380 protein-coding genes, 9 tRNA genes, 6 rRNA genes and 11 pseudogenes (2 of these 406 cut by a window edge) are annotated in these 461,373 nt (G+C 56.2%); 219 read left to right on the forward strand and 187 right to left on the reverse strand.

The annotated features are described in order from the left end of the window. Together JQR90_RS17300 and JQR90_RS17305 are read right to left on the reverse strand one after the other, a co-directional pair. Positions 1-1,187 carry the 5' portion of an autotransporter outer membrane beta-barrel domain-containing protein gene (locus tag JQR90_RS17300; RefSeq protein ID WP_312483271.1) on the reverse strand. 1,102 nt of this gene lie to the left of the window's left edge, so the window shows 1,187 of its 2,289 coding nt (coding positions 1-1,187); its start codon is at positions 1,185-1,187; its stop codon lies beyond the left edge, outside the window. Positions 1,188-2,535: 1,348 nt separating this feature from the next. Then, a complete protein-coding gene (locus tag JQR90_RS17305; RefSeq protein ID WP_434140175.1) occupies positions 2,536-2,850 on the reverse strand; it encodes a hypothetical protein in 315 nt (104 codons plus the stop codon). A gap of 254 nt (positions 2,851-3,104) precedes the next feature. Between JQR90_RS17305 and JQR90_RS17310 the strand changes: the two genes are divergently transcribed. From JQR90_RS17310 to JQR90_RS17320, 3 genes are all read left to right on the forward strand, one after another. Then, positions 3,105-3,470, forward strand: coding sequence for an HdeA/HdeB family chaperone (locus tag JQR90_RS17310; RefSeq protein WP_019366404.1), 366 nt, complete (start codon positions 3,105-3,107; stop codon positions 3,468-3,470). Between the two features lie 106 nt (positions 3,471-3,576). Then, complete coding sequence (locus tag JQR90_RS17315) at positions 3,577-5,052, forward strand: aminoacyl-histidine dipeptidase (protein ID WP_286790649.1); 1,476 nt, start codon at positions 3,577-3,579, stop codon at positions 5,050-5,052. A gap of 245 nt (positions 5,053-5,297) precedes the next feature. Then, a complete protein-coding gene (locus tag JQR90_RS17320) occupies positions 5,298-5,741 on the forward strand; it encodes a globin domain-containing protein (protein WP_010795926.1) in 444 nt (147 codons plus the stop codon). Between the two features lie 44 nt (positions 5,742-5,785). Here the strand turns inward: JQR90_RS17320 and hhe are convergent, their stop codons facing one another. Then, positions 5,786-11,104, reverse strand: coding sequence for a DUF4011 domain-containing anti-phage protein Hhe (gene hhe, locus JQR90_RS17325; protein ID WP_434140176.1), 5,319 nt, complete (start codon positions 11,102-11,104; stop codon positions 5,786-5,788). Between the two features lie 372 nt (positions 11,105-11,476). Here hhe and pqqF point away from each other — a divergent pair, with 372 nt between their 5' ends. The 9 genes from pqqF (at position 11,477) to JQR90_RS17370 (ending at position 20,176) form a co-directional block, all read left to right on the forward strand. Further along, entirely contained in the window at positions 11,477-13,939 is a 2,463-nt protein-coding gene (gene pqqF, locus JQR90_RS17330; protein WP_073450386.1) for a pyrroloquinoline quinone biosynthesis protein PqqF, read from the forward strand. A gap of 130 nt (positions 13,940-14,069) precedes the next feature. Further along, positions 14,070-14,141: a pyrroloquinoline quinone precursor peptide PqqA gene (pqqA, locus tag JQR90_RS17335; protein WP_003243383.1), complete on the forward strand. Its 72-nt coding sequence runs from the start codon at positions 14,070-14,072 to the stop codon at positions 14,139-14,141. 175 nt (positions 14,142-14,316) lie between these two features. Next, a complete protein-coding gene (gene pqqB / locus JQR90_RS17340) occupies positions 14,317-15,228 on the forward strand; it encodes a pyrroloquinoline quinone biosynthesis protein PqqB (protein WP_010795929.1) in 912 nt (303 codons plus the stop codon). 42 nt (positions 15,229-15,270) lie between these two features. Then, positions 15,271-16,020: a pyrroloquinoline-quinone synthase PqqC gene (pqqC, locus tag JQR90_RS17345; RefSeq protein ID WP_010795930.1), complete on the forward strand. Its 750-nt coding sequence runs from the start codon at positions 15,271-15,273 to the stop codon at positions 16,018-16,020. Then, entirely contained in the window at positions 16,017-16,292 is a 276-nt protein-coding gene (gene pqqD, locus JQR90_RS17350) for a pyrroloquinoline quinone biosynthesis peptide chaperone PqqD (protein WP_010795931.1), read from the forward strand. Before pqqC ends, pqqD begins: the two co-directional genes overlap by 4 nt. Then, the gene (gene pqqE, locus JQR90_RS17355; protein WP_219650967.1) at positions 16,264-17,424 is read left to right on the forward strand and encodes a pyrroloquinoline quinone biosynthesis protein PqqE; all 1,161 of its coding nucleotides are present in this window, start codon (positions 16,264-16,266) and stop codon (positions 17,422-17,424) included. The genes pqqD and pqqE overlap by 29 nt, the downstream gene beginning before the upstream one ends. A 26-nt stretch (positions 17,425-17,450) precedes the next feature. Next, on the forward strand, positions 17,451-19,298 hold the full coding sequence (locus tag JQR90_RS17360; protein ID WP_434140177.1) for a prolyl oligopeptidase family serine peptidase: 1,848 nt from the start codon (positions 17,451-17,453) through the stop codon (positions 19,296-19,298). Positions 19,299-19,484: 186 nt separating this feature from the next. Beyond that, on the forward strand, positions 19,485-19,787 hold the full coding sequence (locus tag JQR90_RS17365) for a hypothetical protein (protein WP_019366413.1): 303 nt from the start codon (positions 19,485-19,487) through the stop codon (positions 19,785-19,787). Between the two features lie 146 nt (positions 19,788-19,933). Next, on the forward strand, positions 19,934-20,176 hold the full coding sequence (locus JQR90_RS17370; RefSeq protein ID WP_010795935.1) for a hypothetical protein: 243 nt from the start codon (positions 19,934-19,936) through the stop codon (positions 20,174-20,176). Positions 20,177-20,226: 50 nt separating this feature from the next. On the opposite strand, the gene JQR90_RS17375 is transcribed toward JQR90_RS17370, so the two are convergent. Beyond that, positions 20,227-21,552, reverse strand: coding sequence for an APC family permease (locus JQR90_RS17375; protein ID WP_434140178.1), 1,326 nt, complete (start codon positions 21,550-21,552; stop codon positions 20,227-20,229). 291 nt (positions 21,553-21,843) lie between these two features. Here JQR90_RS17375 and JQR90_RS17380 point away from each other — a divergent pair, with 291 nt between their 5' ends. Continuing rightward, positions 21,844-22,890 (forward strand): SDR family oxidoreductase, encoded by a 1,047-nt coding sequence (locus JQR90_RS17380; protein ID WP_434140179.1) that lies wholly within the window; start codon positions 21,844-21,846, stop codon positions 22,888-22,890. A gap of 46 nt (positions 22,891-22,936) precedes the next feature. Here the strand turns inward: JQR90_RS17380 and JQR90_RS17385 are convergent, their stop codons facing one another. The 3 genes from JQR90_RS17385 to JQR90_RS17395 all read right to left on the reverse strand — a co-directional run bounded on the left by JQR90_RS17385 (position 22,937) and on the right by JQR90_RS17395 (position 24,912). Beyond that, the gene (locus JQR90_RS17385) at positions 22,937-23,716 is read right to left on the reverse strand and encodes a DUF4886 domain-containing protein (protein ID WP_010795938.1); all 780 of its coding nucleotides are present in this window, start codon (positions 23,714-23,716) and stop codon (positions 22,937-22,939) included. 334 nt (positions 23,717-24,050) lie between these two features. Next, complete coding sequence (locus JQR90_RS17390; RefSeq protein WP_037030550.1) at positions 24,051-24,311, reverse strand: DUF2790 domain-containing protein; 261 nt, start codon at positions 24,309-24,311, stop codon at positions 24,051-24,053. Between the two features lie 376 nt (positions 24,312-24,687). Continuing rightward, positions 24,688-24,912, reverse strand: coding sequence for a DUF2188 domain-containing protein (locus tag JQR90_RS17395; RefSeq protein ID WP_010795940.1), 225 nt, complete (start codon positions 24,910-24,912; stop codon positions 24,688-24,690). Positions 24,913-25,146: 234 nt separating this feature from the next. Between JQR90_RS17395 and JQR90_RS17400 the strand changes: the two genes are divergently transcribed. Then, positions 25,147-25,223 (forward strand) — tRNA-Met (locus JQR90_RS17400). A gap of 103 nt (positions 25,224-25,326) precedes the next feature. On the opposite strand, the gene otsA is transcribed toward JQR90_RS17400, so the two are convergent. Both otsA and otsB read right to left on the reverse strand, forming a co-directional pair. Further along, positions 25,327-26,745 carry an alpha,alpha-trehalose-phosphate synthase (UDP-forming) gene (gene otsA / locus JQR90_RS17405; RefSeq protein ID WP_010795941.1) on the reverse strand — a complete coding sequence of 473 codons (1,419 nt, stop codon included), beginning with the start codon at positions 26,743-26,745 and terminating at the stop codon, positions 25,327-25,329. Between the two features lie 2 nt (positions 26,746-26,747). Next, complete coding sequence (gene otsB / locus JQR90_RS17410; protein ID WP_037030552.1) at positions 26,748-27,515, reverse strand: trehalose-phosphatase; 768 nt, start codon at positions 27,513-27,515, stop codon at positions 26,748-26,750. A gap of 162 nt (positions 27,516-27,677) precedes the next feature. Between otsB and JQR90_RS17415 the strand changes: the two genes are divergently transcribed. After that, positions 27,678-28,208 (forward strand): hypothetical protein, encoded by a 531-nt coding sequence (locus JQR90_RS17415; RefSeq protein ID WP_010795943.1) that lies wholly within the window; start codon positions 27,678-27,680, stop codon positions 28,206-28,208. A gap of 8 nt (positions 28,209-28,216) precedes the next feature. Here the strand turns inward: JQR90_RS17415 and rimI are convergent, their stop codons facing one another. Together rimI and JQR90_RS17425 are read right to left on the reverse strand one after the other, a co-directional pair. Next, complete coding sequence (rimI, locus tag JQR90_RS17420) at positions 28,217-28,669, reverse strand: ribosomal protein S18-alanine N-acetyltransferase (protein ID WP_010795944.1); 453 nt, start codon at positions 28,667-28,669, stop codon at positions 28,217-28,219. Next, positions 28,666-29,430, reverse strand: a complete 765-nt coding sequence (locus tag JQR90_RS17425) for a hypothetical protein (RefSeq protein WP_037030554.1) — start codon at positions 29,428-29,430, stop codon at positions 28,666-28,668. The genes rimI and JQR90_RS17425 overlap by 4 nt, the downstream gene beginning before the upstream one ends. 215 nt (positions 29,431-29,645) lie before the next feature. Between JQR90_RS17425 and mksB the strand changes: the two genes are divergently transcribed. The 3 genes from mksB to mksF are packed head-to-tail and all read left to right on the forward strand — an operon-like array spanning position 29,646 to position 34,397. Then, entirely contained in the window at positions 29,646-30,908 is a 1,263-nt protein-coding gene (gene mksB / locus JQR90_RS17430) for an Mks condensin complex protein MksB (RefSeq protein ID WP_010795946.1), read from the forward strand. Continuing rightward, positions 30,898-31,569: an Mks condensin complex protein MksE gene (gene mksE / locus JQR90_RS17435; protein WP_010795947.1), complete on the forward strand. Its 672-nt coding sequence runs from the start codon at positions 30,898-30,900 to the stop codon at positions 31,567-31,569. Before mksB ends, mksE begins: the two co-directional genes overlap by 11 nt. Continuing rightward, positions 31,566-34,397: an Mks condensin complex protein MksF gene (gene mksF, locus JQR90_RS17440; RefSeq protein ID WP_010795948.1), complete on the forward strand. Its 2,832-nt coding sequence runs from the start codon at positions 31,566-31,568 to the stop codon at positions 34,395-34,397. The genes mksE and mksF overlap by 4 nt, the downstream gene beginning before the upstream one ends. A gap of 11 nt (positions 34,398-34,408) precedes the next feature. Here the strand turns inward: mksF and JQR90_RS17445 are convergent, their stop codons facing one another. From JQR90_RS17445 to tyrS, 9 genes are all read right to left on the reverse strand, one after another. Then, the gene (locus tag JQR90_RS17445; RefSeq protein ID WP_073450384.1) at positions 34,409-36,700 is read right to left on the reverse strand and encodes a PqiB family protein; all 2,292 of its coding nucleotides are present in this window, start codon (positions 36,698-36,700) and stop codon (positions 34,409-34,411) included. After that, entirely contained in the window at positions 36,693-37,301 is a 609-nt protein-coding gene (locus JQR90_RS17450) for a paraquat-inducible protein A (RefSeq protein ID WP_010795950.1), read from the reverse strand. Before JQR90_RS17450 ends, JQR90_RS17445 begins: the two co-directional genes overlap by 8 nt. After that, on the reverse strand, positions 37,288-37,947 hold the full coding sequence (locus tag JQR90_RS17455) for a paraquat-inducible protein A (protein WP_037029806.1): 660 nt from the start codon (positions 37,945-37,947) through the stop codon (positions 37,288-37,290). The genes JQR90_RS17450 and JQR90_RS17455 overlap by 14 nt, the downstream gene beginning before the upstream one ends. Before the next feature lie 131 nt (positions 37,948-38,078). Continuing rightward, a 5S ribosomal RNA gene (rrf, locus tag JQR90_RS17460) occupies positions 38,079-38,194 on the reverse strand. A gap of 119 nt (positions 38,195-38,313) precedes the next feature. Next, a 23S ribosomal RNA gene (locus tag JQR90_RS17465) occupies positions 38,314-41,204 on the reverse strand. A 247-nt stretch (positions 41,205-41,451) separates the two neighbouring features. Then, positions 41,452-41,527, reverse strand: a tRNA-Ala gene (locus JQR90_RS17470). Between the two features lie 6 nt (positions 41,528-41,533). Further along, positions 41,534-41,610: transfer RNA gene (locus tag JQR90_RS17475), tRNA-Ile, on the reverse strand. A 98-nt stretch (positions 41,611-41,708) separates the two neighbouring features. Continuing rightward, a 16S ribosomal RNA gene (locus JQR90_RS17480) occupies positions 41,709-43,245 on the reverse strand. Together the 16S, 23S and 5S rRNA genes with 2 tRNA genes alongside form the textbook arrangement of a ribosomal RNA operon. Positions 43,246-43,732: 487 nt before the next feature. Further along, entirely contained in the window at positions 43,733-44,932 is a 1,200-nt protein-coding gene (tyrS, locus tag JQR90_RS17485) for a tyrosine--tRNA ligase (protein WP_010795952.1), read from the reverse strand. 171 nt (positions 44,933-45,103) lie between these two features. On the opposite strand from tyrS, the gene JQR90_RS17490 reads away from it, so the two are divergent. Together JQR90_RS17490 and JQR90_RS17495 are read left to right on the forward strand one after the other, a co-directional pair. Then, entirely contained in the window at positions 45,104-46,534 is a 1,431-nt protein-coding gene (locus tag JQR90_RS17490; protein WP_010795953.1) for a peptidoglycan DD-metalloendopeptidase family protein, read from the forward strand. 5 nt (positions 46,535-46,539) lie between these two features. Next, complete coding sequence (locus JQR90_RS17495) at positions 46,540-47,634, forward strand: anhydro-N-acetylmuramic acid kinase (protein ID WP_010795954.1); 1,095 nt, start codon at positions 46,540-46,542, stop codon at positions 47,632-47,634. Between the two features lie 43 nt (positions 47,635-47,677). Here the strand turns inward: JQR90_RS17495 and erpA are convergent, their stop codons facing one another. Next, positions 47,678-48,028: an iron-sulfur cluster insertion protein ErpA gene (gene erpA / locus JQR90_RS17500; RefSeq protein ID WP_010795955.1), complete on the reverse strand. Its 351-nt coding sequence runs from the start codon at positions 48,026-48,028 to the stop codon at positions 47,678-47,680. A 178-nt stretch (positions 48,029-48,206) separates the two neighbouring features. On the opposite strand from erpA, the gene hemJ reads away from it, so the two are divergent. The 5 genes from hemJ (at position 48,207) to coq7 (ending at position 51,582) form a co-directional block, all read left to right on the forward strand. Further along, positions 48,207-48,632 carry a protoporphyrinogen oxidase HemJ gene (gene hemJ, locus JQR90_RS17505; protein WP_010795956.1) on the forward strand — a complete coding sequence of 142 codons (426 nt, stop codon included), beginning with the start codon at positions 48,207-48,209 and terminating at the stop codon, positions 48,630-48,632. A 69-nt stretch (positions 48,633-48,701) separates the two neighbouring features. After that, positions 48,702-49,640, forward strand: coding sequence for a DUF805 domain-containing protein (locus tag JQR90_RS17510; RefSeq protein WP_010795957.1), 939 nt, complete (start codon positions 48,702-48,704; stop codon positions 49,638-49,640). A 57-nt stretch (positions 49,641-49,697) separates the two neighbouring features. Next, on the forward strand, positions 49,698-50,486 hold the full coding sequence (locus tag JQR90_RS17515; RefSeq protein ID WP_010795958.1) for an SDR family NAD(P)-dependent oxidoreductase: 789 nt from the start codon (positions 49,698-49,700) through the stop codon (positions 50,484-50,486). A 65-nt stretch (positions 50,487-50,551) separates the two neighbouring features. Next, positions 50,552-50,893, forward strand: coding sequence for a histidine triad nucleotide-binding protein (locus tag JQR90_RS17520; RefSeq protein WP_010795959.1), 342 nt, complete (start codon positions 50,552-50,554; stop codon positions 50,891-50,893). A gap of 41 nt (positions 50,894-50,934) precedes the next feature. Then, positions 50,935-51,582: a 2-polyprenyl-3-methyl-6-methoxy-1,4-benzoquinone monooxygenase gene (gene coq7 / locus JQR90_RS17525; protein WP_010795960.1), complete on the forward strand. Its 648-nt coding sequence runs from the start codon at positions 50,935-50,937 to the stop codon at positions 51,580-51,582. 47 nt (positions 51,583-51,629) lie between these two features. Here the strand turns inward: coq7 and speD are convergent, their stop codons facing one another. Both speD and JQR90_RS17535 read right to left on the reverse strand, forming a co-directional pair. After that, the gene (speD, locus tag JQR90_RS17530; protein ID WP_010795961.1) at positions 51,630-52,424 is read right to left on the reverse strand and encodes an adenosylmethionine decarboxylase; all 795 of its coding nucleotides are present in this window, start codon (positions 52,422-52,424) and stop codon (positions 51,630-51,632) included. Between the two features lie 218 nt (positions 52,425-52,642). Then, the gene (locus JQR90_RS17535; protein WP_026004192.1) at positions 52,643-53,065 is read right to left on the reverse strand and encodes an OsmC family protein; all 423 of its coding nucleotides are present in this window, start codon (positions 53,063-53,065) and stop codon (positions 52,643-52,645) included. Positions 53,066-53,273: 208 nt separating this feature from the next. On the opposite strand from JQR90_RS17535, the gene crp reads away from it, so the two are divergent. Next, positions 53,274-53,918, forward strand: coding sequence for a cAMP-activated global transcriptional regulator CRP (gene crp, locus JQR90_RS17540; protein WP_010795963.1), 645 nt, complete (start codon positions 53,274-53,276; stop codon positions 53,916-53,918). A 50-nt stretch (positions 53,919-53,968) separates the two neighbouring features. On the opposite strand, the gene trpC is transcribed toward crp, so the two are convergent. The 6 genes and pseudogenes from trpC to rpe all read right to left on the reverse strand — a co-directional run bounded on the left by trpC (position 53,969) and on the right by rpe (position 59,546). Beyond that, positions 53,969-54,805, reverse strand: a complete 837-nt coding sequence (gene trpC, locus JQR90_RS17545; RefSeq protein WP_434140180.1) for an indole-3-glycerol phosphate synthase TrpC — start codon at positions 54,803-54,805, stop codon at positions 53,969-53,971. Continuing rightward, a complete protein-coding gene (trpD, locus tag JQR90_RS17550) occupies positions 54,802-55,851 on the reverse strand; it encodes an anthranilate phosphoribosyltransferase (protein ID WP_286788980.1) in 1,050 nt (349 codons plus the stop codon). Before trpD ends, trpC begins: the two co-directional genes overlap by 4 nt. 2 nt (positions 55,852-55,853) lie before the next feature. Beyond that, positions 55,854-56,447: an anthranilate synthase component II gene (locus JQR90_RS17555; protein WP_010795966.1), complete on the reverse strand. Its 594-nt coding sequence runs from the start codon at positions 56,445-56,447 to the stop codon at positions 55,854-55,856. 12 nt (positions 56,448-56,459) lie between these two features. Further along, positions 56,460-57,950, reverse strand: a complete 1,491-nt coding sequence (trpE, locus tag JQR90_RS17560) for an anthranilate synthase component I (RefSeq protein ID WP_219651575.1) — start codon at positions 57,948-57,950, stop codon at positions 56,460-56,462. A 64-nt stretch (positions 57,951-58,014) separates the two neighbouring features. After that, positions 58,015-58,872, reverse strand: a pseudogene (locus JQR90_RS17565) (phosphoglycolate phosphatase). Next, a complete protein-coding gene (gene rpe / locus JQR90_RS17570) occupies positions 58,869-59,546 on the reverse strand; it encodes a ribulose-phosphate 3-epimerase (RefSeq protein ID WP_122041487.1) in 678 nt (225 codons plus the stop codon). The pseudogene JQR90_RS17565 and the gene rpe overlap by 4 nt, the downstream one beginning before the upstream one ends. 261 nt (positions 59,547-59,807) lie before the next feature. On the opposite strand from rpe, the gene JQR90_RS17575 reads away from it, so the two are divergent. Beyond that, positions 59,808-60,839 (forward strand): alpha/beta hydrolase family protein, encoded by a 1,032-nt coding sequence (locus JQR90_RS17575; protein ID WP_434140181.1) that lies wholly within the window; start codon positions 59,808-59,810, stop codon positions 60,837-60,839. Here the strand turns inward: JQR90_RS17575 and JQR90_RS17580 are convergent. From JQR90_RS17580 to JQR90_RS17590, 3 genes are read right to left on the reverse strand one after another with little or no spacing between them, the layout of a single operon-like run. After that, on the reverse strand, positions 60,836-61,585 hold the full coding sequence (locus JQR90_RS17580) for a DnaJ domain-containing protein (RefSeq protein ID WP_434140182.1): 750 nt from the start codon (positions 61,583-61,585) through the stop codon (positions 60,836-60,838). The two genes, JQR90_RS17575 and JQR90_RS17580, sit on opposite strands and share 4 nt — an antisense overlap. Next, positions 61,585-62,256, reverse strand: coding sequence for an N-acetylmuramate alpha-1-phosphate uridylyltransferase MurU (gene murU / locus JQR90_RS17585; RefSeq protein ID WP_010795972.1), 672 nt, complete (start codon positions 62,254-62,256; stop codon positions 61,585-61,587). Before murU ends, JQR90_RS17580 begins: the two co-directional genes overlap by 1 nt. Next, positions 62,253-63,269, reverse strand: a complete 1,017-nt coding sequence (locus JQR90_RS17590) for an aminoglycoside phosphotransferase family protein (RefSeq protein WP_434140183.1) — start codon at positions 63,267-63,269, stop codon at positions 62,253-62,255. The genes murU and JQR90_RS17590 overlap by 4 nt, the downstream gene beginning before the upstream one ends. A gap of 125 nt (positions 63,270-63,394) precedes the next feature. Here JQR90_RS17590 and JQR90_RS17595 point away from each other — a divergent pair, with 125 nt between their 5' ends. The 11 genes from JQR90_RS17595 (at position 63,395) to JQR90_RS17645 (ending at position 77,258) form a co-directional block, all read left to right on the forward strand. Further along, positions 63,395-66,214 carry an LPS-assembly protein LptD gene (locus JQR90_RS17595; RefSeq protein ID WP_010795974.1) on the forward strand — a complete coding sequence of 940 codons (2,820 nt, stop codon included), beginning with the start codon at positions 63,395-63,397 and terminating at the stop codon, positions 66,212-66,214. After that, on the forward strand, positions 66,195-67,490 hold the full coding sequence (locus tag JQR90_RS17600; protein ID WP_026004190.1) for a peptidylprolyl isomerase: 1,296 nt from the start codon (positions 66,195-66,197) through the stop codon (positions 67,488-67,490). The genes JQR90_RS17595 and JQR90_RS17600 overlap by 20 nt, the downstream gene beginning before the upstream one ends. Continuing rightward, positions 67,487-68,485: a 4-hydroxythreonine-4-phosphate dehydrogenase PdxA gene (pdxA, locus tag JQR90_RS17605; RefSeq protein ID WP_037029818.1), complete on the forward strand. Its 999-nt coding sequence runs from the start codon at positions 67,487-67,489 to the stop codon at positions 68,483-68,485. The genes JQR90_RS17600 and pdxA overlap by 4 nt, the downstream gene beginning before the upstream one ends. After that, positions 68,478-69,281 (forward strand): 16S rRNA (adenine(1518)-N(6)/adenine(1519)-N(6))-dimethyltransferase RsmA, encoded by an 804-nt coding sequence (gene rsmA / locus JQR90_RS17610; protein ID WP_010795977.1) that lies wholly within the window; start codon positions 68,478-68,480, stop codon positions 69,279-69,281. Before pdxA ends, rsmA begins: the two co-directional genes overlap by 8 nt. Positions 69,282-69,321: 40 nt before the next feature. Beyond that, positions 69,322-69,702, forward strand: a complete 381-nt coding sequence (gene apaG, locus JQR90_RS17615; RefSeq protein ID WP_010795978.1) for a Co2+/Mg2+ efflux protein ApaG — start codon at positions 69,322-69,324, stop codon at positions 69,700-69,702. Further along, the gene (locus tag JQR90_RS17620) at positions 69,702-70,523 is read left to right on the forward strand and encodes a symmetrical bis(5'-nucleosyl)-tetraphosphatase (RefSeq protein WP_219651593.1); all 822 of its coding nucleotides are present in this window, start codon (positions 69,702-69,704) and stop codon (positions 70,521-70,523) included. The genes apaG and JQR90_RS17620 overlap by 1 nt, the downstream gene beginning before the upstream one ends. Before the next feature lie 2 nt (positions 70,524-70,525). Continuing rightward, the gene (gene glpE / locus JQR90_RS17625; RefSeq protein WP_010795980.1) at positions 70,526-70,852 is read left to right on the forward strand and encodes a thiosulfate sulfurtransferase GlpE; all 327 of its coding nucleotides are present in this window, start codon (positions 70,526-70,528) and stop codon (positions 70,850-70,852) included. Positions 70,853-71,111: 259 nt separating this feature from the next. Next, positions 71,112-73,034: a PrkA family serine protein kinase gene (locus JQR90_RS17630; RefSeq protein ID WP_010795981.1), complete on the forward strand. Its 1,923-nt coding sequence runs from the start codon at positions 71,112-71,114 to the stop codon at positions 73,032-73,034. A gap of 138 nt (positions 73,035-73,172) precedes the next feature. Then, positions 73,173-74,447: a YeaH/YhbH family protein gene (locus tag JQR90_RS17635; RefSeq protein ID WP_010795982.1), complete on the forward strand. Its 1,275-nt coding sequence runs from the start codon at positions 73,173-73,175 to the stop codon at positions 74,445-74,447. Next, on the forward strand, positions 74,444-75,991 hold the full coding sequence (locus tag JQR90_RS17640; RefSeq protein WP_074826849.1) for a SpoVR family protein: 1,548 nt from the start codon (positions 74,444-74,446) through the stop codon (positions 75,989-75,991). The genes JQR90_RS17635 and JQR90_RS17640 overlap by 4 nt, the downstream gene beginning before the upstream one ends. A gap of 91 nt (positions 75,992-76,082) precedes the next feature. Further along, positions 76,083-77,258, forward strand: a complete 1,176-nt coding sequence (locus JQR90_RS17645) for a multifunctional CCA addition/repair protein (protein WP_010795984.1) — start codon at positions 76,083-76,085, stop codon at positions 77,256-77,258. Here JQR90_RS17645 and folK read toward each other — a convergent pair. Both folK and folB read right to left on the reverse strand, forming a co-directional pair. Beyond that, entirely contained in the window at positions 77,237-77,773 is a 537-nt protein-coding gene (folK, locus tag JQR90_RS17650; protein ID WP_010795985.1) for a 2-amino-4-hydroxy-6-hydroxymethyldihydropteridine diphosphokinase, read from the reverse strand. The two genes, JQR90_RS17645 and folK, sit on opposite strands and share 22 nt — an antisense overlap. Continuing rightward, positions 77,764-78,117, reverse strand: a complete 354-nt coding sequence (folB, locus tag JQR90_RS17655; protein WP_239383546.1) for a dihydroneopterin aldolase — start codon at positions 78,115-78,117, stop codon at positions 77,764-77,766. The genes folK and folB overlap by 10 nt, the downstream gene beginning before the upstream one ends. A 112-nt stretch (positions 78,118-78,229) precedes the next feature. Between folB and plsY the strand changes: the two genes are divergently transcribed. After that, positions 78,230-78,799, forward strand: a complete 570-nt coding sequence (gene plsY, locus JQR90_RS17660) for a glycerol-3-phosphate 1-O-acyltransferase PlsY (protein WP_239383545.1) — start codon at positions 78,230-78,232, stop codon at positions 78,797-78,799. A 55-nt stretch (positions 78,800-78,854) separates the two neighbouring features. On the opposite strand, the gene tsaD is transcribed toward plsY, so the two are convergent. Next, positions 78,855-79,880 carry a tRNA (adenosine(37)-N6)-threonylcarbamoyltransferase complex transferase subunit TsaD gene (tsaD, locus tag JQR90_RS17665; protein ID WP_026004189.1) on the reverse strand — a complete coding sequence of 342 codons (1,026 nt, stop codon included), beginning with the start codon at positions 79,878-79,880 and terminating at the stop codon, positions 78,855-78,857. 204 nt (positions 79,881-80,084) lie between these two features. Here tsaD and rpsU point away from each other — a divergent pair, with 204 nt between their 5' ends. The 5 genes from rpsU to JQR90_RS17690 all read left to right on the forward strand — a co-directional run bounded on the left by rpsU (position 80,085) and on the right by JQR90_RS17690 (position 84,669). Then, positions 80,085-80,300 (forward strand): 30S ribosomal protein S21, encoded by a 216-nt coding sequence (rpsU, locus tag JQR90_RS17670; protein ID WP_010795989.1) that lies wholly within the window; start codon positions 80,085-80,087, stop codon positions 80,298-80,300. A 248-nt stretch (positions 80,301-80,548) separates the two neighbouring features. Beyond that, positions 80,549-82,483, forward strand: a complete 1,935-nt coding sequence (dnaG, locus tag JQR90_RS17675) for a DNA primase (protein ID WP_010795990.1) — start codon at positions 80,549-80,551, stop codon at positions 82,481-82,483. A gap of 78 nt (positions 82,484-82,561) precedes the next feature. After that, positions 82,562-84,412, forward strand: coding sequence for an RNA polymerase sigma factor RpoD (gene rpoD, locus JQR90_RS17680; protein ID WP_010795991.1), 1,851 nt, complete (start codon positions 82,562-82,564; stop codon positions 84,410-84,412). Positions 84,413-84,499: 87 nt separating this feature from the next. Then, positions 84,500-84,576: transfer RNA gene (locus JQR90_RS17685), tRNA-Ile, on the forward strand. Positions 84,577-84,594: 18 nt separating this feature from the next. Next, positions 84,595-84,669 (forward strand) — tRNA-Gln (locus tag JQR90_RS17690). Positions 84,670-84,735: 66 nt separating this feature from the next. On the opposite strand, the gene JQR90_RS17695 is transcribed toward JQR90_RS17690, so the two are convergent. The 11 genes from JQR90_RS17695 to glcD all read right to left on the reverse strand — a co-directional run bounded on the left by JQR90_RS17695 (position 84,736) and on the right by glcD (position 99,972). After that, positions 84,736-86,025, reverse strand: coding sequence for a hybrid sensor histidine kinase/response regulator (locus tag JQR90_RS17695; RefSeq protein ID WP_010795992.1), 1,290 nt, complete (start codon positions 86,023-86,025; stop codon positions 84,736-84,738). Continuing rightward, on the reverse strand, positions 86,018-86,629 hold the full coding sequence (locus JQR90_RS17700; protein WP_010795993.1) for a chemotaxis protein CheB: 612 nt from the start codon (positions 86,627-86,629) through the stop codon (positions 86,018-86,020). Before JQR90_RS17700 ends, JQR90_RS17695 begins: the two co-directional genes overlap by 8 nt. 5 nt (positions 86,630-86,634) lie before the next feature. After that, positions 86,635-87,456, reverse strand: coding sequence for a CheR family methyltransferase (locus JQR90_RS17705; RefSeq protein ID WP_019367532.1), 822 nt, complete (start codon positions 87,454-87,456; stop codon positions 86,635-86,637). A 2-nt stretch (positions 87,457-87,458) separates the two neighbouring features. After that, positions 87,459-91,007: a response regulator gene (locus JQR90_RS17710; RefSeq protein WP_434140184.1), complete on the reverse strand. Its 3,549-nt coding sequence runs from the start codon at positions 91,005-91,007 to the stop codon at positions 87,459-87,461. A 145-nt stretch (positions 91,008-91,152) separates the two neighbouring features. Continuing rightward, entirely contained in the window at positions 91,153-91,311 is a 159-nt protein-coding gene (locus tag JQR90_RS17715) for a YqaE/Pmp3 family membrane protein (RefSeq protein WP_122041471.1), read from the reverse strand. Between the two features lie 273 nt (positions 91,312-91,584). Beyond that, positions 91,585-93,360 carry an acyl-CoA dehydrogenase C-terminal domain-containing protein gene (locus tag JQR90_RS17720; RefSeq protein ID WP_434140185.1) on the reverse strand — a complete coding sequence of 592 codons (1,776 nt, stop codon included), beginning with the start codon at positions 93,358-93,360 and terminating at the stop codon, positions 91,585-91,587. A gap of 185 nt (positions 93,361-93,545) precedes the next feature. Beyond that, on the reverse strand, positions 93,546-95,720 hold the full coding sequence (locus JQR90_RS17725; protein ID WP_434140186.1) for a malate synthase G: 2,175 nt from the start codon (positions 95,718-95,720) through the stop codon (positions 93,546-93,548). A 29-nt stretch (positions 95,721-95,749) separates the two neighbouring features. Then, a complete protein-coding gene (locus tag JQR90_RS17730) occupies positions 95,750-96,157 on the reverse strand; it encodes a heme-binding protein (protein ID WP_010795999.1) in 408 nt (135 codons plus the stop codon). Next, the gene (gene glcF / locus JQR90_RS17735) at positions 96,126-97,406 is read right to left on the reverse strand and encodes a glycolate oxidase subunit GlcF (RefSeq protein WP_010796000.1); all 1,281 of its coding nucleotides are present in this window, start codon (positions 97,404-97,406) and stop codon (positions 96,126-96,128) included. Before glcF ends, JQR90_RS17730 begins: the two co-directional genes overlap by 32 nt. Then, the gene (gene glcE / locus JQR90_RS17740) at positions 97,406-98,464 is read right to left on the reverse strand and encodes a glycolate oxidase subunit GlcE (protein ID WP_434140789.1); all 1,059 of its coding nucleotides are present in this window, start codon (positions 98,462-98,464) and stop codon (positions 97,406-97,408) included. Before glcE ends, glcF begins: the two co-directional genes overlap by 1 nt. A gap of 8 nt (positions 98,465-98,472) precedes the next feature. Beyond that, positions 98,473-99,972 carry a glycolate oxidase subunit GlcD gene (glcD, locus tag JQR90_RS17745; RefSeq protein ID WP_010796002.1) on the reverse strand — a complete coding sequence of 500 codons (1,500 nt, stop codon included), beginning with the start codon at positions 99,970-99,972 and terminating at the stop codon, positions 98,473-98,475. 234 nt (positions 99,973-100,206) lie between these two features. On the opposite strand from glcD, the gene glcC reads away from it, so the two are divergent. The 6 genes from glcC (at position 100,207) to JQR90_RS17775 (ending at position 108,220) form a co-directional block, all read left to right on the forward strand. Beyond that, a complete protein-coding gene (glcC, locus tag JQR90_RS17750; protein WP_010796003.1) occupies positions 100,207-100,980 on the forward strand; it encodes a transcriptional regulator GlcC in 774 nt (257 codons plus the stop codon). A gap of 115 nt (positions 100,981-101,095) precedes the next feature. Beyond that, complete coding sequence (locus JQR90_RS17755) at positions 101,096-103,171, forward strand: type VI secretion system tip protein VgrG (protein WP_434140187.1); 2,076 nt, start codon at positions 101,096-101,098, stop codon at positions 103,169-103,171. Continuing rightward, entirely contained in the window at positions 103,168-103,998 is an 831-nt protein-coding gene (locus JQR90_RS17760; protein ID WP_010796005.1) for a DUF4123 domain-containing protein, read from the forward strand. The genes JQR90_RS17755 and JQR90_RS17760 overlap by 4 nt, the downstream gene beginning before the upstream one ends. Further along, complete coding sequence (locus JQR90_RS17765) at positions 103,995-104,822, forward strand: hypothetical protein (protein WP_010796006.1); 828 nt, start codon at positions 103,995-103,997, stop codon at positions 104,820-104,822. Before JQR90_RS17760 ends, JQR90_RS17765 begins: the two co-directional genes overlap by 4 nt. A 4-nt stretch (positions 104,823-104,826) precedes the next feature. Continuing rightward, on the forward strand, positions 104,827-106,968 hold the full coding sequence (locus tag JQR90_RS17770) for a lipase family protein (protein WP_286790658.1): 2,142 nt from the start codon (positions 104,827-104,829) through the stop codon (positions 106,966-106,968). A gap of 475 nt (positions 106,969-107,443) precedes the next feature. Next, positions 107,444-108,220 carry a PoNe immunity protein domain-containing protein gene (locus JQR90_RS17775; RefSeq protein ID WP_010796009.1) on the forward strand — a complete coding sequence of 259 codons (777 nt, stop codon included), beginning with the start codon at positions 107,444-107,446 and terminating at the stop codon, positions 108,218-108,220. A 335-nt stretch (positions 108,221-108,555) separates the two neighbouring features. Here JQR90_RS17775 and aldA read toward each other — a convergent pair. From aldA to JQR90_RS17800, 5 genes and pseudogenes are all read right to left on the reverse strand, one after another. Continuing rightward, a pseudogene (aldA, locus tag JQR90_RS17780) lies at positions 108,556-109,982 on the reverse strand (aldehyde dehydrogenase). Between the two features lie 17 nt (positions 109,983-109,999). Then, on the reverse strand, positions 110,000-110,800 hold the full coding sequence (locus tag JQR90_RS17785) for an HpcH/HpaI aldolase family protein (protein ID WP_197871396.1): 801 nt from the start codon (positions 110,798-110,800) through the stop codon (positions 110,000-110,002). Between the two features lie 30 nt (positions 110,801-110,830). After that, the gene (locus tag JQR90_RS17790) at positions 110,831-112,201 is read right to left on the reverse strand and encodes an MFS transporter (RefSeq protein WP_286790660.1); all 1,371 of its coding nucleotides are present in this window, start codon (positions 112,199-112,201) and stop codon (positions 110,831-110,833) included. A 59-nt stretch (positions 112,202-112,260) separates the two neighbouring features. Then, a pseudogene (locus JQR90_RS17795) lies at positions 112,261-112,536 on the reverse strand (SDR family NAD(P)-dependent oxidoreductase); the annotation flags it as partial. Next, positions 112,531-113,166: pseudogene (locus JQR90_RS17800) on the reverse strand (L-rhamnonate dehydratase); the annotation flags it as partial. The pseudogenes JQR90_RS17795 and JQR90_RS17800, both read right to left, overlap by 6 nt. Between JQR90_RS17800 and JQR90_RS17805 the strand changes: the two are divergent. The 3 genes from JQR90_RS17805 (at position 113,165) to ubiA (ending at position 115,245) form a co-directional block, all read left to right on the forward strand. Next, the gene (locus JQR90_RS17805) at positions 113,165-113,419 is read left to right on the forward strand and encodes a hypothetical protein (RefSeq protein ID WP_434140188.1); all 255 of its coding nucleotides are present in this window, start codon (positions 113,165-113,167) and stop codon (positions 113,417-113,419) included. The pseudogene JQR90_RS17800 and the gene JQR90_RS17805 sit on opposite strands and share 2 nt — an antisense overlap. 281 nt (positions 113,420-113,700) lie before the next feature. After that, the gene (locus JQR90_RS17810) at positions 113,701-114,243 is read left to right on the forward strand and encodes a chorismate--pyruvate lyase family protein (RefSeq protein WP_010796017.1); all 543 of its coding nucleotides are present in this window, start codon (positions 113,701-113,703) and stop codon (positions 114,241-114,243) included. Positions 114,244-114,300: 57 nt separating this feature from the next. Then, positions 114,301-115,245: a 4-hydroxybenzoate octaprenyltransferase gene (gene ubiA, locus JQR90_RS17815; protein ID WP_010796018.1), complete on the forward strand. Its 945-nt coding sequence runs from the start codon at positions 114,301-114,303 to the stop codon at positions 115,243-115,245. Positions 115,246-115,415: 170 nt separating this feature from the next. Here the strand turns inward: ubiA and JQR90_RS17820 are convergent, their stop codons facing one another. The 3 genes and pseudogenes from JQR90_RS17820 to JQR90_RS17830 all read right to left on the reverse strand — a co-directional run bounded on the left by JQR90_RS17820 (position 115,416) and on the right by JQR90_RS17830 (position 117,750). Then, positions 115,416-115,715 carry a DUF2218 domain-containing protein gene (locus JQR90_RS17820; RefSeq protein ID WP_167670396.1) on the reverse strand — a complete coding sequence of 100 codons (300 nt, stop codon included), beginning with the start codon at positions 115,713-115,715 and terminating at the stop codon, positions 115,416-115,418. Positions 115,716-115,751: 36 nt separating this feature from the next. Beyond that, positions 115,752-116,624, reverse strand: a pseudogene (locus JQR90_RS17825) (DMT family transporter); the annotation flags it as partial. Between the two features lie 151 nt (positions 116,625-116,775). Next, positions 116,776-117,750 (reverse strand): LysR family transcriptional regulator, encoded by a 975-nt coding sequence (locus JQR90_RS17830; protein ID WP_010796020.1) that lies wholly within the window; start codon positions 117,748-117,750, stop codon positions 116,776-116,778. 169 nt (positions 117,751-117,919) lie between these two features. Between JQR90_RS17830 and JQR90_RS17835 the strand changes: the two genes are divergently transcribed. From JQR90_RS17835 to JQR90_RS17850, 4 genes are read left to right on the forward strand one after another with little or no spacing between them, the layout of a single operon-like run. After that, positions 117,920-119,422: an efflux transporter outer membrane subunit gene (locus tag JQR90_RS17835; RefSeq protein ID WP_312271976.1), complete on the forward strand. Its 1,503-nt coding sequence runs from the start codon at positions 117,920-117,922 to the stop codon at positions 119,420-119,422. Between the two features lie 7 nt (positions 119,423-119,429). Beyond that, a complete protein-coding gene (locus tag JQR90_RS17840; protein ID WP_434140189.1) occupies positions 119,430-121,622 on the forward strand; it encodes an FUSC family protein in 2,193 nt (730 codons plus the stop codon). Next, entirely contained in the window at positions 121,612-121,812 is a 201-nt protein-coding gene (locus JQR90_RS17845) for a DUF1656 domain-containing protein (protein ID WP_010796023.1), read from the forward strand. The genes JQR90_RS17840 and JQR90_RS17845 overlap by 11 nt, the downstream gene beginning before the upstream one ends. A 12-nt stretch (positions 121,813-121,824) precedes the next feature. Continuing rightward, complete coding sequence (locus tag JQR90_RS17850; protein ID WP_010796024.1) at positions 121,825-122,724, forward strand: efflux RND transporter periplasmic adaptor subunit; 900 nt, start codon at positions 121,825-121,827, stop codon at positions 122,722-122,724. 159 nt (positions 122,725-122,883) lie between these two features. Here JQR90_RS17850 and JQR90_RS17855 read toward each other — a convergent pair whose 3' ends face one another. The 8 genes from JQR90_RS17855 to bioB all read right to left on the reverse strand — a co-directional run bounded on the left by JQR90_RS17855 (position 122,884) and on the right by bioB (position 130,882). Beyond that, a complete protein-coding gene (locus tag JQR90_RS17855) occupies positions 122,884-124,689 on the reverse strand; it encodes a phenylacyl-CoA dehydrogenase (RefSeq protein ID WP_010796025.1) in 1,806 nt (601 codons plus the stop codon). Between the two features lie 206 nt (positions 124,690-124,895). Continuing rightward, on the reverse strand, positions 124,896-125,180 hold the full coding sequence (locus tag JQR90_RS17860) for a hypothetical protein (RefSeq protein ID WP_010796026.1): 285 nt from the start codon (positions 125,178-125,180) through the stop codon (positions 124,896-124,898). Between the two features lie 126 nt (positions 125,181-125,306). Continuing rightward, positions 125,307-126,074 (reverse strand): hypothetical protein, encoded by a 768-nt coding sequence (locus JQR90_RS17865; protein WP_010796027.1) that lies wholly within the window; start codon positions 126,072-126,074, stop codon positions 125,307-125,309. 369 nt (positions 126,075-126,443) lie between these two features. After that, positions 126,444-127,124, reverse strand: a complete 681-nt coding sequence (gene bioD, locus JQR90_RS17870; protein WP_010796028.1) for a dethiobiotin synthase — start codon at positions 127,122-127,124, stop codon at positions 126,444-126,446. A 4-nt stretch (positions 127,125-127,128) separates the two neighbouring features. After that, a complete protein-coding gene (gene bioC / locus JQR90_RS17875) occupies positions 127,129-127,944 on the reverse strand; it encodes a malonyl-ACP O-methyltransferase BioC (RefSeq protein ID WP_010796029.1) in 816 nt (271 codons plus the stop codon). After that, positions 127,937-128,662, reverse strand: coding sequence for an alpha/beta fold hydrolase (locus tag JQR90_RS17880; protein WP_010796030.1), 726 nt, complete (start codon positions 128,660-128,662; stop codon positions 127,937-127,939). Before JQR90_RS17880 ends, bioC begins: the two co-directional genes overlap by 8 nt. Continuing rightward, positions 128,655-129,830: an 8-amino-7-oxononanoate synthase gene (bioF, locus tag JQR90_RS17885; protein ID WP_010796031.1), complete on the reverse strand. Its 1,176-nt coding sequence runs from the start codon at positions 129,828-129,830 to the stop codon at positions 128,655-128,657. The genes JQR90_RS17880 and bioF overlap by 8 nt, the downstream gene beginning before the upstream one ends. A 2-nt stretch (positions 129,831-129,832) precedes the next feature. Next, the gene (gene bioB, locus JQR90_RS17890; RefSeq protein ID WP_010796032.1) at positions 129,833-130,882 is read right to left on the reverse strand and encodes a biotin synthase BioB; all 1,050 of its coding nucleotides are present in this window, start codon (positions 130,880-130,882) and stop codon (positions 129,833-129,835) included. Between the two features lie 274 nt (positions 130,883-131,156). Between bioB and JQR90_RS17895 the strand changes: the two genes are divergently transcribed. From JQR90_RS17895 to JQR90_RS17930, 8 genes are all read left to right on the forward strand, one after another. Further along, positions 131,157-131,450 (forward strand): hypothetical protein, encoded by a 294-nt coding sequence (locus JQR90_RS17895; protein ID WP_010796033.1) that lies wholly within the window; start codon positions 131,157-131,159, stop codon positions 131,448-131,450. A gap of 63 nt (positions 131,451-131,513) precedes the next feature. Further along, entirely contained in the window at positions 131,514-132,251 is a 738-nt protein-coding gene (locus JQR90_RS17900; RefSeq protein WP_010796034.1) for a ComF family protein, read from the forward strand. A gap of 103 nt (positions 132,252-132,354) precedes the next feature. Continuing rightward, positions 132,355-133,077, forward strand: coding sequence for a TOBE domain-containing protein (locus JQR90_RS17905; RefSeq protein ID WP_434140190.1), 723 nt, complete (start codon positions 132,355-132,357; stop codon positions 133,075-133,077). A 14-nt stretch (positions 133,078-133,091) separates the two neighbouring features. Beyond that, positions 133,092-133,841, forward strand: coding sequence for a molybdate ABC transporter substrate-binding protein (gene modA, locus JQR90_RS17910; protein WP_125888544.1), 750 nt, complete (start codon positions 133,092-133,094; stop codon positions 133,839-133,841). Beyond that, positions 133,828-134,529 (forward strand): molybdate ABC transporter permease subunit, encoded by a 702-nt coding sequence (gene modB, locus JQR90_RS17915; RefSeq protein WP_019365508.1) that lies wholly within the window; start codon positions 133,828-133,830, stop codon positions 134,527-134,529. The genes modA and modB overlap by 14 nt, the downstream gene beginning before the upstream one ends. 262 nt (positions 134,530-134,791) lie before the next feature. Continuing rightward, positions 134,792-136,744, forward strand: a complete 1,953-nt coding sequence (locus tag JQR90_RS17920; protein ID WP_019365507.1) for a PhoX family protein — start codon at positions 134,792-134,794, stop codon at positions 136,742-136,744. A 138-nt stretch (positions 136,745-136,882) separates the two neighbouring features. Beyond that, entirely contained in the window at positions 136,883-138,778 is a 1,896-nt protein-coding gene (locus JQR90_RS17925) for a PhoX family protein (RefSeq protein WP_434140191.1), read from the forward strand. 209 nt (positions 138,779-138,987) lie between these two features. Continuing rightward, the gene (locus JQR90_RS17930; RefSeq protein ID WP_434140192.1) at positions 138,988-139,962 is read left to right on the forward strand and encodes a serine/threonine protein kinase; all 975 of its coding nucleotides are present in this window, start codon (positions 138,988-138,990) and stop codon (positions 139,960-139,962) included. Positions 139,963-140,013: 51 nt separating this feature from the next. Here the strand turns inward: JQR90_RS17930 and JQR90_RS17935 are convergent, their stop codons facing one another. After that, entirely contained in the window at positions 140,014-142,041 is a 2,028-nt protein-coding gene (locus tag JQR90_RS17935) for a methyl-accepting chemotaxis protein (protein WP_434140790.1), read from the reverse strand. A 249-nt stretch (positions 142,042-142,290) separates the two neighbouring features. On the opposite strand from JQR90_RS17935, the gene rarD reads away from it, so the two are divergent. Further along, a complete protein-coding gene (rarD, locus tag JQR90_RS17940) occupies positions 142,291-143,193 on the forward strand; it encodes an EamA family transporter RarD (protein ID WP_125888540.1) in 903 nt (300 codons plus the stop codon). Here rarD and JQR90_RS17945 read toward each other — a convergent pair. Then, complete coding sequence (locus JQR90_RS17945; protein WP_434140193.1) at positions 143,166-143,717, reverse strand: glycine cleavage system protein R; 552 nt, start codon at positions 143,715-143,717, stop codon at positions 143,166-143,168. The two genes, rarD and JQR90_RS17945, sit on opposite strands and share 28 nt — an antisense overlap. A gap of 184 nt (positions 143,718-143,901) precedes the next feature. On the opposite strand from JQR90_RS17945, the gene JQR90_RS17950 reads away from it, so the two are divergent. Further along, entirely contained in the window at positions 143,902-146,076 is a 2,175-nt protein-coding gene (locus JQR90_RS17950; RefSeq protein ID WP_434140194.1) for a malate synthase G, read from the forward strand. A gap of 82 nt (positions 146,077-146,158) precedes the next feature. After that, a complete protein-coding gene (locus tag JQR90_RS17955; RefSeq protein WP_434140195.1) occupies positions 146,159-147,469 on the forward strand; it encodes a PQQ-dependent sugar dehydrogenase in 1,311 nt (436 codons plus the stop codon). Between the two features lie 46 nt (positions 147,470-147,515). Here JQR90_RS17955 and JQR90_RS17960 read toward each other — a convergent pair whose 3' ends face one another. After that, entirely contained in the window at positions 147,516-147,785 is a 270-nt protein-coding gene (locus JQR90_RS17960) for a hypothetical protein (RefSeq protein ID WP_019365500.1), read from the reverse strand. A gap of 261 nt (positions 147,786-148,046) precedes the next feature. On the opposite strand from JQR90_RS17960, the pseudogene JQR90_RS17965 reads away from it, so the two are divergent. Then, positions 148,047-148,603 (forward strand): annotated as a pseudogene (locus JQR90_RS17965) (histidine phosphatase family protein). 78 nt (positions 148,604-148,681) lie between these two features. Here JQR90_RS17965 and JQR90_RS17970 read toward each other — a convergent pair. Next, the gene (locus JQR90_RS17970) at positions 148,682-151,537 is read right to left on the reverse strand and encodes a response regulator (protein ID WP_073449803.1); all 2,856 of its coding nucleotides are present in this window, start codon (positions 151,535-151,537) and stop codon (positions 148,682-148,684) included. 9 nt (positions 151,538-151,546) lie between these two features. Beyond that, complete coding sequence (locus tag JQR90_RS17975; RefSeq protein WP_010796050.1) at positions 151,547-152,710, reverse strand: acyl-CoA dehydrogenase family protein; 1,164 nt, start codon at positions 152,708-152,710, stop codon at positions 151,547-151,549. Between the two features lie 264 nt (positions 152,711-152,974). Here JQR90_RS17975 and JQR90_RS17980 point away from each other — a divergent pair, with 264 nt between their 5' ends. Beyond that, positions 152,975-154,048 carry a saccharopine dehydrogenase family protein gene (locus tag JQR90_RS17980; RefSeq protein WP_010796051.1) on the forward strand — a complete coding sequence of 358 codons (1,074 nt, stop codon included), beginning with the start codon at positions 152,975-152,977 and terminating at the stop codon, positions 154,046-154,048. A 24-nt stretch (positions 154,049-154,072) separates the two neighbouring features. On the opposite strand, the gene JQR90_RS17985 is transcribed toward JQR90_RS17980, so the two are convergent. From JQR90_RS17985 to JQR90_RS18000, 4 genes are all read right to left on the reverse strand, one after another. Then, a complete protein-coding gene (locus JQR90_RS17985) occupies positions 154,073-154,528 on the reverse strand; it encodes an Lrp/AsnC family transcriptional regulator (protein ID WP_026003906.1) in 456 nt (151 codons plus the stop codon). A gap of 127 nt (positions 154,529-154,655) precedes the next feature. Beyond that, entirely contained in the window at positions 154,656-154,793 is a 138-nt protein-coding gene (locus JQR90_RS17990) for a hypothetical protein (RefSeq protein ID WP_156913090.1), read from the reverse strand. A 323-nt stretch (positions 154,794-155,116) separates the two neighbouring features. Next, complete coding sequence (locus JQR90_RS17995; protein ID WP_434140196.1) at positions 155,117-156,070, reverse strand: DMT family transporter; 954 nt, start codon at positions 156,068-156,070, stop codon at positions 155,117-155,119. A gap of 15 nt (positions 156,071-156,085) precedes the next feature. Next, positions 156,086-157,318: a tetratricopeptide repeat protein gene (locus JQR90_RS18000; protein WP_219651662.1), complete on the reverse strand. Its 1,233-nt coding sequence runs from the start codon at positions 157,316-157,318 to the stop codon at positions 156,086-156,088. 270 nt (positions 157,319-157,588) lie between these two features. Between JQR90_RS18000 and JQR90_RS18005 the strand changes: the two genes are divergently transcribed. Then, positions 157,589-158,491 (forward strand): LysR family transcriptional regulator, encoded by a 903-nt coding sequence (locus tag JQR90_RS18005; RefSeq protein WP_074826996.1) that lies wholly within the window; start codon positions 157,589-157,591, stop codon positions 158,489-158,491. A 216-nt stretch (positions 158,492-158,707) separates the two neighbouring features. Next, positions 158,708-160,048: a leucine-rich repeat-containing protein kinase family protein gene (locus JQR90_RS18010; protein ID WP_219651664.1), complete on the forward strand. Its 1,341-nt coding sequence runs from the start codon at positions 158,708-158,710 to the stop codon at positions 160,046-160,048. A 56-nt stretch (positions 160,049-160,104) separates the two neighbouring features. Here the strand turns inward: JQR90_RS18010 and JQR90_RS18015 are convergent, their stop codons facing one another. The 6 genes and pseudogenes from JQR90_RS18015 to JQR90_RS18040 form a co-directional block, all read right to left on the reverse strand. Beyond that, positions 160,105-160,968 carry a methyl-accepting chemotaxis protein gene (locus JQR90_RS18015; protein ID WP_434140791.1) on the reverse strand — a complete coding sequence of 288 codons (864 nt, stop codon included), beginning with the start codon at positions 160,966-160,968 and terminating at the stop codon, positions 160,105-160,107. 39 nt (positions 160,969-161,007) lie between these two features. Next, positions 161,008-161,733 (reverse strand): annotated as a pseudogene (locus JQR90_RS18020) (MCP four helix bundle domain-containing protein); the annotation flags it as partial. 91 nt (positions 161,734-161,824) lie between these two features. Next, entirely contained in the window at positions 161,825-162,655 is an 831-nt protein-coding gene (locus JQR90_RS18025; protein ID WP_434140197.1) for an amidohydrolase family protein, read from the reverse strand. Between the two features lie 148 nt (positions 162,656-162,803). Next, positions 162,804-163,397: an OmpA family protein gene (locus JQR90_RS18030; RefSeq protein WP_434140198.1), complete on the reverse strand. Its 594-nt coding sequence runs from the start codon at positions 163,395-163,397 to the stop codon at positions 162,804-162,806. Continuing rightward, a complete protein-coding gene (locus JQR90_RS18035; protein WP_010796060.1) occupies positions 163,390-163,839 on the reverse strand; it encodes a FecR family protein in 450 nt (149 codons plus the stop codon). Before JQR90_RS18035 ends, JQR90_RS18030 begins: the two co-directional genes overlap by 8 nt. A gap of 201 nt (positions 163,840-164,040) precedes the next feature. Next, a complete protein-coding gene (locus JQR90_RS18040; protein ID WP_434140199.1) occupies positions 164,041-165,759 on the reverse strand; it encodes an OPT family oligopeptide transporter in 1,719 nt (572 codons plus the stop codon). Between the two features lie 344 nt (positions 165,760-166,103). On the opposite strand from JQR90_RS18040, the gene JQR90_RS18045 reads away from it, so the two are divergent. The 4 genes from JQR90_RS18045 to JQR90_RS18060 all read left to right on the forward strand — a co-directional run bounded on the left by JQR90_RS18045 (position 166,104) and on the right by JQR90_RS18060 (position 170,944). After that, the gene (locus JQR90_RS18045; RefSeq protein WP_434140200.1) at positions 166,104-166,622 is read left to right on the forward strand and encodes a sigma-70 family RNA polymerase sigma factor; all 519 of its coding nucleotides are present in this window, start codon (positions 166,104-166,106) and stop codon (positions 166,620-166,622) included. Then, positions 166,619-167,572 carry a FecR family protein gene (locus JQR90_RS18050; protein ID WP_434140201.1) on the forward strand — a complete coding sequence of 318 codons (954 nt, stop codon included), beginning with the start codon at positions 166,619-166,621 and terminating at the stop codon, positions 167,570-167,572. Before JQR90_RS18045 ends, JQR90_RS18050 begins: the two co-directional genes overlap by 4 nt. Positions 167,573-167,712: 140 nt before the next feature. Further along, entirely contained in the window at positions 167,713-170,151 is a 2,439-nt protein-coding gene (locus JQR90_RS18055) for a TonB-dependent siderophore receptor (protein ID WP_434140202.1), read from the forward strand. Between the two features lie 169 nt (positions 170,152-170,320). Then, positions 170,321-170,944 carry a glutathione S-transferase gene (locus JQR90_RS18060; RefSeq protein WP_010796065.1) on the forward strand — a complete coding sequence of 208 codons (624 nt, stop codon included), beginning with the start codon at positions 170,321-170,323 and terminating at the stop codon, positions 170,942-170,944. 39 nt (positions 170,945-170,983) lie between these two features. Here the strand turns inward: JQR90_RS18060 and JQR90_RS18065 are convergent, their stop codons facing one another. Together JQR90_RS18065 and JQR90_RS18070 are read right to left on the reverse strand one after the other, a co-directional pair. Beyond that, on the reverse strand, positions 170,984-171,496 hold the full coding sequence (locus JQR90_RS18065; protein WP_010796066.1) for an ATP-dependent zinc protease family protein: 513 nt from the start codon (positions 171,494-171,496) through the stop codon (positions 170,984-170,986). A gap of 49 nt (positions 171,497-171,545) precedes the next feature. Further along, complete coding sequence (locus tag JQR90_RS18070) at positions 171,546-172,718, reverse strand: HD-GYP domain-containing protein (protein WP_010796067.1); 1,173 nt, start codon at positions 172,716-172,718, stop codon at positions 171,546-171,548. 126 nt (positions 172,719-172,844) lie between these two features. Between JQR90_RS18070 and JQR90_RS18075 the strand changes: the two genes are divergently transcribed. Beyond that, positions 172,845-173,741 (forward strand): acyltransferase, encoded by an 897-nt coding sequence (locus JQR90_RS18075; protein ID WP_010796068.1) that lies wholly within the window; start codon positions 172,845-172,847, stop codon positions 173,739-173,741. A gap of 60 nt (positions 173,742-173,801) precedes the next feature. On the opposite strand, the gene JQR90_RS18080 is transcribed toward JQR90_RS18075, so the two are convergent. Next, the gene (locus JQR90_RS18080; protein ID WP_010796069.1) at positions 173,802-176,477 is read right to left on the reverse strand and encodes a beta-glucosidase; all 2,676 of its coding nucleotides are present in this window, start codon (positions 176,475-176,477) and stop codon (positions 173,802-173,804) included. Positions 176,478-176,949: 472 nt separating this feature from the next. On the opposite strand from JQR90_RS18080, the gene JQR90_RS18085 reads away from it, so the two are divergent. From JQR90_RS18085 to mdtD, 13 genes are all read left to right on the forward strand, one after another. After that, positions 176,950-177,177 carry a hypothetical protein gene (locus tag JQR90_RS18085; RefSeq protein ID WP_010796070.1) on the forward strand — a complete coding sequence of 76 codons (228 nt, stop codon included), beginning with the start codon at positions 176,950-176,952 and terminating at the stop codon, positions 177,175-177,177. A 497-nt stretch (positions 177,178-177,674) separates the two neighbouring features. Then, entirely contained in the window at positions 177,675-179,399 is a 1,725-nt protein-coding gene (gene gspE, locus JQR90_RS18090; RefSeq protein ID WP_037029833.1) for a type II secretion system ATPase GspE, read from the forward strand. Between the two features lie 2 nt (positions 179,400-179,401). Further along, the gene (gspF, locus tag JQR90_RS18095) at positions 179,402-180,613 is read left to right on the forward strand and encodes a type II secretion system inner membrane protein GspF (RefSeq protein WP_010796072.1); all 1,212 of its coding nucleotides are present in this window, start codon (positions 179,402-179,404) and stop codon (positions 180,611-180,613) included. A gap of 18 nt (positions 180,614-180,631) precedes the next feature. Beyond that, a complete protein-coding gene (gspG, locus tag JQR90_RS18100; protein ID WP_010796073.1) occupies positions 180,632-181,057 on the forward strand; it encodes a type II secretion system major pseudopilin GspG in 426 nt (141 codons plus the stop codon). An 8-nt stretch (positions 181,058-181,065) separates the two neighbouring features. Continuing rightward, entirely contained in the window at positions 181,066-181,575 is a 510-nt protein-coding gene (locus JQR90_RS18105) for a GspH/FimT family pseudopilin (protein ID WP_010796074.1), read from the forward strand. After that, the gene (locus JQR90_RS18110) at positions 181,572-181,955 is read left to right on the forward strand and encodes a prepilin-type N-terminal cleavage/methylation domain-containing protein (RefSeq protein ID WP_010796075.1); all 384 of its coding nucleotides are present in this window, start codon (positions 181,572-181,574) and stop codon (positions 181,953-181,955) included. Before JQR90_RS18105 ends, JQR90_RS18110 begins: the two co-directional genes overlap by 4 nt. Positions 181,956-181,963: 8 nt before the next feature. Beyond that, entirely contained in the window at positions 181,964-182,584 is a 621-nt protein-coding gene (locus JQR90_RS18115; RefSeq protein ID WP_230382162.1) for a prepilin-type N-terminal cleavage/methylation domain-containing protein, read from the forward strand. Continuing rightward, positions 182,581-183,309, forward strand: coding sequence for a type II secretion system protein GspK (locus JQR90_RS18120; protein WP_010796077.1), 729 nt, complete (start codon positions 182,581-182,583; stop codon positions 183,307-183,309). Before JQR90_RS18115 ends, JQR90_RS18120 begins: the two co-directional genes overlap by 4 nt. After that, on the forward strand, positions 183,306-184,409 hold the full coding sequence (locus JQR90_RS18125; protein ID WP_010796078.1) for a PilN domain-containing protein: 1,104 nt from the start codon (positions 183,306-183,308) through the stop codon (positions 184,407-184,409). Before JQR90_RS18120 ends, JQR90_RS18125 begins: the two co-directional genes overlap by 4 nt. Further along, the gene (gspM, locus tag JQR90_RS18130; protein WP_010796079.1) at positions 184,384-185,016 is read left to right on the forward strand and encodes a type II secretion system protein GspM; all 633 of its coding nucleotides are present in this window, start codon (positions 184,384-184,386) and stop codon (positions 185,014-185,016) included. The genes JQR90_RS18125 and gspM overlap by 26 nt, the downstream gene beginning before the upstream one ends. Then, positions 185,013-185,585, forward strand: coding sequence for a hypothetical protein (locus JQR90_RS18135; protein WP_010796080.1), 573 nt, complete (start codon positions 185,013-185,015; stop codon positions 185,583-185,585). Before gspM ends, JQR90_RS18135 begins: the two co-directional genes overlap by 4 nt. Positions 185,586-185,672: 87 nt before the next feature. Continuing rightward, positions 185,673-187,931, forward strand: a complete 2,259-nt coding sequence (gene gspD, locus JQR90_RS18140) for a type II secretion system secretin GspD (RefSeq protein ID WP_112297970.1) — start codon at positions 185,673-185,675, stop codon at positions 187,929-187,931. Between the two features lie 130 nt (positions 187,932-188,061). After that, positions 188,062-189,501, forward strand: a complete 1,440-nt coding sequence (mdtD, locus tag JQR90_RS18145) for a multidrug transporter subunit MdtD (RefSeq protein ID WP_010796082.1) — start codon at positions 188,062-188,064, stop codon at positions 189,499-189,501. 63 nt (positions 189,502-189,564) lie between these two features. On the opposite strand, the gene JQR90_RS18150 is transcribed toward mdtD, so the two are convergent. Then, a complete protein-coding gene (locus JQR90_RS18150; protein WP_010796083.1) occupies positions 189,565-189,774 on the reverse strand; it encodes a cold-shock protein in 210 nt (69 codons plus the stop codon). Between JQR90_RS18150 and JQR90_RS18155 the strand changes: the two genes are divergently transcribed. Next, entirely contained in the window at positions 189,773-190,102 is a 330-nt protein-coding gene (locus JQR90_RS18155) for a hypothetical protein (RefSeq protein ID WP_037029835.1), read from the forward strand. The two genes, JQR90_RS18150 and JQR90_RS18155, sit on opposite strands and share 2 nt — an antisense overlap. Positions 190,103-190,168: 66 nt before the next feature. Further along, positions 190,169-191,404, forward strand: a complete 1,236-nt coding sequence (locus JQR90_RS18160; RefSeq protein ID WP_037029836.1) for a diguanylate cyclase domain-containing protein — start codon at positions 190,169-190,171, stop codon at positions 191,402-191,404. Here the strand turns inward: JQR90_RS18160 and JQR90_RS18165 are convergent. Together JQR90_RS18165 and JQR90_RS18170 are read right to left on the reverse strand one after the other, a co-directional pair. Then, positions 191,289-192,053, reverse strand: a complete 765-nt coding sequence (locus JQR90_RS18165) for a transporter substrate-binding domain-containing protein (RefSeq protein ID WP_167670394.1) — start codon at positions 192,051-192,053, stop codon at positions 191,289-191,291. The two genes, JQR90_RS18160 and JQR90_RS18165, sit on opposite strands and share 116 nt — an antisense overlap. Before the next feature lie 177 nt (positions 192,054-192,230). After that, a complete protein-coding gene (locus JQR90_RS18170; RefSeq protein ID WP_010796086.1) occupies positions 192,231-193,463 on the reverse strand; it encodes a sensor histidine kinase in 1,233 nt (410 codons plus the stop codon). A 374-nt stretch (positions 193,464-193,837) separates the two neighbouring features. Between JQR90_RS18170 and JQR90_RS18175 the strand changes: the two genes are divergently transcribed. From JQR90_RS18175 to JQR90_RS18185, 3 genes are all read left to right on the forward strand, one after another. Continuing rightward, positions 193,838-194,533 (forward strand): HAD family hydrolase, encoded by a 696-nt coding sequence (locus tag JQR90_RS18175; RefSeq protein WP_010796088.1) that lies wholly within the window; start codon positions 193,838-193,840, stop codon positions 194,531-194,533. A gap of 86 nt (positions 194,534-194,619) precedes the next feature. After that, on the forward strand, positions 194,620-195,999 hold the full coding sequence (dbpA, locus tag JQR90_RS18180) for an ATP-dependent RNA helicase DbpA (protein ID WP_010796089.1): 1,380 nt from the start codon (positions 194,620-194,622) through the stop codon (positions 195,997-195,999). Positions 196,000-196,470: 471 nt separating this feature from the next. Continuing rightward, on the forward strand, positions 196,471-197,631 hold the full coding sequence (locus JQR90_RS18185; protein WP_010796090.1) for an acyltransferase family protein: 1,161 nt from the start codon (positions 196,471-196,473) through the stop codon (positions 197,629-197,631). Between the two features lie 257 nt (positions 197,632-197,888). On the opposite strand, the gene JQR90_RS18190 is transcribed toward JQR90_RS18185, so the two are convergent. The 4 genes from JQR90_RS18190 to JQR90_RS18205 form a co-directional block, all read right to left on the reverse strand. After that, on the reverse strand, positions 197,889-199,100 hold the full coding sequence (locus JQR90_RS18190; RefSeq protein ID WP_230382176.1) for an NAD(P)-dependent oxidoreductase: 1,212 nt from the start codon (positions 199,098-199,100) through the stop codon (positions 197,889-197,891). A gap of 495 nt (positions 199,101-199,595) precedes the next feature. Beyond that, positions 199,596-201,071, reverse strand: a complete 1,476-nt coding sequence (locus JQR90_RS18195) for a lipid II flippase MurJ (protein ID WP_010796092.1) — start codon at positions 201,069-201,071, stop codon at positions 199,596-199,598. A gap of 294 nt (positions 201,072-201,365) precedes the next feature. Continuing rightward, on the reverse strand, positions 201,366-202,385 hold the full coding sequence (locus tag JQR90_RS18200) for an SDR family oxidoreductase (protein WP_010796093.1): 1,020 nt from the start codon (positions 202,383-202,385) through the stop codon (positions 201,366-201,368). Between the two features lie 78 nt (positions 202,386-202,463). Beyond that, complete coding sequence (locus JQR90_RS18205; protein ID WP_010796094.1) at positions 202,464-203,141, reverse strand: phosphoribosyltransferase; 678 nt, start codon at positions 203,139-203,141, stop codon at positions 202,464-202,466. 185 nt (positions 203,142-203,326) lie between these two features. Here JQR90_RS18205 and JQR90_RS18210 point away from each other — a divergent pair, with 185 nt between their 5' ends. After that, a complete protein-coding gene (locus JQR90_RS18210; protein ID WP_010796095.1) occupies positions 203,327-203,809 on the forward strand; it encodes a GreA/GreB family elongation factor in 483 nt (160 codons plus the stop codon). A gap of 103 nt (positions 203,810-203,912) precedes the next feature. Continuing rightward, the gene (locus JQR90_RS18215; protein WP_010796096.1) at positions 203,913-204,173 is read left to right on the forward strand and encodes a YebG family protein; all 261 of its coding nucleotides are present in this window, start codon (positions 203,913-203,915) and stop codon (positions 204,171-204,173) included. On the opposite strand, the gene JQR90_RS18220 is transcribed toward JQR90_RS18215, so the two are convergent. Then, positions 204,174-204,686, reverse strand: coding sequence for a YgjP-like metallopeptidase domain-containing protein (locus tag JQR90_RS18220; protein WP_010796097.1), 513 nt, complete (start codon positions 204,684-204,686; stop codon positions 204,174-204,176). 258 nt (positions 204,687-204,944) lie between these two features. Here JQR90_RS18220 and JQR90_RS18225 point away from each other — a divergent pair, with 258 nt between their 5' ends. Continuing rightward, the gene (locus JQR90_RS18225) at positions 204,945-207,167 is read left to right on the forward strand and encodes a M48 family metallopeptidase (RefSeq protein ID WP_010796098.1); all 2,223 of its coding nucleotides are present in this window, start codon (positions 204,945-204,947) and stop codon (positions 207,165-207,167) included. A gap of 52 nt (positions 207,168-207,219) precedes the next feature. Here the strand turns inward: JQR90_RS18225 and fba are convergent, their stop codons facing one another. The 6 genes from fba to JQR90_RS18255 all read right to left on the reverse strand — a co-directional run bounded on the left by fba (position 207,220) and on the right by JQR90_RS18255 (position 214,309). Continuing rightward, on the reverse strand, positions 207,220-208,284 hold the full coding sequence (gene fba, locus JQR90_RS18230) for a class II fructose-bisphosphate aldolase (protein WP_010796099.1): 1,065 nt from the start codon (positions 208,282-208,284) through the stop codon (positions 207,220-207,222). A gap of 149 nt (positions 208,285-208,433) precedes the next feature. Then, positions 208,434-208,631, reverse strand: a complete 198-nt coding sequence (locus tag JQR90_RS18235; RefSeq protein WP_010796100.1) for a hypothetical protein — start codon at positions 208,629-208,631, stop codon at positions 208,434-208,436. Between the two features lie 5 nt (positions 208,632-208,636). Next, positions 208,637-209,800, reverse strand: coding sequence for a phosphoglycerate kinase (locus JQR90_RS18240; protein WP_010796101.1), 1,164 nt, complete (start codon positions 209,798-209,800; stop codon positions 208,637-208,639). A 26-nt stretch (positions 209,801-209,826) separates the two neighbouring features. Continuing rightward, positions 209,827-210,870, reverse strand: a complete 1,044-nt coding sequence (gene epd / locus JQR90_RS18245; protein ID WP_010796102.1) for an erythrose-4-phosphate dehydrogenase — start codon at positions 210,868-210,870, stop codon at positions 209,827-209,829. Between the two features lie 420 nt (positions 210,871-211,290). Then, on the reverse strand, positions 211,291-213,288 hold the full coding sequence (gene tkt, locus JQR90_RS18250; RefSeq protein ID WP_010796103.1) for a transketolase: 1,998 nt from the start codon (positions 213,286-213,288) through the stop codon (positions 211,291-211,293). Positions 213,289-213,406: 118 nt separating this feature from the next. Next, positions 213,407-214,309, reverse strand: coding sequence for a LysR family transcriptional regulator (locus JQR90_RS18255; RefSeq protein WP_434140203.1), 903 nt, complete (start codon positions 214,307-214,309; stop codon positions 213,407-213,409). Positions 214,310-214,415: 106 nt separating this feature from the next. Between JQR90_RS18255 and mdlC the strand changes: the two genes are divergently transcribed. From mdlC to metK, 5 genes are all read left to right on the forward strand, one after another. After that, positions 214,416-216,002 carry a benzoylformate decarboxylase gene (gene mdlC, locus JQR90_RS18260; RefSeq protein ID WP_010796105.1) on the forward strand — a complete coding sequence of 529 codons (1,587 nt, stop codon included), beginning with the start codon at positions 214,416-214,418 and terminating at the stop codon, positions 216,000-216,002. A 76-nt stretch (positions 216,003-216,078) separates the two neighbouring features. After that, positions 216,079-217,428, forward strand: a complete 1,350-nt coding sequence (locus JQR90_RS18265) for an MFS transporter (protein WP_010796106.1) — start codon at positions 216,079-216,081, stop codon at positions 217,426-217,428. 16 nt (positions 217,429-217,444) lie between these two features. Beyond that, positions 217,445-218,923, forward strand: a complete 1,479-nt coding sequence (locus JQR90_RS18270; protein WP_434140204.1) for an aldehyde dehydrogenase family protein — start codon at positions 217,445-217,447, stop codon at positions 218,921-218,923. 101 nt (positions 218,924-219,024) lie between these two features. Then, on the forward strand, positions 219,025-220,008 hold the full coding sequence (locus tag JQR90_RS18275) for an ArsR/SmtB family transcription factor (RefSeq protein WP_434140205.1): 984 nt from the start codon (positions 219,025-219,027) through the stop codon (positions 220,006-220,008). 102 nt (positions 220,009-220,110) lie between these two features. Next, positions 220,111-221,301: a methionine adenosyltransferase gene (metK, locus tag JQR90_RS18280; RefSeq protein ID WP_010796109.1), complete on the forward strand. Its 1,191-nt coding sequence runs from the start codon at positions 220,111-220,113 to the stop codon at positions 221,299-221,301. Between the two features lie 50 nt (positions 221,302-221,351). On the opposite strand, the gene JQR90_RS18285 is transcribed toward metK, so the two are convergent. The 5 genes from JQR90_RS18285 to dadA all read right to left on the reverse strand — a co-directional run bounded on the left by JQR90_RS18285 (position 221,352) and on the right by dadA (position 225,295). Then, positions 221,352-221,780: a c-type cytochrome gene (locus JQR90_RS18285; protein WP_010796110.1), complete on the reverse strand. Its 429-nt coding sequence runs from the start codon at positions 221,778-221,780 to the stop codon at positions 221,352-221,354. Between the two features lie 20 nt (positions 221,781-221,800). After that, on the reverse strand, positions 221,801-222,355 hold the full coding sequence (locus JQR90_RS18290) for a cupin domain-containing protein (RefSeq protein WP_010796111.1): 555 nt from the start codon (positions 222,353-222,355) through the stop codon (positions 221,801-221,803). Between the two features lie 152 nt (positions 222,356-222,507). Next, positions 222,508-223,584 (reverse strand): alanine racemase, encoded by a 1,077-nt coding sequence (gene alr / locus JQR90_RS18295; protein WP_073449789.1) that lies wholly within the window; start codon positions 223,582-223,584, stop codon positions 222,508-222,510. An 84-nt stretch (positions 223,585-223,668) separates the two neighbouring features. After that, positions 223,669-224,022: a RidA family protein gene (locus JQR90_RS18300; RefSeq protein ID WP_010796113.1), complete on the reverse strand. Its 354-nt coding sequence runs from the start codon at positions 224,020-224,022 to the stop codon at positions 223,669-223,671. After that, a complete protein-coding gene (gene dadA / locus JQR90_RS18305) occupies positions 223,997-225,295 on the reverse strand; it encodes a D-amino acid dehydrogenase (RefSeq protein ID WP_239383419.1) in 1,299 nt (432 codons plus the stop codon). Before dadA ends, JQR90_RS18300 begins: the two co-directional genes overlap by 26 nt. A 157-nt stretch (positions 225,296-225,452) precedes the next feature. On the opposite strand from dadA, the gene JQR90_RS18310 reads away from it, so the two are divergent. Both JQR90_RS18310 and JQR90_RS18315 read left to right on the forward strand, forming a co-directional pair. Further along, positions 225,453-225,941: an AsnC family transcriptional regulator gene (locus JQR90_RS18310; RefSeq protein ID WP_010796115.1), complete on the forward strand. Its 489-nt coding sequence runs from the start codon at positions 225,453-225,455 to the stop codon at positions 225,939-225,941. A gap of 84 nt (positions 225,942-226,025) precedes the next feature. Continuing rightward, positions 226,026-227,339 (forward strand): NAD(P)/FAD-dependent oxidoreductase, encoded by a 1,314-nt coding sequence (locus JQR90_RS18315; RefSeq protein WP_010796116.1) that lies wholly within the window; start codon positions 226,026-226,028, stop codon positions 227,337-227,339. 45 nt (positions 227,340-227,384) lie between these two features. Here the strand turns inward: JQR90_RS18315 and argC are convergent, their stop codons facing one another. Further along, positions 227,385-228,338 (reverse strand): N-acetyl-gamma-glutamyl-phosphate reductase, encoded by a 954-nt coding sequence (argC, locus tag JQR90_RS18320; RefSeq protein WP_010796117.1) that lies wholly within the window; start codon positions 228,336-228,338, stop codon positions 227,385-227,387. 290 nt (positions 228,339-228,628) lie between these two features. Here argC and JQR90_RS18325 point away from each other — a divergent pair, with 290 nt between their 5' ends. From JQR90_RS18325 to JQR90_RS18360, 8 genes are all read left to right on the forward strand, one after another. Next, positions 228,629-228,868 carry a DUF1127 domain-containing protein gene (locus tag JQR90_RS18325; protein ID WP_010796118.1) on the forward strand — a complete coding sequence of 80 codons (240 nt, stop codon included), beginning with the start codon at positions 228,629-228,631 and terminating at the stop codon, positions 228,866-228,868. Between the two features lie 47 nt (positions 228,869-228,915). Continuing rightward, a complete protein-coding gene (locus JQR90_RS18330) occupies positions 228,916-229,233 on the forward strand; it encodes a DUF2388 domain-containing protein (protein WP_010796119.1) in 318 nt (105 codons plus the stop codon). Between the two features lie 95 nt (positions 229,234-229,328). Next, positions 229,329-229,619 carry a DUF2388 domain-containing protein gene (locus tag JQR90_RS18335; RefSeq protein ID WP_372238900.1) on the forward strand — a complete coding sequence of 97 codons (291 nt, stop codon included), beginning with the start codon at positions 229,329-229,331 and terminating at the stop codon, positions 229,617-229,619. A gap of 32 nt (positions 229,620-229,651) precedes the next feature. After that, positions 229,652-229,972 carry a DUF2388 domain-containing protein gene (locus JQR90_RS18340; RefSeq protein WP_010796121.1) on the forward strand — a complete coding sequence of 107 codons (321 nt, stop codon included), beginning with the start codon at positions 229,652-229,654 and terminating at the stop codon, positions 229,970-229,972. Between the two features lie 23 nt (positions 229,973-229,995). After that, the gene (locus JQR90_RS18345) at positions 229,996-231,972 is read left to right on the forward strand and encodes a DUF4105 domain-containing protein (RefSeq protein WP_167670395.1); all 1,977 of its coding nucleotides are present in this window, start codon (positions 229,996-229,998) and stop codon (positions 231,970-231,972) included. Between the two features lie 101 nt (positions 231,973-232,073). Then, positions 232,074-233,000 carry an AEC family transporter gene (locus JQR90_RS18350; protein WP_019367304.1) on the forward strand — a complete coding sequence of 309 codons (927 nt, stop codon included), beginning with the start codon at positions 232,074-232,076 and terminating at the stop codon, positions 232,998-233,000. Positions 233,001-233,225: 225 nt separating this feature from the next. After that, positions 233,226-234,563 carry a CitMHS family transporter gene (locus JQR90_RS18355; RefSeq protein WP_010796124.1) on the forward strand — a complete coding sequence of 446 codons (1,338 nt, stop codon included), beginning with the start codon at positions 233,226-233,228 and terminating at the stop codon, positions 234,561-234,563. An 87-nt stretch (positions 234,564-234,650) separates the two neighbouring features. Further along, positions 234,651-235,415: a TerC family protein gene (locus tag JQR90_RS18360; protein WP_010796125.1), complete on the forward strand. Its 765-nt coding sequence runs from the start codon at positions 234,651-234,653 to the stop codon at positions 235,413-235,415. A gap of 118 nt (positions 235,416-235,533) precedes the next feature. Here the strand turns inward: JQR90_RS18360 and typA are convergent, their stop codons facing one another. Both typA and thiI read right to left on the reverse strand, forming a co-directional pair. Next, positions 235,534-237,354, reverse strand: coding sequence for a translational GTPase TypA (gene typA, locus JQR90_RS18365; protein ID WP_026004159.1), 1,821 nt, complete (start codon positions 237,352-237,354; stop codon positions 235,534-235,536). 217 nt (positions 237,355-237,571) lie between these two features. Continuing rightward, entirely contained in the window at positions 237,572-239,026 is a 1,455-nt protein-coding gene (thiI, locus tag JQR90_RS18370; protein ID WP_010796127.1) for a tRNA uracil 4-sulfurtransferase ThiI, read from the reverse strand. A 369-nt stretch (positions 239,027-239,395) separates the two neighbouring features. Between thiI and glnA the strand changes: the two genes are divergently transcribed. From glnA to ntrC, 5 genes are all read left to right on the forward strand, one after another. Then, on the forward strand, positions 239,396-240,802 hold the full coding sequence (gene glnA / locus JQR90_RS18375; protein ID WP_010796128.1) for a glutamate--ammonia ligase: 1,407 nt from the start codon (positions 239,396-239,398) through the stop codon (positions 240,800-240,802). Positions 240,803-240,936: 134 nt separating this feature from the next. Beyond that, on the forward strand, positions 240,937-241,464 hold the full coding sequence (locus JQR90_RS18380; protein WP_010796129.1) for a DUF4124 domain-containing protein: 528 nt from the start codon (positions 240,937-240,939) through the stop codon (positions 241,462-241,464). A gap of 9 nt (positions 241,465-241,473) precedes the next feature. Then, a complete protein-coding gene (locus JQR90_RS18385; RefSeq protein WP_010796130.1) occupies positions 241,474-242,112 on the forward strand; it encodes a DUF4124 domain-containing protein in 639 nt (212 codons plus the stop codon). 198 nt (positions 242,113-242,310) lie between these two features. Then, positions 242,311-243,387 carry a nitrogen regulation protein NR(II) gene (gene glnL / locus JQR90_RS18390; RefSeq protein WP_010796131.1) on the forward strand — a complete coding sequence of 359 codons (1,077 nt, stop codon included), beginning with the start codon at positions 242,311-242,313 and terminating at the stop codon, positions 243,385-243,387. Then, on the forward strand, positions 243,384-244,814 hold the full coding sequence (gene ntrC, locus JQR90_RS18395; protein WP_010796132.1) for a nitrogen regulation protein NR(I): 1,431 nt from the start codon (positions 243,384-243,386) through the stop codon (positions 244,812-244,814). The genes glnL and ntrC overlap by 4 nt, the downstream gene beginning before the upstream one ends. A 371-nt stretch (positions 244,815-245,185) precedes the next feature. Here ntrC and JQR90_RS18400 read toward each other — a convergent pair whose 3' ends face one another. Beyond that, the gene (locus tag JQR90_RS18400) at positions 245,186-245,779 is read right to left on the reverse strand and encodes a hypothetical protein (protein ID WP_434140207.1); all 594 of its coding nucleotides are present in this window, start codon (positions 245,777-245,779) and stop codon (positions 245,186-245,188) included. Between the two features lie 99 nt (positions 245,780-245,878). Between JQR90_RS18400 and JQR90_RS18405 the strand changes: the two genes are divergently transcribed. Then, positions 245,879-246,343, forward strand: coding sequence for a tRNA (cytidine(34)-2'-O)-methyltransferase (locus JQR90_RS18405; protein WP_010796134.1), 465 nt, complete (start codon positions 245,879-245,881; stop codon positions 246,341-246,343). Between the two features lie 52 nt (positions 246,344-246,395). On the opposite strand, the gene secB is transcribed toward JQR90_RS18405, so the two are convergent. Genes secB through JQR90_RS18420 form a run of 3 tightly spaced genes read right to left on the reverse strand, consistent with a single transcriptional unit; the run spans position 246,396 to position 247,594 of the window. Beyond that, the gene (secB, locus tag JQR90_RS18410; RefSeq protein ID WP_010796135.1) at positions 246,396-246,866 is read right to left on the reverse strand and encodes a protein-export chaperone SecB; all 471 of its coding nucleotides are present in this window, start codon (positions 246,864-246,866) and stop codon (positions 246,396-246,398) included. A gap of 28 nt (positions 246,867-246,894) precedes the next feature. After that, entirely contained in the window at positions 246,895-247,149 is a 255-nt protein-coding gene (grxC, locus tag JQR90_RS18415) for a glutaredoxin 3 (protein ID WP_010796136.1), read from the reverse strand. A gap of 22 nt (positions 247,150-247,171) precedes the next feature. Next, the gene (locus JQR90_RS18420) at positions 247,172-247,594 is read right to left on the reverse strand and encodes a rhodanese-like domain-containing protein (protein WP_434140208.1); all 423 of its coding nucleotides are present in this window, start codon (positions 247,592-247,594) and stop codon (positions 247,172-247,174) included. 152 nt (positions 247,595-247,746) lie between these two features. Here JQR90_RS18420 and gpmI point away from each other — a divergent pair, with 152 nt between their 5' ends. The 4 genes from gpmI (at position 247,747) to JQR90_RS18440 (ending at position 252,856) form a co-directional block, all read left to right on the forward strand. After that, positions 247,747-249,282 carry a 2,3-bisphosphoglycerate-independent phosphoglycerate mutase gene (gpmI, locus tag JQR90_RS18425; RefSeq protein WP_239383426.1) on the forward strand — a complete coding sequence of 512 codons (1,536 nt, stop codon included), beginning with the start codon at positions 247,747-247,749 and terminating at the stop codon, positions 249,280-249,282. 179 nt (positions 249,283-249,461) lie between these two features. Then, complete coding sequence (locus tag JQR90_RS18430; protein WP_434140209.1) at positions 249,462-250,727, forward strand: murein hydrolase activator EnvC family protein; 1,266 nt, start codon at positions 249,462-249,464, stop codon at positions 250,725-250,727. Positions 250,728-250,751: 24 nt separating this feature from the next. After that, a complete protein-coding gene (locus JQR90_RS18435; protein ID WP_010796140.1) occupies positions 250,752-252,098 on the forward strand; it encodes a S41 family peptidase in 1,347 nt (448 codons plus the stop codon). After that, positions 252,095-252,856 carry a divergent polysaccharide deacetylase family protein gene (locus JQR90_RS18440; protein ID WP_434140210.1) on the forward strand — a complete coding sequence of 254 codons (762 nt, stop codon included), beginning with the start codon at positions 252,095-252,097 and terminating at the stop codon, positions 252,854-252,856. Before JQR90_RS18435 ends, JQR90_RS18440 begins: the two co-directional genes overlap by 4 nt. Positions 252,857-252,907: 51 nt before the next feature. Here the strand turns inward: JQR90_RS18440 and JQR90_RS18445 are convergent, their stop codons facing one another. The 7 genes from JQR90_RS18445 to JQR90_RS18475 all read right to left on the reverse strand — a co-directional run bounded on the left by JQR90_RS18445 (position 252,908) and on the right by JQR90_RS18475 (position 259,289). Then, on the reverse strand, positions 252,908-253,663 hold the full coding sequence (locus JQR90_RS18445) for a substrate-binding periplasmic protein (protein ID WP_150348482.1): 756 nt from the start codon (positions 253,661-253,663) through the stop codon (positions 252,908-252,910). Positions 253,664-253,726: 63 nt separating this feature from the next. Further along, a complete protein-coding gene (locus JQR90_RS18450) occupies positions 253,727-254,446 on the reverse strand; it encodes a substrate-binding periplasmic protein (RefSeq protein WP_239383492.1) in 720 nt (239 codons plus the stop codon). Between the two features lie 111 nt (positions 254,447-254,557). Further along, entirely contained in the window at positions 254,558-255,328 is a 771-nt protein-coding gene (gene hisF / locus JQR90_RS18455; RefSeq protein WP_010796144.1) for an imidazole glycerol phosphate synthase subunit HisF, read from the reverse strand. A gap of 27 nt (positions 255,329-255,355) precedes the next feature. Continuing rightward, positions 255,356-256,093 (reverse strand): 1-(5-phosphoribosyl)-5-[(5-phosphoribosylamino)methylideneamino]imidazole-4-carboxamide isomerase, encoded by a 738-nt coding sequence (gene hisA, locus JQR90_RS18460; protein ID WP_434140211.1) that lies wholly within the window; start codon positions 256,091-256,093, stop codon positions 255,356-255,358. 145 nt (positions 256,094-256,238) lie between these two features. After that, positions 256,239-256,877 carry an imidazole glycerol phosphate synthase subunit HisH gene (gene hisH, locus JQR90_RS18465; protein WP_150348478.1) on the reverse strand — a complete coding sequence of 213 codons (639 nt, stop codon included), beginning with the start codon at positions 256,875-256,877 and terminating at the stop codon, positions 256,239-256,241. Next, on the reverse strand, positions 256,877-257,470 hold the full coding sequence (gene hisB / locus JQR90_RS18470; RefSeq protein WP_019367287.1) for an imidazoleglycerol-phosphate dehydratase HisB: 594 nt from the start codon (positions 257,468-257,470) through the stop codon (positions 256,877-256,879). The genes hisH and hisB overlap by 1 nt, the downstream gene beginning before the upstream one ends. Before the next feature lie 160 nt (positions 257,471-257,630). Beyond that, positions 257,631-259,289 carry an OFA family MFS transporter gene (locus tag JQR90_RS18475; RefSeq protein ID WP_434140212.1) on the reverse strand — a complete coding sequence of 553 codons (1,659 nt, stop codon included), beginning with the start codon at positions 259,287-259,289 and terminating at the stop codon, positions 257,631-257,633. A gap of 310 nt (positions 259,290-259,599) precedes the next feature. On the opposite strand from JQR90_RS18475, the gene JQR90_RS18480 reads away from it, so the two are divergent. The 6 genes from JQR90_RS18480 to JQR90_RS18505 all read left to right on the forward strand — a co-directional run bounded on the left by JQR90_RS18480 (position 259,600) and on the right by JQR90_RS18505 (position 265,562). Further along, a complete protein-coding gene (locus tag JQR90_RS18480) occupies positions 259,600-261,819 on the forward strand; it encodes an AsmA family protein (RefSeq protein ID WP_434140213.1) in 2,220 nt (739 codons plus the stop codon). Then, positions 261,816-262,880: an A/G-specific adenine glycosylase gene (gene mutY / locus JQR90_RS18485; RefSeq protein WP_286790549.1), complete on the forward strand. Its 1,065-nt coding sequence runs from the start codon at positions 261,816-261,818 to the stop codon at positions 262,878-262,880. The genes JQR90_RS18480 and mutY overlap by 4 nt, the downstream gene beginning before the upstream one ends. Further along, positions 262,877-263,149 carry an oxidative damage protection protein gene (locus JQR90_RS18490; RefSeq protein ID WP_010796151.1) on the forward strand — a complete coding sequence of 91 codons (273 nt, stop codon included), beginning with the start codon at positions 262,877-262,879 and terminating at the stop codon, positions 263,147-263,149. The genes mutY and JQR90_RS18490 overlap by 4 nt, the downstream gene beginning before the upstream one ends. Before the next feature lie 113 nt (positions 263,150-263,262). Then, positions 263,263-263,338: transfer RNA gene (locus JQR90_RS18495), tRNA-Phe, on the forward strand. Between the two features lie 190 nt (positions 263,339-263,528). Beyond that, the gene (locus JQR90_RS18500) at positions 263,529-264,281 is read left to right on the forward strand and encodes a transporter substrate-binding domain-containing protein (protein WP_122041366.1); all 753 of its coding nucleotides are present in this window, start codon (positions 263,529-263,531) and stop codon (positions 264,279-264,281) included. Between the two features lie 57 nt (positions 264,282-264,338). Beyond that, positions 264,339-265,562, forward strand: a complete 1,224-nt coding sequence (locus JQR90_RS18505; RefSeq protein ID WP_286790547.1) for a methyltransferase — start codon at positions 264,339-264,341, stop codon at positions 265,560-265,562. On the opposite strand, the gene nikE is transcribed toward JQR90_RS18505, so the two are convergent. From nikE to nikA, 5 genes are read right to left on the reverse strand one after another with little or no spacing between them, the layout of a single operon-like run. Next, a complete protein-coding gene (gene nikE / locus JQR90_RS18510) occupies positions 265,559-266,362 on the reverse strand; it encodes a nickel import ATP-binding protein NikE (protein ID WP_286790546.1) in 804 nt (267 codons plus the stop codon). The two genes, JQR90_RS18505 and nikE, sit on opposite strands and share 4 nt — an antisense overlap. After that, positions 266,359-267,132 carry an ATP-binding cassette domain-containing protein gene (locus JQR90_RS18515; RefSeq protein ID WP_150348472.1) on the reverse strand — a complete coding sequence of 258 codons (774 nt, stop codon included), beginning with the start codon at positions 267,130-267,132 and terminating at the stop codon, positions 266,359-266,361. Before JQR90_RS18515 ends, nikE begins: the two co-directional genes overlap by 4 nt. Further along, positions 267,132-267,977 carry a nickel ABC transporter permease subunit NikC gene (gene nikC / locus JQR90_RS18520; protein WP_010796156.1) on the reverse strand — a complete coding sequence of 282 codons (846 nt, stop codon included), beginning with the start codon at positions 267,975-267,977 and terminating at the stop codon, positions 267,132-267,134. Before nikC ends, JQR90_RS18515 begins: the two co-directional genes overlap by 1 nt. Beyond that, positions 267,971-268,915, reverse strand: coding sequence for a nickel ABC transporter permease subunit NikB (gene nikB / locus JQR90_RS18525; RefSeq protein WP_286790545.1), 945 nt, complete (start codon positions 268,913-268,915; stop codon positions 267,971-267,973). Before nikB ends, nikC begins: the two co-directional genes overlap by 7 nt. Positions 268,916-268,918: 3 nt before the next feature. Beyond that, a complete protein-coding gene (gene nikA, locus JQR90_RS18530; RefSeq protein WP_434140214.1) occupies positions 268,919-270,472 on the reverse strand; it encodes a nickel ABC transporter substrate-binding protein in 1,554 nt (517 codons plus the stop codon). Positions 270,473-270,569: 97 nt separating this feature from the next. On the opposite strand from nikA, the gene nikR reads away from it, so the two are divergent. The 10 genes from nikR to JQR90_RS18580 all read left to right on the forward strand — a co-directional run bounded on the left by nikR (position 270,570) and on the right by JQR90_RS18580 (position 283,404). Next, positions 270,570-271,004: a nickel-responsive transcriptional regulator NikR gene (gene nikR, locus JQR90_RS18535; protein ID WP_010796159.1), complete on the forward strand. Its 435-nt coding sequence runs from the start codon at positions 270,570-270,572 to the stop codon at positions 271,002-271,004. A gap of 223 nt (positions 271,005-271,227) precedes the next feature. Then, positions 271,228-272,715, forward strand: coding sequence for an MDR family MFS transporter (locus JQR90_RS18540; RefSeq protein ID WP_434140215.1), 1,488 nt, complete (start codon positions 271,228-271,230; stop codon positions 272,713-272,715). A gap of 523 nt (positions 272,716-273,238) precedes the next feature. Then, positions 273,239-274,657 (forward strand): undecaprenyl-phosphate glucose phosphotransferase, encoded by a 1,419-nt coding sequence (locus JQR90_RS18545; RefSeq protein ID WP_010796161.1) that lies wholly within the window; start codon positions 273,239-273,241, stop codon positions 274,655-274,657. Positions 274,658-274,851: 194 nt separating this feature from the next. Then, complete coding sequence (locus JQR90_RS18550; RefSeq protein ID WP_019367274.1) at positions 274,852-275,289, forward strand: low molecular weight protein-tyrosine-phosphatase; 438 nt, start codon at positions 274,852-274,854, stop codon at positions 275,287-275,289. A 17-nt stretch (positions 275,290-275,306) separates the two neighbouring features. Further along, on the forward strand, positions 275,307-277,529 hold the full coding sequence (locus JQR90_RS18555) for a polysaccharide biosynthesis tyrosine autokinase (RefSeq protein ID WP_010796163.1): 2,223 nt from the start codon (positions 275,307-275,309) through the stop codon (positions 277,527-277,529). A gap of 195 nt (positions 277,530-277,724) precedes the next feature. Beyond that, positions 277,725-278,600, forward strand: a complete 876-nt coding sequence (locus JQR90_RS18560; RefSeq protein ID WP_010796164.1) for a glycosyltransferase family 2 protein — start codon at positions 277,725-277,727, stop codon at positions 278,598-278,600. Continuing rightward, complete coding sequence (locus JQR90_RS18565) at positions 278,593-279,351, forward strand: WecB/TagA/CpsF family glycosyltransferase (protein ID WP_010796165.1); 759 nt, start codon at positions 278,593-278,595, stop codon at positions 279,349-279,351. Before JQR90_RS18560 ends, JQR90_RS18565 begins: the two co-directional genes overlap by 8 nt. Before the next feature lie 90 nt (positions 279,352-279,441). Continuing rightward, positions 279,442-280,707 (forward strand): hypothetical protein, encoded by a 1,266-nt coding sequence (locus tag JQR90_RS18570; protein WP_232235442.1) that lies wholly within the window; start codon positions 279,442-279,444, stop codon positions 280,705-280,707. Between the two features lie 61 nt (positions 280,708-280,768). Continuing rightward, on the forward strand, positions 280,769-282,004 hold the full coding sequence (locus tag JQR90_RS18575) for a flippase (RefSeq protein WP_434135165.1): 1,236 nt from the start codon (positions 280,769-280,771) through the stop codon (positions 282,002-282,004). 287 nt (positions 282,005-282,291) lie between these two features. Beyond that, the gene (locus JQR90_RS18580) at positions 282,292-283,404 is read left to right on the forward strand and encodes a polysaccharide biosynthesis/export family protein (RefSeq protein WP_019367269.1); all 1,113 of its coding nucleotides are present in this window, start codon (positions 282,292-282,294) and stop codon (positions 283,402-283,404) included. A gap of 316 nt (positions 283,405-283,720) precedes the next feature. Here the strand turns inward: JQR90_RS18580 and JQR90_RS18585 are convergent, their stop codons facing one another. The 9 genes from JQR90_RS18585 to glyA form a co-directional block, all read right to left on the reverse strand. After that, complete coding sequence (locus JQR90_RS18585; protein WP_010796169.1) at positions 283,721-284,773, reverse strand: acyltransferase family protein; 1,053 nt, start codon at positions 284,771-284,773, stop codon at positions 283,721-283,723. A gap of 504 nt (positions 284,774-285,277) precedes the next feature. Then, positions 285,278-285,574, reverse strand: coding sequence for a YciI family protein (locus JQR90_RS18590; RefSeq protein ID WP_019367267.1), 297 nt, complete (start codon positions 285,572-285,574; stop codon positions 285,278-285,280). A gap of 105 nt (positions 285,575-285,679) precedes the next feature. Next, on the reverse strand, positions 285,680-286,879 hold the full coding sequence (gene fdhA / locus JQR90_RS18595; RefSeq protein ID WP_010796171.1) for a formaldehyde dehydrogenase, glutathione-independent: 1,200 nt from the start codon (positions 286,877-286,879) through the stop codon (positions 285,680-285,682). A gap of 366 nt (positions 286,880-287,245) precedes the next feature. Then, the gene (gene purU, locus JQR90_RS18600) at positions 287,246-288,103 is read right to left on the reverse strand and encodes a formyltetrahydrofolate deformylase (RefSeq protein ID WP_010796172.1); all 858 of its coding nucleotides are present in this window, start codon (positions 288,101-288,103) and stop codon (positions 287,246-287,248) included. Positions 288,104-288,285: 182 nt separating this feature from the next. Beyond that, complete coding sequence (locus JQR90_RS18605) at positions 288,286-288,918, reverse strand: sarcosine oxidase subunit gamma (RefSeq protein WP_434140216.1); 633 nt, start codon at positions 288,916-288,918, stop codon at positions 288,286-288,288. After that, the gene (locus tag JQR90_RS18610) at positions 288,911-291,928 is read right to left on the reverse strand and encodes a sarcosine oxidase subunit alpha (RefSeq protein WP_434140217.1); all 3,018 of its coding nucleotides are present in this window, start codon (positions 291,926-291,928) and stop codon (positions 288,911-288,913) included. Before JQR90_RS18610 ends, JQR90_RS18605 begins: the two co-directional genes overlap by 8 nt. Next, positions 291,925-292,248, reverse strand: a complete 324-nt coding sequence (locus tag JQR90_RS18615; protein ID WP_010796175.1) for a sarcosine oxidase subunit delta — start codon at positions 292,246-292,248, stop codon at positions 291,925-291,927. Before JQR90_RS18615 ends, JQR90_RS18610 begins: the two co-directional genes overlap by 4 nt. 12 nt (positions 292,249-292,260) lie before the next feature. After that, on the reverse strand, positions 292,261-293,511 hold the full coding sequence (locus JQR90_RS18620; protein ID WP_122041349.1) for a sarcosine oxidase subunit beta family protein: 1,251 nt from the start codon (positions 293,509-293,511) through the stop codon (positions 292,261-292,263). Positions 293,512-293,635: 124 nt separating this feature from the next. After that, positions 293,636-294,889, reverse strand: a complete 1,254-nt coding sequence (gene glyA, locus JQR90_RS18625; protein ID WP_010796177.1) for a serine hydroxymethyltransferase — start codon at positions 294,887-294,889, stop codon at positions 293,636-293,638. Between the two features lie 348 nt (positions 294,890-295,237). On the opposite strand from glyA, the gene JQR90_RS18630 reads away from it, so the two are divergent. Next, positions 295,238-296,116 carry a sugar phosphate isomerase/epimerase family protein gene (locus JQR90_RS18630; RefSeq protein WP_434140218.1) on the forward strand — a complete coding sequence of 293 codons (879 nt, stop codon included), beginning with the start codon at positions 295,238-295,240 and terminating at the stop codon, positions 296,114-296,116. A 6-nt stretch (positions 296,117-296,122) separates the two neighbouring features. Here the strand turns inward: JQR90_RS18630 and JQR90_RS18635 are convergent, their stop codons facing one another. From JQR90_RS18635 to pap, 3 genes are all read right to left on the reverse strand, one after another. Beyond that, positions 296,123-296,806, reverse strand: coding sequence for a DUF2238 domain-containing protein (locus tag JQR90_RS18635; protein ID WP_125889548.1), 684 nt, complete (start codon positions 296,804-296,806; stop codon positions 296,123-296,125). Positions 296,807-296,928: 122 nt separating this feature from the next. After that, positions 296,929-297,552, reverse strand: a complete 624-nt coding sequence (locus tag JQR90_RS18640; protein ID WP_125889549.1) for a class I SAM-dependent methyltransferase — start codon at positions 297,550-297,552, stop codon at positions 296,929-296,931. 17 nt (positions 297,553-297,569) lie between these two features. Further along, positions 297,570-299,060 carry a polyphosphate:AMP phosphotransferase gene (pap, locus tag JQR90_RS18645; protein WP_010796181.1) on the reverse strand — a complete coding sequence of 497 codons (1,491 nt, stop codon included), beginning with the start codon at positions 299,058-299,060 and terminating at the stop codon, positions 297,570-297,572. Between the two features lie 158 nt (positions 299,061-299,218). Here pap and JQR90_RS18650 point away from each other — a divergent pair, with 158 nt between their 5' ends. The 3 genes from JQR90_RS18650 (at position 299,219) to JQR90_RS18660 (ending at position 301,942) form a co-directional block, all read left to right on the forward strand. After that, positions 299,219-300,004, forward strand: coding sequence for an ion transporter (locus JQR90_RS18650; protein WP_434140219.1), 786 nt, complete (start codon positions 299,219-299,221; stop codon positions 300,002-300,004). A 338-nt stretch (positions 300,005-300,342) separates the two neighbouring features. Continuing rightward, entirely contained in the window at positions 300,343-301,305 is a 963-nt protein-coding gene (locus JQR90_RS18655) for a CHAD domain-containing protein (protein WP_219651760.1), read from the forward strand. A 346-nt stretch (positions 301,306-301,651) separates the two neighbouring features. Next, positions 301,652-301,942 carry a PepSY domain-containing protein gene (locus JQR90_RS18660; RefSeq protein ID WP_122041343.1) on the forward strand — a complete coding sequence of 97 codons (291 nt, stop codon included), beginning with the start codon at positions 301,652-301,654 and terminating at the stop codon, positions 301,940-301,942. Between the two features lie 51 nt (positions 301,943-301,993). Here JQR90_RS18660 and cydB read toward each other — a convergent pair whose 3' ends face one another. From cydB to JQR90_RS18680, 4 genes are all read right to left on the reverse strand, one after another. Continuing rightward, positions 301,994-303,001, reverse strand: coding sequence for a cytochrome d ubiquinol oxidase subunit II (gene cydB, locus JQR90_RS18665; RefSeq protein ID WP_434140220.1), 1,008 nt, complete (start codon positions 302,999-303,001; stop codon positions 301,994-301,996). 4 nt (positions 303,002-303,005) lie between these two features. Beyond that, positions 303,006-304,379: a cytochrome ubiquinol oxidase subunit I gene (locus JQR90_RS18670; RefSeq protein WP_434140221.1), complete on the reverse strand. Its 1,374-nt coding sequence runs from the start codon at positions 304,377-304,379 to the stop codon at positions 303,006-303,008. Positions 304,380-304,495: 116 nt separating this feature from the next. Beyond that, positions 304,496-306,025 (reverse strand): sensor domain-containing diguanylate cyclase, encoded by a 1,530-nt coding sequence (locus JQR90_RS18675; RefSeq protein ID WP_434140222.1) that lies wholly within the window; start codon positions 306,023-306,025, stop codon positions 304,496-304,498. A 73-nt stretch (positions 306,026-306,098) separates the two neighbouring features. After that, entirely contained in the window at positions 306,099-308,501 is a 2,403-nt protein-coding gene (locus JQR90_RS18680; RefSeq protein ID WP_434140223.1) for a CHASE domain-containing protein, read from the reverse strand. A 736-nt stretch (positions 308,502-309,237) separates the two neighbouring features. On the opposite strand from JQR90_RS18680, the gene JQR90_RS18685 reads away from it, so the two are divergent. After that, on the forward strand, positions 309,238-309,576 hold the full coding sequence (locus tag JQR90_RS18685) for a hypothetical protein (protein ID WP_150348455.1): 339 nt from the start codon (positions 309,238-309,240) through the stop codon (positions 309,574-309,576). 109 nt (positions 309,577-309,685) lie between these two features. Here the strand turns inward: JQR90_RS18685 and JQR90_RS18690 are convergent, their stop codons facing one another. Next, positions 309,686-310,978 (reverse strand): diguanylate cyclase domain-containing protein, encoded by a 1,293-nt coding sequence (locus tag JQR90_RS18690; protein ID WP_312271172.1) that lies wholly within the window; start codon positions 310,976-310,978, stop codon positions 309,686-309,688. A gap of 246 nt (positions 310,979-311,224) precedes the next feature. Between JQR90_RS18690 and JQR90_RS18695 the strand changes: the two genes are divergently transcribed. The 3 genes from JQR90_RS18695 to JQR90_RS18705 are packed head-to-tail and all read left to right on the forward strand — an operon-like array spanning position 311,225 to position 313,015. Beyond that, on the forward strand, positions 311,225-311,971 hold the full coding sequence (locus tag JQR90_RS18695) for a 2OG-Fe dioxygenase family protein (RefSeq protein WP_010796192.1): 747 nt from the start codon (positions 311,225-311,227) through the stop codon (positions 311,969-311,971). Between the two features lie 43 nt (positions 311,972-312,014). Next, entirely contained in the window at positions 312,015-312,719 is a 705-nt protein-coding gene (locus JQR90_RS18700; protein ID WP_434140224.1) for an AzlC family ABC transporter permease, read from the forward strand. Further along, positions 312,698-313,015, forward strand: a complete 318-nt coding sequence (locus JQR90_RS18705; protein WP_074827195.1) for an AzlD domain-containing protein — start codon at positions 312,698-312,700, stop codon at positions 313,013-313,015. The genes JQR90_RS18700 and JQR90_RS18705 overlap by 22 nt, the downstream gene beginning before the upstream one ends. Here JQR90_RS18705 and JQR90_RS18710 read toward each other — a convergent pair. The 3 genes from JQR90_RS18710 to JQR90_RS18720 form a co-directional block, all read right to left on the reverse strand. Further along, positions 312,932-313,855, reverse strand: coding sequence for a LysR family transcriptional regulator (locus JQR90_RS18710; protein WP_010796195.1), 924 nt, complete (start codon positions 313,853-313,855; stop codon positions 312,932-312,934). The genes JQR90_RS18705 and JQR90_RS18710 overlap by 84 nt on opposite strands. A gap of 218 nt (positions 313,856-314,073) precedes the next feature. Further along, complete coding sequence (locus JQR90_RS18715; protein WP_010796196.1) at positions 314,074-315,171, reverse strand: hybrid-cluster NAD(P)-dependent oxidoreductase; 1,098 nt, start codon at positions 315,169-315,171, stop codon at positions 314,074-314,076. Between the two features lie 10 nt (positions 315,172-315,181). Next, entirely contained in the window at positions 315,182-315,409 is a 228-nt protein-coding gene (locus JQR90_RS18720) for a hypothetical protein (RefSeq protein WP_434140225.1), read from the reverse strand. 80 nt (positions 315,410-315,489) lie between these two features. On the opposite strand from JQR90_RS18720, the gene gbcA reads away from it, so the two are divergent. The 8 genes and pseudogenes from gbcA (at position 315,490) to JQR90_RS18760 (ending at position 322,683) form a co-directional block, all read left to right on the forward strand. Beyond that, positions 315,490-316,788, forward strand: coding sequence for a glycine-betaine demethylase subunit GbcA (gbcA, locus tag JQR90_RS18725; protein ID WP_434140226.1), 1,299 nt, complete (start codon positions 315,490-315,492; stop codon positions 316,786-316,788). Positions 316,789-317,001: 213 nt separating this feature from the next. After that, entirely contained in the window at positions 317,002-317,577 is a 576-nt protein-coding gene (locus JQR90_RS18730) for a hypothetical protein (RefSeq protein ID WP_434140227.1), read from the forward strand. A 165-nt stretch (positions 317,578-317,742) separates the two neighbouring features. After that, positions 317,743-318,234 (forward strand): annotated as a pseudogene (locus tag JQR90_RS18735) (MCP four helix bundle domain-containing protein); the annotation flags it as partial. 45 nt (positions 318,235-318,279) lie between these two features. Next, positions 318,280-319,365: pseudogene (locus JQR90_RS18740) on the forward strand (methyl-accepting chemotaxis protein); the annotation flags it as partial. Positions 319,366-319,891: 526 nt separating this feature from the next. Then, positions 319,892-320,605: pseudogene (locus JQR90_RS18745) on the forward strand (MCP four helix bundle domain-containing protein); the annotation flags it as partial. Positions 320,606-320,911: 306 nt separating this feature from the next. Next, positions 320,912-321,511: pseudogene (locus tag JQR90_RS18750) on the forward strand (methyl-accepting chemotaxis protein); the annotation flags it as partial. Between the two features lie 108 nt (positions 321,512-321,619). Then, the gene (locus JQR90_RS18755) at positions 321,620-322,267 is read left to right on the forward strand and encodes an HAD-IA family hydrolase (RefSeq protein WP_010796201.1); all 648 of its coding nucleotides are present in this window, start codon (positions 321,620-321,622) and stop codon (positions 322,265-322,267) included. Beyond that, the gene (locus tag JQR90_RS18760; RefSeq protein ID WP_010796202.1) at positions 322,264-322,683 is read left to right on the forward strand and encodes a DUF2141 domain-containing protein; all 420 of its coding nucleotides are present in this window, start codon (positions 322,264-322,266) and stop codon (positions 322,681-322,683) included. Before JQR90_RS18755 ends, JQR90_RS18760 begins: the two co-directional genes overlap by 4 nt. An 829-nt stretch (positions 322,684-323,512) precedes the next feature. Here JQR90_RS18760 and JQR90_RS18765 read toward each other — a convergent pair. From JQR90_RS18765 to JQR90_RS18790, 6 genes are all read right to left on the reverse strand, one after another. Continuing rightward, the gene (locus tag JQR90_RS18765) at positions 323,513-324,292 is read right to left on the reverse strand and encodes a hypothetical protein (protein ID WP_010796203.1); all 780 of its coding nucleotides are present in this window, start codon (positions 324,290-324,292) and stop codon (positions 323,513-323,515) included. 63 nt (positions 324,293-324,355) lie between these two features. After that, positions 324,356-325,597: an electron transfer flavoprotein subunit alpha/FixB family protein gene (locus tag JQR90_RS18770; protein ID WP_010796204.1), complete on the reverse strand. Its 1,242-nt coding sequence runs from the start codon at positions 325,595-325,597 to the stop codon at positions 324,356-324,358. Positions 325,598-325,678: 81 nt separating this feature from the next. Beyond that, positions 325,679-327,661, reverse strand: a complete 1,983-nt coding sequence (dgcB, locus tag JQR90_RS18775; RefSeq protein ID WP_434140229.1) for a dimethylglycine demethylation protein DgcB — start codon at positions 327,659-327,661, stop codon at positions 325,679-325,681. A gap of 140 nt (positions 327,662-327,801) precedes the next feature. Further along, positions 327,802-329,862, reverse strand: coding sequence for a dimethylglycine demethylation protein DgcA (dgcA, locus tag JQR90_RS18780; RefSeq protein WP_407362532.1), 2,061 nt, complete (start codon positions 329,860-329,862; stop codon positions 327,802-327,804). Positions 329,863-329,921: 59 nt separating this feature from the next. Continuing rightward, positions 329,922-330,452, reverse strand: coding sequence for a DUF5943 domain-containing protein (locus JQR90_RS18785; protein ID WP_074827213.1), 531 nt, complete (start codon positions 330,450-330,452; stop codon positions 329,922-329,924). Positions 330,453-330,598: 146 nt separating this feature from the next. After that, positions 330,599-331,576, reverse strand: a complete 978-nt coding sequence (locus JQR90_RS18790; RefSeq protein WP_010796208.1) for a dipeptidase — start codon at positions 331,574-331,576, stop codon at positions 330,599-330,601. Positions 331,577-332,165: 589 nt separating this feature from the next. On the opposite strand from JQR90_RS18790, the gene JQR90_RS18795 reads away from it, so the two are divergent. Further along, on the forward strand, positions 332,166-332,414 hold the full coding sequence (locus tag JQR90_RS18795) for a hypothetical protein (protein WP_010796209.1): 249 nt from the start codon (positions 332,166-332,168) through the stop codon (positions 332,412-332,414). Between the two features lie 18 nt (positions 332,415-332,432). Here the strand turns inward: JQR90_RS18795 and JQR90_RS18800 are convergent, their stop codons facing one another. Beyond that, positions 332,433-333,533: a GlxA family transcriptional regulator gene (locus tag JQR90_RS18800; RefSeq protein WP_010796210.1), complete on the reverse strand. Its 1,101-nt coding sequence runs from the start codon at positions 333,531-333,533 to the stop codon at positions 332,433-332,435. A 1,410-nt stretch (positions 333,534-334,943) separates the two neighbouring features. Here JQR90_RS18800 and JQR90_RS18805 point away from each other — a divergent pair. From JQR90_RS18805 to betB, 5 genes are all read left to right on the forward strand, one after another. Then, complete coding sequence (locus JQR90_RS18805) at positions 334,944-335,879, forward strand: choline ABC transporter substrate-binding protein (RefSeq protein WP_010796211.1); 936 nt, start codon at positions 334,944-334,946, stop codon at positions 335,877-335,879. An 88-nt stretch (positions 335,880-335,967) separates the two neighbouring features. Then, the gene (choW, locus tag JQR90_RS18810) at positions 335,968-336,810 is read left to right on the forward strand and encodes a choline ABC transporter permease subunit (RefSeq protein WP_010796212.1); all 843 of its coding nucleotides are present in this window, start codon (positions 335,968-335,970) and stop codon (positions 336,808-336,810) included. Beyond that, positions 336,810-338,045 (forward strand): choline ABC transporter ATP-binding protein, encoded by a 1,236-nt coding sequence (choV, locus tag JQR90_RS18815; protein ID WP_010796213.1) that lies wholly within the window; start codon positions 336,810-336,812, stop codon positions 338,043-338,045. Before choW ends, choV begins: the two co-directional genes overlap by 1 nt. A 194-nt stretch (positions 338,046-338,239) precedes the next feature. Next, positions 338,240-338,833, forward strand: coding sequence for a transcriptional regulator BetI (gene betI / locus JQR90_RS18820; RefSeq protein ID WP_010796214.1), 594 nt, complete (start codon positions 338,240-338,242; stop codon positions 338,831-338,833). A gap of 17 nt (positions 338,834-338,850) precedes the next feature. Further along, positions 338,851-340,323, forward strand: a complete 1,473-nt coding sequence (gene betB, locus JQR90_RS18825; RefSeq protein ID WP_434140230.1) for a betaine-aldehyde dehydrogenase — start codon at positions 338,851-338,853, stop codon at positions 340,321-340,323. Here the strand turns inward: betB and JQR90_RS18830 are convergent. After that, positions 340,305-340,439: a hypothetical protein gene (locus JQR90_RS18830; RefSeq protein WP_256205514.1), complete on the reverse strand. Its 135-nt coding sequence runs from the start codon at positions 340,437-340,439 to the stop codon at positions 340,305-340,307. The two genes, betB and JQR90_RS18830, sit on opposite strands and share 19 nt — an antisense overlap. Between JQR90_RS18830 and betA the strand changes: the two genes are divergently transcribed. The 3 genes from betA to JQR90_RS18845 all read left to right on the forward strand — a co-directional run bounded on the left by betA (position 340,438) and on the right by JQR90_RS18845 (position 343,718). Beyond that, the gene (gene betA / locus JQR90_RS18835) at positions 340,438-342,162 is read left to right on the forward strand and encodes a choline dehydrogenase (protein ID WP_010796216.1); all 1,725 of its coding nucleotides are present in this window, start codon (positions 340,438-340,440) and stop codon (positions 342,160-342,162) included. The two genes, JQR90_RS18830 and betA, sit on opposite strands and share 2 nt — an antisense overlap. A gap of 29 nt (positions 342,163-342,191) precedes the next feature. Further along, positions 342,192-342,267, forward strand: a tRNA-Thr gene (locus JQR90_RS18840). A gap of 515 nt (positions 342,268-342,782) precedes the next feature. Beyond that, positions 342,783-343,718 (forward strand): DUF808 domain-containing protein, encoded by a 936-nt coding sequence (locus JQR90_RS18845; RefSeq protein ID WP_010796218.1) that lies wholly within the window; start codon positions 342,783-342,785, stop codon positions 343,716-343,718. Positions 343,719-344,193: 475 nt separating this feature from the next. Here the strand turns inward: JQR90_RS18845 and JQR90_RS18850 are convergent, their stop codons facing one another. Together JQR90_RS18850 and JQR90_RS18855 are read right to left on the reverse strand one after the other, a co-directional pair. After that, entirely contained in the window at positions 344,194-344,439 is a 246-nt protein-coding gene (locus JQR90_RS18850) for a hypothetical protein (RefSeq protein ID WP_010796219.1), read from the reverse strand. Positions 344,440-344,547: 108 nt separating this feature from the next. Continuing rightward, positions 344,548-348,024 (reverse strand): acyl-[ACP]--phospholipid O-acyltransferase, encoded by a 3,477-nt coding sequence (locus tag JQR90_RS18855; protein WP_434140231.1) that lies wholly within the window; start codon positions 348,022-348,024, stop codon positions 344,548-344,550. A 153-nt stretch (positions 348,025-348,177) separates the two neighbouring features. Here JQR90_RS18855 and JQR90_RS18860 point away from each other — a divergent pair, with 153 nt between their 5' ends. The 4 genes from JQR90_RS18860 (at position 348,178) to JQR90_RS18875 (ending at position 354,491) form a co-directional block, all read left to right on the forward strand. After that, the gene (locus tag JQR90_RS18860) at positions 348,178-348,939 is read left to right on the forward strand and encodes a helix-turn-helix domain-containing protein (RefSeq protein WP_010796221.1); all 762 of its coding nucleotides are present in this window, start codon (positions 348,178-348,180) and stop codon (positions 348,937-348,939) included. Positions 348,940-349,361: 422 nt separating this feature from the next. Then, positions 349,362-350,978, forward strand: a complete 1,617-nt coding sequence (locus JQR90_RS18865; protein WP_434140232.1) for a hypothetical protein — start codon at positions 349,362-349,364, stop codon at positions 350,976-350,978. A gap of 208 nt (positions 350,979-351,186) precedes the next feature. Then, positions 351,187-352,986: a sensor histidine kinase gene (locus JQR90_RS18870; protein ID WP_010796223.1), complete on the forward strand. Its 1,800-nt coding sequence runs from the start codon at positions 351,187-351,189 to the stop codon at positions 352,984-352,986. Between the two features lie 86 nt (positions 352,987-353,072). Beyond that, complete coding sequence (locus JQR90_RS18875) at positions 353,073-354,491, forward strand: sigma-54-dependent transcriptional regulator (protein WP_010796224.1); 1,419 nt, start codon at positions 353,073-353,075, stop codon at positions 354,489-354,491. Between the two features lie 150 nt (positions 354,492-354,641). Here JQR90_RS18875 and rrf (JQR90_RS18880) read toward each other — a convergent pair. The 5 genes from rrf (JQR90_RS18880) to JQR90_RS18900 all read right to left on the reverse strand — a co-directional run bounded on the left by rrf (JQR90_RS18880) (position 354,642) and on the right by JQR90_RS18900 (position 359,810). Continuing rightward, positions 354,642-354,757: ribosomal RNA gene (gene rrf, locus JQR90_RS18880) — 5S ribosomal RNA — on the reverse strand. A gap of 119 nt (positions 354,758-354,876) precedes the next feature. Further along, positions 354,877-357,767, reverse strand: a 23S ribosomal RNA gene (locus tag JQR90_RS18885). A 249-nt stretch (positions 357,768-358,016) separates the two neighbouring features. After that, positions 358,017-358,092 (reverse strand) — tRNA-Ala (locus tag JQR90_RS18890). Positions 358,093-358,098: 6 nt separating this feature from the next. Continuing rightward, positions 358,099-358,175 (reverse strand) — tRNA-Ile (locus JQR90_RS18895). A 98-nt stretch (positions 358,176-358,273) separates the two neighbouring features. After that, positions 358,274-359,810 (reverse strand): 16S ribosomal RNA (locus JQR90_RS18900). A 553-nt stretch (positions 359,811-360,363) separates the two neighbouring features. On the opposite strand from JQR90_RS18900, the gene JQR90_RS18905 reads away from it, so the two are divergent. Further along, a complete protein-coding gene (locus tag JQR90_RS18905) occupies positions 360,364-360,885 on the forward strand; it encodes a lysozyme inhibitor LprI family protein (protein ID WP_244901219.1) in 522 nt (173 codons plus the stop codon). A 31-nt stretch (positions 360,886-360,916) separates the two neighbouring features. On the opposite strand, the gene JQR90_RS18910 is transcribed toward JQR90_RS18905, so the two are convergent. After that, on the reverse strand, positions 360,917-361,228 hold the full coding sequence (locus tag JQR90_RS18910) for an antibiotic biosynthesis monooxygenase family protein (protein ID WP_434140233.1): 312 nt from the start codon (positions 361,226-361,228) through the stop codon (positions 360,917-360,919). Then, positions 361,228-361,977, reverse strand: coding sequence for a CTP synthase C-terminal region-related (seleno)protein (locus JQR90_RS18915; protein ID WP_434140234.1), 750 nt, complete (start codon positions 361,975-361,977; stop codon positions 361,228-361,230). Before JQR90_RS18915 ends, JQR90_RS18910 begins: the two co-directional genes overlap by 1 nt. Positions 361,978-362,072: 95 nt before the next feature. Between JQR90_RS18915 and JQR90_RS18920 the strand changes: the two genes are divergently transcribed. Beyond that, positions 362,073-362,966, forward strand: coding sequence for a LysR family transcriptional regulator (locus JQR90_RS18920; protein ID WP_434140236.1), 894 nt, complete (start codon positions 362,073-362,075; stop codon positions 362,964-362,966). A 252-nt stretch (positions 362,967-363,218) separates the two neighbouring features. Continuing rightward, on the forward strand, positions 363,219-363,434 hold the full coding sequence (locus JQR90_RS18925) for a hypothetical protein (RefSeq protein WP_010796229.1): 216 nt from the start codon (positions 363,219-363,221) through the stop codon (positions 363,432-363,434). Between the two features lie 61 nt (positions 363,435-363,495). Here JQR90_RS18925 and JQR90_RS18930 read toward each other — a convergent pair whose 3' ends face one another. Together JQR90_RS18930 and JQR90_RS18935 are read right to left on the reverse strand one after the other, a co-directional pair. Next, positions 363,496-364,326, reverse strand: a complete 831-nt coding sequence (locus JQR90_RS18930; RefSeq protein WP_122041291.1) for an NAD-dependent protein deacetylase — start codon at positions 364,324-364,326, stop codon at positions 363,496-363,498. A gap of 235 nt (positions 364,327-364,561) precedes the next feature. Further along, on the reverse strand, positions 364,562-364,975 hold the full coding sequence (locus tag JQR90_RS18935) for a hypothetical protein (RefSeq protein ID WP_037029850.1): 414 nt from the start codon (positions 364,973-364,975) through the stop codon (positions 364,562-364,564). On the opposite strand from JQR90_RS18935, the gene JQR90_RS18940 reads away from it, so the two are divergent. From JQR90_RS18940 to JQR90_RS18950, 3 genes are all read left to right on the forward strand, one after another. Then, entirely contained in the window at positions 364,974-365,651 is a 678-nt protein-coding gene (locus JQR90_RS18940) for a response regulator transcription factor (RefSeq protein WP_010796231.1), read from the forward strand. The genes JQR90_RS18935 and JQR90_RS18940 overlap by 2 nt on opposite strands. Next, on the forward strand, positions 365,648-367,036 hold the full coding sequence (locus JQR90_RS18945) for an ATP-binding protein (protein WP_010796232.1): 1,389 nt from the start codon (positions 365,648-365,650) through the stop codon (positions 367,034-367,036). Before JQR90_RS18940 ends, JQR90_RS18945 begins: the two co-directional genes overlap by 4 nt. 62 nt (positions 367,037-367,098) lie before the next feature. Beyond that, entirely contained in the window at positions 367,099-367,554 is a 456-nt protein-coding gene (locus JQR90_RS18950; protein WP_010796233.1) for a YiiD C-terminal domain-containing protein, read from the forward strand. A gap of 2 nt (positions 367,555-367,556) precedes the next feature. On the opposite strand, the gene cysQ is transcribed toward JQR90_RS18950, so the two are convergent. Both cysQ and nudE read right to left on the reverse strand, forming a co-directional pair. After that, positions 367,557-368,393 carry a 3'(2'),5'-bisphosphate nucleotidase CysQ gene (cysQ, locus tag JQR90_RS18955; protein WP_010796234.1) on the reverse strand — a complete coding sequence of 279 codons (837 nt, stop codon included), beginning with the start codon at positions 368,391-368,393 and terminating at the stop codon, positions 367,557-367,559. Between the two features lie 53 nt (positions 368,394-368,446). Then, positions 368,447-369,013 carry an ADP compounds hydrolase NudE gene (nudE, locus tag JQR90_RS18960; RefSeq protein WP_010796235.1) on the reverse strand — a complete coding sequence of 189 codons (567 nt, stop codon included), beginning with the start codon at positions 369,011-369,013 and terminating at the stop codon, positions 368,447-368,449. Positions 369,014-369,148: 135 nt separating this feature from the next. Here nudE and yrfG point away from each other — a divergent pair, with 135 nt between their 5' ends. From yrfG to JQR90_RS19000, 8 genes are all read left to right on the forward strand, one after another. Continuing rightward, a complete protein-coding gene (gene yrfG, locus JQR90_RS18965) occupies positions 369,149-369,835 on the forward strand; it encodes a GMP/IMP nucleotidase (protein ID WP_010796236.1) in 687 nt (228 codons plus the stop codon). Between the two features lie 141 nt (positions 369,836-369,976). Beyond that, complete coding sequence (locus JQR90_RS18970) at positions 369,977-370,582, forward strand: chorismate mutase (protein ID WP_434140237.1); 606 nt, start codon at positions 369,977-369,979, stop codon at positions 370,580-370,582. A 133-nt stretch (positions 370,583-370,715) separates the two neighbouring features. Further along, a complete protein-coding gene (locus JQR90_RS18975; protein WP_074820796.1) occupies positions 370,716-371,603 on the forward strand; it encodes a LysR family transcriptional regulator in 888 nt (295 codons plus the stop codon). Between the two features lie 115 nt (positions 371,604-371,718). After that, positions 371,719-372,567 carry a formate dehydrogenase accessory sulfurtransferase FdhD gene (gene fdhD, locus JQR90_RS18980; RefSeq protein ID WP_122041285.1) on the forward strand — a complete coding sequence of 283 codons (849 nt, stop codon included), beginning with the start codon at positions 371,719-371,721 and terminating at the stop codon, positions 372,565-372,567. Between the two features lie 2 nt (positions 372,568-372,569). Beyond that, positions 372,570-374,891: an FdhF/YdeP family oxidoreductase gene (locus JQR90_RS18985; RefSeq protein WP_286790731.1), complete on the forward strand. Its 2,322-nt coding sequence runs from the start codon at positions 372,570-372,572 to the stop codon at positions 374,889-374,891. A gap of 96 nt (positions 374,892-374,987) precedes the next feature. Beyond that, positions 374,988-375,554 (forward strand): nucleotidyltransferase family protein, encoded by a 567-nt coding sequence (locus JQR90_RS18990; RefSeq protein ID WP_010796241.1) that lies wholly within the window; start codon positions 374,988-374,990, stop codon positions 375,552-375,554. Between the two features lie 120 nt (positions 375,555-375,674). Then, on the forward strand, positions 375,675-376,682 hold the full coding sequence (locus JQR90_RS18995; RefSeq protein ID WP_010796242.1) for an LLM class oxidoreductase: 1,008 nt from the start codon (positions 375,675-375,677) through the stop codon (positions 376,680-376,682). Between the two features lie 40 nt (positions 376,683-376,722). Further along, positions 376,723-377,712 (forward strand): zinc-dependent alcohol dehydrogenase family protein, encoded by a 990-nt coding sequence (locus JQR90_RS19000; protein ID WP_010796243.1) that lies wholly within the window; start codon positions 376,723-376,725, stop codon positions 377,710-377,712. Here JQR90_RS19000 and JQR90_RS19005 read toward each other — a convergent pair. Beyond that, complete coding sequence (locus JQR90_RS19005) at positions 377,709-378,185, reverse strand: GNAT family N-acetyltransferase (RefSeq protein WP_051370220.1); 477 nt, start codon at positions 378,183-378,185, stop codon at positions 377,709-377,711. The genes JQR90_RS19000 and JQR90_RS19005 overlap by 4 nt on opposite strands. A 141-nt stretch (positions 378,186-378,326) precedes the next feature. Between JQR90_RS19005 and JQR90_RS19010 the strand changes: the two genes are divergently transcribed. Together JQR90_RS19010 and JQR90_RS19015 are read left to right on the forward strand one after the other, a co-directional pair. Then, on the forward strand, positions 378,327-379,439 hold the full coding sequence (locus tag JQR90_RS19010; RefSeq protein ID WP_010796245.1) for a cobalamin-independent methionine synthase II family protein: 1,113 nt from the start codon (positions 378,327-378,329) through the stop codon (positions 379,437-379,439). A 235-nt stretch (positions 379,440-379,674) separates the two neighbouring features. Continuing rightward, positions 379,675-380,148 carry a glycine zipper domain-containing protein gene (locus JQR90_RS19015; protein ID WP_010796246.1) on the forward strand — a complete coding sequence of 158 codons (474 nt, stop codon included), beginning with the start codon at positions 379,675-379,677 and terminating at the stop codon, positions 380,146-380,148. A gap of 59 nt (positions 380,149-380,207) precedes the next feature. Here the strand turns inward: JQR90_RS19015 and JQR90_RS19020 are convergent, their stop codons facing one another. The 7 genes from JQR90_RS19020 to JQR90_RS19050 form a co-directional block, all read right to left on the reverse strand. Then, positions 380,208-381,425, reverse strand: coding sequence for an aldose 1-epimerase family protein (locus tag JQR90_RS19020; protein ID WP_073450712.1), 1,218 nt, complete (start codon positions 381,423-381,425; stop codon positions 380,208-380,210). Positions 381,426-381,609: 184 nt separating this feature from the next. Then, positions 381,610-382,938: an MFS transporter gene (locus tag JQR90_RS19025; protein WP_010796248.1), complete on the reverse strand. Its 1,329-nt coding sequence runs from the start codon at positions 382,936-382,938 to the stop codon at positions 381,610-381,612. 80 nt (positions 382,939-383,018) lie between these two features. Beyond that, on the reverse strand, positions 383,019-384,404 hold the full coding sequence (locus tag JQR90_RS19030) for a sugar porter family MFS transporter (RefSeq protein WP_010796249.1): 1,386 nt from the start codon (positions 384,402-384,404) through the stop codon (positions 383,019-383,021). A 196-nt stretch (positions 384,405-384,600) separates the two neighbouring features. Continuing rightward, complete coding sequence (gene dgoD, locus JQR90_RS19035) at positions 384,601-385,749, reverse strand: galactonate dehydratase (RefSeq protein WP_010796250.1); 1,149 nt, start codon at positions 385,747-385,749, stop codon at positions 384,601-384,603. Positions 385,750-385,804: 55 nt separating this feature from the next. Continuing rightward, entirely contained in the window at positions 385,805-386,431 is a 627-nt protein-coding gene (locus tag JQR90_RS19040) for a 2-dehydro-3-deoxy-6-phosphogalactonate aldolase (protein WP_010796251.1), read from the reverse strand. Next, entirely contained in the window at positions 386,424-387,398 is a 975-nt protein-coding gene (locus JQR90_RS19045) for a 2-dehydro-3-deoxygalactonokinase (RefSeq protein WP_010796252.1), read from the reverse strand. The genes JQR90_RS19040 and JQR90_RS19045 overlap by 8 nt, the downstream gene beginning before the upstream one ends. Next, complete coding sequence (locus tag JQR90_RS19050) at positions 387,391-388,194, reverse strand: IclR family transcriptional regulator (protein ID WP_010796253.1); 804 nt, start codon at positions 388,192-388,194, stop codon at positions 387,391-387,393. The genes JQR90_RS19045 and JQR90_RS19050 overlap by 8 nt, the downstream gene beginning before the upstream one ends. 151 nt (positions 388,195-388,345) lie before the next feature. Here JQR90_RS19050 and phoB point away from each other — a divergent pair, with 151 nt between their 5' ends. From phoB to JQR90_RS19065, 3 genes are all read left to right on the forward strand, one after another. Next, positions 388,346-389,035, forward strand: coding sequence for a phosphate regulon transcriptional regulator PhoB (gene phoB, locus JQR90_RS19055; RefSeq protein WP_010796254.1), 690 nt, complete (start codon positions 388,346-388,348; stop codon positions 389,033-389,035). A 17-nt stretch (positions 389,036-389,052) separates the two neighbouring features. Further along, the gene (phoR, locus tag JQR90_RS19060; RefSeq protein WP_037029852.1) at positions 389,053-390,387 is read left to right on the forward strand and encodes a phosphate regulon sensor histidine kinase PhoR; all 1,335 of its coding nucleotides are present in this window, start codon (positions 389,053-389,055) and stop codon (positions 390,385-390,387) included. A gap of 69 nt (positions 390,388-390,456) precedes the next feature. Next, positions 390,457-391,824: a hemolysin family protein gene (locus tag JQR90_RS19065; RefSeq protein WP_010796256.1), complete on the forward strand. Its 1,368-nt coding sequence runs from the start codon at positions 390,457-390,459 to the stop codon at positions 391,822-391,824. Between the two features lie 57 nt (positions 391,825-391,881). Here JQR90_RS19065 and JQR90_RS19070 read toward each other — a convergent pair whose 3' ends face one another. The 8 genes from JQR90_RS19070 to JQR90_RS19105 all read right to left on the reverse strand — a co-directional run bounded on the left by JQR90_RS19070 (position 391,882) and on the right by JQR90_RS19105 (position 402,883). Beyond that, on the reverse strand, positions 391,882-393,654 hold the full coding sequence (locus JQR90_RS19070) for a sensor domain-containing diguanylate cyclase (protein WP_434140238.1): 1,773 nt from the start codon (positions 393,652-393,654) through the stop codon (positions 391,882-391,884). Between the two features lie 208 nt (positions 393,655-393,862). Beyond that, positions 393,863-394,765, reverse strand: a complete 903-nt coding sequence (locus tag JQR90_RS19075; RefSeq protein WP_037029854.1) for a peptidoglycan DD-metalloendopeptidase family protein — start codon at positions 394,763-394,765, stop codon at positions 393,863-393,865. Positions 394,766-394,876: 111 nt separating this feature from the next. Further along, entirely contained in the window at positions 394,877-395,725 is an 849-nt protein-coding gene (locus JQR90_RS19080; protein WP_010796259.1) for a response regulator, read from the reverse strand. Between the two features lie 127 nt (positions 395,726-395,852). Further along, on the reverse strand, positions 395,853-396,578 hold the full coding sequence (gene phoU, locus JQR90_RS19085; protein ID WP_010796260.1) for a phosphate signaling complex protein PhoU: 726 nt from the start codon (positions 396,576-396,578) through the stop codon (positions 395,853-395,855). 322 nt (positions 396,579-396,900) lie between these two features. Continuing rightward, positions 396,901-397,722 carry a phosphate ABC transporter ATP-binding protein PstB gene (gene pstB / locus JQR90_RS19090; RefSeq protein ID WP_037030598.1) on the reverse strand — a complete coding sequence of 274 codons (822 nt, stop codon included), beginning with the start codon at positions 397,720-397,722 and terminating at the stop codon, positions 396,901-396,903. 74 nt (positions 397,723-397,796) lie between these two features. Beyond that, positions 397,797-399,467: a phosphate ABC transporter permease PstA gene (gene pstA, locus JQR90_RS19095; protein WP_286790758.1), complete on the reverse strand. Its 1,671-nt coding sequence runs from the start codon at positions 399,465-399,467 to the stop codon at positions 397,797-397,799. Positions 399,468-399,527: 60 nt separating this feature from the next. Beyond that, a complete protein-coding gene (locus JQR90_RS19100; RefSeq protein WP_010796263.1) occupies positions 399,528-401,783 on the reverse strand; it encodes an ABC transporter permease subunit in 2,256 nt (751 codons plus the stop codon). 128 nt (positions 401,784-401,911) lie between these two features. Next, complete coding sequence (locus JQR90_RS19105) at positions 401,912-402,883, reverse strand: phosphate ABC transporter substrate-binding protein PstS (RefSeq protein ID WP_010796264.1); 972 nt, start codon at positions 402,881-402,883, stop codon at positions 401,912-401,914. Positions 402,884-403,182: 299 nt separating this feature from the next. Here JQR90_RS19105 and JQR90_RS19110 point away from each other — a divergent pair, with 299 nt between their 5' ends. Together JQR90_RS19110 and JQR90_RS19115 are read left to right on the forward strand one after the other, a co-directional pair. Beyond that, positions 403,183-404,490 carry an MFS transporter gene (locus tag JQR90_RS19110; RefSeq protein WP_010796265.1) on the forward strand — a complete coding sequence of 436 codons (1,308 nt, stop codon included), beginning with the start codon at positions 403,183-403,185 and terminating at the stop codon, positions 404,488-404,490. A 30-nt stretch (positions 404,491-404,520) separates the two neighbouring features. Then, positions 404,521-405,699: a M20 aminoacylase family protein gene (locus JQR90_RS19115; protein WP_010796266.1), complete on the forward strand. Its 1,179-nt coding sequence runs from the start codon at positions 404,521-404,523 to the stop codon at positions 405,697-405,699. 24 nt (positions 405,700-405,723) lie between these two features. On the opposite strand, the gene JQR90_RS19120 is transcribed toward JQR90_RS19115, so the two are convergent. Further along, entirely contained in the window at positions 405,724-407,034 is a 1,311-nt protein-coding gene (locus tag JQR90_RS19120; protein ID WP_010796267.1) for an MFS transporter, read from the reverse strand. A 539-nt stretch (positions 407,035-407,573) separates the two neighbouring features. On the opposite strand from JQR90_RS19120, the gene JQR90_RS19125 reads away from it, so the two are divergent. The 20 genes from JQR90_RS19125 (at position 407,574) to JQR90_RS19220 (ending at position 434,223) form a co-directional block, all read left to right on the forward strand. Continuing rightward, positions 407,574-407,972 (forward strand): acyl-CoA thioesterase, encoded by a 399-nt coding sequence (locus JQR90_RS19125; RefSeq protein ID WP_037030601.1) that lies wholly within the window; start codon positions 407,574-407,576, stop codon positions 407,970-407,972. A gap of 355 nt (positions 407,973-408,327) precedes the next feature. Then, complete coding sequence (gene tssA / locus JQR90_RS19130; RefSeq protein ID WP_010796270.1) at positions 408,328-409,890, forward strand: type VI secretion system protein TssA; 1,563 nt, start codon at positions 408,328-408,330, stop codon at positions 409,888-409,890. 35 nt (positions 409,891-409,925) lie between these two features. Further along, a complete protein-coding gene (gene tssB / locus JQR90_RS19135; protein ID WP_010796271.1) occupies positions 409,926-410,432 on the forward strand; it encodes a type VI secretion system contractile sheath small subunit in 507 nt (168 codons plus the stop codon). Positions 410,433-410,455: 23 nt separating this feature from the next. Beyond that, positions 410,456-411,931 (forward strand): type VI secretion system contractile sheath large subunit, encoded by a 1,476-nt coding sequence (gene tssC / locus JQR90_RS19140; RefSeq protein WP_010796272.1) that lies wholly within the window; start codon positions 410,456-410,458, stop codon positions 411,929-411,931. 11 nt (positions 411,932-411,942) lie between these two features. Then, entirely contained in the window at positions 411,943-412,350 is a 408-nt protein-coding gene (gene tssE / locus JQR90_RS19145) for a type VI secretion system baseplate subunit TssE (RefSeq protein ID WP_112297931.1), read from the forward strand. Between the two features lie 9 nt (positions 412,351-412,359). Next, the gene (gene tssF, locus JQR90_RS19150; RefSeq protein WP_434140239.1) at positions 412,360-414,177 is read left to right on the forward strand and encodes a type VI secretion system baseplate subunit TssF; all 1,818 of its coding nucleotides are present in this window, start codon (positions 412,360-412,362) and stop codon (positions 414,175-414,177) included. Further along, positions 414,141-415,148, forward strand: coding sequence for a type VI secretion system baseplate subunit TssG (gene tssG / locus JQR90_RS19155; protein WP_434140240.1), 1,008 nt, complete (start codon positions 414,141-414,143; stop codon positions 415,146-415,148). The genes tssF and tssG overlap by 37 nt, the downstream gene beginning before the upstream one ends. An 11-nt stretch (positions 415,149-415,159) precedes the next feature. Further along, entirely contained in the window at positions 415,160-417,766 is a 2,607-nt protein-coding gene (tssH, locus tag JQR90_RS19160) for a type VI secretion system ATPase TssH (protein WP_434140241.1), read from the forward strand. Between the two features lie 10 nt (positions 417,767-417,776). Beyond that, positions 417,777-419,282 (forward strand): sigma-54-dependent Fis family transcriptional regulator, encoded by a 1,506-nt coding sequence (locus tag JQR90_RS19165; RefSeq protein WP_010796277.1) that lies wholly within the window; start codon positions 417,777-417,779, stop codon positions 419,280-419,282. A gap of 61 nt (positions 419,283-419,343) precedes the next feature. Next, positions 419,344-419,478 (forward strand): hypothetical protein, encoded by a 135-nt coding sequence (locus JQR90_RS19170; RefSeq protein ID WP_010796278.1) that lies wholly within the window; start codon positions 419,344-419,346, stop codon positions 419,476-419,478. Between the two features lie 18 nt (positions 419,479-419,496). Next, positions 419,497-420,714, forward strand: coding sequence for a type VI secretion system-associated FHA domain protein TagH (gene tagH, locus JQR90_RS19175; protein ID WP_434140242.1), 1,218 nt, complete (start codon positions 419,497-419,499; stop codon positions 420,712-420,714). Between the two features lie 5 nt (positions 420,715-420,719). Further along, positions 420,720-421,193 carry a type VI secretion system lipoprotein TssJ gene (gene tssJ, locus JQR90_RS19180; RefSeq protein ID WP_312271724.1) on the forward strand — a complete coding sequence of 158 codons (474 nt, stop codon included), beginning with the start codon at positions 420,720-420,722 and terminating at the stop codon, positions 421,191-421,193. Positions 421,194-421,197: 4 nt separating this feature from the next. Continuing rightward, positions 421,198-422,529 carry a type VI secretion system baseplate subunit TssK gene (gene tssK, locus JQR90_RS19185; protein ID WP_434140243.1) on the forward strand — a complete coding sequence of 444 codons (1,332 nt, stop codon included), beginning with the start codon at positions 421,198-421,200 and terminating at the stop codon, positions 422,527-422,529. 2 nt (positions 422,530-422,531) lie between these two features. Then, the gene (gene icmH / locus JQR90_RS19190) at positions 422,532-423,407 is read left to right on the forward strand and encodes a type IVB secretion system protein IcmH/DotU (protein ID WP_010796282.1); all 876 of its coding nucleotides are present in this window, start codon (positions 422,532-422,534) and stop codon (positions 423,405-423,407) included. A gap of 19 nt (positions 423,408-423,426) precedes the next feature. After that, entirely contained in the window at positions 423,427-426,960 is a 3,534-nt protein-coding gene (gene tssM, locus JQR90_RS19195; RefSeq protein ID WP_010796283.1) for a type VI secretion system membrane subunit TssM, read from the forward strand. Next, positions 426,961-427,698, forward strand: a complete 738-nt coding sequence (locus JQR90_RS19200) for a PP2C family protein-serine/threonine phosphatase (RefSeq protein WP_010796284.1) — start codon at positions 426,961-426,963, stop codon at positions 427,696-427,698. Between the two features lie 11 nt (positions 427,699-427,709). Next, on the forward strand, positions 427,710-428,696 hold the full coding sequence (locus JQR90_RS19205; RefSeq protein WP_037030602.1) for a serine/threonine-protein kinase: 987 nt from the start codon (positions 427,710-427,712) through the stop codon (positions 428,694-428,696). A gap of 141 nt (positions 428,697-428,837) precedes the next feature. Further along, complete coding sequence (locus JQR90_RS19210; protein ID WP_010796286.1) at positions 428,838-430,868, forward strand: type VI secretion system tip protein VgrG; 2,031 nt, start codon at positions 428,838-428,840, stop codon at positions 430,866-430,868. 49 nt (positions 430,869-430,917) lie between these two features. Continuing rightward, complete coding sequence (locus tag JQR90_RS19215) at positions 430,918-433,692, forward strand: glycoside hydrolase family 19 protein (protein WP_125912910.1); 2,775 nt, start codon at positions 430,918-430,920, stop codon at positions 433,690-433,692. Further along, the gene (locus JQR90_RS19220; RefSeq protein WP_010796290.1) at positions 433,693-434,223 is read left to right on the forward strand and encodes a hypothetical protein; all 531 of its coding nucleotides are present in this window, start codon (positions 433,693-433,695) and stop codon (positions 434,221-434,223) included. A gap of 386 nt (positions 434,224-434,609) precedes the next feature. On the opposite strand, the gene JQR90_RS19225 is transcribed toward JQR90_RS19220, so the two are convergent. Beyond that, the gene (locus JQR90_RS19225; RefSeq protein ID WP_434140244.1) at positions 434,610-435,278 is read right to left on the reverse strand and encodes a uracil-DNA glycosylase family protein; all 669 of its coding nucleotides are present in this window, start codon (positions 435,276-435,278) and stop codon (positions 434,610-434,612) included. 195 nt (positions 435,279-435,473) lie between these two features. On the opposite strand from JQR90_RS19225, the gene JQR90_RS19230 reads away from it, so the two are divergent. Continuing rightward, the gene (locus JQR90_RS19230) at positions 435,474-435,851 is read left to right on the forward strand and encodes a glutaredoxin family protein (RefSeq protein ID WP_010796292.1); all 378 of its coding nucleotides are present in this window, start codon (positions 435,474-435,476) and stop codon (positions 435,849-435,851) included. A 53-nt stretch (positions 435,852-435,904) separates the two neighbouring features. On the opposite strand, the gene JQR90_RS19235 is transcribed toward JQR90_RS19230, so the two are convergent. From JQR90_RS19235 to JQR90_RS19255, 5 genes are all read right to left on the reverse strand, one after another. Further along, on the reverse strand, positions 435,905-436,456 hold the full coding sequence (locus JQR90_RS19235) for a DUF3299 domain-containing protein (RefSeq protein WP_019367492.1): 552 nt from the start codon (positions 436,454-436,456) through the stop codon (positions 435,905-435,907). Between the two features lie 75 nt (positions 436,457-436,531). Beyond that, positions 436,532-436,780, reverse strand: coding sequence for a GlsB/YeaQ/YmgE family stress response membrane protein (locus JQR90_RS19240; RefSeq protein WP_019367491.1), 249 nt, complete (start codon positions 436,778-436,780; stop codon positions 436,532-436,534). 140 nt (positions 436,781-436,920) lie between these two features. Beyond that, entirely contained in the window at positions 436,921-438,003 is a 1,083-nt protein-coding gene (locus JQR90_RS19245) for a 5-(carboxyamino)imidazole ribonucleotide synthase (protein ID WP_434140245.1), read from the reverse strand. Then, the gene (purE, locus tag JQR90_RS19250) at positions 438,003-438,494 is read right to left on the reverse strand and encodes a 5-(carboxyamino)imidazole ribonucleotide mutase (protein ID WP_019367489.1); all 492 of its coding nucleotides are present in this window, start codon (positions 438,492-438,494) and stop codon (positions 438,003-438,005) included. The genes JQR90_RS19245 and purE overlap by 1 nt, the downstream gene beginning before the upstream one ends. Positions 438,495-438,701: 207 nt before the next feature. Next, positions 438,702-439,610: a LysR substrate-binding domain-containing protein gene (locus JQR90_RS19255; protein ID WP_434140246.1), complete on the reverse strand. Its 909-nt coding sequence runs from the start codon at positions 439,608-439,610 to the stop codon at positions 438,702-438,704. A 168-nt stretch (positions 439,611-439,778) separates the two neighbouring features. Here JQR90_RS19255 and aspA point away from each other — a divergent pair, with 168 nt between their 5' ends. The 3 genes from aspA to JQR90_RS19270 all read left to right on the forward strand — a co-directional run bounded on the left by aspA (position 439,779) and on the right by JQR90_RS19270 (position 444,024). Then, a complete protein-coding gene (gene aspA, locus JQR90_RS19260) occupies positions 439,779-441,209 on the forward strand; it encodes an aspartate ammonia-lyase (RefSeq protein WP_010796298.1) in 1,431 nt (476 codons plus the stop codon). Positions 441,210-441,613: 404 nt separating this feature from the next. Next, positions 441,614-443,029 (forward strand): alanine/glycine:cation symporter family protein, encoded by a 1,416-nt coding sequence (locus JQR90_RS19265; protein ID WP_404629147.1) that lies wholly within the window; start codon positions 441,614-441,616, stop codon positions 443,027-443,029. Beyond that, positions 443,026-444,024 carry an asparaginase gene (locus JQR90_RS19270; RefSeq protein ID WP_219651272.1) on the forward strand — a complete coding sequence of 333 codons (999 nt, stop codon included), beginning with the start codon at positions 443,026-443,028 and terminating at the stop codon, positions 444,022-444,024. The genes JQR90_RS19265 and JQR90_RS19270 overlap by 4 nt, the downstream gene beginning before the upstream one ends. A 46-nt stretch (positions 444,025-444,070) precedes the next feature. Here the strand turns inward: JQR90_RS19270 and JQR90_RS19275 are convergent, their stop codons facing one another. Next, complete coding sequence (locus tag JQR90_RS19275) at positions 444,071-445,282, reverse strand: YeeE/YedE family protein (RefSeq protein WP_434140247.1); 1,212 nt, start codon at positions 445,280-445,282, stop codon at positions 444,071-444,073. A gap of 244 nt (positions 445,283-445,526) precedes the next feature. Here JQR90_RS19275 and JQR90_RS19280 point away from each other — a divergent pair, with 244 nt between their 5' ends. Next, entirely contained in the window at positions 445,527-447,533 is a 2,007-nt protein-coding gene (locus tag JQR90_RS19280) for a putative bifunctional diguanylate cyclase/phosphodiesterase (RefSeq protein WP_434140248.1), read from the forward strand. 27 nt (positions 447,534-447,560) lie between these two features. On the opposite strand, the gene oadA is transcribed toward JQR90_RS19280, so the two are convergent. Together oadA and JQR90_RS19290 are read right to left on the reverse strand one after the other, a co-directional pair. Further along, complete coding sequence (oadA, locus tag JQR90_RS19285) at positions 447,561-449,366, reverse strand: sodium-extruding oxaloacetate decarboxylase subunit alpha (protein WP_434140249.1); 1,806 nt, start codon at positions 449,364-449,366, stop codon at positions 447,561-447,563. Between the two features lie 11 nt (positions 449,367-449,377). After that, complete coding sequence (locus JQR90_RS19290; protein WP_434140250.1) at positions 449,378-450,793, reverse strand: acetyl-CoA carboxylase biotin carboxylase subunit; 1,416 nt, start codon at positions 450,791-450,793, stop codon at positions 449,378-449,380. Positions 450,794-450,945: 152 nt separating this feature from the next. Between JQR90_RS19290 and JQR90_RS19295 the strand changes: the two genes are divergently transcribed. Continuing rightward, positions 450,946-451,899, forward strand: a complete 954-nt coding sequence (locus tag JQR90_RS19295; RefSeq protein ID WP_434140251.1) for a LysR family transcriptional regulator — start codon at positions 450,946-450,948, stop codon at positions 451,897-451,899. Here the strand turns inward: JQR90_RS19295 and JQR90_RS19300 are convergent. Both JQR90_RS19300 and hexR read right to left on the reverse strand, forming a co-directional pair. Further along, positions 451,871-452,062, reverse strand: a complete 192-nt coding sequence (locus JQR90_RS19300) for a PA3496 family putative envelope integrity protein (protein ID WP_010796306.1) — start codon at positions 452,060-452,062, stop codon at positions 451,871-451,873. The genes JQR90_RS19295 and JQR90_RS19300 overlap by 29 nt on opposite strands. A gap of 108 nt (positions 452,063-452,170) precedes the next feature. Beyond that, positions 452,171-453,049, reverse strand: a complete 879-nt coding sequence (gene hexR, locus JQR90_RS19305) for a transcriptional regulator HexR (RefSeq protein WP_026004183.1) — start codon at positions 453,047-453,049, stop codon at positions 452,171-452,173. Positions 453,050-453,460: 411 nt separating this feature from the next. Here hexR and JQR90_RS19310 point away from each other — a divergent pair, with 411 nt between their 5' ends. The 4 genes from JQR90_RS19310 to JQR90_RS19325 form a co-directional block, all read left to right on the forward strand. Continuing rightward, positions 453,461-453,979 carry an Hcp family type VI secretion system effector gene (locus JQR90_RS19310; protein ID WP_010796308.1) on the forward strand — a complete coding sequence of 173 codons (519 nt, stop codon included), beginning with the start codon at positions 453,461-453,463 and terminating at the stop codon, positions 453,977-453,979. 233 nt (positions 453,980-454,212) lie between these two features. Further along, a complete protein-coding gene (gene tssI / locus JQR90_RS19315; RefSeq protein ID WP_434140252.1) occupies positions 454,213-456,273 on the forward strand; it encodes a type VI secretion system tip protein TssI/VgrG in 2,061 nt (686 codons plus the stop codon). Beyond that, positions 456,263-457,003 (forward strand): DUF4123 domain-containing protein, encoded by a 741-nt coding sequence (locus tag JQR90_RS19320; protein WP_434140253.1) that lies wholly within the window; start codon positions 456,263-456,265, stop codon positions 457,001-457,003. Before tssI ends, JQR90_RS19320 begins: the two co-directional genes overlap by 11 nt. Further along, a protein-coding gene (locus JQR90_RS19325) for an RHS repeat-associated core domain-containing protein (RefSeq protein WP_434140254.1) crosses the window boundary here: on the forward strand, positions 457,000-461,373 show its 5' portion. 486 nt of this gene lie beyond the right edge of the window; the window shows 4,374 of its 4,860 coding nt (coding positions 1-4,374); it begins with the start codon at positions 457,000-457,002; its stop codon lies beyond the right edge, outside the window. The genes JQR90_RS19320 and JQR90_RS19325 overlap by 4 nt, the downstream gene beginning before the upstream one ends.

The following is a 461,373-nucleotide window of genomic DNA, read 5'->3' on the forward strand; positions in this document are numbered from 1 at the left end:
TTATCTTCCTTCAGGCTGACCACTGCGTTAACGGTCTGGGCGTCCGTCGCGTAACTGTCCACCTTCAATAAGGAGGACGCGCTGGCAACACGCAGCCCACTATCCTGCACCTGCGTGGCCTTGACCAATGTGTACTGCGTACCCGAAGCACTTGGCGTAAAGTCCTGCGGCTTTGCACTTAAGGCAATGCTGGAACTCGATGCAAATGCCGCCTTACCGTTAACGGTCAGGTACGCCGCGCTGGGATCAACCGCATTGGAAAGACGCATATCGATAGTGCCACCTGAGGCAACCTGCAAATCGCCGTTGATCGACGAGCCTGCCTGCTCAAGATTCAACGAGCCACCCGACGCAATATCGACACGCGGCGCGGCGATAGTCCCGCCACTGTACTGAGCGCTGCCTAAAACATTAACAGCAGCCATATCCAGCACATCGCCGTCGATACGCCCACCGGTCCAGTTAAGGGTTGCAAGGCTACCGCCATTAATCGCCGTCTGACCGCCCTTGATCAGGCCGGCGCGCTGGTTGATGGCAAAAGGAGAAAGCTGCTCACCTGTTACTTCAATAGCAGTACCGTCGGCCTCAATAAGACCGGTATTAATAATGCCTTGTTCAGGCGGAGCATTGTTTGCAAAAGTAGCTCCTTTGAACACAATACCTTTCGAGTTTTCTCCTGCCGCTCGGATAGTTCCACTGTTGGAAAAGGACTCGATCTGCCCGTCGTACAGAACAACCGCAAAGGATTGATCGCCAATGGCTTCCATAGTGCCTTGGTTTTCTATGCGCAGCGGTGAGGTGGGAGCTTCAATATCAAAGGCATTAGCGGAATAACCTTGGGCACGAATGAGGCCTGTATTGATGAGCTTGCCGCCAATGCTTACAGGCGTATCGCTCTCGCGATCAAGAATAAGCCCTGTTGCATAAGGTGTTCGAACATCAATTGTTCCGCTATTAACGAAGTCTTTTCCGATAGTAGTGCCGTGTAGATAAACACCTTCGGCCTCGCTGTTATCAGAAGCTGCAGTGATAAGTATGTTACCCGCATTGATGATCGAGCCGGAAATCATGGCTTTACCGATTTCGATGCCTTCAGCATACTCAACATTGCTTAACGTAATGTTGCCTTTATTAATCAGATCTCCCGCAATGACTGAGTTTGCAACGGCAGGATCGAAAGGATCCATTGTGATTCCACTGCTTCTGGTAAGGCCTGAGAAAAAATAGTTTCCCTGAGAAATTAAAGAGCCTTGGATATTTGCACCCGTGAACTCAACGCCCATTTTGTCGGCGCTACTCTGCTGATTACGCTGCCCCGTTAAATTAAGCGATTCTGTAACGGTTTCGCTGTTCCACAAACGATACCCATTACCTAAATCATATTCGAGCGCATGTGCTTGAACAGCCATAGCGGAAATGATTGTTGCCAGTAAGCTGCGACGAAATAAAGTCCTGTTCATAACTACATCCTGATGAAATGATTAGGTATTAAAAAAGCTCAGCCACAGGTCAATGCAGCTATACAAGCGGGAGGAAAATAAAAAATGGGGTAAACCAGAGGCGGAACTGAAGAGCAGGCGTTACAAAGGCACTTGCATAAGGGTACGAAGGGCTTCCGGCAAAACTAGACAGGCTATAACCGGCGGGAGGCATGAGGCTGGGTATTTTGACTGCACTCATACTCTTGATTCCTCATCCATGGTGTACAAACGCTTTGAAGCTATTTTCATCCGTGAAATTTTCCGGCGCTTTGTATCTATTCAGATACATCTCGGCATTTTATGCAGAAACTTGAGGCAGACTTACCTGACTTGGACAAGCGGTTCTATTCATGGAGCGGAACAGCTTTGCTGGCATTTATAGACAGGGCAACAGCATGTCATGCTCACCGCGATCAGCACCGCATTAAGCTGGCTCTCAAAGGACCGCAGCCCAGACTATCGCCCATACCATAATAAGAGACGTACGTTAGCGACAGAGATCGAGACGCCGATTGGCAACACATCTTCCGAGCCACGGAGGTTACCGTGTACCTGAAAAATGTCAGCACGCTGGAGAACGCGGCAGCTATGGAAAACTACTCCCCGACCCGGACCACGCAACATTATGACTGACGCCTAGATGACATCTAGCCTTGATGAGGTCGAGCGAATCCGACTATAGGCGCTTGTGCTGAGCGGGCTTATACAGTCGTACCTCACTATATCGCTATAGAAAGCTGTACTGCTTCTGATAAACCGGTAGTGGCTCGATAGGTAGCCATGCCCCTGGAACATAAGGTGTATCCGGGGTTATTTGATATCCGTGATATCAGGTCGTTTTTTGCGTGGATAACGGCGTATGCAGACAAAAGGTTATCCATATTAGTTACTTTTATGCTTCAAAAGGAATTTATTAAATTATAGAATTTATATCTATTATATAATTATATGCATGCTAACCCTTTGCAATGAATTTAATTTACATCTATTGAGAAAATGCCACACTTAGAAAACTAAAGACATCACAAAAGAAAATTTTACACAAACCATCCCCTCAATTCAAAAAATCCGAATATCTAAGCTTTAGCTTTAATAAACAGTTTAAAACCATATCCTTTTCATCATTAAATTCCTTTACATATGTTAATGCAGCCACGTCCACAGCTCTTACAAATTCAGAGACAGAAATTGAAGAGCTTTCCACATCACCTATAAAGAAAGACACTTCATTAAATTTTGATGGCTCATCCCAGTCTTGATCAAGTAGATAAAAGAGACCTTCCCTAACATAAAAACCGAATCCCCTCGACGCATCGCTTAAAAAGCCAGCAAAACTTATTTTTCTTTCAACGATAGCTGATGAAAGCAAGTAAAAAAATCTCCATAAAATACGCCCCAACAATTCAGCTCAGACTCAACTTTTTCTAGCCAATTAAAACTCATAAATTACTCCTTTCTTCGACCCGATGGCGAATAGCGGAACTTATACAAACCGTTTTATCCGAAAAACAGCTGCCATCTCAACAAAGCCATGACCGCTATGGCAAAAAACAAGCATAGTGTTGATCCGCTCCAGGTATCGCCCTATAAAGATACGTTACGCTTTCACCCATGAGGACGACCATGAAACGAATGACAGGGATAGCCATGACGCTGGCACTGGTAAGCAGCCTAGCGCAAGGTGCGTTTGCCGCCGATGGGGATGAGCCCATCAAGGCGTTGGGTATTGGATCCAAGACCTGCCGTGACTTGCTCAGTACCTGGAGCGCTGATAAGCCGTATGCCAGTGAGTGGGTGTCGGGTTATTTCACCTTCTTCAATGAGTCCACTCGCAGTGGGATCAAGAATATTTCAGAAGGGATGGACGACGGCCTGCGCATGCAGTGGATCAGTGATTATTGCCGCAAACGTCCGATCGATACGCTTCAGGATGCCACCGAGGCGCTGGGCAAGGAACTGGTGGATTACCGCCAGCGCATGAACCAGTAAGCCGCCCTTCTCATGAGGCGCTCTGGCGGGTGCTTCATGGGTAAAACTGCTTGACTCGCCAGCCGCATCAGCCGACGCTCAACGTTTTCCTTTTTCTGGAGCCACCATGTCGGCCTCTGTTGAGCATCTTGCCCCGGCTGCAGTTTTTCGTCATTTCGCAGCGCTTTCCGCTATTCCCCGTCCCTCCTTCCACGAACAGGCCGTTGCCGATCACTTGATGGCATTTGCCGATCGCCATGGCTTGCAGGCCGAACGTGATGCCTTGGACAATGTCATTATCCGCAAGCCAGGTAGCGCTGGTTATGAAGATGCGCCTGTAACCATCCTGCAGGGGCATACCGATATGGTGTGCGAGAAGAACGAAGGCAATCCCATCGACTTCAACCGCGACCCCATCTCGCTGCGTATTGACGGCGATCTACTCAAAGCTGATGGTACTACCCTGGGCGCCGATAACGGCATTGCCGTGGCGTTCATGCTGGCATTGCTGGAAAGCCGCGACATTCCGCACCCTCCACTAGAGGCTATTTTCACGTCCCAGGAAGAGGTAGGCCTCAGAGGGGCCTCGAAACTTGATACATCCAGCCTGAAGGGCCGCTTGTTTCTTAATATCGATAGCGAAGAAGAGGGCCTGCTATTTACCAGCTGCTCGGGTGGCAATCGCAGCGATATGCGTCTTCCGATCCAGTGGAGCGACATTCCTGCCGGCTCAAGAGCCATGAAGCTGCACGTACGCGGCCTTAAAGGGGGACATTCAGGCCTGGATATTCATACGCCACGTGGTAATGCGATTCTGTTATTGGGGCGCATCCTGAGTGATCTGCTGGCAAGACACGATGTCCGCGTTGCGCATGTGCAGGGAGGCTCAGGCAAGAGCAATGCGATACCCCGCCGCGCTGAAGTCACGCTGCTTATCTCTCCAGACAGCCTTGATGCTTTCGATGCTACCTTGAAGACATGGTACGAACGGCTTTCACAGGAATACGTGACGGCCGACCCCGGCCTTGAACTCGCACTAGAAGCCGCGTCCATGCCGGAGCGCTGCTTTGCCAAAACCACGACCACGGCCCTTAGTGAGGCCTTGATCCTGATGCCCCAAGGTGTCCAACGCATGAGCCCGGACATAGCCGGCCTTGTAGAAACCTCTACCAATCTGGGCACCCTGGACATCGTAGGCGACGAAATCAGCTTTGGCAGCGCCAGCCGCAGTTCGCAGCCTTCGCAAATGGAGGCGACCGTTGCCAAGCTCGAAGCCCTGGCACGTGTGATCGGTGCACGCTTCGAACTGCATGATGGTTATCCTGCCTGGCCCTTCCGGCCGGAATCCCCGTTACGCGACCTGTTTATTGAACGTTTCACCGCTCAATATGGCCGTGCTCCTGAAGTGGCGGGTATTCATGCAGGACTGGAATGCGGTGTGTTTAGTGCCAAGCTGCAGGATGTCGACATGATCTCCTTCGGCCCGGACATCCGTAACGCACACTCGCCCGATGAATGCTTGAGCATTTCGTCTACCGAGCGTACATGGACGCTTTTCCTTGATCTGGTGGCGCATATCAAGCCGGGCTTCAAGGTTTCCTGACGCCCGTTGAGCCTGACCACATGTCATGGTGCCTGGCTTATTGCAGGCACCATGACATATATCAATACCTCCGCCTCGCAACCTTATTAGGCTACAGCCATCGATTCGTGCCTTTGCGGCGATATCAGCGCGGTAGTCTATGCTTCTAGCAAGCCCTCCGCCGAGGGGCGCTGTTATCGATAACACTAGCCTGATGACAACAGGGCCGCCTTTTGCAGCGGCCTGAGAATACGGTAGGAAGCCTTATGAGCCAGCCTTTATCACCTGAAACCATTGCTATTATCAAATCGACGGCGCCTGTCATTCAGGAGCATGGCGTTGCCATTACGACCCGCATGTACGAGCGTCTGTTTGTCGATCCAGAGATAAAGGCACTGTTCGACGAAGCCGCCCACAAGTCAGGCGAACAACCCAGGCGCCTGGCTGCCGCCATCCTGGCCTTTGCCAAGAATGTGGACCATCTGGAAGCGATTCAGGGTGCGGTGGACAAAATCTGCGCACGACATGTAGCCACACACGTCAAGGCCGAACACTACCCTGCAGTTGCCAATGCCCTGCTTCCAGCCATCAAGGATGTACTGGGTGATGCGGCCACTGACGAGATCCTGAATGCCTGGGGCGAAGCCTATTGGTTCCTGGCAGATATCATGATCAACCGTGAGAAAACGCTGTACGGCGAAGCCTGCTAACAGGCAGGCTCCAGCAAAAGGCCCGCGCTTGGCGGGCCTTTATTTTAGTGGACGTGCGGGCTCATATCGTCCGGGCCGTGATTTGCTATCTCTGTAACAGGAGGCTCAGCCAACAGGTGGGTCCCTACGCTTGCATCTAAAACCTCATGCTCCATGGTCTTTTCCTCTTCGCTCAACTGCTTGGCAGAGACAGGATTTTCCCTTCGTAGTTGATCAAGCTCATGAATAATGGGATCGAGCTGTGTACGAGGGTTACGGAACCAGTCCACTGACCAGATTCGGCGGATCCGCCAGCCCAATTGCTCCAGGACGCTTTGACGCAACCGATCCCGGTCCCGCGCGGACTTGGCTGAGTGGTAAGCCGCCCCATCACATTCAATTCCCATCAGATAACGTCCTGGCTGCTCAGGATCACGCACGGCCAGATCGATGAAAAAGCCTGCCACACCAACCTGCGGCTCGCAGGTGTAGCCGTGGCGGGACAAGGCGTCCATGACGGCAATCTCAAAGTCGCTGTCCGGGGCGCGTGCGGTTTCTTCCACGCGCGGCAGATACCCCGTCTCGGCATAGTGCAGGAAGTTACGCAGCGCGTGTACGCCACGACTCGACGTACCGGTAACAAGCACATCCGACGCCGTGAACGACGTGAAAATGTGCATACGCTTCTTGGAGCGAGTGAACAAGACGTTCAGCCGTCGCCAACCCGAGTCGCTGTTGATCGGGCCAAAGCGCTGGGGCACCTTGCCACCGGCCTCCATGGGGCCGTAGGTGAACGAGATGAAAATGACGTCTCGCTCATCCCCCTGCACATTTTCCAGGTTCTTGATGAACAGCGGCTCGACCAGTCCCGCATTACGCTCCCAGGCAAGCTGAAGCTCCGGGTTCTGCTTGGCGCGTAGCTCCAGCAGACGTTCGATTTGGTCAGACTGTTTGACGTTCATCGCAACCACGCCCAGGGACTCCTGTGGGCGATTGAGCAGGTGATGCTCAATCGCTGCTACAACTGCCTCGGCTTCCTCTACGTTGCGCTGCTCGACGAAACGGCCGTTGCCGATACGCTCAAACTTGACGCCAAACTCAGCCGACTCGCGATGCGGTGAGGGATAGACCACCAGGTTACCGTCATAGAAGGCCGCGTTGGAAAAGGCGATCAGGCTTTCATGCCGCGAGCGGTAGTGCCAGCGCAGGCGGCGCAGCCGGAACAAGGGCATGGCCGCATCCAGGATACTTTCGGAATCCTGAGCGAGGGACAGGTCCTCATCTTCTGCATCGTCTCCCGTTCCCTGGCGTGCAAAGAAGTTGGTGGGCGGAAGCTGTTTCGGATCACCGACCACCACGAGCTGACGACCGCGGGCAATGCTGCCCAAGGACTCTTCGGGACGCATCTGCGAGGCTTCGTCCATTACCACCAGATCAAACTCCACTTCGCCCGCGGGCAGGTATTGCGCTACCGCCATCGGACTCATCATGAAGCAGGGCTTGAGTGCCTGCAGCGCCTTGACGGCACGCTGCATGAGACTGCGAATAGGCTGATGGCTGCGCTGTTTGCTGGCTTCGTGTTCCAGCAGCGCAAGTTCGGTACGCTCCTTCACCTTGCCGGAGTTGTTGCCGGCAGGCACTTCTACCTGATCGATGTCATACGCCACCTCGTCGCGCTGAATCTGCTTGAGCGCCTGATCAATCTCGGCAAAGCGCGCTCGAATAGCCTCCTGTTCCTTACCGGAAAACTGCCCTAGCGCTGGGTTATCCTCCAGAATCTGGCAGGCCCAGCGGTCCAGCAAGCCCAGCAGGCAGCCGTCGGCGCATTGATCTGCCGTCAGACGCTGCCGTTCGATGGCCACAACGGTAGACTCGAAACCAAGATCAGCCAGCCGGCTACGTAGTCGACGGTATTCGAACCAGTGGTCGAGCAGGTCTTCACGTTCGGACGCCCGGCGCAAACGTGCTTCCAGCGCCTCGAATGTCGGCTCCGTAACGACTTGCCACCATTCGTCAGGCTCGATTTCTCCTCGTACCAGGAAAGCGTCCAGACGGTCCTCCCAGGCTGCCATGGCCTGCTGAATGACCGCAGCCTGCTCTTGCCACTCCTGGATCAGGCGTTCGGCGCCGTCCGCGTCCTCTTCGGCCAGACGTGCCATCAGATCACGCCCAACAGACAACGCCAGCAATGGCCGGGCAAGCTCGACGGTATGACGCCAGGTGTTGAGGGTGGCGCGGGCGCTTGAGGCTTGCTCCAGGGTCGGTAGCTCGCGGCCTTCCAGCACAGCCGCAAGCTGCTGGTCCTGACGCAGCTGGGCAGCGCTTTGCTGCCATGCCTCCAGGGTTTTGATCTGTACCTGCAACCCATTGAGCGTTGGATTCTGCTCCCGAACATAGGGCAGCATCGCCTTGAGCGCCCCACCCACGCTCTTGAGCAGGCGGACCAGCACACCGTCAGCGGCCAGCAGCGGCTGTGTGCGCAGATCATGAGCATCAAAGGTAAACAGGGTTTCGAGGTCCTGCCTTAAATCCTCTACTTCTCCCAGATAGGCCAGCAGTGTATCGGCCTCACCCCGTAACGCGGCGATGTCCGCAGCGTCTGCCTTGGTCAGGTAATCCGCAATCCATACCTTGACACCAAAGCCGCGCCCGCAGGTTTCACGGACCTGACGATACCAAGCGCGCAGACGTAAGAGATCATCAACTTCTGTTTCTAGCCCTTTGAACAGTGGCCCCAGCTTTTGGGCATAGCCGGTATTCTGCGCCAGCGCCGTGCTTTCACGCTGAAACGCGACGGCCTCCACCAGCGCGTCGATGCCTTCGCCCAGCTTCACACCGGGCCGTATCAGCGTCAGCAGTTCTGCCTTGGCCGCTCGCCACTCGCCCTTGAACCAGCGCAGCAGAGACGCATCGGACAGCACGCGATGCAGATCCTCCAGACGCTGGCTATCGGGCAGGCGGCTGAACGAAAACACCTTGGACAGATGCTCACGCTGACGGCGCAGTTCGGGCAGCTGATCCGCGAGCTTGGAGAGTAGGATATCGAGCGCCTCGTCTTCATAGCTTCGCTGACGCGCCTCGACCAACTCGGCCGGCAGTGCCTGCGCCAGGAGAAGCAACGTACCCAGCTGCTCCAGTCCCTCCCGGTCGCTTATCCACTCGCCTGCCGCGCCCTGCTCTTGCAAGTGTTGCACGGCCGTATTGACCTGAGCAGCTGCCTGCATCAGGTCGCGGGTTCGCTTCATGAGGTCCAGCGCCTGTGACAGGTCCAGCTCTCCTTCCACATGCAACCGTAGCGCAGCGCAAGCCCGGTTAAGCAGCTGGCAGATATCGGCGGAACGAATGGCGTCAGGCTTGAAACGGCGCGCTAGGGCTTCCTGCCCCTTGAGCAAGGCATCGAACCGCTCCAGCCAGTCACCCAATGCTGTACAGGATGATTCATCCAGCAAGGGCAGCAATGTCCAATCCTCGTCGCCTTGCGGGAGGATCAACGCGGGAAGGCGCTCCGCCAGATCAGCCAGTGCCTGGGGCGTGAACTGCGCGAGCGCCGGTGCCCCCATCCGTTCGGCCAGTGGAGCCCTGAGCGCAGCAAAGCGGGTCAGCGCTTGCCGGGCATGCTCAAGCGACGACATAAGGCCTTCCCGCTCGGTGCCGGTCAAACGGGTGAGGCGGCAGCCAAACCAGGGATGGGTTTCCAGCCGTCCCGGCTCGCCAGCTTCCTGTGCAGTCTTGCGGTAGTAGGTGGCGTAAAAGTTGGCTTGCTCTTCCAGCTGCACACGCGAAACAGGCAAGTCATACACAGGATGCAGTTCGGAAGGCGCCACAGGCAGGCTCTCACGCAAACGGGTCGCCTGCATGAGAATCTGATGCGCCGTCATGCCAACCTGCTCGTAGGGAGCATGCAATTGCTCGACATAGCGGTTGAGCTGTCGCTTCAGACGTTCATAGTGCTCAATCTGAGCCTGTCGCTCCTTGGGCGAACGAAAGGTACCCCGTTTCTGGATTCGCTGGCGGATACTGGAGATCACCGCCTGCTTCTGGCTTTTATGGCTGTGCAGCTCCAGGCAGAAATCACCCAGCCCTGCCCGCTCCAGACGATTCTTGACTACTTCCAGCGCTGCGCGCTTTTCTGCCACAAACAGCACCTTCTTACCCTGAGCCATGGCCGCCGCGATCATATTGGTAATGGTCTGGGACTTGCCGGTGCCAGGGGGCCCTTCGATGACCAGGTTTTCACCCCGGATGACATCCACCAGCGCACTGTGCTGGGAGCTGTCCGCATCGTCGATCAGCGGATAATGCTCGTGCACCTCGGGCAGTTCATCAATTGCGTATTCAGCACTGAATCCAGCCTCGGCCAGAGGCTCCTTTTCATCCACCGAGGCGCCTGTCAGGCGCTGTACCAGCGGATGCGTCCCCAGCTGCCCTTCGCTCCAGCGCTCCGAATCAAGATCCAGATACATCATCAGCTTGCCGAATTCGAACAGGCCGAGCGAGGCAAACCGGCGCACCTGCCAGGCAGGTTTGGCCCTGAGGATCGTATCCTGTACCAGACGGAAATAGGCCTCGGGCGTTAGCTCTTCGGTGATGGAGGGCAACGCAATTCCAAAGTCCAGTTGCAACTTTTCCCTGAGCGACAGATTGGTCAGGATATCTTCGCCGGTGTACTGGATACGGTATTCGAAGGTCGCGGTTTCCGCGTTGAGCCTGCCTTTTTCCAGCTGCACGGGCACAAGCATGAGCGGCGCCAGACGCGTACTGTTGCTACCGGCTACAGATTCGTCCCACTCCAGAAAGCCAATGGCCAGATACAGGATATTCGCACCGCTTTCTTCCAGCGCGACCCGTGACTGGGCATGCAGAATCTGCAGGCGCGCCTCGAGCTCGGGCGGAAAATAAAGGCTCTGAATGGACTCATCCGAGTGCTTACGCTCCCGGATCTCCTCCAGCACGGGAGACTCTTCGATCAGGCCCCCTTCGTTTTCAAGCCGCAGAAGGCTGTCACCCACGACAGGCGCCTCGGCCAGTATCGGCATGGGAAGTTCATAGCTGGAAGCCATGCGCAATACAGCAGCCCACTCTTCTGCAGTAGGTAGTTTTTTAACTTCGCGCATTTGCCCCGTACAGGGGTCTTTTTCCAGAAAGCCATGCTGGAGCAGCAACGCTTGCGTAGGCTCAGGCACGGCCGCAAAGCGCATCGAGCGCTCGGAGAGCAGCATCTCGAACAACTGGTCCGGAAGCTCGTCGATCACGCGAACGAAACGCTTGCTCCGCGCATGGGAAAAATTGAGCAGCCGGTTACGGGCGCTGAGATCGAGCAGACGGCTTCGCAGCCGCTCGAGATTGGAGAGATGGCTGACGGATGAGCCTGTAGTGTCGTCCACGAACAACGTCCTCAAAACAGCAGACCGACAGCCAGGCTGTCGGTATTCAAATCAACGGTCATCAATAGATAAGTCAGTCTGTCGGTGAAAAGATGAAGAACAGAAAACACTGACCGTAATGGCGAGCGCCATACACTGTGCGCTTTAAAGCGCCTTGATCCGCAATGTATCGATAAACATCAGATACTGTACATAAATACACCTGAAAAGCACGCGATATCCGGAAAAGTTCTGCTTAAAGCATGGCAATTTCTTGGGACATGGTCGGACATGGCCTTATCCGTGTAGCCTAACGATGCATTTCTGCCTGCAACAAAGCCGTAGAGCGGCTCCAACAAGCCCTGTGCATATCACCGGTGCATAACGACTGCCATGAATAACTTGTCTGCCACCCGATTCGAATCCCTTCGCCTTGCCAACGGCCTGACCGTCATTCTGGGACAGGTGCCTCGACTCAAACGGGCCTCGGCCGCCATTCGGGTCGCCGCAGGAAGTCATGATGTGGATAGCGCATGGCCCGGGCTTGCACATTTCCTTGAGCACCTTCTTTTCCTGGGCACGCAGGCCTATCCCGCTGATGAAGGCCTGATGGCTTACGTGCAACGCCATGCCGGGCAGGTCAATGCCAGTACACGGGAACGCACCACGGACTTTTTTTTCGAGGTGCCACCTGCCGCGCTGGAAGGCGGAGTTGCCCGTCTGTGTGACATGCTCGTCCACCCGCGTCTTGCCCACGAAGATCAACGCCGCGAGCGCGAGGTTATCCATGCCGAGTTTATTGCCTGGTCAAGGGATACCCGCACGCACCGCCTGACGTGGCAGATGCACCCATTGTCGCGCCGCCATCCTGTCACAGCATTCCATGCGGGCAACCGCTACAGCCTGCTCGTGCCCAACCTGCGTTTTCAAGCAGCACTGAAAGGCTTCCACGAGCGTTTCTATCAAGCCGGACAGATGACGCTGGTCTTGGTCGGACCACAGCCCCTGAATGAACTACGCCAGCTGGCAGACCGTTACGGCGCTAGCTTCAATGCGGGGGAGCGTATCGAGCCATTATCGCCCCCTGCGCTTCTTCCTCCAGAACGCATCGCACCGGTAGAGCCTCCGGATACAGAGACGCTCAGTTTGCTGTTCGCCTTGGAAGACCTGCCCGCTGATAGTCGTGAGGCCATTGATTGTCTGTCCATCTGGACGCACACCGAACATACCGGCGGCCTGATAAGCACCTTGCGAAAGAAAGGATGGGTCAAGACGCTGACGCTGGAGCCGCTCTATCACTTCAGGCAGCAGGCGGTACTCGCTGTTGAAATAGCCTTGACCGAGGCAGGCATTAAAGCGTCATCACAGATAGCTCATGCCTTTTTCGACTGGCTGACGTTCCTGGAACGCCAGCCTGATCTGACTGAGCTACAGGCGGAGTACACGCGCCTCGCGCAGCGAACACGTGCTACCAGCGCCGCATTGCCACTGGCCCGGTCACTTCTCGACGACGGGTTGAAAGCACCGGGCCTATCAAGCGCTGGCGTGACTGCCTTGCGACACCTGCTCGGGCATTTGAAGCCTGAACACAATTTGCTTCCTGCTCCAGGCGCATGCGAGCGTCAGCAAGCGCCAGCCCTGAACTGGACGCTTCCACCGCTCAACCCATTCCTCGTGCCTGCGCAGATCGAGACGGGAGCAGATTCCGTTTCGCTACCCGCCCTTCAGAGTATTCAGGAAGCGGCTGCCGGCCTGGGTGAAGGTGCACTGTATATCCGCTGGCACTTTCTGGAACCGGCCGCGTATCAACCGGCTCTCGTCCGCACACTCAACCACGCACTAAAAGCTATCAGCCATCAGGCACGCCAGGCAGGTGTTGAGGCTTCCCTCAGCACGCTTGGCCAGCAATGGCAGCTTAGGCTGACCGGCTTGAGTGAGGCGATTCCAGCTGTACTCAATGCGCTCATCCCTATTCTCCATAGGCCCAGCCACGAAGCTTGGCAAGCCTTCAGCCAGCCGCCCGCTGAGCCGAACAGCATGCCTATCAGGCAGCTCATAAGCCGGCTCACCGATCTGATGGCGGAGCCTCCTCAGACCCAGACGGATCAGGCAGGTCAGGAAATGGAAGGCCCCACCCAGCTTGCTGGACAATGGTCTGTTGCACGGTGGGATAGCTTATCTATCGGCTTTTCGGAGATGGAGCTAAACTCGCTTCGCCATTGCTTGCTGGACTTGCCCGGAGTACCTGCACAGCGCCCCCCAGTCCCGCCGAGCCGTAGTGGTCGATGGTGGCACACCGTTCCCGGGCACTCGTCTGAACATGCCGTTCTGCTGGCCTGTCCGGCACCGCCCCATGACATCCGGCAGGAGGCCGCCTGGCGGTTCCTTGGCCACCTCGTGCAACCGCGCTTTTACCAGCGCATGCGTGTGGAGCTGCAGCTGGGGTATGCGGTATTTTCCAGTGTCCGTCAGATCGCGGGACGGTCAACGCTCGTGTTTGGCATCCAGTCTCCAACGGTGACGACCGCAGACATCCTTAATTATATCGAGGCGTTTCTTGCCCGGTTACCGACCGACATCGCTGCACTGACCCATGAGCCATTCGAGCAGCAGCAAAAGGTCCTTGCCGATCAGTTCCTACCTAGTGCACTCGACACCCGCCAGCTGGGTGAAGAGCTATGGAGCGCCCATCAGGGAGGTTATCCGCTGACCTATCTCGATGACCTTCGCAAAGCGATCCTGGCTCTACACCCTGACGACCTTCAGCACGCTCTGCATGCCTTACACAGCGCCTACCACGGCTGGACCTGTTTAGCCAACCATGTCTCGACAGAAACACATTGGCGAACCCTGTAACTATACGTCGCACCATATCAGGGTAAACTAGCTTAAGTGCGTTTCAGGATGTGTTTATCCTGAACGTATGCAAGGTATTTTGTACTAAGTAAATCGGACCTTTCCGATATCACTTTGAGGGGTATTCATTATGTGGACTAAACCTGCTTATACCGATCTGCGCATTGGCTTCGAAGTCACCATGTACTTCGCTAACCGTTGATTGCGTGATCCAGCGCCCCGGTTATCCGGGGCGTTCCTTTTCTAGCCACCTTAGAAGTGGGTCATGCCTACCGCGAGGCCTGTTCGGCGCAGCCGGACCGCCAACAGGTGCTTCTCCTGAATGTCCCTCGCCGCTCGTGACAAGTTCTAAGTTGGCCGCATTTCATAGATAAATCATGTATATCCAGATTCTTGGCTCCGCTGCAGGCGGCGGCTTTCCCCAGTGGAACTGCAACTGTCCCAACTGCCGTGGTGTTCGTGACGGCAGTCTTCGTGCGCAACCTCGCACCCAGTCGTCCATAGCCCTGTCCGATGACGGCGTAAATTGGGTGCTGTGCAACGCCTCACCGGATATCCGCGCGCAGCTGCAGAGTTTCGCCCCCATGCAGCCGGGCCGTGCGCTACGGGATACCGGCATCGGCGCGATCATTCTGCTCGATAGCCAGATCGACCACACTACCGGCCTGCTCAGCCTGCGCGAGGGCTGCCCCCACGAGGTCTGGTGTACCGATATGGTTCATCAGGATCTCACGACTGGCTTCCCGTTGTTCAACATGCTGGAACACTGGAACGGTGGCCTGCGCTGGAACCGTATCGAGCTGGAAGACAGCTTCGTTATTCCGGCATGCCCGAACCTGCGCTTCACGCCTCTACCGCTGCGTAGCGCTGCACCGCCCTATTCGCCGCACCGCTTCGATCCGCATCCCGGTGACAACATCGGGCTGATCGTTGAAGATCTGCTTACGGGCGGCAAGCTGTTCTATGCGCCAGGCCTGGGTCAGGTGGATAACGCCCTGCTGGCCAAAATGGCCGAAGCCGACTGTCTGCTGGTCGATGGAACCCTATGGGAAGACGATGAAATGCAGCGCCGTGGCGTTGGCACCCGCACCGGCCGCGAGATGGGCCATCTGGCTCAGAACGGCCCCGGCGGCATGCTTGAGGTCCTCGACCAGCTGACCTCGCCACGCAAGGTGCTCATCCACATCAACAACACCAATCCGATTCTGGATGAGGACTCGCCCGAGCGCGCAGAAGTCGAGCGACGCGGCGTCGAAGTCGCCTGGGATGGCATGAGCATCGAGCTGTGATCCGCGTGCATCCGGTCATTTTATCTACCGAGGAGGCCAGACATGCCACACGCCCTCACCCCTGAAGAGTTCGAACAGGCCCTGCGCGCCAAGGGCGCGTATTACCACATCTATCATCCCTATCACGTCGCCATGTATGAAGGCCGTGCGACACGCGAGCAGATCCAGGGTTGGGTGGCCAACCGCTTCTACTATCAGGTAAACATTCCTCTGAAAGACGCCGCCATCATGGCGAACTGTCCGGACCGCGAGATTCGCCGCGAGTGGGTTCAGCGTATTCTTGACCATGACGGTGCTCCTGGAACGGAAGGTGGAATCGAGGCTTGGCTACGCCTGGCTGAAGCAACAGGACTCGACCGTGAGCAGGTTCTCTCGCAAGAACTGGTGCTCCCTGGCGTACGCTTCGCGGTAGACGCCTACGTCAACTTTGCGCGCCGCGCCTCCTGGCAGGAAGCAGCCAGCAGCTCGTTGACCGAACTTTTTGCTCCGCAGATTCACCAATCGCGTCTGGATAGCTGGCCCCAGCATTACCCTTGGATCGACCCAGCCGGCTATGAATACTTTCGCACACGCCTTGGTCAGGCACGCCGCGATGTGGAGCATGGCCTGCACATCACCCTCCAGCACTACACCACTTATGATGCCCAGCAGCGCATGCTTGAAATCCTGCAATTCAAGCTCGATATCCTCTGGAGCATGCTGGATGCCATGAGCATGGCCTACGAGCTGAAACGGCCGCCCTACCACACCGTAACCGACCAGCGCGTCTGGCATAAAGGAATTCAACTATGAGCTTTGACCGCACCCAGGTGCCGCGCTGGCGCCCGGGCTATCGCTTCCAGTTCGAGCCCGCACAGAACGGTTTTGTCCTGCTCTATCCGGAAGGGATGATCAAGCTGAATGAAAGCGCTGCCGCCATTGGCGAACTCATAGACGGCCAGCGTGACGTGGCCGCCATCATTGATGCGTTGAACGAACGCTTCCCAGGCGTCCCGGAACTCGGTGACGATGTGGAGCAGTTCATGGAGGTTGCTCGTGCAGAGCACTGGATCCAACTCGGCTAACCTGCCTGAGCAGCCTGCGGTAGGACTGCCCTTGTGGCTCCTTGCAGAACTGACCTACCGCTGTCCCCTGCAGTGCCCCTACTGCTCCAATCCCCTGGACTTTGCGGCTCAAGGCAAGGAGCTGACCACCGAACAGTGGTTCACCGTCATGCAGCAGGCCCGGCAGATGGGCGCAGCACAGCTGGGCTTTTCCGGTGGCGAGCCTCTGGTACGCCAGGATCTGGCCGAACTGATCGGCGAGGCTCGCAGACTAGGGTACTACACCAACCTGATCACCTCTGGCATAGGCCTTACCGAGCAGAAGATCGCTACCTTTCGCGACGCCGGGCTTGATCATATCCAGATCAGCTTTCAGGCCAGCGACGAAGAGGTAAACAACCTGCTCGCCGGCTCCAAAAAAGCCTTTGCCCAGAAGCTGGAGATGGCCCGCGCGGTAAAAGCCCATGGCTACCCCATGGTGCTCAACTTTGTCACGCATCGGCACAATATCGATAAGATCGACCGTATTATCGAGCTGTGTATCGCCCTGGAAGCGGATTTCGTCGAGCTTGCGACGTGCCAGTTCTATGGTTGGGCGCAGCTCAATCGGGTCGGCCTGTTACCCACTAAAGAGCAACTGGTACGCGCCGAACGCATCACCAACGAATACCGCGCCAAGCTCGAAGCCGAAGGCCATCCCTGCAAGCTGATCTTCGTGACGCCGGACTATTATGAAGAACGTCCCAAGGCCTGCATGAACGGTTGGGGCAGTATCTTCCTTACCGTCACGCCGGATGGTACCGCATTGCCCTGCCACGGCGCTCGCCAGCTGCCGATCCAGTTTCCGAATGTGAAGGATCATAGCCTTCAGCACATCTGGTATGACTCCTTTGGCTTCAATCATTTCCGCGGTTATGACTGGATGCCAGAGCCTTGCCGCAGCTGCGATGAAAAGGAAAAGGATTTTGGTGGCTGCCGCTGCCAGGCCTTCATGCTGACCGGTGATGCCGCCAATGCTGATCCAGTGTGCAGCAAGTCCCCACATCACGACGTGATCCTCAACGCCCGTACCGAGGCTGAGCAGGCCACTCAGACCATTGAGCAGCTGAGCTTTCGTAACGAGCGGAACTCCAGGCTTATCGCCAAAGCCTGAGTCTTACATAGCAACGGAGAAGCACCATGGCTTACCAGCACCCTGCTTCTACAGACGCAGACGGCAGCACCTTTACCGCTCAACAGGCCGTCGCGGCAGGCATCGATTTTGCCGAGCTACAGGCATCGGCACTGGGGCTTTTCTGGAATCAGTATGATCCTGCTGACGGCGCCTGCCGTCTATGGCGCTGGCATGATGGCAAACCGCACTGCCTGACGCCGGATGGCTACAGTGCACGCAGCCGCGTTTATGAGTACGGAGGCGGCGCGTTTTGCCTGACCGAGTCAGAGGCCGTCTTCGTCAACGACTCGGATCAACAGCTTTACCGTCAACCACTCGATGGCAGCCAACCTGTGGCATTGACCCAGGGTAAACGCCGCTATGGTGATCTGCACTATGCAGCCAACCTTATCATGGCGGTGGAAGAAGTCCATGAGGACGAGGCCGTCATTCACCGGCTTGTCGCTATTTCCCTCGCAGACAGCCACCGTCAGGTCTTGGCCGAGGGTGCTGATTTCTACGCCTCGCCTACGTTGAGCCCCAGCGGCAAGCGCCTGGCCTGGATCGAGTGGAGTCGCCCACACCAACCATGGACCTCCACCCGCCTCATGTGCGCCGAACGCCTGGACAATGGGCAATGGGAGGCGCCGGTCTGCATTGCAGGCAGCGATCCGGAGTCGATTCAACAGCCCCGTTTTGATGAACAGGACCAGCTCTACTGCCTGTCCGACCGTGACGGCTGGTGGCAACCATGGGGTGAATGCACCTCAGGCGTCAGCAGACTGACTGCCATCAAGGCCGATCATGCGGCCGCCCCCTTCCAGCTGGGCGGCAGAAGCTGGTACAGCCTGGGCGGCGAGCGTTACATCGCCACCTGGTTCGAAGAAGGCTTCGGCCACCTGGGCAGACGCGAGGCCGATGGTCGAGTGCTGCGCTTCGCGGAAGACTTCACCCGCTTTCGCAGCCTGGCCCTGCATGATGGATACATCTATTGCATTGCCGCAGCGCCCAATCGTCCCTCGTGCATCCTTGAGATCAACGGGCAGAATGGCAACATCGAGATTCTGGCGGGCGGTATTGCGCCATTGCCTAACGAGCGCATCAGCCAACCCAAGGCCCTGCGTTACCCCAGCGGCGATGGCGAAGCGCACGGCTTTTTCTACCCGGCCATGACAGGAGAGGCCAAGCCCCCCCTGGTAGCATTCATTCATGGCGGCCCTACTTCTGCCTGCTACCCCGTCTTCGATCCCCGTATCCAGTACTGGACACAACGCGGCTTTGCCGTTGCCGATCTCAATTACAGGGGCAGCACCGGTTACGGACGTGAGTACCGCAACGCGCTTCACCTGCGCTGGGGTGAGGCCGATGTCGAAGATGCCTGCGCTGTAGTGGATTATCTGGCCGAGCAAGAATTGATCGAACCGGCCCATGCCTTTATCCGAGGTGGCAGCGCCGGTGGCTATACGGCCTTATGCGCGCTGGCGTTCCAGACTGTGTTTTGCGGCGGCGCCAGCCTGTACGGCGTAACGGATCCGGCCGCCCTGGCTCGCGTGACCCACAAATTCGAAGCCGACTATCTGGACTGGCTCATTGGCGACCCCAAGAAGGATCTGGAGCGCTACCGGGCGCGGACGCCTCTCCTGCATGCCGACAAGATAGACGTCCCGGTCATTTTCTTCCAAGGTGAGCTGGATGCCGTCGTTGTCCCGGAGCAGACACGGGCCATGCTTCATGCACTCAAAGATCGCGGCATTCGTGCCGAAGGCTATTTCTACCCCAACGAACGCCATGGCTTCAGGCAGGCCAAGAACCAGGCCCATGCCCTTGAACACGAATGGCTGTTCTACCGCAGTGTGATCGATCAGAACGCCTGATACAGGCGGCTTTCGGCGTTTCGCTGCCGGAAGCCGCCTCCTTGACGCTTGCAGCACACCAACCGACGACGGTATAAACCACTCGTCTCTTGGACGAGGTCAGGCTCTTGCGCCTAAGTGCCAGTAGCGATACATCTTGCCTCGAGCGTGCCATATTCTTGCACAGGTCACATGAGGAACCCCGCGATGGAACCGCAAGTCCGCCCTGCTCCCACCCTCACCGATTACCTCTACGCCTCCCCTGTCAAAAACGAGCTTGATGAGAGCCTTGATGTTGTCGAACGCTTGTTGACCCGCTCTGAGAACCGGATTGCGGAGTTGATCGAACTGGGCAATATGAGCAGCGACCTCAAGCTGATTCATATCCAGAACATCGAATCGATGATTACGGCCGCCGTGCGGCAGACGGAAGACTCATCCAACCACATGCGAGCTCATGAGGTCATTGAATTCTGTCAGCACCTTCGAGGCACCTTGCGCCTGAGTTGAAGAGGTACGCCTCCCATGTGCCAACCATGCAACATACCGATGTGAGAGTTCGCCCGGTTTTGCAATAAAGTTGGCATCCAGGGCTTCACAGATGAACTTACCCGATATGATTTGGGCGGTTGATTATCCTCTGTGAGAGCCAAGGAATGGACTCCCTGCATAGCCGTACCGCATCTTGTCTTGCTGTTTCCCTGCTGGTGGTTGCCGCCTGGTTTCTAGGACACGAAACCCAGGCGCAACCTTCACCCACGCTTACCACTAACCTGTCTGCCTACCCCAACGCACCTGCTGCACTGCCCAGCTCCGCCACACAGGCCGAACTTTCCGTTCGCCCCTGGAGACCTGCCAGCGCCAATATGCATCAGCGCCCGCAACGCTGGATTTTTTAACGCATATCACGCCTTCCTGCAGGCCGCACCCGGCCTGCAAAGACCTTGTCTTACACAACATCCGCTGCTTCACGTGTCGAATGAGCACGCGTTACGAAATACAGCACCACGCCGACCCCAAGCAGAATGCCGGCACGCAGCCAGGTCTCCGCGCTCTGCTGACTCAAAAGCACCAGACACGACACGATCGCCAGCAACGGCACCAGCGTAGGGGTCCGGAAATGCGGCTGATCGACCTTGTCGCGGCGCAGCACCAAAACGGCCACGTTCGTACTCATGAATACAAAAAGCAGTAGGAGCACAACCGTCTCGGCCAGAGCCGACAACGTCCCTGTAACAGTCAACGCCATGGCTACAAGCGTTGTGGCAATAATCGCCACCCAGGGCGTACGCCGACGGGGCAGTACACGCCCCAGCACTGGGGGCAGCAGACCCTCCTCGGCCATGCCATAAGCTAGACGGCTTGCCATGATCATGGTCAGCAATGCGCCATTGGAAACTGCCAGCAAGGCCGCCACGGCAAACAGTTGCGGTGGTATGCCGTAGCCTGTCGCCCGAACCACGTCCAGCAACGGCGCAGAAGACTCCACCAGTTGTGCAGGTGACAAAACGATGGAAGCCGCCAGCCCCACCAGAACATATATTACGCCCGCGATCAGCAGCGCACCGAACAAGGTCCTTGGGTAAATACGTCTTACATCTTTCACTTCTTCGGCAATGTTGGCCGACACTTCAAACCCCACAAACGAATAGAAGGCGAGCAGCGCAGCGCCTAATACCGCCAGCGGTGGAGAAGTCCCCTCAGCAAATTGAAGAACCCGCGCCGGCTCTCCCTGCCCATGACTTACATACAACGCGGCTAGAATAACGACCAATAAAAGTCCCGACAGCTCAATCAGCGTCATGATCAGATTGGCATTAAGCGACTCCTTGATCCCGCGTGCATTAAGCAGAGCCACCAGCGTTAGAAAGACCAGCGCTGTCATCGTAGGCGAAACGTGAATAAACGCCCCGAGATAATCACCCGCAAAGGCCAGGGAAAGGCCGGCAGCACTCGTGACACCGGCAGCCAACATCGAAAAACCCACTAGAAAGGACACAAGGGGATGCTTGAAGGCCCGTGCAGCAAACACCGCAGCACCTCCAGCTTTTGGATATTTGGTGACGAGCTCTGCATACGAGGCCGCCGTCAACATAGCAAATCCCATTGCCACTACCAGAGGCACCCAGATGGCTCCGCCTACCTCACCTGCAATCTTCCCCGCCAGTGCATACACCCCGGCCCCAAGCACATCCCCGAGGATGAATAACAGCAGCAAAGGACCTGTAATCGCGCGGCGCAGTTTTGTATCGGGCTCGGGTGAAGACGTCGACATATGTAATCTTCCTATGAATGTCAGGCTCTGACAGGTGAATTGGCAAGTCCGGGTCAGAACAGGACATTCACTGCACGCCGCTGTAACCTTTCCGTCTGACCACGCCTCTACTGGCAATACGTGTTGAAACTTCATTCATCGACCGCATGACGTTGCTGTCGGTTCGATATCCTGTCGATATATCCATTAGGATGCTATTGGTTTTCGGAACCAAGTAGGGATGAGCGTTATCAGCTTAGTAACACCAAACAGACCTCATCCAACTTGTTATTTATTTAGTGGAGAACGCACATGTCAGCTTCCAAGGTTGCCCTGGTCGTTGGGGCAAGCGGCATCATCGGTAATGCTGTTGTTGAAACTCTGGCCGAAAATCCTGAATGGCGGGTCCGCGCCGTCCGTCGTACCTTCATACCGAACGTTGAAACCATTGATCTTGATCTGACTGACGCCAACGCTACGGCCCAGGCGCTGAGCCAGGCGGGGGATACAACTCATGTCTTTTATGCAGCGTTACGCCCTGATAGCAGCCTGGCCAAGGAAGCCGACATTAATGGCGCCATGCTGCGCAATGTATTGGACGGCCTGAAGTCTGCCGGCGCTAAGCTACAACGCGTCGTTCACTACCAGGGAGCCAAGGTTTACGGCGTGCACCTGGGTCCAACAGCGGCACCTTTTTATGAGGACGACCCGCGCCACCTCTCGCCTAACTTTTATTACACCCAGGAAGACCTGCTACGCGAGCGCGCCGCCCAGGGAGAATTCGAGTGGTCTATCCTGCGCCCTGATGTGGTGGTGGGTGATATTGCAGGCAATCCCATGAACATCGCGCTGGTCATTGGGGCCTTCGCAGCCCTGAGTAAACAAGCCGGTGTGCCCTTGCGCTTTCCGGGCTCGATGAAAGCCTACCGTGAGGTACTGGCCCAGTTGACCGATGCGCGCTGGCTGGCACGAGCCAGTGTATGGGCGGCGCTGGACCCAGCCGCTCGCAACGAAGCGTTCAACCTGGTCGGCGAGCCGTTCCGCTGGGAGCGTCTCTGGCACAAGATCGGTGAAGCCCTGGATATGGACGTCGCCGATCCGCAGCCTTTCTCACTGGCAACACAGATGCCGAGCAAGGCTGACGACTGGCAAAAACTGGCTGAGCAGCACCAGCTGGAATCCGTACCGTATGAGAAGCTTGTAGGCTGGAAGTTTGGCGATTTTGTCTTCAACACCGAGTTCGACATGATCTCGGATATGGGCAAGATTCGTCGTGCAGGCTTTACAGAAGCGGTCAGCACCGAAGACTGCCTGATAGGCGCAATCAAGCGCCTACAGGAAAAGAAATATATACCTTGAGTCATAGGTCTCGCCCAGGGCTTTCCTTGGGCGAGCCTTCCCCCTGCTACTGAGCCGAGGCGTGCATTGCCTTGTCCGGTGAAGTCCGCAATGCCGGTGACAAGGACTGAACTGCTTTCCAGGCAGCCTGCTGCAACTCTCCTGCGTTCGCCTTTTCCAGCCGCTTGGACTCTGCTGCACTAGGCTGGGGCGGCATCTGACCGTAGATCAGCGAATAAAACACCGAAGCGCCTATATACGAGCCGGTGAAGGAAGGATGGCTACCGTCAGGCAGGAACAGCGACGGTTGAGGCTTTTCCGCCAAAGCAGTCTGCCAGGCCTGCCCCACTGGCGCCAACAGCGCACCCAGCTCATTGGCCAGTGTCGTGTACGCCTTATCCAGCTTAGCCTGCATCGCCGGGTCATTCTGGCGAGCCCACGTCAGGTACAGGATTGTCTTGGCACCGTTCTTTTTGACCTCAGCATCGATCAGCCGGGCATACTTGTACATGAAGTCTGGATTCTTGACCGGCAACATGCTGTGCTCCTGCAAGACGACGTAGTCCCACTTCTGCTCCTGCAATGCCTGCTGAACGTCCTTTTTCGTCCAATGCTGCTCAAGCGATGCGCCCGAGAAAGCCAGCGTCTTGGTCTCGATCGGACGGGCCTGCTTGCCTTGCCTGGACATCTCACTCAGTACGGCTGGCAAGTCATTGACATAGGTATAGCTGTTACCTACAAACAGAATTCTGATTGGATCCGACTGGCTCTGCTGAGCCTGAGCATATGCCGCACCTGCCAGAAACATAAGGAAGAGCATCGTGATCTGTCGAATGCTGATTCGCATGCGTGTCCTCTCTGCGCATTAAAAATGAAACGCCTCGAGGCAACTGATGCCACCGAGGCCTTCACTCTGACAGGCATTACCCTGCTTTTGTTAGCCTGTAACCGTGCGTTACCTCGCACAACACAAACGTTTATGAAAGCAGGCGTGTTTTTAAGTCCCTCAACAGGTGAGTAAAAGCCCTCGTCAAGCATGCCGTTTAAATAAACTATTTTTAATTCAAAAACAAAAAGAGGTGCCTTGAAAAACTATGCAAGGCACCTCTTTTGATCAGAAAATATCAAATAAAATTAAATCAACAATTACATCTGACCATCAAATAGATTAAATAACTCTATTAATTATCATTGCAACCAGAACCCGAAACCTGATACTCCATTACATGAACTTTGTCATTATGGTCTTCATATGTCATGCGTACAGGACGGACACCGCAGAAACTGGTGATATCGGGACTGTCGATGACACGTTTGATATCCAGGTGGTCTGAATACGTGTAATGCTCGACAACAGGCGTGCTGGCGGCATCGGAGGGGATTTTGTCAGCTAATACGGAACTGCTGGCAAGGACAAGGGCAGCTACAATCAAACTTTTCATTTTCATCTCGCTTCCAACTATAAAGTTACCTTCTCCCTGATAAACAAGCAGGCGAATACCTACTTATAAACAGGTCCGGGGTTTGTTCTTTAATTATCGGAACGGGGCAGCACAGGGAGATGACGTAATGATTACAGAAAAGTCATTGTAGATATAATGCCCAGTGGACAAATGAATATTGCCTAATAAGTAACGAATAGTCTTTAAGTGCCAATACCGTTTAAACACCCTTTCAAATTGAGAAACAGTTCATTCTTTAAAGGTGCTAAAGGGCAATTTGGGGCAAGCTCATGAAGCCCTAGTCGTCCTTGCCCGGACATACACGGGAGTCGCCGTTGCCTCTCTGCTGACTGATAGCCGCAACGGCACCCTCGCTCTAACCTTTTGACTTGCGTGGATCGGCGCTACGAGGATAGGTACGCTCCTCCTCAAGGGTGCCATCCACCTTGTGAATTTTGACTGACGCCTTCTTTCCCTCAAAAAACTCATGCATCTGCTCTACGAGCTGCGCCTTAGTCTCAGCGCTTTTGGAGGCACGGGCTGCGCCTTCCTTTTTCAGCTCCCAGCCCTTGTCGCCTTTAGTGACGTGATAGTTATCCATTGCTTTCTCCTGGTCTAGAAATACGCCTTTAGAAGACGCTCCTGTTAAGGACTGCTACGGCCTGAACAAAGTTTGCTAACACCTTGCCATTATCGGACCTAAACGAAAGCGCCTTTCCAGGCGCTTTTACCAAGGCAATCGCCCATCCATAAAAAAACGTTAGTTTTTAAGCAATTAAATGAAAAAGAGGGGTTGACACAGGGCTTTGGAGAAAGAATAATGCGCGCCTCGGATGGCTACGTAGCTCAGCTGGTTAGAGCATAGCATTCATAATGCTGGGGTCCGGGGTTCAAGTCCCTGCGTAGCCACCACCTATTTCTAGGGTCTAGCTTCGGCTAGACCCTTTTTTATTGCCTGCGAAAAATTTCCATAAAAAAGCCCGCTACATTGCGGGCCTTTTTAAGCCTTTGCCACTTAAGCGCCTGTAGCTCCTACTGCACGCAGGTTAGCTACAGGCCTGGCCTTTACCGCCCGCAAATCCTTGAGGAACTTGTCACGCCAGGAGGCCAGATCATTCTTGCGGATAATCCGCATCATGTCCTCATAGCGATCCTTACGCTCCTGTAGCGGCATACTAATGGCGCGATCAAGGGCTTCGGCCATGCCCACCACATCGTAAGGATTCACAATAAGCGCCGAGTTGAGCTCACGGGCTGCCCCTGCAAAACGCGAGAGTACCAATACGCCAGGATCTTCTGGATCCTGCGCAGCCACATATTCTTTGGCTACCAGATTCATACCATCTCGCAGCGGCGTTACCAGACCAATATCTGCAGAGCGGAACAGCCCCATGACGGTACGGCGGTCATAGCTCTTGTTCAGATAACGAATCGGTGTCCAATCCAGCTCGGAGAAGCGACCATTGATATGGCCCGCCTGGGACTCAAGCTGTTGACGAATATGCTGATAGGTTTTCACATCGGAGCGAGAAGTCGGTGCGATCTGAACAAACTGCACCCGCTTGCGGTGCTCAGGAAATCGCTCTAGCAGCTTTTCATAAGCGCAAAAGCGTTCCACCAGCCCTTTTGAGTAATCAAGACGGTCCACGCTGACAATCGTCTTATAAGGCACACCTTCGATACTGCGCGAGATGAAGTTACGGCGTGCGCGGTAGGATTCGGCCTGCTTGATAATATCGTCCGGTACAGTACCGATCGGATAGACCTCGGCACGGAAGTTATGGCCATACGCCGTAAGGCTGCCATCGCTCTCCAGCACGCCACGAACTTCGCGTGTAATGTAATCCTGGAATGCCAGCTTGTCCGTTTCCGTCTGAAAGCCCACCACATCATAGAAGCACAACGTCTTGAGCAGCTCATTGTGTGGCGGAATGGCTGTCAGGATTTCAGGCGCCGGGAACGGTGTGTGCAGGAAGAACCCGATACGGTTGCGGATACCGATCATCTGACAGGCTTCCGCAAAGGGAATCAGGTGGTAATCATGCACCCAAATGATATCGTCAGGCTTTAACAGAGGCTTGAGACGCTCTGCCATAGCTGCGTTGACGCGACGGTAACCATCGTACTCTTCCCGGCTGTAGCGCGAGAGATCGACACGATAGTGAAAAACCGGCCACAGCGTTGCATTGGCAAAGCCGCGGTAATACTGATCATAGTCACGCTTGTTGAGCGCGAAGGTATGATAGGTGATGTTATCGTGTGTCTCGTTCTTGCCGGGCGGCACTTCCTCATTGGAAACATCGCCATTCCAGCCCAGCCAGATACCGCCTGACTGCCGCAATGCGTCGAGCACGCCTACTGCCAATCCTCCCGACGGAGCCTTTCCCGGTTCAATGGGTGCTACACGGTTAGAAACTACCACCAAACGGCTCATCTTCAATCCTCTTGTTCTACGCGTGCGTTACCGGCTTGTTCTGCCAGGCCGCACAGCCAATCGGCCACAGCTTCGACCGACTCCAGTCGTTGCTGCGCCACAGTCGAGCCTTCTCCGATTTTGATGGAAAGGCCTCCCATTTCATTGATGACTTCAAAGCCAGCCTCGTCGGTCAGGTCGTCACCGAGAAAGACAGGGACTCGTCCATCGAAGGGTGCCTCACGCATGAAGGTACGTATCACCGCGCCCTTGCTCGCGCCTTTAGGCTTAAGTTCAAACACGCTTTTGCCGGGCTGTAACGTCAGCTGCTGTGGATAACGCTCAACCAGAGTTTCGGCAATCCGCCGCGCTTCATCTTCCAGCTCAGGCGCCTGACGATAATGCAGCGCAAACGCCATGCCTTTGCTTTCCAGATAGAGTGTAGGATGCGATTCAATGGCAGCGCCAAGCTCTGCGCCTACGCGCGTTAGCAGATCAGCGTCGAGCGCCAGACGATGCATCTGGCCTGAATAATCGCGGCGCTCGGCACCATGAATGCCTCCGGCTGGCAATTGCAACGGCTTGACCAGATGGTCAATATCATCGATTCGGCGTCCAGACACTACCGCGACAGGAATGCCTGCCTGGGTAAGCGTATGAATTGAAGAAAGCGTTTTTTCAGGAATAAAAACCTGCTCCGGGCGGGGCTGTAGGGCAGCAAGCGTTCCGTCCAAGTCGAGAAAAAAAGCGCAGCGCTGAAGAGGTACGGGTAATTCGATCTCTGAATTCATCATGTACGCTCTGACTGTGAATTTTCATCATCGTTCGAAGGGTTTTCGACAACTCCTTGGCAGATCGAGCATAGGCGAATAAAAGGAATCCCGTCGCCTAAATGGGGTCACACCAACATGACCCGACTGTATGGGATAGCCGAATCTCTTGAGGAGACGCTTATGAAAAAGCCTGATATGAACCGAGACCCTCTGCCCATCGACGATAACGAAGACCGCATGGGCGGCATGCAGGAACTGAACTTCAACGATGAGCTATTCCATGGCAAAGACCGAGGCCAGCAGACCGAAGAAGACTACGAAGGCCAGTTCCCCCCGGAGCGCGTCAGTGAAGCGGGCATGACGGAAGGCGAAACAGCCGATCACCACGTTACCTTGGATGACATGACGCCTGAAACCTTGCTGGACGACTCTGGCGCACGTAATCCGAATGAATACGGTGATGCATGGCCTGTCGACAAGGAACTGACCGTAGTCAGTGACAGGGACATCGGTGGTGGCGTTGGCATGGACGAAGCCGAAATGGGCCGCGTCCTGCCGCTGGATGGTGAAAAATGGGATGGCAACCCGGACGAAGTGAACGAGGCCGACCAGCGCCGTGCCGAGAACTCAGCCGACCTGGATGCAACCGACCTTGATATTGAGCAGCCTGCTGATGATTTTGATCTGAACGAGAAGAAGCCAGGACATTAAGTCCTGGCTCAGTCCAGCAGTGTGCACGCCATAACCAGGGCATCTTCTCGCCCGCCGGCGGCAGGATAGTAATCCCGACGACGGCCTATTTCATTGAAACCATAGCGTTCATAGAGTCGATAGGCCGCTTGGTTACTTTCGCGAACTTCAAGAAAGCACTCTCTGGCATCAGCCAGGCGAGCCTGCTTCATAAGGTGATCCAGGAGCTGGTAACCCAGGCCTTTACCCTGGCTTTCCGGCTTCACGGTGATGTTCAACAGATGGGCCTCATCCAGAATGACATTGATCACACCGTGTCCCACTTGCTGCTCACCTTCAAACATTACCCAGCAGTTGTAGGACTTAAGGCCGTCCAGAAAAATACCGCGTGTCCATGGGTGACTAAAGGCAGCATATTCAATCTTGAGAACAGCATTAAGATCGGCTTCGGTCATCGGCCGAAAATGAATGGAATCGCTCATCTAACATCTGTCCAACGGGGGCGGATACGCTGCATGGCACGCCATACATCAGCTTTTAGGCGGGGTTGCTCCATGAGGGCTTCAAGCCCCGGAATGACCCAGGCAGAACCGAGACTATCCAGTCGGATTTCCTGGCATTCGATTTTCGCATCATCGCTTGAAACAAAGCGAGCGGCGGCGCTACCTACCAACCAGAGGCAATCGCAGGTTTCGGTTTCCAGTTGAGAGCCCACAACACTCTGCACAAAGGTTCGCGCTTCGGCAGGCCCCTGATCAAGCGCTGCATTGGCCAGTAACGGCCAGCGAATAGGCTCACCCAATGATTGAGGGCTATCAGGCAGGCCAGCCGCATGCAGCATGTTTCTGAGGAGTACATAGGCAGGATCACGTCCTGCCAGGGAAGCGCCTGCCGGTAGATCGACCAGCAGAAGGCAAGATCCGGCTCGCAGTAATTGCAGGGAAAAGCGAGGCGGCGCTTCTCGCTTGACCGGCTCAGGACGAGATTCAGACTCAGGCGGCGTGGCGACCTTGGCCGCAGAAACAGTAGGACGCTCCGGCCGAACCAGCTTTGCAGCCGGCGCCTCCACCTTGGGGGCTGGCCGAGCGACAGCCGGTGCTGGCTCCTCGGGCAAGGCAGTTGGATCGACATATGCCAGCAATTCCGGACGGGAAGGTGCAGCAAAAGGCAGCGTCGTTCGTGGCAGCCAGACGTCTATCTGCATGGCGCGCAGATACGCGCGGCGCCGATCTTCGGCCATCATTGGCAGCATTCCGTCAGCAACAAAAAAGTCATACGGCTCATCATAGGTCAGCGCCGCAGCGGACGCTGTAAAAAGACTAATTATCGCGCGCCTTGCTACCTGACGGAAAGGCCAAAGCGTACTCATTACGCAAACTGGTCGACCACATGTCAAAGCTGATCCTTTAGCCCAGGGCCATACAGTACAATTGACTCTTTTGTGCAAACGGCCCCGTCATGATCGATCCCAAGCGCGTTCTCCGCGCACTTGCCGAACACTGGGCGCAGCTGGACCCACTGTGCGAGCACTTCGACAGCGGCACGCTGAGCCTTGTAGAACTCCGCACCCGGCTTGGAGCCCAGCTACCTGACAGCACGCCAGCCGATATCACGGCACTACTCGATGCGTGGATCCGTCTGGATATTCTGGTCCCGGTTGCCAAGAGCCCCAACCGCTTCGAGCTTAACGCACAGATTCATGATTTCCTGGCCTACCTGCGTCGCGAACACCGCTTGGGGCTGTGCCTTGAAATCGAAGCCTACCTGCGCCACCTGGAACGGCTTGCCGCTCATATCCAGGACGCCTTCGAAGCACGAGACAGCAACGAGCTGGCCCGACAGCTGCGCCTTTTGGATATGCGTGTACGGGACGTCCTGAAAAAGCTGAGTAACGACGAGCATGCCCTTGTAGGGGTCGCCGAGCGGGCCAAGACCAGTGATCGTCAGATCCCGTTGCGGCAGCGTTACGCCGAAGTCCTGGCTACCTGGGACGAATATGTCGAACCCATGATTCAGCTCGTCTCGGCCGATGGTATCTTCGAGAAAGGCGTCAATCGGGTCGAGCACGTCCTGTTACGCCTGATGGGTGAGCAACATCGCCTGGGAAAGCTGGTCGATGATGATCTGCTGCTACGCACCCATGCCCGAATCCTTGAAATGCAGACGACGGCCCAACTCTCGCTGCGCCGTGCACGTGAACTACTACTGCCGCTACGTGAAGAAGCCCGCCGCCACAATGCCATTACTCGTGGCGCGGCTCTAGCGTTGGCTGCTATACGCCGTAAAGGTCTGGATGCCGTTCCGCAGACAGCCATGCCCCTCTTCAGTCGCCCCCAGAGCGTCTTCCTGGGTACAGCCTCTCAGGTGGAAAGCTATGTATACGCCCTGGCACGCTTCGAGCCCAAGCCAGCGCAATTTCCCAAGGCAAGCGATTCACGCAAGGAAACCACGAAGCCCAAGGCACCTCGTACCGCCCGTGAAATGCTGGATCGCTGCGAAAATGCCCTGCCTATGCCGGACCTCATGATCTGGCTACTCGAACAGGAGCCTGAAGGCGCCACCGACGAGCTCCTGTACTGGTTCTCTCGTCTCTCCCGTGACAGCCGCTTCCAGCGCGAGCGTCTGCCGCGCCGTGATTACGATACTGCCGAGCACCGGGTCAGCCTGTGCTCTTTCGCCCTCTCCGCCCGAGATACTGCGAGCACCACCCATGCACATTGATTTAACTGAACTCTCCTTGCTTGCGCCGATTTTCCGCGAGCTGCTCAAGGGCTTTCATATCAGCCGCCGCGAGCCCGAGCTATACGCACAACTGTCCAACCTTCAGGATGCCTATCGAACCCTCTTTAAGGCGCTGGGCTTCGAGCTTGTTTGCGATACACGTGGTTTTTATTACTTCGTGCCTGAACAAATGGGCGCCCAAGTAAACAAGACGGCCCAGCGCTTGGCGCTGTTCACGTTCATCATGGTCGAGCATCTGGCGGATCAGGGTCGTGATCCGCTCAGTGTTCTGGATGGCGGCAGCTTAGGTCGTGACGAACTGCCGGCCCTGCTGGAAAAGTACCGAGACCTGTTCCTGCAGGCTGAAGTACAAACGCAAGATGAGCTGGAGGAAAAAATCCTGCGACGCCTGACCCAGCTTGGCTTTGCCTCGGAAGACAACGGTATCTATCGCTTCCTGCCGCCCATGCACCGCTTTTTGGACGTCTGCCTGGCAGTTCAGCAGGACCGGGATCTGGCCGCCACGCTCCACAGTGATCTGCCCTTGCCCGCCCCCGAATTGCTTGATGACGATATCGACGCCTTGACGACACTTGATGAGGAGGACGAGCTGGCCCGAGCCGTCGCAGAAGAACGCGCTTACCAGGAGACCGACGCATGAGCCTGACCCGTTACGGCATCCGCCGCTTTGCCCTGCTCAATACAGCAGGTTACAGCCTGGGGCTTTTTCCGCTTGAACATCCGCTGTCAGTCTACGGCGCCAACAACCTGGGCAAGAGCGCCTCAATCAATGCGCTTCAGTTTCCTATCCTGGCGCGCATGTCTGACATGAGCTTTGGCAAGTACAACCTCGAGCAATCACGCAAGTTCTACTTCGCTACCGACACCAGTTACATCCTGGTAGAGCTCTCCCTGCCCCACGGACCCCATGTGATTGGTGTAGTAGGCCGAGGGCCGGGAGGCGGTTTTGGTCATCAGTTCTTTGCTTACGCTGGCGAGCTGGATCTGGCTCACTACCAGAAAAACGGCACCTGCCTAAGACAACGCGAGCTGTTCAAGAATCTGGAGCGAGAAGGCATCAAGGCTTACGAGGTCAAACCCGAGGAGCTAAGGCGTCTTCTGGTTGGCGGCCATACCTCCATTCCTCTGGACCTGACGCTGATCCCTCTGCGCTCCACCAGTGAACAAAGCCTCAAGACCTTCCGGGCCTTGTTTATCAACCTGCTCCACATGCGTGAAATCACGGCGGCCAAGCTCAAGCAATTATTCCTCGATGCCTTCGAACACAGCCTGCGCTCCGGCAGCGTCGACTATATCGCCGCTACTGAGGAAGCCTTCCGTGACGTACGTCGTATGGAACAGGACTATCAGGCTCTGGTCGCAGCCGGCCCGCTGGTAGAGGCGCTGGCCAACGGTGTCCAGCAACGCGAACGGCTGCGCGGTAAACTGCACCGCCTTTCGCCGCTGCTGGATGCACTTCTCGGTGCGTGGCAAACCTATTCCGAAGATCGCCGCGATGAGCTGGTCAGCCAGGCCGAACACTTGCGCAGCGAACAGGATCGCCTGCAGAACACTCAGCGTAACAGCACCCAGGAAATGATGCGTCTGGAACGCCAGCTCAGCGAGATCCAGCGTTGGCTGGGTGAGATGGCCGCCCTGAAGAACCGCTTTGCCCTGGTTGAATCTGCTGCTCAGCTCGAGCAGAACCTCATGGCTGCCAAAGACGCGCATGATGAGCTGGCCGGCGCCCTATCCCAGTCAAGACAGTTCAGCTGTGGCGATCTTGACGAGCGTGTCCGTGACCTTGAAAGGCGTCTTAAATCGATCGCTCAGCAATTGGATCACGCGGATAACAACAGCTATGCGCGTCTACGTGAGGAGTTTTCGCAGCAGGATGTTAATCGGCTGATGCGCCTGTTTAATGGCGCATTGTTCAGCCTGCCTTTGGGCGAACAGGGCGTCCGTCTGGATGATACCCAGTGGATGAAGACACTTACTACTGTACTGGATGGCTTCAAGGGGGATCGCTTCGAGGCTCCAGGCCTCTCAATAAACCTTTCATCCATTGAGCCTCCAACCTTGCAGGCGTTGGCTGACCGTGCTGCACTACGCGACCAGCGTGATCGTCTGGAACGCGAACTCAAGCAGCTCAAGACCCAGCAAGCCGTTGCCGCTGATCGCGTCCTGAGCAAGGCGCAGTCCGATAAGCTCTATCAGGAAGTACTGGATGCTCAAAAAGCTCTGGAAGACTTCCGTCGCTATCAAACCCTGGCTGCCCAGGAGGCTGAAAAACTCGAGCAGCTGGCTCAACTCGAAGCCTCCCAGGACGAGCTCAAGCGCTCAAGCGATGCATTTACTGAACGTGTTCAGCAGGTTTCCGTAAAGCTTCAGCTGATCGCACGCCAACTGGCCGATCTGGAAGCCAAGCAACGTATCCTGGACGACTCTCTGCGTCGCCGGCAGCTTCTTCCTAGCGATCTTCCCCAGGGAATTCCCTTCATGGAATCAGTAGATGACTCGCTGGATAACCTGCTGCCCCTGCTTAACGACTATCAAGACACCTGGCAAGCCTTGCAGCGTATCGATACACAAATCGACGCCCTCTATGCCCAGGTTCGCCTCAAAGGAGTCGCCAAGTTTGACAACGAAGACGACCCGGAGCGCCGACTGACCCTACTCGTCAATGCCTACGCCCATCGCCAGGACGAAGCACTGACGCTGGCCAAAGCTCGTCGCGCCGCTGTGACCGATATTGCCCGTACGCTGCGCAACATCCGTAACGACTACGACAACCTGGAGCACCAGCTGGGACTCTTCAACCGAGAAATCAACCGCCGTCAGGTTTCGAACCTGGAAAGCTTTCGTATTGTTCTCGCGCCAAACAAGGACGCGCTCAAGCACATCGATCAGATCATTCACAGCGCAGGCCAATATGAAGAGGGCGAAACGCTTTCTGTTTTCGATCTTACCCAAAGCGCCGAGCAGGACGCCAAGAACGAAGAGGCCAAGGAATATCTTGCTCGCCTGGTTGCAGCCAACCATAACCAGCTGGGCCTGAAAGATTTGTTCGAACTGGCCTTTGAAATTACCAAGGTCGGTGGCCAACCGATCATTCATACCGATATTGACGGTGCAGCCTCAAACGGCACGACCATGACCATCAAGGCACTGACCAACATGTACCTGCTCCTGCACTTGATGGATCGTGAACAAGCCAGCCGCATACGTCTGCCCTACTATCTCGACGAAGCCGCGGACATTGACGAACGCAATCAGATGGCCCTGATCGAGACGAGCCGCCAGCTAGGCTTTGTACCCATCCTGGCCAGCGTAAAGCCTCAGGTAGCCGCCCACGTGGCGATAGACCTTGAGGGCGGCAGCAGTCCGAATGGTATTTATATCGATGAGGATGACTGGAAATACATTCACCGCAAGGAAGAATCGGTCGCGCCTGCAATAACGGAGACGCTTGAAGAGGAACAGGCTTAGGCCTGTTCCTCTTAATTTGCGTTACCCAATTTGATCTTCGGCGACCAGCCCTGCCACTCAGGCTCTACTTCATCAAACAGAACGAATGTCTGGCCTGGCAGGGCCTGTTTACCCATATCCTGTTCAGGCGTGGCAAAGGCGATTCCACCTTCCAGAAGAGCCTCAAACGAGTTGCTGCGTAGCTTGACGCCCCTGAACAGGCTGGCATCCACCGCAACACCACTCGCATTCCAGAACCGCGTTCCGGCATGTATTAAAGAGGCATAACGTGGCTCGATCAGAATATGTACCAGTACACGGTTGGCCTCGCTACTCAACTCCAGGCGCGTAACCTTGCCTACCGGTATTTCCTTATAGCTCACCTCAACGCCTGGCTTAAGCGAACCACGTCGAGAAGCGCTGAGGACCAGATGCAGCCCCAGCTCTTTGTCCAACGTATTAGGTGGCTCGGGTAGAACATCGAAACGGGTCTTGGCGACACCTGCACGAGCAGCCGGTGAGACTTCGATATAGCGTCCGGTTACCAACGTACCAAGATTTTCCGTTCTCAAGAGCCCCAGTTCGGGCTTTACTACCCAGAATTGAGCACCCAAGCTGGCAATACGGTCTTCCGCGTCGGTCACGCGAACCTTGACCCTTACACTGGCCAAGTCATCTGCCAGCTCGACATCTTCTACCTGCCCCACCTTCAAACCACGAAAATTAAGCGGAGTTCCAGGCTTCATGCCTTCGCCGTTATCCATACGCAGCTCAATCAGTGTGCCTTTACGTATCGCCTCATCTTGATCCTTGAACAGCGAAAAACGATGTGCATCACCTACACGTTTGGCTTTTAGATCCGGCGTAGAAAATGCAATTCCGCCAGCAATCAACGTTTGCAGCGACTCGCTTTTGACCTGAACACCATTCAGATTACCGGTAAGCGTCACGCCGCTGGCATTCCAAAAGCGAGTCGAAGAGTTGATAAGAGACGCGTATTCAGGCTCGATATGTATACCGATAACAACCCTCTGTTGATCGCGAGACAGCTGATAGCTTTGCACGCTTCCCACTTGCATTTGCCGATAGAGAATCGGGCTTCCAATATCAATTGAATTCAAATGATCACTGAACAGAACCAAGTGCAGACCAGGCGCATCTGTGTTCAATGGAGGCGCTTTGGAGCGAATCGTGAACTCGCGAGCGGGACGTCCGTGCTTGGCAAACCGCACGGCAAGGTAATTTCCTTTTACCAATGCCTCGATTCCCGTTACGCCTGCCAGTGAAATCGAAGGCTTGACCGTCCAGAACTCACTGCCCGCATTCATGAGCGATTCGGTGCGAGGATCCATCATCAACTCGGCAGTAGCACCGGTATAGTCCTCATTCATGCTCAAGGATTTCATGGTACCTACTTGCACACCATTGAACATGACAGGCGTGCGTCCCGGATTAAGCCCTGCAACATCGCGCACATGCAGAACCACCTTGTAACCCGCCTCGGCAGCCTCATAATCGCTATACAGCTTGAAAGGAGAGCTGTTGGTAGGTGGACTGTCTTCATGGTTTCCAGGCGTGAAGAAGGCAATCCCGCCCGCCGCAAGACTTATGATCGACTCACTATGCACCTTGAAGCCGTCAAGCCCACCGGAAACACTGATACCGCTGGCGTTATAAAAGCGGGTATGTTTGCGGACAAGGTGCGCATATTCTTCACGGACATGAATCTTGACCTCGACAACTCGAGGATCGCTGCCTAGCTGATACCCTTCTACCTGCCCAACTTCCAGCTGCCTGTAATACACAGGGCTACCCTGTATAAGAGAACCTAATCGTTCGGCTTTGAGCGTAAGGTGCAGGCCGGGCAAATTACTGGTTAATGGTGGAGGATCGCGCAATGCCACAAAATCCCGTGCAGCCTCTCCGCCGCCAGGCTGAATTGCAATGTACTGCCCAGAGACAAGGGTTTCCAAGCCGGTTACACCTGCTAACGACACGCGGGGTTTCACCAGCCAGAAACGTGTTTCAGAACGCAGGTATTTCTCGGCATCCTTGTTGATATTAATCGTAGCGATAACTCCCCGGCTATCCTCTGCGACCTTAATATGACTTACCTTACCCAGAGAGATACCTTTATAAAGCACCTCTGTTCGATCAACACTAATACCTTCCCCATCATCAAAGCGGATCGTGGCTTGCGTTCCAGACTCGTTATAAGCCTTCCACCCCAACCAGGCAGCAATGGCCAAGGCAATCAGTGGTAACACCCAAAGGGCAGACCAACGTGAGGCAGGACGTATTACAGGCTGGGGCAAATCACTCATCGTTATCCTCTGAGCAAGTGTGATCCCAGATCAATCGAGGATCAAAAGTCTTTGCAGCAAGCATGGTCAAAATTACTACAGCTGCGAAAGCGATAGCGCCGGGATTGGCATCCACGTTGGCAAAATTACCGAAATTGACCAGGGTTACCAAAATTGCGATTACGAAGATATCAAGCATGGACCAGCGTCCAATCCACTCGATAAAACGGAACAGAAACATGCGCTGCCGAGCGCGCATTGCTCTTTTGCGCTGGACGGAAATCAACAGCCAGGCCAGTCCAATAAGTTTGAATGTAGGGACAATAATGCTGGCGACAAAGACGACTGCAGCAATAGGAATCATCCCGTTGTTAATCAAGTCAATGATGCCAGAGATGATGGTTGACGGTTCGCCCTTGCCAAAATAGCTCACCGTCATGATGGGCAAAAGATTTGCCGGAACATAACAGATAGCGGCGGCAACCAGTAGCGCCCAACTCCTCGATATGCTCTTGGGAATACGGGGATAAAGAGCCGCTCCGCAACGACTGCAAGAGTTGGCAGGCTTGTTTAACTTATGACATTCACGGCATACCCATAGGCCTTGATCAACGGCCCGCATGACCAGACTCCACCTCTATTTCCTGCCATAACTGCTGGGGTGACATAAGCGAGTCCAGCCAGACCTGGATAAGCAGTAGAGCCGTAAAGCAAAACAAACCCACACCCAGGCTTAATTCGGCTACATCGCCAACTTTGACCATCGCAACCAGGATGCCTAACAAGTAGATCTCCCACATTCCCCACTCACGAAGATGCTGATAGCACCTTAGCAATAAGATACCTGTTGACCTGATTGAAGGTCGCTTAAGGCTGATAAGGACCAGCAACTGACAAATCAGTTTAATGAGAGGAATAAATAGGCTACACGAGAGCACAAGTGAAGCAATGATCGTCATGTCTGCTTTATAGAGCGCTATGACTGCACTCCAGACAGTGTCATATGTCTGTTGCCCGAACATTTTAAGCTTCATGATGGGCAGGAAATTAGCAGGTATAAAAAGAAGCAAAGCAGTCACGACCAAAGCGAGCCCCTTATCAACCACTCGCCTTTTAAAGTGATAAAGCTCATAGCCGCATCTTGAGCACAATATCTTGTGCTCAGTTTCTACTGCTAGTGTGACCTTTTGCATTAAAAGATCACACTCAGGACAAGCGATCAACGTATCAGGATCATGTGATGGATGTGGATTAAGAAGATCTGACATCGGCCTAGATTACCTGATAAATATATTCATCAGCCGATCATTCTGGCAGTGATAAGCAGCATATGGGAAGTTTTCCTGCCGCACAAAGCAAAACCCCCGGGCGGTTAGGCCTGGGGGTTCTGGGTATAGGTGCTTGACGATGACCTACTCTCACATGGGGAAACCCCACACTACCATCGGCGATGCATCGTTTCACTTCTGAGTTCGGAAAGGGATCAGGTGGTTCCAACGCTCTATGGTCGTCAAGCAATTCGGGTGGGGAACCGGTGTCTAGTCGTTTCCCCGAATGGGTATGTGATTGGTATTTTGCGGTTCAACCAAGCTTTCGGCTGGTCTTTACCAAACAACAGATTGTTTGGGTGTTATATGGTCAAGCCTCACGGGCAATTAGTATCGGTTAGCTCAACGCCTCACAGCGCTTACACACCCGACCTATCAACGTTGTAGTCTTCAACGGCCCTTCAGGAAGCTCGAGGCTCCAGTGAGATCTCATCTTGAGGCAAGTTTCCCGCTTAGATGCTTTCAGCGGTTATCTTTTCCGAACATAGCTACCCGGCAATGCCACTGGCGTGACAACCGGAACACCAGAGGTTCGTCCACTCCGGTCCTCTCGTACTAGGAGCAGCCCCTCTCAAATCTCAAACGTCCACGGCAGATAGGGACCGAACTGTCTCACGACGTTCTAAACCCAGCTCGCGTACCACTTTAAATGGCGAACAGCCATACCCTTGGGACCGGCTTCAGCCCCAGGATGTGATGAGCCGACATCGAGGTGCCAAACACCGCCGTCGATATGAACTCTTGGGCGGTATCAGCCTGTTATCCCCGGAGTACCTTTTATCCGTTGAGCGATGGCCCTTCCATACAGAACCACCGGATCACTAAGACCTACTTTCGTACCTGCTCGACGTGTCTGTCTCGCAGTCAAGCGCGCTTTTGCCTTTATACTCTGCGACCGATTTCCGACCGGTCTGAGCGCACCTTCGTACTCCTCCGTTACTCTTTAGGAGGAGACCGCCCCAGTCAAACTGCCCACCATACACTGTCCTCGATCCGGATAACGGACCAGAGTTAGAACCTCAAGCATGCCAGGGTGGTATTTCAAGGATGGCTCCACGAGAACTGGCGTCCTCGCTTCAAAGCCTCCCACCTATCCTACACAAGCAGGCTCAAAGTCCAGTGCAAAGCTACAGTAAAGGTTCACGGGGTCTTTCCGTCTAGCCGCGGATACACTGCATCTTCACAGCGATTTCAATTTCACTGAGTCTCGGGTGGAGACAGCGCCGCCATCGTTACGCCATTCGTGCAGGTCGGAACTTACCCGACAAGGAATTTCGCTACCTTAGGACCGTTATAGTTACGGCCGCCGTTTACCGGGGCTTCGATCAAGAGCTTCGCTTGCGCTAACCCCATCAATTAACCTTCCGGCACCGGGCAGGCGTCACACCCTATACGTCCACTTTCGTGTTTGCAGAGTGCTGTGTTTTTAATAAACAGTCGCAGCGGCCTGGTATCTTCGACCGGCATGGGCTTACGGAGCAAGTCCTTCACCCTCACCGGCGCACCTTCTCCCGAAGTTACGGTGCCATTTTGCCTAGTTCCTTCACCCGAGTTCTCTCAAGCGCCTTGGTATTCTCTACCCGACCACCTGTGTCGGTTTGGGGTACGATTTCTAATTACCTGAAGCTTAGAGGCTTTTCCTGGAAGCATGGCATCAACCACTTCCTCTTCATAAGAAGAGTCGTCATCAGCTCTCGGCCTTAACTGTCCGGATTTACCTAAACAGTCAGCCTACCGCCTTAAACTTGGACAACCAACGCCAAGCTGGCCTAGCCTTCTCCGTCCCCCCATCGCAGTAATTAGAAGTACAGGAATATTAACCTGTTTCCCATCGACTACGCCTTTCAGCCTCGCCTTAGGGGTCGACTCACCCTGCGTCGATTAACGTTGCGCAGGAACCCTTGGTCTTTCGGCGTGCGAGTTTTTCACTCGCATTGTCGTTACTCATGTCAGCATTCGCACTTCTGATACCTCCAGCAAGCTTCTCAACTCACCTTCACAGGCTTACAGAACGCTCCTCTACCGCTCATCTTGCGATGAACCCGTAGCTTCGGTGTGTAGTTTGAGCCCCGTTACATCTTCCGCGCAGGCCGACTCGACTAGTGAGCTATTACGCTTTCTTTAAAGGGTGGCTGCTTCTAAGCCAACCTCCTAGCTGTCTAAGCCTTCCCACATCGTTTACCACTTAACTACAACTTTGGGACCTTAGCTGACGGTCTGGGTTGTTTCCCTTTTCACGACGGACGTTAGCACCCGCCGTGTGTCTCCCATGCTTGCACTTCTGGGTATTCGGAGTTTGCATCGGTTTGGTAAGTCGGGATGACCCCCTAGCCGAAACAGTGCTCTACCCCCCAGAGTGATACATGAGGCGCTACCTAAATAGCTTTCGAGGAGAACCAGCTATCTCCGAGCTTGATTAGCCTTTCACTCCGATCCACAAGTCATCCCCTGCCTTTTCAACGGAAGTGGGTTCGGTCCTCCAGTCAGTGTTACCTAACCTTCAACCTGCTCATGGATAGATCGCCCGGTTTCGGGTCTATACCCAGCGACTAAAACGCCCTATTAAGACTCGCTTTCGCTACGCCTTCCCTATACGGTTAAGCTTGCCACTGAATATAAGTCGCTGACCCATTATACAAAAGGTACGCAGTCACCCAACAAAGTAGGCTCCCACTGCTTGTACGCATACGGTTTCAGGTTCTATTTCACTCCCCTCTCCGGGGTTCTTTTCGCCTTTCCCTCACGGTACTGGTTCACTATCGGTCAGTCAGTAGTATTTAGCCTTGGAGGATGGTCCCCCCATATTCAGACAACGTTTCACGTGCGCCGTCCTACTCGATTTCACTCAAAAGATCCTTTCACCTACGGGGCTATCACCCACTATGGCCGCACTTTCCAGAGCGTTCGGTTAAAATCAATTGAGCTTAAGGGCTAGTCCCCGTTCGCTCGCCACTACTTAGGGAATCTCGGTTGATTTCTTTTCCTCAGGGTACTTAGATGTTTCAGTTCCCCTGGTTCGCCTCTCACACCTATGGATTCAGTGTGAGATACCTGACTTATGTCAGGTGGGTTCCCCCATTCAGAGATCTCCGGATCACAGTCTATTTGCCGACTCCCCGAAGCTTATCGCAGGCTATCACGTCTTTCATCGCCTCTGACTGCCAAGGCATCCACCGTATGCGCTTATTCACTTGACCATATAACCCCAAAGAATCTGAAGTTATGTCTGGCTTGGAACACGACATTCGCCGAAAACTTGCGCTTGAACTCGCAAATTTACCTTGACCACATAGTCTGCAGTGAAACAGCCTATGTGTTCGTACTTCTATCACATACCCAAATTTTTAAAGAACAGTCTGAAAACAAAGTTCAGAAGTCAATGCTCCGACCCAACCCTTAGGGGGGGGGTAAGCACTCAGTTCTGAGCTTTAACGCGGTGTTAGATGGTGGAGCCAAGGAGGATCGAACTCCTGACCTCCTGCGTGCAAAGCAGGCGCTCTCCCAGCTGAGCTATGGCCCCATCGATTGGTGGGTCTGGGCAGATTCGAACTGCCGACCTCACCCTTATCAGGGGTGCGCTCTAACCAACTGAGCTACAGACCCAATCGTCTAACGCTTGAGTCTTGACTCATCTCGCGTCTTTATTTCAGTGAATCAAGCAATTCGTGTGGGAGCTTATGCCAAAGCTGGGATCTATCGATTAAGGAGGTGATCCAGCCGCAGGTTCCCCTACGGCTACCTTGTTACGACTTCACCCCAGTCATGAATCACACCGTGGTAACCGTCCTCCCGAAGGTTAGACTAGCTACTTCTGGTGCAACCCACTCCCATGGTGTGACGGGCGGTGTGTACAAGGCCCGGGAACGTATTCACCGTGACGTTCTGATTCACGATTACTAGCGATTCCGACTTCACGCAGTCGAGTTGCAGACTGCGATCCGGACTACGATCGGTTTTATGGGATTAGCTCCACCTCGCGGTTTGGCAACCCTTTGTACCGACCATTGTAGCACGTGTGTAGCCCAGGCCGTAAGGGCCATGATGACTTGACGTCATCCCCACCTTCCTCCGGTTTGTCACCGGCAGTCTCCTTAGAGTGCCCACCATGATGTGCTGGTAACTAAGGACAAGGGTTGCGCTCGTTACGGGACTTAACCCAACATCTCACGACACGAGCTGACGACAGCCATGCAGCACCTGTGTCAGAGTTCCCGAAGGCACCAATCCATCTCTGGAAAGTTCTCTGCATGTCAAGGCCTGGTAAGGTTCTTCGCGTTGCTTCGAATTAAACCACATGCTCCACCGCTTGTGCGGGCCCCCGTCAATTCATTTGAGTTTTAACCTTGCGGCCGTACTCCCCAGGCGGTCAACTTATTGCGTTAGCTGCGCCACTAAAGTCTCAAGGACCCCAACGGCTAGTTGACATCGTTTACGGCGTGGACTACCAGGGTATCTAATCCTGTTTGCTCCCCACGCTTTCGCACCTCAGTGTCAGTATCAGTCCAGGTGGTCGCCTTCGCCACTGGTGTTCCTTCCTATATCTACGCATTTCACCGCTACACAGGAAATTCCACCACCCTCTACCGTACTCTAGCCAGGCAGTTTTGGATGCAGTTCCCAGGTTGAGCCCGGGGATTTCACATTCAACTTACCAAGCCACCTACGCGCGCTTTACGCCCAGTAATTCCGATTAACGCTTGCACCCTCTGTATTACCGCGGCTGCTGGCACAGAGTTAGCCGGTGCTTATTCTGCTGGTAACGTCAAAATTGCAACGTATTAGGTTACAACCCTTCCTCCCAGCTTAAAGTGCTTTACGACCCGAGGGCCTTCTTCACACACGCGGCATGGCTGGATCAGGCTTTCGCCCATTGTCCAATATTCCCCACTGCTGCCTCCCGTAGGAGTCTGGACCGTGTCTCAGTTCCAGTGTGACTGATCATCCTCTCAGACCAGTTACGGATCGTCGCCTTGGTGAGCCGTTACCCCACCAACTAGCTAATCCGACCTAGGCTCATCTGATAGCGTGAGGTCCGAAGATCCCCCACTTTCTCCCGTAGGACGTATGCGGTATTAGCGTTCCTTTCGAAACGTTGTCCCCCACTACCAGGCAGATTCCTAGGCATTACTCACCCGTCCGCCGCTGAATCAGAGAGCAAGCTCTCCTCATCCGCTCGACTTGCATGTGTTAGGCCTGCCGCCAGCGTTCAATCTGAGCCATGATCAAACTCTTCAGTTCAAACATATCCGGGTTTTGAGAAAACCCTAAACTTGGCTCAGCAATCGCAAATAAACTCTCGAATTCACGAGTGTTACTTGTCTTGCTGATAATCTTGTCGATCCATCAGTCTTACAGCACAAGCACCCACACGAATTGCTTGATTCAACTTGTTAAAGAGCGGTTGGTTAAGACCTTGTCTCAACCGAGGCGCGCATTCTACGCTAACCTCTTGTCCTGTCAAGCATTTTGTTCAACCGGTCTAACCTGCTGAACCGCTTGCCGGACCTGCCGGATCAGGAAACCTGTTCTGGCAGCGGGAGGCGTATTCTACACAAGCCCAGGGGCTTGTCAACTACCGCTTCCCTCTTTCCGCTTCTGCCAGACCGGAGGCCTGACCCTGACTAAACAGCTAAACCATTGATCTACAAGGCTTTTTGCCGTTCCGTTGCAGCGGAAGTGGGCGCATTATAGGCCCCTCCGCTCACAGGTCAAGCTTTATTTTGAACTACTCAGCTTTAATAACAATACGGGCAAATGCCTTCTTGCCTGCCTGACAAACATGAGTAGCACCCAACTTGAAGACAAAGCTTCGATCTACTACTTCACCATCAACCTTTACGCTACCTGCGTTCAGCAAATCACGTGCAGCAGCTGAGTTCTTTACCAGACCTGCGCGATTGAGCACTGCGGCTACGGACATATCCTCCGCAGTCGTTAACGTTACCTCTGGAATTTCCTCTGGCAGCTCGCCGTCCTTCATGCGATTGCCAGCAGAACGGTGAGCGGTAGCAGCTGCCTCCTCACCATGGAACCGGGCAACGATCTCCTCGGCCAACTTGATCTTGATATCGCGCGGATTGGCACCCGCCTCTACATCATGGCGAAACGCTTCAATCTCACTCATCGCCCTAAAGCTTAAAAGCTCAAAATATCGCCACATCAGCGAGTCAGGCATTGAAACGATCTTATTGTACATAACGCCAGGCGCTTCCTGGATACCTATATAGTTGCCAAGCGACTTGGACATCTTTTTGACGCCATCCAGCCCCTCAAGCAAAGGCATGGTGAGAATGGACTGCGCCTCTTGGCCATAGGCACGCTGCAACTCGCGGCCCATTAACAAATTGAATTTCTGATCAGTTCCACCAAGCTCGACATCTGCTTTCAATGCAACCGAGTCATATCCCTGAACCAGGGGGTACAAGAACTCATGAATAGCAATGGGTTGATTAGTCGCGTACCGCTTACTGAAATCGTCACGCTCAAGCATACGTGCGACCGTGTACTGAGACGCCAGGCGGATAAAGTCAGCCGGTGTAAGCTTGTCCATCCAAGCAGAATTAAACGCCACTTCAGTCTTCGCCGGATCCAATATCTTGAATACCTGAGCTTTATAGGTTTCGGCGTTTTCAAGAACCTGGTCACGCGTCAATGGCGGACGAGTCGTGCTTTTACCACTGGGATCGCCAATCATGCCTGTGAAGTCACCAATCAGGAAAATGACCTGATGACCCAGCTCCTGGAATTGACGTAGCTTATTGATCAGAACGGTATGGCCTAGATGAAGGTCTGGAGCTGTAGGATCAAAGCCTGCTTTGATACGCAACGGAGTCCCTTTCTCAAGCTTTGTAATGAGCTCAGATTCAACCAAAAGCTCGTCAGCTCCACGCTTGATCAGCGCTAACTGTTCTTCTACCGATTTCATTAGCTAATCCCGCTTAAATTAATGGCGCAACCATACAAGATCACCTGATAAAAACAAGATTTCCAGAAACCTCTACCTATCAGGCACATATTGAAAATTATTAAGGGTTGTTCGGAACTTTATTTGATTATATTTTAGGCAGTTATTCATGCTCAAAAGCACCGCTACGTCATGACACAACCAACTCCAAAAAGCCCGTTGTATCCTAAAAGCCATATCCTGGCTGCTAGTGGGGTCGCTGCGCTTCTGAGTTTGGCTCTGCTGGTGTTTCCTTCTCGCGATGTCGAGGCAAAGAAAACGCTCGTTAATATGGATATTCAGAATAGTGCTGAGCGCATTATTCAAGAAAAGGATGACCTTCGACAGCTAAGCACTCTCTCAGAGCCTGAAGCGTCCACAACTGAAAGTCCGTTCGCCAGTATTCCTGAGTCAACCGAAACGGCTCAAGAACCCAACCCAGCTGAACCCTCTTCTACCGAAAGCCTTGCCTCAGTTGACCCTCAGTGGAAAGTCGAAACTGTTAAAAATGGCGACACGCTTTCCACATTATTCTCGGCAGCCGGTTTGTCAGCAAACGTGCTGCAAGACGTTTTAAATAGCGACAAAGAAGCCAAAGCCCTTAGCCGAATTCACATAGGCCAAAAGCTCGAATTCAAGGTATCTCAGACCGGTGACCTGCTCGGCTTCCGAAGCAAGCCAAACGCCTTGGAAACCATCACGATCTCCAAAGCTGAAAGTGGTTATGACTTTAAGCGTGAAATAGCACAGCCTGATGTTGAAAAGGCTTATGCACGCGGCGTTATTGATAGCTCTCTATTTACAGCTGGCCGACGCGCCGGCCTATCCCACGACATGATCATGTCACTGGCCAACGTGTTCGCCTATGATATTGACTTCGCATTGGATATACGAGAAGGCGACGAATTCGAGGTCATCTACGAAAAGAAGGTGGTCGATGGAAAGCGTGTCGGCAACGGCAACATTTTAGCGGCGCGCTTCACCAACCGCGGTAAAACCTTTACCGCAGTCCGCTATACCAGCAAGCAAGGCACTACGAATTACTACACGGCTGACGGTAGCAGCATGCGTAGGGCATTTATTCGTACTCCAGTAGAGTTTACCCGTATCAGCTCCCGTTTTTCCCTGGGTCGTTACCATCCTGTCCTGAGCAAGATTCGTGCGCATAAGGGTGTGGACTACGCAGCACCAACCGGTACGCCTATCCATGCGACAGGGGATGGCAAAGTGGTAGAAGCTGGGCGCAAGGGTGGTTACGGAAACGCTGTAGTAATCCAGCACGGACAGCGCTACAGCACTGTTTATGGACATATGAGCAAATTCGGTCAAGGCATTCGACCAGGCGTACAGGTTAAGCAAGGACAGGTTATTGGATATGTAGGCATGACAGGACTCGCAACGGGACCTCATTTGCACTATGAATTCCGCATCAATGGTACGCATGTCGATCCGCTCGGCGTAAAGCTACCTATGGCTGATCCTATCGCAAAAAATGAGGTGAAACGTTTCTTGAGCCAAAGCCAGCCTTTAATGGCCCGCATGGACCAGGAAAAGTCCACCCTTCTTGCCATGAACAAGCGTTGACAGGTATGACGCTTTATATAGGGCTAATGTCTGGTACCAGCTTGGACGGACTGGACATTGCCCTTATTGATCAAACGGCTACTAGATGCACGCTTATCGGCTCTCATTATGTGCCGATGCCATCGAGCCTAAAACATAAGCTTCTTGAACTGTGCAGTGCTGGCGACAACGAACTGGAACGTGCCGCACTGGCTGAGCAGGATTGGGTCCATTTGGCTGCTCAAGGTATTGAGCAACTCCTCAGCGAAGCGCAGCTATCGACCTCGCATATCAGAGCGATTGGTAGTCACGGGCAGACAGTCAGGCATAGTCCATCTGATGGCTACACGATTCAGATCGGCAACCCGGCACTTCTTGCAGAGCTGACAAGGATTGATGTTGTTGCAGATTTTCGTCGACGGGATGTGGCTGCCGGTGGACAAGGTGCTCCCCTCGTCCCCGCTTTTCACGCGGCCATCTTTGGAGATCCGGCGAAAGAGCGAGCCATTCTTAACATCGGTGGTTTTACCAATATTACATTGCTATCACCTAGCCACCCTATAGAGGGCTTCGACTGCGGCCCAGGTAATGTATTGATGGATGCATGGATAAACGAGCACAAAGGCGAGCCTTATGACCAGTTTGGTGCCTGGGCTGCCAGTGGCTCCATTTCATCCATGCTTCTTAATGCCTTTTTGTCTGATTCTTTTTTTGCCAAACAGGGGCCTAAAAGTACTGGGCGCGAGCTATTCAATTTAAGCTGGTTAAAACAAAAGCTCTCAATGCTTCCTGCGATACCGGTAGCCGATGTTCAAGCAACCCTGGCCGAGCTTACCGCCATTTCTGTCTGTGATTCGCTGCGACTGGCTCAACCTACATGTGCCGAGCTATTTATCTGCGGCGGCGGTGCTCACAATGAGTTTCTGCTTAAGCGACTCTCTGCTTATTTACCAGAAACGCTCGTTACAACCACAGACGCACTTGGCGTTTCGCCAGACTGGGTAGAAGCAATGGCATTTGCCTGGCTGGCACATTGTTTTGTTGAGCGCATACCGGGTAACTGCCCGGACGTAACAGCGGCTAAGGGGCCTAGAATCTTAGGCGCGCTGTATCCTGCCTAAGCGAAAGCGCCGCGCTTAAACGCGGCGCCTCAGTAAAGCCTTCTTAGATTGAGAAAGACTGACCGCAGCCACATGTAGTTGCCGCATTAGGGTTCTTAATGACGAAACGCGAACCCTCCAGCCCCTCCTGATAATCGACTTCAGCGCCAGCCAGATACTGGAAGCTCATGGGATCGACAACCAGACTTACGCCGTCACGCTCTACAATGGTGTCGTCTTCAGCCGCATCTTCATCAAATGTAAAGCCGTACTGGAAGCCAGAACACCCTCCCCCCGTCACAAACACGCGCAGCTTAAGACGAGGGTTGCCCTCCTCGTCGATTAAGTTCTTTACCTTATTGGCTGCACCGGAGGAGAACAATAAGGGAGTCGGAATGAAGGTTTCGATGGTCATGCTTGAATCTCCCGGCTTTCGCCGATACCAACTGCAATATGCAACATTATCCGCTTAACCCAGAAAAATGGTCAACTATTCTGCGACCGACCGATAATTAAAACTTAAATCGCTTATAAGGTGACGCCTGCAACACGGGCATCTACTATCTCTGGTTTTATATTGCCGGAGATACCTGATGCTCTATCTATGGATCAAAGCGTTACACATCATAGCTTTAGTCTGCTGGTTTGCCGGTCTATTCTATTTGCCCCGACTGTTTGTCTACCACGCGCAAAGTGAAGACACCGTTAGCCGTGAGCGCTTCATTCTGATGGAGCGAAAGCTGTATCGAGGAATCATGCTGCCTTCAATGCTGGCTACGCTTGTTTTCGGCATTGTATTACTGGTCCTGAATCCAGGCTGGCTGAGTCAGGGCTGGATGCATACCAAGCTTGCACTTGTCTTTTTGCTGGTCGGCTATCACCACATGTGCGGTGCCATGCTGAAACGCTTTGCGCGAGGTGAAAACAAACACAGTCATGTATTCTACCGCTGGTTTAATGAAGCTCCTGTCCTGATCCTGATTGCGATCGTGATCTTGGTTGTCATCAAACCCTACTAAATTTCCGAACGCAGCATATTTTGACAATATGCTGCGTGCCTCTTCTATTGTGCGACAAGGAAGCTCGCCATGTCCGATACGCGTTACAAGATTACTTTTGATGGGCAATTGCTCCCCGGTGTCAGTCGAGATGATGTACTGGAGAATCTTGCGAAACTTTTCAAAAGTGATACGCAGAAAATAGCCCAGCTATTTCGCGGTCCGGTTACATTAAAAAGGGACCTTTCGGAACCTGAAGCTGATCGTTATCTGGCAGCCTTGAGACAAGCTGGCGCTCAAGCCAGGAAAGAACAGGACTTGGCCTCCATGCTTACGCTGGTTGAGGACAAAGAAATACCAGCAAAAGAAAGCACACGGTTAATGACTTGTCCAAAATGTGGACATGAACAGACCAAGCGCGACGAATGCGAGCAGTGCGGCATTATTGTTGAAAAGTACCTGGCACGTCAGGCTGAGCTAGCGTCAGAGCCGCCCGCACCGTCAACTGCGCCAGTCATGGCCGCGTCTCCTTATGCTCCGCCTCAAGCAGACCTTTATACCCATGGCGAACATGAATACGGTACCTTGAAGGTCTTCAGCCTCAAAGGTCGAATAGGACGCCTGCGCTTTTTAGCTTGGTCGCTTGTAGCATCTGCCGCTTTTTTTGCCGCCTTTTTTGCACTACTGACAACGGTAGGGATCGCAAGTCTCATGACGTCGCATCCCTCAATCCTTACAGGGCTTGGGCTTAGTGCGCTGCTTGGTCTTGCAATGCTATTTATTAACCTGAGCATAGGTGTTCAACGCTTGCATGATCTAGGCTGGTCAGGCTGGCTCTGGCTTTTGAGCATCGTTCCGCTCATAGGAGGCCTGTTTACTTTCGTGCTGATGGTCTTACCAGGATCACGTACAGCCAATCGCTATGGTGCACCGCCTCCACCTAACAGCATAGCGGTCAAGCTTTTAGCGGGTGTCTGGCTATTTATTGTGATCGCTGTGATTCTGGCCTCCCTTGTGCGCCCTAGCTAAGGGCACCCTGCCACGCCGGAGCGGTCCAACTCCATGCCGTACTTCTGAGGGAGCATCATGCCTCGCTATGCATTAATTACTGGCGCCTCTAGTGGAATAGGCCTTGCGCTTGCTGAAGCACTGGCGCGCCGCGGTCATCCCTTGATCTTACTTGCCCGAAAGCGGGAGGCACTTGAAAGCATTGCCAGTGAGCTGGCCCAGCGATTTGGCGTGGAAGTACTTTATCGTGTTTGCGATCTGTCGGAGCCGCTGCATGTGACAGGGCTTCTGCACGAGCTTGAGCAGAGCGAGAAGGTTATCGACCTGCTTGTGAACTGTGCAGGCATGGGGACTGGCGGCCCCTTTCTTTCCTCCGACTGGTCACGCGAGCAGCACCTTATTGAGTTGAATGTGCTGGCCCTGACTCGCCTCTGCCATGCCCTAGGTGCGCACATGGCTCAACAGGGCGGCGGACAGATTCTCAACGTGGCTTCGACGGCCGCCTTCCAGCCCATTCCGCTTATGAGCAGCTATGCCGCCAGCAAGGCGTATGTCCTGCATTTTTCCGAAGGGCTGCGTGAAGAACTAAAAAGCCGAGGCATTTCCGTCTCGGTGTTATGCCCTGGCCCAACGCGTACAAGCTTTTTCCGCAAAGCCGGCATGCAGACTGCCTCAATGGAGAAAGGCAAAACCATGATGGGCGCCGAGGAGGTTGCATTGATCGCCATGCATGGCCTCGCCAAGCGCAAGGCCATCATTCATTGCGGATGGCGAAACCGCCTGACGGCAATGGTACCTCGTTTTTTGCCACGCTCACTTGTAAGAAAAGTTACCGACAGAATAGGCCGCATGCTGACATCACCTTGACTTGCGTCTGTGCGCAAAAGATAACCCTCGCTACACTTTGATCTTCAAATACACAGGAGACATCCATGGACTGCCTGTTCTGTAAAATCGTGGCGGGAGAGATTCCAGCCCGCAAGCTTTATGAGGACGATCATGTCATTGCCTTCCATGACATATCGCCCCAGGCGCCCGTTCATTTTCTTGTCATTCCCAAGAAGCATATCGCCACGCTTCATGACCTGAGCGAAACCGATGACAAGACGCTAGCAGGTCATATCCTGTTTACGGCACAACGCCTGGCCCAGGAACAAGGTTGCGATGAAGGCTTCCGGGTGGTCATGAACTGTAATCCAATGGGTGGACAAACGGTTTACCACATCCATATGCATGTACTTGGCCAACGGCAAATGACATGGCCGCCGGGTTAAGCGTTCCTTTACCCTCCCCTGATTTGAACCTGGAGACTGGAATGGCTAACGATCGTCACTATTCCCCTGCAGATCACCTGTTCATGCAGGTTGATGCCGCATTAAAAACACTACTGCCTTTCAATGGACACCCTAATAGGGCCTCCCCTGCGCTGAGTCATTCGGAAGCCGAGCTGGATGAGTCCAGCACCCGGCACGTGGCTGGACTGATGCGCATCAACCACACCGGAGAAGTGTGCGCACAAGCGCTCTATCAGGGACAGGCCTTGACGGCCAAGCTGCCTGAAATTCGAAGCGCCATGGAAGAAGCCGCTGACGAGGAGATTGATCACCTCGCCTGGTGCGAACAGCGAATTAAGGAGTTGGGAAGCCATACCAGCGTACTTAATCCATTGTTCTATGGCCTATCATTTAGCATCGGCGCGACTGCTGGCCTGATCAGCGATCGCCTCAGCCTTGGCTTTGTCGCCGCGACAGAAGAGCAAGTCTGTAAGCATCTTGATGAGCACCTGATGCAGCTTCCTTCGGAAGACAAGCGCTCCCGAGCGATTCTTGAGCAGATGCGCATTGACGAGGAGCAACATGCGGATCATGCCCTGGATGCAGGCGGGCTACGCTTCGCTACGCCTATCAAACTTGGCATGACGCTTCTTTCAAAGGTAATGACCAAAAGCACATACCGCATTTAAGACAACAAAAAGGGCGCTCAAAGCGCCCTTTTAATTTCACCTGCTGCTTAACGAGGCAGGTTACGACCAGAAAATATCTCACGCATCTCATGCTTGAGGCGTTGCGTTACCTGCTCACGCTGCTCACGCGAAAGATTCTGAGTAGCATCACCAAACAGGTAATTTTCTAGCTCGAACTCTTTCAATAGCATCTTGGTGTGGAACAGATTGTCCTGATAAACGTTTACATCCGTCATCTGATAGGCCGAACGCGTGTCTTCAGACAGGTAGTTCTGGATGGAATTGATCTCATGATCGATAAAGTGCTTGCGTCCTTCCACATCGCGGGTAAAACCACGAACGCGATAATCGACAGTCACAATATCCGAATCAAACTGATGAATCAGATAATTCAATGCCTTTAGCGGTGAGATGACGCCACAGGTAGACACATCGATATCGACACGGAATGTGGCGATGCCGTCAACGGGATGAATTTCCGGGTAGGTATGAACCGTAATATGGCTTTTATCCAGATGCCCTAGAATTGTTTCGCGTAGCGGACCGGGTGATTCCTCGATCTGGCTTTCGGTAGGCTCAACAGGCTGCTCCGAAATGAGAATGGTCACGCTGGCGCCCTGAGGGTCGTAATCCTGGCGAGCGATATTCAGAATATTGGCACCGATGATATCCACGACGTCTGTCAGGATCTGAGTCAGACGCTCGGCGTCATACTCTTCATCAATGTACTGTACATAGGCTTGCTGATCTTCTGACGTCTCTGCATAGCAGATGTCATAGATATTGAAGCTCAAGGTCTTCGTCAGGTTGTTGAAACCATGGAGCCTGAGTTTACTTTTCACCGTAGGGAACTCCCATAGGTACGGTCTCTGACCGTGGTCGTGAATGCCCGTCATCTGCATAAGGCGCAGGTGCGTAGGGCCGTTTCATACCTCTTCGCATTGGCGATTGTGGCTGTGCTTGTCGGGCCTTGCCCTGAAAAGGGGCGCATTATGCAGAGCCTGAGGGCTATCCGCCAGAGGTTGCGCCCGAAAGACGATGAATTGATGACAGTCAGGGCTTAATTAAGCTCTATGATCTCGTATCCGTGCGAAATCTCGACGCCCGCACGCTCCAGCATGATAGAAGCTGAACAATACTTTTCTGCAGACAGCTCAATGGCGCGCTTGACCTGCGCTTCCTTCAAGTCACGGCCCTTGACCACAAAGCGGATGTGTATCTTGGTAAATACCTTGGGTTCGGATTCAGCCCGCTCAGCCTCAAGAAAGGCCTCACAGCTCTCTACAGCCTGGCGAGATTTCTTTAAGATACTCATCACATCAAAGCTGGTGCAGCCACCCAAGCCGATTAGCAGAGCCTCCATTGGGCGGACGCCCAGGTTACGACCGCCATGATCAGGAGGGCCGTCCATGACAACCACATGGCCACTGCCCGACTCGCCCAGAAACATGGCCTCACCGGCCCATTGAATTCGTGCTTTCACCATGAGACTCCACAGCAAGTAAAAAAATAGAGTACCACAGCCCCATAAATGTGATGGAATGCTATCAAACTGCCATTAAACTGTTAGTCACGTCGCACACTTCACAAGTCGTGATCTGCAGAGTAAAAATTCACTTTAATTTAGTGGCAAACTTGCCGATATGTTCAAATCCCTGTAGACAAGGCTTGTCTCAACTTCAGGAACCAGCATGGCCGCTATTATTCCTCCTGCAAAACTTCAACATCTCGATAAACTGCTCGCGCATTGCTCGCGTCGCCGCTATACCGCCAAGACGACGATCATTTATGCGGGTGATAACAGTGAAAGCCTGTTCTTCATCCTCAAAGGGTCGGTAACGATTCTGATTGAGGACGACGAAGGTCGCGAAATGATCATCGCCTATTTGAATGCGGGCGACTTTTTCGGCGAGATGGGGCTATTTGCCAAGGAAGGAAGCGAACCCGAACGCAGCGCCTGGGTTCGTGCACGCACGGAGTGCGAGGTTGCCGAGATCAGCTACAGCCAGTTCAGAGAACTGAGCCAGCAAGATCCCGACATGCTCTTCTCGCTGGGCCGCCAGATGGCCGAGCGTCTGCGCCAGACTACGCGTAAGGTAGGTGATCTTGCCTTCCTGGACGTGACTGGTCGTGTCGCTCGTACGCTGCTTGACTTGTGCAAACAGCCCGACGCCATGACGCATCCGGACGGTATGCAGATCAAAATCACACGCCAAGAAATTGGTCGCATCGTTGGATGCTCACGTGAAATGGTCGGTCGCGTACTCAAGTCTCTGGAAGAGCAGGGCCTTGTCCATGTGAAAGGCAAGACAATGGTTGTGTTTGGTACTCGCTAAACACACCATGCTCTGACAAAAAAGCCGGCTCGCGCCGGCTTTTTTATTAATCACTCTACGTCGGGGGAGGAGATCCCCGCGCGTCTTTCAGGAAAGAACAGCCGGTGCAGCTCGTGTCCGGGATCCTCTGCACGCATGAATGCTTCACCTACTAAAAAGGCATGCACATCGCTGACTTGCATCAGCTCAACGTCAGCCCTGTTCAGAATGCCACTCTCAGTTACCACCAGACGCTCTCGCGGGATAGATGGCAATAGGTCCAGTGTTGTTTCCAGGCTCACCTCAAATGTATGCAGATTGCGGTTATTGATACCGATCAGCGGCGTGTCGAGTGTTTTCAGCGCTCGCTCCAACTCATTTGCATCGTGAACTTCAACAAGCATATCGAGGCCAACCGACTTTGCCGTAGCGGCTAGCTCTGCCATCAAGGTATCGTCCAGGGCGGACACGATGAGAAGAATGCAGTCAGCACCAATCGCACGGGCTTCAATGACCTGGTATGGATCGATCATAAAGTCTTTACGAATGATAGGTAATGAGCAGGCTGCCCGGGCTTCCTTCAAATAGGCATCGCTGCCCTGAAAGAAATCGATATCCGTCAGGACCGAAAGACAGGTCGCGCCGCCTGCTTCATAGCTTCGCGCAATATCTGCCGGCACGAACTCCTCCCGCAGGACACCCTTACTGGGCGAGGCCTTCTTGACCTCAGCAATGACCGCTGGTTCTCTTCGCGCCACGCGATCCATCAGGGCCTGGGCAAATCTCCTTGGTGATTCAGAGGCCTGCGCCAAGGCCTCCAGATCGGCCAGTGGAAGCGCTGACTTACGCTGTGCTACTTCTTCAGCTTTGCGGGCCAGGATTTTTTGCAGAACGGTAGGTACGCTCACGCTTGATTCTCCACTTTGTATACCGCTGTAAAGCTGGCCAACTCATCCATTTTTTCCCGGGCAAGGCCGCTGTACAACGCGTCATGCGCCAGATTGACACCTTCTTGCAAACTTGAAGCTAGATCAGCTGCATACAATGCGGCTCCCGCATTAAGCACAATCATGTCAGCGGCCTTTTGCCCAGCCTCGGTTTTCCGACGCCCCAGGGCATCCCGGATCAGACTTAATGAAGCCTCCGGGCTGTCGACTGTAAGCCCGATCAAGCTCTGACTCTTGATACCAACATCCTCCGGAAGGACTTCATACTCTTGAATTTGTCCATCCTTGAGTTCAGCAACACGTGTAGGCGCCGCCAGGCTGAACTCGTCAAGCCCATCCCTGGAGTGAACAACCAGCACATGCTTGCTGCCTAGCCGCTGCAGCACTTCGGCAAGGGGACGGCACAGTGCAGGCGTGAATACCCCTACCACTTGATGCAAGACACCGGCTGGACTGGTCAACGGACCTAGCATGTTGAATAACGTACGCAGCCCCAGAGACTTTCGAGGGCCTGCAGCATGGCGCATCGCACTGTGGTGCGATTGGGCAAACATGAAGCCTACCCCTATCTCATTAACGCAACGGGCTATTTGTTCGGGCGTCAGGTTGAGATAAATCCCCGCCGCTTCAAGCAGGTCGGCACTGCCGCTTTTACCTGAAACAGCACGGTTGCCGTGCTTGGCTACTTTTCCCCCAGCAGCCGCGACAACAAAAACAGAAGCCGATGATACGTTGAAGATATTGGCACCATCTCCTCCTGTTCCCACGATATCCACAACGTGCTCAAGGCTGGGCAATTCAACCTTGGTAGCCAGCTCGCGCATCACGCTTACGGCACCACAAATTTCATCGATGGTTTCGCTCTTGATACGCATGCCCATGAGAAAAGCGCCGATCTGGGCATCATCACATTGCCCGGTCATGATCTGGCGCATGACGTCCTGCATTTCGCTTGTGGTCAGGTCGAGTTGACTGACGATTTTGCCGAGCGCTTCCTTGATATCCATGACTAGCGTGCGCCTCCGGTCTGCTTGAGGAAATTGGCCAGCAGGTCATGACCGTATTCGGTAAGAATCGACTCGGGGTGAAACTGGACACCTTCCAGCATGTACTCGCGGTGACGGAGCCCCATGATTTCATCCATGGTTCCATCTTCGTGTTGAGTCCAGGCAGTAATTTCCAGACAGTCCGGCAGCGTTTCTCGTTTCACCACAAGCGAATGGTAGCGCGTGACCGTAAAGGGGTTGGGCAATCCGGCAAATACACCCTCACCCTTGTGATAAACCAGGCTCGTTTTACCATGCATCGGCTCACGCGCTCTGACCACCTCACCTCCAAATGCCTGCCCCAGGCTCTGATGACCAAGGCACACACCCAAAGTAGGCACTTTGCCTGCGAAATGTTTCAGCAGTTCGAGTGAGACGCCTGCCTCATTCGGTGTGCAGGGGCCTGGGGAAACGACAATGCGCTCCGGCGCCAGCGCATCGATTTCGTTTACGGTCGTTTCATCGTTGCGTACGACTTTTACGTCTGCCCCTAACTCGCCCAGGTATTGCACGAGGTTATAGGTGAAGGAGTCGTAGTTATCCAGCATCAGTAACATAGTAGCGCTCCTTCAGGTACGCGAAGTCGTAGAAGTTTGTTCAGCCAGTGCAACCGCGCGGAACATCGCACGACGTTTATTGATCGTTTCTTCCCATTCCGCAGCAGGTTGAGAGTCTGCAACGATGCCCCCACCGGCCTGAACATGAAGCTCACCGTTTTTGATGACGGCAGTACGAATCGCGATGGCAGTATCCATATTGCCATTCCAGGCCAGATATCCTACGGCACCGCCGTAGACACCTCGCTTGACAGGCTCCAGCTCGTCGATGATTTCCATGGCGCGGATCTTCGGCGCGCCGGACAGCGTACCTGCCGGCAGGATGGCACGCAGGGCATCCATGGCATTGAGACCGTCCTTGAGCTGGCCGGTCACGTTGGACACAATGTGCATGACATTGGAATAACGCTCGATCACCATTTTTTCGGTCAGCTTGACCGAGCCGGTCGACGATACGCGGCCAACATCATTACGACCTAGATCGATCAGCATCAGATGCTCGGCAATTTCCTTTTCATCACTGAGCAGATCTTTTTCGAGCTCAAGATCCTGCTCCTCAGACGCTCCTCGTGGACGCGTTCCGGCGATAGGTCTAACCGTTACCAGCCCTTCCTCTACTCGAACAAGGACTTCCGGCGAACTGCCTACGACATGGAAATCACCGAAGTTGAAGAAGTACATGTAGGGCGTTGGGTTGAAGCAGCGTAGCGCGCGATAGAGGTCGATGGGGGCGGCCTTGAAATCGATGGACATCCGCTGGGAAGGCACGACCTGCATGCAGTCCCCAGCCAGGATATAGTCCTTGATCTTGACAACCGCCTGCTCGTAATCCGCCTGAGTAAAGCTGGCTCGAAACTTGGGCTCCTGCGCCTGAGGTGCACTGAAATCGAGCCCACGGCGCGGCGTAATAGGCCGACGCAGGCGCTCCAGTAATTCATCCAGGCGCGCTTTGCCTTGGTCGTAGGCATTTTCATCGGCCGGGTCGACCAGCACGATGGCATGCATCTTGGTAGATAGATTATCGAACACCACGACAGCATCAGATACCATCAGCAGGATATCGGGATTGCCCAGCGGGTCAGGATTGGGGCAGGCACCCAGGCGCTTTTCAACGTAGCGGACACAGTCGTAGCCGAAATAGCCGACCAAGCCACCATTGAAGCGCGGAAGGTTAGGCAGTGTGGGCACGCGATAGCGCTGCTGGAATGCTTCGATAAACGCTAGCGGGTCCTCGACCTCAACGGTTTCGACGACCTCATCGCCCTCATGAATCGTGGCTTGGTGGCCATAGACTCGCAATACGGTGCGACTGGGCAGCCCGATAATGGAGTAGCGACCCCATTTTTCACCACCTTGGACAGACTCAAGCAGGTACGTATTGGTGGTATCGGCCAACTTGAGATAAAGCGACAGCGGCGTGTCGAAATCAGCCAGGGTTTCGAATGTCAGGGGAATACGGTTATAGCCGGCAGCGGCCAAACGCAGGAATTCTTCGCGGGTCATGATCAGCCTCGTGGAGGGTAAAGGTCAGGTGCAAAACGCGCCGGGCATGCCGGCCAGGAATGAGTCAGGCGCGCCAGCGCCAACGCGCCAGGGCCTTGATGACCTTCATCCACAGTTTGCAGGTGACCACCACGATTCGATCTCTTCGCCGGGTAGATAGGAATACGGCCACACTAGCTCAGGCAACTCGCTGAATCAACCTCTTTGCCATAGCGAGTGTGGCATTTTATCGCTAAGCCAGTAACTGCCTAAGGTCGTCCAGTAGCCAGTCAGGTGACTCATCAGCTATGGGCTGACCATGATTGTAGCCATAGGTCATCGCGACGCAGCGCACTCCGGCAGCCCGTGCGGCGCGGATATCGTTACGTGAGTCGCCAATGAACAGGGCGTCGTCAGGCTTGGCACCCGCCTTGCCCATGACATAGAGAAGCCCGGCAGGATCAGGCTTTTGTTGAGGTAACGTATCCCCTCCTACGATCCATGAGAAAAAATCGCCTAACTGCATGTCATCCAGAAGTGGGCCAACAAAGCGCTCCGGCTTGTTGGTAATGACGGCCATCGCAATCCCTTTGGCCTTGAGCGTCGCCAGCGCTTCCTGAACGCCGGGGTACACGACTGTGAGCTCGTGGCTGCCCCCATAAAGAGACATGAAAAGGCTCAGTGCCTCATCTGCCTCAGCCTCCGTGATGTGGCTGTGCTCCATCTGATCTGCCAAGGCACGACGAACCAGCACACGGGCTCCATTGCCAATCCACAGCCTGACCTTATCCAGCCCTGCAGAGGGTCGACCTAGCGTTTCAAGCATGGCATCAACCGCTGCGGCCAGATCTGGGGCTGAATCGAGAAGCGTGCCGTCAAGATCAAACATGATCAGCCGTGGCTGCTTTCCATCAAACAAGGTTTCCAGCACGCCTTGACTCATACCGCACGTGCCTTGGCCAGCTCATTACGCATGGTCTTGATGACCTCTGCATAATCCGGCGCATTAAAGATGGCGGAGCCCGCAACAAACGTATCGGCACCGGCACGTGCGATTTCACCGATGTTGGAAACGTTGACGCCGCCATCGATTTCCAGACGAATCGGCAAGCCGGAGGCATCGATCAGCTCACGTGCCTCGCGCAGCTTGTCGAGTGTTTTCGGAATGAACTTCTGGCCACCAAAGCCCGGATTCACACTCATCAGCAACACCATGTCGATCTTGTCCATGACATATTTCAGGCAGTCCAGAGACGTCGCCGGGTTAAAGACCAGCCCTGCTTTACAACCACCTGCCTTAATGAGCTGCAGTGAGCGGTCGATATGCTCTGAAGCCTCCGGGTGAAAGGTGATGAACGAGGCGCCCGCCTCGATGAAATCACCGATAATACGATCCACTGGCTTGACCATCAGATGCACATCGATAGGCGCCGTCACGCCATACTTGCGTAGCGCCGAACAGACCATGGGGCCAATCGTGAGATTGGGCACATAGTGGTTGTCCATAACATCGAAATGGACGATATCGGCGCCCGCTGCGAGCACCTTGTCTACATCTTCACCCAGACGGGCAAAGTCAGCGGAGAGGATCGACGGAGCGATAGCATAAGGTTGCATGGAAAAGCCTCAAGGCAAGTCAGCGGAAAGCGGCATTGTACCCAATGCAGCGGCTGGGCATTCATGCATTAGAGAGCTGACGACCGGCATTTCTCCCCGCTGCTGTCTTGCACAGCACATCTTGCAGGGCACACTTGCCGCTTGTGGCGGTCAGTGCAAGTAGATGCCTCTTATTTGCGTGCCGCGGTAGACATCGCCCATGACAGCATGACCAAAGGTGATTAGTCTTCCGCCCATTCTGGACAGGACGAAGTGCACTTCATGTTTAGCCGACCCGGTGTGTTCAACAAGACCCTGCTGCTGATTGCTCTTGGCATGGCCAACAATGCCTCTGCCGAAGAAGCTACTACCCCGCCAGCCCCTGCTGCCGAACGAGCAGCTCCGATTGGACGCAGTCAGGATACTGCGCAGGCGCTGGAGCGCACGCTCCCCAAAAGCGAGCAGCAGACCCTGACGGCGGGCAACGAGCAATTCCTGGCGTTATGGAAACCTGCCAATACTGCCCAGCCTCAGGGAACGATCGTCCTGATACCGGGCGATGGCGAGTCCGCTGACTGGCCCAACACCATCAGCCCACTCAGGCAAAAATTGCCCGACGAAGGTTGGCAGACACTTAGTCTGACTCTGCCCGACCCGCAAAACCAGGCTCCACTGCCGCGTAACGCCAATGGGGCGACTTCCGCTCCTGCCGATGCCGATGCATCCACTGCAGAGGGTGCGTCCCCTACACCCGTAGAAGGTGTGACCGGCACCGCACCAACACCTGAAACCCAGGCTGAAATAGGCAGTGGCGAACCCGCACAAGCAGGCAAAGCGCCCTCGGATGCCAAAGCATTGCAGGATGCCTATGCGGAGGGCGTCATGGCTAGACTGGCGGCCGGAATCGACTTTGCGCTACAGCGAGGCTCCAAGCAGGTGATTCTGCTCGGTCACGGTACCGGAGCCTATTGGGCAGCTCGCTACCTCGCTGAACGAGAACCCAGCGAGCTTCATCACTTGATTATCATTGATGGCAAGGCACCGGTTAATTCGGGCTCAAATCTGGATGCAATCGTGCCCAAGCTCAAGGTAGCAACAGGCGACTTCTATCATAACCAGTCTTCGATCGCTCAAGCCTCGGCCCAGCAGCGCCGCCAGGCTGCCAAGCGGGAACAGGCCAGCGATTACACCCAGGTTGCCCTAAAGACGATTCCCGGCGCCCCCTCCAATGAGCAGGAACAGTTGTATCGTCGTGTGCGAGGCTGGCTTAGCACACACATAGCGGCAGGCGGTGGAGAGCAGCCTGCGCCCTAACGAAAGCCATGCCGTTCTTTGATAAGCCGATAGGCTGCGTGCAAGGCAGCGGTTTTTTCCGCTGCCTCCTGAACCACATATTTATTGGCGCCGGCACCTTGAACCTTGTCGGGATGATGCCTGCTGAGCAATCGCCGATAGGCTTGCTTGATACTTTTGCTATCGCTGCTCTCGCTTACCCCTAGCAGCGCCAAAGCCTCTTTATAGCCATTGTTTGCCCGCGGCTTCTTCGCTGACCGCATGGGCTGCAGTTCATCTACTCGCGTTTGTGAGAGCCCGGCCCACAATCCCCATTGCCGGATCAGGTCCCGCTCACCAGGCCGGACGCTGCCGTTCACCCATACCATTCGCCAACAGGCACGAATGATAATTTCAGCCTGACTTTCCGCTGCAGCCAGCCGGGTACGAGCCGAGCGAACTGCCGTTTTACCCTGATTGAACGCAGCGATTGCACGGCGGCGGCCCTCAACGTCCAAACCCAATCGCTTAATTTCACCTTCAGCCTGGCGAATATGTGCCGTCGACACTTGCCCCCCTGCCTTGGCCAGATGGCCGAGCAGTTCAAACAAGAGCTGATACTCAAAACCAACCTGCCCCAGCCGCAGGCGCAGCGCAGACCAGGAGGTGAGTCCCAGCTTACGCTCGGCCGCATGCCCTAACATTGCACCCAGCAATGCTCCAGAAAGATCAGCTGCTGCCCAGCCGGTAAGCGCCCCGGACAGCGTTAAAGGCCATGGCCAGAACACTAGGCGCTCGCCTCGATCAGTTGCTCGACTTCTGCCAGCCGCTCATGGGTCCCTACATCGACCCAACGACCGGTATGCAGCGCTCCGCTGACGCGCCCTTCTGCAATGGCTGCGCGCAGTACAGGCGCCAACTTGAAGGCGCCTGCCTCGCAGGTGCGAAATAGATCGGGATCCAGTATTGCAATACCGCTGTAGGTAAACCTGTCGCAAGCCTCGCCAGCTTCAACCACGCGTCCATTACTCAAAAAGAAATCCCCTTCTGGGTGGTGAAGAGGGTTATCGACCAAAATCAGATGCGCTAAATCACCGGCGGTCAGCTGTAACGGCCGATAGTCGTAATCCGTCCAGATATCGCCATTAGCCACCAGGAAAGGCTCTTTACCTAACAGCGGAAGCGCCTTGAAGATGCCCCCGCCGGTTTCCAGCGGCTCACCTTCAGGCGAGTACACGATACTGACGCCTAACCGCGAGCCATCTTGCAGGTAGTCTTCTATCTGCCGCCCCAGCCACGCATGGTTGATGACGAAATCGTTGAAGCCAGCCGTTTTCAAAGCCCGAATCTGATATTCGATCAACGGCACTCCGCATGCTTTAACCAAAGGCTTCGGGGTATGCAAGGTAAGCGGGCGAAGCCGCTCCCCACGCCCTGCTGCAAGAATCATGGCTTTCATACGGTAGAGGCCTCCCGAAGCTCGGCGAGCAAGGCCTTCAAAGGCGCGAGTTCAGGGCGCCGCGCGATAACCGCCTCGATATAGGCGAAGAAACGCGGCACGTCAGCCAAATACTTGGGCTTGCCGTCTCGATGGCAAATGCGCGCAAAGATCCCGATGACCTTGAGGTGTCGTTGTACGCCCATCAGGTCGCTGGCTCGGTAAAAATCTTCAAAATCATCGCCAACCGGCAAGCCTTGCTGCCGGGCACGGGTCCAGTAAGTTTCGATCCACCCTCTGACACGCTCCTCCGGCCAACTCAGGAAGGCATCCTTGAAAAGGCAGGTCACGTCATAGGTAATGGGGCCGTATACCGCATCCTGAAAATCCAGGACACCTGGATTTGGCATACTGACCATCAAGTTGCGCGGCATGTAATCGCGATGCACCAAGACGCGCGGCTGCGCCAGTGCGCTGTCAATCAGCAGCTCACAGACCGACTCCCACGCGTCCTGTTGCGCCGCATCGAAGCGATGATCAAGAACGTAGCGGACATACCAGTCAGGAAATAGTTGTAGCTCACGCGCCAACAGGGCGCGGTTGTACTCTGACAGATGACCTTCCGTCGGAAGAACCTGATAGGTCAATAACGCATTCAAAGCGTCATTAAAAAGCGCGTCGGCATTATCGGATGTCAGGACGTCAAGGTATGTTTGCCGCCCCAGATCATCCAGCAGTAAAAAGCCCTGTTCTATATCCTGAGCCAGGATTTCCGGCACATGCACACCGGCCTCGGCCAGTAGCGCGGCCACATGCACAAACGGCCGGCAGTCTTCCTGTGGAGGTGGTGCATCCATAACGATCAGGGTACGGCCGTCACATTCCCAGCGAAAATAACGACGAAAACTTGCATCGCTACTGGCGGGGGTCAGCTCGCCTTCTCCAGGCGCTCCCCAGCCTTTTTTATTGAACAATTCAGGCAGACACGCGTCCAGCCACTGACAGAGTTGGGTAAAGCGAACATCTTCAGACATTTATAACGGTTTCCCTCGGCCCTAGCCGTTGCGCAGGTCATGCTTTATTATCCGATATCTTTTTGAGCCCATCGAGAGGCCTGCGGTCCGTTTCCGGGCCGATGGCGCGCAGGATAACTTTAAGGATGGCCGTGAAATCCCCCGCGTTTCGCAGAAAGTTTCCCTTGCTGGTTACTGGCAGTCTGCTGGCTTTTCAGCCGCTGACCTCCGTTCTTGCTGCTCCGGCAGCCCAGCAGTTCAACTGCGCTCCTTCCGCCACAGGCGGCTGGGCGTGTAATACTACCGAGGCCACGAGTAATGTGCCTCCCCGCCCAGCTCATACGGAGTCGGCTGTCAGTGCAGGCGATGGCCCGCAGACCGCAGCCGCCCGAGAGCCGGAGAAGACGCTGGTCACCGAGAGCGAAGGCCGAGGCCTTGCTTCCCGAAGCGCGGACTATAGCCATCTGGATTGGGTGCCGCGTGAAAAGCTGACCCCAGCGCAGCTGGCGGAAACAGGCCCCTACTGCTCGGGCGCCTATGTCGAGCCACAGCGCCCCGGCATGAATGACAAAACGCCGATGAGCGAATCGCCGACGTACGTCACTGCCAAGGTGTCTCGCTATCAGGAAGAGACTCAGACCGCCACCCTCGCAGGTGATGTAATCCTGCGGCAAGGTCACATGCAGGTCGAGGCGAATGAGGCCAACCTGCATCGAACTGAAAACCGGGGCGAGCTGAACGGTAACGTCAAGTTCCGTGACAATGGCATGCTCGTGGTGGGCGACAATGCTCAAGTGCAACTCGACAACGGCGCCGTTCAGGTGGATAACGCCGAATACGTTGTGCACCAGAGCCGTATTCGGGGCAGCGCGCTGTACGTCAAGCGCGGCGAAGACGCCATTATCCGTCTAAAAGACGGTACCTATACGACATGCGAGCCGGGCAGCAACTCATGGACCGTCAAGGGCAATAACGTTACGTTGAACCCGGCGACCGGCTTGGGCTATGCCACCAACGCGACCTTGCGCGTCAAGGACTTTCCAGTCCTCTATACACCGTTCATTTATTTCCCGATCGACAATCGTCGTCAGTCAGGCTTCCTGCCGCCGACCATTGCCTCGTCGAGCGATAATGGTCTGACCGTCGTAACGCCCTACTACTTCAACCTGGCGCCCAATTACGACGCAACTCTGTACCCACGCTACATGACCAAGCGCGGCCTGATGATGGAAGGTGAGTTCCGTTATCTGACACGCAGCAGCGAAGGTCAGATCAGTGCGGCGTACCTGAACGATCAGGAAAACGATCATGAAGGCATGCCGGAAGCAACGGACAGGCGCTGGCTGTACGGTTGGAAAAACCGCACAGGCCTGGACTCCCGCTGGCTGGCAGAAGTCGACTACACCAAGATCAGCGATCCGTATTACTTCCAGGATCTGGATACCGATCTAGGCATTAGCAAACCCACCTACGTCAACCAGCAGGGCCAGCTGACGTACCGGGGTGATACCTATACGGCGCGCTTGAACGCTCAGGCTTACCAGATGGCTACGGTATCCGACGTGACACCGTATAACCGCCTGCCACAGCTGACATTGGATGGACACCTGCCTTACAGCCCAGGCGGCCTGCAGTTTACCTATGGCACCGAATTTGTTCGGTTCCAGCGCAGTCTGGATGACGATACTTATTTCGATCTGGATGATGACGGTAACCGCACCAACATCCGCAATCGTCCTGACGTAAATCTTTTCGGTCTCTCACGCGCTGAGGGTGATCGTATCCACGCTGAGCCTGGCATTTCAATGCCAATGAATGCTAGCTGGGGCTATCTGACACCCTCAGTTCGGTACGCCTATACTCGTTACGACTTGGATCTGGATAGTCAAGGCAAGAGTGACCTTAGCTCTTCATTCAATGACCCAAGCGGGCGCCGTCAATCTGTAGGCTCCAGCCTGCAAAGCTTTAACGATAACCCAAGCCGTTCTGTGCCTATCGTAAGCATCGACAGCGGCCTGTATTTCGATCGTAATTCCAACCTGTTCGGCGAAGGCGGCAAGCAGACTCTAGAGCCTCGTGCCAAGTACTTGTATGTCCCATACAAGGACCAGGATGACATCCCGGTATTCGATACCAGCGAATACACCTTCAGCTATGACTCCCTGTGGCGTGATAATCGCTTTACAGGTAGAGACCGGATTGGCGATGCCAATCAGCTGGCCTTGGGTGCAACCTCCCGCTTCATCGAGCCGAGTGGCTTTGAGCGAGCCAATGTCAGCTTTGGTCAGCTATTCTACTTCCGCGACCGCCGCGTACAGCTGCCAGGTTTGACGGAAGATGATATTGCCTACGCCCGCAGCCTTGGTCAGGATGTCGACAATCCTCAAGCTGACTCCTGGCGCTCGCCTTATGCGTTGGCCGGTATGTACCGCTTCAACCGCGACTGGCGCGTCAATGGAGAGTTCAACTGGGATCCGACCATTAACCACACGGACTCTGGCAGCGTAATGTTCCATTACCAGCCGGAAAACGATCCCCGGAAGATCGTCAACGCAGGCTATCGCTACAGAAGCAATACACGCGTCTATGATCCCAACCTGGGCCGTTTCGCCTACAACAGCAACGATTACAAGATCGACCAGCATGATTTCTCTGTCATCTGGCCAATCGTTCCGCAGTGGTCCGCCATTGCCCGCTGGCAGTTCGACTACAACAAGAGCCGTACACTCGAGGCCTTTGGCGGCTTCGAATATGACAGCTGCTGCTGGAAGCTGCGTCTGATCAACCGCTACTGGGTCGATACGGATGATGATGTTTTCTACAACTCCCAAACATCCAAGTCTGACCGCGGCGTCTTCCTGCAGATCGTCCTGAAAGGGCTCGGCAACGTCTTCGGTGGCAAGACCGAAGGCTTCCTGGATAAAGGCATTCAAGGCTATCGTGAACGTGAAGACCAAGCTATGTAACGCCATGCGCCCACTTGCTCTAGGTGTGGCGCTGACTATCAGCTCAATGGCCCATGCTGCCGTGGTACCGCTGGACCGAGTGGTTGCCATTGTAGACAACGATGTGGTGATGGAGAGTCAGCTCAGGCAGCGCCTGACCGAGGTGAAGCAGAACATTGCCAAGCGGGGCGGCGAAGTACCGCCCGACAGTGCTGTAGAAAATCAGGTACTGGAACGGCTGATTCTGGAAGACATACAGCTGCAGATCGCTGAGCGTAGCGGCATTCGTATCTCGGAAGACGAGCTAAACCAGGCGGTTGCCACAATCGCTCAGCGCAACGGACTGAGCGTGGCTCAGTTTCGTCAGGCGCTGGCTCAGGATGGCCTGACCTATGACGATGTTCGCGACCAGGTACGTCGTGAGTTAACTATCAGTCGCGTACGGCAGCGTCAGGTAGCCCAGCGCATCCAAATCAGTCAGCAGGAAGTGCAGAACTTCCTGAACTCCGATCTGGGCCGCATTCAGCTATCAGAAGAATACCGCCTGGCCAATATTCTGATTCCTGTGGCAGATAGCGCTTCTTCCAGTGAAATCCAGGCTGCTGGCCAAAAGGCCATGCAGATCTATAACAAGGCTCGTCAGGGTGCTGACTTTGGCGAACTTGCCATTGCCAACTCGGCTGGCGATAACGCCTTGGATGGCGGTGAGATAGGCTGGCGGAAAGCCGCCCAGCTTCCACCTCCCTTCGATCAGATGATCAGCTCGATGAAGCCAGGTGACGTCACTGAGCCTGCTCGTGTACCGGGCGGTATTATCATCCTCAAGGTTGAGGAGAAGCGTGGCGGCGAAAGCTCGGTGGTTGACGAAGTTCATGTTCGCCATATCCTGCTAAAGCCAAACGAAATTCGCAGCGACGAGGAGACACGTCGTCTAGCGGAACGCCTGCGTGAGCGCATCGAGGGTGGTGAAGACTTTGCCGAACTGGCCAAGAGCTTTTCGGAAGATCCCGGTTCGGCACTTAACGGTGGCGACCTGAACTGGATCAACCCGGAGTCTCTGGTACCTGAGTTCCGTGAGGTCATGAACAGCACCTCTGCTGGCCAGCTGTCTCAGCCTTTCCGTACGCAATATGGCTGGCACATTCTGGAAGTCCTGGGTCGTCGTGCTACGGACAACAGCGAGCAGGTTCGTCAACAGCAAGCCCTCAACCTTCTGCGTAACCGCAAGTACGATCAGGAGCTGCAGCTGTGGCTGCGCCAGATCCGCGACGAGGCTTACGTGGAAATCAAAAAGTGACAGGGCCAAAGCGCTTTGCTTTGACGCCCGGGGAGCCAGCAGGCATCGGTCCGGACCTTTGCCTGCTGCTTGCTCAGCATCCTCAGCCCTACCCTCTTATTGCTATTGCCAGCCAGTCTCTACTGGCCGAGCGAGCCCAGCAGCTCGGCCTCTCAATTTCCCTTATCAGCGTTACGCCATCTGACTGGCCTGTAGAGCCCACTAACGCCGGGGCGCTTTATGTATGGGACACACCACTAGGCGCACCCGTGGTGGCTGGCCAATTGAGTCCTGCCAATGGTCACTATGTTCTGGAAACCCTGACTCGGGCCGTGCAGGGCTGCCTCAATGGCCACTTTGCCGGCATGATTACCGCACCGGTTCACAAGGGCGTGATCAATGAAGCAGGCGTTGCGTTCTCCGGACATACCGAATTCCTTGCCGACCTGACCCATACTCCGCAGGTTGTCATGATGTTGGCAACAAGGGGCCTGCGCGTGGCTCTTGTCACTACGCACTTGCCCTTACGTGAAGTGGCGGACGCCATCACTGGCGAGCGTGTCCAGCGTGTAGCGCGGATACTTCAGGCTGACCTGCAAGAGAAATTCGGTATTCCGAAGCCGCGAATTCTGGTCTGTGGCCTCAATCCCCACGCCGGCGAAGGCGGACACCTGGGCCGGGAAGAGATCGAGATCATCGAGCCTGCACTTGAGCAGTTGCGTGAAGAAGGCCTTGAACTGATAGGCCCTTTGCCAGCTGATACACTATTCACACCCAAATACCTCGATCACTGCGACGCCGTGCTCGCCATGTATCACGACCAGGGCCTGCCTGTGCTCAAGCACAAAGGCTTTGGTGCCGCGGTCAATATTACCTTAGGCCTGCCGATCATTCGTACATCGGTCGACCATGGTACCGCCCTAGATCTGGCCGGAACGGGCCAAGTCGATACCGGCAGCCTGAGCGTTGCCTTGGAGACGGCCTATCAAATGGCCGAAACACATATCAATGACTGAGCTTTATCAACACAAGGCGCGCAAGCGTTTTGGACAGAATTTTCTTCATGATGCCGGCGTCATCCACCGCATCCTGCGCGCCATCAATGGAAAGGCAGGTGAACATCTGCTGGAAATCGGCCCTGGCCAAGGAGCGCTCACGGAAGGACTGCTGTCCAGTGGCGCAACGCTGGATGTCATAGAGCTTGACCAGGATCTTATCCCCCTGCTCAAGCTAAAGTTTGGCCTGAACCCTCAGTTCACCCTCCATCAGGGTGATGCCCTCAAGTTCAACTTTGCCGAACTGGTTAGTGGCGAGAAGCTGCGTGTCGTGGGCAACCTGCCCTACAACATTTCCACTCCATTGATCTTCCATCTTTTGGACCATGCAGACGTTATCTCCGACATGCACTTCATGCTGCAGAAGGAAGTCGTCGAGCGGCTGGCAGCAGAGCCAGGCGGCGGCGATTGGGGACGTCTGTCAATCATGGTTCAATACCATTGCCGCGTTGAGCACCTTTTCAATGTAGGCCCTGGTGCATTCAATCCTCCACCCAAGGTGGATTCGGCCATTGTGCGCCTTGTTCCACATACCGAACGTCCGTATACCGCTAAAAATCCAAAGATGCTTGAGCGAGTCGTACGTGAAGCGTTCAATCAGCGCCGCAAGACCTTGCGCAATACACTCAAGGGTCTCATGAACAGTGATGCCATCGAGGCTGCCGGCGTTGAGCCGGGTCTACGCCCCGAGCAACTCGATATCGCAGCCTTTGTACGCTTGGCCAATGCCTTGGCAGATCAGCCACAGAGCAACTAAGGTCATCTGAATAACCTGAATATTTAAGAGGTCAGCCTCAGTGTCCGACCCACGCTATTCCATTAAAGTAGCTGTTTCCACACGCTACCTGCCGGAGCAGTCTCAGGAGGCGCAGAATCGCTTCGCCTTCGCCTATGACGTCACCATTACCAATGAGGGCAGTCTGCCGGCACAGCTGCATGCACGGCACTGGATCATTACCGATGGCAATGGTCGAACCCAGGAGGTGCGCGGTGCTGGTGTGGTAGGCGAACAGCCTGTACTTGCACCAGGAGCAACGCACCAATACAGCAGCGGTACGGTGCTCGAAACCCGCGTAGGCAGTATGCGTGGCAGTTATCAGATGGAGGCCAGTGACGGCCATACCTTCGATGCCGTTATTGCGCCCTTCCGCCTCGCTGTTCCAGGTTCCTTACACTGATGACGCTTTATGCCGTTGGCGACTTGCAAGGTTGCCTTGACCCGCTCAAGTGCCTGCTCGAAGAAGTAGACTTCGATCCTGCCCAGGACCGTCTCTGGCTGGTTGGTGACCTGGTCAACCGTGGCCCGCAATCACTGGAAACGCTGCGTTTCCTGTATGACATGCGGGAATCCATCGTCACCGTACTGGGCAACCATGACCTTCATCTTCTGGCGGTTTCGCTCCATCCCGAACGCATGAAGAAAAGCGATACGCTGCGCAAGATCCTCAAGGCGTCAGACTGCGACGAGCTGCTCTCTTGGCTTCGCCAGCAGCCGCTTCTTCATTACGATGAGCCGCGCGATACGATTTTGGTTCATGCTGGTCTGCCGCCGCAGTGGACGCTGGAAAAGGCACTCTCCCTGGCCAAGGAAGTAGAAGCTGTTCTGCGGGATGATGAGCACTTTCCACAATTCATAGACGGCATGTACGGCAATGAGCCGGCACTCTGGGAAGACAGCCTGGAAGGGGCCACTCGCTGGCGTGTTATTACCAACTACCTGACGCGCATGCGTTTCTGCGCACCGGACGGCACGCTGGAGTTGAAAACCAAGGAAGCCTCCGGCAGTGCGCCTGACGGCTATGCCCCCTGGTTCAGCCATCCTGGTCGTCTGACGCGTCAGCATCGGCTGATCTTTGGCCATTGGGCGGCACTTGAAGGCCGCTGCGATGAGCCTGGCGTGTTTGCGCTGGATACCGGCTGTGTCTGGGGCAACAAAATGACCTTAATGAATGTCGATACCGGCGAGCGCCACAGTTGCGCCTGCCAGGAAGGAGGCTAAAGATGAGCGAGTTTCACTGCATTGATCCTGAACAGGCGCTGGAGCTGCGCCAGCGTGGCGCAACAGTTGTGGATATCCGCGACCCTCATAGCTACGCCACCCTGCATATTGCGGGCTCTCAGCGGATCGATAACCAGACCCTGCCCGACTTCATGGCCCAGGCCGATATGGATCAGCCGCTGGTTGTCGTGTGCTATCACGGTCATTCAAGCCAGAGCGCTGCCGCCTTTTTTTCCCAGCAGGGCTTCAGTGAAGTCTACAGCCTCGATGGCGGCTTCGAAGTCTGGCGAAGCGTATATCCCGACGAGACGGAAAGCGGCTCGTTTTGATTGATCCTTCAAGTGCTTAGCACACGCTTTTGACGATCCCGTTACACATAAGTCTAAAGAGGGGCTTCCACATCTCCATAATCGGACTATTCTTGGATTAGGCCTTCCCATTCAGGGAGCCGGATTTCCGGCGGGCCATCGGTACGACCATTAGGTGTTCGGGGGAATTCCAAACGGTTGCTCCGTCGACTGTTGCTGTTTTCCGTGCACGCGTACGACCGATCCCAGCCGGCTCGAGGGTATCCAGCGAGGAGACGTCATGAGCATTTTCAGTCACTTCCAGGGGCGTTTCGAAGCGACTCGTCAGGAAGAATATTCCCTTCAGGAATATCTTGAGATCTGCAAGAAGGACCGTACTGCCTATGCCAGTGCCGCTGAGCGCATGCTCATGGCTATTGGTGAACCGGAGCTGGTAGATACCGCCAGCGATCCGCGCCTTTCGCGCATCTTTTCCAACAAGGTGATCCGTCGTTACCCTGCTTTTGCAGACTTCCACGGGATGGAAGATTGCATCGAGCAGATCGTTTCGTATTTTCGGCACGCTGCCCAAGGCCTCGAAGAGAAAAAGCAAATCCTTTATCTCTTGGGTCCTGTAGGGGGTGGTAAATCGTCATTGGCGGAAAAGCTCAAGCAGCTGATCGAGCGTGTTCCGTTTTATGCCATCAAGGACTCTCCGGTCTTTGAATCTCCGCTGGGCCTATTCAATCCTGATGAAGATGGCCAGATTCTTGAAGAGGACTATGGCATTCCTCGCCACTATCTGCGCAGCATCATGTCGCCTTGGGCAGCCAAGCGATTGCAGGAGTTCGGCGGAGATATCAGCAAGTTCCGTGTTGTAAAGCTGCACCCCTCCATCCTTAACCAGATCGCTATCGCCAAGACCGAGCCAGGCGATGAGAACAACCAGGACATTTCCGCGCTGGTCGGCAAGGTCGACATTCGCAAGCTCGAGGAATATCCGCAAAACGATGCAGACGCCTATAGCTACTCAGGCGCTTTATGCCGAGCCAACCAAGGCTTGATGGAATTTGTGGAAATGTTCAAGGCACCTATCAAGGTGCTACACCCACTCCTGACCGCAACTCAGGAAGGCAACTACAACAGTACCGAAGGTCTGGGTGCCCTGCCCTACAGTGGGATCATCCTGGCGCACTCCAACGAATCAGAATGGCATACCTTCCGTAACAACAAGAATAACGAGGCCTTCATCGACCGTATCTACATCGTCAAGGTCCCGTATTGCCTGCGTGTTTCGGATGAGATGAAGATCTACGACAAGCTCCTCATCAACAGCTCTCTATCCAAAGCTCATTGCGCGCCCGATACGCTCAAAATGCTGGCGCAGTTCTCTGTACTTTCACGCTTGAAAGAGCCTGAGAACTCGAACATCTACTCTAAGATGCGGGTATACGACGGTGAAAACCTGAAGGACACTGATCCCAAGGCCAAGTCGATTCAGGAGTATCGCGATACAGCAGGTGTCGATGAAGGCATGAACGGTTTGTCGACCCGTTTTGCCTTCAAGATTCTTTCCCGTGTCTTCAACTTTGATGCCAATGAGATTGCAGCCAACCCTGTTCATTTACTGTATGTGCTTGAGCAGCAGATCGAGCAGGAGCAGTTTCCGGCAGAAGTCCGCGAGCGCTACATGCGCTTTATCAAGGAATACCTGGCACCTCGTTATGTCGAGTTCATCGGCAAGGAGATTCAAACCGCCTACCTTGAATCGTACAGCGAATACGGACAGAACATTTTTGACCGCTACGTGTTGTACGCCGATTTCTGGATTCAGGATCAGGAATACCGTGACCCGGAAACAGGTGAAATTCTCAATCGCGCGGCGCTAAACGAGGAGCTGGAGAAGATCGAGAAGCCGGCAGGCATCAGCAATCCAAAAGACTTCCGCAACGAGATCGTCAACTTTGTGCTGCGCGCGCGTGCCAATAACAATGGCAAGAATCCCAGCTGGCTCTCTTACGAGAAGCTACGTACGGTCATCGAGAAGAAGATGTTCTCGAACACCGAGGATCTCCTGCCGGTTATCAGCTTCAACGCCAAGGCAAGCAAGGAGGACCAACAAAAACACAACGACTTTGTGACTCGCATGGTCGAGCGTGGCTATACCGAGAAGCAAGTGCGGTTGCTGTCCGAGTGGTATCTGCGGGTACGGAAATCGCAGTAAAGAACGCAGTCGTATCGTCACAGGCAGAGGCGGCGTGACCGTGCTCTGCCGTGACCCGTCCGGCGGTAGGCAAATCGCAATATGCCAAGCCTATCGTAGGACCGCGGACTGCTCCATTTCCGAGCCCGGAGGGCGTCTATGAGTTATGTCATCGACCGGCGTTTGAATGGCAAGAATAAGAGCACGGTAAACCGTACACGTTTTCTGCGGCGTTACCGCGAGCACATCAAGAAGGCGGTCGAAGAGGCCGTGAGCCGCCGTTCCATTACCGATATGGAGCATGGCGAGCAGATCAGTATTCCTGGCCGCGACATTGATGAGCCCGTGCTGCATCACGGTCGTGGCGGCAAGCAAACGACCGTTCATCCCGGTAACAAGGAGTTTTCTTCAGGAGACCGCATTCCGCGCCCTCAAGGAGGCGGTGGCGGCGGCGCAGGCCAAGGCAAGGCCAGCAACAGTGGCGAAGGCATGGATGACTTCGTGTTCCAGATTACCCAGGACGAATTTCTCGACTTCATGTTCGAGGATCTTGAACTGCCGAATCTGGTGAAAAAACAACTGACCGGCAGTGACACGTTCAAGACGGTACGTGCTGGTATCAGCAGCGAAGGGAATCCGTCGCGCATTAATATCATCCGGACTTTACGCTCCGCTCATGCCCGGCGAATTGCTCTGTCGGGAGGGAGCCGCAACAAGCTGCGCGAAGTCAAGGCAGAGCTTGCACGCCTGCGTGTCGAGGAACCAGACAACATCACTGATATCCAGGCGCTCGAAGCCGAGATTGTGCGTCTGCGCGCCCGGATCGATAAGGTCCCGTTCCTGGATACCTTTGACCTCAAGTACAACCTGTTGAGCAAACAGCCTACGCCAAGCTCAAAGGCAGTGATGTTCTGTCTGATGGACGTTTCCGGCTCGATGACTCAGGCGACCAAGGACATCGCCAAGCGCTTTTTCATCCTGCTCTATCTGTTTCTCAAGCGTAATTACGAGCGAATCGATGTGGTGTTTATTCGTCACCACACCAGCGCACGTGAAGTGGATGAAGAGGAGTTTTTCTATTCCCGTGAAACGGGCGGCACGATTGTGTCCAGTGCATTGAAGCTCATGCAGGAAATCATGGCGGAGCGGTATCCCATCAACGAGTGGAACCTGTATGCCGCGCAGGCCTCGGACGGTGACAACTGGAATGACGACTCGCCTATCTGCAGGGATATCCTAGTCCGCCAGATACTGCCGTTCATGCAGTACTACACCTATGTAGAGATCACGCCACGGGAACATCAGGCCTTGTGGTACGAATACGAACAGGTGCGCGGGGCGTTTCCCGAGTCCTTTTCGCAACAGCAGATCGTATCGGCTGCCGATATTTACCCGGTGTTTCGTGAACTGTTCCAGCGGAGGCTTGTGTCATGAAGCGTCAGCCTATTTCCACCGGCTCGGAATGGACATTTGAGCTTGTACAGACGTATGACCGGGAAATCGGTCGTATCGCTAAGCGCTATGCCCTGGATACCTATCCCAACCAAATTGAAATTATCACAGCCGAGCAGATGATGGACGCTTACGCATCTGTTGGCATGCCTATCGGCTATAACCACTGGTCTTATGGTAAGCACTTCCTGCATACCGAAAAGCATTATAAGCGCGGGCAGATGGGCCTGGCCTATGAAATCGTGATCAATTCGGATCCTTGCATCGCCTATCTGATGGAGGAAAACACCATCACGATGCAGGCCCTCGTAATTGCCCACGCCTGTTATGGGCATAACAGCTTCTTCAAGGGCAACTACTTGTTCCGGACCTGGACAGACGCCAGCTCCATCATCGATTATTTGGTGTTCGCCAAGCAGTACATCACGCAATGCGAAGAACGCCATGGCATCGATGCGGTAGAGGACCTCCTCGATTCATGCCATGCGCTCATGAATTATGGTGTGGATCGCTACAAGCGGCCCTATCCTATTTCCGCTGAAGAGGAGCGCCGTCGGCAAAAGGAGCGTGAGGAGCTCCTGCAGCGACAGGTAAATGATCTCTGGCGCACCATCCCCAAGATGGGCGACAAGGATAAACACGAAGAGGATGCGCGTTTCCCGTCTGAGCCTCAGGAAAATATTCTTTATTTCCTTGAGAAACATGCCCCGTTGCTAGAGCCCTGGCAGCGTGAAGTTATCCGGATCGTGCGCAAGATCGCTCAGTACTTCTATCCGCAGCGGCAAACGCAGGTAATGAATGAAGGCTGGGCAACCTTCTGGCATTACACCTTGCTCAACGATCTCTACGATGAAGGCCTCGTAACCGATGGCTTCATGTTCGAGTTCCTGCAGTCTCACTCAGGCGTGATCTACCAGCCAAGCTTCGACAGCCCCTATTACAGCGGCATCAACCCTTACACCTTGGGCTTTTCCATGTTCCGCGATATTCGCCGGATCTGTGAGAATCCTACCGAAGAAGACAAGCGCTGGTTTCCGGATATCGCAGGCAGCGACTGGCTCTCTACCGTTACGTTCGCGATGAAGAGCTTCAAGGACGAAAGCTTTATCCTTCAATTCCTGTCGCCCAAGGTTATCCGGGATCTCAAGCTGTTCAGCATTCTGGACGATGATCACCGTGATGAGCTGGAAGTCGCGGCAATTCATGATGATCGGGGTTATCGCCTGATTCGTGAGCAGCTGGCAGCCCAGTACAATCTGGGCAATCGTGAGCCTAATATCCAGATCTGGAATATCAACCGTCGCGGTGATCGCTCGCTCACGTTGCGGCATACCCAGCATGATCGCAAACCCCTGGGCGATTCTACCGAGGAGGTACTCAAGCACTTGCATCGCTTATGGGGCTTTGACATTCACCTTGAAACCGCTCAGGGCGATCAGATCGTCAGCACCCAGCACGTTCCGCCCCGGGACGGCCACCGGGACCTTGACCCTCGGCGTACCGACATCGCTATCTCGCCCATCTAAATCCAAGGCCTCCTGTGAGGCCTTGTTTCTTTACATCCTTTTTGGCGTTTACCTACTTCATCGTTATCCTGCTGCCTTCAGGAGGTGAAGCATGCAGATATACAAGGTGGGTGGCGCGGTCCGGGATCGATTGCTAGGGCAGCCCGTTACGGAAGTCGATTGGGTTGTTGTCGGAGGTACCGCTGAAGAGCTTACCGCTCAGGGTTTTCGCCCCGTCGGCGCGGACTTTCCTGTTTTCCTTCATCCCAAGACCGGTGAGGAATACGCCCTGGCGCGCACTGAACGTAAAAGTGGTCGTGGCTATGGCGGCTTCACCTTTTTTGCAGACCCGGACGTCACCCTGGAAGACGATCTCATCCGCCGCGATCTGACCATCAACGCAATGGCAGAAGACGAAGCGGGCCACGTGATTGATCCCTATGGTGGCCTGAAGGATCTACATGCACGTCTGCTGCGCCATGTGTCCCCAGCGTTCATGGAGGACCCATTGCGGGTGCTGCGCGTAGCTCGTTTTGCGGCCCGCTATGCTCCGCTTGGGTTTAATGTCGCTCCGGAGACCCTTGAGCTGATGCAGCGCATGGCGACCAGCGGTGAACTGGACGCCCTGACACCCGAGCGCATGTGGAAAGAAATCTCCCGGGCGCTGATGGAGTCAAGGCCGGATGTTTTCATTCAAACCCTGCATGTCTGTGGTGCGCTGGCTGTACTGATACCCGAGATCGACTCCCTGCTCAAAGCCGATGCCTCTCCGTCTACCAGCCATACCTTGCGGGTACTGCGCCAATGCGCCAGTCATAAGCAACCCCTTCCCATACGCTGGTCATGTCTACTCATGCAGGTGAAGGGCGATCAACACGAGCCAAACCAGGTTACCGACACGATCGAAGCCATCAATAACCGCTTCAAGTTGCCGCGTGACTGCAGTGAGCTGGCGTTATTGGTCAGCCAGTATCACCCGCACGTCCAGCGTGCAGCCGAGCTGAGCTCAACAGCGCTTCTGGCGCTATTCCAGTGCTTCGACCTGTTCCGTCGGCCGGCTCGCTTCGAGGAGTTCCTTCAAGCCTGTGAAATGGACCACTATGACGCAGCACTCCCCTATGCGCAGGCAAATTACATGCGCTCGGTTGCGCAGGCTGCACGCGCAGTAACAGTACAACCTTTATTGGAGAGAGGACTTAAAGGCGCCGAACTTGGGGAGGCTTTGAAGCAGTCGCGCCTCGAGGCCATCGAGGCGTATTGCCGTGACTATTCAGCTGGAAAGGCCTGACACAGCGTGGCTGGCGTCAATGCCTGTCCACGCCATGTAAACGGTACCGGCCATAAACGCTGGACCTTGGGCATCGCAGCCCAAAGAGAAGCGTAATCACGGCCATCGACAGGATGCCTGACTGTGGCGGCCAATAACGAGAGCGGCCAAAGCACAAAGGCATTCTTGAGAATTTCTGCCCGCGGCAGAATCAGCCCATCCAGGTTTCCTACGAGATCGCCATAGGTCAGAATGTCGATATCAAGCGGCAAACCGGTACGATCTGCCGCGTATCGGCCATTATCAGCCTCGATGTGCTTTAAGCGAACAATCAAGTCAGCCAGGGACAATTCTGTCTGGGCCTTGACGACCAGGTTGAAGAACGGCTCGCTCTTGATACCCACGGCCTCGCTTTCAAAAACGGGAGAGCATGCCAGCTCTCCGCATAAGGCGGACAAGGCCTCCAGTGCCGCCGTCAGATGCTGCTCACGCGCGGTATTGCTGCCAAGGCCCAGGTATACCGTGGTCAGAGACATCCGCGCTCGATCTCCACACCAACCCCTGCCGCCGTCGGTACGGCACCCGGCTTGGTAATCTTCAGCCGCAACCCGGGCAATTGAAACTCCTGCATCAAGAGACTGGCCAGACGCTCGGTAAACGTCTCGACCAACTGGAAGCTCGACTGCTGGGCGAACGCTGTAATACGTTCTGCCACCGCGGCGTAATTCAACGTCTTGTCCAGTTCATCGCTCTCGGCGGAAGGACGAATGTCCCAAGCCATGGTGACATCCAGACGCAAGCATTGACGAATTTCGCGCTCCCAGTCATACACACCAATAACGGTGTCAACTTCCAGTCCCTCGATGAATACCTTGTCCACGACCCTCTCCAGCGCCCATATGCGCATTATTTGAAAAGCCCAGCCACCGTATCGCGGTCAGACGAAGATTCCCATTAGAATCTGAAGGGACTGCCCCTCCGGGAACATCATCATGGTTTGGTTGCTGGCCACTTTTGCCTACCTGCTCGGCTCCGTATCGTTTGCCGTCCTGCTCAGCCGCGCCTTTGGCCTTAACGATCCCAGAACCAGTGGATCAGGCAATCCCGGTGCAACCAACATGTTTCGTCTTGGTGGCAAGCGCCTTGCCATCCTGACATTACTAGGCGACCTGAGCAAAAGCCTCGTCTCTATTCTCCTGGCACGTACCCTGGGCCTGTCAGAGGTCGAGCAGGCCTGGATCGGTCTGGCAGCAGTACTGGGCCATGTCTATCCGCTCTACTTTCAGTTTCGCGGCGGCAAAGGCGTCGCCACAGCGGCCGGTATGCTGCTAGGCCTGTATCCCTGGGCTGCATTGCTGGCGGCTGGCATCTGGGGAATCGTCTTCGCAATGACCCGTATCAGCTCCCTGGCTGCACTGGCCGCCACGTTGCTGTGCCTGCCGCTTATCGCCTGGCAACAACATGCCGCGTTATTGCCTCTGCTCGCGCTGACCATCCTTATCGTGCTTCGCCACCGTGCCAATCTCAAAGCCTTGCTGGCAGGACGAGAACGTCACTTCTAGAGAGCGTGACAGCTTTTGTCCCAAAAGATTTGCCAGACCACGCCCTTGACGTTACTCAGACCGCCGGCAACTGCTCCATTGGCCAACGCGCCTGCACCTGAATGGCGGGACCATCCTGCTGACCGGCCAGCAGACGCTGGCAACCGGCATACGCAATCATGGCGCCGTTGTCCGTACAGAAACGTGGGCGGGCATAAAAGACATGCCCACGTAGCTCCTTGAGCATGGTCTCCAACGAAGTTCTCAGCGCAGTATTAGCGCTGACACCGCCAGCAATTACCAGAGACTTGAGGCCTGTTTGCTTAAGGGCACGCTTGCACTTGATCGTCAGCGTCTCGACGACCGCACGCTGAAAGGCCAAGGCGATATCGCAACGCGTCTGCTCACTGTTATCCCCTGCCGCCTCGCATTGCTGCCAGGTGTTAAGAGCAAAAGTCTTCAAACCGCTGAAGCTGAAATCCAGACCAGGCCGGTCTGTCATCGGACGCGGAAAGACAAAGCGATCAGGATTGCCATTGAGCGCAAGTCGAGCAATCTCCGGCCCGCCTGGATAACCGAGCCCCAGGAGCTTGGCAGTCTTGTCAAAGGCTTCCCCCGCAGCATCGTCTACCGACTCGCCCAGAAGCTGATAACGGCCGATACCGTCCACCCGTACAAGCTGCGTATGGCCACCAGACACCAACAAGGCGACGAACGGAAATTCCGGCGGCTGCTCCTCCAGCATGGGCGCCAACAAATGGCCTTCCATGTGATGAACCCCCAACGCCGGAACACCCCATGCCAGACTCAGCGCCTGGGCAAAGGAGGCGCCTACCAGCAGCGCACCGACCAGGCCCGGACCGGCCGTATAGGCAATGGCATCAACGTCGGCTGGCTTGCTACCGGCCTCAGCCAATACCTGATTAATAAGAGGAAGCATTCGTTTTACATGGTCACGGGAGGCCAATTCAGGCACTACCCCACCATAAACACGATGCAAATCGATTTGACTGAATAGCGCATCGGACAAAAGTCCACGTTCGCTGTCAAAGAGTGCGACACCTGTTTCGTCGCAGGACGTTTCGAGTCCCAGAACACGCATGGGCAGATGGCCTTCGGCCTGACGATGAATGAAGGAAGGCATGATAATCCCACCCATTTGCTCAGACCAGTGCTTTCGTCCGGAAGCTTTGCATTTACCCCGGCGAAGCGTTACTATCCGCAACCCTTAAAAACCGACGCTTTACATGGCCAAGGCCTCAAGCGTTGAATCAACCCCCGGTAAAACATTGAAGGTACGACCTGGATGCCCGCCGTCAAAGTCAAAGAAAACGAACCCTTCGACGTAGCCCTGCGTCGTTTCAAGCGCTCTTGCGAAAAAGCCGGTGTTCTGGCTGAAGTTCGCAGCCGCGAGTTCTACGAGAAGCCTACTTCCGAGCGTAAGCGCAAGGCAGCTGCTGCTGTTAAGCGTCATGCCAAGAAAGTGCAGCGCGAACAGCGCCGCCGCGAGCGTCTGTACTGATCAGACGCCTGCAAGGCTAACGGCTCCGCCCGACCACTGGTCGGGCTGAACGTATGTGATCTGCTAATCCGCACCACCTGTCAAGCATGTCCCATGCCTGGCGCATTCCTGTTGAACATCCTTTCGCAACGTGCGTTAGTATGCTCAAGTTTCGATAGTCGAATTTATAATTCAACCAAGCGACCTGCGCATGGAAACAACCGTTTTTCATCGCGTATGCTAATGGCCCTCCCTGAGCCGAATGCACCATGGCCGGATTGATCCCCCAGAGCTTTATCGACGACCTGCTCAACCGCACCGACATTGTCGAAGTGGTAGGGTCACGCATCAAGCTAAAAAAAACCGGCAAGAATTTTAGTGCGCTCTGTCCTTTTCATAACGAAAAGAGCCCTTCGTTCAGCGTAAGTCCAGACAAGCAGTTCTATTACTGCTTCGGCTGCGGCGCAGGCGGAAATGCCCTCGGCTTTGTCATGGACCATGACAATCTGGAGTTTCCCGAAGCTGTTGAAGAGCTGGCCAGAAAAGCCGGTCTTGACGTTCCCCGGGAAGAAAGCACCAGTGGCGGCCCACGCAAGCCGCGGCAGATGGTGGACTCTCCGCTGTATGCGCTGCTGGCCGACGCAGCCACGTTCTATCGTCAGTCGCTCAAGAGTCACCCCCAGCGTAAAGCCGCGGTGGATTACCTGAAGAAACGCGGCCTGACCGGCGAGATCGCGCGTGATTATGGCCTGGGATTCGCACCGCCTGGCTGGGACAATCTGCTCAAGCATCTGGCAGGTGACGAGCTTCAGCAAAAAGCCATGATCGAGGCCGGCCTGCTGATCGAAAATACTGAAAACGGCAAACGCTACGATCGCTTCCGTGATCGGGTCATTTTTCCGATCAAGGACAGCCGTGGGCGCGTTATCGCGTTTGGCGGTCGGGTACTGGGCGATGAGAAACCCAAGTACCTGAACTCTCCGGAAACGCCTGTTTTCCACAAGGGCCAGGAGCTGTACGGGCTGTTCGAGGCTCGCAGAGCCAACCGCGATCTTGACGAGATCATTGTCGTGGAAGGCTATATGGACGTGATTGCCCTGGCGCAGCAAGGCATACGAAATGCTGTTGCCACCCTGGGTACGTCTACCAGCGAGGAGCACATCAAGCGCTTGTTTCGTCTGGTGCCTCAAATTCTGTTCTGCTTTGATGGCGACAAGGCCGGTCGTAGCGCAGCATGGCGCGCGCTGGAATCAGCGCTCCCCACCCTACAGGACGGTCGTAAGATCCGCTTTCTCTTTCTTCCCGAAGGCGAAGATCCAGATTCTCTCGTCAGATCAGAGGGCCCGGACGCGTTTCAGGCACGTTTCGTCCAGCAGGCGCTGCCACTGGCCGAGTATTTCTTCCAGCAACTGGCAGCCGAGGCTGACCCGTCTACTCTGGAGGGAAAGGCGCACCTGGCGACACTGGCCATACCGCTGATTGAAAAGGTCCCGGGAAATAACCTGAAAGCGCTAATGCGCCTGCGCCTGACCGAGCTGACCGGGCTCAACAACGAGTCGCTCAATCAGTTTGCCAGCGCACCAGCCGCGACACCACGGCCTACGGACGAGCCTTACTACGAGCAGGATGCCTACTACGACAGCGGCTATGACTCACCTGCGCCTGCTGCGCCCTACCCGAGCACTCGCACAGGCAAGCCCTCGTATGGCGGGAAAAATGGGTTCCGCGGCAAGAAGTCGTTCGGCTTCAAAGGTGACCCTGCCATGCGTGCCCCACGCGAGCCGGTAAAGGTTGAACCGCCTACGCTTGCCGCATTACGCAGCCTGGTACACCGCCCTTCGCTGGCCTTGCAGGTTCAGGATGCAAAGAACATTGCCGAAGAAAATGACCAGTACGCACAGCTTCTTGTTGCCCTGGTTGATGCCTTGCAGAAGAAGCCCGAACAGAGCACGTTGCAGCTGCTGGCACGCTGGCACGGCACTGAACAAGGCAAACTATTACGTGTTTTAGCCGAAAAAGAGTGGTTGATTTCAGGTGATAACCTTGAACAACAGTTTTTCGACACCATTACTAGGCTTGCAGCAAGCCAGCGTGAACGCAGCCTTGAACAGCTGCTCCGCAAGGCGCGCCAAAGCGAACTCAGCATTGAAGAGAAGGACCGTCTGCGCGAGCTTCTTAGCCGCCCAGCTGTGCCATCAACCTGATTCTGGCAAGAAAGCCGCCTGATCGGCTATAATACTCAGCTTATTTTTGCCCGCCTATGCCTTCGTGGAAGGGTGTTTATGTCCGGAAAAGCGCAACAGCAATCTCGTCTTAAAGAGTTGATCGCCCGCGGTCGCGAGCAGGGTTACCTGACGTACTCGGAAGTCAACGATCACCTGCCGGAGGATATCTCCGATCCAGAACAGGTGGAAGACATCATCCGCATGATCAACGACATGGGGATCAACGTATTCGAAACAGCTCCGGATGCGGATACCCTACTGCTCGCAGAAGCGGATACCGATGAAGCCGCCGCTGAAGAAGCCGCCGCCGCACTGGCAGCAGTTGAAAGCGATGTTGGTCGTACCACCGACCCCGTGCGCATGTACATGCGTGAGATGGGTACCGTTGAACTCTTGACCCGTGAAGGCGAAATCGAAATCGCCAAGCGTATCGAGGAAGGTATCCGTGAAGTCATGAGCGCTATCGCTCACTTCCCGGGCTCGGTTGAATACATTCTCAGCGAATATGATCGGGTTACGTCCGAAGGCGGTCGCCTGTCTGACGTTCTCAGCGGCTACATCGATCCCGATGACGGCACGCTGCCTGAGAGCGAAAGCGATGACATTCCTGTGCCCAAGGCCAAGGATGCCGCTGCAGCCCAGAGCGACGACGAAGAAGAAAGCGAGAGCGATGATTCCGAGGAAGAGACCGAAAGCGGTCCGGACCCGGAAGAAGCTCGTCAGCGCTTCGCAGCCGTAGCCGAACAACTGGAGAAAACCCAAAAGGCGCTCCAGAAGCATGGCCGTAGCAGCGATCAGGCCATTGAAGAGCTAGTGGCCCTGGCCACGCTGTTCATGCCGATCAAGCTGGTACCCAAGCAGTACGAGATACTGGTAGGCCGCGTTCGCGAGTCGCTGGATCGTGTTCGTGCCCAGGAACGCGCCATCATGCAGCTGTGTGTACGTGATGCACGTATGCCCCGCGCTGATTTCCTGCGTTCGTTCCCGAGCAACGAAACCAACCTTGAGTGGGTAGACAAGGTTCTCAAGAACAAGCCCAAGTATGCCGAAGCGATTGAGCGCCTGCGTCCTGATATCCAGCGCAACCAGGAAAAGCTGATTGCCCTGCAAAAGGAGCTTGATCTGACAGTTGCCGAGATCAAGGAGATCAACCGCAACATGTCCATCGGCGAAGCCAAGGCTCGTCGGGCGAAAAAAGAGATGGTTGAGGCCAACCTGCGTCTCGTGATTTCGATCGCCAAGAAGTACACAAACCGTGGCTTGCAGTTCCTTGATCTGATCCAAGAAGGCAACATCGGTCTGATGAAGGCGGTAGACAAGTTCGAATACCGCCGCGGCTACAAGTTCTCCACCTATGCGACCTGGTGGATTCGTCAGGCGATTACCCGCTCCATTGCGGACCAGGCACGGACCATCCGTATTCCGGTTCACATGATCGAGACGATCAACAAGCTCAATCGTATTTCCCGCCAGATGTTGCAGGAAATGGGTCGCGAGCCGACGCCGGAAGAGCTGGGTGAGCGTATGGATATGCCTGAGGACAAGATCCGCAAGGTATTGAAGATCGCTAAAGAGCCAATCTCCATGGAAACACCGATTGGTGATGATGAAGATTCGCACCTGGGTGACTTCATCGAAGACTCCACCATGCAGTCTCCGATCGAGGTAGCGACCAGCGAAAGCCTGAAGGAAGCGACTCGCGATGTACTGGCAGGACTGACGGCTCGTGAAGCCAAGGTACTGCGCATGCGTTTCGGCATCGATATGAATACTGACCATACGCTTGAAGAGGTCGGTAAGCAGTTCGATGTGACACGCGAGCGTATTCGTCAGATCGAAGCCAAGGCTTTGCGTAAGCTGCGTCATCCGTCTCGTAGCGAGCATCTTCGCTCGTTCCTCGACGAGTAAATGAAAAACCGGAGCAAACGCTCCGGTTTTTTTATGCGCTTTATTTTGCCATTTGCTTCTATATGGGTATAATGCGCCCCTCTCGTAGGGCCTGTAGCTCAGTCGGTTAGAGCAGAGGACTCATAATCCTTTGGTCGAGAGTTCGAGTCTCTCCGGGCCCACCAGAAATTCGAAAGTATTACAGGGGCGTCGCCAAGCGGTAAGGCAGCAGGTTTTGATCCTGCCATGCGTTGGTTCGAATCCAGCCGCCCCTGCCATATCTCAGCGCCAAGCGCGCAATAAAAAAGGCTTACCTCGGTAAGCCTTTTTTATTTCTGCTCTCCTTACGCCTTCAGACCTGACGATCCGGAGGCCGAGCCCTGCGCGGAATGCATACCTGTCTCTACCAGGGTCAACCTCGGCTTGGCCGATTCAGTCGCCGTCGACTCGCCGAGAGGAAGCGTCACGCTGAACGTAGCCCCCTGTCCTTCGATGCTGCTGACACCTATCGTGCCACGGTGCGCCTTGACGATCTGATCGGCGATATAAAGCCCCAAGCCCAGCCCTGCAACGCCTTCGCTTCCACTAGCGCGCTCAAACTGGCGGAAAATACGCTCCTGATTCTCAGGCGAGATACCGATACCAAAGTCCCGTACGCTAAGTACAGCACAGCCGTCCTTGACATCCAGTTTCACATGAACGGGCTTGCCTGCACCGTAGCGCATGGCATTGGTAAGCAGATTGGCAACAACCTGCTCGATTCGGAATTCGTCCCACTCCCCTTCGATGTATTCGGGAAGCTCTACCGTGACGTCACAGCCAGTCGCGTTGAGTTGCGGCATGAAATTTTCGACGATACTGGAAACCAGTTTCACCAGATCGAAACGGGAAGGTCGGATAGACAACTTGCCCGTCCGGATACGGGATACGTCGAGCATGTCATCAATCAGACGTACCAGCTTTTGTACCTGACGCTCGTCCCGCTCGACCATCTCCATCAGCTTTTCAGGCGTAAAAGCTGCCATATTGTTCTTGCCCAGGTAGATTTTGCGCAGCTGGGCTTCAAGAATCAGGGTATTGAGCGGGGTCTTCAGCTCATGAGAAACGATAGACATGAAGTCGTCGCGCATCCGCACCGCATGCTGCAATTCAACTTGCGTCTGGCGCAGCTCGGCCAGCAGTACCTCCTGCTCCTGACGGCTACGCTCAAGCGCCTCAAGCTGACGCCGCATGCCCTTGCGGTGCCGGTACAGGTCCACGAATACGCTGACCTTACTCTTGACCGCATGGATGTCGAGCGGCTTGTAAAGAAAGTCTACAGCTCCGCTCTCATAGCCTTTGAAGGCATAGTTGCGGTCATGACCGGCAGCACTGACAAAGACGATTGGAATATGTTTGGTCTTCTCGGTACTTCGCATCATTTCGGCAAGCTCGAAGCCGTTCATGACCGGCATCTGCACGTCCAGAATGGCAAGCGCAAATTCGTGCACGAGCAATAGCTCAAGCGCAGCCTCGGCAGAACCTGCCTTGAATACAGAGAGGTCCTCGTGTTTCAACAACGCCTCAAGTGCCAAAAGATTCTCTGGAAGATCGTCAACGATGAGAATCTTTGCTGTATTCACTTCTTTAAGCATTGTTCTGTTCCAGCTCGACGAGCAATGTATTAATGTCTCTGACAGGCAAAATGAAATCAGGAGTAAACAACTTGAGAGCCGCTTCCGGCATCGTAGGCACGAAGGCTTCAGCCGGATCCTGAACAACGGTCAACCCACCGGCACGGTGGATCGCTCTCAAGCCTGCCGCGCCGTCCTCATTGGCTCCGGTCAGTAGAACACCACAAAGGTGCTCGCCAAATACGTCTGCAGCACTTTCGAACAATACGTCGATTGAAGGCCGCGAAAAGTGCACACGCTCTTCCCGGCTCAGGGAGAGCGTTTTGTCCTGTTCGATCAGCAGATGGTACCCAGGCGGCGCAAAGTACAGTGTGCCAGGGTGCAGCGGTTCCTTTTCATCTGCTTCCTTGACGTCTATCTCCAGACGCAGTCGGAAAATTTCCGCTAGTTTACTGTCCTTGTCCTCGGGCATGTGTACTACCACGACGATAGGCAGGCGAAAAGTTTCGACCAAGCCGACCAATAGTACACTAAGTGCTTGTAGCCCACCCGCGGAAGCGCCTACAACAATTGCTTCAATTTGCCGCTGCGGCAGCGAAAAGAGGGTATCCGGCCCTTGTTTCATGACGATTATAACCGCCTGAAAAGTCGTTCTTTTTTGACGACCGGTTCGAAATGACCCGCATAGGCAGAGAAATCGAGCGACTCCTTGCTGCCGAGTCCGAGAAAGCCCCGGTGGCACAGCGACTCATGAAACAAACCGAACGCGCGATTCTGTAAGCCTTTGTTGAAATAGATCAGAACATTTCGGCAGGAGATAAAGTGCGTCTCAGAAAACACCATGTCCGTAGCCAGGCTATGGTCGGCAAAGGTGACATTGGCCATCAGTGACTTATCAAACAGCGCCCCATCGTAGGCGGCTGTGTAATAGTCGGAAAAGGAATTCTTGCCGCCGGCCAGCTGATAGCTTTGTGTGTATTTACGCACCCGCTCCAGCGGAAAGACGCCCTGCCGGGCACGATCCAGCGATTGTGGATTGATATCGGTGGCGTAAATCAACGTACGGTCCAGCAGCCCCTCTTCCTTGAAGAGGATGGCCATGGAATAGACTTCTTCCCCCGTACTGCAACCAGCAATCCAGATTTTGAGCGATGGATAGGTCTTGAGCACGGGGACCACGTGCTCTCGAATTGCCAGATAATAGGTGGGGTCACGAAACATCTCGCTGACCGGAATCGTCAGGAACTGGAGCAGCTCGCTGAACAGCTGCGGATCATGCAGCACGCGAGCCTGCAGCTCTGAAATGGTTTCGCATTCAAACTTCGACAGCGCATGGAGCACCCGGCGCTTGAGCGAAGCGCCGGAATAGTCCCGAAAGTCGTAGCTGTATTTGAAATAGATACCCTCGATGAGCAAGCGCAGCTCAATATCCAGGGTACGGTCGGGACACATGGTTACAGCTTCTCCAGTGACGGCATCCATACCCTGATTAATGAAAACAGCCGGTTCAGATCGACAGGCTTGGCCAGATAGTCATTGGCCCCGGCACGCAGACAACGCTCCTGGTCGTCCTTCATGGCCTTGGCAGTAATGGCAATAATGGGCAGTTTTTGCAGGTAAGGAATCTTGCGAATTTCCTGCATGGCCTGATAGCCGTCCATCATTGGCATCATGATGTCCATGAGTACAAGATCGATACCTTCGATCGTTTGTACCTTCTCCACCGCCTCAAGACCATTGCGGGCGATTTCGACGATTGCTCCCTTCTGCTCGAGCGCACTGGTCAGGGCGAAGATATTGCGTACGTCGTCATCTACCAACAGGAGCTTACGACCTTCGAATGCCTTGTCGCGGCTGCGGGCAGTCTTGAGCATTTTCTGGCGCTCAGGCGGCATGTCGGCTTCGATCTTGTGCAGGAAGAGTGTGACCTCATCCAGCAGACGCTCGGGCGAACGGGCTCCCTTGATGATGATCGAACGCGAGTACTTCATCAGGTTCGCTTCTTCGTCACGGGTCAGACTGCGCCCGGTATAGACAATGACCGGCGGGAAGGAGCAGATTTCCTCATTGGCCATGCGCTCAAGCAGCTCGTTGCCTTCCATATCGGGCAGCTTGAGGTCGATTACCATGCAGTCATAGATATTGTTGCGCAGCAGCTCAAGCGCTTCTTGGCCAAGCTCTACCGCGGTAATTTCCACATCCGAATCACCGATGAGCTTGGTGATGCTGTCGCGCTGCAGCGCATCGTCTTCGACCAGGAGAATGCGCTTCATCTTCTGCGAAAACTTGGCTTCGAGTCGACTGAAGACAGTCTTGAGTTCATCACGGGTGGTGGGCTTCATGGCATAGCCAACGGCCCCCATGTGCATAGCTGCCTCGACCCGATCCTCAACCGACACCACATGCACCGGAATATGCCGTGTATGGGGGTTTTCCTTGAGCCGCTCAAGTACGGTAAGGCCTGAATGGTCGGGCAGGCGCATGTCCAACAGGATGGCATCCGGCGTGAACTCGGTTGCGACATCAAAACCTTCATCAGCCCCGTGCGCCACCAGGCAGCTGTACTTCAGCTCATGGGCCAGATCGTAAAGGATACGCGCGAATTGCGGCTCGTCTTCAATCACCAGTACCTTACGATCCGGGAAGGGGAAGCTTTCACGGTCGTCCGGGAACGGTCTCGGGCGGGCCGGGCTTATTTCGTCAGCCGTCACTACTGGCACCGATGACGGCGCGGCAGCAACGGATGCAGCAACCGCGACTGGAGCTGGCGCCTCGTTGGTAGGACGTGGCGCAGGAGCGGCCTGAACACGGGAAGCAGGTGCGTCGGCAATGAGTGGCTGCTCATATTGCAGGGGTAGGCGCAAGGTGAAGGTACTGCCCTGCTGCGGAACGCTCTGTACTTCAATGGAGCCCCCCAGCAGCTTGGCCAGGTCGCGGGAAATGGAAAGTCCCAGACCGGTACCGCCGTAACGACGGGTCGTTGCGCCATCGGCCTGACGGAAGGCTTCAAAGATGACTTCCTGCTGATCTGGCGCAATCCCAATGCCCGAGTCGGTGACCGCGAACGCGACCTGGTTCTGGTCGAGCGTCACCTTGAGCGTAACGCCGCCTCGCTCGGTGAACTTGAATGCATTGGAAAGCAGGTTTTTGAGAATTTGTTCGATACGCTGCCGATCCGAATACACAAAGCCAGGCAGATCGTCGGCAAGATCCACCGTGAAAGACAGCTCACGGCTATCAGCCACGGGATTGAACGAGTTTTTCAGGGTGTCGACAACACGCTTGACGGACACCTGCTCAGGCCTGATTTCCAGCATGCCTGCCTCGACCTTGGAAATGTCGAGGATATCGTTGATCAGGTTGAGCAGGTCATTGCCAGCAGAATAGATGGACTCTGCAAAACGGACCTGCTCGGCAGTAAGGTTCGCATCCGTGTTATCGGCCAACAATTTGGCCAGGATAAGCGAGCTGTTGAGCGGTGTCCGTAGTTCATGGGACATGTTGGCCAGGAATTCGGACTTGTACTGGCTAGCACGCTCAAGCTCGCGAGCCCGCTCTTCCAGTTCAGTCTGCGCTGCGTTGAGCAGGTTGTTGCGCTCGTCGAGCATGTCGCGCTGCTGTTGCAGCTCATGGGTCTGCTCGGAGAGCTGCTCATTGGTCTGCTCAAGCTCGGCCTGCTGCTGCTCGAGGTGCGCCTGAGACTCCTTGAGCGCACGGGACTGCTCTTCGAGTTCTTCGTTGGCTGTGCGGAGTTCTTCCTGCTGTACCTGCAATTCTTCGTTGAGCTGCTGGGTCTCGGCCAACAGCTTTTGCAGACGCTGGCGATACTTGCCGGCTTCGATGGAAGAACCAATCGCTGAGGAGACAAGCTTGAGCAACTCGGTATCCCGCGCCTCCAGACTGCGAGTAAAGCCTAGCTCCACCACGCCATTGACCATACCATCGCTTTCAATCGGTACGATGAGGGCCGCTGCGGCAGTGGTCTCGCCGACGGCCGAGCTGACCTTCAGATAATCACGTGGCAGATCCTTCAGCTCAACGATGCGCGACTCCAGAGCCGCCTGTCCCACCAGGCTTTCACCCAGGGCCAGCGTGCGTCTCGTGGAAAGGTTCTCTTCGCTCAACGCATATTCAGCTACGCGTTCCAGCTTGCGGTTATCGTCCTGGACGATATAGATCGCTCCCGCAGAAGCGCCCAGATAACGGGCCAGGAATTGTAGGATGCTTTGCCCTAGCAAAGGCAGTGTCTGCTGGCCAATTACCTGTTCGGAGAGCTGCATCTGTCCGGCACGGTACCAAGCCTGCCGTTGCATTTGCTCGGTATGATCAAGCTGCTGATCCAGCGCGGTGGTGTAGGTATTGGACAAGCGCGTCAATTCACGGCGCCCCAGGAAGGCCAGCAGGCCGCTCAGCAAGAGGCTGACACTCAGGAACGAGGCCACGATGATAATCGTGGCCTGGCTGGCCGTTGCACTACGCTCGGCCCGTTGTTGCTGTTCCAGGGCAATGAAATCGTTGAAGTCACGGCGAATGGCATCGATCATGTCTTTGCCTTCCCCATCACGCACATGCTTCATGAAGTCGCCGTTCTGTTGGTTCAGCGCAATCATGCGTGCCGCATATTCGCGCCAGGAACGGTGCAGGCTCTCGATCCGTTCAAGCCGCCGGAGCTGAACCTCATTGTCCGAAACCTGAATCTTCAGCTCATCCAGCTGGGCTTGCACGGTAGGCAATGCGCGCTGGTAGGGCTCAAGGAATGTGGGATCATCACTCAACAGATACCCACGCATCCCTGTTTCCAGGTCCACCACCAGCCTGAATATATTGTTACCGCTGCTGATGACCCGGTCGGTATGCTCGATCCATTGGTTGACGGAGAGAAGGTAATAAACGATAGCAACGAAGAACGCTGAGGTAAGAAAGCCGATCCCTAGAGGCAGGGTCAGGTTGCGGCTCAGGATTCGACGAAAGCTTTGCTGATCGACAGGCGACTCACGATTCATGCGTTACTCAATATCAGTCATGAATGAAAAAGCGGCCACCTGCTGCAAGGCAGCCGCAGTACGGCAAGCATGCACGAAAAAACGAAAAGCGAAGCGGCCCGCGTTAAATTAATTCAATCGCGGGCCGAATTATCCATTGCCTGGACTAGCGCCGAGCGATGATCCAGACAGCATGAATAATGCCTGGAATATAGCCCAAAATGGTCAGCAGGATGTTCAACCAGAAAGCGCCTCCGAGACCAACCTGGAGGAAAACGCCTAGGGGCGGAAGGATGATGGCGCAGATGATTCTGATCAGGTCCATTTGCAAGCTCCTCGTAACAGGCCGTCGAAACAGCTATAGGACCTATTGCACGGGAGTCGGTTCCTCGAATGCCAGGCAGAAAAAACCCCGCTGTAGCGGGGCTTTGCAGACTATGGAGGATTTCCGTATCGGGCACCGTCCTGGTGCAGTCCTCTAACTCCCTGTTTTAACTGGGGCGCTTCCTGCGCTGAACTCGATAGCTGAATGATATTCCCTATAAATGTAGGGTTAATAGAGCCAAGTCATGCAACATTCTGTAAGTATTTGCTTACATCAGAATTGCTCAGCCTCCAGCTCATACAACACACCGCTGCCTGCCTTTACCGAAGCCGTCAACGAATGAATGCGAGGTAGCAGTCGGGCAAAGTAGAACCGTGCCGTTGCGAGCTTGCTACTGCACAGCTCGGCATGATCGTTTTGCAATGCGGCTTCAGCCATGCGCGCCCACAGGTAGGCATAGGCGGTATAACCCAACACATGCAGGTACTCCACCGATGCTGCACCTATCTCGTTCGGATTGGTTTTGGCCTCGTTCATGACCCACTCGGTCAGGGCGTCCAGGTTATCCAGCGCTGCTCGCAGCGGTTCGGCAAACTCGGACGACGTGCCATTCAGTATTTCGATATAGGCTCTGATCTCTTCCGAGAAAGGCCGATACAGGCTTCCCGCCGACCCTACGACCTTGCGCCCCATCAGATCCAGCGCCTGGATACCGTTGGTGCCCTCGTATATCTGGGTAATACGAACGTCTCGTACCAGCTGCTCCTGTCCCCATTCACGAATGTACCCATGCCCACCAAAGATCTGCTGGCCATGCACGCAAATCTCGAGCCCCAGATCTGTCAGGAAAGCCTTGGCTACAGGAGTCAATAGCGCCACCATGCCTTCGGCACGTGAGCGCACCTGAGCATCGTTACTGAACTTGGCGATATCGAGCTGCATCGCAACATAGGTGGAAAATGCACGACCGCCCTCGTTCAAGGCCTTCATGGTCAACAGCATGCGACGTACGTCAGGATGAACGATGATAGGGTCAGCCGCCTTTTCAGGCGCAGAAGGGCCGGTTGCCGCGCGGCTTTGCAGGCGCTCACGGGCGTACTCAACGGCACTCTGATAGGAACGCTCCCCTGCTCCCAGCCCTTGAATACCTACACCCAGGCGTTCGTAATTCATCATGGTGAACATGGCAGCCAGCCCTTTATTGAGCTCACCGACCAGATAACCCTTGGCGCCATCAAAGTTCATCACGCAGGTACTGGAGCCATGAATACCCATCTTGTGCTCGATGGAGCCGCACGCCAGGGTATTGCGCTCGCCAAGGCTGCCGTCCTCATTGACTAGGACCTTTGGAACGAGGAAAAGTGAAATGCCTCTGGAGCCGGCAGGTGCGTCCGGAAGCTTCGCGAGCACCAGGTGGATGATGTTTTCCGTCAGGTCATGCTCACCGGCTGTAATAAAGATCTTCGTACCGGTAATGGCATAACTGCCATCCGCCTGCGGTTCGGCACGGGTGCGGATGATGCCCAGGTCTGTGCCGGCATGGGGCTCGGTCAGGCACATGGAGCCTGCCCATACACCGGAATAGAGGTTGGGCAGGTACCGCGCTTTCAGCTCTTCGCTGGCATGGGCATGGATGGCCAGGCAACCGCCCGCTGTGAGCATGGGGTACAGGCCAAAGGATAGATTGGCCGCATGGACCATTTCCTCGACCTGAGCAGAAATCACCTTGGGCATACCCATACCGCCGTACTCGGGATCACCGCCTACGCCTACCCAACCGCCTTCGGCATAGACGGTATACGCCTCCCGGAAGCCTTTTGGCGTAATCACCTTGCCCCCATCCCAACGGCAGCCCTCTTCATCCGCATTACGGTTAAGTGGAGACAGAGTGCGGGCAGCCACCTTGGCCGCTTCTTCCAGAATGGCGTCGGCCGTCTCGGTATCGACCCGTTCCGCCAGCTCAGGTAACTGCTGCCACGCCTCCTGCACCCTGAACACATCGTTGAGCAGGAAACGGATATCACGTAGGGGAGCTTGGTAGTCAGCCATGGGGCAATCCTCCAGCAGAGGCGCAGGGTATCCGGCGCTTTTTTGTGAGTATTCCCTGAGTGTAGCGAACACGCCAAAAGGGCCATAGGTTCATGATGCGACCAGACAGTCAGCTTCGGTCACCCACCCGATCCTTGTTTGAGCCAACGAAAAAGGGACGCTGTTAGCGTCCCTTTTCAAGGCTTTTACAAGCCTGCCTTGGCTTTCAATCGCCACTCGTGAAGCAGCGGCTCGGTGTAACCGTTAGGCTGTTCGCGTCCCTTTAGAACCAAGTCCCGGGCGGCCCGGAAGGCATAGGAAGTTTCGAAGTTGGGCGCCATGGGGCGATACAGGGAGTCACCTGCGTTTTGCTCATCCACGATACGGGCCATCCGCTGCAACGTTTCGATCACCTGTGCCTGATTGGTTACGCCATGGCGCAACCAGTTGGCAATATGCTGGCTGGAGATACGCAGTGTGGCGCGGTCTTCCATCAGGCCGACGTTATGGATATCCGGCACCTTGGAACAGCCGACGCCCTGGTCTACCCAGCGCACGACATAACCCAGAATGCCCTGGGCGTTGTTGTCCAGTTCCTGCTGAATCTCCTCGGCCGACCAGTTGGCAGACTCGACAACTGGAATGGTCAGCAAATCGTTCAGGATGCTGTCACGGGCGGCATTGACATCGACCTGCTCCAGCTCCTGCTGGATCGCCTGCACATCGACCTGATGGTAGTGCAGCGCATGCAGGGTCGCAGCCGTAGGCGATGGCACCCAGGCGGTATTGGCGCCAGCTTTGGGATGACCAATCTTTTGCTCCAGCATGGCGGCCATGAGGTCAGGCATGGCCCACATGCCCTTACCGATTTGGGCGCGGCCACGCAGCCCGCAGGACAAACCAACCAAGACGTTGTTGCGCTCGTAGGCGGCGATCCACTTGCTTCCTTTCATGTCGCCCTTGCGCAACATCGCGCCCGCTTCCATGCTGGTGTGCATCTCGTCACCGGTGCGATCCAGGAAACCGGTATTGATAAAGGCCACGCGGGAAGCCGCCTCGGCAATACAGACCTTGAGGTTGACGCTGGTACGGCGCTCCTCATCCATGATACCCATCTTGATCGTGTCGGCAGGCAGTCCCAGCATGGACTCGACCCGTCCAAACAATTCAGCCGCAAAAGCCACTTCCTTTGGTCCGTGCATCTTTGGCTTCACGATATAAATGGAGCCGGTACGGGAATTGCCACGGCGCGCCAGATCATGCAGGGCGATGGTCACGGTCATCACCGCATCCATGATGCCTTCAGGAATCTCCTGACCATCGGCATACAGAATGGCCGGGTTGGTCATCAGGTGGCCGACGTTACGTACGAACAGAAGCGAGCGGCCATGCAGCGACAGGCTCTCACCATTGGCCGCCGTATACTCACGGTCCGGGTTGAGCGTACGCGTGAAGCGCTTGTCACCCTTGGTCACCTCTTCGGCCAGATCACCTTTCATCAGGCCCAGCCAGTTACGGTAAGCCAGGACCTTGTCCTGTGCATCCACAGCAGTAATTGAGTCCTCCAGATCCATGATGGTGCTGACGGCCGATTCCATCAGGATGTCCTTCACACCAGCACAGTCGGTTTGGCCGATCTGGGAGTGACGATCGATCTGAACTTCAAAATGCAGACCGTTGTGCTTGAGCAGAATGGCCGATGGTTCGGATGCATCGCCCTGATAGCCGACAAAGGCTGACGGATCGGCCAGCTCGCAGGCCCCATTCTTCATGTCTACCACGAGACGGCCGCCGTCGACCCGGTAGCACGTCGCCTCTTTATGGGAGCCTTTGGCCAGCGGAACGGTCCGGTCCAGGAAGTCGCGGGCGTAAGCGATAACCTTGGCTCCGCGAGCGGGGTTGTAGCCCTTGGCTTTCTCGGCGCCTTCGTCTTCTGGAATAGCATCGGTGCCGTAGAGTGCATCGTAAAGCGAGCCCCAGCGCGCATTCGCAGCGTTTAGGGCATAACGCGCATTGAGCACCGGTACAACCAGCTGCGGACCAGCCTGCTGCGCGATTTCAGTATCGACATTGGCTGTGGTCGCCTGGACCTTCTCCGGCTGCGGCAGCAGGTAGCCAATGGACTCCAGAAAGCGGCGGTAGGTCGCCATGTCCTTGATCGGGCCAGGATTGGCACGATGCCAGTCATCCAGCTTTGCCTGGATCTGATCACGCTCGGCCAGCAGTGCCTGGTTACGCGGTGCCAGGTCATGCACCAGAGCATCGAAGCCCTGCCAGAAAGCAGCGCTATCGATTCCCGTACCGGGCAACACTTGCTCCTCGACAAAGCGATGCAAGGAGGTGGCTACCTGTAAGCGATGGCAAGAAGTGCGTTGAGTCATGTCGTAATCCCTGTGTTCTTCTTATCGGTTCAACCCAAAACAGCCGCAGCACCCGCTTTGGCCACCTGTGCATCCTGATCGGCTTTGACGCCTGAAACGCCTACCGCGCCGACGACCTGTCCCTCGACCATGACCGGTACACCACCCTCCAGCATGCCAGCCAACACCGGCGCGGACAGAAAGGCAGTGCGTCCGCCGTTGATCATGTCTTCAAACCCTTTGGACTCACGGCGCCCTAGGGCTGCGGTCCGGGCTTTTTCCGTAGAGATGTAGCCGCTGGTTGGCGCGGCATTGTCGAGCCTGAGCAGCGCCAGCGGATGTCCGCCATCGTCCACTACCGCAATGGAGACGGCCCACTGGTTGCGCTCGGCCTCGGCGCGTGCGGCCTCCAGGATGCGATTCACTTCAGTGACGGTCAGGACGGCTTTGCTTTGCATGCAGATTCTCCACGTGAGGATGGTAGGGTTCGGAATTCAGAGCGGCATCGACAATCTCGATCCAATGTCGGACCGGTGTACGACTAACACCGCCCAGATGGGTCTGGCAACCGATATTGGCGGTAACGATCAGATCGGGCTGCCCACTCTCGAGCGCGGCGAGCTTGTTGTCTCGCAGCTGACGAGACAGCTCCGGCTGAGTGAGCGAATAGGTGCCGGCAGAGCCGCAGCACAGATGGGCGTCTGGCACCGTCGCCAGCGTATAGCCCAGACGCTGCAAGACCTCTTCTACAGCGCCGCCCAGCTTCTGGGCATGTTGCAGGGTACAGGGGCAATGAAAGGCCAACCGGTGATCCGCACTCACCACCAGCCGCTCCAGCGGCTCGGCACGAACCACCTCGACGATATCCTTTGCCAGCTCGGATACCCGGCGGGCCTTGGCGGCATAGGCGGGATCATCCTTCAGCAGATGACCGTAATCCTTGACGAATGCGCCGCAACCGCTGGCCGTCTGCACGATTGCCTCTGCGCCTGCTTCCACGGCAGGCCACCAGGCATCGATATTGCGGCGGGCACGGTCAAGGCCGTCATGCTGGGCATTAAGGTGAAACTCAACGGCGCCGCAGCATCCTGCTCGCGGCGCATCGACCACGCTAATCCCCAAGCGATCCAGCACCCGCGCCGTTGCAGCGTTGGTGTTGGGCGATAGTCCTGGTTGAACACAGCCCTCCAGCATCAACACGTGTCGCTCATGACGTACCGCCGGACGCTCTCCCGCGGGAAGCGGATCGGCAGGAAGCTTGCTCTTTAGCGCATCCGGTAAGAGTGGGCGCAGTGTTTGCCCTACACCCGCCAGCGTCTTGAATAACGCAGGACGCGGTAGCACGGCGCGCAAGCCGGCCCGCAGGAGGCGCTCACTCATGGGGCGAGGCACGCGGCGCTCCAGCTCGGCACGACCGATATCCAGCAGATTGTGGTAAGTCACGCCGGACGGACAGGTCGTCTCACAGTTGCGACAGGTCAGGCAGCGGTCCAGGTGCAGTTGTGTTTTCGTTGTTACGGGTCCGCCTTCCAGCATCTGCTTGATCAGGTAGATACGCCCGCGAGGGCCATCCAGCTCATCGCCCAACAGTTGATAGGTCGGGCAGGTCGCGTTGCAGAAGCCGCAGTGTACGCAGCTACGCAGTACGCGTTCGGCCTCCGCTGCCTGCGGTAGGCGACGTGCTTCTTCACTTAGTATTGTTTGCATTACAGCTCCGCATACAGTCGACCAGGATTGAACAGCCCATGCGGGTCCATTTGCTGCTTGAGCTGACGCTGATATTTGAGAAGCGCAGGTGCCAGTGGGTGGAATGGCTCGCGCGTGATATCAGGCGTGAAACAGGTGGCATGCCCCCCGACCTGCTCGACAAGAGGCCTGAGCGTGGCGGTATCCATATCGCTTTTCAGCCACCGCTGGGCACCGCCCCAATCCATCAGGACCGAGCCGGGCAGCTCCAATACGGGGATGTGATTGGGTAGCGACAGGCGCCACAGTGGACGTGGATCAGCGAAAAATTCCAGTCGGTGCTCGCGCAGATCCGTCCAGTACGCAACGGACAGGTCTTCACCTCCAATGCGATCCCGAGCGGCCGCGACAGAACCCTCACCGCCCTCCAGACGAATATGTAATGCGCGGCCATCATGGCAGGCCCCTGCCAGCGGAATGGCCTGGCGCTCCCACTCGGCCAGCTTGCTTAGCGCGCGCGGGGCATCCAGCTCTAACCTTAGACGGGTACACGTCCGCGGCTTGGGCAGAACCTTGAGAGACACCTCGGTGATCAGCCCCAGACAACCAAAACTCCCGGCCAGCAGACGAGACAGGTCATAGCCCGCCACGTTCTTCATGACTTCACCGCCAAAGCGCAGGTGCTTGCCCTCGCCTGTGATGACCCGGGTCCCCAGAACGAAATCCCGTACCGAGCCTACCCAAGGCCGACGCGGGCCGGAAAAGCCCGTCGCAATCATGCCGCCTACCGTCGCGCCCGGTCCGAAATGCGGCGGCTCGCAGGGCAGCATCTGGCCGTTGGCTTCCAGCGCAGCCTCCAACTCAGCCAGTGGAGTGCCCGCCCGTACCGTTACTACAAGCTCAGTGGGATCATAGGTAACGATGCCTCGGTGGGCGCGCACATCGATTTCCATACCGTCTACCGGTCGGCCCAGGTGACGCTTGCTGTCGCCGCCCCGGATGCGCAGCGGCTGACGTTGTTCAATAGCCTGCAGCACTTCGTCCTGAAGCGTCTGAGAAGCATCATGGGAAGCAGTCATGGCGTCCATCAGAAGCGCTCCAGTTCAGGAAAAGGCAGCTTGCCGTGATGTACATGCATGCCGCCAAACTCAGCGCAGCGGTGCAGCGTCGGCACGTTCTTGCCCGGGTTGAGCAATCCCTTCTCATCAAAGGCTTTCTTGACGGCGTGAAATAACGTCAATTCATCAGGCTTGAACTGCGTACACATGGAGTTGATCTTTTCTCGCCCTACGCCGTGCTCACCGGTGATGCTGCCACCTACCTCCACACACAGGTCGAGGATCTTGCCGCCCAGCTCTTCTGCGCGCTCAAGTTCGCCCGGCTGATTGGCATCAAACAGGATCAGCGGATGCATGTTGCCGTCCCCGGCATGGAAGACATTGGCAACCCGCAGGCCGTAGTGCTCGGACAGATCCGCAATTCCCTTGAGAACGCCCGGCAATGCACGGCGGGGAATGGTGCCGTCCATGCAGTAGTAATCGGGAGAAATCCGGCCTACTGCCGGGAATGCGTTTTTGCGGCCTGCCCAGAATTTCTGCCGCTCGGCCTCGTCCCGGGCCAGCCGAATCTCGGTGGCTCCGGCCCGCGCCAGGACATCACGAACGCAATCGCAGTCAGCATGAACGTCAGACTCCACCCCATCCAGCTCACACAGGAGGATAGCCTCGGCGTCCACCGGATAGCCTGCATGGATGAAATCTTCCGCCGCCCGAATGGAGAGGTTATCCATCATTTCCAGACCGCCAGGAATGATGCCTGCAGCGATAATATCGCCGACTGCTCGACCGGCTTTTTCAATACTGTCGAAGCTGGCCATCAACACCTTGGCCGTTTGTGGCTTGGGCAGAAGCTTGACGGTCACCTCCACCACCACGCCTAGAAGCCCCTCCGAACCCGTGAACAAGGCCAGCAGATCAAACCCGGGCGTGTCCAGCGCCTCACTACCCAGGGTCAGACGCTCTCCCTCAATGGTCACAATGTCGACCTTCAGGATGTTATGCACCGTAAGTCCATACTTCAGGCAGTGCACGCCCCCTGCGTTCTCAGCCACATTGCCGCCAATGGAACAGGCGATCTGGGAGGACGGGTCCGGGGCGTAATACAGCCCGTAAGGATTGGCTGCCTGGGAAATCGCCAGGTTACGCACGCCGGGCTGAACCCGTGCACGGCGCGCATCCGGGTCAACTTCAAGGATCCGATTGAATTTCGCCATGACCAGCAGCACGCCCTGCTCCAGCGGCAGAGCACCACCGGAAAGCCCCGTCCCTGCTCCCCGCGCAACGACTGGGACGTTACGCTCATGGCAGAGCCGCATTAAGGTCTGCACCTGCTCAATGGTATTCGGGAGCACGACGGCCATGGGCGTCGTGCGGTATGCCGACAAGCCATCACACTCGTAGGGTTTCAGGTCTTCGCGTGCGTGGAGGAGCTGAACGCCGGGCAACGCGGCCTCCAATGCCTTAATCAGACTAGCCTTGTCGACCTTGGGCAGTACGCCATCGACGCGTTCGTCATACAGGATATTCATTGCCAGAGTACCGATCTTGTTGTTTTTGTGCCGGAGGGCCTGGGCCTTTCAAGGCTACGTGCTTTTCTTTTACTCCCCGTTTGCCAAGACGTCTATGCCACTAAAAGCTGGTCAGACCAGTTTTTCAATACTCAGTCTTAGCCGAAAGTCTTAGGCCCACAGGCGCCATGCACCTTGACGAAAGACCAGACACTCATGCCCACTAAGTCTTTACCAACTGGTCAGACCAGAGCCATGAGCACTCTTGAAGTCACCAAGCGAAGACAGGTTGCCGATGCTGTAAGCGAGCAAATCGAACGGTTGATCGTCGATGGCGTATTAAAGGTCGGGCAAGCCCTGCCCTCCGAGCGTCGCCTGTGCGACAAGCTGGGGGTTTCGCGGGCGGCCCTGCGTGAAGGACTCGGTGTGCTGAGAGCAAGGGGCATCATTGAAACCAGCCAGGGCCGCGGCTCCTTTGTAGCTCGCCTTAGCGCCTCGAATGACACCAGCCCACTGCTGCACCTGTTTGGCAGTCAACCCCGTACGCTCTTCGATCTGCTCGAAGTGCGCGCCCTGCTCGAAGGAGAAGCCGCCCGGTTGGCAGCCTTGCGCGGTACAGAGGCGGACTTTGTGTTGATTGGCCGACGTTATCAGGCGCTGTGCGAGGCTTGTGAAAACCCGGAAGCGTTGGACGCAGATACCCATGCCCGACTGGACCATGCGTTTCATCTCGCCATCAGCGAGGCGTCACACAATCCCGTCCTGGTGCATACCCTCCAGTCGTTGAATGATCTGCTGCTCGGATCGGTGTTTGCCTGTATCGCCAACCTCTATCACCGCCCGCCGCAACGCAGGCAGATCGACCGCCAGCACACCCGCCTCTATCAGACTGTTACCCAGCGTTTGCCCGATCAGGCCCGTCGCGCGGCGCTCGACCATATCCACAGTATTCGTGACAATCTACGAGAGATCGAACAGGAAGAGCAACGTCTGGTTCGCGCAACAATGCGGCTGGAGGGATGGGTCTAACCATTCGGGCAGGTTTATTGCCCTATAGCCATTATTGCGACACAGTTCACGGTAATGTATGGTCTAGTTCGGCACTCTCCGCGCCCTGTTCTTCAAGGAAAGAAGGCTCAGCAGGATGCTGGACGCAAATGAAAGCCATATCACCCTTTCGCTCGAAGGCCTGTCGACAGACCTGCAGGTCCTGAGCTTTGAAGGTCACGAAGCCCTCAATCTGACGTATCGTTTCGATATCGAGCTTGTCAGCGAACAGCCTGATCTCGATCTGGAAAGCCTGCTGCACAAGCCGGCCTACCTTGCTTTTGGCCCTAGCGGCTGCGGTGTTCACGGGCTGGTCTACCGCGCCGCTCAAGGCGACTCAGGCAAGCGCCTGACGCGCTACCGTGTCAGCCTTGTGCCTCAACTGGCCTACCTGGCGCACCGCGTTAATCAGCGCATTTTCCAGCAGCTTACCGTCCCCAAGATCATCGAAGCGATCCTCAAGGAACACGGCTTGTTTGAAGGAGCCTACCGCTTCCAGCTCGGCAAGACGGTCTATCCACCGAGGGACTACTGTGTTCAATACGATGAGAGCGACCTACATTTCATCCAGCGTCTCTGTGAAGAAGAAGGCCTGAGTTACCACTTTCAACACAGCGGCAGCGGTCATGTGCTCGTTTTTGGAGACGATCAGACGGTCTTCCCCAAGCTCTCATCTGTGCCTTATCAGCAAGACTCCGGCTTAACGGCTCAACATGAAGTCGTTCGCCGTTTCGGTGTGCGCCTGGCGACGCGAACCAGTCGGGTTACACGCCGCGATTACAACTTCGAGAAGCCACGCCTGTTGATGGAGGCAGCCTACCAGGGTCCGTCCTCCCCTGATCTGGAGGACTATGACTATCCGGGCAGCTTTACCGATCGTACCCGGGGCAAACACCTTGCCCAACGCGCATTGGAGCGCCATCAGGCTGATTCACAACTCGCAGAGGGACAAAGCGACGCGGGCTTGGTCAGCGGATACTTTCTCCCGTTGAGCAACCACCCACGCACGTCCTGGAATGCCCTCTGGCTTATCCAGGAAGTCTTCCATGAAGGAAGACAGCCTCAGGTGTTGGAAGAGTCCGTCACCAGTGACGTCTCCAAAGAAGATGGTTTCACTCAGGGCTACCGCAACCGCTTTACCGCTACCCCATGGGACGTCCCCTACCGCCCGGCTCTTGAGCACCCAAAGCCTGCTGTTTTGGGAAGTCAAACGGCAGTCGTGACAGGTCCCCAAGGCGAAGAAATCCATTGCGATGAGTATGGCCGTGTAAAAGTCCAGTTTCATTGGGATCGCGAAGGCCAAGCTAACGAGCAGACCAGTTGCTGGCTCCGTGTAGCCAGTAACTGGGCCGGTGACCGCTACGGTGGCATCGCCATTCCCCGTATCGGAATGGAAGTACTGGTCACCTTCCTGGAGGCTGACCCCGACCAGCCCTTGATCACCGGCTGCCTGTATCACAAGGAGAACGTAGTCCCATACGACCTGCCCGCCAACAAGACGCGTACCGTCTTCAAGACCTTGAGCACTCCAGGCGGTGGCGGCTATAACGAGCTGCGCATCGAAGACAAGAAAGGTCAGGAACAGATTTATATCCATGCCCAGCGGGACTGGGACGAGAACATCGAGCACGACCAAAAGATCCGCGTCGGCCATGAGCGGCATGACCGCATCGAGGCAAACAGCTACACGGAATTCAAAGCCGAAGAGCACCACACAACAGACCTGGACCGTAAAACCGAGATCAAGGCCAATGACCACCTTACAGTGGGCCAGAATCAGCACATCAAGCTGGGTAACGGGCAATACATCGAGACTGGTAATGAGATCCACCTGTATGCCGGAAGCAAGGTCGTTATCGAAGCCGGGCTTGAACTCACCGCCAAGGCAGGCGGCGCCTTCATCAAGCTCGACCCCAGTGGCGTTACGTTGATGGGGGCAGCGGTAAACATCAACTCAGGCGGAAGCCCTGGTGTTGGCTCCGGCATTCAGATCCTGGGGCCGCTTGTTCCATGGGCAGCGGATAGTGATAAAGCGGGAAAACTACCCAAGCTAGCACTAGCCAATGTACAGCTGCAAATGGCTATAAGGGCCCGGCAGTTAGGTGCAAGCCGTTGCCCAATATGCGAGGCATGTCGTGAAGGTGTGTGTGATATAGGACATTCAGCAAGATGAGCCCTGTCTACTCATGGATCCAAACCCAAACAAATAAGCAGCGATCGCTTTATTTAATTATTGACTCATTAGCCGAACCTAACCCTATACCGGAGCTATTCGGCTCAGGGGCCATCAAGGAATACGCCAATCTTTACCAGGGCACGTCTTATGAAGAGCTTTCTGCCATCGCACCTTGGCTAATCAGAATTGAAGACATGGGCAACGTAGCTATTCAACGTCTAATTCAACATCCAGAAAGGGACTGGGGTTGGTTAGCCTGTACAGAATTTCATGAATTCTCTGCTATAAAAAAACACTTACAGGACAGGATAGAAATACATGAAGATGAGCAAATATCCCTTTACCGTTTTCAAGACCCCCGCGTAATAGCTAGAAGCCTCGCCTATTTGAAACGTGAACAAGCTCCTTATCTTCTAGGACCCTTTGAAAGTGTTTTATATTGGCACGCGGAAAAATGGAAAGAATATAACAATCCAACCCCTAGCCTCTCTCAGTTACCAGAGCCGCCTTTCCCTTGGCTCTACTCAGAACCAGACGAGATAAAGCAAGAAATTAAAATCTTAAACTTGGAACAGTGGCTATGGGAAAACCAACCAGCCGAAACAACTGAGCTGGCCAAGCAATTACATATACGCACGTGGCTGAAAGATTGTTTAGCTAAAGCTGGAATTTACCAATGGAAAGATGCATATCAGGTATTTTTTCTGCTTATGCAGAACAGACTAAAGCAACTCAATCACCCAGCATGGGAGCCCCTACCAGACGAGCCTCCCTTAGCACATTTTAATCGCTGCCAGAGTCTCTTTAGGCCTCAGGAAAAATGAAAAAAATTATCATATATTCATTCCTAGCGGCCCTTACAGCTTGCTCTTGGGTCGGAAACTCCATAAAGGAAGGCGCCATCAAAGGTGCCAGTTACCCCAGCAGTGCACTTTTTTATTTAAAAGGAAAAATCCCAGAAGATTACTCATTCAAAACTACCGCCTACTACCAACAGAGTGAACCAGCCGCATGCACATTCTATAGTGTAGGGATGGGTAGTTATGTTCCTCGCTCTCATATTGATCAGCATAAAGTCGAATACAAGGATAAACCCCAAGATTTTATCCATCAGATACCGCTGGCATATCACGAGGCCGGGTGCGAAATGAAGTTAGTCAATGTGGATCTAACTGTATTTGCTAAATATGGTTCTAAAGACGGGGAATTTGGCCGTGATGGAGGCCGAATAGGCGTTTATACAAGTTTGCCTGAAACCGTGGTTCACTTTCCCAACAGCAAAGAACTGAATTTAAAGGGAAAATGTATGTGGTTATTTCGACTAATGGGCAAAAATGATGTATTCGCCAAAGTTCTTACATGCCATGGAGCTGACGAAAACTGGCAAGTGCCTGACGACTATGATAAGCGCGGCGGAGTAGGCATCTCGCTAAGACGCGATGAGCTCGACGGAAAAACCATTAATGTTGAGTTCCAAAACTCTAAAGAAGAACGCCCTTACTTCCGGGGTACTTGGTTAAGAACAGAGTCTGGTTGGAAGCCTTGCATTAGAACATCAAAATACGCTCAATGCCAAACCCCGCCTACATTTAGAAAGTTTCGCATGGATAGCCGGGAGTGCACGGTCTACCCAAACTGCACGGAATAATAACATGGATGAATCATTTGCAAAATTAATTTCCAGCCCGGACCAAAATTGTCCATTAAAAAAGGCTTGGGTTAGTTTCAGATTAGTTGATGAGTTCGGCCAAGGCGAGCCTTATGCAAACTTATCTTACTCCTTAATAGATAGCCAAGGCAGCGAGCACATAGGAACTCTCGACGAGAAAGGATATGCGAGAGTTGACCCCATTTATTGTGGGCCCGCAATTCTTAGATTTTCTGAAAAATATAAAGGAAATATAGACGTTTGGTACGATGATTTAATAAATCGTCAAAGTTTTTCTCTTCCTATTACACAATTACAGGCTGTAGCAGAGCAGACTCAGAGGCGAAACAGCAACCAGTTAAGCCCAAACCCGAAAGTAGCAGCCAAGGAAAATGCTGAATTTTATCGAGTAGAGGTACGTGATTTAGTAGAGGTTAACAGTCATCTCCCGCCTGCCTCTAAAATTTTAGCACCTCGCCCCTCGATTGATCTTGCATCTAACTCAAATCAAAAGGATAGTAAAAAATTCGGCATTGGTCTTGCTCCCAACAAACATCATATATTGGAAATCAAAGCTTTAACAGCTTGGCGACCATTACTTTCTCTAACATCAGATTTTTCAGCACTTGATGCTTACCAACTTTCATTACTTACCACTCTGGCTTATGCAGATTTCGGAGAAAAATACAGTACTGGCCAAGAAACACCGCCAATTTACCCAGTCCCTGGAACTATTGGCTATGTTTTGAACAGTAGATTGGCCCACATAGAAACTGGCGCTTTAAATGAAGAGCCCCGCCGCTTTTCAAACGTCAACCCTTACCACCTTATTCTAGAAGAAGTCCCTTACTCCAAAAGACTGGAAGTAATCCCTTTCAATCCGGAATATTATAAAAAGCAAGACGAACAAAAAAAACCCTGGGAACTTCATAACCTAAATGATATAGACACTAATACCCAAGCATATATCACTCATGACGACCGCATGGTTCTGATTAGTATAAGAGGGACGCAAGAAAACCCGCCTGACTTATTACGCGATATAGATGCGAAGCAAGTTCCCTATAAAGAAGGTGTAGGGCAAGCACATCGAGGGTTTTACGAGGCCTTTCTTGCTGTAAAAAATTTTGTAACGCCCTATTTACGGAACTTTTATACTGAACAAAAGATCGTCGTAAACGGCCATAGCCTAGGTGGAGCCATTGCACTTTTAGTAGCCGAATGGTTACGCCGTGATGCTCAAGGCTATGATGTATTACTGTATACATATGGCGCACCTCGCGCTGGCGATAGAAATTTTGTCGAAGGTGCATCCGAACTAATCCATCATCGGCTTGTTAACCATAACGATCCTATTCCAAGTTTACCTGCAACATGGATGGACACAGACCAGCGAATATTTATCCCTGGAATAGCGGCACTTATTACAGGAGCAACTGGAATAGGCGGTGCAGCATTCTTGGCGGGCATTGTCAATTTAAAAGGTGATAATTACCAGCACCACGGGACACTTCATCACTTTCTACCGCTCCCTATTGGCAGAGGGGAAACCACCTCAGTACTTTGGCAACCGGAATGTTCAGGAATTGAAGAAGCCGCGTGTACTTATTATGCAGCCAACATTAAAAATGACATGCCTGACAGAGCGCTATTCATTGCACAGCTAGCTTCCATGTCACAACACTTTACAGTAGCTGGATATGTTCCGGCTTGTCATGCAACGCTGTTACGCTGGAAAGCTAGCGCTGCGCAGGAAGGTCAAAGCTTGACCAAACGCGAGCAAGAATGGTTAGAAAAGGAAATCTATAGTTATCAAAAAAACTTAGAGTTATGGGAAAAGCAAGCCTGGCAAAAATATGACGCCCTACACCGACACCAAGAAGTTTCCTTAAGTCTACGCAGGCAGCAATTCGAACAGGCTATTAGCTTCGCCGCTGCCGAAAGGAGACGCTTACCCCGTACCTTAGGCCGTATCAGGGAGCTAGCTCAAAAGCCTATTTCGCTTGAAAATGTATACGGATCTCAAATAAACAATCCTATGCTTTTAAGCCTAATAAGCCGATGGCAACAACACGATGAAAACCTACCGTCCAAAACACCTCAACTAGCCTCTATACCTAGAACATATAAACCCAGTTACGTCTAGTTGTCCTACAAAAGGCTTAAGCTAACCGCTTCATAAGTGCGGTTAGCGGCCAATTTATTAGAAGACATATCTCTAACATCAAAAACATCAAAAACATCAAAACACCAACTTAATGTAAAACTTAAAGATCAAAAATCAGGCAATTTAAATATTTCTAACCGACAAACGATAAAATAATTTGCATCTAAATACTTACATGAAATTAGCTATAGGCGAAATTACAACCAACCATCTACATCAAAATTTACTTCTCTCATAGCTTAAATAAAAATTTGATAGATTCATAATCCTTATGCTCCTCTCGATCATTCGAGCAGCCTACCAATACGCCATGTGAGGTCTGCTACTAAAAATACGCTCCTAAAAGTCACATGAATACCGCATCTAATTGTAGATGAAATGGAGTCAGGACCGTACTAAATAGCATTAGCCAAAAGATATGGAAGCCCAACTAAGCTTTGCGGAGCCGTAGCAAATGCAAGCTCGACAAATTTTCTTGACCTCACCATATTACGGAAATATGAGAAATTATTACTTAGAAGATGTCGAATTCTTAAAAATCACCAAGCCGCAAGCGGATACGCCTGAAGAAGCCGAGTCAGTTGCAACTATGCTAATAGCTCGAAATGAGTTTATGGCCTGGATTCTTAATTATACAGCTGGACAGCCAATACAGCAGATCGAAGACTCTTTCGAAAAAGTAATTTCTGCCTACGAGAACTATCAACTAGCTCTCGGGCGTTATGAAAATGAACCCAGGATGTCGCCTCTAGGTCTTGACCAGCTTGAAGATTATGAAGACTGCCTCCAACTGATCGGAATAGCTGTATTACTTAATCGCAAGGATCTCCTAGAGCGTATTACTAAAATTGTTGATCCAGGATATGCAGCTGAAGATACGCTTTATGAAGAGCTTGTAGGAGGTGTACTACCCAATCGTGCAGAAATTGATGAATGGTACCATGATAAGCCTTACACTACCTTGATACATGCAATGTATGCCGAAACTAAAGATGAGGCCTCAAAACTTCTAAATCAGTATTGTAAAGAATGGTATCCGTCATTCAAACGTACAACGTGGCATGATACCCATCTTAGTATGACCTCAACCGAAGGTGCATATTTTGGTTACTGGGCTTTCGAAGCCGGCGCTGTGGCCTATCTTTATGGCATAGATGACAGCCAAATCAGCCACATGGTATATCCCAAAGACCTAGTCGCTTATGCTCGGAACCAAAAAAGAGCTGAATGAACCACAACTAAAGGCTCATACAGGAGAAACTCTCTTCTGACCAGACTCTTAATATTTAATACTAGGCAAACTCATTACAAGGTTTCTGCCTAATTATTAAAGTATCAAACAGAGGCAACGATCTAATAAATTATTCGAAGAAAAAGCGCTGTAGCTAAAACAGGACTGTATGAAGGCACATCTGGCGGTAAATACAGACCCCTATCCGAGATATCCAAGAAGTATGTAGACACACGGTATACCTTATAACTCTTGATAAATAAAATTTTTTAACACACAAATTAAATTAAGTTCTTCAAATTAAAGATGCCCACCCATTTAGGTGGGCGATCTTATTAGCACTCCATATATACCACCTGCGTATGGGTATATTCATACAACCCATGCTTTCCATCCGCCCCTCCAACCCCTGACTTGCGTACACCCGCATGGAAGCCTTGCATGGCTTCGAAGTTTTCTCGGTTGATGTAGGTTTCGCCAAAATCAATTTCGCGGCAGGCTTGCATGGCTTTGCTCAGGCTGCGGGTATAGACGGATGAGGTAAGGCCGTATTCGGAGTTGTTTGCCAGGGCGATTGCTTCGTCCAGGCTGTCAACGATCTGGATTGGTAGGACGGGACCAAAAATTTCCTCACGCATGATCGCCATATCCTCTCGGCAACCGGCCAGCACGGTAGGCTCGTAGTGGAAGCCTCGGGGAATATCTGCGACCTTGCCACCAGAGACGACCGTAGCACCCTGGCTGACTGCCGTACGCACGCGTTCGGCAACCTTATCGAGCCCGGCCTGGTTGATTAGCGGGCCCATTTCTACCGAGGGGTCGGCAAGCGGATCTCCGTAGCGCGTTTCACTCATGGCAGCACTGACACGTGAGATGAATTCATCGGCTACGCCACGCTCGACGTATACGCGCTCGGCACAGTTACAGACCTGGCCGGTATTGATGATGCGCGAACCGCGAATGGCGCGGACGGCGAGATCTAAATCAGCGTCGGCCAGCACGATGGCTGGTGCCTTGCCGCCGAGTTCAAGGTTGAGCTTGGTGAGGTTGGGTGCAGCCGACGCCATGATGCGGGCACCCGTAGCCACACTGCCGGTAAAGCTGATCATGTCGATTCCGGCATGGGCGCTGAGCGTTCCCCCGACCTCCCCTGCCCCACTGACGACATTGAACACGCCAGGAGGCAAGTCCGTTTCGGCGACCAGTTTGGCAAATTCGAAGCAGTTGATCGGCGTCTCTTCGCTGGGTTTGATGACGATGGTGTTGCCGGTTACCAGGGCCGGCGCCATCTTGCGGGCGATAAGGAAGAATGGGAAATTCCAGGGCAGGATGCCGGCGACCACCCCAGGGGCTTACGGAACAGAAAGATGTTTTCGTTAGGCCGGTCGCTGGTAATGATTTCGCCTTCGATGCGGCGCGCCCACTCTGCCATGTAGTCGATGTAATCAGCCGTGAAGTTAACTTCGACTTCAGCCAGACCACTGACCTTGCCCTGCTCTTCGGTAATGATGCGCGCCAGCCGGGGCGCATGTTCACGGATCTTGGCGGAGATTTTGCGCAAGTACCCAGCGCGCTCTATAGCGGGCTTTTTTGCCCAGGCTTTTTGAGCAGCGCGTGCGGCCTCAATGGCACGGTTTACATCATCGCCATTAGAGGCAGGCACGTCGGTCAATCGCGCACCGGTGGCCGGGTTGAAAACACCAAGGTGCTCGCTGCTGGCCTGAAAAGCACCATTAATGAAGTTCTGATACGGTTGGGTCATGGCCGAGTCCTCTTGTTTTAGTAGGTTCGCGAAGGCGCGCTGACGGCCGGGCCTTCCTTGTAGCGACGCAGATTATCCAGGGCTGCCTGACGCATCAGGCTGATATCAATGCCCACGGCAATGAACTGGCAGCCCCAGCTCTGGTAGCGGCGAGCGTCATCCTCTTGGGGGGCAAGAATGCCGCTGACTTTGCCCGCCGCACGGGTGGCATCGATGGCATGACGGATCTTGGCCTGCACGTCGGGATGACCTGGATTGCCGGGATAGCCCAACCCAGAGGACAGGTCCGCTGGACCGACAAAGACCGCATCGACTCCTTCTACCGCGGCAATCGCTTCGACGTTCTCGACCCCCTTGGCCGACTCTACCTGTACGATCAGGCAAAGCTCCTCATGGGCAGTAGCCAGATAATCCGGCACGCCGTCCCAACGGGTTGCACGGGCCAACCCACCGCCAACCCCACGAATACCATGGGGTGGATAGCGCATGGCCCGGACCAGCTCACGCGCCTGCTCGGCTGTTTCCACCATAGGCACCATCAGGGTCTGGACGCCGATATCGAGTAGCTGCTTGATCAGCACGCTGTCACCGGTTACGGCCCTTACCACGGGCTGAGTGGCATAGGGGGCGACAGCCTGGAGCTGCGCTAGGATGGTGGGCACGGTATTGGGTGCGTGCTCACCGTCAATGAGCATCCAGTCGTAGCCAAGGCTGGCAATGATTTCCGCCGCGTAGCCTGTAGCAAAGCCGGCCCAGATGCCGTAGGTGGTCTGGTCTTTCTTGAGCGCTGCCTTGAAGGCGTTGTGTGGCATCTGCATAAGAAGTCCTGTTGTGTTGAACGTTAGGGATCAGTGAGAAGCCAGATGGCCCCCTTTTTCAGGAAGCTTGACGACAAAGAAGTAGCTCGCAGCGCCGAGCAGTGCGATCAGGGCTGCGATGACCAGGGCGAGTGTGAACGAGCCGGTCTGCTGCACGACCATACCGGTCACTACTGGAGCAAAGGCACCGCCAAAATAGCCGCCAAAGTTCTGGATGCTGGCGAGGGAGGCCACCATGCGTGACGGTACTGCCACGCTGACGAGGGACCATGTGCCGGCTACTGCTACATTCAGGCAGAACAGTGCCGCACTGAATAACGCCATGACCGGGACGACGCCCTGGGCATAGGCGCCAAGGACCGTGAAGAAGCCTGCGCCGATCAGGCCGCCGCAGATCGGCCATTTACGGCTGCGGCTGACGCTGGCGCCGCCGCGGATCACTCGGTCGACCAAAAGACCCCCGCTGATTACGCCCGCGGCTCCGGCGAGGAACGGAATACTGGCGACCCAACCTGCGCTGGCAAGGGACAGATGATGGGTCCGCTCCAGATACGCAGGCAGCCAGGTCAGGTACAACGACAGCATGTAGATGATGCCGACGTAGCCAAACACGATGCCCCAGGTCACGCGCAGTTTGAAGAGTCCGCGCCATTCGGCAAAGGTCATACGGCCCGTGCTGTCACCCTTGGCCATGCCTTCGTCGAGATAGTGTTGTTCCTGCGCGGTAAGGCTAACCTCATCACGGTTACGGTAGACGGCGTACCAGACAATCGCCACGCCCACGCCCATGACGCCCATGGCTATGAACATTGCCCGCCAGCCCAGGCCCAGAAGCAGCGCGGCGAGAATCGGCTGGGCAATTGCCGGCCCGAGGGAGGATGCCATGTTGAAGATGCCAGACGGCAGCCCTCGCTCCTTGATGTTGAACCACTCGCTGACAACCTTAGCGCCGGCCGGAAATTGAGGGGCCTCACCGACACCCAGACCGATACGCGCCAGGATCATGTGGTTCAGGCTACTGAGTAATCCCAGCATGCCTTGCGCAATCGACCAGAGGCAGATCCCCAGGCCCAGGGTCAGACGGGCACCAAAACGGTCGAGAATGCCGCCGATCGGCAGCTGCGCCACGGCATACGCCCAGGAAAAGACGGAGAGCAAAAGCCCCATTTCGGTCGGCGTGAAAGACAGCTCCTGGCTGATGGTCTGGTTAGCGATGGCCAGGGTGCTGCGGTCCAGGTAATTGACGAACCCCGCCAGCACCAGCAGTGTCAGCGCTACCCATTGAGTACGCTTGAGCCGGGCACTCTTGACCGGGATCACGGTTTCTCGCGAGGTAGACGCAGTCCCCGTTGTTGCACTCGCTGTTACACCCGTTGTTGCCTGCATATTGTTGTTATTCATCAAGGCTCTCCAGGAATCGAAATGGAGCGGTGTTCCGAATAAACCCGGAACCGGAAACGCTATTGCAAGTTCACGAACATTCCCCCGTCTACCAGTAGGGATGCACCAGTGACGTACCTGGCCATGTCCGATGCGAGGAATACGACCGGGCCGGCCAGGTCATCCGGCTCTCCCAGGCGTCCCAGGGGTGTCCGTTTAAACATGTAGTCGCGTTTTTCCTGATCGGCCAGGTCGTCCTTGTTGATATCGGTCTCGATAGTGCCCGGCAGTACGGCATTGCAGCGTATGCCGTACGGGCCAAGGGCAATGGCACAGGACTGCATAAGTGACAGCAGCCAGAAGTCGTCCCCCACCCGCTCACGCATAGTGGCTAGCGTTTCGATGTTCTTGCGCAGCCCCTCTTCACCTTAAGCAGGACCGTGCTAAAGCGCCAGCTTGCCGCCGATAAAACCCATTTTCTTGGACAGATCGGGCCATGCGCCGGTGGCATAAAACTGAAGCTCGTCCCGCACAGGGCCACCCAGGAGCTGATGGACCGGCCCCTGGCGAATTTTGCCGAGCAGGTCCCACAGAGCCAAGTCCACGCCGAAAATGATGTTGAGGACGATGCCCTTACGCCCGTAGTAGAGCGTGGCGTTGAACATCTAGTCCCAGATCTTGTCAATGTCCGTCACCCTGGCGCCTTCGATGAAGCGAGCCGGGTGCTTCTCGACGATAAACGTGCCCAGCTCACCTCCGGTTGTAACGGCAAATCCCACCGTGCCATCGCTGGCCTCCACCTCTACCACCAGCGTCTCCAGTACGTTGATACCAACGCTGCGGCGCCTCTGCCAGTATTCTGGGTACTTCGCCATGGACGTGGAGATATGGTCGTCGATCCAGTGGGCATCGCCCTGGTAATGATAATCCGCCCCGCCGCCCCGGAGGGTAAACGCACGGGCGTGTTTAATGGTGGGCATGCTTATGGACGTCTCCTTGCAGCGTATCGAAGGAAGCAGCGCGCGTAGTAGGCGCTGCGGGACTGAAGCGGTGTACCGCCAGGATCAAAAGGGCGGCCAGATGGCTGGCACCGCCAAGGAAGTAGAGGCCGGCAGCGGTGGAGTCAAAGGTAGTCTCGACCCAGCGTTTGAGGTTGGGAGCCATGAAGCCGCCCAAAGCGCCAATAGAATTGATCAGGGTAATGCTGCCTGCCGCCGCGCTACCAGCAAGGTAAGCTGAGGGAAACGTCTAGAAGATCGGTTAGACGGCAATGAACCCCGAGGCGGCGAAGCACAGAGCGATCAGCGCCAGCAGTGGCAAGCCGAACGCTACCGAGGCGGCAATACCCAGGCCACCCATGGCAACGGTAAGCGCCGCGGTTGCACGGCAATTGCCGGTGCGGTCTAAGCCAAGAGCTGGAAACCTTTCTGCAACTCTTGCGCCGACGCGCCAATGATCTCGGACTCAGGCCATAAGCCTGACTGTTAAGCTATGGACCTCTAACGGATAGATCACCTGATATGACCCCACGCATACCCTTCTGGCAAAACGCTGCGCAGCTCGACGGCGACGCTCCCCGCAAGTGGCTGTTTGAAGATGAGGGTTCCTTGACCCAGCGCCTGACGCAACTCAGCGGTAACCGCTTTGCGGTGGACGTCATTACTGAAGGATGGCAGCCGCTAAGGGCAGATGAATGCAAGGCCCTGGACGCGCCGCCGGAGACGCTCGGCTGGGTGCGCGAAGTTTTCCTGTTAGGTACGCAGACCCGCTGGGTGTTTGCCCGCAGCGTGGCAACGCGCGAGGCGCTCGAGGCCTCAGGGTTTGAGCTGGCTCAACTGGGCCAACGCCCACTAGGCGCTCTGCTGTTCAGCGATAACGCGTTTAACCGCGGCCCGCTGGAGGCCACGCGTTACCCTGCTGGCTGGCTTCCACAGGAAGAAGTGCAGGATCAGGAGCCGCTCTGGGCTCGGCGTTCGGTCTTTCGCCGGGACGGCCTTGGCGTACTGGTTGCCGAGGTGTTTCTGCCGGCGTTCTGGCAGTTTCTGAAAGATCAAAGGCTATAATCGGCCAGCCCACCGTGAAACGGCTCGGGCTTTCGTTCATTCCGATACGGCGCCGCAATGAAAAAGAACCGCTCCCGTAAAAAACCACAGCCCGCTGCCTCGCTTGCTACCGCCGCCCCGCAGAAAATCATCGGGACCACCCGGCCTAGCAGCCGCATCAAAGACTTCGCCCAACTGACGCGACTGGACAAGCCTATCGGCATCTACCTTTTGCTCTGGCCAACACTCTGGGCCTTGTGGATTGCGGGCGAAGGCCGCCCGAGCGTGAAGAACGTCATCATTTTCGTGCTGGGTGTCGCCCTGATGCGCTCGGCGGGGTGTGTAATCAACGACTTTGCCGATCGAAACTTCGACGGTCATGTCAGTCGCACCAAGGCGCGCCCGCTGGCGACCGGCAGGATAACAACCAAGGAAGCTCTGATTGCCTTTGCCGTGCTGGTTGGGCTCAGCTTCGTGCTGGTGCTGTTTACCAACGCCATCACCATCTGGATGTCCTTTGGCGCCCTGGGTATCGCTGCGCTGTATCCCTTCATGAAGCGCTACACCTATTACCCACAGGTGGTACTGGGCGCAGCCTTCTCCTGGGGAATGCCGATGGCCTTTACCGCCGAAACCGGCTCGCTTCCGCCTGAGGCCTGGCTATTATTCATCGCCAACGTGATCTGGACGGTGGGATACGACACCTATTACGCCATGGCGGATCGGGAAGACGATCTGAAGATCGGCGTGAAATCCACTGCCATCCTGTTTGGCGACGCAGACCGCATCATCATCGCGACGCTGCAGGGCCTTACCCTGCTCTGCCTGCTCCTTGCCGGTGCGCGCTTTCACATGGGCGCGTGGTTCTATCTGGGCCTTGTGGTGGCGCTAGGGTGTTTTGTCTGGGAATTCCTGAGTACACAGGACCGGGACCCCATGAAATGCTTCAAGGCTTTTTTGCATAATCACTGGGCGGGCCTGGCAATCTGGATAGGGATTGTGGTGGATTATTTGGTGCGCTGATCAAGCGGCTTCAGCTTTTTCCCATGCCTTCGGCGCTTCACGTTCTCTACACACTTACAGAGAACGTGAAGCCAGGGCGCAGCGCCTATTGGATACCGGAACAAGCGGTTCTGGTGACTTTACGGCGGCTTTCACGAATGACTCGCTTACCGCCTCCCTGGCACAGGCGATCACTCAGTCGGGCTTGATGAGACCCTGACCCAATCAATCTGCAGTGTTTCACCGCTTCCCATCCGCTGCAAATGATCAGCGACCACCCCTTCCATCCGCTCCAGCTCTTCAGCAGGAAACTCGATCTTTGCCAATAAGACGTCGCCTTGCGCCTCAAGGTGACAGGTTCCCGCCGGGAACTGAATGAAGCCCTTTCCGTCATCGAATTCCACCTGGAATTTATGCCCCCAGTGCTTGCATAACCGTGTGATGTAGCGGCCTGGACTGGCCGTGGCGATACGGGATTCGGACGATGCCATAATCGATCTCCTTGAAGAGGTGATGGGTTTGCGTGCACGCCGCTGTTGCCAGGCGACAGCCAGTCCGCTGAGGCTGATGATTGTCATACCGACCAGGGCGCCCTCGTCAGGTACATGACCAAAGAAAATGAATCCCATCAACCCTGCACAGATAATCTGTCCGTAGCTGAAGGGTGCGAGCAACGCGGGCGGCGCATAGCGGAATGCCTGGGTCAGCAACAAGTGTCCGCCCATTCCACATGCGCCTAACCCTATCATCAAAATGGCATGCGTCCAGCTCGGCGGCTCCCAGAAGAAGGGCAACAGTGATGTCATGATCACACTGTTCACCAGCCCGGCGATGAAATTGCTGGTGGTAGGGCTGTCGGTCGAGGAAAGAATGCGGGTCAGGATCTGGTAGATACCAAACATCACTGCAGACCCCAGCGGTAGCAGAACAGCTGGCGTAAACAGCGAGCTACCTGGGCGAATGATGATCAGAACACCAACAAAGCCGGTTACCACAGCGATCCACTGCGGCCGGGTCACCCGCTCTTTCAACAGGGGCACCGACAGAGCCGTTACGATCAGCGGAGCGAGGAAGTTGACCGCCGTGGCTTCTGCCAGTGGTAGATAACGCAGCCCGGCCGTAAAGAACAGGCTGGTCCCGATCAGGCACAACGCCCTGGCGATCTGCAGTCCGGGCCGCCGTGTGCGGATCACTCCCATCCCCATGCGAGGCCCGAAGACGCCCAGCATCAACACCGTATGGGAAACGTAACGGGCCCAGACGACCATCACGATCGGGTAGAACCCCGACAGGTATTTGGACATCGTGTCATGGCTGGCAAACAAGAGTATCGCGAGACAAATCAGCCCGATGCCCTTGAGCGGTTGCTCGGCAAGGCCGGAAGACGACTGAAGGCTCATTTATTGTCCTGATCGAGCACTACTGATTAGCAGGCTAAGCACTTGATCGCATAAAGGCCTGGCCCGCATAGGTAAGACCAGTATTGAACAGATGAGCCGGGAAAGAAAAGCAGAAACAGCCCTGGGCAAGCATAACCAGGGCCTAAGGGAATCAGGCCGGCTGCACCTGACGGGCACCGCCACAGGCATTGCGCAGGCTAAACTCACGCAGCTCGTGCTCTTCGGCTTCCAGAACGCCGGGCAGTCGCTCACGCAAGAACGCCACGAACGTCTTGATCTTGGCGTCCAGGTACTGGCGGGACGGATACAAGGCGTACACGTTCAATTGTTGCAGTTGATACTGCGGCAGGACACGAACCAGCGAGCCGTCACGCAACCCTTCGATGGCGGAGTAAATTGGCAGGATTCCAATGCCCAGGCCCGCCTGGATCGCTTCAGTCATGGCATCGCCCACGTTGACCTGGAACGAGGTTGTGCCGATGGTGACCATTTCCTGCCCGTTGGGTCCGTCGAAAACCCACTTTTCCAGCGGCACGACCGGACTCACCAGTCTCATACAGTCATGACTTGGCAGATCCGATGGGCTGCGAGGCAGGCCACGCGCTTCGACATAGGCAGGCGACGCACACAGGATGCTGTAGGTATGGCCGATGTTCTGGGAAACAAAGCCGGAATCCGGCAGCTCCGTCGCGACCACAATCGCCACATCGTAGCCTTCATCGAGCAGGTCCGGCATCCGGTTAGCCATGGTGAGGTCAAAGTTGACCTCGGGAAACTGCTGACGATAGCCCGCAATCGCCTTGATCATGTAATGCTGACCGATTCCGGTCATGGAATGGATACGCAGCTTGCCGGCCGGCCGCGCATGAGCATCGCTGGCTTCGGCTTCGGCTTCTTCAACATAGGCCAGGATCTGCTCGCAACGCAGCAGGTAACGCTGCCCCGCCTCGGTCAGGGCGATCCGGCGGGTGGTTCGATGGAGCAGGCGGGTACGCAGATGCGCTTCCAGGCTCGCAACGGCCCGGGAAACATGTGCGGTGGTGGTGCTCAGCACTTGCGCCGCGCTGGTAAAGCTGCCGCTTTCGGCAACACAGGCGAAAACGCGCATATTGTGCAATGTGTCCATGATGCCCCTCATTAGTTAGCAAATAAATTTTGCCATGAACGCAAGAGGGCCATTATTACAAAATGTGAGATAAACATTCACAAACCAGCCGGCTTATCTCAAGACAAGGGGTTTCCTAGAATTCACGTAGGTTTGAGCGACTCTCCCCTCGAATATCTGGACGCCTTCTGTGTCATTCCCCTGTAAGAATTCGCTGCTTGGCATAAGCTTTTTTGTTCTGACTTCAACAATCTCCGGCTGTATCAGTACCCACGGTATCGCGCCGGAGGCTCAACGTGTCAATGCCGACACCCTGGCTACGGACGATGCTATCCGTGCGGCCAAGCTGGACGCCCAATGGCCGGCCAGCCAGTGGTGGCGCGCCTATCGTGATCCCCAGCTGGACCGGTGGATCGCTGAAGCCCTGACCAGCAATCCGTCACTGGCAGCCGCAGCGGCACGGGTACGCTCGGCCAAGGCAATGGCCGGACTGGTGGAATCCGCCGAGGCGCCCCACGTAAACGGCAGCGTTGACCTGCGCCGTTACACCTGGCCTACGGATAACTTCTATGGCCCGGGCGAGTTGGCCGACCGTACCACCTGGAACAACACCGCCTCCTTGGGGCTCAGCTATAAGCTCGACTTCTGGGGACGCGAGCATGATGACAGCGAGCGTGCCCTGGATCGTGCCCACCAGGCAGCTGCCGAAGAACGTGTTGCGGTGCTCGAGCTGACGACCAACATCGTGCGAGCCTACATCCAGTTATCATTGCAATATGCGCAACGTGATGTAGCCCAAGCGACCCTGGATCAGCAGGAGCAGATCGCCAAACTGGCGAAGCGTCAGCTGGAAGGCGGTATCGGCACCCAGTTCGAGGTCAGCCAGGCCGAAGCATTGTTGCCGGAAACGCATCGACAGATCGAAGCCCTGGACGAAGCCATTGCGCTTTCCCGCAACCAGCTGGCCGCCTTGGCCGGTAAAGGCCCAGGCGATGCCGCCTCGCTGACACGCCCGCAGCTGCAACTGGGCGCCATGCCAACCCTGCCCTCACGCTTGCCACTGGAGCTGGTAGGTCATCGTCCCGACGTGGTGGCCAGCCGTTGGCAGGTTGCCATGAACGCTAAGGGTGTCGATGTAGCCCGTGCCGACTTCTACCCCAACATTGATCTGATGGCGAGCATTGGTCAGTCGATGACCATGGGCACCTTCAAGGAATTGTTCACGGCCAAAAAGACGGGTTACTCCTTCGGCCCGGCTATCTCGCTGCCCATCTTCGATGGCGGTGAGCGCCGCTCGCAGCTTGGTATCGCATCGGCAGGCTACGACGCTGCGGTTGCACATTACAACCAGACCATTATCGAAGCGCTGAAGGACATCTCCGATAACCTGATTCGTCTCGACTCGGCCAACAAGCAGGCCGACATGGCCCGTGAGTCCGTGGAAGCGGCGCAGCGCACCTACGACATTGCCCGCAAGGCCTTCGAGCGCGGCCTGACCGATTACCTGCATGTACTGGACGCCCAGACCCGTCTGTTTGCCCAGCAGCGGGTGGAGCAACAGGTCCAGGCCATGCGTCTGAGCGCCCAGGCCGGCTTGATTACCGCTCTGGGTGGCGGTGCCATCGCGCCTGAAGACGGCCCGGACGAAAAGGACCTGAAACCGGCACGTGTCGATATTGCCAAAAAGCCCTAAGGCCCTCATGAAAGCAGAAACGACTTCCACCCCCACCACCAGCGCGTTTCGCCAGGCGCTTAACGCCTGGGCGAGAAGCGACGGTGTCATGTGGATCTACCTGTTCAAGGTACTGATCGCAGCCGGCCTGACCCTCTGGCTTGCCATGCGCCTCCAGTTGCCGCACCCATCCTCGGCGGTCATCACCGTTTTCATCGTGATGCAGCCGCAGAGCGGCCAGGTATTTGCCAAAAGCGTCTATCGGTTGCTGGGCACGGTAGCAGGCCTGATCGCCATGCTGGCGCTGGTTGCCCTGTTTGCCCAGGAGCGGGTGCCCTTCCTGATCTGCATGTCAGTCTGGATTGGCCTGTGCACGGCCGGCGCCATGCGCTATCGCGATATGCGCAGCTACGGCTGTGTGCTGGCAGGCTATACCGCAGCGCTGATCGGTATTCCCGCTGTCATGAGCCCTGAAGGTGCTTTTATGTCAGCGGTTATGCGGGTGCTGGCGATTTCGTTGGCCATTATCTGCAGCGGTATCGTCTCGGCAGCCCTTTTTCCGCAGACCACAGGCGCAGCCATGCGCAACGCCTTATACAACCGCTTTGGCACCTTTGCAGGCTACGTAGCCGATGTGCTGCGTGGCAAGCTGGAGCGGCATGTCGTGGAGAGCGGTGGAGTGCGCTATGCCGCCGAGGCCGTCGGGCTTGAAAACATGCGCAGCGCCACAGCCTTTGAAGATCCGCACATGCGCATGCGCAGCGGTCGTCTCTCGCGGCTGAACAGTGAGTTCATGACCATGACGACCCGTCTGCATGCCTTGAATCGACTGCTTCTACGGTTGCGCCAGCGTCAGGCTGACGTTGTACTGTCGGCATTCGACATGGCGCAGGCTGCATTTCTGGAGCTCCTGGATAGCGTGCGTGGTCAGCCGCTGACACCACCGGACGCGGCAGCAGTCGCTGAACGTCTCTCGGCCTTGAGCGACCATACCCGCGTACGCATTCGGGAAGCCCGTGCTTCGCTACTTGCCAACGCGCCCTCCGAAGAAGATCGGCTGGACTTCGAGACGGCTGCCGAGCTGCTCTTCCGTTTGGTGGAGGATCTGCACAACTACGTCCAGACCCACGCGTCCCTGGCCGCTCCGCACCATGTACGCGAGCAATGGAAGGCGCGCTTCGTGGCCAAGGCCAATGCCATGGCAGCAACCGTGGCAGGTGTACGAACTGCCCTCATGGTGCTGCTGCTCAGCCTGTTCTGGATCATGACAGCCTGGCCCTATGGCGGCATGTTCGCCTCCAACGCGGCTGCCGTGGCCGCCCTCGCCTCGTCCAGTCCGATGCCCCACAAGACCGCCCAACAGATGGCCATCGGTGCATTTTTCGGCGTTACCGTAGGCTTTTTCATGAACTTCTTCGTCTTTACCCAACTGGATGGATACTGGATGCTCATGTTCGCCCTGGCACCCGTCTTCATGCTGGGCAGCTTTGTGGCCCTGCGTCCGGGTTACATGGGTTACGGGCTGGGTAGCATGGTGTTTTTCTGCTTTACCTCGATTCCCGACAACCCACCGGTGTATGACCCGTCAAACTTCATCAACAACGGTATCGCCGTGCTGCTGTCCATGGCGACCACAGCCGCGATTTCCTCGATCCTGCTCCCACCCAACAGCGCTTGGCTCTGGCGACGCCTGGAGCGTGACCTGCGCCGTCAGGTCGTTCGTGTAACGAGTGACCCGCTGCCAGGGCTTTCGAGCCGGTTCGAAAGCGCCACGCGCGACCTGCTCAATCAGGCCTACGGTTTGGCCAATGGCCGTCCGCAGGTGCAGAAGGCGCTGTTGGGCTGGACCTTTACGGTCCAGGAAGTCGGTCAGGCCATCATTGAGCTGCGTCAGGAGCAGGAGCGCCTACCGGCCGAGCCTCGATTTGCCGAAGCGTCCCCTTGGCGTCAGTCGATCCGCGCCATGGGACGTGCCCTGGCCCGCCTGTTCCTGAAGCCAAGCCAGACCAATCTGCAACGTGCGCTCACCGCGGTGGACCAGGCCATTGCCTGCGTTGAAGCGCAGCGTGAGCCCTATAGCCAGCATTTCGATGAGTCGCCGCTGCGTCGCATCCAGAGCTTCCTGCATTTCATTCGAACCTCCCTGCTCGACCCGCACGCGCCCCTGGCGCAATACGCTGCGCCGAGCGAGCCCGTCACAGGAATCGCCCATGCCTCGTGAGATTGCTTTCCACGGTGTGTACCTGCCCACCGTTACCGTGCTGTTCATTGTTGGCCTGCTGGTGATGTGGGTCGTTGATCGCCTGTTCGCCAGCATTGGGCTGTATCGCTTTACCTGGCACCCCTCCCTGTTCCGCCTGAGCCTGTTCGCCTGCATCTATGGCGTCATGGCGCTGACCGTCTATCGTTGAGAGCCTTGTTCCATGACCTTGAAGAACCTTTTTAGCGTATTGGCGACCCTGATCGTCGTGGTAGCCGCACTGGTGATAGGCCGGCTGCTCTGGGTGCATTATATGAACGATCCGTGGACGCGGGACGGACGCGTGCGCGCCGATGTCATCAACATCGCACCGGATGTGTCGGGCCTTGTGGTCAACGTGCCGGTGCATGACAACCAGCTGGTCAAAAAAGGCGACCTGCTCCTGCAGATCGATCCGTCGCATTACGAGATTGCCGTGCATCAGGCCGAAGCCCTGGTCGCTTCGCGCAAGGCAACGCTGGACATGCGCCTGCAAAACGCCAAGCGCCGTGCCGATATCGACAGCTTGGTCGTTTCCAAGGAGAGCCGTGAAGACGCCAGCAGCATCGCTTCCTCAGCTGAGGCAGACTACAAGCAGGCCCAGGCTCAGCTTGAAGCGGCCCGCCTGAACCTGTCCCGCACCCGCGTGGTGGCGCCGGTGGATGGTTATGTCACCAACCTCCTGGTCTACCGTGGCGATTATGCTTCGGCCGGTGCACCCAAGCTTGCGATCATCGACAAGAACTCCTACTGGGTTTATGGCTACTTTGAAGAAACCAAACTGCCCCACGTGAAGATCGGCGCACCCGCCGAAATGCGAATGATGAGCGGTATGGTGCTCAAGGGCCATGTAGAGAGCATTGCCCGGGGTATCTATGATCGGGACAACCCGCAGAGCCGCGAGCTGATCGCCGATGTGAACCCGGTGTTCAACTGGGTGCGCCTGGCACAGCGAATTCCGGTGCGCATTGCCATCGATGAAGTGCCCGAGGGGATGGAGCTGTCGGCAGGCACCACCTGCACGGTCGTGTTGGATGACGGCACCGGTCATGATCACCACAACTGGCTGGGCTTTGCCGACTGATCTTGGTACGAGCCCTCTGCGTAATGCACTCCATAGAGTGATGCTTCCGACTCGCACCGGCTGAACGCGCATACCCGAGTCTGTGTGCGTTACCGATCAGCCAATAAAAAGGGGCTGCGCCTAACGACGCAGCCCCTCTATCTGCTTTAGCCCGACTAATCAATAACCCAGAGCGAAATCCTCTTCCGCCACATCCATCAGGCTGCCAGCCCCTGCCAGCATCGCTTCGACATGCATGCGGGTACGTGGCAGCAGACGCTGATAATAGAAACGCGCGGTCTGCAGCTTGGCCTTGTAGAACGCAGCCTCATCGGTTCCGGCAGCAAGCTTCTCGCTGGCTACACGCGCCATATCGGCCCAGAAATAGGCTAGGCAGGCATAGCCAGAGTACATCAGATAGTCCACTGCGGCAGCGCCTACTTCCTCACGGTCCTTCATGGCAGCCATGCCGACCTTCAGTGTGATTTCGCCCCATTCCTTGTTCAGCTTGGCCAGTGGCTCGATGAACTCCTTGAGATCAGCATTGCCTTCCTGCGCTTGGCAGAACTTGTGAACGATCTTGGTAAAGCCCTTGAGCGACTCACCCTGAGTCATCAGTACCTTACGGCCTAACAGGTCAATGGCCTGAATACCGGTAGTACCTTCGTACATCATGGCAATACGGCTATCACGCAGGTTCTGCTCCATGCCCCATTCGGAAATGTAGCCGTGACCGCCATAGATCTGCATGCCATGGCTAGCGGCTTCGAAGCCCACCTCAGTCATGAAGGCCTTGGCAATCGGCGTGATGAAGGCCAGCAGCGCATCGGCTTTCTTTCGCTCTTCCTCATCCTGGCTGTAACGGGTCACATCTACCAGCTTGGCAGCAAAGTAGATCATGGCACGGTTGCCCTCGGCGAACGCCTTCATGGTCAGCAGCATGCGGCGGACGTCCGGGTGGACAATGATCGGGTCAGCAGCCTTCTCGGGCGCTTTTGGACCAGTCAGGGAACGCATTTGCAAGCGTTCACGGGCATAACGGATACCACCCTGGAAGGCGATCTCCGCATGGGCCAGACCTTGCAAGGCCGTCCCTACGCGCGCCGTGTTCATAAAGGTGAACATGCAGTTCAGGCCTTTATTTGGCGGGCCGATTAGAAAGCCTTTGGCACTATCAAAGTTCATCACGCAAGTGGCGTTACCGTGGATACCCATCTTGTGCTCGATGGAGCCACAGGTCACACCGTTACGCTCGCCTATGCCCCCTTCGGCATTGGGCAGGAACTTGGGTACGATGAACAGCGAGATACCCTTGGTACCCGCCGGTGCGTCAGGTAGGCGGGCCAACACGATATGCACGATGTTGTCGGTCAGGTCATGTTCACCGGCCGAAATAAAGATCTTGGTTCCGCTGATCGCGTAGCTACCGTCAGCCTGCGGCTCGGCACGGGTACGCAGCATACCCAGATCGGAGCCGCAATGAGGCTCGGTCAGGCACATGGTGCCTGTCCATTCGCCGGAAACCAGTTTGGTCAGGTAGGTGTGCTTCTGCTCGTCGGTACCATGGCTTTCAATGGTGTTCATCGCACCATGGGAAAGGCCTGGATACATGCCCCAGGACCAGTTGGCCTGGCCAATCATTTCCGACAAGGCAATACCCAGTGACTCAGGCAGACCTTGGCCGCCATGAGCAGGATCATGCGGCAGACTCGGCCAGCCACCTTCTACGAATTGCTGATAGGCCTGCTTGAAGCCTGTCGGCGTTTTCACGCCCGACTCGCTCCATACGCAGCCTTCCTTGTCACCGACACGGTTCAGCGGCGACAGGACCTGCTCGCAGAACTTGGCGCCTTCCTCAAGAATAGCGGCAACCATATCCGGGGTAGCATCCTGGCAGCCGGGCAAGCTCTGGTAATGCGCGTCATAACCCAGCAGTTCGTCACGGACAAAGCGGATATCACGCAAGGGAGCCTTGTAGTCAGGCATGACTGTTACCTCTGGAATGCATTTTTATGGGAAGGCGCCGCAGGGATCTCCTGACCGGCGTTAAACAGTTGTTTGAAACTTATGTTTTCCTCTGAGGCCTGTCAAGCGTGTCTGACCACAGGCGACACCTGGATACAAAAACGCCGCGAGTGGTTATCCACCCGCGGCGCTTGTATTACACCTTCTCCCCCTGGAGGGAACAGAGGTCAGGCGTAGGTATCGATAAGGCTTCCCAATGTTGCACTGGCTGCCTGGATAACTCGAGAGCCCGCCAGGGCCTCGCGCTTACCCGCTTGCAACTCGACCAGCTGTGCGGCCTTATCTGCCTGATTCTGAGAAGCTCCATCGACGCTGCGAACCTGGTCGACACGTGTCTGCGCATCATTTGGCAGGCTGCTGGCCGCAATGGCTGCACCGGCCTGATCGACACGGGACTGGCCCGCCTGATAGGCCGCCACCCCGTAAGTAAAACTGTTTCCGGAAATATTCATAAGCCGCTCCCTTTAACTGCTTGAGGCGTTTGGCCATTGAAGCAGATTCCGGCATCGAACCCTATGATTAAAACGTCATGCTTGCCGCTTCGCTTAGCGTCAGTTCGAATAACCAGGGGAACGGTATCAGCCGGGCAACGCCTTCTTGTTAATCTTGCGCGCCCGCCTCTGGTTGGCGCCGAGGAAAAGCCTGGACATCCACTGGTGACTGTGTGGGTCACCATAATGCAGCAGGACCGTTGCGCGCAGTGTATTAGGATCACAAGGCTCATTGGCATGTATGCTTCTATATCCCCAGAAGATATAAAGATTGCCAGGAACAAGTTTTATTTTGATGGGCTTGAGCAGATTGTACTTGATCAATAACGCTATGAACTTCTGACTTAATGGATTTTGAATAAGTGCTTTCTCGATAATATTGATGGCCACACTGCTCCTGATACGGCGGGTATTGGGAAACATAATAAAATCGCCACACTGGTCAGTATCATTTGGAATGAAAACAGGCACAAGCGCCGTTAATGCCGTGGCGTCATAATGAAAATAGTTGGACTCTTTAAGACCGGTTTTACCTTGCAGGCAACGCACGGCCGGAAAGATCTCTTCCTCTTCCGGTACCCGCCTGCCCAGACCGGCTTCCTGAACATCCGCCAGCATTTTCCTGAACCTCACCGAGGTGCTCAGCGCCTCGAAAAGACTGCCGGTTACAGACTTTATGCCATGTAGCGCAAAATATTCGGAGTTATGTTTGTGAGTTTCCCGCAGAACATAGTCACGTGCACTTTCAAGTTGTTCCGTCGAAAGAAAGTGTTCAATAACGGCATAGCCTTGCCTCTCGATGTCGAGCGCCAGCCGAGAAACGTCTTGAGCATCAATACGCTTGAAGACAGGCATACAAAATCCTTTTTCCATTCTTGATATTGTTATAAAACTGGAACTACCACCAACGTCTGAACACCATGAGCAACTATCGGTAAGTCGTATAGCAATAAATATTAAAGGCATACAGTCACGCGCCATGCCGCAATCAATCATTAAGAAGTGATTGACAGGCATAGCGAACAAACAGAAAGCACTCATAACCGCGACGAGAACATCTCTTTTAGATAAGGCGGGAAAGAGATCAATCGAGGCAAATGGACTATATGCGAAGCCGGGAAAAGCTGCGCAAAATTAAAGTAATCGCTGAAAAACTTTGTAATAAATAACGTCTATTCTGATATTAAAGTGCCTTATCACGAGCAGTCAGATACCAAAGGGGCATTAACGCGCCAATTGGCTTAAATCCAGATAATCCGCAACGGCCGCCGGCGTGGCTTCAGCCAGATAAGGAACAGTGCCCAGGCAAGGTGCAGGCAGGCGCTCATGAAGCGTGGCGAGGTTATCCTCCAGGCGTGATGTCTGCGGATCGACAATATTGGCAACCCAGCCGGCCAGGTTGAGCCCATCCTGTGCAATGGCTTCAGCAGTCAGCACCGCGTGGTTGATGCAGCCCAACCGTACACCCACCACCAGGATGACGGGAAAACCAATGGCCCTGGCTACATCGGACAGGTTCGCCTCCCCCTCCAGCGGTACGCGCCAGCCACCTGCACCTTCGACCAGCATGAAGTCGGCCTGTTTGGCCCGCATGGCCTGAATGGGCGCGACCAGGGCATCGACTGTCAAGGATGCTCCTACCTCACGGGCCGCCAGATGTGGAGCAATAGCAGGCGCAAAGGCCAGCGGATTGACCTCGGCGTAACTCAACGGCAACGAACACTCGCCCCAGAGCGACAACGCGTCGCTGTTACGCAGCCCCTCGGGCGTCATCTCGCAACCAGAAGCCACAGGTTTGACCGCTGCCGTGGAAAGCCCCGCAAGGCGGGCTACATGCAGCAGGCCGGAAGCAATGGTGGTCTTGCCGATTTCGGTATCGGTGCCGGTAATGAAGTAAGCAGACATAAGATCAGGATTCTTTCTGGAAAATGCCGTAAACCACGCGATAGCAGGCCGGGAGACCTTGGGGCTGGCGGAAGCGCTCATACGCTTGCGCCAGGGCATTCAGGCGGGCGCGTCCGGTCAAGCCAGTAGCGCGGCCAGGGTTCACGTTATGGGCGCCGAGCGCCTTGAGTTCATGGGTCAGGCTGCGGACATCCGGAAAATGCAGAACGCGTGTTTCGACGTCTAGCACCTTCTGCTTGAGTCCACTGGCCGCACAGACCCGCTGATAGTCTTCAAACTGGCGGAAACGGTTAACGTGAACGAAACCATCCACTGCCTGCCAGCTGTCCCGCAACTCCTGCAGTGTACCGGTACACAGGCTGGTGAATGCAAACAGCCCACCGGGCCGCAGGATACGCTGGGCCTCGGATAATACCGCCGAAAGGTCGCCACACCATTGAATGGCAAGGCTGGTAAACAGCAGATCGCACGCCTGGTCCTTGAGCGGCAGCCGTTCGGCATCACCCGCCACAAAGTGCTCGGCCCCGCCGAGTGGACGTGCATGGCGCAGCATGCCTTCCGCCAGGTCAACGGCGGTACCTTGCGCGTCGGGATAACGGGCCGCTAGCGCCCGGGTGAAGTAGCCTGTACCGCAGCCCAGGTCGACCCAGCGCTCTACAGCCTGCTCGGGCATACGCGCCAGAAGCGCTTCGCCGACATCACGTTGCAGGCTGGCAACGCCGTCATAGCTGGCCGCCGCCCGGGAGAACGAAGCCGCCACTTGCCTTTTATCCGGCAAGGAGGCGCCCTCCTGCATGGTTACAGGTAAAGCATCAGCCATCACGGCCCTCATAAATGAAACGTTCAATCGCTGCGGCAATCTCGTCCGGACGCTCCAGCGGCAGGCCATGGCTGGCCGGCTCGAAGACATGAACTTCGATGTCGGGTATCTCATCCATCAAGGCTTGCGCAGCCGATACCGGTACCAGTGCATCGTTTGACGCAAACAGGTGAAGTTGCGGACCGCTATACGCCTGAAGCGCCTCGCGTGTGTCCAGTTGCGCCAGCAGCTCAAGCCCGGCCACTGCAACTTCACCGGACGTCTCCGGCAAGGCCACCTGCAGCAGGCGCGCAAGCGTCTTGCGGTCCCGAGCCCCCTGGCTGACCAGATGGGTAAAGCGTTTGAGCGTCAGCTCCGCATCGAGCGTGCAAGCCTCGTAAAAATCGGTGAAGACACTGCGTGACATTGCGCTTTGCCAACCATGACGGGCAACAAAGCAGGGATTGCTGGCCATAGTGATCAACCCCAGGGTACGGTCGCCCCGCCGCCGGGTAAGCTCACTGGCGATCATGCCACCCAATGACCAGCCACCCAGCCAGACGTTATCCGGCAGCCGGGCGTCAATATCATCGAACCAGCCACTGGCATCGGCCATGTCCGGCAAGGGTTCGATCAGTACATCCAGATATGGTGCTATTTCGAGGAGCTCATCACGCAGCGGCTCCAAGGGGGCCGTGCCCAGACCCCACCCGGGCAGCAGCACTAAAGTGTCACGCATGTTCCGTTCCTTTCAATTCCGACCAAGCTTCGGCAAGTGCGGCGAGCAGACGATCGACGTGCTGCTCGCTGTGTGCGGCAGACAGAGTAACCCGCAACCGGGCACTATTGTTCGGAACCGTAGGGGGACGGATCGCCGTGACGAGAATTCCATGGCGTTTCAGGGCAGCCGAAAAAGCCAATGCCTGCTCGCTACTGCCGACCAGGATCGGTTGGATCGGGGTAAAGCTGTCCATCAGCGAAAGGCCGATAACCTGCGCACCAGAGCGGAATCGCTGGATCAGTGCATTCAAATGCTCGCGCCGCCAGGACTCTGCCTGGAGCAGCTCTAGTGCCTTCAAGGTGGCGCAGGCCACTGCTGGCGGCTGGCTGGTGGTATAAATGTAAGGACGTGCGAACTGGATCAAGGTTTCGATCAGCTCATCGCTGCCTGCTACAAAGGCGCCTGCAGTACCAAAAGCCTTGCCCAGCGTACCGACCAGTACCGGAACCTCATCCATGCCCAGTCCGAAATACTCAGCTACGCCGCCTCCCTGCCTGCCCAACGGGCCAAAGCCGTGGGCGTCATCGACCATCAGCCAGGCGCCCCGGTTACGTGTCACTTCAACCAGGGCCGGCAGGTCGGCCACATTACCGTCCATGCTGAATACACCGTCCGTTACGACCAGCGTATTACCTTCAGCCTTGTCGAGCCGGCTGGCTAGGCTTGCCGCATCGTTATGCAGATAGCGGGAGAAGCGCGCGCCGGACAGCAGTCCTGCATCCAGCAGAGAGGCATGGTTGAGCCGGTCCTCAAGGACCGTATCACCTCGGCCAACCAGGGCTGTCACGGCCGCAAGGTTGGCCATGTAGCCCGTGGAGAACAGCAGTGCCCGAGGGCGCCCGGTAAACTCAGCCAGCGCCTCTTCCAAGGCATGATGGGGGCCGCTATGGCCGATCACCAGATGCGAAGCGCCCCCGCCTACGCCCCAACGCTCGGCACCCTTTTGCAGTGCCGCGATGACGTCCGGATGATTGGCGAGGCCAAGGTAGTCGTTGTTGCAGAACGCCAGGAGCGGCTGTCCGTCGACCACTACTTCAGGTCCTTGCGGGCCTTCCAGCAGCGGTCGGTGACGGTACAGCGCTTGCTCGCGGCGCTCGGCGAGGCGTCTGGCCAGGTCGAACGGCATGATCAGGCAGAAGCAGCGTCGTAGAACAGTGCAGAATTCTTCTGCTCGATCAGGGCCTGCTCAATCGCGGCCTGATGCACTTCATCATCGTGCTCTTCGCGCTCTTCCGGCTTGATGCCCAGACGCTTGAACAGAAGCATATCCTTCTCGGCCTGCGGGTTAGTGGTCGTTAGCAGCTTCTCGCCGTAGAAGATGGAGTTCGCACCGGCAAAGAAGGCCAGGGATTGCATCTGCTCGTTCATCTGCTCACGACCAGCAGACAGGCGCACATGGGACTTGGGCATCATGATCCGGGCAACGGCCAAGGTACGGATGAAGTCGAACGGATCGACGTCCTTCTCCTGCTCCAGCGGCGTGCCCTTCACCTTGACCAGCATATTGATCGGGACGGACTCTGGATGCTCTGGCAGGTTGGCTAGTTGAATCAACAGACCGGCACGGTCATCCACGGATTCACCCATGCCCAGAATGCCACCGGAGCAGATCTTCATGCCCGCATCACGCACATAGGACAGCGTTTCCAGACGGTCTGCATAGGTACGCGTCGTGATGATGTTGCCGTAGTATTCCGGCGAGGTGTCCAGGTTGTGGTTGTAGTAGTCCAGCCCAGCTTCAGCCAACGCCTGTGTCTGCTCGCGGTCGAGCTTGCCCAAGGTCATACAGGTTTCCAGGCCCAGGGCCTTTACGCCTTTGACCATCTGCAGCACGTAGGGCATGTCCTTGGCGGACGGATGCTTCCACGCCGCGCCCATGCAGAAGCGGGTCGACCCGATGGCTTTGGCCTCGGCAGCCGCCTTGAGCACCTTCTCCACTTCCATCAGCTTTTCTTTTTCAAGACCCGTGTTGTAGTGGCCGGACTGAGGGCAATATTTACAGTCCTCAGGGCAGGCACCGGTCTTGATGGAAAGCAGCGTCGAGACCTGAACGCGGTTGGGGTCGAAATGCTGACGGTGAACCGTCTGTGCCTGGAACAGCAGGTCATTGAACGGCAGTTCAAACAGGGCGCGGACATCGGCAAGGGTCCAGTCGTGACGCGTAGCGGTAGCGCTCATGGCTCAATCCTTCGGTATAAAAAGACGGCTGCTCAGGCAGCACACGAATAATTGCCGTCAACTTTATTCGATACGAAGGTTTACATCTGATCAAAAAACAATCAATAGCCTTATTTATTTAAGGTTTTTTGATGACTGACCCCTTCAATAAGAGAACCGACGGCAGAGTATGAAACTGTGAGCAGGATCGCTCGCTTGATTGAACCCATCGCTGGTAACGAACCCAACGGCATTTACAGGTTCCAAGCGACAACATGAGGACAAGGAAAGAAACATGCGTACAGAAGGGTTCTTCGACTGGCTTGGCCAAGCCCTTGGTCAGGTCATCCGCTTCATCATCGATCTGTTCAGCACCGTACTCAATGGCATTGGCGATGCCGTCCATGACTTCCTGCAAGGCATGGCTCGCGCCATCGGCATGGATGACTCCTACATCAGCTTCGTGGTACTGATCGTCGGACTGATTCTGCTCTATGCCGCGGTTCGTGCTTTTATGCGCCGCTCCATTATTGGCGGCATCATCTGGTTGGTGTTGGGCCTGATGGTCATGAGCTGGCTCATTCGCTGAGCCTCTTGCACGCCAGGGAGCGCCGTGCCTGATCCCAATTGATCGATACCGGCAAGGATGCCTATGAATCGCCTGACTACCCTGCTTGCTTACCGTCCTGTCTGGCTTAAACCTCACACGAACTGCGGGTTCTGCGGCTCAGGTGTAGAGTCCAGCCTGCCGCTATGCCTTGGCTGCGAGACTGACCTGCCCTGGCTGCTCATGGGGCATTGCCTTCATTGTGCGATTCCGCTGCCTGACGAGGGGCTGATCTGCGGGGCGTGCCTGAAAAGGCCTCCGTCTTTTGATCATGTCGTAGCGCTCTGGCGTTACGGATTTCCCATTGGTAGCGCCATCAATCGGTTCAAGCATCAAAAGCAGTGGCCGCTGGGGCGACTGATGGCGGATCTGCAGGCTCGCCATTTGATGCATGCCTTTGACGAGAGATTGCCTCGGCCTGACCTTCTGCTTCCTGTCCCGATGGCGCAGAAGCGCCAACGCGAGCGTGGCTACAATCAGGCTGCCATGCTGGCGCGCTGGCTAGGAAAGTCTCTCACGCTGTCTGTAGCAGACGATGTCATTCAACGAGTGCTGGAAACCCCGGCGCAACAAGGCCTGGATGCCGCCCAGCGTCACAAGAACCTGCGCAACGCCTTTGCCCTCACCACTGCCAAGGCCGTACGCGGTCGCTCGATAGCGCTCATCGATGACGTCCTGACCACCGGTGCAACTGCCGAGGCCCTTGCCAGCCTGCTCAAGCGTGCAGGCGCCCTGCGTGTCGATGTGTACTGCTTGGCTCGCACGCCCAGGCCTGGCGACTAAACGCTCTTTTCACCTTGCCATGGGAACGGGCCGGCTCGTACACTGATCTATCGTTATATACTTTTTTATACTCCGACCTATGCTCAGTCACCTGACTCATCACATGACCCGCCGTCCCCAGCGGTTTGCGCTGCTGGAGCAGGTCGCCGCCCAGGGCTCCATTACAAAGGCTGCCAAGGCTGCAGGGCTGAGCTACAAGGCCGCCTGGGATGCCATCGATGAACTCAACAACCTTGCCGGCCAACCCCTCGTCGAGCGCAGTGTCGGTGGCAAAGGCGGAGGCGGCGCACGCCTGACCCAGGAAGGCGCACGGTTGCTGGCCTTGTATCACCGCCTTGAAGCGCTTCGCGAAAAGGTGATCGAAAGCGCTGAACACGTCGAGGACCTGGAGCGACTGGAGCGGTTGATGCTGCAAACCAGCGCGCGGAATCAGCTGCATGGGGAGGTTGTTGCTGTAGAACCCAAAGGGCATAGCGATCTGATCACGATCCGGCTGCCCGGTGGCCTTCAGGTGCTGGCACAAATCACCCGTGAAAGCACCGAGCGATTGGGCCTTGCACCGGGTCGCAGCGTTATCGTGCTGATCAAAGCATCGTGGCTAAGCCTCCATGAACACGCTCCTATGGATGCGGCCAATGCACTTGAAGGCCGAGTCGACACCGTTACCCCCGCCCCCTCTGGACCTGCCGACATTCGCCTGAGCCTGCCCAATGGGCAAACGCTCTGCGTGCTGCTGCCAGCAGAAGCCGAGTTGTCTCCTGCTCCCGGTCAGACCGTGTTCGCCTGCTTTGAACCCGACCAGGTCTTGCTGGGGGCGCCCCTGTGAAGAAGGAATCCTTGATGAACAAACGGCTTTTGGCTGCCGCGGCGCTTGCCACGCTCTTTACCGGCGCCACTGCTCAAGCAGCTGATCACCTGCGCATTGCTGTGGCGGCCAATCTGCTGCCTGTCATGCAGACCATCGCCAACGACTACGAAAAGCAGACCGGCGCCAAGGTGGAACTGGCTGGCGGCTCCAGTGGTGCATTTTTTGAGCAGATTCAACGTGGCGCACCGTTCGATCTGTTCTACTCGGCAGACGCGATCCGCCCGGACAAACTGGCAGACGCCAGCAAGGGCACCGAAAGCCGGACCTATGCGTGTGGTCAGCTGGCGCTCTGGCAAACCAGCGGCAAGCCCGATATTCACAATCTGCCGTTCAAGCGTGTAGTGCTGGCGAATCCCGATACGGCACCTTATGGCGCCGCAGCCCTGCAGGCGCTGGACCGCAGCGGTGTACTGGAAACCGTTAAGCCGCGCCTGGCCTATGGACAGGACATTGGACAAACCTACAACTTCGTCAAAACCGGCAATTCACCTGCTGGCTTTGTAGCTCTCAGTCAGGTCAAAGCGGGGAATGTGCCGCCCGCGCAATACACGATTGTCGATGCCACGCTGTACGATCCTCTGACGCAAAAGCGCGTTATCCTGGCGAAAGGCGAGCAACTCGACGCCGCCAAGCGCTTCGTGGCGTTCTTCGATAACCAGAAAGAGACGTTGCACCAGGCAGGTTATTCTCTTCCAGGCGAGACGGGCTGTGCTGCTCAGTGAAGGAGACTGGCAGGCCCTGGCGCTGACGCTCAAGCTGGCTGTGCTATCCACGGCCCTGCTTCTGCTGATCGGTCTGCCGCTGGCAGCTTGGCGAGTGCGTAAGCAGACCCGCCTGCGCCAGGTATTGGATGCCGTGATCGCACTTCCTCTGGTGCTCCCACCCACCGTACTGGGCTTTTATCTGCTGGTCGTGTTTGCGCCAGACTCGATGCTGGGCAGCGCCTGGGAAACAGTGTTCGGTCACCCGCTGCCCTTCAGCTTTGCGGGCCTGGTCATGGGGTCCATGATCTACTCGATCCCCTTCGTGGTGCAGCCGCTTACGGTTGCCTTCCGCGAGCTGAATCCACGCCTGTTCGAGGCCGCAGCAACGTTGGGATGCGGCCGTATCGAGCGTTTCTTTCGCGTTACCCTGCCCTTGCTCAAGCGCGGCCTGCTGGTGGCTGCAAGCCTTGCATTCGCCCATACCCTGGGCGAGTTTGGCGTGGTGCTCATGCTGGGCGGTAGTATTCCGGGGCAGACCCAGGTGGTTTCCATTGCCATCTTCCAGCACGTGGAAGCCCTTCACTATGCCGAGGCCCACCGGCTGGCCGGCTTTCTTCTGGTGCTGTCGTTCCTGATCCTGCTGTTCGTCTACGGCAATGGCGATACACGGTCTTATTCGGCCCTGCGCGTCACCAGCCGCCGCTAATCGCGGCTGGCGGCCGAATCGCTTCGGACACGAAACGTTCCCGAACCGACAGGGCAGCATTTGTTACCAAATGTAACCTGCAACACCGCCGTCACAATGCCTCACTACCTTCGCCACGACCGTCCAAACCAGCCACGAAACCTGTTTCGACGACGCGACGTGAGCCGGCAGCCTGATTATTTCAAAACAAGGTCTGCGGGGTTCGTTGTACTCGCTCTCGCCTGGGGTTTTGCGCCTGCCACATCCTGTGAGGAGCGCCTTGATGAGCCTGCAAAACGAACAACACCTGAATAGTGATCTGCTTGATGACGATACCCCTACTGATCTGGAACGCATCGTCAATCTGAAGCGCCGCAGCTTTATTGGTGCCGGTGCGCTATGTGGCGCGGCCTTCTTCCTGGGCGGCAACCTGCTGTCCAACAACGCACTGGCGGGTCCGGTATCCGAAGCGGCTCGCTGGGGCAGCGCTGGACGTCCTTCACGTCCGCTGTTGGGCTTCAAGAACGTGCCAGCTTCAACGGCTGACCAGGTCATTCTGCCGCCCGGCTATGAGTTCCGTACGCTGATCAGCTGGGGCGAGCCGCTGTTTTCCAACGTACCGGACTTCAAGCATGACGGTACGAACACCTCCGAAGACCAGGAGCTGCAGTTCGGGGATAACAACGATGGCATGTGCTTCTTCCCGTTCTACAACAAGTTCGGCCGGATTGACCCTGATCGCGCCCTGATCGCCATTAACAACGAATACACCAACTACGAGTATCTGTTCTCCGATGGCCGTCAACCGTCCTCCCCGGACGATGTACGCAAGGCGCTGGCTGCAGAAGGCGTCTCGGTGATCGAAGTTCGCCGTCGCGCGGGCCGTTGGGTCTTCAAGCGCGACTCCCGTTACAACCGTCGCGTGCATGGCAACGTGATGATGGATATCAAGGGGCCGGCTGCCGGCCATGACCTGCTGCGCACCTCCATCGAGCTGAGTGGCAAACGTGCCCGTGGCACCTTCCAGAACTGCTCCAGCGGGCAGACGCCATGGGGCACTTACCTGACGTGTGAAGAAAACTTCAATGGCTGCTTTGGCAGCACCGACAAGAACATCAAGCTCAACGCCGCGCAGAAACGTTACGGTTTGTCGGCCAATAGTGATAACAACTGGTACCCCTATAACGAGCGCTTCGATCTCGCCAAGCATCCGAATGAAGCCAACCACTTTGGCTGGATCGTGGAGATCGACCCGTTCAATCCGGACTCCACACCGGTCAAGCGCACCGCGCTGGGCCGCTTCAAGCATGAAAACGCTGCCGTAACCACGACCCAGGATGGCCGTGTCGTGGTGTACATGGGCGATGACGAGCGTGGCGAGTTCATCTACAAGTTTGTCAGCGACCGTCGTTACAACCCGAATACGCCCCTGGCCAACCGTGACATCCTCGACCACGGTACGCTGTACGTCGCCAAGTTCGACGATGGCGATGGTGATGTGAATCATCCCAAAGGCCGCGGCCAGTGGATCGAGCTGACCTATGGCAAGAACGGCCTGACCAAGGCCAACGGCTTCAACAGCCAGGCCGAAGTCCTGATCCATGCTCGTCTGGCAGGCTCGCAAGTCGGCGCTACCCGCATGGACCGTCCAGAGTGGATCGCGGTGAGCCCCATCAATGGACAGGTCTTCTGCACCCTGACCAACAACAGCAAGCGTGGCAGCGCCGATATGCCGGTCAACGGGCCGAACCCGCGCGCCAATAACATCTACGGCCAGATCCTGCGTTGGGAAGAGCCAAACCCGGCCGCACTGACCTTTGACTGGGATCTGTTCATCGTGGCGGGCAACCCGGTTGTGCATCCGGAAGATCCATACGATGGTTCGGAAAACATCAACGCCGACAATATGTTCAACAGCCCCGACGGCCTGGGCTTTGACGAAGCCGGTCGTTTGTGGATTCAGACCGATGGTGAAGACAGCAACGAAGGTGATTATGCCGGCATGGGTAACAACCAGATGCTGTGCGCCGACCCGAACACCGGTGAGATCCGCCGTTTCCTGGTAGGGCCGACTGGGTGTGAGGTCACAGGCCTGTCCTTTGCGCCGGACTATCGGACGATGTTTGTCGGATTCCAACATCCCACCGGCGGCTTCCCGGACTATCTGCCTAACGGGCGTCCTCGCTCCACCGTCATTGCCATTACTCGTAAGGACGGCGGGATCATTGGGGAATAACATCTCCCCGCATAAAACCGGCAGCTAACCCTGCCGGTTTTTTTATGCCTGTTGATTGATGATCACTGGCACATGCATTGACATGATTTCGTCATACAAGCGCGCTAGCGTCGCGCCATCGCATACAAGGAGTCTGTTATGCATCCTGATACCCCTACCGATCTGGAACGTCTGGCCGGCCTGACCCGTCGCCGCTTCATTGGGGCTGGTGCTCTGTGCGGTGCTGCCCTCTTTCTTGGCGGCCAGCTCATTCCGCGGAGCGTACTGGCACAAAGCGTGTCGCAAGCCACCGGCAGTGCCCTGCTGGGCTTTGAGAGCATTCCGATTTCCACAGCCGATACCGTAATCGTCCCGCCGGGTTATAGGGCGTCGGTACTTATCAGCTGGGGTGAACCACTGTTTTCCGATGTACCGGCTTTCAAGCATGACGGCACCGGCACAGCAGAAGCCCAGGAGCGCCAGTTTGGCGACAACAACGACGGCATGAGCTTTTTCCCGTTCCCGAACGATCCCGACCGGGCGCTCATGGCCATCAATAACGAATACACCAACTATCGCTACCTGCTGGCCCAAGGCAAGGTGCCTCAATCGGCCGAAGACGTGCACAAGGCCCTGGCCGCTGAGGGGGTCTCGGTTATCGAGGTGCGCCGTATTGACGGACAATGGCATTTTGCACGTGATTCCGAGTTCAACCGTCGTATTCACGGCAACGCGCCGATTCGATTCAGCGGCCCGGCGGCTGGACATGACCTGCTCAAGACCGAAGCCGATTCAAGCGGCACGCATGTACTGGGCACCTTCCAGAACTGTGCGAACGGCAAGACGCCCTGGGGCACTTACCTGACCTGCGAAGAGAATTTTACGGATTGCTTTGGCAGTACTGATGCAACAATCAAATTCGACGCTGCCCAGAAACGCTATGGCGTGACGGTCGAAAGCAAGGGCAACGACTGGCACAAATACAATCCGCGCTTTGACATGGCCAAGAACCCCAACGAGCTGAACCGGCACGGCTGGGTAGTCGAGATCGATCCGTTCGATCCCAAGTCAGAACCCGTCAAGCGCACCGCGCTGGGCCGTTTCAAACATGAGAACGCTACGCTGGCCCTGACTGCGGACAACCATGTCGTGGTGTACATGGGCGACGACGAACGTGGTGAATTCATCTACAAGTTCATCAGCCGCGATCGCTATGATGCCGCCAATCCCAAGGCCAACCGCGAGCTGTTGGACCACGGCACGCTGTACGTGGCGAAATTTGATGACGGTGACGGCAATCCCGATCATCCCAAGGGACGTGGCCAGTGGATCGAGCTGACCCATGGCAAGAACGGCCTGACCACCGAGAACGGCTTCAACAATCAGGCCGAAGTGCTCATCCATGCCCGCCTGGCCGGAACCCAGGTTGGTGCGACGCGCATGGACCGCCCTGAGTGGATTGCCGTCAGTCCCAAGGATGGTCAAGTGTATTGCACGTTGACCAACAACAGTAAACGCGGCAGCGAAGGCCAGCCCGTAGGCGGGCCAAACCCTCGCGCCAACAACATCTATGGTCAGATCCTGCGCTGGAGCGAGCACGGCAATGATGCCGCGGCCATGGCCTTTGACTGGGACCTGTTTGTCATTGCCGGCAATCCTGAGGTGCACAAGGAGACTGCCAACGGCGGCTCGCACAACATCAACGCCCACAATATGTTCAACAGTCCCGACGGCCTCGGGTTTGATGATGCCGGTCGCCTGTGGATCCTGACCGACGGGGATTACAGCAACAAGGGTGATTTCGCTGGCATGGGTAACAACCAGATGCTGTGCGCCGACCCGAATACCGGCGAGATCCGCCGCTTCATGGTGGGACCGATCGGTTGCGAGGTCACCGGCATTACCTTCTCACCGGATCAGCGCAGCCTGTTCGTCAATATTCAGCACCCTGGCGAAGAAGGCGGCTCGACCTTTCCGGAACACCTGCCCGACGGTCGGCCACGTTCCTCCGTCATGGTCATCACTCGTGATGACGGTGGCGTGATCGGCGCCTGATGACAAGGCTCTAATACGCGGGTACGGCCCTTGAGGCAGTATCCGCGTAGCACGACGCTCGCTGTACCAGGGTCTTTTTTTCTCTGCACCGTCAGGCGTTCCAGCGCGCGTGGCATCGCACCTTCGTCACGCCCAGGCATCCAACCTGCTAGCATTCCGATTCAGAACCGGCATATGGCCGCTTCCAGATGCGTTGTAGGAGGATATCCATGTCACACCCGTTCGATACACTCAGCCCTGACGTGGTGATCGACGCCGTGGAAAGCCTCGGCTATCTCAGCGATGCGCGTATCTTGGCGCTTAACAGTTATGAAAACCGGGTTTATCAGGTGGGCATCGAAGACGAACAGCCCTTGATTGCCAAGTTCTACCGCCCACAGCGTTGGACGGATGCCGCGATTCGCGAGGAGCACACCTTCTCTTTTGAGCTGGTGGAGCATGAAGTACCTGTCGTGGCGCCCCTGTCGCGTGACGGTGAAACCCTGTTCGAGCATGCCGGCTTTCGCTTTGCCCTGTTTCCCCGCCGCGGCGGCCGGGCGCCCGAGCCTAGTAACCTTGAGCAGCTGTACCGCCTGGGTCAGCTCCTGGGTCGCCTGCATGCCATTGGCGCCAGTCGCCCATTCGAGCACCGCGAGACGCTTGATGTACAGAGCTTTGGCCATGCCTCGCTGGATACGCTGCTGAGCGGCGGTTTCATTCCCAAGAGTTTGCTGCCTGCGTATGAATCGGTGGCACGTGACCTGATCAAGAAACTGGATACGCTCTTCAACTCGGTCAACTACACCACCATCCGCGTCCATGGAGACTGCCATCCGGGCAATCTGCTCTACCGTGACGAGACCTTCCACATGGTGGATCTCGACGACTGCCGCATGGCACCGGCGGTACAGGACCTGTGGATGATGCTGGCCGGTGATCGGCAAGAACGCCTGTCGCAGCTTTCCGAGTTGATGGACGGGTATCAGGAGTTCCATGACTTTGCACCCCGTGAACTGGCGTTGATCGAGGGGCTGCGCTCCCTGCGTCTGTTGCAATACAGCGCCTGGCTGGCCCGCCGCTGGGATGATCCGGCCTTCCCGAAGAGCTTTTCCTTTTTCGGGACCGAGCGCTATTGGGGCGACCAGGTTCTGATGTTGCGCGAGCAACTGTCAGCGCTTGATGAAGAACCGCTGCGGCTGTTTTGATCCCTAAAGACACCAGGGCCGCCACAAACCGGGCGGCCCTGGTGCTAAGGCTCAATGACCGTTACGGGTCAAGCCGATCAGTGTATCGGCGACATCCTTGGTCCGCAGTGAAGTGCTTGCTGTTGCGCTGCTGGAGCCTTCCAGCGCACCCAACAGCTCAGTCAGGGCATTTACATCCTGAGACTGTACTTCGATCTGCTGTGCAACCTGACGGATTTCCTCAGCCAGCTTGTCGATATCCGTGCCGATTTCGCCAGCGTTCTGCTGAGTCTTTTCCGCCAGCTTGCGTACCTCGTCTGCTACTACAGCAAACCCACGCCCCTGCTCACCCGCACGAGCAGCTTCGATGGCAGCGTTGAGTGCCAGCAGGTTGGTCTGCCCGGCGATCTGCTGAATCATCTGCACAATGGACTGGATCTTCAGGCTCGATTGCGCCAAATCATTAGCACTGCGCACCACACTTTCAGCCTGACTGGACAGACTCTTGACGGTGCCACCCGCCTGATCGATCACGCTGCCCTGCTGATTGATGGTTGAGCTAAGATCATCCATCGATACGTGCAATTCACCGGCATAGTGATTTAACTGCTGAGCAATCTGCTCCTGGCTTTGATCCGCCTGATGCAGCACTGCACCCAAATCTTCAAGACCACGGAAAACCGGTTTGATGTGGTCATCCAGGCCGTTGCTGTCGATGTAGCTGGCAAAGTTCTTGCGCTTGAATTCATCGATCTGCTTGACCACAACCTGGCTCAAGCCCGCCAGCTTCTTGATCTGCCGACGCAGGAAAAAGGCCTTGAATTCGCCGTAATGCGCGGTGAAGTTGTCGATGTACTCATCGCGGAACGGCGCGCCTTCCGGGGTACGGAAGAAAAATACCGCCGTCAGCGTCTGGTTCAGGTTAAGCCCCAGAATCTCGCCAAAGGTAGAAAAGCCCACCACAGGAATATCATCAAACGCTTCGTTCATGCGGCTCAGGTCGTTGCCATTGTTCAAGCGACGCAGAATGCAGTCGTTGAGTAGCCCGCCTACCGGTTTGCCGGACTTGCCTTGCAGGAAACGTTGAAGGTCTTTACGGGTGGCCTCAAGAATAGGCGTACGCTTGACCATCACCAGCTCTTCACCCGGCGCCACGTCACAGAAAAGGTGGATACGCTCCTTGTCATAATCGATCTGGGCAATGGAGCGAACAAACAGCTCCTCACCCACACGAATAGCAAACGAGTAATTGGCCAGACGCTTTTCCAGGTCCTTGGGCTCGCAGTTCAGCGATTCGCACAGGGCGGCTACCATCGAGCGGACATTGCCCTTGGAGTCGATCACCTGACTGATGTAGCGCTCTTCCAGCGACGCGGTGAGCACGCTCAGGCTAACTGATGTCGGCTCGAAGTTCTGGCTTTTGAACACACCGAAGCGGGCATTACGGGCGCATTTCAGAAATACGATCTGTACGTGGTTTTCGTAGCTGCGCTTGCCGTCATGGATCAAGGTTTTAACGAAGTCGGTCTTGCCACCAGCAGAGCCGCCTACGAATAGGCAGGGAAAACGGCCCGACTCGTAAAGGGCTTCCATGAAGAACGATTCGGATGCCGACAGGCCGTCAAACGTGACGTAAGCCAAGGTATCGCGATGGTCGATAGTCGTGTTGACACGCAGCCGCTTAATCGACTCGATCAGCTTGGCGATTCGCTGCTGCATGGACATACGTGGCCCTCGGGCGCGGATGTCCTGGCTTTCCAACGGCACATAAACGGTTTCGGCCGAAGCGATGATGCTGGCATCAAACAGCTGCAGCACAACCCGATCCCACTGGTTACCTGTGGCGCAGTAGAGCTGATCGTTCTGGCTGCACAGCTCGCCGGAGGTCGTGCACAGGGTAAGGGCGGCGCCAGGGAAACGTTCGGCTACCTGGCGAGCCACCTTGTCCAGATCAACATGGGGCGAAACGAAACCGGCGATATAGGTCGGTTCGAATCGCAGGGTTTTCAGGTGGCTCTGCAACTGCCCGGAAGAGCTCAGTACGCTCATTACGCCGCCGGACTGGGCACTGGCGGGCTTGAGCCGGGAAAACAAGTTCATCATGAAATTTACCTGATAAAAAAGAATGCCAGACGTACGCCCACCCGCAGCGTTGAAGAACAGCACTACCCAGGATGATGGGCCGCCGTCCTCAGCAGCACGAATATGTGGTGTATCAGGATGTCGACCCGCCGCAGAAGAACTGAAGCCCCTTTGTCATTGGACAAATCGATCGAGCCCATGGGAAAAGCGGCCTTTTCTTTGCTTGCGAGCTATGATTAGGGGCCTTACGAATACTAGAGACACATCATGTCCACATCCCCGCGCCAGGGTTACGTATTAGGCCTTACCGCCTATGCGCTCTGGGGACTATTTCCGTTGTACTTCAAACTGCTTGCCAGCATTCCTCCCGTCGAGATCCTGATCCAGCGTATCTTCTGGTCGGCCCTGATCGGGGTCTTGCTGCTTTTGATCTGGAAACATCAGGGCTGGTGGCGCGATTTGCGTGCCAATCCCTCCCGGATTGCCCGGTTATGGCTGAGTGGCCTGCTGGTGGGCGGCAACTGGCTGACCTACATCTGGGCGGTCAACAGTAACCATGTAATCGAAGCCAGCCTTGGGTATTACATCAACCCGCTCATCAATGTGCTGTTGGGCATGGTGGTGCTGGGCGAGCGGTTAAGGCCCCTGCAGTGGCTGGCCGTGGGAATGGCTGCCCTAGGCGTTGCCCAGCAGATCTGGACGCTTGGCCAGCTGCCCTGGGTATCCCTGGTGCTGGCCTTCAGCTTTGCTTTTTACGGACTGGTGCGCAAGGGCACCCAGGTGGCTGCCCTACCAGGCATGGTGGTCGAAACCTGGCTACTGGTCCCGCTGGCTGCAATTGCACTACCCTTGTTGACCCAGCAGGTCAGCCTGGAACCGGCACTCTGGCAGTCGCCGATGGCCATCGTACTGATCCTGTCTGGCCCCGTTACGCTGGTTCCCCTGCTCTGCTTCAACGCAGCGGCGCGCAAACTGCCCTATTCGACATTGGGCTTCCTGCAGTACCTGGCCCCTACGCTGGTGCTGATACAGGCAGTCTTCCTGTTCCACGAGCCCTTCCCCATGGAGCGGATGGCCGCCTTCCTGTGTATCTGGGCAGGCCTTGCCGTGTTCAGCTTTGACGCCTGGCGCTCCCTGCGTCGTTACGCAGCCCCCGCTGCCCGCACCTGACCGTCGTGGTTGTCACGGTAGACTGCCAGCTCGACCATCAAATCGTCCGCCAGGGTCTCCAGACTCTGGCGGAGCGTATCCAGCTCAAGGGCGGGCGGCAGGGCCAGCAGCGCCGTGGTGTGGAACAACTGTTCGCTGCTCATCGGCGCCGCCCGCACATCAGTACTGAGCCGCTCGACATTAACGCCTAGCCGGGTGAGCTGACGGGTAATGTCCCGAACGATCCCGGGACGGTCATTGCCCAGCAGATCCAGCTGGATGAGCTGAGGCTTGGGTGCCTGCTCTATCTGGCTTTCCGCTACCAGCACACGCATGCCCCTCACATCCAGCCCTTTCAGCTGGGCAACCAGGGCTTCGCGTTGTTCCGGCGCGACATTGACGCTCAGGATTCCGGCGAACTGACCTGCCATACGTGACATGCGGCTTTCCAGCCAGTTGCCGCCCCGCTCGGCAACACAGTCGGCCAGCTGCTCGACCAGACCCGGCTGATCCGGGGCAATGATGGTAAGGACCAGAACATCCACGGTAGCGCTCCTTTTGGTTGATCATCTTTCCAGCGTAGAACAGCCAGCCAACCTTGCCGACCCACTTTTCATGAACGGACCTGCCATCGTTTTGCCTGTGGCAGACACTTTTCCAGCGAGGCCTAGTCACATGGCCAGATAGCCACCGAATGTCGGCGCGTCGTGCAGCCAAGCGAGGCGAACAATGAGTAGAAGAAAAACCATCGGCGGCCTGCAGATAGCCACCGCCCTTCACGAGTTCGTAAAGACTCAGGCGATTCCAGGCACAGGCATTGATATCGACCATTTCTGGCGTGGACTTGAAGGGCTGCTGGATGAGTTTGCACCTCGGAACAAGGCCCTTCTGGAGACCCGTAACCAGCTCCAGGTCCGTATCGATCAATGGCATCTGGCGCGTGCCGGACAGCCACACGATGCACACGCCTACCGCACCTTTCTTGAAGAAATCGGCTACCTGCTCCCCGAGCCGGACGAGGTCAGCGTCACGACAGCTAATGTCGACCCGGAAATTGCCCAGCTCGCCGGGCCGCAATTGGTCGTGCCGGTCACGAATGCCCGCTTTGCGCTCAATGCCGCTAACGCACGCTGGGGTTCGCTATACGATGCGCTCTATGGCAGTGACGCGATCCCTGAAGACAGCACGGTTGAAATCTGCGATAGCTATAACCCGCTCCGAGGCGAAAAGGTTGTGGCCTATGCCCGGGGATTCCTCGACGAAGCCGTGCCGCTTGCTGAATACTCCCATGGCAATGTCAGAGGCTACAGTGTTCAGCGTGGCGAACTCATGGCCGAGATTGGCGACAGTCGCTACGTTTGCCTGGCCGAGCCGGACGCCTTTGTCGGCTATCGCGGACAGGCTTCGCAGCCGGAGGCGATCCTGCTCAGGCACCATGGGCTGCATATCGAAATCCAGATTGACCGCAACAACCCGATCGGCCACGCCGATGCGGCAGGCGTGAGCGATATTCTGCTCGAATCGGCCCTGACGACCATCATGGACTGCGAAGACTCCGTCGCAGCGGTAGACGCCGAAGACAAGGTACAGGTCTACCGCAACTGGCTGGGCCTGATGAAGGGTGACCTCTCCGAAGACATCACCAAGAACGACAAGGCCTTTACCCGGATCATGAACCCGGATCGGCCCTACATCGCTGCTGACGGCAGCGAGTTGGTCCTGCCGGGCCGTTCACTGCTGTTTGTCCGCAATGTCGGCCTTTTGATGACGACAGACGCCATCCTGGACCGCGACGGCAACGAGGTTCCCGAAGGCATACTGGACGCCGTCTTTACCAGCCTGTGCGCCCTGCACAACCTGAACGGCAACACGTCGCGCCCCAACTCGCGCACGGGCTCGGTGTATATCGTCAAGCCCAAGCTGCACGGCCCGGAAGAGGTAGCCTTTACCGGCGCGCTGTTCGGGCAGGTCGAGGATCTCCTTGGCCTACCGCGCCATACGCTCAAGATCGGTATCATGGACGAGGAGCGGCGGACCAGCGTCAACCTCAAGGCCTGTATTGCTGCGGTGAAGGAACGGATCGTGTTTATCAACACCGGCTTTCTTGATCGCACCGGCGATGAGATCCATACCTCGATGGAGGCCGGCCCTCTTATCCGCAAGGCTCTCATGAAGCGTGCCACCTGGTTCAGAGCTTACGAGGACAACAATGTGGACGTCGGGCTGGCCTGCGGTCTGCGTGGCCGTGCGCAGATTGGCAAGGGCATGTGGGCCATGCCGGACATGATGGCCGCCATGCTCGAACAAAAAATCGCCCACCCCCAGAGCGGAGCCAGTACGGCCTGGGTACCCTCGCCTACGGCCGCTACGCTCCACGCTATCCACTACCATCAGGTCGATGTGGCTGTACGGCAGATTGAGCTGGCCAAGCGCACGCCGGCCTCACGAGAGGATCTATTGAGCATTCCGCTGGTTGATGTCGCCGAACTCAACGCCGAAGAGATCCAGGAAGAGCTGGACAGTAATGTCCAGAGCATCCTGGGCTATGTGGTGCGGTGGATTGATCAGGGGATCGGCTGCTCCAAGGTACCGGACCTTGATGATGTGGGACTCATGGAAGACCGTGCCACACTGCGCATTTCGAGCCAGTTGCTTGCGAATTGGCTGCATCATGGTGTGATTAATAGGGAACAAACGATCGAAGCTTTCCGTCGCATGGCTCTAGTGGTGGATCAGCAGAATGCAGGCGATCCTCACTACCGCGCCATGGAGCCTGATTTCGATCAAAACATCGCCTTTCGAGCTGCCCTGGACCTCGTTCTGGAGGGAGCGAAGCAGCCCAGCGGCTACACAGAGCCGATCCTCCATCGTAGACGTCGTGAGGCCAAGGCGCGGTGGCAATAAACAGGTCTCGCTGATACGCCTTTGCAGTACCGGCTGACGGGACCTATGGAACGCATCACCAACTATATAAAAGGCGTTACCCATGACCAATCTTCGTCCCCTGTATGCTTCAGCGCTTGCTATTGCCCTGGCCGGATGTGGCGAGCCGTCCAAGCTTGGCCCAGATGCCGCCTACGGCCCCAAGCCACAACTCCCCGAACCCAAGACCAGCCTTATTCCCCTGGTCAACGTAGCGCCCGCCACCGGCTGGCCGGAAGGTGGTAAACCCACTGCTGCCCAGGGCCTTCAAGTCAACGCCTTTGCCACCGGCCTTGATCATCCCCGTTGGATCTATGTATTGCCCAACGGTGACGTTCTAGTCGCCGAATCGAACAAGCCCACACAAGAGCCGGCGGGCTTCAATATCCGCAAGCAGGTTCAGGGCATGATGATGAGCAAGGCCGGAGCCGGCGTGCCCAGCGCCAACCGCATCACCCTGCTGCGCGATGCTGACCACGATGGCGTGGCCGAAACCCGGACGACTTTTCTGGAGGGCCTGCACTCGCCCTTTGGCATGACCCTGGTCGGCAATGACTTCTACGTGGCCAATGCCGATGCGCTGGTGCGCTTCCCTTACAAGGAAGGCGATACGACCATCCAGGATAAGGGCACCAAGGTGGTCGACCTGCCTGCCGGCATCAACCACCACTGGACAAAGAACGTGATCGCAAGTCCCGATGGAAGCAAGCTGTACATCACCGTTGGCTCCAACAGCAACGTCGGTGAGAACGGCATGGACATTGAGGAAGGCCGTGCGGCCATCTGGGAGCTGGACCGCGCCACCAGCAAAATGCGGCTGTACGGCACAGGTCTGCGTAATCCCAACGGCATGGATTGGGAGCCGCAAACCGGCAAGCTCTGGACAACAGTAAACGAGCGTGACGAGATTGGCAGTGACCTCGTACCTGACTATGCCACCTCGGTTCAGGACGGCGGTTTCTATGGCTGGCCCTACAGCTATTACGGCCAGCATGTGGACGAGCGCATCAAACCGCAGCGCCCGGACCTGGTCGCCAAGGCCATCGTGCCAGACTATGCTCTTGGCACGCATACCGCCTCGCTGGGCCTGACATTCTCCAAGGGCGAGGCCTTGCCGGAGCAGTACCGTTATGGGATGTTCATCGGCCAGCACGGCTCTTGGAACCGCAAACCCAAGAGCGGCTACAAGGTAGTCTTTATCCCCTTCCAGGACGGCAAACCCAACGGTGCCCCCCAGGATGTACTGACCGGCTTTTTGAATCAGAAGGAAGAAGCCCAGGGCCGCCCGGTTGGGGTCATCAATGACAAGCAGGGTGATCTGCTGGTTGCGGATGATGTGGGTAACGTTATCTGGCGAGTAACCGCGGCCAAGTAAGTAGGCCACCGTGCCTGGGCTGCTCTAAGCAGCCCAGGCACTTGCCTTAATGCTTTTCCAAACGGGCAATGGCTATAAAAACCGCAGCGGCTGTCACCACACCCCATAGGGCAGGTCCTATGGTTGGAACAGGACGCAACAGGAAGAAACCTGCTACAGCAACCGCCAAGGCAATCAGAAGCCCTGGGCCGAAACCTCTGGTGATCTTGAAGGCGTTACGGCATGCCTTGCAATACCGAGCACCGCCGGGCTTGGCAGGCCCCAGGATTGCAGGTGAGAAGAAACTGATGGAGGCGGAGCAATGCGGGCATTTCATGGGCAATTCCTTATGCTAGACGTCGATTTCACGGGCCAGCATAACGTCTTCCAAACCTGTCCCTTGTGCTATGGTCGGCACGTCTGAACAGGCTTTACCGTCACGTAGCTGAAACATGAAACGGAGCGCACTCCAAAGGCGCCCACTATCCTCTGCGTTGTCACTCAAGCGCTAATCGCTTGTTCATCAATAGAGTCGGGCTAGGGCTTCAGGAAGACAGGAAAACAGGAAGACAGGAAGACAGGGATGAAGATCATACTTATGCGACATGGACAGCCAACATTGAAACCATGTCCAGGCAAAGTCTCGCCCTCTGATATGCACCGTTGGATCAGTGATTACAACCTGTCCGAGGTCATGGATTATCCTGCTCCGCCAACAACGCGTGAGCTGACAACTCAGGCGAAATATATCATCAGCAGCACAATGCCCAGGGCACTGACTTCACTCGACAGGCTAGGGCTGAAACCCTTTCAAACCGATACGCTATTTAGCGAAGCGGAGCTTCCTTTCCTGCACTGGCCTGGCCCCAGGCTTTCTCCTCTTACGTGGGATTTGTTTTTCGAATGCTTTGGCTCTGCGGTTATTCACATGGCGTCGAGTCGTTTTCAGAAGCACGCAAGCGGGCCCAGCGAGCTGCTCAGCGACTCATCTCGCTGGCCGAAGAAGGGACGGTACTGTTGCTGGGTCATGGCATCATGAACCGCCTTATTGCCAGGCAATTACTCGCTCACGGCTGGAAGAGCGAGACGCGCCATGGGAATAAATATTGGAGCGCCTCGTCCTATATGCTGCCTGCCAGGGCCTCGCAGGATTAGTGTTCACTGCTGCCCTTTTGCATAAAGCGCTACAGGCGAAAGCAGCCTTGCATGAACCCCAAGAGCGGCTTGTACTTATCAGGAAGCCCCTAATGCCTCCTCTAATTGCTGCAGGTTGAAGGGCTTGGGCAGTGACATTGATTGTATATTTGCGGATACAGTCCCTTCCCCTGACATGAAAATGACTCGCAGCCCAGGTTGCTGGCGTACAGCTTCATACGCAAGATCGATTCCGGACATACCCGGCAAGTTGACGTCTGCCAGCAGGATGTCAAACTTCAATCGTCCCAAGACCTCAAGTGCTTTTTCAGCAGTTTCACAACCTTTGGCGGTGTACCCCAGCATTTCGACCATCTCACAGGTCATGGAAAGCAGGTCGGTCTGGTCGTCCAGTATCAAAACCTGCTGTGTACCGACAGCTTTTTCGATAGGCGCAGGCACCAGAACGTTTTCATCTATCCGTACCGGCTTATGGCTGGCCAGTAGCTGTCTAATCTTGCGTGCCAGATCATGCAGCCGATAGGGCTTGCTCAACAGCTCGACACCGGGATCAAGCCGCCCTCCGTGAACGATGGCGTTCTGGGTGTAGCCTGACGTATACAGCACGGCAATGTCAGGCAACAACTGCTTGGCCTGACGTGCAAGCTCAGGGCTGCGCAGAGGACCTGGCATTACAACATCGGTAAACAGCAGATCGATATGCAGCCCGCTCTGCAAAATGCTGAGCGCACTTTGTGCATCATTGGCGCGTAGTACCTTGTAGCCAAGCCCGCTTAGCAGGTCGATGACCGTGGCTTGAACAGCCAGATCGTCCTCAACCACCAGAATCGTTTCATCGCCGCCGATAACCGTGCCGCCAACCGCTGCAGGCGAAGCAATCTCGATCTCATGAGTCCGGGGCAGGTATAGCTTGATTGTCGTGCCACTGCCCAGCTCGCTGTAAATGCGGATATGACCACCACTCTGCTTGGCAAAGCCATACGCCATACTCAAGCCCAGTCCGGTTCCCTGGCCCTCAGGTTTGGTCGTGAAGAAAGGCTCGAAGGCATGCTCCATCACATCAGGCGACATGCCTGATCCCGTATCGGATACCGCCAGCATGACGTACTGCCCTGGCGCAACGTCAGCCTGTGACTGGGCGTAATGGTCATCCAGCATGGCATTACTGAGTTCGAGAGTAAGCCTGCCATCGCCTTGCATGGCGTCACGGGCATTAATGGCTAGATTGAGAATGACATTTTCCAGCTGATTAGGGTCGACCATGGTCGTCCACAAACCGCCCGCAATGATTGTCTCGATCTGAACGCTCTCTCCCAGGGCGCGGCGAAGCAGGTCGTCCATGCTGCGCAGCAAGCGGCTCAGATTGGTCGGAACAGGCTTTAGTGGCTGTCGACGTGCGAAGGCCAATAGCTGCGAGGATAGTTTTGCGCCACGACTAACGGCCGCTACGGCTGCATCCAGCTTGGCCATGCCGCTGCTACTGTTTCCTAATGCAGGTCTTAATAGCTCAAGATTGCCTTCGATAATCTGAAGGACGTTATTAAAGTCATGGGCAACGCCGCCGGTCAGCTTGCCGATCGCCTCAAGCTTCTGGGATTGATGCAGCGCCAGCTGGCTCCGTTCCAGTTCCCGGGTACGCTCCTCTACCAGCATCTGCAGGTTTTCCCGGGAACGTTGCAATTCCTCCTGGGCGAGCTTTTGAGCCGTAACGTCATGTCCTTGGAAGAAGATGCCGCTTACCAGCCCGTTCTCAGCAATGACCGGCTGGAAAACAAAATCGATGTAACGTGTTTCTGCCGGTGCATCCGGCACACGTTGCACATAGACCGCCATGCTACGCCCCGTGTGGGGTCGCTTGGTGGAATACACCCGATCCAGCCACTCCAAGAGGGCTTGATCCTTGAGTCGAGGAAACGCCTCCGAAGCGGGTTTGCCGATGATATCGCGATGACCAACCAGTTGATAAAAAGCCCGGTTAGCCAGTTCAACCAGATGCTGCGGGCCTTGGGTGACTATTACAAACCCCGGCGCCTGTTCGAACAGCTGTTGTAAATGCTGCCGTTCCTGTCGGATGACGCGTCCAAATTCCTCATGGGCCAGTCGCTCAGCGACCAGTGCCGAAACATCACGAATGGTTACTGATACGCCAATCAGCGTACCTGACTCATCGCGAACACCCGACAGCATCACTTCCAGAACGGCTTCGGCATCACATACCATGCAGTGATACTCGATCACATGCATCTTTTTGCCTGCCATCACCTGCTCAACTGACTCGTCCAATACGGGTGCCCAAAATGGCAGAGCTCGGATATTACGGCCTACCGTCTCGTCGGCACTTAGACCAAACAGCTCTTCAGCACCTGCGCTCCAATACAGTACATCCAGCCGCACATCGACACCGATGATGGCTTCCTGCGCCGCATTGATGAAATTAGCTAGGTAATAATCAGCAGCTCGCAGGCGACGATACTCATGATCGTCTACGGATCGCGTAGCACTTAGGCTGACATTGGCCTGATCCAGAGTAGTACGCAGCTTGATTCGACGCCGCGCTCGACTGGCGGCCTGGGCGGCCTGAAGGGCAAGCGTCCCTGGAACCAGCTCGGCAATGGACCAGTGTGATCCCAGCATGGGTGCCAGCCCCAGGTTTTTCCTAAACGCATCACCTTGTTCAGGTGCACGAACAAAAATCAGCTCGCACTGAGACCAGACAGCTCTCACTGCCTTGGCCACTGCAGCCGGTTTAATGAGCGACGGCATAAGAATGACAACAGCGGGCTCATCGCTTGCGATAAGCCCGTTTGAAACGTCTGTATCCAGGCAGTAACGAACGTCTAATGCCTGCGATTGGAGCGCCGCGCCAAGCATGGACAACTCATTACCAGCACGGGGTTCGTCTGGCGCAATGATGACAGCGGTCTGAAATATCACAACAGGTACTCAAAGCAAGGGAAGACCGAGCAGACTTCTGCCCGTCCATAATTTCAAAAGATCCGTCGTGGGTGACATGACATGGCTGGCGCGGGCATCACGGAGCATCTGAGACACTCGGCTGTTCTCCCGATAAGCCGCGCCGCCGCAGATGGTCATCGCTTCGTTAGCCAGCATAACAGCGGTATCACCTGCATCCGCCTTGCAGGCCAGGATGAAAGGCAGGGCATTCGGGTCTCCCAGATCGCCTAATCGGGCCGCCTCGCGAACCAGTGATCGGGTCTTTTCCAAAGCAATCCACATGCTGCCATAGCGACTCTGCAAGGTTTCGATATCCCGCAGCGTTTCACCTGAATGCGCATAACTGCGCGTACGCAAGTGCTCACCGGCCGCATCCAACGCGGATTGAGCGATACCCAGATAGGTACCCGCCATGGCCATCAGAAAAAACGGGGCAACCACTTCGAAGACGTACCACACCTGATCACCTGGCTCACCCAGAAGATTTTTGGCAGGCACACGCACGTTGTTCAACCCTAACGCTCGAGAAGAATTGCCACGCATTCCAAAACCGTTCCAGGGCGCCTGCCACTCCAGGCCTTGCGCAGTGCTGTCCACGATCAAACAGCTGAAATCGCCTTCCTCGTTATCTTCCTCGCTTGCCACTGTAGAAACTACGTACGAATCGGCATGACCACCATTGGTGACAAACTGCTTAATGCCATTCACAACAAACTCATCGCCAACCGTGGCGATCTGAGTTGCAGGCAGATAAAAATGAGCGCCTGAGCCACTTTCAGAAAGCGCTAAGGTTGTGAGGTGACGACCGGCAGCAATCGCCTCCAGATAATGCTCTTTCTGATATGAAGTGGCTTTGGCCGCAATGACAGCGGTCCCGACACAGTGCATACCAAAACAAAGCGCAGAAGAAGGACACGCCTTACCAATGGTTTCAGTAATCACGCTTAAGGCCAGGAGCCCCTGACCGTGGCCACCCTGGGCCACAGGAACCTGGAGGCCCATGAGGCCAGCTTCGGACAAGGCGTCTATCGAATGAGCAGGCCATAAGCAATTCTGGTCCACCTGACTCGCAAGCGGAGCAATAGCCTGATCAACAACCTCTTCAACGGTTGATTTCAGGGCGGTGAGCTTAGACGACAAATGATAATCCATCGCTTGTATCACCTTTAAAAGAGACAAGTAGCCATCATGCCTGAATTCAAGCCTCAGCGATCACTACTTCATACTGAGTAATAAGTGATGGGATAGTGCCCCAGTGGCTACCCTGACCACCTTTTATGCTTGAAAACAGACGCTTCGTTATCCATTTCGTCGAAACGACGAAAAAGCCCCTTAATAAAAGACGCTTTGCGCCTTATGCCCAACAGTACGCCTCCCTAAGCTGATGCCATCTCCACACAACAACAAGGAATGGTCATGAACATCACGCTTCTCGGGGCTGGCCATATTGGCTACACCATCAGTCAACTGCTGCAGGACTCCGGGGATTACCGGGTGATTGTGGCTGACCGTGATCCCAACGCCCTGGCGCGACTGGCCGCGCTGGGCATCGAGACACGGGAAGTGAGCCCGGACGGCAATGATCTAGAGCAGGTACTTGAAGGCAGCGACGCGGTACTCAACGCCCTGCCCTATCACATGGCCATTTCGGTAGCCCGTGCCGCCAAGACCACAGGCACCCATTATTTTGACCTGACCGAAGACGTCCATGCTACCAAGACGATCCGTGATCTGGCAGAGGACTCATCCACAGCCTTCATGCCGCAGTGTGGCCTGGCTCCTGGCTTTATCGGCATTGCAGCGCATACCCTGGCGTCGCGCTTCGACAGCGTGCGCGAGGTGAAGATGCGCGTAGGTGCATTGCCCGAGTTTCCCACCAACTCACTCAAGTACAACCTGACCTGGAGCGTGGACGGGCTGATCAACGAATACTGCCACCCCTGTGAGGCGGTTCGTCACGGCACGCTGAACCTCGTGCAGCCACTGGAAGGCTTGGAGCATTTCTCGCTGGACGGCGTGGAATACGAGGCCTTCAACACCTCGGGCGGCCTGGGCACCTTATGTGAAACCTGGAGTGGTCGCGTCGAAACCCTGGATTACAAAACCGTCCGCTATCCAGGCCATCGGGACTTGATGAAATTCCTGCTTGAAGAGCTGCGTCTGGCAGGTGATCAGGAAACGCTGAAACGCATCATGCGCGACTCGGTGCCCACGACGATGCAGGACGTGGTACTGGTCTTCGTGACCGTGAACGGCATGCGCGACGGCAAACTGGTGCAGGAGGTATTCAGCCGCAAGATCTTTGCGGCCGAACAGCGAGGCAAGCTGACCAGTGCCATTCAAATCACCACAGCGGCCGGTATCTGTACCGCACTGGATCTGTTCCGCGAGAAGAAACTGCCGCAGTCAGGCTTTATCCGCCAGGAAGAAATCGACCTGAACGTCTTTTTAAGCAACCGCTTCGGCCGCGTTTACGGCGAACCGGCCTAAGCCTCTGCCGCCATGGGCCGTCGGCTACCGGGACGGCTCACTGCGGCGGTCGATCTTGCGGGTCAGAATGATGGAGGTCTGGGTCTGCTTGACCCCATCAATAGCACCGATCCGATCGAGCAGCTCATCGAGCTGCTCATGCCGTTCACAGCAGATAAAGGCCAGGTAATCGAACGCGCCGCTCACGGCCGACACCTCCTCTACTTCCGGCATCGAGGCCAGTGCCTTGATCACCTGCGCCGCGCTCCGGGGCAATACGCTGATGCTGCAATAGGCCCTGACCGCACCCGCCTCCACCGAGGCCCCCAAGCGCACGCCATAACCTGCGATTACACCCTCGCGCTCTAGCCGGGCCAGCCGTGAAACCACTGTCGTCCTCGCCAGATTGAGCTTGCGGGCCAGCGTGGCCGTAGACTCGCGGGCGTTGGCCTGAAGCAGACGGATCAGTTGCCAATCGGTAGCATCGACTTTCGGATACATGAAGAACACGCGCCAGGGTTCGGAAAAGCGGAGCCTAGGAGGCTCTGCAGCCAGCGTCAATGCCCGGCTCCGCTTAACCCCGGTCTTATACTCTGCGCCTCTTCGCGACCCGGCCACCGAATGGTTGTCAGCGGCTCGCCCAGCAATAGACGATCACCCAGATGCCCAGGCCGGTGCCAGGTAGAACCACATCATTACGCGAGACGCCGCTACCAGCGCCGCGCTGCCGCCAGAGCACCGGCAAGACAACCAGCTCAGTCCCCACAGGGACCGCCAATGATTAAAACGGCTTCGGGTGCAAACGGCTTAGTCATCCTCTTAGCTCTTGGCGACAATGACCGGGATGCCCATGACCTCAGGCACGTCCTAGTCGACTTACCACGCAGGGGCACGAGCAAGGCTGGTGCCAGAAAGGTGAAAAATACCGTAAAGGAGGGGATGCAGACATGCGCCAGGAGTAGGCAATACCGCACCAGATACATGCAGCCATGCATTTAAAAAATGGCAGCCTTCCTTGGCTACCCAACGTCCGGAGTGAGCGCAGGTCAGAGGTGGAGCTCTCTACCTGCGCTCGTTAAGCGCGCCGGATCACGCGGTACGGCTTACGCCGAGAGAAAACGTCTTGGAAGGTTTGTTGCAGTAGTAGATACCCAGCAGAACCAGACCCCCGCCCACAATCATCAAAGGGGTGAGCTGCTCGCCCAGAATCACCACGCCCATCAGGACAGCAGACACCGGATTCAGGGCTATGAAGACACCCGACTGGGTAGCCCCGATCCGCTTGATGCCGTCGTAGTACCAGATATACGCCAATGCCGAGCCAATTACGCCTAGATAAGCCAAGCTGAAGCACTGAGCCTTGGTCAGGCTGGCAACAACGCCCCAGTTCAGATCACCCGTGCCGATCGACACACATAGCAGCAGTACCGTCCCGCACAATACCGAGAAGGTCACGGTATGCAGCGGGCCGATCTCGCGAACCAGAGGCCGCGAAAACACGCTGTAGATCACCCAGCTGACCACACAGCCAAAGATCACAAGATTACCCAACCAGCTACCGCCTGCGGCTTCAAGCACCGAGGCGTCTTTGCTGACGATGACCGTTGCGGCGCCCAGGATGCAGGCCGCAATGCCACCGGTCTTGACCAGCCCCAACCGCTCGCGATCAACAAAGAAGGTCGTCAACGCAATCATGGCTGGATTCAGTGCCACAATCAGTGAGGCCTGTGAGGCGCTGATTAGGTGCAACCCGTAAAAAAAGCACAGGTTGTACGTGAAGATGCCAAAGAACCCGAGCCAGAAAAGATGAATCACCTGTTTCACGCTGAGCCTGACAAACAGGCGTCGGGTGACTGCCAGCACAAGCACCAGGGTGAGGCTGGCCAGCAGAAAGCGCAGGCCGGCAGATGCCAGCGGCGGCACCCCAGCTGACAGGTAACGCCCGGCCACGAAGGTTCCACCCCAGATCACCGAGACCGCCGTCAGTTTCATGTACACCAGGAGCTTGTCATCTGGCTGCGCCAGGGCTGTTGCGTCCGACATTCAAATCACCTTTGCCTACATCAACATCAGTCGCTCAAGCTCGGCTTGAGACTGTACGTGGGCCTTGCAGAAGTTCAGGGTCAGGTCGAGCAGCTCCCGTTGCGCACGACTGCCGCCCAGGCTCGTCCATTGATGTCGACTGGCGGTAAGAAGGTAATAACACTCCTCGTAGTGGCCTCGGGCGAACAGAGCAATGGCCCTAATAATGTCCAGACCGGCGAGATGCGCGTCAGGCTCGATACCAAAGCCGTCACTCTCGGCCATCATTTTCTCGATAAGCAGAGGCTGGTTGGCGCCGGCAAAGGCAAAGGCCGCGTGCATATTGTGAAAATGAGAGGTCGAGGTGGCGATGCTGCCAGACCAGAGAATGGCCAGCTCCTTCCAGACCTCATCAAATTCATGACTGTTGACATCCTCAAGCTTGAAGCGCCAGAGAAAGCCCACCGCATCTAGATCCTGCTTGGAAAAGCGGTCGTTCTTGAGCGCATAGAACTCCAGGAACGCCATCTTTGCCGCCGCGTGATTGCCCAGCTGCTTGTAGGTAATCGCAAGATGCCAGTACACGTGCATACGCATGCCCGGGTTGCGAATCCACTCTTCCTTGGAGTCTTCCAGGAAGTCCCGCAGCTCCACCCACATACCCTTTTCGTGCAAGGCATGGGCAACGGCGTGGATGCCGTAGATATTCGCGGAGCAGTACCGCACGGACTCCAGCCCCGTCGCCAGAGACTCATCGAATAGCCCGCACTCGCACAGCACGAATGACTTGATCGACAGGTAGAACGAGTACAGCGGATGCGATTCCTCCATGTACTCGTCACACAAGGCAAACAGCGGCTTCAGCTCGGCGGTTCGGCCGGTGCAGAAGTCCAGCATGTGAATAAAGAAAAGCGCCTGCACATCCGTGGGATACGCGTGAAGGTGTGCCTGAAAGAGCGAGCGTGCCCCAACGTAGTCGAATTCGACCCACTTGCGAAAGGCACGCACAATATTGATCAGCTCGGCAGGCATATCCTCCGAGATCGCATTGAGGTAACGGGCAAACTTGTAGATGTCCTTGAGTTCGCAGCCGGTAATGGCATCAAAGCCTTTGAGCAGCGAACGAAAGATGGCCTGGGTAGGCTCTTGGGCAATGACCGCCTCGGGCACGCCTTTAAGCGACAGGAACGGCACGTTGATTTCGGGCCATATGGACGAACAGCCGTCGGTTAGCAGACAGCCATTGAAACACCTGACATTAGCACTCATACCCGCCCCTCTATATCCCTATGCCGAGTAAGAAAAAGCTCTGGATAGCGTTAACCGGATAGCACCTGCTGTTGTCGCTCTTATCGTGCGTGGTGTCGGCTGCCGGTGCGTTACAGGGCAAGCCATCGCTCTATCCAAAGCGCCTATAACCCCATCAGGCAGTGCGCAGGACATGTTGTCATTGTGGGTAAGTCCTGAACGATGCGTATAATTCCACTAATCCTTACTCATAGAAAAATGAGTATTTACTCATGAGGCCAGCGAGGCGCCATGACCTTTACCCAGCTTGAAATCTTTGTGCTTGTGGCAGAGCTGAAAGGCTTCACCTCGGCAGCTTCGCGGCTGTCCATCACACAGTCGGCGGTGTCCCATGCGATCAAGGCGCTGGAGGCCGAGCTGGGTGTCGAGCTGATCAACCGGCACCAGTCGGCCCTGGAGCTGACTGCAGTAGGTGAGCGCCTCGTACTACGTGCCCGTGGCATTCTCGGGCTGGCCGAAACGATGCGGCAGGAGGCCGGCGATGCGCGCGGCATGAAGCGAGGCACGCTGCGCATCGGCTCCTTCGGCCCGACCTCTTCGGTCAAACTGCTGCCTGTCATTCTGGATGCCTATCGCCAGGCCTATCCGGGCATCGAGGTGCATATCGACGAAGGTCGGGACCGGGAGGTGGTCCAGTGGCTGCAGGATCGTCGTATCGACATCGGCTTTGTCGTCCTGCCCGATGAGCGCTTCGATACCTTCCCCATCGCCGAAGATCAGATGGTCGCCCTGGTGCCTACTCACCACGCGCTGGCCAGCAAAGCTGACGTCACGCTCAAGGAGCTTTGTCCCGATCCGTTCATCATGACCGAGGCCGGATCGGCACACCTGGTAGCGCACATGTTCAATGCCGCCAAGCTGGTGCCCAATACCCGCTACCACAGCACCCAGCTGCTCAGCACCTTGTCCATGGTCGAAAGGGGCGATGGTGTGACCATTCTGGCGGAGCTGGCGCTGCCGGCGGAACGCGGCCACGAGGGCTACGTGAAAAAGCCCCTGCGACCACGGGTCAAGCGCAGTGTCGGATTGGCCCTGCTCGATGAGCGTCAGGCGTCGCCCGCCACTCAGGCCTTTATCAAGATTGCCCAGAAACTCAAGCGCCAGGGCCTGCTTCGGTTTAATGCAGACGCCTGAACTGCCCTACAGGCATGCTCAACTGTCTGTAGGCGCCTGATACAACCGCGCAGCGAATCACCATCACATTTTCGCGGCCCACCCTGAACCAAATGACATTTGGCGCCTCTGTTTGAGCCACTTACTTAACCGGCCCAGCCCAAAGGCGCTGGGATGCACAGTGACGCTCCGTGCACTGTGTCAAAATAGCTCATACCTCAGGATTGGAAGACCGTCATGGATACACTTTCGGATTTGCGAGCTGGCAAGCTGGCTGGCGCGACACGACTGGACCTGTCGTGCGGACTCACGGAATTTCCCCGCGAGATCTTCGAACTGGCCGACTCCCTGGAGATTCTCAACCTCTCCGGCAACCAGCTCAGCCACTTGCCGGATGACCTGGGACGGTTCAAGAAACTGCGTATCCTGTTCTGCTCCGACAACCCGTTCACGCATCTGCCCGAAGTGCTGAGTGAATGCCCTCAGCTGAGCATGGTGGGCTTCAAGGCCAATCAGATCCGCCATGTGCCGGCAGCAGCGCTGTCACCTTCGCTACGCTGGCTGATTCTGACGAATAACCAGATCGAAACCCTGCCCGACTCATTGGGTCAGTGCAGCGGCATGCAAAAGCTTATGCTGGCAGGCAATCGCCTGCAGGCGCTTCCAGAAACCATGACCGACTGTCATAAGCTGGAACTGCTGCGCATCTCTTCCAACCGCTTTGCCGCCCTGCCGGACTGGCTGTTGTCGCTGCCGCGGCTGACCTGGCTTGCCTACGCCGACAATCCCCTGAGCGAGGCATGCGAAGCGGCCAACGTTTCTCCCAGCGCCCCCATCAACCGGATCGACTGGAAGGACCTTGCACTCCAGCACAAGCTGGGCGAAGGCGCCTCGGGCCTCATCTACCAGGCGGATTGGAAACAGCCTTCCGGCCCCTCAAAGACCGTGGCGGTCAAGCTGTTCAAGGGCAGCATGACCAGCGACGGTACACCTCAGAGCGAAATGGCCGCCTCGATTGCCGTAGGGGCACACCCGAACGTGATCGATGTGGAAGGTCAGGTCGTACATCACCCCGAGGGCACAGATGGGCTGGTCATGCAGCTGATCGACCCACAATTTCAAAACCTGGCCGGCCCGCCCAGCTTTGCCACCTGCACCCGCGATGTATACCCGGCAGACACGCGTTTTTCGCTGCCCGTCGCGCTGCGCATGGCACTCGGAATCGCCTCGGCCACCGAGCACCTGCATGAGCGCGGTATCGTGCATGGTGACCTGTACGCCCACAATATCCTGTGGACTGAACAGGGCGAGGTGCTACTGGGTGATTTTGGCGGCGCGTCCTTCCTGCCCACCGATAATCCGACGCAACAGAAGGCTTTGGAACGCCTTGAAACCCGCGCGTTTGGTTGCCTGCTGGAGGAGCTGTTGGAACGCTGTGAGCCTGCCGCGGGCGAAGAAGCGACCCATGCGGCGCTGTCTGACCTGCTCGCGAGTTGCCTGAGCACAGAAGTAATGTCCCGTCCAAGCCTAAGCGAGGTTCACGCGCAGCTGGCAGCACTCCAACAGCACCTGAATTAAGCAGAGAAAAGCCCTTCCCCGGTCAGGCAGGAAGGGCTTTGTACACCGGTTGGCCTTTACAGCCGGAACTGCTGCGCCAATCCATTAAGCGATACCGCCAGTTGCGACAAGTCATTCGAAGCAGCTGCCGTTTGATGGGCGCCAGAGCCTGTCTGCATGGACAGATCGCGAATGCTGACCAGGCTGCGGTCCACTTCCCGCGCCACCTGTGCCTGCTCTTCAGAAGCCGTGGCGATCAGGAGGTTGCGCTCGTTGATCTCGGCAATGGAGCTGTTGATCGTGGTCAGCGCCTCGCCTGCCGCTCGGGCAATGTCCAGGGTTCCGTGAGCGCGGCTGCTGCTCTGGGCCATGGACTGCACGGCTTTGTCCGTACCCGCCTGAATCGAGCCGATCATGCTCTCGATTTCACGGGTAGACTCCTGCGTCCGATGGGCCAAACCACGCACCTCATCGGCCACCACCGCAAACCCACGCCCGGCATCACCCGCACGCGCCGCCTCGATGGCAGCATTGAGTGCCAGCAGGTTGGTCTGCTCTGCCACTCCGCGGATCACGTCCAGCACCTTGCTGATATCCTGTGTCATGACGGCCAGACCCTGAACCTCTCCAGCCGTCGCTTCCACGCTGTCGTACAGCTCGTTGATGGCCTCAAGCGTTTGGGACACTTTCAGTTGCCCGGTCGTGGCCGCCTGGCTGGAACTCAACGCCGCCTCGGACGCTGACGCCGCGTTGCGAGCGACCTCATCTACCGCGGCGCTCATCTGGTTGACCGCCGTAGCCGCCTGCTCGATTTCATCATTCTGGCGCATCACACCACGGGTCGTTTCCTCAGTGACCGCGGACATCTCCTCGGAAGTTGATGCCAGCTGAGCCGACGAATCACTGATATGACCTAGTGTTTCACGCAGGTTCGACTGCATCACGGCCAATGCCTTGAGCAGACGGGCCGGTTCATCGTTACCATGGCTCTCAATCGCGACACTGAAATCCCGGTTGGCAATGCGCTGGGCAACCTGCAGGGACTGATGAATCGGTGCGACCAGGCTGTGCGTGAGTCGCCAGGCGAGCAGTACGGTAGCCAGCAACGCGGCCACTACGATGATGCCCGTCATCATCCGGGTGCTGCCATATACCTCATCGGCATGTAGCCCTGCATTGCTGGCCTTTACATCAGCTTCCTGTTTGAGCGTGGTGATAGCGTTCTTGACCGCCTCAGCGGCGGCAAACATCTCCCCGCTGGAAAGCGCCACAGCCTCCGTCAGCTTGCCGTTGGTCAACAGATCCAGATAGCGCTGATGGATACTGAGGTAATCGCTCAGGCCTTTGGAGAGCGCATTGAACGTGTCATGGCCTGCCTTGGTCACGATCACCTTGCCGAGTTGATCGACGTAACCCAGCAGCTCCGTACGGGCGATCTGGATATCTCTCAGAGCATCAGCCTTCTTGGATGCAGGATCGCTTTCCACACGCAGCCGGGAGTTATCCAGACGAATGCGCATCAGGGTCGTATCGATCTGGCCGAGCACCTTGAGCGTTGGCAGGACATTGAGTTCGACCATTTTTTCCGCTTCATTCATCGAAGCGGATTGTTTGAGTGAATAGACGCCTTGAAAGAGAATAAGCAAGGCAAAGAGCGCAAAACAGATCGCGGAGCGCGGCGCGATATTCAATGAACGAAAGCCCATAAAGCACCTGAAATAGATTGTTACTATTGGGCTTATCGCTGCATTGACGGGCAACTTTAATTACCCGGCTAGCCATTAGTCGGACAATCAACTACCACTTGAAACCAAACAATCTGCGAGGTGTGTCCCAGAGCACTTGCCGCCTTGCACCCGGACTTGGGATCAGATTCTCGATCAGCTTGAGGAGCAGTCCGTAGTCGATTCGCTCCGGTGAATTCAGAAAAGGCCAGTCCGACCCCCACAGGCAGGCCTCGGGGCCGAAGGTTTCGAGAAGCGCCTGGACGTAGGAATGGGTATCAACGTAGGGATAGGCCTCGGCGGAAAACTGCGAAAGCCCTGATAGCTTGACGTACACACGCCCAGTTCCTGCCAGCGACAGCAGACTCTGGAATCCGGGTTGCGCGATGCCTGCCGTCACATCAGGTCTGCCACAATGATCAATGATGAGCCGGGTCCGGGTGCGCTCGATCAATGGCATCAGTTCGCTTAGCTGCGCCTTTTCGACGTGCAGCTGGGCCAGCATCTCCAGCTCAGCCAACTGATTGAATAGCTCTTCCGCTTTCAGGCAGGCCGACACACCATTCGTGACCACATCGAGTAGGACGCCTGCTACACTGGCCTCCTTGAGCCGCTTGAGCTCTCGGGTACTCGTGCGAGGCCCGACCACGGCAATGCCCTTCCAACGACCAAACCCCAGGGCAAGCCCATCGAGCAGGCAGCGGTTGTTCTCGCCATAAATGGCCGGTGGCGTGACTACAACGGCGTGACGTACGCCATAGGCATTGAAGACATGCTGGAGTTGCGTCGAGGTCCCTACTTCCTGAGCGACGGGGGTATACACAGCATTATCGGCAATGGGAAAACGGGCGGGCTCTAGCAGGTGGGTATGGCAGTCGATCTTATACTCGCCGTAAATGCTCACTGCGGCTCCTTTTCGGTGGCGTGGCGTGCGGTCTGATAAGTCAGGGGTGGAGGCAGGATAGTCTACCGGGAAGCATTACCCGTCAGGCCGGCCGTACTCGTATAGCTAAGACTGACGAACCCTCAAGCGGTTCAGGACGGGAAGACGGTCATCGGATGATGACTTCTACCCGGCGATTGCGCAGCTCTGCTGTATTAGGCGGCGTTTGGATCAGCAGGTTCTCCTCGCCATGGGAGGCGACAGTCAGGTCCAGCAAGTCGAGATGCCGGGCCTGCAACTGGCGGGCAATCAGCTGGGCACGCTGCAAACCCACCTTTTCATTGATCGAGGCACTGCCCAGGGTGTCGGTATGCCCGATAATGGAGACGGCCGCGGGCGTGCGTTTACGCAGCGTATCGACAATGCGCTGCAGCGTGTCCTGTGACTCATCAGTGAGCCGGTTGCTGGCACCCTCAAAATACAGCGTGTAATACACCGGAAGCATCGGCTGGGCTGCCAGCGCGGGGGTAAAGTCCATCAGGATCTGCTTGGGCGGCAGGGTAAAGGTCCGCCCGGGCGCCTCCTTGTCGAGGCTGACAGCCTGCTGGGTTCTGTCGATCTGAGTCGTGCCTGTCGGCGTCGTGACCGTGACATCTCGCGTCTGGCCATAAGGGCTATCCACCAGCACCACATAGGACTTGGAACTACACCCTGTCAGCCACACGGCCAACAACCACACAGCTTGGCGAAACGCTTTACTCATGGTCAACCTTGGCCATGAACTGGGCGCTGCGCGAGGCAATGGTTCCGTGAGGCGTGAGAATCTCGACCGCCTCGGGCTTGAGCCTGGCAATGCTCCCCGCCACGTAATTCAATGTGCCTTGCTTGAGTCTTGCAGCCAGCTTCAAGGCCCCCTTGGCTGGAGCAAACGCAAAGGCCTCGAGCGTGAATGTCGATTGCGGCCCGAACGACATAACAGACCCGTCCTCGAGTGTAATCCCGAAGGAGCCGTCGTCTCCGGCCTCGAAGGTACTGCCTACATTCACCGGCGTGCCCACCTTGATCGCGACAGGCTTTCCCTTGAGTGTGGTGGTCACGCTGCCCTGTACGGTCATGACATAACCTACCGGCCTGGGCGCGCCGTGGGCAGGCCATGCCGCCAAAAGGCCCGAAAGGCAGAGAACGAGCCACGCATTCTTGTTCATGAGCGTTGACCTTGAAGTCCGTATCGCACCACGCCTGGCCCTGGCGTCCTTTCTCTGCTCCGTTTCCCTGAGCGTTCCGTGCAATCGCTGTATACATACCGATAACCGTTACGTTAGTTCAAAACGTGCGGGCCATCGGACTAAAAATGCGATGCAGTCCAAACTGCCAGATACTGGCCCTCCTCCAGTGCCCGACAGGTATTACAGGTTGTGCAGCAGCTGCCAGAGCGAGGCGCCAATGCCCGTAATGCTTTCCCCTGCAATCAGGCCTGCTGCCGCTGCAATGGCAAACCGCTCGGTCAGTCCGCGCCAGCGCAGTCCGGCAGCCCAGGTCAGGATTGCGCCCAGGGCCATCATCAGGGAGATCGAAGCCGGCAGAATAAACGCCAACCCCAACGCCGCGGCACTGGGCAGGTAACGCGCCAGCCGATCCTTTGCGCAGGCATCCAATACGCCCAGGGCAACGCCTGCAACGGCAGCTATCAGCATGGCCCACTGAATGCTGGCAGAAAGTGAGTCCAGGCCCGAGGTCAGCGTCTGCGCTACGGCCTTCCAGGTCGCCACGGCCGGAGCAGGCCATTCCTGCGTGAGCAACATGGTTTGCGGATCTGGAATAAGCGTCTGGTAGACCAGCACCCCGACCACACTGCCTATCGCAATCCCCAAGCATTGAGCAATCACCTGCTTGGTGGGAGTCGCCCCGATGGCGTGGCCTACCTTGAAGTCATTCATCAAGTCCGTGCATTGTCCGGCTGCGCCACCGGCCGTGTTGGCACTCATCAGGTTGATGGGCACCTGCCCCGGCGCCACGATGCCAAAGCTCAGCTGCGACAGCTGCCCGATGGCACCGATTGGAGGAATGCCGGTTGCTCCCACGACACGTGCCGCCACAGCTGCCAGGCACAGCGCCAGTGGAATAGTCAGCAAGGCCATGAACCAATCAATGCCAAACAGGGCCGCCTGTAGCACGATGATCAATCCGATAGCTAACGCCAAACCTGCCAGCGGGCCGGGTTTTGGCCGCTGCCAGACAGTGGAGGTCTCTGCCGAACGGGATTTCCCCAACGTTCTTACCTGCAGTACACGCAAGGCCAGAGACGACAAGGTCGAAGTCACCATGATCGTCACCCCAGGCCACACCAGCCATTCCACCAGCGTTGCGAACTGTGGCCCCTCGCTGCCAGGCGCAAGCTCTACCAACCCGTGCGCCAGCAGCCACGGCGCTATGCCACCCCAGGCCAGGGCCGCGCCCAGAAGGAGCGTCAACCCGACGCGCAGCCCGATGATGCCGCCAAACCCGACCAGTAGCAGCGACGGATCGAAGGTAAAGGTCAGTCGCTCCAGATGCGCCGTGGGCGACCAGCGAGGAAAGGTCCAGTAAAACGTATCGACAGCTTTGACCAGTCCGGAGAACACGGCCGTTCCAAACAGCACCCACAGGCGCCGCATGGCTTCCTGTCCGTGGGTATAGATATGGGTCATGGTTTCCAGCGTGGCCATGCCTTCAGGAAACTTAAGATTGCCATCAGTAATCAGTGATGGCCTTAAATACCAGGCGATCCATATGCCCAGAAAGCTGACCGAAAAGACCCAGGCCATCATCGGAACGGCATCCAGCTGCTCACCGGTCAGCAGTGTGTAGGCTGGAATCGGCGCTACCAGTCCACCTGAAATGATGGACGCTGCCGCCGAGGCGACGGTCTGGTTGATATTGCTCTCATGCAATGTCCAGGCAGGCCAGTGCCGGTTACGAACCAGCAGCCCCTGCCAGAAGCCAAAGCCCACCAGCAGCGCGATGATCGACATGTTGAATGACCAGCCGATCTTGAGCCCAGCATAGACATTGGAGGGAGTTAGCACGATGCCTAACACCAGACCGGTCAAGACAGCGCGCAGGCTCAGCTCGCGCTCTACCTTCATGGGCACTCCCCGGCAGGCGCTGCTTGCTGATTGATGCATAAAAAGGAGCTATCAACAGGAGGAAAATTCGAAGCAATCACACCAGATCCTTATTGTATTGGGTGGGGTGTGCAGCACTTTGTCCCTCGGAATCGCCAAAGCGCTCAAAACAACGACCATGAAAAGCCGGTCAAGGTCCCTGCCCCCTCCCAAATTGGCCGTCATGAACGCCTTATATATGGATTGCTCACTTAAATTGTCCTGTTCAAGGCAAGATCCATGCTTTTCGCTGGTCTTTACCGCGGCTCGCCTGATCTTTAGAATATGTGAGAACGGTTCTCATTTTTCCATTTGCGGAAATGTTCATGACAACGGGCGAAATAAAGGCAGCTCCTGGGTTGAACGTGCTGTACCGTGACCACAGCGACTGGCTGACAGGCTGGCTGCGCAGGCAGACAGGGTGTAGCCAGCAGGCTGAAGACCTGCGGCAGGACACCTTCGTACGGCTGCTGACCAAGCCTGAACTGCCTGCCATGCGTGAGCCGCGGGCCTTTCTGACTCAGATTGCCAAAGGCCTCCTGATTGATCATTACCGCCGCGCCAGCCTTGAGCGCAGCTACCTTGAGGCTCTATCCACACTGGCAGACGAGCATTACCCCTCCGCTGAAGCCCTGGCTTCGATTATCGAGGCCTTGGCGGAGCTTGACCGCCTGCTCGGCAAACTTTCCAGCAAGGCTCGAGCGGCCTTTCTATATAATCGCCTCGACGGCTTGACCCACTCTGAAATTGCCGAGCGCCTGGGCGTATCGGTTCCACGGGTTCGCCAATATATTGCTCAAGGGCTACGGCAATGCTATGTGGCCCTCTACGGGGAACCTGTGTGAATGTAAGACCTGTGAGCCGTCAGGTTCTGGATCAGGCGATAGACTGGCAAGTACGCCTGGAAATGGGAGAAACCAGCCAGGAGCAGCTAAACGCCCTGCAGACCTGGCTTGCCGAGCATGCTGAACACCGCCGTGCCTGGGAGCAGCTGAACGGTATCAACCAGCGCCTGCGCATTGCAGAACAACCCGCTGCGCGAAATGCTCTGTTGCAGCCCTCTGCCAATGGGCGTCGGCGCCTGGGTCGCAGCACGTTAGTCATTGCCCTTGCGGGCCTTCTGAGCCTTATTGCGGTAAACCGTCATGTACCGGTGCGTTACGCCCTGGCTGATAACGTAACCGCCACGGGGGAACAGCGCACGCTGATGCTGCCTGATCACACCCGCATCGTGCTGGCGGGTCGTAGTGCCTTGAATGTTCGCTTTGATGAGCAGGAGCGCCGGGTAATTCTTCTGGCAGGAGAAGCCTTTATCGAAACCGGGCACGACACCGCCAGTCGTCCGTTCATCGTGGAAACCCAGGCCGGACGAATGCGGGCGCTGGGTACGCGTTTTCTCGTGGAAGAGGAATCACGCGGCTCGCGTTTGACGGTCCTGCAATCGGCTGTGGCGGCACAGCCGCGCTTTGGCCTTGGCGAGGCGGTCATTCCCCAGGGCGAGCAGGTCCTCATGATGGCGGACCGGCTGGATGAGCTCAAAAATGCACCAGCCAATGCCGACGCCTGGACTCACGGCATGCTGGTGGTCGATAACCAACCCCTGAGCGATGTCGTGGCGGCATTGAGTCACGAGCGCACCGGACTCATCACCCTTGATCCGGTCATTGCCACGTTACGGGTAACGGGCACCTTTCCTCTGCACGATGCTGACCAAGCTCTGCGTGCCCTCGCCCTCAATACACCGATACGAATCGAGCAACACACGCGCTGGTGGCTGGCCGTTAAACCCCGTTAACCAACGGGGTTTCAGCACGACACGTTCGTTTTCTGCGTTTTTCTATTTTCGTTATTCAAAAATATTCCAAGACGGCTCTATCACTTTGCCATTCTCATTCGGCAATGAAACGAATTCGCATTCGCCTCTTGGAGAGAGCCATGTCGTCGCTGTTCCGTCCTTCCTTGCTTGCCGCTGCACTTGTTTTAGGCCATGTCACGTTAGTCCACGCCCAGACGACCACCGCTGAGCGCACCTACCAACTCCCCGCTGCGCCTCTGGCCAGCACGCTAAACCGTATCGCCAGCGAAGCGGGTCTGACCCTGAGCCTTGACCCTTCGGTGGCTTCCGGGCGTACGTCGAATCCGGTCAATGGCCGCTACGCAGCGACCGAGGCCCTGCGCGAGGCCCTGCAGGGAACCGGGCTTGAGCTGACCGAACGCGAACCCGGCGTCTATACCGTACGCGTATTGCCAGCAACGGGCGACACCTTGAGCATGGCATCAACCACCATTACCGCCGGTGAGCTGGAAAATGCCTGGGGCCCCGCAGAGGGTTATGTGGCAACCCGTTCTGCTTCCGGCACCAAAACCGATACGCCAATCCTGGAAACGGCTCGCTCCATGTCGGTTGCCACCCGCGAGCAGATGCGCGACCGCGCTGTGCATAACATTGATGATGCCGTACGTTATATGCCTGGCATCGTAGCCAGCAGCTACGGCAGTGATACCCGGGCCGACTGGCTGCGGGTACGGGGCTTTGAGCCGACCCGATTCCTGGACGGGCTGCGCCTGCCGGACGGCGTCTATGTCGACCCCAAGCCTGAAACCTGGAACCTTGAACGCCTGACCCTCCTGCGCGGCCCCGCATCCTCCATCTATGGGCAGACGCCGCCCGGTGGCCTGATAGACATGGTCAGTTTGCGTCCCCAGGCTGAAACCAGTCATGAAGTGCGTGCCGAAGTTGGCAGTGACAACCATCGCCAGATCAATTTCGACACCACCGGTGCGTTCGATGAAAACGCCAACGTGCTTTATCGCGTAAGCGGCGTGGTGCGTGACAGCGACACGCAGATCGATCATATCGAAAACAAGCGCTACAACATCGCTCCCAGCCTGACCTGGAATATCGATGACGACACGCACCTGACGTTCCTTTCGCAGTACACGCGCGACGATACGGGCGCGACTAGTCAGTTCCTACCTCTTCAAGGCACCAAGATTGATGGCCCGTGGGGCAAGGTTTCTCATCATAAGAATCTGGGCGATCCGGATTGGGAATACTATGACCGCACCTATTACTCGCTAGGCTACGCGTTCGATCATCGTATCAACGATGTGTGGCAGTTCCGTCAAAACGCACGGTATACCAAGAGCGACCTATCGTTTCGGACAATCACACCGGCGTCCTATCCTGGCCTGTATGTAGACGCCAATACGACAATCCCAACCGTTTTGGCCGACGGCACCTTGCAACGCAGCACTACGTCTGTAAATGAGGATATCAGCCAGTTCGCTATCGATAATAATTTCCAGGGGGACTTCAACACAGGCAACTTGCAGCATACGTTGCTTTTAGGCCTGGACTACCAGCGCTCCAACAATAACTACACCTCTATTTTTGGATCTGCGCCTGCGAGCAATATTCATAACCCCGTGTATGGCCTGCCTATCGACAAACCAGCGCGCTCTACGGCGTATTACGACTATGACCAGAAGATTCACCAGACTGGTCTTTACATTCAGGATCAGATCGCTCTTGACCGCTGGCGCCTCACTTTAGGTGGGCGCAAGGATTGGGTTACAACTGACACTGAGTTTTATACCGTCCGGGCTAACGGTGCACATCCCAAACACAGCGATACAGCGTTTACCGGTAATGCATCCCTGAGTTACATCTTCGATTCTGGAATAGCACCTTATATTTCCTATTCAGAGTCTTTTCAGCCCAGTACTGGTGCAGATATAGATACTAATGAGCCACTCAAGCCCACGGAGGGTAAGCAGTACGAACTTGGTGTGAAATATCAGCCTACTGGATCAGATACTTTACTCACAGCGGCCGTCTATGAATTGACTCAAGAGAATGTCAAAACATCTAACTTAGTTGGTGGGGCTCAGTCGCAGGTTGGGAAAGTTAAAGTACGTGGTGTGGAGCTAGAAGCCACCTCAAATCTAACGGCAAATCTAAAGCTCATTGCAGCTTATTCATATACCCACACGGATGTACGTGACCCTGACCCTCTACACAACGGCAACCGCCTGCAGCTCATCCCTGAACACCAAGCCTCGCTCTGGGCTGACTATACATGGCATACAGGCATAGTAGACGGCTTCGGCATAGGCGCTGGCGTCCGCTACGTAGGTGATACCTACGGTAATCAAGGCAACACTTGGGAAGGCCATGCCGGCTCCTACACCCTGTATGACGCTGCCGCACATTACGATCTAGGCCGCCTCGACAATCGTCTGAAGGGCGCTTCCGTAGGCGTGAATGCCACCAACCTGTTCAACAAGGACTATATTTCTACCTGTGATGGTTATTACTGCTACTACGGTGACCAGCGTAGCGTGATCGCCAACGTTACCTACAAGTGGTAATCGCGTAAGTTGTGACAAAGCCGGTGCCAAGCCGGCTTTTGTCCATCAGAAAGGGACCTGATGATTCGACACTAGTAGCATTGAGCATGCATAAGGCTTGCATAACAACCCATGCATCGCGGACGATCACAGTTCAGCTTTTGTTAAGCTTTGATGAAGAGAGTGCGTGATGTCGATGATCCTCTATCACACCCCCGCATCCCCGTTCGGCCGCAAGGTCGTCGTGATGCTGCACGAGACCGACCTGATCGAGCAGGTTGAGCTGGAGATCGTCCAGCAGACGCCCCTCAATCCCAATCGTGATGTCATCGATGCCAACCCGTCAGGCAAGATTCCGGCGCTGCGCCTGGAAGATGGCACTACCCTGCATGACAGCCGCGTCATTCTGGATTACCTGGATACGCTGCATCAGCACACCCCCATGATTCCTCAGCAGGGTCCCGAGCGCTGGCGGCGAATGACACTGGCCTCCCTAGCCGATGCCATGACCGAATCGGCCGTACAGATCCGCTACGAGACGTTCATGCGGCCACCGGGCATGCAGTGGAAGCTCTGGCTGGATAACCAGCATGAGAAGATTGCCCGTTCGCTGGATTACTTTGAACAGACAGCATTGCCCGAGCTTGAAGGCCACTTCGATATGGCCTGCATTGGACTGGCCTGCCTGCTGGGCTATCTGGACCTGCGTGTATCCAACTGGCACTGGCGCGGTGAGTATCCCAAGCTGGCGGCCTGGTACACCGAGGCGGATCAGCGTCCCTCGATGCAGGCAACCCGCCCCGAGGCACGCTAATCGTTTCCAGGCGCCAGCCCTGGCTGGCGCCTCCCAGCCTTAGCAGCGAGGCGACCCGGACACGTATTTTTCCCTGGGATCAACCGCGGCATCCAGCTTGCGCAAGGCCTTGGCTCCAATCAGCAGCGGATAGCGGAAGTGACTGCGGTCCGTCAGATTGACCTCGATGGTACGGGACACATCGCCTACACAGACTTCCATCTCGATGACAGGGCGTTGTGCACTGGACGGCGTATCATCCTCACCGTCTTCATCGCCCTCATCCGAGCGGCTCTTGATCTTGCTGATTCGCGCCAGACGGTGCTCAAATACCGTATCGTCCGCCTTCTCCGTCGCCAGACGGAAGCTGACCCACTGGTCTCCGTCACGCTCGAACGTCTTGATGTCCTTGGCCGACAGCGAGGCGGTCCAGGCCCCAGTATCCATCTTGGCCGGCAAGGATACACCCAGCTCAGGTAGACGGAATGTCTCGTAGCGGCCGTAGAGCGTCGGCTCGGCCGTCGCTAGCACAGGCAGGCTCAAAAGGCCCAGCAGGGATAAAAAACGTTTCACTCAATCACTCCGGCAGGATCACGGATAGAAGTCTCCCGCGCCAGGGCCGCTATGTCCACAACGTACTGAGATTATCGAATCCCCAAGCCTCGGGCGACTCACGTCCAATGATGCGGTCGTAGCCTTTCAGGCGTGGCAAATCGATCACTTCATGCCCGATCGGCTTCTTGTGCCTTGCGTCATAAAAGACCTTTACGGTCGGTGTCAGCAATGACTTGGGGTTCTGCTCCACCACCACCGCAAGGCGCTCGCTTTCCAGCTTTACCAGCGAGCCGACCGGGTAAATGCCGACCGCTTTGACAAATGCCTGAAAGACATGCGGATCGAAGTGCCCTTTCCATTCAGCCATCCGTTTGACGGACTCGGCCGGGTCCCAGCCTCTTTTGTAAGGGCGATCCGACGTTACCGCGTCATACACATCACATACCGTGGCGATGCGGGACATCAGGCTGATCTGCTCACCGGACAGCTTATCCGGATAACCACTGCCATCGTATTTCTCATGATGATGCAGGCAGACATCGATGGCTGTCTCATCAGCTTGCCACGCTGTGAGAATGCGCTCCCCGGCCTTCGGATGACCCTGCATGATGATGAACTCTTCATCCGTCAGCTTGCCCGGCTTGTTGAGCACCTCCAGCGGCATCGTCATCTTGCCGACATCATGGAGCAAACCGGCCAGACCCGCCTGCCGTGCGGCCGTCTCACCCAGGCCAAGCGTTCGAGTAACGGCAATCATCAGCGCCGACACGGCCACCGAATGCAGATAGGTATATTCATCCGAGGTCTTGAGTCGCGCCAGGCTGATCAAAGCATTGGGATGGCGCAGCACCGAATTGGAGATTTCCTCGACCAGACTGGCAGCATCGCTCACCTCAACGACCTGTCCCATTCGCGCATCTTCCAGCATGCCTTTAACGGCTGTCTTGGCGCTATCGCAGAGCACCTTGGCCCGCTTTATTTCTTCAGCCATCTCGACCTGAACGGCAACCCCGGCCCCATGCGCCTCCAGGGAGCACCCAACATGAGCCGGATCTACATCAGCCCCTTTGCTAACATCGATCCACAACCCGTCGATGTCGCTGTCCAGAATACGCTGCAACTCATTCGGCGAGCGAATGACGAAGTGCCCCTTCCAGAAGGGATGATCCACCCATGGTGCACAAAATTCGCTCACATACATGCCCAGACGGGCCTGCGAAACGGGAATACGCTTAAGCATAATGAACAATTACAGCCGTTATCAGTGTCCTAGATAATCCATAGACGCCATTGCTGCCTAAGCGGCCCGGTAGAGGCTCAGAATGTTTATGGCGCTAACGAAAAGAATAGTACTCAGGGAGACTTCATGCGTCATCTGATCGTCGGACTGACTAGCGGCATTTTGCTCTTGATCAATACCCTCATTTTGATTGGCCCCTTGATGCTGGTTGCGCTGCTCAAGCTGCTCTGCCCCTACAAGCCGTGGCGCGACGCCTGCTCGCGCGGGGTCATGACCATCGCCGAGACCTGGGCAGAAATCGACAAGGTCATCTTCGCACTCTGCACTCCTACGGTCTGGGACATACGCGGTGACGAGAATCTGCGTAAGGATCGCTCTTACCTGATCATCTCCAACCATCAGTCCTGGGTGGATATTCCAGCCCTTGTACAGACCTTCAATCGTCGGTCGCCTTACTTCAAGTTCTTTCTGAAAAAGGAGCTGATTTGGGTTCCCTTTCTTGGCCTGGCCTTCTGGGCACTCGACTACCCGTTCATGAAACGCTATTCGAAAGCCACGCTGGAAAAACGCCCGGAACTCAAAGGGATCGACCTGGAAATCACGCGTAGGGCCTGTGAGAAATTTCGCGATCAGCCCGTTACGGTCGTGAATTACCTGGAGGGCACGCGGTTCACGCCAGCCAAACATGCCCAGCAGCAATCACCCTACCATCATCTACTCAAACCCAAGGCAGGTGGAATTGCCTTTGTACTAGCTTCACTGGGTAAGCAGCTCGATGCCATTCTGGATGTCACGATTCTCTATCCCGAAGGAAAACCGCCCGGCTTCTGGGCTTTGCTCAGTGGCCAAGTCAAGCGCGTCATTGTAGATATCCGCACTCTTCCTCTAGAGCCTTCACTGTGTGAGGGGGACTACCAGAGTGATCCCGTTTTTCGTGAGCAGGTCCAGCAATGGGTCGGCGCATTATGGGCCGAGAAAGATCGGCGGATCGAAGCGCTGCAAAAAGAAATGCGCCAGGAATAATCCTGGCGCATCGGGAGAAACCGTACACAGGCACGGATCGAAATCCGCGCCCGGGCAGGTTTACTGCTTGGCGGCCTTGACCGTTACCGCCTTGATGTCGGCCTTCGACAGCGGGTTGCTGGTCGAATTGGACAATTCCTGGCGATACGGGTTGGTCAGGCTGGACGTCAGGCGGATATCGTTGGATGCCGCACCCACCGAGATCTTGAACGTATCAGCATCCACAACCCAGTTGTTGGTGGCTTCATTGAAGTAGGCCAACGAACGGTCGTTGAGCTGCAACGTGACACGCTTGGTCTCACCCGGATTCAGGAACACCTTGCCAAAGCCCTTGAGCTCCTTGACCGGACGCGCCACCTGCGGCTTGTTCTGACCAATATAGAGCTGAGCGACTTCAGCACCCGCACGCTGCCCTGTGTTGGTCACATCGAAGGACACCTTGATAGGTGCGTTACCCACTACCACCTTGGGCGTTACCTTGATGTTGGAATACTTGAAGCTGGTGTAGGACAGGCCATAACCGAACGGATACAGCGGCTTGATACCGCTCATCTCATAGCCACGGTAGCCTACGTACAGACCTTCGCTGTAGGCCATACGGGTAATCTTGCCGGTGTTGTCGAACTCGGGGAAGCCGGCATAGACGGGGTTATCCTGCAGCTTCTTCTCAATGCTGAACGGCATTTTCGCGGACGGGTTGACTACCCCGTACAGGATTTCCGCCAGCGCCTGGCCACCGTACTGGCCAGGATAGAAGGCATGCAATGCGCCATCGACCTGGTCTATCCAGTCGGTCATGTTCAGACCGGTGCCGCCATGCATAACAACCACAGTTTTCGGGTTGACCTTGGCAACGTTCTGGATCAACTGGCTCTGGTACTCAGGCAGATCAAAGCCGTGGTCGAAACCTTCGCCTTCATACTCATTGCTGTTACCCACAGCCATGACAACCGCATCGTACTTGGAGAGGTCCTGCGGAGCAGCCAGCGAGGCCCAGCTCATCTGCACGCCCACCATGCCACCCATGGTTGAGATATAACCCTTGCGGCGGGAGTACTCGAGCTTGATGTCGTAGGACTTGCCCGCTTCCAGATTGACCTTGCCGTATACCGGAATGGTCGGCGGAATGCTGTTGTTGGGCAGCGGATTGCCATCGCCATTGTCGATGATCTTCTGACCATTCACATACAGACGCACAGCGCCATCCGCACGAACCTTGAAGACTTGCTCGCCGGAAATGGTCGGCGTTACCGATCCGCTCCAGCGAACAGACGTATTCTGATCGTCGCCGGTAACGGGATAGTTCGCGCCGTTGGTGGTATTGGAAACATAGTCCACTGTTGTGGTCTTGTTGCCATTGGCCCAGTCCAGGTTCACATGCTGATCGATACGGGTGTCAGAAGGAGTACCGGACCAGTTGGCATTATTGAAGAACTCAGCCTTCAAACCTTTTTCGGTATTGCCGGAGGCATCGGTGGTCGTCCATTCGGCCGCATTTGGGTCCAAGGACAGCGAGTCGATGAAGTCGACCTTGGCGTTACCAGCCACTTGCTTCAGGCCACTCAACTCACTGACGAAATTGCGTGCATCGACATTGGCACTACCGAAACCGGTAGGCGGCGCGTACTTGGCCAAGTTGCCAATGACCGCAATGGACTTGACCTTGTCGCTGGACAGCGGCAATAAGTGATCCTTGTTCTTCAGCAGAACGATACCTTCACGAGCACCTTCCAGGGCTGCCTGCTGGCTGCTGGCACTGTCCATGTCCTTGGACGCGGCAGGAATAGCCTGGTCGAAGCGGTACGCATAAATCTGACGCAGGATACGGCGAACCTTGTCATTGATGGTCTCGGTCGAGAGCTTTCCTGCCTGGATATAGGGCGTCAGGATGGTGCTATTCATCTGATAGCCCATCATGTCCAGATCGGTACCGGCATCAGCCGCCAGATAGCCATGAACGACGGCGTTGTAGTCGCTCTGCATGAGACCTTTCCAGCCCCATTCCTTCTTGAGCACGCCGGTGATCAGATGCTGGTGCTCACAGCTGTAAACGCCATTGATCAACTGGAACGCGCACATCATCATCGCAACGTTGCCGTTCTTGGCAGCCGACTCGAAGGCGGGCAGGTACATTTCGCGCAAGGTACGCTCGCCGATCCGCTCGTCCAGTGTAAAGCGGTTGGTTTCCTGATCGTTCGCGACAAAATGCTTGGCGTTGGCCCAGACGCCCTGGGATTGAATACCGTTGATGACCGCAGGCGCCATCACCGCGCCCAAATAGGGATCTTCGCCGGAAAGGTATTCGAATGCACGGCCGCTATAGGGCGAGCGGTACAGGTTGGCACCCGGACCCGTTACGAACTGGTAGCCACCGGCACGCGTATCGTAACCCAGTGCTTCACCGAAGGACTTGGCGCGTTCGACGTTCCAGGTAGCAGCAAGGTTGGGACCCGCCGGGTAAACGATACCCTGGTTGTTGTCCTGACTGGTGTAGCGGATACCCACACCGCCATCCGCACCATGAATCTGGGGCAGACCAAATTTATCCAGCCCCTTGACATCCCAGGGGCCCGTTCCGCCAATCAGTGAAAGCTTCTCGGAAAGGGACATCTGTCCCAGCGTGTTCTCGACCTTCTTTTCAACCTGGGCAGGGTTTGCCTGGGTTACCGCATATGCTTGACCAACTGCCAGAGCCAAAGCCGTAAGCACAGCTCCCTGTAGCTTTATATTTCCCATTATTAATTAAGTCCTGCTTTTAAGTTAATAAAAACGAGTCACTTCGATATTGCCGAATATCAAGTTTTACTGACTTAACAGCGTCCCGCGTCCTGCGACAAATAACCTCAATACAATCAATTAAAGTTATTTGTACAAGTTGAGATTTTTTTGTTATGGGAGCAAACGAGAACAAAAGGTAGCAAAATGATGGCAACAGAAAATCGCGTAAACGCGCGAAAAACCCGAAAAGATTAAGGCAAAAAAGACGAAAAATTGTCAAATGAAACGGTTTAGCAAGTAGCAAACCATTTCTCTAATTTAACTTGAACTTTTACCCTTAAACGATGTCTGGCCAAACTCTCAGCTTTAATCTATCGATTAGAACTTAGTCAAGAATCGAAAATTTAGAGTTGATTTTTTCTTTCAGAAGAAATTAGCTAAATATATCTACCTAACTCAGGCAGATATTTATCCGAAGAGTGAGAGCGTAATGAAAAAGTTTATTTCCAGCCTATGCCTGGTAGCAGGTTTTGCCGTAACAGGATGCGCCCTGGCAGCTGAAGACTCAGCCACTGCCACTCAAGCGTCCGGCACCTCCAACGGCCTGATGCAACAGGAGCACAACAGCAAGGCCGCCCAGAAAGCCAAACAGGAGCAGAACACCAAAGGTGGTCGTCCTGACGGCGTGTCCAACCCGAACGCCCTGAGCACCAAGTAAGCAATGCTCAGCGTTCAAGCGCCTGCCGTTAAATGAGGCAGGCGCTTTCGGCCAGCTCCAGCTTCAAGACTTGTGAATACAACGACACTGGCTGACTAAGCGTTCAGGTTCTATTCAGAGCGGCTTGGATGCTCGCTAATATCCCCTTCCGTTGACATGCCCTTCTGAGACAAAACCGACGAAGCGCCTCTTGCCCTTTTGTCAGCTTTTGTTCAGCTAAAAACAGGTAATAGAAGTAACTTTGCAGCTAAAAGGCGATTTAGCTCACAGCCAATTTCGGCGGCCTACAGCAGCAAACACGTATTATTAAGCGTCCATCTGTACACTAAGTGTTCATTTAACGGTGCGATTATCATCCGTTAGGCTTTGTTTTCTCGTTTAGCCAACGCCCACTGCTTTCTACGCTACCGCCTATAACCATGAACCTACTCCAACCCGCCTCGTCGACCACGGCTGAACGCAGCCCTTCCCAGAGCGCTTCGCTGCCCTCGGTGCCTATGAGCGAGCCACCGCTCACGTCTGTGGATTCCCACAAGCCGGGTGACGATGATGTATGCGAATGGCTGGTCAGCCAGGGAAAGCTCAAGCCTGGCGATCTGGAGCGGGCCCGCCGTCTTCACGAAACCTCCTCTGGAGAAAGCTTCAGCCATCTGCTGTTGCGCCTGGGCATGGTATCCGAGCGAGACATGGCGCATGCGTGGGCCTCACTACTGGACGTTCCGCTGGTTCTGGAAAGCGATGCGCCAGAAATCCTGGAAGACCCACTTGACGTTTCCACACGCTTTCTAAAGCAGCATCAGATTGTGCCGTTGGGGCAGGACAGTAACGGTCAGATCCATCTGTTGGTGGCCAATCCCGCCGAGCGTTATGCCATCGAGGCGCTTGAGTACGCCTGTGGCCGCGCGGCTCGGCTGTCCATAGGACTTCGCAGCGACATCGAAAACCTGATCGAGCGTTATTACGGTCAAGGCCGCTCGGCCATGGGTACCATCGTGGAAAACCTCGACGCCCAGGCTAATTCGGAAGACGACATCGAGCACTTGAAGGACCTGGCCTCAGAAGCGCCTGTGATTCGCCTGGTGAACCTGATTATCCAGCGCGCTGTAGAAAACCGCGCTTCGGATATCCACATTGAGCCCTTCGAGAATCGGCTCAAGGTACGTTATCGCATCGATGGCGTACTGCATGAGTCCGAAGCACCGCCTTCCAGCTCAACGGCCGCGGTGATCTCGCGCGTCAAGATCATGGCCAAGCTCGACATTGCCGAGCGCCGTCTCCCCCAGGATGGCCGCATCATGCTGCGTATCCAGGGCAAGGAGCTGGACCTGCGGGTATCCACTGTTCCGACCAGCTTTGGCGAGTCGGTGGTAATGCGTCTGCTCGATCGCGAATCGGTGAGTTTCGATTTTGACACCCTGGGCTTTGCCGGCAAGTCACTGGACAACTTCCTGAGCGTGCTGGAGCGACCCCACGGTATTCTGCTGGTCACCGGCCCTACTGGTTCGGGTAAGACCACCACGCTGTATACCGCGCTGTCGCGCCTGAACACCGCCGAGCGCAAGATCATTACCGTAGAAGACCCGGTCGAATACCAGATCGAGGGCATCAATCAGATCCAGGTAAAGCCATCCATTGGATTGGATTTCGCCGGCGCCCTGCGTTCCATCGTGCGCCAGGACCCGGATGTCATCATGATCGGCGAAATGCGCGATCTGGAAACCTGCCGTATCGCCATTCAGTCTTCCCTGACCGGTCACCTGGTGCTTTCGACACTGCATACCAACAGTGCGGCGGGCAGCATCACGCGTCTTTTGGACATGGGAGTGGAAGACTATCTGCTAGCTTCTACAATCAATGGCATTCTGGCTCAGCGCCTGGTACGCCGCCTGGATCCAGCGTTGTCAGAAGCCTATGAGCCGCTTCCGGAAGTTATCAGGGAATATGAACTCGAAAAATACACGGATGAACGCCCGATCCGCCTGTACAGGCCACGTCGCGACTTGCCACCCAATGAGGGCTACCGTGGTCGTAGTGCCATCAGCGAACTGCTGGTCATGAGCGATACGCTCCGCAGCCTGCTCATGCAGCGCGCCGATGCCGCGACACTGGAACAGGCCGCTCGCGCAGAAGGCATGTATACCCTGTACGAAGACGGGCTGCGCCAGGCGCTGGCAGGTACGACTACCTTGGAAGAGGTCCTGCGTGTGACGAGCGGAGACTGAGCATGGCCCAGTTTCGCTATCGCGCACTGGATGCGGCCGGTGAGTCTGTTACCGGCCATCTGGAAGCCGCCGGCCAGGATGAAGCTGTCAGCCAGTTGCAGGATCGTGGACTTCTGGTCCTGCAGGTCACGCCCGCGCAAGGCAATGCCTCGCAGGGTTGGCGTGCCTGGTTCAATCGAGACCCGTTAAGCGGGGCCGGGCTTGCCCAGTTTACCCAGCAGCTGGCCACGCTCTTGGGTGCAGGGCAGCCGCTCGATCGCGCCTTGAATATTTTGCTCAGCCAGCCAACGGAAGATAAATCCCGCCGACTGATCGAGCGTATCCGTGAGCGCGTCAAGGGCGGCAAGCCGCTTTCCGCCGCGCTCTCCGAAGAAGGCGGACAATTTTCGCAGCTCTACATCAGCATGGTCCGTGCAGGCGAAGCCGGCGGCTCACTGGAGGAAACTCTGGCGCAGCTCGCTCAATACCTCGAGCGCTCGCAGGCCTTGCGTGGCGAAGTGATCAACGCCCTGATCTACCCCGCCTTCCTGGTCGTTGGTGTGCTCGGCTCACTGGCCTTGCTGATGGCGTATGTCGTACCCCAGTTTGTGCCTATCTTCGCTGATTTAGGCGTTCCTGTACCGTTCATGACACAGTCCGTACTCTGGATGGGCCAGTTTCTTTCGCAATATGGCCTATTGCTGCTGGCGGTTCTGGTTGCGCTCATCTGGCTCACCGGCGCTCGCCTTCGTGATCCGGAACGCCGTATCCGCTGGGATCGCCGGATGCTGAGCATTCGGATGATGGGCCCCCTTGTACAGCGCCTGGAAACCGCGCGGCTGGCCAGAACACTCGGCACCCTGCTGACTAATGGCGTTCCACTGCTGACCGCACTGTCGATTGGCCGCCAGGTCTGTTCAAACCATGCCTTGCAGGGCGCCGTTTCGCAGGCAGCCGACCAGGTTAAGGACGGCGGCTCACTGGCCGCTGCGCTCAGCACCAGCAAGCTGCTGCCACAGCTATCACTGCAAATGATTCAGGTCGGCGAAGAATCCGGCCAGCTCGATACCATGCTGATCAAAGTCGCCGACGTCTTTGATGCCGAAGCCAAACGTGGTATCGATCGACTTCTTGCGGCATTGGTACCCAGCCTGACCATCGTCATGGCCGTACTTGTGGCCTTCATCATGTTGGCCATCATGCTCCCGCTGATGAGCCTCACCAGTAACATCTAACCGTAACGAGCCTTGTTTATGACTAGAAAAATGCGCTCCCTCCCCCACCGCAGCGGCGGTTTTACCCTGCTTGAAATGCTGGCTGTCATCGTACTGCTTGGTATCGTGGCTACCATTGTGGTCCGCCAGGTCGGTGGTAACGTCGATAAAGGCAAGTACGGCGCTGGCAAGGCTCAGCTGGCCAGCCTGAGCATGAAGATCGAAAACTATGCCCTGGATGTCGGCGCACCGCCCAAGAATCTGCAACAACTCACTACCAAGCCAGCCAACGCTCGTAACTGGAATGGCCCTTATGCCAAGCCCTCGGATCTGCAGGACCCGTTCGGCCATGAATTCGGCTATCGCTCGCCCGGTCAGCACGGTTCGTTTGACCTGATCTTTTATGGTCAGGACGGACAGCCAGGCGGCGAAGGCTACAACGCCGACGTTGGCAACTGGGAATAAAGAGTGTCATGCCGCGCCAGCCCTCCTGTACCCGTGCCCTACGCACCGTCTCGAACGGTATGCGCTTACAGGGCCGGACATCGCAGCGCGGCTTTACACTTCTTGAGCTGATCGTTGTCATCATCCTGGTCGCCATTGGTCTGACCCTGGTCTCCTTTGGTGTTACCCGCGGACTCGACAGTGTTCGATCCCGCGAGGCCGGTCGTGACCTGACCCTGGCACTGCGTGCCGTACGCACCCAGGCCATTACAACCGGCCAGACCACCACACTGAATTTCGATCTTGCCAACCAGCGATACCAACAACCCGGCCGGCGTCCTCAGTCGCTGCCCAAGGGCATGCGCATGCGGGTAACCACAGCGGCTGACCTGAGTACAGGTCGCAGGACCGCCATCGCCTTCTTTCCAGATGGCAGCTCAACCGGTGGAAATGTCAGGCTGGAAAAGGATGGACGCGCCTGGCGCGTCGATATCGCCTGGCTGACCGGCACCGTCAAATGGCAAGAGGTAAACCCGTGACGGGACAGCGCAGGCCCCGTTCAGAGGGTGGCTTTACCTTGCTGGAATTGCTGGCAGCCGTGGCATTGCTCGCCGTCACCTTTTTCGTATTGATGGGAGGCATTGGCCAAGCCACCCATGCCTTGCTGAAGGACAGCCGAGCGACCCAGATGGCCTTGACGGCCCGCTCGCTACTGGACGACACGGTCCATCGTCCTCTGAAACCAGGCTCCAGCCAAGGTTCATTGCCTGACGGTACACGTTGGAAGCTGGATATCAGCAAAGCGGGCACAGCGATGACCAGTCAGCTGTATCGCCTGGACTTGTCATTGACGGCGGGCCGGCATCAGGAGCGCTTCAGCACATTAAGGCTGCAGGGTATATCCGAGGTCCCGCAATGAAGGTCTCAATGCGCGGCTTCACCTTGCTGGAAGTCCTACTGGCTATCAGCCTGCTGGGTATCCTGCTGGTCCTGATCGGCTCTGCCCTCATCAGCGCCAATCGGACATTGGCTCGCAGCGAGCAGTACAGCGCCCGACTGGATGAGCTGCGCTCTACACAGAATTTTTTACGTCGCGAACTGCAGCAAGCCCTTCCGCTGTCGATCCAGCGCACCCCCACCGGGCAGGGAATGGTGTTTATCGGCGAGCCACAGGAGATGCGCTTTATCGCAACGTTGCCTTCGCATCTCGGCGGCGGCATCCATATCCAGACGCTCCGCTTGGCAGGTGACAGCCGAGACCAATGGCTACAGGTCGACTTCGCCAAGATTGTTGGAAACAACCGCACTGAATCCTGGGGAGATCCCCAGCGTTTGTTGCGGCGGGTCAGAAACCTGCGCTTTTCCTATAGCGGCCTTGACCAGAACGGACGACCTACGGACTGGCTGCCGCGATGGCCCTGGCCGCAACACCTGCCCCAGCGGGTTAGGGTTGACCTGACGGCCGATGGCCCCATTGCCTGGCCACCTCTACAGGTCGCCGTACGCCTCGACCTGGGCAACTCAAACAGCATGGGGTCTCTGCAGTGAAGCGGCAGCACGGGGTAGCGCTGCTCATTACGCTATGGGCACTGGCACTGCTCAGTCTGGTCATGGCCGGCGTCGTAACCGCAGTACGCCTGGAAAACAAACAGAGCGTCCATCAGCTTCAGGATGCCAGGGCGCATCTTGCGGCGGAAGCAGGTCTGGCCCTGGCTGTCCAGCATCTGACAGGCCTTCAACGAGAGCAGCGCTGGGTTGCGGATGGCCGCCCCTATCAACTCGAATTCGACCGCATGCGCCTGACCATTCAAGTGCGCAGCGAGCTGGGAAAGCTGGATCTTAACAGCACCTCATCCGCCTTGTTCATCAAAGTGGCGACTGCATTGGGCGTTCCGGCTGGACAAGCGAAGCAAGTCGCGGCAGCCTTGCAAGCCCGTCAGAACGGGACGGATCCGACGCCCATGCGAACCCTGGAGGAATTGATTCAACTCCCCGGTATGGACAATGCGATGTTTACTCGCCTGGAGCCCTACATCACCGTCTGGAGCGGGTACGATCAGCCGGTTGTGAGCTTTGCAGCGCCACCCATACGGCAAGCCATGGGCCAGAAGAACATCATTTCCCTGGAGGGAGAAGATCCAGGGCAGGTATTGAGTGTGTATAGCCAGGCTGAACTGGACAATGGTTTCCGCTCTGCCTTGAACGTGACCCTTTTACTCAACCCAACGGATAGCAACATGCAACCTTACCGCGTGCTGCGCTGGCAAGAATGAAAACAATTCGACTGGAATGGCCCAATAGCCTGCGCCCTGCCGTGAATGCCTTTCAGGCGCAATGGCACGCCTCCGTGTTTCCCCGCTTTTTCAACTGGTGGTTTACCGAACTTCGGGCCTGCCTGCCCCCTCGCCTACGCAGCCTGTTCGAGCGAAGCGAACATGAACAGATCATCCGCTGGGACAATGAAGAAGCCTGGCTTCACTCGGCGGAGGGTAAGCATCCATTAACCAGCGCCGATTCGCTGGGTACAGAACGCTGCGTTCTGCTGTTATCGCCTCGGCAGGCGCTGGTCAGAACTATCAATCTACCTGCTGGCGCAGCCCAGGACGTCATGGCGGCTGTCGCCTTCGAGATGGATCGCCATACCCCTTTTAAGGCCAGTCAGGTCTATTATGCGGTCCGCCGCTGGCCAAGCCAGCCCAAGCAGCCGCTCCGTGTGACGGTTGCCACCGTACTGAAGGATCGCCTCGATCCATTACTGGAGCGCCTGCAGGCGCAGGGCATTCGTCCCGACGAGATCGATGTGCAACAGCCTGAAGGGGGGCGCCTGGGTATTAACCTGTTGCCATCCGAACGCCGTCAGCTTCGCAAGAATCCGAGGCGTCAGCTGAACATTGGTCTTGCAGTCCTGGCTATCGCTTTGACATTCGCAGCCATGCAGGTCTGGTTGTATAACCGCGCCGTTGCGCTCGAAGCCATGCGTCATGAGGTCAGCCAGCTTCGCGCCGGCGCCCAGGAGATCGAAAGCCTGCGCCAGCAGATACAGAATGGCCTGGGCGCCACTCGCTACCTGACGGAGCGTAAGGCGGGTACTCCACCGCTGAGCGTGATGCTTAGCGAGCTGACTCAGTGCCTGCCCAAAGACACCTGGCTGACGGAGCTGTCCGTTGAAGGAGACGGACAGGTCAATCTGGCCGGCCAGAGCCAGAAGGCTGGCGCCTTGATTGGCGAGATGAAGAATTGTCACTCGCTTACCGGTGCGCAGTTCCAAGGCGTCATCCAGCCAGACGAAAACACCAAGAAAGAGCGCTTCTACCTGCTCGCCCACCTGCGTCGGGAGGAAGCCAGCAATGCGCCGGTCACTGACACCCCGTGAAAGTCGCATCGCCGCGCTGGCCGTTCTGGCGTTCGCGTTGTATGTGCTGTACTGGATTTGTCTGGAATGGTGGTTCGTCGCGCCCCAGCAGGCCATGAACGACGAAATGGAGCAGCTCCGCCAGACCCAGCGCCGGTATGCCGCGCTGCAGGCCCAGCGTGAACCCTTGCAGCGCCAGCTCGAAACCGCACAGGAGCGAAACGCTGGGAGTGACAGCCTGCTGCCCGGTGACGACCCCAGTGCCGTAGCAGCCAACCTGATGCAACATACGGCTGAACTGATCGAGTCGCACAAGCTGGACGGCGCCGGCTGTGAATTGCTCAACCGCACGCCCATCGCCGGCAACCCTGGCGATGAGCCCTATGCCCAGGTCAAAGTCAGCTTCAACCTCAGCTGCGCCATCGAGCCGCTGGAAGCCATCCTGTACGACATTGAAAACGATCGCCCTTTCCTTTTCGTAGAGGAGCTTCGCGTCGAGCGTCATGAGGATGCTCCGCCCAAGGGTGGTGCCGGCAGGCTTGAAGTCCAGATGCTTGTCACTGGCTACATGCAGCGTAAAGCCGGTATGGACGATAACGAAAACACGGATTCGGATGACCCGACATGAACGCCGCTGATCAGCATCGCCTCACCCCCTGGCTCGTCCTGATTACGGGACTATCGGCCGCGCTTCTGGTCATGTTCGCGCTGGGCATTGGCCGTAACGTACAATGGCTGCCTCCTCTTGAAGCACAGCACTCGCCTGCAACCGTCAGGTCGCCGGAGCTGCCGAACGCACCGCCCCTGGATGCCTATGCCAACACCTGGCAGCAGCCCTTGTTCAGTCCGGACCGTCAGTCTGATCAGAAAATGGCCGCGCCGGGTCAGCCGACTTACCTTACAGGCTATGTGCTGACCGGCATTATCCTGACCGACTCGCTGCAGCTGGCCCTGCTCAAGGACAACTCAGGCAAGGCGCTCAGCGTTACCCGAGGCAAGGCACTACCCAACGGCTGGAAGCTAGAGTCCGTGGCTGCCAACAAGGCGGTATTTGTCTCCAGTGATCGTCAGCAAAGCTTGCCGCTCGTGATCGAAAAGGCACCTCTTGACGACGTGTCGGCCCCAGCCGCCGAGGCGCCCAGCTCTACCACGGAAACGTCCCCGGAAGAGGATGACGACTCCGATAGCGAAGATTGATACGGAACCCGGATTCAGTGGCCGACGCGGCCGCCCCCTATTATCAGGAGCACTACAATCGTGACCTTGCGTTACCCCTTGGCCTGCATGGCCACCGCCACCTTGCTGGCAGGTTGTATCTCACCGGCCACCGATACGCAGCAAGACGATGCCCTGCTGCGTGAAGGTCTGGCCGGAACAGGCAGCCAACGCCCCTTGGTAAGAGAGCCCTCGCCCAATGTTCCCAGCTCGGCCGAAACGGGCGATAACCCCCGTACACCGGCCCGCAGTCAGATCATTCGTGGTGATAACCGCTTCATCAACAGTCGAGTGACACCTGCCGCCAAGCCGTCAGCCGCGCCGGACGGCGGTGTAGTATTCAACTTCAACAACCAGCCGATTCGAGCAGTGATCAACAGTATCCTGGGCGATCTGCTTCAGGTGAACTACACCATCGCGCAGGACGTAAAGGGTGAGGTCACTTTCTCCACGTCCAAGCCCGTTGCAAAGACCGAAGCCCTGTCGATCCTGGAGACGTTGCTATCCTGGACCAATAACGCCCTGGTGCGTGAAGGCGATCGCTACATGGTTGTACCAGCCAACCAGGCCGTGGCAGGCCGCATGGTGCCGGCGCTACAGATGCCGGAGCCAGGCAGTGGCCTGTCTGCCCGCCTGTTCCAGCTGGACTACATCTCCGCCACGGAAATGCAGAAGCTGCTCAAGCCCTTTGCCCGTGAAAATGCTTTCCTGCTGGTGGACCCCTCGCGCAATGTCATCGCGCTGGCCGGTACGCCCGACGAGCTTGCCAATTATCAGCGAACCATCAGTACCTTTGATGTGAACTGGTTGAAGGGCATGTCTATCGGCGTCTTCGGCCTGCAACGTGCCAGTGTGGCAGAGCTGATGCCGGAGCTGGATCGCCTGTTCGGCCCGCAGAGCGGCACCCCGCTGGCCGGTATGCTCCGCTTCCTGCCGATCGAACGCACCAATGCGGTGGTGGCCATCTCTTCACAGCCTGAATATCTGAACGAAGTTCGTCAGTGGATCGAGACCATCGATAAGGGCGGCGGCAACGAGCCGCAGATGTATGTGTACGACGTACGCAACATGAAGGCTACAGATCTAGCCCGCTATTTACGCCAAATCTATAGTAACGAAGCAGTGTCTGAAGAACCAGAAGCACAGGTTGCTCCGGGTTTGCGTACAACGACACTCTCAACAGGAACAAATACCAGTACAACAGGTACCACCGGTATTACTGGTAGCAGCCAGGGCTTGGGAGGATTGGGCAGCAATGGCCTTTCTACCAGTATTGGCAGCAACAGTGGCATTGGTGGCGGTAACACAGGTAACAGTACGACAGGTAACCGGAACGCGTCTGATACGGATAACGAAAACTCGAATAGCAGTGCCTCGGGCGGCAGTGATTCTAATACCAACGACGCAGGCGTTCGTATCACGGCGCAGAAAAGTAGTAACCAACTGCTTATTCGGACCCGCCCTTCACAATGGAACGAAATTCAGTCCGCCATCAAACGGTTGGATAACGCCCCCATGCAGGTTCAGATTGAAACTCGTGTCTTGGAAGTTAGCCTGACAGGCTCACTTAGTCTTGGTGTGCAGTGGTATTTAGGCCATCTCGCCGGAAACTCCAGCACTGAGGGTATCGCCAATACCTCTGGCAGCCAGGGTGCACTAGGGCAAGGTGGCGCTGCGTTAAGTTCAAGTGATGCCCTATTTTACTCTTTTGTCAGCAATAACCTGCAGGTAGCCTTGCATGCCTTGGAGACGAACGGTAATACGCGTGTGCTATCTGCCCCGTCCTTGGTTGTCATGAATAACCAGCAAGCGCAAATTCAAGTAGGAGACAATATTCCGATCACTCAAACGTCTGTTAGTACAACCAGTGACTCAACATTTAGTAGTGTGCAGTATGTACAAACCGGCGTCATTCTTGATGTGGTACCCCGAATAAATCCCGGCGGCTTGGTTTACATGGATATCCAGCAGCAGGTCAGCGATGCAAGCTCGACGACTGATGCTAATGGGAACCCATCAATTTCTACCCGAGCCGTTACTACACAAGTAGCAGTGCAGAGTGGGCAAACCGTATTGTTAGGAGGCCTGATTCAGCAGAGCGAGGCTGAAACTGACAATAGTGTTCCCTATCTCAGCCGGATCCCCGGACTACATTGGCTATTCGGTAGTACAGCACGTAATAAAGGTCGCTCCGAGCTAATAGTTCTCATCACGCCACGTGTGATCACCAGCAACAGTCAGGCGAGCCAGATCACGGATGAGTACCGCCAGCAACTCCAGCTGATCAGTCCCATCAAGCCTATCAGCCAGATCGACACCTCCCGTTGACAACCCTGGTGGGTCGCCTGCATCGTCAGGCGGCCCCCAGGTGTTCAGGCATTTCCCTTCGCGACATGGGCAGAACGCTTGAGGCGTCCTGCGTTCCAACCCTTTGGCCACAAAGGAAGTACGATCACTCATGTCCGCTTCGCTACTCGATGCCCGTACCGCTCGCTATTTGCCCTGGCTGGTTGCCATTGCATTCTTCATGCAATCGCTCGACGCCACGATCCTCAATACTGCACTTCCCAGCATGGCACATGATCTCAATGAAGATCCGTTGCGCATGCAGGGCGTCGTGATCGCCTACATGCTGACGGTCGCGCTGCTGATTCCGGCCTCAGGCTGGATCGCCGATCGCTTCGGAACACGGCGGGTCTTTTTCAGCGCCATCGCTTTGTTCACTTTTGGCTCACTGTTATGTGCATTGTCCCCCTCGCTCCCCTTGTTGATCGCAGCCCGCGTCATTCAAGGTCTGGGAGGCTCGCTGATGCTGCCAGTCGGGCGGCTCGCCATCCTGCGGGCTTATCCTCGTACCGAGTTGGTGCGAATACTCAGCTTCGTCACCGTGCCGGGTCTGATCGGCCCGCTGACCGGCCCTACCCTAGGCGGCTGGCTAGTGGAAGCAACTTCCTGGCACTGGATCTTTCTGATCAACCTGCCGGTAGGCTTGTTGGGCTGTTATGTCACCTCAAAACTGATGCCTGACCTGCGCAGCCCCATTCCCATGCGCTTCGACGGGTTTGGATTCCTGCTGTTTGGCGCGGCAATGATCCTGATATCGGTTGCCCTGGAGGGTTTGGGCGAGCTTCATATGCCCCATGCCCGGGTGGTTCTGCTGCTAGTGGGCGGCCTCGCCTGCATGATCGCCTACTGGCTGCGAGCCTTACGTATCGAGCGTCCGCTCTTCTCGCCGCAACTGTTCCGCACCCGCAGTTTTGCCGTTGGCATATTCGGTAATCTGTTTGCCCGCCTGGGCAGTGGCGCGCTGCCCTTTCTGACGCCTCTGCTGCTTCAAGTGGGCATGAATTTTCCACCGGCCAAGGCAGGTATGACCATGATTCCGCTTGCGCTGTCGGCAATGCTGGTCAAGCCCATCGCCAAGCCTATCATCGACCGCCTGGGCTATCGCCGATTACTGATCGGAAACACCATTTTACTGGGCTGCATGATCGCCAGCCTGAGCCTGATCACCACGGAGACGCCTTATCCACTGTTGCTGATTCACCTGGGTCTTCTGGGCGCCGTCAACTCGATGCAGTTCACCGCCATGAACACCGTGACGCTGATCGATCTACGCGATGAGCAGGCCAGTAGCGGCAACAGTCTTCTGTCCGTGGTCATGCAGCTGTCGATGAGCTTTGGCGTCGCCTGCGCCGCTGCCTTGCTGGGTGGGTTCAAGGATGATTACGCCGATACCGATGTGCTGTCCGCCTTCCATGCCACCTACCTCAGCGTTGGGCTGCTCTCTATTCTGGCTGCCGCAATTTTCGGGCAGCTTCCGGGTAATCCTGACCGCAAGGCGCCTTCGCATCGCGTTGAGGAGCCGGAAAAGAGCCCGCAGAGCGCAGAGGCCTGATGATTCAGCAGGCATAAAAAAACCCGAGAGCATTCTCGGGTTTTTTGCTTCGGCGCTCAGCGGTCAGACCACCTGAACGTGCTCAGCCTGCATGCCTTTCTGGCCTTGCACAACTTCGAAGCTGACGCGCTGGCCTTCTGCCAGGGTCTTGAAACCATTGCCTTCGATGGCACGGAAGTGAACGAAAACGTCGGGACCGCTTTCAGGAGTAATGAAGCCATAGCCTTTGGTTTCGTTGAACCACTTGACGGTGCCGTTCTGACGATTCGACATGAAGATGTTGCTCCTTGGTAAATCGGGTTTTGTTATTAAAGCTTTTAATGCCCTGAACGATGCGCCATCAGACCATTCGCCAGGGACTGCGTTGCAAGGAGAAACACCAATCGAGCAGGACGGGGCCACGTGGAAACCTACCGCCTCAGGTCACGATCAACAGCGACCCAAGCAAACACAGTGGTTTGAACTCTACGATAAATTTATTACGAAAGCGATTACACGAAAGCCGCCTGTCGCAAACGGGACAACCGGTACTTCAGATGCGATCAACGGCATAATCAATGCCGTCATTAGGTTTACTTCTCCTAGCATGACATGTCTATAGAAACACTATAAGTGTGTTTTTGGACATATGCCATGCTTGATGAGCACCACTTCGGGAATCCATTTCGTGCGTAATATTCTGGTCGTAGAAGATAGCCAACTGGTCCTCAAGCTTTTGTCGCACCTCTTTCGACAGGAGCCCTTGTTCGAACCGGTATTCTGCGCATCGCTGGCCGAGGCTGAACTTCTTCTGGAGACCAGCCCCGGTCAGTTCTTTGCTGCCATAGCCGACCTGAACCTGCCCGACTCGCCCAACGGCGAGGTCGTGGATGTCATCCTTGCCCACAAGGTGCCCTGCATTGTCCTGACCGGTCGCTACGATGAGCGTCATCGCGATGAGCTCATCAACAAGGGCGTCGTCGACTACATTATCAAGGAGAGTCAGTACTCCTATGACTATGTGCTGCGACTCCTGCATCGGCTGGTCCAGAATCAGAACGTCAAGATACTGGTTGCGGAGGACTCCTGCGTCTCGCGGCACTACATGTGTCGGGTGCTCTCATCACAGCTGTTTCAGCCGCTGCAGAGTACGGATGGGAACGAGACGCTCAGGGTGCTTCAGGCGCAAAACGATATCGACCTGCTGATCCTGGACCATGACATGCCCGGCCTGTTGGGCTTCGAGCTAGTCAAGCGCCTGCGTCAGCAGCTCAAACGGCACGACCTGCTGATCCTGGGGGTTTCGGCTGATCCACAGGGTATCCTTAGCGCACGCTTCATCAAGCACGGCGCTGACGACTTCCTACGCAAACCCTTCTGCCCGGAAGAACTCAACTGCCGTGTCATGGCCATGCTCGAGCGACGCGACTTGCTAAGGGCGTTACAACAGGCAGCCCGCTATGACTCACTAACCAACCTCCTGAACCGGCGAGCCTTTCAGGAAAAAGCCGAGCTGCACATCAGCCTGGCGCAAGCCCAGTCGCAACCCATTAGTATTGCCCTGCTGGATATTGATCTTTTCAAGAACATCAACGATCAGATGGGACATGCCGGTGGCGACACCGCCTTGATAGCGTTTGCCCATGCCCTGCGAACACATTTTCCGCAAGACATCATTGGCCGCCTGGGCGGAGAGGAATTCGCACTGGTGAGCCAGTCAAGCGAACAGGAGCTGGCCAGACGCCTGGATATCTTCCGCAAACTCTGCACCCGGCTCAATTACCTGCCTAACGCCCCCCTGCTGTCCTTTAGTGCCGGGGTTGCCAACCTGCAGACCCAGGCGCTGGAGCCGGCACTTCACGTGGCCGACCAGCGTCTTTATCAGGCAAAGCGCAGCGGGCGTGGCATGACGCTATGTCACTGACCTGCTGAGTTGGCGGCCACACTAGGTCGTAGCGGGCAAAAATGTCGGCATAGGTACCATCTGCCTTCATCCGCTCGATCGTATCGTCAAACTGAGCAATGATTTTTTCCTGCTCAGGATGATCTTCCGATACCAACATATGCAGGCCTTTTTCCGCCAGCGGCTTGTCCAGAAACTGAAGCCGGGACGATTGAGCACTGGCCACGCGCTCGATCACACGCCTGGCCACATGCTCCTCTTCGATTGCCAGATCGACACGTCCCGCCAACAGCATTCTCAAAGCCTGCTCGAAATCGGCAACCGCGACCTTGTCCAGGGTTCGATCCTGATCGAACTCTTTCGAATAGGCATATCCCCGTACGACGGCCAACCGGTACGGCCTCAAATCTTCCAGCGTGGAAAAGGTAATCGCGCGCGTTTTCAATGCGATAAAGCGTAGGCGGTTTGCCAGGAAGGGCTTGGAAAACTGCCCCAGGCGCTCTCGCTCGGGCGCATACCAGATGTCGACAATCACATCATGGGAGCCATTTTGTATGCCATACAGCACCCGCTCCCAGGGCTCCTCACGAAACGTTGTCTCGTATCCGGAGCGGCCAAGGGCTGTCCTGACGATATCGACAGCCAAGCCCTGACCAGCCGGCGAAGTCATAACATACGGCTCCCAGGGGTTTCCAACCAGTCGAAGTGGAGGGCTGGCCCAGGCCAGGAGCGAGCACGACCAGGTCAAAGCCAGGCAACAAAAGGTGAGGACACGCATAGAGCCTCCCTACCGGCATGACAATGCAATGAACAGGATCTTCTTAAGTATGTAGTCTCTAAGACGGCTTTATGCCAGCGGCAGATGAAAACAGAAATCGCTGCCCTCACCCAAAGTACTGCTGGCCTGGATCGTACCGCCATGCGCCTCGACAATGGTTTTCACGATTGCCAGCCCCAGGCCAACCCCCTGGTGTTCACGCTTTTTAACCTGCCAGTAGCGATCAAAAATAAATGGCAGATCGCTTTCAGCAATACCGGGCCCGTTGTCACTGACCGTAAAGCGCACCCCCTGTGCCTCACGAACGACCGATACCCAGACCGTCGAGCCGGGCTGACTGAACTTCACGGAATTGCTTACCAGATTGGAAAAGACGCGCAGCAGGCGTTCGTAATCTCCTTTTATGGTTGGCAGCTCCTGCTCACAGGACGTCAGCAAGCGTATGCCGCTCCGCTCGGCTAACGGCTGCAGCATCGCAACGGCGTCTTCCAGAAGCTTGTGCGGATCGAGCAAGGCGAGCCGAAGCTCCAGCTGGCTTTGCTCCATCTGAGAGATTTCAAGCAGCTCATCGATCAGCTTGCCCATATGACCACTGGCTTTTTGTGCATGGCTGACCACTTCGCGCTGCCGCTCATTCAAGGTGATCCCGTCGAACAGGCTGAACGCCATGGTCAACACTGATAAAGGCGTTCGCAGATCGTGCGCCACGACCGCCAGCAGCTCTTCACGCGCCCGAACGGCAATACGGGCGCACCGGGCATGCTGACGCACCTCCTGAACTGCCAGACGCAGTTTGATTTCACGTGTCGCTGAGTAGGCCAGCTCGCCCAAAAGCTCCAAATCGCGGGGACACCAGAGTCGGGAACACTGATCGGCAACAGCAAAATAGCCCAGCAGCTCTCCATCACTGTCCTTGAGCGGCACGGCTAAAAAGGCACCTGTTCCAGTGGGAAGCATCGTCAAAGATGCAGCCACAGGATGCTGTGCAGCAGCATCGATAATCAGCGGCACCCTTTCAGCCAGGATACATTCACCCAGCGCATAGGCCGATCGTTCCCAGTGACTGGCCAGAAAATCCGGCAGGCCATACTGACTTTTTAAAAAGGCACGTCGGTCATCCACCAGTGATATAAACGCGATGGGCACGCCCAACAGGCGAGCCGCCATGGCGGTCAGCCGGTCAAATCCCTCTTCCGGTGGCGTATCCAAAAGCTGCGTCCTGTGCAACGCCGCCAACCGTGTTGCATCTCCAATCAATTCTGCCGGCTTGCAAGCCGATACGCACGGCGCATCATGGCTCATCCCAAGGCTCCACACCAAAAGGCCCTAACGCTCGCGGCTGCAAAACTTTTTCTGTGCAAGCCCTTCTAATGAGGCGGTTCCAGAGCCATTACGGCCTGTTTTTCACAGCCGAGAGTCCTGTCTCCGCGTGGAGACACAATCCATGAACAAGGCAGAAGCGATTACACTACGTCGAGGCAGTGCCTTTTGCCCATACCCTAGCCTCACTTTAAATAATTTGTCCCCTGTCTCATGTACAACGTGGCAGGCAACCCAGCAGTGCAAGCCAATGATCAGCGGAGCGCTGTTTGCAAACGACCTGTCATCCAGACAGGCTCAGTGTCCCCTCCTCTTGTCTGCGGCCATACTGGTCAGCCGCACTAAGGACGTCTTTGATGAAACCACACGTGATCGAACTACTCATCAGCGACTGTGATGGCGTACTTGTCGACAGTGAAATCCTGTCGGAGCGCATAGTCATGGACGAGTTGAGCCGTCATGCCCCCAGGACGGAGCTCGAAAAACTGCTTGAGGGTACGTTCGGACTGACAACGCGCGATATTATCCAGCGGGTTGAAGAGCGCTTTGGCATTACCCTCCCTGAAGGCATTCACAAGGATATTCGTACTCGCGCCGAGCAGCTAATTGCAACGCAAGTCGAGCCCATACCCGGTGTCAAAGAGGCTCTCGAGCGCATTGACCTGCCACTGGCCGTTGCCTCAAACAGTCAACGCCACAGTGTAGTATCCTCCGTGGCGCGTGCAGGACTGACCGAGCGCGTTGCCGGTCATATCTTCAGCGCGGACATGGTGGAGCATCCCAAGCCGGCACCCGATGTCTATCTGCTGGCTGCCCGTACCATGGGTGTATCACCGGAAAACTGCCTGGTGATCGAGGACAGCGCCACGGGCGTTCGCGCAGCGCTGGCTGCCGGCATGCGTGTGATCGGTTTTACAGGTGCAAGCCACATTCCTCCCGAGCACGGTGAAACACTTAGACGCCTGGGCGTGACAGCGCTGATCAGCCATATGGATCAACTGCCGCAGCAGGTTGCCGCCCTGCGGGAAACGGCCACCAGCGGACACGCCTGACGGCTATCTCTTGCGACCAACCGCGATAGCCCCCATCGAGCGGCCTGTTACACTGCACGTTTTATTTTGCATGCTGCAGGCCCTCCGTGACCGCTACCTCCTTTACCACCCTTTCACTTTCCGATGCACTGCTCGGCAACCTGGAGTCGCTGGGTTATCAGCAGATGACCCCCATCCAGGCCCTGAGCTTGCCGGTTATCCTGAAAGGGGAAGACCTTATCGCCCAGGCCAAGACCGGCTCGGGTAAGACGGCCGCCTTTGGCCTGGGTCTGCTGAATGGCCTTAATACCCGATATTTCGGCTGTCAGGCACTGGTACTTTGCCCTACACGTGAGCTGGCAGATCAGGTCGCTCAGGAAATACGCAGGCTGGCGCGATCAGCCGACAACATCAAGGTGCTGACATTATGTGGCGGGGTCCCTTTCGGACCACAAATCGCTTCGCTCGAACACGGCGCTCATGTGATCGTTGGAACACCGGGCCGTATTCAGGAGCATCTGCGCAAAGGGACGCTTTCTCTTGAAGGCCTGAATGTCGCTGTACTCGATGAAGCGGACCGGATGCTGGATATGGGCTTTCATGACGCTATCGCCGACATCCTTGGCCAGACCCCGACACGACGCCAAACCCTGCTGTTTTCTGCGACCTACCCCTCAGGCATCGAACAGCTAGCGAGTAACTTTCTACGCAACCCCAAGACCATCAAGGTCGAAGCGTTACATGACGATACCCGTATCGAGCAACGTTTCTATGAAATAGACCCGCGCCAGCGACTTCAGGCGGTTCTTCAGCTGCTTCAGCATTTTCGGCCTCAGTCTTGCGTTGCGTTCTGTCATACGCGCCAGCAATGCCAAGAGGTTGTCGACTACCTGAAGGCGAACAAGATCTCCGCGCTGGCCTTGCACGGGGATATGGAGCAGCGCGACCGCGATCAGGTTCTTGTACAGTTTGCCAATCGCAGTTGCACGGTTCTGGTAGCAACTGACGTGGCTGCCCGGGGAATCGATATCGCCGGCCTTGAAGCTGTCATCAATGTGGAGCTGTCCCGTGATGCCGATATCCACATTCATCGAATCGGCCGAAGCGGCCGGGCTGGCGAAACCGGCATGGCCTTCTCCCTGGTAGCACCTGCAGAGGCCGGTCGCGCGCAAGCCATTGAGGACAAACAAAAGGCCCCGCTGAATTGGCAGTCCATCGATACGCTGACGCTGGAGAACCCTGCTCCTTTGGTACCTCCCACGGTCACGCTCTGCATTGCTGGCGGCCGTAAGGAAAAAGTCAGACCTGGCGACGTCCTGGGCGCTTTGACAGGTGAAGCAGGTATTCCCGGAGACAAGGTCGGAAAGATCACCGTTCATGACTATCAGGCCTATGTTGCCATCGAGCGTGACACAGCACGTCAGGCCCTGAAGCGGTTAAGCGAGGGCAAAATAAAGGGACGCTCTTTCAAAGTGCGCATGCTGTAACTCAACAGCAGCCGGCGGGTCACTGTCGGCTGCCTTACTCAACGGAAAGCATCATTTCCAGGCAAATCGAAAAACTCATAAAAAACAACCTTTCAATTGCGAAAAAATATTTCGCCTTTTTACCCTTCCGGCTGAACTTGCTAGGCCAAAGTGATCAAAGAGTCAGGCTAACGCTTAGGTGGCTAACCTAATAATTCTAGCGGTGTCGCATATCTGATTGATCGACGTTGTACCGCCTCGTGAAACGCAAGCAATGAGTTCTATTCATCACTTCGTAACGTTCGTTTTTGTTACCTTGAAATAACCTCTTCTAGATAGCTGTGACCACGCCGTCAAACAGGCTGCTTTCCGGTACGCCTGCGGGGTCGCCACTTCGCTCTAGGCCGCAGCTTACTTCAAGGAAAGTAAAGGCCATCCGGCTTTTACCGAAGTATGAATATCGACTATGACTGGTAAGGACGAGACAGTCTGATGAGAAGATTTACCGTACTCGATAGCTTTCGTGGCCTTTGTGCTTTGGCTGTTGTTCTTTTTCATACGTACGTTGTAAACAGCTTTGCGGAAATGAGCTTGTTTACCAACGCTTACCTTTTTGTCGAATTCTTTTTTGTGCTTAGCGGCTTTGTCCTCTATCACACCTATGGTCATAGACTTTCCAGTCTCACCGACTACAAGAACTTTTTCATCAATAGAACCCTGCGCCTCTATCCCTTGCATCTCACCATGCTTGGCGTCTATGTAGCGCTGGAATGCGGAAAGTACCTGGCTGAGCGCAAAGGCCTGCACTTCAATGACGGTGCCTTTTCCGGCGCAACGGCGCCTCACGAGTTTCTCCCTAATCTCCTGCTGGTTCAGGCCTGGCTCAATAACACCATTACAGGCTCATTCAATTACCCCTCCTGGAGCATTAGTATTGAGTACTACATGTACCTCCTCTTTGGGGCTATTCTGATTCTGGCTCGCAGAGGCCATCTCAAGATCTTTGCGCTAATTTCCCTGCTCTCGTTCGTTGTCCTGTGCCTGCCGGAGTCGCCTCTTAAAACGGGCATCTTCAGAGGCTGCTCCTGCTTTTTTGCCGGCGCCTGCACGTATGTCATCTTTACCAAGATCAAGGATTTTCAACTCAGCGCATTAAGCTTTACGGTGCTTGAAGTACTCAGCGTTGGCATTACCTATGCCGTTATCATCTCTCACCTTGAGTACAAGGGTATTATTGCAAGCGTATTGTTCTGCGGCCTGATTCTGGTCTTCTCGTTCGAAAAAGGCTCTGTCTCACGCATCCTGCAAGGTGAATACTTTGTAAAGTTGGGTAACCTGTCTTTTTCAATCTACATGACTCACGCAGCCATTCTTTATATATTCAAAAGTGCTGCTATCGTATTGTCCAAAGTAACAGGCAAAGAACTTACAACGATGCTGCCGTCGCATGACACTCCGGCAGATCTGATCAAATACATCACAACTGGTGGCGCTGTAACGGATGATCTGGTTGTCTTGGCACAGCTCATTACTGTAGTACTGGTTTCCCGGTATACCTACCAGTACATAGAACTCAAGGGCGTAGCGATAGGTAAACGCTTGACCCGCAAGAAAGAAGTTACCACGGAAGCTCTACCTAACGGCTCAATCTGATCTCTTTTCATCCTTATAAAAACCGGCTCTATTACAGCCGGTTTTTTATTGCCTTTAAGCCAGCATATATCTTTAATTCGATAAACAGAATTTGAGAACATCTTATAATTTACCAAGCCGCTGCTTCGGCCTTTAACAAACCAAAACCAGTAGTAATTTATTAAGCAGACATGTGTCCGCCTCTAACTACTGTAAAAGTGCAGACAATAAAAAACCCTGTAATGCTTGCCGCATTACAGGGTTTCTTCAGCGCTTAATTAAACGACTGGGATAGTTCCAAAACCTTCATCAAGCCCTTTGCCGAAAGGAAATGCCTTACGAGGTTCGTTGGTATTCAACAGGCCCGGCATTTGTGCCTGAATAACGGCTCGATGTTGTTCAATAACAATGTCCAATGCACGGCTAGGCACAAGTTCGATGTCATCAAACGTAATCACCTGGCCCGGCGCAACAGCACGTTTGAGGACGGAATGCTTCAGCAAGCCGATCGGTAGATGATCAGGGTTTTCCGCAATCTTGACGGCCTCACCGCGCACTTGGAAGCCACCAATACCACGTTCGATGATGTCACCTGCCTTCATCGGGTTCTTAACGACAGCAGCGACACTCAATGTGGGAGTCGTCGAGTTGTTCAGCAAAACGCCACCACCCGCGACCACACGGCGAATCGTCTTGCCGACCTCCAACGAGCAGAGATGGTAAGGACGAACGAGCACATAGTAAGGACCAGCGCCCAACTTGAAGTATTCGATCGCAGGTGCCTGATCTTCATCATGGCGGCACACCACAAACACGCCGCCAGCCGGATAACCGCTCGGTACGACATAGTCGACGATAGGCTGACCTAGCTGCTCAGCCATCTGAGCCAGCACGTTGGCCGTCTCGTTCAGGTTGGTGGACTTGAGGCCTTCCAGTCCCTGACGCGTAATAGTAGCGCCAAAGCCGTTGCCTACGACTACCTGTTCAATCTGCACCTTGGTGCCATCGGTAAACGAGGTTGTCTGATCGATACTGATACCCTGCCGCTTGGCCCAGTACGCCATGTCTTCCGGCTTAGGATCCAGGTTCAGATAGCCTTTCATGTTGCCGTATACGAGGGGTTTGAAACCCATCTGTATGGCATCTTCATGCAAGGCAGCCAACGAACCCGGCTGATCTCCTTCAGCCTCTGTCAGGAAGCCTTTTCCGGCCAGATAGGAGCCTGTGGTGACCTGCAGTTCAGCATTGATGGTCACCACCTGCAAACCTGCCTGAAAGGCGCGCTCGATGACCTCTGTACCGTGGTAGACATCACCACTGCATTCAACGATAAGGTCGGAATTGTCCAACACCTCATCCAGCGAATTGGTCAGGCACTCAGGAAGTGGAAAATCCGAAATGGTGTTCAGGCTACGGCGAGTAAAGACCTTGGAAATAACCAGGTCTTTATAATGCTTTGCAATCAACCTTACAAAGCAGCGGGAAATCATGCCTGTTCCGACAACGCCGACACGTTTTACTTGGAGGTTAGACATACGAACGAATCCTTTCAGAAGTGGTAGGTATGCAGCGAACAGAAGAGAAAGCGCTGCATATGTCGTAACTAGGAGTTTGAATTAGTTGGCAGCAAGGCCTTGGCGATTGCCTACAGACATAACGCGTTCACAATCGTGCTGTAGGACACAAAGCTAGTTTAAAAAGTTCCTAGTTACTTGTTTTATTTCAAAAAAATACTGTCAAAAAGAAAGCGCCAATTTATCTAATGGGATTAATCCTTATAATTCCAGTGGATTAATTAATGCTCTAGATCAAACTACTGCCCGCACAAGCTCGCAAAGCACTTTAAATTAAGTCTAAAGCGCTATAACCAGCCTAAATCAAATTCTTAATTTAAATAGCGAATAAATTTAAAATTGTGACGATTGCAAGACAGTGACCGATAAGGAATTCGCAGGTTAGCTGATCCCTCAGCTAACCTGTCAGATTTAGGCTGTTTTTACAGCGGTCCAGTACGAGCGCTTGAATAGGTCACGCTCACCCAGAACGACCAGACAGACCAGCAGGCACAGCAGCAAGGCCACTATGTAGGCCACCAACTCTACAAACCCGTCAGGCTGAGGGCTTACATACAGCGTGGCAAACGTAACGGCCAGGGCAGCAGCCGTCCAGCGGGCAAGCACTGCAATGCTTAATCCCTTGGGTGATGCTTGATAAAGGAAATAGGCCATGCATAGCGCTTGCACGAAAAAGCCAATCGACAGTGAATACGCAAGGCCATTGGCACCGTAGATCTTGTACAACACAGCATCCAGCAGCACCGTCAGAGCGGAACTGACCAAGGTTATGATGAGGAATGCACGCCCCCTTTGCTGAGCCAGCAAGGCACGTCCCCAGATCAGAGCGAGTCCCATCCAAGGCAGGCCAATAGCGTAAGCCACCACCAGGGAAGCCGTAGCCTGTGTCTGGGCCGCGCCAAATGCACCGCGCTCAAGCAAGACCTTGACTACAGGCTCAGGGAAAGCGATCAGTACCACCGAGGCAGGCACCAGGAACAGCAACGTTGCCAGTGAAGCCTTGCGGGATACAGTATTGAAACGATCGTGCTCGGAATCTGCCCAGCTTTTCGCCATGTCTGGAAACATAACAGCCAAAACCGACAGCGCATAAAGTGTAAGCGGGATGGTAACGATGCGATAAGAGAACGACAGCATACTGATCGTCCCTTCGGCCAGGAAGGAAGCGAAGAAGCGCTCAGCTAGCATGCATCCTTGCTGTGCACCTGCGGCCACCAGCACGGGCGCAAACGTCAGCACAAATTCGAAGCCTCGACTTTCCAGCTTTCCTTTTACTGCTCGGCCAGTCAAATAACCAATTCGCTGATGCTGGATAAAAATCAGTATCACCTGCGGAATCAGCATGCCCGCAAACAGGTAGATTCCGCTGGGATAGAACGCATAAATGCCAATGATGGCACCTAGGTTCATCGATACCGTACGCGCCATCGGCAGGATGAAGATCCGGTCAAGACTCAGCAGTGCTCCCTGACAATACAGGATGGCCTGTACGAAAATCAGGAAGGCGCCTACGGAAAATACTAGCAGTCCCGCATTGACCTGATCAGCCGTCCAGCCAGGCGCCAGTGCCTTAAGTACCCAAGGGCTGCCCAGGGCTGCACACAATGAAACCAGAAGACCAAACAGCATGACTCGCCAGTAGAGCCACCGACTGGACAGGATGAACTGATCCTCACTTTCTGATCGTATGCGTTGCAGGTAGGGAATCATGGCATCGCGTAACGCGAGGCCGAAAAAATTCTCGAAGAACAGCGGCAGGATCATCGCAACGAAGATGAGATCCGTTTCCCAGCTAAGCCCGAACTCCTTGGCGATCAACAGATCACGCAGAAAGCCGAGAAGAAAACTCGCAACGGTGATGAGAAGGATAATTACGGTCTTCTTCATGTTTCTTTCCTAGAAAAATTACATCCATACCAAGCCCGATCGCTTGCAAGAAACACAAGGCATTTAGTCAAGACACAGCAGGCTTCGGACTCGATACCACAGCACGGGCTTACCGGCTCCCGTATAAGTCTCCCGGAGCAGATATCACACGTCCGGGATTTTGCTGCTGCACTGACAACGTAATCCTAAAAATATTTCGTAACATTCCTAAAATTTAGGCTTTTCCTGCTCATACCTGGCTGGCGCACACAAAATCTGTGCGCCAGTCTCCAATTAACGAGCAGTCGTTGGCGATCACTCAGCCTTGCAGGCCCTGATAAGCCGCCAACCACTATAAAGAGCCAATCCCACCGCGCCAGCCAAAGCCGCTGTCTTGGCAGGCTGCTGGCTGGCCTGGGCATACAGACTGTGGCGAAACATGGGACCGGGATTACGTCCCCTTGTAGAGCCACTAGTGACAGGTTCGTACAACGCATCTGACGGGAAAGCATCGGCTGTTTTACTCTGCTGAGCTGCGAACAGCGTCTTTATAGCTATCCAGTCAAATAACCGTGGCGTCAGTTGAGCCGCCCGAGTTATGAGCTTGCTGTTCCCGATGTACACATCCCGCTTGGGCCGTTCAGCGGCGCGCAGGATTGCCCGGGCGACGGTTTCCGGGACATAGGTCGGGGCTGGCAAGTGAGGCGTATGGGCCAAGTAATTCTTGGCCCTGTCGTTAATGGGCGTGTTTGTTGAGGAGGGCCTGATCAAGGTTACGGCTACAGGCACATTGTCATGGCGAAGTTCTATGCGCAAAGCATCCGTGAAGGCTTTAACGGCATGTTTGCTGGCGGTGTAGATACCTTGCAAGGGAGCAACGGCTTCCGATAAGGCACTCCCCAGATTGATCAGGGTTCCACCTTCCCGCTGCCTAAAGTGCTCGACAGCCACCAGTGATCCATTGACCACGCCCCAGAAGTTCGTTTCAAACACTTTTTTGAGGTCGGCCTCACTTACCTCCCACAGTCGTCCCCATACCAGCGTGCCTGCATTGTTGACCCAGGTATCAAACCCATCAAACCGCTCGACTGCTCTTTTTGCCACTTGCTCCAGATCCGCTCGATTGCCTACATCGGCTGCAACATGAATAGCCTGTGCGCCCCACTGCTGACTGAGCTCATGCTGAAGGGACTGCAGAGCAGCTTCATCACGTGACACCAGTACCAGCTTCGCGCCCTTTTGAGCAGCCATTCGGGCAGTTGCCAGACCAATACCGCTAGTGGCGCCGGTAATAACGATCGTTTGCTGATGTAACGGCTTGGGTACAGGCTTCATCAAAGGCTCCAATAGTCATCTATTCCTATCGGAGCCTTTCAAGCCCTTCAGGATTCCTTCAACCGGATATATGGATGATCAGACGCGGCTATCTGAACGACACCTTGCCAGCAGGGATAGGACGTCCTGGTCAGAAACCGGACAAAAATCCTGATAGTAGGTCTCGATGTGCTTGACGACATCGGGCGTCGCCAAGCAGACCACGTCATCGGCCAGTGTTCTCAGCCCCTCGGCGACGCCTGCAGGCCCAACGGGGGCCGCCCATACTAGACGTGCAGGCGCAGCCTCGGCCAATGCGAACAGCGCAACCCTGGCAGTGCTACCCGTCGCCACGCCGTCATCCACCACAATGACTGTACGACCGGTAATCACCATTGGATCGGTATGGCCGCGGTACAGCCGCCTGCGCCGCTCGATACTGTCTATCTGTCGGTCCCGCTCCGCCTCGAACCATCCGGCTGGCGGGTTGAGATACTCCAACATTGCCTGGTTTGCTACCCACCGCCTTGCAGCCCCATCAGTAACGGCCCCCAACGCCATATCCTTGTTACCTGGCGCGCCGATCTTGCTCACCATCAGCACATCCAGAGGCGCCTCCAATTCTCTGGCGACCTGATACCCCACCGGGACACCTCCGCGAGGTACTGCCAGTATGATGGGGTTATGGTGGATATACGGACGCAGCCGCGCAGCCAGCACCTGCCCTGCCTGGCTGCGATTCTTGTAAAGTACTGCCGGGCTCCATGCTGGTTTCATTGCCTGCCCTATGCCGTTCGGTCAGCCACCGACTGGTTATTTACGGATCTCTACCTACCTATTTATAGACCCAAAACTGAAAAATGACTCACCGGTCATAAATAAAACTCAGTAAGTCATCCAGAGATTTAAAAGGCGATTATCAACGTCTCACACTCTGGTTTCTGTCACGTACCGGCACCTTTATGACGAAACAGCAGCTCTACCAGCACATTGTGAGTACATTGCAAAGTGACCTTCAGGCCGCCATAGCCGCCGCGCAAGCTGCACATGAAACGGCGACACATGAAGAGAACGTAGCGGAAAACAAATACGACACTCGCGGACTCGAAGCGGCATATCTAGCGGCTGGCTATTCAAAGCGCATACAAGAGATTCAGCAGTCCTTGCAGGCTTACCGTAATCTCGTCATACGTACCCACGAGGCGGAACATGGTGTTCAGCTGTCTTCCCTGGTCGCTGTCTGCGATACCGTAGGCAAGCAACAAACCTTTTTCCTAGGCCCGGCAGGAGCGGGTCTTAAAATCAGGACGGATACCGGAGACATCATGGTGATCACACCCAATGCACCGCTCGGGCAGGCGCTACTGGGAAAAACCGAAGGGGAAGAGATCAGTCTTTCAATCGGCAGCACAAAGCAAATATTTGAAGTTGTATCGGTCGAATAAACAGGCCTTTCCGGGTTTTTCTTTGCTCAGGTGCTGGTCAAAGCCAGTCTGGTAAGATATACTGTATATATAAACAGTAATGACGAAGGCGATGAGGTGATGAATGGCCGTCGAAGTCTTGTACCGCAGCAGCCGAGATCCGGAGCGCTTATTCATGGATAAAGCTGAAGCTGATCGCTATGACAAAATGCTGGAGCTTGCTGAGTCTCTGGCAGAAGTATTACAGAAAGCCGTACCCGATTTGACTGACAAACAGGCAGAAGATGTCGGTATCTACATGGCTCGTCATCGCGATCTATTCGCCAAGGCGTTCAAGAGTCAACCCGATGTGCTAGCCGAGCTGAACGGAAAAGAATCTGCCTGACTACAATGTTGCCGAGGCTGCCTTTTCCTGATCTCGCCAGAGCAGGAAAACACGCAGATCAAACTCGATCTGGTGATAACCCGGCAACATATGCTCGCATAACTGATAAAAGGCCCTGTTGTGCTCGTGCTCTTTCAGATGCGCGATCTCATGGACCACAATCATTTTCAGAAACTCGGGCGCTGCCTCTTTGAACAAAGAGGCAATCCTTATTTCTTTTTTCGCTTTGAGCTTGCCGCCATGTACGCGTGAAATGGCCGTATGCAACCCTAGCGCTTTCTGCATCACATCAAGCTTTGCATCGTAAAGCACCTTGTCTATACCAGGCGCATTCTTGAGGTGCGTCTGCTTGATCTCCAGGGCATAGGTATAAAGTGCCTTGTCGCTTTGTATGGAGTGAGACCCAGGATAGCGACTGGCCAGGTATGTCTGTAGGCAGCCTTGTTCACAGAGCAGACGAACCTGCTCCTGCAGTGAAGCCGGGTAGCCTTGCAGGTATTTAAGAGAAGCCATGATTAATCGTGTCACTCGCTACCGTGGTGGGACCACTGACGCCTGAACAGTGAACCAGCCCACTATTGTAAAACACAGTCGACCTCCGCTCCTAAAAATGCGAGTCAGGCACAGCAAAGTGCCATCGAAACCGTGTAAAAGCGTGGGCAATCCTGTGGTTTATATCTGGCTGTTTCGCTGCAAATGCCGTGACGCTTGTTGTCTCTTTCATTCAGCGATCAGCATCGACCATACCCTCAGCGTTGCAATGGAATGCATATGTCTCATACCGACTTGGCTATAAGCGGAGAAGAGCTGACCCCGCGTGCTCCAAAGGATTTGGCTGCTGATCTCCTGCAGCAGATCGGCCTGGACGTTCAACCCGCTGAACCCGCTGAACCCGCCTCCTCTTCCTTTGCGGAAGCAACACACGCATCGAGTTCTGCCTCGCCTGCATTATCCGAGGTGCTACCGCGCTCACCCTTCAGCCTTTTGCACATGCTTCACCTTGTACTAGTTGTGACTGGGTGTGCAGCGATCGTGCTCTTCTACGTGGCGGTGGTCACCGTTATTGCCGCTCTCCTGTTCATAGCACTGCCTGCCCTCGATGTACAAAGCCTGACCTCAGTTGAATTACCTGAATGGGGGCCTCTCGCAGTAAAGTCTTTCCTGGCCTGCCTGGGCGGATTCATCCTGTTCTTTACCGCAAAGCCTGTATTCACGGCTCGTCGTCGCGAGAAGCCAGCCGTCATTCTCGCACCAGGGCAGGAGCCAGCACTCTGGGAATTCGTGGTTCCTTTGTGCACAGCCATGCAAGTGCGTACCCCTATAGAAATTCACCTGAGCAATGAAGTAGATGCCAAGGTCCACCTGGCTTCCGGCTGGAAAGGTCTGGTTAAAGGCGATGTCACCTTGACGCTGGGGCTACCGTTAGCGGCAGGCTTTTCCAGGCAACAGCTTGCCGGCGTCCTGGCGCATGAGTTTGGCCACTGCGCCCGGCGCTTCAATATGCGGTGCTACTACTTTATCAATTTCTGTAATGCCTGGCTGGACCAGCGGGCCCACTTCAAGGACGCACTAGGTGAGCGCCTCAAGCACCTTAGCGAAGCTGAAACCTCGCGAGTGACCAACCTGGGTGTTCTGGTCGCTCGCATCGGCATGCGTCTGCCACGCCAGCTTCTGCACCATTGCTTTTTGCTTAGTTACCGCTTCTCCAAGCCTGCCTGTAAACGGTTGGAGTTAGAGGCAGACCGTTATGCGGCACAGATTGCAGGCAGCGATACGTTTCGCGCCGCCACCCTGCATCATCATGCGTTGCGCTGGGCATTCAGGCAGGCAGATCGCCAGAACGTGAGTACCTGGAGCGAAGGCGCGCTGCTGGCAGACATGCCACAGGCTGCTGCCCTGGGCGCCACCCGACTCGATATCGAGACGCAACGCCGCCTGGAGGCCAAGCTGCGCGACAGGCAACGCTATTGGCGTGTTCATCCTGCCGATGTCGAACGTATCGAGGCAGCAGAAGCCTTGGGTAGCACAGCGCTGATAACAGATGCGTCTCCTGCTACCGGGCTATTCGAATACTTCTCTCAGTACTGCCGACAAGTCACGACTGCGTACTATCAAAAACTTGGACTCGATGTGAGCCTGACTCAGTTTCGTGAAGCCAACGCGGCTACCTTCGATATGGACCAGAACAACGAAACTGCCTTTCTAAATAAGTGGACACTGGGTCAATGGGCTGACCTGCCCTGGCTTCCTCTGCATGCGCCTGCCGGTAAAGAAAAGGCCACCATGGACTGGGCAGCCGTCATCTCGGTCTTGAAAAACCGCACAGAGGAAACAGGCCTCAACTGGCAGCATGCACAGAAAGAAGTGCAGCGGCGCTTTACGTTGGCTTATTGTGATGAGCTGAACGCTCATCAGATCACAAACCATATCCATGGCGTAAACACGTTTGATCCAGAGCGCTATCTGAACGAGTACAGGAATATCGATACCTGGCAAAGCCCGGCTCGTACCGTCATGAGTGACGTGGCAGCGCTGCTCCGCCAGCGTATCGACCTGACGCTCAAAAGCCATCATCCGGGGCATGCACAAGCCCGCGACCTGGCCCAGTTGCTGTTTTCCCTCACCGAGCTCTATCCCGATTATGAGCGACTGCGCGAGTCGCAGTTATTGGTCAAGGAATACAACAGTCTTCATCGTCTACAAGGCAGCATGCAGACCCACCAGCTTAGCCACTATGCGCTTCTGGACTTCCGGACCCGGACACAACGCCTGGTAAAACAAGCCGAAGCCATCAAGCAATATATCTTGCCCGGCGAGAGTATTGGCGGTTACCTCAAGCAGCAACATCCCTACCTTGAAGCCGAAGCAGGTCCCCTCCTCGACTTCTACCAGAAAAGTGATGCCTTGCTTGAAGCGTTTACCTATTGCTATCGATACACCTTCAACCTGCTTGCCAAGTGGTGTCTTGAGGCTGAAGCCGCCAAGAGACTCTAAATTGCAGCCAATAAAAAGCCCGCATCGAGGCGGGCTTTTTATTAAAGCGTGATCAGTTGACCTTGGGGTCCAACTCACCCTTTGCATAACGCTCGAACATTCTGTCCAGCGAGATCGGCTTGATCTTGGAGGCCTGGCCTGCAGTACCGAACGCTTCGTAGCGAGCGATACAAACATCACGCATGGCCGATACCGTCTTGGCCAGATATTTACGTGGATCGAACTCGCTGCGATTCTTCGCCATGAATTCGCGAATCGCACCGGTAGAGGCCAGACGCAGGTCGGTATCGATATTCACCTTACGAACACCGTACTTGATGCCCTCAACGATCTCTTCGACCGGTACACCGTAGGTTTCCTTGATGTCACCGCCATACTCGTTGATGATGGCCAGCCACTCCTGAGGGACGGAGCTGGAGCCGTGCATGACCAGATGAGTATCTGGAATGCGTGCATGGATCTCCTTGATACGCTGGATGGAGAGCGTATCCCCAGTTGGCGGCTTGGTGAACTTGTATGCACCGTGGCTGGTACCGATGGCAATTGCCAGGGCATCAACCTTGGTAGCCTGTACGAACTGGGCAGCCTCTTCTGGATCAGTCAGAAGCTGGCTGTGGTCCAGTGTACCTTCAGCGCCTACACCGTCTTCCTCACCTGCCATGCCAGTTTCCAGGGAGCCCAGGCAGCCCAGCTCACCTTCTACCGAAACACCACAGGCGTGGGCAAAGGCAACGGTCTGCTGAGTAACGCGCACGTTGTATTCGTAGTCAGAAGGTGTCTTGCCGTCTTCTCTTAGAGAGCCGTCCATCATGACCGAGCTGAAACCCAGCTGAATGGAACGCTGGCAAACGTCCGGGCTGGTGCCGTGGTCTTGGTGCATGACCACGGGAATGTGTGGAAACTCTTCAACGGCAGCCAGAATCAGGTGACGCAGAAACGGCGCACCTGCGTACTTACGAGCACCTGCAGAAGCCTGCACAATGACCGGAGAATCGGTCTTGTCGGCTGCTTCCATGATGGCCCGCATCTGCTCGAGGTTGTTAACGTTGAAAGCTGGTACGCCGTAGCCAAACTCGGCTGCGTGGTCCAGCAGCTGACGCATGCTGATGAGTGCCATGGTGATCCTATCTCCCGGTATGGACCTATTATGTTTTCAGCCTGCACCACTGGCAGGTTGTTTTTCAAGCAAGAGCAGCGCACTGCTCTTGCTGTATCGTTTAACTCGTCAATTTCGAGTGATCACTCGGTCCGCAGACTACGTCCCGCTTAACGGCAACCATCCGCACTTGTTGTCTGATCGGATGCACCGGTTGTCGTGGCTACCCGCTCATCATTCTGGCCGGTGGGTGTTGCAACGGAGACCGGTGGCGGCGAGAAAGCACGACAGGCCTTGTCGGATGTTGCTCCGGCACAGCCAGCCAGCATGAGGCAACTAAGTACAGAAAAAGCAGCGAGACGTATCATGGCGGTTATCCTTTAGCGCGTTGTTCCAGGACTTCGACCGCCGGAAGAACCTTTCCTTCCACGAACTCAAGGAATGCACCACCGCCAGTGGAGATATAGGAGATCTTTTCACCTATACCGTACTTGTCGATAGCCGCCAGGGTGTCGCCACCGCCAGCAATCGAAAATGCCTCGCTGTCAGCAATGGCTTGAGCCAGCACTTTGGTGCCATTACCGAACTGGTCGAACTCAAAAACGCCGACCGGGCCATTCCACAGAATAGTCTTGGCCGATGTGAGCAGCTGGGCAAATTGCTTGGCCGTTTCTGGGCCGATGTCCAGAATCATGTCGTCATCCGCAACATCGCTGATGGATTTAACCGTTGCTTCGGCAGACTCGGCAAATTCCTTGGCGACGACCACGTCGACCGGCAGAGGCACGCTGACCTTGGCAGCAATGGCCTTGGCCGTATCGACCAGCTCGGCTTCGTACAGAGATTTGCCTACCTTGTGACCAGCAGCAGCCAGGAAGGTATTGGCAATACCGCCGCCTACAATCAATTGATCACAAACACTGGACAAGGAATTCAGAACGTCCAGCTTGGTAGAGACTTTAGAGCCCGCCACGATGGCAGCCATTGGACGCGCGGGCGCCTTGAGAGCTTTGCCCAGCGCATCCAGTTCGGCGGCCAGCAGCGGACCGGCTGCGGCCACTTTCGCAAACTTGGCAACACCGTGGGTAGAGCCCTCAGCACGGTGAGCGGTACCAAAGGCATCCATGACGAACACATCGCATAGCGCGGCATACTGCTGAGCCAGCTCATCAGCGTTCTTTTTCTCGCCCTTGTTGAAGCGTACATTTTCCAGCAGAACGATATTACCCGGCTGTACATCAACACCGCCCAGGTAATCCGTTACCAGCGGAACCTCACGATTCAAAGCCTTGGACAGGTATTCCGCTACAGGCTTCAAGCTGTTCTCGGCGCTCGCCTCACCTTCGGTCGGTCGCCCCAGGTGCGAGCAGACAATAACAGCAGCGCCCTTCTCCAATGCCAGCTTCAGCGTCGGAAGCGCGGCGACCAGACGAGCATCGCTCTTGATCTGTCCATCCTTTACCGGAACGTTCAGGTCCTCGCGAATCAGGACACGTTTACCGTTCAGATCGAGGTCGCTCATTTTCAACACGGACATGTATGCAATCCCTTCGTTGTGCTTGTTCAGATCGGCTTGGCGACGCGCAAGAAATGACTTGCCACGTCGATCATGCGGTTGGCAAAGCCCCATTCATTGTCGAACCAGGCCAGCAGATTGACGAGCCTTGGCCCCGATACACGGGTTTGACTGCCATCAACGATGGCGGAATGGGGATCATGATTGAAGTCGCAGGACGCGTGCGGCAACTCGGTGTAGTTCACCAGATGCTGCAAAGGGCCACCCCTGGCAGCCTCGCGGAGCAGACCATTAACTTCCGAGACAGTGGTATCACGCGAAACATGACAAGTGATATCCAGCGCCGACACATTTACGGTCGGTACACGAATGGCCTTGGCCTGAACGCGCCCCGCCAGCTCCGGCAACAGACGCTCGATTCCGCGATCCAGCCCTGTAGAGACCGGAATGATCGATTGGAAGGCCGAGCGGGTACGGCGCAGATCATCGGCGTGATAGGCGTCGATCACGGGTTGGTCATTCATGGCTGAATGAATCGTGGTTATCGAGACGTATTCAAGACCCACGACTTCGTTCAAAAGTTTCAACAGCGGCACGCTGCAATTGGTGGTACAGGAGGCATTCGAGACAAGTCTCTCAGTACCGCGCAAGCTGCCCTGATTGACGCCATACACAATGGTGGCGTCTACGTCGCTTTCGCTGGCCATCGGCTGGGAAAACAAGACGCGGGGCGCACCGGCTGCAAGAAAACGCTCACCGTCTGCACGGGCGCTGAAGGCGCCAGAACATTCGAGAACCAGATCGACGCCCAGACGCCTCCAATCAATGTCGTCAGGATTGGCGCAGCGCTGCACATGCATGCTGCAGCCATTGATGCACAAGCGATCCCCTTCTATGGCAACTTCGCCGGGGAAGCGTCCGTGAGTCGAGTCGAAGCGTGTCAGGTACTCCAGACTTGGCAGGTCAGCCAGGTCATTCAACGCCACGAGCTCGAAATCAACCGAGGCGCTGCGCTCATGTAGCGCACGGACCAGGCACCGACCGACACGGCCGTAGCCATTGAGCGCAACACGATAAAGAGAATCAGCCATGAAAGTGGGTTTCGGTGTCCGGAATTGAATAAGCAATGGCTAGTGATGTTACAAGTGTAGCCTGAGCAATGACACACTACACAAGCCCTAAGTGTAGGCTTTCAGACAATCTAGGCGAGCGAATCCAGAAAAGATTAGCGTAGCTAGAAGCGAATTTGCTGAAGATGCCGCTTCATTTGCAAAATAAAACACGCTTTTTCGTAGTCGATAGACGGATTGGCTACAAAATACTGGAACAACGCAGTGTCGTTGATTCTAAAGCACACTCTGAGATCGTAAATATGGCAAAAGAATCTTCCTCAACGCTCTTAATGGATGACTGGGCTGGTATTACAAAAATAACGGCGTTTATCTGGTAAACACCAGATAATAAAAACGCCACGGTTCTCACCGTGGCGTTTTTATTACCTCACTGGAGGATCAGTCCTCAAGCAGCTCGTTTGCAACTGCCAGCACGTTATCCAGCGTGAAGCCGAAATGCTCCATCAGTGCCGGCGCCGGAGCTGACTCACCATACGTTGTCATGCCGATCACACGACCATCCAGGCCAACGTACTTGTACCAGTAGTCCGCAATACCCGCTTCAATGGCAATACGGGCACCGACCTCAACCGGCAATACCGATTGACGATACTCGGCGCTCTGACGCTCGAATGCGCTGGTGCAAGGCATGGATACTACGCGGACCTTGCGCCCTTCCGCGGTGAGCTTGTCGTACGCCTGAACAGCCAGCGACACTTCCGAGCCGGTAGCGATAAAGATCAGCTCTGGCTCACCTTCACAGCTCTTCAGCACGTAGCCACCGTGGGCAATGGCCGCTTCGGTTTCATTGTCACGCAGGTGATGAGGCAGATTCTGTCGAGAGAAGATCAGCGCTGACGGGCCATCCTTACGCTCCAGGGCCGTCTTCCAGGATACCGCAGCCTCGACCGCATCGGCAGGACGCCAAGTGTCCAGGTTGGGCGTATAACGCAGAGATGCAATCTGCTCGACCGGCTGGTGCGTCGGGCCATCCTCGCCCAGACCGATGGAGTCATGGGTGAAGACATAGATGATGCGCTGCTTCATCAGTGCCGACATACGCACGGCATTACGAGCGTATTCCATGAACATCAGGAAGGTGCCGCCGTAAGGAATCAGGCCACCATGCAAGGCCACGCCGTTCATGATGGCGCTCATGCCGAACTCGCGTACGCCGTAATACATGTAGTTGCCGGAGGCGTCTTCTTCGACAACCGGCTTGCAGCCCTTCCACATCGTCAGGTTGGAGCCGGCCAGGTCGGCCGAGCCGCCCAACAATTCAGGCAGTAGCGGGCCAAAGAAGTGCAGGCAGTTCTGGCTGGCTTTGCGGCTGGCGATGGTTTCGCCCTTGGCAGCCACCTCACGGATGAACGCCGACGCCTTTTCATCAAAGTCAGCTGGCAGCTCACCGGCCATACGGCGGGTAAACTCGGCGGCCAGTTCAGGATAAGCCTCAGCGTAAGCGTTGAATCGCTTGTTCCACTCGCTTTCCGCTTTAGAGCCTGCGTCCTTGGCGTCCCATTCGGCGTAGATATCCTGCGGGATTTCGAAGGCAGCGTGTTTCCAGCCCAGCGCTTCACGGGTGGCCGCTACTTCGGCGTCACCCAAGGCTGCGCCATGGGATTCTTCCTTGCCCTGCTTGTTGGGCGAACCAAAACCAATGATGGTCTTGCAGCAGATCAGGGTCGGCTGGTCGCTTTTGCGAGCCGTCTCCAGTGCCGTCTTGATTTCTTCCGGGTCGTGACCGTCGACGTTACGGATCACTTGCCAGCCATAGGCTTCGAAGCGCTTGGGCGTATCGTCGGTAAACCAGCCGTGGACTTCGCCATCAATGGATATGCCGTTGTCATCATAGAAGGCGATCAGCTTGGACAGGCGCAGCGTGCCAGCCAGTGAACAGACTTCGTGAGAAATGCCTTCCATCATGCAGCCATCACCCATGAAAACATAGGTGTAATGATCAACGATGTTATGGCCTTCGCGGTTGAACTGCGCCGCCATAACCTTTTCAGCCAAGGCGAAACCCACAGCGTTGGCGACGCCCTGCCCCAGCGGGCCGGTCGTGGTCTCGACACCGGCGGTATAGCCATACTCGGGATGGCCTGGCGTGCGGCTGTGAAGCTGACGGAAATTTTTCAGATCGTCGATGGAGAGGTCGTAACCGGTCAGGTGCAGCAGGGAATAGATCAGCATGGAGCCGTGACCATTGGACAGCACGAAGCGGTCGCGGTCGGCCCACTTTGGGTTCACCGGGTTGTGCTTGAGGTAATCGCGCCAGAGCACTTCGGCAATATCGGCCATCCCCATAGGGGCGCCGGGGTGGCCGCTGTTGGCTTTTTGTACGGCATCCATGCTGAGCGCGCGGATGGCGTTGGCACGGTCACGACGACTGGGCATCGCTGATCTCCTGAAAGGGGGTCAAACGTTTAAAGGAAGTTTTATTGTGCCTAGCCGGGCACGCAGGAGCAATCCGAACGGTCATATCCAGCTTGGCTTCAGCCACGTTAATGGTTCGTCATGGCCTCGATTGCGTGATGGCCTCCGCCACCAGCTCCAGAAACCAGCGCAATGCAACAGAGGTGTCACTGCGCTCATGCCAGTGCAGCGTGACCTTAAAACTAGGCACGTCGAAAGGCAGGTTACATATGCGCAACGGGTGCTCTGCTGCAAACAACGTGGCGATCTGTGAGGGAAGGATGACGAGCAGGTCCGTTTGAGGAATGATTTTTGGAAGTACGGAAAAATGAGGAATGCGCAATGCAATACGCCGCGAGATACCCAATCTCTCTATTACATCCTCTGCCATACCATGACCAGAGGCTCGAGTTACCAACACATGACTTTCTCCCTGGAATTGCTCAAGAGTCAATTCGCGCTTTATCCGTGAGTGTTTACGACTGAGCAAACAGACATAACGCTCATCGATCAGAGCCTGCCGAACGATACCTGTACTCGAAAGAGGCCGGCTGCAAATGGCTGCATCAACCTTGCCTATGCTCAACCACTCATTTACCTGATCAATTTCCAAGGGCACGACTTCAAGCTCCGCCTGAGGTGCCAGTCTGTTGAGTCGATGCAGGATCAAAGGCAGCAAGGCCATTTCACCCAAATCTGACAAAGCGATACGGAAACACCGCGCCGTCTTATGCGGATCGAACTCTCGAATCCCTTCAACCGTTCCCTCGATACGGCTCAAGGCGTCTTTGAACGTGGCATAAAGCGTTCGGGCGACAGAGGTTGGCTGCATCCCATCACGGTTACGAACAAATAACGGATCGTCAAACAATTCCCGCAGCCGCGCAAGGGCATAACTGACAGAGGGCTGTGTTACGAACAGCCGCTCAGCAGCGACCGTTACACTGCCGGAATCGTAAAGCGTCACAAACGTCCTGATCAGATTAAGATCAATCTGGCCCATATCTTTATAAACCAGCTTTATTTTTAGAAGAAAAACTATCGATTTGATCAATTTATTGTGAAGCGACAGAGTGCCAGCGACAAGAACACCTATAACAGGCTCGCTGATGAAAACCGTTCACTCCGTTTCATACGATATTTTGCGCCGCTATGGCTTGACTACCATTTTTGGCAATCCCGGCTCCAATGAACTGCCTTTTCTCAAAGATTTTCCCAAAGACTTTCGCTACATCCTGGGATTACATGAGGGAGCGGTAGTTAGTATGGCGGATGGCTTTGCACTAGCCAGCGGTAAGCCAGCGCTCGTCAATTTGCATGCTGCTGCCGGTACCGGCAATGGCATGGGTGCTCTCACCAACGCCTGGTATTCGCATAGTCCGCTTGTCTTAACGGCAGGACAGCAGGTTCGCTCGATGATTGGTGTTGAAGCAATGCTCGCCAATGTTGATGCGCCTCAGCTACCCAAGCCCTTGGTAAAGTGGAGCTATGAGCCAGCAACGGCTGAAGATGTACCTCGTGCGCTGAGTCAGGCCATTCATACCGCCAGCTTGCCGCCCAGAGCGCCGGTATATCTGTCTATTCCTTACGATGACTGGGCGAAAGAAGCGCCACCAGGTGTAGAACATTTGACTGCACGGGAGGTTGCCCACGCAGGTCTCCCCTCTTCTGCTCAATTGCGTGAGCTGACCGATCGCCTTTGCGCTGCGCGTAATCCCGTATTGGTGCTGGGCCCTGATGTAGACGGTTATCAGGCCAATGAATCTGCCGTTGCCCTCGCTGAAAAGCTACGCATGACGACTTGGATAGCGCCCTCTGCATCGCGCTGTCCTTTTCCAACACGTCACCCTTGCTTTCGAGGTGTATTGCCTGCAGCCATTGCCGAGATCAGTCGATTGCTGGCTACACATGATCTGATCTTGGTCGTTGGTGCCCCCGTGTTTCGCTATCATCAGTATGCACCGGGCGATTACCTTCCTGCCGGCACGCAGCTTTTTCATATCACCTGCGATCCACAAGAAGCCGCCCGTGCGCCCATGGGAAATGCCCTGGTCGGGGACATTGCCCTAACCCTGAAGGCTTTGACCGATGAGGTTGCCCCGAGCAGTCGCCCAATGCCCGAGCCACTGCAGCATCCGGAGCATTATACGGATGAGCCTCACCTGCTCCGCCCGGAAACCGTTTTCGATGTGATCAACGAGTGCGCGCCGAAAGACGCCATTTACGTGAAAGAGTCCACTTCCACGGTATCTGCCTTCTGGCAGCGCATCGAGATGAAACAGCCTGGAAGCTACTTTTTCCCCGCAGCCGGGGGATTGGGTTTTGGCTTACCGGCAGCAGTGGGCGTTCAATTGGCGCAACCACAGCGCAGGGTTATTGGAATCATAGGTGACGGCTCAGCCAATTACGGAATTACCGCGCTGTGGACGGCGGCCCAGTATCGCATCCCTGTCATTTTCATCATTCTCAAGAACGGCACCTATGGAGCGCTTCGCTGGTTTGCCGGCGTGCTTAAGGTTGACGATGCTCCCGGCCTGGATGTGCCCGGCCTTGATTTCTGTGCCATTGCCCAGGGCTATGGTGTGAAAGCCATACATACCGATAACCGAGAGACCTTCCGGCGCGCATTAACGGAAGCACTGGCTGGCAACGAACCTGTACTGCTCGAGGTACCTACCGTGACTATCGAGCCGTAACCGCGGGTATAGCTATCCGATCGGACACCTATACCCCTGCGCTGCGACACCCACAACAAAAACAAAAGAGGTGGATATGCAACAGACATCAGTTGCCGAAGTCATTGGCAAAGCACGCTTGAACCGCACACACTTTACGATTTTGTGCTGGGGCTGTTTCATCATGTTGTTTGATGGCTATGACATGGTGATTTATGGATCGGTAGTCCCGCGATTGATGCAGGAGTGGTCCTTAACGCCTGTACAAGCCGGTACGCTGGGCAGCTGCGCCCTGTTCGGCATGATGTTTGGTGGAATGCTGCTTGCCCCACTGGCCGATAGGCTGGGTCGGCGAAAGCTGATCATTTCCTGCACATTGTTGGCCAGTGCTGCAGCCTTCACGACAGGCCATGCCACGACACCGTGGATGCTAGGCACCTGCCGTTTTGTCACTGGGCTTGCCTTGGGCGCGCTAGTACCTAGCTCGATCAACCTGATCAGTGAGTTTGCGCCTGCCTCACGGCGCAGTACGGCTGTTACCGTCATGTCAAGCTTTTATTCCGTGGGTGCAGTACTGTCAGCCTTGATTGCTATCGTCCTTATTCCCCGCTGGGGCTGGCAATCGGTGTTTTACGTGGCGGTCCTTCCTGTTCTGGCCATTCCATTGATGCTGCGTTATCTGCCGGAGTCCGTAGCGTTCCTGGCGCTTAAAAATCGTCGTGATGAACTGGACGGGCTACTGCGAAAACTCGATCCAACTTACCAGCCCGGGATGCCACTGAATCTGAATACTCCAACCGCAGCCCAGCAGCGTGCTCGGTTACCGCAATTATTCGAGGGGCGTCAGGCGCTATGCACGCTGCTGTTATGGGTAGGCTTCGCAATGTGCATGCTGATGAGCTATGGACTTAATACTTGGCTGCCCAAGCTGATGGTGGCTGCAGGGTACCCGCTGGGGTCAAGCCTATCTTTTCTGGTAACCCTGAATATAGGGGCCACGCTTGGTGCACTATTTGGCGGCTGGCTGGCCGACCGTTGGGGTGCACGTGGCACACTCTGCCTATTTTTTGCCCTGGCTGCGGTCTCTTTGGCTTTACTTGGTTTGAAACCCGGCCCCATCTTACTCAACGCGCTTCTTCTTGTTGCAGGCGCAACCACTATTGGTGGTCTAGCGGTCATTCACGCCTTCGCTGCTTTACTGTACCCCACCCATATTCGCTCGACGGGCGTCGGCTGGGCGGCGGGAGTTGGTCGTCTGGGAGCCATTGCCGGCCCGCTGTTAGGGGGCAGCCTGTTCGCCTTGAACCTACCATTCCAGCAGAATTTTCTGGCATTTGCATTGCCAGGACTAATAGGGGCTATAGCTATTGGCTGCATTCACGGTCAGTCCCACAACCCTTACTCTGCAAACAAGCAGGCTCGCCCTACCGTAAAAAAACTCGTTTGAACGAAAGGAAACCGGAATGACCGATTCTACACCGAATGCCTTTACCGACTTTCATCTGCAGCCCCTTGGTGGGCAATGGCGCAAGGGTCACGCAGACAAAACGCTAACGGTCAGTGATCCGTTCAACGGCGAAACTCTAGTCAACATTCCCCAGGCGAACCGGGATGATCTTGACGAGGCCTATCAAAAAGCAGCACAGGCACAACAGGAATGGGCCGCCCAAGGACCTTCTGTACGCGCAGCCGTTCTGCTCAAGGTGGTCGAGATTTTCGATCGCCGCCGCGAAGAGATTATCGACTGGATCATTCGGGAATCCGGCAGCACTCGCTTGAAGGCTCAGATTGAGTGGAGCTCAGCACGCAGTATTACCCTGGAAGCGGCTTCATTCCCCAAACGTGTACACGGACGTATCGTCGAGTCTGACGTGCCAGGCAAGGAAAGCCGCGTTTATCGCTCGCCTATTGGCGTCATCGGTGTGATAAGCCCATGGAATTTTCCGCTCCATCTGACTCAACGCAGCCTGGCACCTGCATTGGCGCTAGGCAATGCCGTGGTGATCAAACCGGCCAGCGATACGCCGATCTGCGGAGGCCTGTTGCTGGCTCGTATTTTCGAGGAAGCCGGCCTTCCCTCTGGTGTCCTCAGTGTTGTTGTAGGGGCTGGTAGTGAGATTGGTGACGCTTTTGTTGAACATCCGATTCCAGGGCTCATCACCTTTACAGGCTCCACACCCGTTGGCCAGAACATTGCGCGTCTAGCGGGAGGAGGCAAGTATCTCAAACATGTTGCCTTAGAACTGGGCGGGAACAGCCCCTTCGTCGTTATGGCAGACGCAGACCTGAATCAGGCCGTTAATGCAGCAGTCATGGGTAAATTTTTACATCAAGGTCAGATCTGCATGGCGGTCAACCGCATTATCGTTGAGGAAGATGTCTATGATGACTTTGCTGCACGTTTTGTAGAGCGCGTCAGACAACTCAAGGTAGGCGACCCTTCACGTGCAGAAACGGTCATTGGTCCGATTATCAACAAGCGCCAGTTGGAAGGGCTTCAACAGAAAGTCGAACAGGCCCGCCAGGAAGGTGCCAAAGTGCTGCTTGAGGGCAATGTCGATGGACAGCTTTTGTCACCTTATGTGTTTGGCGAAGTGACACGCGACATGGATATTGCACGCAACGAAATTTTCGGCCCGCTCGTTGGACTTCTACGTGCCCGAGACGAAGCCCATGCCCTTGAGTTGGCAAACGACAGCGAATTCGGCCTTTCCAGCGCCGTCTTCAGCGGCAATACAGATCGAGCTGTACGGTTTGCCAGGCAAATCAAGGCTGGCATGACGCATGTGAATGATATCTCCGTCAGTGATGAGACCAATGCGCCCTTTGGAGGTGAAAAGAACTCTGGGATTGGTCGGTTCAATGGCGATTGGGCGATTGACGAATTCACGACTGACCATTGGATCACCGTCCAGCACGTCCCGCGTCACTATCCCTTCTGATCAGTAGGCCGGTCATGCCACCATGACCGGCCTCTTTCAATATCAAAACTTTTTGATGCTTCTCTTGCAGCTGGTCTCGGCGGCCACTAGACTGCGCACCCATGAACCATTTGCGCGTGCCTACATTTCGCCATGATGACTGCGACGAGCTGGCCGCGCTGTGCAAGGCGGGCGGTGATCCGCTGCGCCTGAATGTGTTACGTGCCTTGGCAAACGATTCGTTTGGTGTACTGGAGCTGGCTCATATCTTCGATACTGGGCAATCCGGGATGAGCCATCACCTGAAGGTACTGTCACAGGCGCGACTGGTGGCAACACGCCGGGAAGGCAACGCGATCTTTTACCGTCGCGCCCTGCCCCGGCTGGACACTCTGGGTGGCGCGCTCCACGCAGCGCTGCTGGCAGAGGTGGACGGGTTGCAGTTGCCAGCTGAAGCGCAGGCACGTATTGAGGCGGTACATGCTCAGCGGGCCGAGGCGAGCCGGGATTTTTTCGCCAGGATGGCGGACAAGTTTCAGGCGCAGCAGGATTTGATTGCCGGATTGCCTCAGTATCAGGAGAGCCTTCTGGCCCTGCTGGACACGATGGCTTTTTCGCCAGAGGCAACAGCGATCGAGATCGGGCCTGGAGATGGAGGGTTTCTGCCCGAACTGGCAAGACGCTTCACGTCGGTCACGGCGATTGATAACAGCCCAGCCATGCTGGAGCTGGCATGTCAGCGATGTGAGCGCGAGCAATTAAACAATGTATCGCTGGTATTGGCCAATGCCTTGGACAATGCCTTACTGAGCGCCGATTGCGTGGTCTTGAACATGGTGCTGCATCATTTTGCGGCACCCGCTGAAGCCATGAAATATCTGGCGGACTGGGTCCGTCCCGGTGGCAGTTTATTGATTACAGAGTTGTGCAGCCACGACCAGAGTTGGGCCCGGACGGCCTGCGGCGATCTCTGGCTCGGGTTCGATCAGGAGGAATTGGCCCGTTGGGCCGTTGCCGCAGGGCTTGTGCCAGGCGAAAGCCTCTATATAGGTTTACGCAATGGCTTCCAGATCCAGATCAGGCATTTCGCCCGTCCTGGTTCGTAGACGATGCATAGGGTTGGCAGCTTGTCTGTCCAATCCGCAAGAGTGACTGTTTTAGACATGGCCTTCGGGCCGCCTCACCCACCGGTATATAGGAACCGTTAGATGAGCGAATACTCCCTGTTTACCTCCGAGTCCGTGTCTGAAGGACATCCGGATAAAATCGCCGACCAGATCTCCGATGCGGTGCTCGACGCCATCATCGCAGAAGACAAACACGCCCGTGTAGCCTGTGAAACGCTGGTCAAGACCGGTGTGGCCATTGTTGCCGGTGAAGTGACCACCTCCGCCTGGGTAGACCTTGAGCAGCTGGTTCGCGATGTCATCGTCGATATCGGTTACAACAGCTCCGATGTCGGTTTTGATGGCGCTACCTGCGGTATTGTCAACATTATCGGCAAGCAGTCCGTGGACATTGCCCAAGGCGTTGACCGCAGCAAGCCGGAAGACCAGGGTGCAGGTGATCAGGGCCTGATGTTCGGTTATGCCTGTAACGAAACCGACGTGCTGATGCCTGCTCCGATCCGCTTCTCCCACGCACTGGTCGAGCGCCAGGCCGAAGCTCGCAAGTCAGGCCTGCTACCTTGGCTGCGTCCGGATGCCAAGTCCCAGGTGACCTGCCGTTACGATGGCAACAAGGTTGTAGGTATCGACGCAATCGTCCTGTCTACCCAGCACAACCCCGAGGTCAAGCACACCGACCTGCAGGAAGCTGTGATGGAGCTGATCATCAAGCACGTCATTCCGGCTGAACTGCTGCACAAGGACACCAAGTTTCACATCAACCCGACTGGCCAGTTCATCATTGGCGGCCCGGTGGGTGACTGTGGCCTGACCGGCCGCAAGATCATTGTGGACACCTACGGCGGCATGGCCCGTCATGGCGGCGGCGCGTTCTCCGGCAAGGACCCGTCCAAGGTTGACCGTTCCGCAGCATACGCGGGTCGTTATGTTGCCAAGAACATCGTGGCCGCCGGCCTGGCTGACCGCTGCGAGATTCAGGTGTCCTACGCCATTGGCGTGGCTCAACCGACGTCCATCTCGATCAACACCTTTGGCACTGGCAAGGTGAGCGACGAGAAGATCATTCAGCTGGTTCGCGAGCATTTCGACCTGCGTCCCTACGCAATCACCAAAATGCTTGATCTGCTGCACCCGATGTATCGTGCTACAGCGGCTTACGGCCACTTCGGCCGTACTCCCTATGAGATGACTGTAGGTGAAGATACCTTCACTGCATTCACCTGGGAGAAGACAGACAAGGCTGAAGCGCTGCGCGCGGCGGCTGGCCTGTAAGGCTACAACCGACAAGAGAAACCCCACCTGGTGTGGGGTTTCTCTTGTGCCTATTCGAGGCCGGACATCATCTGGATTGCACGGCGTAGATCATCGTTCGTACAGTCAGAACAGGCACCTTTGGGCGGCATGGCGTTTACACCTTTGATGGCGTTGCGCAGCAGGCCATCCATTCCCCCTTTCTGGCTCGCCAGAACCTCCCAGCTGGCTTTGTCACCTATTTTGGGCGCTCCCAGGAGCCCACTGGCGTGGCAACTTCTGCAACTGCGGTCGATGACCTGAGCGGGATCTTTTCCGGCAGGCTTTTGCTCATGGCTTCCCTTACCGGACTCTGCAAGGCAGTCCTGTCCTTGAATACAAACCTTGCCCACCGGCGCCAGCCGCTTCTCCAGGGCGTCTCTGTCTACCTGTTCGGCCTGTGCAGAGAACGTCCAGATCAACAGCATAAAGGCATATACCAGGATGTCTCGGGCGTTCATACCCAGTCTTTTAAGCACTGCTAGAAGTTGGCCGGAGTCGTGGCGCTGATCAAACGCGCCGGCTCATCGAATGGATTACGGAAGCGATGCGGGCGGCTGCTTTCAAAATAATAACTATCGCCTGATTCCAGCAGGTAGGTTTCCCCACCAACCGTAAGCTCCAGACGGCCTTCAATCAGCAGTCCTGCTTCCTCCCCCTCATGAGCCAGCATATCCATGCCAGTGTCGGAGCCTGGCGGGTAGGTCTCGTCGAGAAAGGCAATGGCGCGGCTGGGATGTGCCTTGCCGATCAACCGCATACTGACGGTATTGGCGCCACTGGAAATGTCGATCAGCTCGCTGGCCTTGTATACCACTTGAGTAGCGGACTCGTCCGCCAGATCCATGGAAAAGAACTCCACCAGGGACATGGGAATGCCGCTCAGGACTTTTTTCAACGAGCTGATGGAAGGACTGACACTGTTCTTCTCGATCATCGAGATGGTGCTGTTCGTCACACCGGCCCGCTTGGCGAGTTCACGTTGTGAGAGACCTTTGAGTTTGCGAATGGTTTGTAGACGAGCACCGACGTCCAAGGGGGGTGTCCTCCTTCTCATGACAGACAGGCAGAGGTGAACGGCAGGCGCCGCAGAGCGCCGGGCGCGCCGTATCATGGCAACAGCGTTCAGTATTTACAACAGAACGATGGAAAATCCTGCGCAACCCGACGAGCGCGGTGCTTTAACGGTTATTCACCCATGTATTGGCGTGGAACCCGTTTCAGGTTGCAAAACAGCTGATAGGGGATCGAGCCACAGAGACCGGCCAGCTGACTGGCGGATACTTGCCTACCCCAAAGCTCTACCTGACTTCCCACCCCCGCCTGCGGCAGGTCCGTGAGATCAACCGTCAGCATGTCCATCGATACGCGACCGACAAGACGAGAGGCGTGGCCATCAATCATGACAGGAGCGCCATCAGGCGCATGACGTGGATAACCATCCGCGTAGCCCATGGCGACTACACCAATACGGGAGGGCTGGCGGGTAACAAAGCGTGCGCCATACCCAACCGGCTCACCAGGCGGTAGCTCACGCACACTGATGATCCGCGACTCCAGTGTCATGACCGGCTGCAGCTGATCGGCCACAGGCTGTTCGGTTTCAAACGGCGTAGCACCGTACAGCATGATGCCAGGGCGAACCCAGTCACTGGGCACTTCTGGCCAACCGAGCACGGCAGGCGAGTTCCGCAGACTGGTTGCGCCTTCCAGGCCGGCCGTAGCCCGCTGAAAGGTCTTGAGCTGACCGATAGTGGCTGAGCAATCCAGCTCATCGGCACGGGCGAAGTGCGTCATTTTCACAACCTCGTCAACCTTGCCTGTCGCCTTGATCCGCTTATAGGCTGCTGCGTAATCCTCAGGAAAGAACCCTACCCGGTGCATGCCGGAGTCCAGCTTCAGCCAGACACGGATAAGCCCTGATAGAGCGGTACGTTCAAGCGCCTCGATTTGCCAGGGCGAATGGATGACGCACCACAGATTGTGGCGAGCGATCAATTCCAGCTCGCTGGCTTCGAAAAATCCTTCCAGCAGAAGTATCGGTGCCTTGATACCGGCTTCGCGCAGCTCCAACGCTTCTTCGATACAGGCAACCGCGAAACCATCCGCCTCATTCATCAGTGCCTGCGCACATCGAACAGCACCATGTCCGTAGGCATCCGCCTTGACAACAGCCAGCGCCCTTGCCCCGTTACTGAGTTCACGAGCAAGCCGATAGTTCTGGCGTAAGGCGTTAAGGTCGATCAAGGCACGGGCGGGGCGCATGGTTATCTCTCAGAAAACAGGCGGGTAATGAAAAGACAGGACGTATAAAAAACCCGGCAGGCGCCGGGCTCTTTGGTTCTTTATTTACGGTAGCGCAGCCACCACGCTCATTTCGACCAGAATTTCCGGTTCACAGAGTTTGGCTTCCACAGTTGCCCGGGCAGGCGCTACACCTTCAGGCAGCCATTCGTCCCAGACACTGTTCATGCCGGCAAAGTGGGCGTCGATATCTTTCAGATAAACCGTAACGGACAGAATATGGTGGGTATCCGTACCGGCTTCCTTGAGTAGACGCTCGATGTTGGCCAAGGTCTCACGAGTTTGTTGTTCCACACCGGAGTTCAGGTCTTCACCGACCTGACCGGCCAGATAAACAGTACCGTTATGAACAACGATTTCACTCATGCGGCGATTAGTGTGCAGGCGCTGGATGGCCATTCTTACGGGTCTCCTTGGAGTCGCTGTAGCGAGAAATATCAAGGCCTTCGGCGCTGATCTGTGGACGTTTCCTACCGATGACATCGGCCAGGAAACGTCCGGAGCCGCAGGCCATGGTCCAGCCCAGTGTACCGTGACCGGTGTTCAGAAACAGGTTGCGATAACGGGTAGCGCCTACGATCGGAGTACCATCCGGTGTGGTGGGCCGTAGTCCAGTCCAGAAAGTTGCCGCCTGCAGATCCCCTCCCTGCGGGTACAGGTCGTTTACGATCATCTCCAGGGTCTCGCGGCGGCGGGGGTTAAGCGAAAGGTCATAACCCGATATTTCCGCCATGCCACCTACACGGATACGGTTATCGAAACGCGTCAGCGCCACTTTGTAGGTTTCATCCAGAATCGTGGACGTAGGGGCCATATCGCCATTGGTGATCGGCACGGTAAGCGAATACCCCTTGAGCGGGTATACCGGTGCCTTGATGCCAATGGGTGCCAACAGCTGAGGTGAGTAGCTACCCAATGCCAGGACATAGTGATCGGCTGTTACCAGCTGACCGTCAATCCAGACGCCATTGAGACGATCTCCTACCGCTTCGAGCCGTTCGATCTTCTGACCAAAGCGGAATTCCACACCCAACTGACGCGCCAGCTCGGCGAGGCGATTGGTAAAGAGGAAGCAGTCACCTGTCTGGTCATTCGGCAACCGCAGCGCACCAGCCAGCTTGTCCTTGACATGGGCGAGCGCAGGCTCGGCGCGGGCGATACCGTCGCGATCCAGCAACTCATAGGGTACGCCGGAACGTTCCAGCACAGCGATATCCTTGGCAGCGGCATCGACCTGCTGCTGCGTTCGGAATACCTGAGTCGTCCCTAACTGGCGTCCTTCGTAGGCAATACCCGTTTCGGCACGCAGCTCATCCAGACAGTCGCGACTGTACTCGGACAACCGCACCATGCGCTCCTTGTTGATCGCATAGCGCTCGGCCGTGCAGTTGCGCAGCATCTGAGCCATCCAGAGGTACTGATGAATATCGCCGGTCGGCCTGATTGCCAGAGGCGCATGCTGAGTCACCAGCCATTTGATGGCCTTGAGGGGCACGCCAGGAGCCGCCCACGGCGAGGCATAGCCAGGAGATACCTGACCTGCGTTGGCAAAGCTGGTTTCCAGCGCAGGGCCTTCCTGGCGGTCCACCACCACCACTTCAAAACCGGCCCGCGCCAGGTAATAGGCACTGACGGTACCGATTACACCACTGCCAAGCACCAGTACTCGCATAACTGTGTCTCCTCGCCGCGAAGAATCGCCTACGTTTCATAAAATCTGAGGCAGATATGAAAAGTATAAAAAGCCTTAAGCAGTGGTATTCACTAAATGAAAGGCTATATTTGGTGTAATTCTTCGGTTAAGACACTATTTTTGGAGACGCCTAGGTATGCGAACCCAGCACCAAGCGAGACGCGAGCTCGACAAGATCGATCGTAACATCCTGCGTATCCTGCAGGAGGACGGCCGCATCTCGTTCACCGAGCTGGGCGAGCGAGTCGGCCTGTCCACGACACCCTGCACGGAGCGGGTACGCCGGCTGGAGCGGGAAGGCGTGATACTGGGCTACTCGGCGCGCCTGAATCCGCAGCATCTCAAGGCCAGCCTGCTGGTCTTCGTCGAGATCAGTCTAGATTATAAATCGGGTGATATCTTTGAGGAGTTCCGCCGCTCCGTCCTGAAGCTGCCTCACGTTCTAGAGTGTCATCTGGTTTCCGGCGCATTCGACTATCTGGTCAAGGCGCGCATTTCAGAGATGGCGTCCTATCGTAAGCTTTTGGGTGACATCCTGCTCAAACTGCCCCATGTGCGGGAGTCGAAGAGCTATATCGTGATGGAAGAGGTCAAGGAGTCCCTGACGCTTCCCGTACCGGACTGAGCCAGGTCTGCACTTCCCTGGCTTGGCGCAGGCGCCTACAAACGTTTATTGTCCGACCTCAACGCTTCGCCAGGATTGTCTTTCATGGATGCAACGACCCATTCATCCACTGACCCACACGCACATGCTTCGTCTTACTACGCGGCAACGGTTAACCGAGCGCTGCAGTTCGCCCCGATCAAGGGTGAGATTCGGGCAGATGTCTGCGTAGTAGGTGGCGGGTTCTCCGGGCTCAATACGGCTATTGAGCTAGCAGAACGTGGGTATTCGGTTGTGCTGCTAGAGGCCCACCGGATCGGCTGGGGTGCTAGCGGGCGTAACGGCGGACAGCTGATCCGAGGCGTTGGCCATGATGTCGAGCAGTTTCGCCCAGTCGTTGGGGATGAGGGCGTACAGGCATTCAAGCAGATGGGGTTTGAAGCGGTAAACCTGGTACGCCAACGTATCGAGCGCTACGGCATCGAATGCGACCTTACCTGGGGTTACTGCGACCTGGCCCTGAAACCGCGTCACCTGGAAGACTTCAAGGCCGAACTGGAGGAGTTGCATCAACTAGGCTATCCCCATGCGGTTCAGCTCGTTGCGCGCGACAGAATCCGCTCCGTAGTGGGTTCGGAGCGCTACCTGGGTGCGCTCATAGACTCCGGCTCCGGTCACCTGCACCCGTTGAACCTTGCCTTGGGCGAGGCAGCCGCCGCCCAGTCACTGGGGGTGCGTCTGTATGAGCAATCTGCGGTCACTCACATCGAGTATGGGTCGGAAGTATGCGTTCATACTGCGCGAGGTCAGGTGCGAGCCGAAACGCTGGTCCTCTGTTGCAACGCCTATCTCAAGGATCTGGAACCGGCTCTCTCCGGGAAGGTGCTTCCGGCAGGCAGCTACATCATTGCAACTGAGCCACTTCCCGAAGCGTTGGCCGAGGAAATCCTGCCCCATAATCGAGCCGCGTGCGATCAGCAGATTACTGTCGATTATTTTCGACTCTCACGTGATCGCCGATTGTTGTTCGGAGGCGCCTGCCACTATTCAGGCCGTGACCCGAAAGACATAGCAGGCTACATGCGCCCCAAAATGCTGAAGGTGTTTCCTCAACTCGATCGGGTCACCATCGATTTTCAGTGGGGCGGCATGATTGGAATCGGGGCCAACCGACTTCCACAAATCGGCCGTCTCAAGGATCATCCCAACGTTTTTTATGCCCAGGCTTATGCCGGCCATGGGCTGAACGCCACGCACCTGGCAGGCCATTTGCTCGCGGAAGCCATTGCTGCCCAGTCGAAAGGGTTCGACCTGTTCAACAGCGTTCCTCACGCCACGTTTCCAGGAGGGCAACGCTTCCGCTCTCCTCTGCTTGCCTTGGGTATGCTCTGGTATCGCCTGAAAGATGCCTTCCACTAAAAAGCCGCGGCAGTTACCCGGCGCGGCTTTTTGAACACAAAGCGTTTACAGACCAGTGTTCAGGCTGGTTGCTTCGTCTGCGCCAATGTGGATGTTCATGCATTGAACCGCTGCGCCTGCAGCCCCTTTGCCTAGATTATCCAGACGAGCCACCAGGGTCAGACGCTCCTCATTTCCGAACACGAACAGGTCGGCGCGGTTGGTATCGTTGCAGCCCTGTACATCGAAGAATCCCTCGCCAAGATTGCCGGCATCCTCAACCGGCATGACGCGAATGAACTGCTCGCCCGCGTAATGCCTGGCGTATGCCGCCTGGATCGCCTCGGCATTGGCGCCTTGGGCCAGGTGCTTGACATGCAGAGGAATCGTCACGGCAAGCCCCTTCAGGAAACTGCCCACAATTGGACTGAATACGGGCGCCTCATCAATACGACTCTGCACCTGCATCTCAGGGAGGTGCTTATGCCCCTGGGTCATGCCGTATGGCCGTGGACTGGCCAGCTTGGGCTCATTCCCAGCCTCGTAATCGGCAATCATCTTCTTGCCACCACCGCTGTACCCCGTGAGGGAAAAAGCCGACAGTGGATAATCAGGCGGTAGAAGGCCAGCCTCCACCAGAGGGCGAACCAGCAGGATAAATGCCGTGGCGTGGCAGCCGGGATTGGCAATGCGCTTGCTGGTACGGATTTTTTCACGCTGTCCAGCGGCCAGCTCAGGCAGGCCATAGGTCCAGCTGCTATCGGTACGAAACGCCGTGCTTGCATCGATGATGCAGGTGTTGGGGTTATCTACCAGCGCCACGGCTTCGCGAGACGCAGCATCGGGCAGACACAGAAAGGCTACATCCGCTGCGTTGAGGAAACGAGCACGCTCGGCTGGATCCTTACGCTTGTCATCGGCGATACGTAGCAGCTCGATGTCATCGCGGCCGGACAGATAATCGAGCAGACGCAACCCTGTGGTGCCTTCCTGCCCGTCAACGAATACTTTGAACGTCATGACTTGCCCTCATGCAAAACGCGCCGGCCAGGCGTTGTATGAAACGGACCTAACAGCCGCAATGGAACATGCATTGTAGCCAGACCCTACTGTTTGACGCAGCCCTATTGCCAAACAGTTATCGGCCTGATGATCGGATCAGCACGCTTCATTGCCCTGCCGGGTGAGCTTTTTACCGGTACAGCAGGCTGCGTCACGAGGCTGTACCTCCTTCATTTCAACATGTTGTGTCTGGAGAACACTGGTGGTTGAAGCCACAGTAAAATGCCGTCCTGAACCTGGATATTGCCATGCGAGATCTATCTGCGCTGCCTTCTCTCAGATCAATCCATTTGTCTGTTCATGGTTGTCATTGGCTGGCACGCTGTGCCCTGGGTGTATTACGCGCCGTCTACTGTATGCTGCAGAAATGGCAGCAGAACGCCAAAACGCGAAGACAGCTGGCTTTTTTGAACGACCGTGAACTAGCGGACATCGGTCTGACCAAAACTGAGCAACAATGCGAGCTGAACAAGCCGTTCTGGCGCTAGTCTTGTAAGGACGGTACATACCGCGCCTTATTGTTCAGGAGAGATTCATGACCCGTTTGCACCTGCTGGGCGCTGCTGCCCTGCTCAGCCTGTCTACTGCTGCGTCAGCATCCAGTTTCTTTGTGACCACCGACATGATCGTCGACGCCATTGATGCGACGTCCGACGCCACATCCGGTATCACCCATTCCATTCGTGACGACAAGATCGTCCTGGCTGCACGTGACGATGCCGCCAGTTTTGTGGCTACCGAAGGCGGCATTCGCGGCGTACGCCTGGAAGCGGCCCTGGATCGTATCCGTGCCCTGCAACCGCAGCTCGAGGCAAGCGACGCTCAGCTGGCCCAGGCCATTCTCACGTTGTAAGTCCATCGGAACGGCACCGCTGGTGTCAGCGGTGCCGTTCCGTTAGCCTTGGCCTGTAGTTTTTCTTGAAAGAGTTACCCTACCTGCCTATGCGCCTGCGTTATCTGTTCATTCTAGGCATTGCCGTTACGACCACGCCCGCCTTCGCGTTCGATCCCACTACAGGATTTATTGTTCGCAGCCTCTATGTCACCAGCAAGGTGACGTCCGCTCCGTTCGATAACAAAGTAGTACGTGATGCACGTGACGATGCGGCATTATTTGTTGCCAGCGGCGGGGCTCAGCGTAGCGTTGAGCTTGAATCCGCCTTACGTTGGCTGCGTTCACATAATCCAACGCTGACCGCCAGCGATGAGGAACTGGCTGAGGCCATCCTCGCTCAATAAGCTGCTTTACCGTTCCGTTCAGGAGATTTTCCATGCGTCGTTCCTTATTTCTTGCAGCCGCGCTAGTTTTGGGTACGTCCAGCGCCGCGCACGCTCATACCGTTGTGGCGACCAGCAACATCATCGTGCGTGCGCTGGATCGCAGTATCGATTTCACTTCCGATACCACGACCTCCATCCGTGACATGAAAGTGGTGCAGGAAGCCCGTGGCGATGCGGCCAGCTTCGTTGCATCCGATGGAGACATCCGAGGCGCTCAATTGGAAGCGGCCTTCATGACCCTGCGTGAGCGTCTGCCGGAAGCACGCCAGGCCAGTGATACCGAACTTGCCCAGGCGATCCTTGCACTGTGAAACCTGCCCTTCGCCGAGCGCTCCTGGGAAAGCTCGGCCGCCTCGCCAGACCAAGCCTTCTCTGCACCGCGTTTATCGCCTGGCTAGGGGCCGGTAACGCTCACGCGGCGTTGAACCTGCATCTGGACGATCACTCATTGTCGCCAGAGCAGGCCCAGGCCACCCAGCAGTTACTCAACGAGGCACTAGGCAAGCTGCCTCCCCGCTTCAAGCAAGCATTAGATGAGGATATCTCCGTCCGCTGGAGCCAGGACCTTGAGCCGCAGGCATACGGTCGTGCAGACCGTCGTACCCTGCTGCTCAATGAGCGCCTGCTACCGGCATTGACTGACGGCAGCGATGCTCATATTCAAACCGGTCGCCCCCATGGCACCCAGCGAGAAGAAATGCTGGCGACCGTTCTGCATGAGCTTACTCATTTTTATGACCGGGAGCGGGCCTGGACTCCAGCTGAGCGCAAGGAAATAATCGCCTGTAGCACCCTGGCCTCCTCGACCAAATCTGCTGACCTTCCTATCCATTGCCAGGGTCAGGCCGGTCGCCGCTATACCTTGTCCGATGATCCCCGCCTGCTGGATCTGGCTGGCTGGCAGGTCAAGGTCAAAAAGCATGGCGCTCGCGAGAGTCGCAACAACTTCATTGCACGCAGCCCCGATATCTACGAGGTAACCAACCCTCGTGAGTTCGTAGCAGTGAACATGGAGTACTTCCTGCTGGATCCCAGCTACGCTTGCCGTCGCCCGGCCCTGGCGCGCTATTTCACCGAGCACTTTGGTTGGTCTCCCCCTCATGATACCTGCTCCAGCAAACTACCCTATCTGAACGCGGGCAGTGACTTTGGCAAGACCCCGCTAGGCTGGCTTGATCCTGAGCGCGTCTACGAGGTGGACTATCTGTTCGCCGAGGGTAACGAGCATGTCATGAGCCGCTGGGGACACAGCATGCTGCGTCTCGTCGTGTGCGCCCCCGGACGTCCGCGTGGCCCCGACTGTCGCCTGGACTTGCAGGAGCATCTTGTGCTGTCGTTCCGGGCCTTCGTCAACGATGTACAGATCTCCAATTGGGATGGCTTGACCGGTTCCTATCCTTCCCGGTTGTTCGTGCTTCCGCTGGCTCAGGTAGTCGAGGAATACACCAAGATCGAGCTGCGCGGCTTGCAATCCGTTCCGCTCAAACTCAGCCGTCAGGAAATCGCCGATCTCCTGGAGCGGACCGCTCAAACCCACTGGGGTTATGACGGGCATTATTACTTTGTCTCTAATAACTGTGCCGTCGAGACCTTCAAGCTCCTGCATGACAGCGTGCCGCGTCTGCAACAGACTCCGCTCGACAGCATTACGCCAATCGGCTTGCTGGACGCCCTGCGAATAGAGGGTGTCGCCGATACCTCCGTATTAAACGATCAACGTGAAGCCTTGCGCCTGGGTTATCGATTCGACTCCTTCCGGGACCGCTTCCAATCCATGTTCAAGGTTGCTCGTGATCGGCTTAACCTACCTCAGCAGAAAGTCGAAGACTGGCTTGAGCTGGAGCCACGGCAGCGCCGCGAATGGTTCGACCGAGCCGACCTGCGTGCCAGTGCCGCGTTGCTGTTATTGGAACAGGCGGCGCTCAGACGCGAGCTGCTCCGCGCCCAGAATGAGCTCAAGGATCGCTACCTGGGCCAGAATGGCGCTCAGGAGAAGGCTCGCTTCAGCAAGGCGGGCGAGGCATTACAACAACTGCTAGCCGATAGCGGTTATCTCAGCCGACCTTCGGAGCTTTTGGGAGCCGGTGGCTATGGGCTTCCACAGCCAGGCGAATGGGATAAATTGACGGCTGAAAGTCAACGACGCCAAACCCACCTGCTCAGCTTACGCGAAACCCTCAACACGGAAGTCCGCACGCTATTAGATAGCCAGATACAGCGAGGTCTTGACGACACCGAAGCCAACCTCAAACAGCTGGGTGATCACTTAAGAACCCTGCACAAGGCTTCGGGAGGACTGGAGCTGCCATGAGGCAGCTCCCTATTTTTCGCGTCATTCACAGGTACTGGGAACTGCTAATATTGTCCGTGCCTTGATCTATAACGATAAGAAACCAACTGGCTGCGCCCTTTGTGACTACCATCCTTCTTGCTCTCTGGCCGCTGTTCGCCCTCATCGTGGCGGGATATTGGATGCGCCAAAAAGGCTTTCCTGGCGACGCGTTCTGGCCCGCAGCGGACCGACTCAATTACTTCATTCTTTTTCCATCGCTTCTGTTCAACAATCTCGCTACAGCACCACTTGATGACCCCGCTCTGGCGCATCTGGCGCTGGCGGCCCTGACGGGGCTGGGTGCTTTATGGATTGCCCTGTTGCTTGCTAGACGTTTTTACCACTGGCCCGCCGAGCGATTCGGCGTCATTGCCCAGGGCACCCTGCGCTTCAATACCTACCTGGGGCTAGCAACCGTAGGCAGTCTGTTGGGCAAATCGGGCCTGGGACAGGCTGCGTTACTGCTGGCCCTGATGGTGCCTACCGTAAATGTCATGTCGGTTTGGGCACTGAAAGCCGAGCGCGGCGCTCGCTTGGGTGAGTTGTTATTACCCGTCCTACGCAATCCCCTTATTCTGGCCTGCGCAGCAGGCGCGTTGGTGAATCTGCTGGGATGGGGACTGCCCTTTGGCACGGATCGGCTACTGGGGCTTCTGGCAGCAACCAGCCTGCCTCTAGGACTTTTCTGCGTAGGCGCCGCCCTGAAACTTCAACAGATCGCCGGCGAATGGCGAGCCATTGGCACCATGACACTGTTCCGCCTGCTGGCATGCCCTCTCCTGGCAGGGTTGATCGCTTACCTTCTAGGCCTGCCACCTCATGAGAGGCTTCTGCTCGTTCTGTTTTTCTCGCTGCCTACCGCACCGACCGCTTATGCATTGACCCGCCAGCTGGGTGGGGACAGCGCGCTCATGGCAGGTGTGATCACATTGCAGACACTTGTGGCTGCGTTCACATTACCACTGGTGATTTCGCTGCTGGGGGGCAGCCTCCCGCAAGGTTCATGAAAGCTTGCCCGGTTAGGATCAATTATCCAAAGGGTTAATGGCCCACTTATGGCAATGCCATGACGTGCACCTGCGGTACTAACAAAAACAAAGGATTAACTCCATGATTCGCTTGTCCCCAGCAGTGGCCCCCGCCGCTCCATGCCTCTCCATACGCTACTCGTGAGCCCTGAATCGCGCTTCGGTCGTTTCTTCACCTTTCACGCGTAACCGTTGGAGTTTTCCATGCTGACATTCCTTGGCTTCGCCATGGTCGTGACCTTCATGTTCCTGATCATGACCAAGCGGCTCACCCCTCTCATTGCGCTTACTATGGTCCCGATTCTCTTTGCCGTACTGGCATGGGCGTTGGGTAATCACTTTGCCAGTCTTGGGCATATCCAGCTCAATTCGCTCGGTCCCATGATGCTGGATGGATTGCGCACACTGGCGCCTACTGGCGTGATGCTGCTGTTCGCCATCCTCTATTTCGCTATCATGATTGATACCGGCCTGTTCGATCCGGCAGTTCGCTGGATTCTGAAACTGGTAAAGGGCGACCCGCTCAAAGTTGCCATCGGTACGGTCTTCCTGACCCTGGTGGTATCGCTCGACGGTGACGGTTCGACGACTTACATGATCTGCGTGGCAGCCATGTTCCCGCTGTACAAGCGTCTGGGTATGAATCCGCTGATCATGACGTGCCTGATGCTGCTGTCCAGTGGCGTCATGAACCTTACGCCTTGGGGTGGCCCGACGGCACGCGCAGCCAGTGCGCTGCACGTAGACCCGGCAGATGTTTTTGTCCCGATGATTCCTGCCATGTTGGCCAGCATTGCCTGGCTGTTTGTCCTCGCCTATCTCTATGGACGCCGTGAACGGGCGCGCCTGGGCATTCTGGAAATCCATGAAAGCGAAGGTGCCAAGGTTACCGTTTCTCAGTGCGAAGAAGCCCGCCGTCCTCATCTGCGCTGGTTCAACGGCCTTCTGACCCTGGCCCTAATGGCAGCGCTGGTCAAAGGCATTCTACCCATGCCAGTGCTATTCATGATTGCCTTCGGCATCGCCATGACTATCAACTACCGCAATATCGATCTGCAAAAACAGCGTGTTGCCGCTCATGCGGAAAATGTTCTTGCGGTAGTTTCACTGATTTTCGCCGCCGGGATCTTCACAGGCATCCTATCAGGCACCGGCATGGTGGACGCTATGTCCAAAAGCCTTTTGGCCGTTATTCCGGAAGCGCTTGGCCCGTATATGGCCGTCATCACTGCGCTAGTAAGCATGCCGTTTACCTTTTTCATCTCCAACGATGCGTTCTACTTTGGCGTACTGCCCGTATTGGCCGAAGCAGCTGGTCACTACGGTATCGCTCCAGTGGAAATTGCCCGTGCGTCCATCGTAGGCCAACCGGTGCATCTCCTAAGCCCATTGGTACCTTCGACCTACCTGCTGGTGGGTTTGGCTAAAGTAGAGTTTGGCGATCATCAACGCTTTACTTTGAAGTGGGCAGTCGTGACATGTCTGGCTATGCTGGTAACAGCTTTGTTACTAGGTGTGTTTCCGCTGTTCAGTGGTGCCTGAACTAACGAAATTTTCACATTTACCTGATTAGTTTTGTCGGTTTGTTTTCGGTACTCGTCGTACCGACGTTAATGAAGAGGAATTGGAATGGAGTGGCTGACAAGCCCGGAAATCTGGGTGGCTTTCTTTACCCTGACGGCCCTAGAAATCGTATTGGGTATCGACAACATCATCATGATCTCGATCCTGGTGAGCCGTATGCCCAAGGCGATGCAACCACGCACACGTTTCTTCGGCCTGGCACTGGCCATGGTGACACGGATCCTGCTGTTGCTCTCGATCACTTGGGTGATGCGCCTGACGGCCGATCTGTTCCATGTGTTTGGCCAAGGCATCTCCGGGCGCGACCTCATTCTGTTCTTTGGTGGCCTGTTCCTCCTGTACAAGAGCAGTACCGAGATCTATCACGGCCTGGAAGGTGAAGAGGAAGAAAGCGACGAGCCCAAGGGCAAGGGCGGCAGCTTTATCTCTACCATCGTCCAGATCGCGATCATCGACATCGTGTTCTCGCTGGACTCGGTCATTACGGCAGTGGGTATGGTGCAACATGTACCAGTGATGGTTGCGGCGATCATTGTTGCAGTACTGGTGATGATGCTGGCAGCGGGTGGTATCAGCAGCTTCATCGACAAGCACCCTAGCCTGAAGATGCTCGCACTGTCCTTCCTGATCGTAGTAGGTACTGTGCTGATCGCTGAGAGTTTTGAGATTCACGTACCCAAGGGCTATGTCTACTTCGCCATGGCGTTCTCGCTGGCAGTGGAAGCCATCAATATCCGCATGCGTACCGCAGCCGCCCGCAAGAAGGCCCAGCAAGGGCATCCTGTGAAACTGCGTAAGAATACGCCGTAAGCCCTACGGCAGTGAAAGCCCCGGTTTACCGGGGCTTTTTTATGGCTTCCTTTCACCAGGCATAAAAAAGCCCACCCGCCTTTCAGCGAGTGGGCTTTTCAGTCGCGCGGTCGGGTTATTACACCTTGCTGCGCTCGTAACGCTTACGATCGTTTTCGTTGAGCAGCTTCTTGCGCAGACGAATCGACTTCGGGGTTACTTCAACCAACTCATCTTCAGCGATGAATTCCAGGGCCTGTTCAAGGGTGAACTTGATTGGCGGAACCAGGGCGATAACCTCGTCCTTGCCGGAAGCACGCATGTTATCGAGCTTCTTGCCCTTGGTGGGGTTCAGCACGAGGTCATTGTCACGGCTGTTGATACCGCACAGCTGGCCTTCATAGATTTCATCGCCAGGCGCGAGGAACAGCTTGCCGCGGCTCTGCAGAGTTTCCAGCGAGTACGTCAGTGCAGTACCGGTAGCCATGGACACCAGCACACCGTTCTGACGGTTAGTCACTTCGCCAGCCTTGATCGGACCATAGTGGCTGAAGGTCGAGGTAAGGATGCCAGTACCCGAGGTCAGAGTCAGGAAGTTGTTACGGAAGCCGATCAGACCACGTGCCGGAATGGTGTACTCCAGACGAACACGGCCTTTTCCGTCAGGGATCATGTTGCTCAGATCGCCCTTACGCAGCCCCATTTGCTCCATCACGGGACCCTGGTGCTGCTCTTCGATGTCGATGGTGACGTTCTCGTACGGCTCCTGCTTCTCGCCGTTTTCGTTCTCGATGATCACCACCTCTGGACGACCTACCGCCAGTTCGAAGCCTTCACGGCGCATGTTCTCGATCAATACGGACAGGTGCAGCTCACCACGGCCAGAGACCTTGAACTTCTCAGGAGATTCGCCCTGCTCAACACGCAGTGCCACGTTGTGCAGCAGCTCCTTGTCCAGACGGTCCTTGATGTTACGGCTGGTCACGAACTTGCCTTCTTTGCCAGCGAACGGCGAGTCATTGACCTGGAAGGTCATCGAAACGGTCGGCTGGTCAACGGTCAGCGGAGGCAGCGCCTCGACGGTCTGCTGGTCACACAGGGTATCGGAAATGAACAGCTCGTCCATGCCGCTGACGCAAACGATGTCACCGGCCTGCGCCTCAGGAACCTCGACACGCTGCAGACCGTGGTGACCCATGATCTTCAGAATGCGGCCGTTACGCTTCTTGCCATCGGCACCGATAGCGGTTACCGGAGTGTTGGCCTTGATGGTACCGCGTGCGATACGGCCAATGCCGATCACACCAAGGAAGCTGCTGTAGTCCAGCTGGGAGATCTGCATCTGGAACGGGCCGTTTACGTCGACCTGGGGAGCCGGTACGTGGTCAATGATGGCCTGGAACACGGCATCCATATTGTCGTCCATCTTCTCGTAGTCCATGCCGGCGATGCCGTTCAGGGCGCTGGCGTAGACGATCGGGAAATCCAGCTGCTCATCAGTGGCGCCCAGGTTGTCGAACAGGTCGAAGATCTGGTCGATAACCCAATCTGGACGCGCGCCCGGACGGTCGATCTTGTTCACGATCACGATCGGACGCAGGCCCGCCTTGAACGCCTTCTGGGTCACGAAACGGGTCTGAGGCATGGGGCCGTCTTGCGCGTCCACAACCAGCAGTACGGAGTCAACCATCGACATTACACGCTCTACTTCACCGCCGAAGTCAGCGTGACCGGGTGTATCCACGATGTTGATGTTATAGCCGTTCCACTTGATCGCCGTGTTCTTGGCCAGGATGGTAATACCACGCTCTCTTTCCTGGTCGTTGGAGTCCATGACGCGCTCGCCTTCGGCTTCCTTGCGGTCCAGCGTACCGGACAGCTTCAGCAGCTTGTCTACTAGCGTGGTCTTGCCATGGTCAACGTGGGCGATGATGGCGATATTACGAAGATTCTCGATCACTTTTTCAGTCTCGTTATCAAGTTGAGCCGGGCCGCAGCGGCTGATCACAGCAAGCCCGACACGACATTCAGCAAAATTCATTCAAGCCCAAAGGGCATTTAATCCAGAGAAACAAAGGCGCCAATGAGATCTGCGCCTACGAGCAGCCCGACAGGCCTGCCCTCAACCCCGGTCGGGAGGGCGATGGCGAATGCTGCCGCCAAACAGCCCGGGCTGTTTAGTCCGGGCGATAAACACGTACATTCGCATGCCCCTCATTGAGCAAATGATGAGCATGCAGGCGACTCATGACACCTTTGTCACAGTAGAGAAGGTACTGGCGACTCTCGTCCAGTTCCTTGAATCGATTGTTCAGTGCAAAGAATGGCATAGCCTGCACTTCGACACCGTCCACGGCCAGAGGATCATCCTCCTGACTATCTGGGTGACGAATGTCGAGCACGATCTGACCAGGCAGCGCCTGGCTGACTTCCTCAACCTTCAAATCCTTGCCAAGCTCGTCGATCACCTTGTCGACTGTCATCATCGTAGCGCGCTCAAGGGCTGCGTCCAGGATGGTCATGTCGAATTTGGTTTCTTCGTGCTCGATACGGTAGCCCTTGGCCTTGGTCGTCGGGTTCACCGAAATCACGCCGCAGTACTCCGGCATGTGCTTGGCAAATGCCGCCGTGCCGATCTGTTCGGCCGTGTCGATGATGTCCTGCTTGTGACTGGCCAGCAGTGGACGCAGCACCAGCGTATCGGTGACACGGTCGATTACGGCCAGGTTGGGCAGGGTCTGGCTGGAAACCTGCGAGATCGCCTCGCCCGTGACCAGCGCATCGATGTCCAGGCGCTCAGCCATGCGGCTGGCTGCGCGCAGCATCATGCGCTTGAGGATGACGCCCATCTGGCTGTCATCCACCTTGGTCAGGATCTCGCCGACCACCTCTTCGAACGGCACGCTGATAAACAGCACGCGCTGGGAACGGCCGAATTTCTCCCACAGATAATGGGCAACCTCCATAACGCCCAATTCATGAGCACGCCCACCCAGATTGAAGAAGCAGAAATGACTGACCAGGCCGCGACGCATCATTTGGTAGGCGGCAACGGTTGAGTCGTAACCACCGGACATGAGCACCAGCACCTGTTCGAGAGCACCCAGTGGATACCCTCCCAGACCGTCGTGCTGCCGATCAATCACGAACAGGCGGTCATGGCGGATCTCGATGCGTGCAAGCACCTCGGGATCCTTGAGGGAAATCCCCGCACCGCCACAGCGCTGGCGCAGTCCGCCCCCGACGTAGCGCTCTATGTCCATGGAGCTGAAATCATGTTTGCCGGCCCGCTTGCAGCGCAAGGAGAATACCTTGCCGCGAATGCGCTCACCGAAATGCTGGATGCATTTGTCGAGAATATCTTCGAAGTCGCCCAGCGGGTATTCATGGACCTCCAGGAAATGACCGATCCCTGGCGTGCAGGTCAGGCGCTCGATCATCTCGCGCAGAACCTTCGGCTCGGTCTGCTGTGTTTCGACTTCCAGGTTATCCCACTCACCCTCCACCGTCAGGTTCGGGTCCAGATCCCTCAAGACCACCCGGATATTCTTCGCCAGCTGGCGAATGAAACGCTTGCGCACCGGACGACTTTTGATAGTGATTTCCGGAAAGACTTTGACGATGAGCTTCATGAAATTTTAAAGAAGAGCGGAAACGACGAGAAAAGGTCGACAAGTATAGCTCAAACTGAAAGTTCTGACTTCCATTGGTCTAAATACATAAAAGCACCAATTTGGTGCTATAAAAAATATAAAGCACGCTTTTGGTGCTCAGTGGTCTATTCCAAAGGCACTATTAACGGCCAAGGCCTAGTGTTAGTGCGGCCCTGTCCATTACAGGGCACTGGCACGCTACTTGCTCCCTTGTGAGGCAGTAGCCCTTAGGCGAGGATAGGGCTCTTCTGAAAGCGCAACCGTTTTCAGAAGTGCCCTTGCTACGGGTACACCTGATCCTGGGAGTTACGCCAACCGCTCCCAGCCTCAATCCCTCTGGAGGAAAACATGTCGAAGGCGGTTCAACTGATCAAAGAAAACGACGTGAAGTGGATAGACCTGCGCTTCACGGACACCAAGGGAAAGCAGCAGCACGTTACTATGCCCGCTCGCGACGCCCTCGATGAAGACTTCTTCGAACACGGCAAAATGTTCGACGGCTCCTCCATTGCTGGCTGGAAAGGTATCGAAGCTTCCGACATGATCCTGATGCCGGACGACAGCACCGCCGTGCTGGATCCGTTCACTGAAGAGCCGACCGTGATCCTGGTCTGCGACATCATCGAACCGTCCACCATGCAGCCTTATGAGCGCGATCCCCGTGCTATTGCCAAGGCTGCCGAAGAGTATCTGAAGTCCACCGGTATCGGTGACACTGTATTCGTAGGTCCAGAGCCCGAGTTCTTCATCTTCGACGAAGTGAAGTTCAAGTCTGACATCTCCGGCTCCATGTTCAAGATCTTTTCCGAACAAGCATCCTGGAACACTGACGCTGATTTCGAAAGCGGCAACAAGGGTCACCGTCCGGGCGTCAAGGGCGGTTACTTCCCGGTTCCGCCGGTCGACCACGACCACGAAATCCGTACGGCCATGTGTAATGCGCTGGAAGAAATGGGTCTGGTTGTTGAAGTTCACCACCATGAAGTGGCGACTGCCGGCCAGAACGAGATCGGCGTGAAGTTCAACACGCTGGTAGCCAAGGCGGACGAAGTCCAGACGCTGAAGTACTGCGTACACAACGTCGCTGATGCCTACGGCAAGACCGTAACCTTCATGCCGAAGCCGCTGTATGGCGATAACGGCTCGGGCATGCACGTTCACATGTCTATCTCCAAGGAAGGCAAGAACACGTTCGCAGGCGAAGGCTATGCCGGCCTGTCCGATACTGCCCTGTACTTCATCGGCGGCATCATCAAGCATGGCAAGGCTCTGAATGGCTTTACCAACCCGTCCACCAACTCCTATAAGCGTCTGGTTCCCGGCTTTGAAGCACCGGTCATGTTGGCCTACTCGGCTCGCAACCGTTCCGCCTCGATCCGTATCCCCTACGTTTCCAGCCCGAAAGCCCGCCGTATCGAAGCGCGCTTCCCGGACCCGGCGGCCAACCCTTACCTGTGCTTCGCTGCACTGCTGATGGCGGGTCTGGATGGTATCCAGAACAAGATTCACCCTGGCGATGCTGCCGACAAGAACCTGTACGACCTGCCGCCAGAAGAGGCCAAGCAGATCCCGCAGGTATGTGGCAGCCTGAAGGAAGCACTGGAGTCCCTGGACGCTGACCGCGCGTTCCTGACCAAGGGTGGCGTCTTCACTGATGAGTTCATCGATACCTATATCGAGCTCAAGAGCGAAGAAGAGATCAAGGTTCGCACCTTCGTTCACCCGCTGGAATACGACCTGTACTACAGCGTCTAAGCCACCGGTTGTACAGCAGAGGCCTCCTTCGGGAGGCCTTTTGCTTATGGGCGCTTGTCATAAGGGCCTGTCAGTGCAACGCTTATGACTTACCTCTTTCTCTATGTGACGCCAGTGTCACCCTAGGAACAGATATGCGCCTGCTGTTCGCCAGCCTAGTGTTTGCCATGACCTTGCCTGTTCACGCCGAAATCTATCGCTCGGTAGGCCCGAACGGCCAAACAGTCTTCAGCGACCAGCCGCCAGCGAACGCGCCTGCCGAACGGGTCGAACTGCAGCGCCCCAACACCGTGAAAGCCGAGACGCCGGCGTCGACCGCGCCCTCTCCGTCCCCGCCCGACACGGGCGCAGCCACGAGTCAGCCCTATCAAACCCTGCGCCTGGATGCGCCTGACGATGAAGCGCTACGAGCGAACAATGGCACTTTTTCCATTAGCGCGACCATAACGCCTGCCCTATCGCCCGGCCATGAACTTCGCCTGCTGGTGGATGGGCAACCTTATGGTGAGCCGACCCGAGCACCTTTTTTTCATCTGACTAACATAGACCGTGGCACACACAGCCTGGCCATAGAGGTGGTCGAAGGTACACGTGTCGTACAACAGAGCGAGCCCGTTGAGATCACGGTGCAACGCATCAGCCTCAACAGTCCGAGTCGTTGATCCTTACCGATGCGCTTCATTTATCTGCTTGTACTACTCTTCCTGACGCAGCCGACCTTTGCAGCCGTGTACACCTACACCGATGCCGAAGGTAACCGCATCTTCACAGATAGCCCTCCAAAGGGCATCAAGGCCAACCCTGTTACGATTCAGCCTTCCAACAGCATGCCGTCGCCTGCTGCACCACGTACGATCAAGCTGTCACCCTCTAATCCGGATATTCGTAAACCGGTGCAGCCATCCGCCCCACCGCCACCGGCTCAGATCGCGTCCTACCAGATGCTGCGCATTCTTGTACCGGAGCCGGACGCTACGATTCGGAGCAATGCCGGTGAGCTGATCGTAACAGCCACCAGCGATCCAGAACTGATGCCTACTCATTTCTACCGGCTGATTCTGGATGGCCAACCCGCAGGAGCCCCTGGGCGCAGTCCGGTATTTCCACTTGAAAACCTGGATCGGGGCACGCATCAGATCGCGGTGGAGATCGTTACGGAAGGCGGCGTCGTGGTCGAGCGTACGCCTAGCCAACCTTTCCATATGAAGCGCATGTCGCTGTCTCAGCGGCGTCTGGCCAACCCCTGCAAGGACGGTGAGTGGGGTATTCGTCCCGAATGTCCGCTTTCTGAAAAACCCGAAGAAGAATAAAGCGCCAGCCCCTTATGCACCATATCAGTGCAATACTGTAGGTCGCACCAAAACGAGACATCCTGATTAGCTAGAAAACAGCTTAAGGCTACGTGCAGTGCACAGGTTATGGGCTTGCCCTAACACAGGGCAGCCTATTTACGTAGCTTGGTTTGTTTCTTGCATTTTCATGGGTCGTCACATCAAAGCTGATTCGCCATGCCTACGGAAATGATGCATCGTCTGCTGCTGGATAACCTTACGACGGCAGTCATTCTGCTCAACGCCGAGCTGCGCCTTGAGTACATGAATCCGGCAGCTGAAATGCTGTTGGCCGTCAGCGGTCAGCGTAGCCACGGTCAATTCATCAGTGAATTGTTCACCGAGTCGCCGGAAGCGCTCCAAGCCCTTCGTCAGGCAGTGGAGCACTCGCACCCGTTTACCAAGCGTGAAGCACTGCTGGTGTCCACTACAGGCAACAACCTGACGGTGGATTATGCTGTTACGCCTGTGCTCAGCCCTTCTACGACCTACCTGTTGCTGGAAGTGCATCCCAGGGATCGTCTCCTGCGAATTACCAAAGAGGAAGCCCAGCTTTCCAAGCAGGAAACGACCAAACTGCTGGTTCGCGGGCTTGCCCATGAGATCAAGAATCCCCTAGGGGGCATCCGTGGCGCTGCGCAACTCCTCTCTCGGGAGTTACCGGACGAGTCCCTGAAAGATTACACGAACGTCATCATTGAGGAGTCTGACCGCCTGCGCAACCTGGTGGATCGCATGCTCGGCTCCAACAAGCTGCCCAAACTGGCACGTACCAATATTCATGAGGTGCTGGAGCGTGTTTGCAGTCTGGTGGATGCTGAAAGCCAGGGTGGTATCTCCCTGGTACGCGATTACGACCCGAGCATCCCGGACCTCCTTATCGACAAGGAGCAATTGATCCAGGCGGTCCTCAATATTGTGCGAAACGCCATGCAGGCCATTTCCGAACATAATGAGCTGCGCCTGGGGCGTATCACGCTGCGGACGCGTGCGCTCCGCCAGTTCACTATTGCCCATGTTCGCCATCGGTTGGTGTGCAAGGTCGAAATCATCGATAACGGCCCAGGTATTCCTGCCGACATGCAGGAAACCATCTTCTATCCGATGGTCAGCGGTCGCCCAGACGGGACCGGTCTGGGCTTGGCCATCACGCAAAACATCATTTCTCAGCACCAAGGCCTTATCGAGTGCCTGAGTCAACCTGGACACACTGCCTTCAGTATTTTCCTGCCGTTGGATAAGGAGCCTTTATGAGCCGTTCGGAGACCGTCTGGATCGTCGACGACGACCGTTCCATTCGCTGGGTACTAGAAAAGGCCCTTCAGCAGGAAGGCATGACGACCGTTGCCTTTGAGAATGCGGACAGCGTCATGAATCGGCTCGGCCGCCAGCAGCCGGATGTCATCATTTCCGATATTCGCATGCCTGGCGCCAGTGGCCTGGATTTGTTGTCTCGCATTCGGGAGGTTCACCCTCGTCTGCCTGTGATCATCATGACGGCACATTCGGATCTCGACAGCGCTGTCGCCTCCTATCAAGGGGGCGCGTTTGAATACCTGCCCAAGCCGTTCGACGTCGATGAGGCCGTCGCGTTGGTCAAGCGCGCCGGCCAGCATGCCCAGGAACAGCAGGGATTCGAGGAGCCCGCTCACCTGACGCGAACACCGGAAATCATTGGTGAAGCGCCGGCAATGCAGGAGGTGTTTCGCGCCATCGGCCGGCTCTCCCATTCCAACATTACGGTTCTGATCAATGGCGAGTCGGGCACAGGTAAAGAGCTGGTTGCCCATGCCCTGCACCGCCACAGCCCGCGTGCGGCTGCGCCTTTCATTGCGCTGAACATGGCCGCCATTCCCAAGGACTTGATGGAGTCCGAGCTGTTCGGCCACGAAAAAGGGGCCTTCACAGGCGCGGCCAACCAGCGTCGAGGCCGTTTCGAGCAGGCCGATGGCGGAACCTTGTTTCTTGATGAAATCGGAGACATGCCAGCTGATACCCAGACGCGCCTGCTGCGGGTCTTGGCCGATGGTGAGTTCTATCGCGTAGGGGGCCATACCCCAGTCAAGGTGGATGTCCGCATCATTGCCGCAACCCACCAGAACCTGGAGGGTCTGGTCCGGGATGGCAAGTTTCGCGAGGACTTGTTTCATCGCCTCAACGTGATTCGTATCCACATCCCTCGCCTGGCTGATCGCCGGGAGGATATTCCGGCGCTGGCCCGGCATTTCCTGGCACGAGCGGCGCAAGAGCTGACGGTAGAACCCAAGACGCTAAGACCGGAAACCGAGGAGTACATGAAGGGCCTGTCCTGGCAAGGTAACGTCCGGCAACTGGAAAATACCTGTCGCTGGATCACGGTGATGGCGTCCAGCCGGGAGGTACTGATCGATGACCTGCCGCCGGAACTCCTTAGCCAGCCGCAGGATGCGCAACCCGCCGCCAACTGGGAACAAGCCTTGCGTCACTGGGCGGATCAGGCATTGACTCGTGGACAGTCAAGCCTTCTAGACAGTGCCGTGCCTGCTTTTGAGCGAATCATGATCGAGACCGCGCTCAAGCATACCGCCGGCCGCCGTCGTGATGCCGCGGTTCTCCTGGGCTGGGGACGCAACACGCTGACCCGGAAGATCAAAGAGCTGGGCATGAAAGTCGATGGCCCCGATGAAGAGGGTGAAGACTAAGCCCTGTAGGCTAAAAGGCGCCTTAAACGGCGCTTTTTTATGCCTGAACTTTTTGTTCAGAAAATTATGAAAAGTTGGCACGCCGCCTGCTATGTACTTGGTAACCAACCTTTTTGGGGACCTCGGTACAGGCAGGCTGGGGAATCCCCTTTTTATTTCAAGACCACCTTCGGGTGGTCTTTTTTTGTTCTGAGATAAAAGGCTACTTTTCAGGCCTTTAAAATCAATAGGTTACAGATACAAAGCTGAAACCCTTCAATTGCACTGGCTTTACAAGAAACACAGCACCATAAAAGAAGAATAATGTTTAGCATTCAAGGCTTGCACCAAAAATGTGCAGCAATTGAAATTTGCCTTAATTGTGCGCACGTTTACTGGCCAGCTGAGATCAGTGGAACCTCAATGACCAACTCCCAGTGGTCGCCTTCCTTTTTGTCCAAGTGGTCCTGAGTAGCCAGGGCTCCTCCTAGTCCAACTACAAGCACGTTGACGTCCTTGCCCTGCTGAATGACTGACCAGGAAAAGCTGCGTGACTCTTTTGTTTTTACCTGAGCACTTTGATTGCCGCCTACCAAACTTATGTTGGGCAAACGCAGATTCAACGCACCGTCTGGGCGATAGCGCTCATACTGAAGGGCCTTGTTCAGGGACAGCACCAGACGATACATAGGCCTCCCAGAGCCTTCGTCAACGTATTCTGCAGCCTGAGCCACGCGTACCTGAGGAACGATTGGCTGCCGAGGCCCTACATCGCCGTGATAGATCCGGCCGACCATCAGCCCGAACAGCAGCCCGCCCAGTGACATGGCGCCCAACCACACTAGGAGGCGGCGATTGCGAGTCTGTAGCTCACGGCGTAGCTCTTCAGGATCATCCACCCGTTGGAGTTCTCTTTCACGAGCAGCCTTAGCTTCGCGTACCTCGAGAAACAGACGGCGTACGGCATGAAACAGGCGACTCAACATGCCACCGTTCCGCAACCAGCCCATATCCACCGTACGAAGCAGCAGCCATTGTCGCCGGGTGGCGTTACCATACCGCTCTTTATTCCTGTGTTAGCTACCATGTTTGACGTCATTCTGTTCGAGCCGGAAATTCCGCCCAATACGGGCAATATCATTCGCTTGTGTGCCGTTACCGGCTGCCGTCTGCATCTGATCGAGCCACTTGGCTTTGCGCTTGACGACAAAAAACTGCGTCGCGCCGGGTTGGACTACCATGAGTGGTCGACCGTGCGGTGTCACGCATCGCTGTCAGCTTGTATAGCAGATTTACAACCCCGTCGGCTGATGGCCTTTTCTACCAAGGCTACACAGTCCTATGCCGATGTCCGCTATGAAGTAGGCGATGCCCTGCTGTTTGGTCCCGAGAGCCGCGGGCTGCCAGCCGAGGTGCGTGATGCCCTTCCCCACGAGCACCTGCTACGCCTGCCCATGCTGCCGGATCGTCGCAGCCTCAATCTCTCCAACGCGGTAGCCATTACCGTTTACGAGGGCTGGCGCCAGCTGGGCTTTTTCATGCCGGAATAAATCACTACGGCATAAAAAAACGCCCCGAAGGGCGTTTTTTCTACAGCGTAGATCAGGCCTGACCTGCAGTCTGCATGCGCGACAGCTCTTGAGCGTACAGCGCATCGAAGTTCACCGGCGACAGCATCAGCGCCGGGAAGGAACCACGTACGACCATGCTGTCCAGTGTTTCACGTGCATAAGGGAACAGGATGTTCGGGCAGAAGGCGCCCAGCGCATGACTCATGGAAGAGGCATCCAGACCCTTGATCAGGAAGATACCGGCCTGTTGTACTTCAGCAACAAAAGCGGTGTCTTCACCGTTCTTCACCGTTACGGTCAGCGTGAGGACGACTTCGTAGAAATCTTCGTTCAGCGCCTTCTGGCGGGTGGACAGGTCCAGGTTGACGTTTGGCTGCCAGTCCTGACGGAAGATGTCCGGGCTCTTGGGCGCCTCGAAAGATAGGTCGCGAATATAGATACGTTGCAGGGAGAACTGAGCGCCTTCTTCAGTCTGCTGCGCTCCGTTTAGGTTATCAGTCATGACAGAACCTTATTGTTTATCGGTTAATTCAGGCAGAGAGGAGCGGGTCGAGACGGCCTGAGCGCTCGAGCGCATACAGATCGTCGCAGCCACCCACATGGGTTTCGCCAATCCAGATCTGCGGAACACTGGTCCGGCCGGCCTTGCGTGTCATTTCACTGCGCACTGCAGGCTGGCCATCGACGGCAATTTCTTGGTACTTCACACCTTTACTGTCGAGCAGGTGCTTGGCTCGATGGCAGTAAGGACACCAGGCACTGGTGTAGATGATGACTTCAGGCATGAGAGTACCTCCTGTCCGACAATTAGTTTTTCACGAGCGGCAGGTTTTCCCCACGCCAGGTAGAGAGACCTCCCGTCAGCCGGGCCGTAGTGAATCCGGCCTGTTGTAGCGGCGTACAGGCAGCGCCGGCCTGCTGACCATTGCTGTCGACAACGATAAGGGTCTTATCCTTGTGCTTCTCCAGTTGGGACAGGCTGCTGGCCAGTTTGTCCTGAGGAATGTTCACTGCCCCGACGATATGACCGGTAGCGAACTCCTTCTTCGGACGAATGTCCAGCACAATGCCCTGCTCTGTATTGAGAAGCTTGGTCAGCTCCGCCGTTGACAGGCTGCGCCCGCTACGACGTGTCTCGTGTATCAGCAGAAGGATCAAGAGCATCAACAAGGCGCCAACAAGCAAGTAATGGTGAGTGGCGAACTCGATCAGCCGGGAAACGAATTGCATGGCACGAAGTATCCGGAGTCAAAAAATGCTGGCCAGTATACACACGCGACCTCATGCACCATACCCTGCATGCGTGGCGTCGCTAGGCGTTTGGCAGTTACACTTCAGATAACCGTTGCCTTTCGAAACAGCGCTAACAAGAGTCCGAAATCATGGCATTCACACCCAAACCTCTGGTCCTGATCATCCTCGACGGCTTTGGCCACAGCGAGGAAACCAAGCACAATGCCATTTACGCGGCAAAAAAGCCGGTCTGGGATCGCCTGCTGGCGACACAGCCCCATGGTCTGATCTCCGGCTCCGGCATGGATGTGGGCCTGCCTGACGGCCAGATGGGCAACTCCGAGGTAGGTCACATGAACCTGGGAGCCGGCCGTGTGGTGTATCAGGATTTCACCCGTATCACCAAGGCCATCCGCGATGGCGAGTTCTTCGAGAATCCGGTCATTGGCGAAGCCGTCGACAAGGCAGTCGGCGCAGGCAAGGCCGTCCATATCCTTGGCCTGATGTCCGATGGTGGCGTCCATAGCCACCAGGACCATCTGGTTGCCATGGCAGAGCTGGCGGCCAAGCGTGGCGCCGAGAAGATCTACCTGCACGCCTTCCTCGACGGTCGCGATACACCGCCCAGGAGCGCGCAAAGCTCGATCGACCTGCTAGACGCCACGTTTGCCCGCCTGGGCAAAGGTCGTATCGTGTCGCTGATTGGCCGCTATTTCTCCATGGACCGCGACAATCGCTGGGACCGCGTATCCGCTGCGTACAACCTCATTACGGACGGTACCGCGGAATACCATGCGGCAACGGCCACCGAAGGCCTCAACGCAGCGTACGAGCGCGGCGAGAGCGATGAATTCGTCAAGGCAACAACCGTCGGGACTCCCGTCAAGGTGGAAGACGGTGACGCCGTGGTCTTCATGAACTTCCGTGCTGACCGCGCCCGTGAACTGTCCCGTGCGTTTGTCGAGCCGGACTTCAAGGAATTCCCCCGTACCCGGACGCTAAACCTGGCAGGCTATGTCATGCTGACCCAATATGCTGCCAGCATTCCTGCACCCAGTGCCTTTGCCCCGGAAAGTCTGAACAATGTCCTGGGTGAATACCTGGCCAAGAACGGCAAGACTCAGCTGCGGATTGCCGAAACCGAGAAATATGCGCACGTCACGTTCTTTTTCTCGGGCGGTCGGGAAGAACCCTTCGAGGGCGAGGAACGTATCCTGATCCCCTCTCCCAAGGTTGCCACCTATGACATGCAGCCTGAAATGAGCGCCCCGGAAGTTACCGACAAGATTGTCGATGCGATTGAAAACCAGCGCTACGACGTCATCATCGCCAACTATGCCAATGGCGACATGGTGGGCCATACCGGTGTATTCGAGGCGGCAGTCAAAGCAGTGGAATGCCTGGACGCCTGCATGGGACGCATTGTGGAAGCGCTGGACAAGGTCGGCGGCGAGGCCATCATTACGGCAGACCACGGCAATGTCGAGCAGATGGAAGATGAATCCACGGGTCAGGCGCATACTGCGCATACCACCGAGCCGGTTCCGTTCGTTTATGTAGGCAAGCGCTCCGTTCACATTCGTGAAGGCGGTGTACTGGCCGATGTAGCGCCCACCTTGCTGACGCTTATGGGTATGGAGCAACCCAAGGAGATGACCGGTCGTACGATCATTACCGTGAATTAAATATCACGGCCTGCTCATTTACCCGATTGGGAGTATCGTTGCGTCCCTGGGGACTCAGCGGTACTTCTGATCATCAACCAATAAAAGAGCACCTAGTCATCTACGGCTCGTCTCGCCGTTTTTTTTGCTAGCCGCCCCGTGCATACTAGGGCGCTTCCTCATGGGATATTTGTTACTCGATGCTTCGCGCCCTTACCCTCGTTCTTCTTGCATGCCTGCTTACTCCGGCCGTGGCCGATCAGCGCGAGGATACCCAGCGCCAGTTGGAAGCCACCAAGCGTGATATCGCCGAACTGCAGAAGCTCTTGCAAGGCATCCAGACCGAAAAGTCCGGCGTGCAAAAGCAGCTCAAATCGACCGAAACGGAGATGGGCGACCTGGAAAAGCAGGTCAAGGATCTCCAGGATCAGTTGGATCAAGGTCAGGAGAAGCTGAAGAAGCTGGATGACCAGAAAAAAAAACTCGATCAGTCACGCCTTGAGCAACAAAAACTGATCGCTATCCAGATTCGTGCCGCTTATCAAAGCGGCCGTCAGGAATACCTGAAGTTGCTCCTCAATCAGGAGCAACCGGAAAAGGTCAGTCGCACCCTGACTTACTATAACTATGTCAATCAGGCCCGCCTCGACCAACTCGCGACATTCAACGACACCCTGAAACAGCTAGCCGGGGTAGAGAGTGACATTCGTAACGAGCAATCGCAGCTGACCGCTCAGCAAGCCGCTTTGCAGGAGCGGCAGGACAAGCTAGCCGAAGTCCGCAAGGCACGCCAGGAGACCCTGGCCAAGCTGAACAGCGACTACTCCGACCGCAACCGTGCGCTGCAATCGCGCGAGCAGGATCAGGCAGAACTCGGCAAGGTCCTGAAAACCATTGAAGAGACACTGGCCCGCCAGGTTCGTGAGGCTGAGCAGGCTCGCCAGCGTGCGCTGGCACAGGCGCGGGAAGCGGAAGAGCGTAGTCGCGCAAGCAGCAAAACGACACGGCCAACGAACACACCGGGCCTTGCGGTGTCTAGTTCTGCACCAGGCTTTGGCGGTCCGTTTGCCAGCGCACAAGGCAAGCTGCCTTGGCCTGTGAACGGTCGCCTGCTGGCACGCTTTGGCAGTCCGCGTGGCGATGACCCGCGCGCCAAATGGGATGGTGTACTGATTTCAGCCAGCGCAGGCACCCAGGTGCACGCTATTCATGCGGGCCGGGTAGTGTTTGCCGACTGGTTACGAGGAGCCGGACAGCTGGTGATCATTGATCACGGCAACGGTTATCTCAGTTTATACGGGCATAATCAAAGCTTGTTAAAGAGTGCAGGTGATCAGGTCAAGGCGGGCGATGCGATTGCAACCGTCGGGACCAGCGGAGGTCAGGACACCCCTGCCCTCTATTTCGCCATACGTCAGAAGGGTCGTCCGTCGGATCCGCTTACCTGGTGCCGTGCCCAGGGTTAGTGCCGGACACATTAGGAGCTACGCATGCCGCATTGCTTTCGTCTCACCGCCTTGGCTTTCTCGCTGATAGGGCTGAGTGGCGTTTCAACCGCCTGGGCCCAGCAACAGACGCCAGGAGAAGTGCCCGCCGCGGTGACCCCGGTCGAAGGGGCAGCAGCGCCCATCAACAACGCGCCGCTTCCACTCGAAGAGCTGCGTACGTTCGCTGAGGTGATGGACCGCATCAAGGCAGCCTATGTTGAGCCGGTGGATGACAAGACTCTGCTCGAAAACGCCATCAAGGGCATGTTGAGCAACCTGGACCCGCATTCGGCATACCTTGAACCCAAGGATTTTGCTGAGCTTCAGGAAACCACCAGCGGCGAATTTGGTGGTCTGGGGATCGAAGTGGGTCAGGAGGACGGTTTCGTAAAAGTGGTCTCCCCTATTGATGACACGCCGGCTGCCAAGGCCGGTATCCAGCCGGGAGACCTGATCGTCAAGATCGATGGCCAGCCCACCAAGGGTCAGTCCATCAGCCAGTCCGTAGACAAGATGCGCGGCAAGATCGGCAGTCCGATTACCCTGACTATCGTACGCGGCGGTGGCCGCCCCTTCGATGTCAAGCTCAACCGGGCCGTCATCAAGGTCAAGAGCGTCAAGGCGCAACTGCTGGAGCCTAACTACGGCCTGCTGCGCATTTCGCAGTTCCAGGTAAACACGGGCGATGAAGTAACAAAGGCCTTCCAGCAGCTTCGCAAAGAGAACAAGGGCAATAAGCTCAACGGCCTGGTGCTCGACCTGCGAAACAACCCCGGCGGTGTTTTGCAGGCCGCTGTCGAGGTTGCGGATGCCTTTATGACCAAGGGGCTGATCGTCTATACAAAGGGTCGCATCCAGAACTCCGAGCTGAGCTTCTCGGCCGACGCGGCTGACCCCAGCGAAGGTGTTCCGCTGGTCGTCCTCATCAATGGTGGCAGCGCGTCGGCGGCGGAAATCGTGGCGGGCGCTCTGCAGGATTCCAAGCGCGGAATCCTGATGGGTACGGATACGTTCGGTAAAGGCTCGGTGCAAACAGTTCTGCCGCTTAACAACGACCGCGCACTCAAATTGACCACAGCGCTGTACTTCACACCCAAGGGCCGATCCATTCAAGCGCAGGGCATCACCCCTGATGTGGCGGTCGCACCCGCCAAAGTCACCCCAGAAGACAATCCTGAGTTCTTCAAAGAAGCTGATCTGGCCGGTCACCTGGGTAATGCCAACGGCGGCCCGGATCGTCCTACTGGAAGCAAGGCGCCTAACCAGACGCCCCGCCCGCAAGATGATGACTTCCAGCTGTCCCAAGCCCTCAGCCTCCTGAAAGGGCTGAGCATCACGCGCAATCAGTGATCAGGCGTTGGATTGGCTCGCTCCTGCTGCTCGCTCTGGCAGCTGGAGCCGCTGCGGCTGAGCCACCACGCCTGAGCATCGTAATCGATGACCTGGGACAGAACCTCTCCCAGGATCGTCGCGTTCTTGGTCTGCCCGGGCCGGTGACCCTGGCCATCATGCCGGGCACATCCTTCGGCGCGACATTGGCTCGCGAAGCCCATAAGGCAGGCCGTACGGTCATTCTGCATCTGCCTATGGACCCTGCGGGCGGCCCCTTCGCCTGGCACCCGGAGCTTTCCGGTGAGGAGCGCCTTAAGCGCCTCGAAAACGCCCTGGCGACTGTCCCCTATGTCAGCGGGGTCAACAACCATGAAGGTAGTCGGATGACGGCTGATCGCCCGGCCATGAGTCAGCTCATGCAAACCCTGCAGACCAAATCGCTATTTTTCCTCGATAGCCGTACCAGTGCAGCCACGGTTGCAGCCGCCGAAGCTCAGAAGATTGGGCTGGCGAGCCTTTCTCGCGATGTGTTCCTGGACAATGTAAACCAGGCTGATGCAATCGCAGCGCAATTGCAGGAAGGCGTCAGGCTGGCACGCAAGCAAGGCACGGCCGTTCTGATTGGTCATCCTCGTCCAGCCACGCTAAGCGTTCTGGAGCGCGAGCTGCCCACTTTGATCGCTAATGGCATCGAGATTATCGATGTCGAGCAGATGATTGCTCTACGCAGCAATAAAGCCATGGCCGGTCATGGCAAGAATGGTGTGTACCGCTGAAACAAAAAACCGGAGCCCAGGCTCCGGTTTTGCTACAGGGCCCCTGAAGGGTCACAGGTAGTTATTGGTAATCTGATCGACTACGCCTTCCTTGCGCATCTCATCCAGCGTCTTCTGCAGCTTGGCAACTACATCATCCGGCGTATCCTTGTTGACCGCCAGGTATAGGTCTGCCTCATCGATGACCAACGCGGTTTGCAGATTGGACACCCCTTCCTGTTTGGCCAGATACCGAGCCACAACATCGGTCGTTGCCCAGAAGTCGATTTCGCCCCTCTCCAGCTTGCCGACGTTTTCCTGGTCGCGAAGGGACTCGGTAAACGGAATCTTCTTGTCAGCCAGGATCTGGCTGACCGCCGAGCTTTTGTAAGTACCGATCTTGTACTTGTTCGCGCCTTCCAGGTTGGTCAACTTGATATTGCTGGCGTTAGTCGACATTAACACCTTACGCGTCTTGCCCAGGGGCCCTACCCATTTGAACTGCGACTCGCGGGCAGGTGTGCGGGACGTGGAGAACAGCGCGTAATTAGGGTTTTCCAGCGCCAGGTTATAAAGCCTGTCCCAGGGGAAACGCAGAGAAAGGGAATAGTTGACTCCGGCACGCTTGAACATTTCACGGACAATATCCGTGCTGATGCCGTCAATCCCGTCATCCTTGGCGAAATTCTTTTCGTCGACAGCCATATTGAATGGCGGGAAATTCTCAGTCAGCAGGACCATCGAGTAATTGTCGGAGACCGCAGCCTTTGCTGCGCCTGCTCCCAATAACAACCCCAACATCACCACACGCAATATCGACTTGGACATCACTTCAGCTCCTTGTTTCTTATAACTGCTGTGCCACCGGCAAAGGCACAATCGAATGCTTATTTAAAGGTAATGCTCCAGGATGCGCTGGACTTCACCATCCTTGCGCATCTGCTCCAGTGCGTTTTGCAGTTTTTGCACCACATTGTCAGGTGTCTGCTTGTTCAAGGCTAAAAAGAGCTGGCTTTCGTTAAACCGCAGAACGGTCTTGAAGTCAGTAACCCCTTGTTGACGCGCCAGATAACGGCCCGCCGGATCGCCGGTGGCCCAGACGTCAATCTGCCCTGCCTGAAGTTTTTGAACGTTTTCCTGATCCCGCAGTGAGAGGTCTGGGTTTATGCCTTGCTTCACTAAACTTTCGGCGATCGCGTCACCTTTATAGGCGCCAATGCGCAAACCCTGACGCTTTACGTCATCCAGGCTGCCAATTTTTAGCGATGAGTCCGCACGGGCAAGCAGAATCCAGTCATCAGGTCCTATCGGCCCCACCCACTTGAAAGAATCTTCCCGCTCGGGGAGACGAGCCGTCACGAAAACGCCGTAGCCAGGCTGCTCCAGTGCGGTCTTGTAGATACGCTCCCAGGGAAAGCGGAGCGTCATCGAGTAAGCAACCCCGGCCCGCTTACAGGCCTCCCGGACGATATCCACGGCTATTCCGCTCAGGCTTTCCTCCTGTGCGAAGTTCTTGCCATCGACCGACATGTTGTAAGGGGGAAAATTTTCTGTCAGCAGATCAATACGATTGTTGGCACTGGCTGCCTGGGCGGCCCCAGCACTCACCATCAACACACTGACCCAAAACGCCATGACAACGTTGAACATGGACACGCCTCCTGCTTTGTTTTGGGCAATTTCTTTAACAGGAAGCGTGCCAAGTGTGACGCAAATCTCTATTTATCGGACCACAATACCCCGTTCAGCCATATAGGCCTTGGCTTGAGGCACGCTGTATTCTCCAAAATGGAAAATGCTGGCAGCCAATACCGCCGAGGCCTTGCCTTCCAGAATACCGGCAGCCAGGTGCTCAAGATTACCGACACCACCTGATGCGATAACAGGAATATTGATGGCCTCACTGATGGCACGTGTCACTCCGAGGTCGAACCCGCTCTTGGTGCCGTCCTGATCCATGCTGGTCAGCAGGATTTCACCCGCTCCCAAGTCCTCCATCTTGCGTGCCCAGGCAACGGCGTCCAGCCCGGTCGGCTTACGGCCACCGTGGGTAAAGATCTCCCAGCGCGGCGTTTCGCCCGGTGCCGAGACCTTCTTGGCATCGATGGCGACAACGATGCATTGCGAGCCAAAACGGTCTGCGGCTTCTCCGACGAACTCGGGCGTAAAGACTGCTGCAGTATTGATCGAGACCTTGTCTGCACCCGCGTTGAGCAGGTTACGAATATCCTGCACGGTACGGACGCCACCGCCCACGGTCAGCGGAATGAACACCTGACTCGCCATACGCTCGACCGTATGCAGGGTGGTATCGCGGCCCTGGTGGCTGGCGGTGATATCCAGAAAGGTGATTTCATCTGCGCCCTGCTCGTTGTAACGACGGGCAATCTCTACCGGATCTCCGGCGTCACGGATATTTTCGAATTTGACGCCCTTCACCACGCGGCCATTGTCCACGTCGAGGCAGGGAATGATTCTCTTGGCAAGTGCCATACGGTATCCCTCGTCTGTCGGCCTGTCTTATACCTGATAACGATCGCACAGGGCCTGAGCCTCTGCGACGTCCAACGTGCCTTCGTAGATCGCGCGACCGGTAATGGCACCGATGATGCCGGGTGCCTTGGCATCCAGCAGATTCTGGATATCGCCCAGGTTATGGATACCGCCCGATGCGATGACAGGAATTCGGGTAGCGTTTGCCAGCGCGGCAGTAAACGGTACGTTGCATCCCTGCATCATGCCGTCACGGGCAATATCGGTGTAAACAATCGCCGAAACGCCGTCTGCCTCGAAGCGCTTGGCCAGATCGATTACCTGCACCTGACTGACTTCCGCCCAGCCATCAGTCGCCACGAAGCCGTCTTTGGCATCCAGCCCAACGATGACTTTGCCTGGAAAGGCTCGGCAGGCTTCAGCCACGAATGCTGGCTCTTTTACGGCTTTGGTGCCGATGATCACGTAGCTCACGCCAGCCTTTACATAGTGTTCGATGGTTTCCAATGAGCGGATACCGCCACCGATCTGGATAGGCAGGGAGGGATAGCGCTTGGCGATCGCGGTAACCACTTCGCCATTGACCGGCTGGCCTTCGAACGCTCCATTAAGATCAACCAGGTGCAAACGACGGCAGCCGCCTTCGACCCACTTGGCCGCCATGCTTACAGGATCGTCGGAGAAAACCGTGGAATCTTCCATACGGCCCTGGCGCAGACGCACGCAGGCGCCATCTTTCAAATCAATCGCAGGAATAATCAGCATAGATCTCTACTCAAGGCATTCGGGGCGGCCTGCATGGCACAGGTTCAGCGCCAGGAATGCGTTCGCTAATGGTGATAAAACGCCACGGGTTGGTTTTGTGCTTGCACTCAAGCCTTGCCATGGCGACTAGTACAGTCAGCCAGGCTTACCAGCGGCCATCCCAGGCAACGAAGTTCTGGTAGAGCTGCAAACCGCAGGTTGCGCTCTTTTCGGGATGGAACTGCGTGGCAAAGCGCGGACCGTCAGCCAAGGCGGCGGTAAAGTCCACGCCATAATGGCCTCGGCCGGCTACCTGGCGAGCGTTGGCGGCCTCGATGTAGTAGCTGTGCACAAAGTAGAAGCGGCTCTGGTCTGGAATACCATGCCAAAGCGGATGATCGAGGGTATGCGCCACCTCGTTCCATCCCATGTGCGGGACTTTAAGCTTTTCACCATTCTCTACCATATCGGCAGGGAAGCGGCGCACCCGACCGGGAAACAGGCCGATACAGTCAACACCGTTGTTTTCCTCGCTGGTTTCCATCAAGGCCTGCATACCCACACAGACGCCCAGGAAAGGACGATCCTGGCTGACTTCGCGAACCAGCACATCGATGCCCAGGCGGCGAATCTCAGCCATACAGTCGCGGATAGCACCTACGCCCGGCAGGACGATGCGGTCTGCCTCCCGAATGATCTGCGGATCACCCGTGACCAGCACGCGTGCGCCGCCTGAATATTCAAGCGCCTTGGCAACCGAGTGCAGGTTGCCCATGCCATAGTCGATGACTGCTACCGTCTGCATCAGAGGCACCCCTTGGTAGACGGCATCTGTCCAGCCATGCGCTCGTCCTGGCTGACTGCCATGCGCAGCGCGCGTCCAAACGCCTTGAAGACCGTCTCGATCTGGTGGTGAGTGTTGATGCCACGCAGGTTATCCACATGCAGCGTTACCTGCGCATGGTTGACGAAGCCCTGGAAAAACTCGATGAACAGATCGACGTCGAAGCCTCCGACCGTAGCCCGGGTAAACGGTACATGCCAGTGCAGACCGGGACGCCCGGAAAAATCGATGACGACCCGGGACAGGGCTTCGTCCAGTGGCACATAGGCATGTCCGTAACGGTAGATGCCTTTCTTGTCACCAACGGCCTGGGCAAAGGCCTGACCCAGCGTGATGCCCACGTCCTCAACGGTATGGTGATCGTCGATATGCAGGTCGCCCTTGCAATGGATGTCCAGGTCGATCAACCCGTGGCGGGCGATCTGATCCAGCATGTGCTCAAGAAAGGGAACCCCGATGTCGAATCGGGCTTGCCCGGTGCCATCCAGATTGATGGATACCTTGACCTGGGTTTCCAGGGTATTGCGCTCGACGGCTGCCTTGCGTTCGGCCATTACCTGCTCCGCGAAATGAGAGGGCAAAAAAGGGTAAACAGTATAGAAGCCATAGCCAGGAAGCAGAAGCCGTGAAAGGCACCTAAACGCAAACGAGAGGAAGGATGGGACGAGTGGCGGGAAACGCGGCAGGCATTGCACCTGCCGCGAGCGGTATCGCTTAGCCGAACAGCACAGCCGTTTTGCCCAGGGTAATGAGAACACCCCATGCCAACGGAATGACGACCACAGCCCAGGCCAGAATGACCCAAGTCTTGCTGGATGGGTCAGCCGACCATTCGATCACTAGATTGTCGAAGTTGTTGTCGTTGCTCTTGGAACGCTCAACAGCCAGCTCGGCCTCGGTCATGAAGTGCTTGTCTGCCACCGGGCGTACCAGCAGGTTACAGATAAAGCCGAGGATCAGCAGGCCCGACAGGATATACAGCGTAGTGTCATAGACAGCTGCACGCGGAACCCCCAGGCCCAGCTGGTATTCACGCAGGTAGTTCACCAGCACCGGACCGAAAATACCGGCAGCGGCCCAGGCCGTCAGCAGACGACCATGGATCGCCCCCACCATCTGCGTACCGAAGAGATCCGCCAGATAAGCCGGCACGGTAGCGAAGCAGCCGCCGTACATGGACAGGATCAGGCAGAACGTGAACACGAACAGCGCTACGCTGCCCATGTGGCTGGTCCATGGAATGATCGCGTACAAGGCAAAGCCCAGCGCAAAGAACACGAAAAACGTGATCTTGCGACCGATAAAGTCCGAGAACGATGCCCAGAAGAAACGACCGCCGATGTTGAACAGACTGAGCAGGCCAGTAAAGCCGGCAGCGATCGTGGCGATCTGCGCCAGCTGATCCTTGTTCAGGTCATTGAAGCGGATACCGACGTTGATCAGGCGACCACCGAATACTTCCTGCAGCATGGGCGATGCCATACCCAGGATACCGATACCAGCGGAAACGTTCAGACAGAGTACCGCCCACACCAGCCAGAACTGGGGCGTGCGCCAGGCCTTGCTGACATGCACGTGACGGCTGGTGATCATGTCATTGCCGGTCTTTTTCAGCGAAGGCGACCATCCTTCCGGACGCCAGCCAGGCGGCGGTACACGGTACGCAAGCGCGCCACCTATCATGAAGACAAAATAGACGCCGGCCAGGACCAGGAAGCACTGCCAGACACCAACATCTTCAGCCGTTGCGAAATGGCGCATCAGCATGTCGGCCAGGGGCGCACCGACCATCGCACCGCCGCCGAAGCCCATGATCGCCATGCCGGCCGCCATGCCCCGCTTGTCAGGGAACCACTTCATGAGTGTCGAAACTGGCGAAATATAGCCAAGCCCCAGCCCGATCCCCCCGATCACACCAGCCCCCAGCCAGAGCAGCCAGATGTGGTGGGTATACACGCCCATGGCCGAGATCACCAGACCGCCGCACCACAGGAATGCCGACACGACGCCTGCCTTGCGAGGACCGGCGTGCTCCAGCCAGCTACCGAAAAAGGCAGCCGAGCAGCCCAGGAACAGGAAGAACAGGGTATACATCCAGCCTAACTGGGAGATTTTCCAGTCGCAGCCCGTGGCGAAAAGCTGATCGAAAAAGCCCATGGTGGGCGCGCAGGCAATGGGTGCATCAATGCCAACGGCACGAGACAGCGGCAACCAGAATACGGAGAAACCGTAGGCCATGCCGATACACATATGAATGGCCAGTGCTGCTGGCGGTACCAGCCAGCGGTTGAAGCCATGGGTGGCAATGATCCGTTCCTTGGATAGGAAAGCGGGACGAGCGGAAGTGCCGCTCTGTGTGAGCGTAATGCTCATGAGAAATCCCCTATATGAAGTGTTGACGACTCGCTGAAGTGTTCGCAGAAAAGACCGGGCATTCCCCAACGCACCGTTTTTTTCAAAAACGCGAACGAATTCTCCTTTAGTCGGGGCGCGACAATAGAGCGCATGGCGTGTAAATACCAGAGCACAGCACTCAATTTTTCGTGCCTACACGCCAAACGGCATTTACAGCGCGACAGAGAGTCTGAGGCCGATATCGCGCTTCTGACGTTCATCCAGCCAAAACGACCACTTGGCAGCGTTATACTCGGCCATTACTTAAGTTTTAGATAAGGACCCGTCAATGAAAGCGTTCGGAAAAGTGCTCGGCCTTGTCTTTCTTGGGCTGCTGCTGATCATCGTGGCGCTGGGCTTTGCCTTGACCCACTTGTTCGACCCCAACGATTACAAAGACGAAATCCGCCAACTTGCCCGGGACAAGGCCAACATCGAGCTGACCCTTAACGGCGATATAGGCTGGAGCCTCTTTCCATGGCTTGGCCTGCAACTTCATGATGCGACCATCGCCAGTGCCACCACACCACAAAAGCCGCTTGCCAACGTACAGCGGTTGGGCTTCTCGGTGCGCGTATTGCCGCTGCTTCGCCATGATGTCGAGATGAGTGATATTCGTGTGGACGGCCTCAACCTGACGCTGGCTCGCGACGAACAAGGCCAGGCCAACTGGGAAAACATTGGCCGCCCCGCACCCGATAAAACCCCCGGTACGCCAAACGACCAACCGGTGGAACAGCCAGCCGGCCAGGATGACTCGCCACGCCGCCCACTCAAGCTGGATATCGATAGCCTGACGGTCAAGGACTCACGCCTCGATTACAGCGATGCCCGCAGCGGCGCGCATTATGCGTTCGAAGGCCTTGACCTGAGCACTGGCAGCATCCGCGAAGGCACCAATATTCCGCTGAAACTGCTGGGCACCCTCACGACCAATCAACCGCCCGTCAATGCCTCGGTGGTCTTGACTGGCGAGCTACGCTTTGACAATGCCTTGCAGCGCTACCAACTGGACAATGCCAACCTGTCCGGCGATGCCACAGGCGAACCCTTCGGCGGACAGCTGTTGAAATATTCAGCGGAAGGTCAACTTCTTCTGGACCGGGCCGCTCAGGTTGCTGAGTGGAACGGCCTCAAGCTGACTTTCAACCAGCTCAAGGCGCTGGGTGAACTCAAAGTGCATGACCTTGAAAAGGCACCCAAGCTTGAAGGCGGCCTGTCCATTGCACAGACCGATCTGCGTGCTTTTCTGACCAGCATTAGTGTCGCCCTGCCGGAAATGGCTGACGCCAACACGCTCAAGCAGGTTGAGTTCAATACACGCTTGTCTGGCAGCCAGAACAGCCTGGCGCTGGAAGACCTGAACCTTGTACTGGATGGCGGCACCTTCTCGGGTCGTATTGCCGTAGAAGACTTCGCCCGTAAAGCCTTGCGCATTGACCTTAGAGGTGATCGCCTCGACCTGGATCGCTACCTGCCCGCCAAGACGGCTGCCGCTCAGCACGAGAGCAATACGGCTCGCCAGAACGAAGTGACTGCAGCCGATGCGGTTGCCAGCCAGGGCAATTCACCGCTTCCCTCCTCCCCCACTCAGCATGCCTGGAGCAGTGAGGACATTCTTCCTGTAGAGCGGCTCAAAGCACTGGATCTGAACGCTTCGCTCAACCTGGATCACTTCGTGGTCACCAAGCTGCCTATTGATAACGCCAGCCTCAAGCTCAACGGCAAAGACGGCCTCGTCACACTGAGCGAATTGCGTGGCGACTTGTTCAGCGGTCGCTTTCAGGCCAATGGTGCCCTTGATGTTCGAGGAATCACACCCAAACTCAATGTGACCGAACGTATTGCTCAGGTACCGGTTGAAAAAATTCTCCAGGCCCAGGGCCAAAAGCCCCCCGTACGGGGGGCGCTGGATCTGGATGCCAACCTGACCGCGCAAGGCAATAGCCAGAAGGCATGGATGGATAGCCTGGATGGAACGGCGCGCTTTCGTCTGAGCAATGGTGTACTGGCCAATGCCAACCTAGAGGGCCAGCTCTGCCAGGGCATCGCGCTGCTCAACAAAAAGACACTTGCCAGTGCGCATGATGGCCAGGACACTCCGTTCCGCGAGCTGAGCGGTAGTCTGACCATCAATAATGGAGTCGCCAGCAACCAGGACCTGATTGCCCGTATTCCCGGCCTGACGGCCAAGGGCAACGGTGATATCGACTTGCGCGTGCTGGGCTTGGACTACCGCATTGGCGTAACCGTCGAAGGCGACAAGAGCGACATGCCCGACCCGGCCTGTCAAGTCAATGAGCGCTATACCGGCATCGAGTGGCCGTTGCATTGCCGGGGTCCGCTGGAGCTGGGCGCCAAGGCCTGCCGCCTGGATCGCGACGGCATGAGCAAGATCGTCGCCCGACTGGCGGGTGATCGACTTAATGAGAAACTGGATGAAAAGCTCGGAGACAAGGTCAGTCCCGAACTTAAAGATGCCATCAAGGGGTTATTCCACAAACGATGAATCCGGAACGCTTTTCCAGCGCAGTCCTGAACTGGTACGACATTCATGGCCGCAAGGACCTGCCCTGGCAGCAGAACATCACCCCTTATCGGGTCTGGGTCTCGGAGATCATGCTCCAGCAGACCCAGGTCAGTACGGTGCTGGGCTATTTTGACCGTTTCATGCAGGCGTTACCCGATGTCCAGGCGCTTGCCGCTGCCTCTGAAGACGAAGTACTGCACCTCTGGACGGGACTGGGGTATTACAGTCGCGCCCGAAATCTGCACAGGACGGCAAAGATTGTCGTCACCGAGCACAACGGTGAGTTTCCACGCAGTGTCGAAGCCCTCGTGGACCTGCCAGGCATAGGCCGCTCGACGGCAGGTGCCATTGCCAGCCTGTCCATGAACATTCGAGCGCCGATTCTGGACGGCAACGTCAAGCGGGTTCTGGCGCGCTATTCGGCACAGTCCGGCTATCCCGGCGAGCCCGCCGTCGCCCGAGCGCTATGGGACGTGGCGGAGCGCTATACACCTCATATTCGTGTGGGCAACTACACTCAGGCCATGATGGACCTGGGCGCTACACTGTGCACACGCAGCAAGCCCACCTGCCTGCTCTGTCCATTGAAAGAAGGCTGCCAGGCCCATCGGCTGGGACGTGAAACCGATTTTCCGGAACCCAAGCCACGGAAGACCTTGCCGCAAAAGCGGACCCTGATGCCACTGATCATTAATGATGACAATGCCATCCTGCTCCACCGGCGCCCTTCTTCCGGGCTCTGGGGTGGTCTCTGGAGTCCACCTGAACTCGATACGGTCGATCAGCTGGGGGCCCTGACTGAGCGTCACAGCCTGATCATGGAGCAGCGTCAGGCCTTGCCTGGCCTTACACATACCTTCAGCCATTTCCAGCTCAACATTGAGCCCTGGCTGATTCATGTGGACAGCCGCAATCAATCCATGACCGAACCGGACTGGCTTTGGTATAACCTCGCCAATCCGCCACGCCTGGGGCTGGCAGCCCCGGTCAAGAAATTGCTCAAGCGCGCCGAAGAGGCGTTGAAAGGAGAAACCGTATGACCCGCACTGTCATGTGCCGCAAGCTCAAGCAAGAACTGCCTGGCCTGGATCGCCCGCCTTATCCGGGCGCCAAGGGCGAGGACATTTACCTGAATGTATCCAAGCAGGCCTGGGATGACTGGCAGAAACATCAGACCATGCTGATCAACGAGCGCCGTCTGAACATGATGAATGCCGATGACCGTAAATTCCTTCAGCAGGAAATGGATAAATTCCTTTCTGGCGAAGAGTACGCGCAAGCCGAAGGATACGTACCGCCAAGCGAATGATCTGGGGCTAGCCCTTCTGATTTGGGCTAAACACTTAAGTCACGGTAAAAATTGAATTTTTTTTCAACTCGCGCTTGACACAAATCGTTTATAACGGTTTAATGCGCCCCGTTGCCCAGGTAGCTCAGTTGGTAGAGCAGGGGATTGAAAATCCCCGTGTCGGCGGTTCGATTCCGTCCCTGGGCACCATGATTCTAAAAGCCCGATCACTGATCGGGCTTTTTTTTGCCTGCATTTTTGTCCCGCCTCGTATCACTGCCCTGAAAGGCTTCAGCACGATTCTCTCCCGCTCGCCCAATTGCTCATCTTGGGTCTTTTATTTGACAACCTGCGGTTAAACAGCTGTAAAGCTTATACAGACCTGTAAATGGAGGAATGAATGAAGCGGCTCAAGCGATGGGTTATTTCTTTGATGGCGGGTTTAAGCCTGTGCGGCACAGCTCTGGCGGCCGACGTTCTCAAAGTGGGCGTTCAAGGCTCGCTCCCCCCGTTTAGTAGCGTTAGTGGTAACGGCAAGCTGACCGGCTTCGATGTGGATATTGCCCAGGCACTGTGTGCAGAACTCAAGGTGCAATGCCAGTTCGTGATCACCAGCTGGGATCGCATGCTGCCTTCACTGAACGCACGCAAGTTCGACGCCATCATTTCCTCGATGTCGATCACACCGGAGCGCGAGCAGCTCGTCTCCTTCACTATCCCCTACTACATGAACAGCATTCAGTTCATTGCCCCCAGGGATAAACCGTTCAGCACAGACCCCCGCGGACTCAAAGGCAAGGTTATCGGTGCCGGCCGCGCGACGCTTTCGGCAGATTGGCTCTCCAACCATCTGGGCGGTCAGGTCAACATGCGCTTCTACGACTCCCAGGAGGAAGCCAACCAGGCCCTTGCAGATGGGCGTGTGGATGCCGTACTGGGAGACCGCTTTGCGCATTACGCCTGGCTGCAGACCCCAGAGGGGCAACGCTTCGAGCTTAAAGGCGAACCCGTTTTGCAAAAGGACCGCATTGCGATAGCGGTACGCAAGAACGATCCGCTGAAGGCCCGCCTGGATGAAGCGCTCAAAGGTATTCTCGCCAACGGGACATACCAGCAGATCAACGCCCGGTACTTTCCGTTCAGCCTCTACTGATCACAGCGACAGGGCGGTGCGTTATGCTTCGCCGCCCCGTTAGCCTCCGTGATCGGCATGAGTGAGACCTATCCTGCTTCCTTCCTCCAGGGCAGTGCGTTAGAAGCACGCTTCAATGCCTTGGACAGCTTCCTGATACAGCACCAGGCGCTCTGGCGACCCAAGCCGTTCACCCAGCCAACACTGCCCTGGGAGAAGGCCAACCCGGGTTTATCCTCGTGGCTTCGTGCCCGCTCACTTGAAGAGGCGGAGGCTACGCATACACATCCCCATGCACTCAAGGCCCCCTCGCCTTTTCCAGCCTGGGCCGAAGAGGCACGTCAGCTGTGCATGATCGGCGAGTTGCCCAGGCAGTACAGCGAAGCGCCTAACAGGCTGAGCGTGGACGTGCCGGGACGCAAATGGCAGCAGGTGGAGGCCTTCGCTCACCACGCCTTGTTCAGCAGCCCTCCCTCGCATTGGCTGGACTGGTGCTCAGGCAAAGGTCATTTAGGACGACGCCTGGGCGTCCATGGCGCTGCGTTCGACTGTCTGGAATACGATCCCTCACTGGTAGAGACAGGGCAACGTATCAGCGAGCGCCTGGGGCTTTCAGCCCATCATTATGAACAGGATGTAATGGCTGATTCTGTTACGAAAAGGCTTCAGGTCTTTCACACGCCTGTAGCGCTGCATGCGTGCGGTGATCTCCATGTGCGGTTGATGCAGGTAGCCAGCCAGACAGGCTGCCCTGCCTTGGCGTTAGCGCCCTGCTGCTATAACCGTATCAGCGGCGATGAGTACCGCCCGCTTTCCGCGAACGCCAGGCAGTCAGCACTTCTCCTGAGCAAGGAGGACCTTGGGCTGCCCCTGTGTGAAACCGTGACCGCCGGTGCCCGGGTTCGCCGCCAGCGTGACCTCTCCATGGCCAGAAGGCTGGGATTCGACCTGCTTCAGCGAGAGATCTGCGGAATCGATGAATACCTTCCTACTCCTCCACTGGCAACCCATTGGCTGCAGCGCACCTTTCGCGACTACTGCCTGGAGCTTGCCACGCTCAAAGGCTTGCCGCCCATCCCTGAGCGCAACTGGGAGGCACTTGAGGCCGCCGGCTGGAAGCGTCTCGCCGCTGTTCGCAATCTTGAACTGGTCCGCGGGCTTTTCCGGCGACCGCTCGAGCTCTGGCTGCTCCTTGATCGGGCGCTCTTTCTGGAGGAACAGGGCTACGAGGTCAGACTAGGCCGCTTTTGCGACCCTAGCCTGACACCCCGCAATCTGATGCTGCTGGCTGAGAAACCTTAAAGAACGGCCGGCGCGCGCCTTACAGGTCGAGCCGGCAGAATGGCTTTCTGTAACGCCACTCCAGCCGGATGCTCAAAACGCAGCCCCGTGGTTACCTTACACTCTTCGGCCAGCCGCCCCTGATCCAGCACAGCCACCCGATGGCACAGCCGCTGTACCAGGCTTAGATCGTGGGTAATCAACAGAAAGGCTGTTCCTTGCGTTTCACGTATTTCGCTGAGCATATCCAGTATCTGCACCTGAAGGACTCGATCCAGATTGGACAGCGCCTCATCCAGTACAATGAGCGAGGGGTTTGATGCCAGCGCCCGCGCAATGCCGACCCGCTGGAGCTGTCCGCCACTGAGCTGGCCGGGGAACCTGTCAGCCATGGAAGCCGCCAATCCAACCTGCTCCAACAGCTGAGCAACTCGCCGCAAACAGTCCGGCCTGGAAAGACCCATCAAGTGTCGAAGCGGTTCAGACAGACTCCAGCCAATCGAGTGGCGAGGGTTGAATGCGCTTGGTGCATCCTGGAAGACCAACTGGACACGGCGCTGAAACGTACGAAGCGCTTCACCCCGTAGCTCGGATAGCACCTCATTCCGAAAGCTGACGCGCCCGGTTATCGGTCTTTCAAGTCCCAGCAACAGACGCGCCAATGTACTTTTACCACTGCCGCTGTTTCCCAGAAGACCAACGCTTTCCCCTTCGTCAATGTGAAAATCCACACCATGCAATACGGTCTGCAAGGGCCGCCGTGACCAGAAACCTCCCGAGCGATAGCCGTGCCCGATACCCTCAGCGCTGAGCAGTCTCATTCATAATCCTCCGCCAAGGTGAGCGCCTGATGCGCAGCCAGCAGATCACGCGCGGCAGGGCTACATGGTGCTTCAAACAATTGCTCGACAGACGTAGCCTCCACAAGGCTCCCTTCATCCATCACCAGCACATCGTGGGCGCAACGGGCAACAACTCCCATGTCATGCGTTACCAGCAGAATTCCTAGACCTTTCTCTTCAACCAGTCGATCAAGTACATCCAGCACACGTGCCTGCATGAGCAGATCAAGATCCGTTGTTGGTTCATCGGCCAATAGAAAAGGGGTTTCAGCCAGCAGTGCCAACGCAATCATCATGCGCTGTAACATGCCGCCACTCATTTGAAAGGAATAAAGGTCAAGCACCTGAGAGGAAGTATTCAGGCCAACATCCACCAGGCAGGCGTCCAGACGCGCCTGGGCATCTGCACCACGGATGTTACGCAGCGCCAGCACTTCGTAAGCATGCGCCCGCATCGTCAGTACAGGATTAAAGGCAGAACGGGGATTCTGCATGATCATGGAAACCTGACGCCCCCGCAGATGCTCGCCGCTCGTCCTTTGTCCGTCGCACAGCACGTGTCCTGACACCCTTGTCACGCCTGCGGGAAGTTGATCGAGCATGCCCAGACAGGTCATGGATTTGCCAGAGCCACTGGAACCCACCAAAGCGGTAACACGCCCGGTCCTGACCGTCAGGCTCAGATCCTTGACCAAGACGTGATCATTAACAGCCAGGGTCAGGCCCTGGACTTCCAATACACGACCCATCAATGCCCTCCTGTGCGCAGCGAGGGATCCAGGCGATCCCGCAACGCATCCCCAAGCAGGTTGAAGGCCATTACGGTCAGGAAAATCATAAGACCCGGCCAGAGTAAGAGTTGAGGATGCGTCCAGAGAAATTCTTTGGCGTCGTTGATCATCACGCCCCACTCCGGCGTAGGTGGACTGACGCCCAGACCGAGAAAGGACAAACCTGATACGTGCAGCATCATGTGGCCGATATCCAGCGAGGCCAGGACCATCAGTTGACCCAGCACGCTCGGCAGAATGTGGCTGACAAAGCTCTGCAGACGTGACGCACCCGCCAGACGGGATGCCAGCAGATAGTCTCGCCCACGCAGCGAGATCACCAGGCTGCGAACCATTCGGGCATACCAGGCCCAATGCGAAAGGGCGATGGCCAGGATGACATTCGAAAGCCCTGTTCCCAGCACACCAATAAAGAAGAGCGCCAGAACAAAGGTGGGTACGGTCATGAACAACTCGCCGACTCGCATCAGCACCGTGTCCAGTCGACCACCGATAAACCCGGCCACACCGCCTACGACAATGCCAAGCGTGAGGATCAGGCATAGCGTCAGCACAACCGTACCCAGGGACAAACGTGCCCCAGTAATGAGGCGCGACAGGACGTCACGACCCAGATGGTCGGTTCCCAGCCAATGTGCTTCGCTCATCCCCTGTAGCCGCTGGCTCACATCGACGGCAGTCGGATCGTAGGGAGCCAACCAGGGCCCCAGCAGCGTCAAGGCGAGCAGAAGGATGACCAATACACCACCCAGCCAAGCCCCCCATGAGCGCGTCCGGGGCGCGTTCATCGTCTGTACTAGCATGCCTGTGCTCCTTCCAATCGCGTGCGAGGGTCGAGCCAGGCGTACAGTACATCCACAACCAGATTGCAGAGGACAAACAGCCCGGTCATCAGCAGCGTAAAGCACTGCAATACGGGGAAGTCCCGGTTGTAAACGGCACTGACTGCAAAACGGCCCAGCCCGGGCCAGGCGAAAATCGTTTCGATGACCAGCGTGCCGCCAATCAATTCACCGACATGCATCCCGATGGCTGTCACGACGGGTAGCCAGGCGTTGCGCAGGATATGTCTGCGCCATACCTGCCCTTCCGGCAGCCCACGCAGGCGCGCGTACAAGACGTGTCGCTGCCCGCTGGCTTCCAATAGGCTGGCACGAAGAAGTCGCGCGTTGATCGATAACGACATCAGCGCCACTGCCAGTACCGGCATGACCAGATGCGCTATTCCTCCCCGCCCCATGGGAGGCAGCCATCCCAGGGTCACGGAAAACAGGGCGACCATCAGGAACGCCAGCCAGAAATTGGGCATCGAAACGCCAAAAAAGGCGATAAACCGTACAAGCTGATCCGGCCAGCCACCCGGTCTGCGGGCCGCCCAGATGCCCAGCGGCAAGCTGACCAGCAAAGTGACCGCCAGCGCAGCGCCTCCTAGCTGAAGGGTGGCGGGCAGGTAATAGAGAAGATCACCCAGGACGGGCCGTCCCGTCACGAATGATGTTCCGAAATCCAGATGCAGCGCGCGCCAGAGCCACATCAAGTACTGCTCAACCAAAGGACGATCGAGCCCCAGCGTATGCTGCGCCTCCGCCAGGGCCGCGTCCGTAGGCGGAATCTGGGAGAGACGCAGGTAATCCAGAGCAGGATCACCCCGCCCCATATGCAGCAGCACGAATACCAGTAGCGAAACAGCAAGCAGGATGGGTATCAGCAGGGCCAGCCGATAGGCGATATAACGCAGCATAAGTTACTCTCCGCCCGGCTTCATGACCTCGAAAGGCACGTCGAAAAGAGTCGCGCCGAACTGCACGTTTTCGACTGAATCGCGGCTTACGCTGGTAGCGGTCAGGTATGAAATCGGCACGTAAACCGCTTGCTCATGCAAAGTAGTCAACACGTCCTTGTAGAGCGCCTGCCGTTTGCCCTCCTCTACCGACGCCAATATTTCACCGATCTTCTGGTCAATGGCGGCCTTCATTGGCAGGCCTTTCTGTGCCTGATAATCCGCATGCCCGGCATAACGCATGGAGCTGACGAAAGAGTGCGGATCGTAGGGTGCTCCCCATGTCTCTGCGAAGATCATTCCAAAGCGACCATCACGCTGGCGCTCTACCAAAGCCCCCTCGTCCTCTCCCTTGAGAACCACATCGAAACCCAGACTACCCAGGTTGGCCTGAACAACCTCAGCCACACTCTTCTGTAGTGCATTTGCCCCATAGAAGCACAGCTCCAGGCGTAACGGCTGCCCATTCTTGTAGCGAATCTTCTCGCCTGGATTCAGTATCCAACCAGCCTGCTCCAGCGCCTCGCTAGCCTTCTCAGGAGAATAGCCATACGGCTTCAGGCCAACATCGGTATACGGCAGGTTGGTTGAGAAAAGCGTATCGGCCCGTGGTTCCAGGCCATACAGGACGTGCTTGACGATCGCATCCTTGTCGACGGCCCAATTGGTGGCCTGTCGCACCGCCAGCTCATTGGTAGGCGCAAGGTTGGTATTGAGTGCAATGACCCGGGTCGCCAGAGGCGCTGAGATAGCCATATGGTAGCCCACCTGTTTCAAGCGAACGAAAGTGTCGGCGGAAACCTCACCCTCGGAACCCTGGATCAGGTCAAGCTGCCCCGTCTCGAGCGCAATCGCCCGCCCACTCGGGTCAGGAATGACCTTAACCAGTACCTCGTCATAGGCAGGCTTTGGGCCCCAGTAATAAGGGTTGCGGGCAAAGCGATCAAACTCGCCTCGACGACTTTCAACCAGTTGCCAGGGGCCTGTTCCTATCGGCTGTCCAGGTTGAGCATTGGGCGCTGCAAACCGCAGGGGGCGCACCTGTGCCAACTCAAGCAGGGTAGGATAATAAGGATGCTTTAAAACCAGACGCAGCGTATGGGCATCTGGCGCTTCGGCATGATCGATGGTTTCAACCAGCTCCATCCAGGCATGCCGTTTGCGATTTGCCAGAACGGCTTCGATATTGGCTTTTGCCGCTGCCGCATCAAACACGCTGCCATCACTGAAGCGCACGCCATCGCGCAGGATAAACGTATAGGTCCGTCCATCCGGGGATATATCCCACCGGGTCGCCAGCCAGGGCTCGACACTGCCATCGGCCTTATAGCGTACCAGTGGCTCATAGACCATCGCCTGGGCATACATCTGGTTCGGTGAATAACCGCGAGGATCAAGCGGCCCGGCATTCGTCGGCCAGGAGTAGGTAAGCACCTCAGCTTGCGCCATAACAGGCAGAACCAATCCCGCTGCCAATAGAAGCACCCCGAGCTTTCTCTTGAAGCCAAGCTGATTCACACTCCCACTCCCGTTATGCGTAGACAAGCGCGGGAGAATAGTCAGGGAAGAGTATGATGTCTACGAGAAAACTTCATACTGAAGGTGATTGGTTTTTATGCAACGAGTAACGATTACACTGGATGACGACCTGTTGGCCGCTGTTGACGATCGTGTGGCGAGCCACGGTTATCAAGGACGCTCCGAGGCCATCCGGGACCTGCTGAGAGAAGGCATGCGCGAACCCGTCGCGCAGGATCTGCCAGCCGACTCCACCTGTATCGCCACCTTGAGTTATGTCTATGACCATAATGCTCGTGAACTCTCGAAGCGGCTGACCCGTACGTTTCATGCCCACCACGACCTTACACTGGCTACTTTGCATGTCCATCTGGATCATGGAAGCTGCATGGAGGTCTCAGTGTTGAAGGGAACTACCGCGGAGGTCCGAGAGCTGGCCCAGCATGTCACTGCAGAGCGTGGGGTACGCCATGGCAGAGCGTTCATCGTACCGATGCCCCCTGCCACTCATACCCATGAGCATGACCTCTAAAGCCTGTGGATAACTCTGTGCGCAGTTTCTGTATAGCCTGTAGGAAAAGCCCTGATACCAAGGCTTTTGGTAATTTTCAATAGGTGAATAAGAAAATTTCAGCCTTAGAAAAAAGCACTATAAAAAGGAGGCAGACCTGTCCTTATTAGGCCTTATCCATACATTGCTACTGATACTAAAGCGATCATGGAAACAGACCGGTATCGTTCCTATCTTATCGAGAATGCAGTTGAACTCAGACGCGGCACGTTCACATCGCATAAAGGCCATTATGCCGGCACCCATGCTGGCTATTTTGCTGGCCGCTCTGGATCAAACGATCGTGGCGGTTTCGCTGCCAGCCATCTCTGCACAGCTCAATGACACCGGACTTCTGGCCTGGGTAATATCGGGCTATATGGTTGCCATGACCGTCTCGATGCCGCTCTACGGAAAGTTTGGCGACCTGTATGGCCGACAAAAGATGATGTCGGCAGCTTTCAGCCTCTTTACGGTAGCGTCACTCGCTTGTGCGCTCGCCCAAGACATGCCCCAACTGATCCTGGCCAGACTCTTACAGGGCTTGGGTGCAGGAGGGCTGATTGCCGTAAGCCAAGCGGTCATTGGCGACGTCGTACCGCCACGCGAGCGAGGGCGTTATCAAGGCTACATCAGCAGCATGTACGCGCTGGCCAGTATTGCCGGCCCCGTATTGGGCGGCTTGATGACCGAGTATTTATCCTGGCGCTGGGTTTTCTGGATCAATTTGCCCGTTGGCATTGCCGGGCTCTTCATATGTTATCGCGTTCTAACCAGCCTTCCCGTGCCTGGCCGCAAGGCCATCATTGACTATCCGGGCATTCTGCTACTGGCTACCGGCCTTACTGCGCTTTTAATGGCTACAACATTGATCGGCAAAGGAGCGCCCTTAAGCAGCGGCTATCTTCTCTGGCTTGCCGCTGCGGCAATAACAGCTTTGACATTATTCGCATACCATGAGCAGCGCGCCAGAGAACCACTTCTGCCCTTACGCCTACTCCGGAACAGAACGGCCGGGCTCTGCTGTATGCTCAACTTCCTTACCAACTTCCAGGCCATAGGGCTAACGCTGCTGATCCCCTTATGGTTTCAAGCTGGCGCCAGCCATGACATGAGCAAAGCGGCACTGCATCTGATTCCGTTTGCAGCGGGCATTCCCTTGGGTGCCTTTACCTGTGGGCGGCTGACCGCCGTGCTGGGACGTTACAAACCTCAGATCCTGGTGGGTACGCTAATCATGCCATGCGCTCTGGTAATGCTTGCCTTTATTGATCCGCGCAGCGGGTTACTGGCCGGCGGCAGTCTGTTTCTGGCAGGACTTGCAACGGGCATGCAGTTTCCCACTGCACTGGTTGCCGCCCAGAATGCTGTTCCACAGGCTGATATCGGGGTTATGTCCAGTACGATTTCGCTGTTCCGTTCACTGGGAGGTGCGGTAGGCGCCGCTGGCTTGTCCGCACTACTCTTGCTATGGCTACCCCCTATGCAGGGTCATGCGGGCTCCGTTGAAAACGTGCTGCAGACATACTTGCTAGGGTCAGCCGGTACGATCGATCCATTACGCCAAACGCTTCTTGCAACCTTTCATAAACTGTTTCTGGTATCGGCTGGGCTTTCCCTGCTCGCACTTGCCTGCGCGTTGTCTGTACCCGAGCGTCCCTTGCGCGGCCGGACCGACAAGGCAGATCGATGATCCAAGCGATACGCGGAGCGGTATATCGAGCACGCTCCATCTGAAGCACTTGAAGGAATCCAATGATCTTTCAAGCCGCAAAGACAACAACTGTCACTCAAGGTCTAACGAACAGGTTTCAAAAAGAATTTTCTAGAATTTGTAACAGATTCACAGCGACCTTTTATCCCTATGAGCACCGCTTGTCGGTGTTGGAATACCTATAAAACTTGAACATCCGCCCACTTTTAACCATTAAAAGGTGATCCAATTCACCTTTTAAAACGACTATAACCACGCCTTCATCTTTTGCTCCTTGAATGAGTCGGTAACCACTTATCGAGGGTTTCAAAGTCAAGGAACCTTTGAATCTTCGGGCGGTCCTACCGACGGCTATAGTCACCGTTGAAGCATTCCCTGAGTCAGCGCGATGGAATCCTAAACACGTTCGGTTGTTATCGACTACGAATGTTCATCGATCGTTGTCCATGACTATTCGGTCCTGTTGAAGTTCGTGCATACGTTTATGCACAAGGATAGAACTATGAATTTTAAAGAACGTGGTATTTTACATTCGAATTCATCAGCGATCTCATTATCACATCGCTTGTTAGATTTAATGGTAATTTCCGGAACAGCTTATCTGGCTGGCTCCGTGATTCCTGGCGTCCCCATGAAACCTGAGCACTGGGTAATAGTATTCCTTGCTCTTTTGATATTTCATTTCCTGACAGAAATGAATCAAATGTATCTTTCATGGCGTGGCGAAAGAATATCCAATGAACTAATAAAAATATCAACTTATTGGGTATTAACATTCTCAACTGTTTTCATGGTTGATTATTTCTTCTTTAATGAATCCTTTTTAATCAGCAGTACCATGAAGGCATGGCTGGCTCTTTCATTGATTGGCCTGTGCGGATATCGGGTGCTGCTGCGCTCTGTTATGCACTCGCTGCGAAAAGCCGGTTTCAATACGCGCCGAGTAGCCATCGTAGGTGCCGACAAGATCGGTCAGCGTCTTGCCCATACAATCGACAGAGCGCCATGGATGGGCCTGCAACTGCTCGGTTTTTATGTCGAGAATCCGCTAGACCATCCCGAGCTCAACCGTAGCGAGCCCGGTTTTTCGATTCGCGGCAACCTGGAACAGCTGGTAGACGATGCGCGCGCCGGTTATATCGACAAGGTCTATATCACCTTGAGCATGGCGCACCAGGAGCACATCAACTGGCTGGTGCAGGAACTCAGCGATACGACCGCTTCGGTCTACATCATTCCTGACGTCTTCATGTTCCACCTGCTCCATGCCCGTAGCGAAAGCATTGATGGTTTGCCCAGCATTAGTATCTTCGATACGCCAATGGATGGTGCTAGCCTGATCGTCAAGCGCATCGAGGACATCGTTCTGTCCCTGATCATTCTGTCGATCATTTCCATTCCCATGCTGGTTATCGCCATTGGTATCAAGCTGTCCTCTCCTGGCCCGGTATTTTTCCGCCAGAAGCGTTATGGCATGGACGGTAAGCCGATCGAAGTCTGGAAATTCCGTAGCATGAAGGTCATGGAGAATGGCGAGAAGGTGACGCAGGCGACCAAGAACGATAGCCGCATCACACCCTTTGGCTCGTTCCTACGACGCACGTCACTCGATGAGCTTCCCCAGTTCATTAACGTACTGCGTGGTGAGATGTCGATCGTAGGCCCACGACCCCATGCGGTTGCTCACAACGAACAGTACCGCAAGCTGGTTCAAGGCTACATGCTGCGCCACAAGGTCAAGCCCGGTATTACAGGGTGGGCCCAGGTCAACGGCTGGCGTGGTGAGACGGATACCCTGGACAAGATGCAGAAGCGCATCGAGTTCGACCTGGACTACATTCACCACTGGTCCTTCTGGTGGGACGTCAAGATCATCTTCCTGACCCTCTTCAAGGGTTTCATCAACAAGAACGCTTACTGAGAACTGCTGCCGGACCTGGCGACCGAAAAGTGATTCAGGCCGGCAACAGCTGAACTTTCTAAGGTAGAGATGTCAGAGCTTGCCTGATCGAATCCCAGTAGGAGTTCAGATGCGGAAGACATGTCAGGGTGAGCTCCAGATACGATTGGTAAATGCCATCAAGAGCATCTGATTTCCCGTCTGGAAGAGTTTTCATGATTAAGTCAGTTTTAGTGGTTTGCGTTGGAAATATTTGCAGAAGTCCAATGGCCGAAACGCTTCTAAGGGAAGGCCTGAAAGGGCGGAATATAGAAGTCAGTTCAGCGGGTATTGGTGCATTGGTAGGCCGCCCTATGGATAGTACGGCTCAAGAAGTACTAAGAGAAAACGGACTTGAGCTATCGACACATAAAGCTCGCCAGGTTGATGCAGAAATGCTTCGGAAGGCAGACCTTATTTTGACGATGGAAGAATTTCATTCTCGTTCTGTTGAAAGTATGGCGCCAGAAATCAAAGGGAGAGTTTTTCTGATTGGTAAATGGGTAAATAACCGTGAGGTACCCGATCCATACCGCCTCTCAAAAGAAATGTTCAAAGAAGTACATATACTTTTAGCAAAATGCGTAGATAGCTGGCTTCCATACATTAGATAAGGGGAAGAAGGAATTTCATGACCACGATGCCTCGTTTTACGGCCACTGAAGTTAAGAACGATACCGATATTAATTTCTCAGCACTGTTTGGAATCCTCGTTGATTACAAATGGCAGCTTCTTTCTATTATCGGTATCTTCACTTTCCTCGGTATTGCTTATGCCATGCTGGCTACGCCCATGTATGCATCCAATGCAATGCTGCAGATCGAAGAAAAGAAAGGTGTAACACGCCTGACTGATCAAACATCCGGCATGCCACCGCCACTTCCGGAGGCAGTGACTGAGATCGAGTTGCTCAAATCCCGTCTGGTGATTGGCAACGCGGTCAAGAATCTGCACCTGGATGTTGTCGTAACGCCCAAGTACTTCCCTATTTTTGGTGGCTATGTCGCTCGTCATTTCAAAGCTGAAAGCGAAGACGAAGTTGCCTCCCCTGTTCTGGGCCTGAACAGCTTTGCCTGGGGCGGTGAGGATGTAGAAGTTGCTGAGCTGCGCGTCCCCGACAGCGCCCAGGACAAGCCTATGACACTGAAAGTCGAAGAAAACCAGAGCTTCACGGTTTTCGATGCCGACAATCAGATTCTGCTGCACGGCACTGTCAACCAGCCTGTCGAGCAGGATGGCTATTTCATCCAGGTCAGCAAGCTGCAAGCACGTCCCGGTACTGAATTCACAGTCATGAAGAAGCGACTGTCCAGAACAATTCAGGAATACCAGGGCCGCATCAGCGCAGGCGAGCGTGGCAAGCAGTCAGGCATTCTGTCCGTTGCCCTGCAGGACTCCGATCCTCTGCGTGCTCAGCGCATTGTTCAAGAAGTGATCGATCTGTACGTTGCTCAGAACATTGACCGCAACGCAGCAGAATCGACTCAGAGCCTTGAGTTCCTGCGTAGCCAGATTCCTTCTGTCAAGAAAGAACTGGAAGACGCGCAGCGTGCGCTGAACGAATATCAGACCAACCGCCGCTCTGTTGATATCGACAGCGAGACCAAGGGTGTTCTGGATCAGATCGTTTCGCTGGATGGCCAGATTTCCGAGCTGAACCTCAAGCGTGTTGAGATGAGCCGCAAGTTCACCACTCAGCACCCGGCATTCCAGGCCGTACTCGGCCAGCTGCGCCAGCTTGAAGTTGAAAAGGACAAGCTTGAGAAGCGCGTAGGCAATCTGCCTTCCACTCAGCAAGAGCTGCTCCGCCTCAAGCGTGACGTTGACGTGACCAGCCAGACCTACACCCTGATGATGAACAAGGTGCAGGAGCTTGATGTTATCCGTGCTGGTACTGTCGGCAGCGTGCGTATCATCGATAATGCAAACGCGAACATTGATGATCCTGCAAGCCCCAACAAGCCGCTGATCGTAGTTGCTGCACTGGTTCTGGGCTGCCTGCTGGGCCTGGCCGTTATCTATACCCGCCATACCCTCAAGCGCGGTATTGAAACACCTGAAGCCATCGAGCAGTTGGGTCTGCCGGTTTATGCTTCGATTCCGTACAGCCGCAACCAGTCCGAATCCGAAAAGCTCTTTGGCCGCGGCTCCCGCAAGATTGGCGAATCGGCGCTGCTGTCCATCGCTCATCCTACGGACCTGAGTACCGAGGCGCTGCGTAGCCTGCGGACCAGCCTGCACTTTGCGATGATCGAGGCTAAGAACAACATTCTGATGATCTCCGGCCCAAGCCCGGATGTCGGTAAGTCCTTCGTTTCGTCCAACCTGGCAGCTGTTATTGCCGAGTCGGGTCAGCGCGTTCTGCTGATCGACGGGGACATGCGCAAGGGCTACATGCACAAGATCTTCAATGTGAAGCAGAAAGACGGTCTATCCGACCTGCTGAGCAATCGCATTGCAATCAACGATGCCATCAAGAAGACCGAAGTCGACATGCTTGATTTCATGTCTTGTGGCCAGTTCCCGCCAAACCCTTCCGAACTGTTGATGAGCCATCGCTTTACCACTGTTCTGAAGCAGCTCGGCGACCTGTATGACATCGTGATCATCGATACTCCGCCGATCCTGGCCGTAACCGAAGCCGCCATCATTGGCGCCCATGTAGGTACCAGCCTGATCGTCGCCCGCTTCGGCATGAACAGTGCCAAGGAGCTGGAGGCTACCAAGCGTCGCTTTGATCTCAATGGTGTACCGCTCAAGGGTGTGATCCTGAACGCTGTAGAGCGCAAGGCTTCCAACTATTCCTCTTACGGTAACTATCAGTACGCCTATGAGAGACCAAGCAAGAGCTGAAGCCTGTTATAGGCAGCAGCGCTTGCAAACATGGAATGGGACTAAAAAGCACCATGCATAGCATGAGAAAGCTTCAATTGAACGATGAAGCATAAAAGTCCACAGGTAGGAGCTCTTTTGAGCTCCTACGTTATTTCAAGGCTTTTGACCGTTTCAGATCAGTAAATTGATTTTCTAGGCTAAAGGGATATCGAAATGAACGTTGCAATGGTGCTGAACTACAAAGCTCCGCAAGAAAGCATTTCCTGCGCTGAAAGTATTCTTAATTTTTGTAAGACAATCGATCATGTCGTCCTGATAGATAACGACTCCAAGGACGGCTCTTACGAAACGATGAAACAATGGAAAGAAACCCATAACGTAGACCGGGTTTCCGTTATCGCCAGCCCTGTTAACAGCGGCTATGCCGGTGGTAACAACTTTGGAATGAAATGGGCACGCGAACAGTTCAAGGTTGAGAACTTCTGGATTCTCAACAACGACGCCTATGTTAAAGACGATGCCTTCAAGCCGTTACTGGATAAGATCACGGCTGACAAGAACACCATTGCCGGCTCGGTCATTCTGAGTTCTCAAACAGGAAAGATCGAATGCTATGGTGGCGGGATCATGTATCCCCTGCTAGGCAAATCCAAGCTTCTCGGCAAAGGGCTTTCCATTGATGAGATCGGCCAGCTCAACCGTGAGCCGGACTACATCATGGGCTGCAGCCTGGCCTTCAACGCCGAGATACTGGATAAGGTTGGCTACATGGACGAATCCTACTTCATGTACTCCGAAGAAGTGGATTGGCAGCACCAAGCGAAAAAGCACGGTATTGCACTGTATGTCGCACCGGATAGCCAGCTCTATCACTATGGCTCAATGAGCTCAGGCGGAAAGTCCGAGTTTTACTACTACTTCCGTAACCGTGCAGCCACTCGCTTCAATAAGAAGTTCTATGGCTCACCGTATGCACTCATGTCTGCGGTTTTCCTGTCCGGCATAACCGTATTGAAGGAATACAAAAGTCCAAAGCTGGCCTGGTCTGGTATCAAGGGCGCGTTCAAAGGGGCAACAATGCATGTCTAATGGAGTAGTAAGCCAGGCATTCGGTATCGACTTTTTCCTGGGCACCAAGGATGAGCTACTGAAGCATATTTCAGCCAGCCTGAAAAAACCCTACACCTATATCGTTACGCCAAACATTGATCACGTTGTCCAGTTCCAGGAAAACGAGAATCTGCAAAAGGCGTATCGCACCGCTGACAAGCGTGTCTGCGATAGCCGTATCCTATCGCCCTTGCTCAAATCCCTGGGCGTTGAGATCAAGGAAGTGATCACAGGCAGCGACCTTACGGTCTCGCTTCTGAAGAAAGCCGACCAGGAAGACTTGTCCATTACGCTGATTGGCTCGGAAGAAAAGGACGTGGTAAAGCTCAAGGCTTTGTATCCACGTATCCGGCTGAATCACTACAACCCTCCGATGGGCTTTATCAACAAGCCTGACGAAGTGCAGAAGTGCCTCGACTTCATCTATGCCAACCCTTCAGACCTCATTTTCTATGCAGTTGGTGCGCCACGGCAGGAAATGTTGGCCAGCATGGTCGATGCTACCAAGCGTACAGGCGTTGGCCTTTGCATCGGGGCCTCGATTCTGTTTGCTACCGGCAGCCTGAAGCGAGCGCCGGTCTGGATGCAGAAAGCCCGTATCGAGTGGCTGCATAGAATGCTATCGGAGCCCCAGCGTCTGGTGCGTCGCTATGTTCATGACGCCACCCATATTCTTCCTATCTATCTCAAAGAAAGATCAGGAAGACGAAGCAGTGAAGAAGTAAATTAATCGATTGCGACTGCATTTTTTGGCCAGTCTGAGGACAGGGAAGACAGCCATGCTGGATGGAATGCAACGTTACGCTGGATGGGAAGCGATATGAGAGCAGTAAGCAAAAGCGGTGCCTACTTCATATTATTAATTTTCGTCTTCGTATTACATTTTGGTATTTTCGAAGAAACCCCCCATAACCCGATTGGCATCTTGTATGTCAGCGAGTTGTATCTGGTTATTTGTCTGGCGTTTACAGCCTTCTATGTACTGGCGTCCGTGGGAAAAGAGCAAAAGGATTTGAAAATCCTTTTAACTTATTGCGCCTACTCGTCGGTTATCTTCATTCTGCTGCCAGCGATTTTCTCAAATCTCTACTATGGGCAACCATTGATATACGGGATTATCGAAGAGCGTCGCATACTGTATTGCTTCACTTTTTCCGTCATGCTTTACCTCGCCCGGAACATGAGTGCTGCCCAATTTGAAAAGGCATTCCTGTTTGTAGGTTTCATGGCGTGTATTCTGGCCTGGATGTTCAAGTTCTCCGTATTGCCGGACCTGCGGGACAAGGTGGCGTCCTTCGACCGGCCAGACCGCTCCTCAATCGGTGCGCTGGCGCAGTGCCTGGCTTATTTCTATTGCATTCAGGTATGGAACAAAGGGATATCGCCCATTGATGGCTCGCCCAGGTCCAAGACGCCTTATATTGTGTTCGCCTGTTTCATTTTGCTGACTCTGGTCTTTGCAACACAAACGCGCCAGCTGATCTTTCTGTCCCTTTGCTTCACGCTGCTTTGCCTGAAGAGCAAGTCGGTTATCTGGATCGTGGTATCGGGTATTTTGGTTTCTCCTCTCTACCTGTTCCCGGATCTGCTGAAAGAGCTGGGACTCAATCTTGATTTCTATGCCGAATCGCTCGAAAACGGTCCAACCGATAATGTCCGTGAGCAAACCATCGGTTATATCTTCGGCCATTTGCATGCGAATAACTGGTTACCTAGTGGCTCCTTGTCCCTGATGTGGAACAATGGCTTTATCCCTCACTTTGGCGAGTACTTCTTCCTTTCCGACGTTGGGATATTCGGTACGCTGTTCAGATTCGGCTTCCTGGCCTTCCTGATCGTCCCACTGACCCTGTTCTGCTATTACTACTTCGCCAAGCGCTTACACAGGGATACCAGCTTCACCGTTACCGCCCTGCTGGCGTATATGGTGATCTGGCCGCTTCAGGGTATCTTCGAATATATGCAGGCAACGATTGCGTTCCTGCTCGTGATCCAGGCACTCAAGGCCTACCACCGAAACGTGGAGAGCCCAGCGCTGGATTCGTATGTTGAAGAACACCCACTGATGCAGCCCAGCTTTAGATAGCCCCCTCCCCTGCATGTCTGTCCGACCAGGGCAGACATGCCTTTCTGCAAAAGAGCCCCCCATGACAATGCTGAAAAACAGCACCTGGAATATTCTGGGTGTAGTCATTCCAAGCCTTATCGCACTCCCTACCATGGGTGTTCTTTCTCGAAAGTTAGGTATCGAGCAATTCGGCCTGTTTACACTGGCGTTTGCCATTGTCGGTTATGCCACCATTTTTGACGCGGGACTGACACGCGCCGTCATACGAGCCGTGGCCATGCACCATGGCAATGTCGAAAAGAATAAATCCGTTATCGCGACCGCTACTTATGCGGTGGTCGGTCTGAGCGCACTCGCGGTGCTCTTGTTATGGCTGGGCGCAGGAGAACTCGTTTCCCTGCTACACGTTTCGGCAGAAAACGTTGACGTTGCGGTGGCTGGCTTCAAGTGGCTAAGCCTTTCGATACCGCCCTTTCTACTCACCATGATCTGGTTTTCCTATCTGGAAGGAAACGAACGGTTTGCAGAATTCAACCTGTTACGCACCATCACCAACTCCATTCTGGCTGTTTGCCCCCTGGTAGCCGTGCTGGTCGATGAGTCTTTTACCGCGACGGCAATAGGGCTTGTCATCGCCCGCCTTATTTCGATGGCCGTGGCGTTCATTCCATGTTGGCGAGAATTTCCGCCGGGCTTTTACCGATTTGAAAAGAGCGTTTTCAAGGAACTCTTCGCGTTTGGCAGCTGGATGACTGTGAGCAATATCATCAGCCCTGTCATGGTGTATTTTGATCGTTTTATCCTGTCCAACATGGTCGGAGCCCAGCGCGTTTCCTTTTACACCGCCCCCTCTGAAGCCATCTCACGCATGCTGATCATTCCCAATGCTGTCGCTCGGGTTATCTTCCCGCTTCTGAGCAAGCGTTCGGCGGATGCGACTGCTCAGGCCAATCGAGCGTTCTGGGCCCTGCTCGCCGCCTGTGTAGTCATGGTGCTACCTCTATTCATACTCGCCCCCATGGTCATGACTTTATGGATGGGACCGGAATATGGTCAGGAAGGCGCACAGGTGCTGCGTATTCTCCTGATTGGCTTCATCTTTAACGCGCTGGCACAGATTCCCTTTGCGAAAATCCAGGCGAAGGGCCATTCGAAGATCACCGCTTTTATCCATCTGGCTGAGCTTTTGCCTTATATAGGCTTGCTGGTCGTGTGCATACACCTGTTTTCTCTCCAGGGAGCTGCCATTGCCTGGTCGATCAGGGTGGCTGTTGACTTCATTGCTCTGGAAGTTATGTCACGAAAAATCAGCTAGTGGCTTATTGACATATAACGTCAGGATAAATCCAAAAATTGGATCGATTTACTTTTAAAAAGAGTGTTTCCGCAAAAGTGAACTAATTTTTTAAGCTTCTGTCACAGCCTGCGCTGATATGTATGGTTTGGTTGGATACGGAGCTGTTACGAATTATCCAGCGCCAGGCGCGCCACAGGCCTACATGATTCATAAAGTTTCTTATGCCCAAACACGTTCTGACGCTTATAAATCGATCGATACGAAGTTTTTAAAAACTTTTTTACAGCGATCAAGGAAGAAAATAGATGAAACGTACCTTTACCCTTGCACTACTTTCCACCCTGCTTCTGCAGGGCTGCGTATGGTCTCCAGGCCAATACCTGCACCGGGACGATTTGAAGACCAACGGCTCCATTGAGGGGACAAAGGTTGAGCTGATTCCTATCACATCGGCTTATTTGAAAAGTCATGACTCCGTTAACCCGACTGCAGACACTGGGAACTGGCAGGAACTGCTCAAGTATCATCCAGCGGCTTATCGTGTAGGCAAGGCGGACCTGCTGTATATCACTGTATGGGATCACCCCGAGCTAACCGCTCCTTCTGGTGCCCAACAGCAGATCGAGGCGAACGGTCGACTGGTACGTCCTGACGGTACTATTTTCTATCCGTACGTTGGTACCCTGACAGCAGAAGGCAAGACGCTTGAGGAGATCCGCAAGGTCATCTCGACTCGTCTGGCAACCTTTATCGACAATCCTCAGGTCGACGTGAGCGTCCTGCGCTTTGGCAGTCAGAAAGTCACCTTGTCAGGTGCCTTTACCAAGGGCGACTCCATTCCGCTGACAACTGTGCCGATGACCTTGGTTGAAGCACTGGGCCAGGCAGGCGTTGACACCCAGACAGCTGACCTGAGCGGCCTGACCCTGGTACGTGACGGCAAGGAGTACCGCCTGGATGCCGACACCCTGAACCGTAAGGACTCCAAGCTGTACGGCGTATACCTCAAGGATGGCGATAGCATCCACCTACCCTACAACGATAACCGCAAGGTTTACGTGATGGGTGAAGTGGTAAGCCCGCTGGCAGCCAACTTCAAGACCACTAGCCTGACGCTAATGGACGCACTCGGCCAGGCAGGCGGCCTGAACCAGGAAACTGCCGATGCGGATGAAGTGTATGTAATCCGTGGTCCGGAGAATTTTAATTCTTCCCCAACTGCGAAGGCTCAAGTGTTCCACCTGAGTGCTTCCTCGCCGACCGCTTTCGTTCTGGCACAGCACTTTGCACTACAGCCGCAAGACGTTGTATTCGTAGGTCCTGCCGGAATCACCCGCTGGAACCGCTTCGTCAGCCAGCTGCTGGGCTCTTCAAACGTGCTTAGCTCCACCGCAAACGCCAAACAGAACTTCAACTAAGAAGCCTTCTGGACGATCAAAAAGCCCTTCGTTTGAAGGGCTTTTTTATGCCTTAATAAATTCCTCGGAACCGCCTTACTGTTACTGCAGGCTCCCCTACAGGTATTAATGCTCAGGACAGGCTTGGCTGAATCTTCAATGCCGCGATATAGCCATAGCTGCTACATATGTACTTACAAGCAATAACTACCTGCAGCACTCAGCCGATACAGGGCCAAGTCAATACGCGACACTCTGCGAAGGGATCTTTACAACGAAGTTATTTGGCAGGCATAAAAAAGCCCAACGTTAGCGTTGGGCTTTTTTATTACATGCTTTAACTAAGCGAGACTTTTTCCTGCAACTTCATTGCAGGCTTCTTCTTTGACTGTATACCAAAGAACGCTAGATTAAGCAGACTAAAGCGACCGACTGCCTTCTTAAGGGCTACTGGCAGGATAAGCCCCAGAATCATACTAACGGTAAAGGTAATCCATACATCATGGATTGCCAGTTTGTTCAGTACGATACGGCTGCCCGCCGTTCCAAATACATGGAATAGGTAGATTTCAAAAGAGAAATACCCCAGCCACGCTAACGGTTTGAAATAGACTCGGCGGGTGATGATCATGTAAATGGCAGTAATCCCCAGAGCCGTCCCTATGTAATCCATTCCACGATCACTGATGGAGAGTTGATTCCACAGATAGGCCTGATCAATGACAACCAATGCCGCCAGCACGACGCCAATCACTAGCTGTTTTGAGGCGGTATTCAACTGGTCGGAGAAGCGATAAAGCCCCAGCCCCAACAGGAAGAAGGGCAGCAATTGGATGGCCTTGTACAGGCAGAAGAAGTCCGGGAATACTTCGTAGTGCAAGGAGCCCACCAGGGCGATACACATGATGATCAAGTAATTCCTGAGAGAGGACAGCAGGCTGAACTTCTCCATCAAGGCAATCATGACAAAGATGCAGAAGATGGACTGCAGGAACCAGAAATGGGCATAACTGAAGAAATAGATACCGAATACATCGCTCCATTCCGGCTTCGTATTGGTGTTGGGCACCAACGCTTGCGAGATGAAGAAGAGCGTTGAGACAACGATCATCGGGATCAGAATCCGGCGAAACTTGCCCTGGTAGAAACGCGGCAGGGAGCTTGCGGAAGTAACGGGTCTCAGGGCATATACATACCCGGAGATGGCCGTGAAGAGCGGCATGCGAATGTAAACAAGCGAGTCGTAGAGATAACGGAGGAATGAGTCATCTGCGACTTTCATTCCCTGATCACCCGAACTGCCAATAACGTGACCGGCTACCATTAAAAATAGCGCCAACCCCCTGATCGTTTCGATCCTTAAATCTTTTTCGGGTTTGGTAGTGCTCATTAGGCGCCCTTCCTTAAATCAATACATATGATATCGCTCGGATATCGACCACTATTAATCTACTGACCTGAGAGGATAGGCCACAGAAAGCCCTCCATTTTTATATTCACTCAATACTTGGCTTGTATTTGAACTGAATCACTTTCTAACTGCCATATGCTGACTAATGTGCAGCTTTTAAGCTCGGAAGGATGCAGTAGTTTTCAATTAATATTGCGTCTCTTCATTGAAAACCTATGAAATAGAGCTCGCCAGGTCGCTCAATTATCTTTTGTATCTGCCAGTGTCAAACTAAGCGACATATCGATATCGTATTGATATCAGACTTCATCGAACTCAAGCAGGATAAGGACAGATCAATACCCTTATTGTTCGGTTTTATATATTTTTTTTGAGTGAAACTCATTACAAATAGATAAACGGGACTGTTTTGATGGCGGGCGTATCTGCAACGGTCCGCATTTTAGCCGCATGCCGTGACAGATACGCTATGAGCATTATGCGTTAGACGAATGCTTTACCGTCCAAGACTGCTTTACGCCACCGCACGATATTGACCTTTTCTGGCAGGCCAACCTGGCTGAAGGGATCCTGTGCCAAAAAGGCCTCGGCTTCTTCGCGGGTTTCGACATCCACGATGTAGACACTTCCGCTGGCGTTTGCCCCTTCGTCGTCAAGCTTGGCTCCACAGGCGAGCAGCTTGCTGGCATTTTCACGGAGGAAATCCAGATGGGCAGGACGGTTGTCCTGGCGCAGCTGGGTAGTGTTGGGCTTGTCCCAGGTTTCGATCAAAAAAGGCATGGCGTTTTCCTTGGTTGATAGCGTCTCCCTAGCATACCTGTATGACCAGGCCCTGGGTAAAGCGTATCGATCAAGAAGGCATGTCCTTATGCCTCGCCAACCGCGTTATGCCGCGCGGAACAAAGCGTGCGGATCAATCACAAACTTCTTGGGTACGCCCGCATCAAATTCGCTATAGCCCTTGGGTGCATCATCCAGGGTGATAACGTCGACACCTACAATGTCAGCAATCTTGATACGATCCCACATGATGGCTTGCATCAACTGCCGGTTGTATTTCATGACTGGTGTTTGCCCGGTATGGAAGCTATGGGATTTAGCCCAGCCGAGGCCGAAGCGAATGCTTAGGCTGCCTTGTTTGGCCGCCTGGTCAGCTGCGCCGGGATCTTCCGTCACGTAGAGGCCTGGAATCCCGATCTTGCCGGCGACACGTGTAACACCCATCAGTGAGTTAAGGACTGTGGCAGGTGCTTCGTGCTGTGATCCGGAGTGACCATGGCCGCGGGCTTCGAAGCCGACCGCATCCACGGCGCAATCCACCTCCGGCTCGCCTAGAAGTGCCGCAATTTGCTCATGTAGGGGCGTGTCTTGGGACAAGTCGGCAATTTCAAACCCTTGTGCTTTGGCATGAGCCAGACGTACCGGATTGACGTCACCCACGATGACGACCGCAGCGCCCAACAGGCGCGCTGAAGCAGCGGCGGCTAGGCCGACAGGACCTGCGCCAGCGATATAAACGGTACTACCCGGTCCGACGCCCGCCGTGACGGCTCCGTGGTAGCCGGTGGGCAGAATGTCCGAAAGGCAGGTCAGGTCGCGAATCTTTTCCATGGCCCGATCCCGGTCAGGCAGCTTGAGCAGGTTGAAATCGGCATAGGGCACCATGACATATTCCGCCTGACCACCGACCCATCCACCCATGTCAACGTAGCCATAGGCGCCGCCAGCGCGGGAGGGATTTACCGACAGGCAGACGCCGGTGTGTTGCTCTTTGCAGGTACGGCAGCGGCCACAGGCTACGTTGAAGGGGACGGAGACCAGATCCCCTACCTTGAGGTTTTCCACCCCTTTGCCCGCCTCGATGACTTCTCCAGTGATTTCATGGCCCAGTACGAGACCCTCGGGGGCTGTAGTACGGCCACGCACCATGTGCTGGTCGGAGCCACAGATGTTGGTGGAGACGACTCGCAGGATCACACCGTGGTCGATTTGACGTCCCTGGGGCGTTTCCATTTTGGGGAAGGGAATGTTCTGTACTTCGACTTTACCAGCGCCCAGGTAGACGACGCCTCGATTGCCTGACATACGCGTTTCCTCTTGTTGTTGTAGTGAGCCCATGAGTGGGCGGTGGTTCATGGAAAGCAGTAAAACATTGAATCCGATAAGGTATCGCTGCGCTTGAACCCTCCTGCGACGGGTATGTTGAGCGTAGAAAGCACGAGCCGAACGTCAATCAAAGCGTGCGATGAGCGCACAAAAGTGGCAGGTTCTGCTTTTGTAATGGTTATCGGCTGGACTGGATTTGATGGGTATCCCGTTGCTCAACCCTCCTACAGGCCACGCTCCATTGCATTATCCGGCGAGCCTTGATTCATCGCGCTGCCAGAGCCCTCTAGAAGGCTCAACCTATCCTTTCGAGAAAAGCGCTTGTAGTGACATGGAGGGTGGCGGTTACAGCACCACCGTCCGGTTGGCATTTAGGAAGACGCGGCGCTCCAAGTGATATCCCACGGCTCGGGCCAAGGTCAGGCATTCGATATCTCGGCCCTTGGCAACGAGATCTTCCGGGTAATACGCATGATCCACGCTCTCTACGCCCTGCGCGATGATTGGCCCTTCGTCGAGGTCATTATTGACGTAATGGGCGGTGGCACCGACCAGCTTTACCCCCTTCTGATAGGCCTGATGGTAAGGCTTGGCGCCCTTGAAGCCTGGCAATAGGGAGTGATGGATGTTAATTGCCCAGCCATCGAGACGACGGCACAACTCGGGCGAAAGCACCTGCATGTAGCGTGCAAGCACGACCAGTTCCGCCTGGGTATCCTGCAGCACCTGCCAGACGCGGGCTTCCTGGGCAGGTTTGTCGTGGGGGTCCAGCGGAAAGTGGTGATAGGGAATGCCATGCCAGCGGGCCAGGGGTTCAAGGTCCGGGTGATTGGAAATCACTGCGACCACATCCATCGGTAATTGGCCGATGCGCTGGCGATAGAGCAAGTCGTTCAGGCAATGATCGGCTTTAGAGACCATGATCACCACCTTTGGGCGGTAGCCTGGCGCGGTCAGCTCCATTTGCATGTCGAACGGTCCCAAGGCATCGGCAAGACCGGCACGAAAAGCAGTCTCGTCGAAGGCAGTCGGCGCCTTGAACTCCACGCGGATAAAAAAGCGCGCGGCCAGTCGGTCATCAAAGGAGTGATGCTCGGTGACGTAGCACTGCTGCTCGAACAGAAAGCGGGTCACGACGTCCACGGTCCCCAGTCGGCTTGGGCTCTGGGCAGTGAGAATCCAGGTATCAGGGGTGCGGCTCATGGATAGCTACCGAATAGGTTGGATGTTGTGGGTTGAATGACCTGGGGCCAGGGACACAGGTATCGCTGTGCCCCACGCACCTTACTGATCAAATGTATACGTTTAACCTGTTGTATCCAGCCAAATGGTTAGTTCGCGGAAGGATGGGGTCGATACGCACAACCCATCCTGTCCGTACGCGGTCAGCTGGCGATGGCCAATCCGTATTCGGCGCTGGCGTCCTGCAACCAGAGCCAGATGTAGTCGGCAAAACTGCGGCGAACCACCAGCTCCCACGTCTCCTCACCGGTGTGACGGATAACCAGCTGGGATTTGGCAAATACCGTCCCGACCGCCTTGCCTACCGGAAATTGACTAGGGTGGACATCGTAGGAGGTGGACTTCATCAGGACGTTGCGTACATTCGGTCCTGTCAGCTCATACAGGGTCTGGCCACCGCTGACATTGACGATGGAAATATGCCGATCGCCGATCGCCTCACGTAGGCTCAGTTCGGTGGAGTACTCCTCGCCCTGCGGAACGATCAGGAGCCACTCATCCGGCCCCAGCCATTGCAGGGAGGTTTCACCTTTCACAGTCAAGCCCAGGGCGGCGGGCAACTCCAAACCCAGTACGGATTCGACCGCACCGGTAAAGCCGGTATCGCTGGCCTCTCCCCGCAGGACCAAATGGCCCCGCAGCTTTTTCTCGCGCAAGGTCACGCCTGCGCTGCCAACGCTCCGGCCCGCCAGCTTGTCGAGCTCAGCATGAAACAAGGGGGATTCGGCGCGTGCAGGTCCGGTGGGACGCTGCTGATAAACGTTCACGTTAGACATGCTGACGCTCCCCTTTCGGATCGTAGAAAACGGAAGAAACGATTTCGGCTTCGACGAACGTGCCATCCCTGAGCGCGGCATAAACCTTTTGTCCCATCTTGCCCAAGCCACCCCTTACAACGGCCAAGGCGAAGCCAAAGCCCATCGAGGCGCTGTAATAGCTGGAGGTGACGTGCCCCACCATGGTCATTGGAATCGACTGCTGGGTGTTGAACACCAGCTGTGCGCCTTCCGGTAGAACCGCCTTGGGATTGACTGGCTTGAGGCCCACCAGCTGTTTGCGGTCTGCTTTAAGGCAATCCTGCCGGTTCATGCCGCGTTTGCCGATAAAGGAGAACGGTTTGTTCATGCTGACGGCCCAGCCCATGCCCAAGTCCTGTGGGGTGACGGAGCCATCGGTATCCTGACCAACGATAATGAACCCCTTCTCGGCCCGCAGCACGTGCATGGTTTCGGTACCGTAGGGCGTTAGGCCGTACTTCTTGCCAGCCTCTATCAGCTGCTCCCATACGCCCATCGCATAATCGGCCTGGACGTTAATCTCGTAAGACAGCTCGCCGGTAAAGGAGATGCGGAACACCCGAGCCGGTACGCCGCCCACGGTGCCTTCCTTCCAGCTCATGAAGGGGAACGCATCCTTGTCCAGATCGATGTCGGTCAGCTCGGCGAGCAGGTTACGGCTTTCCGGACCAGACAGGGTCATGGTCGCCCAGTGGTCGGTCACCGAGGTGAAATACACCTTGAGATCTGGCCATTCGGTCTGATGGTAGAGTTCCAGCCACTCAAGGATACGCGCGGCGCCACCGGTCGTGGTGGTCATCAGGAAATGATTATCGGCCAGGCAGGCCGTGACGCCATCGTCCATGACCATGCCGTCTTCCTTGCACATCAGGCCGTAACGGGCCTTACCGACCTCCAGCTTGGTCCAGGCATTGGTATAGACGCGATTGAGAAACTCACGGGCGTCCGGGCCCTGAATATCGATCTTGCCGAGGGTCGAGGCATCAAGGATGCCGACTTTCTCGCGCACGGCCTTGCACTCACGGGCCACGGCGGCATGCAGGTCCTCTCCGGCCTTGGGGAAGTACCAGGGGCGCTTCCACTGACCGACATCTTCAAACAAGGCACCCTGCTTGACGTGCCAGCCATGAAGCGCGGTGAAACGTACCGGCTCCATGAGATGGCCGCAGTGGCGACCGGCGACGGCGCCGAACGTGACCGGTGTGTAGTTAGGGCGAAACATGGTGGTGCCAACTTCAGGAATCGCCTTGTTTTGCACACGCGCGGCGATGGCAAGGCCGTTGATGTTGCCTAGCTTGCCCTGGTCGGTGCCAAAGCCCAGGGCGGTGTAGCGCTTGACGTGCTCGATGGACTCGAAACCCTCACGGCACGCCAGCTCGATACCCGCTGCCGTCACATCATTTTGCAGATCGACGAACTGCTTGGGTGCGCGGGCCGTGGATTTTTCGTGAGGCACCTGGAAAAGCGCCAACGATGGTTCTTCGAAGCGGTGCTCCGCCCGGGGCACTTCGCCGGCTACCGGCTTCAAACCCGCCTCGCCGGCAGCCGTGGCGCCCGCTTCAAAGCCATCGGCCAGCACATCGCCTAGGGCGAATACGCCGTTCACGGCGCCAGCACAGACGCGCTTTTGCGGAGCCGGGCCCGGCACAAACGCCTGGATATCCTCGCGCCACAAGGGACGCCCGCCTAGGTGAGACGCCAGGTGTACTACAGGGCTGTAACCACCGGACGTGGCGATCAGGTCGCAGCTCAGCCACTCGCCGGGACTGGTAGTACGGAACCCCTTGATGTCGATGGCGACGACACGCGCGCCGGTCACCCGCGTTGAGCCACGGGCTTCGGTAACCGCTGCGCCGGTCAAGACGCGAATCCCCTTCGCCCTCACCTCTTCAACCCAGGCTCCACGCGGATTTTGACGTGCGTCGGCGATGGCAACGACTTCACGCCCTGCTTCCAGCCAGTCCAGCGCGACACGGTAGGCATAATCGTTGTTGGTGGACAGCACCAGCTTTTGTCCCGGTGCCACCCCATAGCGACGCACATATGTGGAGACGGCACCCGCCACCAGGTTTCCGGGCAGGTCGTTATTGGCGTATACCAATGGGCGCTCATGGGCACCACTGGCCAGAACGACACGCTTGGCGCGGACACGGTGCACTCGGTGGCGCACCTGTCCCATTGGGGCCTTTTCGCCCAGATGATCGGTGAGACGCTGGTGGATGGTCAGAAAATTGTGGTCGTGATAGCCGTTGACGGTCGCCCGAGACAGCAGGGTCACGTCGGGGGTGGCTTCCAGCTCCGCGATGGCCTTGGCAACCCATTCGGCGGCGGGCTGGCCATCCAATAGCTCACGCGTGTCGAGCAGGCTGCCGCCAAACTCTTCCTGCTCATCAGCCAGGATGACACGCGCCCCACTGCGGGCAGCCGCCAGGGCGGCAGCCAGACCGGCCGGTCCGGCACCGACCACCAGCACATCGCAGTGCTGGTTCATGTGATCGTAGCTGTCCGGGTCGACTTCGGTCGGCACACGACCCAGCCCCGCCGCCTTGCGGATGTACTTCTCATACGTCAGCCACAGGTTTTGCGGGTACATGAACGTCTTGTAGTAGAAGCCGGGCGGCATCATCTTGCCGCCGACCTTGCCAAGAATGCCCATCAGGTCATTGTTCACGCTCGGCCAACCGTTGGTGCTGGCGGCCACCAGCTCTGCGTAGAGGGGCTGTTGGGTAGCACGCACGTTGGGAATCTGCGTGGCCTCGGTGGAGCCGATCTGCATGATGGCATTGGGCTCTTCAGCCCCAGCGGCCACGATGCCGCGCGGGCGGGAATATTTGAAGCTGCGCCCGATGACATCGACACCATTGGCCAGCAGCGCCGACGCCAGCGTATCGCCGACAAAGCCCTGGTAGCGCTGACCATTGAAGGTAAAGGTCAACGGCTGACGGCGATCGATCCGACCACCGTGGGTAAGGCGATTGACCTGACTCATACGGTTTCTCCTTCGATAGCCTTGGCCACTACGACCGGCTTGCCGTTTACCTGCGGTTGCTCGCCAATCTTGTACGTTTCGAGAATTTCGTAGGTTTCCGTATTGCGGGTCACGTTGAAATAGTGACGGCACCCGGTGGCATGGACCCACAGTTCATGGTGGATGCCCCGCGGGTTATCGCGAAAGAACATGTAGTCGCCCCACTCCGCATCGGTGCAGTTGTCCGGGTCCAGCGGGCGCGGGATATGCGCCTGGCCTGCCGCATGAAATTCCTCTTCGGAGCGCAGTTCCCCACAATGAGGGCAATGGATGTGCAACATGATCAGGGCTCCTTAGTGCGCGACAGCCGCCGCGCCATGCTCGTCGATGAGCGCGCCGGTATGGAAACGGTCGATGGAGAACGGAACCGCCAATGGGTGCATTTCCCCTTTGGCGAGCGAAGCAGCAAAGACGTTGCCGGAGCCGGGAGTGGCTTTAAATCCACCAGTGCCCCAGCCGCAATTGAAAAACAGGTTTTCTACCGGTGTCTTGGAAATGATTGGACAGGCGTCGGGCGTGGTATCGACGATGCCGCCCCACTGGCGATTCATCCGTACGCGGGAGAGAATTGGGAACATTTCGACGATGGCTTGCAGGGTGTGTTCGATGACCGGGTACGAGCCGCGCTGACCATAGCCGACATAGCTGTCGATACCGGCGCCGATCACCAGATCGCCTTTGTCCGACTGACTGATATAGCCATGCACTGCATTGGACATGATCACGCTGTCGATCACCGGCTTGAGCGGCTCGGACACCAGCGCTTGCAAGGGGTGGGATTCCACCGGCAAGCGAAAACCGGCCAGCTTGGCCATATGACCCGAATTACCGGCCGTCACGACACCGACACGCCGGGCCCCAATGAAGCCCTTGTTGGTCTCGACGCCAATGACTGCGCCATTTTCCTTACGGAAGCCAACGACCTCGGTATTTTGAATCAGGTCCACGCCCAGCGCATCGGCTGCACGGGCGAAACCCCAGGCTACCGCATCGTGGCGGGCTACTCCGCCCCGGCGTTGTACCGTCGCGCCCATGATCGGATAACGGGTGCTCTTGCTACAGTCGAGGTAAGGCACCTCTTCGGCCACCTGCCTGGCGTCGAGCAGTTCGCCGTCTACGCCATTCAGGCGGTTGGCACTGACGCGGCGCTCGGCTTCGCGCATGTCCTGTAACGTATGGCACAGGTTGTAGACGCCGCGCTGCGAAAACATGACGTTATAGTTCAGGTCTTGCGAGAGCCCTTCCCATAGCTTCATCGCATGCTCATACAAGTGAGCCGATTCATCCCACAGGTAGTTGGACCGTACGATGGTGGTGTTGCGCGCCGTATTGCCACCGCCCAGCCAGCCTTTTTCGATGACCGCGACGTTTTTGACGCCATGCTCCTTGGCCAGATAATAGGCCGTTGCCAGACCATGACCGCCGCCGCCCACGACAATCACGTCATACACCGGCTTGGGGGTTGGCGTGCGCCACATGCGCTGCCAGTTTTCATGATGGCTTAGGGAATGCTTGAAAAGGCCGAAACCGGAATAGCGCTGCATCTGTTTGACTCCTGAACCTGTCCCCACGCATGAATGAGGATTTTCGTAGGGTGGCCTATGACTAGCTGACTCAATCGAACAGGGGTGGGTTACGCTCCTGCCAACCCACCTTATGAAGGGCTAATTAGCGGTAGACGGGATAATCTGCGCAGAGCCCGGCCACACGTTCGGCCACATGCGCCTCCACATCGGCATCGCCCAAGTGATCGAGGATGTCGCAGATCCACCCGGCCAGCTCCTGGCACTGTGCCACGCCCAGACCACGCGTGGTCACAGCCGGAGTGCCGATTCGCAGGCCGGAGGTCACAAAGGGCGACTGAGGATCATTGGGCACGGCGTTCTTGTTGACCGTGATACCGGCGCGCCCCAGGGCGGCGTCGGCATCCTTGCCAGTAATGCCCTGTTTGATCAGGCTGACCAGGAACAGATGGTTGTCTGTCCCACCGGAGACCACGTCGTAGCCGCGCTTGATGAACACCGCAGCCATGGCCTGGGCGTTGTGGATGACCTGCTGCTGATAAGTTTTGAAGCCGGGTTCCAGGGCTTCCTTGAAGCACACCGCCTTGGCTGCAATCACGTGCATCAGGGGGCCGCCCTGGCCCCCTGGGAAGACGGCGGAATTGAGCTTTTTCTCCAACTCCTCGTTGGCCTTCGCCAGAATCAGCCCACCGCGGGGGCCACGCAGGGTCTTGTGGGTGGTGGTGGTGACCACATCGGCAAACGGAAGGGGATTGGGATACAGGCCTGCCGCAACCAGCCCCGCCACGTGAGCCATGTCGACGAACAGATAGGCACCGACTTTGTCGGCAATCTCACGGAAGCGCGGGAAGTCGAGCGTTTTCGAATAGGCCGAAAAACCGGCAATGATCATTTTCGGCTGATGTTCTACGGCCAACCGCTCGACCTCGTCATAGTCGATCAGGCCCGTTGCGGGATTCAGCCCATATTGCACCGCGTTGTAGAGCTTGCCGGAAAAGCTGACCTTGGCACCATGGGTCAGATGTCCCCCATGAGCCAGACTCATGCCCAGCACTGTGTCACCTGCTTGCAGCAAAGCCAGGAAGACCGCTGCGTTAGCCTGCGAGCCGGAGTGCGGTTGGACGTTGGCATAGTCGGCGCCAAACAGCTGCTTGGCCCGCTCGATGGCCAACTGCTCGACTTTATCGACGAACTCGCAACCGCCGTAGTAGCGCTTGCCCGGATAGCCTTCGGCATATTTGTTGGTCAGCCCGCTGCCCTGTGCCTCCATTACCCGCTGGCTGGTGTAGTTCTCCGAGGCGATCAATTCGAGGTGAGCTTCCTGGCGCCGCTCCTCTTCGCTCATCGCAGCGAACAAGGCGTCGTCGTAACCCTGGATGCGGTCTTGCTTGGTAAACATCGCGTCTCTCCTGCAGCGCAGCGGAAGGCCGGCATGGCCGTCAATGGGCTGATCCTTGAGAGCGATGGTAGGACCGAGGCTGCGCATCAGAATGCCTGTTCACGCCACAAGGCGGTGCGTTTGCGACATCGCCCTCGCATCCATGCGCCAGACGAGTCGGCTGCATCGAACAGGCCGTCGATCACAGGTGCACAGGCAGGCATACATAAGAATGGCGCCATTGGTCTCTTGTCGCCTGTGAGTCAGGAACCCCGACATGCCCTTACGGCTCACACCAGAACGGTGCCGGTCTGGCTAAAACCCTTATGCCAGAGCGGATGCATTTATCCTGTGATCGTGTGAGGCCTTATGACCACACCCCGCTTCGCCATCAGTCAACTCACCACCACACCCTGGCCACTCACACGTGACCTGGAGCTGTTTGCCCGTCTCAACACCGACATTGAGCTGGCGGAAATGAAGTTCGACAAGGACGCCGGCAAGCTCGCCGAACAATTCGCTCAGTTGAATGCGCATGGATTAAGGCCCGTCTCGCTGCAGCCTGAAGTCCGTACGATTTATCCGGCGACCAGTGCACTCGAACCGGCTGATCCTGCTGAACGTACGGCCCTGATCAAAGCTACGATTGATCGCTTCGCCCCCTTCTGCACAGGCATTCCGGTCATTACCAATACCGGCGCGCTCGGCCAGAGCGGCAACGAGGCGGAAGTCTGGGAAGGCTGTATAAAGCGCTATCGCGAACTGGCCGATCACGCCGCGGACAAAGGGTTGAGCATTGCCATCGAGCCGCTCAGCCCGCCCATGATGAGCCGCGACAGCATTCTCTATACCTTCATGCAGGGGTATGAGCTGGTGCAGGCGGTGGCACGAGAGAATGTAGGGCTGTGCCTGGACCTGTATAACAGCTGGCAGGATGCAGACCTCACCGACGCCATTCGACTGGCGGGTGACCGAATTTTTCTGACCCAGCTTTCCGACTGGCAGCGCCCGCGGTCCTATTTTGATCGTCGTACCCTGGGCGATGGCATCATTCCGGTCAATCGCCTGCTCGCTGCCGTGAATGAAACCGGCTACGCCGGACCCTACGTTCTGGAAATTTTCTCGTCTGATGTACCAGGCGCGCTCTGGGAAGACGATGACGCGCTTGAGCAGGCCATTCTTCGCAGCAAGGCCCGCTTCGAAGAAGCCTGGGCCACAGGAGATGCGTTGGCTAATCTGGGCATCTAGAAACCCTCAGGGGGCCTGCTCGTGTCGGGGCGCCGGGCGATCCAAAGGCGGTCGGGCGGCTGAGGGTGTCGGCCGGTGGGCTTCCAGCTGGCGAATCTGGCGATCCTGCAACCGCGAGCAGGTCACGAGCGCTACTGTTGCACCGATCAGGGCATAGAACATGTCGGACTGGGTATCCCACTCATACCCCTGCGTACCTAGAAACTCCTCTGCGCCCTGCCCCAGCGCCAATGCAGCCCACCACTCGATCATCTCGTAGACGGCGCTGACCGCCACCGCCACGCACCCGGAGAGAAACGCGAGCATCTTGTAACCGGACACCTGCCGCTCACGGATCAGGATCTCACGAGCCAGCAGACACGGTACGAATCCTTGCATGAAGTGCCCCAGCTTGTCATAGGGATTACGGTCCATATCCAGCCACTCCTGAATCCAGCTACCCAAGGGCACGCGGGCGTAACTGTAGGCGCCTCCTGCAATCAGCCCCAAGGCGTGAATCGTAATCAGGATGTACAGCAGCGGTGTGAGGCTGAAGCGCTCATGCGTGGTGATCAGCAGCGGCAGCACAATCAGCACCGGAAAGATTTCCATCAGCCATGTCGTGCGGTCATAGGGTGCGATGCTGGAGGCGACCAATGCCGCACATACGATGAGGACGAGTGATCGAAGCAGCCATTTGTGTTGAGTCATTCCATCCGCCTTACGTCGTTCCGCAGTCAGGCCAGCCTGCGAGGAGCAGACCGCATTACAGAACGGTAGACCGCAGGAAGCCAGCGTTGGGTCGGTGGCAGACTCAATTCGTTACGTTACGTTTATACCTTGCGCCAGACCGACGCCAGCCAGGGCTGCTGCTCCCGAGGCAAACCGGCGGGCCGGTAATAGTGCTCCAGTTCGACGAACCCCGTGTCGGTCAGATAACGCTTCCAGCTGTCGAAGTCGTGGTAGGCACCATAGCGCCGACCATTCCAGCCTTCGCGGTTGTCACCTCGCGGATTGGAGCTGAACAGCACGCCGCGCGGCTTGAGCGTGGCATGCAACGCCTTGAGTACGCGTGGCAACTCGCTGAGCGGGACATGAAATAGCGTGGCGTTGGCAAACACCCCATCGAAATGCGCTGGCGGAAGATCCAGGGCAAGAAAGTTTTGATGCCAGACCTCGCACCCCGAATCGGCGCGAGCCATGGCTACGAATTCGGCAGACCCGTCGACGCCCACGGGAGAGTGTCCCAGACGCGTGAACGTTTTCAGGTCCCGACCCGGCCCGCAGCCAAAGTCGAGAATGCGCTGCGGGGCCTGACCTTCCAAATGCCTGAGCAGCGCCTCGATGTTCTGGCTGACATCATGATCTCGCGTGCCCTCGCGAAAACGCTCGGCCGTCTGGTCGTAGTCCGCCAGCGTCAGGGCAGTGATTCGTTCGAGCTCATCAGGCAAGGTCATGGCGTCGTCCAGGTCAATCAACGGTTTCGTTCAAATGCCGCTTCCAGGGCATCGTTGATGGTACGCAATACCTTGACCCGGGCGAAGCGTTTATCGTTGGCTTCGACCAGTGTCCAAGGGGCAATTTCGGTGCTGTTGCGCGCGACCATGTCTTCGACTGCGGCGCTGTACACATCCCACTTGTCACGGTTGCGCCAGTCTTCCTCAGTGATCTTGAACCGCTTGAACGGGGTCTCCTCACGTTCTTTGAAGCGCTTGAGCTGCGTATCCGAATCGATGGCCAGCCAGAATTTGACCAGTACGATACCGGCATCTGTCAGCTGCTCCTCGAAATCGTTGATTTCGCTGTAAGCCCTGAGCCAGTCCGCCTCGTTGGCAAAGCCTTCTACCCGCTCTACCAGCACGCGGCCATACCAGGAACGGTCAAAGACGGTAAAACCGCCTAATCGTGGAATATGCCGCCAGAATCGCCACAGATAGGGTTGCGCACGCTCCTCTTCAGACGGTGCGGCAATGGGAATGATGCGGTATTGCCGAGGATCGAGTGCCCCGGTTACCCGGCGGATCGTGCTGCCCTTGCCAGCGGCATCGTTTCCCTCGAACACGGCGACCAGCGCATGACGCTTGAAGCGCTTGTCCCGCACGAGTCCGGACAGCCGTGCCTGCTCGGCGATAAGCTGCTCCTTGTATTCGTCCTTGCTAAGGGACTGGGACATATCTAGGCTGCTCAACACCCCGCGCCCGTCGAGGTTGGGCGGTAGTGGAGCGGTGTGTGGGCTGCGGGGCGGCTGTGCGTCTCGCTCAAGCGCGCCGTTCAAGGCTTCGAGCAGGATGTTGCCTACCATCAGGCTGCGGTAATTTTCGTCGTAACCGGCTACCACATACCAGGGCGCATAGTCGCGGCTGGTTCGCCGCAGAACGTGCTCGCCGTGCTCGACAAACTTGTCGTAGGTCCGGGACTGTTGCCAGTCCAGCGGACTGATGCGCCAGCTATGCAAGGGGTCGTCCTTGAGCACCTTGAGCCGGTGCTTGAGCTGTTTCTTGGACAGGTGAAACCAGAATTTGAGGATCAATGCACCCTCGTCACTGAGCATGCGCTCCAGACGCTCGGCGTCGCCGATGCCCTCCTCCAGCTCAGCCGATTTGATGCGTTTTTCCACGCGGGCGTGCAGGAGCTGGCTGTACCAGTTACCAAAGAAGATGCCGATCCGCCCCTTGGGCGGCAGGCGCTGCCAGTAGCGCCAGGCCGGTGGGCGCAGCCGCTCTTCCTCGGTTCGCTCTAGAAAGGATTCGACCTGGATCAGGCGCGGGTCCATCCATTCGCTCAACAGCTTGACTGTTTCGCCCTTGCCGGCACCTTCTACGCCATTGATCAGCAGAATGACCGGAAACCGCCCCTGCTCCTTGAGTTTATACTGCGCATCCAGCAGCGCCTGACGCAGCTTTGGTACAGCCGCCTCGTAGGTTTCCCTGTCGATGACGTGATCAGTTTCGGCGGATTCAAACATGCGGCTCTCCCCTGTCAGCCTGGCCTTTCAAGCGCGTATGGCGCAGTAATCGTCTTGTATTGGAACCCAAGCGATGCGGGTCGTTCGGCTCCAGTGAACGTGACTTTACCGGGTCTAGCGACCCCTACACTCAAGATACCGTAATTACCGGACGCTTCATGAAAGAACACATTACGCCTTTTCAACTGCTGATCCTGGTCTTGTCGTTTTATGTATTGGGCTCACTGGTAGCCGATCTGTTTTTTGCCCTGCCGCCAGAAGTCTCGCAGTTGCTCGGTTATCTGGATAATGGGGTTTGTGTCTTTTTCTTCATCGACTTCTGTTTGCGCTTTCGCGCAGCGCCCAACAAATGGCACTTCATGCGCTGGGGCTGGCTTGATCTGCTGGCCTGTATTCCCGCAGCCGGTTTTCAGGGCGCCAAGCTGGTCCGCGTGGTGCAGATCTTGCGCATCCTGCGTGCGATCAAGTCGCTTGCGATGATCTGGCGACTCCTGTTTCGCAATCGCGCCGAAGGCATTGTCGCGTCGGCCGCCACGGCAACCCTGCTTCTGGTGGCATTTGGCGCCATCACCATGCTGATGGTCGAAGCGCCCAACCCTGAAAGCTCCATCAATACGGCCGAAGAAGCGCTCTGGTGGGCCTTTGTGACTGTGACCACCGTAGGCTATGGCGACTTTTATCCAGTCACCACACTAGGCCGCATCGTGGCTGTCATGCTGATGATTGGCGGCGTGGGATTATTCGGCAGCTTTGCCGCGTACATCGGCTCGCTGGTTCTGAGTGACAAGGATGAGCAGGACGCCCACGAGCAGAACACTGACCGCGAGATGATGCGTGCCTTGCTGGCCAAGGTGGATGAACTGCACGAGGAAGTCCGAACGCTGCGCCAGGAGCTGCATGCCACCCGCGCGGCGGAAATACCGCATCCGACCAAGGATAGCTAAGGCTGCGCCCTGCTGAATTGACCGGGATTAAAAGAAAACGTCGATGGGCATCGGTTGGACTGGCGTCTTTCTCAGCACGCTAGATCTCTAGCGGTAAAACTCCCCGGCGTGACCGGCCACACGCTCTAGGGCCGAACTAACCCCCTGCTTTTTCACTCATCTTTACTGAACCCACCGCTTGGCTGACAGCGAAACGCACAGGCAAATCTTTAACTATTGTCAGGCTTATATGACAGTTTGATGAAGATTGATCGACGCCACTGGTTCGCCAGCAATGCCCCCGATACTCTCGGAGGCGATATGCTCAGCTGAGCACCAAGTCCTTACAGGAGAGGGAAATGTCGTTTCGTATTCAAGCGCGTAAGCGGGTTGACGATGAGATCCGCCGTGTAGTGGTTGAACGGATAGAAAAAGCCCAGGAATCCTTGAGCGCAGGCTCGGCCAAAGGCGTGCACAACGCCCGCAAGCGGCTGAAAGAAATCCGCGCCGTGCTGAGACTGGTGCGCGAACCCTTAGGCAAAAAAGTCTTCACGGCTCAAAACATTCGCTTTCGCGATCTCGGTCAGGGCTTGTCCAGCCTGCGTGATGCCGCAGCCGTCATCGAAAGCTGGGATGCCCTGACCGAAACCAACCGCAAGCGCTTCAATTCACCGGCCATGAAGCGCGTCAGGGGCCGACTCGTCGAGCGGGCTGAAAAGGCGTCCCAAGGCGAGGCAGCCAGTTCCCATGCCGATCTGGTGGAAGAACTGGAAGACGCCAAGTACAAGGTGTCTACCTGGAAGTTCAAAGGCAAAGACTTTGGCCTTTTGGAAAGCGGCATTCTCAAGACCTACAAAGACGGCCGTCTGGCACTCAAGGTCGCTCGCAGTAATGCCACTGACGAAACCCTGCACGAATGGCGCAAGCGTGTGAAGGATCACTGGTATCACACACAGCTGCTGATGGACGCCTGGCCAGAGCACTTCAAATCACGCCAGAAGTGCCTGGAAAAGCTGTCTGCTTATCTGGGTGATGACCACGACCTGGCGGTGATGCAGCTTTTGCTCGAGCAGGAGTCTGATCTGTTTGGTGCCGTCAGCACACGTCAGGCCATCAACGAAAGCATTCTTGTCCACCGCGCGCAATTACAGGCCAAGGCCATGGAGCTGGGGCAGCGTATTTACGTAGATAAGCCGGACGCGCTCCTGGAGCATTGGGAAAAGCTGTGGAACATCACAGCCATGCCGAGCAAAGCTAAAAAAGCCAAGAAACACGAGCCAGCCGGCCTGTTGCCCTATCTGGTCGAGCCGGTAACCGCATAAGCGGATCGACTCGCCTCATGCGGGTCAGGGCAGCTAATCGCCGCTCTGGCCCGAGCTAGACATGTTCCTGCCTTTTTCTGCAAATTTCGCAACATTAACGGGCACATTTCCTTCAATTAGCCTTGGAACTTGTCTTCCTCGGTGCGCTTCGAAGCTAGTGTTCGATGCGGGATGGTCGGTCAAGCCAGGCAAAAACATCAAAGGGAGCGGCAACAGCGCCTGCACTCTTTCAGATATGGCCAGATCAAGCCGACCGTCACGAATCAACACTTTGTGCATGACGCATGCTGGACGAGACGTGCCAGCCCGTGCGGCGGCCATCCCCTATTTCCTTGAGGTGTGTGCCATGAAGACGAAACACGTGATTGCAGGTCTGTTGCTGTCGGTTGCCGGCACTGGCTTCGCCTGGGCCGATCAGCCTGGTGCGGACTGGATGCCCAAGAAAGAAGTCGAAGCCAAGATCATCGAAAACGGCTATACCTCCGTGAGCCGCCTGGATGCCGAAAATGGCGAATGGGTTGGCAAGGGCCTCAAGCTCAACTCGGAGAAGTATCGTTTCCGGGCCGATCCCCGTACCGGCAATATCATCCAGGAAGAAATCGATCGTGAAGAAGTGGGTCGTAAGACGATCGATTGATCCGCTGTTCACCAGCCCTGCGTAGGACTTGGTCTCTTGCAGGGCTGAAACCTATTCTCCATCAGCCTCTTCTCGTGGACGAATCTTGCCGCGGAACACCCAGAAGCCGTACGTGCTGTACGCCAGGGTGAACGGAATCAGTACGGCAAACCCAGTCAGCATGAACGTTTGGCTCGCGGTCGGTGACGATGCCTGAAAAATGGTCAGCGCAGGCGGGATGACCAAGGGGTACAAGGCCAGAATCAAGGCGGCGTACGCCACCACAAACCAGCCCAATACGGCAAACAGGGGCAGGTAATGGATGCGGCATGGCAATGCCTTCCAGAAGGCCAGCGCCAGAAGCGCCATCAGTCCTAGAAGGGGGATCACCCACTCGCCCTGGGCCCAGCGCTCCCGATACAGGGGGTGAAGTCCTGCGGTCCACACGATGACCAGCCCCATGAGCAGCAAGGTGAACCCACCCAACAGCGATGCCTGTTTTCGGGCCCGAGCCTGCAAGTCACCCTCCGTGCGCCAGACCAGCCAGCAGGCTCCCAGTAGCGCGTATCCCACCACCAGACCGATCCCACAGGTCAGCGTAAAACCACTTAGCCAGTCCCAGCCATTACCCGTGTACCGGCTGCCATCGTTTGGAATCCCCTGAATCAACCCACCCAGGACAATGCCCTGGCAAAGGCCGGCCAGCGTAGACGCCCCTGCGAATGCCACATCATGCCAGCGCCGATGTGCCGGAGTTGCGCGGTCACGAAACTCCAACGATACGCCCCGAAACACCAGAGCCAGCAACATGGCAATGATGGGTACATACATGGCGGTAAAAAAGATGCTGTATGCCGCGGGAAACAGAGCCAGCAACCCGCCGCCACCCAGCACCAGCCACGTCTCGTTGCCATCCCAGATGGGAAGAATGGAAAACGCCATGACATGGCGGCTCTGCGTCTCTTTGTGGAACGGAAACAAAATACCGACACCCAGATCCGTCCCATCCAGCACCACATAAGTGATGATGGCGAATGCCAGCGCCGCGGCAGAAAGTTGATGGATCAAATCGGCGGACATGGAATTATTCACCGGTCTCGTTGGCAAGGGAGGGTTCGGGGCCCTTTTCATCAGCCCTGGGTGCCCTGGCCATGGCCCGAAGCATGTAAAGAAGCCCAATCCCGAAGACGATCACATAGGCAGCCAGAATGCTTAGGGTTGAGGTCATGACGAAAGAAAAGGACTGTGCCGAACTGCTGTCAGCCGTGCGCAACAATCCGTAGACCGTGAATGGCTGTCGCCCGGTCTCGGTCACGACCCATCCGGCCAGCATGGCGATAAAGCCGGCCGGTCCCATCGGGAGCACGATCCAGTGCAGCCAGCGGGCGGTGTACAGGCGTCCACGCGTACGCATGATCAGGCTGGCAATGCCGACGGTCGCCATCAGCAGGCCCAGCCCCACCATGATCCGAAAGGCAAAGAATACGATAGGGACTGGAGGGAGATCGCTGGCCGGAAACTCGCTCAGGCTTTGGATGGTGCCGGCCCAGTTGTGGCGCAGGTACAAGGAGCCAATGTGCGGGATCGCCAGCTCCAAATGATTACGCTGCTGCTCCATATCCGGTACGGCAAACAGCCGTAGCGGCTCGCCCTCCCCCGGTGCCGGTCGGTTCCACGACCCTTCCATGGCTGCAACCTTCTGCGGCTGATGCTCCAGGGTGTTTTCCCCATGCAGATCCCCGGCAATGATCTGCAGTGGCCCAACGATGGCTACTACCCACATGGCCATGGAAAACATGATCCGCGCCCGCGGATTCGACGCATCGCGCAGCAGATGCCAGGCGCCAACAGCCCCCACCATGAAAGCGGTGCCTAGAAAGGCGGCAAAGGTCATGTGAACGAAGCGGTAAGGAAAGGAGGGATTGAAAATAATGGCGAGCCACTCTTCCGGCACGAAACGGCCATCCGGCCCGATGGAGTAACCGGCAGGCGTGTGCATCCAGGAGTTGGCGGCCAGAATCCAGAAAGCGCTGAACAGCGAACCCACCGCTACCGCACAGGTTGTGAAGAAGTGGAGCTTGGGGCCTACCTTCTTCATGCCAAATAGCATGACGCCAAGGAAACCGGCCTCCAGAAAAAACGCCACCATGACTTCATAGAACATCAACGGGCCGATGATCGAACCCGCCTGGGTCGAGAGGCGTCCCCAGTTGGTGCCGAACTCGAACTCCATGACCACACCCGATACAGTTCCGACCGCCACGTTCAGCGCAAAGATCTTTAGCCAGAACTTATAGAGATCAAGATAGGCCTGCTGTCTTTTCCACAGCCAGAGCCCTTCTAGGGCCATGAGAAAATTGGCGAGTCCGATGCTGAACGCAGCCAGCACGATATGAAAGCCGATAGTGATGCCAAACTGGGCTCGGGCGATCTGCAGGGCGGGATCAGTGACGTCCATAAAAACCTGAAGGGCAAGCGTTACGAAGCGAGAGGCTTTGGCCGCTCGGCTTCAAACCTCGCTATTGCGACAACAGGGATGGCGTTTCAATTCCATTTTAATACTGACCCAGCGCCTCACATCTTGCTTAGCGGAGGATAAACCCGGTCGCGCCCGGCCGCCTTGGCGGCGTAGAGCGCCTCATCGGCTGACTTGATCAAGTGCTGGCTGGTCGCCCCCCTGCCCTTGGGTACGCAACTGAAGACACCGGCACTGATCGTGACGATACGGCCGTTTTCATTACCCTCATGCAGGATCGCCAATTTGCGAACAGCGTTGAGCATGTTTTCGGCCACCTGATGGGTACCGGCATCGTCCGTATCCGGGAGCAGCACTGTAATCTCTTCGCCCCCATAGCGGACTGCCAGGTCGACAGCGCGACGGGTACAGGACAGCACGGCTTCCGCTACAGCCTTGATGCACTCGTCGCCGGCTGGATGACCATAGAGGTCGTTGTAGCGCTTGAAATGATCGATGTCGATCATGATGATGCCCAGCGACGTCTGCGCCCGCCGGGCCCGGCTGATCTCGGCCTTGAGGGCCATGTCGAACTGCCGCCGGTTCGCAAGCCCGGTCAGGCTGTCTTCCATGGCCATTTTCTCCAGCGCATGGTGCGACTCACGTAGCGCCCGCTCCGTCTCCAGGTCAATACGGATCTGCCGAATCAGGGCCAATCCGAACCCGGCTACGGCAATCAGCAGAATCCCGGTAATGAACGACCGGCTCATGTCCTTGTACCAGGACGCCAGGGCCGCTTCCTTGGAGACAGCCGCCATGACCACCAACGGGTACTTGTCCATCTTGCGGTAGGCCGACATACGCTCGACCCCGTCCACGATGGATTTCACCATGCCCGTCCCGGTTGCTGAGACCGGTAGCAGCTCGCTGAAGATACGCCCCTTGGCCAGGCTTTTGCCGATCAAGGCTTCGTCAAACGGGCGGCGCACCAGTATGGTTCCGTCATGGAGGGCAAGGAAGATAGTCCCCTGCTGATCGATGTCGAAGTCTGCGTAGAAACGGTTGAAATACTCGACCTTCAGCGTTGCCAGCGCAACGCCAGCGAAGCCCCCGTCGGGACGATTGATCCGCCGAGACACCGGAATCACCAGCTCGTTTGTCGTGCGGCTACGGATGACCGGCCCGATATGCGGCCCCAGGTCCTTATGGGTACGGTGATAGGCAAAATATTCCCGATCCCCGTTGTTTATGTTTACCGGATCCTGACTGTTCGAGGTGACGATCCAGCGCCCGTCCTGGTCGTAGATGAACAACCCATGCAGCTGGGGTAATGCATTTATCCGATCCTGCAGCCAGGCCTTCATGCGGACCCGGTTGGTCTCTTCGATTCCATCCCAAGCCAGTCGCTCAGCGATACCGGCCAGAACAATATCGACCTCTTCGACTGTATCGTCGGCATGTTGCGCCAGTGAGCGTGCCAGGTTGGAAGTGGCGACCTCGGCCTCCTGAAGCCGCTCGCCCCGCCCCCGTAAGGCCTGCCAGATATCCAGACTGAAAAGGGACAGACAGACCAGGATCACGAAGCCGAGCGCGAGACGCTGTGACGGCCATCGGCTGGCCCTCTTCGAGATCTCGTGGGGGTCTGGCATGCTTCGCTATCCTTATAATCTTCTTACGACGGCGAACCCATCACCGCAGTGTTTCAATCATAGCCAAAGGTCATCAGACAAGCCGCTGTTTTATTTGATCTTCTGGTGTCAATGAGGTCTGGGACAGCGCGAACCCCTTCTTGCCGCGCCGCTTGACCTCATACATGGCCCGATCGGCATTCTTGAGCAGCTCGTCCAGATCCACACCCTGCTCCGGATACAGAGCGATACCGATGCTGGTAGAGAGGTAAAGGCGGTGCGGCCCGATGATCAGGTCAGCCTCAATGGTCTTCAGGATCTTCGTAGCGACATTGCTGGCATCCTCGATCCGCTTCAGATCACCCAACAGCACAACAAATTCATCGCCCCCCAGGCGGACCACCGTATCACTCTGACGTACAGCACTCTTCAGGCGATGCGCTACTTGCCTGAGGACCTCATCGCCCACGTCATGCCCCAGGGTGTCGTTGATCTCCTTGAAGTGATCGAGGTCCATCAGCATGACCCCCAAGACCTCCTGGTTTCGCTTGGCCCGCTCGATGGCCATGCTCATCCGGTCGGCCATCAGCGTGCGATTGGGCAAGCCGGTCAAACTGTCATGCAGAGCCTGATAGCGCATCAGCTCCTCGGCCCGCTTGCGCTCGGTAATGTCGTAGGCAATCCCCAGATACCCCGTGATCTGGCCCGCCTGGCCACGCAACGCCGTCACGGCCAGGTTGACGGGTAACCGTATCCCGCCACGGCAGACAAAACCGCATTCGTGCTCTTCCTCGGGCTTTTCCTGCGCCAGCCTGACAAAGCTCTCCCACTCCGTCACCGTACGGCCCAGCGCCTGGCTCAGCTGCTCGGCCTTGACCGATTGCTCATTGGCATCCAGCAGGTCGCTGATGTACTGCGTCTCGACCAGCTCTGCCCGGGAGTAGCCCAGCAGCCGCTCACCGGCCGGATTAACTGTACGCAGGCGGCCCTCAGGATCGGTCGAGAAGATGCAGAACGGCGAATGCAGCAGGATCGCCTCGTTCAGAGCACCTGTCATCAGAGCCTGCTGCCGTGCCTGATGCAGGTCAGTCTGGTCACTGATCAGCACAATCAAACGCTGGACTCCATCCTGCTCGGCGACCGTAATGGCCATGTTCAGGCTGCGGCACTGACCTTTTGCCGACGCGTATTGCGTGTCGAGCCAGACACTGCTGGTCGTACCCTGACGCAGATCATTCAAAATGCGATCACCCTTCACAGCCAGCAGATGCGCCAGCGAGCGGCCCTTGGCCTCAGCAGCTGGCAAACCCAACATCTGCTCACCTGCTGGATTGATTTTCAAGACAGTCATGGCCGGGTCGCTTTCCGTGATCACGATGCCTTCCGCCGCCCCGTCGATAATGGAGCGTATCCGCGCTTCGCTTTCCCGGTAGGCGCGACTCATACGATCTGCCAGTTGCTCGGCACGGGCACGCATGGTGGCTAAGGATGCCACCAGCACACAGAGCAGCAGGGTAAGTCCCAGACCACTGAACAATACGACCTGTGCACGGCTGGCAGGGGCCGCTGTCTCGAAGGCAGGCAAGGTAACGAAACGCAATGTCCACTGCCGTCCGGCTACGTCAATATGTTGGAGGCTGTCGAAGCGGGGTATGTAACCTGGCAGGGTACTTACCAGATCCATACGCCTTGAATACAGGCGGTTTGCCGCTGCAGGTTGCTCACCATCGTAGATTTCAAGTGCCAGATCATCGGCACGGTCTTTCAGGGCGGCCGACATCAGATCGCCCATCCTGAAAGGGGCGAAAACAAACCCTCGCAAGGCCTTGCGTCGCTGCTCGACCGTCTGGGTCGGCATGTCGCTGAAATAGGACGGTACGAACATCAGGGTACCGGCCTGAGGGTTTTCGGTCTCCTGCACAAGCGTGATCTTCCCGCTCAGGCTTACCTGGCCTGAGTCACGGGCCTGTTCGGCCGCCGCTCGCCGGTTCGCCTCGGAAAACATATCGAACCCGAATGCCCTCAGGTTGCGTCCCATAAAGGGCTCGATATAGAGAACAGGAATGAACGTATCGCGTCCGCTGCCGGTTCTGATCTCGTAACCTGGAAAGCCCTCTTTCTGGACACGCTCCTCAAAACTGCTCTTATCGTGAGCGGCAATCAACGGGGCGAAACCAAAACCCTGCATCCCCGGGTAATCCTCTTCGAGTCGCATGTTTTCGGCAAACTGGCGCCATTCCAGTCGGGAAATTTCATCGCCGGCATTGAACAGGCTGCTCCCCGCCCGCAACAGGCGTTCATAGCGTGCCATTGCGCCATCCAGCTCCCGGGTAATTTCCGATGCGCCACGGGAAAAGCGCTCACGGGCGGCCTCCTGCTCTGAACCTTGCAGGATGTACCAGGCAAGCAGCGTCACGGTAAGCCCAAGGGCCGCCACGCTGGAAACCAGTACGAGGGAGCGCTGGGTAAGCCACAGGGAAAACGAGGATCGAAACATGATCATTCAACGAGACAGTCAGATGGACAGGCGGTAACCCAGTCTTCATATCGGCAGAAAGCAATGGAGTTTAAGGTCTGACTTGCAGCGAAAGCCGACCGGTGCGAGGCATGCGCATGCGGATGCAGATGAGCGCAGAACAGGTATAGCCAAAGGCTTACACGCACAAGGCGTCATTGGCTCTAGGTATGAATGTATAAGGTGCGTAATCTACACCTATCGGACTGCAGCGCAGGAAGCGCTCAGGTAGATCAAGGATGAATGATCAGGCCAGGATGGCAGCTCTACAGGACGTTGAGTAAGGTCAACCAGAAAACCCGCTTCGGCGGGTTTTTTGTTGCCCGCCAGAAAGTCTTCCCCCCCGCCTTACCATCCCCGCGTACCCATGCAAGTCGTTTAGCCTGTTTTTCTTGCCGCGGTCACATAACGTGATCAGAAATCAGTAGCAGGATGCCAACCGTTTCACTACCCTACGCCGCTTCTTGTTGGCAAATAGCCATCAATCGGCAAGGCTAGCAGCAGATGATCGTCCGTCTGCCCGTTGCACCTTCGTACTCATGTTTTTGTGAGGGGCGCCGATACAACGATCAAGCTGATTGAGCTGATGAAGCCAACTGAAAGCGCTCAGGCATGAGCCTTAGGTGGCAGGAAATTCGACGGACCGTAAATACCGTCCAGTTAGTTTGCGTCATCCAGTTTGCTGAGCCTTGTTAGCCCTTAGAAGCAAATACAGATCATGAATACACACAACACTCAAAAGCATTACGAACAACGCCAGCCGCAAGCCTATCGGGGCACGCCGTTTTGTGTGCATTCGACCCAGTGGCTGGGCGCTGTACTGCGCAAGTTTGATGTCGCTGAAACCAATTATGCTTCGGAGCAGGCCCGCTATTCGCGCCTGAATGCCAGCTCCGATCCGGAAGAGGTGCTCGCCTTCTTCGTCTTGATAAGCACCCTGGTAACCCAGGCACTGGACTGCCATCCGTTCCCCGAGCCGCTGCAGGCTGAGTTGGAGCGTCTGGAGCAGCACCTTGAGATGACTGTCAACGGCATGCGCACCCTCTGCGACGCGTGACTGTTCAGGGGCAGGCCTTGCCAGACAATGCCTGCCCCCCTGCATTATCTCCTCTTCTTGATACCCCGCCCCGCCTGCCAAACCTGGCGCCTGTGTATTTGCTTTGCTTTTATCCGTTGTAGACCATGACACAGGCTCGCCCTGCCCGCTTGGCCTCATACAGGGCTTCGTCAGCATGACGCAGCAGGGTGTGCACAGACAGACCGGCATCAGGGTAAAGCGCCACACCAATGGACGAAGTGGTCTTGAGCTCTCCACACGGCAGCATCCATGGCGCTTGCAAGGCCAGACATAACCGCTCAGCAATGGTGACCGCCTGAACCTCGTTTACCTGGGCCAGTACGATCACGAACTCGTCGCCGCCAATACGGGCATACAGGTCGTTGGCACGCAGGTTCTGCTTGAGCCTGCTGGCGAACCTAATCAGCAGCTCGTCCCCCACATCATGCCCCCTCTCGTCATTGATGGGCTTGAATCGATCAAGATCCAGATACAGAACGGCAAAGTTTGAATCGGTCGACGCCTGATCGATCCTGAGCTGAATCTGGTCCATGAGGAAGCGTCTGTTGGGCGCGCCCGTCAGAGGATCGTGGTAGGCCAGCGTTTGAAGATGCTGATCGTAGGCTTTACGTGCTGAGATATCACGGCAGGCAAAAACGACATTGTCCAGAACGCCCTCATTCGTATAGGTACTGGAGAGATGCGTTTCGAACCATATGCAGTGCCCTTGGGCATGGTAACAGCGGCATTCGACCGTCGTATGCGAGACGCTACCCTCCAATAGCATTCGAAACGCACTGCGCAAGGGATCAATATCGTCCGGGTGGATCAGTTCGAACATGTCACGCCCCAGATAGATAGCCGCCCGATGCCCCAGGACATGCTCAAAGGAAGGCGAAACATATTCGATGCCTACTTCCGGCTTGAACACACCAATGATGTCGAGCATGTTGTCAGCAATCAGCCGATAACGCTGTTCACTGGCTTCCAGTGCCTGCTCAGCCACACGACGCTCGGTAATATTGCGGCTGACGATTACAAGCTGGTGGCGATTACCCGCTTCATCGAAACTGGGTGTCTTGATCACTTCCCACGTGTTGAGACGGCCATCCAGCCCCATGAAAGATTTCTGGATACGCAGCGCCGAGCCTTTTTGCCAGGCCTGCTCGTCGGTCTGCACGTTGTAGACAAAAGCCTCATGGAACTCCGGTCGAATCAGCGCCAGCTCCATGTCGGTCTTGCCCACATAGTCAACGCCTTGCAGGCGATAGGTGTCGATCACGATCCTGTTCGTGATCAGCCATCGTCCCTGCCCATCCTTGAGCACAATGAATTCCTGTATGGCATCGATGAGGCCACGGAGCTGAAACTCGCTATCAAATGTGAGAGCAGAAAGGGTCATGGCAGGTATCTGGCAACTGGCGTGCCCCAAGTAGGACACATCTTGTACACCTTTATCGGCGAGACCCGCAGCAAATTGACATGACCATCCGATCGCCCGATGAATGACCATCGGACCGTGGGCACCTCATGCAGGCAGCAGGCGCTCAGCCAATCTCAACTTTTCGTTGAGATGCCTTAAATTATTTCTCATAGAGCAAATCTGCCCAGCGCTTAGAGTGGATCGTTCAATGGAGCGGAGACGATCATGATTGTTCTCAACAAGGCGGTTGGTGACGCCCTGCGTCAAAACAAGTTTGCCAATGTGAAAGGCGCAGACTTCAGCCTGACGGGCAACTTTGACGAATTCGTCCGGCTGACCCATAGCTGGGAAGCTATGGAGCGCGACAGTTATTATGGCCAGGCCGAGTCGGGCGCACGGTTCAGACGCTACAGCGATTTCGAGTACCACCCCGTCAATCAGGAGCTGCGCCAGCTCGAACATCGCCCCTATGTACAATCCTTGGCTAACAATCGCTATGTAGGCGGCATGGAGCGGCATTTTCAGGACTTCTCCGATGAAGTGATCGCCTCCCCTGTTCTTCGCAGCCTGATCGCCCTGGATTTCGAGGTGTACAAAAGCGTATTGCCAGCGCATCTGCATAACGATATGTGGCAGTGCCAGATTCACCAGATTCGGATCGAGATCAACCCCGGCCAGCAGGTCGAAATCACGCCTGAGGGAATTCACTGCGACGGCTACCCCTTCAGCGCAATGCATTTCTGGGGTCGGCATAACATCGCAGGCGCCGAAAGTCGGTTATATAACGTACAAGAGGAGCTGCTCGCCGCGCTGACTTACGAGCACATCCTGGACACGACGTTTTTCCTGGACCGGGAGATGCGTCATTACGTGACGCCTGCGTCCACGAAGGACCCAAAGCGCCCGGCATTCCGTCAGATCATCGCCATTTCTTTCTCTAAACCTGGGACGGCCCATGACATTGTGCGGTAAACCTATGAACGGTCCGATTTCAGCCCGGCAATGAGAGGATGGTGTGAATACGCGTGTTTTAACCCGGAAAGCTCCTGAGCTACGCACCTTCAGCGAGGCCAGTCCGGTCGTCGCTGGCTATTTTACGGTCTCGTTCGTTTTCGGCCTGATGGCCGTGAATGCAGGCTATCCGCTCTGGTTACCGGTCGCCATGTGCTTGTTCGTCTATGCCGGTGCCTCGCAGTTCGCCGCTCTGGCACTGATGACGGCGAACGCCTCGATCGTCACTATCGTGATGACCACCTTTCTGATCAACGCCCGTCACATGCTGATGTCGATGTACATGTCCAGAGCCCTGCGCACGACAGGCCTGAGCCGTCTGGAACGGTGGGTGTATGCGGCGGAGCTGACGGACGAGTCCTTTGCCTTTCACAGCAGCAAGTTGCAGAAAGGCGTTGCGGTCAATGCCCGTTACCTGATCTCGTTCAACCTCTTCTGTCACAGTGCCTGGGTGCTGGGCGCGCTGCTGGGTGCTCTCAGCTCGACCTACACTGCCCGCTTGATCCAGTACAAGCTCGACTATGCCTTGACCGCCATGATGCTGTACGTGCTGGTCTCGCTTTGTGATTCCAAGGGCAAGCTGGTGGCTGCTCTAGCGGCGGTGGCCTGCATGGGTGTGCTGAACCTGCTGTTCGAGTCCGCCCTGAATGTCTTTATCGCCACGTTCTTTGGCTGCTGGGTAGGCGTATGTCTCAAGAAACGTTCCTGATCCTGATAATCGTTCTGATGACCGCAGTGACACTACTACCACGGGTGCTACCGATGCAGCTCAGTACCGAGCGCTGGCCAGGATTCCTGACGCGAACGCTTGAGTTTCTGCCGGTCTGCATCGTCGCCGCCATTACCCTCACACCACTGGTGGTGACGGAAAAGCATGTGAACCTCATGCGGCCCGAATTCGTTGCCGCCATACCGACGCTGTTATGCGCTTATTTCAGTAAGAACCTGCTCCTCAGTGTGGCGGTAGGCCTGTTGTCGTATATTGCGCTGGGGCGAGTGCTGTAAGGGACGGGTCAGCTGCTCCAGGGCACGAATAGGCAAGTCGACATTGTTGACGACCAGGCGTACCGGCAGCGAATCCTCAAACCCCGGTACGATGGACAATCCATGCTTGCAAGCCGCCGCCCGTGAAACGACGCCCAAGCCATCGAGTTGTTTGATCAGCGAGACGGTCAGGGTTTCGCTACCCGAATAGATCATGCGATGCCCCCATTGGCTCACCGTCTGACCACTGTCCAGAAACCGCTCGAAACTGGTGGAATAAGGGCAGTCGCTGGTCGGCCTAACAAGCAGCTTGTCACTCAGGTCGCTGTACGCCTCTGCATCGGCACCGTGGTAAGCACCTACGACATCAATATGAAGATCAGCCAGCTCAAGGCTGGCCAGATCGGCTTGCGGTGGTCCGATCAGTACCGCAAGGTCGATATTGTCGTTACGCAGCTTGCTGAGGTTCTCGATGGACTCGGCAAAGCTGAACTCCAGGTGATAATCGCTGAAGACCTGCATCATCCGCTTGACGATGCACTGGTTGATATCGGCCGGTAGCGTGCTGTTCAGTGCGGCCCGCAGCAGCCGTGGCGTGGCTTGGCTTAACTCGGCAGCTTTGCTGTCCAGTTGCCGGGCGGACTCCACCACCTTCTCGATATAAGGCATGAGCGCGTGACCACGCTCGGTCAGGTGCAATCCCTTGTTGGATCGCTTGAAAATCCTGAACCCGAACTGGTCTTCCGCCTTGTTCAATTGCGCCGCCAGGGCCTGCACGGTCAGGCAGGCCTCATCTGACGCGGCAGACAGAGAGCCTGTACGCGCCACCCGCGTCAGGTTGCGCAGCGTTCTGACATCCATTTTGACGCCCTCGATCAGAAAGGAGCGATGCTGTAGCGATCTGATCACACAATGCTGCGATCTTCTACCTTACCTTAGCAGCTGTCTCAGTGCCTGGCGGTATTAGAGCAGGAATAGCCCACATGAAAAATAGGGGCATTGTGCCGCTGCGGTAATATCAGACGGGAAAAGGAAACGGTGACGGACACGCCCAAACAGGCATGTCCGCTGTAGAGTATTTAGAAATCGATTTCAACGTCCCCTTGCGGAACGCTGCAGCAGGACAGGATGTAACCTTCGGCCTCGTCCTCTTCGGTAATGCCGCCGTTGTGCTCCATGACAACCGAACCACGGGTCTTGAGCACCTTGCAGGTGCCGCAGATGCCCATGCCGCATGCCTTTGGAATATGCAGGCCCAGCTTGGCAGCCGCTCCGTGCACAGTCTCACCTGGTCCAACACGTACACTCATGCCGCTGCCCGCAAATAACACCTCGCACTGATCCGCCAGCGGAACCGGCGGTGTGTCGGCCGCAAGACCGGCCTGTTCGAGAACCTCTTCCTTGACATCCGCAGGCGTCGCGCCAAAGGACTCCTCGTGGTAACGGGCCATGTCGTAGCCCAGCTCGCGCAGCATGGTCTTCACAGCATTCATATAAGGTGTCGGGCCACAGCAGAACACCTCGCGATCACGAAAATCCGGCGCCATCAATTCCAGCATGCGCCGATCAAAGAAACCGCGATATCCCGCCCAGGCCTCCCCAAGATCACTCCGCTCGCACACGAGATGCAGCGAGAAGTTAGAGACCCGCGAGGCCATGTGCTCCAGCTCGCGGTGATAGATGATGTCCTTTGGCGTGCGGGCACTGTGTACAAACACCATGTCCACGTTAGCGTTCGTGTCGAAGAACCAGCGGGCCATAGACATCACCGGTGTGATACCTACGCCACCGGAGAGCAGCAGGACCTTGTCGGACGGGTAGTCAATGGCGTTGAACAGCCCCACCGGCCCATGCACCGCAAGCTCCTGCCCTTCACGCAGGTTGTCATGCAGCCAGTTCGATACCTTGCCACCCGGGACACGCTTGACCGTGATCGAGAAGCTGTAGGGCACGGAGGGCGAGCTGGAGATTGTGTATGAACGCATCACCTGCTGCCCCTCGATCTCAAGCTCCAGCGTCACGAACTGACCGGGTTTGAAAAAGTACATCAGGGGTACGTCCGCCATGAAGCAGAAGGTTCGTACATCCCAGGTTTCCTGAATCGCCTTGACGCAACGTACCGCATGGCGACCATTGGCCCAGGTCTGCGTAGTAACCGGATTCAGAAAGCTGTTCATGCACGTGCCCTCACGCGTTGAGACCCGCCGCATCTTCAGGCGGTGATGGGGCGATTGTGGAGAGGCCCTTTCGTCGGCATTTACCTGCCAACGACATCGGCATGCTTAGAGCGACCAGCCCAGCGTCCACGGGACTTGCCGCGTCGGGAAATGATTCGACCATGTCGCGCGTGGATAAGGCCCCATCCAGACGCAGCCCCACACTGATTTCACCAACCACACGGGCAGTCTTGAACAAGCTGTCCAAACGCCTTGCATCACAACCCTATCAGCCACTTTTTCACCGGCGCACCGGTGTGCCGCCGCATGAGGATACCGATGGACGTCACCTACCCTTTGAGTCTGGGCGATCCGCTGGAATCGGCCCGCAAGGCCACCGCAGAGATGCTGCGTACCCGTGAGCGAACTTACTCGATGCCACAGCTGTTCTATAACGATGAGCGTCTGTTCCAGATCGACATGCAGGAGATCTTTGGCAAGGAGTGGCTGATTGCCGGAATGACGAGTGAAATCCCTGCCAAAGGCAATTTTCTCACGCTGCAGATTGGCGATAACCCCGTCATGGTGGTGCGTGGTGCTGAAGGCAAGGTACACGCTTTTCATAACGTGTGTCGGCACCGCGGTTCTCGCCTGTGCGTCAGCGAGAAAGGCAAGGTGGCCAAGCTGGTCTGCCCGTATCATCAATGGACCTACGAGCTGGACGGCCGCCTGCTGTTTGCCGGTACCGAAATGGGCGCTGACTTCAACATGGCGGACTTCAACCTGAAGCCGGTGCATGTGAAAACGGCGGGCGGATACATCTTTATCTGCCTGGCCGAAGAGCCTCCCGCTATCGATGACTTCCTGCGTACGCTCGACCATTACATGGAACCGTACGACATGGAAAACACCAAGGTCGTAGCCCGTACGGACCTGATGGAAGCCGCCAACTGGAAGCTGGTGCTTGAAAACAACCGCGAGTGCTACCACTGCAACGGCTCACACCCAGAGCTGCTCAAGACACTCCTGGAATGGGACGATGTAACCGATCCACGTGCCAACCAGGCCTTCAAGGATCACGTTGCCGAAAGCGCCGCCGCCTGGGAGGCCGAGCAGATCCCGTATGCCCACGCCAGCTTTGGCCTGCGTAACCGCATTGTGCGCATGCCGCTACTCAAGGGCACGGCTTCCATGACGCTGGATGGCAAGCCCGGCTGCAAGAAGCTGATGGGGCGTATCAAGAACCCGGAGTTGGGCTCCATGCGCATCCTGCACCTACCGCACTCCTGGAACCACGCCATGGGGGATCACCTGATTGTGTTCACTGTTTGGCCAATCAGCGCCCAACAGACCGTGGTTACCACCAAGTGGCTGGTGCACAAGGATGCAGTAGAGGGCGTCGATTATGAGGTAGAAAATCTGCGCAAGGTTTGGGATGCCACTAACCAGCAGGACCGAATGCTTGCCGAGGAAAATCAGCGCGGCATCAACTCCAAGGCCTACCAGCCCGGCCCGTATTCACAGACCTATGAATTTGGCGTCATTAATTTCATTGACTGGTACAGCGAACGCCTACTGGCCAACCTGGGCGAGGAGCAGCCCGCACCGCACCTGCGTCAAGTGGGTGCCGATGGCTGATTAACTACTTTGTTTTAAGAACCCCGCTTCGGCGGGGTTTCTTTTGTTCAGTCAAAAACCGTTGCATTTTCAACTGCCAAGCACTGCACGCTTCAGGAAAGCGCAGCGCAATGCAGGCTTGTCGCTATGAAATAATCCGGCCAGTCGTTGGGCCCTGGCTGCCAAGCCTTTCGGCACCCAAAGGACTCAACGCAATCCATTCAAGGATCTGACATGAACAACAACAGCCTGAAAATGGCCCTGGCTTCGGCTGCCCTTGTATTCGGCCTTGTCACTCTACCGGTCCAGGCTGCCAGCAAGGCCGAAACCACCCAGACAGCCAATAGCCGCTCCATCTCCCTGCTGAACCATCAGCTAGTGCTGGCATTACCCGAGGGGTTCGATGTCAGTCCCCTGCCGCCCGGCACAACTGCCGAAGATCCGTCAGCACGCGGCAAACTGTATATCAACAGGGCCAGCCAACAGTTGATCGTTACCTCTGAAACGCCGGTGCCAGAAGATAAAAGCGCCAGCAACCGAGTCGTGCTTGCCAAGGCCAAAGCCGCATTCTATGCACGGCAAAAACTGAGCGGCAGCAAATTCAAAGTGCTAAAGGAAAAGACCCTAAAGCGCGACGGCCTGACCCTTCAGCAACTGGAAACCACGTCAGTCATGAACGGCACGCCCATGCGCAGCACCGCCTTTATTGCCGAGGCAGATGCGCGGGTTGCGGTTGTACAGCTGCTGTCCGACCGAAAGGACGAAGCCGCTCACAAGGCTCTGGTACAGCACGTCCTAAGCAAACACTGATCCTGTCTCAGCTATCTTCGGCGGCCCTGGTCTTTTCCTGTCAGGCTGCAAGCGTTTAGCCTTTTGCTGATGGCTACCCTTAAGCATTCCCGATCGCGTCCGATATGCAGGCATCCCTTACAGAGCGAAGGATCGCCTGCCCTTATTTTTCTAACAGGACCGATCATGTTCAGACATTTGAAGATCTCTTACCGGACCCTTCTGAGCTTTGGTGCAGTAGCCCTGCTACTGATCATCCTTGGCATTTCCAACCTGGTGCAAATGGCTGATATCCGCCGTGCCGGACAAGTCATCGAAAACAACGCCATGCCGAGCCTTGCAACGGCAGACGAAATTGCGCTGAACATCACCCGTCTTCGTGTCGAGGTGCTTCGCCTGGTAGCGAACCCGGACAAGGCGGTGCAGGCCAAGAGCAACCAGACCATTGCCACACTGGATGGCAAGATCCAGGAAACTTTCAAGAAATACGAGACGCTGATTTCCAGCGAACAGGAGCGCCAGGCACTCTCCACGCTCAAAACCACCTTTCAGGAATACATGAGCATTCTGGCCAAGGTACAGGGCTTTGTAAGCGAAGAGGATCTGTCCTCCGCCAACAAGCTGATCAATACCGAACTGGCGCCTCGTGGCATCATCGTCAACGATCAGAATTTGCTGCTGCAAAAGATCAACCAGGATGCAGCGGCCAAGGCTGGTCAGGCCGCAGCCGAGAGCTACAGCCAGGCCCAGGCGATCGTGATCGGTATCATTGTACTGGCCGTGATCGTCACGATCGCATTGGCCCTGCTGCTGACAGCCAGCATCGTCAAACCTATTGGCCAGGCAGTAAGCGTTGCCAAACAGATTGCCGGTGGCGACCTGAGCCAGAACGTGAAAGCCGAAGGTCGGGACGAGGCAGCGGAACTGCTTCAGGCATTGGCCGCCATGCAGGTCAACCTACGCCAGACCATCGGCCAGATTGGCGACTCGGCTACTCAGCTGTCATCGGCGGCTGACGAAATGAGCGCAGTCATGGAAGAGTCTACCCGTGGTCTTCAGCGCCAGAACGATGAGATCGAGCAGGCGGCTACCGCTGTGAACGAAATGACGTCTGCTGTAGAAGGCGTTGCCAGCAACGCGGTCAGCACCTCTGAAGCATCACAGGCGTCCAGTCATTCAGCTCAACAGGGCCGTGCACAACTAAGCGATGCCATTGCCTCCATTGAAGCACTCACCAGCGATGTCTTGGGCGCTTCTCAAAGTGCCGAGGAGCTTGCCGAGCAGGCCCTTAATATCAGCAAGGTCCTGGATGTGATCCGCGCTGTGGCTGAGCAGACCAACCTGCTGGCGCTCAACGCCGCTATTGAAGCCGCCCGTGCAGGCGATGCTGGCCGTGGCTTTGCCGTCGTGGCCGATGAAGTCCGTGCCCTGGCACACCGTACCGGGGAATCGACCCGTGAAATCGAATCCATGATCGGTAGCATCCAGCAGGGGACCGGCCACACCGTACAAGCGCTTCAGAGCAGCGCCGAGCGTGCACGTAGCACGCTGGAAAAAGCCAACGCGGCCGGCGAAGCCCTGTCGACCATCACGTCGAATGTGGCCGACATCAACGACCGTAACCTGCTGATTGCCAGCGCCTCCGAGCAGCAGGCTCAGGTCGCCCGTGAAGTGGACCGCAGCCTGGTCAGCATCCGTGACTTGTCTGTGCAAACGGCAGCCGGTGCACAGCAGACCAGCGTTGCCACGCAGGAGCTTTCTCGCCTGGCGGTAGACCTCAGTGGTCTGGTACGTCGCTTCTCGCTGTAACCCTACAAGGTGCCGGGTACCTCCGGCACCTTCTTCAAACATATTCAGCAAAGCGAGATAGTGCTCTTGCCCGTCTGGCTTGTTGTAAATGGCCAAAGCACTGCGTTCGAAATTGGGCTGGGAAAGACGCTATGTTTGATAACTGCTTGCGTTAATAGCCTTTTGTGTACGCAACCACTGTGCCTGATAGGGGGCTCTGCACGACCATAGAACGCCGCCGCCGGAACTCGCAACGCAATAGACAGTTTGACTGTCTGACTAAATATTCTGAAGTCATCTGTAAAACGCCCATATCGTTATATGAAAGTTGCTGTCAGGAAAATTATGGGCCTCAGTCGTTCACGTCTTATCGGTTTTGAAGGCTCGGCCAAGAGCAGGTGAACCGATTCATCTTTTGTTGCAACTTAATGTCGACCATCGATCATCTAAACCTCCAGAAATAACAGAACGCTCCGATATTTCGTCATAACCCTTTATCCCACTGCCTGGGTGCATAGCTAGTTTGTGCCTGTCAGGAGAGCTTGTTATGAGAAATCTAAAAATCGCCCATCGGACGTTGCTCTGCTTTGGTGTCATCGCGGCGCTCCTGCTGGCATTGGGTACGTTCAATTTGACCCAACTATCCAAGATTCGCGAAGCGGGGAGCGAAATCGAGCAGAGTTGGCTACCCGGCTTGGCGAGTGTCGATAAGATAGCCATCAATATCGGCACCATTCGCCTTGAAGCCCTGCGGCTCGTTACCGATGACGATCCGGCCATCTTAAAAACATCAAACGTTCTGATCGAAAAACTGGCTACCGATGTGCAAGCTCAGTTAGCCGCCTATGAAAAAACCATTTTCCTTGAAGAAGACCGGCAGTTGTTCAATGAGGTCCAGGTTCACTACAGGGACTACATGACGGGTGTTGCCACTATTCAAAGGCTGGTTGCACAACAGCAAATTGAGCAGGCGCGTCAATTTGTGGCGGATAACATGATAACGACGGGTCGTAACCTCGCCGGAAGCCTATTAAAAGCGCAGCAATATAATCTCGACGAAGCAGATAAATCCGGCACTGTGGCTAGCACTCTGTATGGGCATGTACAGTGGGTATCAGTTCTCGTGATTCTGTCAGCGCTTGTCATTACAGGTGTGTTGGCCTGGATCATGATTAGCAGCATCGTTGCGCCTATTCGCCAAGCCGTCCAGGTTGCCAAGCACATCGCTGGGGGCGACTTGAGCCAAGCCATTACGGTAAAAGGTCAGGATGAAGCGGCTGAACTGCTTGGCGCCCTTTCTACCATGCAGGGCAATTTGCGCTCCACGATTGGTCAAATCAATGATTCTGCCCATCAGCTTTCCAGTGCTTCGGAAGAAATGAATGCGGTCATGAGCGAAAGCACTCGCGGCTTGCAGCGCCAGAACGATGAGATCGAGCAAGCCGCCACCGCTGTGAACGAGATGACCGCTGCGGTAGAAGATGTTGCTGGCAATGCCGTTTCGACGTCAGAAGCTTCCCGAGCTGCCAGCCAGTCTGCTGCACAAGGCCGTACTCAACTGACCGAGGCTATCAATTCTATCCAAGCCCTGACCACCGATGTCCTGGGTGCCTCCCAGAGTGCCGAGGAGCTTGCCGAGCAGGCCCTTAATATCAGCAAGGTCCTGGATGTGATCCGCGCTGTGGCTGAGCAGACCAACCTGCTGGCGCTCAACGCCGCTATTGAAGCCGCCCGTGCAGGTGATGCTGGCCGTGGCTTTGCCGTCGTGGCCGATGAAGTCCGTGCCCTGGCACACCGTACCGGGGAATCGACCCGTGAAATCGAATCCATGATCGGTAGCATCCAGCAGGGGACCGGCCAAACCGTACAAGCGCTTCAGAGCAGCGCCGAGCGTGCACGTAGCACGCTGGAAAAAGCCAACGCGGCCGGCGAAGCCCTGTCGACCATCACGTCGAATGTGGCCGACATCAACGACCGTAACCTGCTGATTGCCAGCGCCTCCGAGCAGCAGGCTCAGGTCGCCCGTGAAGTGGACCGCAGCCTGGTCAGCATTCGTGACTTGTCGGTACAAACGGCAGCCGGTGCACAGCAGACCAGCGTTGCCATCCAGGAGCTTGCCCGCCTTGCCGTAGACCTCAACGGCCTGGTGCGTCGCTTCTCGCTGTAACCCTGATACAACCGGTGCCATCACACTTGGCACCGGTTGTATTTGTCGCAGGCGTCCGCCCCGGCTACTCTCTCTCTTCTCTTCCTATCACGGCCAGCCGCCCTGCCCATGCGCTACCAACTCGTCATTTTCGACTTTGATGGCACCCTGGCCGACAGTTTTCCATTCTTTCTCGAGTCGCTCGACACACTGGCTCAGGCACATCGCTTCAACCGGTACGACCCAGCCGACTTTGATCGCATCCGCAGCTACGATACCCGCCAGCTGCTGCGTTACTTTGATATTCCACTGTGGAAAATCCCACGTGTCGCGCACCACTTTCAACGCCTGATGGCGCACGGCGGCCATACCATACACCCTTTCGAGGGCGTACCCGCCATGCTGGAGACCCTGCATCAGGCCGGAATACAGTTGGCGCTGGTCACGTCCAATTCACTTGAAAATGTCGAGTGCATTCTTGGCCAGTCGGCTCGCTATCTGGACCATGTCGAGTGTAACGCGCCCCTGCTCGGTAAAAGCTCACGCCTTAAACAGGTAGTCGCCCATTGTAATGTCTCGCCCGATGCCACGATCTGCATTGGCGATGAATTGCGGGATATTCAGGCGGCACGCAAGACAGGTATTGCCTGCGGTGCGGTCAGCTGGGGGTATGCCAGCCCAGAGGCATTACGCAGAGCCGGGCCCGACTATCTTTTCGAACGCCTCGACGCTATCACTTACACCCTTGTTTCTCACCCTACAACGGAGCTTGCATGAAGCGCTTGCCCCTCTGCGTTTTCGGCCTTATCTGGACACTGGGCCATGCCCATGCTGCTGATCTCAACGTGACCTTTACCGATATCGAGGAGGCCAAAGGTGAATTGCTGGTAGCCGTATTCGCTTCGGCCGACGCGTGGGATAACGACAAACCGTTGGAGGCATCCGCCCATATCCCAGTTACAGGGACCACGGTGCAGCATACCTTCAAGAACCTGAAGCCCGGCACCTATGCGGTATCGGTCATTCGAGATGCCAACGGCAATCAGAAGCTCGATACGAACTTTATCGGGATGCCAACTGAGCAGTATGGCTACAGCCAGAACCCTCCACTGAAGATGCGTAAGGCCACGTTTGAGGAAACACGCTTCGAGCTCAACGACTCTATTCAGGCCATTACCATCAAGCTTCGCTGACTAACAAAACTGCTCAAAAAACGATCAATCCTCTGGAGGCCTTGTATGTCGTGGCCTCCAGGCAATCATGAACACTGTATCCACAAGCGAAACCACAGTAATAGTGAGTAGAAAAATCGATCTTGAATTGATTGATCAATAAATGAGCAACTGTCTGGACCCTGCATGGCATAAGGCTTGGCGGCATTAACGAACATGCTGTCCACAGCCAGACGCACAGTAATTGTGGGAAAGCGGCTGGCATGGCTTGAACGAGCAAGTCCTTTGGATGGCTCTGCCTGAATAAAAGGCTAAACCGTCTCATAACTGGCCTGTAATGGCTTAATAATGGCCTTTGTGGATGACAGAGTTTTTTCATCCAAGTCATTGACAGATGAGTTAACCAACCCTCAGCAACAGCTTATCCACAGCTCTTCCCACGGTTCATTCACCTTTTCAGGGCATTTTTAGCTTTATATCGGGTGGATAACTCAATGAAGCGCATGCTCTTCATACAGTGCTGAAATAGAGGGCTCATTAGCTTTGTCAACACTGATCAACAATACAGTAGTTGCCTCTATCCCTTTAAAATCAAGGCTTACAGCCTCTTCCAAACATATTACTCACAAACTTATCCACAAGTTGTTGTGATTACAGGAAAAGCCGCACCTGTTGTTTTGATCAAAAAGTGATCACCTTAGTTAAAGCCGCATGGTTACTAGGGTCGAATAATTATCCAACAGATTATCCACAGGCTCGTGCACACAATTTGTGGGCTTGAAGGGATAAAAAGACAGGCACCCAAAAGCCTCCAGCAAGCCGGAAGCCGACATGAGATATGAAAGTCGTCCTACCGAACGACGCCTTCCTCACGCAGGACCTTGAAAATGGCTTCTGCGCCCGCCTGCGGGGTGACATCTCTCAGGATCTGACCGCCATCTCCTGTTGCCTTGGCCGTGGCGGCGCGAAAACGATCGGCAGCCGTCTTGGCCTTGATGACTTTCAGCCGCTTCGGCCGTGGACGAGCCGGCTGCAAGACAGCCTCTTGCCACAGGAGGTCATCGACGATATCCACGTCTTCAACCTTGATCTCTCCACGCCTTGCGGGCCCAAAGGCGCTTTGACGGGCGGCTGGCGCTGCGTTGTCCACACTGGCGACAAAAGGCAGGCGTACCCTTAGCCGTCGCCTTTGTCCGCGCGGCAGGGCTTGCAGTACCTGGGCATGTCCGGCGTCTACCGATTCAACGTCTGCCAGCCCAACTACCAGGGGCCAACCCAGCGATTCGGCCAGAAGATAGGGCAGCATGCCCGACCCTTCCCCGGTCTCGGCTTGAGTGCCGGTCAATACAACCTGGACCTGAGCCTCCCGAAGGTATTCCACCAGCACCGGTAGAGCATCGGCGCCCTTGGGCTGCTCCAGGACATGCAGGGCAGGCAATCCCATACCCAGGTAGGCGCGCAGCGACTCCTCGTAGGGATTACCGGCATGCAGTACCGTGAGTCGATCACCCGCCAGATGCAGCCCCAGCTCGACCGCTCGGGCATCCTGCTCTGCGCGGCGGGCGCGGGCCGACATGGGATGCGACCCCACCGATACCAGCGTAATCACATTCAATTGGCCGTCGGACATACCGTTTACCTCCATCAAGACTCACGTTGCGTTGCTGAAGCGGTAGTCCTGCGGACGACCGCTTCAGGCCGCTTCCCTCTGCTCACCGCGGCGGTAGGCCTCGACCAGATCGATCAGGGCTTCCAGCACGGCGTTCGAATCTGCAATGACTGACAGGTCTGCCCGCTTGATCATGTCGCACCCCGGATTGAGGTTAATGGCAATGACCTTGTCGCAGGCACCTATGCCCTGTAAGTGCTGTACCGCGCCGGAAATCCCGACGGCCAGGTAGACCCGTGCCGTTACCCAGGTCCCCGTAGCGCCTACCTGCCGGTGACGTGGCATATGCCCGTCGTCTACCGCCACCCGCGAAGCCCCTTCTGTTGCCCCAAGCGCCCGGGCTGCCCGATGGAAGAGATCCCAGTCCTGAACGCCATTGCCACCGGACAGGATGAATTCCGCCTCGGCCATGGGAACAAGCGCCGGATCGACGGCCACGGCTCCCATGTCCTCGATACGCACAAGCGCTCGCAACTGATTGCCGTCAGCCAGCGTGACCGTACGAGCCTCATGTCGTGTTTCACTGACCGGCTCCGCACACTCGGCGCAGGCCAACACTACCCTGGGGACAGGACGCGTCAGATCTTCGCTGCCTGCGCCGGCACGGCCGGTACATAGGCCATCCTTTATCTGCCAGACACGTGTGGCAGGCCGCTCATGTAGCGTAGCAGCGAAACGACGACCCAACTCGCCACCACCGGTACGGCTGTCCGGCAACAACCAGTGACGTGGCAAGAACTGGCTCTCTACTGCACGCAGCGCCAGCACGCGCTGTTCAGGCGAGTATCCCGTGTATTCATGACCGCTCAATTGCAATAGCCGGTCAACGCCTGCCTTATCGAAGCCAGACTCCTTGTGCTCGCCAAAGACAATGGCCAACACTGCCCCTGTTGAGCCTGCCAGCTGTCGCGCCAGGCCGAGCAGATCGCGGTCGTGACTGGAAAGCCGTCCCCCTATCAGATCGGGCACTACGGCAATAATGAAGGCGGGCTCTTCGACCCGATGCAACGGCAGTAGCACCTCCTGGGCCTCACCCAGCCGACGAACCCCGTTGCCCTGCTGAGCGCCACTGCGATCGATACGGCGCAAGCCGCTAGGCCCCTTGAAGCCCAGAGCTGCGTGGGGATTCTTGCGAATGATGCCGTTGGGGCCCATCCAGCGAGGCTGCTCATCGCGCGTACTCGCCTGCATCAAAGCGTGCAGGGGATGAAGCCGGTTACGGGCGATCCATTCGGCATGCGGATCACGGCGGATGATGTCAGTCATGCCCTGCTCCTTTGAAAAACGTCCGTGCCTGAGTGGGTATCGCGGCGCTCATGGCCAATCGGGTAATACAGGATGCGTTCATCAGGAGATCTCCACCGCTTCACGCCTGGGCGTGATTGGTTGCTTTACCAGCACGGCGGGTGCCTCGATTACAACTTCGGCGACCAGCTCGGCAATGTCCTTTACCTCTGGACGGGGCGCGACTACCCCCTCCAGCATGGCGGTACATTGAGGGCATCCCACAGCGACAACCTCCGCTCCAGTCGTCTTGATATCGGCCATGCGCATGTCGGGAATCCGCTGCGTGCCGGGAATATCGGTAATCGGCGCGCCTCCTCCACCGCCACAGCAGCGAGCCCGGAAGCCGGAGCGCTCCATTTCCTTGACCTCAATCCCGATGGCCTTGAGTACCTTGCGAGGCGCCTCGTACTCTCCGTTGTATCGACCCAGATAGCAGGGGTCGTGGTAGGTCACGCTGCCCCCCTTGTGCTGCCCGAGATGAAGCGCCTGAGCGTCCAGCAGCTCTGCCAGAAAGGTGCTGTGATGCAGGACCGTATAAGCCCCGCCCAGCGCGCCGTATTCGTTTCTCAGCACGTGAAAGCTATGCGGGTCGCATGTCACGATCCGGTTGAAGCGGTACCGCGACAGCGTGGCGATATTGCGCCTGGCCAATTGCTGAAAGGTCGCCTCGTCCCCCAGGCGTCGCGCCACGTCACCGCTGTCGCGCTCCTCCAGCCCCAGCACAGCGAAATCAACCTTGGCAGCCTTGAGAATCTTGACGAAAGCCCTGAGGGTCCGCTGGTTGCGCATGTCGAACGCACCATCACCCACCCAGAACAGCACATCGACGCGCTGCTGGTTGGCGATCAGCGGCAGATCAAGGTCCGCAGCCCAGTTCATCCGGTTGACCGGGTTGAAGCCGTTGGGGTTATCCGTTGCGATTAGATTATCGAGCACCTCAGCGCCCTTGTTGGGGGTTGCCCCTTTCTCCAGGGTCAGATGGCGACGCATATCGACGATGGCATCGACGTGCTCGATCATCATCGGGCACTCTTCCACACAGGCCCGACAGGTGGTGCAGGACCATAGCGTCTCGGCATCGACCAGCGACTTGCCTTCAAATGAAACAATGGGCGAATGGGCATTGCCGCCGTGCTCACCAATTGGCTTCCCGGGATAAGGCGAGCCGAAATAACGCGCGTCGGTGCCACCCGCCATGCCGATAACCATGTCCTGGATCAGCTTTTTCGGGTTGAGCGGCTGACCGGCCGCATAGGCGGGGCACATGGCCTCGCAGCGCCCGCACTGCACACAGGCGTCAAAGCCCAGCAGCTGATTCCACGTAAAGTCCTTGGGTTTCTCCACACCCAGCGGTGCAGCAGGGTCATTCAGGTCCAGGGCCTTCAAGCCACTGGATCGCGCCGCGCTGGCATTGAACGGCGTACGAAAGCGCTCGGGACGGCGGTGAAAAGCCAGATGCAAGGCACCGGCAAAGGCATGTTTCATCGGACCGCCCCAGGTCATGCCGAAGAATAGTTCCGACACGCCCCAAGCCACGCCTACGGCCAGCACAGCCGCCAGTATCCAGCCGCCAAAATTTTCCAGGAGTACGCCCGCTACGGGCAGCGTAGCAATGAAAAAGCTCGCGGAAAACATCAGTAGGCTTTTGGGCAAGCGCATCCATGGCCCTTTGGACAGGCGTGCCGGTGGGTTGCGGCGACGCTTGGCCACGAACAAGGCACCCGTGAACATGCAAGCGGTGGCCGCCAATAGCGCCCAACCCAGAACACGGTTATGCAGGCCAAATCCATGAACCAGTACAGCCAGCACGGCGGCCAGAACGAAGCCGCCTGCGGTGGCCACATGGGTTCGCGACATATAGCGATCCCGCTCGACCACATGGTGCAAGTCCACCAGATAGCGCCGCGGCATGGCCAGCAGACCCCGAATCAGGTCGACATGGGCGGGCCGGCCCTGCCGCCAGAGCCGGACGCGTCGAAAAGCACCGATCGCAGCCAGTGCCAGGGCCGTAAAGAGCAGAACGGGAATAAGGATATCTAACATACCGGAGCCTCGTAGGAGAGGTGAGCCAGAGGCATTACCCATCCTCAACATGTCAGGCGGTACCTAAACCGCGGGTAGCCCTCGTGGTGGGTCAGACTGCTCTGCAGCTAACCCACCCTGCGGTTCGCAAAGGCGCGTACTTAAAAGTCCTTGCACAGCCGCAATGCGTCGTAGATTGCGGCGTGGGTGTTGCGCTGCGCCACGCAGTCCCCGATGCGATACAGGAGATAACCGCTACCCTGCTCATTCAAGGCGGGTTGTGGCTCGATAGCGAACAAGGCCTCGATATCGATCTGGCCCTTGTTACGCGAACCGTCCTTCAGCGCGTAGTACAAGGTCTCGTCCGGTCGCACGCCGTTCTCGATGACGATCTGATCGACCACCCGCTCCTCCTTGGCGCCGGTGTATTCGTTTTCCAGTACGGCAATCTTCTTGTCGCCCTCGGGATACACCTTTTCCAGCATGAGATCGCCGGTCATGATCACCTCCTTCGGGTAGAGGCTGCGGTAGTAGGTCGGGAACGTGGTCCCGCCAATGGCTACGCCCGGTTTGATGTCATCGGTGACGATTTCCACCTGTGCGCCTTTATCGGCCAGATAATCAGCCGCCGACATCCCGGAAAATTCGCAAATGGTGTCGTAGACCAGCACGTTTTTGCCCGGCTCGACCTTACCGGAAAGAATGTCCCAGCTGCTGACGACCAGGCCTTCGGCCGCGCCCCAATGCTCGTTCTGCTCCATGAATGGATGACCGCCATTGGCCAGCACAACGATGTCCGGACGCAGATCCATGATCGTGTCAGGATCAGCCGCCGTCCCCAGCCGCAGGTCGATATTCAGGCGAGCCAGCTCCAGTTGATACCACCGCGTGATACCCGCGATCTGGTCGCGCTGAGGTGCCCGGGCCGCGAGAGTAATCTGCCCACCCAGCTGCTCCTGCTTTTCGAACAGGGTCACGTCATGCCCCCGCTCAGCCGAGACGCGGGCCGCTTCCATTCCCGCCGGGCCGCCGCCGACAACGACTACCTTGCGCTTGGGCCCGGTGGATTTCTCGATGATGTGCGGAACCCCCATATATTCACGACTGGTTGCGGCGTTCTGAATGCACAGCACGTCCAACCCCTGGTATTGACGGTCGATGCAGTAGTTGGCGCCAACACACTGGCGAATCTGGTCCACCTGTCCCATCTTGATCTTGGCGATCAGATGCGGATCGGCGATGTGGGCACGGGTCATACCGACCATGTCCACGTAACCGCCCTCAAGGATGCGTGTCGCCTGGTTCGGATCCTTGATGTTCTGCGCATGCAGTACGGGCACGCTGACCACATCCTTGATACCGGCCGCCAGATGCAGGAACGGCTCCGGCGGGTAGGTCATGTTGGGAATCACGTTGGCCAAGGTATTGTGGGTGTCGCAGCCAGAGCCGATCACGCCAAAGAAATCCACCATGCCGGTGTCGTTGTAATACTTGGCGATCTGTTTCATATCGTCATGGGTCAGGCCGTCCGGGTGGAATTCATCACCACAGATCCGCATGCCGACACAGAAATCATCGCCGACCTCGGCCCGTACAGCCTTGAGCACTTCCAGGCCAAAGCGCATACGGTTCTCGAAGCTGCCGCCCCATTCATCGGTACGCTTGTTCACACGGGGCGACCAGAACTGATCGATCATGTGCTGGTGCACAGCAGACAGCTCTACACCATCCAAGCCACCCGCCTTCGCCCGGCGCGCGGCCTGGGCAAAATTACCAATTATCCGCCAGATTTCCTCCGGCTCGATGGTCTTACAGGTAGCGCGATGCACAGGCTCGCGGATACCGGACGGCGACATCAGGGTTGGCCAGTGACCACCGTCCCAACGGGAACGGCGACCCATGTGGGTAATCTGGATCATGATCTTGGCGCCGTGCTTGTGCATGGCATCCGCCAGGTTCTGAAAATGCGGAATGATGCGGTCGGTAGCAAGGTTTACCGAACTCCACCAGTGCTGTGGACTATCGATCGCCACGACTGAGGAACCGCCGCAAATGGCAAGGCCAATGCCGCCCTTGGCTTTTTCTTCGTAATATTTGACGTACCGTTCGGTCGTCATGCCGCCATCAGTGGCATACACCTCGGCGTGCGCCGTGCTGAGTACGCGGTTGCGAATCGTCAGCTTGCCGATCTGGATTGGTTGGAACATTGCTTCAAAGGCCATCACGGCACCTCATCTCAGCGAATTACGCACGGTCGGTCTTGTTATCGTTCATTGCGCCGTTACAGCGGCTTCACCACGAAAAGGCCGTCGTCATGGCCCTCTTCCGCCCCGCTGTACACCTGCTCGGCCACGGTACGGACCGCGCTGCCTCTGGCGGCAAGGATCTGGTCCATGGCCCCGGCAAACCAGCCGGTAAACATGTAATCCACCTTGCGATTAACCTTGCCGTACACGTAAACGAAGGCGGAGTGCCGCAGCCGAACCTGGGCCGTACCGGCATCCACGTCGATCTGCTCGATATCGAAGAGTCCCCAGCCGCGCTGGGAGAGGCGCTTCATGTAGTGCTCATACACCTCGACGCCAACCAGTCCATGGCACTCGGCCTCTTTCTCGCACCAGTGCCAGGCGGACTTGTAGCCAGCCTTGTAAAGAATCTCGGCATACTTCTCTGCACCGAGCACCTCTTCGATCCCCATGTGGTTATTGACGAAGAAGTGACGCGGTACATACAGCATGGGCAGTGCATCGGTGGTCCAGACGCCGGTTTCGTCGTCGACCTGGATTGGCATTTCGGGAGCATGTGTGGCCATGGTGAAACTCCAAACGAATGTGCTTGTGTAGGGTGGGCTACGCCGCGGTACGGTTGATCCACCCTACCGGTGATCGTCGAAGATCAGTGCAGGCTGAATCAGGTCATGGCAGGATCCAGCCGCGGATCTTCAAGAAATGAAATGACTTACTCGCCCCACACCTCGCTGAGTACCCTTACCCAGTTCTCGCCCATGACCTTGCGCACAGTGCGCTCGGACATGCCTCGCTTGAGCAGCGTCTCGGTCAGGTTGGGAAATTCGCCTACGGTGCGGATGCCCAGGGGATTTACGATCTTGCCGAAGTTGGTTAATCGACGGGCGTAACCCTTGTCATGGGTGAGGTATTCGAAGAAGTCCTGGCCGTGGCCTTGGGTAAAGTCGGTACCAATGCCGATGGCGTCTTCGCCAACGATATTCATCACGTACTCAATGGCTTCGGCATAATCATCGATAGTGGATTCGATGCCCTTGGCCAGGAACGGCGCAAACATCGTAACGCCCACGAAACCACCATGATCGGCGATGAACTTAAGCTCTTCGTCGGACTTGTTGCGTGGATGCTCCTTCAGGCCGGACGGTAGGCAGTGGGAATAACAGACCGGCTTTTGGGATTCGAGAATGACTTCTTCAGAGGTCTTGCTGCCGACATGGGACAGGTCGCACATGATGCCGACGCGGTTCATTTCGGCAACGACCTCGCGGCCAAAACCGGACAGACCGCCGTCGCGCTCATAGCAACCTGTGCCTACCAAGTTCTGGGTGTTGTAGCACATCTGCACGATGCCTACGCCCAGCTGCTTGAAGATCTCTACGTAGCCGAGCTGATCCTCAAAGGCATGGGCATTCTGAAAGCCGAAGATGATGCCGGTCTTGCCTTGAGACTTGGCCTTACGGATGTCAGCGGTGGTGTAGACCGGCATGACCAGGTCACTGTTTTCGCGCATCAGCTTCTTTTGCGCCGCGATGTTGTCCACGGTCGCCTTGAAGCCTTCCCAGACCGACACGGTGCAGTTGGCTGCCGTCAGCCCTCCCTTGCGCATGTCCTCAAAGAGCTCACGGTTCCATTTGGCGATGATCAGCCCGTCGATAACGATGCTGTCGGCGTGCAGTTCAGTGGCATTCATCAGGGCAGCTCCCAGGTTTCGCGACGCCGGATCATGTGCCGACGCTTTGAAAGGAGCATATCCCTCAGGTTTTCTGCGCTATCGCGTAAAAACGACAGGGGGATTACCAGAAGCGTCAATGCGCGTTCAACAGGCAGTAACGGCTGGCCACCCCATGCCTCTAGCGCCAGCCAAAAGCCGGGCAGACGCCTGGAGCAGAACGCTCCAGTTGCAGACGAAAGACGGAAAAGCGAAAAAATGTCGAAAAAAAACCCCGCAGTGCCTTAGCAAGCACGCGGGGTTAAAATGCCCTGTTGGGCCTCAGTGTGTTTCGTCCAGACCAAGCGTAAGGGCGCTTTTCCCGGAAATTCGAGGAGCTAAGCCGCTCAACCCGACAAGAAGCGCTACTTTAGCAGCACCTTCCCAAAACTACCCTGTGACATATTGCCCCTCCCTGACGCCATTAGACTTTCGTTTTATTACAGACAAGTAACCATCAGGCGCTCTGCTTGCCGGAAAGCGACCTGCGCGTATCCAGTACCGTCTTGTGCACTTGCCTTGCCATTGACCGCTGCCAAGAATCGGTACGGGACTTAACGGAGGATTCGTCATGATGCATGCAGACCTAATCGACCAGGACGACTTCAGGGACCGCCTGATTGCACTGGGTATCGCCGTACCGTCGGGTACTACGCCCGAGCAAGCCTGCCAGCAGGCGCTATGCGGGCTGAACCCGGAACGGGTCACAGCCCTGCGGCGTCTGGTCGAAGAACTCCTGTCAGGTCATGCGACACTATTACCGTCCGTTCGCGAAGCTATTGCTCGTCAGCTGCTACCTGCCCTGGCCCAGCATCGCTAGGCCAGGGCAGCACGTCTATCAGCCAAGCCTTACGCTGGCAAACGTCGATTCTCCTTGCGCCTGACTGAGCGCGGCCAGGGCCGAGGATGTCGGGAGTAAGGCCAACTCCTGCGGAACCGGCACCAGCATCACAGGCTGCCCCATCGATACGCCCTGCCGCTCATCACGCGGGGGAATCCCAAAATACTCCCGGTAACACTTCGAGAAGTGCGGCGTGGAAACGAATCCGCATACCGATGCCACTTCGATGATGGACATGGTGGTCTGTTTGAGCAGTTGTCTGGCTCGAATCAGGCGCAGTTTCAGGTAATAGCGCGACGGCGAACAGTGCAGGTATTTCTGGAATAAGCGCTCCAGCTGGCGACGCGACACATTCACGTAGACGGCCAGCTCGTCGAGGTCAATGGGCTCCTCCAGGTTGGCCTCCATCAGCGCGACGATTTCCTGCAGCTTGGGTTGATTGGTGCCCAGCATATGTTTGAGCGGCACACGCTGATGATCCTGCTCGTTGCGGATACGTTCATAGATGAACATTTCAGAAATCGCGGCGCACAATTCGCGACCGTGCTCACGGCCGATCAGGTGCAGCATCATGTCCATGGGAGCCGTACCCCCCGATGACGTGAAGCGGTTACGGTCGATGGAGAATAGCCGCGTCGTCAGTGATACACGCGGGAAGGCTTCCTGCATGGAGGCCAGCATCTCCCAATGCACGCTGCACTCGTAACCATCGAGCAGCCCGGCCTTGGCCAGCGCCCAACTGCCCGTGCAGACAGCGCCCAGCTTGCGGCCCTGCCGTGCCTGCGCCTGCAGCCAGCTCACATGTTCCCGCATGACGCTTCGCTGAATGCCCACACCGCCACACACGATGACCATGTCCATGGCCGGTGCAGCCGCGACAGCACTGTCCGGAGTAATTTGCAGGCCGTCACTGGCCTGGACCGGACGGCCATCCAGGCTGAGCGTAGACCAGCGGAACAGCTCACGACCCGACAGCTGATTGGCCATCCGCAGTGGCTCTATCGCCGACGCCAGTGAGATCAGGGTGAAGTTGTCCAGCAGCAGGAACCCGATGGATTGCGGAACACGGTGTTGTGGCTGACTTTGATTCAATGACATTGGAACGCCCTCTTCACGCTAAGCCCGGTATGGCCTCATCGAGGCTCTTTTTATCGTCGTGAGTCGTGTCCAGCTGCTGACGGAATCACCCGTTGTCACGGGATGTAACATCGCCAGGCCGTATGACCTTGGATAGAGGCTTCGCAAATGTCATGCCTACCTTGAACAGCCATTCAATTAAAAAGAAAGAAAATGCTTGGCAAAGCGGTTCCGAGGCTGGTAGTGCCAAAGGCCATCAGTGACCGATGGGTCATGGCAGGCTGTGTCCGTGTGCAAATCCGTAGCAACTCGCAGAGCTGGCTTGTGTGGAAAAAGATTTCTACAGTAACAAAGGGCAGATCGAATTTTCGCTTTCTGCCAAGCAGTCCCCTGCACAAAGATGCGCCAAAAGGTGGCAAAGCTTTCCCGGCGTGTGCAAATTCAGTTCAGGCTCACTAATTACCCACGGATCGCATTGCGGTGACGCTCATTACTTAACGTGAAATCCCCCTCAAAAAGCATATCTATTCCTTTTAGGCCGCCCCGGTAATCAATAAAAAGGACTATTAACTGTCCTATCGCCTACAGCCCCTATAGGCCATGGTCTGCATGTCTTTAGCCTGTACACGTAGAGGCAAAAACAGCGTTTGGGACATAACAGGCGCAGCAACAGGTTGCAACATTGTCGGCTGCCTGGATGTTGGGTAACCTGAATGACTGAGCATGGCGACCGGCCATCTCGCAAGACGCTATCTCTGTTTCGAGCACGGCTTGCCGGCTCGATGAAACTGGATGAACCAGACAGCTTGGCTGCCATGGCTATTAGAACGATAAAACTACTCGGCACCGAACCGGGCACCTTCTCGCTTTACCTTTGCGCCAATTCCAGGGCAGAGGTCGCCGTCGCTTTCCCGTTAGAAACCGGAAATGTCCAGGCATGCTCCCTTGGTTACAGGGAAGCGCTCGCGCTTTGATGCGTGAAACCTGGGTTTATCAGGCAGGCCGCTCAGGTGCCCTGCCTCTTACCGGTAGATCCTCTCCCTTAATGAATGGATTCTCTCTCATTCGTGAGGTCACCCAGAAGGCGAAAGTCCTTACCTCTGGACCGCTTTCCGCCGCCTCAGGCACGGCCCTTTCCGGCCGCCCTGTTTCACCCGTTGTTTTAACGAACACTCCGATCATGAAATTGCCGCGGTCAGGGCCTGCCATACGGCACAACTGTGCTGGCTACGACGCCTCGACCTCTGGTTACGACGCCGCCTGCACTGGATGCGACGTGACTGGTAGGCGGTTGATGAACGATCGGTTACAGATAACCCATCACGCAGCGGAGTACATCGGCCTGACCCTTGCCGAACCACGCCCGTCTGCCACGATTTGCTGCCCTGCGCCTTATGCATGCGCGGCAGCATCAGGAAGGAGACATTCACCATGAAAGGTTGCAATGCGTTACTACTGGCCCTGAGCTTAGGCGCCCCGCTTATGGCCCAGGCGGCCGAGCCCGAGTCCTGCGCCACCGTTCGCTTTGCCGATGTCGGCTGGACCGACATTACCGTCACTACCGCCGTAACGTCCGAAATCCTGCAGTCGCTGGGCTACAAGACCAAGACCAACATGATCTCCGTTCCTGTGACTTACAAGTCGATGCAAAACAAGGATATCGATGTCTTTCTGGGTAACTGGATGCCGAGCATGGCGGCCGATATCAAGCCCTACAGCGACAACGGCAGTGTCGAAACCCTGCGCGCCAACCTCGAAGGGGCCAAATACACCCTGGCAGTCCCGGAATACGTGTACGACGCCGGTGTGAAGACCTTTGCCGATATCGTCAAGAATGCCGACAAATTCGGCGGCAAGATCTATGGCATCGAGCCGGGTAATGACGGCAATCGCCTGATTCAGAGCATGATCGACAAAAATGCGTTCGACCTGGGCAAGTTCAAGATGGTCGAGTCCAGCGAAGCGGGCATGCTCTCCCAGGTTCAGCGCGCCGAGCGTCGTAAGCAGTGGGTCGTCTTCCTGGGCTGGGAACCGCACCCCATGAATACCCGATTCAAGATGAAGTATCTGGGAGGCGGTGACGACTACTTCGGCCCCAACCTGGGCGGCGCCACGATTTACACCAATGTGCGCAAAGGCTACGTCCAGGAATGCCCGAATGTCGGCAAGCTGCTGACCAATCTGAACTTCTCGCTAGGTATGGAGAACCAGCTCATGGATGACGTACTCAATGGAGGTAAGACGCCGGAGGCCGCCGCAAAAGCGTGGCTGAAGGCAAATGCCCAGGTAGTGGACACCTGGCTGGCCGGGGTGACGACTCGAGACGGCAAGCCCGCCTCCGAAGTCATGGCCAAGCTCACGCAGTAACCACCCCAACGACCTGGACAGCCCGGCCGCTAAAGGCGGGCTATCCAGGTCGCTGGATTGTTGATACTCAACTCCAGGGATTTTATCTATGTTCCTTACCGACCATAAGCTCCCGCTGGGGCAAGCCATTTCCGATTTTGTCGACTGGCTGATCATGAACTTCTCGGGATTCTTTGACCTGATTTCCGATGCCCTTTCTACCGTCATCTCAAGCACCACGGGAGCCCTGCTCTGGTTCAACCCCCTGGCCCTGACCGCGATCCTTGTGGTGTTGGTCTACCTCATTCAACGCAGCCTTGCCCTCACGCTGTTTGCCGCCGCCTCGCTACTTTTGATCATTAACCTGGGATACTGGCAGGAGACCATTGAAACCCTGTCTCAAGTCATCTTTGCCACCCTTGTCTGTATCGCCATTGGCGTGCCGCTGGGTATCGTAGCGGCCCATAAACCCTGGTTCTTCGCCACATTGCGTCCGTTGCTGGACTTGATGCAGACCGTGCCGACGTTCGTGTACCTGATCCCCACGCTGACCCTGTTCGGCCTGGGCGTCGTACCCGGCCTGATCTCTACCGTAATCTTTGCGATCGCCGCCCCGATCCGCCTGACGTGCCTGGGCATTCAGGACGTTCCGGAAGAACTCATGGATGCCGGTAAAGCCTTTGGCTGTTCCCGCTGGCAACTCCTGACACGGATTGAGCTGCCCCATGCCATGCCCAGCATTGCCGCGGGTATCACGCAATGCATCATGCTGTCGCTCTCGATGGTAGTAATTGCCGCACTCGTAGGTGCCGACGGCCTCGGCAAGCCTGTGGTGAACGCTCTGAATACGGCAGATATCGCCCTAGGCTTCGAAGCGGGCCTGGCCATCGTACTGCTGGCCATTCTGCTCGACCGTGTCTGCAAGCAGCCCAATGCCAGAGGAGAACACTGATGAGCGCAATCCGTTTCGAGAATGTCGACGTCATCTTCGGCAAACAGACCAAACAGGCCGTCGAGCTGCTGGACAAAGGCCTTGGCCGATCCGAAATCTTCGAGCAGACCGGCCAGGTACTGGGCGTAGAAAATGCCTGCCTGGAAATCCAGAAAGGTGAAATCTGTGTCCTCATGGGGCTGTCCGGCTCAGGCAAGTCCAGCCTGCTGCGCTGCATCAACGGCCTTAACACAGTCAGCCGCGGTCGCCTGCTCATCGAGCACAATGGCAGCGAAGTGGACATCGCCAATTGCTCGCCCTCAACCCTGAAGGAAATGCGCACCTCCCGCATCGCCATGGTGTTCCAGAAATTTGCCCTTATGCCCTGGCTGACTGTTGCGGAGAATGTTGGGTTCGGCCTGGAAATGCAGGGCCGCTCCACGGCCGAGCGCAAGAAAATCATCGATGAAAAGCTGGAGCTGGTAGGTCTTACCCAGTGGCGCAACAGCAAGCCCTCCGCCCTTTCAGGCGGCATGCAGCAGCGCGTCGGTTTGGCCCGTGCCCTCGCCATGGACGCCGACATTCTCTTGATGGACGAACCTTTCTCCGCGCTCGATCCGCTGATCCGCCAACAACTGCAGGACGAGCTGCTCGCCCTACAGAGCAAGGTCAACAAGACCATCGTATTCGTCAGCCACGACCTGGATGAAGCGCTCAAGCTCGGCACCAATATCGCGATCATGAAAGACGGACGCATCATCCAGCATGGCAAGCCCGAAGATATCGTGCTCAATCCGGCAGACGACTACGTACGAACCTTCGTAGCCCATACCAACCCGCTCAACGTGCTATGCGGTTATAGCCTCATGAAGCCGATCGAACAGTGCCGCCGCGAAGGCAATGAACTCTGCCTGGACAGCACCCGTGACTACTGGGCCAGCCTGAGCGATGCACGCAACGTCAAATCACTGCGGCGCAGCGGCGACAGTGTCAGCGTACAGCGCTGGGCGCCTGGCGAGCCGGTCGAAGCGCTCAAGCGTCAGCCTACCCTGGTCGACGCCAGCATTCGGATGCGCGATGCACTCGAGATCCGCTATCACACCGGCAACAAGCTCATCCTTCAGCAAAACGGCTGCGTGGTAGGCATTCTGGGAGACACCGAGCTCTATCATGCGCTGTTGGGTAAAAACCTGGAGAAAAGCCATGAGGAGTCCGAGGTGACTCCTCTCCCGACCGCCTTTTCCCAGGCCGGCTGACCCGTGACAGGCCGCCCCACCCGGGCGGCCTTAATGCCTCTGACATAGATCGGCTTAGCCGTCCCGAGCCTAGTAAACACAGGCTTAGGGCTAGCACTCACACGTCCCGGGCTTTTTATTGATTGATCGTTCAATTAAAAAACAGTAGACTGAAGGCAACTCAGGTGATGCGTGAATGCGAGGAGATAACCGCAATGCCAAAAGTCGGCATGCAACCTATCCGTCGTTCCCAGCTGATTGCTGCCACGTTGGAAGCGGTTGACGAAGTCGGGATGAGCGAGGCGAGCATCGCCCTCATTGCCAAGAAGGCCGGTGTATCCAACGGGATCATCAGTCACTACTTCCAGGACAAAAATGGCCTGCTCGAAGCGACCATGCGCCACTTGATGTCAGCGTTGCGCACTGCGGTTCGCGAGCGTCGCGCCACGCTGACTGATAACAGCCCGCGCGCCCACCTGCGCGCCATTATCGAAGGCAACTTCGACGACAGTCAGGTTAACGGTCCGGCCATGAAGACCTGGCTGGCCTTCTGGGCCAGCAGCATGCATCAGCCGGCCCTGCACCGCCTGCAACGCATCAACGATGCACGGCTGTATTCGAACCTGTGCTGTGAATTCCACAAGGCGCTGCCTGCACAGGAAGCCCGCCGTGCCGCACGCGGTCTGGCCGCAATCATCGACGGTCTGTGGCTGCGCGGTGCCCTGGCGGGTGGTGAATTCGACATCGACGAAGCGCTGCGCATTGCCTTCGATTATCTAGACCAGCAGCTCGCCCGTGCGGCCGACTGAAAAGGGAGAGAATCATCATGACCCAGCTCGACACTCAAAAGCTCTATATCGGCGGCGGTTACGTCGATGCCACCAGCGGCAAAACCTTCCAGGCAATCAATCCGGCCAATGGCGAGGTCATCGCCAACGTACAGCAGGCCAGCCGGGAGGACGTTGATCGCGCCGTGGCCAGTGCTGCCGAGGGCCAAAAGGTCTGGGCCGCCATGGCGGCCATGCAGCGATCCCGCATTCTGCGCAAGGCCGTGGATATCCTCCGTGAGCGTAACGATGAGCTCGCCGCCCTGGAGACCCTGGATACCGGCAAGCCGCTGACCGAAACCCAGGCCGTGGACATCGTGACCGGTGCCGACGTGCTTGAATATTACGCGGGTCTGATCCCCGCACTGGAAGGCGAACAGATCCCGCTGCGCGATACCTCGTTTGTCTATACCCGCCGCGAGCCGCTGGGCGTGGTCGCAGGCATTGGCGCCTGGAACTATCCAATCCAGATTGCCCTGTGGAAATCCGCCCCAGCCCTGGCCGCCGGTAATGCCATGATCTTCAAGCCCAGCGAAGTCACTCCCCTGACGGCGCTTAAGCTGGCCGAGATTTATACCGAGGCAGGTGTGCCCAATGGCGTGTTCAATGTGCTCAACGGTGCTGGCGCCGAAGTAGGCGTAGCCCTGACCGAGCACCCGGGCATCGAGAAGATTTCCTTTACCGGCGGCGTGCCCACAGGCAAGAAGGTTATGGCCAGCGCTGCCGGCTCGACGCTCAAGGAAGTCACCATGGAGCTAGGCGGCAAGTCGCCACTGATCATTTTCGATGACGCCGACCTCGACCGTGCGGCCGATATTGCCATGATGGCCAACTTTTTCAGTACCGGTCAGGTATGCACCAACGGCACCCGCGTCTTTGTGCCCAGCGCGCTCAAAGAACGTTTCGAAACCAAGATCCTGGAGCGTGTACAACGCGTTCGTCTGGGTGACCCGCAGGACCCAAACACCAACTTCGGCCCGCTGGTCAGCACCGCTCATATGGAAAACGTTCTGCGTTATATCGAGCATGGCCGCAGCGAAGGTGCGCGTTTGCTGTGTGGTGGTGAGCGTGTTACCACCGGCGAGTTCGCCAACGGCTGTTACGTCGCGCCAACTGTCTTCACAGACTGCCGTGATGACATGACCATTGCCCGCGAAGAGATCTTTGGTCCGGTCATGAGCATTCTGGCGTACGACACCGAGGAGGAAGTAATCCGCCGCGCCAACGACACCGAATACGGTCTGGCGGCGGGTCTTGTGACCAAGGACCTCGCCCGTGCTCACCGTGTGATCCATCGTCTGGAAGCCGGTATCTGCTGGATCAATACTTGGGGCGAATCTCCGGCCGAGATGCCTGTCGGCGGTTACAAGCACTCCGGCGTAGGCCGCGAAAATGGCCTGGTCACCCTCGGCAACTACACCCGCATCAAGTCCGTACAAGTTGAGCTGGGCGACTACGCCTCGATCTTCTGAATCGCATCACCGTTACCCGTAGGGTGGGTCAGCCGACGCGCATGACCCACCGCTTTCGCGCGAGCCGCTGCGTCACGCAGCCAATCTCGACGCCCTTTACGGAGGAGTGCCACCATGGCTAAAGAATTCGATTACATCATCATCGGTGCCGGTTCTGCCGGTAACGTTCTGGCGACCCGTCTCACTGAAGACAAAGACGTCACCGTCCTGCTGCTGGAAGCCGGTGGCCCCGACTATCGCCTCGATTTTCGCACCCAAATGCCCGCCGCCCTGGCCTACCCGCTTCAGGGCACCCAGTACAACTGGGCTTACCAGACTGACCCCGAACCACACATGAACAACCGCCGGATGGAATGCGGCCGCGGCAAGGGCCTGGGTGGCTCTTCGCTGATCAACGGCATGTGCTACATCCGCGGTAACGCTATGGACTTCGATGGCTGGGCCAAGCTTGACGGTTTGGAGGACTGGACATACCTCGACTGCCTGCCCTACTTCCGCAAAGCCGAGACACGTGACGTCGGCCCGAACGATTATCACGGCGGTGACGGTCCGGTATCCGTGACCACCTCCAAGCCCGGCGTGAACCCGCTGTTTGAAGCCATGATCGAGGCAGGTGTACAGGCGGGTTACCCCCGCACGGAAGACCTCAATGGTTATCAGCAGGAAGGCTTCGGCCCGATGGACCGTACCGTGACGCCCAATGGCCGACGTGCCAGTACCGCCCGTGGCTATCTGGATCAGGCAAAGGGTCGCCCCAACCTGACCATCATCACCCATGCCACCACGGACCGCATCCTGTTCAGTGGCAAGCGCGCCATCGGTGTTGCTTTCCTGGAAGGCAACAGCAGCGATATCACCACCGTGCATGCCAGTCGTGAAGTGCTCCTGTGTGCAGGCGCCATCGCTTCGCCACAGATTCTTCAGCGCTCCGGCGTAGGTGCAAGTGACCTGCTGCGTCAGTTCGATATCCCCGTCGTGCACGATCTGCCCGGGGTTGGCCAAAACCTGCAGGACCACCTGGAGATGTACCTGCAGTACGAGTGTAAGCAGCCGGTCTCTCTGTATCCGGCGCTGAAGTGGTACAACCAGCCCCAGATCGGTCTGGAGTGGATGCTCAAGGGCACCGGCATTGGCGCCAGCAACCACTTCGAGGCAGGTGGCTTTATCCGCTCCAGCGATGAATTCGAGTGGCCGAACATCCAGTACCACTTCCTGCCGATCGCTATCAATTACAACGGCAGCAATGCCATCGAAGCCCACGGCTTCCAGGCTCATGTGGGCTCCATGCGCTCGCCGAGCCGGGGTCGCGTTCACCTGAAATCACGCGATCCGCGCCAGCATCCCAGCATCCTTTTCAACTACATGAGCACCGAGCAGGACTGGCAGGAATTCCGTGACAGCATTCGTCTCACCCGCGAGATCATGCACCAGCCAGCGCTCGACCCCTATCGCGGTCGCGAGCTGAATCCAGGCGCGGATTGCGTAACGGATGCCCAGTTGGATGAGTTCGTGCGCCAGCATGCCGAAACGGCCTACCACCCCTCCTGTACCAACAAGATGGGTACCGACGACATGGCTGTTGTCGACGGGCAAGGCCGCGTCCATGGCCTTGAAGGCCTGCGTGTGGTGGATGCATCGATTATGCCGCTGATCATTACTGGCAACCTCAACGCCACCACCATCATGATTGGCGAAAAGATTGCCGACCACATCCGCGGCCGTCAGCCTCTGGCCCGTAGCACCGCCTCCTATTACATGGCAAACGGCGCTCCGGTACGCCAAACACCGGCTCGAAGTGAAAAAAAAGAAAATAGAGCAAATTCACCGGTTTACAACTGATTTAGAATCGTTATAATGCGCCCATTGATGCCGGTATAGCTCAGCTGGTAGAGCAACTGACTTGTAATCAGTAGGTCCCGAGTTCGATTCTTGGTGCCGGCACCATCAAATTCAAAGGCTCGCAGAAATGCGGGCCTTTTTCTTTTACGCTTGAAAAACCCTTGCGCCAGAACGCTTGGTTTACCTCTTTGCAAACAGAGGCGAAACATTCTGTTGCATCTTAACAATGCTATACATCCATCTGTTGAAACCTCGACTCACTCCGGGACTCAGGTCTATTGAGACAAGAGAAGAAGAGAGGTAAACGATGGCTAAGGCATTGATGAAATTCCTGAAAGCACCTACCGACAGAGGCGTATTCGACTGGTTAGGTGATATGGAAGGACGCCTCGAATAACAGCTCCTAATCAGCGAGATGTTATTCAGCCCGCTGGGAGCAGGTCGCACGCAGGAATGGCCGCACCTCTCCCAATCAGCCTCGCCTCCCCTACTTCAGTTTCTTGATCAGCTTCACCGCCCGGCTCCCTTATACTGGTGCCGCTTCGCTATCAAGCAGGCTCCAGAGTCGAACCTCGCCCGGTCGCGCGCTGGAAGGACATCTAACTTGAAAGGAAACCATTGTGGCAGCAGGTAGTTTTTTTGCACTTTTCGATGACATCGCCACGGTACTGGACGATGTCTCCGTCATGTCCAAGGTGGCTGCAAAAAAGACAGCCGGCGTATTGGGTGATGACCTTGCACTCAATGCGCAACAAGTAACTGGAATCAAGGCAGAGCGAGAGCTGCCTGTGGTCTGGGCCGTAGGAAAAGGCTCACTGATCAACAAGGCCATTCTGGTCCCCGCTGCGCTGCTGATCAGCGCCTTTGCACCGTGGCTGGTAACACCGCTCCTGATGCTAGGTGGTGCGTACCTCTGCTTCGAGGGTACAGAAAAGCTTGCGCATAAGTTTTTACCTTCTCATGGTCACGATTCTTCAGAGCACGTAAAAGCTGTCGCTGATCCAAACATTGACCTTGTGGCCTATGAAAAGGAAAAGATCCGCGGAGCGGTTCGAACAGACTTCATTCTGAGCGCGGAAATCATTGCCATCACCCTGGGTATCGTGGCTGAAGCGTCACTCATGCAACAAGTCGTGGTCATGTCACTGATTGCCATAGCCATGACTATTGGCGTCTATGGATTGGTCGCCGGTATCGTAAAGCTGGATGATCTTGGGCTGTATCTATCCAAGCGCGGCGGCTCGGCTGTACAGGCAATCGGGCGAGGCCTTGTGAATGCGGCTCCGATGCTAATGAAGGGGCTATCCGTTGTCGGAACGATTGCCATGTTCATGGTAGGCGGTGGCATTCTGACCCATGGCATCCCGGCTCTTCATCATCTGATTGAAACCCTGGAACACGTGGCTGCAGGCGTACCGGCAATAGGCCCTGTTCTAGGCGTACTAACGCCTACGCTGTTCAATATTGTATTCGGCATCCTGGCCGGTGCAGTGGTCATGATAGTGGTCGGCATCGCCAGCAAGCTGTTTCGTCGCAAACCGTCCGCTAGTCATTAAGCTCCGCCCGATCATAAGGCAGAACAGCGGTAGGCCCAAGTGGCATAACCACTTCGGCCTACCGTTAGCCTTCGCCATGAACTGCAAAGGCTGCGTTCATTTGTCAATGGCCGCCTAGCCCTATTGGAAGACTCAGCCCACGCCGTTTCTTGATCTCTGCTACGGCGGCTGCCAAGCCATGAAAGACGCCAGGATCCAGACTCAGCTACTGACACAGCACAACGATATATAAACAACACTGGAAGCGTACGACAAAGCCTACATTGAGCGCGCCAACTCTATCGTCACCTGCGTTAAGACCAGCCATAGGTATGACAGGCGTGGTATCAGGAGCTGGCAGGAGAAACAGGAGAGGAGGCTTTGACAGGAATTGAAAAGACGATTGGAAGAGGACAGTTAAAATGATTTTCAATCCTATCCATGCCTTATTTATGCCGCTTGCACAACGTTACCACCCCCATCTCAAGGGTTATACTCAGCCCTTGCGCAGCCTATCCAGAATCTTCTGTGTCTCCCGCTCTGCCTTGGCTTCGCTCGAAAGCTCTTTGGCCAGTATGCTCAATACCAGCATCAAATTGCCTCGACCTTCCTCGCTCAATACGTCCCACTCTTCAATCAGGGTCTCGAAAAGCAGGGCGCCTGTCATCGAGGGGCTGAAATCAGGTAGGTCACCTGAATCAATGGCACGAGTAACAATAGCGATCAGTTCTTTTTCGTTCATCAACAGCTCTCATGATGTTGGGCGAATACGTTAGAGCCTGATAGACAGCTATTGAGGCTCTAAAATACAAAAGGCCTGCATAAGCAGGCCTTAGCGTTAACGCGGAGCTTACTCAGAAGCACTGGCCTCCACGGCGGAAGTCAGCGCAAGCTTTTTGGCCGAGGCAATATCTGCCTTGCCGGAGCCTAGCTTAGGCAGCGCATCCACGTGAATCCAGGTAGAAGGCACCATGAGCGGGTTATAACCTGCTTCAAGCATGCGCTTTTCCAGCGCACCGGTGTCCAGAGGCTGCTCATGGAGAATCACTATGCGCTCGCCTTTCTTGGCATCCGGCACGTTGACAGCCATGACTTCGATTTCGGGGTTGTCGATCAGCTTGATGAGAGCCTGTTCAACAGAGCCCAGGCTAACCATCTCGCCCCCGATTTTCGCAAACCGTGAATACCGGTCCACGATGGTCAGGAAGCCATCCTCGTCCAGTCGTCCCTTATCGCCCGTCACGTACCAACGTACGCCGTCAAGTTCATGAATGGCGCTGGCTGTTTTGGCAGGATTGTTCAGGTAGCCCTGCATGACCTGAGGGCCGCCGATAAGAATCATGCCTTCTTGGCCTGTAGGTAACTCTTCAAAGCTTTCTGGATCAACGATCTTGAGACTGGTACCAGGTAACGGCATCCCTACTGTGCCCTGTTTACCGCCGCACTGTACCTGCATATAGGCTACATCAATGGCGTCCGGCAGGTTGACCGAGGCGACAGGCGCCGTTTCAGTCGCACCGTAGCCCTCATAAATCTCCTTGTTGAATTTGAGTTTGAAGGACTCGCGGACATCATCACTGAGCTTTTCGGCCCCTGCGACGATGATGCGCAAGCTGTCCAGCATAAGCGGGTGCACCTTGCGGTTACGGGTAAAGAGCCGCAGGAAGGTGGATGTGCCGCACATGATAGTGGCACGATACGTCGTGACTGCCTTGGCAATGCCCATGACATCGGTCGGGTCCGCATGGCAGACCATTGGCAGCCCTTCGATCAATGGCAGGAACTGTGTAACCGTCAAACCAAACGCATGGAACAGCGGCAGCGAGGCCATGACAACGTCGTCATTCTCAGTATTGAGCACATCGGATGTCTGCTTCAGGTTCGCCATGATATTACGATGACTGAGCATGACCCCCTTAGGCGCACCCTCACTGCCACTGGAGAACAGAATGGCCGCGGTTGCCTCAGGATTGTGCGCTCGACTCAGCAGCGGCCGCAGCATCCAGACAGGCAATAGGCGGATCGCCAGCCAGGTTGCCGCAAGCTCGGTCTTGCTGAACTCCTGTCGCATATCTTCCAGATAGACAACACGGCGCCCTTCCAGTACAGCCTTGACCGGCAACCCTCGCTGCTCGAGCTTTTCGACGAAACGCTTGGAGCTATAGACCGTTTGTATGCCGGCCTGCTCCAGTGCTGAGCGGAGGGCCTCCTGACTTGCCGTATAGTTGAGATTGACCAGCGTCTTGCCGGCCAGCAGGGTTGCCATATTAGCCAGCACACCACCGGCACTGGTCGGTAGCAACAGCCCTACGTTCTGCTCTGGGCTGAGCTTGGTGATACGACGCGCCATGGCACTGCTGGCGGCAAGCGCCTGAGCTGCCTTCATTGGCTTGCCGAGGCTGTCGGCAATCGTCAATTGCCCACTGCGACGCTTAACGGTTTCGATCCAGGCATCGGCCAGAGTTGGCAGGTCTTCCATATAGATCTGCCAAGAGCGAATGGTCTGGTCGAATATCCGGCGCTTGAGAACATCGGCAGGCGTGTCTTTGGGCAAAGTCTTGCCAAAGGCGACGACTACAGAACGGTGCAAAGGTGAGTCGCGCAGTTCCTTCAGCTTGCTGGACGAACGGGAGAACTGACTACCCCACAGACCACGCAGATAGAACGGTACGATCAGTACATCCGCATTGGCCTTTTCACATGCACGCTCGTAGCCCTTCCGAAACTCACCCAGCTGACCGTTGCGGCTGATGGCCCCTTCCGGGAATAGACAAACCACCTCACCGGCATTGAGTAATTCTGCTACCTGCTCCAGCGCCTGGGCAGCACCGGCACCCGGCTGAATAGGAATACAGCCCAGAGATTTGAAGAACCAGCGCATGAACCACAGGTTGTAGATATCCTTGAGCATCACGAAACGAACAGGCCGCGGGCAGGCAATCTGCACAATCGCCCAATCGACCCAACTGATGTGATTACCCAGCAACAATACACCGCCCTGCGCCGGCAGGTTTTGCAGGCCATGCACCTCCACCTTGTAATGACGGGTCATGAAAAAGCTGAGCAGAAAGCGGACCAGGCTCTGCGGCAACTTGCCTACGGTGTAAGCGCCACCTATCAACGCAACCAAGGCAATCAGGCCCAGCAGATAGCGACTATCGACGCCTAGCAGTGCAAAAACTGCCGTCAGGATCAGAAAGCCTAGCATGGACAGGTTCTGTATCCAGTTGCTAGCGGCAAGTACTGTTCCCAATTCCTTTTCAGGCGCGTGGAATTGAATCAGCGCGTTGAGCGGTACGATGAACAGGCCGCCCATCACACCGATGAAAACAAAGTTGAGCGCATGAGAGAGCGGTGAATCCAGCAGCAGCAAACCGCCCAGCCCCACGGCGATACCCAACGCCCCCAGCGGAACAAGGCCAGTCTCGATGCGATTGCGCGACAGGCTGCTTGCCAACGCCGAACCCAGCGCAATGCCGATACCGCTGCAGGCCAGGATGCCCTGGACGACCAGAGTATTACTGACGCCCAGACTGTCCTTGGCGTAGGACGGAAAGGCTGCCAGCATGACCTGCCCAACCGACCAGAATGTTGCCAGCCCAACAATGGCTAGGCGAATAACCGATTGCGCCTTGACCGTTTGCAGGTTTGCTACAGCCGCACGACCATGGATGTAATCCTGCCAGTTAAAGGGTCGGCTGGAGGCGGGTACTTCCTTGCCAGGCAAGCAGTACAACAGCGCCAGCTCAATCACGCTATTGATTACCAGAAGCCATCCGAGCGGGGCGATATCCCGCAGCATCTCGTCAGCTGTTTTCGACTCAGCAGAAAGGCTGCCTTCAAAAAGAGCGGTAAAGACAAACGTACCAGCCAATATCGCTACGATCGAAACAGCTTGAACCAGGCCATTGGCCTCAGCGAGCCGCGCCTTTCCAAACAAGGTCTTGATATAGCCGTACTTGGCCGGTGAGTAAAACGTAGCCTGTACGGCAAGCAGCAGCGTCATGGCAAACGCCAGCCAAAACCAGCCGGCATAGTACGACCAGGTAATCAGTCCGGTAATCCCGACAGCCGCCCAGGCTGATAGCCGCATGACGGATAGCTTGCGAAAGGTATCCGCCACATAACCGGAAGGGCTGAATAAGAGAATGAAAGGCAGAAGCATCAGTCCATTGACCAAGGCCGTCAGCACAATCTGAGTAGAGCCGTTATAGATTTTGAAGACGGTATTCTGAATGATGATCTTATGGCCCAGATCGACGAATGCGTTCAGAAAGATCGCGATCAGATAAGGCCAGGCGCCCGATAGTCGGTGCAGTTTGTCCATAACAAGCCTCTGGAGCGGGATGGAAGTGCAGGCAGACTGCCGGGGCCCTTCAAGATCCGCAACTAAAATACAAAACGTAGCGTTAAGAGATGTCTTAGGTATTAATTTTCGATACTTTTGGCCGCCATTACCTTTTCCTTTCGAGATGCCGAGATGGCCCAAGTTTCTTCCCTGATCGAAACCCTGAAAAAACAGCTCAAGGCACACGGTAAGACGTATGCCGATGTGGCAGCGGCACTTGACTTGAGCGAAGCCTCGGTCAAGCGTCTGTTCGCAGAAGAAAGCTTTACCCTGCAGCGCCTGTCACTTGTATGTAATGTGATCGACATGGACATTACCGAACTCGTGCAAGCCATGTCCGTGCAGCAGCGACAAACCGATGAGCTGAGCGAGGCCCAGGAGCAGGAGATTGCCAGCAATGGCCTGCTCCTACTCGTAGCCGTGTGCGTGATCAACGGCTATAGCTTTACCAACATCATTGAGCAGTATCAGCTGACAGCCGCCGAATGCACCCGATTACTGGTACGGCTGGATCGTTTGAAGCTTATCGAATTGCTGCCCAACAATCGCATCAAGCTGTTGATCAGCCGAAATTTTCGCTGGCGTCCGGGCGGTCCGATCCAGCAACTTTTTCAGGAGCAAGTCGCCAAGGATTTCTTTCACTCACGCTTCGAGGGTGAGTCGGAGCAACTTCTGGTCTTCAACGGCCTGCTATCACGCGCGGGAAATGCACAGTGGCAACAAAAGCTTCAGCGCTTGGGGCGAGAATTTAACAACCTGTGCGAGGAAGAGGCAGGACTGCCCATAACGCAGCGCTTTGGCACCACAACCGTTCTGGCAGTGCGGCAATGGCGCTACGGGCTATTCGAACGCTACAGCAAGCGCTCAGCCGAAGAAAAGAAGCCTGCACAATGAGAGGCCCCGGTAGTTTCTACTCTATTTCCCAAGCTTGATACAAAAGTTTGACTATTTTATGGGCAAGTTCAAATATCCAAAACATAGAGATACCCAACCTCGGCTATAACTTGACGCCCCTCCTCTACTTTCTAGACTTCGGGATGGCGCTCTGAAATCGTCTGTATTGTTTAGTGCCATCTGTACCAGGGTCACTGTTTCTAGGATCGACCCGCCACTTCGTCAGAGAAATTCTGATTTACAGCAGTGTGCGTAGCCATCGGAGCGCCCGCTCCAGACGCGTCTTCCGCCTGACGTTCATGGCCTGCTGATATTGCCGTCCTGACATACGCATGGAATGCCTGCCACCTGCCGGGCTATCTCCGCTTGTTCATCTGCGCCCGGCTTTTGAAGACCTTTCAGCTATGCCAAAGGGGGTAAAGATGAAGAGTTTGGGTTATTCGTTGGAAACGGCCACGTATTCGGAGCAAAAACCTTTCTATTTAGGAATAGTGGCCGTCTGTATCTTATTGGCCATCTCTCTTTTTTTCAGGCTACATGATTTTGAGAAGGTAACAGGCTCCCAGAACCTAGAAGCGAGTTACCACGTCCTGATTACTCTGAATGCGTTAAACGAGTCCGATGTCACGCACCATTGGTATCTACCCACCATTTCGCTAGGCGAAGAAAAGGACAAGCACATCGCCTGGGGCGCGACCATTCCTACACGAACAGGTGATTACGTCTATACCAGTTTTACGCCCTATGGCTTTCTGGCACCCTACTTTGCATTGAAGGTATCGGGCCAGAATATATCGTTGGAAAGCCTGGCCTTTTTCAATTTTGTCCTGGGCTCGGTCATCACACTGCTGCTGTTTACCTTCTTGTTCAAGGTCCTTCGCTTCAATGGTCTGAACGCGTGGTCAACAGTCTCCGGCGCACTCATGGGTTGCGCGATTGGTATTTTCAGCCGTGAGGCTTTGCTTTCCCATGGCGTTATCTACTGGGTACAAAGCTTCTATCAGCTGATCCTGCTGTCTTCGCTGTTTGTCTTGTTCAAGTACTGCTCAGTGACCGATATACAGAGTCGTCAGCGCTACGCCTGGGCGCTTTGCGCGCTGGCCTTCTTCGGCGCATTAACCGAATGGACAGGATACTTCTTCAATTTCGGGCTGTTCTGCATTCTTTGGGTAAACACCCTGAGAATCGAGGGCTCACGGTGGCTATCCAAGAAAATCTGTATAGCCACTATCCTGGCAGGCGTTATCACTATCCTGCATTACAGTCTTGCTGCCGGTTTGCTGCCCACACTCAAAGCCTTCGCTAGACGCTTCCTGGCCCGTAGCGCGGGTGCCGGCAGTTTGTCCGATCTGCTGCATGCCTATGTGCTCTCCTATGGCTATTTCATCGCAGCCATGCTGATAACAGCGGCGGGACTCATCTGGCTGAAGAAAAGCCAGAGTACGTCAAACAGAGCATTATCGATTACGCTGGTGGTTCTCATCGCGGCCAGCGTACCGCTACTGGAAAACCTGATCATGCTTCAGCATGCCACGCAGTTTTCATTTGACCGTTTGAAGTTCATCTTCCCGGCAGCACTGCTGATTGGGTTGTCCTTGCTTTACTTCAGGACCAAAGGCAGAACCGTATTGGCAGGGCTGATCACCCTGGCAGCAATACAAGGCTGCATGACGTATAAGAAGGACATTAATAACTACGCGGCCTGGCCCCAGATTGATGAGCAAAACAAGCAGCTGGCATCGCTGGTCGAGCAGGAGCTGAATGTTAAATGTGCAGTGCTATCTACTGACATGAGCGTTCGCGGCTATGCAAACCTGCTCTTTCATCGGGGTATTTATGAGTTGCGACCGCAGCCAGCAGACTTTCGCAATGATCCGAGCAATTGTGGCGGGGTTTATCTGGAAGGCAGAGATTTTCAGGTCGACTTGCCTGAGTACACCAAGGCAACCATTACCGAGAAGGATAATCGCGTTGTGACTTTTGTGAAGGATCAAGGGCAGTGGCGGCGATTGGAACGGTTACAGCGACAGAAAGGATAAAGCCAGGCAGTTCTTAACCTGAATTATCCATGAGCGGCGCGGCTATTCCGCGGCAGGCGCGCCGTACGATATAACTGAAGTCATAATCAATCATTCTCCCTATCTTCTATATTTGCTGATCGTTCGGCTGGCAGCGAAGTCCTGTATCGACACCATAGGCCAGCGCATAATAGGAGCCATTATTTCACCGTGAGTGTGAGCAATATTTATGCTTCCCAACCGCCCTCGTTGGCGTACCTTGGCTGTATTGGCCCTTTTTCTTGCGCCCTTGCTTTGGCCCTTGCATTACGCGGCTCACAGATACTACAGCCAGCAATTGGCTGAGCAGAACCGACAAACGCTGGATCTCTACGTAGCGAACCTATTGGGTACGCTTCGGCGCTATGAAGTCTTACCGGATCTGCTGGGCGATATGCCCGCGCTTCGCGCCTCGCTGCATGATCCGGTCGATGCAGATACGCAAAGATCAGCTAATCAGTTGCTGGAGCGGATTCGGCAGCGTACCGGGGCAGACGTGATTTACCTGATGCGAGCCGACGGATACTGCCAAGCCACATCGAACTGGAATGAGCCGGACAGCTTTGTTGGGCGTGATTTTTCTTTCCGTCCGTATTATCAGGAAGCAATGCAGAACAAATCCGGTCGTTTCTTTGGACTTGGAACCACATCCGGTAAACGAGGCTACTATTTCGCAGCGCCCGTACATGATGGTGGAAACGTCATCGGAGTCGTGGTCGTCAAAGTAGACCTGGATGGCCCTGAAAAGCTCTGGGGACGAACGCCTGAACAACTCCTGGTCACCGACAGCTTTGGTGTAGTGATCCTGACCTCCCGCAATGAGTGGCGCTTTCGAGCCAGCCGCCCGTTGAATGATGAACAACGTGACGTTATCGCACGCAATCTGCCTTACCCCAGGGGCTCACTCGAACCCTTGGAAATTAGTGATAACCAGTGGCTAATCCAACAGCGCTTTCTAGATGAAATTGGCTGGACAGCACGAATCCTGGCTCCCCGTGATTTGCTTGAACGCCAGGTACGTAGCGTTCTATACATAGGAGGGGCGACATTACTGGCCCTGCTTCTCCTATTGGCCGTCATGACCTTAAGGCGTCGACATTATCTTGAGCGAATCGCATTGGATGCTCGGGCTAAGCGTGATCTGGAATTGAGCGTACAGGAGCGTACTCAGGACTTGCAGACGCTAAATCAACGTCTGCAACAGGAGGTGCACGATCGCGAGCAGGCTCAACGCGAACTTATGCGAGCACAAGATGAGGTTGTCCAAGCGGGGAAGCTGTCTGCTCTGGGCACCATGTCAGCCAGTATCAGCCATGAGCTGAACCAGCCGCTGGCGGCCATTCGCAGCTATGCCGAAAACGCGGCGGTCTTGCTGGATCATGGCCGAGTGGATGATGCCCGTGGCAATCTAAAGCTGATTGGCGAATTGACGACGCGCATGGCCAATATCATCTCCCACCTCAAGGCATATGCTCGTGGTGCACGAAGAGCACCAGAAAGCGTTGCGCTACAAGCGGCGCTGGAAGACTCGTTAGCATTACTGGCAGCCCGTCGGCGGGCCATGAATGTCGAGCTGATTCGGGATCTGCCTGACGCTCCATTATGGGTGCAAGCGGGTGAAACACGGCTACGCCAGATCATCAATAACCTGCTCACTAATGCTCTGGATGCATTGATAGAAAAAGGGCCACCTCGCCGACTTTGGCTGATTGCCAATCAGGATGAAAAAGGCGTGACACTGGTTATTCGTGACAATGGCCCAGGCTTTTCTGCTGAAGCACTGGCCAGAGCGCATGAGCCCTTTTTTACAACAAAGGCAACTACCCAGGGGCTTGGGCTGGGTCTTGCGATCTGCGATACATTGCTCCGTGCATTAGGTGGACATCTGCACCTATCCAATCATATGGAAGGCGGTGCCGAGGTTCGCCTGTTCTTATTAAACGGCAAGCCTGGCGTAGCATCAGTACCGCAAGAGGAAATGCGTGGCTGATCGCTCGGATCGCTCGGCTTATGCAAAACTTATGACGGCAACAATATTTCATTCGTGCTTAATGATGATCAGGTTTTAAATTACTCATGACGTCTCCTCTGCCTTTCGATACCAACAGCCAAGTGCTTTTGATCGACGACGACCCTCACCTTCGTCAGGCTTTAAGTCAGACACTAGACCTGGCAGGGCTTAAAGTTGTAACGCTTGCAGATGCGCGTACGCTGGACATGCAACTTGTACATGAATGGCCAGGCGTTGTAGTCAGCGATATCCGCATGCCTGGTATCGACGGTATTGAACTCCTAGGGCAATTACATAACCAGGACGCTGATCTGCCTGTCGTATTGATTACAGGACACGGCGATGTTCCATTGGCTGTTCAGGCCATGCGGGCAGGCGCCTATGATTTTTTAGAAAAGCCCTTTGCGAACGATGCCCTGCTTGATAGCGTGCGTCGTGCGTTGGAAGTTCGTCGCCTTGTACTCGAGAACCGCAGCCTTAGGCTGGCACTGGCTGAACGCAAGGAATTGCAGACCCGGCTGATTGGTCAAGCACCTAGCATGAGCCGCTTACGCGACCAAATCGGCGCGTTGGCCTCTACTCATGCTGATGTGCTCATTCTAGGAGAGACAGGAGCAGGCAAAGAGGTTGTTGCCCGGGCATTGCATGATCTTTCTACACGAAAAGGCGGGCCCTTTGTCGCTATTAATGCTGGCGCACTGGCCGAGTCGGTGGTAGAGAGCGAGCTTTTCGGCCATGAGCAAGGCGCATTCACAGGCGCCCAAAAACGACGCATCGGGAAGTTTGAGTACGCTAACGGCGGAACTGTCTTTCTAGATGAAATTGAAAGCATGAGCCTAGATGTTCAGGTCAAGCTATTGCGGTTGCTTCAAGAACGTGTTGTAGAAAGAGTTGGTTCCAATCAGCAGATACCGTTAGATATTCGAGTAATAGCTGCAACCAAAGAAGACCTGAGACAAGCGGCAGACCAAGGCCGCTTTCGAGCCGACCTTTATTACCGCTTAAACGTTGCCAGTCTGAAGATCCCGTCCCTTCGTGAGCGAAGCGAAGATATCCTGACACTCTTCCGTCACTTCAGCGAAGCAGCCGCAGCGCGGCATCATTTACCCTTACGGGAGCTGGATGGTTCACAGCGTGCTGCTCTCATGGGGCACCGCTGGCCTGGAAACGTTCGAGAGCTACAAAATGCAGCGGAACGGTTTGCACTGGGACTAGAGCTCGCTTTGGACAACCATGATGCTCATGGCTCTGCAGCTCCGTCCGCTCATGTTATGGAAATGCCAGGTTTGACCAGTAACCTGAGCGAGCAGGTGGAGTCATTCGAGCGGGCACTACTTGTGCAGGAGCTAAACCAATCACATGGCTCACTGCGCAGCATGGCGGAAGCGCTGGGGCTGCCACGCAAAACGCTTTCAGACAAGTTGAAAAAGCATGGCCTACATTTCAACGGTGGAGCAAGCGAAGATATTGAGCAGGGTTCTTAGCCTATAGGCTTCAAAACTTTTTAAGTATCTAAGGGCAGGCGTTGTGATACAGCCTCCCTTTTTAAGCTCGGGAAACAGCCCACCGCCGTTATTTCCTGCCACAAAAGCAAAACCCCCGGGCGGTTAGGCCTGGGGGTTTTGGGTATAGGTGCTTGACGATGACCTACTCTCACATGGGGAAACCCCACACTACCATCGGCGATGCATCGTTTCACTTCTGAGTTCGGAAAGGGATCAGGTGGTTCCAACGCTCTATGGTCGTCAAGCAATTCGGGTGGGGAACCGGTGTCTAGTCGTTTCCCCGAATGGGTATGTGATTGGTATTTTGCGGTTCAACCAAGCTTTCGGCTGGTCTTTACCAAACAACAGATTGTTTGGGTGTTATATGGTCAAGCCTCACGGGCAATTAGTATCGGTTAGCTCAACGCCTCACAGCGCTTACACACCCGACCTATCAACGTTGTAGTCTTCAACGGCCCTTCAGGAAGCTCGAGGCTCCAGTGAGATCTCATCTTGAGGCAAGTTTCCCGCTTAGATGCTTTCAGCGGTTATCTTTTCCGAACATAGCTACCCGGCAATGCCACTGGCGTGACAACCGGAACACCAGAGGTTCGTCCACTCCGGTCCTCTCGTACTAGGAGCAGCCCCTCTCAAATCTCAAACGTCCACGGCAGATAGGGACCGAACTGTCTCACGACGTTCTAAACCCAGCTCGCGTACCACTTTAAATGGCGAACAGCCATACCCTTGGGACCGGCTTCAGCCCCAGGATGTGATGAGCCGACATCGAGGTGCCAAACACCGCCGTCGATATGAACTCTTGGGCGGTATCAGCCTGTTATCCCCGGAGTACCTTTTATCCGTTGAGCGATGGCCCTTCCATACAGAACCACCGGATCACTAAGACCTACTTTCGTACCTGCTCGACGTGTCTGTCTCGCAGTCAAGCGCGCTTTTGCCTTTATACTCTGCGACCGATTTCCGACCGGTCTGAGCGCACCTTCGTACTCCTCCGTTACTCTTTAGGAGGAGACCGCCCCAGTCAAACTGCCCACCATACACTGTCCTCGATCCGGATAACGGACCAGAGTTAGAACCTCAAGCATGCCAGGGTGGTATTTCAAGGATGGCTCCACGAGAACTGGCGTCCTCGCTTCAAAGCCTCCCACCTATCCTACACAAGCAGGCTCAAAGTCCAGTGCAAAGCTACAGTAAAGGTTCACGGGGTCTTTCCGTCTAGCCGCGGATACACTGCATCTTCACAGCGATTTCAATTTCACTGAGTCTCGGGTGGAGACAGCGCCGCCATCGTTACGCCATTCGTGCAGGTCGGAACTTACCCGACAAGGAATTTCGCTACCTTAGGACCGTTATAGTTACGGCCGCCGTTTACCGGGGCTTCGATCAAGAGCTTCGCTTGCGCTAACCCCATCAATTAACCTTCCGGCACCGGGCAGGCGTCACACCCTATACGTCCACTTTCGTGTTTGCAGAGTGCTGTGTTTTTAATAAACAGTCGCAGCGGCCTGGTATCTTCGACCGGCATGGGCTTACGGAGCAAGTCCTTCACCCTCACCGGCGCACCTTCTCCCGAAGTTACGGTGCCATTTTGCCTAGTTCCTTCACCCGAGTTCTCTCAAGCGCCTTGGTATTCTCTACCCGACCACCTGTGTCGGTTTGGGGTACGATTTCTAATTACCTGAAGCTTAGAGGCTTTTCCTGGAAGCATGGCATCAACCACTTCCTCTTCATAAGAAGAGTCGTCATCAGCTCTCGGCCTTAACTGTCCGGATTTACCTAAACAGTCAGCCTACCGCCTTAAACTTGGACAACCAACGCCAAGCTGGCCTAGCCTTCTCCGTCCCCCCATCGCAGTAATTAGAAGTACAGGAATATTAACCTGTTTCCCATCGACTACGCCTTTCAGCCTCGCCTTAGGGGTCGACTCACCCTGCGTCGATTAACGTTGCGCAGGAACCCTTGGTCTTTCGGCGTGCGAGTTTTTCACTCGCATTGTCGTTACTCATGTCAGCATTCGCACTTCTGATACCTCCAGCAAGCTTCTCAACTCACCTTCACAGGCTTACAGAACGCTCCTCTACCGCTCATCTTGCGATGAACCCGTAGCTTCGGTGTGTAGTTTGAGCCCCGTTACATCTTCCGCGCAGGCCGACTCGACTAGTGAGCTATTACGCTTTCTTTAAAGGGTGGCTGCTTCTAAGCCAACCTCCTAGCTGTCTAAGCCTTCCCACATCGTTTACCACTTAACTACAACTTTGGGACCTTAGCTGACGGTCTGGGTTGTTTCCCTTTTCACGACGGACGTTAGCACCCGCCGTGTGTCTCCCATGCTTGCACTTCTGGGTATTCGGAGTTTGCATCGGTTTGGTAAGTCGGGATGACCCCCTAGCCGAAACAGTGCTCTACCCCCCAGAGTGATACATGAGGCGCTACCTAAATAGCTTTCGAGGAGAACCAGCTATCTCCGAGCTTGATTAGCCTTTCACTCCGATCCACAAGTCATCCCCTGCCTTTTCAACGGAAGTGGGTTCGGTCCTCCAGTCAGTGTTACCTAACCTTCAACCTGCTCATGGATAGATCGCCCGGTTTCGGGTCTATACCCAGCGACTAAAACGCCCTATTAAGACTCGCTTTCGCTACGCCTTCCCTATACGGTTAAGCTTGCCACTGAATATAAGTCGCTGACCCATTATACAAAAGGTACGCAGTCACCCAACAAAGTGGGCTCCCACTGCTTGTACGCATACGGTTTCAGGTTCTATTTCACTCCCCTCTCCGGGGTTCTTTTCGCCTTTCCCTCACGGTACTGGTTCACTATCGGTCAGTCAGTAGTATTTAGCCTTGGAGGATGGTCCCCCCATATTCAGACAACGTTTCACGTGCGCCGTCCTACTCGATTTCACTCAAAAGATCCTTTCACCTACGGGGCTATCACCCACTATGGCCGCACTTTCCAGAGCGTTCGGTTAAAATCAATTGAGCTTAAGGGCTAGTCCCCGTTCGCTCGCCACTACTTAGGGAATCTCGGTTGATTTCTTTTCCTCAGGGTACTTAGATGTTTCAGTTCCCCTGGTTCGCCTCTCACACCTATGGATTCAGTGTGAGATACCTGACTTATGTCAGGTGGGTTCCCCCATTCAGAGATCTCCGGATCACAGTCTATTTGCCGACTCCCCGAAGCTTATCGCAGGCTATCACGTCTTTCATCGCCTCTGACTGCCAAGGCATCCACCGTATGCGCTTATTCACTTGACCATATAACCCCAAAGAATCTGAAGTTATGTCTGGTTTGGAACACGACATTCGCCGAAAACTTGCGCTTGAACTCGCAAATTTACCTTGACCACATAGTCTGCAGTGAAACAGCCTATGTGTTCGTACTTCTATCACATACCCAAATTTTTAAAGAACAGTCTGAAAACAAAGTTCAGAAGTCAATGCTCCGACCCAACCCTTAAGGGGGGGGGGTAAGCACTCAGTTCTGAGCTTTAACGCGGTGTTAGATGGTGGAGCCAAGGAGGATCGAACTCCTGACCTCCTGCGTGCAAAGCAGGCGCTCTCCCAGCTGAGCTATGGCCCCATCGATTGGTGGGTCTGGGCAGATTCGAACTGCCGACCTCACCCTTATCAGGGGTGCGCTCTAACCAACTGAGCTACAGACCCAATCGTCTAACGCTTGAGTCTTGACTCATCTCGCGTCTTTATTTCAGTGAATCAAGCAATTCGTGTGGGAGCTTATGCCAAAGCTGGGATCTATCGATTAAGGAGGTGATCCAGCCGCAGGTTCCCCTACGGCTACCTTGTTACGACTTCACCCCAGTCATGAATCACACCGTGGTAACCGTCCTCCCGAAGGTTAGACTAGCTACTTCTGGTGCAACCCACTCCCATGGTGTGACGGGCGGTGTGTACAAGGCCCGGGAACGTATTCACCGTGACGTTCTGATTCACGATTACTAGCGATTCCGACTTCACGCAGTCGAGTTGCAGACTGCGATCCGGACTACGATCGGTTTTATGGGATTAGCTCCACCTCGCGGTTTGGCAACCCTTTGTACCGACCATTGTAGCACGTGTGTAGCCCAGGCCGTAAGGGCCATGATGACTTGACGTCATCCCCACCTTCCTCCGGTTTGTCACCGGCAGTCTCCTTAGAGTGCCCACCATGATGTGCTGGTAACTAAGGACAAGGGTTGCGCTCGTTACGGGACTTAACCCAACATCTCACGACACGAGCTGACGACAGCCATGCAGCACCTGTGTCAGAGTTCCCGAAGGCACCAATCCATCTCTGGAAAGTTCTCTGCATGTCAAGGCCTGGTAAGGTTCTTCGCGTTGCTTCGAATTAAACCACATGCTCCACCGCTTGTGCGGGCCCCCGTCAATTCATTTGAGTTTTAACCTTGCGGCCGTACTCCCCAGGCGGTCAACTTATTGCGTTAGCTGCGCCACTAAAGTCTCAAGGACCCCAACGGCTAGTTGACATCGTTTACGGCGTGGACTACCAGGGTATCTAATCCTGTTTGCTCCCCACGCTTTCGCACCTCAGTGTCAGTATCAGTCCAGGTGGTCGCCTTCGCCACTGGTGTTCCTTCCTATATCTACGCATTTCACCGCTACACAGGAAATTCCACCACCCTCTACCGTACTCTAGCCAGGCAGTTTTGGATGCAGTTCCCAGGTTGAGCCCGGGGATTTCACATTCAACTTACCAAGCCACCTACGCGCGCTTTACGCCCAGTAATTCCGATTAACGCTTGCACCCTCTGTATTACCGCGGCTGCTGGCACAGAGTTAGCCGGTGCTTATTCTGCTGGTAACGTCAAAGCTGCAACGTATTAGGTTACAACCCTTCCTCCCAGCTTAAAGTGCTTTACGACCCGAGGGCCTTCTTCACACACGCGGCATGGCTGGATCAGGCTTTCGCCCATTGTCCAATATTCCCCACTGCTGCCTCCCGTAGGAGTCTGGACCGTGTCTCAGTTCCAGTGTGACTGATCATCCTCTCAGACCAGTTACGGATCGTCGCCTTGGTGAGCCGTTACCCCACCAACTAGCTAATCCGACCTAGGCTCATCTGATAGCGTGAGGTCCGAAGATCCCCCACTTTCTCCCGTAGGACGTATGCGGTATTAGCGTTCCTTTCGAAACGTTGTCCCCCACTACCAGGCAGATTCCTAGGCATTACTCACCCGTCCGCCGCTGAATCAGAGAGCAAGCTCTCCTCATCCGCTCGACTTGCATGTGTTAGGCCTGCCGCCAGCGTTCAATCTGAGCCATGATCAAACTCTTCAGTTCAAACATATCCGGGTTTTGAGAAAACCCTAAACTTGGCTCAGCAATCGCAAATAAACTCTCGAATTCACGAGTGTTACTTGTCTTGCTGATAATCTTGTCGATCCATCAGTCTTACAGCACAAGCACCCACACGAATTGCTTGATTCAACTTGTTAAAGAGCGGTTGGTTAAGACCTTGTCTCAACCGAGGCGCGCATTCTACGCTAACCTCTTGTCCTGTCAAGCATTTTGTTCAACCGGTCTAACCTGCTGAACTGCTTGCCGGACCTGCCGGATCAGGAAACCTGTTCTGGCAGCGGGAGGCGTATTCTACACAAGCCCAGGGGCTTGTCAACTACCGCTTCCCTCTTTCCGCCTCTGCCAGACCGGAGGCCTGACCCTGACTAAACAGCTAAACCATTGATCTACAAGGCTTTTTGCTGTTCCGTTGCAGCGGAAGTGGGGCGCATTATAGACCCCTCCGCTCACAGGTCAAGCTTTATTTGAACAGGATTCGATAAAATCCTATATATAGCTTCCAGACTGCCTCAAGGTGTTACTACACGCGTTTCTTATGGATGTACCGAGCTTCTCTTTCAGGACGTCTGATTCATACCACTTTAATAGTATCCCTATTGTGTATCACCAGATCCTTTGGAAAAGCAGCACGCCAACAAGCGAGGAATACATGAGGTTCTACCTATTTGCTTTTGGACTTACCGCTCTTGTTGCCTTTCAACCGGCATTTGCAATGGATGAAGAGGATTACTCGGCTACCTTTAATACGTGCCTTGATGAGTCCAAAGGCACTACCAGAGACATGCTGAGCTGTATATCTGCCGAAACAAAGCTTCAGGATACTCGGCTAAATGAAGCCTATCAGAACACGATGGCTACCTTTAGCGATCCACAGAAAGCCAAGCTCAAAGAGACTCAACGGTTGTGGATCAAATATCGAGACGCCAACTGTAGCCTTTATACTAATGCAACAGGCGGTACGATTGATGCGCTGAATACGGCATCCTGCCTATTGGATATGACCAAAGCTCGTGCTGATGAGCTGAGCCGTTTTACAGAGCAGGACCCCTCTCTTTAAGTTGGCCGCACGTGGTCTCTTGTGTTTGCTTTTATAAAGAGTAAGCACGCTCCACTTTTACGATCTGCACACTGTACCCTTCGTACCACTTGGTGCGTCCCTGCCAGCGCGCCTGCTGGTGCTCAGGCTGATCTTTCCATGCCTTTATGGCCTTTTCATCGGTCCAATAAGAAATGGTGATTCCAGTACCGTTCTCGCCTCTTACGGAAACGACGCCTAGAAACCCTGGCTGTCTTTTGGCCAATTTGAGCATCTGCTCGGCTGTTTCCTCATAGCCATCTTTTTGAGCACTTTGCTTGGAAACAAAAATGACTGCGTAGCATGGCGGAGAGGGAAGGCTCACTATTTGTTCCTCCCTGACGAAACGGCATGAGTGGCAGAGGCTTTTATAAAGGCTTTAACAAGGGGAGGCAGACGTCCCTTCAAGGCCTGACGCTCGGATTGAAAGAGTGTTGCAATAAAGAAGGGATGATCATGCAGTTCGACCGCCCTCACCTCTCCAGCAGCATTGTGTCCGACGGCCTTAAGCTTGCCCGACAAGATCTCTAGCCCGACCGCTGTATTAAGACCATATGCACAGCGGTATTCCTCGTAGCTTTCTATAGCACCATACGCTTCGGATATACGTGAGCTGGAAGTGAATCCTACCTGCTCACCTCTTTCTATCAGTGCACAGGCTAGCGGAGAGACTATCGGGTCATCGCGTTCCGGTGCTGTTTCAGCATGCGCTGCGTTGGCCCGGTTCAGCTCATTGCGTGCATATTCGATCAATGCATACTGAAATCCTGCGCAGCTGCCTAAAAACGGGAGTGCGTGATTTCTGGCGTAGCGAATAGCAGATAGCGCACCTTCTTCATTGTCATACGGGCTTCCAGGCGTGCACCAAACGCCATTAGCTTCTTCGAAAGTCGTTTCTTCTATATTAGCTGTAGCGATCCACTCGAATACCAAAGGAATATTCAGAGCGGCTTGAGCCAAGTGCAACGCCTGGATGATGGCTTGGTGCGCCTTGATCTCAGGGTTGTAGTCACCTACCAGCGCAACCCGAACGCTTTGCCTACCTGATATAAGGTTTTTCACCGGTGCGCTCATAGACTTCTCCTCTATAGTTTTGCTTCTTGGGCAGGCACTATAAAAAGAGACCCTGTTGACCACTATTGGCGCCTCGGCAGACTGTCCTTGCACATATGCACAATCGACTCAACTATTCTGATCTTACGCTGATTCTTGCCTTGGTAAGGGGGGGCTCGCTTTCACGTGCTGCCGAGCGGCTTCGCGTAGACGTGTCTACCGTATTTCGCTCTATCAGGCGTCTTGAGGCGTCATTAGGGCTTGAGTTATTTGAGAAGAAACGGACCGGCTACTTACCTACGCCCACCGCCTTGCTGTTAGCGGATCAAGCCGAACGGGCTGAGCATGCCCTGGACAATGCGCGGGCCAGTCTTTTGGAAGCCGACTCCATTGCGGGCACCGTACAACTGACCTGTACCGAATCCGTACTGGCAAATCTTGTGGCCCCGGCGCTTGGAGATGTCTTACCAGACTATCCGCAGCTGATGCTGGAAATATCGACATCCGACGGTTTCGCTGACTTGAGCCGGCGGGATGCCGACATCGCTATACGGCTGACGAAAACACCGCCGGAACACCTTGTAGGTCGCTGCCTGGGAAAAGTGCCGTATGCCTTGTATGGACATACGTCTTATCTAAGTCAGATTCAGGATAAGCCGTGGGATGCGCTGACCTGGATATCACTCGATGACTCTTTCAGCGATCACCCCACCGTCACGTGGCGCACGCTTAACTATCCAACCCTCATCCCAAGGTATCGCTGCCAGAGCATACATGCCGTTACGCAGCTGGTGCGCTCAGGATTAGGCGTTGCCATCTTGCCCTGCTTTGTATTGCAAACAGCTCCCGAACTCTGCCCGTTAAGCGCTCCCTTGATCCATTGCGAAAGTGAGCTCTGGATTCTCATACGGGCAGGTGGTCGTGTATTGCAGCCAGTGCATACCCTTTACAGGGCCTTAAGCGAGACCATCTCTCTGAATCAGAACGGCAAGCGACCGACTCACTTATGAAGGCCCAGCATCCTTTAACCGGATCACTGTAGCCAAGGTTCCGCGACATAAATGTGAGGCGAAACGCTGCGCAAAAGAGGCCTTTAAATGCCATTGGTCGCCGAGGCACACCAAGAGTCAGTCTATATGCTCGCCGCATCAGATTTTATAGTTTGATTAATGTAGGCTGTGCGCCTCTTGGTTAATGGTGCGCTGTAACCCTGCTCGACACCAAGCCAACATACTTTGCTCATTTATGGAAAGCTTGCCGCTATGGCTCAATCAAATTCCTGCTTATCCGCACAGCAAGAAATTGACTCTCTGCTGGATCATTTACAGGCCGCCAATGATTTGATCGAGCACGCACTCGCCATGATTGCTCAAGTTCATCGTGGCGAAAAAAGCCCTGAAGAACTCAAGCCACTGCGCGATGCATTCAGCTCGGTGATCAGTCTGCAAACGCCTGAACGCTTCGCCATTCGGCATTAAAGAGTTGCGGTCAATCTGCTTTATTGAAAGGCGCCTCTGGCGCCTTTCTCTTGCCTGACCATTAAGGTTGCGCCATCAGCCAGGGCAGCACCTCCTGACAGGGTTGCTCAACCTTCAATGTGCATATCGTATCGGCGCGCGTCTTGCCGATATTGATCAGAATAAGAGGCCTGCCAAGCTCTACGATCAACTTGCATAGCCGAAAGCTCGAATAGGCCATCAGGGACGTACCTATTGCAACCAGCGCATCGGCATGCCGAACACCCTCCCATGCTGCCTCCGCCTCATGTGCAGGCACGCCTTCACCAAAGAATACGACATCCGGCTTGAGCCATTCACTGCCGCAACAGGGGCAACCCGCCAGGCGAAAGCCTTCAAGATAGGACGCTGCGAGATGGGCATCGCCATCAGGTGCCAGGACAGCATCGATACCCTGTACATTCGGATTAAGCGCCCTCAGCTCGTTCTGGACGTCCTCGCGCCACATGCGGTTGCCGCAATCCATGCACACGACTCGGTGCAGGTTGCCATGCAGCTCCGTAACATGGTGACTGCCAGCCTTCCCGTGCAGCGCATCTACATTCTGCGTAACGATGCCCGAAATTCGCCGCCCCGCCTCCAATTCAGCCAGTGCCTTGTGCGTGGCATTGGGCATGGCATCACGCACGGCGGGCCAACCTACCATGCTACGGGCCCAATATCGTTTTCGAGCCTCAGGGGAGTTCATGAACTCCTGAAACATCATGGGTGCCCTGCCCCGGCGCACGCCATTGACGTCGCGGTAATCTGGGATACCCGATGCGGTGCTGATACCCGCGCCTGTCAATATCAGCGGTTGATAGCGGTAGATAAGCGCTTTCAGATCAGACAGCTCGGTTTCAAAATCAGGCATGACGGCATCTATATCGTCTAGTAGTGGATTAGCTTAGGCGATAACTCTGAACGCCAGCCTTGATAGACAGGAGCCGGCCAGCTTCAGTGCGCCTTTAACAAGAATGCCGTTGTCTCGCTGTAAAAGATGACCATTGGTCGCCCTTTGGTTCAAAAAACGTCGATCTCGTATCGTTCAGCTCTTGTTCAGCACGGATTCAGAAAGCATTCAGCCACCCTGGCGTAGTCTGAAACTGTCAGAAGATGCTCCAGTGAGGAGGCCCGATCATGATGTATCCCCAGCTGGCTGTTGCGTTCCCCGCTCCGATCGACGCAGCCAGTTCACATGCATCGGTAACCTCCTCATGTTCTTCGGCGATGTTCCTTGCAGCTCCATTGTGCACAGGCCAGTTCATCCCTGGTGGTGCATAGCCACTTTCCCCAGTGGCAGTTTCTCGATCCCCATGAAGTGCTCCTGACCTCTCCCCATCGGAGAGGTTTTTTTTGTCTGATACAAATGACGCATATCCAGAAACCTTTCCTTTATCCTCCTTTATCGAGTACTTGCCCTGATAGAGGGGCACATCACTTACCGTATTGGTCAGAAGTCGAGGATAATGCCCTATCGATTCGAGTTGACCTTTGTTTGCCGAACATTCAGGAACACCCATGAAAATTCTCGTCGTCGAAGACGAAAACCTGCTCCGTCACCACCTCAAGGTGCGCCTTAGCGAAGCTGGGCATGTGGTCAATGCCGTAGGCAATGCCGAGGAAGCCCTTTATAACGCACGCGAATTCCACCATGACCTGGCGATTGTGGACCTGGGTCTGCCCGGCATGAGCGGTCTTGATCTGATCCGTCAGCTTCGCACTCAGGGCATGGCCCTGCCGATTCTGATCCTTACTGCTCGCGGTAGCTGGCAGGACAAGGTGGAAGGCTTGGGCGCTGGTGCCGACGACTATGTCGTCAAGCCGTTTCAGTTCGAAGAGCTGGAAGCGCGCCTGAATGTATTGCTGCGCCGCTCGGCCGGCTTCATCCAACCCAGCATCAAGGCCGGTAATCTGCGTCTGGACCTTGGTCGCCAGCAGGCCTTCAACGAAGAGCAGCCTCTGCAGCTGACGGCTTATGAATATCGCCTGCTTGAATACCTCATGCGCAACCATCAGCAGGTCATCACGAAAGAGCGCCTCATGGAGCAGCTCTACGACGATGACGGCGAGCATGACAGCAATGTCATCGAGGTACTGGTTGGCCGTCTGCGACGCAAGCTGGAAGCGTCATGCGGTATGCAGCCCATCGAGACCGTCCGCGGACGTGGATATCTGTTTACCGAGCGCTGCCAATGATTCGATCGTTCCGCCTGCGCCTGCTATTGAGTGCGGCGCTTCTGGTCATCATTTGCCTGGGCTTGATGATCCCAGCCATTGGCAAGGCGTTTGATGGGACGGTAGAAAACTTTGTGGCGGCGCGCCTTGAGGCTAACGCCAACACGTTGATTGGTGCGGCCCGGGCCATTGATGGGCGTCTGGCGATGCCGGAGATGATTGCAGAGGAGGTCTTTGACCGTCCGCAATCGCCGATTCTGGGTTATGTGTACGACCAGAACGGTCGTCTGCTATGGCGCTCCCGCTCCGCTGTACGCGAGCGTCCCAACTACCGGCCCACCTTCGACGGGACCGGCGTTAAATTGGTCAAGACTACGGATGACGAGGGGCGCGGCTTTTTCGTCTTTGACCGAGAGGTCTTGCTGGGCAACCCGCCCGTAGCAGGCTTCAGTATCGTCACCATGCAGCCGGCCGAGGAATACGATCGCCTGCGCAGCGGCTTTATGCACCAGGTTACGCTCTGGCTGAGCGGAGTGTTATTCGCTCTTCTGATTTTTCTGGCCGTGGGACTGCACTGGAGCCTGCGTCCACTGCACCGTTTGAGCCGCCAGCTGGATGCTATCGAGACTGACCAGCGCGATCTGCTCGACGAGAAGAATGTACCTAGCGAGATTAGCCGCCTGATCCGCTCCCTCAATCGCCTTCTCGATTTCGAGCGACTGCAACGGGAGCGCTATCGCGATACGCTGGGTGATCTGGCCCATAGCCTGAAGACCCCACTGGCCGTTCTGCAGGGTGTGACAGAAGACCTGCGCCGAAAACCCAGCCTGGAGCAGGAGGTGTCTGCGCTTCAGGTTCAGATTGAGCGCATGAATCAACAGGTTGTTTTCCAGCTGCAACGTGCCACACGGCGCGGTGCGGTATTGAGCCGGCCACTGGAACTGCAGCCGCTCGTGGAGTCCTTGTTCAGTACGTTGGACAAGGTGTACGCCGAGAAGAAAGTCCAGGCGTCACTGCATTTCCCGCCGGGTATGAAAGTTCAGGCGGAGGAAGCCGCCATGCTGGAAGTCTTTGGTAACCTGCTGGAGAACGGTTATCGCCTGTGCCTGACTCAAGTACAGGTCAGCGCTGAGTTCATCGACGACAGCTGGATCATCGATATCGAGGATGATGGCCCCGGCATTCCAGCCGAGCGACGCGAGACCGTCCTGCGGCGAGGCGTACGCATCGACAGCCGTCACCCTGGTCAAGGCATCGGACTGGCCGTCGTGCAGGATATCCTTGAAGGCTACCGTAGCGCCCTGACGATTGACGATTCTTCGTTAGGTGGTGCTCGTTTTCGCTTCCGTCTGCCGAGTGTCTCCCCTGAACGTCCCCGATTAGGGCACAATGAAGTCCGGACGTGACTTGCAAGTCAATGTTTGCGTCTGCCCTGTTACCCCCGCCATTTGCTCTATAGGACCCCGGCATGGAACGCGATTGCCGCCACCTGGAATCACTGCTGTACCGCGATATCCCGATCACTCAGGCCCTTGGCCTACAGGTGAAGAGTTGGGAAGCGCATTCCCTGCGTCTGCATGCGCCGCTCGATGCTAACGTCAATCATGCCCACACGATGTTTGGTGGAAGCCTCTATTGCATCGCCGTACTGGCGGGCTGGGGCTGGCTCTACCTGCGCCTGCGCGAAGCAGGCCTGGAAGAAGAAGGCCATATCGTGATTCAGGAAGGTCAGATTGCCTATCCGCTGCCTGTGACCACAGACGCCATTGCGCTGTGCGATGCGCCGGACGAGCGTGACTGGCAGCGTTTCGAGACCATGTTCCGCCGTCGCGGTCGTGGCCGCTTGACGTTGCACTCACGTATTCTGGCCGCCAACGGTGAAGACGGCGTGCGCTTCACCGGGCAGTACGTGCTGCACAAGTAATATCAGGCCTGGCGGGATGCCAGCTCAACGAGCGTGTCCCGCCAATGTGCCTCGGCCGGCAAGGCCAGGAAGTAGGGATTGAGAAAATCTTCCCTCGCCTCATATGTCAGTGGCTCACCGTTCAGGTTGAGTACGACGCCACCTGCCCCTTCCAGGACGCCCTGAGCCGCTGCCGTGTCCCATTGAGAGGTTGGCGCCAGTCGGGGATAGCAGTCCGCCGCACCTTCAGCCAGCAGACAGAACTTCAGCGAGCTGCCGACATTGGCCAGCTTGATCTCGCCCATATGCTCACCCAGCCCAGCCAGAAGTCGCTCCTGAGTAGGACTGCTGTGTCGGCGGCTGGCAACGACGGTAAAGCCTTGTACAGGTGTAGGCCGGACATTGATCTCTTCGCCGTCCTCTCCCCGTATACGCCAGGCGCCCATTTCTGTTCCGCCACAGTAATACAGGTCACGGGTGGGCACACCGACCACACCAAACACAACGCGCCCCTCTTCCACCAAGGCGATGTTGACGGTGAACTCCTCGCTGCCGGAGATGAACTCCTTAGTGCCATCCAGCGGATCGACGACCCACCAGCAGCGCCAGCGGGCACGCTCCTCCAGCGAGATATCACACGCTTCCTCCGAGAGTACCGGAATGTCCGGGGTCAGCGCGGCCAAACCTTCGCTGATGATGCGGTGGGCAGCTAGATCAGCGGCGGTAACCGGCGAGGCGTCGGCCTTTTCCGTCACGGCCACGTCATTGCGCCAGAAAGGAAGGATTGCGGCACCGGCCTGGCGGACCAGGTCGACAACGTTGAGCACCAGCGGTGCGGTAATGGAGACGGGCACCATCATAAAAACCTCCACAGGCAGATGAGGCCGCCTCAATAACGACCGCACAGTAAATGTCAGGCGACGAACTCGCCACGCTGGATCAACAGATCCCGCACTAAATAGAGCGCAGCCAATGCGCGTCCTTCGGTAAACCGGGGATTATCCATCAGACTGAATAGCTCGCGTAGGCTGATCTTGTCTACCTCGATCGGTTCGGGCTCATCGCCCTGCAAACGCTCGGGATAAAGATCGCGCGCCAACACGACATGAATTTTCTGATTCATGTAGCCGGGCGACAGAGAGAGCTGCGTCAGATATTCGAGCTGGCGGGCACCGTAACCGGCTTCTTCTTTGAGCTCACGGTTAGCGCCCTCCAGTACGGTCTCGTCCATCTCGACAAGCCCCTTGGGCAGGGACAGCTGATAATCTTCGGTGCCGCCACAGTATTCTTCAATCAACAGGGCATGCTCGTTGTCCAGCATGGCCACGACCATGACCGCGCCCGGGCCGGTCCCCTTGTTGGCCAGTCGTTCATAGGTGCGCTCTTCACCATTGGAAAAGCGCAGCTCGACTTCTTCAACCGTGAAAAGACGACTCTTGGCAACGATCTGCCGGGCAAGCACAGCGGGTTTCTGGCGCATAAACGGCTCCTGAGCGAATCGGGTCGGCTATCATAACGCGCCTTGTTTAATAATCCGTGGTCAGGACGATCTGTCTTGGCGTAATCACGAAGAGATGGCTCACCGCGGTTACGGTGGAGTCCAAAAGAGGAAGCCATGCCTACCCTTGCCTGGAATCAGATCGACACCGTCTTGCTGGATATGGACGGCACGCTGCTCGATTTACACTTCGACAATCATTTCTGGCTGGAATATCTCCCGCAGTGCTACGCCAAGCATCATGGCCAGTCCTTTGAGTGGGCCATGGCCGAACTGGAGCCACTGTTCGAGGAGAATGCCGGCAAACTGACCTGGTATTGCCTGGACTACTGGAGCGCTCAGCTGGGGCTTTCGATCGCCGCGCTAAAGCGGGATATTGCCCATCTCATTGCCTTGCGCCCCGATGCCGATACGTTTCTGTCTGCCATTCAGGCAGCAGGCAAGCGGGTCGCCCTGATCACCAATGCCCATCGGGACTCGCTCTCCCTAAAGCTTGAACGTATCGAGCTTGCGCCTTATTTCGACCGGATGATCAGTTCCCATGACTATGGTTTCCCCAAGGAAGACCAGCAGTTCTGGTTTGCACTGCAGCAGGACTTCGGCTTTGACCCGGCCCGTACGCTGTTCATCGACGACAGCCTATCCGTTCTGCGCAGCGCCCAGCGGTATGGCATCGCTCATCTTCTGGCGGTACGCAATCCCGATAGTCGCCAGGGCCCGCGGGACACCGCTGAGTTCGAGGCGGTAGACGATTATCGAGAGCTGCTACCATCCCAGGAGACGGTGGCTACGTCACACTCCTGAGCGTGACCCGCGCACAGACGCCTCATGCCTGGGTTGACCCTGCCGGCGAAGCGGCGCAACGTTTCAGCGCGACCCAGTGTAGAGTGATGATGCACTGGGCCGGCGTTTAGTCCCCTGGTTAACCTTTTCAGGACTGCCTCTATGAACGCTTTTCGACGCACCCTGCCGCTTCGCGGCGCTGTCTGGTTGTCTGCCCTTACCCTTGTGTTCTGTGCTACGGCCAATGCTGCCCAGAACACGAGTGGCTTTACGCCTTTGCTTGATAAGATCAATGCTCGCACCTCAACGGCCGATCAGGTTGCGCTGAGCAAATGGGACAGCGGCAAGCCGGTCCTCGACACCCAACGAGAGGCGGATGTCCTGGCCCGGGTTCGTAATGAAGCCGCCGCTCACGGTTTGCAGCCCGATGATGCGCAGCGCTTCTTTTCCGATCAGATCGAGGCTAACAAGTGGGTCCAATATGGGCTGCTGGATCGCTGGCATGCCATCGATAAGGCACCCAACAAGACGCGCCCGGACCTTGCCGTGGTTCGTAAGCAGCTCGATCAGCTGCAGAGCGAGCTGCTCGATGCACTCCAGGCTGCCGAGCCGCTACGCAAGGCGCCGGACTGCCCACATGTCGCAGCCCGTGCGGTGAGCACCTATGCCACGGCACATGCACTTGATTCTCTGCATCGGCTGGCGTTAGTCCGCGGTATGGCCAATGTCTGCCAGGGGTCGCAGCAGCAGGTGGCTGCCACTGATTAACGTACGGCCTGACGTGCCTGCCATGGGGAACCCGGCAGGCACCCTTCGTCATTCAATTCTGTTCCTTTCTCTATCTACGGCGCTATGCTGATAGATTCTGCCTTCATGCTGCCGGAAGCCTGTCCGCCTGATCATGGACATCAAACAGCTCAAATTCCTGATTGCCCTGGATGAAACGCGCCACTTCGGCCAAGCGGCCGAACGGTGCTACGTCACTCAGCCAACCCTTTCCATGCGCCTGCGCAGCCTTGAAGAAGAGCTGGGGCTTGAGCTGGTACGTCGGGGTCAGCGCTTCGAAGGCTTTACCGAGGCGGGCCAGCGTATTCTGGCCTGGGCCCGGACCCTTATGGCGGCACATGAGGGGCTCTATGCGGAAGCCGCCGCCTATAAAGGGCAGCTGGTTGGCACCCTGCGCCTGGGGATCGTCCCCCTGGCCAGCTATGACCCTATGCCTCTGCTGCATCACCTGCGCCAGTTGCACAGCAATCTGCGCTTTCAGTTATCAGTGTTGAGTACCGAGCATATTCTCGAACAGCTGGCGAGCAACCAGCTCGACCTGGGAATCTCCTATCTCAGCCATCTCAACGATCAGATGTTTGAAAGCCAGTCACTGACCGAAACCCGAATGGGCTTGTTGTTCGACCAGCGTCATTTTCAGTTCGACGAGCAGGAGCTGAGCTGGGAACGGGTAGCCGATTTGCCCCTGGGTCTGCTCACGGGAGGAATGCACTTTCGCCAATCGGTCGATCACGGTTTTCGCAGTCGTGGCCTCACGCCCCGGCCTGTACTGGAAAGCGATGCCGTGCATCTGCTCTTACAAGCAGTCAATGCGGGACTATGTTGCGCCGTGATGCCACTCAAAGGTGGGTTCGATGCGCTAACCGAGCACTCCTGCCTGCTTCCGATTCAGGGTGGGCGAGCCCTGGCACCGCTTGGGCTGATCATCCGGCGTACCGCGCCGCGCCTGCCAGTGGCCGAAGCCTGTTTTGCTGAAGCGCGCCTGCTGTACTCAGGTAAATGAAAACGGTCGCTTGATAAGCCCCATCTATCGCCATATCGGTACCAGCGATTAGACGTCGCACCTTAATAGGCTTAGGCTTTGATCTGTGTCAAACAGCCGCAGGCCAATTGCTGCTATGTCCCGCTCGAATCCGCATGCTGATACACCCTCGGAACAGCCCGCCAGTCAAGCGCTGCACGGGTATACCTATGCCGAGCTGAAGAACCCGGAGGTCACTGGCCAGACGCCATTGGCTGAAGAGTGTGCCGTTGCCATTTCCTACAATGGCATCAGCCACACCGTCATGATGGCTACACCTGCCGACATCGAGGATTTCGTTGCGGGCCTGAGTTTAAGCGCTGGAATCATTCATTCCATCGACGACATCTATGGCATGCAGGTACGCCGCGTCGGTGAAGCGCTCAATGTCGAAGTCGAAATTTCCAGCCGGACGTTCTGGGCCTTGAAAAGCCAGCGTCGCCAGATGGCCGGAACCAGCGGATGCGGCCTGTGTGGCGTCGAGGCGCTTGAGCAGGCACTGCCGCAACTGGATCGGCTGCGTAAGGTGCAGCTGCCACCTGCCGAGCATCTGGCCAATCTGCGCCAGCGTATCAACGAGGCTCAGCAGTTGGGTCAGCGTAGTGGCGCCGTCCATGCGGCACTGTTTGCCAATGCCGAAGGTGAGCTAGGCCTTTGCCGTGAAGATATCGGCCGCCATAACGCGTTGGACAAGCTGATCGGCGCCTTGATGCGCCAGAAGATCAATACCCGTGCCGGCTTTGTCGTGGTGACCAGCCGCTGCAGCCTGGAGCTGATCCACAAAGCGGTTCGCGCAAACCTGGCAACGCTTGTCACTCTGTCCGCGCCCACTGGCCTCGCCGTGGAATGGGCCCGTCGGCATCGTCTCAACCTTATTCATTTACCTCATCAGTCTCCGCCTCGCGTGTACAGCCCGGCGCCGCTCATTCCAGAACATCGGGAGTAGTCATGAGCAAGCAAAAATCTTCTTACAAACCCTATCAAGGCCCTGCCGCGGGCTGGGGTGCGCTGAAAAGTGTCGTGCACTTCTGGCTCGACAGCGGCAAGGCCGTCAAGAATATCCGGACCCTGCTCAAGACTAATCAGGACCACGGCTTCGACTGCCCTGGCTGCGCCTGGGGTGAAGCACCGGAAAACGGCCTGGTGAAATTCTGCGAGAACGGCGCCAAGGCGGTGAACTGGGAAGCGACCAGCCGCCGTGTAGATGCTGCGTTCTTTGCCAAGCACAGCGTCAGCAGCCTGAGCACGCAAAGCGATTACTGGCTCGAATACCAGGGCCGCTTGACCGAGCCAATGCGCTACAACCCGGCGACTGATCACTATGTGCCGATCAGCTGGGATGATGCCTTCCAGACCATCGCCAAACACCTGAAGGCGCTGGAAAACCCTAACCAGGCCGAGTTTTACACTTCCGGTCGCGCCAGCAACGAGGCTGCCTTCCTGTATCAGCTGTTCGTGCGGGCCTATGGCACCAACAATTTCCCGGACTGCTCCAACATGTGCCACGAGGCCAGTGGTGTAGGCCTGGGCCGCAGCATAGGCGTTGGCAAGGGTACGGTGACCTATGAGGACATGGAGCACGCCGATGCGATCTTCGTGGTGGGCCAGAACCCTGGTACTAACCATCCACGGATGATCGAGGTGTTGCGCAACGCTGTGAAGCGCGGTGCTCAGGTAGTCAGTTTCAATCCGCTCAAGGAGCGTGGTCTGGAGCGCTTCCAGCATCCCCAGAGCCCAGTCGAGATGCTGACCAACAACTCGCGCCCGACCAACACGGCCTATTTCCGCCCAGCCCTGGGCGGCGATATGGCGGCCATGCGCGGGATAGCCAAATTCCTGCTGCAATGGGAGCGTGAGGCGCAGCTGAACGGCACGTCACCGGTGTTCGACCATGACTTCATTCAGAAGCACACCCTGGGTGTCGATAGTTATCTGGCCGTGCTGGATGCTACGTCTTGGGAACAGATTGTAGAGCAGTCAGGCCTGACCCTGGCGGAGATCGAGCAGGCTGCGCGCATGTATGCCAGAGCTGAGCGAGTGATCATCTGCTGGGCCATGGGTGTGACCCAGCATCGCCACTCCGTGCCCACCGTTCAGGAAATCGCCAACCTGCAACTGCTGCGCGGCAATGTGGGCAAGCCGGGCGCTGGCCTGTGCCCGGTTCGCGGTCACAGCAATGTGCAGGGCGACCGTACCATGGGGATCGATGAGAAGGCTCCGGCCTGGCTTAGCGATGCCCTGGAAAAGCGCTTCGACTTCAAAGCGCCCCGTAATCGCGGCCATAACACGGTGGAGGCCATCGCTGCCATGTTGGCGGGCGATGCCAAGGTCTTTATCGGACTGGGCGGCAACTTTGCCCAGGCGACACCGGATACACCGCGGACTCATCAGGCACTGCGCAATTGCGACCTGACTGTACACATCGCGACCAAGCTCAACCGTAGCCATCTGGTGACAGGCAAGCAAGCGCTGATCCTGCCATGCCTTGGCCGTACCGAGCTGGATTTGCAAGCCAGCGGCAAGCAGGCCATTACGGTAGAAGACAGCTTCAGCATGGTCCATGCCTCGGCAGGGGTGCTCAAGCCACTGTCTCGCCAGATGCGCTCCGAGCCGGCCATTGTTGCAGGGATTGCCAAGGCAACACTGGGCAACCACCCTGTGGATTGGGAGTGGTTGATTGAAGACTACGACCGCATCCGCGATCTGATCGCCGATGTGATCCCGGGCTTCAAGAACTTCAACGTGCGCCTGGACAATCCTGGCGGCTTCTACCTGGGCAACAAGGCACGTGATCGCGTCTGGAATACGGCAACCGGCAAGGCTAACTTTGCGCCCAGCCAGCTGCCAGAGAATCTGATCCCGGAAGCGGCTCGCCAGAATGGCCAGAAGCCTGACCTGATCCTGCAGACCATGCGTTCGCACGATCAATACAACACAACGGTGTACAGCCTGGATGACCGTTACCGGGGTGTAAAAGGTCAGCGTGACGTGGTCTTTGTCAACGAAGCGGACATCCGCCGCCTGGGTTATGAGCCAGGCCAGAAGGTGGACATGGTCTCGCTGTGGGACGATGGGATCGAGCGTCGTGTCAGTGGCTTTACGCTGCTGCCGTTCGATATTCCTGAAGGTCAGGCGGCTGCCTACTATCCTGAGACCAATCCGCTGGTGCCGTTGGAAAGCTACGGTAAGGACAGTTTTACGCCTACCTCCAAATTCGTAGCCATTCGCGTGGAGCCAGCGCACAGCAACACGATCGCTTCGGTCGCCTGATACCGAGCGAACAGCTTGCCGTCTATACAGGCGGCAGGCTGCTTTTTATGGCCGGGCTCTATACTGAAGGGACCAAGGTCACCCCCTCTCCTTCCCATGTATCGCCTCTCTGACTGGATAGCTGAAGATCCGCTGCGCTGCCAAGTGCTGGCCTGTGTTGCCCAGTTGCACTTGCCGGATGCCTGGGTAGCCGCCGGATTCGTGCGCAATCTGGTCTGGGATCGCCTGCACGGTTACACGGTTCCTACCCCGCTGACGGACATCGACGTCATCTATTTTGACCCTGTCTGCCGTGACCCTGAGAGAGATACTGAGCTTGAGAACCGGCTCAGGGCCTGTGCGGCCCTGCCCTGGTCCGTCAAGAATCAGGCCCGCATGCATAAGCGCAACGGGGATGCGCCCTATCACTGCAGTCTGGATGCCATGAGCTATTGGGTAGAAGTGGAAACGGCCTTAGCGGCCCGCCTCCTGCCCGGTGGGCAGATCAAAATCGCCAGCCCGTTTGTTCAGCATGGTCTCTTCAAGCTGCACGTAACACCGAACCCCAAACGTTACAAACCGGATGTCTTCAGGCAACGACAGCACGAGAAAGGCTGGGCGCGCCGGTGGCCGAAACTTCGGTTTCCACCTGCAGTACATATACCGCCCCAACTGCCGGACTGATTGCCGTACAGGAAAAATTGTTTTTCGAACTCGAACAACCCATGAGACTCCATTGCCTACCGATTACACTCATGGAAGACCGGTCATCATGGATATCAGGCTCAGGGACCCAGGAACCTTATGAACGCTGCATCGCTCCCCCTCGATCATCCCTTTGCTCACCACAATGGGTTTAACCGGGTCTTTGCGCCGGACAGGCTTACCCTGGGCTTTATTCTGCCGGTGGCAAGCTACCCGAACGAGCCGGGACCTTCGCTTGAGCATCACGCCGAGCTGACGCAGCTGGCCGATCAGTTAGGCTTCGCTGCGCTCTGGGCCAGAGACGTACCGTTTTACGATCCAGGCTTTGGCGACATGGGGCAGGTCTTCGAGGCGTTTACCTACCTGGGCTTTCTGGCCGGCACCACCAAACGTATTACGCTGGCGACCGGCAGTGCCGTTATCACCCTGCGCCACCCGCTGCACCTGGCCAAAATGGCCGCCTCGGTCGACCAGCTCTCCAGCGGGCGGCTCGTGCTGGGTATCGCCTCGGGAGATCGACCTGTCGAGTATCCCGCCTTTGGCCTGGAAGATGAGTACGAGCAGCGCGGCGACCGCTTCCGCGAAGCGTTCGAGATGTTCCGCCTGGCCAGCGAAACGCCTTTCCCCAACGGCGATTTCGACCGCTTTGGCGATCTGCAGGGGCTGGCCGATCTGGTCCCCAAACCATTCAACGGCCGCATCCCTGCCTTCGTTACAGGTCGTAGCCGTCAGGCAATGGACTGGATTGCCGCCAATGCCGACGGCTGGTTCTACTATTTCATTGGCGTCGAGCATGTCTCGGCCATTACCACGTTGTGGCGCGAAACCATCAAGCGCGTCACGGGCGAAGAGACGTTCAAGCCCTTTGCCCAGGGCATGTTCTTCGATCTGGCTGAAGATCCGGACCAGGCCCCCATGCCTATTCATGCCGGACTCAGGATTGGTCGTCGCTACCTGGTGGATTATCTTGAGCATATGCAACGCCGAGGGGTGAACCACGCCGCGTTGAATCTGAAGTCGTCCCGCCGCCCGGCCAAGGAAGTGGTTCAGGAACTGGCTGAGTATGTCTTGCCGCACTTCCCCTCCCATGAACCTCTTGAGCCATAAGAACTCAAGAGAACTCAGACTTAACAAGGGAGAGTGCTCCATGCCCCGTACCGTACGCTTTCATGAAACCGGTGGCCCAGATGTACTCAAGATCGAAGACGTAGACGTCCGCCCACCTCAGCCAGGTGAAGTACAGATTCGCACCAAGGCGCTGGGCCTGAACCGTGCTGAAGCTATGTATCGCGCTGGCCAATACACGCATCAGCCAGTCTTCCCCGCCATTCTTGGCTACGAGGCCGCGGGTGTTGTCGAGGCAGTCGGCGAGGGTATTACTGTGTTTGCCGTAGGCGACACCGTAAGCGTCATACCGGCATTCTCGTTCGAACAGTATGGCTTGTACGGAGAGTTGGTAAATGCGCCTGCCCATGCCGTCGTCAAGCACCCCGACACGCTTTCATTCGAAGAGGCTGCCGCTACCTGGATGATGTTTGCCACGGCCTATGGCGCGCTGGTCGATATTGCCGGACTGAAGGCGGGCGATACCGTTCTGGTTCGTGCGGCCTCCAGCAGTGTTGGCCTCGCTGCGATCCAGATTGCCAATTTTGTCGGTGCAACACCGATTGCCCTCACCCGGACGAGTAACAAGCGGCAGGCCTTGCTTGAGGCAGGCGCGAAACATGTCATCGCAACGGAAGAACAGGATCTGACGGATGAGGTGCTAAAGCTCACCGATGGCAAGGGCGCGCGCATCGCCTTTGACCCGGTGGGTGGGCCAGACGTGCCCAAGATTCTGAAAGCGCTCTCGTTCCTGGGCATTTTCTTCCAGTACGGCGCCTTGAGCACTGAAAACCTGTCATTGCCAGTGATGGATGTGCTGGGTAAGGACCTGACCATTCGCGGCTATCAGCTGTTCGAAATCACTCAGGATGCTGATCGATTGGCCAAGGCCAAACACTTCATTCTGGACGGCCTGACCCAGGGCAAGTTGAAGCCACAGATTGCTAAGACATTCCCGCTGGACCAGATCGTTGAGGCGCACCGGTACATGGAGTCCAATCAGCAGGTTGGCAAGATCGTCGTAACGGTTTAACCCAGCGACGAGCCGTCCCGATCTCCAGCGCCGGGACGGCTTTCCATCTCCGCGGTCAGGTGCATGACCTTCTCCCACTGGCCCGTCATGTCATCGAAGCGCTCGTCCATAGTCCTGAAACCATGCCGCTCGTAAAAGGCTACCGCACGGCTGTTCATGCTATAGACAGACAGTTCGAGGCGCGACTCAAGGGACTTGGCGTGCTCCAGCAGCGCGCTGCCAATGCCTTCGCCCTGGTGGTCCGGATCGACAAATAAGGCTGCCAGCACATTCTGTTGCAGCGAGAAGAACCCGAGAACCGTATCGTCCCGTACATATACCCAGTTCTCGGCGCTGGGCAGGTACTTTTCCTTCATATCCTGCCGCTGGCTACGCCAGAAGTCGGGCGCGACACCATCATGGGCCAGGATGGAGGCGGCCAGCCAGATCGAAACCATGTGCTCATATTCATCGTCTTTTGCTTTTCGAAGCATGTGTATCCCTACTTTCAGCCAGGCTGAAACAATACCTTCATGAATGATCTTGATAGTTACCATGAAGCATAGACGCTAGAAATGTTTAGTCTACTGAATGATCATGAGGGATATTCATTTAGCTAGTCGCAAGGTAAGTCTATGTCCAGCCACTTCCCTCGTTTTCGTGCCGACTCTGTAGGCAGCCTGTTACGCAGCCCGATTCTGAAGGAGGCCCGTCGCCGCTATCAGACCGGAGAAATGGAGCGAGACGTACTGCGTGCGGTTGAGAATGATGAGATCCGCAAGATTGTTGCCAAACAGGAAGCAATTGGCCTTCCCGCCGTAACGGACGGAGAATTCCGCCGCGCCTGGTGGCATTTCGACTTTCTTGAGCAACTTGGCGGCGTAGAAGGCTACGAGGCAGACCAGGGTATTCAGTTCCAAGGTCAACAAACCAAATCCCGAGGAATCAAGGTCACGGGTAAATTAGACTTCACCCAACATCCGATGCTAGAGGACTTCAAGTTTCTGGCCAGCGCTACTACTCGCAGTGTGGCCAAGATGACTATTCCAAGCCCTAGCGTGCTGCACTTCCGGGGCGGACGGAAGAACATCAGTGAAAGCGTCTATCCGGATATGGAAGAGTTTTTTGCTGACCTTGCCAGCACCTACAAGAAAGCCGTGAATGCTTTTTACGAGGCGGGATGCCGTTATCTCCAACTCGATGACACCGTCTGGGCTTACCTCTGCTCAGAAAAGGAAAAGGCCGCCGCCCGCGAGCGCGGTGATGATCCGGAACGTCTGGCCGAGATCTATTCAAGCGTGCTCAATCAGGCGCTGGCTGGTCGCCCGGATGACTTGCGCATCGGCCTGCATGTCTGCCGGGGCAACTTCCGCTCGACCTGGATCAGCGAAGGTGGCTACGAGCCGGTGGCGGAAGTGCTGTTTGGCAACACGGATATCGATGCTTTCTTCCTAGAGTACGATACCGAGCGTGCCGGTGGTTTCGAACCCCTGCGCTACCTGCCCAAGGGCAAGCGTCAGGCTGTATTGGGACTGGTCACGACAAAAAGCGGCGAACTGGAAAGTCCGGATGCTCTCAAACGCCGTATCGAGGAAGCCTCGCGGTATGCCAACCTGGACCAGCTCTGCCTGAGTCCGCAGTGCGGATTTGCCTCGACAGAGGAAGGCAACCTGCTCTCGGAAGAGGAACAGTGGGCCAAGCTGCAACGCGTAGTAGACGTAGCCCGTGAGGTCTGGGGAGAGGCCTGATCAGCGCATGACTGGCTGACTGGAAAGGGGCGCTTTAGAGCGTAAACCCGCCCTTTTCCGCTACATTTCGATCAAGATAAAAAGGTGCAGACTACCGTTCCGTAATAAAGTTTCTGTAATAAATTCATACATTTGCCTTTTGTGGAAGTTATCGCACCCTTAAGCAGATTCCACTTGCCAAGCGAAGCGGTAATCACGAGGATCGGCGCCATCATCCTCACAGTGAGTTTTGATTATGAAGTACTCCTCGATCCTTCTGTTGTCCCTGAGCCTGGTAGGTACTAGCGCGATGGCGGGCGACGATATGCAGGCCGGTATCGGTGGTGCGCTAGGCGGGGTGTTAGGCTCGGTTGTAGGAAATGCCGTAGGCGGAAGCACAGGCTCCACGATCGGTGCAGGTCTGGGTGGTGCTGCGGGCGGTGCGGTAGGCGCCAAGCGTGGCGATAAAACAGAAGCAGCCATTGGCGGCGGTCTTGGCGCCGCGGGTGGCAACGTATTGGGCAAGGCCGTAGGCGGCAGCACAGGCGCTATGGTAGGTGCCGCCTTGGGCGGCGGCGGCGGTGCAGCCCTTGGCAGCAGCATGGGCGATTCGGGCGACCGTCACCACAGTGGCCGTCGCTACGATGACCGCCGTTATGCCCATGACAACGGCTGGCACCGTGGTCACCACAAGAAACACTGGAAGCGCCACGGTCGTTGGGACGATTGATCCCTACCCTAGCGCTAAAAGAAAGGGCCACGTCTGTGGCCCTTTTTCATTTACCGTCACTATTTCTCTTTGCTCAGGTCCACCAGCGGTGTTTCACGTACATCGGTCTGGCGGCCTTGCTGGATCGTATCGACACGCTTGAGTGCCTCGTTTACCGCACCCGCATCACTGAGCAGGCTGTAGGTGATCTCAAAGTCACGAGTCTCTTTTGGCCCGATCTTGGGTACTAGCTTCAAGTCACGCTGGAAGCGTCGGTTATAGGAAAAACTGGTGCCTGGCTCCAGACCGGTCACATAACCCTGCCCCTGGGTGTCCGTGTTTTTCCACAGGGAAAAGGCGGGTAACTGGTTAACGTTGAAGGCGAGGCTGACGCCCTGCTTGCCGGCTTTATCATGTAATACCGCCAGGCTGTTGCCCTGGGCATCTCCATAAGGAAACAGGTTGTACACCATCTCGTCGAAGCCTTTGGTAGGGCCCCGGTAGGTTTGCCAATCTTTCAGGTCACGCTTGGCGTACTCGTTGAATGGCGAGACCTCACGCACTGGCGCGGCGAACTTGGCACCCTCCTCCAGCAGTGGCGTACCGAAATTGCTATGGTAGAGCGCTTGATACTCTTTCTCGTAGTCGCCCTGGTTGGTCAGACGATCATGAAGGGTAAATTGAGTGGCGCCCGGTTGCGTGGTCAGCTGAGTATCGACCAGAAAATCCACCTTCTTGAATGCCTGCTCGCGCAGCTCGCCTTTCAGGTGAATGGCATATGGCGGCTTTTCATCGATGGTCAGCACGACCTTGGACGCCGGGATATTGGCCGCACGGCCATGCAGAGTCAGCAGCTCTCCATTATCCATGCCCGGATGGCCAACCCACTCGTAGCCACAACGGGTTACCATCTCGTTGAAACCCTCCAGCCAGCCCAGCCCGCCACGACCATTGAGCTCGATAAAGGCTGGGTTGACGACCTCATGCACAGGCGAGTCCCACCCCAGTCGTACAGTACCGGCGGTGGCGTAAAGCACGTTCATGCCGCGGTTTGGCACAACGGTCATTTTCATTGCGCCGGTATCGATTTCGATCAGGCTTACCCCTTCCTGACGACCGCCATGCAACGTCTTGAGAGTGACTGAAAAAGGCTTGTCCGTTTTGACGCCAAGCTGCTCGCTGGTGATGCGCCAGTTTTCAGCAGGCTTGTTCGAGTCGATCAGCGTGTAATCCCAGGCAAACGCTGGAGAGGCAGCTGCCAGCAATCCGAAGCTGGCAAGCAGAGCAGATGCGTTCATGTCCGATTTCCTTTTTGTTTGTTGTTATACCTCGCTGCCCTTTGGCTGAAACGATTTAGCAGCGTGAGAAAAGTGTAGAACAACCCTGCACGTTTGCATGTGTCGGATTTCGGATTTACAAGGTTGGAGACAGGAAACGAGAGGTAGGTCAAGGTGCCTGCCCGGCACCTTGACTTGAGGGTTATTACTCTTCGAGGCGCTCGACCTTGCCGACGACGAGCCCGTAACTCAGCGCGCCGACCAATGCCGTGATGCCGATATAGGTGATAGCCGGGGCAAAGTTGTTGCCATCCACCAGTAGGCCAACCACGATCGGCACACTGATGGATGCCAGGTTGCCGATGAAGTTGAACATGCCTCCCGTCAACCCCAGCAGGCGTGCAGGTGCCAGGGCCGACACCATTGACCAAGTGATCGACGCCAGACCGTTACCAAAGAAGGCGATTGCCATACAGGCAATGATCAGCGCTGGCGTGTCAACAAAGTTCGCGCCGATGATGCAGGTGGAAATCAAGAGGCCGCTGATGATGGGCAGCTTGCGTGCCATGCCCAGCGAAACGCCACGGCGCACCAGCCAGTCGGATAGCAGACCCGAGCAGATCACGCCTAGAAACGCCGCCAGGAACGGCACCGAAGCCAGAAAGCCCGCCTTGATGAAATCCATGCCGCGGTATTTGACGAGGTAGGTCGGGAACCAGGTCAGGAAGAACCACAGCGTAGAGTTCAGGCAGAACTGACCAATGTAGATGCCCCACAGCTTGCGCTTGTTGAGCACGGCCCACAGATCCGTCCAGCGAAACGCCGCGCGGGACTGATTCTTTTTCTCCAGATCTACAAGGCCGCCGCCCTGCTCGATCAGCGCCACTTCGGCAGCATTGGCACCTTTGAAGTCTTTTGGCTCACGGTAGATCAGATACCAGATCGCCGCCCAGACGATACCGATCCCGCCTGTTACCACAAAGACCATGTGCCAGCCGAACGTCTGTTGCAGGTAGATGAGTACTGGGGTCAGGAACGCCAGCCCGACGAACTGTCCGGACGTATAAAACCCGATGGCGGTGGCGCGCTCCCCCTCCGGGAACCACGTCGTTACCACCCGGTTGTTGATGGGATACGCCGGCGCTTCCAGCGCACCGACTGCAAGACGCAGGATTACCAGGCCGATAAAACTGCCAACAAAGCCTAGGCCGATAGTTGCCAGGGACCAGAGCGCGATGGCAATCGGGTACAGCACCCGCGGGGATACCTTGTCTACCAGCCAGCCGCCCGGGATCTGCATGGCGGCATAGGTCCAGCCGAACGCCGACAAGATCAGCCCCATGTGCACGGGATCGATGTTCAAGTCCTGAGCCAGGTGGGGCGCGGCGATGGAAAGGTTGCTGCGGTCCAGGTAGTTGATCACTACCGTGACGAACAGCAAGACCATGATGAAGTAGCGCGAGCGTGACGCAGGCTGGGCTTGCACCTGGGCCTGGGTCTGGCTGTACGCCGTGCGGGTTGAAGAATGTTGCATCACCGTTACCCTGTCTTGGACTTGTTATACACAACGGGGATGACTCACCGGCGACAGCCGCCGGTGGTCTCCTGCAAACGTTACTGCCCGATATCGCGCAGTGGTTTGCCGCTCATGAGGTTACGTTCGATCTGCTCCAGCGTTGCACCCTTGGTTTCCGGAACCAGCCAGAACACCAACAGGATGAAGAAGGCGTTCAGTGCGCCATACAGCCAGAAGGTTGCAGCGTTGCCGATGACGTTAAGCAGTGTCAGGAAGGTAGCGCCGACGATCATGTTGGCGATCCAGTTGGTGAACGTGGAGCAGCCGATACCGAAATCGCGGCCCTTGAGTGGCTGCACTTCGGAGCACAGTGTCCAGATCAGCGGACCGGCCGACATGGCAAAGCCCACGATAAAGATCAGCAGCATGGCAACGGTGAAGATCTGCTGGCCGTGACTCAGCGTACCCATGTTCATCATGGTGCCCACGATGCCCATACCGACCGCCATGACGATGAAACCGGTATAGAGAATCGGCTTGCGGCCCCAACGGTCCACCAGGAAGATAGCAATGAAAGTTGCCAGTACGTTGGTCAGGCCCACCGCAGCGGTAAACCACATCTGCGCATGCGTGTCGTAACCCATGCCTTCGAAAATACGCGGTGCGTAGTACATCACCACGTTCATGCCGGTGAACTGCTGGACGATCTGCAGGAGTACGCCCAAACCAACGGAGCGGCGGAAGTTGGCGTTCTCCTTGAACAGCTGCCAGCCACGCTGCGGGATGCGCAGCTGCTCTTCGATATCACGCACTTCCTGCTGGATCACCTCTTCATTGCCGCGCAGCTTGTGCAGGACGTCCAGTGCCTCTTTCTTGCGGCCCTTCATGATCAGCCAGCGCGGGCTATCGGGCAGTGCCAGAACACCCAGCAGGAACAGCACACCGGGGATAGCGATGATACCCAGCATCCAGCGCCAGGCACCGCTGTAGCTGAAGGCAGTATCCGACAGGAACGCAGCCAGGATACCGACCGTGATCATCAGTTGATACAACGAGATCATTGAGCCACGGATCTGCTCAGGCGCCACTTCAGCCAGATACAGCGGAGCAGTAAAGGAGGCGATGCCGATGGCCAGGCCCAGAATGAAGCGGCCGACGATCAGTGAGTTCGGCGACCAGGCGAAACCGCACAGTACCGACCCCAACACGAACAGAATGGCACCCAGAATCAGCGAACGCTTGCGACCCAGGGCAGCGGACATCCAGCCGGCACCAAGTGCACCCAGGGCAGCGCCAAGCATCATGCTGCTGACGATCCACTCGATCACGCGGTCGGAAACTTGAAATTCTTGCTGAATGAATTGCGTGGCGCCGGAAATCACGCCGATGTCCAGGCCGAACATCAGCCCGGCCAAAGCCGCCAGAATGCAGGTGAACACCGCGGTTCCCTTGGTCTTCTCGGCGGTATGAGTACTACTCGTCATAAACTGGACTCCTGCCTTTTTGGGCGTTGTTTTTGTAATGCCGGTCCCTCAGCAAATGCAGGCATGTGAATTTGCTATCAACCTGGCTTTCCAGTGACTCGTCAGGCTCTGCTCAGGTTCGTTACAAGATGTGAAAAATGCCGAGCCAGACGCATTTCTTGCGTCCGGCTCGTCTTCACGACCTGAAGGCCAGGGCTTACCACTCGGCGAAGCTGCCGTCCTTGTGGCGCCAGATCGGATTACGCCAGCGGTGGCCAATGGCGGCACGCTCGATCACGTACTCTTCATTGACTTCGATACCCAGCCCCGGGCCTTGCGGGATCTTCACGTGGCCATCGCCATAATCGAAGACTTCCGGGTTCTTGATGTAGTCGAGCAGGTCATTGCCCTGGTTATAGTGAATGCCCAGGCTCTGCTCCTGGATAAAGGCGTTGTAGCAGTTGGCGTCCAGTTGCAGGTTGACCGCCAGGGCAATCGGGCCGAGCGGGCAATGCAGCGCGATGGCAACATCGTAGGCCTCGGCCATGTTGGCGATCTTCCGCGTTTCGGTGATGCCACCGGCATGGGACGGGTCAGGCTGAAGGATATCCACATAGCCGTCCTGCAGGATGCGTTTGAAGTCCCAACGGGAATACAACCGCTCACCCAGCGCAATGGGCGTATTGCTCATCAGAGCGATTTCCTTGAGCGCCTCATAGTTCTCGCTGAGCACCGGCTCCTCGATAAACATCAGACGGTAGGGCTCAAGCTCCTTGATCAGGACCTTGGCCATCGGCTTGTGAACACGACCGTGGAAATCGACACCAATGCCAAAATGCGGGCCACAGGCGTCGCGAATGGCCGCGACGTTGGCGATGACCTGATCGACCTTGTCGAAGGTATCGACGAACTGCATCTCTTCCGAGGCATTCATCTTGATAGCGGTAAAGCCCTTTTCCTTGCGCTCCAGGGCATGGGCCGCTGTCTCGGCTGGACGGTCGCCGCCGATCCAGGAGTAGACGCGGATGCTCTCGCGGACCTGGCCGCCCAGCAGATCGTGTACCGGTACGCCCAGCGCCTTGCCCTTGATGTCCCACAAGGCTTGGTCGATACCCGCCAGGGCGCTCATGTGGATACCGCCGCCCCGGTAGAAACCACCGCGATAGAGTACGGTCCAGTGATCCTCGATATTGCGCGGGTCCTTGCCGATCAGATAGTCGGCCAGCTCTTCCACAGCCGCCGCCACACTATGGGCGCGGCCTTCAAGGACTGGCTCGCCCCAGCCGGTGATGCCTTCATCGGTTTCAATCTTCAGAAAGCACCAGCGCGGAGGAACGATATAGGTAGTCAGTTTGGTGATTTTCATTGTTATGCCTCGATGCGTTCAGGGCCGGCGGACCGACCCAGGTCAAATCCGATGGTTACTGGCCAGTCAGCGCTTTCCAGCCATTGGCAAACGCGTGCGCGCTGCGGCTGACGTCGTCAGGAGTCATGCCCGGCTTGTAAATGGCCGACCCCAGGCCAAAGCCATTGGCGCCCGCCTTGACGTATACGTCCATGTTGTCGGGCGTAATCCCACCGACCGGCAGCAGGGCCGTTTCCTTCGGGAAGACCGCACGCCATGCCTTGACCACCGCCGGACCCAGCTGCTCAGCCGGGAACAGCTTGAGCGAGTCGGCTCCCGCCTCCAGCGCAGCAAAGCCTTCGGATGGCGTTGCCACGCCCGGTGCACTGATCAGCCCGGCCGCCTTGGTCGCGCGGATCACCGCCAGGTTGGCATTGGGCGACACAATCAGTTTGCCACCGGCAAAGGCTACGTCCGCCACCTGGCGCTCGGTCAGTACGGTTCCGGCACCGATCAGGCAGTCGTTGCCCAACTCGGCAGACAGCAGACGGATGCTTTCCAGAGGCTCAGGCGAGTTCAATGGAATCTCGATCAGACGAAAACCGGCCTCGTACAGGGCCTTGCCGACCGGCACGATCTCCGCAGGCGTAATGCCGCGCAGAATGGCAATCAGGGGCAGTTGTTTCATGCAGGCGTCAAACATGGCGGGTATCCTCCTGAGAAGGGGTGGCGGCAGTCACCAGACCGGCTGCACAGGCGATGCGCCATAAGCCGGTACGGGTGGCCTGCTCAAGCAGACGTACATCGGTAATTTCGAAAAAGGCCAGGGCGTCCTGATAGCGGCGACACAGCGCCGGATCGCCAATCAATACCAGCGGTGGGCAGACGGCTCCCTTCAGGCTGGCCACAACACTGCGCAGCTCTTCACCGATCAGCAAGCCCGAGAGGTAGTCCAAGCTGTGGCGCGCGGGCAGATCACCGGCCAGGAATAGGCTGCGGGTGGTGAACAGACGGCCAATAACGCCTTCCGCCCCACTCTCACGGGCATTGGTGAGGCCTCGCATAAAGGCGTCGTTGGACGGCTCGCTGCTCTCCTCCCGCGCAGGACGACCCAGAATCGAATGCTCACGCAGGACGGCAAACAGCTCGCCGGTCATATAGGTGGAAAAGTGATCGAGCCGGCTGCCGCGGATCGTTGCCCACTTGCTGTGCGTGCCGGGCAACACCAGCAAGGCATGATCTGCCAGGGCGGGCTCCAGTTCGAGCGCGCCAAAGATCTGGGTCTCCTCGCCTCTCAATACGTTTGGCAGTGCGCCACGCTGCATCACGCCGGGGATCAGGCTCAGCTCACCGCAACCGCTGTCGAACGTCAGCAGGCCTTTTGCCAAGCTATCCACATCGGCCGGGCAGTCCACATAAGGAACCTCACGCCAGCCCTGTCGGCTGCCGATCATGCCGGCGGCAATGGCGGGTACGGATGGCCATTGTGCGCGCCAGTCACCGACCAGCTCACGAAAGGCCTTGGCGAAATCACCTTCAGGCGTATGCAGAATGCCCCAGGGCTGCGAGCGGGTATCCACTATCTGGCCGTTATCTCCCAGCAGATACGCGCGTAGTGATGAGGTGCCCCAATCGAGGCCGATCAGACGTGGCGTTGCCGTTTCATTCATGACTGACTCCACCCGAGGTTGTCCATCCAAGGTCAAAGGAAATGGCCCGTGCGCAAGCGATGACATCCGGGCAAAGATCCCGCAGGCGTGCTTCAGGCATATAGGGAATCGCGCTGGCGACACTCAAGGCCGCCACGATGGCGCCGCTGGCATCGCGGATAGGCGCGGCCACGCAGCGAATACCCAACTCGTTTTCTTCCAGATCAAAAGTGTAGCCACCTGCGGCATAGGCCTGCTGCTGGGCCAGATAGTCCGGCCAGGGCGTAAAGTCCTCGCGCAGGCCCGGTTGCCCGGCGCGCCGCCTGAGGCCTTCCTCGTAGAGCAGGTGCCATTCGGATTCGGGCAGATCAAGCATGAGGGCCTTGCCTACCCCGGTCAGGGCCAACGGCATGCGCAGCCCGACGCGCGAGCGCATTTCAAGGCCGCGAGCTCCGGGAAGCTTGTCCAGGTAGAGCACGTCGCCGCCCTCCCGCACGCCCAGATGAACGGTGTCCTGGGTCAACGCCGCGAGCCGCTGCAGGTGGGGCCGCGCCAGGTTGGTCAGCGGCAGCTGGTCACGGGCCTTGAAGCCCAGCTCGATAAGCTTAGCTCCCAGTTGATACTGACCGGCAACGCTACGCAGATAGCCAGCCTGTACCAGTGCATTGACCAACCGATGGGTGGTGCTGCGCGTACAGCCGATCACCTCGCCGATGGCAGCCAGCGTACGGGCGCCCTGAGCGATGGCATCGATAACGGCCAGGCCTCGAAACAGTGCCTGAGCGCCAGCAGGCGCGTTGTTGTTTTGATCAGACATGGCGCTCACTCTATTCCTTTAAAACTGCAATCTCAACATGTGAATACATATCCCATATTATGGGATAAAGAAGTGTTCGACGACTTGTCACATGACTGCAACAATTTGGTTATCTAATGCGCGAGCATCGTGCAGAACAGTGAGGAGAACCATGGCGGGCAAGTCGATTCTTATCGTCGATGACGAGGCGCCCATTCGCGAGATGATCGCGGTTGCGCTCGAAATGGCGGGTTATGAATGCCTGGAAGCAGATAATGCGCAGCAGGCTCATGCCCTAATCGTCGACCGCAAGCCCGATCTGGTCCTGCTCGACTGGATGCTACCAGGCACATCCGGCCTTGAGCTGGCGCGCCGCCTGAAGCGTGACGAGCTGACGGATGCGATCCCGATCATCATGCTCACCGCCAAGGACGACGAGGACAATAAGGTCCAGGGTCTGGAAGTAGGAGCCGATGACTACATCACCAAGCCCTTCTCGCCTCGCGAGCTGGTCGCCCGGTTGAAAGCGGTACTGCGCCGTACAGGCACATACGACAGCGAAACGCCGATTGAAGTGAATGGCCTGATTCTCGATCCCATCAGCCACCGCGTGACCATTGATGGCTCACCGGCTGAAATGGGACCGACCGAATACCGTCTGCTGCAGTTCTTCATGACGCACCAGGAACGTGCCTACACCCGTGGTCAGCTGCTGGATCAAGTATGGGGCGGCAACGTCTATGTCGAGGAGCGTACGGTAGACGTGCACATTCGCCGTCTGCGTAAGGCCTTGGGTGAAACCTACGAAAATCTTGTGCAGACCGTACGCGGAACGGGCTATCGTTTCTCGACCAAACTTTAAAAACGGGATGTGCTGCCTTGAACATGGATTGGCGTTCACTGCTGGCCCGCCATATCTGTCTGCTCCTGGCTATTTGCCTTCCCCTGGGCTGGCTGACAGACGCTTATGGCGCCATGCTGGCTGCCGGCCTGTTCATCTATCTGATATGGATGTCCTACCACATCGTCCGTCTTCAGAAGTGGCTGGCCACGGCCGAAGAAGGGGTGGAACCCCCGGAGGCCAATGGCTTCTGGGGCGAGATCTTTGACAGTCTCTATTATGCCCAGCGCCGCGAACGTGAAAAGCGCCACGCCTTGGAAGCTGTGATCGAACGTGCCCAGGCCTCTACTGCGGCGCTGCGGGATGCCATTATCCTCATCGACCGCAACGGCAACCTGGAATGGTGGAACCGTGCCGCCGAACAGCTCCTGGGGCTGCGTCAGCCGCAGGATTATGGTCAGCCCATCGCCAACCTGGTCCGCCATCCCAAATTTTATGAATACTTCAACAAGGGTGACTATCAAGAGCCGCTGGAACTGGCCTCGCCCGTGAATGCCAATCAGCACCTTCACATTCTGATTACGCGCTTCGGTGAAGGTGATCGTCTCCTGCTCGTCCGGGACGTGAGCCGCCTTCATCAACTGGAACAGATGCGTAAGGATTTCGTTGCGAACGTCTCCCACGAGCTGCGTACGCCTTTGACCGTGATCGCTGGCTATCTGGAGACCTTGGTCGATAACGCCGCCGAAGATACCAATCCGCGCTGGCTGCGGGCCCTTGGCCAGATGCAGCAACAGGCCAGCCGCATGCAGCACCTGATTGATGACCTGCTGCTATTGGCCAAACTGGAAGCGACCGACTACCCTGCCGAAAACAAACCCGTCGCCGTAACACCACTTCTGCAAATCATCCAGCAGGATGCACGTGCGCTCTCAGGCCAGCGCGGCCACAAGATCACCCTGGATGCCGACGCGAGTCTGGCCCTGAAAGGCAGCGAAGCCGAGCTGCGCAGTGCCTTTTCGAATCTCGTTTTCAACGCTGTGAAGTACACGCCGGACGGTGGTCAGATCAGGATTCGCTGGTGGCAGGACGCCCATGGTGCCCAGATGTCGGTTTCCGATAGCGGGCCGGGCATCGAAGCGCGTCACCTACCCCGTCTGACAGAGCGCTTTTATCGGGTGGATGCCAGCAGAGCCTCCAGCACCGGCGGTACGGGCCTGGGGCTGGCCATCGTGAAACATGTCCTGATCCGCCATCATGGACACCTTGAAATCGAGAGCACTCCCGGCAAGGGCAGTGTTTTCACCTGTGTTTTCGAATCCTCCCAGACGGCCTCCATGACGGCCTCTGCAATAGCCGTACACCAACACTGATGAGCGAGACTTGAAAGTCGCTCGTCAGACCCCCATGCTAGGGCCAACTTTTATCACTTTGAACCCCTAATGGACCCTTCCCCTAGTTTCGATACCTCAGTACTTTTCGCTGACTTCGGTCTTGTTCTTTTTGCGCTGCTGCTGGTGCTGCTCAACGGCTTTTTCGTAGCCGCCGAGTTCGCCATGGTCAAGCTGCGCGCCACACGTGTAGAAGGTCTGGCTGAAAGCCATGGCTGGCGCGGCCGTATCCTGCGTACCGTGCATAGCCAGCTCGATGCCTATCTGTCCGCCTGCCAGTTGGGTATTACCCTGGCCTCCCTGGGTCTGGGCTGGGTGGGCGAGCCTGCCTTTGCCGAGCTGCTGGAGCCTCTGCTCCGCATGGCTGGAGTAGATACGCCCGAGCTTGTACATGGCATCGCGTTCTTTACAGCCTTCTTTATCATCTCCTATCTACACATCGTGGTCGGCGAGCTGGCGCCCAAGTCCTGGGCTATCCGCAAGCCGGATCTGCTATCGCTATGGACAGCCGTCCCGCTATACCTGTTCTACTGGCTGATGTATCCCGCCATCTGGCTGCTCAACGCCAGCGCAAACGCCATTCTGCGTATCGCCGGCCAGGGCTCGTCCAATGGCGATCACGAGCACCATTACAGCCGTGATGAGCTCAAGCTGATCCTGCACTCCAGCCGCGCGCTGGATCCTACTGACCAAGGCATGCGTGTGCTGGCGTCGGCGGTCGAGCTGGAAGAGCTGGAAGTAGTGGACTGGGCGAACTCACGTGAGGACCTCATCTACCTGGACCACACGGCCTCGCTGGAAGAGATCCTGACCATCATCCGTCGTCACAAGTACAGCCGCTACCCGGTTTACAACGAGGAAGAGAACGTATTCATCGGTGTCTTGCATATCAAGGACCTGTTGCTGGCAATCGCCGGACTGGATTCCCAGGCCGAGTCGTTCGAGTTGGACGAGTTGATCCACCCGCTTGAGCGTGTCTCCAAGCACATGCCGCTCAGCCGCCTGCTCGAGCAATTCCGCCAGGGCGGCGCGCATTTCGTGCTGGTCGAAGAGGCTGACCACAAGGTCGTAGGCTTCCTCACTATGGAAGACGTCCTGGAAGTGCTGGTCGGCGATATTCAGGACGAGCACCGCAAGGCCGAGCGTGGCGTGTTGGCCTATCAGCCCGGCAAGCTGCTCGTACGTGGCGATACCCCGCTGTTCAAGATCGAGCGCCTGTTGCACATCGACCTGGATCATGTCGAAGCGGACACCATGGCCGGTCTCGTCTATGACAGCTTGAAGCGCGTACCCGAAGAGGACGAGGTTCTGGAAGCCGAAGGCCTGCGCATCATCATCAAGAAGATGAAAGGTCCGAAGATCATTCTGGCCAAAGTCATCAAGCTGGGCGGCGAAGAAGATGCCCTACGGCATCATTGATCGATGCCTATAAAAAAAGGCCGGCATTGATGCCGGCCTTTTTCTTTTCATGCACGCTTAGACTTCGCCAAAGTAGGCGCGGTTGCGGCCTTCCTGTTTAGCATGGCTCAACGCCTTGAGCGCCGTGTTGATCAGACTCTTGTCACTGTCGTCCAGGGTCGGCACGATACTGGCGATGCCGGCGCTAACGCTGAAGCTGACGGTTGCACTGCCGTACTCCAGGCGCAGCATACTTGTTTCGGCGCAGATCCGATTGGCCAGCGCCACTGCATCAGCCTCGCCAGCGGCCGGCAGGACAAGCACGAACGTGTCATCCCGGAAGCGGGCGGCCATGTCGCCTGCGCGCTTAGTGTAGTTCTTCAGCAGACCGGCCAGCGCCCGCAGGCATTCATCGCCGAGCGGGCTGCCAAAGGCATCGTTGATTTCCTTGAAATGGTCAATGTCGATCACGACCAGCGACACAACCACCTGATTGCGCTTGGCGCGGTTGACCTCTTCGGTGAAGTGGCGATCGAAGCATGGACGGCTCAAGGCTCCGGTCAGGGTATCGATCGTACTCAGACGAATGACCTCGTCATTGGCTGCTCGTAATGCCTCATTGGCCCGCTCGAGCACATCCACCTGCGCCTCGATATGCTGTTGCAGCTCCTCATTACGCTTGTGCTGCCGCTCCAGTGTCTGCTGCTGAGCCTGCAAAGCCTGCTTATGCCGCTGCACCTGCTGATTGCTGGCCAAAAGGGCTTCCTTCTGTATGTTCAAACGCTCGGCGCCCTCATGGTCATGGCGGATATCCAGCGCAACGGACAGCAGCATGAACTCGAAGGCAAAGCCGATGATTTGCACATCCAGAATAAACGGTGACAGCGTGATCCAGTCCAGGATGGCCATGAGCATCAGTATCGTGCTCACCGCCAGTACGGACCAGGCAATGGCCAGGTACTTGGCCGACGGATTGCCCTTTCGCCACAACGACAGGGTCATGGCAATCCCCAGCAGGCAACTCACAAGACCTGCCGGCTCGATCATCAGGGTAAGAAAGCTCAAGCAGCCAAAGCCTACATAAGTTCGGATGGAAAACGCAGGCCACTCCGGCCACAGATAGCGCTGACCGATGCCGGTCAGGCTGAGTTCATAGCCCAGGATGCTGACCAGGTAGAGGCAATACCATAAATGATTGGGGTCGCGCTGCCGCCAGTACCGGCTACCGTTATAAACCAGCAGGGCCAGCATGAAGCCAAAGAAGAGCGTCAGCAGGGCGAGCGAAGTCTTCTCCTGCGCCTGGTAATGCTCCGGTGTCATCAGCCACATCGGAACCAGCATCGGCTCATAGGAGCGCAGGCGCAGGTAGACGAACGCCTTGTCACCTGCCGAAAGGGTTAGAGGAAAGACAAACGCCCGCTCCTTGAGGGAGCGTATGCTCATGGGCAAGCTATCCCCAGCGGTTTCGACCGGCCCCCATGACTCGCTGGACTGGGAGCGAACCCGCACATCGACCTGATTGAGAATGGGTGGCTGAATCACCAGGTAGCGCTGCTGAGCTCGATCGGTGGGGTTATGCACTTCGAAGCGTAGCCAGGCGCCGATCTGTTGCCGACCCAGATTGACCGTCTCATCCCCCAGTGACTGCCAGCGATCCTCAAGCCCTGCCGCCGCTGCCTGCTCAAAGGTCAGGGTAGCGGAAGCCTGCAGGTAGCTCACCGAGTGTAACGAGACCTTCTCCTGCGCGTCGTTCAGGATCACCGCCCGGGGCAATGGATCGAACAAGGTCTCAGCCTGCAGCGACGCGCTGAAGAACACGATCCAGAACAGCATTACCCCATACAGACGCATCAGTCATTCCTCGACCAGACCTGAGAATGCTCGGTTCATACGTTAAGAAAGCAAGGCTTTCTATGCAGCATTCCATCACTGCAAACAACCGAAAGCTTGCAATTACTGGGCGTTCCCAACAACCCGCCGCTCTCTAATGAGACAAGTATGGCGAGTCAGAACGACGCTAGAAAGAAATTTGAGAGGTAAACCGCAAAACAATCAAGCGTTACGGCCCACCCACAGCAAAATTAGGCAGGCTGTCGACCGGCTGGGCAAACCGGAATGGAATCGACTCCAACGCCAGTCCTGTGTTGCGCTGTACCACAAAATGCAGGTGCGGACCGGTGCTGTGACCCGTGTTGCCGGACAGCGCCAGCGGCGTACCGGTCACTACACGCTGCCCCTCCCGCACCTTGACTGAGCCCTGCATCAGGTGCAGGTACACACTCATGGTGCCGTCATCGTGCAGGACACGCACGAAATTGCCCGAAGGGTTGGCGCTACGGCCCTGCTGCTGACTATTTTCAACCTTGACCACTGTACCCGGACGCGAAGCAATGATAGGCGTACCTTCCGGCATCGCAATATCGATGGCGTAACGTCCTCTGGGCGTGTTGTGGCTAAATGCACCGTTTGCCCCCTGACTGATCCGGAACGGCCCTCCCACCCATGGCAGCGGATAGGCATAATCTCGCGCGCCCTGCCCTGGGTCGCCCATCGCATAGTTGAAGGTCGGCTTGTAATGAATCGCCACACCCTGCACCTCTTTTTTCAAGCGCATCAGGGTGGTGGTGCTGTTGGGTGGTAGAACGCGGCGGACCGAAGCCGACTCGTTGATACCAGCCACGTTCTTGAGCTGATCCAGACGAAGCTCGACCTGAACCGGCACCAGCAGGTCGTTACGAGCCTCGAAAACAGTCTCGTTGCCCAGTTTTTTCGTATTCAGCCGAACCTGACGCTCGATACGCTCGTTGGTATCGTCCTCAAAGACAAGTACCTTGGCGCCCTTGGTAACCTTGTCCGTATAGGTCACCACACCGTTGGCATCCGTGTATTTGTAGATGGGCGAAGCCCACGTCGCTGCCGCCAGCGTGAACGAGCCACATAGCAAAAAGAGACGTTTCAACATGCAGGTGCAGAACCAAGCGCTTTTCAGGGGGCGCAAGCCTATCAGTGGAACACGCTCCCGACGAGGCTTCACTCGTCGGGATGTGATGATCGGCATCGGCATGATGGAAGCTTACGCGCCGGGAACGTAGTGCTTTTGCGCCGTACCGCGGGCGATCAGGCGGGACAGGTATTCCAGCTTGGCCGGGTCCTTATCCACAAAGCGGAAGAACAGCTGCAACCATTCGCTGGAAGGCTTGGGCTCTAGGGCTGCAACGGAGTGCAGATAGCCGTTGAGGCGGGCAATCTCCTGCACCTCCTCACCCTGCTCCAGATCCAGTACAGCGTTATCCAGCACCTGAGGCAGGATATCGCCCCGCTTAACGATCAGAACGGCTTCCTTGAGGCTCAGGGCCTTGATTACACAAGCCATGCCAGCATTGGCCAAGCGCAGCTGACCTTGACCGAAATTAACTTTTCCGCCACCAGAAGAGCGCGCCGCGGCTTGGCCCGGCTGGCTATTGGTCAATGCACTCAACGAATCGTTGGCAAAAGCTGATGCTGCACGCTGGGGGCCACGAGCCACGAGCGCTTCCAGCTTGCCGACGCGACTCAAAGCCTTTTTGACCTTAGTGATCAGTTGCTCATTGGTGAACGGCTTGCCGATAAAGTCGGAAACACCCGCCTGAATGGCCTGCATGACGTTGTCCTTGTCGCCACGGCTAGTCACCATGATGAAAGGCGTTTTCTGATGAGCCGGCTCGCTTCTGCACCATGTCAGCAGCTCAAGACCCGACATTTCCGGCATCTCCCAATCGCACAGGATCAGATCGAAAGACTGCTTGCTCAACATTGTCTGAGCCTTGCGTCCGTCCGCTGCATCCTCCATTTCGATACCCGGAAGTTGGCTACGTAGCCCTTTCTTGATCAAGTCGCGGATAAATGGTGCGTCATCCACAATCAGTACAGATACCTTACCCATCGATTACTCCATGAAGCCCCGAACGCAGCTTCATGGATCGCTGAACGCCACGTCGGGAAAGCAAGCTTACTCGCAGCCCAAAAGCGTAGCTGAGAACATGGCCGCCTTCCTGTCGGGGGCCATGGCATCAGTCACGCGGTTTGTTGACTTCCTCTGCCATCCGGGTCAGTCCCAGGTGGCGTACATCCGTTCCACGGACCAGGTAGATCACCAGCTCCGCAATATTGCGGGCGTGATCGCCAATGCGCTCCAGCGAACGCAGCGCCCAAATGACGCTGAGTACGCGAGAAATTGCCCGCGGGTCTTCCATCATGTAGGTCGCCAGTTCGCGGATCGCCGTCTTGTATTCACGGTCGACGATCTTGTCGTGCTGGGCGACGGAGAGGGCCAGCTCAGCATCGAAGCGCGCGAACGCATCCAGTGCCTCCTGAACCATCTTGCGTACCTGTTCGCCAATATGGCGCACTTCCACGTAGCCACGCGGGGCTTCACCGTCTTCACAGAGTTCGATGGCACGACGTGCAATCTTCGAGGACTCATCGCCGATCCGCTCAAGGTCGATCACCGACTTGGAAATGCTGATGATCAGACGCAGGTCCGACGCTGCCGGCTGCCGACGCGCCAGGATGCGCAGGCATTCTTCGTCGATGTTGCGCTCCATCATGTCGATCTGATCATCGATTTCCCGCACCTGCTGCGCCAGACCGGAGTCGGCGTTGATCAGGGCACTTACGGCATCACTGACCTGCTTCTCGACCAACCCACCCATCGCCAGCAGATGGCTACGGACTTCTTCGAGTTCGGTGTTGAACTGCTGCGATATGTGGTGGTTGAGGCTTTCTTTGCTGATCATGGCGTTGTCGTCCTGTAAAGAATGGAGCCAACCCCCTCGGGCGGCGCTCCCTGGAACAGACCGCATCAACTACGTGGCACTGCTTCCTATAAAGCTGTGATTGCCACTGTATCGTCAGACTGCCCGGTTTATTTAGATTCCTTTCTGAAAAGATGCTGAGCGGTAACACCACCTGAAGCCATGCGCAGCGCCCGATTGGGTTATCGGCAAAAACGCGCTTGGGTATAGCGGCAGTGATTGACTTCCTGGTCAGCAACACCTTTCAGTGGGAAACCCGATAGTTAAATAGACATAAGGTAGGCTATAGAGTGTGACGGTTTCATTACCCGTAACGCCCTGTAATGTAATCTTCGGTCTGTTTCTTGGTCGGGTTGGTGAACACGGTGTCGGTATCGCCATACTCGATTAGCTTGCCCATATACATGAAAGCCGTGTAATCGGATACACGAGCGGCCTGCTGCATGTTGTGCGTCACGATGACAATGGTGTATCGCGTCTTCAGCTCATAGATCAGCTCCTCGATCTTGAGCGAGGAGATCGGATCCAGGGCGGAGCTGGGTTCGTCGAGTAGCAGCACTTCCGGCTGCACAGCGATGGTTCGGGCAATCACCAGACGCTGCTGCTGCCCGCCGGAGAGGCCCAGTGCCGACTCATGCAGGCGATCCTTGACCTCCTCCCAGAGTGCAGCCCCCTTGAGCGCCCACTCCACGGCCTCGTCAAGCATGCGCTTTTTCTTGATGCCCTGAATGCGCAGGCCATAAACCACATTTTCATAGATGCTTTTGGGAAACGGGTTGGGCTTCTGGAATACCATGCCGACCCGGCGCCGCAGCTCGGCCACGTCGGTCCCCTTGGCAAAGATATTCTGTCCGTCCAGGCGAATCTCGCCATTGATCCGGCAGCCATCGACCAGATCGTTCATCCGGTTGAAACAACGCAGCAGCGTGGACTTGCCGCAGCCCGAAGGCCCGATAAAAGATGTGACACGCTGTTTGGGAATGTTCAGGTTGATGTCGAACAGCGCCTGCTTCTGTCCATAGAACAGGTTCAGACCGGGTACTTCCAGGGCCACGGGCTCGGCCGCCGGGTCAAGCCCTTGCCGCTCACGCCTACCAACATTGAGCCCAAACCTCGGCCGTTGCATTTCACGCATGGATGACTCCATTGGGCCTCTCGGCCGCGTTGGGGCGCCACGGTATGCCGAGCGCCCGGATTCGTTTAGTTGTCCATCGCCCGATACTTCTCCCGCAGGCGATTACGGATCGCCACCGCCGAGAGATTGAGCGCAGCAATCACCAGGACCAACAGCAACGCCGTGGCATAAACCAGCGGCCGGGCCGCTTCGACGTTCGGGCTCTGAAAGCCGACATCGAAGATATGAAAGCCCAGGTGCATGATCTTTTGATCCAGATGCAGATAGGGGTAATTCAGATTCACGGGCAGTGTTGGCGCAAGCTTTACCACGCCCACCAGCATCAGCGGCGCCACTTCGCCCGCTGCGCGCGCAATCGCCAGGATCAGCCCTGTCATCATGGCCGGGCTGGCCATCGGCAGCACGACGCGCCACAGGGTTTCAGCCTGAGTCGCACCCAGCGCCAACGACCCTTCGCGTACGCTTCTTGGAATTCGGGCCAGTCCTTCCTCGGTCGCTACGATCACCACCGGTACAGCCAGAATAGCCAGGGTCAGGGAGGCCCACAGCAGGCCGGGTGTCCCAAAGGTCGGAGCCGGCAGCGACGCGCGAAAGAACAGTTGATCAATCGAACCGCCCAGCACGTAGACAAAAAAACCCAACCCAAATACGCCATAGACGATGGCTGGAACACCGGCGAGGTTGTTGACGGCAATACGGATCAGGCGCGTCATCAGTCCCTGCTTGGCATATTCGCGTAGATACACAGCAGCAATCACCCCAAAGGGCGTCACGATCACAGCCATGATCAAGGTCATCATCACCGTTCCGAAAATAGCTGGGAACACCCCGCCTTCGGTATTGGCCTCGCGTGGATCGGAAGACAGAAACTCCCATAATTTGGCGAAATAGAAGCCCAGCTTCTGAAGGCTGCTCATGGCGTTGGGCTGGTAGGCGTGGACGACGTTACCCAGGCGAATCTCGGTTTCCTGCCCGGAGGCATCCCGCACCGTGAGGCTGTCGCGTTCGAACTCCTGGCGCAATGCGTTCAGCTGTGTCTCGAGGTCATGGTAGCGGGCATCCAGCTCGCTGCGCTCGGCAGCCAGATCCGCCTGGGCAGCCGCGTCAAGCCGATCGTCCAGCTCAAGGCTACGCATCTGGAGCCGGAGACGCTCGATATTGTGGTTGACACCACCAATCTCGACCTTCTCGATACGGCTGATCCGGCTGGCCAGCGAATCGATGCGCTTGAGACGTTCACGCATCGCCGGCAGAGCCGCATCCCCTTCCGCAACGACCCTGCCCGCCTCCTTGACGTTGACCAGATAACCGTAGAAGTTGCCCCATTCGCGGCGCTCCAGCGCAATAGCATCCTTAGGGGATTTCTGTTCCTGAAGCCAATCACCTACGACCCAGACGAAATCACTGCCGTACAGCTCCCGGTTGCCCAGCTTGACGAGCTCCCGGGTCATGAGGGTCGATCCTTCCGCCTCGACAGGCAGTCCGGCGCTCTTGAGTCGCTCCCGAGGTACCTCTTCGGTTTGGACAACCTCACCCATGATCATGCGGGGCGTCTCGCCGGGTACGGCATAACGCGCCTCGATCACATCAGACGGCCAGAAATGGGCCAGACCGCGTACGGCGATGATGGCGATCAAACCAATGGTCATGATCACAGCAATGGCCACGGCGCCCCCGCTCAACCAGATGCCCGGCGCACCGCTTTTGAACCACTGCTTCAGGGAGTCCTGCTTCACGGAGTTCTTCACTTATCAGTTCCAGCCCCTTCCAGGGTGCTACAGCCGCCAGGGCAGCGCTTACAACGAGGCATATTTCTTACGCAGTCGATGACGGATCATTTCCGCCAGCGTGTTCATCACGAAGGTGAAGGAAAGCAGCACCAGTGCCGCCAGGAACAATACGCGGTAATGCGTGCCGCCAACCTCCGACTCCGGCATTTCCACCGCCACGTTGGCCGCCAGGGTCCGCATACCTTCGAAGATATTGGCATCCATGATGGGGGTGTTACCGGTAGCCATCAGTACGATCATGGTCTCGCCCACGGCACGCCCCAGACCGATCATCAAGGCTGAGAAAATGCCTGGGCTGGCCGTCAGGATCACGACCCGGGTCAGGGTCTGCCACGGCGTTGCGCCCAGCGCCAGCGAACCGTAAGTCAAGCTGCGCGGCACGCTGAAAATGGCGTCTTCGGCAATGGAAAAGATATTCGGGATGATGGCAAACCCCATCGCCAGGCCTACGATCAAGGCGTTGCGCTGGTCATAGGTAATGTGGTGCTCATGCAGCCACAAACGCATATCACCATTGAACCACCAGGTTTCCAGATGAGGGCTCATGCTCAGCGCAAACCAGCCTGTAAGCAGCACCACAGGAATAAGCAGCAGGCTTTCCCAGCCGTCGGGCAGGCGAAAGCGAATGGATTCAGGCAGACGCGACCACACAAGCCCTGCCAGGACAATGCCGATCGGTACCAGCAGGATCAGGCTGAAAATTCCCGGCAGATGGCCCTCTACATAAGGAGCCAGGAACAGACCGGCGAAAAAGCCCAGAATTACGGTAGGCAGCGCTTCCATCAGTTCAATGACCGGCTTGACCTTGCGGCGCATGCGCGGCGCCATGAAATACGCGGTGTAGACCGCGGCAGCAATAGCCAGCGGGGCCGCCAGCAGCATGGCGTAGAACGCGGCCTTGAGCGTACCAAAGGTCAGTGGTGCCAAGCTCAGCTTGGGCTCGAAGTCATTGCTTGCCGAGGTGGATTGCCAGACATAGGACGGCTTTTCGTAGTTTTCGTACCAGACCTTGCCCCACAGGGCTGACCAGGAAATTTCCGGGTGTGGATTGTCCAGCGCGAAATTCATGAGCTGGCTGTCACGCTCAAGCAGGACATGGTTGGCCCGCGGCGAGAGCGCCAGCCGGCCGTTGCCGTCAGCGATCTTCTCGGCCAGCACCGTACGCCCGGCGGTGCTGTGGAAAACGCCCAGGTTGCCCTTTTCATCCAGTGCGATGAATCCCTTGCGCCGCTGCTCGGCCACGATCTGCGTGATCGGCGCGTCCTTGAGATGGAAAGTGCGAATGTGCTGAAGCTGGGGTTCGCCGTCCTTGCCACGTGCCATGAACCATTGGCTGATACCTCCCTTGGCATCGCCTACGAGCAGCGAAATCCCGCCAAGCAACTGCGCCGTCACGGTAACCTGGTTATGCGCATCATCGATCAGTCTGTAATGACCATTAAGGGTGCGGTCGCGCAGATCAAAAACATCTGCTGCCGAGCGCCCATTAATCACATACAGCCATTGACCCCGAGGGTCCAGATGCAACGCCTGCACCGTTTGTGAGAGGCGAGGCAAGTCGATTCGCTGCTGCTCAAGGGTGGTTTCGCCCGTCAGCATGTCTTCCGTACGGGTCAGCTTGAACACCAATAGTTCGGATGCATTGGACGCGGCCAGGGTCAACTCGCCTTCGCCTGCCGTCAGGCTCAGATGCTCCAGGGCGCGCCCCTCAGGATCGACCACGACCGGTGCCGGCCCGTAGGGATAATCGACCTGAGGCACGATGACCCGCTTGTTTTCAGGATAAGTCGACTTATAGATGTGTCGGACCAGCAGTGCCCGCCCATTGGAGAGCCCTAGTGCCAGCACCGGCTTAACCAAGTCCTGGGCAACCGAAACCACCTGGGTACCCGAGGGAATTGGCAAAGCCTGCCGACTCAGCTCCGTACCATCCTTGACCCTGAAAAAGACCAGATCGCCCGCCGGGGTGACCTGCATGCCGACTTCGTTCTGTTCCTCCACGCTAAGTACAAGTGGCGCTCCGGCCTGTTGTAGCCAGGCAGGTGTCTGTACGGCCTCGGCTGTCAGCGTAGCCCCTTTGAAGAGCGGCAGGACCACATAGGCCAGGTAGAAGAAGATCAGAGTGATCGCCGCCAGCACGGCCAACCCACCGACCAGCACGTACCACCGCGTGAAACGATCCATGCTGGCTCGCCAGCGGCGCTTGCGACGCATCGCAGGCGTATCGAAATCGATGCGTGCAGGGGATCGGGTTTGGTTCATGAATAGGAAGCCTGGTCCTTCGTCGCGCAGAGCCTAAAGACGAGATATGACAATCAGATGACAGTAATAAGACACGCCAATGCCCACCCGTGCAGAACACGGGCGGGCAACTGTAAAAGAAGCCGGGCTCAGAAGCCCAGATCTTTCCTGGCTTTTTCGGCAACCTTGGCTGGAATCGGAATATAACCGTCCTTCACGACTGCCTCTTGCCCTGCCTTGGACAGCACCATCTTCAGGAACTCGCTCTCCATCGGACTTAGGGGCTTGTTGGGTGCCTTGTTCACATAGATATAAAGGAAGCGGGACAGTGGATAACTACCATTCAGGGCATTCTGCTCAGTGTCTTCCACATACTTATCCGATCCTTTTTTAGCCAACGGTACGGTTCGCACGCTGGATGTCTTGTACCCGATACCGGAATAACCGACGCCGTTGAGCGACTGGCTAATGGATTGCACGACCGAAGCGGAGCCCGGCTGCTCATTCACGTTTGGCTTGAAGTCGCCCTTGCACAGCGCTTCTTCCTTGAAATATCCGTACGTGCCGGATACCGAATTTCGGCCAAACAACTGAATAGGCCGGTTGGCCCACTCGCCCGTCATGCCCAGGTCACCCCAGGTTCTGATGTCCTGTTTGCCACCGCAAAGTAGTGTGGATGAAAAGATGGCATCCACCTGTTCGATAGTCAGCCCCTTGATGGGGTTGTCTTTGTGGACAAACAGCGCCAGCGCATCCACTGCCACCGGGACCGCAGTCGGTCGGTAGCCATATTTCTGCTCGAACGCCTGAACCTCAGAATCCTTCATCCTGCGACTCATTGGTCCCAGGTTGGAAGTACCCTCGGTCAGGGCTGGAGGGGCCGTCGAGGAACCGGCCGCCTGCACTTGAATGTTTACACTGGGATAATTGCGCTTGTAGGTCTCGGCCCACAGAGTCATAAGGTTCGCGAGAGTATCCGAACCGACACTGGACAGGTTACCCGATACCCCACTGGCCTTCTGGTAATCCGGAAGCGCCGGGTCGATGGCCGCTACAGCAGTCGTTGCGCTGAGTCCCACAGCGGCAAACGTCATGGCGGCCATCAGCCTTTTGAATCTCATACCACATTCCTTGCAAGAATGATTGGGTGGCGCCCATTAGTGATAAGTGGGCATTGAGCCACTATATGACCAAAATATGAACATATTGTGACGCCACCCAAGCCCATGGGCCGTCGCGTCCATCCTATTAGGTGCACAGTGCACCATCGTAGCGCCTGCCTGCTGCGCTCAGGCGCCTGTACAGCACAGATTCTTCCCTCAGTTTCTAGCCGATCAGGCCACTTTCAGCGTGTTGACACCCTCCGGCGCGAACCTTGCTTGCCTAGCTATCGACCTCTGGCCGTCCAAGGAGATACCCCATGGCTCATGCGCTTCCTTCGCACGCCACCTCCGTTACGCCATCGGCAGTCGCCGCCCCACTCCCCCGCGCCAAACTGATCGCTGCTGCCAGCCTGGGTAACGGGCTGGAGATGTTCGATTTTACCGTCTTCAGTTTTTTCGCCAGTCTGATCGGCCAGTTGTACTTTCCCTCGGATACACCCTACGGTTCGCTGCTCATGGCCGTTGCTGTCTTTGGCGTTGGCTTTGTGATGCGCCCCCTGGGCAGCATGGTCCTGGGTGCCTATGCCGACCGTGCCGGACGCAAGGCGGCCATGCTGCTGACCATTCTGCTCATGGGATTGGGCAGCCTGTTTATCGCCTTGACGCCTACCCATGCCCAGATCGGGATTTTCGCACCCCTGCTTCTAGTGGTGGGGCGTCTGTTACAAGGCTTCTCAGCCGGTGGCGAGATTGGGGCAGCCACCGCGTTACTATTGGAATCAGCCAGCCGGGGTCGGCGCGGCTTTTATGTCAGTTGGCAAGTCATCAGCCAGGGCGGCAGCTCCCTATTGGGCGCCATGCTGGCTGCGATCCTGCACGGCTCGCTCAGCGAAGAGGCGCTGCATAGCTGGGGTTGGCGCGTACCCTTTCTGATCGGTCTACTGATTATTCCGGTTGGCCTCTACATCCGAGCCCACGTTGATGAAACCTACCAGCCACAAAGCGCTGACAAGCCAGAAGCCGCCCCGGTCATGGCTTTTCTGCGTAGCCATACCCGAGGGTTCCTGCTGGGCCTTTTGATCATCATGTCGGCCACGCTGATGACCTACATCATCCTGTTCTACATGCCGACGTACACCACCCGGGTCTCGCACCTTTCAGCCACAACGGCCTACTGGATGGGTACCGCCAGCAGTGCTGTCCTGATGATATCCGCCCTGTTCGCAGGGCTGGCGGCCGACCGCTTCGGCCACCACAAACGTCTGGCTGCTGTCGCCCTGGTGGTTGCCATTCTGGCTATCTACCCTGCCTTTGCCTGGCTGGACTCATCCGATACACAGGGGCTGGCTCTACTGTGCCGCCTGATCGTCGTTGCCGCTCTTGGCATGAACATGACGGCCGGTCTACTGCTTATCAGCGAGTCCCTGCCCCGCCCGGTCCGGGCGACCGGTCTTGCCATGACCTATGCCATCGGCGTCACCCTGTTCGGTGGCACGGCACAGTTCATCGTGACCTGGCTGCTGCAAGTCACACAAGCTCCACTGGCACCTGCCTGGTACCTGATCAGCATGCTATGCATCGGTCTGGCCGGCCTACTGGCCTTCCAGGAGCGCCACCTCGACTGATCTCGCCATGCGCCAACAAGAGGAATCCAAATGCCTATCGATACACTTCTTCGTGACGACGCTGCCTTGAGAATCGAAGACTTTCTACCCGACATGGTCAACCTCCGGCGGGATATCCACCAGCATCCTGAGCTGGGCTATGAGGAGCGTCGCACCAGCGACCTGGTAGCCGCCTCGCTCAGCGCCTGGGGGTATGAAGTCCATCGGGGGCTGGGCGGCACCGGCGTGGTTGGCACGCTCAGGGTCGGCTCGGGCAGCAAGCGACTTGGCATCCGCGCAGACATGGACGCCCTGCCCATTGTAGAGGCCACCGGTCTGCCCTATGCCAGTGCCAATGCCGGCCGGATGCACGCCTGCGGGCATGACGGTCACACCACAACCCTGCTGACAGCGGCCCGCTATCTGGCTGAGACACGCGCTTTTGACGGCACCCTTCATTTGATTTTTCAACCGGCCGAGGAAGGACTTGGCGGCGCATTGCGGATGATCGAAGACGGCTTATTCGACCTCTTTCCCTGCGATGCCGTGTTTGGCTTCCATAACATGCCGGGTGTACCGGCCGGCCACTTCTGCTTTGTAGAAGGACCGGCCATGGCCTCCGCCGATACTGCCGACCTGCGTATTGTCGGCCAGGGTGGTCATGGCGCCGTACCGCACAAGGCCGTCGACCCTGTTGTCGCCAGTGCATCGACAATCATGGCGTTGCAAAGCATCGTGTCGCGCAATATCGATCCGCTGGAAACAGCAGTCATCAGCATAGGAAGTATTCATGGCGGCCATGCCAATAACGTCATTCCCGATGCGGTAGACATGAAGCTGACGATTCGCGCCTTCAGCAACAGCGTGCGTGATCAGCTGGAGCAGCGTATCCGCGCGGTTACCCAGGCCCAAGCGGAAAGCTTTGGCGCGACTGCCCAGCTGGATTACCGTCGCGGCTATCCGGTACTGGTCAACCATACCCAGGAAACTGCGTTTGCACGATCAGTGGCAGAAGAGTGTTTTGGCAGCCAGTCCATTGTGCCGAATTTTGCGCCTATCAGCGCCAGCGAGGATTTCGCCTATATGCTTGAGCGGTGTCCGGGGTGTTATCTGTTCATTGGCAATGGCAACAGCGCCAGCCTGCACAACCCCGCCTACGACTTCAATGACGCCCTGCTGCCCATTGGGGCACGCTACTGGGCCAAGCTTGCCGAACGCTACCTCGTCTGAGGCAGCGTTCGAGTACGCGAAGGATCAGGCCGCAACCGGTACGACACGGCGCTCCTGGCTAAGCAGCCAGGCGCCCACCAGCATGCCCAGAATGGCTAGGCCGACCACGTAATAGGCCGGCCCCAACGGATGCTGCTTGAGCATCAGCGTCACGATCATCGGCGTCAGGCCGCCAAAGATGGCATAGGCTAGGTTATAGGAGAACGACAGGCCCGAGAAACGTACCTCGGCCGGGAACGCCAGTACCATGACACGCGGCACGCTCCCGATCACCCCAACTGACAAGCCTGCCAGCGCATACAGCGGGAACAGCCATTCCGGATGCGTCTTGAGGCTGGCGTACATCGTCCAGGATATGATTCCCAGGAGCGCACCGCCGATCAAAAAGATCCGTCCGCTGCCAAAGCGGTCGGACAGCGAGCCCGATATGATGCAACCCACGGTCAGGAACACGATTGCCAGGCTATTGGCTCTGAGCGCTACCGCGGCAGAGAAGCCATATTGAGTCTGCAACAGCGTGGGCGTCATGAGAATAACGACCACGATACCGGCGGTCAGCATCCAGGTCAGCAGCATGGATACGACAACGGCTCCCCGGTGATCACGCAGGACCGCCTTGAGCGGCACTTCACTGGCCAGCGACTTGCGTAGCTGAAGCTCAGCGAAGACCGGGGTCTCATGCAGCCAACGGCGTAAATACACCGAGAATAATCCGAATACGCCACCGATCAAGAAAGGAAAACGCCACGCATAATCGTGCACTTCAACGGGCGTAAATACGGTATTGATCAGCGTCGCCATCAGCGAGCCGAGCAGGATGCCAAAGGTCAACCCGGCCGTCAGCGTACCGCAGGCATAGCCCACATGACGATTCGGGACATGCTCGGCCACGAATACCCACGCACCCGGCACCTCACCGCCAATGGCAGCCCCCTGGATGATGCGCAACAGCAATAGTAGCAGCGGTGCAGCAATGCCGATCTGGGCGTATGTTGGCATCAGGCCCATACCCAGCGTGGGCAGTGCCATCATGAAGATGCTGAGCGTAAACATCTTCTTGCGTCCTAAGAGATCGCCAAAGTGGGCCATGATCACGCCCCCCAGCGGACGTGCCAGATAGCCCGCGGCAAAGATGCCGAAGGTCTGGATCTGGCGCAGCCACTCGGGCATCTCGGCAGGAAAGAACAACTTGCTTACTACGGCGGCGAAAAACACGAAGATCACGAAGTCGTAAAATTCGAGCGCGCCACCCAAGGCGGACAGGGAAAGGGTCTTATAGTCACTGCGCCCTAACGGGCGTGATTCGGGCAAGGCGGAATGGGATTGCGGTCTCATGGCTCAAGTCTCGTTAGAATTATATGCACACGTTCGCGCTAGACCGTGGAACCTGGACAAGCAGGGTTTTCCCGCACACAGGTTCGAGCTACACCGGTGAACGTCTCCCCTAGTTAAGCAGGGAGACCGTAAATCCGCACAAGGCGGAGACGAGACATTAATACAAGAGCGAGAACCAGGGAAATGAAAAGCCGTGTGAGCACTGGGCCGTGATACGTTCGCTCCGTCATCTTGTGGACAACATTGCGAACCTGGCCCGAACCGGTTGAACGCAAACCATCACCTGTGTAGCCATGACACGGCCCGGTCGGGTCTGTCATGTGCAAACCTGCACGATATCAAATTCAAATACCGACGCCCAAGCCGTTCGGCGAATTTATTTAAACTGTCAACACCCTGTCGTACCTGACCGGCACAGTCTATATACTGCCCAGGATCAGACGACATTCGACACGCCCGGTCAGGTTGGCCATATTCTTGCTTTAAAAGGTCTCCCAGCCATCAAAATTGAAAAGGGCTCCAGGGGCGCCCCGCGCATGATTGAAGAACTCGAACAAGAAGATCCAATACCTCAAGGCGATCTGGCCATGCAGATCACCGCACTCCCACGCGAAACGAACGGGTTTGGCGATATCTATGGCGGCTGGCTCGTCGCCCAGATGGACCTGGCCGGCACGTCCATGGCCAGTCGAATCGCTCAGGGTCGCGTCGCCACGGTTGCCATCGACCGCATGGCATTTCTCGTCCCGGTTCCGGTGGGTGCGCAGCTTTCTTTCTATACCCAGGCGCTGGAAGTAGGTCGTAGTTCGATTCGCATGATGGTTGAAGTTTGGAGCGATGATCCTCTCTCCAACGAATGGAGCAAGGTGACCGAAGCCGCCTTCGTTTTTGTCGCCATCGACGGCAGCGGCCGTACCCGCTCCGTTCCTCGCCGCTAGATTCTGCGAAAAAAGCGGGCAGCCAAGGGTGCTTTTTGTTAAGCGCCCTATGCAAAGCACGTCACGCTTGGTAGCAAATTGCCCACTCTAGACGCAACGGTTGCCACAGGTAACCGTTCGTCTCGGTAACAAATACCGCTGGGTCATCAATTCTTCTAAATGTTCAAACGGTCACATTTGCCGCCTTGTTCTAGAGGGCTTCGCTCTTTAGGATGCGCACCATTACTCATGTGCGCAATTTGCTGCACATTGAGCTGTGCAATGAATTGCACAGAATTTCGTGGGGACGATTGGCCTGGATGGCCGCTCACTATCGCTCCCCCTAAAGCAATGGATGCTTCAGCAAGGTCACGGAATGACGTTCTCCAGTTCACTCGCTACGCATTATCTGGCCCTGGCCGAACAGCCCATCGAAGCGGGCAACTTCGGCGGCGAGGACGCGCGATATTCCAGCGAGTATGAACAGCTCGAAGCCGAGCTAGCCAAAGCCTCTTCCCTTCATCAAAGCGGCCAGATCGATTGGCAGATGATTTGTGACGGCAGCGAATCACTGCTGCGTACCCAATCCAAAGACCTGCGTGTAGCCGCCTGGCTGGTCTGGGCCTTGTATCAGCGCGAGCGCTTCACTGGCTTGCAGGCAGGTATCGCCTTGCTTCATGCCCTGTGCACCCAGCATTGGGATGCGCTACATCCACGCAAGGTACGTACGCGCGGTGCGGCCCTGGGCTGGCTGCTGACGCGTCTGGAGCCTGTACTGTCGGACTGCGCGCCAACCTCCGAACAGCTCCCGCTGTTCCAGCAACTGATAGAGCACCTGAAGGCACTGGATGCCTGCCTGTCCACACATCTAGGCGAAGAGGCTCCCTTGTTACTGCCGCTGTGCCGGCGGGTAGACGATCAGGTAAAGCGTGCCGGTCAGACGGCGACCCCAACGACAGCATCCAACGCCCCTTCGGTTGCACCCACGCTGGCTTCGTCTTCATCCAACGTGCCAACCGGGCCGATCGAAAACGACAAGGATGCCCATAAGGCCCTTCGCGCCCAGCAGGACAGCGCTCGTCTCCTGTGCACTTGGTGGACCCGGCAAAAGGCGACGGACATTCGTCCGCTACGTCTGAATCGTGCCCTGCTGTGGCTGGGCATCGACAGCGTACCCGAGCACAACGCCGAACAGATCACGGCGCTTCGTGGACTTCCCACCGACAAGATCGCCTCCTATAAGGAGCGTTTCGAGCAAGGTCAGTATGCTGAATTGCTGGTGGATCTGGAGGCCAGCCTGGCACGTGCACCCTTCTGGTTCGATGGGCAACGCCTGGCCTGGGAATGCCTGCAGGCACTAGGCGCTGAAGCCTCCCTGAGGGAAGTCGAAATGCCCTTCGCCCTCTTTCTGGCCCGCGTACCTGGCATCGTGGAGCTGCGCTTCCATGACGGTCAGCCCTTTGCCGATGCCGAAACACGCGCCTGGATCAGCGCCCATGTCATCCCACATACCCAGGCTCCCAGCGCGCCACGCGAGGCGGCTTCGAATAGTGGCAATAATCGTCCCGCCTGGGACGAAGCACTGGCTGCACTGCTGCCTACCCTGCGAAAGGATGGCCTCAAGCAGGCGGTTCAGACACTCAAGCAGGGCATGACCACCGCACAAGGCGGCCGTGAGCGATTTTTCTGGCAACTCACCCTCGCCCGCCTCTGCTTCCAGGCCAAGAAATACGACCTGGCCAAGACCCAATTGCAAACACTCGACGAGACCCTGCAACGCAGCGGTCTGGCCGACTGGGAACCCGAACTCGCCCTGGAGGTTTTGCAGCTGCTCTATCAGTGCTGCGAACTGCTGCCTCAGAACCCTGGACTACGAGACTACAAGGACGAGCTTTACCGCAGGTTGTGCCACATCGATCTCGAAGTGGTACTTGATTGAGGCCGCACGGCCTTCACACAGAAAGGAGAAATGCCATGGCCAAAGAAGGCTCGGTAGCCCCCAAGGAACGCATCAACGTCACCTTCAAACCCGCCACTGGCAATGTTCAGGAAGAACAGGAACTGCCTCTGAAGCTAATGGTTCTGGGCGACTTTACCCAGCGCGCAGACGATCGCAAGGTCGAGGATCGCAAGCCGATCAGCATCGACAAGAACAACTTCGATGAAGTCCTGGGCAAACAGGAACTGGCGCTGAACCTGAGCGTACCGAACCGCCTGCAGGATGATGCGCAAGGTGAAGAGCTGAGCGTCAGCCTGAACATCAATACGATGAAGGACTTCAACCCTGCCAACATCGTGGATCAGGTGCCGGAGCTGAAGAAACTGATGGAACTGCGTGATGCCCTCGTCGCACTGAAAGGCCCGCTGGGTAACGCCCCTGCTTTCCGCAAGGCTATCGAAAGCGTACTGGCGGACGATGACTCCCGCGAACGCGTACTGGGCGAACTCGGTTTGGCCGCCAAAGCCGACCAGGACGCTTGAACCAAGGACAAGGAAGAGTTCAGATGAGTACCAATACCGCTCTCGAAGCGACTCAAGTAACAGGCGAAGCCGGCATTCTTGACCGTATCATCGCTGAAACCAAGCTCACACCTGATGACGAAGCTTATGGCATTGCCAAGCGGGGCGTATCTGCCTTCATCGAAGAGCTGCTCAAGCCGCAGAACGAAAAAGAGCCGGTCAAGAAGGCCCTGGTCGACCGCATGATCGCCGAGATCGATGCCAAGCTCAGCCGCCAGATGGACGAAATCCTTCACCACGCCGAGTTCCAATCGCTGGAGTCCTCCTGGCGTGGTCTGCAGATGCTGGTCGACCGCACCGATTTCCGTGAGAACAACAAGGTCGAGATCCTGAACGTATCCAAGCAGGACCTGCTGGAAGACTTCGAGGACTCGCCGGAAATCGTTCAGTCCGGCCTGTACAAGCACATCTATACAGCCGAATACGGCCAGTTCGGTGGCGAGCCGGTTGGCGCGATCATTGCCAACTACTTCTTCGACCCGAGCTCTCCAGACGTGAAGACCATGCAGCATGTGGCCAGCGTTGCGGCCATGGCGCATGCGCCCTTCGTTGCGGCAGCCGGTCCGAAGTTCTTTGGTCTAGAGGCGTTTACAGGTCTGCCCGACCTGAAAGACATGAAAGATCACTTCGAGGGCCCGCAATTCACCAAGTGGCAGAGCTTCCGCGAGCAGGAAGACTCCCGTTATGTAGGCCTGACCCTGCCCCGCTTCCTGCTGCGTACGCCTTATGACCCGGAAGAAAACCCGGTCAAGAGCTTTGTCTACAAGGAAAACGTCTCCAGCAGCCACGAGCATTACCTGTGGGGCAACACCGCGTATGCCTTCGCGACTCGCCTGACCAGCAGCTTCGCCAAATTCCGCTGGTGTCCGAACATCATTGGCCCCCAGAGCGGTGGCGCGGTAGAAGACCTGCCCCTGCACCATTTCGAAAGCATGGGTGAAATCGAGACCAAGATTCCGACCGAAGTGCTGGTTTCAGATCGCCGCGAGTACGAGCTGGCCGAGGAAGGCTTCATCGCGCTGACCATGCGCAAGGGTAGCGATAACGCGGCATTCTTCTCTGCCAACTCCGTACAGAAGCCGAAGTTCTTTGGTAACAGCGAAGAAGGCAAGAACGCCGAGATGAACTACAAGCTAGGCACCCAACTGCCCTACCTGTTCATCGTCAGCCGTCTGGCGCACTATCTGAAGGTCCTGCAGCGCGAGCAGCTGGGCAGCACCAAGGAACGTACCGACCTTGAGCTTGAGCTGAACAAGTGGATCCGTCAGTACGTGGCCGACCAGGAAAACCCCAGTGCTGAGGTTCGCGGTCGCCGTCCTCTGCGCGCTGCCAGTATCAAGGTCACCGAGGTGGATGGCGAGCCGGGCTGGTACCGTGTCGGCCTGAGCGTGCGTCCGCACTTCAAGTACATGGGCGCGGATTTCACACTGTCCCTGGTTGGCAAGCTGGACAAAGAGTGAGCAGGAGCCAGGTGATGAGCTACGGCAGTCTGTTCGAGCGTCTTTCCGGGGAAGCGGATCAACGTGCCCGCCTGACCCGGGAGCAAGCCGTTACGGCATCGGTCGCCTCTCATCTGGCCAAAATGCTCAGCACCCGTGCGGGCAGCGTGCAAACGCAGCCCGACTACGGGTTGCCCGATCTGAACGACATGCGTCTGTCCCTGCATGATTCGCTGAATCAGGCGCGTGTCGCTATCGAACGCTTTATCGACGCCTACGAGCCCCGTTTATTCAGCGTTCGAGTGTTATCCCTGCCCCGCAGTCATGATCCGCTGACCCTGAGCTTTATTCTCGAAGGCTGGCTGGACGTGGACGGGATCAAGAAGCAGGTCAGTTTTACCGCACGCCTGGATGGCAGCGGACAAGTGAAGGTCAGCTAAGGAAAGCACATGTCGTTCAATCACTATTACCAGAGCGAGCTGTCCGCGCTACGGCAGCTGGGCAAGCGCTTCTCCGAGCGCAGCCCGGCCCTGGCACCGTTCCTGGGTCAGGGCGGTCGGGATCCGGATGTCGAGCGCCTGATGGAAGGTTTTGCCTTTCTGACTGGACGCCTGCGCCAGAAGCTCGACGACGAGCTGCCAGAGCTGACCCACTCCCTGATGCACCTGCTGTGGCCAAACTACATGCGCCCGCTACCGGCGTTCAGCATGCTTCAGTTCGACCCGCTCAAGCGTCCCGGTGGAGCCATTACCGTTGCACGCAACACGCCGGTGGAAGCGCGTCCGGTACAGGACGTAAGCTGCCGCTTCCGGACCTGTTTTGCTACAGACGTGCTACCGCTGGAACTGTCCGCATTGGAGTACTCTGCCAAAGGCGAAGGCGCCCTGCTCAACCTGCGCCTGACCCTGAGCGCCGAAGGCCACCTGGGCGATATCGGCCTCAAACGCCTACGCCTGCATCTGGCCGGTGAGCGTTACATCAGCCAGACCTTGTACCTGGCACTGCTGCGTCATCTGGAAGGTGTCCAGCTGATACCGCTGGATGCCGACAACAAGCCGGTCAAGTCTCCCGACGATACGCCGATCCAGTTCAAGCTGGGGGCTGACCGACTGCGTGCGGTAGGTGTCGACGAGGAAGAAGCGCTGATCCCTTACCCGCACAATACCTTTCGGGGTTACCGCTTCCTGCAGGAGTACTTTGCCTTCCAGGACAAGTTCCTGTTCGTCGAGCTTGATGGGCTGAGCATCGTCAATGCGCTGCCTCAAGAGATCATCAAGAAGACGCGCGGCCTGGAGCTACGCTTCGATCTGCGCAAGGTGGGCAGCCAGCGTCTTCGCCCCACCCGTGACAACGTACGCCTCTATTGCACGCCGATCGTAAACCTGTTCAACCATGACGCCCTGCCCATCCGCCTGGATGGCAAGCAGGACGAGTACCTGTTGCTGCCGGCCGAATACGATACCGAGCACTGCGGCGTCTATTCCGTTGAGCGCGTGACCGGCTGGCGACCCGGCGGCATGGGCTATGAAGACTATGTGCCGTTCGAATCTTTCGAGCACGACGCAAGCTTCGATGTGCCCAAGGCGCGCCCGCATTACAGCGTGCGCCAGCGCACCTCGATCCTGCATGACGGCGTCGACACGTATCTATCGTTCGGCATTCAGGAGTCAGGCAGTCGCTTTGGTGATGCCGTAGCCCAGGAGCGCCACGAAACGCTGTCTATCGAGCTCGTCTGCACCAACCAGAATTTACCGTTGCAACTCAAGCTGGGCGACATCTGCCTGCCTAGCGAAGACACGCCGGAGTTCTTGAGCTTTCGCAATATCACTACCGCGACACCGTGCTATGCGCCGCCACTGTCACGCGATTTCCTGTGGAAGCTCATTTCCAATATGTCGCTGAATTACCTGTCGCTCTCCGATGTAGAGGCGCTCAAGGTGATTCTCGAAACCTATGACCTGCCGCGCTACTACGACCAGCATGCAGAAAAGATCAGCCGTCGCCAGTTAGGTGCCCTAAAAAGCATCAGCCACAAGCCGGTTGACCGACTCCACCGTGGACTACCCGTTCGCGGTATCAGCACCGAGCTGACCATGGACCCGGAAGGCTTTCTGGGCGAAGGCGATCTGTTTGTCTTCGCCTCGGTCCTCAATGAATTTTTCGCGTTGTACGCCAGCCTCAATTCCTACCATGAGCTGCGCGTGAAAAGCACACAAGGAGAGGTGTACCAATGGACGCCGCGCATGGGGCAACAGCCCTTGCTTTGAGCTCGCTGAGCTGCGGTATCCGTGAGTACACCCTCTTTCAGGGCATACAGCGAGTACTGGAGAAGCTTAGACAGAACAATCCCGACCTGGATGACGAAGCGCTCTACGACCGCCTCGAATTTCAGGCCAACCCGAGCCTGGGTTTTCCGGGTAGCGATATCGATCGTATCGAGTTCTTCGAAGAAGACGGTGAGATGCGCGCGCGGATGCGCCTGAACCTGGTCAGCCTGGCGGGTGCCGGCTCGCCCTTGCCTGCGTTTTATAGCGAGCAGGCATTGGGGGATGGCCCCTCCGGTAATCCGACCCGCGAGTTTCTGGATCTTTTCAATCATCGCTTCCAGCGCCTGTTGCTGCCGATCTGGCGCAAGTACCGCTACAACGCCAGCTTCCAACGTGGCGCCATGGATGATTTTTCCGCCCAGCTGTTCGCCCTGATCGGCCTGCGTGGCGAGACGATTCGCCAGTCGCAGGAACTCAACTGGAAGCGTCTGCTGCCCTATCTGGGCCTGCTGAGCCTGCGCGCTCACTCGGCGGCCTTGATCGAAGCAGTGCTGCGCTACTACTTCAAGCATGCCGCCATGCATATCGAGCAGTGCATCGAACGTCAGGTGCAGATCTCTACCGATCAACAGAACCGCCTGGGCCTGGGCAACAGCACCCTGGGTGAGAACCTGGTGCTGGGGCAACAGGTGCGTGATCGCAGCGGCAAGTTTCGTATTCATATCCGCGAGCTGGACTGGAACCGCTTCCACGAATTTCTTCCCATTGGCGCAGGTTATGCGCCGCTATGCGCCTTGGTGCGCTTCACGTTGCGCGATCCGCTGGACTACGACCTGCGTCTGGAATTGCGCACCGATGCCATCCGCGAGCTGCGGCTTGGCGCCGATAACCCGTGCCGCCTGGGTTGGACCAGCTGGCTTGGCCATGAACATGCGGACGGCGTCGTAACGCTGGCCGGCAAGACTCATTAAGGACTGATGACATGATCAACGTTGACCTGCAACAGTTGGTACAGGCACTGGATGCCGACACCCGCCGCGACCTGGAACAGGCCGCCCAACGCTGCCTGACCCGTGGGGGCAGCAAGATCCTGGTCGAAGACCTGATGCTAAACCTGTTGGAGCGTACCGACAGCCTGCTGGCTCGCGCCCTGCAGGATGCAGGCGTCGAATCGAGTGAGCTGGCGCGCACTCTGCAACCTCGCGGAGAAGCCAGCGAGTCCCGTAATCCGGTCTTTTCAGCGGAGCTGGTGCAGTGGCTTCAGGATGCCCTGCTGGTGGCTAGCCTGGAGCTGGGTCAGAGCCACATCGACCCCGCCGCGCTTATCCTGGCTCTGCTGCGCAATCCGATGCGTTATGCGGGTACGCAGTACCAGCCCTTAATCGCCAAGCTTGATGCCGAGCGTCTACGCGACTATGCCCAGTCCCAGAAACCGCAGGCTGCCTCGGCACAAGCGGCTTCCGGTGAGTCCTTCCTGGCACGCTTTACCCATAACTTCACGCAGCAGGCCCGTGATGGGAAGCTCGATCCAGTCCTGTGCCGCGATGAATCCATTCGCCAGATGATCGATATCCTGGCCCGTCGCCGCAAGAACAACCCCATCGTGGTGGGCGAAGCGGGCGTGGGCAAGACTGCTATCGTCGAAGGTCTGGCGCTGCGTATCGCCGCTAGTGAAGTGCCGGAAGCCCTCAAAGGCGTCGAGCTGCTATCCCTGGACCTGGGCCTGCTACAGGCTGGCGCCAGTGTCAAAGGTGAATTCGAACGTCGCTTGCAGGGTGTGATTGATGAGGTCAAGGCCTCGCCCAAACCGATCATTCTTTTCATTGACGAAGCCCATACCCTGATTGGTGCCGGCGGCCAGGCAGGTGGCTCTGATGCGGCTAACTTGTTGAAGCCTGCGCTGGCTCGTGGCGAATTACGCACCGTGGCCGCTACGACCTGGAGCGAGTACAAAAAGTATTTCGAAAAAGACCCGGCCCTGGCGCGCCGTTTCCAGCCGGTCAAGCTGCTGGAGCCGACTGTTACAGAAGCCGTTACCATCCTGCGCGGCCTGGCTTCCGTTTATGAGAAAAGTCATGGCATCTACCTGCGTGACGATGCCGTCGTGGCTGCTGCGGAGCTGTCCGCACGCTATCTGGCCGGACGTCAGCTACCCGACAAAGCGGTCGATGTGCTCGACACTGCCTGCGCCCGTGTGCGTATCAGCTTGGCCGCTGCGCCAGAAGCCGTCGAGCGCCTACGCAGCGAAATCGCCCAGGGCGAGCGCCAGTTTGCTGCGCTGAGCCGTGATCAGGAGTCCGGCCTTGCCATTGACGGAGAAGCGTTGAACCGTCTGCAAGACCGTCTGGCGGAAGCCCAGGACGAATTGGCGCAACTGGAGACGCGCTGGAGCACCCAGCGTGATCTGGCCACTCGCCTTTTGGCGCTACGCCAGCAGTGCGCAAAAGCACGCATGAAGCAAGGCAGCATAGCTGCTGAAAGCGATACAGCCGAAGAAGTTAACCTGCCCGCACTGGAGCAGGAGCTGGCAGCCGTTCAAGCTGAGCTTTCAGCCGCCCAGGCGGAAGAGCGCTTGGTCAGCTTTGAAGTCTGCCCGCGCCTGGTAGCCGAAGTAATCAGCCATTGGACAGGCGTACCCCTGTCCCAGCTGGCCCGCGAGCACAATACCAAGGTTGCCCGCTTCGCCGATGATCTGGGCGCACGCGTTCGCGGCCAGAGTCAGGCCATTGAGGTGCTCAATCGGGCCATGCGCGCAGCCGCCGCGGGTTTGAACAATCCCGATGCACCTGTCGGTGTATTTCTGCTGGTAGGGCCCAGTGGCGTAGGCAAGACCGAAACGGCATTGGGGCTCGCGGACCTGCTGTATGGTGGCGAGCGCTTCCTAACTGTGATCAACATGTCCGAATTTCAGGAGAAGCACACAGTCTCTCGTCTGATCGGCGCACCGCCCGGCTATGTTGGCTATGGCGAGGGTGGCATGCTGACCGAGGCTGTACGTCAGAAGCCTTATTCTGTCGTCTTGCTGGATGAGGTCGAGAAAGCCGATCCGGACGTCCTGAACCTGTTCTATCAGATCTTCGACAAAGGCGTTGCCAATGACGGCGAAGGCCGCGAGATCGATTTCCGCAATGTTCTCTTCCTGCTGACCTCCAACTTGGCCAGCGACCGTATCGCCAGCCTGTGCGAAGAGGGCCAGCGTCCACCCGTCGATGAGCTGGAACAGGCCATTCGCCCTGCACTGACCCGCCATTTCAAGCCGGCCTTGCTGGCACGTATGCGCGTTGTCCCCTACTACCCCGTAGGTGGCGACGTGCTGCGTGAGCTGGTAGGCGTGAAGCTGGAGCGCCTTGGCCTGCGTCTGGCCCGCCGTCAGCTGACGCTGAGCCACAGTGAAGCGCTGGTCGATCATCTGACCGAACGCTGCACCCAAAGCGACAGTGGCGCCCGCCTGATCGATCACCTGCTTGATCAGCACCTGCTGCCCCGCATTGCCGACCGTTTGCTGGAAGCCATGGCGGCAGGGGAAACATTGACCCGCGTACACGCCACGCTGGATGGCGATGGTGCGGTCATGTGTGAGTTTGCCTGAGGTGGTCGCAATGCTTCCCGAAGCCATTCAGCCCCTGCGCCCGACCGAAGTGTTGCTTCAGCGCTTCGCGCGTCTGGCACAGGAGGCCAGTCGCGACAGCTTGCTGGGAGAGCTGATCGAAGCGGCTGCCCAGCTCTCTCAGGCTGATCTCTGTCAGCTGTATCTTCTGGACGCCACGCATACGTCGCTGAACCTGTCAGCAGCCTGGCTGGATGAGCAGCGTCAGTCCTGCCACGACGATAGCCTGCCCGCCGATTACGACGGCCAGCTGTTGCAGTACTGCCTGTTCCAGAATCGCCCGCTGGCTCTGACCGAGCTTCACCCCAGCCTGCATGCCGTCGATTTTCTACCAGCAGGTTATACCTGGAAAAGCCTGCTGTGCCTGCCGCTGGCCGATGCACAAGGCAGCGTACAAGGTGTCATGGTGTGCGCGACACACCGTACCCGCGACTTGGAGACCTTAAGTGGCCTGCTCTCGCCGCTGGGCACCTTTGCCATCGCTCAGCTCAACCTGTTGCAGCGCCTGCAGACATCCGAGCCGGAAACCGCTCCGGTAGTCGAGTCGGTCAAGCCGTGCGCCAGTGGATACGGCATGATTGGTGACAGCGTCGCGATGCGTGGCGTATACCAGCTGATCGGTAAGGTGCTGCATAACCCGGTCACGGTATTACTGACCGGCGAAACCGGCACAGGCAAGGAACTGGTTGCCCGCGCGATTCATGACTGTGGTGCTCGCCGTACTCAGGCGTTCGTGGTTCAGAATTGTGCGGCACTGCCGGAAAATCTGCTCGAAAGCGAGCTGTTCGGCTACCGCAAAGGGGCCTTTACCGGTGCCGACCGGGATCGCCAAGGCCTGTTTGACGCTGCCAATGGCGGCACCCTGTTTCTGGACGAGATCGGCGATATGCCGTTGACGCTCCAGGCCAAGCTTCTGCGCGTCTTACAGGAAGGCGAAGTGCGCCCGCTCGGCTCTACCGAGACACACAAGGTCGATGTTCGCATCATTGCCGCGACCCATCGCGATCTCTACAACCAGGTGCTACAGGGCAATTTCCGAGAGGATCTGTATTACCGCCTCACGCACTTCCCCATCGAGCTGCCAGCACTGCGTGAGCGTGGCGACGATATTCCCCGGCTGGCCCGCCATTTTGCCGAGAACGCCTGCTCCTTTTTGCAGCGCGAGCCCTGCCGCTGGACAGAAGCCGCCCTGGATCGTCTGGCAGGCTATGCCTTTCCAGGCAATGTCCGGGAACTCAAAGGCCTCGTTGAACGCGCGGTTCTGCTGTGCGATGGCAATGAATTACGACCCGAACATTTTCCGCTGCGCCAGGAGACGACCCCGGAAGTCGGCCTGACCCTGCGCGAGCGGATGGACCAGCTGGAGCGCGGACTCGTCATTGACTGCCTGCGCAAGAACAACGGCAACCAGACCCACGCTGCCCGTGAGCTTGGTCTGCCACGCCGCACGCTGCTGTACCGCATGGAGCGGCTGAATATCAGCCCGACTGACCTATGAGCCGGTCCATGCCCGTTTTACCCATTTCACACCCCTACACGCATCACTTGAGGTAGCCAACATGCCCACTCGACTCTGGATCGCCGCTCTACTGACCCTGACGCTGGGCGTGGCTGGCTGCTCCAGCAACCCCAAGAGCACCGATAAGGACTATCGCCCGCTTGGCGACCCGAAAGCACTCAACCGCGGCAATTGACGCAAGGAGTACATCACCATGGAACTGGTTTTTGATCTGGTCAGCGCCCAGCAATTCGTACCCGGCATGTTGTCGACGCGAACCTTCAAACAGGTCGGCGGCATCATTGGCCGCGCCGAGGACAGCGACTGGGTGATCCCGGATCGTAATCGCGTCCTGTCCGGCCACCATGCACTGGTCAGCTACCGTGACGACGCGTTCTATCTCACGGATACCAGCAGCAACGGCATCACGCTCAAGGATAACGGCGCCCGCTTGGTCAAAGGCCAGCCCCATCGTATCGAACACGGCAACACGTTCTGCCTGGGCGATTTCGAAATCCGTGCCCGCCTCCTGCAAGACCCTTCGCGCTTCGATCTGGACCTGGGCCGCCCCATGCCGGCAAACAGCGCCAATGGTCTGATCCCGGATGATGCCTTTCTCGAATTGGACCCGCTTACGGCCCTCGACCGTCAGGATCAGGGCTATACGGAGCCCGACGAGTTATCCAGCCTGGTAAGTCCGCGTGTCGATGAATCCCGTGCCGACTATGCCCGTGTCGATATGGAAAGCCTGACCGTACCCAAGCTGATTCCCATACCTGAGCCGGAAGTAGCACCACAGCCGGAACCGGTACGGGCGGTGCCACCCAAGCGGCAATCACAGGAGTTCTGGGACCGCTACGGTCAGGCGCTTGGCCTGGATCTGTCCAGCCTGGACGACGAAGCACGCGAGGCCTTGGCCCTCAATGCGGCGCGTCTGCTGCGTCAGAGCATGAATGGGCTGCAACAAACCCTGCGCACCCGCAGCGAGGTGAAGAACGAGCTGCGCCTGTCTCTTACGACCGTTCAGAGTGCCGGGAATAACCCGCTCAAGCACGGCGCTGACAGCAACGAAACGCTGGGACATATGCTCAAGGGCGACAAGCCCGGCCAGCTACCGGCAGATCAGGCCATCACCCGTGCCTACCGGGATCTTCAGGCTCATCAGGTTGCCCTGCTTGCTGCCAGTCGCGCGGTAGTCAAGGCGACGCTGGATCAACTGGACCCTGAGCAGCTGACCCTGCGGTTCGAGCGCGAGGGCCGCAAACCTCTATTCGCTACCGCCGGCAGCCGCTGGCGTGCATATCGTCGTTATCACCACAGCCTGCGTCAGGATGGAGACTGGAGCGAGCGCCTGTTCGCCCGCGATTTCGCTACTGCCTATGAAGAGCAGGTCCGTCTGATCGCAACGCTCAACACCGATTTTCAAGGATGAAACCCATGATCCGCTTCGCTCCCCTGGCCCTGCTGGCCACCATGACCCTGACAGGCTGCTCGTCCCTGAGCTCCGACATGTCCAAGCTTGACCTGAGCCTGTCCGGTAGCGACACCCTGAACCCGGACCTCAATGGTCGTCCTTCGCCGATCGTGATCCGTCTGATCGAACTCAAGCATCCGGTTGCCTTCCAGAACGCGGACTTCTTCTCGCTGTATGAGCGCCCGCGCGAAGCGCTGTCGCCGGATCTGGTCGCCTCCGAAGAGATCGAGCTGCGCCCGGGCGAGAAACGTGACCTGAAATTATCCGTCCAGAACGATAGCCGCTATGTTGGTGTGCTGGCGGCGTACCGTGATCTACCGGAAACCCAATGGCGCTACGTGATTGAAGTTCCGGCCAAGCAGATCACCCGTGCGGATCTATCCCTGGATGCCGAAGGCATTCACTCCGCCGCGCCTGAAAAAAAGGCCAAGGACTGATCCCATGACTGCACATAAAGTGATCTGGCAGGAAGGTATGCTGCTGCGCCCACAGCACTTCCAGCAAAGCGATCGGTATCACGATGATCAATTGAAGGCACGTACACGCCAACTGGGCAGCTATGCCTGGGGCTTCTTCAATCTGGTCATTGATCGCCAGTTTCTGAGCATGGGCAAACTCGTGATCAGCCAGGCCTCCGGCGTTCTGCCGGATGGCACGCTGTTTGAGCTGACCAGCGAGGGCGAGCCCCTGGCACTGGACATTCCCGCCAATATTAGTAGCACCTCCGTGTATCTAGCCCTGCCGCTGGTCACGGGCAACCATGTCGAGACACGCCGTCCCGAGCAGAAGGATGTGTTGGCTCGCTACCGTGCCTATGAGGCGGAAGTGGCTGACTCGAACGCTGGCGAGAGCATTATCAGTCAGGTCAGCTGCGGTCGCCCGGACTTCAAGCTGCTGCTTGGCGAGCGATCCAATGATGAAGCCTTCGTCAGGCTCAAGGTCTGTGAAGTGCTGGACACAACGCCGGACGGCGTCATCAGCCTGGATGGGGACTTCACCCCAACCTATCTTCATGTTCATGCTTCGGACTATCTGTTGTCCTGCCTGAAGGAGGTCATCAGCATGCTGGCCCACCGGGGCGACATCTTGGCCGAGCGTATCCGCGCCACCGGCAAGTTAGGCACCGCGGAAGTGGGCGACTTCATGATGCTCCAGCTGATCAATCGCTACGAGCCGACCCTGCGCCACTACCTCACACTTGAGCAGCTGCATCCTGAACCAATCTTCCGCGAATTACTTGGTCTTCTAGGTGAACTGGCCACCTTCTCGAACGAAACCAAGCGCCCGCGTCTGGATAACCGCTATCAGCACAGCGATCAGGCACAGAGCTTTCGCAAGCTGATGGATTCGCTGCGCCATGTCCTGTCGATGGTGCTGGAGCAGCATGCGGTCGAGCTGATCCTGCAGCAGCGTCAGTACGGCATTCAGGTATCGCCACTGCACGACCACAGTCTCATCACCTCCGCCTCCTTCGTGCTGGCGGCCAGTGCGCAATGCGACTCGGAAGAGCTACGCCAGCGCCTGCCGGCTCATCTGAAGATCGGCCCGGTCGAGCGTATCCGCCAGCTGGTCAACCTGCACCTGCCCGGCATCCGGATCAAGCCCATGCCCGTTGCGCCGCGGCAGATTCCGTTCCATTCCGGCAAAACCTACTTCGCCCTCGAACTCAGTGCCGACGAACAGGCGCAACTGGAGCAGTCGGGCGGCTTCGCCATTCACGTGTCCGGTGATTTTCCCGGGCTCGAACTCAAATTCTGGGCAGTCAGGAGCTGACGATGATCAAGGATCACGATTACGGTCAGGATGATAAAACCGTTGTGCTGAGCCGCCAGGGTACGGCGAGCTCGGCCCACAATCCGTTAACCGATTTTGCCGACTCGCCTCGCGTTGAGCAGCTGGAAGAACGGATGATCTATGCGGCCCGCCTGCGTCCGGCGGAAAGCTTCAACTTGAGCGTGAACCCGCTAATTGCTGCCGCCTCCGGCCTGCTGTCCGAAGTAGTTCAGTTAAAGCACAGCTATCACGCCGAAGACCTGTACGCCCTGAAAGAGCGCCTTACGACTGCCATCAAACTGTTCGAGCATCGAGCCTTTGGCGAAGGCGCTGAAAGCGGCCAGGTCATGGCAGCGCGTTATGTGCTGTGCACCGTCATCGACGAAGCCGTGGTCACAACACCGTGGGGCAATGAAAGCGAATGGTCTCAAATGAGCCTTCTGAGCACCTTTCACAACGAGACCTTTGGTGGCGAGAAGTTTTTCCAGTTGCTGGAGCGTCTGACGCGCAACCCCGTCAAACATCTCCAGATGCTTGAACTCATGTACCTGTGTCTTGCATTGGGTTTTGAGGGCAAGTATCGGGTCCTGCCCCGCGGCATGCTGGAACTTGAAGCGATCCGCGACAGCGTTTACCGGCAGATTCGTCAGCTGCGTGGCGATATTCCCCGTGAGCTGTCGCCCCACTGGCAAGGTTTGCAGGATGGTCGCCGCAGCCTTGTACGCATTGTTCCGTGGTGGTTGGTCGCCCTGTTCACCCTGATGTGCCTGGGTGTGTTATACGGTGGCTTCGCCTGGGTATTGGGCGAGCAACGCGAAAGCGTGCTGCAGCCATACGAGCAGCTGACTACGGCCAAGATGGCCGAGCCAAATACGTGACGACAGGGATGTTTGCGCAATGAAACAGTTCTTCCGCAATCTGGCGGTTATTTTCCGTAAGACCTGGGTCTGGAGTCTGACCCTGGTTTTGGTTCTGGCTCTATTGGTCTGGTTTGTCGGCCCGTTGCTGGCCGTTGCCGATCATAAATTCTGGGCACCGGCTACCACGCGGCTCGTCACTCTCAGTGCCCTATTCCTCTGCTGGGGCCTCTTCATTGTATTCGTCAGCTGGCGCAGCGGCGTGCGTAAAAAGCGCGCCCTCGAGACCGAGGATGGCCAGGAGCGCCTGCGTCGCCACGAGCAGATCACTGAAGAGCAACAGGAGCTGCGCAGTCGTTTCAAGGATGCATTGCAAACGCTGAAAAGCTCCAGCCTGTACCGCGCCCGCAGCGAACGCTGGAAACAGGAATTGCCTTGGTATCTGGTGATCGGCCCCCAGGGCAGTGGCAAGACCTCCCTTCTGGATTTCTCCGGTCTTGAGTTTCCGCTTAACCGTGACGCCAACCGCCTGACCAAGGATGTCGGCGGCACCCGCCACTGCGACTGGTACTTTGCCGATCACGGTGTCCTGGTCGATACCGCAGGCCGCTACCTCAGCCAGCCGGATGCCGCTGTAGATGCCAGCACCTGGCAAATGCTGCTGACGCTTTTGCGTCGCCGCCGTCGCGCACGCCCGCTCAATGGCGTACTGGTTACCGTACCGGTCGATCAGTTGCTCAATGGTACCGAAATCGAACTGGAAACCCTGGCTCGCCAGATTCGTGCTCGCCTGCACGACATCCATCAGCAGCTGAAGGTCGACGTTCCGGTATACCTTGTCCTGAGCAAAGCAGACCAGGTACTGGGCTTTGAAGAGTTTTTCGACCAGTTGTCCCGTGAGGAAAGCGAGCAGGTCTTTGGTACCAGCTTCCGCAAGGAACAAAATGCTACAGACGCGGCAGTGGTTCGCCAGGAGTTCGAAGAACTGCTGCGCCGTCTGAATACGCAGGTCATTCAGCGTATCCACCAGGAGCGCGATACCCTGCGCCGTGGTCGTATCCTCGACTTTCCTCACCAATTGGCACTGATCGGTGAGCGTCTGTGCCTGTTCGTCGAATTGGCGTTTTCTGGAAACCGTTATCAGCGTGCCAGCCAGCTACGTGGCTTCTACCTCACCAGCGCTCCACAGCTGGTCAACAGCCTCGACCCCAGCACAATGAACATCGGCCGTAACCTGGGCCTGCCCAGCAATGCCCTGCCGACCTACCGCACCGGCCACTCTCGCTTTATCCACCAGCTGCTCAGTCGCGTCATCTTCCCGGAAGCCGACCTGGCAGGTCTGGATCAGCGTGAAACGTCGCGTATCAGTTGGGGCCAGCGCGGCCTCTATGCAGGCGCTGCCGCCTGCCTGGGCCTGTTCGGTGTACTGTGGGCCACAGGATTCAGTGCAAACCATGACCGTCTCGAACAGTTGCGTACCCTGGGTCAGCAGCTGAATGATCAGCACAAGACGCTGACACCCTCCGATGATGCCATGGCAGCGCTGAAATCCCTGGATAGCGCCTATGTCGCAGCCAATGTCTTTCCAGCTGCCAGCGATGTAGCACTGCATGAACGCAGCGGTCTGTATCAGGGCAATAAGGCTCGTCCAACCCTGCAACAGGCCTATCATCAGGAACTGGTAGATCAGTTGCTGCCCCGTGTGGCGCGCCAGCTGGAAGAGCAGATCCATGCCAACCTCAACGACCGCGAACGCCTGCTAGGCAGTCTGCGCGCCTACCTGATGCTGAACCTGGAAGAACGGCGCGACAATGGATTCCTGAAGGATTGGGTAGCGGCTGACTGGTCGACCCGCTACAGCGGCGACACCGTGGTCCAGAATGGGCTCAACTCCCACTTTGCCCGCCTCCTGGAGCAATCCTTTACCCGCTATCCGCTAAACGATGCACTCGTTGCCCAGGCCCGTCAGATCCTGCGTAGCGAATCACTGGCCAACGTGGTGTACCGCATGTTGCGTGATCAGGCGAGCAGCCTGCCGGCATACCGCTTCAGCCAACACCTGGGTCCGCAGGGTGCCGTGTACGGCGGTGCAGACTATGCTATTCCCGGCTTCTACACGCAGAAAGGTTACGAGCAGACATTTACGACCCAAGGCATCAACCTGGTCCGCAATATCATTGAAGACAACTGGGTACTGGGCGAAAGCGACGGTCTCTCCGGTATGGACCTTAAGCGCCTGATGGTTGAGCTGGAACAGCTGTATTTCAACGACTACGCCAACTATTGGAGCGAAGCAGTTACTCAGCTGGTACTGGCTCCGATTGGCGATGCGAATCAGGGTGCCATGCAGCTCTCAGCGCTGACAGCCTCCAACTCACCGCTGTTGCAAGTACTCAATGAGATTCGCGACAACACCCGCTTCCAGTCTGGCGGCAACGATGCAGCGGCTGCCATTGCAGAGGCCGCACCAAAGGGTAATGCGAAGCTGGCCAAAGCCGCTGCACTGGCCAGCGCGGCTGCCGATAAGGCGGGCGACGCGCTAGCCAAGAACCTGCCGGATACGGCCAAGAAAGCGCTGCAGAAACGCTTCGAGCCACTGCATCGCCTGCTGGACGATAACGGCGGCCCAGCGGCCGATATGGTTCCGGTCATGGCTGCACTGAACGACCTTCAATTGCAAATGGCAGGGCTTGCCCATGCCAGCGCCCCCGAGCAGGCCGCCTTTGAAATGGCGCGTGATCGCATGGCAGGTCAACGTGATGCCATCAACAGCCTGCGCAACGCGGCCAATCGCTTGCCGCAGCCGGTAAACAACTGGCTGAGCCTGCTGGCGGACGACAGCTGGATGATGGTGCTTAACGATGCCTATGACTACCTGAACCAGCGCTACCAGAGCGAGATGTATTCGTTCTACAACAATGCTTTGAACAAGCGGTATCCCTTCAAAGCTGACAGCGAGAGCGACGTAGCCATTGCGGACTTCCGTGAGTTCTTCAAGATGCAGGGCGTTGCGGACAAATTCTTTGACAGCTACCTGAAGCCTTTCGTCAGTGGTGATTCCGGCAACTACCGTCTGCGTAGCATCGACGGGCACAGCCTGCCGCTGTCCCGCGAGTTCCTCGCTCAGATGGGTCGGGTCCAGACGATTCGCCGCAGTTTCTTTGCCGAGAATCCGGCGGAGCCGCAGGTCATGTTCAAGCTTGAGCCCTACTCACTGGATTCCAGTCTGACCCGTGCCAACCTGCGCATCGGTAACAACCAGATGGAATACCGTCATGGCCCGATCGTGCAGACAGCGTTCCGTTGGCCCGCCGAGAATGACGAGAGCCGCGTCAGCCTCGTGCTGGAGGAGCTCAATGGTCGCCGTGTGGGTGTCGAGCAGAACAGCGGTCCCTGGTCCCTGTTCCGTATGCTAGATGCCATGAAGATTGAGCAGAACGGCAGCCGGGACGCCCTCATGGTCAAGGCAGATCTGGAAGGTCTGCATGCCAGCTATCTGCTGCTCAGCCAGCGTTCGCCGAATCCGTTCGACGTGGGCAACCTGCGCGGCTTCAAACTGCCGGCGTCACTCTAAATGGGTGACGTTGCCACACGTTGGCGCAGCGCAGCCCGTACCGATGCCGGCAAGGTACGAGCGCGTAACGAAGATGCCTTTCTGGACAGCCCTGAGCAAGGTCTCTGGGCTGTTGCAGATGGCATGGGGGGTCATAGCCAAGGTGATCTGGCCAGCCGCCTCATTATCGAAAGCCTGGCAGAGCTCCCCGTAGGCGCAGGCTTCGATGAACGCCTGCAACAGATCCGCCAGTGCCTTCATTGGCTCAACCGGCGGCTGAACCAGGAGCTCACGGTCATGGCCGACCAGACGGACACCATTATTGGAAGCACGGTAGTCGTCTTGCTGTGCGACGAAGAACGTGCGGCCTGCGTCTGGGCGGGTGATAGCCGGTGTTATCTCTGGCGTAGCGGTAGGCTCTATCAACTTACCAAGGATCATTCGGTACGACAGCGGATGATCGATGAAGAAAGACTGACGCCAGAACAGGCTGCTCGCCATCCTGCAGCACACGCCCTTACCCAGGCGATAGGCGCCAATGAAACGCTGGCGCTCGACATTCTTGAATTCAGCTTGATGCCGGGCGACAGTATGCTTCTCTGCAGTGATGGCCTGTACAAAGGAATCAGTCAGAACGCGATCGGTGCGGCGCTGTCCCTGCCGTCTGTCCAGGTTGCCCTGGAGCGGCTTTTCGATACTGCCTTGCTAGGCCCCGCACGCGACAACCTGACCGCCATCGTCATCCGTCGACAGGAGTAAGGATGTACCTCATGGACGAACTCAACGCGGCAGCTGCCGAAGACGAGCTGACCTATTTCGCCTTCGCCAACAAAACCCCTTCCGCATCGGAAACCCTGCCCAGGGCTCACGGCGTAAAGCCGTTACCCGATGTGCTCAGCGGACGCTACAAACTGGAGCGCCTATTAGGTGTAGGCGGTATGGGCGCGGTTTACCGCGCACGCGACCTGATGCGCGAACAGTACGGCGACCCCGAACCCTTTGTAGCCATCAAAACGTTGAGCGAGGACTTTGCGGAATATCCCGATGCCAGTGCATTGCTCTACAGCGAGTTCGCCCTGACAACCCGCCTCCGTCACCCCCATATTGTTCGCCTGCATGGCTTTGATATCGATCGGGAAAGCGAGCGTGCCTACATAACGCTGGAAATGCTCCGGGGTCTGACCTTGGACAAGTTGCTGTGTGATCACCCACAAGGCCTGGGCTGGGAGGCGCTGCGAGACATTGCCATTCCGCTATTGGAGGCATTGGCCTTTGCCCATAGTCAGGGAGTTCTGCATGGTGATATCAAGCCAAGCAATGTCATCCTGGCCGAAGACGGCCTTCGCCTATTCGACTTCGGTCTTGGTCAGCCGGTAGAAGGCGTGCTGCCCGGCCTGCCCCGCCTCTCGCGAAGCCGCTTTACCGCCTGGACACCACGTTATGCCTCCCTTGAACTGTTGGATGGAGCACCGTTGACGCCCTCGGCTGATGTATATGCCGTTTCCTGTGTCTTGTATGAATTGGCCACTGGTCAGCATCCCTATCGGCGCCTCAGTGCGAAACAGGCACGTGCCATGCAAATAGAACTCACACCTCCTGCCCAACTACCAAAGCCGTGCTGGCAAGCGTTGCGAACGGGGCTGCAGTTCGCAGAGCCCGATCGTCAGATCGATGCTAATGGTCTGCTGGAGGGTTTTCGCCATGTTAAACAGGCCTCTACCTTGGGTCGCTGGCTGGGTCTTCGCCAGTCCGCCTAGACCGTTCGTAGCCACAACGCTGACTTACGTCGGCTGCTGCTCAAGAAACGTGAAGCAATCACTGTTTCGTTGAGCGGCGGGCTTGAGTAAAAGCCGACTAGATCACATGATTCGCTCCCTATCAGACGCAAGGAGGCGCCTGTGTTTTTCGCAGCCAACGAAACGCATTTTTCTTTGGTTCTGGATGGCGTTGATACCGACTTCCAAGTCCTGAGCTTTACGGGACAGGAGTCGATCAGCCAGCCCTTTCGCTTTGACCTCGAACTGGTCAGCGAACGCCCCGACCTCGACCTTGAGGCCCTGCTGCATCAGCGCGCCTTTCTGGCCTTCTCGCCCAGCGGTAACGGCGTGCATGGTCAGCTCTACCAGATCGGCCAGGGCGATGCCGGCAAGCGCCTCACCCGCTATCACGTCGTGCTGGTGCCGCGTCTGACTTACCTTGCGCACCGTACCAACCAGCGCATCTTCCAGAAGCTCACCGTCCCGCAGATCATCGCCCAGGTGCTCGAAGACCACGGCATCCTGGCGGACGCCTACCGTTTCCAGCTGGGGCCTACGGTCTATCCGCCTCGCGAGTATTGCGTCCAGTACGATGAGACCGACCTGCACTTCATTCAGCGGCTCTGCGAAGAGGAAGGCCTGCACTATCACTTCGAGCATACCCAGGATAACCACGTCCTGGTGTTTGGTGATGACCAGACCGGCTTTCCCAAGCTCACACCACCGACTGCTTATGTACAGGGCTCGGGGCTTGTAGCAGACGAGCCGGTAGTCAAGCGCTTTGGCGTACGCCTGGAAACCCGTACCGCCCGTGTCTCCCGCCGCGACTATGACTTCGAGCAGCCACGACTGCGAATGGAAGCGGCCTACAAGAGTGACGCCAAACCCGACCTGGAAGACTATGACTACCCGGGCCGCTTTACCGATCGCACCCGCGGCAAGCACCTCGCCCAGCGCGCCCTTGAGCGTCACCGCAGCGACTATCAGCTGGCCGAAGGTGAAAGCGATCAACCCCAGCTGGTGACCGGTCACTTTCTGGAACTGTCCGAGCATCCCCGCCGCGACTGGAACCAGCTATGGCTACTGACCGGCCTCTGGCATGAGGGCAAGCAGCCACAGGTGTTGGAAGAGTCGGTTACCAGCGATGTGGACAAGCACGACGGCTTTACCCAGGGCTACCGCAACCGCTTCACAGCGACGCCCTGGGACGTGCTCTTCCGCCCTGCGCTTGAGCACCCCAAGCCCAAGATCCTGGGCAGCCAGACCGCGGTGGTCACTGGACCCAAGGGCGAAGAGATCCATTGCGATGAGTACGGCCGGGTCAAGGTACAGTTTCACTGGGACCGCGAAGGTCAGGCCAATGAGCAGACCAGCTGCTGGTTACGCGTCTCGTCCAGCTGGGCGGGTGATCGCTACGGCGGTATCGCCATTCCTCGCATCGGCATGGAAGTACTGGTCACCTTCCTGGAAGGCGACCCGGACCAGCCCCTGGTCACGGGCTGCCTGTTCCACATGGAACATCAGGTGCCGTATGACCTGCCGGCCAACAAGACCCGCAGCGTCTTCAAGACCCTGAGCACACCGGGCGGCGGTGGCTATAACGAGCTGCGCATTGAGGATAAGAAAGGTCAGGAACAGATCTATGTTCATGCTCAGCGGGACTGGGACGAGAACATCGAGCACGACCAGAAGATCCGCGTAGGGCATGAGCGACACGACATTGTCGAGGCCAACAGCTACACGGAATACAAGGCGGAGGAGCACCGCACCACGGATGCGGACCGCAAGGTTGAGGTCAAGACCAACGACCACCTCACCGTAGGGCAGAACCAGCATGTCCACTTGGGAACAGCCCAACTCACCCAAGCCGGCCGGGAAATTCACCTAAAGGCTGGTCAGAAAATGGTCATCGAAGCGGGAATCGAACTCAGCCTAAAGGCAGGCGGTAGCTTCATCAAGCTAGACCCCAGCGGTGTCACGATCATTGGTCCCATGGCCAAAATCAATGCGGGTGGTTCAGCCAGCAACGGCTCAGGTATTGCGATTGAGCTTCCGCGCTTACCGGGCGAGGCGGATGTAGATAAGGCTGGGGCATTACTCACTCAAGCCTTAGTAAACGAATCCGAAAAGATTAAACGCAAGCCCAAACGAATGTTGAATTTCTCTAGCTGATAGAAACAAGCAAACCTATCAGATAGTACATGGATTGTAGGTAATACAAGTGACAGAATTAAGTAGCGTTCAACAGTGGAGCTATCCCTTTAACTTAAAGGGAGAAGAAGGCCAATCCAGTAAGCCCGTAACTGACCCACTACAGTACTTTGATGCTCTGGCGAAAGCTAAGGGCGGCTATTATCCGATTGGTAAAAATGGTTTATGGCATGGTGGTGTCCATTTCGACAGTGGTACTGCCGCCTCTCTAGATCAATCTGCCATCCGCTGCATTGCAGATGGTGAAGTAGTTGCTTATCGAGTCGACGACACATACAAAAAGTCAAATTTCAGCAGTGGTGAAAAATTATTTTCTACCGGATTCGTTCTGGTCAGACATAAATTAGAGCTGCCTAAATTAAATGAACAAGCAAACGCTACCAATACCCCAACAGAACAACCCTCTTTAATCTTTTACAGCCTGTACATGCATCTATTGGATTGGGCAGGTTATACAAAAGAAAACGCACCTACACCGCCTAACTTTCTTAACAAAGCCGTATATAGCGTAAAGGCGGATAAAGCGACTGACGTGGTTAAGGGGCTACGAGTACGCACAGCACCTAGAAACGGCCAGATTAAGGCTGTCCTACCTAAGGGCACTAGAGTCAAGCTAGGTGAGCAAAGCGCGACCAATAATAAATGGTACCGCTTGATTAGTATCTTGGAAGGACAAGCGTTACCCGCCATTAATCTGGATGAGGAGTGCTGGGTATTTGAGGGCCAGCTTGACCATACCGATGTTTCAGATGAGCGTTTGGTTGGCGTCAAGGCTAATGACACTGAGCCGACACTGGCACCCCAGAAAGGACTAAACATACGTAAGGCTGCCACAGGTGCAGATAAAAAACTGCTTACAGGACTAATACCTGTAGATGTAACCTTTACTTTAGAAACAGATACTGGTCGTTATTGCAAGATCAAAGAATTTATTTCAGGTCAAAACATCCTTCCCCTTAAAGAAGACTGCATAAAGAATATTAGTGGTTATGTATATAAAGAATGTCTGCAGGCCAGTAGAATCCCGCCTACGCTAAATGATATTCATGTTCTGGATTCGCCCCACCCTATAAGGGCCGGAGAAATCATAGGACATTTAGGTATCTATCAAAACCACGATGATATTGCCGCTGAACCCATGCTCCATTTGGAAGTGTTTAGCTGTGAGGACGTCCCTGCGTTCATAGAAAAGACCAAAGCTGCAGCAGCGAGCCTTCCTGATGATAAAAAGAATTTACTTAAGATTCATAAGGAGGCTAGTAAATTAATAAGTCATCGCTCTGATATTAGCGCGTCTAATCCTCCCAAGCTTTCGGATACAGGGACCGTAATTGGGGTAGACATGATCTTTAATCTTGAGGTCCTCAATAATTATCCCCAAGATCGAAAAATCACGGTAACCGAAACATCACCGGGTAGTAAAACTAGCAAAACCAGAACTTGGTGGCGCCTAGATAATATCTTAGCGGACCAGCAGGGAAATAAAATTAGTGGATGGCTTACAGAACAGTCCGAACTTACTACGCGTCACAGTCCTTGGGAATGGGAAGGATTTGACTTTATTAGAGAAACTCCTTCTAACCTAGATCACCTGGCCAGTCATTTAACTAACACAAATCAAATCGATGAAATTGAACAAGCCAGTTATTCAGCAAACATCAAATACTCTGAAAGCGGACCTATAAAAGAAAGACTATACAAGATACTAGACCTAAATAACGATAAGGCTTTTACTCCTACTGAAACTAAGTTAGCGCTGAAAGAAGCGTGGCTCTCTCAATCCATCTATAAACTTATAACAAAATACGAAAGCGAATGGTTTTGGAAAAAAAATAAGTGGGAAGAAATAGATTCTATAATGCTATTAGGAGAAGAGAACAGTGATTGGAGTACGGAAAAAGAACGTATAGAGCAGTTATCTTGGTGGCACCAAGTAAACTCAATTCAAAATAAAGAAAATGATTTAACTACTATTCATAACCTTGAAAACCCCGTGACCTGGCACATATCTATAGCGGGATTAATAGATAACTTCAATACTTTTGAAAGTAACGCTATTACTCTAGAAATGCTAGCGGCTGTTAACCCTAGCGGAACTGAAATTCACCACAAAAATATTCTACCCATACTAAACAAATATACAAAAGCCTATAAGCTGAAAAATAAAAGAGAATTAGCTCATTTCTTATCTCAAATTGCTCATGAAAGCAATTTGAATGCCGTGGAGGAAGGGCTGTATTACTCACCAATGCAAATGCGGGCGACATTTGGCTGCAAAGCTAAAAACAGAAAAAGTGGATATAACTCATTAACTGATAGTTGTAATTTTGGTGTATTGAGAGAAAAACTATGGACAAATGAGAGCCACTATGCTCGTAATGCAGAGAATCTTGGGAACTATGTTTATGCTAATAGGCTAGGAAACGGTTCAGAGGAAAGTGGGGATGGTTATAAATATAGAGGTCGTGGAATGATCCAAACTACTGGAAAAGATGCCTATAGATACTTTCAAAACGTACATAATAGGCAAAATCCTGATGATATACGGGACTTTATAAGCCATCCTGAGCTTTTATCCACCTCTTTAGATTATTCCGTTGAATCAGCATTTGTTTTTTGGTTTAGCAAGCAAACCGCGAATGGTTTAAAACTTAGCGATATAGCTAAAACCGAAGGTGTCGTTAGGGTAACCGAAATAGTAAATGGTGGACAAAATGGGTTGACTGACCGTAAAAATAAATACAATGCAATAGCACCTTTACTAAATCTAGAGCAGGAAATATAAATGAGAAAAATCTTGTTGATATTTTTAGTGATAATATTCTCTAAATTTTCTTATGCAGAAGAAGTCTATAATTATTCTGAAAATATAATCCATGGACCTTTCAATTCAAAAATATACGAGAACTCTCGCATCTACTTTTCAAAGCCAAAAAACAAAGACAACAAGACATTTTTAATACTAGAAAAAGGGCAGGCAAAAAAAAGCCCCTTAGAGGTTATTGTTGATACTTATGAAACGGAGGGCTCGCCGCCGAAAATAGAAAGCGCCTTCTTTTATCCTATAAAAAAAACAGTGAACTTGATAGTAATCTTGTCATGGTCAGTGAATAGTAGAGGAATAGGAACATATGGAAATCTATACGAAACACGCTTTTATAAAGATGAGGGTGGTTGTTTAAAAAGAAACCTTGATTTTCAAGCTCTTAAAGAGACAACTGGATTTGATGGTTATCAGGAAGGTGAAGAGGTAAGCTTTAATCTGAAAACCGCTAGTGCTGTTAAGAAATTTATAAATGAAAACATAAGCAAATAATAACTTTCATTAAGAAGTCTAATACTCGTTAGCCAACCAGTAAAAATAGGAAAATCTCAGCATGCAAAGCGCAACCGTAACGTGTTTAATAGGTTACAAATAAATGTGTCCGCCACATTCTATTAAATTAATTTAATTCAAGTTTATTATAAATAATTTTCTTATTTAGAATGACCCAAGATTTGCCTGCACCTTAGTTCAGCCAATAGCAAGCCGGGCGAATTAACTTCCCAAATCTATAATCTTGGTTATTGATTTAGGCAGTCATTAATTATAACTAAACCAAACTCCTTATTTATTTTCCCTCCAGAAAAACTTAGTATTTACTTTATTAAAATTCATAACCGCTATACAAGCAAAACGAATATATAGATAATTATTTAAAGCTACATCAAGAATCTAACCCTCTCCTTCAAAAGCCCCGGAAACTTATCAAACCATGCCTGATTCAAGGGCGAGGGATGTGGGAGTGGGTATAGCGTAAACACGTGCCCTTTCTCCTCCTCTGCTGTCAGCGTGACCTCGGTATGGCTTGTAAAGCGATCCTCGCTTTTCCAGAAGGCCTCTAGGCGTTGTTTCTCTTCTTTGGGTTGATCGATGGCAAACCAGAGAAAGGCCTCGCGGCCGAAAGTGATGATGGTGCGGCCATGCCACTGCTCGATTAATAACTGTCGCATGAGTGGATGAAAGCGTTTCTTGATCTTTTCGGACCAGGCTTTATTGCCGATGGGCTTATACGGCACGGTGTTGGCCCAGAAAAATTTCTGGCTTAAAGAGCGACCTGCATCGAAGTCCGGCATGGGTTTACCGTGCAAATGCTCATAAATAACCCTGCGAGCGATCTGTCCGCCAGCACCGATAAAGGGCTCACCGTATTTAACTTCGTCCCGCCCCGGATCCCGACCAAAGAAACCAACAGGCGCATCCTTATGGCCCAAGCCAATAATGGGTTCTAGCGGATCCTTTTGGTACTTCTCATAGACCTCTGTATCAATACCTTCAATGGTGCTAGCGATCTCACGAAAGGCTTGCTGCATCTTCGGGTCGAGGGGCATAGGATTTCCTTCGTAATCAGCTTCTTGTTTATAAGACCGATTAGCAAGGGAAAGAATTCATGCCTTCCAAGGCTGCGCTCCCCCCATAGCTATTTTCTCAATCACACCAATAGCGACTCCATGCCGACCAAGTGCCGTCCTGTTTTGAGGCAATGAGGTAAACTCCCCGCCTCACATCTATAGGGATAGCCATACATGTTGATCAAGGCGCTGCGAATTGGCCTGGGCCAAACCATTGTTGGGCTGGATCTGCTGACACGCCCGCGTAAGCTCAAGCGAAGCGCCGAGGCGCAGAAGCAGGTAGAAGAGCAAACAGCCGGACTTGCGCTGTATCAGTTTCAGGCATGTCCATTCTGCGTAAAGACGCGCCGAGCCATGCACAAGCTGAACTTGCCCATTGCTCTGCGTGACGTCAAGAAGGATCCGGAACACCGTGAGGCCTTGCTGGCAGGTGGCGGACGTATCAAGGTGCCTTGCCTCCGGATCGAGGAAGAAGGCCGTACCGCCTGGATGTATGAGTCTAACGATATCATTGCGTATCTGAACAAACGTTTCGCGCCCGCGAGCCGCTAAATGAAAAAGCCCGATCATGTCGGGCTTTTTTATAGCTTTATCGCTTGCACTGATTACAGATCGGCTTCTTCTACTTTACGGACTTTAGTAGCGTCGATGGCATATGAGGCTTCGGCCAGATCGTTATCCACCTTTTCGATCTTCATCGCCCCTATAACCCAATAAGGCTCGTAGATATCCGGTAAGGGAACGCCCTTTGGAAAGCGCACCAGTACGATCTGGTTAGGCGGTGGCGGTGGAACGTGGATGCAGGCACCTGGATAGGGCACCAGGAAAAATTCAGTGAAATTGCCTTTGCTGTTGCTTTCCAGCGGAACCGGATAACCGCCCAGGCGAATTGTCTTCCCATTCATGGCAGCCACTGTGCGCGTGGAGTGCATGACGGCCGGCAGGTTGCTGTCTTTTTGCTTGAGTCCGCCCTTGCTCTCAAAACCGCCTGGTAATTCGGGCGTGTCATGGGTGATCTCGGGCATGTCTTCCAGTGCCTTGCGATCCGATTCTGGCATGAGGGCCAGCCAATCGGTCTCAGGCGGCTCGCCTTCTCGGGCTACGGCAGTTGTAATCTGGGAAAAAAGAAGCAGTACGGCGAGGATGAGATAGCGCATGGTAGAAGTGTCGGACAGTTGGGTTGCACTAGTGTGAAGCTTCTTGGCGTTGAACCCAACTGCCCGGACGGGAAATCAGCGACGCTTGGTCACCATACCCCAGATAAACAGGACGATGACGGCACCGACGACTGCTCCAATGAAACCGGCGCCCTCGCCTGCACGGTAGATACCGATAGCCTGACCGCCGTAGGTGGCAACCAGCGAGCCGACGATACCCAGGATGATCGTCATGATCCAACCCATGCTGTCGTCGCCAGGCTTGAGGAAACGTGCGATCAAGCCAACGATGAGGCCGATGATGATGGTTCCAATAATGCCCATGAATCTTTCCCCTTCTGTGGTTTGCTCGATACGGCATGTGCCGCTTGCTTAATCCGACAGCAAGAAAAACGCAGGGGTTCAGCGAATTTTTATGAAGCGAAGCGGAACTCGGACCCTTTTGAAGAAAGGGTCCGTTTCGGTCACGCTTTAATCAGGGTTTCGACGTCAGCAATACGTGCCTTCAATGTGGCCGCATCGCTGCAACGCAGTGTGGCATGCCCAACCTTGCGGCCCGCCTTGAATGACTTGCCATAATGATGCAGGTGACAATCATCGATCTGCAGAACCTGCTCCACGGCCGGGACCTTGCCGATGAAGTTGAGCATGGCGCTCTCACCAACCTTCGCGGTTGAACCCAGCGGCAGACCTGCTACAGCGCGCAAATGGTTCTCGAATTGGCTGCTCTCGCTACCCTCGATGGTCCAATGACCAGAGTTATGCACACGGGGAGCAATTTCATTGGCCTTCAGCCCACCATCGACCTCAAAGAACTCGAACGCCAGCACGCCGACATAATCGAGCTTGTCGAGTACACGGCCTACGTAGTCCTCCGCCAGCGCCTGCAAGGGATGGTCTGTACTGGCAATAGACAGCCGCAGGATTCCGCTTTCGTGGGTGTTGTGTACCAGTGGATAGAAACGTGTCTCGCCGTTACGAGCACGTACGGCAATCAACGACACCTCGCCAGTAAACGGCACAAAGCCTTCAAGAATGCACGGTACACTACCCAGCTCGGCAAAGGCGCCTTCGACATCCGCTTGGCTGCGCAGGACCTTCTGACCCTTGCCGTCATACCCTAGGGTACGTGTCTTCATCACAGCCGGCAGACCGATGCGTGCGGCGGCAGCGTCAAGGTCAGCCTGGGATTGGATGTCGGCAAACTCAGGCGTTGGGATGCCCAGATCCTTGAACATGGTTTTTTCGAACCAGCGATCACGGGCGATACGCAAGGCTTGCGCCGAGGGAAAAACCGGAACGAACTGGGATAGGAACGCGACGGTTTCAGCGGGCACACTCTCGAACTCGAATGTGACCAGATCGACCTCATCCGCCAGCTGACGCAGATGATCCTGGTCGCTGTAGTCGGCTCGAATGTGCTCGCCCAATGCGGCAGCGCAGGCATCCGGAGCAGGGTCCAGAAACGCAAAATCCATACCCAGCGGAGTACCCGCCAGCGCCAGCATGCGGCCCAGTTGGCCACCACCGATGACTCCGATTTTCATCAGGCTTCCCTCGGATCCGGATTGTCCAGAACGGTACGCGTCTGCTCCTCACGGAAGCGATTCAGCGCCTCGTGATACTCGGGATACTTGCCGCCCAGAATACTGGCCGACAACAGCGCCGCGTTGATAGCGCCCGCCTTGCCGATGGCCAGGGTGGCGACAGGAACGCCCGCGGGCATCTGTACGATCGACAGGAGTGAGTCGACGCCTGACAGCATGGAAGACTGCACCGGCACGCCCAGTACAGGCAAATGCGTTTTGGCTGCACACATACCTGGCAGGTGTGCTGCACCGCCTGCGCCTGCAATGATGACCTCAATGCCGCGCCCCGCCGCTTCTTCAGCGTACTGGAACAGCAGATCGGGTGTACGGTGGGCAGAGACCACCTTCACTTCAAAGGGAATGCCCAGCTTTTCCAGCATGTCGGCGGTGTGGCTCAAGGTAGACCAGTCGGACTTGGAGCCCATGATCACGCCTACGAGTGCGCTCATCGTCGTGCCTCTTGTCAGGCGCCCGCAGGCGCATCAGAAACCAACAAGCCACGTCGGAGGACCGCACGTGGCTTGTATATGCAGACCGGTATGTAGACCGGCCTCAAGGGCCACTGAGTATACCGTAAAGCCAGACCGGACAAAGAGGTTGAACGACCTTTTATAGCGACGGGTTATTTCATGTCTGGCTGCCTGTCCAGAGGCACTTCACGCAGTTGCCCCGGCGCCTGCTTCGAGCTTGCGCCATAACAGCCTCACCGCTGCCTTGCGCACGAGCGAGCAGCGATACAGGCGAATCTCCAATGGAATCTGCCATTGCTCACCGCCACAAGGTACTAGCTCTCCCCGGGAGAGCTCGGCGGTCACACTCAGATGCGGCACCCAGGCAATGCCCAGCCCCTGCAAGGCCATGCTCTTGAGGCTATCGGCCATGGCCGTCTCGTAGACAGTGGTATAGCGCAGCTTGCGCTGACGTAGCAGCAAATTGACCGAGCGCCCGAGAAAGGCCCCGGCACTATAGGCAAGCAAGGGAAAGTTCTGCCCACTCTCCAGGTCGTATAACGGCGAGCCATCTTCCCGGGCGGCACACACGGGTAGCATTGAGGTCAGCGCCAGATGAATAGAAGGGAAGATCTCCGGATCCATCTGCAAGGCGGCGTCGGGATCGTAAAACGCCATCATGAGATCGCAGCCGCCTTCCCTCAAGGCATGAACCGCTTCGCCGACGTTGGTGGCAATCAGACGACTCGCAATGTTGAGCCCTTCGCTTCGCAGACGAGCAATCCATCCTGGAAAGAACCCCAGCGCCAGGGAGTGTGCCGCCGCAAATTGCAGCACCTCGCCCTGCCCGCCTTCCAAGTGATGAAGGTGGCGGATCACTTCGCCAAGCTGCTCCACCACACTGCGCGCGGTGACCAGAAAGAGCTGTCCGGACTCGGTCAGCGATACTGGTGTACGCGATCGGTCAATCAGGGTCAGCCCCAGGCTTTGCTCCAGGCTGCGAATACGTCGGCTGAACGCAGGTTGAGTCACGAAGCGGCGCTCGGCCGCCTGGGAAAAACTATGGGTGGCAGCCAGGGCAATAAAGTCTTCAAGCCATTTCAGTTCAAGGTTCATGGTCATACTCAAGGGGATGGATACGCCTGCCGATCCTGACGCGTCACATCACATCATATGCAATTTCGGCATAGGGTGCGCTGATACAGCATTGGTCAGCGTCTGGCTGGAAGCCTTATTGTATAACGCATCAGGCTTTTGCCACCCACCGGGAAGTGATCCCCTATCATGTCCGAATCTGCATTATCTCGCCTCGAAAAAGATCTGCTTGGTACCCTCGAAGTCCCCGCTGAAGCCTATTACGGCATTCAGACGCTGCGTGCGGTCAACAACTTCCGCCTCTCCGGCGTTACGCTGTCTCACTACCCCAAGCTGGTCGTTGCGCTGGCGATGGTGAAGCAGGCCGCTGCCGAGGCGAACTATCGCCTGGGCTATCTGCCGGGAGACAAGTACGAAGCCATCGTGATGGCCTGTACCAAGATCATCAACGGTGAATACCACGACCAGTTCGTGGTGGACATGATTCAGGGTGGCGCGGGTACGTCCACCAATATGAACGCCAACGAGGTTATCGCCAACGTGGCGCTGGAAGTCCTCGGTCATGGCAAGGGTGAGTACAAATACCTGCACCCGAATAATGATGTAAACATGGCGCAGTCCACTAACGATGCCTACCCAACAGCGATCCGCCTGGGTTTGCTGCTGGGCCATGACACCCTGCTTTCCAGCCTGGAGAGCCTGATCGAGTCGCTGTCAGGCAAGGCGGTGGAATTCGCCAGTGTTCTGAAGATGGGTCGTACCCAGCTTCAGGACGCTGTACCGATGACCCTCGGCCAGGAGTTCCGTGCCTTCGCTACTACGCTGGGCGAGGATCTGGGCAAATTGAAAACCATTGCGCCGGACCTGCTGACCGAAGTGAACCTGGGTGGTACGGCTATCGGTACCGGCATTAATGCGGACCCTGGCTATCAAACCTTGGCCGTGCGCAGCCTGGCTGAAATCAGTGGCCAACCGCTCAAGCCTGCCGCCGATCTGATCGAGGCCACCTCTGACATGGGTGCCTTCGTACTGTTTTCCGGCATGCTCAAGCGCCTGGCGGTCAAGCTGTCCAAGATCTGCAATGACTTGCGCCTGCTCTCCAGCGGCCCGCGTACCGGCATTAACGAGATCAATCTGCCAGCCCGCCAGCCAGGCAGTTCGATCATGCCGGGTAAAGTGAATCCCGTTATTCCAGAAGCCGTTAATCAGGTCGCCTTCGAGGTGATCGGCAATGATCTGGCGCTGACCCTGGCAGCCGAAGGCGGACAGCTTCAGCTTAACGTGATGGAGCCCTTGATCGCCTACAAGATCTTTGACTCGATCCGCCTGCTCAAGCGCGCCATGGACATGCTGCGCGAGCACTGCATCGATGGCATCACGGCCAACGTCGACCGCTGCCGCGAGCTGGTGGAGCATTCCATTGGCCTTGTCACGGCGCTCAACCCATACATCGGCTACGAGAACTCGACCCGTATTGCGCGTATGGCGCTGGAAACCGGCCGTGGTGTGCTGGAGCTGGTCCGAGAAGAAAACCTGCTCGACGAGATGACCCTGGCTGACATTCTGCGCCCGGAAAATATGATCGCTCCGCGCCTGGCGCCGAAAAAACTCAACGCTTAACCGGCGCTCCTCACACCCCCTCGTGAGGAGCTTTGAGCGGGTGCCCTCGGGTGCCCGCTTTTTTTTGAAGCTCTCTAAATCAGGCTTATCAGCCACATACATTATCAAAGGCAGGTGTTTTACCGCTTGCCCGTTGCAACAAGCAGCACTGTTTCAATAGATCCTTTGAGGCAGTTAGATTTGATCTCTTCTCCTCTCTTCTGGATGATACGCGCGCCAACCTTGCCGCCTGCCGTGTTTCCGGCTCGCACACCTTGCGATTTAGGGGTTCTGTCATACCCTTGGGTTGGCACTGAAGGCAGCGGATATCCCATTGATGGATTACCGCTCGCCCACATAATGCCTTGGCCAGGAATTATCCGGAGCCCAGGTGCTTCCATTACTACAATTAGGCGAAAGCACTCATGCTTGATCTCCTGAATGACTTTCTTTGGGGCAAACTGCTCATTGTCGGCCTGATTGGCCTGGGTATTGTCTTTACCTTGTTTTCGGGCTTTGTGCAGTTCCGCTATTTAGGCAGCATGTTCGGCATCCTTGGTGAAGCCTTTCAACGAAAACCCGGCCAGCTGAGTTCCTTCCAAGCGTTGATGCTTAGCGTGGCGGGCCGTGTAGGTGCCGGTAACATTGCAGGGGTTGCAGTTGCCGTTACGCTGGGTGGTCCAGGGGCGGTCTTCTGGATGTGGGTAGTAGCCCTGCTGGGTATGGCTACAAGCTATTTCGAATGTGCGTTGGCCCAGCTATACAAGCGTAGCGATGGCAACGGCCTGTACCGGGGCGGTCCCGCCTTCTACATCCTGCATGGTTTGAAACAGCGCTGGCTAGGTGTCCTGTTCTCGATCCTGCTGCTGGTAACGTTTGGTCTGGGCTTCAGCGCACTGCAGTCCTACACGATCGCCTCCTCGCTCTCCGACTCGCTGGGCCTGCCTACACTGGTTACTGGACTGGCCTTCACGGCAGTAATAACCCTGATTATCTTTGGTGGCGTAGTACGGATCGCCAAGGTAGCCGACATTCTGGTACCGGTAATGGCGTTGTCCTATATCGCCATTGCCTTGGGTGTGATCGTTCTGCACATTGATCGCGTTCCAGAAGCGCTGGCATTGATCGTACGCAGTGCCTTTGGCCTTGAGCCTGCCTTTGCCGGTGGCTTGGGTGCAGCGCTGATGATGGGCGTCAAGCGTGGCCTGTTCTCCAACGAGGCGGGTCTGGGCAGTGCTCCAAACGTGGCCGCCGTAGCGGAAGTTTCCCACCCGGCAGCCCAGGGCGTTGTGCAGTCCTTCAGCGTATTCATTGATACCCTGATCATCTGTACCTCCACCGCACTCATCATCCTGTTGTCTGGCGTCTATGAGCCGGGCGCCGATATCCCCGGTGTTGTTCTGACCCAGACGGCACTGGCCGCGACGGTTGGCGAGTGGGGCCGTATCTTCATCAGTATCGCCCTGCTGCTGTTCGCCTTTACAACGATCATCTACAACTATTATCTGGGTGAGAATGCCTTGAGCTTCTTCACCAAGAGCCGCGTGGCGCTGATGATCTATCGGGTTCTGGTGGTGGCGCTGGTGATCTGGGGCTCACAACAAGACCTGACTACCGTGTTCGGCTTTGCCGACCTCACCATGGGCTTGCTGGCAGTGGTCAACCTGATCTCCCTGGCATTCCTGTTCAAGGTGGGTCTGCGCATCATGCGTGACTATGACCGTCAGATCCGGGCAGGAAACAAGGTTCCAACATTCGACCCCAAAGGCTTTGCCGATCTGGATCTTGATCCGGCGGTCTGGAAAGCCTCTGCCTCGGCCAAGGATATGACAAAGCCATGATTCAAACCGGTCACTCACAACGCCTGATGGTGCTTTATACCGGCGGCACCATCGGTATGCAGGCCACCGAAAATGGTTTGGCGCCGGCCTCAGGCTTTGAGGCACGCATGCGTGCCTTTCTGGCCCAGGCGCCTGAGCGGGCGTTACCGGAGTGGCAATTCCGGGAGGTGCTGCCTCTGATGGACAGCGCCAACATGACGCCAACCTATTGGCTGACGCTCAGTGCAGCTATAGTCGAGGCAGCCGAACAGGGCTACACCGGCGTATTGGTGCTACATGGAACCGATACGCTGGCCTACACCGCGGCGGCAATGAGTTTTCACCTGCTGGGGCTCGATATTCCTGTTGTACTGACAGGCTCGATGCTTCCGGCCGGCGTACCGGACAGCGACGCCTGGGAAAACCTGGACGGTGCCTTGCAGACGCTTGCAGACGGTGCCCCCCAGGGCGTGCACGTTTACTTTCACGGCGAGCTGTTACATGCGGCCCGCTGCAGCAAGATTCGCAGCTTTGGCCGTCATCCATTCAAGACACTCGCGCGCCAGCGACTGGCCCAACCACGTCAGGCTGTACCAGTCGAGCTAAAGGCAGGCCAAGCCAGACAGGTTGCCCAAGTAGCGGTTCTACCGCTGTTTCCGGGCATCTCGGCTCAGCACGTATCTGCCCTTGTAGGTACCGGCGTGCAGGGCCTGGTGCTCGAATGCTATGGCAGCGGAACAGGTCCCAGCGACAATGATGCTTTCCTGACCAGCCTGAGCGAAGCGTCTGCCAAGGGCGTTGTACTGCTTGCCGTCACGCAGTGCCACGAAGGGGGCGTCGAACTCGATGTCTACGAGGCAGGCAGCAGGCTGCGTGCCTGCGGCGTTGTGTCGGGTGGCGGCATGACACGCGAGGCGGCTGTCGCCAAACTGCAGGTGCTGATTGGCTCGGGCTTAGCGCCTGAGCAGGTCAACCACTGGCTGCAACAGGATCTCTGCGGCGAGCTTGGCGAATAAGCCATACGAAAAAAGGGCCCCGAAGGGCCCTTTTTTCACCTACCGCTTAGCAACCGGTCAGCTGAGTAACAGGACGTTCACCCGGGAAGAACACCGGACGAATACGGACTCCTACGCTGTTGCCGATAAAGGCTGCGACCAGCCACAGCCAGCCATGCAGACTGCCGGAGGCGATACCACTAAAATACGCCCCGATGTTGCAACCGTAGGCCAGACGTGCGCCATAGCCCAGGAGCAGGCCCCCTATCATGGCAGCTACCAGCGAGCGCGTCGGAATCTTCAGACTGGGCGCGAAGCGTCCAGCCAGACCCGCAGCAATCAGCGCACCCAGGATGATGCCGAAATTCATCACACTGGTAACATCGAACCACACGGGCTGGCTTAGAGCCTTGGCGTTAGCCGGCAATTGCCAGAAGTCCCAGCTGGCAACATCGATACCTAGCAGCTGAGCGCCTTTGGCACCCCAGACCGCAAAGGCTGACGTGATCCCCCACGGACGACCCGCCAGGGCCAGCGTACAGAAGTTCAGGATCGCCAAGGCAATAGCGCCCCAAACCAGCGGCCACGGCCCGCGCAGAAAACGCGCTGCGCCTTGATGCTCATTGGGTACCGTCGCTTCCAGACTGCCATAGCGACGGCGCTCCAGACGCACCGTCATCCAGGCAATAAAGGCAAACAGCGCCAGGCTGACTGCAATACCTGGCACAACGCCCAGGCTGGTCACCAGGGAAATCTTGGGCAATGAAGGCAACGCGAACCACCACCCCAGATGATGCGTAGCGATAACGGAGCCGATTACGAAGAACAGCAGCGTTACCAGCATGCGTGCGTTACCACCCCCCACCGTAAACAAGGTACCGGAAGCACAACCGCCGCCTAACTGCATACCGATGCCAAAGATAAAGGCACCGATTACAACGGAGGTTCCTGCAGGCGATACCAAGCCGGTAACCGGCTGGCCAAACAGCGTACCGGCACCTAGGGCCGGGAAAAACAGCACAACGGCAATGGCCAGCATGAGCATCTGAGCACGCAGGCCCGCGCCACGCCGGTCACGAATGAACACCCGCCAGGCAGACGTGAATCCGAAAGCGGCATGATAAAGCGTCAGCCCCAGTGCACCGCCCAGGATGAACAGCAAAGCTTGCCGTCCGCTGACAGCCATATCCAAAAACACAGCCCCCAGAACCACCAGCCCCAGCGCCACTACTGGCGTGGTGATCTGGCGAGGCGCCGTGGACGTAATAGAAAGGCTCATTGAGAATCCTCGACATCATTAAGCCTGACTATTTTAGTCAAGAATTAGCGCGATACCAATATCTAAATGTCATATCCACCATTAAGACGGCTATTAGTCCGCTGGTCCGGTGAAGATTACAGGATGTGAACTATTTCGCTAAATTTGGTCTTTTGGTGATGGCAAAACGCTACATCCCTAAAGGCCAGGTGCTGCTCATTCATGAGCTCTACCGTGAGCTTCGCACTTTCAAACAGGTTCCGGCATGACCTTATCCAGCGATCTTGGCAAGCAAATCGAGATTGATATTGCTTATCCGTCTCGCGTGCTGATGTTTAGCGCCATGGTCGAGAATCAATACCAAGACGATATCCACAGGCGGCGCAAGCGACATATCTATCGGTCACATGTAACCGCTTTCTTCGCCTATAACAGCTTTCTTCTTTGTGAATGGCTAATGTTGAAGGACATTTTCTTTCAAGCCATTCTCTGGCATTTATTTTGCGCCTCGCTGCCAACACTGGCCTGTCTTTTTACCCTGAAGAAAACGAATTCTTATCGACTCAGGGAGGTCTGTGCCTGGCTGCCCTGCCTTGCAGGATTTATCGCCGCGGTAGCCATTATCCTGTCGTCCTCGTCACCGGACAGAGCCTTGTGTCTGTTTTCACTTCCTTTGATCCTGATCTACGCTAATAACACCACGGCGTTGCCGTTCCGATACGCTTTGCCTTTTACGATACTGGTACTTCCAATCATCGTGGGCTGCGCCTTTACCGTAAACATGACCTTTCCCCAAGGGCTGTTTGCTACCTGCATTGCTCTGGTCACCGGTGCCTTTTCCCTACTGGCCAATTTCTGGCTGGAGCGCTCGGAGCGGTATTCCTATCTGCTTAATCTCAGGGAAAAACTGCGTGTTCAGAGTCTTTCCAGTACGAACCGTACCCTGCAGACGCTTTCAGATACCGACTCGCTGACCGGTATCGCCAACCGCCGCTATTTCGTCGCACAACTGGATGATCTGTGGAATCGGTACGAAGCAGGCGGTGCGCCTTTCTCTCTGCTGATCCTGGACGTTGACCACTTCAAGCGCTTCAACGACCTGTATGGGCATCCGGCCGGTGATAACTGCCTGCAGTGCATTGTTTCTGCCTTGCGTGAGCAGCTGCGTGAAGTCGATCTGCTGGCCCGGTATGGAGGTGAGGAATTCGCCGTTCTCCTGCCTAACTGCACCCTGGAACAGGCCCATATCACGGCCGAGCGCCTGCGGGCCGCCATTGAAACATTGGGCCTTCCTCATCAGGCTCGGGGCGATGAGCTGCTCATCGTCTCTATCAGCATTGGCGCAGCGTGCAGCGATCAGGAATCACCCCAGCCAGATGACCAATCGCAATTGATCGAATTTGCCGACCGCGCGCTTTATCGGGCCAAACGGCTGGGACGTAATCAGATTGCATTGGCCAGCCGAGCGGACAGCCAACTCTTCGAGACGCCCGATGGCCTGCCCGAATTGAAGCCGGCCGATTTGCGTCGCGCCCTGGATGAAGGTCGGCTGTACATGCAGTACCACTCGATCCATGACTGCTCGAGCACTGAAGTCGTCGGCTATGAAGCCCTGCTCCGCTGGGATGACCCGGCCCGGGGTCTGATATCACCCAACTTTTTCATCCCTCTGGCCGAGCGAAGCGGATTCATCCTGGAGCTGGGCGAGTGGGCCCTGCGTACCGCCTGCCATCAGGCCGTTCAATGGCCAAAGGCCTATTCTCTTTCGGTAAATGTCTCGCCGCTGCAATTCGCCGATCCAAATTTCGCCGCGCGGGTAGCCGAGGTCTTGAGAGAAACCAAGCTGGCGCCTTCACGCCTGATCCTTGAGTTGACCGAAGGTGTTCCCTTGAACATCACCCCACAGGTCCGTGAGACGTTCGCCACCTTGCAAGCGTCCGGTATCCGCCTATCGCTGGATGACTACTGCACTGGGCATTCCAATATCGCCTATCTGCTTGCGCTACCGTTCAATACCGTAAAGATCGACTCTTCCATTATTCAGGTGGAAGATGCCGATAAGCGCCGGGCCCTGCTCAAGTCTCTGGTCGATATGAGCCGCGCATTTGGTGCCAGAATCATTGCTGAGGGTATCGAGACCCAGGAGCACCTGGATCTCTTATGTGAGCTGGGGTGTGATCTGGCCCAGGGCTTTTTCCTGGCAGAACCCCTCCTGCCGGAAGCGCTGGCACATCAACACGCCCGTTGGACGGCAGAGCGGGCCGCCTTGTAAACGCTACCAGCTCGCTCTGCCGCTGGCTCAGGCCTCGATCTCGACCAGAACCTCGCCTGGATTGACGCGATCGCCTTTCACCACGTGTACTGTCTTGACGGTTCCGTTAATAGAGGCCTGGATCTCGGTCTCCATTTTCATCGCCTCGGTGATGAGTACCGCCTGGCCCGCCTTGACCACATCGCCCTCTTTGACCAATACATCAACGATATTACCCGGCATGGTCGTACTGACATCCCCTGGCGCACTGGCTTGGCGTCGCTTGCCATCACCGCCCGAAACATAGCTGTTGAGCGGCTCGAAGACCACCTCTTCCGGCATACCATCAATAGACAGGTAAAAGTGCCGCTTGCCCTCGCTCTTCAGGCCAATACCCGTAATATCCACCCGATAGCTTTCACCGTGTACATCAATCACGAACTCAGTCGGCACGCCTTCACGCGCCAGAGGCGTACCGCTTCCATCCGGGATGGGCAGCAGCTCTTCAGGCTGCAAGGTTCCGGCTGCACGCTCTTCCAGAAACTTGCGTCCAATATCCGGGAACATGGCAAACGTCAGGACATCTTCTTCGCATCTGGCAAGCTCTCCTGCCTCTCGGCGCAGGTTATCGAGTTCCGGCTTGAGCAAGTCGGCTGGACGTACCTCGATCACTTCCTCATTACCAATGGCTCGCTTGCGCAGCAGCTCGCAGACCTTGCCGGGTGCCTTGCCGTAACGGCCCTGCAGATACAGTTTCACTTCATTGGTGATGGTCTTGTAGCGCTCTCCCGCCAGGACATTGAAAAAAGCCTGGGTACCAACGATCTGCGATGTCGGCGTCACCAGCGGTGGATAACCCAGATCGGCGCGTACACGGGGAATTTCTGCCAGCACATCGCCCATGCGATTGAGTGCACCCTGCTCGCGTAGCTGGTTGGCCAAGTTGGAAATCATCCCGCCCGGCACCTGATTGACCTGTACGCGCGTATCCACTCCCGTAAATTCGCTTTCGAACTGGTGATACTTCTTGCGAACGGCATGGAAGTACAGACCGATCTCCTGCAGCAGCTCAAGGTCCAGCCCTGTGTCATAGGGCGTTCCACGCAACGCGGCAACCATGGATTCGGTCCCCGGATGGCTGGTCCCCCACGCCAGGCTGGAAATGGCGGTATCGATATGATCCGCTCCGTTTTCCACCGCCTTGAGCTGGCACATGGCAGCTACACCGGCAGTATCGTGGGAATGAATGAATACCGGCAGATTCAGGGCCTCTTTCAGGGCCTTTACCAACTCGCCCGTCGCGTACGGTGTGAGCAACCCAGCCATGTCCTTGATCGCAATGGAGTCCACGCCCATGCCCGCCATGGCCCGACCCATCTCGACGAACGCCTCGACGGTGTGTACCGGGCTGGTTGTGTAGGCAATAGTGCCCTGGGCGTGCTTGCCACTTTTCTTGACAGCCTTGATAGCCGTTTCCAGATTGCGCACATCGTTCATGGCATCGAAAATCCGGAAGACGTCGATTCCGTTTTCCGCCGCCTTGGCTATAAAGGCCTCGACCACATCGTCGCTATAGTGGCGATAACCCAACAGGTTCTGGCCCCGCAGCAGCATTTGCAAACGAGTATTGGGCAAGGCGGCCCGCAGCGTGCGCAAACGCTCCCACGGGTCTTCTTTCAGAAACCGCACACAGGCATCGAACGTCGCACCGCCCCAGACTTCCAGTGACCAATACCCGACCCGATCCAGCTTGTCACAGATGGGCAGCATGTCTTCCGTACGCATGCGCGTTGCCAGCAGAGATTGGTGTGCGTCACGCAACACGGTATCGGTAACAAAGATCTTCTTGGACATTCTTGTTTTCCTCACAGGCCGGCATGGGCGGCAATGGCGGCCGCGATGACCAGGGCCAGTTGCTCGGGGCTACGCTTGATCGAGTACTGCGTCAGCTCCGGATGGCTTTCCACAAAGCTCGTATTGAATTGGCCGCTACGAAATTCCAGGTTGCGCAGAATCGCTTCGTAATAAGGTGCGGTGGTCTTCACACCCTGCACCCGCATGTCGTCCAGCGCCCGTAGGCCTCGCTCCAGTGCTTCCTCCCAGGTCAGCGCCCAGACAATCAGCTTCAAGCACATGGAGTCGTAGAACGGTGGGATCACATAGCCGGTATAGATGGCGGTATCCGTGCGCACCCCAGGGCCACCAGGTGCGTAATACCGGGTGATCTTCCCAAAACTGGGCAGAAAGTTGTTTTTAGGGTCTTCCGCATTGATACGAAACTGCAGGGCAAACCCACGATGGATGATGTCCTCCTGCTTGACCGACAGCGGTTGTCCAGCGGCAATCCGGATCTGCTCGCGAACGATATCGATCCCGGTAATTTCCTCGGTGATCGTATGTTCGACCTGAACCCGGGTGTTCATCTCCATGAAGTACACCTCGCCTTCTGCGAGCAGGAACTCCACCGTACCGGCATTCTCGTATCCGACCGCCTTGGCAGCGCGTACCGCCAGATCGCCAATATAGGCACGCTGCTCAGGTGTCAGCTGCGGGCTGGGGGCAATCTCGATGAGCTTCTGGTTGCGACGCTGGATCGAGCAGTCCCGTTCGAACAGGTGAACGGTATTACCCAGGCTGTCCGCCAGAATCTGAGCTTCGATATGCTTGGGATTGACGATGCACTTCTCGAGAAATACTTCAGCACTACCAAACGCCTTGGTTGCCTCGGAAATGACGCGGGGATAGGCCTGCTCCAGTTCTTCACGGCTATTACAGCGTCGGATACCACGGCCGCCGCCACCAGACGTGGCCTTGAGCATCACCGGATAGCCGATGCGCTCTGCTTCGATCAGTGCCTCATCCAGATCGGCTACGTTTCCTTCGGTGCCGGGGGTACAGGGCACGCCTGCTGCAATCATGCTGCGACGCGCCTCGGTCTTGTCTCCCATCCGCCGAATAACTTCAGCACTAGGGCCGACAAATTTGATCCCGCGCTGCGCACAGATCTCTGCCAGCTCAGCATTCTCGGATAAGAAGCCATATCCCGGATGTAACGCATCACACCCAGTCTCAACTGCCAGGTTTACGAGCTTGCGAGGGTTCAAATAGCCTTCGAGCGGATCGCTGCCGATGCTATGTGCTTCATCGGCCCGTTTTACATGCAGCGCATGGCGGTCAGCCTCTGAATAGATGGCTACCGAGCGAATACCCATTTCGGCACAGGCACGCACGATACGCACCGCGATTTCGCCACGATTGGCGATGAGGATTTTCTTGATCACACGCCGGCCTCTTGAGCGAGATTAGGAGCCCTTTGGGCATTTGTTGTTGTTCGCTCACAAACCTAGACGGCAATAAAGATTATGGAAAATCAATAATTATTAGCGTATCTATAAGGTATTACTTATAGATCAACGATGAGGCCGGCCCAGCCATGCGTAAACCTTTGATGCGTATCACCTTACGCCAGTTGCAAGTGTTTGAGGCCGTATGCGAGACACGCTCCTACAGCCGTGCAGCTGACGTCATGGCCCTAACGCAACCAGCCGTCAGCCTGCAGATTCGCCAGCTGGAAGAGCTGCTCGGACAACCACTGTTTGAATACAGTGGCAGAACCCTTTACCTGACCGAAGCCGCCGATGCCTTGCTGCGCGCCGGACAGGATATCTTTGGACGCCTCAACAGTCTCGATATGCAGCTCTCCAATCTCCTGGGCTCGCTTCACGGACAACTCCGTCTGGGGGTAGAAACCAGCGCGCAATACCTGGCGCCCCATCTGTTCGCTACCTTCAAGCAGCAGCACCCGGAGGTCAGTGTTCATCTCTGCGTGGGCAACCACGATCACATGCTCAGACGGCTGTCTGAAAACCGTGACGAAATCATGATCATGTCTCTGGTACCGTCAGACCGAGACCTGGAGTTTCTTCCCTTTCTTAACAACGAGATTGTTGCAGTGGCCGCTCCGGAACATCCTGTCAGCCAAACCGGCAGCCTTACCTTGAAGGACCTGAGCGATTGTCCGCTACTGGTACGAGAGTCGGGCTCCGGCACCCGTCAGGCATGTGACGAGTACTTCAAGCAAAAGCGAGCCCACTTTTCAGACGTACAGGAGCTGACCTCGCTGGAAGCCATACGGGAAGGTGTCATTGCCGGATTGGGTATTGCCCTGCTTCCACGACTGGCCGTCCATCGAGAGCTTAAGGCTGGTGTACTGTGCGAGCTATCGGTGCAGGAACTTCCACTTTGCCGCAGTTGGTGCGTGGTTCATCCGCGCAGCAAACGCCTGTCTCCTGTGGCACAGGCGTTTTTTAACTTCATTCGGGAAGAACGGAGTCGAATCGCCGCGCTAGCCGAACGAATCAGTGGGCTGAGAGCTGAGCGCTCATAGCGACCGAAGCAGAAAATAGTTCGGGATAATCCGTTAACTCCTGCTCCAGACGTAACTGCTCGTTGCGATCCTCAATGGCACGTCGAAAGGCCATTCGGCGTTGATCCGCCAGTTTACGGCGAGTTTTGGCGTCGAGAAAATCGCTGTCCATAGACATGGCCATACCGTATCTCCCAAGCAAAGGTGGAGCCTTTAGCCTGCTCAGGAAAGATGACGGTTTGGCGAAGCCTTGGTGAAGCTTAAGGGACAGCCGAAGAGCTGCACCTGATCATCAATGCGAGTCGCGCTCGTCCTGATGCTTGATGCTCTTGGGTGATAACCGCAGGCTTCGCAGGCTGCGCTTGACACCTTTGAGGTGGTTGACCAGCGTCGGGCCTCGGGACATCGCCACCCCCATCGCCAGCACATCGATAATGACCAGGTGTGCAATACGTGATGTCAGCGGCGTATAGATCTCAGTATCTTCCGGCACATCAATCGTCAGGCTGACATTGGCTAACTCTGCCAAAGGCGTCTGACTTGGGCAGATCGTGATCAGTTTGGCCCCACTGTCCCGGACTAGGTTGGCCGTGATCAACAGGTCTTTCGAGCGTCCCGACTGGGAAATACAGATCGCCGCGTCATCTGGCGTCAGGGTTGCCGCCGACATCGCCTGCATGTGGGGATCAGAATAGGCAAACGCACTGAGCAGAAGACGGAAGAACTTGTGCTGGGCATCCGTCGCCACGGCGCCGGAAGCGCCAAAGCCATAGAACATTACCCGCTTGGCCTTGGAAATCTCTTCGATAGCCTGCTCGAGCGCCTGCATATCCAAGCGCTCGCGGATATCCATCAGCGTGTGCAGCGTGGTATCGAAAATCTTCAGGCTGAAATCGACAACCGAGTCGTTCTCATGGATGGCGAACTGTCCAAAGCTCGCCCCTGAAGCCAGACTTTGGGCCAGACGCAGCTTCAAGTCCTGAAAACCATCGCACCCAATAGCACGGCAGAACCGCACGATAGTTGGCTCACTAACCCCTACCTCATGAGCAAGATCCGCCATCGAACTGTGCATGACAGCCGCAGGATCCAGCATGACGTGCTCAGCCACCTTGAGCTCAGACTTGCGCAATAAATGGCGCGACTGGGCGATATGTTGCATCAGGTTCACAAGCGGCACTCGACTAGCAGAGGTGGAAAAGGCATGTAGTGGTACGTCTTTATACTACATCGACGCCAGGTCATTCATTCACTTAGTATTTCGCGTAATAGACATCTTTGCACTGAAGCCATAAGACAACCCGTCTACAGCGCAACTTTTGGCACACCCTCACCCGTCCACATCCTTGAAAAAAGCACAGACAAGGCGAGTTCACTCGCTTCTAGCGTAGTGCGCAAGATTTCTGCCTCAATGCGCAAAAAGCTGCGCACCTTTATGTGACAGCTGTCGCAAAGCTCATGCAGCACACACTTCATTAAATCATAACTGATTGATTAATAAGGAATTTATTTTATTGGCACAGGGTTTGTAATAGGTATGGCTCCCGGGCCAAGGGCCCACTATTCAGGCAAGGAGAGCATCATGCCAACACCCGCGTATCTGTCCCTCGAAGGCACCAAGCAAGGTCTGATCACTGCAGGCACCTTCACGGAAGACTCCGTCGGCAACATCTTCCAGGAAGGCCATGAAGACCAGATTCTGGTTCAGGCTTTCAATCACCAGGTCATCATCCCACGCGATCCGCAGTCCGGTCAGCCGACTGGTCAGCGTGTACACAAGCCGCTGATGATCACCAAGGTCTTCGACAAGTCCTCTCCGCTGATCTTCAACGCACTGACCTCCGGCGAGCGCCTGAGCAAGTGCCGCCTGGAGTGGTACCGCACTTCTGCTACTGGTACTCAGGAACACTACTTCACCATCGAGCTGGAAGACGCCATCATCGTTGACGTGCAGTCCCGCATGCCGAACTGCCAGGACCCGAACATGGCTCATTTCACTCACCTGGAAGACGTGTACTTCACGTACCGCAAGATCGTCTGGACTCACGAAGTATCCGGCACTTCCGGCTCCGACGACTGGCGCTCCCCGATCTCCGCTTAATTTCGCGGCGATCCGTCAGACAGGTGTGAATCGGTGTCGGCTTCTGATCCCCTCCAGAAGCCGATTGGTCAGAAACAGACCCGAATCACTGCCTGCTAACCGCTTGAGGTGGCACAATGAGTCAAGCGCCATGATGTCTGGCATTGGCTCATCCCATGCTAGTACGGTTAGCCTTTTCGGCCAGGTTTCCTGGCCGAAATTGTTTTTGCGACGACCATCTGGAGGAACACGGAATGTTCAACCCAGCGAATACGACTCACTTTTCGCTATCCATTCACGGATCGACCTCAGATGGGGTCACGCCTGACTTCCAAGTCCTGAGCTTTACAGGACAGGAGTCGATCAGCCAGCCCTTTCGCTTTGACCTCGAACTGGTCAGCGAACGCCCCGACCTCGACCTTGAGGCCCTGCTGCATCAGCGCGCCTTTCTGGCCTTCTCGCCCAACGGCAACGGCGTCCATGGTCAGCTCTACCAGATCGGCCAGGGCGATGCCGGCAAGCGCCTGACCCGCTATCACGTCTTGCTGGTGCCGCGCCTGGCCTATCTGGCGCACCGCACCAACCAGCGCATCTTCCAAAAGCTTAGCGTTCCGCAAATCATTGCCCAGGTGCTGGAAGAACATGGCATCCTGGCCGACGCCTACTGCTTCCGGCTTGGCCCTACGGTGTATCCGCCCCGTGAGTATTGCGTCCAGTACGACGAGACCGACCTGCACTTTATCCAGCGGCTCTGCGAAGAGGAGGGCCTGCACTACCACTTCGAGCACAGCCAGGATAACCATGTCCTGGTGTTTGGTGACGACCAGACCGGCTTTCCCCGGCTGACCCCACCCACCGCCTATGTGCAAGGCTCGGGGCTGGTAGCAGACGAGCCGGTAGTCAAGCGCTTTGGCGTGCGCCTGGAAACCCGTACCGCCCGTGTCTCCCGCCGCGACTATGACTTCGAGCAGCCACGACTGCGCATGGAGGCGGCCTACAAGAGCGACGCCAAGCCCGACCTGGAAGACTACGACTATCCGGGCCGCTTTACCGACCGCACCCGCGGCAAGCATCTCGCCCAGCGCGCCCTTGAGCGTCACCGCAGCGACTACCAGCTGGCCGAAGGTGAAAGCGATCAACCCCAGCTGGTGACAGGACACTTCCTGGAGCTGTCCGACCATCCCCGCCAGGACTGGAACCAGCTCTGGCTGCTGACCGGCATCTTGCACGAAGGCAAGCAACCCCAAGTCCTGGAAGAATCGGTTACTAGCGATGTCGACAAGCATGACGGCTTTACCCAGGGCTACCGCAACCGCTTCACAGCAACGCCCTGGGATGTTCCCTTCCGCCCGCTGCTCGAGCATCCCAAGCCCAAGATCCTGGGTAGCCAGACCGCGGTGGTCACCGGGCCCAAGGGCGAGGAGATCCATTGTGATGAGTATGGCCGGGTCAAGGTCCAGTTTCACTGGGACCGTGAGGGCCAGGCCAACGAGCAGACCAGCTGCTGGCTGCGGGTCTCGTCCAGCTGGGCCGGTGACCGCTACGGTGGCGTTGCCATACCCCGTGTTGGCATGGAAGTGCTGGTTACGTTTCTAGAAGGTGATCCAGACCAGCCCCTGGTCACGGGCTGCCTGTTTCACAAGGAACACCAGGTGCCCTATGACCTGCCGGCCAACAAGACCCGCAGCGTTTTCAAGACCCTGAGCACACCGGGCGGCGGTGGCTATAACGAGCTGCGCATCGAGGACAAGAAAGGCCAGGAGCAGATCTACATCCATGCCCAGCGGGATTGGGATGAGAACATCGAGCACGACCAAAAGATCCGGGTCGGGCATGAGCGGCACGATATAGTCGAGGCCAACAGCTACACGCAATACAAGGCCGAGGAGCACCGCACCACGGAGGCGGACCGCAAGGTTGAGGTCAAGGCGAGCGACCATCTCACCGTCGGGCAAAATCAGCACGTCAAGATTGGCACGGGCCAGTTCATCAGTGCAGGGCAGGAAATTCATCTATCCAGTGGATTGAAAGTTGTTCTGGAAGCTGGCAGCGAACTTACATTCAAGGCGGGTGGCAGCTTCATCAAACTGGATGCTAGCGGTATTACCATTGTTGGCCCAACGGTAAAAATCAACTCTGGTGGCAGTCCAGGTAACGGAACAGGCGCTTCTCCCCTACTGCCCGGCGTCGTTAAGCCAGCTGACGCGGACAAGGCGGGCGCACTCCTAACGCCTGCACAGATCAACACCTTCAAGCGTAACGCCCCGTTCTGTGAAGAATGTGAAAAGTGTAAGGAGGGCATCTGTGCACTCTGATACTTTTCTCAGCCCACAGGAGTGGCTGGCTCAGGCGCCTGCCGAGAACGCTGCACTATACGTCGTCATGAGCAATGCAAGCGACGCTAATCCACTAAAAGCTTATTACGAGGCTAATGAGTCTTTTGTTCCATTGCCAATCTGGAAAGGTACGCCATACGCCGAATGGCAACCTGTTATGCCTTACCTGGGTAGGCTCAGCCCAAACAGTACATTTTTAAATTGGGCAGCTCAGGAAAAACATAAAGACTGGGGATGGCTAGCCCTATCCACGCATAAGCCAGCAATTATCGTCGAGCATCTCAAAAGTCTGACCAAAGTCTTTATGCCGGACGGTAGCGAAGTGTTTTTTCGCTTTTGGGATGGCCGTCATCTGGTGCCCATAATTAAGACCCTAGATCAGCAGTTCTCTACGGTATTACCTTGCTTCGATCAGTACTGGATTAACCGATTCAACGCCAGCATAACCTCAAATACTTACCAAACTGCTCGAACATACCCTTGGTGGAGCGTACCCCAGACGGTACTTGATGCATTGCATAAAAACGATGCCTCCACGCTCATCGATAACCTGATGCAGCAGATTCAAGAAAACCACCCAGATATTTACTTCAAATTTCCAGAAATCAATCTCTTACAAAAGATCAAACGCTTTGTTCAGCGCCAGGAAACAGACATGGATGATATGGCGCAACTTATCGCTCAACTTGAAAAGGATGCTTCGCTATGAGCGCTCTACTCGGCTCGTTTTCTTTTATTGGTTTGGGTGCCGAGTCGCCTGATGCAAGCAACGTAATCTCTGAATTCAAAAGCTGCTTAGGCACTTATAAAGAGCTGGCAGAAAGTTTCTGGACCGGTTGGGCATTGGATGCCGATCAGACGTTCAAGATTGGCGATGAGTTAAGCATTAGCAAGGACAAGGATTACACCTCCCCTGTTACGAACTACGCAACGTGTCCGCTGAGTGGGGAATTCACGTTAGTTCATGCTTTTGAGGCCGCCCGCTTTGTTCCCATCGGCAATACACCCGTACGGCTGGAGCCTGTTACGAGAGTCTTGAACGGAGATGAGGTTACAGGACCCGTCATTAATGATGAAATCGGCCCAAGCGGCATTAAAGTTATTTCAGGCTGCAAGCGTGGACAGCTGTATCGCATTACGTTTTTTCCGAATGTAACGAAGTCTCAGGTAGAAGCTCTATATGGCTCTTATCAAGGCGTTATCCAAAAGCTTGCTGCCTGGCTTCAAAGCGAATGGGCCAATCAATTCCAGCCTTTATGGAATACCTATCAAAGCGCTGACTCCGGGCAACGTTTAAAACTTCAATTAGAGTCTGCCTTGGAGGGCTTTGAGCATGCGCTGCTCTCGCTCTGGGACGATATACAGTCACTCTTTCAATTAATCGCTCATCCTTATGAGAATACTAAAAAGCTTGCTAAATATCTGAGTCCAGACGAGCTGGAAAAGCTCTATACCGCCTCCAAGGAATCGCTAAGTACAGCCTTACTAATCGCTAGCGATGAGCCACTGATGTTTATTTACATGGCGGCAATTGTTAGCTGGGTCAAGCTGTTACCGCCTCAAACATGTGTTGAAGTACTTACTCAATTTACCGGCGAGTTTTTAATCAATATTGTCGTCGGGATTATCCTGAGCGGTGGTGCGGGACTCGCCATTCGTGTTGGCACTAAAGCTTTAGAAACGCTTAAGTCTGGTAAAGCAGCAACCTTGATCAGCAAGCTTGCCGATACGTTAATAGATGCTAGTCAAACGCATGCATTATCTGGGCATGCCAATACGTTAAAGCCGCTGGCTGCCCATGGTGAAATTAGCGGGGCTAATACCGCTCGTAAAATCAACGCCAAGGTAGCGCCCTCAAGCAAGAGACCTACCCCAGCCGATACGCCGAGCCAAACGATAGAGAATGCCTCAACCGCAAGCCGAAATAAAACTCGGCGTCAAACGCGTCTGTCTCGCGAAGAAAAGGTTGATGACGTCTCCAAGCCAGCTAAGGATCCTAACGACAAACCTTCGCAGGAATGCGCCAATACCTGTACGGATGGCTGCCCGGTTTCCATGGTTACAGGTGAGGAACTGCTCACGCTAACTGATGGAGAACTGGATGGCTTGTTTTCATTCCCATGGTCTCGCCTCTACCGCACCAGTGCCGTCGAGCACAATGTTGGCTTGGGTTATGGATGGAGCCATAGTCTGTCCCATCGGTTGGAAATTCAGGGCGACACGGTTATCTGGACAGACCACGAAAATCGCCGTACCGAGTTTCCACTACCAAGCCAGCAGCGTCCTGCCATTACAAACCGGCTTTCTGCGGCAGCCATCTACATAGGGCAAGACCCAACCGAGCTGATCCTGGCACAAGCCGGTACAACGCCTCGCTTTTACCATTTCCGCCGAATAGGCCAAAGCGCCCGCCTGATCGCCATCAGCGACGCCTATAGCAATACCTTAAGCATTTCTCGGGATGCCCGAGACCGTATTGTCCGCCTGAGAAACAACGCTGGCCGTGCGCTGCGTTTCACATATGAGCACGCTCATATCGTAGCGGTTGATTATCAAGTCTACCGCCCTGCTGATAATGAAGAAGCAAGTTGGCATACCGTCCAGACCCTGGTCACCTATAGATATAACGCCCAAGGCCAACTCCTGTCTGCTACCAATGCGGCAGGTGAAAGCGAGCATTATCGCTACAACGATCAGCACGTTATCCAGAAGCGTCAACTGGCGGGCGGAGCGACGTTCTTCTGGAAATGGGAAGGTGAAGGAAAACAGTCCCGTTGCGTCCATCACTGGGCCAACTTTGCCCAGATGGATACGCGTTACGTCTGGGAGGACAACGGTACCGTTACTGTTCATCACTCAGACGGCAGCCAGCAGGTTTACCAACATGATGAAAACGCTCGCCTCGTCCAACAGATAGACCCGGACGGCGCCAAGCATCACAAGGTATACGATGAAAAAGGCCAGCTGATTGCCGAAAAAGATCCGCTAGGCGCTATCACTGAATATCAGCATGACGAGGCGGGTCATCTTATTGCTGTCATTCCGCCTGAAGATGAGCCTACCTATTACGAATACCATAAAGGCTTCGTACGCACGGTTAGCCGAGGCAAGGCTGTCTGGAAATATCGGCGTAATGCCCAAGGTGACATTACCGCTCAGACGGATCCGGACGGCAACACAACTCACTACCACTACGACAGCCGGGGAAACCTGCTCAGTATTCAACATCCTGATGGTAGCCGTCATGAACTCACCTGGAACCCTCAAGGCCAGCTGATAGAAGAGTTGCTGCCTGATGGCGGTCAACGCCGCTATCGGTACGATGCTCTTGGCCGGCAGATCACACGACAGGACGAATCAGGCGCTGTTACCCAGTATCAATGGGACGCCGTTGGCCGACTCAGTCAGGTTACGCTGCCGGGTGGTGGAACGCGCGCGTTTACCTACAATGCGTACGGCAAAATAACAGCCGAGCGAGATGAGTTAGGACGCGTTACCCGCTACGAATACGCGGACAACCTGCACCTCGTCAGCTGCCGAATCAACCCTGATGGTAGCCAGCTGCGCTATCGCTACGACAATGCTCGCCTGTTATTGACAGAGATCGAAAACGAGCGCGGTGAGCACTACCAACTCGATTACTACCCCAACGGCCTGATTCGAGAAGAAACAGGCTTTGATGGCCGCACGACAGCCTATGCCTACGACCTTAACGGCCATCTGACAGAAAAAACAGAATTCGGCGAAGACGGTAGTCAGCTGGTTACCAGCTACCAGCGTGACACGGCTGGGCGGCTGCTCGTTAAAACACTTCCTGACGACCAGAAAATCCATTACGCCTACGATGCCCTTGGCCGGCTGGTCAGTGTAGATGACGGCCAATGGCCGCTCGCCTATGAGTATGACCTTCAGGATCGCCTCATTACTGAGCATCAGGGTTGGGCAACGTTCCGTTATCAATATGATGCCCTCGGACAGCTCAGCTACTGCCGCTTACCCGATGGCAGCGTGCTCGATTACCGCTATCGCCATGGTGGCCTGCTGAGCGCTATTGACCTGAATGGTCAGCCATTGACGGCCCATCAGTACCTGCCCGGCGGACGTGAGCAATATCGTCAGCAAGGCGCACTGCTCAGCCATTATCACTATGACGAGCAAGGCCGCCTCCAAGCCCACCGTATCAGCCAACAGGAACGCAGCGTTTATCAACGTCGCTATGCCTACGATGCCAACGGCAATCTCGCTGCGATCGAAGATTCCCGCAAAGGCAACAAGCACTTCCATTACGACCCGCTGGATCGACTAATAGCTGTTCGGGGCGATCTGCCAGAGAGCTTTGCCCACGATCCCGCCGGTAACCTGCTTAGCCAGACGGGGCAGGAAGGCGCACGCCTCGCCAACGTCAAAGGCAACCGTCTGTTGATGCAAGGCGATAGCCACTACGATTACGACGCCTATGGCAATCTGACTCGTGAACGACGCGGCGCAAGTCAACGACTGGTCACTGAATACCGCTATGACAGCCAGCACCGCCTGATTGCCGCAACACTCCCGGACGGGCGAATCGCCGAGTACCGTTACGACGCCTTTGGCCGACGCATTGCCAAGATCATTGACGGCCAAACCACTGAATTTCTCTGGCAAGGCGAACGGCTAATCGCCGAAAGCGGGCAAAACCACTACCGTAGCTATGTCTACGAGCCCGGCACATTCCGCCCTCTGGCGATGCTGCTCGGTGAAGGGAGAGCAGCCGAACCTTATTACTACCAGCTCGACCACCTCGGCACACCACAGGAGCTGACCAGCACAGCGGGTTCTATCGTCTGGTCTGCCAAGTATCGCGCCTACGGTAATGTGGCAAAACTGGAAGTCGCCGAGCTGGAAAATCCTTTGCGTTTCCAGGGGCAATATTTTGACCAGGAAACCGGTCTGCACTACAACCGACACCGTTACTACAATCCCAATACGGGCCGCTTCCTGACACCCGACCCGATCAAATTAGCGGGTGGGTTGAATAACTATCAGTATGTGCCTAACCCAACGGGGTGGGTGGATCCGCTGGGTTTAAATAATTGCCCA

It is taken from the genome of Pseudomonas sp. JZ114 (assembly GCF_051027705.1).
GTDB lineage: Bacteria > Pseudomonadota > Gammaproteobacteria > Pseudomonadales > Pseudomonadaceae > Chryseomonas > Chryseomonas luteola.

Bases quoted from the DNA above. Each gene is read 5' to 3' on its own strand.
- purU (WP_010796172.1), bottom strand. From the start codon at position 288,103: ATGAGCCGCACCCCTGATACCTGGATTCTCACTGCCCAGAGCCCAAGC.
- JQR90_RS17960 (WP_019365500.1), bottom strand. From the start codon at position 147,785: ATGAAATGCCCGCATTGCTCCGCCTCCATCAGTTTCTTCTCACCTGCA.
- JQR90_RS17575 (WP_434140181.1), top strand. From the start codon at position 59,808: ATGTTTAGCCGACCCGGTGTGTTCAACAAGACCCTGCTGCTGATTGCT.
- JQR90_RS18430 (WP_434140209.1), top strand. From the start codon at position 249,462: ATGCTTCGCGCCCTTACCCTCGTTCTTCTTGCATGCCTGCTTACTCCG.
- JQR90_RS18545 (WP_010796161.1), top strand. From the start codon at position 273,239: ATGAATTTTAAAGAACGTGGTATTTTACATTCGAATTCATCAGCGATC.
- tssF (WP_434140239.1), top strand. From the start codon at position 412,360: ATGTCGTTCAATCACTATTACCAGAGCGAGCTGTCCGCGCTACGGCAG.
- JQR90_RS18175 (WP_010796088.1), top strand. From the start codon at position 193,838: ATGAAACCACACGTGATCGAACTACTCATCAGCGACTGTGATGGCGTA.
- JQR90_RS18975 (WP_074820796.1), top strand. From the start codon at position 370,716: ATGGACATCAAACAGCTCAAATTCCTGATTGCCCTGGATGAAACGCGC.
- JQR90_RS19235 (WP_019367492.1), bottom strand. From the start codon at position 436,456: ATGCGCTATCTCATCCTCGCCGTACTGCTTCTTTTTTCCCAGATTACA.
- glpE (WP_010795980.1), top strand. From the start codon at position 70,526: ATGAGCGAGTTTCACTGCATTGATCCTGAACAGGCGCTGGAGCTGCGC.
- JQR90_RS17725 (WP_434140186.1), bottom strand. From the start codon at position 95,720: ATGACTCAACGCACTTCTTGCCATCGCTTACAGGTAGCCACCTCCTTG.
- JQR90_RS18710 (WP_010796195.1), bottom strand. From the start codon at position 313,855: ATGGATGTCAGAACGCTGCGCAACCTGACGCGGGTGGCGCGTACAGGC.
- dgcA (WP_407362532.1), bottom strand. From the start codon at position 329,862: ATGGCCTTTGAAGCAATGTTCCAACCAATCCAGATCGGCAAGCTGACG.
- argC (WP_010796117.1), bottom strand. From the start codon at position 228,338: ATGACGTTCAAAGTATTCGTTGACGGGCAGGAAGGCACCACAGGGTTG.
- JQR90_RS18285 (WP_010796110.1), bottom strand. From the start codon at position 221,780: ATGAACGCCCGAGACATCCTGGTATATGCCTTTATGCTGTTGATCTGG.
- cydB (WP_434140220.1), bottom strand. From the start codon at position 303,001: ATGTCCGCCGATTTGATCCATCAACTTTCTGCCGCGGCGCTGGCATTC.
- JQR90_RS18420 (WP_434140208.1), bottom strand. From the start codon at position 247,594: ATGCAATTCGTTTCCCGGCTGATCGAGTTCGCCACTCACCATTACTTG.
- JQR90_RS17640 (WP_074826849.1), top strand. From the start codon at position 74,444: ATGAAGCGTCAGCCTATTTCCACCGGCTCGGAATGGACATTTGAGCTT.
- grxC (WP_010796136.1), bottom strand. From the start codon at position 247,149: ATGCCTGAAGTCATCATCTACACCAGTGCCTGGTGTCCTTACTGCCAT.
- cysQ (WP_010796234.1), bottom strand. From the start codon at position 368,393: ATGATGGTGCCCGTCTCCATTACCGCACCGCTGGTGCTCAACGTTGTC.
- JQR90_RS18755 (WP_010796201.1), top strand. From the start codon at position 321,620: ATGCGCTACCAACTCGTCATTTTCGACTTTGATGGCACCCTGGCCGAC.
- JQR90_RS19005 (WP_051370220.1), bottom strand. From the start codon at position 378,185: ATGCTTCGAAAAGCAAAAGACGATGAATATGAGCACATGGTTTCGATC.
- JQR90_RS18115 (WP_230382162.1), top strand. From the start codon at position 181,964: ATGCGCGGCTTCACCTTGCTGGAAGTCCTACTGGCTATCAGCCTGCTG.
- JQR90_RS18950 (WP_010796233.1), top strand. From the start codon at position 367,099: ATGGAACGCGATTGCCGCCACCTGGAATCACTGCTGTACCGCGATATC.
- JQR90_RS19100 (WP_010796263.1), bottom strand. From the start codon at position 401,783: ATGAACCAAACCCGATCCCCTGCACGCATCGATTTCGATACGCCTGCG.
- pstB (WP_037030598.1), bottom strand. From the start codon at position 397,722: ATGCAACGGCCGAGGTTTGGGCTCAATGTTGGTAGGCGTGAGCGGCAA.
- JQR90_RS17370 (WP_010795935.1), top strand. From the start codon at position 19,934: ATGGACTCCCTGCATAGCCGTACCGCATCTTGTCTTGCTGTTTCCCTG.
- JQR90_RS18650 (WP_434140219.1), top strand. From the start codon at position 299,219: ATGAAAGAACACATTACGCCTTTTCAACTGCTGATCCTGGTCTTGTCG.
- tssC (WP_010796272.1), top strand. From the start codon at position 410,456: ATGAGTACCAATACCGCTCTCGAAGCGACTCAAGTAACAGGCGAAGCC.
- JQR90_RS18540 (WP_434140215.1), top strand. From the start codon at position 271,228: ATGCAGTTGAACTCAGACGCGGCACGTTCACATCGCATAAAGGCCATT.
- JQR90_RS18630 (WP_434140218.1), top strand. From the start codon at position 295,238: ATGACCACACCCCGCTTCGCCATCAGTCAACTCACCACCACACCCTGG.
- JQR90_RS18940 (WP_010796231.1), top strand. From the start codon at position 364,974: ATGAAAATTCTCGTCGTCGAAGACGAAAACCTGCTCCGTCACCACCTC.
- betI (WP_010796214.1), top strand. From the start codon at position 338,240: ATGCCAAAAGTCGGCATGCAACCTATCCGTCGTTCCCAGCTGATTGCT.
- JQR90_RS18040 (WP_434140199.1), bottom strand. From the start codon at position 165,759: ATGAAGGTAGAGCGCGAGCTGAGCCTGCGCGCTGTCTTGACCGGTCTG.
- JQR90_RS17820 (WP_167670396.1), bottom strand. From the start codon at position 115,715: ATGGCATCGTCCGAATCCCGTATCGCCACGGCCAGTCCAGGCCGCTAC.
- JQR90_RS18985 (WP_286790731.1), top strand. From the start codon at position 372,570: ATGAGCAAGCAAAAATCTTCTTACAAACCCTATCAAGGCCCTGCCGCG.
- JQR90_RS18315 (WP_010796116.1), top strand. From the start codon at position 226,026: ATGGATGCAACGACCCATTCATCCACTGACCCACACGCACATGCTTCG.
- JQR90_RS19270 (WP_219651272.1), top strand. From the start codon at position 443,026: ATGATTCAAACCGGTCACTCACAACGCCTGATGGTGCTTTATACCGGC.
- JQR90_RS18210 (WP_010796095.1), top strand. From the start codon at position 203,327: ATGACGAAACAGCAGCTCTACCAGCACATTGTGAGTACATTGCAAAGT.
- tssH (WP_434140241.1), top strand. From the start codon at position 415,160: ATGATCAACGTTGACCTGCAACAGTTGGTACAGGCACTGGATGCCGAC.
- JQR90_RS17635 (WP_010795982.1), top strand. From the start codon at position 73,173: ATGAGTTATGTCATCGACCGGCGTTTGAATGGCAAGAATAAGAGCACG.
- JQR90_RS18235 (WP_010796100.1), bottom strand. From the start codon at position 208,631: ATGATACGTCTCGCTGCTTTTTCTGTACTTAGTTGCCTCATGCTGGCT.
- JQR90_RS19065 (WP_010796256.1), top strand. From the start codon at position 390,457: ATGGACCCTTCCCCTAGTTTCGATACCTCAGTACTTTTCGCTGACTTC.
- JQR90_RS18085 (WP_010796070.1), top strand. From the start codon at position 176,950: ATGAAAAAGTTTATTTCCAGCCTATGCCTGGTAGCAGGTTTTGCCGTA.
- JQR90_RS19295 (WP_434140251.1), top strand. From the start codon at position 450,946: ATGCGTAAACCTTTGATGCGTATCACCTTACGCCAGTTGCAAGTGTTT.
- JQR90_RS17785 (WP_197871396.1), bottom strand. From the start codon at position 110,800: ATGCAGATGCCACACAACGCCTTCAAGGCAGCGCTCAAGAAAGACCAG.
- JQR90_RS18275 (WP_434140205.1), top strand. From the start codon at position 219,025: ATGAACCATTTGCGCGTGCCTACATTTCGCCATGATGACTGCGACGAG.
- dgoD (WP_010796250.1), bottom strand. From the start codon at position 385,749: ATGAAAATCACCAAACTGACTACCTATATCGTTCCTCCGCGCTGGTGC.
- JQR90_RS17760 (WP_010796005.1), top strand. From the start codon at position 103,168: ATGAGCCCTGTCTACTCATGGATCCAAACCCAAACAAATAAGCAGCGA.
- JQR90_RS19280 (WP_434140248.1), top strand. From the start codon at position 445,527: ATGACCTTATCCAGCGATCTTGGCAAGCAAATCGAGATTGATATTGCT.
- glnA (WP_010796128.1), top strand. From the start codon at position 239,396: ATGTCGAAGGCGGTTCAACTGATCAAAGAAAACGACGTGAAGTGGATA.
- nikE (WP_286790546.1), bottom strand. From the start codon at position 266,362: ATGAGACTGCTCAGCGCTGAGGGTATCGGGCACGGCTATCGCTCGGGA.
- JQR90_RS19000 (WP_010796243.1), top strand. From the start codon at position 376,723: ATGCCCCGTACCGTACGCTTTCATGAAACCGGTGGCCCAGATGTACTC.
- JQR90_RS19015 (WP_010796246.1), top strand. From the start codon at position 379,675: ATGAAGTACTCCTCGATCCTTCTGTTGTCCCTGAGCCTGGTAGGTACT.
- JQR90_RS18015 (WP_434140791.1), bottom strand. From the start codon at position 160,968: ATGCAGTCGAACCTGCGTGAAACACTAGGTCATATCAGTGATTCGTCG.
- JQR90_RS17360 (WP_434140177.1), top strand. From the start codon at position 17,451: ATGGCTTACCAGCACCCTGCTTCTACAGACGCAGACGGCAGCACCTTT.
- gbcA (WP_434140226.1), top strand. From the start codon at position 315,490: ATGGACGTCACCTACCCTTTGAGTCTGGGCGATCCGCTGGAATCGGCC.
- JQR90_RS17520 (WP_010795959.1), top strand. From the start codon at position 50,552: ATGGACTGCCTGTTCTGTAAAATCGTGGCGGGAGAGATTCCAGCCCGC.
- gspG (WP_010796073.1), top strand. From the start codon at position 180,632: ATGACTAGAAAAATGCGCTCCCTCCCCCACCGCAGCGGCGGTTTTACC.
- JQR90_RS19245 (WP_434140245.1), bottom strand. From the start codon at position 438,003: ATGAAAATCGGAGTCATCGGTGGTGGCCAACTGGGCCGCATGCTGGCG.
- tssG (WP_434140240.1), top strand. From the start codon at position 414,141: ATGGACGCCGCGCATGGGGCAACAGCCCTTGCTTTGAGCTCGCTGAGC.
- JQR90_RS18930 (WP_122041291.1), bottom strand. From the start codon at position 364,326: ATGCCTGATTTTGAAACCGAGCTGTCTGATCTGAAAGCGCTTATCTAC.
- dadA (WP_239383419.1), bottom strand. From the start codon at position 225,295: ATGCGAGTACTGGTGCTTGGCAGTGGTGTAATCGGTACCGTCAGTGCC.
- crp (WP_010795963.1), top strand. From the start codon at position 53,274: ATGGCCGCTATTATTCCTCCTGCAAAACTTCAACATCTCGATAAACTG.
- JQR90_RS18785 (WP_074827213.1), bottom strand. From the start codon at position 330,452: ATGGCCACACATGCTCCCGAAATGCCAATCCAGGTCGACGACGAAACC.
- JQR90_RS18795 (WP_010796209.1), top strand. From the start codon at position 332,166: ATGATGCATGCAGACCTAATCGACCAGGACGACTTCAGGGACCGCCTG.
- JQR90_RS17555 (WP_010795966.1), bottom strand. From the start codon at position 56,447: ATGTTACTGATGCTGGATAACTACGACTCCTTCACCTATAACCTCGTG.
- JQR90_RS18635 (WP_125889548.1), bottom strand. From the start codon at position 296,806: ATGACTCAACACAAATGGCTGCTTCGATCACTCGTCCTCATCGTATGT.
- bioC (WP_010796029.1), bottom strand. From the start codon at position 127,944: ATGGCTGATGCTTTACCTGTAACCATGCAGGAGGGCGCCTCCTTGCCG.
- nikR (WP_010796159.1), top strand. From the start codon at position 270,570: ATGCAACGAGTAACGATTACACTGGATGACGACCTGTTGGCCGCTGTT.
- JQR90_RS18330 (WP_010796119.1), top strand. From the start codon at position 228,916: ATGACCCGTTTGCACCTGCTGGGCGCTGCTGCCCTGCTCAGCCTGTCT.
- JQR90_RS17315 (WP_286790649.1), top strand. From the start codon at position 3,577: ATGTCGGCCTCTGTTGAGCATCTTGCCCCGGCTGCAGTTTTTCGTCAT.
- JQR90_RS18340 (WP_010796121.1), top strand. From the start codon at position 229,652: ATGCGTCGTTCCTTATTTCTTGCAGCCGCGCTAGTTTTGGGTACGTCC.
- JQR90_RS17620 (WP_219651593.1), top strand. From the start codon at position 69,702: ATGACGCTTTATGCCGTTGGCGACTTGCAAGGTTGCCTTGACCCGCTC.
- glcE (WP_434140789.1), bottom strand. From the start codon at position 98,464: ATGACTGCTTCCCATGATGCTTCTCAGACGCTTCAGGACGAAGTGCTG.
- aspA (WP_010796298.1), top strand. From the start codon at position 439,779: ATGTCCGAATCTGCATTATCTCGCCTCGAAAAAGATCTGCTTGGTACC.
- choW (WP_010796212.1), top strand. From the start codon at position 335,968: ATGTTCCTTACCGACCATAAGCTCCCGCTGGGGCAAGCCATTTCCGAT.
- choV (WP_010796213.1), top strand. From the start codon at position 336,810: ATGAGCGCAATCCGTTTCGAGAATGTCGACGTCATCTTCGGCAAACAG.
- JQR90_RS17900 (WP_010796034.1), top strand. From the start codon at position 131,514: ATGAATCGCCTGACTACCCTGCTTGCTTACCGTCCTGTCTGGCTTAAA.
- bioD (WP_010796028.1), bottom strand. From the start codon at position 127,124: ATGTCTGCTTACTTCATTACCGGCACCGATACCGAAATCGGCAAGACC.
- pqqC (WP_010795930.1), top strand. From the start codon at position 15,271: ATGCCACACGCCCTCACCCCTGAAGAGTTCGAACAGGCCCTGCGCGCC.
- JQR90_RS18550 (WP_019367274.1), top strand. From the start codon at position 274,852: ATGATTAAGTCAGTTTTAGTGGTTTGCGTTGGAAATATTTGCAGAAGT.
- JQR90_RS18010 (WP_219651664.1), top strand. From the start codon at position 158,708: ATGGATACACTTTCGGATTTGCGAGCTGGCAAGCTGGCTGGCGCGACA.
- JQR90_RS17845 (WP_010796023.1), top strand. From the start codon at position 121,612: ATGCCTCGTGAGATTGCTTTCCACGGTGTGTACCTGCCCACCGTTACC.
- JQR90_RS18560 (WP_010796164.1), top strand. From the start codon at position 277,725: ATGAACGTTGCAATGGTGCTGAACTACAAAGCTCCGCAAGAAAGCATT.
- JQR90_RS18830 (WP_256205514.1), bottom strand. From the start codon at position 340,439: ATGGTGGCACTCCTCCGTAAAGGGCGTCGAGATTGGCTGCGTGACGCA.
- tssI (WP_434140252.1), top strand. From the start codon at position 454,213: ATGTTCAACCCAGCGAATACGACTCACTTTTCGCTATCCATTCACGGA.
- JQR90_RS17840 (WP_434140189.1), top strand. From the start codon at position 119,430: ATGAAAGCAGAAACGACTTCCACCCCCACCACCAGCGCGTTTCGCCAG.
- phoB (WP_010796254.1), top strand. From the start codon at position 388,346: ATGGCGGGCAAGTCGATTCTTATCGTCGATGACGAGGCGCCCATTCGC.
- JQR90_RS17380 (WP_434140179.1), top strand. From the start codon at position 21,844: ATGTCAGCTTCCAAGGTTGCCCTGGTCGTTGGGGCAAGCGGCATCATC.
- JQR90_RS18990 (WP_010796241.1), top strand. From the start codon at position 374,988: ATGTATCGCCTCTCTGACTGGATAGCTGAAGATCCGCTGCGCTGCCAA.
- folK (WP_010795985.1), bottom strand. From the start codon at position 77,773: ATGTCTCTGACCACGGTATACCTGGGCCTTGGCAGCAATACCGCGCGT.
- hisB (WP_019367287.1), bottom strand. From the start codon at position 257,470: ATGGCCGAACGCAAGGCAGCCGTCGAGCGCAATACCCTGGAAACCCAG.
- JQR90_RS18435 (WP_010796140.1), top strand. From the start codon at position 250,752: ATGCCGCATTGCTTTCGTCTCACCGCCTTGGCTTTCTCGCTGATAGGG.
- JQR90_RS17730 (WP_010795999.1), bottom strand. From the start codon at position 96,157: ATGCAAAGCAAAGCCGTCCTGACCGTCACTGAAGTGAATCGCATCCTG.
- JQR90_RS18770 (WP_010796204.1), bottom strand. From the start codon at position 325,597: ATGACTGACATCATCCGCCGTGATCCGCATGCCGAATGGATCGCCCGT.
- ntrC (WP_010796132.1), top strand. From the start codon at position 243,384: ATGAGCCGTTCGGAGACCGTCTGGATCGTCGACGACGACCGTTCCATT.
- JQR90_RS18135 (WP_010796080.1), top strand. From the start codon at position 185,013: ATGAACGCCGCTGATCAGCATCGCCTCACCCCCTGGCTCGTCCTGATT.
- JQR90_RS17510 (WP_010795957.1), top strand. From the start codon at position 48,702: ATGTCCGATACGCGTTACAAGATTACTTTTGATGGGCAATTGCTCCCC.
- tssA (WP_010796270.1), top strand. From the start codon at position 408,328: ATGACGTTCTCCAGTTCACTCGCTACGCATTATCTGGCCCTGGCCGAA.
- JQR90_RS18385 (WP_010796130.1), top strand. From the start codon at position 241,474: ATGCGCTTCATTTATCTGCTTGTACTACTCTTCCTGACGCAGCCGACC.
- JQR90_RS19205 (WP_037030602.1), top strand. From the start codon at position 427,710: ATGGACGAACTCAACGCGGCAGCTGCCGAAGACGAGCTGACCTATTTC.
- hisA (WP_434140211.1), bottom strand. From the start codon at position 256,093: ATGCTGATTATTCCTGCGATTGATTTGAAAGATGGCGCCTGCGTGCGT.
- JQR90_RS18605 (WP_434140216.1), bottom strand. From the start codon at position 288,918: ATGTCTAACGTGAACGTTTATCAGCAGCGTCCCACCGGACCTGCACGC.
- JQR90_RS18590 (WP_019367267.1), bottom strand. From the start codon at position 285,574: ATGCCTTTTTTGATCGAAACCTGGGACAAGCCCAACACTACCCAGCTG.
- trpE (WP_219651575.1), bottom strand. From the start codon at position 57,950: ATGACCCGCGAAGAATTCCTGCGTTTGGCCGCTGCCGGCTATAACCGT.
- pqqF (WP_073450386.1), top strand. From the start codon at position 11,477: ATGAATAACTTGTCTGCCACCCGATTCGAATCCCTTCGCCTTGCCAAC.
- JQR90_RS18640 (WP_125889549.1), bottom strand. From the start codon at position 297,552: ATGACCTTGCCTGATGAGCTCGAACGAATCACTGCCCTGACGCTGGCG.
- tagH (WP_434140242.1), top strand. From the start codon at position 419,497: ATGGAACTGGTTTTTGATCTGGTCAGCGCCCAGCAATTCGTACCCGGC.
- tssM (WP_010796283.1), top strand. From the start codon at position 423,427: ATGAAACAGTTCTTCCGCAATCTGGCGGTTATTTTCCGTAAGACCTGG.
- gspE (WP_037029833.1), top strand. From the start codon at position 177,675: ATGAGCGAGCCACCGCTCACGTCTGTGGATTCCCACAAGCCGGGTGAC.
- JQR90_RS17830 (WP_010796020.1), bottom strand. From the start codon at position 117,750: ATGGACACATTGCACAATATGCGCGTTTTCGCCTGTGTTGCCGAAAGC.
- JQR90_RS17850 (WP_010796024.1), top strand. From the start codon at position 121,825: ATGACCTTGAAGAACCTTTTTAGCGTATTGGCGACCCTGATCGTCGTG.
- JQR90_RS18055 (WP_434140202.1), top strand. From the start codon at position 167,713: ATGTCGTCGCTGTTCCGTCCTTCCTTGCTTGCCGCTGCACTTGTTTTA.
- yrfG (WP_010796236.1), top strand. From the start codon at position 369,149: ATGCCTACCCTTGCCTGGAATCAGATCGACACCGTCTTGCTGGATATG.
- JQR90_RS18660 (WP_122041343.1), top strand. From the start codon at position 301,652: ATGAAGACGAAACACGTGATTGCAGGTCTGTTGCTGTCGGTTGCCGGC.
- JQR90_RS18000 (WP_219651662.1), bottom strand. From the start codon at position 157,318: ATGAGTGCTAATGTCAGGTGTTTCAATGGCTGTCTGCTAACCGACGGC.
- JQR90_RS18030 (WP_434140198.1), bottom strand. From the start codon at position 163,397: ATGAGTAAAGCGTTTCGCCAAGCTGTGTGGTTGTTGGCCGTGTGGCTG.
- JQR90_RS18685 (WP_150348455.1), top strand. From the start codon at position 309,238: ATGAATACACACAACACTCAAAAGCATTACGAACAACGCCAGCCGCAA.
- JQR90_RS18860 (WP_010796221.1), top strand. From the start codon at position 348,178: ATGGCCCAAGTTTCTTCCCTGATCGAAACCCTGAAAAAACAGCTCAAG.
- dgcB (WP_434140229.1), bottom strand. From the start codon at position 327,661: ATGTTAGATATCCTTATTCCCGTTCTGCTCTTTACGGCCCTGGCACTG.
- JQR90_RS17770 (WP_286790658.1), top strand. From the start codon at position 104,827: ATGGATGAATCATTTGCAAAATTAATTTCCAGCCCGGACCAAAATTGT.
- nudE (WP_010796235.1), bottom strand. From the start codon at position 369,013: ATGCGCCAGAAACCCGCTGTGCTTGCCCGGCAGATCGTTGCCAAGAGT.
- JQR90_RS17880 (WP_010796030.1), bottom strand. From the start codon at position 128,662: ATGCGTGACACTTTAGTGCTGCTGCCCGGGTGGGGTCTGGGCACGGCC.
- JQR90_RS19275 (WP_434140247.1), bottom strand. From the start codon at position 445,282: ATGAGCCTTTCTATTACGTCCACGGCGCCTCGCCAGATCACCACGCCA.
- JQR90_RS18805 (WP_010796211.1), top strand. From the start codon at position 334,944: ATGAAAGGTTGCAATGCGTTACTACTGGCCCTGAGCTTAGGCGCCCCG.
- mksE (WP_010795947.1), top strand. From the start codon at position 30,898: ATGCACATTGATTTAACTGAACTCTCCTTGCTTGCGCCGATTTTCCGC.
- oadA (WP_434140249.1), bottom strand. From the start codon at position 449,366: ATGTCCAAGAAGATCTTTGTTACCGATACCGTGTTGCGTGACGCACAC.
- JQR90_RS18200 (WP_010796093.1), bottom strand. From the start codon at position 202,385: ATGAAGCCTGTACCCAAGCCGTTACATCAGCAAACGATCGTTATTACC.
- glnL (WP_010796131.1), top strand. From the start codon at position 242,311: ATGCCTACGGAAATGATGCATCGTCTGCTGCTGGATAACCTTACGACG.
- JQR90_RS17705 (WP_019367532.1), bottom strand. From the start codon at position 87,456: ATGTGTCCCGACCGTACCCTGGATATTGAGCTGCGCTTGCTCATCGAG.
- JQR90_RS17930 (WP_434140192.1), top strand. From the start codon at position 138,988: ATGTCACACCCGTTCGATACACTCAGCCCTGACGTGGTGATCGACGCC.
- JQR90_RS17755 (WP_434140187.1), top strand. From the start codon at position 101,096: ATGCTGGACGCAAATGAAAGCCATATCACCCTTTCGCTCGAAGGCCTG.
- JQR90_RS17595 (WP_010795974.1), top strand. From the start codon at position 63,395: ATGGCCGTGAAATCCCCCGCGTTTCGCAGAAAGTTTCCCTTGCTGGTT.
- JQR90_RS18105 (WP_010796074.1), top strand. From the start codon at position 181,066: ATGCCGCGCCAGCCCTCCTGTACCCGTGCCCTACGCACCGTCTCGAAC.
- JQR90_RS18690 (WP_312271172.1), bottom strand. From the start codon at position 310,978: ATGACCCTTTCTGCTCTCACATTTGATAGCGAGTTTCAGCTCCGTGGC.
- JQR90_RS18360 (WP_010796125.1), top strand. From the start codon at position 234,651: ATGGAGTGGCTGACAAGCCCGGAAATCTGGGTGGCTTTCTTTACCCTG.
- JQR90_RS18515 (WP_150348472.1), bottom strand. From the start codon at position 267,132: ATGGGTCGTGTATTGGAAGTCCAGGGCCTGACCCTGGCTGTTAATGAT.
- JQR90_RS18005 (WP_074826996.1), top strand. From the start codon at position 157,589: ATGACCTTTACCCAGCTTGAAATCTTTGTGCTTGTGGCAGAGCTGAAA.
- JQR90_RS17450 (WP_010795950.1), bottom strand. From the start codon at position 37,301: ATGCGGGCCGTTGATCAAGGCCTATGGGTATGCCGTGAATGTCATAAG.
- JQR90_RS19110 (WP_010796265.1), top strand. From the start codon at position 403,183: ATGGCTCATGCGCTTCCTTCGCACGCCACCTCCGTTACGCCATCGGCA.
- mdlC (WP_010796105.1), top strand. From the start codon at position 214,416: ATGAAAACCGTTCACTCCGTTTCATACGATATTTTGCGCCGCTATGGC.
- JQR90_RS19220 (WP_010796290.1), top strand. From the start codon at position 433,693: ATGAGAAAAATCTTGTTGATATTTTTAGTGATAATATTCTCTAAATTT.
- JQR90_RS19255 (WP_434140246.1), bottom strand. From the start codon at position 439,610: ATGAACCTTGAACTGAAATGGCTTGAAGACTTTATTGCCCTGGCTGCC.
- JQR90_RS17720 (WP_434140185.1), bottom strand. From the start codon at position 93,360: ATGGCTGACTACCAAGCTCCCCTACGTGATATCCGTTTCCTGCTCAAC.
- JQR90_RS19170 (WP_010796278.1), top strand. From the start codon at position 419,344: ATGCCCACTCGACTCTGGATCGCCGCTCTACTGACCCTGACGCTGGGC.
- JQR90_RS17950 (WP_434140194.1), top strand. From the start codon at position 143,902: ATGAGTAGAAGAAAAACCATCGGCGGCCTGCAGATAGCCACCGCCCTT.
- fdhD (WP_122041285.1), top strand. From the start codon at position 371,719: ATGTCCCGCTCGAATCCGCATGCTGATACACCCTCGGAACAGCCCGCC.
- JQR90_RS18240 (WP_010796101.1), bottom strand. From the start codon at position 209,800: ATGTCCGTGTTGAAAATGAGCGACCTCGATCTGAACGGTAAACGTGTC.
- JQR90_RS18705 (WP_074827195.1), top strand. From the start codon at position 312,698: ATGTCTCAAGAAACGTTCCTGATCCTGATAATCGTTCTGATGACCGCA.
- JQR90_RS18865 (WP_434140232.1), top strand. From the start codon at position 349,362: ATGAAGAGTTTGGGTTATTCGTTGGAAACGGCCACGTATTCGGAGCAA.
- JQR90_RS18445 (WP_150348482.1), bottom strand. From the start codon at position 253,663: ATGTCCAAGTCGATATTGCGTGTGGTGATGTTGGGGTTGTTATTGGGA.
- JQR90_RS17395 (WP_010795940.1), bottom strand. From the start codon at position 24,912: ATGGATAACTATCACGTCACTAAAGGCGACAAGGGCTGGGAGCTGAAA.
- JQR90_RS18995 (WP_010796242.1), top strand. From the start codon at position 375,675: ATGAACGCTGCATCGCTCCCCCTCGATCATCCCTTTGCTCACCACAAT.
- JQR90_RS18655 (WP_219651760.1), top strand. From the start codon at position 300,343: ATGTCGTTTCGTATTCAAGCGCGTAAGCGGGTTGACGATGAGATCCGC.
- JQR90_RS19230 (WP_010796292.1), top strand. From the start codon at position 435,474: ATGTTGATCAAGGCGCTGCGAATTGGCCTGGGCCAAACCATTGTTGGG.
- JQR90_RS18670 (WP_434140221.1), bottom strand. From the start codon at position 304,379: ATGGACGTCACTGATCCCGCCCTGCAGATCGCCCGAGCCCAGTTTGGC.
- tssK (WP_434140243.1), top strand. From the start codon at position 421,198: ATGACTGCACATAAAGTGATCTGGCAGGAAGGTATGCTGCTGCGCCCA.
- metK (WP_010796109.1), top strand. From the start codon at position 220,111: ATGAGCGAATACTCCCTGTTTACCTCCGAGTCCGTGTCTGAAGGACAT.
- gspM (WP_010796079.1), top strand. From the start codon at position 184,384: ATGCGCCGGTCACTGACACCCCGTGAAAGTCGCATCGCCGCGCTGGCC.
- JQR90_RS19075 (WP_037029854.1), bottom strand. From the start codon at position 394,765: ATGTTGAAACGTCTCTTTTTGCTATGTGGCTCGTTCACGCTGGCGGCA.
- JQR90_RS18325 (WP_010796118.1), top strand. From the start codon at position 228,629: ATGCGAGATCTATCTGCGCTGCCTTCTCTCAGATCAATCCATTTGTCT.
- JQR90_RS19080 (WP_010796259.1), bottom strand. From the start codon at position 395,725: ATGGGTAAGGTATCTGTACTGATTGTGGATGACGCACCATTTATCCGC.
- JQR90_RS18195 (WP_010796092.1), bottom strand. From the start codon at position 201,071: ATGAAGAAGACCGTAATTATCCTTCTCATCACCGTTGCGAGTTTTCTT.
- JQR90_RS18060 (WP_010796065.1), top strand. From the start codon at position 170,321: ATGTCGATGATCCTCTATCACACCCCCGCATCCCCGTTCGGCCGCAAG.
- JQR90_RS17495 (WP_010795954.1), top strand. From the start codon at position 46,540: ATGACGCTTTATATAGGGCTAATGTCTGGTACCAGCTTGGACGGACTG.
- JQR90_RS18450 (WP_239383492.1), bottom strand. From the start codon at position 254,446: ATGGTGAGTGCTGGGGCCGCCCAGGCAGCCAGTGCCAACAATCGTATT.
- JQR90_RS18695 (WP_010796192.1), top strand. From the start codon at position 311,225: ATGATTGTTCTCAACAAGGCGGTTGGTGACGCCCTGCGTCAAAACAAG.
- JQR90_RS18875 (WP_010796224.1), top strand. From the start codon at position 353,073: ATGACGTCTCCTCTGCCTTTCGATACCAACAGCCAAGTGCTTTTGATC.
- JQR90_RS17425 (WP_037030554.1), bottom strand. From the start codon at position 29,430: ATGATGGCCGAAGATCGGCGCCGCGCGTATCTGCGCGCCATGCAGATA.
- hisH (WP_150348478.1), bottom strand. From the start codon at position 256,877: ATGCAGACGGTAGCAGTCATCGACTATGGCATGGGCAACCTGCACTCG.
- phoU (WP_010796260.1), bottom strand. From the start codon at position 396,578: ATGATCAGCAAAGAAAGCCTCAACCACCACATATCGCAGCAGTTCAAC.
- glcD (WP_010796002.1), bottom strand. From the start codon at position 99,972: ATGAATATCCTGTATGACGAACGCGTCGATGGCGTACTGCCCAAGGTC.
- JQR90_RS17320 (WP_010795926.1), top strand. From the start codon at position 5,298: ATGAGCCAGCCTTTATCACCTGAAACCATTGCTATTATCAAATCGACG.
- fdhA (WP_010796171.1), bottom strand. From the start codon at position 286,879: ATGTCAGGCAATCGAGGCGTCGTCTACCTGGGCGCTGGTAAAGTCGAA.
- JQR90_RS18500 (WP_122041366.1), top strand. From the start codon at position 263,529: ATGAAGCGGCTCAAGCGATGGGTTATTTCTTTGATGGCGGGTTTAAGC.
- JQR90_RS18620 (WP_122041349.1), bottom strand. From the start codon at position 293,511: ATGCAGCGCTATTCCGGTTTCGGCCTTTTCAAGCATTCCCTAAGCCAT.
- JQR90_RS17765 (WP_010796006.1), top strand. From the start codon at position 103,995: ATGAAAAAAATTATCATATATTCATTCCTAGCGGCCCTTACAGCTTGC.
- JQR90_RS18380 (WP_010796129.1), top strand. From the start codon at position 240,937: ATGCGCCTGCTGTTCGCCAGCCTAGTGTTTGCCATGACCTTGCCTGTT.
- gpmI (WP_239383426.1), top strand. From the start codon at position 247,747: ATGGCATTCACACCCAAACCTCTGGTCCTGATCATCCTCGACGGCTTT.
- icmH (WP_010796282.1), top strand. From the start codon at position 422,532: ATGATCAAGGATCACGATTACGGTCAGGATGATAAAACCGTTGTGCTG.
- JQR90_RS18155 (WP_037029835.1), top strand. From the start codon at position 189,773: ATGAAGATGTTGCTCCTTGGTAAATCGGGTTTTGTTATTAAAGCTTTT.
- JQR90_RS17805 (WP_434140188.1), top strand. From the start codon at position 113,165: ATGGACGTCTCCTTGCAGCGTATCGAAGGAAGCAGCGCGCGTAGTAGG.
- JQR90_RS18680 (WP_434140223.1), bottom strand. From the start codon at position 308,501: ATGTTTCGATCCTCGTTTTCCCTGTGGCTTACCCAGCGCTCCCTCGTA.
- tssB (WP_010796271.1), top strand. From the start codon at position 409,926: ATGGCCAAAGAAGGCTCGGTAGCCCCCAAGGAACGCATCAACGTCACC.
- JQR90_RS18580 (WP_019367269.1), top strand. From the start codon at position 282,292: ATGAAACGTACCTTTACCCTTGCACTACTTTCCACCCTGCTTCTGCAG.
- JQR90_RS18970 (WP_434140237.1), top strand. From the start codon at position 369,977: ATGAACGCTTTTCGACGCACCCTGCCGCTTCGCGGCGCTGTCTGGTTG.
- JQR90_RS17980 (WP_010796051.1), top strand. From the start codon at position 152,975: ATGAACATCACGCTTCTCGGGGCTGGCCATATTGGCTACACCATCAGT.
- dnaG (WP_010795990.1), top strand. From the start codon at position 80,549: ATGGCCGGATTGATCCCCCAGAGCTTTATCGACGACCTGCTCAACCGC.
- JQR90_RS18150 (WP_010796083.1), bottom strand. From the start codon at position 189,774: ATGTCGAATCGTCAGAACGGCACCGTCAAGTGGTTCAACGAAACCAAA.
- JQR90_RS17445 (WP_073450384.1), bottom strand. From the start codon at position 36,700: ATGAGTGATTTGCCCCAGCCTGTAATACGTCCTGCCTCACGTTGGTCT.
- JQR90_RS19105 (WP_010796264.1), bottom strand. From the start codon at position 402,883: ATGAGATTCAAAAGGCTGATGGCCGCCATGACGTTTGCCGCTGTGGGA.
- JQR90_RS19010 (WP_010796245.1), top strand. From the start codon at position 378,327: ATGTCCAGCCACTTCCCTCGTTTTCGTGCCGACTCTGTAGGCAGCCTG.
- JQR90_RS17775 (WP_010796009.1), top strand. From the start codon at position 107,444: ATGCAAGCTCGACAAATTTTCTTGACCTCACCATATTACGGAAATATG.
- JQR90_RS17985 (WP_026003906.1), bottom strand. From the start codon at position 154,528: ATGTATCCGAAAGTCGATGCTACCGATTGGCAACTGATCCGTCTGCTT.
- JQR90_RS17860 (WP_010796026.1), bottom strand. From the start codon at position 125,180: ATGAATATTTCCGGAAACAGTTTTACTTACGGGGTGGCGGCCTATCAG.
- JQR90_RS18185 (WP_010796090.1), top strand. From the start codon at position 196,471: ATGAGAAGATTTACCGTACTCGATAGCTTTCGTGGCCTTTGTGCTTTG.
- JQR90_RS18790 (WP_010796208.1), bottom strand. From the start codon at position 331,576: ATGAATGCCACTGAACTGCACGCCGACAGCATCGTTATCGACGGGCTG.
- mksB (WP_010795946.1), top strand. From the start codon at position 29,646: ATGATCGATCCCAAGCGCGTTCTCCGCGCACTTGCCGAACACTGGGCG.
- JQR90_RS18310 (WP_010796115.1), top strand. From the start codon at position 225,453: ATGCGAACCCAGCACCAAGCGAGACGCGAGCTCGACAAGATCGATCGT.
- JQR90_RS17865 (WP_010796027.1), bottom strand. From the start codon at position 126,074: ATGCCTGTCTTCAAGCGTATTGATGCTCAAGACGTTTCTCGGCTGGCG.
- JQR90_RS19310 (WP_010796308.1), top strand. From the start codon at position 453,461: ATGCCAACACCCGCGTATCTGTCCCTCGAAGGCACCAAGCAAGGTCTG.
- hisF (WP_010796144.1), bottom strand. From the start codon at position 255,328: ATGGCACTTGCCAAGAGAATCATTCCCTGCCTCGACGTGGACAATGGC.
- fba (WP_010796099.1), bottom strand. From the start codon at position 208,284: ATGGCACTCATCAGCATGCGTCAGCTGCTGGACCACGCAGCCGAGTTT.
- JQR90_RS19050 (WP_010796253.1), bottom strand. From the start codon at position 388,194: ATGTCTGATCAAAACAACAACGCGCCTGCTGGCGCTCAGGCACTGTTT.
- glcC (WP_010796003.1), top strand. From the start codon at position 100,207: ATGAGCACTCTTGAAGTCACCAAGCGAAGACAGGTTGCCGATGCTGTA.
- JQR90_RS18255 (WP_434140203.1), bottom strand. From the start codon at position 214,309: ATGGGCCAGATTGATCTTAATCTGATCAGGACGTTTGTGACGCTTTAC.
- JQR90_RS18190 (WP_230382176.1), bottom strand. From the start codon at position 199,100: ATGATTTCCCGCTGCTTTGTAAGGTTGATTGCAAAGCATTATAAAGAC.
- JQR90_RS18165 (WP_167670394.1), bottom strand. From the start codon at position 192,053: ATGACTTCGCCGGCTGGTCAGGGCTTGGCTGTCGATATCGTCAGGACA.
- JQR90_RS19240 (WP_019367491.1), bottom strand. From the start codon at position 436,780: ATGGGCATTATTGGAACCATCATCATCGGCCTCATCGTTGGCTTGATC.
- JQR90_RS19165 (WP_010796277.1), top strand. From the start codon at position 417,777: ATGCTTCCCGAAGCCATTCAGCCCCTGCGCCCGACCGAAGTGTTGCTT.
- JQR90_RS18610 (WP_434140217.1), bottom strand. From the start codon at position 291,928: ATGAGTCAGGTCAATCGCCTTACCCACGGTGGTCGGATCGATCGCCGT.
- thiI (WP_010796127.1), bottom strand. From the start codon at position 239,026: ATGAAGCTCATCGTCAAAGTCTTTCCGGAAATCACTATCAAAAGTCGT.
- mksF (WP_010795948.1), top strand. From the start codon at position 31,566: ATGAGCCTGACCCGTTACGGCATCCGCCGCTTTGCCCTGCTCAATACA.
- JQR90_RS17630 (WP_010795981.1), top strand. From the start codon at position 71,112: ATGAGCATTTTCAGTCACTTCCAGGGGCGTTTCGAAGCGACTCGTCAG.
- JQR90_RS18225 (WP_010796098.1), top strand. From the start codon at position 204,945: ATGTCTCATACCGACTTGGCTATAAGCGGAGAAGAGCTGACCCCGCGT.
- secB (WP_010796135.1), bottom strand. From the start codon at position 246,866: ATGACTGATAACCTAAACGGAGCGCAGCAGACTGAAGAAGGCGCTCAG.
- JQR90_RS18765 (WP_010796203.1), bottom strand. From the start codon at position 324,292: ATGTCCGACGGCCAATTGAATGTGATTACGCTGGTATCGGTGGGGTCG.
- bioB (WP_010796032.1), bottom strand. From the start codon at position 130,882: ATGAGCGCTACCGCTACGCGTCACGACTGGACCCTTGCCGATGTCCGC.
- JQR90_RS17920 (WP_019365507.1), top strand. From the start codon at position 134,792: ATGAGCCTGCAAAACGAACAACACCTGAATAGTGATCTGCTTGATGAC.
- bioF (WP_010796031.1), bottom strand. From the start codon at position 129,830: ATGCCGTTCGACCTGGCCAGACGCCTCGCCGAGCGCCGCGAGCAAGCG.
- JQR90_RS18355 (WP_010796124.1), top strand. From the start codon at position 233,226: ATGCTGACATTCCTTGGCTTCGCCATGGTCGTGACCTTCATGTTCCTG.
- JQR90_RS17365 (WP_019366413.1), top strand. From the start codon at position 19,485: ATGGAACCGCAAGTCCGCCCTGCTCCCACCCTCACCGATTACCTCTAC.
- JQR90_RS18405 (WP_010796134.1), top strand. From the start codon at position 245,879: ATGTTTGACGTCATTCTGTTCGAGCCGGAAATTCCGCCCAATACGGGC.
- JQR90_RS18915 (WP_434140234.1), bottom strand. From the start codon at position 361,977: ATGAGCGCACCGGTGAAAAACCTTATATCAGGTAGGCAAAGCGTTCGG.
- JQR90_RS17310 (WP_019366404.1), top strand. From the start codon at position 3,105: ATGAAACGAATGACAGGGATAGCCATGACGCTGGCACTGGTAAGCAGC.
- JQR90_RS19040 (WP_010796251.1), bottom strand. From the start codon at position 386,431: ATGTTTGACGCCTGCATGAAACAACTGCCCCTGATTGCCATTCTGCGC.
- JQR90_RS18080 (WP_010796069.1), bottom strand. From the start codon at position 176,477: ATGGGAAATATAAAGCTACAGGGAGCTGTGCTTACGGCTTTGGCTCTG.
- tkt (WP_010796103.1), bottom strand. From the start codon at position 213,288: ATGCCCAGTCGTCGTGACCGTGCCAACGCCATCCGCGCGCTCAGCATG.
- JQR90_RS18855 (WP_434140231.1), bottom strand. From the start codon at position 348,024: ATGGACAAACTGCACCGACTATCGGGCGCCTGGCCTTATCTGATCGCG.
- plsY (WP_239383545.1), top strand. From the start codon at position 78,230: ATGGTTTGGTTGCTGGCCACTTTTGCCTACCTGCTCGGCTCCGTATCG.
- JQR90_RS17895 (WP_010796033.1), top strand. From the start codon at position 131,157: ATGCGTACAGAAGGGTTCTTCGACTGGCTTGGCCAAGCCCTTGGTCAG.
- JQR90_RS17995 (WP_434140196.1), bottom strand. From the start codon at position 156,070: ATGTCGGACGCAACAGCCCTGGCGCAGCCAGATGACAAGCTCCTGGTG.
- gspD (WP_112297970.1), top strand. From the start codon at position 185,673: ATGGCCACCGCCACCTTGCTGGCAGGTTGTATCTCACCGGCCACCGAT.
- JQR90_RS18585 (WP_010796169.1), bottom strand. From the start codon at position 284,773: ATGAGCACTACCAAACCCGAAAAAGATTTAAGGATCGAAACGATCAGG.
- JQR90_RS18800 (WP_010796210.1), bottom strand. From the start codon at position 333,533: ATGTCATTGAATCAAAGTCAGCCACAACACCGTGTTCCGCAATCCATC.
- JQR90_RS17385 (WP_010795938.1), bottom strand. From the start codon at position 23,716: ATGCGAATCAGCATTCGACAGATCACGATGCTCTTCCTTATGTTTCTG.
- JQR90_RS18505 (WP_286790547.1), top strand. From the start codon at position 264,339: ATGAGTGAGACCTATCCTGCTTCCTTCCTCCAGGGCAGTGCGTTAGAA.
- JQR90_RS18715 (WP_010796196.1), bottom strand. From the start codon at position 315,171: ATGAACAGCTTTCTGAATCCGGTTACTACGCAGACCTGGGCCAATGGT.
- epd (WP_010796102.1), bottom strand. From the start codon at position 210,870: ATGGCTGATTCTCTTTATCGTGTTGCGCTCAATGGCTACGGCCGTGTC.
- JQR90_RS19030 (WP_010796249.1), bottom strand. From the start codon at position 384,404: ATGACGAGTAGTACTCATACCGCCGAGAAGACCAAGGGAACCGCGGTG.
- JQR90_RS18035 (WP_010796060.1), bottom strand. From the start codon at position 163,839: ATGAACAAGAATGCGTGGCTCGTTCTCTGCCTTTCGGGCCTTTTGGCG.
- betA (WP_010796216.1), top strand. From the start codon at position 340,438: ATGGCTAAAGAATTCGATTACATCATCATCGGTGCCGGTTCTGCCGGT.
- JQR90_RS18480 (WP_434140213.1), top strand. From the start codon at position 259,600: ATGAAAGCGTTCGGAAAAGTGCTCGGCCTTGTCTTTCTTGGGCTGCTG.
- mutY (WP_286790549.1), top strand. From the start codon at position 261,816: ATGAATCCGGAACGCTTTTCCAGCGCAGTCCTGAACTGGTACGACATT.
- rpoD (WP_010795991.1), top strand. From the start codon at position 82,562: ATGTCCGGAAAAGCGCAACAGCAATCTCGTCTTAAAGAGTTGATCGCC.
- coq7 (WP_010795960.1), top strand. From the start codon at position 50,935: ATGGCTAACGATCGTCACTATTCCCCTGCAGATCACCTGTTCATGCAG.
- pqqB (WP_010795929.1), top strand. From the start codon at position 14,317: ATGTATATCCAGATTCTTGGCTCCGCTGCAGGCGGCGGCTTTCCCCAG.
- JQR90_RS18205 (WP_010796094.1), bottom strand. From the start codon at position 203,141: ATGAAACCAGCATGGAGCCCGGCAGTACTTTACAAGAATCGCAGCCAG.
- JQR90_RS17925 (WP_434140191.1), top strand. From the start codon at position 136,883: ATGCATCCTGATACCCCTACCGATCTGGAACGTCTGGCCGGCCTGACC.
- JQR90_RS17810 (WP_010796017.1), top strand. From the start codon at position 113,701: ATGACCCCACGCATACCCTTCTGGCAAAACGCTGCGCAGCTCGACGGC.
- rimI (WP_010795944.1), bottom strand. From the start codon at position 28,669: ATGAGCGATTCCATTCATTTTCGGCCGATGACCGAAGCCGATCTTAAT.
- JQR90_RS17700 (WP_010795993.1), bottom strand. From the start codon at position 86,629: ATGAAACAAGGGCCGGATACCCTCTTTTCGCTGCCGCAGCGGCAAATT.
- JQR90_RS17955 (WP_434140195.1), top strand. From the start codon at position 146,159: ATGACCAATCTTCGTCCCCTGTATGCTTCAGCGCTTGCTATTGCCCTG.
- murU (WP_010795972.1), bottom strand. From the start codon at position 62,256: ATGAAAGCCATGATTCTTGCAGCAGGGCGTGGGGAGCGGCTTCGCCCG.
- JQR90_RS18920 (WP_434140236.1), top strand. From the start codon at position 362,073: ATGCACAATCGACTCAACTATTCTGATCTTACGCTGATTCTTGCCTTG.
- JQR90_RS17905 (WP_434140190.1), top strand. From the start codon at position 132,355: ATGACCCGCCGTCCCCAGCGGTTTGCGCTGCTGGAGCAGGTCGCCGCC.
- JQR90_RS19265 (WP_404629147.1), top strand. From the start codon at position 441,614: ATGCTTGATCTCCTGAATGACTTTCTTTGGGGCAAACTGCTCATTGTC.
- modA (WP_125888544.1), top strand. From the start codon at position 133,092: ATGAACAAACGGCTTTTGGCTGCCGCGGCGCTTGCCACGCTCTTTACC.
- JQR90_RS18400 (WP_434140207.1), bottom strand. From the start codon at position 245,779: ATGTTGAGTCGCCTGTTTCATGCCGTACGCCGTCTGTTTCTCGAGGTA.
- tssJ (WP_312271724.1), top strand. From the start codon at position 420,720: ATGATCCGCTTCGCTCCCCTGGCCCTGCTGGCCACCATGACCCTGACA.
- JQR90_RS18575 (WP_434135165.1), top strand. From the start codon at position 280,769: ATGACAATGCTGAAAAACAGCACCTGGAATATTCTGGGTGTAGTCATT.
- JQR90_RS19225 (WP_434140244.1), bottom strand. From the start codon at position 435,278: ATGCCCCTCGACCCGAAGATGCAGCAAGCCTTTCGTGAGATCGCTAGC.
- JQR90_RS17390 (WP_037030550.1), bottom strand. From the start codon at position 24,311: ATGAAAAGTTTGATTGTAGCTGCCCTTGTCCTTGCCAGCAGTTCCGTA.
- JQR90_RS17975 (WP_010796050.1), bottom strand. From the start codon at position 152,710: ATGGATTATCATTTGTCGTCTAAGCTCACCGCCCTGAAATCAACCGTT.
- gspF (WP_010796072.1), top strand. From the start codon at position 179,402: ATGGCCCAGTTTCGCTATCGCGCACTGGATGCGGCCGGTGAGTCTGTT.
- JQR90_RS18565 (WP_010796165.1), top strand. From the start codon at position 278,593: ATGTCTAATGGAGTAGTAAGCCAGGCATTCGGTATCGACTTTTTCCTG.
- JQR90_RS17695 (WP_010795992.1), bottom strand. From the start codon at position 86,025: ATGCTTAAAGAAGTGAATACAGCAAAGATTCTCATCGTTGACGATCTT.
- nikC (WP_010796156.1), bottom strand. From the start codon at position 267,977: ATGCTAGTACAGACGATGAACGCGCCCCGGACGCGCTCATGGGGGGCT.
- JQR90_RS19025 (WP_010796248.1), bottom strand. From the start codon at position 382,938: ATGCAACATTCTTCAACCCGCACGGCGTACAGCCAGACCCAGGCCCAG.
- tyrS (WP_010795952.1), bottom strand. From the start codon at position 44,932: ATGAAATCGGTAGAAGAACAGTTAGCGCTGATCAAGCGTGGAGCTGAC.
- otsA (WP_010795941.1), bottom strand. From the start codon at position 26,745: ATGAGCCGTTTGGTGGTAGTTTCTAACCGTGTAGCACCCATTGAACCG.
- JQR90_RS19120 (WP_010796267.1), bottom strand. From the start codon at position 407,034: ATGAGACCGCAATCCCATTCCGCCTTGCCCGAATCACGCCCGTTAGGG.
- erpA (WP_010795955.1), bottom strand. From the start codon at position 48,028: ATGACCATCGAAACCTTCATTCCGACTCCCTTATTGTTCTCCTCCGGT.
- rarD (WP_125888540.1), top strand. From the start codon at position 142,291: ATGTCCACATCCCCGCGCCAGGGTTACGTATTAGGCCTTACCGCCTAT.
- rpsU (WP_010795989.1), top strand. From the start codon at position 80,085: ATGCCCGCCGTCAAAGTCAAAGAAAACGAACCCTTCGACGTAGCCCTG.
- JQR90_RS18870 (WP_010796223.1), top strand. From the start codon at position 351,187: ATGCTTCCCAACCGCCCTCGTTGGCGTACCTTGGCTGTATTGGCCCTT.
- JQR90_RS17935 (WP_434140790.1), bottom strand. From the start codon at position 142,041: ATGAACTTGTTTTCCCGGCTCAAGCCCGCCAGTGCCCAGTCCGGCGGC.
- JQR90_RS17375 (WP_434140178.1), bottom strand. From the start codon at position 21,552: ATGTCGACGTCTTCACCCGAGCCCGATACAAAACTGCGCCGCGCGATT.
- pap (WP_010796181.1), bottom strand. From the start codon at position 299,060: ATGTTTGAATCCGCCGAAACTGATCACGTCATCGACAGGGAAACCTAC.
- pqqD (WP_010795931.1), top strand. From the start codon at position 16,017: ATGAGCTTTGACCGCACCCAGGTGCCGCGCTGGCGCCCGGGCTATCGC.
- otsB (WP_037030552.1), bottom strand. From the start codon at position 27,515: ATGAATTCAGAGATCGAATTACCCGTACCTCTTCAGCGCTGCGCTTTT.
- JQR90_RS18760 (WP_010796202.1), top strand. From the start codon at position 322,264: ATGAAGCGCTTGCCCCTCTGCGTTTTCGGCCTTATCTGGACACTGGGC.
- JQR90_RS18475 (WP_434140212.1), bottom strand. From the start codon at position 259,289: ATGAGCATTACGCTCACACAGAGCGGCACTTCCGCTCGTCCCGCTTTC.
- JQR90_RS18045 (WP_434140200.1), top strand. From the start codon at position 166,104: ATGACAACGGGCGAAATAAAGGCAGCTCCTGGGTTGAACGTGCTGTAC.
- JQR90_RS19115 (WP_010796266.1), top strand. From the start codon at position 404,521: ATGCCTATCGATACACTTCTTCGTGACGACGCTGCCTTGAGAATCGAA.
- JQR90_RS19045 (WP_010796252.1), bottom strand. From the start codon at position 387,398: ATGAATGAAACGGCAACGCCACGTCTGATCGGCCTCGATTGGGGCACC.
- JQR90_RS18675 (WP_434140222.1), bottom strand. From the start codon at position 306,025: ATGCCAGACCCCCACGAGATCTCGAAGAGGGCCAGCCGATGGCCGTCA.
- JQR90_RS18215 (WP_010796096.1), top strand. From the start codon at position 203,913: ATGGCCGTCGAAGTCTTGTACCGCAGCAGCCGAGATCCGGAGCGCTTA.
- JQR90_RS17590 (WP_434140183.1), bottom strand. From the start codon at position 63,269: ATGTCTGAAGATGTTCGCTTTACCCAACTCTGTCAGTGGCTGGACGCG.
- JQR90_RS19020 (WP_073450712.1), bottom strand. From the start codon at position 381,425: ATGAACGCATCTGCTCTGCTTGCCAGCTTCGGATTGCTGGCAGCTGCC.
- JQR90_RS18555 (WP_010796163.1), top strand. From the start codon at position 275,307: ATGACCACGATGCCTCGTTTTACGGCCACTGAAGTTAAGAACGATACC.
- hemJ (WP_010795956.1), top strand. From the start codon at position 48,207: ATGCTCTATCTATGGATCAAAGCGTTACACATCATAGCTTTAGTCTGC.
- JQR90_RS18945 (WP_010796232.1), top strand. From the start codon at position 365,648: ATGATTCGATCGTTCCGCCTGCGCCTGCTATTGAGTGCGGCGCTTCTG.
- JQR90_RS19300 (WP_010796306.1), bottom strand. From the start codon at position 452,062: ATGGCCATGTCTATGGACAGCGATTTTCTCGACGCCAAAACTCGCCGT.
- JQR90_RS17715 (WP_122041471.1), bottom strand. From the start codon at position 91,311: ATGGACCTGATCAGAATCATCTGCGCCATCATCCTTCCGCCCCTAGGC.
- alr (WP_073449789.1), bottom strand. From the start codon at position 223,584: ATGCGCCCCGCCCGTGCCTTGATCGACCTTAACGCCTTACGCCAGAAC.
- JQR90_RS18265 (WP_010796106.1), top strand. From the start codon at position 216,079: ATGCAACAGACATCAGTTGCCGAAGTCATTGGCAAAGCACGCTTGAAC.
- JQR90_RS18220 (WP_010796097.1), bottom strand. From the start codon at position 204,686: ATGGCTTCTCTTAAATACCTGCAAGGCTACCCGGCTTCACTGCAGGAG.
- glcF (WP_010796000.1), bottom strand. From the start codon at position 97,406: ATGCAAACAATACTAAGTGAAGAAGCACGTCGCCTACCGCAGGCAGCG.
- JQR90_RS17855 (WP_010796025.1), bottom strand. From the start codon at position 124,689: ATGCCTGACTACAAGGCTCCCTTGCGTGATATCCGCTTTGTCCGTGAC.
- JQR90_RS18905 (WP_244901219.1), top strand. From the start codon at position 360,364: ATGGATGTACCGAGCTTCTCTTTCAGGACGTCTGATTCATACCACTTT.
- JQR90_RS17515 (WP_010795958.1), top strand. From the start codon at position 49,698: ATGCCTCGCTATGCATTAATTACTGGCGCCTCTAGTGGAATAGGCCTT.
- JQR90_RS18925 (WP_010796229.1), top strand. From the start codon at position 363,219: ATGGCTCAATCAAATTCCTGCTTATCCGCACAGCAAGAAATTGACTCT.
- JQR90_RS17415 (WP_010795943.1), top strand. From the start codon at position 27,678: ATGAAAAAGCCTGATATGAACCGAGACCCTCTGCCCATCGACGATAAC.
- JQR90_RS17710 (WP_434140184.1), bottom strand. From the start codon at position 91,007: ATGAATCGTGAGTCGCCTGTCGATCAGCAAAGCTTTCGTCGAATCCTG.
- JQR90_RS18850 (WP_010796219.1), bottom strand. From the start codon at position 344,439: ATGAACGAAAAAGAACTGATCGCTATTGTTACTCGTGCCATTGATTCA.
- JQR90_RS18935 (WP_037029850.1), bottom strand. From the start codon at position 364,975: ATGGGTGTTCCTGAATGTTCGGCAAACAAAGGTCAACTCGAATCGATA.
- rsmA (WP_010795977.1), top strand. From the start codon at position 68,478: ATGACTGAGCTTTATCAACACAAGGCGCGCAAGCGTTTTGGACAGAAT.
- JQR90_RS19070 (WP_434140238.1), bottom strand. From the start codon at position 393,654: ATGCGTCTGTATGGGGTAATGCTGTTCTGGATCGTGTTCTTCAGCGCG.
- JQR90_RS17455 (WP_037029806.1), bottom strand. From the start codon at position 37,947: ATGTCAGATCTTCTTAATCCACATCCATCACATGATCCTGATACGTTG.
- JQR90_RS17645 (WP_010795984.1), top strand. From the start codon at position 76,083: ATGCAGATATACAAGGTGGGTGGCGCGGTCCGGGATCGATTGCTAGGG.
- ubiA (WP_010796018.1), top strand. From the start codon at position 114,301: ATGAAAAAGAACCGCTCCCGTAAAAAACCACAGCCCGCTGCCTCGCTT.
- JQR90_RS18730 (WP_434140227.1), top strand. From the start codon at position 317,002: ATGAACAACAACAGCCTGAAAATGGCCCTGGCTTCGGCTGCCCTTGTA.
- JQR90_RS18125 (WP_010796078.1), top strand. From the start codon at position 183,306: ATGAAAACAATTCGACTGGAATGGCCCAATAGCCTGCGCCCTGCCGTG.
- betB (WP_434140230.1), top strand. From the start codon at position 338,851: ATGACCCAGCTCGACACTCAAAAGCTCTATATCGGCGGCGGTTACGTC.
- JQR90_RS18615 (WP_010796175.1), bottom strand. From the start codon at position 292,248: ATGTTGCACATCCATTGCCCTCATTGTGGGGAACTGCGCTCCGAAGAG.
- rpe (WP_122041487.1), bottom strand. From the start codon at position 59,546: ATGCAACCTTATGCTATCGCTCCGTCGATCCTCTCCGCTGACTTTGCC.
- JQR90_RS18570 (WP_232235442.1), top strand. From the start codon at position 279,442: ATGAGAGCAGTAAGCAAAAGCGGTGCCTACTTCATATTATTAATTTTC.
- trpD (WP_286788980.1), bottom strand. From the start codon at position 55,851: ATGGATATCAAGGAAGCGCTCGGCAAAATCGTCAGTCAACTCGACCTG.
- JQR90_RS19200 (WP_010796284.1), top strand. From the start codon at position 426,961: ATGGGTGACGTTGCCACACGTTGGCGCAGCGCAGCCCGTACCGATGCC.
- JQR90_RS18490 (WP_010796151.1), top strand. From the start codon at position 262,877: ATGACCCGCACTGTCATGTGCCGCAAGCTCAAGCAAGAACTGCCTGGC.
- nikB (WP_286790545.1), bottom strand. From the start codon at position 268,915: ATGCTGCGTTATATCGCCTATCGGCTGGCCCTGCTGATACCCATCCTG.
- JQR90_RS18270 (WP_434140204.1), top strand. From the start codon at position 217,445: ATGACCGATTCTACACCGAATGCCTTTACCGACTTTCATCTGCAGCCC.
- JQR90_RS18170 (WP_010796086.1), bottom strand. From the start codon at position 193,463: ATGAGCCATGATGCGCCGTGCGTATCGGCTTGCAAGCCGGCAGAATTG.
- tsaD (WP_026004189.1), bottom strand. From the start codon at position 79,880: ATGCGTGTTCTGGGACTCGAAACGTCCTGCGACGAAACAGGTGTCGCA.
- JQR90_RS18300 (WP_010796113.1), bottom strand. From the start codon at position 224,022: ATGGCCATCCAGCGCCTGCACACTAATCGCCGCATGAGTGAAATCGTT.
- mdtD (WP_010796082.1), top strand. From the start codon at position 188,062: ATGTCCGCTTCGCTACTCGATGCCCGTACCGCTCGCTATTTGCCCTGG.
- JQR90_RS18070 (WP_010796067.1), bottom strand. From the start codon at position 172,718: ATGCTTAAGCGTATTCCCGTTTCGCAGGCCCGTCTGGGCATGTATGTG.
- JQR90_RS18075 (WP_010796068.1), top strand. From the start codon at position 172,845: ATGCGTCATCTGATCGTCGGACTGACTAGCGGCATTTTGCTCTTGATC.
- JQR90_RS17790 (WP_286790660.1), bottom strand. From the start codon at position 112,201: ATGAATAACAACAATATGCAGGCAACAACGGGTGTAACAGCGAGTGCA.
- JQR90_RS17490 (WP_010795953.1), top strand. From the start codon at position 45,104: ATGACACAACCAACTCCAAAAAGCCCGTTGTATCCTAAAAGCCATATC.
- purE (WP_019367489.1), bottom strand. From the start codon at position 438,494: ATGAGCGCACTCGTAGGCGTGATCATGGGCTCCAAGTCCGACTGGTCT.
- glyA (WP_010796177.1), bottom strand. From the start codon at position 294,889: ATGTTTACCAAGCAAGACCGCATCCAGGGTTACGACGACGCCTTGTTC.